Annotated in this window: 405 protein-coding genes, 5 tRNA genes, 10 pseudogenes and 1 riboswitch (2 of these 421 cut by a window edge); of the genes and pseudogenes, 235 read left to right on the top strand and 185 right to left on the bottom strand. The window is 53.9% G+C overall.

Annotated elements, in window-relative coordinates; genetic code table 11:
• The 5 genes in view from D9980_RS10580 to fabD are tightly spaced (at most 27 nt apart) and all read left to right on the top strand, a layout consistent with a single transcriptional unit that may run on beyond the window.
• Positions 1 to 7,222, top strand: the final stretch of a protein-coding gene (locus tag D9980_RS10580) for an SDR family NAD(P)-dependent oxidoreductase (RefSeq protein ID WP_121607254.1). 16,931 nt of this gene lie to the left of the window's left edge; 7,222 of the gene's 24,153 nt are visible here — the last part of the coding sequence; its start codon lies off the left edge, out of view; it ends in the stop codon at positions 7,220 to 7,222.
• 20 nt (positions 7,223 to 7,242) lie between these two features.
• Positions 7,243 to 17,814 carry an SDR family NAD(P)-dependent oxidoreductase gene (locus D9980_RS10575; RefSeq protein WP_121607253.1) on the top strand — a complete coding sequence of 3,524 codons (10,572 nt, stop codon included), beginning with the start codon at positions 7,243 to 7,245 and terminating at the stop codon, positions 17,812 to 17,814.
• The gene (locus D9980_RS10570) at positions 17,811 to 18,317 is read left to right on the top strand and encodes a lipocalin-like domain-containing protein (protein ID WP_121607252.1); all 507 of its coding nucleotides are present in this window, start codon (positions 17,811 to 17,813) and stop codon (positions 18,315 to 18,317) included. Before D9980_RS10575 ends, D9980_RS10570 begins: the two co-directional genes overlap by 4 nt.
• Entirely contained in the window at positions 18,304 to 19,272 is a 969-nt protein-coding gene (locus tag D9980_RS10565; protein WP_121607251.1) for an acyltransferase domain-containing protein, read from the top strand. Before D9980_RS10570 ends, D9980_RS10565 begins: the two co-directional genes overlap by 14 nt.
• A 27-nt stretch (positions 19,273 to 19,299) precedes the next feature.
• A complete protein-coding gene (gene fabD, locus D9980_RS10560; RefSeq protein WP_121607250.1) occupies positions 19,300 to 21,600 on the top strand; it encodes an ACP S-malonyltransferase in 2,301 nt (766 codons plus the stop codon).
• A gap of 252 nt (positions 21,601 to 21,852) precedes the next feature.
• Here fabD and D9980_RS10555 read toward each other — a convergent pair.
• The 7 genes from D9980_RS10555 to D9980_RS10525 form a co-directional block, all read right to left on the bottom strand.
• Positions 21,853 to 21,928, bottom strand: a tRNA-Asn gene (locus tag D9980_RS10555).
• Between the two features lie 290 nt (positions 21,929 to 22,218).
• Entirely contained in the window at positions 22,219 to 23,277 is a 1,059-nt protein-coding gene (fbpC, locus tag D9980_RS10550) for a ferric ABC transporter ATP-binding protein (protein WP_037375424.1), read from the bottom strand.
• A gap of 25 nt (positions 23,278 to 23,302) precedes the next feature.
• Positions 23,303 to 25,381 (bottom strand): iron ABC transporter permease, encoded by a 2,079-nt coding sequence (locus D9980_RS10545; RefSeq protein WP_121607249.1) that lies wholly within the window; start codon positions 25,379 to 25,381, stop codon positions 23,303 to 23,305.
• 67 nt (positions 25,382 to 25,448) lie between these two features.
• Positions 25,449 to 26,480, bottom strand: coding sequence for an ABC transporter substrate-binding protein (locus D9980_RS10540; protein ID WP_024486073.1), 1,032 nt, complete (start codon positions 26,478 to 26,480; stop codon positions 25,449 to 25,451).
• Positions 26,481 to 26,686: 206 nt separating this feature from the next.
• Positions 26,687 to 27,979: an MFS transporter family glucose-6-phosphate receptor UhpC gene (gene uhpC, locus D9980_RS10535; RefSeq protein WP_024528124.1), complete on the bottom strand. Its 1,293-nt coding sequence runs from the start codon at positions 27,977 to 27,979 to the stop codon at positions 26,687 to 26,689.
• A gap of 88 nt (positions 27,980 to 28,067) precedes the next feature.
• Entirely contained in the window at positions 28,068 to 29,600 is a 1,533-nt protein-coding gene (locus D9980_RS10530; protein ID WP_121607248.1) for an MASE1 domain-containing protein, read from the bottom strand.
• A 12-nt stretch (positions 29,601 to 29,612) separates the two neighbouring features.
• Entirely contained in the window at positions 29,613 to 30,242 is a 630-nt protein-coding gene (locus D9980_RS10525) for a response regulator transcription factor (protein ID WP_024486492.1), read from the bottom strand.
• Positions 30,243 to 30,727: 485 nt separating this feature from the next.
• On the opposite strand from D9980_RS10525, the gene D9980_RS10515 reads away from it, so the two are divergent.
• The 4 genes and pseudogenes from D9980_RS10515 to D9980_RS10500 all read left to right on the top strand — a co-directional run bounded on the left by D9980_RS10515 (position 30,728) and on the right by D9980_RS10500 (position 35,218).
• Positions 30,728 to 31,663, top strand: coding sequence for an autoinducer 2 ABC transporter substrate-binding protein (locus D9980_RS10515; protein WP_235167058.1), 936 nt, complete (start codon positions 30,728 to 30,730; stop codon positions 31,661 to 31,663).
• 74 nt (positions 31,664 to 31,737) lie between these two features.
• Positions 31,738 to 33,219: a sugar ABC transporter ATP-binding protein gene (locus tag D9980_RS10510; RefSeq protein WP_162304254.1), complete on the top strand. Its 1,482-nt coding sequence runs from the start codon at positions 31,738 to 31,740 to the stop codon at positions 33,217 to 33,219.
• A 76-nt stretch (positions 33,220 to 33,295) separates the two neighbouring features.
• Complete coding sequence (locus tag D9980_RS10505; protein ID WP_037413257.1) at positions 33,296 to 34,234, top strand: ABC transporter permease; 939 nt, start codon at positions 33,296 to 33,298, stop codon at positions 34,232 to 34,234.
• A gap of 2 nt (positions 34,235 to 34,236) precedes the next feature.
• Positions 34,237 to 35,218, top strand: a pseudogene (locus D9980_RS10500) (ABC transporter permease).
• 76 nt (positions 35,219 to 35,294) lie between these two features.
• Here D9980_RS10500 and dpiA read toward each other — a convergent pair.
• Entirely contained in the window at positions 35,295 to 35,981 is a 687-nt protein-coding gene (dpiA, locus tag D9980_RS10495) for a two-component response regulator DpiA (RefSeq protein ID WP_024486486.1), read from the bottom strand.
• A 323-nt stretch (positions 35,982 to 36,304) separates the two neighbouring features.
• On the opposite strand from dpiA, the gene citC reads away from it, so the two are divergent.
• From citC to D9980_RS10450, 9 genes are all read left to right on the top strand, one after another.
• Entirely contained in the window at positions 36,305 to 37,375 is a 1,071-nt protein-coding gene (citC, locus tag D9980_RS10490; protein WP_121607247.1) for a [citrate (pro-3S)-lyase] ligase, read from the top strand.
• Complete coding sequence (citD, locus tag D9980_RS10485; protein ID WP_021180301.1) at positions 37,375 to 37,683, top strand: citrate lyase acyl carrier protein; 309 nt, start codon at positions 37,375 to 37,377, stop codon at positions 37,681 to 37,683. Before citC ends, citD begins: the two co-directional genes overlap by 1 nt.
• A gap of 7 nt (positions 37,684 to 37,690) precedes the next feature.
• Positions 37,691 to 38,584: a citrate (pro-3S)-lyase subunit beta gene (citE, locus tag D9980_RS10480; protein ID WP_059202058.1), complete on the top strand. Its 894-nt coding sequence runs from the start codon at positions 37,691 to 37,693 to the stop codon at positions 38,582 to 38,584.
• A complete protein-coding gene (gene citF, locus D9980_RS10475; protein ID WP_021180303.1) occupies positions 38,584 to 40,089 on the top strand; it encodes a citrate lyase subunit alpha in 1,506 nt (501 codons plus the stop codon). Before citE ends, citF begins: the two co-directional genes overlap by 1 nt.
• Before the next feature lie 4 nt (positions 40,090 to 40,093).
• Positions 40,094 to 40,642, top strand: coding sequence for a citrate lyase holo-[acyl-carrier protein] synthase (gene citX / locus D9980_RS10470; RefSeq protein ID WP_121607246.1), 549 nt, complete (start codon positions 40,094 to 40,096; stop codon positions 40,640 to 40,642).
• The gene (gene citG, locus D9980_RS10465) at positions 40,623 to 41,516 is read left to right on the top strand and encodes a triphosphoribosyl-dephospho-CoA synthase CitG (RefSeq protein ID WP_370454310.1); all 894 of its coding nucleotides are present in this window, start codon (positions 40,623 to 40,625) and stop codon (positions 41,514 to 41,516) included. The genes citX and citG overlap by 20 nt, the downstream gene beginning before the upstream one ends.
• Positions 41,517 to 41,547: 31 nt before the next feature.
• Complete coding sequence (locus D9980_RS10460) at positions 41,548 to 43,011, top strand: anion permease (protein ID WP_121607245.1); 1,464 nt, start codon at positions 41,548 to 41,550, stop codon at positions 43,009 to 43,011.
• Between the two features lie 362 nt (positions 43,012 to 43,373).
• A complete protein-coding gene (gene agp, locus D9980_RS10455) occupies positions 43,374 to 44,606 on the top strand; it encodes a bifunctional glucose-1-phosphatase/inositol phosphatase (RefSeq protein WP_121607244.1) in 1,233 nt (410 codons plus the stop codon).
• Positions 44,607 to 44,689: 83 nt separating this feature from the next.
• A complete protein-coding gene (locus tag D9980_RS10450) occupies positions 44,690 to 45,385 on the top strand; it encodes a 4'-phosphopantetheinyl transferase (protein ID WP_121607243.1) in 696 nt (231 codons plus the stop codon).
• A gap of 838 nt (positions 45,386 to 46,223) precedes the next feature.
• On the opposite strand, the gene D9980_RS10445 is transcribed toward D9980_RS10450, so the two are convergent.
• From D9980_RS10445 to rarD, 6 genes are all read right to left on the bottom strand, one after another.
• The gene (locus tag D9980_RS10445; RefSeq protein WP_121607242.1) at positions 46,224 to 46,412 is read right to left on the bottom strand and encodes a hypothetical protein; all 189 of its coding nucleotides are present in this window, start codon (positions 46,410 to 46,412) and stop codon (positions 46,224 to 46,226) included.
• A 304-nt stretch (positions 46,413 to 46,716) separates the two neighbouring features.
• On the bottom strand, positions 46,717 to 47,109 hold the full coding sequence (locus D9980_RS10440) for a hypothetical protein (protein ID WP_121607241.1): 393 nt from the start codon (positions 47,107 to 47,109) through the stop codon (positions 46,717 to 46,719).
• A gap of 1 nt (position 47,110) precedes the next feature.
• On the bottom strand, positions 47,111 to 51,034 hold the full coding sequence (locus D9980_RS10435) for an RHS repeat-associated core domain-containing protein (RefSeq protein WP_121607240.1): 3,924 nt from the start codon (positions 51,032 to 51,034) through the stop codon (positions 47,111 to 47,113).
• Positions 51,027 to 52,094 carry a hypothetical protein gene (locus D9980_RS10430; protein WP_162304253.1) on the bottom strand — a complete coding sequence of 356 codons (1,068 nt, stop codon included), beginning with the start codon at positions 52,092 to 52,094 and terminating at the stop codon, positions 51,027 to 51,029. The genes D9980_RS10435 and D9980_RS10430 overlap by 8 nt, the downstream gene beginning before the upstream one ends.
• Positions 52,095 to 52,193: 99 nt before the next feature.
• Positions 52,194 to 52,910 (bottom strand): DUF4123 domain-containing protein, encoded by a 717-nt coding sequence (locus D9980_RS10425; protein ID WP_121607238.1) that lies wholly within the window; start codon positions 52,908 to 52,910, stop codon positions 52,194 to 52,196.
• Positions 52,911 to 53,310: 400 nt separating this feature from the next.
• Positions 53,311 to 54,189: an EamA family transporter RarD gene (gene rarD, locus D9980_RS10420; RefSeq protein WP_121607237.1), complete on the bottom strand. Its 879-nt coding sequence runs from the start codon at positions 54,187 to 54,189 to the stop codon at positions 53,311 to 53,313.
• A gap of 205 nt (positions 54,190 to 54,394) precedes the next feature.
• Here rarD and alkB point away from each other — a divergent pair, with 205 nt between their 5' ends.
• The gene (gene alkB / locus D9980_RS10415; RefSeq protein ID WP_121607236.1) at positions 54,395 to 55,042 is read left to right on the top strand and encodes a DNA oxidative demethylase AlkB; all 648 of its coding nucleotides are present in this window, start codon (positions 54,395 to 54,397) and stop codon (positions 55,040 to 55,042) included.
• Here alkB and D9980_RS10410 read toward each other — a convergent pair.
• Positions 55,004 to 55,960, bottom strand: coding sequence for a LysR family transcriptional regulator (locus D9980_RS10410; RefSeq protein WP_202810927.1), 957 nt, complete (start codon positions 55,958 to 55,960; stop codon positions 55,004 to 55,006). The genes alkB and D9980_RS10410 overlap by 39 nt on opposite strands.
• Positions 55,961 to 56,044: 84 nt before the next feature.
• On the opposite strand from D9980_RS10410, the gene D9980_RS10405 reads away from it, so the two are divergent.
• The 7 genes from D9980_RS10405 to D9980_RS10375 all read left to right on the top strand — a co-directional run bounded on the left by D9980_RS10405 (position 56,045) and on the right by D9980_RS10375 (position 64,412).
• Complete coding sequence (locus D9980_RS10405; RefSeq protein WP_121607234.1) at positions 56,045 to 56,674, top strand: alanyl-tRNA editing protein; 630 nt, start codon at positions 56,045 to 56,047, stop codon at positions 56,672 to 56,674.
• A gap of 145 nt (positions 56,675 to 56,819) precedes the next feature.
• On the top strand, positions 56,820 to 58,445 hold the full coding sequence (locus tag D9980_RS10400; protein WP_121607233.1) for a TIGR04028 family ABC transporter substrate-binding protein: 1,626 nt from the start codon (positions 56,820 to 56,822) through the stop codon (positions 58,443 to 58,445).
• Positions 58,446 to 58,800: 355 nt separating this feature from the next.
• Positions 58,801 to 59,745 carry an ABC transporter permease gene (locus D9980_RS10395; RefSeq protein ID WP_121607232.1) on the top strand — a complete coding sequence of 315 codons (945 nt, stop codon included), beginning with the start codon at positions 58,801 to 58,803 and terminating at the stop codon, positions 59,743 to 59,745.
• On the top strand, positions 59,742 to 60,632 hold the full coding sequence (locus D9980_RS10390; protein WP_121607231.1) for an ABC transporter permease: 891 nt from the start codon (positions 59,742 to 59,744) through the stop codon (positions 60,630 to 60,632). The genes D9980_RS10395 and D9980_RS10390 overlap by 4 nt, the downstream gene beginning before the upstream one ends.
• On the top strand, positions 60,629 to 62,272 hold the full coding sequence (locus tag D9980_RS10385; RefSeq protein ID WP_121607230.1) for an ABC transporter ATP-binding protein: 1,644 nt from the start codon (positions 60,629 to 60,631) through the stop codon (positions 62,270 to 62,272). The genes D9980_RS10390 and D9980_RS10385 overlap by 4 nt, the downstream gene beginning before the upstream one ends.
• Positions 62,269 to 63,315 (top strand): putative FMN-dependent luciferase-like monooxygenase, encoded by a 1,047-nt coding sequence (locus D9980_RS10380; protein WP_121607229.1) that lies wholly within the window; start codon positions 62,269 to 62,271, stop codon positions 63,313 to 63,315. The genes D9980_RS10385 and D9980_RS10380 overlap by 4 nt, the downstream gene beginning before the upstream one ends.
• Entirely contained in the window at positions 63,312 to 64,412 is a 1,101-nt protein-coding gene (locus tag D9980_RS10375) for an alkylhydroperoxidase domain protein (protein WP_121607228.1), read from the top strand. Before D9980_RS10380 ends, D9980_RS10375 begins: the two co-directional genes overlap by 4 nt.
• Positions 64,413 to 64,472: 60 nt before the next feature.
• Here the strand turns inward: D9980_RS10375 and D9980_RS10370 are convergent.
• Positions 64,473 to 64,548, bottom strand: a tRNA-Asn gene (locus D9980_RS10370).
• Positions 64,549 to 65,577: 1,029 nt separating this feature from the next.
• Between D9980_RS10370 and D9980_RS10365 the strand changes: the two genes are divergently transcribed.
• The 3 genes from D9980_RS10365 (at position 65,578) to nac (ending at position 71,768) form a co-directional block, all read left to right on the top strand.
• The gene (locus tag D9980_RS10365) at positions 65,578 to 66,018 is read left to right on the top strand and encodes a hypothetical protein (protein ID WP_121607227.1); all 441 of its coding nucleotides are present in this window, start codon (positions 65,578 to 65,580) and stop codon (positions 66,016 to 66,018) included.
• A complete protein-coding gene (locus tag D9980_RS10360; RefSeq protein WP_121607226.1) occupies positions 66,015 to 70,595 on the top strand; it encodes an FKBP-type peptidyl-prolyl cis-trans isomerase N-terminal domain-containing protein in 4,581 nt (1,526 codons plus the stop codon). Before D9980_RS10365 ends, D9980_RS10360 begins: the two co-directional genes overlap by 4 nt.
• A gap of 249 nt (positions 70,596 to 70,844) precedes the next feature.
• Positions 70,845 to 71,768, top strand: coding sequence for a nitrogen assimilation transcriptional regulator NAC (gene nac, locus D9980_RS10355; RefSeq protein WP_121607225.1), 924 nt, complete (start codon positions 70,845 to 70,847; stop codon positions 71,766 to 71,768).
• 30 nt (positions 71,769 to 71,798) lie between these two features.
• Here nac and D9980_RS10350 read toward each other — a convergent pair whose 3' ends face one another.
• The 11 genes and pseudogenes from D9980_RS10350 to D9980_RS10295 all read right to left on the bottom strand — a co-directional run bounded on the left by D9980_RS10350 (position 71,799) and on the right by D9980_RS10295 (position 84,010).
• Positions 71,799 to 73,256 carry an AMP nucleosidase gene (locus tag D9980_RS10350; RefSeq protein WP_121607224.1) on the bottom strand — a complete coding sequence of 486 codons (1,458 nt, stop codon included), beginning with the start codon at positions 73,254 to 73,256 and terminating at the stop codon, positions 71,799 to 71,801.
• Between the two features lie 173 nt (positions 73,257 to 73,429).
• The gene (gene pagP, locus D9980_RS10345) at positions 73,430 to 73,999 is read right to left on the bottom strand and encodes a lipid IV(A) palmitoyltransferase PagP (RefSeq protein WP_121607223.1); all 570 of its coding nucleotides are present in this window, start codon (positions 73,997 to 73,999) and stop codon (positions 73,430 to 73,432) included.
• 219 nt (positions 74,000 to 74,218) lie between these two features.
• Positions 74,219 to 75,229, bottom strand: coding sequence for a type I glyceraldehyde-3-phosphate dehydrogenase (gene gap / locus D9980_RS10340; protein WP_121607222.1), 1,011 nt, complete (start codon positions 75,227 to 75,229; stop codon positions 74,219 to 74,221).
• A gap of 77 nt (positions 75,230 to 75,306) precedes the next feature.
• A complete protein-coding gene (locus D9980_RS10335) occupies positions 75,307 to 76,287 on the bottom strand; it encodes a GlxA family transcriptional regulator (RefSeq protein WP_121607221.1) in 981 nt (326 codons plus the stop codon).
• 116 nt (positions 76,288 to 76,403) lie between these two features.
• Positions 76,404 to 77,297 carry a transporter substrate-binding domain-containing protein gene (locus D9980_RS10330; RefSeq protein WP_121607220.1) on the bottom strand — a complete coding sequence of 298 codons (894 nt, stop codon included), beginning with the start codon at positions 77,295 to 77,297 and terminating at the stop codon, positions 76,404 to 76,406.
• A gap of 8 nt (positions 77,298 to 77,305) precedes the next feature.
• On the bottom strand, positions 77,306 to 78,085 hold the full coding sequence (locus D9980_RS10325) for an amino acid ABC transporter ATP-binding protein (protein ID WP_024530900.1): 780 nt from the start codon (positions 78,083 to 78,085) through the stop codon (positions 77,306 to 77,308).
• Positions 78,069 to 78,995 carry an amino acid ABC transporter permease gene (locus tag D9980_RS10320; protein ID WP_121607219.1) on the bottom strand — a complete coding sequence of 309 codons (927 nt, stop codon included), beginning with the start codon at positions 78,993 to 78,995 and terminating at the stop codon, positions 78,069 to 78,071. Before D9980_RS10320 ends, D9980_RS10325 begins: the two co-directional genes overlap by 17 nt.
• Before the next feature lie 11 nt (positions 78,996 to 79,006).
• The gene (locus D9980_RS10315) at positions 79,007 to 79,516 is read right to left on the bottom strand and encodes a GNAT family N-acetyltransferase (RefSeq protein WP_121607218.1); all 510 of its coding nucleotides are present in this window, start codon (positions 79,514 to 79,516) and stop codon (positions 79,007 to 79,009) included.
• A gap of 10 nt (positions 79,517 to 79,526) precedes the next feature.
• Positions 79,527 to 81,797 (bottom strand): annotated as a pseudogene (locus tag D9980_RS26970) (NtaA/DmoA family FMN-dependent monooxygenase).
• 67 nt (positions 81,798 to 81,864) lie between these two features.
• Positions 81,865 to 82,986 carry an amidohydrolase gene (locus tag D9980_RS10300; RefSeq protein ID WP_121607215.1) on the bottom strand — a complete coding sequence of 374 codons (1,122 nt, stop codon included), beginning with the start codon at positions 82,984 to 82,986 and terminating at the stop codon, positions 81,865 to 81,867.
• Positions 82,987 to 82,996: 10 nt separating this feature from the next.
• The gene (locus D9980_RS10295) at positions 82,997 to 84,010 is read right to left on the bottom strand and encodes an LLM class flavin-dependent oxidoreductase (protein WP_121607214.1); all 1,014 of its coding nucleotides are present in this window, start codon (positions 84,008 to 84,010) and stop codon (positions 82,997 to 82,999) included.
• 229 nt (positions 84,011 to 84,239) lie between these two features.
• Between D9980_RS10295 and D9980_RS10290 the strand changes: the two genes are divergently transcribed.
• The gene (locus D9980_RS10290; protein WP_121607213.1) at positions 84,240 to 84,797 is read left to right on the top strand and encodes a GNAT family N-acetyltransferase; all 558 of its coding nucleotides are present in this window, start codon (positions 84,240 to 84,242) and stop codon (positions 84,795 to 84,797) included.
• 191 nt (positions 84,798 to 84,988) lie between these two features.
• On the opposite strand, the gene D9980_RS10285 is transcribed toward D9980_RS10290, so the two are convergent.
• The 11 genes from D9980_RS10285 to D9980_RS10235 all read right to left on the bottom strand — a co-directional run bounded on the left by D9980_RS10285 (position 84,989) and on the right by D9980_RS10235 (position 96,901).
• Positions 84,989 to 86,158, bottom strand: coding sequence for a histidinol-phosphate transaminase (locus tag D9980_RS10285; protein WP_121607212.1), 1,170 nt, complete (start codon positions 86,156 to 86,158; stop codon positions 84,989 to 84,991).
• A gap of 264 nt (positions 86,159 to 86,422) precedes the next feature.
• Positions 86,423 to 86,498, bottom strand: a tRNA-Asn gene (locus tag D9980_RS10280).
• Between the two features lie 93 nt (positions 86,499 to 86,591).
• Positions 86,592 to 87,380 (bottom strand): DgsA anti-repressor MtfA, encoded by a 789-nt coding sequence (mtfA, locus tag D9980_RS10275; RefSeq protein ID WP_065683312.1) that lies wholly within the window; start codon positions 87,378 to 87,380, stop codon positions 86,592 to 86,594.
• A gap of 335 nt (positions 87,381 to 87,715) precedes the next feature.
• Complete coding sequence (locus D9980_RS27265) at positions 87,716 to 88,372, bottom strand: sugar phosphotransferase (RefSeq protein WP_315901726.1); 657 nt, start codon at positions 88,370 to 88,372, stop codon at positions 87,716 to 87,718.
• A gap of 655 nt (positions 88,373 to 89,027) precedes the next feature.
• Positions 89,028 to 90,143 (bottom strand): hypothetical protein, encoded by a 1,116-nt coding sequence (locus D9980_RS10265; protein WP_024486220.1) that lies wholly within the window; start codon positions 90,141 to 90,143, stop codon positions 89,028 to 89,030.
• 119 nt (positions 90,144 to 90,262) lie between these two features.
• Positions 90,263 to 91,198: a DUF1861 family protein gene (locus D9980_RS10260; protein ID WP_024486219.1), complete on the bottom strand. Its 936-nt coding sequence runs from the start codon at positions 91,196 to 91,198 to the stop codon at positions 90,263 to 90,265.
• 16 nt (positions 91,199 to 91,214) lie between these two features.
• Positions 91,215 to 92,270, bottom strand: a complete 1,056-nt coding sequence (locus D9980_RS10255) for a glycoside hydrolase family 130 protein (protein ID WP_024486218.1) — start codon at positions 92,268 to 92,270, stop codon at positions 91,215 to 91,217.
• Entirely contained in the window at positions 92,263 to 93,846 is a 1,584-nt protein-coding gene (locus D9980_RS10250) for an alpha-glucosidase (protein WP_121607210.1), read from the bottom strand. Before D9980_RS10250 ends, D9980_RS10255 begins: the two co-directional genes overlap by 8 nt.
• A gap of 11 nt (positions 93,847 to 93,857) precedes the next feature.
• Positions 93,858 to 94,682: a carbohydrate ABC transporter permease gene (locus tag D9980_RS10245; RefSeq protein WP_071680937.1), complete on the bottom strand. Its 825-nt coding sequence runs from the start codon at positions 94,680 to 94,682 to the stop codon at positions 93,858 to 93,860.
• Entirely contained in the window at positions 94,683 to 95,558 is an 876-nt protein-coding gene (locus D9980_RS10240; RefSeq protein WP_065683319.1) for a carbohydrate ABC transporter permease, read from the bottom strand. It abuts the gene before it with no gap.
• A gap of 56 nt (positions 95,559 to 95,614) precedes the next feature.
• On the bottom strand, positions 95,615 to 96,901 hold the full coding sequence (locus D9980_RS10235; protein ID WP_065683320.1) for an ABC transporter substrate-binding protein: 1,287 nt from the start codon (positions 96,899 to 96,901) through the stop codon (positions 95,615 to 95,617).
• Positions 96,902 to 97,173: 272 nt separating this feature from the next.
• On the opposite strand from D9980_RS10235, the gene D9980_RS10230 reads away from it, so the two are divergent.
• The 3 genes from D9980_RS10230 (at position 97,174) to D9980_RS10220 (ending at position 100,827) form a co-directional block, all read left to right on the top strand.
• A complete protein-coding gene (locus tag D9980_RS10230) occupies positions 97,174 to 98,214 on the top strand; it encodes a LacI family DNA-binding transcriptional regulator (protein ID WP_121607209.1) in 1,041 nt (346 codons plus the stop codon).
• A gap of 15 nt (positions 98,215 to 98,229) precedes the next feature.
• Positions 98,230 to 99,603, top strand: a complete 1,374-nt coding sequence (locus D9980_RS10225; RefSeq protein ID WP_121607208.1) for a phosphomannomutase CpsG — start codon at positions 98,230 to 98,232, stop codon at positions 99,601 to 99,603.
• 147 nt (positions 99,604 to 99,750) lie between these two features.
• A complete protein-coding gene (locus tag D9980_RS10220; protein WP_046808342.1) occupies positions 99,751 to 100,827 on the top strand; it encodes an ABC transporter ATP-binding protein in 1,077 nt (358 codons plus the stop codon).
• 46 nt (positions 100,828 to 100,873) lie between these two features.
• Here D9980_RS10220 and D9980_RS10215 read toward each other — a convergent pair whose 3' ends face one another.
• The 3 genes from D9980_RS10215 to D9980_RS10205 all read right to left on the bottom strand — a co-directional run bounded on the left by D9980_RS10215 (position 100,874) and on the right by D9980_RS10205 (position 102,823).
• Complete coding sequence (locus D9980_RS10215) at positions 100,874 to 101,098, bottom strand: YdcH family protein (RefSeq protein ID WP_021180872.1); 225 nt, start codon at positions 101,096 to 101,098, stop codon at positions 100,874 to 100,876.
• A 173-nt stretch (positions 101,099 to 101,271) separates the two neighbouring features.
• Positions 101,272 to 102,195, bottom strand: a complete 924-nt coding sequence (locus D9980_RS10210) for a pyridoxamine 5'-phosphate oxidase family protein (RefSeq protein ID WP_121607207.1) — start codon at positions 102,193 to 102,195, stop codon at positions 101,272 to 101,274.
• A 1-nt stretch (position 102,196) separates the two neighbouring features.
• Positions 102,197 to 102,823, bottom strand: coding sequence for a glutathione S-transferase family protein (locus tag D9980_RS10205; RefSeq protein ID WP_121607206.1), 627 nt, complete (start codon positions 102,821 to 102,823; stop codon positions 102,197 to 102,199).
• Between the two features lie 102 nt (positions 102,824 to 102,925).
• Here D9980_RS10205 and D9980_RS10200 point away from each other — a divergent pair, with 102 nt between their 5' ends.
• The 5 genes from D9980_RS10200 (at position 102,926) to D9980_RS10180 (ending at position 108,112) form a co-directional block, all read left to right on the top strand.
• A complete protein-coding gene (locus tag D9980_RS10200) occupies positions 102,926 to 103,828 on the top strand; it encodes a LysR family transcriptional regulator (RefSeq protein WP_121607205.1) in 903 nt (300 codons plus the stop codon).
• Positions 103,829 to 104,148: 320 nt separating this feature from the next.
• A complete protein-coding gene (locus D9980_RS10195; RefSeq protein ID WP_121607204.1) occupies positions 104,149 to 104,964 on the top strand; it encodes an alpha/beta hydrolase in 816 nt (271 codons plus the stop codon).
• A complete protein-coding gene (locus D9980_RS10190) occupies positions 104,948 to 105,319 on the top strand; it encodes a RidA family protein (RefSeq protein WP_121607203.1) in 372 nt (123 codons plus the stop codon). The genes D9980_RS10195 and D9980_RS10190 overlap by 17 nt, the downstream gene beginning before the upstream one ends.
• Before the next feature lie 189 nt (positions 105,320 to 105,508).
• Positions 105,509 to 106,693, top strand: a complete 1,185-nt coding sequence (locus D9980_RS10185) for an amino acid aminotransferase (protein WP_121607202.1) — start codon at positions 105,509 to 105,511, stop codon at positions 106,691 to 106,693.
• Between the two features lie 15 nt (positions 106,694 to 106,708).
• On the top strand, positions 106,709 to 108,112 hold the full coding sequence (locus D9980_RS10180) for an amino acid permease (RefSeq protein ID WP_121607201.1): 1,404 nt from the start codon (positions 106,709 to 106,711) through the stop codon (positions 108,110 to 108,112).
• A gap of 29 nt (positions 108,113 to 108,141) precedes the next feature.
• Here D9980_RS10180 and paaY read toward each other — a convergent pair whose 3' ends face one another.
• From paaY to paaA, 13 genes are all read right to left on the bottom strand, one after another.
• Positions 108,142 to 108,738, bottom strand: coding sequence for a phenylacetic acid degradation protein PaaY (gene paaY, locus D9980_RS10175; protein ID WP_121607200.1), 597 nt, complete (start codon positions 108,736 to 108,738; stop codon positions 108,142 to 108,144).
• A 12-nt stretch (positions 108,739 to 108,750) separates the two neighbouring features.
• Complete coding sequence (gene paaX / locus D9980_RS10170) at positions 108,751 to 109,692, bottom strand: phenylacetic acid degradation operon negative regulatory protein PaaX (RefSeq protein ID WP_071680927.1); 942 nt, start codon at positions 109,690 to 109,692, stop codon at positions 108,751 to 108,753.
• A gap of 403 nt (positions 109,693 to 110,095) precedes the next feature.
• Positions 110,096 to 111,403, bottom strand: coding sequence for a phenylacetate--CoA ligase PaaK (gene paaK, locus D9980_RS10165; RefSeq protein ID WP_024485594.1), 1,308 nt, complete (start codon positions 111,401 to 111,403; stop codon positions 110,096 to 110,098).
• Positions 111,404 to 111,422: 19 nt separating this feature from the next.
• On the bottom strand, positions 111,423 to 112,628 hold the full coding sequence (pcaF, locus tag D9980_RS10160; RefSeq protein WP_121607199.1) for a 3-oxoadipyl-CoA thiolase: 1,206 nt from the start codon (positions 112,626 to 112,628) through the stop codon (positions 111,423 to 111,425).
• Complete coding sequence (paaI, locus tag D9980_RS10155; RefSeq protein WP_121608996.1) at positions 112,625 to 113,065, bottom strand: hydroxyphenylacetyl-CoA thioesterase PaaI; 441 nt, start codon at positions 113,063 to 113,065, stop codon at positions 112,625 to 112,627. The genes pcaF and paaI overlap by 4 nt, the downstream gene beginning before the upstream one ends.
• Entirely contained in the window at positions 113,065 to 114,594 is a 1,530-nt protein-coding gene (locus D9980_RS10150) for a 3-hydroxyacyl-CoA dehydrogenase (protein ID WP_370454307.1), read from the bottom strand. Before D9980_RS10150 ends, paaI begins: the two co-directional genes overlap by 1 nt.
• Before the next feature lie 13 nt (positions 114,595 to 114,607).
• Positions 114,608 to 115,405: a 2-(1,2-epoxy-1,2-dihydrophenyl)acetyl-CoA isomerase PaaG gene (gene paaG, locus D9980_RS10145; RefSeq protein ID WP_121607198.1), complete on the bottom strand. Its 798-nt coding sequence runs from the start codon at positions 115,403 to 115,405 to the stop codon at positions 114,608 to 114,610.
• A gap of 3 nt (positions 115,406 to 115,408) precedes the next feature.
• The gene (paaF, locus tag D9980_RS10140) at positions 115,409 to 116,182 is read right to left on the bottom strand and encodes a 2,3-dehydroadipyl-CoA hydratase PaaF (protein ID WP_121607197.1); all 774 of its coding nucleotides are present in this window, start codon (positions 116,180 to 116,182) and stop codon (positions 115,409 to 115,411) included.
• A 9-nt stretch (positions 116,183 to 116,191) separates the two neighbouring features.
• The gene (paaE, locus tag D9980_RS10135) at positions 116,192 to 117,250 is read right to left on the bottom strand and encodes a 1,2-phenylacetyl-CoA epoxidase subunit PaaE (RefSeq protein WP_121607196.1); all 1,059 of its coding nucleotides are present in this window, start codon (positions 117,248 to 117,250) and stop codon (positions 116,192 to 116,194) included.
• Between the two features lie 14 nt (positions 117,251 to 117,264).
• Complete coding sequence (gene paaD, locus D9980_RS10130; protein ID WP_121608994.1) at positions 117,265 to 117,762, bottom strand: 1,2-phenylacetyl-CoA epoxidase subunit PaaD; 498 nt, start codon at positions 117,760 to 117,762, stop codon at positions 117,265 to 117,267.
• A gap of 8 nt (positions 117,763 to 117,770) precedes the next feature.
• Positions 117,771 to 118,532, bottom strand: a complete 762-nt coding sequence (gene paaC / locus D9980_RS10125; protein ID WP_121607195.1) for a 1,2-phenylacetyl-CoA epoxidase subunit PaaC — start codon at positions 118,530 to 118,532, stop codon at positions 117,771 to 117,773.
• Between the two features lie 9 nt (positions 118,533 to 118,541).
• Positions 118,542 to 118,829: a 1,2-phenylacetyl-CoA epoxidase subunit PaaB gene (paaB, locus tag D9980_RS10120; protein ID WP_121607194.1), complete on the bottom strand. Its 288-nt coding sequence runs from the start codon at positions 118,827 to 118,829 to the stop codon at positions 118,542 to 118,544.
• Between the two features lie 14 nt (positions 118,830 to 118,843).
• The gene (paaA, locus tag D9980_RS10115) at positions 118,844 to 119,782 is read right to left on the bottom strand and encodes a 1,2-phenylacetyl-CoA epoxidase subunit PaaA (RefSeq protein WP_237734238.1); all 939 of its coding nucleotides are present in this window, start codon (positions 119,780 to 119,782) and stop codon (positions 118,844 to 118,846) included.
• Positions 119,783 to 120,100: 318 nt separating this feature from the next.
• On the opposite strand from paaA, the gene paaZ reads away from it, so the two are divergent.
• Positions 120,101 to 122,173 (top strand): phenylacetic acid degradation bifunctional protein PaaZ, encoded by a 2,073-nt coding sequence (gene paaZ, locus D9980_RS10110; RefSeq protein ID WP_121607192.1) that lies wholly within the window; start codon positions 120,101 to 120,103, stop codon positions 122,171 to 122,173.
• A gap of 74 nt (positions 122,174 to 122,247) precedes the next feature.
• On the opposite strand, the gene D9980_RS10105 is transcribed toward paaZ, so the two are convergent.
• Positions 122,248 to 123,804 (bottom strand): GGDEF domain-containing protein, encoded by a 1,557-nt coding sequence (locus D9980_RS10105; protein ID WP_121607191.1) that lies wholly within the window; start codon positions 123,802 to 123,804, stop codon positions 122,248 to 122,250.
• Between the two features lie 126 nt (positions 123,805 to 123,930).
• Here D9980_RS10105 and D9980_RS10100 point away from each other — a divergent pair, with 126 nt between their 5' ends.
• The gene (locus D9980_RS10100) at positions 123,931 to 124,128 is read left to right on the top strand and encodes a hypothetical protein (protein WP_121607190.1); all 198 of its coding nucleotides are present in this window, start codon (positions 123,931 to 123,933) and stop codon (positions 124,126 to 124,128) included.
• Positions 124,129 to 124,173: 45 nt separating this feature from the next.
• Here the strand turns inward: D9980_RS10100 and D9980_RS10095 are convergent, their stop codons facing one another.
• A complete protein-coding gene (locus D9980_RS10095; RefSeq protein WP_121607189.1) occupies positions 124,174 to 124,590 on the bottom strand; it encodes a VOC family protein in 417 nt (138 codons plus the stop codon).
• 486 nt (positions 124,591 to 125,076) lie between these two features.
• Between D9980_RS10095 and D9980_RS10090 the strand changes: the two genes are divergently transcribed.
• Positions 125,077 to 125,325: a GlsB/YeaQ/YmgE family stress response membrane protein gene (locus D9980_RS10090; protein ID WP_021805741.1), complete on the top strand. Its 249-nt coding sequence runs from the start codon at positions 125,077 to 125,079 to the stop codon at positions 125,323 to 125,325.
• An 84-nt stretch (positions 125,326 to 125,409) separates the two neighbouring features.
• Positions 125,410 to 125,799 (top strand): YidB family protein, encoded by a 390-nt coding sequence (locus tag D9980_RS10085; protein WP_021180899.1) that lies wholly within the window; start codon positions 125,410 to 125,412, stop codon positions 125,797 to 125,799.
• A gap of 48 nt (positions 125,800 to 125,847) precedes the next feature.
• Here D9980_RS10085 and D9980_RS10080 read toward each other — a convergent pair whose 3' ends face one another.
• Together D9980_RS10080 and D9980_RS10075 are read right to left on the bottom strand one after the other, a co-directional pair.
• Positions 125,848 to 126,855, bottom strand: a complete 1,008-nt coding sequence (locus D9980_RS10080; RefSeq protein WP_121607188.1) for an NAD(P)H-quinone oxidoreductase — start codon at positions 126,853 to 126,855, stop codon at positions 125,848 to 125,850.
• Positions 126,856 to 126,992: 137 nt separating this feature from the next.
• Positions 126,993 to 127,202: a hypothetical protein gene (locus tag D9980_RS10075; protein WP_021805739.1), complete on the bottom strand. Its 210-nt coding sequence runs from the start codon at positions 127,200 to 127,202 to the stop codon at positions 126,993 to 126,995.
• Positions 127,203 to 127,373: 171 nt separating this feature from the next.
• On the opposite strand from D9980_RS10075, the gene D9980_RS10070 reads away from it, so the two are divergent.
• The 3 genes from D9980_RS10070 (at position 127,374) to dsrB (ending at position 129,192) form a co-directional block, all read left to right on the top strand.
• Entirely contained in the window at positions 127,374 to 128,270 is an 897-nt protein-coding gene (locus D9980_RS10070; protein ID WP_237734237.1) for an ion transporter, read from the top strand.
• A gap of 287 nt (positions 128,271 to 128,557) precedes the next feature.
• The gene (cspE, locus tag D9980_RS10065) at positions 128,558 to 128,770 is read left to right on the top strand and encodes a transcription antiterminator/RNA stability regulator CspE (protein ID WP_004946278.1); all 213 of its coding nucleotides are present in this window, start codon (positions 128,558 to 128,560) and stop codon (positions 128,768 to 128,770) included.
• A gap of 221 nt (positions 128,771 to 128,991) precedes the next feature.
• Positions 128,992 to 129,192: a protein DsrB gene (gene dsrB / locus D9980_RS10060; RefSeq protein WP_021180904.1), complete on the top strand. Its 201-nt coding sequence runs from the start codon at positions 128,992 to 128,994 to the stop codon at positions 129,190 to 129,192.
• Positions 129,193 to 129,379: 187 nt separating this feature from the next.
• On the opposite strand, the gene rcsA is transcribed toward dsrB, so the two are convergent.
• Positions 129,380 to 130,009 carry a transcriptional regulator RcsA gene (gene rcsA / locus D9980_RS10055; RefSeq protein ID WP_121607187.1) on the bottom strand — a complete coding sequence of 210 codons (630 nt, stop codon included), beginning with the start codon at positions 130,007 to 130,009 and terminating at the stop codon, positions 129,380 to 129,382.
• Positions 130,010 to 130,696: 687 nt separating this feature from the next.
• Here rcsA and D9980_RS10050 point away from each other — a divergent pair.
• Entirely contained in the window at positions 130,697 to 131,434 is a 738-nt protein-coding gene (locus D9980_RS10050; protein ID WP_121607186.1) for a GNAT family N-acetyltransferase, read from the top strand.
• Here D9980_RS10050 and D9980_RS10045 read toward each other — a convergent pair.
• The gene (locus D9980_RS10045; RefSeq protein WP_121607185.1) at positions 131,388 to 132,800 is read right to left on the bottom strand and encodes a pyridoxal-dependent decarboxylase; all 1,413 of its coding nucleotides are present in this window, start codon (positions 132,798 to 132,800) and stop codon (positions 131,388 to 131,390) included. The genes D9980_RS10050 and D9980_RS10045 overlap by 47 nt on opposite strands.
• Before the next feature lie 105 nt (positions 132,801 to 132,905).
• Here D9980_RS10045 and D9980_RS10040 point away from each other — a divergent pair, with 105 nt between their 5' ends.
• The 3 genes from D9980_RS10040 to mgtA all read left to right on the top strand — a co-directional run bounded on the left by D9980_RS10040 (position 132,906) and on the right by mgtA (position 137,847).
• A complete protein-coding gene (locus D9980_RS10040; protein ID WP_121607184.1) occupies positions 132,906 to 133,778 on the top strand; it encodes a LysR substrate-binding domain-containing protein in 873 nt (290 codons plus the stop codon).
• A 472-nt stretch (positions 133,779 to 134,250) separates the two neighbouring features.
• Positions 134,251 to 134,949 carry an MgtC family protein gene (locus tag D9980_RS10030; protein WP_021180910.1) on the top strand — a complete coding sequence of 233 codons (699 nt, stop codon included), beginning with the start codon at positions 134,251 to 134,253 and terminating at the stop codon, positions 134,947 to 134,949.
• A gap of 198 nt (positions 134,950 to 135,147) precedes the next feature.
• Positions 135,148 to 137,847 (top strand): magnesium-translocating P-type ATPase, encoded by a 2,700-nt coding sequence (gene mgtA / locus D9980_RS10025; protein ID WP_121607183.1) that lies wholly within the window; start codon positions 135,148 to 135,150, stop codon positions 137,845 to 137,847.
• A gap of 97 nt (positions 137,848 to 137,944) precedes the next feature.
• Here the strand turns inward: mgtA and D9980_RS10020 are convergent, their stop codons facing one another.
• Positions 137,945 to 138,772, bottom strand: coding sequence for an AraC family transcriptional regulator (locus D9980_RS10020; protein ID WP_121607182.1), 828 nt, complete (start codon positions 138,770 to 138,772; stop codon positions 137,945 to 137,947).
• Between the two features lie 245 nt (positions 138,773 to 139,017).
• Here D9980_RS10020 and D9980_RS10015 point away from each other — a divergent pair, with 245 nt between their 5' ends.
• The 3 genes from D9980_RS10015 to sbmC all read left to right on the top strand — a co-directional run bounded on the left by D9980_RS10015 (position 139,018) and on the right by sbmC (position 141,319).
• Positions 139,018 to 139,785: a phytanoyl-CoA dioxygenase family protein gene (locus tag D9980_RS10015; RefSeq protein WP_121608993.1), complete on the top strand. Its 768-nt coding sequence runs from the start codon at positions 139,018 to 139,020 to the stop codon at positions 139,783 to 139,785.
• Between the two features lie 185 nt (positions 139,786 to 139,970).
• Positions 139,971 to 140,813, top strand: a complete 843-nt coding sequence (gene kynA, locus D9980_RS10010) for a tryptophan 2,3-dioxygenase (protein WP_024486569.1) — start codon at positions 139,971 to 139,973, stop codon at positions 140,811 to 140,813.
• Between the two features lie 38 nt (positions 140,814 to 140,851).
• Complete coding sequence (gene sbmC, locus D9980_RS10005; protein WP_121607181.1) at positions 140,852 to 141,319, top strand: DNA gyrase inhibitor SbmC; 468 nt, start codon at positions 140,852 to 140,854, stop codon at positions 141,317 to 141,319.
• 44 nt (positions 141,320 to 141,363) lie between these two features.
• On the opposite strand, the pseudogene D9980_RS10000 reads toward sbmC, so the two are convergent.
• From D9980_RS10000 to ydgT, 3 genes and pseudogenes are all read right to left on the bottom strand, one after another.
• Positions 141,364 to 142,394 (bottom strand): annotated as a pseudogene (locus tag D9980_RS10000) (NADP-dependent oxidoreductase).
• A gap of 435 nt (positions 142,395 to 142,829) precedes the next feature.
• A pseudogene (gene uspC, locus D9980_RS09995) lies at positions 142,830 to 143,239 on the bottom strand (universal stress protein UspC).
• Positions 143,240 to 143,392: 153 nt separating this feature from the next.
• Positions 143,393 to 143,608 carry a transcription modulator YdgT gene (gene ydgT / locus D9980_RS09990; RefSeq protein ID WP_024485780.1) on the bottom strand — a complete coding sequence of 72 codons (216 nt, stop codon included), beginning with the start codon at positions 143,606 to 143,608 and terminating at the stop codon, positions 143,393 to 143,395.
• Positions 143,609 to 143,809: 201 nt separating this feature from the next.
• Between ydgT and D9980_RS26670 the strand changes: the two genes are divergently transcribed.
• From D9980_RS26670 to D9980_RS09915, 16 genes are all read left to right on the top strand, one after another.
• Positions 143,810 to 144,001 carry a hypothetical protein gene (locus D9980_RS26670; protein ID WP_162304252.1) on the top strand — a complete coding sequence of 64 codons (192 nt, stop codon included), beginning with the start codon at positions 143,810 to 143,812 and terminating at the stop codon, positions 143,999 to 144,001.
• Positions 144,002 to 144,958: 957 nt separating this feature from the next.
• Positions 144,959 to 145,309: a flagellar transcriptional regulator FlhD gene (flhD, locus tag D9980_RS09985; RefSeq protein ID WP_121607180.1), complete on the top strand. Its 351-nt coding sequence runs from the start codon at positions 144,959 to 144,961 to the stop codon at positions 145,307 to 145,309.
• Complete coding sequence (gene flhC / locus D9980_RS09980) at positions 145,309 to 145,893, top strand: flagellar transcriptional regulator FlhC (RefSeq protein ID WP_021180920.1); 585 nt, start codon at positions 145,309 to 145,311, stop codon at positions 145,891 to 145,893. The genes flhD and flhC overlap by 1 nt, the downstream gene beginning before the upstream one ends.
• 144 nt (positions 145,894 to 146,037) lie before the next feature.
• Positions 146,038 to 146,928, top strand: coding sequence for a flagellar motor stator protein MotA (motA, locus tag D9980_RS09975; RefSeq protein WP_021180921.1), 891 nt, complete (start codon positions 146,038 to 146,040; stop codon positions 146,926 to 146,928).
• Positions 146,925 to 148,001, top strand: coding sequence for a flagellar motor protein MotB (motB, locus tag D9980_RS09970; protein WP_121607179.1), 1,077 nt, complete (start codon positions 146,925 to 146,927; stop codon positions 147,999 to 148,001). The genes motA and motB overlap by 4 nt, the downstream gene beginning before the upstream one ends.
• A gap of 4 nt (positions 148,002 to 148,005) precedes the next feature.
• On the top strand, positions 148,006 to 149,973 hold the full coding sequence (gene cheA / locus D9980_RS09965) for a chemotaxis protein CheA (protein ID WP_024485785.1): 1,968 nt from the start codon (positions 148,006 to 148,008) through the stop codon (positions 149,971 to 149,973).
• A 31-nt stretch (positions 149,974 to 150,004) separates the two neighbouring features.
• Positions 150,005 to 150,505 (top strand): chemotaxis protein CheW, encoded by a 501-nt coding sequence (gene cheW, locus D9980_RS09960; RefSeq protein ID WP_021180924.1) that lies wholly within the window; start codon positions 150,005 to 150,007, stop codon positions 150,503 to 150,505.
• Positions 150,506 to 151,096: 591 nt separating this feature from the next.
• Positions 151,097 to 152,764, top strand: a complete 1,668-nt coding sequence (locus D9980_RS09955) for a methyl-accepting chemotaxis protein (protein ID WP_121607178.1) — start codon at positions 151,097 to 151,099, stop codon at positions 152,762 to 152,764.
• Positions 152,765 to 152,852: 88 nt separating this feature from the next.
• Positions 152,853 to 154,484, top strand: a complete 1,632-nt coding sequence (locus D9980_RS09950; RefSeq protein ID WP_121607177.1) for a methyl-accepting chemotaxis protein — start codon at positions 152,853 to 152,855, stop codon at positions 154,482 to 154,484.
• Positions 154,485 to 154,505: 21 nt separating this feature from the next.
• Positions 154,506 to 155,378 carry a protein-glutamate O-methyltransferase CheR gene (gene cheR, locus D9980_RS09945; RefSeq protein WP_121607176.1) on the top strand — a complete coding sequence of 291 codons (873 nt, stop codon included), beginning with the start codon at positions 154,506 to 154,508 and terminating at the stop codon, positions 155,376 to 155,378.
• Positions 155,378 to 156,427, top strand: coding sequence for a chemotaxis response regulator protein-glutamate methylesterase (locus D9980_RS09940; protein WP_021180928.1), 1,050 nt, complete (start codon positions 155,378 to 155,380; stop codon positions 156,425 to 156,427). Before cheR ends, D9980_RS09940 begins: the two co-directional genes overlap by 1 nt.
• 49 nt (positions 156,428 to 156,476) lie before the next feature.
• Positions 156,477 to 156,866 (top strand): chemotaxis response regulator CheY, encoded by a 390-nt coding sequence (gene cheY / locus D9980_RS09935; protein WP_021180929.1) that lies wholly within the window; start codon positions 156,477 to 156,479, stop codon positions 156,864 to 156,866.
• A 14-nt stretch (positions 156,867 to 156,880) separates the two neighbouring features.
• Positions 156,881 to 157,525, top strand: coding sequence for a protein phosphatase CheZ (gene cheZ / locus D9980_RS09930; RefSeq protein ID WP_024485789.1), 645 nt, complete (start codon positions 156,881 to 156,883; stop codon positions 157,523 to 157,525).
• A gap of 156 nt (positions 157,526 to 157,681) precedes the next feature.
• Entirely contained in the window at positions 157,682 to 158,824 is a 1,143-nt protein-coding gene (gene flhB, locus D9980_RS09925) for a flagellar biosynthesis protein FlhB (RefSeq protein WP_024485790.1), read from the top strand.
• Complete coding sequence (gene flhA / locus D9980_RS09920) at positions 158,817 to 160,895, top strand: flagellar biosynthesis protein FlhA (protein WP_121607175.1); 2,079 nt, start codon at positions 158,817 to 158,819, stop codon at positions 160,893 to 160,895. Before flhB ends, flhA begins: the two co-directional genes overlap by 8 nt.
• Positions 160,895 to 161,296, top strand: a complete 402-nt coding sequence (locus D9980_RS09915; protein ID WP_121607174.1) for a flagellar protein FlhE — start codon at positions 160,895 to 160,897, stop codon at positions 161,294 to 161,296. The genes flhA and D9980_RS09915 overlap by 1 nt, the downstream gene beginning before the upstream one ends.
• Here D9980_RS09915 and D9980_RS09910 read toward each other — a convergent pair.
• Positions 161,287 to 162,198 (bottom strand): LysR substrate-binding domain-containing protein, encoded by a 912-nt coding sequence (locus D9980_RS09910; RefSeq protein ID WP_121607173.1) that lies wholly within the window; start codon positions 162,196 to 162,198, stop codon positions 161,287 to 161,289. The genes D9980_RS09915 and D9980_RS09910 overlap by 10 nt on opposite strands.
• Before the next feature lie 129 nt (positions 162,199 to 162,327).
• Between D9980_RS09910 and D9980_RS09905 the strand changes: the two genes are divergently transcribed.
• A complete protein-coding gene (locus D9980_RS09905; RefSeq protein ID WP_121607172.1) occupies positions 162,328 to 162,960 on the top strand; it encodes a hypothetical protein in 633 nt (210 codons plus the stop codon).
• A gap of 110 nt (positions 162,961 to 163,070) precedes the next feature.
• Here the strand turns inward: D9980_RS09905 and D9980_RS09900 are convergent, their stop codons facing one another.
• From D9980_RS09900 to flgA, 3 genes are all read right to left on the bottom strand, one after another.
• A complete protein-coding gene (locus D9980_RS09900) occupies positions 163,071 to 163,505 on the bottom strand; it encodes a flagella synthesis protein FlgN (protein ID WP_121607171.1) in 435 nt (144 codons plus the stop codon).
• Between the two features lie 21 nt (positions 163,506 to 163,526).
• Entirely contained in the window at positions 163,527 to 163,838 is a 312-nt protein-coding gene (gene flgM, locus D9980_RS09895) for a flagellar biosynthesis anti-sigma factor FlgM (RefSeq protein ID WP_121607170.1), read from the bottom strand.
• A 122-nt stretch (positions 163,839 to 163,960) separates the two neighbouring features.
• Positions 163,961 to 164,617: a flagellar basal body P-ring formation chaperone FlgA gene (flgA, locus tag D9980_RS09890; protein WP_121607169.1), complete on the bottom strand. Its 657-nt coding sequence runs from the start codon at positions 164,615 to 164,617 to the stop codon at positions 163,961 to 163,963.
• Between the two features lie 161 nt (positions 164,618 to 164,778).
• On the opposite strand from flgA, the gene flgB reads away from it, so the two are divergent.
• The 11 genes from flgB (at position 164,779) to flgL (ending at position 174,863) form a co-directional block, all read left to right on the top strand.
• Positions 164,779 to 165,192, top strand: coding sequence for a flagellar basal body rod protein FlgB (gene flgB / locus D9980_RS09885; RefSeq protein ID WP_024487043.1), 414 nt, complete (start codon positions 164,779 to 164,781; stop codon positions 165,190 to 165,192).
• A 5-nt stretch (positions 165,193 to 165,197) separates the two neighbouring features.
• Positions 165,198 to 165,602 (top strand): flagellar basal body rod protein FlgC, encoded by a 405-nt coding sequence (gene flgC, locus D9980_RS09880; protein ID WP_021180939.1) that lies wholly within the window; start codon positions 165,198 to 165,200, stop codon positions 165,600 to 165,602.
• 15 nt (positions 165,603 to 165,617) lie between these two features.
• Positions 165,618 to 166,328: a flagellar hook assembly protein FlgD gene (gene flgD, locus D9980_RS09875; RefSeq protein WP_121607168.1), complete on the top strand. Its 711-nt coding sequence runs from the start codon at positions 165,618 to 165,620 to the stop codon at positions 166,326 to 166,328.
• 79 nt (positions 166,329 to 166,407) lie between these two features.
• Positions 166,408 to 167,646, top strand: a complete 1,239-nt coding sequence (gene flgE, locus D9980_RS09870) for a flagellar hook protein FlgE (protein WP_024486454.1) — start codon at positions 166,408 to 166,410, stop codon at positions 167,644 to 167,646.
• 12 nt (positions 167,647 to 167,658) lie between these two features.
• Positions 167,659 to 168,414, top strand: coding sequence for a flagellar basal body rod protein FlgF (locus tag D9980_RS09865; RefSeq protein WP_021180942.1), 756 nt, complete (start codon positions 167,659 to 167,661; stop codon positions 168,412 to 168,414).
• Positions 168,415 to 168,431: 17 nt separating this feature from the next.
• Entirely contained in the window at positions 168,432 to 169,214 is a 783-nt protein-coding gene (flgG, locus tag D9980_RS09860; RefSeq protein WP_021180943.1) for a flagellar basal-body rod protein FlgG, read from the top strand.
• Positions 169,215 to 169,339: 125 nt separating this feature from the next.
• Positions 169,340 to 169,993, top strand: a complete 654-nt coding sequence (gene flgH, locus D9980_RS09855; RefSeq protein WP_046808516.1) for a flagellar basal body L-ring protein FlgH — start codon at positions 169,340 to 169,342, stop codon at positions 169,991 to 169,993.
• A 10-nt stretch (positions 169,994 to 170,003) separates the two neighbouring features.
• A complete protein-coding gene (locus D9980_RS09850) occupies positions 170,004 to 171,104 on the top strand; it encodes a flagellar basal body P-ring protein FlgI (RefSeq protein ID WP_121607167.1) in 1,101 nt (366 codons plus the stop codon).
• Entirely contained in the window at positions 171,104 to 172,045 is a 942-nt protein-coding gene (gene flgJ, locus D9980_RS09845; RefSeq protein ID WP_021180946.1) for a flagellar assembly peptidoglycan hydrolase FlgJ, read from the top strand. The genes D9980_RS09850 and flgJ overlap by 1 nt, the downstream gene beginning before the upstream one ends.
• A 141-nt stretch (positions 172,046 to 172,186) precedes the next feature.
• Positions 172,187 to 173,839, top strand: coding sequence for a flagellar hook-associated protein FlgK (gene flgK / locus D9980_RS09840; protein WP_121607166.1), 1,653 nt, complete (start codon positions 172,187 to 172,189; stop codon positions 173,837 to 173,839).
• A 61-nt stretch (positions 173,840 to 173,900) separates the two neighbouring features.
• Entirely contained in the window at positions 173,901 to 174,863 is a 963-nt protein-coding gene (gene flgL, locus D9980_RS09835) for a flagellar hook-associated protein FlgL (protein WP_121607165.1), read from the top strand.
• A 157-nt stretch (positions 174,864 to 175,020) separates the two neighbouring features.
• Here flgL and D9980_RS26850 read toward each other — a convergent pair whose 3' ends face one another.
• The 14 genes from D9980_RS26850 to fliF all read right to left on the bottom strand — a co-directional run bounded on the left by D9980_RS26850 (position 175,021) and on the right by fliF (position 186,479).
• Positions 175,021 to 175,104 (bottom strand): hypothetical protein, encoded by an 84-nt coding sequence (locus D9980_RS26850; RefSeq protein ID WP_238393722.1) that lies wholly within the window; start codon positions 175,102 to 175,104, stop codon positions 175,021 to 175,023.
• 333 nt (positions 175,105 to 175,437) lie between these two features.
• Entirely contained in the window at positions 175,438 to 176,220 is a 783-nt protein-coding gene (gene fliR, locus D9980_RS09830) for a flagellar biosynthetic protein FliR (RefSeq protein WP_046808336.1), read from the bottom strand.
• A gap of 2 nt (positions 176,221 to 176,222) precedes the next feature.
• Positions 176,223 to 176,492, bottom strand: a complete 270-nt coding sequence (gene fliQ, locus D9980_RS09825) for a flagellar biosynthesis protein FliQ (RefSeq protein ID WP_021180950.1) — start codon at positions 176,490 to 176,492, stop codon at positions 176,223 to 176,225.
• A gap of 375 nt (positions 176,493 to 176,867) precedes the next feature.
• Positions 176,868 to 177,623, bottom strand: coding sequence for a flagellar type III secretion system pore protein FliP (gene fliP, locus D9980_RS09820; protein ID WP_059201113.1), 756 nt, complete (start codon positions 177,621 to 177,623; stop codon positions 176,868 to 176,870).
• Positions 177,620 to 178,024: a flagellar biosynthetic protein FliO gene (fliO, locus tag D9980_RS09815; protein WP_024486400.1), complete on the bottom strand. Its 405-nt coding sequence runs from the start codon at positions 178,022 to 178,024 to the stop codon at positions 177,620 to 177,622. The genes fliP and fliO overlap by 4 nt, the downstream gene beginning before the upstream one ends.
• On the bottom strand, positions 178,024 to 178,437 hold the full coding sequence (gene fliN / locus D9980_RS09810) for a flagellar motor switch protein FliN (protein WP_021180953.1): 414 nt from the start codon (positions 178,435 to 178,437) through the stop codon (positions 178,024 to 178,026). The genes fliO and fliN overlap by 1 nt, the downstream gene beginning before the upstream one ends.
• Complete coding sequence (gene fliM, locus D9980_RS09805; RefSeq protein WP_121607164.1) at positions 178,430 to 179,434, bottom strand: flagellar motor switch protein FliM; 1,005 nt, start codon at positions 179,432 to 179,434, stop codon at positions 178,430 to 178,432. The genes fliN and fliM overlap by 8 nt, the downstream gene beginning before the upstream one ends.
• A gap of 6 nt (positions 179,435 to 179,440) precedes the next feature.
• The gene (gene fliL / locus D9980_RS09800) at positions 179,441 to 179,932 is read right to left on the bottom strand and encodes a flagellar basal body-associated protein FliL (RefSeq protein ID WP_021180955.1); all 492 of its coding nucleotides are present in this window, start codon (positions 179,930 to 179,932) and stop codon (positions 179,441 to 179,443) included.
• 135 nt (positions 179,933 to 180,067) lie between these two features.
• Entirely contained in the window at positions 180,068 to 181,288 is a 1,221-nt protein-coding gene (locus D9980_RS09795; RefSeq protein WP_121607163.1) for a flagellar hook-length control protein FliK, read from the bottom strand.
• Positions 181,285 to 181,731, bottom strand: coding sequence for a flagellar export protein FliJ (fliJ, locus tag D9980_RS09790; RefSeq protein WP_024486398.1), 447 nt, complete (start codon positions 181,729 to 181,731; stop codon positions 181,285 to 181,287). Before fliJ ends, D9980_RS09795 begins: the two co-directional genes overlap by 4 nt.
• 18 nt (positions 181,732 to 181,749) lie before the next feature.
• Positions 181,750 to 183,111 (bottom strand): flagellar protein export ATPase FliI, encoded by a 1,362-nt coding sequence (gene fliI, locus D9980_RS09785; protein ID WP_121607162.1) that lies wholly within the window; start codon positions 183,109 to 183,111, stop codon positions 181,750 to 181,752.
• Positions 183,111 to 183,809, bottom strand: coding sequence for a flagellar assembly protein FliH (fliH, locus tag D9980_RS09780; RefSeq protein ID WP_121607161.1), 699 nt, complete (start codon positions 183,807 to 183,809; stop codon positions 183,111 to 183,113). Before fliH ends, fliI begins: the two co-directional genes overlap by 1 nt.
• Complete coding sequence (gene fliG, locus D9980_RS09775; protein ID WP_024486395.1) at positions 183,802 to 184,794, bottom strand: flagellar motor switch protein FliG; 993 nt, start codon at positions 184,792 to 184,794, stop codon at positions 183,802 to 183,804. The genes fliH and fliG overlap by 8 nt, the downstream gene beginning before the upstream one ends.
• A complete protein-coding gene (gene fliF, locus D9980_RS09770) occupies positions 184,791 to 186,479 on the bottom strand; it encodes a flagellar basal-body MS-ring/collar protein FliF (protein ID WP_162304251.1) in 1,689 nt (562 codons plus the stop codon). The genes fliG and fliF overlap by 4 nt, the downstream gene beginning before the upstream one ends.
• Before the next feature lie 318 nt (positions 186,480 to 186,797).
• Here fliF and fliE point away from each other — a divergent pair, with 318 nt between their 5' ends.
• Positions 186,798 to 187,112 carry a flagellar hook-basal body complex protein FliE gene (gene fliE / locus D9980_RS09765; RefSeq protein WP_024528887.1) on the top strand — a complete coding sequence of 105 codons (315 nt, stop codon included), beginning with the start codon at positions 186,798 to 186,800 and terminating at the stop codon, positions 187,110 to 187,112.
• A gap of 819 nt (positions 187,113 to 187,931) precedes the next feature.
• Here fliE and D9980_RS09755 read toward each other — a convergent pair.
• The 4 genes from D9980_RS09755 to fliD form a co-directional block, all read right to left on the bottom strand.
• Positions 187,932 to 188,801: a helix-turn-helix transcriptional regulator gene (locus D9980_RS09755; RefSeq protein WP_121607158.1), complete on the bottom strand. Its 870-nt coding sequence runs from the start codon at positions 188,799 to 188,801 to the stop codon at positions 187,932 to 187,934.
• 313 nt (positions 188,802 to 189,114) lie between these two features.
• On the bottom strand, positions 189,115 to 189,483 hold the full coding sequence (gene fliT / locus D9980_RS09750; RefSeq protein WP_121607157.1) for a flagella biosynthesis regulatory protein FliT: 369 nt from the start codon (positions 189,481 to 189,483) through the stop codon (positions 189,115 to 189,117).
• Entirely contained in the window at positions 189,483 to 189,893 is a 411-nt protein-coding gene (gene fliS, locus D9980_RS09745; protein WP_024528884.1) for a flagellar export chaperone FliS, read from the bottom strand. Before fliS ends, fliT begins: the two co-directional genes overlap by 1 nt.
• Positions 189,894 to 189,916: 23 nt before the next feature.
• Positions 189,917 to 191,320 carry a flagellar filament capping protein FliD gene (fliD, locus tag D9980_RS09740; RefSeq protein ID WP_121607156.1) on the bottom strand — a complete coding sequence of 468 codons (1,404 nt, stop codon included), beginning with the start codon at positions 191,318 to 191,320 and terminating at the stop codon, positions 189,917 to 189,919.
• Positions 191,321 to 191,603: 283 nt separating this feature from the next.
• Between fliD and D9980_RS09735 the strand changes: the two genes are divergently transcribed.
• From D9980_RS09735 to tcyN, 7 genes are all read left to right on the top strand, one after another.
• A complete protein-coding gene (locus D9980_RS09735; protein ID WP_121607155.1) occupies positions 191,604 to 192,872 on the top strand; it encodes a FliC/FljB family flagellin in 1,269 nt (422 codons plus the stop codon).
• A gap of 182 nt (positions 192,873 to 193,054) precedes the next feature.
• Complete coding sequence (locus tag D9980_RS09730; protein ID WP_121607154.1) at positions 193,055 to 193,777, top strand: RNA polymerase sigma factor FliA; 723 nt, start codon at positions 193,055 to 193,057, stop codon at positions 193,775 to 193,777.
• A gap of 60 nt (positions 193,778 to 193,837) precedes the next feature.
• Entirely contained in the window at positions 193,838 to 194,347 is a 510-nt protein-coding gene (gene fliZ, locus D9980_RS09725) for a flagella biosynthesis regulatory protein FliZ (RefSeq protein WP_121607153.1), read from the top strand.
• Positions 194,348 to 194,541: 194 nt separating this feature from the next.
• Entirely contained in the window at positions 194,542 to 195,528 is a 987-nt protein-coding gene (locus D9980_RS09720) for a D-cysteine desulfhydrase (protein WP_024528879.1), read from the top strand.
• A 118-nt stretch (positions 195,529 to 195,646) separates the two neighbouring features.
• Positions 195,647 to 196,447 carry a cystine ABC transporter substrate-binding protein gene (tcyJ, locus tag D9980_RS09715; protein WP_021180971.1) on the top strand — a complete coding sequence of 267 codons (801 nt, stop codon included), beginning with the start codon at positions 195,647 to 195,649 and terminating at the stop codon, positions 196,445 to 196,447.
• On the top strand, positions 196,447 to 197,109 hold the full coding sequence (tcyL, locus tag D9980_RS09710) for a cystine ABC transporter permease (RefSeq protein ID WP_021180972.1): 663 nt from the start codon (positions 196,447 to 196,449) through the stop codon (positions 197,107 to 197,109). The genes tcyJ and tcyL overlap by 1 nt, the downstream gene beginning before the upstream one ends.
• A gap of 3 nt (positions 197,110 to 197,112) precedes the next feature.
• Positions 197,113 to 197,865, top strand: coding sequence for an L-cystine ABC transporter ATP-binding protein TcyN (tcyN, locus tag D9980_RS09705; protein ID WP_021805696.1), 753 nt, complete (start codon positions 197,113 to 197,115; stop codon positions 197,863 to 197,865).
• A gap of 32 nt (positions 197,866 to 197,897) precedes the next feature.
• Here tcyN and D9980_RS09700 read toward each other — a convergent pair whose 3' ends face one another.
• The 3 genes from D9980_RS09700 to D9980_RS09690 form a co-directional block, all read right to left on the bottom strand.
• Entirely contained in the window at positions 197,898 to 198,311 is a 414-nt protein-coding gene (locus D9980_RS09700; RefSeq protein ID WP_065684215.1) for a type II toxin-antitoxin system HicB family antitoxin, read from the bottom strand.
• 27 nt (positions 198,312 to 198,338) lie between these two features.
• Positions 198,339 to 198,527 carry a type II toxin-antitoxin system HicA family toxin gene (locus tag D9980_RS09695; protein ID WP_121607152.1) on the bottom strand — a complete coding sequence of 63 codons (189 nt, stop codon included), beginning with the start codon at positions 198,525 to 198,527 and terminating at the stop codon, positions 198,339 to 198,341.
• 199 nt (positions 198,528 to 198,726) lie between these two features.
• Positions 198,727 to 199,662, bottom strand: coding sequence for a nitronate monooxygenase family protein (locus D9980_RS09690; RefSeq protein WP_121607151.1), 936 nt, complete (start codon positions 199,660 to 199,662; stop codon positions 198,727 to 198,729).
• Between the two features lie 208 nt (positions 199,663 to 199,870).
• Here D9980_RS09690 and D9980_RS09685 point away from each other — a divergent pair, with 208 nt between their 5' ends.
• Positions 199,871 to 200,500 carry a TetR/AcrR family transcriptional regulator gene (locus D9980_RS09685; RefSeq protein ID WP_071680877.1) on the top strand — a complete coding sequence of 210 codons (630 nt, stop codon included), beginning with the start codon at positions 199,871 to 199,873 and terminating at the stop codon, positions 200,498 to 200,500.
• Positions 200,501 to 200,580: 80 nt separating this feature from the next.
• Here the strand turns inward: D9980_RS09685 and putA are convergent, their stop codons facing one another.
• A complete protein-coding gene (gene putA, locus D9980_RS09680) occupies positions 200,581 to 204,552 on the bottom strand; it encodes a trifunctional transcriptional regulator/proline dehydrogenase/L-glutamate gamma-semialdehyde dehydrogenase (RefSeq protein WP_121607150.1) in 3,972 nt (1,323 codons plus the stop codon).
• 555 nt (positions 204,553 to 205,107) lie between these two features.
• On the opposite strand from putA, the gene putP reads away from it, so the two are divergent.
• From putP to phoH, 5 genes are all read left to right on the top strand, one after another.
• Positions 205,108 to 206,586 (top strand): sodium/proline symporter PutP, encoded by a 1,479-nt coding sequence (putP, locus tag D9980_RS09675; protein ID WP_099049939.1) that lies wholly within the window; start codon positions 205,108 to 205,110, stop codon positions 206,584 to 206,586.
• 239 nt (positions 206,587 to 206,825) lie between these two features.
• Entirely contained in the window at positions 206,826 to 207,671 is an 846-nt protein-coding gene (gene efeU / locus D9980_RS09670) for an iron uptake transporter permease EfeU (protein WP_024485638.1), read from the top strand.
• 18 nt (positions 207,672 to 207,689) lie between these two features.
• Positions 207,690 to 208,823, top strand: a complete 1,134-nt coding sequence (gene efeO, locus D9980_RS09665; protein ID WP_121607149.1) for an iron uptake system protein EfeO — start codon at positions 207,690 to 207,692, stop codon at positions 208,821 to 208,823.
• 11 nt (positions 208,824 to 208,834) lie between these two features.
• Positions 208,835 to 210,130: an iron uptake transporter deferrochelatase/peroxidase subunit gene (efeB, locus tag D9980_RS09660; RefSeq protein WP_121607148.1), complete on the top strand. Its 1,296-nt coding sequence runs from the start codon at positions 208,835 to 208,837 to the stop codon at positions 210,128 to 210,130.
• Positions 210,131 to 210,762: 632 nt separating this feature from the next.
• Positions 210,763 to 211,551: a phosphate starvation-inducible protein PhoH gene (gene phoH / locus D9980_RS09655; RefSeq protein ID WP_021180979.1), complete on the top strand. Its 789-nt coding sequence runs from the start codon at positions 210,763 to 210,765 to the stop codon at positions 211,549 to 211,551.
• Between the two features lie 178 nt (positions 211,552 to 211,729).
• On the opposite strand, the gene D9980_RS09650 is transcribed toward phoH, so the two are convergent.
• The gene (locus D9980_RS09650; protein ID WP_121607147.1) at positions 211,730 to 212,203 is read right to left on the bottom strand and encodes a GNAT family N-acetyltransferase; all 474 of its coding nucleotides are present in this window, start codon (positions 212,201 to 212,203) and stop codon (positions 211,730 to 211,732) included.
• Positions 212,204 to 212,337: 134 nt separating this feature from the next.
• Here D9980_RS09650 and D9980_RS26665 point away from each other — a divergent pair, with 134 nt between their 5' ends.
• The 3 genes from D9980_RS26665 to lpxO all read left to right on the top strand — a co-directional run bounded on the left by D9980_RS26665 (position 212,338) and on the right by lpxO (position 214,446).
• Complete coding sequence (locus D9980_RS26665; RefSeq protein ID WP_162304250.1) at positions 212,338 to 212,628, top strand: dual specificity protein phosphatase family protein; 291 nt, start codon at positions 212,338 to 212,340, stop codon at positions 212,626 to 212,628.
• Positions 212,558 to 212,908: a tyrosine-protein phosphatase gene (locus tag D9980_RS09645; protein WP_121607146.1), complete on the top strand. Its 351-nt coding sequence runs from the start codon at positions 212,558 to 212,560 to the stop codon at positions 212,906 to 212,908. The genes D9980_RS26665 and D9980_RS09645 overlap by 71 nt, the downstream gene beginning before the upstream one ends.
• Before the next feature lie 635 nt (positions 212,909 to 213,543).
• Positions 213,544 to 214,446, top strand: a complete 903-nt coding sequence (lpxO, locus tag D9980_RS09640; protein ID WP_024485633.1) for a lipid A hydroxylase LpxO — start codon at positions 213,544 to 213,546, stop codon at positions 214,444 to 214,446.
• Between the two features lie 53 nt (positions 214,447 to 214,499).
• On the opposite strand, the gene chaA is transcribed toward lpxO, so the two are convergent.
• On the bottom strand, positions 214,500 to 215,600 hold the full coding sequence (gene chaA, locus D9980_RS09635) for a sodium-potassium/proton antiporter ChaA (protein ID WP_024485632.1): 1,101 nt from the start codon (positions 215,598 to 215,600) through the stop codon (positions 214,500 to 214,502).
• A gap of 309 nt (positions 215,601 to 215,909) precedes the next feature.
• Positions 215,910 to 216,728: a siderophore-interacting protein gene (locus tag D9980_RS09630; RefSeq protein WP_024485631.1), complete on the bottom strand. Its 819-nt coding sequence runs from the start codon at positions 216,726 to 216,728 to the stop codon at positions 215,910 to 215,912.
• A 505-nt stretch (positions 216,729 to 217,233) separates the two neighbouring features.
• Between D9980_RS09630 and D9980_RS09625 the strand changes: the two genes are divergently transcribed.
• The 3 genes from D9980_RS09625 to D9980_RS09615 all read left to right on the top strand — a co-directional run bounded on the left by D9980_RS09625 (position 217,234) and on the right by D9980_RS09615 (position 221,519).
• Complete coding sequence (locus tag D9980_RS09625; RefSeq protein ID WP_121607145.1) at positions 217,234 to 217,929, top strand: gamma-glutamylcyclotransferase; 696 nt, start codon at positions 217,234 to 217,236, stop codon at positions 217,927 to 217,929.
• A gap of 307 nt (positions 217,930 to 218,236) precedes the next feature.
• The gene (gene cbl / locus D9980_RS09620; RefSeq protein ID WP_024485629.1) at positions 218,237 to 219,190 is read left to right on the top strand and encodes an HTH-type transcriptional regulator Cbl; all 954 of its coding nucleotides are present in this window, start codon (positions 218,237 to 218,239) and stop codon (positions 219,188 to 219,190) included.
• 886 nt (positions 219,191 to 220,076) lie between these two features.
• On the top strand, positions 220,077 to 221,519 hold the full coding sequence (locus D9980_RS09615) for a YchO/YchP family invasin (protein ID WP_370454335.1): 1,443 nt from the start codon (positions 220,077 to 220,079) through the stop codon (positions 221,517 to 221,519).
• Here the strand turns inward: D9980_RS09615 and narL are convergent.
• Positions 221,516 to 222,166, bottom strand: a complete 651-nt coding sequence (gene narL, locus D9980_RS09610; RefSeq protein WP_024485411.1) for a two-component system response regulator NarL — start codon at positions 222,164 to 222,166, stop codon at positions 221,516 to 221,518. The two genes, D9980_RS09615 and narL, sit on opposite strands and share 4 nt — an antisense overlap.
• A gap of 9 nt (positions 222,167 to 222,175) precedes the next feature.
• Positions 222,176 to 223,960, bottom strand: coding sequence for a nitrate/nitrite two-component system sensor histidine kinase NarX (gene narX, locus D9980_RS09605; protein ID WP_121607144.1), 1,785 nt, complete (start codon positions 223,958 to 223,960; stop codon positions 222,176 to 222,178).
• 353 nt (positions 223,961 to 224,313) lie between these two features.
• Between narX and D9980_RS09600 the strand changes: the two genes are divergently transcribed.
• From D9980_RS09600 to D9980_RS09535, 14 genes and pseudogenes are all read left to right on the top strand, one after another.
• Positions 224,314 to 225,711, top strand: a complete 1,398-nt coding sequence (locus tag D9980_RS09600) for a NarK family nitrate/nitrite MFS transporter (protein WP_121607143.1) — start codon at positions 224,314 to 224,316, stop codon at positions 225,709 to 225,711.
• A 544-nt stretch (positions 225,712 to 226,255) separates the two neighbouring features.
• Positions 226,256 to 227,002 carry a transcriptional regulator gene (locus D9980_RS09595; RefSeq protein ID WP_121607142.1) on the top strand — a complete coding sequence of 249 codons (747 nt, stop codon included), beginning with the start codon at positions 226,256 to 226,258 and terminating at the stop codon, positions 227,000 to 227,002.
• A gap of 408 nt (positions 227,003 to 227,410) precedes the next feature.
• The gene (locus D9980_RS09590) at positions 227,411 to 231,172 is read left to right on the top strand and encodes a nitrate reductase subunit alpha (RefSeq protein ID WP_121607141.1); all 3,762 of its coding nucleotides are present in this window, start codon (positions 227,411 to 227,413) and stop codon (positions 231,170 to 231,172) included.
• Positions 231,169 to 232,713, top strand: a complete 1,545-nt coding sequence (narH, locus tag D9980_RS09585) for a nitrate reductase subunit beta (protein ID WP_021805674.1) — start codon at positions 231,169 to 231,171, stop codon at positions 232,711 to 232,713. Before D9980_RS09590 ends, narH begins: the two co-directional genes overlap by 4 nt.
• The gene (narJ, locus tag D9980_RS09580; protein ID WP_121607140.1) at positions 232,710 to 233,432 is read left to right on the top strand and encodes a nitrate reductase molybdenum cofactor assembly chaperone; all 723 of its coding nucleotides are present in this window, start codon (positions 232,710 to 232,712) and stop codon (positions 233,430 to 233,432) included. The genes narH and narJ overlap by 4 nt, the downstream gene beginning before the upstream one ends.
• Before the next feature lie 2 nt (positions 233,433 to 233,434).
• Positions 233,435 to 234,112: a respiratory nitrate reductase subunit gamma gene (gene narI / locus D9980_RS09575; protein WP_024485415.1), complete on the top strand. Its 678-nt coding sequence runs from the start codon at positions 233,435 to 233,437 to the stop codon at positions 234,110 to 234,112.
• 530 nt (positions 234,113 to 234,642) lie between these two features.
• The gene (locus D9980_RS09570; protein ID WP_121607139.1) at positions 234,643 to 235,650 is read left to right on the top strand and encodes a 3-oxoacyl-[acyl-carrier-protein] synthase III C-terminal domain-containing protein; all 1,008 of its coding nucleotides are present in this window, start codon (positions 234,643 to 234,645) and stop codon (positions 235,648 to 235,650) included.
• Complete coding sequence (locus D9980_RS09565) at positions 235,647 to 236,663, top strand: NAD(P)-dependent oxidoreductase (RefSeq protein WP_121607138.1); 1,017 nt, start codon at positions 235,647 to 235,649, stop codon at positions 236,661 to 236,663. The genes D9980_RS09570 and D9980_RS09565 overlap by 4 nt, the downstream gene beginning before the upstream one ends.
• Positions 236,656 to 237,461: pseudogene (locus D9980_RS09560) on the top strand (MBL fold metallo-hydrolase). The gene D9980_RS09565 and the pseudogene D9980_RS09560 overlap by 8 nt, the downstream one beginning before the upstream one ends.
• Complete coding sequence (locus D9980_RS09555; protein WP_121607137.1) at positions 237,458 to 238,744, top strand: F390 synthetase-related protein; 1,287 nt, start codon at positions 237,458 to 237,460, stop codon at positions 238,742 to 238,744. The pseudogene D9980_RS09560 and the gene D9980_RS09555 overlap by 4 nt, the downstream one beginning before the upstream one ends.
• Positions 238,741 to 239,358 (top strand): phosphatase PAP2 family protein, encoded by a 618-nt coding sequence (locus D9980_RS09550; protein ID WP_121607136.1) that lies wholly within the window; start codon positions 238,741 to 238,743, stop codon positions 239,356 to 239,358. The genes D9980_RS09555 and D9980_RS09550 overlap by 4 nt, the downstream gene beginning before the upstream one ends.
• Complete coding sequence (locus D9980_RS09545) at positions 239,355 to 240,473, top strand: sterol desaturase family protein (RefSeq protein ID WP_024485421.1); 1,119 nt, start codon at positions 239,355 to 239,357, stop codon at positions 240,471 to 240,473. The genes D9980_RS09550 and D9980_RS09545 overlap by 4 nt, the downstream gene beginning before the upstream one ends.
• Positions 240,466 to 241,560, top strand: coding sequence for an acyl-CoA desaturase (locus tag D9980_RS09540; protein WP_024485422.1), 1,095 nt, complete (start codon positions 240,466 to 240,468; stop codon positions 241,558 to 241,560). The genes D9980_RS09545 and D9980_RS09540 overlap by 8 nt, the downstream gene beginning before the upstream one ends.
• A 2-nt stretch (positions 241,561 to 241,562) precedes the next feature.
• Complete coding sequence (locus D9980_RS09535; protein ID WP_121608991.1) at positions 241,563 to 242,651, top strand: acyl-CoA desaturase; 1,089 nt, start codon at positions 241,563 to 241,565, stop codon at positions 242,649 to 242,651.
• 2 nt (positions 242,652 to 242,653) lie between these two features.
• On the opposite strand, the gene D9980_RS09530 is transcribed toward D9980_RS09535, so the two are convergent.
• The 3 genes from D9980_RS09530 to D9980_RS09520 are packed head-to-tail and all read right to left on the bottom strand — an operon-like array spanning position 242,654 to position 245,222.
• The gene (locus tag D9980_RS09530) at positions 242,654 to 242,797 is read right to left on the bottom strand and encodes a DUF2474 domain-containing protein (protein WP_370454334.1); all 144 of its coding nucleotides are present in this window, start codon (positions 242,795 to 242,797) and stop codon (positions 242,654 to 242,656) included.
• A 14-nt stretch (positions 242,798 to 242,811) separates the two neighbouring features.
• Positions 242,812 to 243,819, bottom strand: coding sequence for a cytochrome d ubiquinol oxidase subunit II (gene cydB, locus D9980_RS09525; protein ID WP_121607135.1), 1,008 nt, complete (start codon positions 243,817 to 243,819; stop codon positions 242,812 to 242,814).
• A 2-nt stretch (positions 243,820 to 243,821) separates the two neighbouring features.
• The gene (locus D9980_RS09520) at positions 243,822 to 245,222 is read right to left on the bottom strand and encodes a cytochrome ubiquinol oxidase subunit I (RefSeq protein ID WP_121607134.1); all 1,401 of its coding nucleotides are present in this window, start codon (positions 245,220 to 245,222) and stop codon (positions 243,822 to 243,824) included.
• Positions 245,223 to 245,363: 141 nt separating this feature from the next.
• Between D9980_RS09520 and D9980_RS09515 the strand changes: the two genes are divergently transcribed.
• Positions 245,364 to 246,773, top strand: a complete 1,410-nt coding sequence (locus D9980_RS09515) for a PLP-dependent aminotransferase family protein (protein WP_121607133.1) — start codon at positions 245,364 to 245,366, stop codon at positions 246,771 to 246,773.
• Here D9980_RS09515 and D9980_RS09510 read toward each other — a convergent pair.
• Positions 246,770 to 247,744, bottom strand: a complete 975-nt coding sequence (locus tag D9980_RS09510) for an alpha/beta hydrolase (protein WP_121607132.1) — start codon at positions 247,742 to 247,744, stop codon at positions 246,770 to 246,772. The two genes, D9980_RS09515 and D9980_RS09510, sit on opposite strands and share 4 nt — an antisense overlap.
• Before the next feature lie 631 nt (positions 247,745 to 248,375).
• Here D9980_RS09510 and D9980_RS09505 point away from each other — a divergent pair.
• The 6 genes from D9980_RS09505 to ompC all read left to right on the top strand — a co-directional run bounded on the left by D9980_RS09505 (position 248,376) and on the right by ompC (position 256,173).
• The gene (locus tag D9980_RS09505; RefSeq protein ID WP_121607131.1) at positions 248,376 to 249,590 is read left to right on the top strand and encodes an aspartate aminotransferase family protein; all 1,215 of its coding nucleotides are present in this window, start codon (positions 248,376 to 248,378) and stop codon (positions 249,588 to 249,590) included.
• Between the two features lie 50 nt (positions 249,591 to 249,640).
• Positions 249,641 to 250,675, top strand: coding sequence for an arginine N-succinyltransferase (gene astA / locus D9980_RS09500; RefSeq protein WP_024486977.1), 1,035 nt, complete (start codon positions 249,641 to 249,643; stop codon positions 250,673 to 250,675).
• On the top strand, positions 250,675 to 252,147 hold the full coding sequence (gene astD, locus D9980_RS09495) for a succinylglutamate-semialdehyde dehydrogenase (protein ID WP_121607130.1): 1,473 nt from the start codon (positions 250,675 to 250,677) through the stop codon (positions 252,145 to 252,147). Before astA ends, astD begins: the two co-directional genes overlap by 1 nt.
• 27 nt (positions 252,148 to 252,174) lie before the next feature.
• Complete coding sequence (gene astB / locus D9980_RS09490; RefSeq protein WP_121607129.1) at positions 252,175 to 253,515, top strand: N-succinylarginine dihydrolase; 1,341 nt, start codon at positions 252,175 to 252,177, stop codon at positions 253,513 to 253,515.
• Positions 253,516 to 253,527: 12 nt separating this feature from the next.
• Entirely contained in the window at positions 253,528 to 254,511 is a 984-nt protein-coding gene (gene astE, locus D9980_RS09485) for a succinylglutamate desuccinylase (RefSeq protein ID WP_121607128.1), read from the top strand.
• 579 nt (positions 254,512 to 255,090) lie between these two features.
• The gene (gene ompC / locus D9980_RS09480; RefSeq protein WP_305000458.1) at positions 255,091 to 256,173 is read left to right on the top strand and encodes a porin OmpC; all 1,083 of its coding nucleotides are present in this window, start codon (positions 255,091 to 255,093) and stop codon (positions 256,171 to 256,173) included.
• 84 nt (positions 256,174 to 256,257) lie between these two features.
• Here the strand turns inward: ompC and D9980_RS09475 are convergent, their stop codons facing one another.
• Entirely contained in the window at positions 256,258 to 256,449 is a 192-nt protein-coding gene (locus tag D9980_RS09475) for a YebW family protein (RefSeq protein WP_021181014.1), read from the bottom strand.
• A gap of 224 nt (positions 256,450 to 256,673) precedes the next feature.
• Here D9980_RS09475 and lysM point away from each other — a divergent pair, with 224 nt between their 5' ends.
• Entirely contained in the window at positions 256,674 to 257,114 is a 441-nt protein-coding gene (gene lysM / locus D9980_RS09470) for a peptidoglycan-binding protein LysM (RefSeq protein WP_024486819.1), read from the top strand.
• Positions 257,115 to 257,604: 490 nt separating this feature from the next.
• Complete coding sequence (locus D9980_RS26845; RefSeq protein WP_202913982.1) at positions 257,605 to 257,769, top strand: hypothetical protein; 165 nt, start codon at positions 257,605 to 257,607, stop codon at positions 257,767 to 257,769.
• A gap of 696 nt (positions 257,770 to 258,465) precedes the next feature.
• Here the strand turns inward: D9980_RS26845 and D9980_RS09465 are convergent.
• A complete protein-coding gene (locus D9980_RS09465; protein ID WP_024486415.1) occupies positions 258,466 to 258,852 on the bottom strand; it encodes a helix-turn-helix domain-containing protein in 387 nt (128 codons plus the stop codon).
• A gap of 101 nt (positions 258,853 to 258,953) precedes the next feature.
• A complete protein-coding gene (locus D9980_RS09460) occupies positions 258,954 to 259,646 on the bottom strand; it encodes an IclR family transcriptional regulator (RefSeq protein WP_024486414.1) in 693 nt (230 codons plus the stop codon).
• Between the two features lie 216 nt (positions 259,647 to 259,862).
• Between D9980_RS09460 and D9980_RS09455 the strand changes: the two genes are divergently transcribed.
• The 5 genes from D9980_RS09455 (at position 259,863) to cbpM (ending at position 265,397) form a co-directional block, all read left to right on the top strand.
• Positions 259,863 to 262,196, top strand: a complete 2,334-nt coding sequence (locus D9980_RS09455) for a molybdopterin-dependent oxidoreductase (protein ID WP_121607127.1) — start codon at positions 259,863 to 259,865, stop codon at positions 262,194 to 262,196.
• Positions 262,197 to 262,199: 3 nt separating this feature from the next.
• Positions 262,200 to 262,748: a 4Fe-4S dicluster domain-containing protein gene (locus D9980_RS09450; RefSeq protein ID WP_202913981.1), complete on the top strand. Its 549-nt coding sequence runs from the start codon at positions 262,200 to 262,202 to the stop codon at positions 262,746 to 262,748.
• Positions 262,749 to 262,760: 12 nt separating this feature from the next.
• Positions 262,761 to 263,567: a DmsC/YnfH family molybdoenzyme membrane anchor subunit gene (locus tag D9980_RS09445; RefSeq protein WP_121607126.1), complete on the top strand. Its 807-nt coding sequence runs from the start codon at positions 262,761 to 262,763 to the stop codon at positions 263,565 to 263,567.
• A gap of 607 nt (positions 263,568 to 264,174) precedes the next feature.
• The gene (gene cbpA, locus D9980_RS09440) at positions 264,175 to 265,095 is read left to right on the top strand and encodes a curved DNA-binding protein (RefSeq protein ID WP_021805649.1); all 921 of its coding nucleotides are present in this window, start codon (positions 264,175 to 264,177) and stop codon (positions 265,093 to 265,095) included.
• The gene (gene cbpM, locus D9980_RS09435) at positions 265,095 to 265,397 is read left to right on the top strand and encodes a chaperone modulator CbpM (RefSeq protein WP_021181020.1); all 303 of its coding nucleotides are present in this window, start codon (positions 265,095 to 265,097) and stop codon (positions 265,395 to 265,397) included. The genes cbpA and cbpM overlap by 1 nt, the downstream gene beginning before the upstream one ends.
• A gap of 129 nt (positions 265,398 to 265,526) precedes the next feature.
• On the opposite strand, the gene D9980_RS09430 is transcribed toward cbpM, so the two are convergent.
• Positions 265,527 to 265,739, bottom strand: coding sequence for a YccJ family protein (locus D9980_RS09430; RefSeq protein ID WP_021181021.1), 213 nt, complete (start codon positions 265,737 to 265,739; stop codon positions 265,527 to 265,529).
• A 169-nt stretch (positions 265,740 to 265,908) separates the two neighbouring features.
• Here D9980_RS09430 and D9980_RS09425 point away from each other — a divergent pair, with 169 nt between their 5' ends.
• The 3 genes from D9980_RS09425 (at position 265,909) to D9980_RS09415 (ending at position 266,792) form a co-directional block, all read left to right on the top strand.
• Positions 265,909 to 266,148: a DUF2766 family protein gene (locus D9980_RS09425; RefSeq protein WP_021181023.1), complete on the top strand. Its 240-nt coding sequence runs from the start codon at positions 265,909 to 265,911 to the stop codon at positions 266,146 to 266,148.
• Between the two features lie 120 nt (positions 266,149 to 266,268).
• Positions 266,269 to 266,412 (top strand): PhoP/PhoQ regulator MgrB, encoded by a 144-nt coding sequence (locus tag D9980_RS09420; protein WP_237734150.1) that lies wholly within the window; start codon positions 266,269 to 266,271, stop codon positions 266,410 to 266,412.
• Positions 266,413 to 266,510: 98 nt separating this feature from the next.
• The gene (locus D9980_RS09415) at positions 266,511 to 266,792 is read left to right on the top strand and encodes a YebO family protein (protein WP_024531216.1); all 282 of its coding nucleotides are present in this window, start codon (positions 266,511 to 266,513) and stop codon (positions 266,790 to 266,792) included.
• Positions 266,793 to 266,879: 87 nt separating this feature from the next.
• Here D9980_RS09415 and fos read toward each other — a convergent pair whose 3' ends face one another.
• Positions 266,880 to 267,287 carry a fosfomycin resistance glutathione transferase gene (gene fos / locus D9980_RS09410; RefSeq protein ID WP_121607125.1) on the bottom strand — a complete coding sequence of 136 codons (408 nt, stop codon included), beginning with the start codon at positions 267,285 to 267,287 and terminating at the stop codon, positions 266,880 to 266,882.
• A gap of 110 nt (positions 267,288 to 267,397) precedes the next feature.
• Here fos and D9980_RS09405 point away from each other — a divergent pair, with 110 nt between their 5' ends.
• The 3 genes from D9980_RS09405 (at position 267,398) to D9980_RS09395 (ending at position 269,560) form a co-directional block, all read left to right on the top strand.
• The gene (locus tag D9980_RS09405) at positions 267,398 to 267,700 is read left to right on the top strand and encodes a phage protein NinX family protein (RefSeq protein WP_024486479.1); all 303 of its coding nucleotides are present in this window, start codon (positions 267,398 to 267,400) and stop codon (positions 267,698 to 267,700) included.
• Positions 267,701 to 267,790: 90 nt separating this feature from the next.
• On the top strand, positions 267,791 to 268,027 hold the full coding sequence (locus tag D9980_RS09400; protein WP_021181027.1) for a DUF4060 family protein: 237 nt from the start codon (positions 267,791 to 267,793) through the stop codon (positions 268,025 to 268,027).
• Positions 268,028 to 268,189: 162 nt separating this feature from the next.
• Entirely contained in the window at positions 268,190 to 269,560 is a 1,371-nt protein-coding gene (locus D9980_RS09395; RefSeq protein ID WP_024486480.1) for an amino acid permease, read from the top strand.
• A 35-nt stretch (positions 269,561 to 269,595) separates the two neighbouring features.
• Here D9980_RS09395 and D9980_RS09390 read toward each other — a convergent pair whose 3' ends face one another.
• Positions 269,596 to 269,880 (bottom strand): hypothetical protein, encoded by a 285-nt coding sequence (locus D9980_RS09390; RefSeq protein WP_065684260.1) that lies wholly within the window; start codon positions 269,878 to 269,880, stop codon positions 269,596 to 269,598.
• A 213-nt stretch (positions 269,881 to 270,093) separates the two neighbouring features.
• Between D9980_RS09390 and D9980_RS09385 the strand changes: the two genes are divergently transcribed.
• From D9980_RS09385 to cspE (D9980_RS09375), 3 genes are all read left to right on the top strand, one after another.
• Positions 270,094 to 271,092: an MBL fold metallo-hydrolase gene (locus D9980_RS09385; RefSeq protein WP_121607124.1), complete on the top strand. Its 999-nt coding sequence runs from the start codon at positions 270,094 to 270,096 to the stop codon at positions 271,090 to 271,092.
• A gap of 748 nt (positions 271,093 to 271,840) precedes the next feature.
• Positions 271,841 to 271,957 (top strand): DUF2627 domain-containing protein, encoded by a 117-nt coding sequence (locus D9980_RS09380; RefSeq protein WP_002211058.1) that lies wholly within the window; start codon positions 271,841 to 271,843, stop codon positions 271,955 to 271,957.
• 41 nt (positions 271,958 to 271,998) lie between these two features.
• Positions 271,999 to 272,208, top strand: coding sequence for a transcription antiterminator/RNA stability regulator CspE (gene cspE, locus D9980_RS09375; RefSeq protein ID WP_002221949.1), 210 nt, complete (start codon positions 271,999 to 272,001; stop codon positions 272,206 to 272,208).
• A 65-nt stretch (positions 272,209 to 272,273) separates the two neighbouring features.
• Here the strand turns inward: cspE (D9980_RS09375) and pgeF are convergent, their stop codons facing one another.
• Entirely contained in the window at positions 272,274 to 272,987 is a 714-nt protein-coding gene (pgeF, locus tag D9980_RS09370; protein WP_121607123.1) for a peptidoglycan editing factor PgeF, read from the bottom strand.
• 145 nt (positions 272,988 to 273,132) lie between these two features.
• On the opposite strand from pgeF, the gene rlmA reads away from it, so the two are divergent.
• Positions 273,133 to 273,948: a 23S rRNA (guanine(745)-N(1))-methyltransferase gene (gene rlmA, locus D9980_RS09365; protein ID WP_121607122.1), complete on the top strand. Its 816-nt coding sequence runs from the start codon at positions 273,133 to 273,135 to the stop codon at positions 273,946 to 273,948.
• A 416-nt stretch (positions 273,949 to 274,364) separates the two neighbouring features.
• Here rlmA and mntP read toward each other — a convergent pair whose 3' ends face one another.
• The 5 genes from mntP to manX all read right to left on the bottom strand — a co-directional run bounded on the left by mntP (position 274,365) and on the right by manX (position 278,541).
• Positions 274,365 to 274,931: a manganese efflux pump MntP gene (gene mntP, locus D9980_RS09360; protein ID WP_024487163.1), complete on the bottom strand. Its 567-nt coding sequence runs from the start codon at positions 274,929 to 274,931 to the stop codon at positions 274,365 to 274,367.
• A 12-nt stretch (positions 274,932 to 274,943) separates the two neighbouring features.
• A riboswitch (yybP-ykoY riboswitch) is annotated at positions 274,944 to 275,122 on the bottom strand.
• A gap of 219 nt (positions 275,123 to 275,341) precedes the next feature.
• Entirely contained in the window at positions 275,342 to 275,800 is a 459-nt protein-coding gene (locus tag D9980_RS09355; protein WP_121607121.1) for a DUF986 family protein, read from the bottom strand.
• Between the two features lie 55 nt (positions 275,801 to 275,855).
• On the bottom strand, positions 275,856 to 276,698 hold the full coding sequence (locus D9980_RS09350) for a PTS mannose transporter subunit IID (RefSeq protein ID WP_046808324.1): 843 nt from the start codon (positions 276,696 to 276,698) through the stop codon (positions 275,856 to 275,858).
• Between the two features lie 15 nt (positions 276,699 to 276,713).
• Entirely contained in the window at positions 276,714 to 277,514 is an 801-nt protein-coding gene (locus D9980_RS09345; protein WP_021181036.1) for a PTS mannose/fructose/sorbose transporter subunit IIC, read from the bottom strand.
• 55 nt (positions 277,515 to 277,569) lie between these two features.
• Positions 277,570 to 278,541, bottom strand: a complete 972-nt coding sequence (gene manX / locus D9980_RS09340; protein ID WP_121607120.1) for a PTS mannose transporter subunit IIAB — start codon at positions 278,539 to 278,541, stop codon at positions 277,570 to 277,572.
• Between the two features lie 586 nt (positions 278,542 to 279,127).
• Here manX and D9980_RS09335 point away from each other — a divergent pair.
• A complete protein-coding gene (locus D9980_RS09335) occupies positions 279,128 to 280,675 on the top strand; it encodes a TerC family protein (protein ID WP_024486721.1) in 1,548 nt (515 codons plus the stop codon).
• Positions 280,676 to 280,774: 99 nt separating this feature from the next.
• Here D9980_RS09335 and D9980_RS09330 read toward each other — a convergent pair whose 3' ends face one another.
• The 4 genes from D9980_RS09330 to pabB form a co-directional block, all read right to left on the bottom strand.
• Positions 280,775 to 282,376, bottom strand: coding sequence for an EAL domain-containing protein (locus D9980_RS09330; protein WP_121607119.1), 1,602 nt, complete (start codon positions 282,374 to 282,376; stop codon positions 280,775 to 280,777).
• Between the two features lie 337 nt (positions 282,377 to 282,713).
• The gene (gene sdaA, locus D9980_RS09325) at positions 282,714 to 284,078 is read right to left on the bottom strand and encodes an L-serine ammonia-lyase (RefSeq protein ID WP_121607118.1); all 1,365 of its coding nucleotides are present in this window, start codon (positions 284,076 to 284,078) and stop codon (positions 282,714 to 282,716) included.
• Between the two features lie 372 nt (positions 284,079 to 284,450).
• On the bottom strand, positions 284,451 to 285,029 hold the full coding sequence (locus D9980_RS09320) for a CoA pyrophosphatase (RefSeq protein WP_121607117.1): 579 nt from the start codon (positions 285,027 to 285,029) through the stop codon (positions 284,451 to 284,453).
• Positions 285,026 to 286,399: an aminodeoxychorismate synthase component 1 gene (gene pabB / locus D9980_RS09315; RefSeq protein WP_121607116.1), complete on the bottom strand. Its 1,374-nt coding sequence runs from the start codon at positions 286,397 to 286,399 to the stop codon at positions 285,026 to 285,028. The genes D9980_RS09320 and pabB overlap by 4 nt, the downstream gene beginning before the upstream one ends.
• Before the next feature lie 276 nt (positions 286,400 to 286,675).
• On the opposite strand from pabB, the gene D9980_RS09310 reads away from it, so the two are divergent.
• The gene (locus D9980_RS09310; RefSeq protein WP_121607115.1) at positions 286,676 to 287,683 is read left to right on the top strand and encodes a glycosyltransferase; all 1,008 of its coding nucleotides are present in this window, start codon (positions 286,676 to 286,678) and stop codon (positions 287,681 to 287,683) included.
• Between the two features lie 63 nt (positions 287,684 to 287,746).
• Entirely contained in the window at positions 287,747 to 287,989 is a 243-nt protein-coding gene (locus D9980_RS09305; protein WP_121607114.1) for a YoaH family protein, read from the top strand.
• 37 nt (positions 287,990 to 288,026) lie between these two features.
• Here the strand turns inward: D9980_RS09305 and purT are convergent, their stop codons facing one another.
• Complete coding sequence (purT, locus tag D9980_RS09300; protein WP_121607113.1) at positions 288,027 to 289,205, bottom strand: formate-dependent phosphoribosylglycinamide formyltransferase; 1,179 nt, start codon at positions 289,203 to 289,205, stop codon at positions 288,027 to 288,029.
• A 211-nt stretch (positions 289,206 to 289,416) separates the two neighbouring features.
• On the opposite strand from purT, the gene dbpA reads away from it, so the two are divergent.
• The 4 genes from dbpA (at position 289,417) to D9980_RS09280 (ending at position 293,754) form a co-directional block, all read left to right on the top strand.
• A complete protein-coding gene (dbpA, locus tag D9980_RS09295) occupies positions 289,417 to 290,799 on the top strand; it encodes an ATP-dependent RNA helicase DbpA (protein WP_024530215.1) in 1,383 nt (460 codons plus the stop codon).
• Positions 290,800 to 290,884: 85 nt separating this feature from the next.
• A complete protein-coding gene (locus D9980_RS09290) occupies positions 290,885 to 291,211 on the top strand; it encodes a YebG family protein (protein ID WP_065685556.1) in 327 nt (108 codons plus the stop codon).
• Between the two features lie 39 nt (positions 291,212 to 291,250).
• Positions 291,251 to 291,559, top strand: coding sequence for a N(4)-acetylcytidine aminohydrolase (gene yqfB / locus D9980_RS09285; protein ID WP_121607112.1), 309 nt, complete (start codon positions 291,251 to 291,253; stop codon positions 291,557 to 291,559).
• Positions 291,560 to 291,720: 161 nt separating this feature from the next.
• Positions 291,721 to 293,754, top strand: coding sequence for a S9 family peptidase (locus tag D9980_RS09280; RefSeq protein ID WP_121607111.1), 2,034 nt, complete (start codon positions 291,721 to 291,723; stop codon positions 293,752 to 293,754).
• 30 nt (positions 293,755 to 293,784) lie between these two features.
• Here D9980_RS09280 and exoX read toward each other — a convergent pair whose 3' ends face one another.
• A complete protein-coding gene (gene exoX / locus D9980_RS09275) occupies positions 293,785 to 294,453 on the bottom strand; it encodes an exodeoxyribonuclease X (RefSeq protein WP_121607110.1) in 669 nt (222 codons plus the stop codon).
• Positions 294,454 to 294,874: 421 nt separating this feature from the next.
• Here exoX and D9980_RS09270 point away from each other — a divergent pair, with 421 nt between their 5' ends.
• The gene (locus D9980_RS09270) at positions 294,875 to 295,312 is read left to right on the top strand and encodes a TraR/DksA C4-type zinc finger protein (protein WP_021806760.1); all 438 of its coding nucleotides are present in this window, start codon (positions 294,875 to 294,877) and stop codon (positions 295,310 to 295,312) included.
• Between the two features lie 112 nt (positions 295,313 to 295,424).
• Positions 295,425 to 296,414, top strand: coding sequence for a prolyl aminopeptidase (gene pip, locus D9980_RS09265; RefSeq protein ID WP_121607109.1), 990 nt, complete (start codon positions 295,425 to 295,427; stop codon positions 296,412 to 296,414).
• A gap of 137 nt (positions 296,415 to 296,551) precedes the next feature.
• On the opposite strand, the gene D9980_RS09260 is transcribed toward pip, so the two are convergent.
• Positions 296,552 to 296,782 (bottom strand): DNA polymerase III subunit theta, encoded by a 231-nt coding sequence (locus D9980_RS09260; RefSeq protein WP_021181054.1) that lies wholly within the window; start codon positions 296,780 to 296,782, stop codon positions 296,552 to 296,554.
• Positions 296,783 to 297,170: 388 nt separating this feature from the next.
• Here D9980_RS09260 and ftnA point away from each other — a divergent pair, with 388 nt between their 5' ends.
• The 4 genes from ftnA to D9980_RS09240 all read left to right on the top strand — a co-directional run bounded on the left by ftnA (position 297,171) and on the right by D9980_RS09240 (position 299,808).
• Positions 297,171 to 297,689, top strand: coding sequence for a non-heme ferritin (ftnA, locus tag D9980_RS09255; protein ID WP_024485864.1), 519 nt, complete (start codon positions 297,171 to 297,173; stop codon positions 297,687 to 297,689).
• Between the two features lie 439 nt (positions 297,690 to 298,128).
• Complete coding sequence (gene yobA, locus D9980_RS09250) at positions 298,129 to 298,512, top strand: CopC domain-containing protein YobA (protein ID WP_021181056.1); 384 nt, start codon at positions 298,129 to 298,131, stop codon at positions 298,510 to 298,512.
• A 3-nt stretch (positions 298,513 to 298,515) separates the two neighbouring features.
• Positions 298,516 to 299,397 carry a copper homeostasis membrane protein CopD gene (gene copD / locus D9980_RS09245; protein WP_121607108.1) on the top strand — a complete coding sequence of 294 codons (882 nt, stop codon included), beginning with the start codon at positions 298,516 to 298,518 and terminating at the stop codon, positions 299,395 to 299,397.
• Positions 299,398 to 299,466: 69 nt separating this feature from the next.
• A complete protein-coding gene (locus D9980_RS09240) occupies positions 299,467 to 299,808 on the top strand; it encodes a YebY family protein (protein ID WP_021806756.1) in 342 nt (113 codons plus the stop codon).
• Positions 299,809 to 300,063: 255 nt separating this feature from the next.
• Here D9980_RS09240 and D9980_RS27260 read toward each other — a convergent pair.
• Together D9980_RS27260 and D9980_RS09225 are read right to left on the bottom strand one after the other, a co-directional pair.
• Positions 300,064 to 300,243 (bottom strand): annotated as a pseudogene (locus D9980_RS27260) (hypothetical protein); the annotation flags it as partial.
• Positions 300,222 to 300,437: a hypothetical protein gene (locus D9980_RS09225; RefSeq protein ID WP_121607106.1), complete on the bottom strand. Its 216-nt coding sequence runs from the start codon at positions 300,435 to 300,437 to the stop codon at positions 300,222 to 300,224. The pseudogene D9980_RS27260 and the gene D9980_RS09225, both read right to left, overlap by 22 nt.
• Positions 300,438 to 300,550: 113 nt before the next feature.
• Here D9980_RS09225 and D9980_RS09220 point away from each other — a divergent pair, with 113 nt between their 5' ends.
• The 8 genes from D9980_RS09220 to D9980_RS09185 all read left to right on the top strand — a co-directional run bounded on the left by D9980_RS09220 (position 300,551) and on the right by D9980_RS09185 (position 309,193).
• Positions 300,551 to 301,396, top strand: coding sequence for a phage repressor protein CI (locus D9980_RS09220; protein ID WP_121607105.1), 846 nt, complete (start codon positions 300,551 to 300,553; stop codon positions 301,394 to 301,396).
• A gap of 8 nt (positions 301,397 to 301,404) precedes the next feature.
• The gene (locus tag D9980_RS09215) at positions 301,405 to 303,564 is read left to right on the top strand and encodes a hypothetical protein (protein ID WP_162304249.1); all 2,160 of its coding nucleotides are present in this window, start codon (positions 301,405 to 301,407) and stop codon (positions 303,562 to 303,564) included.
• A gap of 431 nt (positions 303,565 to 303,995) precedes the next feature.
• Positions 303,996 to 304,868 carry an excinuclease Cho gene (cho, locus tag D9980_RS09210; RefSeq protein ID WP_121607103.1) on the top strand — a complete coding sequence of 291 codons (873 nt, stop codon included), beginning with the start codon at positions 303,996 to 303,998 and terminating at the stop codon, positions 304,866 to 304,868.
• Between the two features lie 308 nt (positions 304,869 to 305,176).
• Positions 305,177 to 305,656, top strand: a complete 480-nt coding sequence (locus D9980_RS09205) for an anti-virulence regulator CigR family protein (RefSeq protein ID WP_121607102.1) — start codon at positions 305,177 to 305,179, stop codon at positions 305,654 to 305,656.
• Between the two features lie 221 nt (positions 305,657 to 305,877).
• The gene (gene umuD, locus D9980_RS09200) at positions 305,878 to 306,300 is read left to right on the top strand and encodes a translesion error-prone DNA polymerase V autoproteolytic subunit (RefSeq protein WP_121607101.1); all 423 of its coding nucleotides are present in this window, start codon (positions 305,878 to 305,880) and stop codon (positions 306,298 to 306,300) included.
• Positions 306,300 to 307,571: a translesion error-prone DNA polymerase V subunit UmuC gene (umuC, locus tag D9980_RS09195; protein ID WP_121607100.1), complete on the top strand. Its 1,272-nt coding sequence runs from the start codon at positions 306,300 to 306,302 to the stop codon at positions 307,569 to 307,571. The genes umuD and umuC overlap by 1 nt, the downstream gene beginning before the upstream one ends.
• A gap of 90 nt (positions 307,572 to 307,661) precedes the next feature.
• Complete coding sequence (locus tag D9980_RS09190; RefSeq protein ID WP_121607099.1) at positions 307,662 to 308,477, top strand: VanW family protein; 816 nt, start codon at positions 307,662 to 307,664, stop codon at positions 308,475 to 308,477.
• A 173-nt stretch (positions 308,478 to 308,650) separates the two neighbouring features.
• Positions 308,651 to 309,193 carry a fimbrial protein gene (locus tag D9980_RS09185; protein ID WP_121607098.1) on the top strand — a complete coding sequence of 181 codons (543 nt, stop codon included), beginning with the start codon at positions 308,651 to 308,653 and terminating at the stop codon, positions 309,191 to 309,193.
• A 137-nt stretch (positions 309,194 to 309,330) separates the two neighbouring features.
• Here the strand turns inward: D9980_RS09185 and D9980_RS09180 are convergent, their stop codons facing one another.
• The 3 genes from D9980_RS09180 to D9980_RS09170 all read right to left on the bottom strand — a co-directional run bounded on the left by D9980_RS09180 (position 309,331) and on the right by D9980_RS09170 (position 311,366).
• Positions 309,331 to 310,314 carry a hypothetical protein gene (locus D9980_RS09180; protein ID WP_162304248.1) on the bottom strand — a complete coding sequence of 328 codons (984 nt, stop codon included), beginning with the start codon at positions 310,312 to 310,314 and terminating at the stop codon, positions 309,331 to 309,333.
• A 64-nt stretch (positions 310,315 to 310,378) separates the two neighbouring features.
• The gene (locus tag D9980_RS09175; protein ID WP_024528813.1) at positions 310,379 to 310,699 is read right to left on the bottom strand and encodes an AzlD domain-containing protein; all 321 of its coding nucleotides are present in this window, start codon (positions 310,697 to 310,699) and stop codon (positions 310,379 to 310,381) included.
• Positions 310,692 to 311,366: an AzlC family ABC transporter permease gene (locus D9980_RS09170; protein WP_121607096.1), complete on the bottom strand. Its 675-nt coding sequence runs from the start codon at positions 311,364 to 311,366 to the stop codon at positions 310,692 to 310,694. The genes D9980_RS09175 and D9980_RS09170 overlap by 8 nt, the downstream gene beginning before the upstream one ends.
• Positions 311,367 to 311,479: 113 nt before the next feature.
• On the opposite strand from D9980_RS09170, the gene D9980_RS09165 reads away from it, so the two are divergent.
• From D9980_RS09165 to D9980_RS09150, 4 genes are all read left to right on the top strand, one after another.
• Positions 311,480 to 312,028 carry a helix-turn-helix domain-containing protein gene (locus D9980_RS09165; RefSeq protein WP_121607095.1) on the top strand — a complete coding sequence of 183 codons (549 nt, stop codon included), beginning with the start codon at positions 311,480 to 311,482 and terminating at the stop codon, positions 312,026 to 312,028.
• A 480-nt stretch (positions 312,029 to 312,508) separates the two neighbouring features.
• Positions 312,509 to 313,438 carry a sugar ABC transporter substrate-binding protein gene (locus D9980_RS09160; protein ID WP_121607094.1) on the top strand — a complete coding sequence of 310 codons (930 nt, stop codon included), beginning with the start codon at positions 312,509 to 312,511 and terminating at the stop codon, positions 313,436 to 313,438.
• 76 nt (positions 313,439 to 313,514) lie between these two features.
• Positions 313,515 to 314,999 carry a sugar ABC transporter ATP-binding protein gene (locus tag D9980_RS09155; RefSeq protein WP_121607093.1) on the top strand — a complete coding sequence of 495 codons (1,485 nt, stop codon included), beginning with the start codon at positions 313,515 to 313,517 and terminating at the stop codon, positions 314,997 to 314,999.
• Positions 315,000 to 315,016: 17 nt separating this feature from the next.
• Entirely contained in the window at positions 315,017 to 316,042 is a 1,026-nt protein-coding gene (locus tag D9980_RS09150) for an ABC transporter permease (protein WP_024485369.1), read from the top strand.
• A gap of 53 nt (positions 316,043 to 316,095) precedes the next feature.
• Here the strand turns inward: D9980_RS09150 and D9980_RS09145 are convergent, their stop codons facing one another.
• The gene (locus D9980_RS09145) at positions 316,096 to 316,560 is read right to left on the bottom strand and encodes an NlpC/P60 family protein (RefSeq protein ID WP_121607092.1); all 465 of its coding nucleotides are present in this window, start codon (positions 316,558 to 316,560) and stop codon (positions 316,096 to 316,098) included.
• Positions 316,561 to 317,171: 611 nt separating this feature from the next.
• Here D9980_RS09145 and D9980_RS09140 point away from each other — a divergent pair.
• From D9980_RS09140 to D9980_RS09130, 3 genes and pseudogenes are all read left to right on the top strand, one after another.
• Positions 317,172 to 318,526 (top strand): annotated as a pseudogene (locus D9980_RS09140) (nucleobase:cation symporter-2 family protein).
• Between the two features lie 93 nt (positions 318,527 to 318,619).
• Complete coding sequence (locus D9980_RS09135; RefSeq protein WP_121607091.1) at positions 318,620 to 319,447, top strand: carbon-nitrogen hydrolase family protein; 828 nt, start codon at positions 318,620 to 318,622, stop codon at positions 319,445 to 319,447.
• Between the two features lie 93 nt (positions 319,448 to 319,540).
• The gene (locus D9980_RS09130) at positions 319,541 to 320,062 is read left to right on the top strand and encodes a hypothetical protein (protein WP_121607090.1); all 522 of its coding nucleotides are present in this window, start codon (positions 319,541 to 319,543) and stop codon (positions 320,060 to 320,062) included.
• Positions 320,063 to 320,288: 226 nt separating this feature from the next.
• Here the strand turns inward: D9980_RS09130 and D9980_RS09125 are convergent, their stop codons facing one another.
• The 7 genes from D9980_RS09125 to D9980_RS09095 all read right to left on the bottom strand — a co-directional run bounded on the left by D9980_RS09125 (position 320,289) and on the right by D9980_RS09095 (position 329,126).
• Entirely contained in the window at positions 320,289 to 323,201 is a 2,913-nt protein-coding gene (locus D9980_RS09125; protein WP_121607089.1) for an HD domain-containing phosphohydrolase, read from the bottom strand.
• Positions 323,202 to 323,425: 224 nt separating this feature from the next.
• Positions 323,426 to 323,878 (bottom strand): hypothetical protein, encoded by a 453-nt coding sequence (locus tag D9980_RS26660; protein WP_162304247.1) that lies wholly within the window; start codon positions 323,876 to 323,878, stop codon positions 323,426 to 323,428.
• The gene (locus D9980_RS09115) at positions 323,865 to 324,584 is read right to left on the bottom strand and encodes an alpha/beta hydrolase (protein ID WP_121607087.1); all 720 of its coding nucleotides are present in this window, start codon (positions 324,582 to 324,584) and stop codon (positions 323,865 to 323,867) included. Before D9980_RS09115 ends, D9980_RS26660 begins: the two co-directional genes overlap by 14 nt.
• 87 nt (positions 324,585 to 324,671) lie before the next feature.
• Positions 324,672 to 325,124: a hypothetical protein gene (locus D9980_RS26655; protein WP_162304246.1), complete on the bottom strand. Its 453-nt coding sequence runs from the start codon at positions 325,122 to 325,124 to the stop codon at positions 324,672 to 324,674.
• Positions 325,111 to 325,797: a hypothetical protein gene (locus tag D9980_RS09105; RefSeq protein ID WP_121607086.1), complete on the bottom strand. Its 687-nt coding sequence runs from the start codon at positions 325,795 to 325,797 to the stop codon at positions 325,111 to 325,113. Before D9980_RS09105 ends, D9980_RS26655 begins: the two co-directional genes overlap by 14 nt.
• Positions 325,797 to 327,062, bottom strand: a complete 1,266-nt coding sequence (locus tag D9980_RS09100) for a DUF4123 domain-containing protein (protein WP_121607085.1) — start codon at positions 327,060 to 327,062, stop codon at positions 325,797 to 325,799. The genes D9980_RS09105 and D9980_RS09100 overlap by 1 nt, the downstream gene beginning before the upstream one ends.
• A gap of 30 nt (positions 327,063 to 327,092) precedes the next feature.
• Complete coding sequence (locus D9980_RS09095) at positions 327,093 to 329,126, bottom strand: type VI secretion system tip protein VgrG (protein ID WP_121607084.1); 2,034 nt, start codon at positions 329,124 to 329,126, stop codon at positions 327,093 to 327,095.
• Positions 329,127 to 329,473: 347 nt separating this feature from the next.
• Here D9980_RS09095 and aegA point away from each other — a divergent pair, with 347 nt between their 5' ends.
• From aegA to D9980_RS09080, 3 genes are all read left to right on the top strand, one after another.
• Positions 329,474 to 331,483: a formate-dependent uric acid utilization protein AegA gene (gene aegA, locus D9980_RS09090; RefSeq protein ID WP_121607083.1), complete on the top strand. Its 2,010-nt coding sequence runs from the start codon at positions 329,474 to 329,476 to the stop codon at positions 331,481 to 331,483.
• 21 nt (positions 331,484 to 331,504) lie between these two features.
• On the top strand, positions 331,505 to 332,032 hold the full coding sequence (locus tag D9980_RS09085) for a 4Fe-4S dicluster domain-containing protein (protein ID WP_121607082.1): 528 nt from the start codon (positions 331,505 to 331,507) through the stop codon (positions 332,030 to 332,032).
• Between the two features lie 205 nt (positions 332,033 to 332,237).
• Positions 332,238 to 333,869, top strand: a complete 1,632-nt coding sequence (locus D9980_RS09080) for a DUF4139 domain-containing protein (RefSeq protein ID WP_162304245.1) — start codon at positions 332,238 to 332,240, stop codon at positions 333,867 to 333,869.
• 170 nt (positions 333,870 to 334,039) lie between these two features.
• Here the strand turns inward: D9980_RS09080 and D9980_RS09075 are convergent, their stop codons facing one another.
• A complete protein-coding gene (locus D9980_RS09075) occupies positions 334,040 to 335,041 on the bottom strand; it encodes a LysR family transcriptional regulator (protein WP_121607080.1) in 1,002 nt (333 codons plus the stop codon).
• 145 nt (positions 335,042 to 335,186) lie between these two features.
• On the opposite strand from D9980_RS09075, the gene D9980_RS09070 reads away from it, so the two are divergent.
• Positions 335,187 to 336,350 carry a mandelate racemase/muconate lactonizing enzyme family protein gene (locus D9980_RS09070; protein WP_121607079.1) on the top strand — a complete coding sequence of 388 codons (1,164 nt, stop codon included), beginning with the start codon at positions 335,187 to 335,189 and terminating at the stop codon, positions 336,348 to 336,350.
• 34 nt (positions 336,351 to 336,384) lie between these two features.
• Here the strand turns inward: D9980_RS09070 and chuY are convergent, their stop codons facing one another.
• Both chuY and hutW read right to left on the bottom strand, forming a co-directional pair.
• Positions 336,385 to 337,008: an anaerobilin reductase gene (gene chuY / locus D9980_RS09065; protein WP_121607078.1), complete on the bottom strand. Its 624-nt coding sequence runs from the start codon at positions 337,006 to 337,008 to the stop codon at positions 336,385 to 336,387.
• Between the two features lie 12 nt (positions 337,009 to 337,020).
• Positions 337,021 to 338,358, bottom strand: coding sequence for a heme anaerobic degradation radical SAM methyltransferase ChuW/HutW (gene hutW, locus D9980_RS09060; RefSeq protein WP_121607077.1), 1,338 nt, complete (start codon positions 338,356 to 338,358; stop codon positions 337,021 to 337,023).
• Positions 338,359 to 338,783: 425 nt separating this feature from the next.
• Here hutW and D9980_RS09055 point away from each other — a divergent pair, with 425 nt between their 5' ends.
• Genes D9980_RS09055 through D9980_RS09040 form a run of 4 tightly spaced genes read left to right on the top strand, consistent with a single transcriptional unit; the run spans position 338,784 to position 342,380 of the window.
• On the top strand, positions 338,784 to 339,896 hold the full coding sequence (locus D9980_RS09055; protein ID WP_121607076.1) for an RNA ligase RtcB family protein: 1,113 nt from the start codon (positions 338,784 to 338,786) through the stop codon (positions 339,894 to 339,896).
• Positions 339,896 to 340,513 carry a peptide chain release factor H gene (gene prfH, locus D9980_RS09050; RefSeq protein WP_121607075.1) on the top strand — a complete coding sequence of 206 codons (618 nt, stop codon included), beginning with the start codon at positions 339,896 to 339,898 and terminating at the stop codon, positions 340,511 to 340,513. Before D9980_RS09055 ends, prfH begins: the two co-directional genes overlap by 1 nt.
• A gap of 50 nt (positions 340,514 to 340,563) precedes the next feature.
• Positions 340,564 to 341,277 (top strand): RNA ligase family protein, encoded by a 714-nt coding sequence (locus tag D9980_RS09045; protein ID WP_121607074.1) that lies wholly within the window; start codon positions 340,564 to 340,566, stop codon positions 341,275 to 341,277.
• Complete coding sequence (locus D9980_RS09040) at positions 341,265 to 342,380, top strand: AAA family ATPase (protein WP_238393695.1); 1,116 nt, start codon at positions 341,265 to 341,267, stop codon at positions 342,378 to 342,380. The genes D9980_RS09045 and D9980_RS09040 overlap by 13 nt, the downstream gene beginning before the upstream one ends.
• 87 nt (positions 342,381 to 342,467) lie before the next feature.
• Here D9980_RS09040 and D9980_RS09035 read toward each other — a convergent pair whose 3' ends face one another.
• Positions 342,468 to 343,046 carry a YiiX family permuted papain-like enzyme gene (locus D9980_RS09035; protein WP_121608986.1) on the bottom strand — a complete coding sequence of 193 codons (579 nt, stop codon included), beginning with the start codon at positions 343,044 to 343,046 and terminating at the stop codon, positions 342,468 to 342,470.
• 278 nt (positions 343,047 to 343,324) lie between these two features.
• Between D9980_RS09035 and D9980_RS09030 the strand changes: the two genes are divergently transcribed.
• The 4 genes from D9980_RS09030 (at position 343,325) to D9980_RS09015 (ending at position 347,231) form a co-directional block, all read left to right on the top strand.
• Positions 343,325 to 345,229 carry a methyl-accepting chemotaxis protein gene (locus D9980_RS09030; protein ID WP_121607073.1) on the top strand — a complete coding sequence of 635 codons (1,905 nt, stop codon included), beginning with the start codon at positions 343,325 to 343,327 and terminating at the stop codon, positions 345,227 to 345,229.
• A gap of 235 nt (positions 345,230 to 345,464) precedes the next feature.
• On the top strand, positions 345,465 to 346,610 hold the full coding sequence (locus D9980_RS09025) for a transglutaminase-like domain-containing protein (protein WP_121607072.1): 1,146 nt from the start codon (positions 345,465 to 345,467) through the stop codon (positions 346,608 to 346,610).
• The gene (locus D9980_RS09020) at positions 346,582 to 346,944 is read left to right on the top strand and encodes a mercuric transporter MerT family protein (protein WP_121607071.1); all 363 of its coding nucleotides are present in this window, start codon (positions 346,582 to 346,584) and stop codon (positions 346,942 to 346,944) included. The genes D9980_RS09025 and D9980_RS09020 overlap by 29 nt, the downstream gene beginning before the upstream one ends.
• A complete protein-coding gene (locus D9980_RS09015) occupies positions 346,941 to 347,231 on the top strand; it encodes a heavy-metal-associated domain-containing protein (RefSeq protein WP_121607070.1) in 291 nt (96 codons plus the stop codon). Before D9980_RS09020 ends, D9980_RS09015 begins: the two co-directional genes overlap by 4 nt.
• A 148-nt stretch (positions 347,232 to 347,379) precedes the next feature.
• On the opposite strand, the gene ychF is transcribed toward D9980_RS09015, so the two are convergent.
• Positions 347,380 to 348,471, bottom strand: a complete 1,092-nt coding sequence (gene ychF, locus D9980_RS09010; protein ID WP_021181096.1) for a redox-regulated ATPase YchF — start codon at positions 348,469 to 348,471, stop codon at positions 347,380 to 347,382.
• A 920-nt stretch (positions 348,472 to 349,391) separates the two neighbouring features.
• Here ychF and D9980_RS26650 point away from each other — a divergent pair.
• Positions 349,392 to 349,637: a hypothetical protein gene (locus D9980_RS26650; RefSeq protein WP_021806703.1), complete on the top strand. Its 246-nt coding sequence runs from the start codon at positions 349,392 to 349,394 to the stop codon at positions 349,635 to 349,637.
• A gap of 25 nt (positions 349,638 to 349,662) precedes the next feature.
• On the opposite strand, the gene pth is transcribed toward D9980_RS26650, so the two are convergent.
• Positions 349,663 to 350,253 (bottom strand): aminoacyl-tRNA hydrolase, encoded by a 591-nt coding sequence (gene pth / locus D9980_RS09005; protein ID WP_121607069.1) that lies wholly within the window; start codon positions 350,251 to 350,253, stop codon positions 349,663 to 349,665.
• Positions 350,254 to 350,618: 365 nt separating this feature from the next.
• Here pth and ychH point away from each other — a divergent pair, with 365 nt between their 5' ends.
• Positions 350,619 to 350,897: a stress-induced protein YchH gene (ychH, locus tag D9980_RS09000; protein WP_121607068.1), complete on the top strand. Its 279-nt coding sequence runs from the start codon at positions 350,619 to 350,621 to the stop codon at positions 350,895 to 350,897.
• A 181-nt stretch (positions 350,898 to 351,078) separates the two neighbouring features.
• Here the strand turns inward: ychH and prs are convergent, their stop codons facing one another.
• The 4 genes from prs to D9980_RS08980 form a co-directional block, all read right to left on the bottom strand.
• On the bottom strand, positions 351,079 to 352,026 hold the full coding sequence (gene prs, locus D9980_RS08995; protein ID WP_002211240.1) for a ribose-phosphate diphosphokinase: 948 nt from the start codon (positions 352,024 to 352,026) through the stop codon (positions 351,079 to 351,081).
• Positions 352,027 to 352,197: 171 nt separating this feature from the next.
• Positions 352,198 to 353,064, bottom strand: a complete 867-nt coding sequence (gene ispE, locus D9980_RS08990; protein WP_121607067.1) for a 4-(cytidine 5'-diphospho)-2-C-methyl-D-erythritol kinase — start codon at positions 353,062 to 353,064, stop codon at positions 352,198 to 352,200.
• Positions 353,064 to 353,684 carry a lipoprotein insertase outer membrane protein LolB gene (lolB, locus tag D9980_RS08985; RefSeq protein WP_121607066.1) on the bottom strand — a complete coding sequence of 207 codons (621 nt, stop codon included), beginning with the start codon at positions 353,682 to 353,684 and terminating at the stop codon, positions 353,064 to 353,066. The genes ispE and lolB overlap by 1 nt, the downstream gene beginning before the upstream one ends.
• A 251-nt stretch (positions 353,685 to 353,935) precedes the next feature.
• Positions 353,936 to 355,081, bottom strand: coding sequence for a porin (locus tag D9980_RS08980; protein WP_121607065.1), 1,146 nt, complete (start codon positions 355,079 to 355,081; stop codon positions 353,936 to 353,938).
• Positions 355,082 to 355,572: 491 nt separating this feature from the next.
• On the opposite strand from D9980_RS08980, the gene hemA reads away from it, so the two are divergent.
• From hemA to kdsA, 6 genes are read left to right on the top strand one after another with little or no spacing between them, the layout of a single operon-like run.
• Positions 355,573 to 356,835: a glutamyl-tRNA reductase gene (gene hemA / locus D9980_RS08975; protein ID WP_024485435.1), complete on the top strand. Its 1,263-nt coding sequence runs from the start codon at positions 355,573 to 355,575 to the stop codon at positions 356,833 to 356,835.
• Positions 356,836 to 356,867: 32 nt separating this feature from the next.
• Positions 356,868 to 357,953 (top strand): peptide chain release factor 1, encoded by a 1,086-nt coding sequence (gene prfA, locus D9980_RS08970; protein WP_121607064.1) that lies wholly within the window; start codon positions 356,868 to 356,870, stop codon positions 357,951 to 357,953.
• On the top strand, positions 357,953 to 358,786 hold the full coding sequence (gene prmC, locus D9980_RS08965; RefSeq protein WP_121607063.1) for a peptide chain release factor N(5)-glutamine methyltransferase: 834 nt from the start codon (positions 357,953 to 357,955) through the stop codon (positions 358,784 to 358,786). The genes prfA and prmC overlap by 1 nt, the downstream gene beginning before the upstream one ends.
• An 18-nt stretch (positions 358,787 to 358,804) precedes the next feature.
• The gene (locus D9980_RS08960) at positions 358,805 to 359,203 is read left to right on the top strand and encodes a SirB2 family protein (protein WP_121607062.1); all 399 of its coding nucleotides are present in this window, start codon (positions 358,805 to 358,807) and stop codon (positions 359,201 to 359,203) included.
• Positions 359,200 to 360,009 carry an invasion regulator SirB1 gene (sirB1, locus tag D9980_RS08955; protein ID WP_021806696.1) on the top strand — a complete coding sequence of 270 codons (810 nt, stop codon included), beginning with the start codon at positions 359,200 to 359,202 and terminating at the stop codon, positions 360,007 to 360,009. Before D9980_RS08960 ends, sirB1 begins: the two co-directional genes overlap by 4 nt.
• 38 nt (positions 360,010 to 360,047) lie before the next feature.
• Positions 360,048 to 360,902 carry a 3-deoxy-8-phosphooctulonate synthase gene (kdsA, locus tag D9980_RS08950; RefSeq protein ID WP_024485431.1) on the top strand — a complete coding sequence of 285 codons (855 nt, stop codon included), beginning with the start codon at positions 360,048 to 360,050 and terminating at the stop codon, positions 360,900 to 360,902.
• Between the two features lie 172 nt (positions 360,903 to 361,074).
• Here kdsA and dauA read toward each other — a convergent pair whose 3' ends face one another.
• The gene (gene dauA / locus D9980_RS08945; RefSeq protein WP_121607061.1) at positions 361,075 to 362,766 is read right to left on the bottom strand and encodes a C4-dicarboxylic acid transporter DauA; all 1,692 of its coding nucleotides are present in this window, start codon (positions 362,764 to 362,766) and stop codon (positions 361,075 to 361,077) included.
• 228 nt (positions 362,767 to 362,994) lie between these two features.
• The gene (locus D9980_RS08940) at positions 362,995 to 363,480 is read right to left on the bottom strand and encodes a heme-degrading domain-containing protein (protein WP_121607060.1); all 486 of its coding nucleotides are present in this window, start codon (positions 363,478 to 363,480) and stop codon (positions 362,995 to 362,997) included.
• A gap of 191 nt (positions 363,481 to 363,671) precedes the next feature.
• Between D9980_RS08940 and D9980_RS08935 the strand changes: the two genes are divergently transcribed.
• Positions 363,672 to 364,787, top strand: coding sequence for a GGDEF domain-containing protein (locus D9980_RS08935; protein ID WP_121607059.1), 1,116 nt, complete (start codon positions 363,672 to 363,674; stop codon positions 364,785 to 364,787).
• A gap of 37 nt (positions 364,788 to 364,824) precedes the next feature.
• Here the strand turns inward: D9980_RS08935 and D9980_RS08930 are convergent, their stop codons facing one another.
• From D9980_RS08930 to lsrA, 8 genes and pseudogenes are all read right to left on the bottom strand, one after another.
• The gene (locus D9980_RS08930) at positions 364,825 to 365,205 is read right to left on the bottom strand and encodes a DUF1622 domain-containing protein (RefSeq protein WP_024486941.1); all 381 of its coding nucleotides are present in this window, start codon (positions 365,203 to 365,205) and stop codon (positions 364,825 to 364,827) included.
• Between the two features lie 846 nt (positions 365,206 to 366,051).
• A tRNA-Ser gene (locus D9980_RS08925) sits at positions 366,052 to 366,141 on the bottom strand.
• A 220-nt stretch (positions 366,142 to 366,361) separates the two neighbouring features.
• The gene (gene lsrG, locus D9980_RS08920; RefSeq protein WP_065685617.1) at positions 366,362 to 366,652 is read right to left on the bottom strand and encodes a (4S)-4-hydroxy-5-phosphonooxypentane-2,3-dione isomerase; all 291 of its coding nucleotides are present in this window, start codon (positions 366,650 to 366,652) and stop codon (positions 366,362 to 366,364) included.
• A gap of 55 nt (positions 366,653 to 366,707) precedes the next feature.
• Positions 366,708 to 367,583 carry a 3-hydroxy-5-phosphonooxypentane-2,4-dione thiolase gene (gene lsrF, locus D9980_RS08915; RefSeq protein ID WP_024486575.1) on the bottom strand — a complete coding sequence of 292 codons (876 nt, stop codon included), beginning with the start codon at positions 367,581 to 367,583 and terminating at the stop codon, positions 366,708 to 366,710.
• A 34-nt stretch (positions 367,584 to 367,617) separates the two neighbouring features.
• Positions 367,618 to 368,639, bottom strand: a pseudogene (lsrB, locus tag D9980_RS08910) (autoinducer 2 ABC transporter substrate-binding protein LsrB).
• Positions 368,640 to 368,683: 44 nt separating this feature from the next.
• Positions 368,684 to 369,685: an autoinducer 2 ABC transporter permease LsrD gene (gene lsrD, locus D9980_RS08905; protein ID WP_121607058.1), complete on the bottom strand. Its 1,002-nt coding sequence runs from the start codon at positions 369,683 to 369,685 to the stop codon at positions 368,684 to 368,686.
• Positions 369,682 to 370,730 (bottom strand): annotated as a pseudogene (gene lsrC, locus D9980_RS08900) (autoinducer 2 ABC transporter permease LsrC). The gene lsrD and the pseudogene lsrC overlap by 4 nt, the downstream one beginning before the upstream one ends.
• Positions 370,724 to 372,283 carry an autoinducer 2 ABC transporter ATP-binding protein LsrA gene (lsrA, locus tag D9980_RS08895; RefSeq protein WP_121607057.1) on the bottom strand — a complete coding sequence of 520 codons (1,560 nt, stop codon included), beginning with the start codon at positions 372,281 to 372,283 and terminating at the stop codon, positions 370,724 to 370,726. Before lsrA ends, lsrC begins: the two are co-directional and overlap by 7 nt.
• 249 nt (positions 372,284 to 372,532) lie before the next feature.
• Between lsrA and lsrR the strand changes: the two genes are divergently transcribed.
• From lsrR to D9980_RS08865, 6 genes and pseudogenes are all read left to right on the top strand, one after another.
• Positions 372,533 to 373,498 carry a transcriptional regulator LsrR gene (lsrR, locus tag D9980_RS08890; RefSeq protein WP_162304244.1) on the top strand — a complete coding sequence of 322 codons (966 nt, stop codon included), beginning with the start codon at positions 372,533 to 372,535 and terminating at the stop codon, positions 373,496 to 373,498.
• Between the two features lie 52 nt (positions 373,499 to 373,550).
• Positions 373,551 to 375,143, top strand: coding sequence for an autoinducer-2 kinase (lsrK, locus tag D9980_RS08885; RefSeq protein ID WP_024486580.1), 1,593 nt, complete (start codon positions 373,551 to 373,553; stop codon positions 375,141 to 375,143).
• 12 nt (positions 375,144 to 375,155) lie between these two features.
• Positions 375,156 to 375,506, top strand: a complete 351-nt coding sequence (locus D9980_RS08880; RefSeq protein WP_121607056.1) for a cupin domain-containing protein — start codon at positions 375,156 to 375,158, stop codon at positions 375,504 to 375,506.
• 131 nt (positions 375,507 to 375,637) lie between these two features.
• Positions 375,638 to 376,648, top strand: coding sequence for an AI-2E family transporter (locus D9980_RS08875; protein ID WP_121607055.1), 1,011 nt, complete (start codon positions 375,638 to 375,640; stop codon positions 376,646 to 376,648).
• A 348-nt stretch (positions 376,649 to 376,996) separates the two neighbouring features.
• Positions 376,997 to 377,653 carry a dTMP kinase gene (locus tag D9980_RS08870; protein WP_121607054.1) on the top strand — a complete coding sequence of 219 codons (657 nt, stop codon included), beginning with the start codon at positions 376,997 to 376,999 and terminating at the stop codon, positions 377,651 to 377,653.
• A pseudogene (locus tag D9980_RS08865) lies at positions 377,605 to 377,838 on the top strand (LysR substrate-binding domain-containing protein); the annotation flags it as partial. The gene D9980_RS08870 and the pseudogene D9980_RS08865, both read left to right, overlap by 49 nt.
• Positions 377,839 to 378,033: 195 nt before the next feature.
• On the opposite strand, the gene D9980_RS08860 reads toward D9980_RS08865, so the two are convergent.
• Positions 378,034 to 378,123 (bottom strand) — tRNA-Ser (locus tag D9980_RS08860).
• Between the two features lie 225 nt (positions 378,124 to 378,348).
• Between D9980_RS08860 and ghrA the strand changes: the two genes are divergently transcribed.
• From ghrA to D9980_RS08845, 3 genes are all read left to right on the top strand, one after another.
• Positions 378,349 to 379,290, top strand: coding sequence for a glyoxylate/hydroxypyruvate reductase GhrA (ghrA, locus tag D9980_RS08855; protein WP_121607052.1), 942 nt, complete (start codon positions 378,349 to 378,351; stop codon positions 379,288 to 379,290).
• Positions 379,291 to 379,395: 105 nt separating this feature from the next.
• The gene (locus D9980_RS08850; protein ID WP_121607051.1) at positions 379,396 to 380,133 is read left to right on the top strand and encodes a phosphatase; all 738 of its coding nucleotides are present in this window, start codon (positions 379,396 to 379,398) and stop codon (positions 380,131 to 380,133) included.
• A gap of 38 nt (positions 380,134 to 380,171) precedes the next feature.
• Complete coding sequence (locus D9980_RS08845; RefSeq protein ID WP_121607050.1) at positions 380,172 to 380,750, top strand: molecular chaperone; 579 nt, start codon at positions 380,172 to 380,174, stop codon at positions 380,748 to 380,750.
• 37 nt (positions 380,751 to 380,787) lie between these two features.
• On the opposite strand, the gene D9980_RS08840 is transcribed toward D9980_RS08845, so the two are convergent.
• From D9980_RS08840 to mdtH, 4 genes are all read right to left on the bottom strand, one after another.
• Complete coding sequence (locus tag D9980_RS08840; RefSeq protein ID WP_121607049.1) at positions 380,788 to 381,351, bottom strand: lipoprotein; 564 nt, start codon at positions 381,349 to 381,351, stop codon at positions 380,788 to 380,790.
• Between the two features lie 144 nt (positions 381,352 to 381,495).
• The gene (locus tag D9980_RS08835) at positions 381,496 to 383,136 is read right to left on the bottom strand and encodes an AarF/ABC1/UbiB kinase family protein (RefSeq protein WP_121607048.1); all 1,641 of its coding nucleotides are present in this window, start codon (positions 383,134 to 383,136) and stop codon (positions 381,496 to 381,498) included.
• A 31-nt stretch (positions 383,137 to 383,167) separates the two neighbouring features.
• Positions 383,168 to 383,815, bottom strand: coding sequence for a glutaredoxin 2 (gene grxB, locus D9980_RS08830; protein ID WP_024486698.1), 648 nt, complete (start codon positions 383,813 to 383,815; stop codon positions 383,168 to 383,170).
• Positions 383,816 to 383,984: 169 nt separating this feature from the next.
• Positions 383,985 to 385,190, bottom strand: coding sequence for a multidrug efflux MFS transporter MdtH (gene mdtH, locus D9980_RS08825; protein ID WP_024486699.1), 1,206 nt, complete (start codon positions 385,188 to 385,190; stop codon positions 383,985 to 383,987).
• 335 nt (positions 385,191 to 385,525) lie between these two features.
• On the opposite strand from mdtH, the gene rimJ reads away from it, so the two are divergent.
• The 4 genes from rimJ (at position 385,526) to murJ (ending at position 389,330) form a co-directional block, all read left to right on the top strand.
• Positions 385,526 to 386,110 carry a ribosomal protein S5-alanine N-acetyltransferase gene (gene rimJ / locus D9980_RS08820; protein ID WP_024486700.1) on the top strand — a complete coding sequence of 195 codons (585 nt, stop codon included), beginning with the start codon at positions 385,526 to 385,528 and terminating at the stop codon, positions 386,108 to 386,110.
• Positions 386,111 to 386,120: 10 nt separating this feature from the next.
• Positions 386,121 to 386,765, top strand: a complete 645-nt coding sequence (locus D9980_RS08815; protein WP_121607047.1) for a YceH family protein — start codon at positions 386,121 to 386,123, stop codon at positions 386,763 to 386,765.
• Positions 386,758 to 387,675: a Gfo/Idh/MocA family protein gene (locus D9980_RS08810; protein WP_121607046.1), complete on the top strand. Its 918-nt coding sequence runs from the start codon at positions 386,758 to 386,760 to the stop codon at positions 387,673 to 387,675. Before D9980_RS08815 ends, D9980_RS08810 begins: the two co-directional genes overlap by 8 nt.
• Before the next feature lie 119 nt (positions 387,676 to 387,794).
• Positions 387,795 to 389,330, top strand: a complete 1,536-nt coding sequence (gene murJ / locus D9980_RS08805; RefSeq protein WP_024530484.1) for a murein biosynthesis integral membrane protein MurJ — start codon at positions 387,795 to 387,797, stop codon at positions 389,328 to 389,330.
• A 71-nt stretch (positions 389,331 to 389,401) separates the two neighbouring features.
• Here murJ and argS read toward each other — a convergent pair whose 3' ends face one another.
• A complete protein-coding gene (gene argS / locus D9980_RS08800; RefSeq protein ID WP_121607045.1) occupies positions 389,402 to 391,132 on the bottom strand; it encodes an arginine--tRNA ligase in 1,731 nt (576 codons plus the stop codon).
• Positions 391,133 to 391,991: 859 nt separating this feature from the next.
• Between argS and D9980_RS08795 the strand changes: the two genes are divergently transcribed.
• Complete coding sequence (locus D9980_RS08795) at positions 391,992 to 392,561, top strand: VOC family protein (RefSeq protein ID WP_121607044.1); 570 nt, start codon at positions 391,992 to 391,994, stop codon at positions 392,559 to 392,561.
• A gap of 234 nt (positions 392,562 to 392,795) precedes the next feature.
• Positions 392,796 to 393,542, top strand: coding sequence for a copper homeostasis protein CutC (gene cutC, locus D9980_RS08790; protein ID WP_121607043.1), 747 nt, complete (start codon positions 392,796 to 392,798; stop codon positions 393,540 to 393,542).
• 230 nt (positions 393,543 to 393,772) lie between these two features.
• Here cutC and D9980_RS27165 read toward each other — a convergent pair whose 3' ends face one another.
• A complete protein-coding gene (locus D9980_RS27165; RefSeq protein ID WP_255417743.1) occupies positions 393,773 to 393,907 on the bottom strand; it encodes a hypothetical protein in 135 nt (44 codons plus the stop codon).
• A 359-nt stretch (positions 393,908 to 394,266) separates the two neighbouring features.
• Here D9980_RS27165 and D9980_RS08785 point away from each other — a divergent pair, with 359 nt between their 5' ends.
• Positions 394,267 to 394,770 carry a hypothetical protein gene (locus D9980_RS08785; RefSeq protein WP_121607042.1) on the top strand — a complete coding sequence of 168 codons (504 nt, stop codon included), beginning with the start codon at positions 394,267 to 394,269 and terminating at the stop codon, positions 394,768 to 394,770.
• 58 nt (positions 394,771 to 394,828) lie between these two features.
• Here D9980_RS08785 and cmoB read toward each other — a convergent pair whose 3' ends face one another.
• From cmoB to D9980_RS08760, 5 genes are all read right to left on the bottom strand, one after another.
• A complete protein-coding gene (gene cmoB / locus D9980_RS08780) occupies positions 394,829 to 395,800 on the bottom strand; it encodes a tRNA 5-methoxyuridine(34)/uridine 5-oxyacetic acid(34) synthase CmoB (RefSeq protein ID WP_024486443.1) in 972 nt (323 codons plus the stop codon).
• Positions 395,797 to 396,540, bottom strand: a complete 744-nt coding sequence (cmoA, locus tag D9980_RS08775) for a carboxy-S-adenosyl-L-methionine synthase CmoA (protein ID WP_021806664.1) — start codon at positions 396,538 to 396,540, stop codon at positions 395,797 to 395,799. The genes cmoB and cmoA overlap by 4 nt, the downstream gene beginning before the upstream one ends.
• 95 nt (positions 396,541 to 396,635) lie before the next feature.
• Positions 396,636 to 397,031, bottom strand: coding sequence for an MAPEG family protein (locus D9980_RS08770; protein WP_024486445.1), 396 nt, complete (start codon positions 397,029 to 397,031; stop codon positions 396,636 to 396,638).
• Positions 397,032 to 397,132: 101 nt separating this feature from the next.
• Positions 397,133 to 397,948, bottom strand: coding sequence for a DUF72 domain-containing protein (locus tag D9980_RS08765; protein WP_024486446.1), 816 nt, complete (start codon positions 397,946 to 397,948; stop codon positions 397,133 to 397,135).
• A gap of 246 nt (positions 397,949 to 398,194) precedes the next feature.
• Positions 398,195 to 398,767 carry a hydrolase gene (locus D9980_RS08760; protein WP_121607041.1) on the bottom strand — a complete coding sequence of 191 codons (573 nt, stop codon included), beginning with the start codon at positions 398,765 to 398,767 and terminating at the stop codon, positions 398,195 to 398,197.
• 201 nt (positions 398,768 to 398,968) lie between these two features.
• Between D9980_RS08760 and D9980_RS08755 the strand changes: the two genes are divergently transcribed.
• The 7 genes from D9980_RS08755 (at position 398,969) to ruvB (ending at position 404,665) form a co-directional block, all read left to right on the top strand.
• Positions 398,969 to 399,199: an FmdB family zinc ribbon protein gene (locus D9980_RS08755; protein WP_021181142.1), complete on the top strand. Its 231-nt coding sequence runs from the start codon at positions 398,969 to 398,971 to the stop codon at positions 399,197 to 399,199.
• Positions 399,200 to 399,281: 82 nt separating this feature from the next.
• Positions 399,282 to 401,066: an aspartate--tRNA ligase gene (gene aspS / locus D9980_RS08750; RefSeq protein WP_121607040.1), complete on the top strand. Its 1,785-nt coding sequence runs from the start codon at positions 399,282 to 399,284 to the stop codon at positions 401,064 to 401,066.
• The gene (gene nudB, locus D9980_RS08745; protein ID WP_024486545.1) at positions 401,066 to 401,512 is read left to right on the top strand and encodes a dihydroneopterin triphosphate diphosphatase; all 447 of its coding nucleotides are present in this window, start codon (positions 401,066 to 401,068) and stop codon (positions 401,510 to 401,512) included. Before aspS ends, nudB begins: the two co-directional genes overlap by 1 nt.
• Before the next feature lie 21 nt (positions 401,513 to 401,533).
• A complete protein-coding gene (locus D9980_RS08740; protein WP_121607039.1) occupies positions 401,534 to 402,277 on the top strand; it encodes a YebC/PmpR family DNA-binding transcriptional regulator in 744 nt (247 codons plus the stop codon).
• Between the two features lie 67 nt (positions 402,278 to 402,344).
• Positions 402,345 to 402,866 (top strand): crossover junction endodeoxyribonuclease RuvC, encoded by a 522-nt coding sequence (gene ruvC / locus D9980_RS08735; protein ID WP_121607038.1) that lies wholly within the window; start codon positions 402,345 to 402,347, stop codon positions 402,864 to 402,866.
• A gap of 158 nt (positions 402,867 to 403,024) precedes the next feature.
• Positions 403,025 to 403,639 (top strand): Holliday junction branch migration protein RuvA, encoded by a 615-nt coding sequence (ruvA, locus tag D9980_RS08730; RefSeq protein ID WP_021806658.1) that lies wholly within the window; start codon positions 403,025 to 403,027, stop codon positions 403,637 to 403,639.
• An 18-nt stretch (positions 403,640 to 403,657) separates the two neighbouring features.
• The gene (gene ruvB / locus D9980_RS08725) at positions 403,658 to 404,665 is read left to right on the top strand and encodes a Holliday junction branch migration DNA helicase RuvB (RefSeq protein ID WP_024486543.1); all 1,008 of its coding nucleotides are present in this window, start codon (positions 403,658 to 403,660) and stop codon (positions 404,663 to 404,665) included.
• Between the two features lie 42 nt (positions 404,666 to 404,707).
• On the opposite strand, the gene znuB is transcribed toward ruvB, so the two are convergent.
• Entirely contained in the window at positions 404,708 to 405,493 is a 786-nt protein-coding gene (znuB, locus tag D9980_RS08720) for a zinc ABC transporter permease subunit ZnuB (RefSeq protein WP_121607037.1), read from the bottom strand.
• Positions 405,490 to 406,248: a zinc ABC transporter ATP-binding protein ZnuC gene (gene znuC / locus D9980_RS08715; protein ID WP_121607036.1), complete on the bottom strand. Its 759-nt coding sequence runs from the start codon at positions 406,246 to 406,248 to the stop codon at positions 405,490 to 405,492. Before znuC ends, znuB begins: the two co-directional genes overlap by 4 nt.
• A 78-nt stretch (positions 406,249 to 406,326) precedes the next feature.
• On the opposite strand from znuC, the gene znuA reads away from it, so the two are divergent.
• From znuA to lpxM, 3 genes are all read left to right on the top strand, one after another.
• On the top strand, positions 406,327 to 407,268 hold the full coding sequence (gene znuA / locus D9980_RS08710; RefSeq protein WP_121608984.1) for a zinc ABC transporter substrate-binding protein ZnuA: 942 nt from the start codon (positions 406,327 to 406,329) through the stop codon (positions 407,266 to 407,268).
• Positions 407,269 to 407,289: 21 nt separating this feature from the next.
• Positions 407,290 to 408,612 carry a murein DD-endopeptidase MepM gene (gene mepM, locus D9980_RS08705; protein WP_121607035.1) on the top strand — a complete coding sequence of 441 codons (1,323 nt, stop codon included), beginning with the start codon at positions 407,290 to 407,292 and terminating at the stop codon, positions 408,610 to 408,612.
• 314 nt (positions 408,613 to 408,926) lie between these two features.
• Positions 408,927 to 409,895, top strand: a complete 969-nt coding sequence (gene lpxM / locus D9980_RS08700) for a lauroyl-Kdo(2)-lipid IV(A) myristoyltransferase (RefSeq protein WP_121607034.1) — start codon at positions 408,927 to 408,929, stop codon at positions 409,893 to 409,895.
• Positions 409,896 to 410,117: 222 nt separating this feature from the next.
• On the opposite strand, the gene D9980_RS08695 is transcribed toward lpxM, so the two are convergent.
• The 7 genes from D9980_RS08695 to D9980_RS08665 form a co-directional block, all read right to left on the bottom strand.
• Positions 410,118 to 410,270 (bottom strand): Hok/Gef family protein, encoded by a 153-nt coding sequence (locus D9980_RS08695; protein WP_021181155.1) that lies wholly within the window; start codon positions 410,268 to 410,270, stop codon positions 410,118 to 410,120.
• A gap of 420 nt (positions 410,271 to 410,690) precedes the next feature.
• Positions 410,691 to 410,843: a Hok/Gef family protein gene (locus D9980_RS08690; RefSeq protein ID WP_021181155.1), complete on the bottom strand. Its 153-nt coding sequence runs from the start codon at positions 410,841 to 410,843 to the stop codon at positions 410,691 to 410,693.
• 292 nt (positions 410,844 to 411,135) lie between these two features.
• The gene (locus D9980_RS08685) at positions 411,136 to 412,017 is read right to left on the bottom strand and encodes a leucine-rich repeat domain-containing protein (protein ID WP_121607033.1); all 882 of its coding nucleotides are present in this window, start codon (positions 412,015 to 412,017) and stop codon (positions 411,136 to 411,138) included.
• Positions 412,018 to 412,144: 127 nt separating this feature from the next.
• The gene (locus D9980_RS08680) at positions 412,145 to 413,920 is read right to left on the bottom strand and encodes a YadA-like family protein (RefSeq protein WP_121607032.1); all 1,776 of its coding nucleotides are present in this window, start codon (positions 413,918 to 413,920) and stop codon (positions 412,145 to 412,147) included.
• A 443-nt stretch (positions 413,921 to 414,363) separates the two neighbouring features.
• Positions 414,364 to 415,215 carry a hypothetical protein gene (locus tag D9980_RS08675; RefSeq protein ID WP_121607031.1) on the bottom strand — a complete coding sequence of 284 codons (852 nt, stop codon included), beginning with the start codon at positions 415,213 to 415,215 and terminating at the stop codon, positions 414,364 to 414,366.
• Positions 415,216 to 415,473: 258 nt separating this feature from the next.
• Positions 415,474 to 416,916 (bottom strand): pyruvate kinase, encoded by a 1,443-nt coding sequence (gene pyk / locus D9980_RS08670; protein ID WP_021181157.1) that lies wholly within the window; start codon positions 416,914 to 416,916, stop codon positions 415,474 to 415,476.
• A gap of 190 nt (positions 416,917 to 417,106) precedes the next feature.
• Positions 417,107 to 417,973, bottom strand: coding sequence for a MurR/RpiR family transcriptional regulator (locus D9980_RS08665; protein ID WP_024486465.1), 867 nt, complete (start codon positions 417,971 to 417,973; stop codon positions 417,107 to 417,109).
• Between the two features lie 392 nt (positions 417,974 to 418,365).
• Here D9980_RS08665 and zwf point away from each other — a divergent pair, with 392 nt between their 5' ends.
• From zwf to D9980_RS08645, 4 genes are all read left to right on the top strand, one after another.
• On the top strand, positions 418,366 to 419,841 hold the full coding sequence (zwf, locus tag D9980_RS08660; RefSeq protein WP_024486466.1) for a glucose-6-phosphate dehydrogenase: 1,476 nt from the start codon (positions 418,366 to 418,368) through the stop codon (positions 419,839 to 419,841).
• Positions 419,842 to 420,177: 336 nt separating this feature from the next.
• A complete protein-coding gene (locus D9980_RS08655; protein ID WP_021181159.1) occupies positions 420,178 to 420,819 on the top strand; it encodes a bifunctional 4-hydroxy-2-oxoglutarate aldolase/2-dehydro-3-deoxy-phosphogluconate aldolase in 642 nt (213 codons plus the stop codon).
• A 323-nt stretch (positions 420,820 to 421,142) separates the two neighbouring features.
• Complete coding sequence (locus tag D9980_RS08650) at positions 421,143 to 422,429, top strand: HlyD family secretion protein (protein ID WP_121607030.1); 1,287 nt, start codon at positions 421,143 to 421,145, stop codon at positions 422,427 to 422,429.
• Entirely contained in the window at positions 422,422 to 424,521 is a 2,100-nt protein-coding gene (locus D9980_RS08645) for a peptidase domain-containing ABC transporter (protein ID WP_121607029.1), read from the top strand. The genes D9980_RS08650 and D9980_RS08645 overlap by 8 nt, the downstream gene beginning before the upstream one ends.
• Positions 424,522 to 425,298: 777 nt before the next feature.
• Here the strand turns inward: D9980_RS08645 and D9980_RS08640 are convergent.
• The 6 genes from D9980_RS08640 to D9980_RS26840 form a co-directional block, all read right to left on the bottom strand.
• Positions 425,299 to 425,682 carry a TcdA/TcdB catalytic glycosyltransferase domain-containing protein gene (locus D9980_RS08640; RefSeq protein WP_238393694.1) on the bottom strand — a complete coding sequence of 128 codons (384 nt, stop codon included), beginning with the start codon at positions 425,680 to 425,682 and terminating at the stop codon, positions 425,299 to 425,301.
• Positions 425,679 to 426,539 (bottom strand): TcdA/TcdB catalytic glycosyltransferase domain-containing protein, encoded by an 861-nt coding sequence (locus tag D9980_RS08635; protein WP_121607027.1) that lies wholly within the window; start codon positions 426,537 to 426,539, stop codon positions 425,679 to 425,681. Before D9980_RS08635 ends, D9980_RS08640 begins: the two co-directional genes overlap by 4 nt.
• A 500-nt stretch (positions 426,540 to 427,039) precedes the next feature.
• A complete protein-coding gene (locus tag D9980_RS08630; protein WP_121607026.1) occupies positions 427,040 to 431,182 on the bottom strand; it encodes a non-ribosomal peptide synthetase in 4,143 nt (1,380 codons plus the stop codon).
• Positions 431,179 to 435,003: an AMP-binding protein gene (locus D9980_RS08625; RefSeq protein ID WP_121607025.1), complete on the bottom strand. Its 3,825-nt coding sequence runs from the start codon at positions 435,001 to 435,003 to the stop codon at positions 431,179 to 431,181. Before D9980_RS08625 ends, D9980_RS08630 begins: the two co-directional genes overlap by 4 nt.
• Before the next feature lie 26 nt (positions 435,004 to 435,029).
• Positions 435,030 to 435,470: a toxin-activating lysine-acyltransferase gene (locus D9980_RS08620; protein ID WP_121607024.1), complete on the bottom strand. Its 441-nt coding sequence runs from the start codon at positions 435,468 to 435,470 to the stop codon at positions 435,030 to 435,032.
• Positions 435,471 to 435,490: 20 nt separating this feature from the next.
• Positions 435,491 to 437,020 carry a hypothetical protein gene (locus D9980_RS26840; protein WP_202913980.1) on the bottom strand — a complete coding sequence of 510 codons (1,530 nt, stop codon included), beginning with the start codon at positions 437,018 to 437,020 and terminating at the stop codon, positions 435,491 to 435,493.
• Between the two features lie 872 nt (positions 437,021 to 437,892).
• Here D9980_RS26840 and D9980_RS08610 point away from each other — a divergent pair.
• The 9 genes from D9980_RS08610 (at position 437,893) to mdtI (ending at position 446,492) form a co-directional block, all read left to right on the top strand.
• Positions 437,893 to 440,703 (top strand): sigma 54-interacting transcriptional regulator, encoded by a 2,811-nt coding sequence (locus D9980_RS08610; RefSeq protein WP_121607023.1) that lies wholly within the window; start codon positions 437,893 to 437,895, stop codon positions 440,701 to 440,703.
• Between the two features lie 136 nt (positions 440,704 to 440,839).
• Entirely contained in the window at positions 440,840 to 441,256 is a 417-nt protein-coding gene (locus tag D9980_RS08605) for a PTS sugar transporter subunit IIA (RefSeq protein ID WP_217437165.1), read from the top strand.
• A 5-nt stretch (positions 441,257 to 441,261) separates the two neighbouring features.
• Positions 441,262 to 441,747, top strand: coding sequence for a PTS system mannose/fructose/N-acetylgalactosamine-transporter subunit IIB (locus D9980_RS08600; RefSeq protein WP_121607022.1), 486 nt, complete (start codon positions 441,262 to 441,264; stop codon positions 441,745 to 441,747).
• Between the two features lie 32 nt (positions 441,748 to 441,779).
• Positions 441,780 to 442,526: a PTS sugar transporter subunit IIC gene (locus D9980_RS08595; protein WP_021806649.1), complete on the top strand. Its 747-nt coding sequence runs from the start codon at positions 441,780 to 441,782 to the stop codon at positions 442,524 to 442,526.
• Positions 442,526 to 443,386 carry a PTS system mannose/fructose/sorbose family transporter subunit IID gene (locus tag D9980_RS08590; protein ID WP_161629439.1) on the top strand — a complete coding sequence of 287 codons (861 nt, stop codon included), beginning with the start codon at positions 442,526 to 442,528 and terminating at the stop codon, positions 443,384 to 443,386. Before D9980_RS08595 ends, D9980_RS08590 begins: the two co-directional genes overlap by 1 nt.
• A gap of 10 nt (positions 443,387 to 443,396) precedes the next feature.
• Positions 443,397 to 444,521 (top strand): DgaE family pyridoxal phosphate-dependent ammonia lyase, encoded by a 1,125-nt coding sequence (locus D9980_RS08585; protein ID WP_121607021.1) that lies wholly within the window; start codon positions 443,397 to 443,399, stop codon positions 444,519 to 444,521.
• Positions 444,508 to 445,254: a KDGP aldolase gene (locus tag D9980_RS08580; protein ID WP_121607020.1), complete on the top strand. Its 747-nt coding sequence runs from the start codon at positions 444,508 to 444,510 to the stop codon at positions 445,252 to 445,254. The genes D9980_RS08585 and D9980_RS08580 overlap by 14 nt, the downstream gene beginning before the upstream one ends.
• A gap of 553 nt (positions 445,255 to 445,807) precedes the next feature.
• Positions 445,808 to 446,176 carry a multidrug/spermidine efflux SMR transporter subunit MdtJ gene (gene mdtJ / locus D9980_RS08575; RefSeq protein WP_021181165.1) on the top strand — a complete coding sequence of 123 codons (369 nt, stop codon included), beginning with the start codon at positions 445,808 to 445,810 and terminating at the stop codon, positions 446,174 to 446,176.
• Positions 446,163 to 446,492, top strand: a complete 330-nt coding sequence (gene mdtI, locus D9980_RS08570; RefSeq protein WP_021181166.1) for a multidrug/spermidine efflux SMR transporter subunit MdtI — start codon at positions 446,163 to 446,165, stop codon at positions 446,490 to 446,492. Before mdtJ ends, mdtI begins: the two co-directional genes overlap by 14 nt.
• A 63-nt stretch (positions 446,493 to 446,555) precedes the next feature.
• Here mdtI and D9980_RS08565 read toward each other — a convergent pair whose 3' ends face one another.
• Positions 446,556 to 446,900, bottom strand: a complete 345-nt coding sequence (locus D9980_RS08565; RefSeq protein WP_021181167.1) for a RidA family protein — start codon at positions 446,898 to 446,900, stop codon at positions 446,556 to 446,558.
• Positions 446,901 to 447,033: 133 nt separating this feature from the next.
• Between D9980_RS08565 and D9980_RS08560 the strand changes: the two genes are divergently transcribed.
• From D9980_RS08560 to rnd, 5 genes are all read left to right on the top strand, one after another.
• Positions 447,034 to 448,935: an ATP-dependent DNA helicase gene (locus D9980_RS08560; RefSeq protein WP_121607019.1), complete on the top strand. Its 1,902-nt coding sequence runs from the start codon at positions 447,034 to 447,036 to the stop codon at positions 448,933 to 448,935.
• A 72-nt stretch (positions 448,936 to 449,007) separates the two neighbouring features.
• On the top strand, positions 449,008 to 449,709 hold the full coding sequence (gene tsaB / locus D9980_RS08555) for a tRNA (adenosine(37)-N6)-threonylcarbamoyltransferase complex dimerization subunit type 1 TsaB (protein WP_024487104.1): 702 nt from the start codon (positions 449,008 to 449,010) through the stop codon (positions 449,707 to 449,709).
• A gap of 105 nt (positions 449,710 to 449,814) precedes the next feature.
• Positions 449,815 to 450,405 (top strand): Slp family lipoprotein, encoded by a 591-nt coding sequence (locus tag D9980_RS08550; protein ID WP_121608982.1) that lies wholly within the window; start codon positions 449,815 to 449,817, stop codon positions 450,403 to 450,405.
• 230 nt (positions 450,406 to 450,635) lie between these two features.
• Positions 450,636 to 452,324, top strand: coding sequence for a long-chain-fatty-acid--CoA ligase FadD (fadD, locus tag D9980_RS08545; RefSeq protein ID WP_121607018.1), 1,689 nt, complete (start codon positions 450,636 to 450,638; stop codon positions 452,322 to 452,324).
• Positions 452,325 to 452,413: 89 nt separating this feature from the next.
• Complete coding sequence (rnd, locus tag D9980_RS08540; RefSeq protein ID WP_121607017.1) at positions 452,414 to 453,535, top strand: ribonuclease D; 1,122 nt, start codon at positions 452,414 to 452,416, stop codon at positions 453,533 to 453,535.
• Between the two features lie 234 nt (positions 453,536 to 453,769).
• On the opposite strand, the gene minE is transcribed toward rnd, so the two are convergent.
• The 3 genes from minE to minC are packed head-to-tail and all read right to left on the bottom strand — an operon-like array spanning position 453,770 to position 455,573.
• Positions 453,770 to 454,039: a cell division topological specificity factor MinE gene (gene minE, locus D9980_RS08535; RefSeq protein WP_021181173.1), complete on the bottom strand. Its 270-nt coding sequence runs from the start codon at positions 454,037 to 454,039 to the stop codon at positions 453,770 to 453,772.
• A gap of 3 nt (positions 454,040 to 454,042) precedes the next feature.
• Positions 454,043 to 454,855: a septum site-determining protein MinD gene (gene minD, locus D9980_RS08530; RefSeq protein WP_024486629.1), complete on the bottom strand. Its 813-nt coding sequence runs from the start codon at positions 454,853 to 454,855 to the stop codon at positions 454,043 to 454,045.
• Positions 454,856 to 454,880: 25 nt separating this feature from the next.
• The gene (gene minC, locus D9980_RS08525; protein WP_121607016.1) at positions 454,881 to 455,573 is read right to left on the bottom strand and encodes a septum site-determining protein MinC; all 693 of its coding nucleotides are present in this window, start codon (positions 455,571 to 455,573) and stop codon (positions 454,881 to 454,883) included.
• Positions 455,574 to 455,708: 135 nt separating this feature from the next.
• Here minC and D9980_RS08520 point away from each other — a divergent pair, with 135 nt between their 5' ends.
• The 4 genes from D9980_RS08520 to D9980_RS08505 all read left to right on the top strand — a co-directional run bounded on the left by D9980_RS08520 (position 455,709) and on the right by D9980_RS08505 (position 458,503).
• Positions 455,709 to 455,981, top strand: coding sequence for a YcgL domain-containing protein (locus D9980_RS08520; RefSeq protein ID WP_021181176.1), 273 nt, complete (start codon positions 455,709 to 455,711; stop codon positions 455,979 to 455,981).
• A gap of 105 nt (positions 455,982 to 456,086) precedes the next feature.
• On the top strand, positions 456,087 to 457,097 hold the full coding sequence (locus D9980_RS08515) for a lytic transglycosylase domain-containing protein (RefSeq protein WP_370454302.1): 1,011 nt from the start codon (positions 456,087 to 456,089) through the stop codon (positions 457,095 to 457,097).
• Between the two features lie 90 nt (positions 457,098 to 457,187).
• Positions 457,188 to 457,844, top strand: coding sequence for a fumarylacetoacetate hydrolase family protein (locus D9980_RS08510; protein ID WP_024486626.1), 657 nt, complete (start codon positions 457,188 to 457,190; stop codon positions 457,842 to 457,844).
• Between the two features lie 212 nt (positions 457,845 to 458,056).
• Complete coding sequence (locus tag D9980_RS08505) at positions 458,057 to 458,503, top strand: YcgN family cysteine cluster protein (protein WP_021181179.1); 447 nt, start codon at positions 458,057 to 458,059, stop codon at positions 458,501 to 458,503.
• 203 nt (positions 458,504 to 458,706) lie between these two features.
• Here D9980_RS08505 and D9980_RS08500 read toward each other — a convergent pair whose 3' ends face one another.
• From D9980_RS08500 to dsbB, 3 genes are all read right to left on the bottom strand, one after another.
• Positions 458,707 to 459,144, bottom strand: a complete 438-nt coding sequence (locus D9980_RS08500) for a universal stress protein (RefSeq protein ID WP_121607014.1) — start codon at positions 459,142 to 459,144, stop codon at positions 458,707 to 458,709.
• 140 nt (positions 459,145 to 459,284) lie between these two features.
• A complete protein-coding gene (locus tag D9980_RS08495; protein WP_121607013.1) occupies positions 459,285 to 460,184 on the bottom strand; it encodes a Kdo hydroxylase family protein in 900 nt (299 codons plus the stop codon).
• Positions 460,185 to 460,851: 667 nt separating this feature from the next.
• Positions 460,852 to 461,373, bottom strand: the 3' portion of a protein-coding gene (dsbB, locus tag D9980_RS08490) for a disulfide bond formation protein DsbB (protein WP_021181182.1). Its footprint extends 9 nt past the window's final position; 522 of the gene's 531 nt are visible here — the last part of the coding sequence; its start codon lies beyond the right edge, outside the window; the stop codon is at positions 460,852 to 460,854.

The following is a 461,373-nucleotide window of genomic DNA, read 5'->3' as shown; positions in this document are numbered from 1 at the left end:
CACCCATGGCACCGGTACGCCACTGGGCGATCCGGTGGAGATTAACGCGCTGTGCGAAGCGTTCAGACCCTACAGTCAGCGCCGCCAATATTGTGCGCTGACCTCCTGCAAACCGAATATCGGACACACGATGGCACCGTCGGGGCTGGTCAATCTGGTCGCGCTAGTGCAGGCATTGTGCCATGAAACCATTCCGGCAAGTCTGAACTGCGAACAGGAAAGCCATTATATCGACTGGGCGCAGAGCCCGTTCTATGTCAACAAAATGGCGCGACCATGGCCAGCAGAAACGGCGCGTGCCAGGTTGGGGGCGGTCAGCGCCTTTGGCATGAGCGGAACCAACGCCCACGTAGTGGTTCAAGGGGCGGAGAGCTGCGCTCAGCCGATGGCGGCCATGGTAGCACTGCCGTATCACCTGCTGGTGGTATCGGCGAAAACTGCTGATGCGTTGCGTTTACGCCTGGAGCAGCTTGATGCGGCGTTGGCCGTTGGGCAGTGGGACGCACAGGGGTTAAGCGCAATGAGCCATACCTTGCTTAATGGTCGCCAGCACTTTGCTCATCGCTGTGCCTTGGTGATCCAGGATGCCGAAGATGCGCGTTATGTCCTGCAACAGGCGCTGCAGGGCGGCAAACGCAGCAATCTGTTGAACGGACAGGTGAAGCGCGACTTCAGCGCGCAGAAAGCACTGCAGGCCTATGGCGAAACGCTGATTACCGGGCTCGTCGCACAGCCGGCGCCCGCTACCGTACAGGAGTCGTTGCTGGCGCTGGCTGATATGTATTGCCAGGGATATGCGTTGCCGTGGCCGAACCTGTTTGGTTCGCAACCGCCGCGTCGGCTTCATCTGCCTACTTATCCGTTCGCCCGCGATCGTTACTGGCTGCCTCAGGAACAGAATGATGTGGCTGCTGTTGACGTCAGTGTCGGTGCGGCGTTACACCCCCTGGTGCAGCGTAATACCTCAGACTTCAGCCGCCAGCGTTACAGCACCACCCTGACCGGCAAAGAGTGGTTCCTGCGCGATCATATCGTGCAGGGGCAGCCCATTGTGCCCGGTGTGGTGCAATTGGAATGGGCGCGCGCCGCCGTGATGTTGGCACTGGGCGATGAAAAGCGCGATCGGGCCGTCAGCCTGCAGCAGATTGTCTGGCTGCAGCCATTGGTGGTTGGCGAGGAAATCACCGTACATATTGCGCTGGAGCCTGATGACGATGGCCGTATCCGTTATGAGATCTACCGTGAAGAAGAGGCGCAGACGCGGGTTTACGGTCAGGGTTACGTCCGGCTGAGTGAAGTGCAGGAGGCGCCGCAGTTCGATCTGTCTGCGCTGCGCAATGGGTGTGGCGAACATATCGAGGGCGAGCTGCTGTATCAGCAGTTTGAACTCGGCGGGATGCATTACGGCGACAGCTTCCAGGTTATCCGCCGCTTAGGCGTGAGTGCGCAAATGGTATTGGGCGAACTGAGTTCGCCTGCCGATCGGCACGGTCAGGGGTATTGCTGGCTGCCTGAGCTGATGGACGGTGCGCTGCAAAGCCTGGTTGGACTGATGCGGGAGCATACCGAACCGGCGCTGCCGTTCGCCTTGCAGGAAGTCACGGCCTGGGGAGCTATGCCGAAGAACGTCTGGGCGCTGGCGCGCCCGGCGGCGGACCTCGCCGCCGGGCAGTGGGATGTTGATATTGTTGATGAGCAGGGACGACAGGTGATGCGACTGGCCGGATTCAGCACCCGGCCGATTGGCGGTGAGGCGGCAAAAGTGCGTCCTGCTGCATCGATGAAGGCTGTGATGCCACCTGAAGCGAGCGGCAATCTGGCCCTGATGCCGTTCTGGCTAGCGGATGCGCGTGAAGAGGAGAACTGGCCGGATGCGGTTGAGCTGGCTGTCGACTGGAATGCTGGCGAGGCGACACTCGCCGCGCAGTTACCGGATGCGGCGCAACACCTGGTTTGGCGCGTGCGCGGCGGTGAAGTGGCCCCAGTGCTGGCCGGTCTGCGGTTGATCAAGGCACTGCTGGCACGCGGCTACGCCAGCCACGGCCTGTACCTGAGTATTATCACCACCCAGGCGCTGGCCGTGGGGCCGGATGAGCCTGCAGATGCCGGTCAGGCCGCCTTGCATGGCCTGCTCGGTTCGTTGGCGAAGGAGTACCCGCACTGGCACATACGGGTGTTGGATCTGCCTGCCGGAACGGCGGAGAACGCGATCGACTGGCAGCGACAGCCGGCAGAGAAAATGGGCAACCCGCGCGTCTGGCGCGAAGGGCGCTGGCTGCGAGAGACGCTGGTGCGGTGTCGGCCGGAGGCACCGCAGCGCGGGGCTTACCGGCAGGGCGGCGTTTATGTGGTGCTCGGCGGTGCGGGCGGTATCGGCATGGCGTTCAGCGAGTACCTGGTGCGCGAGTATCAGGCGCAACTGGTGTGGCTGGGGCGGCGTGTAGAGGACGACACGATCCGTGTCGGCCGTGAGCGGTTGGCGGCGTGGGGGCCGCAGCCGCTGTATCTGCAAGCCGATGCCAGCGACCGGGATGCGCTGGCGCTGGCGTATGAGGTTATCCGCGAGCGCTTCGGGGCGATCCACGGGGTGGTGCATAGCGCCATCGTGCTGGCGGATCAGAGCCTGGCGCGGATGGACGAGGAGCGGTTTACCTCGGCGCTGACGGCCAAGACGGAGACCGCGCTGAACCTGGATGCGGTGTTCGGTGAAGAGGCATTGGACTTTGTGCTCTATTTCTCTTCGCTGCAAAGCTTCAGCAAATCGCCTGGACAGTCGAACTATGCGGCGGGCTGCTGCTGGCAGGACGCCTTCGCCCACGAACAGCGGGCACGGCGGCCGTATGCGGTGAAGGTGATGCACTGGGGTTACTGGGGCAGCGTCGGAGTGGTAGCGGATGACGACTACCGTGCGCGCATGGCACGGCTGGGGCTGGGCTCGGTGGAGGCGGCACCGGCGATGGCGGCGCTGGAAGAGCTGCTGTGTGGGCCGCTGAACCGGCAGGTGTTCGTTAACGTCAGCGGCGCGGTCGCGGCTCAGGCGCTGGTGGGGGAATCTGGGCTGGAAGCGTGCGTGGCGGCAGCGGCGCCGACGGTGACGCTGGCGGCAGGCAGCCTGCCGGAGATAGCGGTAGATATGGCGGTGGTGGAGCAGGAGGAGCAGCGGCTACTGCCGTTGCTGTGGTCGCGGCTGGCGGCGCTGGGCTGGCTGGCGGCGGACTGCATCGTACCGGCAGGTTATCGCCGCTGGCGGGAGACCTCGCTGACGCTGCTGCGTGAGTCAGGCGTTGATCTGTCTCATCCGGCACCGGAATGGGACACTGCGTGGGCGGAATGGCAGGCGTACTGTGCGCCGCTGTCGGACACGCCGCAGATCCGCCTGGTCAACGCGATGCTGGAGGCGCTACCGGCGATCCTGTGTGGCGAAACGGCAGCCACGGCGGTGATGTTCCCGCAGAACGGGCAGAACCTGGTGGAGGCGGTGTATCGCGGTAACGTCGTGGCGGACGCTTTCAACGCGCTGCTGGCGGATCGGCTGGAAAGCTACCTGTGTGCTCGGGGCCCGCAAGCGCGGCTACGTATTCTGGAAATTGGCGCAGGCACCGGTGGCACCAGCGCGTTGCTGTTTGAACGCCTGAAGCCCTACGCCGGGCAGATAGAAGAGTATTGCTACACCGATATCTCTCCGTATTTCCTGCAACATGCGGACCAACACTATGCCGCCATGGCACCGTATCTGCGTACGCAGCGGTTGGATATAGAACGTTCGCCGCAGGCACAGGGGATAGCGGCGGGGCGCTATGACGTGGTGGTGGCGGCCAACGTGCTGCACGCCACGCGGGAGATGGAAACAACCCTGCGGCACACTCAGAGTCTGATGAAGCGACACGGGCTGCTGTTACTCAATGAAATCGCGACATTCAGCCTGTTCTCCCACCTGACCTTCGGGCTGTTGGACGGCTGGTGGCAGGCGCAGGACGTTGGGCTGCGCCTGCCGGGCACGCCAGCGCTGACGCCGGAAATGTGGCAGCGGGTGCTGGCACGCCGCGGTTTTTACGCGGTGAGTACTTACGCGCAGTCTGGTCAGCAAATCGTTGAGGCGATGAGCGGCGGTGTGCTGCTGCTGGAGAGGGAAGCGATGGAAGAAAGGCCGCTCCCGGCTAGCGTTGCCGTGCAGCCGGAGGTTGTTTCAACGGTAACGAGAGATGATGACGCCGGCAAGATTGAGCGCATTCTCAGCGGTCTGATCGCGGATCATCTCAAATTGCCGCCGGAAGCCTTGGATCGTGATACGCCGCTGACGGAGTTTGGTTTTGATTCGATCACCCTGACTTCCTTCGGCCAGGTGCTGAACGAGCGATATGGCCTGACGCTGAGTCCGACGGTGTTCTTTGAAGCGCCGACGCTGGCGGATCTGGCAGGCTATCTGGCGCGGGAACACGGGCAAGCTTTTAACCTTAAAGCGTCGGTAACGCGGGCACCCGCGGTGATGAATTCCGCAACCGTTGCCGTTGCGAGCTATCGGATAAAGCGGGAGGCTCGAGGTGAAATGTTGGCCGTACCGGCGTCAGAGCCGGTGGCCATTGTCGGCATTAGCGGCAGCTTCCCGCAGTCGGCGGATATCGACGTACTGTGGCGCAATCTGCAAGCAGGGCTCGACTGCATCGACACTCTGCCGGCGGCGCGCTGGGGGGCGATGGCACCGGCAGAAATGCCGCAGGCCGGGGTGTTGGACGAGGTGGAGTACTTCGACCCGTTGTTCTTCGGCATTTCACCCCGCGAAGCGCTGTCGATGGACCCACAGCAGCGGCTGCTGATGCAGCATGTTTGTCATGTCATCGAAGATGCCGGTTACTCGGTGCAAAGCCTGTCCGGCAGCAATACCGCTCTGTTGGTCGGCACCAGCGGCAGTGGCTACGGTCAACTGCTGTTGTATAACGGCGGTAATATCGAGGGATATACGGCGGCAGGGAGCGTGGGCTCCATGGGGCCAAACCGGATGAGCTATTGGCTGAACTGGCACGGCCCCAGCGAACCGATAGAAACGGCCTGTTCCAGCTCACTGGTGGCGATCCACCGCGCGGTAGGGCTGTTGCGCAGCGGTCAGTGTGAACTGGCGGTGGCTGGCGGGGTGAACACGCTGCTGTCGCCGGAAGCCTACCAGAGTTTCTCCATCGCGGGGATGCTCAGCCCTGGTGGGCGCTGCCGCACCTTCTCGGCGCAGGCCGACGGCTACGTGCGTGGTGAAGGGGTCGGCATGTTGATGCTGAAGCCGCTCAGTGCGGCGGAGCGTGACGGTGACCATATCTACGGGCTGATTGTTGGCAGTGCGGAAAACCACGGTGGTCGGGCAGCATCCTTGACGGCGCCGAATCCGACCGCCCAGGCGCGGCTGATCGAACAGGCGGTAAGGGAGTCGGGGATCGATCCGCGTGCGCTGGGGTATATCGAAGCACACGGTACTGGCACGGCGTTGGGTGACCCGATAGAAGTGCAGGGGTTGCATCAGGCGTTCCGCGCCCTGAGCGAGGGGGTCGAGTTGCCAGTGGGCAGTTGCGGCCTGGGCACCATCAAGAGCAATATCGGCCATCTGGAGATGGCAGCCGGGGTAGCCGGGGTGATTAAAACGGTGCTGCAACTGCAACACCGGCAGTTGGTGCCGAGCCTGAACAGCCAGCCGCTGAACCCGCATATCCAGCTGGAAAACAGCCCGTTCTTCGTGGTGAGCGATACGCAAGCGTGGGTGGCACCGACAGGCCGCCACGGTGAGACGCTGCCGCGCAGTGCCGGGGTCAGTTCGTTCGGTTTCGGCGGGGTGAATGCCCATATTCTGCTGCAGGAGTACCCGACAGCAAGCAGACGGACGGCGGACGAGGGTGCGGTCATGGTGGTGCTGTCGGCGCGCAGCGAAAGCGCGCTGCGTCAGCGGGTGGAGCAGTTGTATTCACACCTGTCAGAGCATGAGGAAAGCCTGACAGACCTGGCATACACGCTGCAGGTGGGTCGTGATGCGATGGAGCACCGTATGGCGCTGGTGGCGGATTGTCAGCGTGGGCTGATGGCGCAACTGCGCTGCGTGCTTGACGGCGTAGCAGTGGAGAACATCTGGCGCGGCGAGATCAAACGCACCGGCGACTCATTGTCGTTATTCCGTACGGATGAGGACTTGCAACAGGCCGTTGAGTCCTGGATTGCGAAAGGGAAGTTGGACAAACTGGCCGAACTTTGGGTTCAGGGCATGGATATAGCCTGGTCGGCGCAGTACGTGGGCCAGCAACTCAACCGTCTGCGCTTGCCAACCTATCCGTTTGCCCGCGAACGCTGCTGGTTCCCGGAAAACGCCGCTACCATGACGGCCACGGTGCTGCGTCTGCATCCGCTGGTACACCGTAATATCTCCGATATCAACGAATTGCGTTACAGCTCGCTGCTGGTCGACGAAGAGTGGTTGCTGCGCGATCACCAGGTCATGGGCCGTGGGGTGCTGCCGGGTGTCGCTCAATTGGAGTGGGCGCGGGCGGCAGTCAGTCTGGCGCTAAGCGGCGAGCCCAACGGCGAGGATTTCTGTCTGGAGAACGTGACCTGGCTGCGTCCGTTGACGGTCACTGGCGAGCTGGAGGTGCATATTGCGTTGGTGCCACAGGACGATGGGCGTATTGCGTACGAGATTTACAGCGGTGAGGGGGAACAAACGACGATTTACAGCCAGGGCTATGCCACGCCGACCGCCCACGATGACGCGCCGTTGCTGGACCTGAGTGCGTTAACCGAACGCTGCACGTTGACGATCGACGGCGCTCCACTTTATGCACAGTTCGCCCGACTGGGGTTGCGTTACGGCGAGGGGTTGCGCGTACTGCAAACTCTGCGCGGCGGCGACGATCTGGCCGTTGCCGAACTGGCGGCAGGCATGCGGCGTGACGGTTATCTCTGGTCGCCGAATCTGCTGGACGGCGCGTTGCAGTCCATTGTCGGCACCGCGCAGGGAGGGGAACTGGCCCTGCCGTTCGCGATGCGCGAGATCCGTTGCTGGGCGCAGTTGCCCGATCGTCCGTGGGTGGTTGTGCAGGCAGGTGCCGAAAATACCGCTGCCGTTCCGCAGTGGGATATCTCCATTGCCGATGATGACGGACGGGTGGTGATGCAGATGAAAGGCTGCACGATGCGCCTGGCGGGCAGTGCCGTTGTCACGACGCAACAGGCCAATAGTGATCCGCACAGTTAAGAAAAAATAAGGGAATATTGATGAAAAATGTGAATCAGGGAATGGGGACATTTCTGCTGGAGCCGCTCTGGACGGAACAGGCTTTGCTCCCGGCACCTTCTGCCGCGCAAGCATTTCGCAATGACGATCTGTGGCTGGTGTTATGCGATGTTGAGATGGCACCTGATGTGTCATTGGACGAACGGTACAGCCCGGATCGTTGTGTTCAGTTGAGTGCCGACGGCGATGTGGCCCGGCGCTATGTCGCCTGTGTCCTACAACTGCTGGAACTGTTGCGTGACATGATTGCCCATCCTCTGGCGCGATCGGTCAGGTTGCAGCTGGTGGTGACAGATAAGGGAGAGGCCAGCGTTATGCAGGGGTTGGGCGCGATGCTGCGCAGCGTGCAACGCGAGCATCCAGGTCTGCGTGGGCAGTTGGTCGTCCTGGACGACGCAGGATGGATCAACAGCGCCCAACGGGTTGATATGCTGCGTCATGAGGCAGATACGGCGGCGGAGTCGGTGCGTTTTGCCGGCGAAACGCGCCAGGTTTTGCACTGGGCGCCGATCCGTGCGGACGATGTTATCGCAGAGGATGCACTACCGTGGCGAGATCACGGCGTGTATTGGATCACTGGCGGTCTGGGTGGGTTGGGGCGGCGTCTGGCGCAGTCGGCCTGCGCAGTGAAGCAGCCGGTGCTGGTGCTGAGTGGACGCACCGTTGATGGCGAGGAACAGCAGCAGTTTGCCGAGACGTTGCGCGCGCAGGGGGCCACCGTGGAACTGCATGGGTTGGATATTTGCGATGCGCAGGCAGCCGGTGAGTTGGCACAGGGCATTATTGCCCGCCATGGGCGGCTGAATGGCGTAATTCATTGCGCTGGGGTGTTGCACGATCGCTTGCTGAGTTCAATGAGCGCCGCCGAGGCGCAGCAGGTGCTGGCGCCCAAGGTTTCCGGCCTGATGGCTATCGATCTGGCAACTCGCAATATCGCGTTAGAGTGGCTGATCGCCTGTTCTTCTATTACTGCGATCGTTGGCAACCTGGGGCAAAGTAGTTACGCGGCGGCCAACGGCTTTATGGATTATTTTGCCGTTTTACGCCAGGCGGGTGTGGAGAAAGGAGAGCGTCATGGCCGCACGCTGTCGTTGAACTGGCCGCTGCTGAGCGGCGGAGGCATGCAGCCAGATGAGGCGACGAGCTTTTATCTCCGACGTAACGGGTTGATGGTCACGCTGCCGCTGGAGCAGGAGCCCTGGGTGATGACCAGAGCGCTGTGTTATCCGGCGGCGCATCTTGCCGTCTGGCACGGTGACGAAAATAAGCTGACACAGTGGTTGGCGGGCGGCGCCAGTCCGACGCGCCCTGAACCAGTGCGGCCAAGGGCGGTATCCAACGATGATGCGCAGCAGGAAAGCATGGTGCGCTATCTGAAAAAATGCCTATCCGGTACGCTTAATCTGGATGTGTCGCGCATTGACGAGTATGCGCCGCTGGAGAAATACGGCATTGATTCTGTGATGGCGGTGACACTTATTCGCGATCTGGAATCGGTTTTCGGGCCGCTGCCGGTGACGCTGTTTTTTGAGTACCAGACGATTGCCGAGCTGACGCAGTACTTTATTACGCATCATAAGGAGGCGTTTCAGGCATTGCCGGATGTCGACCAGCCAGCGCCCCGGCAAAACGACGCAGATCGCGGATTGCCGTCAACCGGCAGCCTGCGGCGGCCTCAGCGGAGCGGCGGCTGGCCATCACCTGCTCCTCTAGTGGTGCCGGGTGGGGCTGAAGGCGCGCTGGATATTGCCATTATCGGGTTGAGCGGTCGCTATCCCGGTGCCGCTAACCTGGAGCAGTTTTGGCATAACCTGCAGGGCGGCGTTGACTCCATCACCACCCTGCCGTCGTGGCGCTGGGAATGGCAGCGTTACTTTCATCAGTTGCCGGAACAGAAGCAGGCCGCCTACAGCAGTTGGGGCGGGTTTATCGACGGCGTGGATGAGTTTGATCCGCTGTTTTTCAACCTCTCACCACGGGATGCGCAATATATCGATCCGCAGGAACGCCTGTTTTTACAGTGCGCCTGGCATGCGGTTGAGGATGCCGGTTACTCGCGCCGGACGCTGGGGGCAGAGGGGAACACCACCGGTGTTTTTGTCGGCGTGATGTATGAGGAGTACCAGCTGTATGGCGCGCAGGCGCAGGCGCGAGGCGAGGAAATGGTCCTGTCCGGCAGCGCAGCATCGATCGCCAACCGGGTTTCATATTTCTGTAACTTTCACGGCCCCAGTCTGGCCGTGGATACCATGTGCTCATCCTCGCTGACCGCGATCCATCTGGCCTGCCACAGCCTGCGCCGCGGGGAATGCAGTGTGGCAGTGGCCGGGGGCGTTAACGTTTCCGTCCACCCCAATAAATATATACTGCTTGCGCATGGGCAATTTGCTTCAGGGTCGGGGCGTTGCCAGAGCTTTGGTGAGGGAGGTGATGGCTATGTGCCCGGGGAGGGCGTGGGCGCAGCGATACTCAAGCCGCTGCATCAAGCGGTGGCGGACGGCGATCATATCTACGGCGTGATCAAGGGTAGCGCACTGAACCACGGCGGCAAGGTAAACGGCTTTACCGTACCCAATCCCAAATTGCAGGGACAGGCGATCCGCCGTGCGCTACGCGAATCGGGAGTGGCCGCAGAAGCGGTCAGCTATGTGGAGGCACATGGCACCGGTACTGCATTGGGCGATCCGATTGAGATCCGTGCCCTGAGCCAGGCGTTCGACAGCGATAAACGCCAGTACTGTGCTATCGGCTCGGTGAAATCCAATATCGGCCACTGTGAGAGCGCGGCGGGCATGGCCGGTTTAAGCAAAATTCTGTTGCAGATGCAGCACGGCCAACTGGTGAAAAGCCTGCATAGTGCAACCCTGAACCCGCATATTGATTTCAGTCAGACGCCGTTCGTGGTGCAGCAACAAAGTGCACCCTGGCAGCGCCCGCAACTGGCTGTAAACGGCAGGATGCGAGAACTTCCGCGCGTTGCCGGGCTGTCGTCCTTTGGCGCAGGTGGGGTGAATGCGCACCTGATTATTGAAGAGTATCGGGGGGAGAGCATAGAGACGCCGGTAGCGGGGCCGCAGCTTATCGTGCTGTCGGCGCGCACCCAAGAGCGTTTATGGATGCAGGCGGAACAGTTGCTGGGATTTCTTGCGGAACACCAGGTCAATCTGGCCGATCTGGCCTGGACACTGCAAACGGGCCGTGAGGCCATGAACTGCCGGCTGGCATTGGTGGTGGATTCACTGGCCGGGCTGGTGGAACAGCTTCGCGTGGCAGTGGGCGCCCCGCAAACGGAACATGACCCTGACGAGCTTATCGCATTTGCCGACAAACATGAGCGTGATGAGACGATTCGCCGCTGGATAGCGGCGGAAGATCTGCAGACGCTGGCGCGCCAGTGGGCGTTGGGAGCGGAGATCGACTGGTTGTGGCTATGGCCGGAACATAAGCCGCAACGACTGAGCCTGCCGGTTTATCCGTTTGCCAGAGAGCGCTGCTGGGTGCCAGGTGTATCGGTCGCGCCGGTGGCAGCCGGAAGTGCGGAAATTGCCTTGGGCACGGAGGAAATCGCGGTCAGCCGATTATCCGTGCCGCGCTATGACCCCGTTTTTTTTACTGAGGAATGGCAGGTACAGCCGCTTGAAAGTGTCGTTTCGCCCGCTATCCGGCACATTCTCTGCCTGCCGGGTGATGACGTGTCACTTGCCGAGATAAGGCAATTTTTTGCGGGTGTGGCTGCGGAGATCGGCGTTTCGTTTATCCTCAACGGCAACGCTGGCAATGTACCGGAAGGCGGCGATGTCTACTACGCGGGCTCCGGTTCGGTGGATGGTTACCTGAATGCGTTGCGGCGCGTTGCCGAACGGGGGGCGGACATTGATGTACTTTTGGATCTTCGCTCCCTGACCGACGAGGGCAAAGACGATCTCTCCGGCATGTTCCAGTTGCTCAAGGCGTTGAATCTGAGTGCTATCCCGTGCCGACGCTTACTCTGGGCGGGACATGGCGCCACCGATGTGGCACAGGCTTATCTTGAGGCCCGTATCGGGCTGGTCCGCTCGCTGAAATTCAGTTTTCCGGCAATGGTTGCCGTCAGCGTCGGTGAACGGGCACAGCAGCGAAGCGGGCTTGCTATCTGGCTTGAACGTCTGTGGGGTGAACTCGCCGAGGATAGCCTGCGGGATGTGATGTATCTGGAAGGTATCCGCCATATCTGTGAGGTGGCTCCGATAACGCCCAGGGTGCCAGAGGTGGAGGAACCACCGTTCCGTAATGGCGGGACCTACTGGATCACCGGGGGATGGAGCGGCATTGGTGCGCAAACCGCGCATTATCTGGCGACGCACTATCGGGTCAATCTGGTGTTGAGTGGACGAAGCGCACCTGATGCTGCCAGGCAACAATTGATTACCCAGTTATCAGCCAATAACGCTTCTGCGCTGTATGTTCAGGCCGATGTCACCGACCGGGCAGCGATGGCGGCAGCGTATCACCAAGTGAAGGCACGTTTTGGTCAGGTTGACGGTGTCATTCACGTGGCGGGTTTGTCGGAACAGGCCGACTTACTGACCACCACGGACGAGCAATTCAGGCAAATTCTGGCAACAAAAACCGTCGGCGTTGAGATCCTCAATGAGATTTTGTGTGATGAGCCTCTGCACCTGGCTTGTTATTTCGGCTCGTTGTCGGCCTCTATCGGCGATTTCGGTAGCGGCGCTTACGCTGCGGCGAACCGTTTTATGATGGCTTGGGCGCGGTTATGCCAGCAGGCGCAGCCGCAAAAACGCATTATCACCCTTGGTTGGCCGCTCTGGCATGACGGCGGCATGAATGAGAAAAATGCTGACTTGATCGAGCAATACCTGGTGGCCAGCGGACAGGGGGCGCTGGAGACGGGGGACGGTATGCGCCTGCTGGAGCAGATGCTGCGAATGGATAATCAAACGCAACCGCTGATTACGTTAGGTGATGCGCCACGTATGGCCCACTTATTACAGCAGTCGTTAACGCGCCAGACGGTGCAAGAGCCGCGTGCGGACGTTACCGACGTTCAGCCGGGGCAAAACGCCGGCCGGGGTTATCACCCGGAAATGGCGGGCCTGAGTCTCAATGCATGTATTGCCTGGGATTTACAGCAGCAGGTGCACCTGCTGCTGGGTATCCGGCGTGAGGAACTGGATCCGAACGCCAATTTGGCGGAGTACGGGTTTGACTCAATTCGGCTGGTGGAGATAACCCAAAAGGTGAATGAGTATTACGGGTTTTCCCTGTCGCCGTCGGTGTTTTTCAACTATCCCACTCTGGGTCGGCTGGCCGATTACCTGGAGGAGGAATACCAGCCGTTGATGGCGGAGTTTTATCAGGCACCTGGTCAGCTTGCTGGAGAGTCCGCCGCTTCTACCTTGAGCGAAGCAGAGGTGCCGAGCGCGCAAACATCATCATCCGTACCTGCTGCCATGGACGATCCGATCGCCATTATCGGCATCAGCGGTCGTTTTCCGCAGGCGCGCGATGCCGAGGCGTTGTGGGACATTCTGGCGCAGGAGCGTTGTGTGGTGCAGCCTTATCCGCCGGAGCGCCTGCCTGCGGACGGGCGATGGGATGAAGCGGCGAAATACCGGATGGGCTCGATGCCCGGCGTTGACGAGTTTGACCCACTATTTTTTGAGATCTCGCCGCGTGAAGCCGCAATCATGGACCCACGCCAAAGGCTGTTATTGCAGGAGGCTTGGCGGGCGTTGGAGGATGCCGGTTACGGCCCCGAACAATTGCAACAGCATCATATCGGCATGTTCGTCGGCGTTGAGCAGGGCGATTATGCCCAGTTGTTCAGCGAGATGCCGGATGTCGGCGCACTGACCGCTGGCCATAACGGGGTGCTTGCCTCACGCCTGGCCTACATGCTGGATCTGCATGGCCCAACGATGGCGATCAATACCGCCTGCTCTTCCGGCCTGGTGGCTTTACATCAGGCCTGCCAGAGCCTGCGCACTCAGGAATGCGACACGGCGATCGCTGCTGGCGTCAGCATGATGGCGACGCCGATGGCGATTGGCCTGATGGAGATGTCTGGTATGTCATCGCCTGATGGGATCTGCTATGCCTTCGACCAGCGCGCCAACGGTATGGTGCCCGGCGAGGCCTGCGTGGCACTGGTGCTCAAACGCCTGTCGCAGGCCCGGATGGACGGTGATCCGATCCATGCGGTGATTGCCGGCAGCGGCATTAACTATGACGGAAAAACGCAGGGGATCACCGCGCCGAGCGGCACGGCGCAGACCCGGCTGCTACAGAGTATTTACCAGCGCTATCGGATAGCGCCGGACCGCTTTGACTATATCGTAACGCATGGCACCGGGACGCCGCTGGGTGATCCGATAGAAATCAACGCGTTGAATGAGGCATTCAAACCTTACTCTGCGCGTCGGGGGTTCTGCGCGCTGACGTCGAGCAAACCGAACCTGGGCCATGCGCTGGCAGCATCCGGGCTGGTCAGTCTGGTGGCGCTGGTCCAGGCGCTGCGCCATGAAACTATTCCGGCCAGCCTTAACTGTGAACAGAAAAGCCAATATATCGAGTGGCAAAACAGTCCGTTTTACGTCAACAAGCAGGCGCGCTCGTGGCCGATCAAGGCGGCCTCGGTGAGGCAGGGGGCGGTCAGCGCTTTCGGTATGAGCGGCACCAACGCGCATGTGGTGGTGCAGGGCGCAGAGCTCGTTGCCACGTCGGCCACGCCGGTTACGCCACCGTTGCCGTACCATCTGCTGGTGTTGTCGGCCAAAACGGCAGAGGCATTGCGGCAATCGCTAGGGCAATTGAGCGCGCTGTTGCAGACGAAAACATGGCAGGCCAGCGAATTGCAGGCGATGAGCCACACCTTGCTTAATGGCCGCCATCATTTTACCCACCGCTGTGCTCTGGTAGTGCAGGATGGCGATGAGGCAGCCTCTGTGCTGGAGCTGACATTACAGGGGGAAGCGCCCGCGAATTTGCTCCAGGGTCATACCCGGCGTGATTTCCGTCCGCAGAAAACGTTGCAGACTTACGGAGAAACGCTGTTGGCCGGGATCAACGTGCCGCGAGAGGCGGTAAGCCTGCGCGAGGCGCTGCTGATGCTGGGGGATATGTATTGCCAGGGGTACGTGCTGCCGTGGCCGACAATGTTTGGCTCACAACCGCCGCGTCGGCTTCATTTACCGAGCTACCCGTTTGCCCGTGATCGATACTGGGTCAAGGCGCAGCTGTCGGACGGTGCGCAGAGCGAATTGCCCGCGATACGTCTCCCGGCGGTTCTGGGTGCAGTTGCGGCAGCCAATACTACGCCGCCTGCTATTGCGCCGCGGGTGACGCTGATGCCGGCGCCGGAACAGGAACAGACGCCGATTGACGGTGCAGACAAAGTGATCGTCTTTGAACGCCATCTCACGCTGCTGGCCTGGGCACAGATTGGCAGCCTGGGGTGGCTGGCGGATGAGACAAAAGTCACGCCTGCTTTCCGACGTTGGTATCAGGCTACGCTGGCGATGTTGCAGGAGCGGGGTATCGATCTCAGCGTCGCCCCGCCGGACTGGCAAACCCAGTGGGGAGAGTGGGCGGCGGCTCGGGAGGCGCTGGCAGCGATCCCGGTGTTAACCGCGCAGGTGAAACTGATGGAGCCTTTATTGCTGTCCCTCGCGGCGATTTTGCGTGGTGAGAAGCAGACTACCGAGGTGCTGTTTGCCAAAGAGCAAATGGCGCTGCTGGAAAATGTTTACCGCAATAATCCGGTAGCCGATCGCTTCAATGGCGTGCTAGCGGAGCGGTTTGCCACCTATGTGCAGGCTCGTGTGGCGCAGGCGCCGCAGGTCAGATTACGTATCCTGGAGATTGGCGCCGGTACCGGCGGCACCAGTGGGCTTATTTTTGACCAGCTAGCCCCTTGGGCCGGGAATATCGAGGAGTATACCTACACTGATATCTCCGATTTTTTCCTCCACTATGGTCAGAAAAACTATCTCGCGCAGGCGCCGTATCTGCGTACGCGGAAGCTGAATATCGAAAGCGCGCCAGAGGAGCAGGGGATCGCGGTCGAAAGCTACGATATCGTCATTGCCGCCAACGTGTTGCATGCCACCAGAGATGTGCGGGTTTCTCTGCATAACAGCCGGAGCTTGCTGAAACCCAACGGTTTGCTGCTGTTGAATGAAATCGCCAGTGCCAACATGTTTACGCACCTGAGCTTTGCGTTGCTTGACGGTTGGTGGCTATTTGAAGACGAGGCACTGCGTTTACCGGGAACGCCTGCCCTGACGCCGTCTACCTGGCAACAGATACTGCAGGAGGGGGGATGGCGTTCGGTGGAGTTCCCCGCGGCGGCAATCCACTCTTGGGGGCAGCAGATTGTGCTGGCTTTCAGGAAGGATGAGGCGCTGAAGCAAAATGATATTGCACTGGACTACCCAGAAGCGCAAGACGATGGGCAAGTCCGGCAGATCGGCCTGGAGTTGGCGGCGATGGTGGCTGAGCAACTGATGCTGCCGGTTGAGAGCCTAGATTTTGATGCTCCACTCGCTGAGTTTGGTGTGAATTCGCTGATCCTGATGTCGTTCAGCGAAAAGCTGAGTGCGCGTTTTGGCTTAACGCTGACGCCGGCCGTGTTCTTTGAAACACCAACGCTTAGCGCGCTGGCGGCTTATCTGGCAAAGGCAAGCGGTAGTATTCAGGAGCAGCAAGCCAGCGTACGGGTTGTATCGCCGACCAATGCCGGCAACGCCAGTATGGGTGCTGAAGTGAAACCCACCGTCAACGATGAACCGGTGGCGATTATTGGCATCAGCGCCCACTTTGCACGTTCACCGGATATCGGGGCGCTGTGGCAAAAGTTGCAAACGGGCGAGGATTGCATCGAAGAAGTGCCACCGGAACGCTGGTCGTTGGAAGGTTTCTATACCCCGAACCGTGAGGAGGCGATAGCGCAGGGGCTGAGCTACAGCAAATGGGGGGGATTTGTCCGGGAGGATGAGCTAGTCATGTCGCCCACCGGCAAGGACGCTCAGCGGCTTGCGCCCGCTCAGGCGCTGTTTGTCGAAGCCGTACAGAATGCGATTGAGTCCGCTGGGTATGATGCGGCAGCGCTGGCGCAGCGCAGTGGATTACCGGTTGGTGTGTATGTTGGTGAAGTCAGCGATGTCGGAGATCGGCAAACGCTACGCTCTCCGACTGCCGTGGCGGCAACATCCTGCATTGTTTCAAACCTGTTTGGTTTTACCGGCCCAAGTCTGTCGGTAAACGCGCACAGCGCCTCTTCTCTGGCCGCTGTGCATACCGCGTGTTTGAGTTTGGCGCGGGGCGAGTGTGGGGTCGCCATCGCCGGAGGTGTTTCCTGGTTTGATGAGCAGGCATGGCGGTTATTGTGTCGTTTCAATCTGATGGGAACGCGGATGGACAGCCGTAGTTTCTCCGAAACGCGCGACGGCATGCTATTCGCCGATGGGGCGGGAGCGGTTGTGCTGAAACCGTTATCTGCCGCTCAGCGGGATGGCGATAACGTGATAGCACTGATCCGTTCGACAGTGACGGGCTTTGTCGAACCGCTAGGGGAACACGGAAATCCGGTGAACAAGCTGGCGGAACTGATGCGCGAAAATTTCCGCCGCTCTTCCATTGATCCGCGCACTATCGGCTACGTTGATGCTGCGGCTGCTGGGCTGCCTGCGGGAGATGCGTTGGAGTTTGCAGCAATGAGCCGGGCTTTTGATTCCTATACCGCAGATCGCCAATTCTGCGCTCTGGGTTCGGTGCAATCCAATATTGGGCACGCCGGTGCGGCTTCGGGTATTTCTCAATTGGCTAAGGTGGTTTTGCAATTACAACACGGCCAATTAGCGCCCGGTTTTTACCGGGGAAGCACGTTTGATAAGGCGCTGGATCTGCCGCAGTCCCCGTTCTGGACGCCGCTGGAACTGACGCCGTGGGAGATGCCGGGTGTTGATGTTCAGGAGGGCGAAAAAGTGCCGCTGCGCGCCATGATCAATTCGCAGGGATACGGCGGTTTTTATGCTGGCGCGATTATTGAGGGCGTCGCACCGCCACAGGATGAAGCCGAACCAGAGGAGCAGGCCACTCAGCTTATGGTGCTTGCTGCTGCTGATGAAGAAGGACTGCTGGCGGAGTTGCGCCGGTTGTTACGCTTTATCACCACGCACCGCAATTTGCGCCTGGCGGACGTGGCATACACTCTGCAAACCGGCCGCGTGGCTGGTAGTTATCGCTGGGCTGTGACAACGGACAACCAGGCGGAGCTTGCCCAGACTCTGCGCCGTTTCCTGGATGATCCCGTGGCGACGCATGATGGAGTGATGTCCGGTGTGGTTGAACCGGGCGGCAGCGTGTTTGACGGTTTGTTGGATGACGAGGCGAAGCGAATGATATTGCAGCGTTACGCCGCTGATGGCGATCTCTGCCGGTTGGCCAAGTGGTGGATCAAGGGCGCTGAAATTGAATGGGGCGTGCTACACGTCGGAACCCGCGTGCGTCGGGTCTGGTTGCCATCAGAGCGGCGCGATAAGGAGGCATGATGAGGGAGTTGGTAGGGTGCTGGCGGCTGGAGTCTGTGGAATACCGGGTAAACGGGAAACGCGTTTACCCCTTTGGTGAGTGCCCCTCCGGGCGACTGGTGTACAGCGAGAACGGATATATGTCCGTCATACTGATGACATCGGGCAGAAAGCGTATCGGGTTTCTATCGGATCTGTTTTACACCCGTGAGGTATCGGTGTTTGCTAAATTCCGGGGGCTGCTGCGCTATATGCGGGCCTCGATACAGGGAATGAGCTATTCCGGGCGTTATACGCGCGAGGGTGATCAGGTTACGCACTATATCGATGTCGCCTCTTACCCGGATTTGGAAGGGGAGAAGCGGGTGCGCTGGATCGAGTTTGACGGCAATCATCTGGTGCTAAAAGCGCAAGACGCTGCGGTGTCGCACGGACGCTTGGTCTGGCGACGTGAAACGCCGGTGGAACAACGTTCAGGCGTCGTGGCCGACTGCACAGGGAGGAAGATGAATGTGGGCGGATAATCAACCGGTTAAAACCATTTTTATGTATTCGGGGCAGGGGTCGCAGTATTACCACATGGGAGCGGGGCTTTATGCGACCAACCTTGTGTTTCGCCAGCGGATGGATGCACTTGATTGCATGGCCGCCGATTTGTGCGGGTTTTCGCCGCTTGCGGCGCTTTATGCCAACGAGAATTCGAAAAGCACCCCTTTTGAGGACACGCTGCTTTCCAGCCTGACAATTTTCATGCTGGAACGGGCCATGACGGAGACCCTGATACATTACGACTGCCGGCCGGACGGCGTGCTGAGCTTGAGCATGGGGGCGTTTGCCGCGCTTTGCACCAGCGGCGTTGCTGATGAAGAGGCGATGATGACAGCGTTGTTTCGCCAGGCACAGGCGATGGAACACTGTTGTAGCGCCGGCATCATGCTGGCGGTATTAGCTCCCATGAGTCTTTGGCTGGATGAGGAGGTGCTGCGGCACAACGCTGAGATTGCGGCAGTCAATGGCGAGTCGCATTTTGTGTTATCGCTCCCGCGTAGCGCCCTGGCACTGGTTGAGGATCGGCTTATGGCGCGCAATGCGCTTTTTCAGCGTATGCCGGTGTCTCGTGCTTACCATTCCCGCTGGATTGAATCGGCGCACCAAGCGGTGCTTAGCGCCTTCGCTGGTGTGGCGTTTCGCCGCGCTACACTGCCGGCCAGTTTGTGCCTGGCGGTACCGGAGAGCGGCGATGTTTCACCACCAATCATGTGGAATATTGCCCGTGGGCCGATTTGTATGCGCGAAGCCGTACAGAGCCTGGAAGGTAGGGAGAAGTACCGGTATATCGATGTTGGCCCCTCGGGAACGGCGGCTACGTTGCTGAGATATATGCTGCCCGAGGCCCGTAAATCTGCTGCCCATATACTGCTCAGCCCGCTGAGACAGGATGAGCGGTCATTCAATATGTTGTTGGCGAAGACGGTGTGATCACCCCGATTAAAGGAATAAATGACCATGCAAGTACTGCTTTTTCCCGGTCAGGGATCTCAATACAAAGGGATGGGACAAGATTTATGGGCGGCTTACCCGGCGTTGGTTGATGAAGCTTCAAGTATTCTCGGCTATTCAATACGCGACTTATGCCTGAATGACCCTCAGCAACAACTGGGCCTGACGCATTTTACTCAGCCAGCCCTGTATGTAGTGAATGCGCTGAATTTTTATCGTTGGCAGGAGGGTGGCCACCATGCGGATGCGGTAGCCGGGCACAGCCTCGGTGAATATTCAGCATTGCTGGCTGGCGATGCCTTTGATTTCGCCACAGGATTACGCCTGGTGCAAAAACGCGGCCAATTAATGAGTGAGGCATCCGGTGGTGGAATGGCTGCCGTACTGGGGATGCGCGTTGAAGCATTAGAGGATTTTTTGCGTGAACAGGGGGTGGAGGGGATTGATATCGCCAACCAGAACTCGCCGAACCAGTCGGTTATTGCCGGTGATGTGGTGACGCTTACGCGCGCTGAACACCTCTTACAGGCGCGCGGCGTGAACTGTGTCAGGCTCAATGTCAGCGCCGCATTCCACTCGCGCCATATGCAAAAAGCCCAACAGGAGTTCACTCTGTTCCTGCGGGAATTCGCCTTAAAAGATCCCAGGTTGCCGGTGATAGCGAACGTGACCGCACGGCCTTATCAGCCCGGCGAAGTGGCTTCCTTATTGGCACAGCAAATCGCCAGTACGGTGCGCTGGACAGAGAGTGTCCGTTACCTAATGGGGATGGGCGAAGTTGACTATGTTGAAATGGGGGCCGATCCGAAGCGTATGGGGGGGCGCGTGTTGAGCAAAATGGTGGACGAAATCCGCCGTACGGAAACGGCTATTATTGAACCACCACCTGCCCTGTTCGCCCAAGAGAGGGCAATGGGTGAACCCTGGCATACTGCGACGGCGGAGCCCAGCCAGCCAGAACCGGCGCATCAGCTAGGCAGTGCAGTGTTCAGGCAACGCTACGGCCTGACATACGCTTACGTTGCCGGGGCGATGTTCCGGGCAACGTCGTCGGTGGCGCTGGTGGTGCGGATGGGGCAGGCCGGGATGATCGGTTATTTCGGTGCCGGTGGTCTAGATTTGCCCGAGATTGAAAGCGCCATTCAGCAGATACAGAATCAGCTTAAGGATGGGCAACCCTGGGGGATCAACCTGTTGGCCAATCACGACGATCCCTTGCAGGAAAGGGCCTGGGTTGAGCTGTTTTTAAAATACGGTGTGCGTTATATAGAAGCTGCCGCTTTTATGCAAATGACGCTTCCCCTCGCGCTGTTTCGTATCCGGGGGCTGCGCCGGGACAGTGAGGGAAAAATTCGCTGTGACCACCATATCATGGGTAAGGTATCGCGCCTTGAAGTGGCTGAGGTGTTTTTAAGCCCGGTGCCGATGCATCTGATCAACAATTTATTGGCCGAAGGGGCGATCAGCGCTGAACAGGCTGAAATGGCGCGGGAAGTGCCGGTGAGCCAGGATATCTGCGTGGAAGCGGATTCGGGGGGGCATACGGATGGCGGCATTCCTACGATTTTGCTGCCTACGATGCTGCGATTGCGCCAGAGGCTCGCCGAACGTTATCAGTATCGGGAACCCTTGTGTATTGGTTTAGGCGGAGGTATCGGGACGCCGGAGGCTGCCGCTGCCGCGTTTGCGATGGGGGCCGACTTTATTCTTACCGGTTCGGTTAACCAGTGCACTGTAGAGTCAGGAGCAACGGAAATCGTCAAGGCATTGTTGCAAGATGTCAGCATTCACGATATGGCCTACGCCCCGGCGGGAGATATGTTTGAATTTGGTTCGCGTGTGCAGGTTTTGAAAAAGAAGGTTTTGTTCCCCATGCGCGCGAACCGGCTTTATGCACTGTATACCCATTACGACAGCCTTGAGGCGATCCCCGAGGCGGAAAGAAGCAAGCTGGAACGCTCGGTGTTCAAACGCCCCTTTGCAGAAATATGGGAAGAGTGCTTGCGGTATCTTAAGGCTGCGGGGCGGGACAAGGATATTGCTCAGGCGCAGGCAAATCCCAAAGTGCGTATGGCACGCGTTTTCCGCTGGTATTTTATGTATTCCACGCAGCTTTCATTCAGCAACTCCCCCGATGATCTGGTGAATTATCAGGTGCAGACAGGGCCGGCTCTTGGCGCGTTTAATCAGTGGGTGAAAGGTACGGAGTTGGAACCTTGGCAACAGCGCCACGTGGATAAGATTGCGCTGACCTTGTTGGAATCGACGGTCCGCCATTTACGTGAAAACCAGCCGCTATTTGTTTAACGGGGGGATGTGAACTTGCACCGTGAGGAGCGGATGGCGCTTTTCCCGGTGCGGGTAATTATCACTGCTTGTCACCATCAATGGATGCCGAACATAGCGATCACTATGTGAAGAAAATACTTATGGAACAGGGAGCGATATGGCATGGGGGTATTTTGATGATATGACTATATGGAACAGGGGAATTCGATTTGCGAAAAGAAGATTTTTTGATACACCATGGAGGACAGCCGCTTTCCATGGCGCTAAATATGGCTCCTCTGACTGGACTCGAACCAGTGACATACGGATTAACAGTCCGCCGTTCTACCGACTGAACTACAGAGGAATCGTGTGAACGAGCGGAATCATAACGGGGTGCTGGGGGGATGTCAAAGGGGATTACGCATTCTGCGTTTGTTTGCTTACAGAATGCGCAACCCGTTGAGCTTTTGGCAGATTTATCCCCTGGATGCCTGTTTCAAGCTCAGCCGACCACGCGACATCAACGCTAAAGCTGCGGGAATGGCAGTTGGCCGGATTATCTTCGAGTACCAGCAGCGGATTAACCGTGATTGGACAGGGAATGGACATCAAAAAATACCCCGCCCGGAACCACGAGCGGGGTTTAATTCAGGCTTACTCGTCGGCGAGTACGAACATGCCGAACGGATGGATTTGCAGGAAATAGCTGTCGCCCGGCTCGGGTTGCAACTGCGTAGCGTTTACCTGCAGCAGCAGCGACTGATCGTGCCAGTTCACCAGCACCTCATACTGAGGCCCCATGTAAGCCACTTTACTGATGGTGCAGCGCTGGCTCGGTTCCCCATGTTGGCTGAGGGTAATCGCTTCCGGGCGCACGCCCACGGTACATTGCTGCAAACCGGGGGCAAACCCTTGCGGGCGCGGCACCGGGTAGCCAAAGATCTCTACGCCGCTGCTGGTCACCTTGGCCGGGAAGATGTTGGCATCCCCCATAAATCCGGCCATAAAGCGCGAGGCCGGGTAACGGTACAGCGTTTGCGGCGCGCCAATCTGCATGATTTCTCCTTTGTTCATCACCAGCACGGTGTCGGAAACCGCAAAGGCTTCGCTCTGATCGTGGGTGACGTAGAGTGAGGTGATGTTGAACTGCTGCTGCAACTCGCGGATCTTCTCACGCATGCTGCGGCGCAGGTTGGCATCCAGGTTACTCAGCGGTTCATCGAACAGCAGCACCTTGGGTTTGAGGATCAGCGCACGTGCCAGGGCGACGCGTTGCTGCTGGCCGCCGGAGATCTGATCGACATAGCGCTCCTCAAAACCTTCCAGATCGACCAACATCAGAGCTTCACGTACCCTATCGCGGATCTCCGCCTTGGGCCTTCCCAGCATTTTCAGGCCATAGCCGATGTTATCCCCCAGCGACATATGGGGGAACAGCGCGTAGGACTGAAACACCATACAGATGTCCCGCTGCTGAATAGAGCGATCGGTCACGTCCTCGCCGTCGATGAAGATCTGCCCGCCACTGGGTTTCTCCAGCCCGGCGACCAGGCGCAGGACCGTGGTTTTACCGCAGCCGGAAGGGCCAAGCAGCGTCACCATATCCCCACGGGGGATCGCCAGGCTCAGGTTTTCAATCACGGTGTTGTTGCCAAACCGCTTGGCGACGTTTTTCAGTTCAACAAAGTGCTTTTTATCTTGAATGTCAGACATGTTGTTCATCCTTCTCCGCCGGGTATCAGGCCGCATTCCGGGCTTTGGAACGCGCGACCCGCGCTTCGCCAACCAGGGCATCAAACAGGAAAATAATCGCCAGCATCACTACGATCAGGATCGATCCGTAGGCAATGGCCACGCCATACTCGCCATCCTCGACCCGGTTAAGGATGTAGGACGTCGCGACGCGCGTATCTGGCGTAACCAGGAAAACAATGGCGCTCACGGTGGTCATGGCACGGACAAAGCTGTAGACCAACGCCGAGAGGATCGCCGGGCGCAGCAAGGGCAGCAGGATATACACGATGGTGCGTAGCGAACCGGCACGCAGGCTGAGGGAGGCCTCATCCAACGACTTGTCCAACTGTCCCAAACCTGCAATACCCGCGCGGATCCCCACTGGCACGTTGCGCATCACCATTGAAATGATCACGATGGCTGCCGTCCCGGTCAGGTAAACCGGTGCACTGTTAAACGCCAGAATGTAGGAAACACCGGCGACGGTTCCTGGCACCGCGAAGCACAGCATGGTGCTGAATTCGATCACTTTTTTACCCTGGAACTGCTGGCGTACCACGATGTAGGCAATCAGCAGGCCGAAGATGGCGGTGATCGGTGCGGCAATCCCGGCATACAGCAAGGTATCGATCAGGGAAGGCCATGCGCCGTCACTGAAGCCTTGGCCGAACAGTTTGGTGAAGTTGTCCAGCGTCAGCGTGTAGTCCACGCCCCAGTTAACGGTAAAGCTGCCGTAGAAAATGCTGCCGTACAGCAGGATGTTGAAGGCGATCCAGACATACAGCATCAGCGAGACGCCCCACACCAGCGTCACCGGCAGCGGCTGAACGTCGCCGTGGTTGGACTTGCCGGAAATGGTCACGTAGGAACGCTTGCCGATCCACATGTACTGCACGCAGAACACCAACAGCGAGAACATCAGCAGCACCACGCCCAGCGTACTGGCTGCCTGATAATCAAGTTGCGCACCGGTAATGTAGAAGTAGATCTGCGTGGCCAATACGTCGAAGTTGCCGCCGAGGACCAACGGGTTACTGAAGTCCGCCAACGACTGAACAATGACGATCAGGAACGAGTTGGCCAATGCCGGTTTCAGCAGCGGCATAAACACCTGGGTAAAGGTCTGGAAGCGGTTGGCGCGCAACGTGTAGGACGCCTCTTCCAGCGACGGATGGATGGTCTTGATCGCCCCATCGAGGATCATAAATGACATCGGGGTAAAGGCCAGCACCTGGGCCAACCAGATCCCGGTAAAGCCGTAGAGCCAGTTGGTATTGGTCAGGCCAAACCAGGTTACCATCAGCTCGGTGATGTAGCCGGAGCGGCCCATCATCAGGGTGACGCCCAAGCCAACCACAAACGGCGGTGTGACGATCGGCAGGATCGAGAAGATGCGGCCAATCACCGCCGAACGGCGGGCAATACGCGTGGTATAAATCGCCAGCACCATGCCGAAGAAGGTACAGCCAATCCCGACGGCCACGGAGAGCAGGAAGGAGTTCCAGATCACCTGCAGGATATGCGCCTGCCCGAGCGTTTGCATAAACGCCAACGGGGCGAAGGCACCGGCCTCGTCGGTGAACATTGGGATAAAGATGGCGATGCTGGGGTAAATGATAAACAGCACGATCAGGGCGATCACCGCCACCAGCGAGCCGAGTACGAAGCGATCGCCACCCAGCCATTCCAGCCTTGAGAGTGCAATGGTGATCACTGCGCCCATTGCCACCAGCAGCGGTAAGGTAGCGAACCCCATCCCGGTACCGGTCGCGGCGGCGCTGATAAATACCAATAGCCCACAGGCCAGGGCATAACCGGCATCAAACAGGTGGCGGTTGCGTTGCTCGCGACCGGTGGCAATCTGCGGGCGTACAATCAGCAGCAGCGGGGCGGCAAACCACAGCATGGCCAAGCCTGCATGTGACCATCCGTAGGCCGCCAGCAGCTCTTCGCTGGTCGCCTCCAGCAGCCCGTAGTCCAGGCTGTAGGAAGGCAGTAGGGCGAAACCTGCCAGCGCCAGCAGCAACCAGTAGAAAATGGGATCCCGCCCCTGCGCTGTGCGCAAGGTGATGGTTTCAGACATGATATTCCCCGGAATAAACGAAAATGAAGCGGGCGTAGAGCCTACGCCCGATAGATGCGGGATGGGATCAGTGGCCCATCTTCACGTCGTTAACCCATTTGGTGATCAGCTTTTTACGCATGTCGGAAGCGCCGTAGGTATCCATGTCGTAATCGATCAGTTTCAGTTGATCCAGCTTCAGCGAGTTAGGGGAAGTCTCAGCCGTGGTATTGGTCAGGATCTGGTAAGACTGACCCTTCTTCCAGGAAAGCTCCTGAGCCTCTTTAGACAACGCCCAGTCCACGAACAGCTTGGCGTTTTCCATATTGCGGGCGTTCTTGAGGATGCTGATGCCGCCGATTTCATAGCCAGAACCTTCGCATGGGGAAACCAGCGTCAGAGGTGCACCTTTCTCTTTTTCCAGCGAATAGTCGTGTAGGAAACCAATGCCGATCGTGGTTTCACCGCGCGCGGCGTTGCGGGCTGGGGCAATGCCGGACTTGGTGTACTGCGAGATATTGCCGTTCAACTGCTTCAGGTAATCAAAGGCGGCTTCTTCGCCCCACAGCTGCGCAAAGGTGGCCAGTGCGGTGTAGGCCGTGCCGGAGCTTTGTGGATCGGCGATTTGGATCTCCCCTTTGTAGATTGGGTTGGTCAAATCCTTCCAGCACTTGGGTTCAGGCAGGTTTTTCTCTTTAAGGCGATCGGTGTTGACGCCAAAACCGAGAATGCCGATATACACCGCAGACGAGTAGTTGCCTTTACGTTTGGCCGGATCGCGGAACTGCGGCATGATTTGCTCCAGGTTCGGCGAGGCGTACGGCTCCAACAGGTCCATTTCACCGGCCTGTGATTGCGGATCCAGCGTGCCGCCGTACCAGACGTCAGCCTGTGGGTTTTTCTTCTCCGCGTCTACCTTGGCCAGGGTGCTGCCAGAGCCGTTGCGGATAAAGCTGGTCTTGACGTCGTATTTTTCCCCGAAGACTTTGGCTTCTTCTTCGCACATGGCGTTGGTGGCGCTGCAATAGATCACCAGACGGCCTTTGGCCTGCACGGTTCCGGCCAGGGCAGTCAGCGCCAGCGTGGTGGCCAGCAGGGTGTTGAGAGGTGTCAATTTCATAGAGTCATCCTTTTTTGTTGTTGTCTTTGTAGGGTAAAGCAAACCAATTTCTTTTCTGGTGATTAAGGAAACGGCAGCGAATGCTATCTCCCTCACCCCAACCCTCTCCCCAAGGAGAGGGAGCGAGTCCGGTGTTGTGGTCAGGTACAGTCCTCTCTCTGTGGGATAGGCATCGTAGGGGCGCCGCATGCTGCGCCCGTTGCACCTTACTGTTGCCTTATCTGCCCTGCCATCAGCAACGGCATCAACAGCAGGCCGACGCAGGTGGCCGCCAGCGCCAGCAGGGCAAAGAACCCATACCAGCCGTAATGCTGTAACACCTGCGCCAGTGGCCAACCGGCCAGCGCGGCCCCCAGGTAGGCGAACAGGCCAAGAAACCCGGTCACGGTACCGGCCGCATCTTTATGGCAGTGCTCCGTGGCGGCCAGCCCGATCAGCATCTGCGGCCCAAATACAAAAAAGCCGAGGCCGAAAAAACAGGCCGAAAGCAGCCCGTAATGGTGCAGCGGGGCCAGCCACAGCGCAGTCGTCGTCACAAAGAGTCCGATGGAAAACAGCAGGATCATCGGTGCTCGCAGGCCGCGAAACAGCAGATCCGATCCCCACCCGGCAAACAGCGCGCCAAACAGCCCACCCAGTTCAAACAGTGACAACGTGGCGTTGGCCTTCATCAGGTTGACGCCATGGCTCTCCGCCAGCCAGATGTTGCCCCAATCGTTCAGCGCAATGCGTATCAGGTACACCAGGATGTAAGACACGCCCAGCAACCAGATGGTCGGATTGCGCAAAATGGTGTCAAACAGCATCCGCCGCATCGGCATCGCCGGGCTTTGCTGCTCTTGCCACAGCTCCAGCGGATCGCGCCGCCAGTGGCCCACGCTGGGTAATCCTTGCTGCTGCGGTTTGCCGCACAGTTGCCAGCACAGCCACAGCCCGATCAGCATCCCGATGGCTCCCGGCAGCAGCAGCGCAGCCTGCCAACCGTAGTGCGAAGCCATATATCCGGACAGCAACGGCACGGCCGCACCGCCCAGGCTGATCGACGTATTCCAGGTACCCCACCAGAAGCCACGCTCGTTGCGCGAATACCAACTGGTGAGCATCTTGGCGCAGGGCGGCCAGCCCCAGCCCTGAAAGAAACCGTTTAACGTCCAGACCACCAGCAACGCCGTCAGCGAATGGCAAAAGGCGAACACGATGTTCAGCACGCCGGTGATAAACAGCCCGACGCCCATAAACCAGCGGGCCTGGCTGCGATCGCTGACGATGCCGGAGACAAACTTCGAGCCGCCGTAGGCCAGGTAAAACAGCGTACCCAGCAGGCCGATATCCCCTTTGTCCAACCCCAGTTCGAGCTGCATCACCGGCATCGCATAGCTGACGCTCTTGCGTGTCAGATAAAATGCGCCGTAGCCGACGATCATCGAAAACATCAGGCGTGGTCGCCAGTAGCGGTAGCGAGCGCTGATTTGCTCTGCGGTTAACGTGGCCGATGCCATGGGGTCCTCCAGACAGTGAGAGCAGTGTAGGGTGCTGAAAACAGGATTGGATGAGACAAGGTTTTAGGCACCTAAGACTTAGTCCTAGTCAGACGGGGTTTTTGTTCAGTTTTGTGGGCAGGTTAACAATTATGCGCGTGCCATTACGCCGGTGAAGCCGCCAATCCCCCCCCAATGCGCGCACCCGTTCTTCAATACCGCGCAGGCCAAAACCGCTGGTGGGTTGCAACGGCATGCCCTGGCCGTCGTCACGCACTTCCAGAGTGATCGTCTGGTGGGTTTGCGTCAGGCTTAAATGCACATGGCTGGCGCAGGCGTGTTTGCTGATGTTATTGAGCAGCTCCTGTGCCACCCGGTAGAGGGTAAATACCAGGGTTTCATCATCTGGCGTGGCTGGCAGGCGGTAATCCAGTTGGAAGCTGATCCCCTGTTCGGCAAAGGAAAACTCGTCGGCCAGGTGATGCAGGGCCTTGTCCAGTTCCATCTCTTCCAACACCGGTGGACGCAGTTGCCGTAGCAGGGTGCGGGTGGTGTGGTGGATGCGTTGCGACAACGAATCGATTTGCTCTGCGGCCAGGCGGGTGGCCGGGGCGGTGGCGCTGCGGTTCACCAGCATTGCCTGGATCTGAATAGCGGTAATATTCTGGCCGATCTCGTCATGCAATTCGCGAGCTATGGCCTTGCGCACCTCTTCTTCAGTACCCACCAGCCGCTCCATCAGATGACGTTTGGCCGCCAACTCTTGCTCCAACTGTTGGCGATAGCGCTGTAGCTTTTGCGCCAATTGCTGCTGGCGGCTGATGGCAATCCCCAGCCCAATCCCCAACAGCGCCTGGGTAGAAAGGAATAGCTCCAACTCTTGCAGATCCTGAAACGCGCCACCGGCCTGGCGGGTGAGGGTGATCATCACGCTGCCAAACAGCGCTGCCAGCACGCCCCCTTGCCAGCCAAAGCGATAAGCCATAAACACGTTGGGCAGAAAGATAAAGATCAGCAGCAGCCGCTCCATCTCCGGGGCGATCGCCAGTTGTACGCAAATCCCCATGGTGAGAAACAGCGAACACCATAGCAGTAGCGAGGTGCGTAATTGTGGTGTTGAGGGGCGCGGAACAGGCATCGACGTCACCAGTTGCTGGCGCAGGTAGGTATAAATCAGATAGACGAAAGGCACCAGCAGCACGCCGCCGGTAAAGCTGGTCAGCAAGGTTTGACTGATAGTGGATGGCAGCCAGACTCCCGCCAGTAACCCACACAGCAGCGCATTGGCAGCGATGGCCGCCAGCAATAGCGACAGCCGTTGCCAATACAGGTGATAGCGATACCACAGCCGCTGAGTGCCCCAGGCCGGTAGCAGGCTTAACAACGGCAGCAACAGCACCGAGCGGTCGCTCAGCAATTGCTGGTCATGCAGCCATAGCAGCGTGGCGGCTTCCGCCAGTAACAGCGTGAGCCAGTAACGCCGGGGTAGCAGGATTAGTAGCGCTAGCCGCAGCCCTTGGGGAAACAGCAGCACGGCCTGTTGGCCGTCATGGCTCAGGTGCAGGCTAATGGTCCACAGGGCCAGCCAACTGAGGGTGAAAAACAGCGCCAGAAACAGCGAAAGCGCCAGGCGGCGCACCATTGGCGGCACCGGCTAACTCCCGGCAAGCAGTTGATGTTGCAGCGCGAAATGCACCAGTTCCACGGTAGTGTCGCAATGCAGTTTGCCGAGGATATTGGCGCGGTGCACCTGCACGGTCTTATGGCTTAAGGTCAACTGTTGGGCGATGGTTTTAACACTCAGGCCGTTGACCAGCAGATCGAAGATCTCTTTCTCGCGCGGGGTGAGTACCTGCAATTCTTTCGGTGGCTGCGGAGTATGGCGCAGTGCGCGCAATGCATCCGCGCACAGGTAAAGCCCGCCGCTGCTGACAGCGCGAACCGCCTGCACCAATTCGTGGGGACCGCAGCGTTTGGTGAGATAACCACCGGCCCCGGCATCAATCGCGCTTTGCACGAAGGCATTGGTGTCATAGATGCTGAGAATGATGGCGCGAAAGGTGGGACGCTGTTGGCGTAAACGCTGGAGCAGGCTAAGGCCACTTTCGTTCGGCATGGCGATATCCAGCACCGCCACGTCGATCGGATCGCGCAGCAAGTGTGGCCATGCCTGTGCCGCCGAGTCGAACTGACCGACGATACGGATATCCTCTTCCAACGACAGTAACTGGGCAAACCCGGAACGAACCACCACGTGGTCGTCTATCAGCGCAACGTTAATCATAGGCCTGTAACAAAGTGTGAGATTTTCCGCATCATGCGCAGGAAAACACTGGCTGGCAACTGTTGCGCTGCAAAATGGAAGGGAGTTAACAGATTGGCATTAAAATGGCCTGCCGCATCGACCCAGAGTATCCCTGTAACCAGCGCTGTTATTGCCTTCCTGACGGTTATTTTTACGCATTTCGCCTCGTTTATCCCCTCAGGAGCATGACCCCCGTCGCAAACCGGGAAGGTTGCAAGTTTGTCCATATAAATAGCATTCAAAGATATGGGGGAAATCGCTATCGAGGCTGTAGAGTCCCTCTACGGGAATGTTGTGCAGATGTAAAATCGGCATCCCGGGAAATCGTCACTAACAATAAAATATAAATAATACCAATGTGTTATCTCGCTATTTGGCGGTTATGCCTCAACCTACATTAGATCCGGGAGTGTTAGATGAAAAAATTGAGTGTGAAAACGTTATTGGCGGCCAGCCTGTTCAGCATGCTGGTGGGCTCGGGCGGTGCATTGGCGCAAGAAGTGGAAGTCGTCAATATTTCGAAAATCGCCGGAATGCCCTGGTTCAATCGCATGGGTGAAGGTGTCGAACGTGCCGGTAAAGACCTGGGTATCAAGGCCTACCAAGTTGGCCCATCCAGTACCGACGCCCCACAACAGGTTAAAATTATTGAAGATTTGATCGCCAAGAAAGTCAGTGCCATCAGTATCGTGCCGAACGATGCCGATGTGCTGGAACCCGTATTCAAGAAAGCGCGTGACGCCGGTATCGTGGTATTAACCAATGAATCTCCAGGGCAACCTAGCGCTAACTGGGATATTGAAATCATCGATAACGCCAAATTTGCCGCCGACAACGTGGAAGAAATGGCAAAAGCGATGGGCGGCAAAGGAGGGTATGTCATTTATGTCGGTAGCCTGACCGTGCCACAACATAACCTGTGGGCAGATTTATTTGTTAAATACCAGAAAGAGCATTATCCGGAAATGTTTGAAGTGACCAGCCGTATGCCTGTCGCCGAGAGCATTGATGACTCACGCCGCACCACACTGGATCTGATGAAAGCACATAGCGACCTGAAGGGGATTGTGGCCTTCGGTTCACAAGGCCCAATTGGTGCAGGTCGCGCAGTGAAAGAGAAACGGGCGAAAAACAATGTCCACGTATTCGGCATGATGATCCCCTCTCAGGCAGCCTCGCTGATTAAAAGTGGTGATATCGCCATGGGTGTCACTTATGACCCAGGTTCTGCTGGATATGCACTGACTGCCGTTGCGGACAAAGTGCTTAAAGGTGAGAAGATCGAAACAGGCATGGAGATCCCAGGGGTGGGTAAAGCGGAGGTTGATCAGGATAAACACCTGATTCAGTTCCACAATGTGCTGCGAGTCACCAAAGACAACGTGGATTCTCTGTATTAATTCCCCCGCATTACCGCAGAGCCGAACCCCTTGTTCGGCTCTGTAAACAATGCCCGCCTGGAGTAAGAGGATGTATGCAGCCATTTATTACCCTGGAAAATATCAGTAAAACCTTTTATGGCGTCAAGGCGCTGAATAAGGTGGCTATGACCCTATTACCGGGTGAGGTACATTGCCTCGCTGGGCAGAACGGTTGTGGCAAATCAACACTGATCAAGATTATCTCCGGTGTTTACCAACCCGATAGAGATGCCGCCATTATTATTGATGACAAAACCTATTCAACCCTGACCCCTATTGAGTCTGTCCGCCTGGGGATCCAGGTTATTTATCAGGATTTATCCTTATTCCCGAATCTGACCGTGGCTGAGAATATCGCCATGAACCATTATCACCATCAGATGTGGGTGAATAAACGTCAGATGCGGGAGACTGCCGAGCGCGTTATTAACAGCATTGATGCCCACCTTAATCTGGACGAATTGGTTGAGAATTTATCCATCGCCCAGAAACAATTAGTCGCTATCTGCCGTGCGCTGGCACAAGATGCCCGCCTCATTGTGATGGATGAACCAACCGCGTCGCTGACACGGCAAGAAGTTAACGGCTTGCTACGGGTGGTGCATGAGCTGAAATCACGCAATATTTGCGTGGTATTTGTGAGCCACCGGTTGAGCGAAGTGCTGGAGATTTCAGACCGTATTACCGTCCTGAAAGATGGCCAGTGGGTTGGAACCTACCCCGCTGCTGAAGTGGATAATCAACGGCTGGCCTGGCTGATGACGGATATGAAATTTGATTTTCAGGTGCTACCGCCTTACAGCGCCGCGCGCCCGGTCGTGATGGCAGTGGAAGCGCTTTCCCGCGGCAACGAATATCAGGATATCTCACTGGCTTTGCATCCTGGCGAAATTGTCGCTCTGGTTGGTTTGCTGGGGTCTGGCCGCACAGAGCTGTGCCTCAGTCTATTTGGTTTAACAAAATCCGAGTCGGGCAGCATTCGAATCAATGATAAGCCAATGCGGTTCGCCAGTAACCGCGATGCCATTGCCGCTGGTGTGGGCTATGTCTCGGAAGACAGAATGAGCACTGGGCTGATTATGGAGCAATCAATCCGCGATAATATCAGTGCCACGGTATTACACCGGCTTAAAAATGCCTTTCACCTGATACGGGCCGAGCGAGTCGACACACTGGTCGAAGACATGGTGAAACATCTGTCGATCAAAATCGGTAATAGCGACCTGCCGGTCAATACGTTATCCGGTGGAAATGCCCAGCGTATTGCCATCGCCAAATGGCTGGCAACCGACCCGCAAATACTGATCCTCGACTCGCCGACCGTTGGGGTCGACATCGCCAACAAGGCAGGCATTTATAATATTATCAATGCATTGGCGGCGCGGGGGATAGCGGTATTAATGGTTTGTGATGAGATTGATGAAGCTTACTTTAATAGCCACCGTATTCTGGTTATGCGGTCCGGGCGGCTTGTGCAGGAGTTCTTGCCGAGTAACTGCAGCGAAGCTGCCATTGCGGAGGTAGTCAATGGCTAATCCCCATGCACTCAATAAGCCTGATGTAGGCAAAACAGGTTTATTTAATAAAGAGCATCTGAAACGCCACGAAGTTATGTTGGCTTTTACCATATTGATTATTTCGACTTATCTTGCTTTCACCAGCCCAGAATTTCTGACGCTCGCCAATATTTATGATTTGATAAATAACTACGCCATGTTGACCATTTTGGCTTGTGGTTTTTTTATCGTTTTGATTTCTGGCGGTATTGACATTTCATTCCCGGCGATGACCATTATTTCGCAATATGTCATGGTGACATTCATTGTGAAGTTTGGTGGTAATTTCCCGGTGGCTTTCGCATTGGCAGGAGGCATCGGCTTGTTGCTGGGGTTGATCAATGCGCTATTGGTTAATCGCCTGCGGGTGCCGTCCATCATTATTACCATTTCCACGCTGAATATCTTCTACGGGTTGCTGCTGTATCTCAGCCGGGGTGTCTGGCTGTATACCTATCCGGAATGGTTCGAACATGGGCCAATGCTGTTCTCCTTCACCGCCGCTGACGGCTATGACTATGGCCTTTCGCTGCCCATTTTGACCTTGCTGGCGACGATTATTGTCACTGCTTTGGTGATGACACGCACCAGCATTGGCCGGCAAATATATGCGTTGGGCGGTAATCAGGAAGCGGCATCCCGTATGGGGTTCAGCATTGTAAAGCTGCAACTGTTTGTTTATGGCTATATGGGGTTTTTATCCGGTATCGCCGGTGTGGTGCAGTCCTATACCGTCTTGACGGTGGCACCGGACTCGTTGCTGGGTTATGAACTCACCGTGCTGGCGGCGGTGGTGTTGGGCGGAACCAGTATTGTCGGTGGGCGGGGAACCCTAACCGGCACTCTGCTCGGAGTGATCTTGCTGGCAATATTGCAAAATGGTTTGAATTTACTGGGTATTTCGTCGTACTGGCATAGCGTGGTGATCGGTCTGGTGATCGTCATCAGTATCAGTGTGACTGCCTGGGGCCAACGTCATAAGGTAGGGATATAACCATGTCGAAAACAACTCAACGCGATCATACCGAGCGCTGGTTGGTGGCACTGCTGGTGCTGGTAGCGGGCGTGTTCAGTGTGCTGATCCCACAGGTATTCTGGTCTGCGGCCAATTTCCAATCCATCGCCTCACAAATCCCCGTCGCGGGATATTGACGTTGGCAATGGCGATCACCATGCTGACCGGTGGCATCAACTTATCCATCATTGCCACTGCGAACGCCAGTGCGCTGGTGATGGCCTGGGTGTGTACCCATCTTGAGCCAACGTTCAGTTCATTGATAGTGATGCTGTTGGCGGGGGGGCGGTTGCCTTGGTGGTGGGGATCATCAATGGGGTGCTTATCTCGGTGGTTCGGGTATCCCCAATTCTGGCGACACTGGGCATCATGACCTTGCTCAAAGGGATAAATGTGCTGATCTCCAAAGGCTCGGCGATTTCTAACTTTCCGAGCTATGTACTGGCATTGGACCGCAGCTATTTTCTTGGGGTTCCAGGCCCGCTTTACCTGTTTGCCGTGGTGGCGTTGCTGCTTTGGCTTATGTTGGCCAAGACCCCGCTGGGCCGTCAGATATACCTGTCCGGCTCTAACGAGAAAGCCACCTTTTACTCTGGTATTAACACCCGCCGCACGCTGATTTGGGTTTATGTGATTTCCTCGTTACTGTGCGCCGTCGCGGCGTTGCTGATGATGTCGAAACTCAACTCGGCCAAAGCCTCCTACGGCGAGTCACTGTTGCTTATCACTATCCTGGCGACGGTATTAGGCGGGGTAAATCCTGATGGTGGATTTGGTAAGGTGTTCGGCATTGTGCTAGCGCTGTTCCTGTTGCAAATGCTGGAGAGCGGGCTAAATATCATGGGAGTCAGTAGCTATATCACCATGGCACTGTGGGGATCGTTACTGCTGGCGTTTATCTTTGTCAAAGGTGCAAAAGTCCCGGCATTGCGTTTCTTACGGCAGAACAAGCCGTTGCAGTGATAGTGCAAGTTCACCAAACAGGTTCGACAGCCTCCAGGAGCAGCCCACTACATCACTGTATGTTGGGCGCTCCTATTTAGCCATTGCTTGCAGAACGATAGATCCGCTGGGGTCTGCCCACTTTGCCGTAAATAATCTCTGCAACTAATTGATCGTTGGCGCTGAAAAACTCCAGATAACGCCGGGCGGTGGTGCGGCTCAGTCCAATCTGTTGTGCCACGCTTTCCGCCGTATGACGCACCTGCGGATCTTCGAACAAATCGCGGATCTTCATCAGCGTCAGCTCATCAATGCCGGTGGGCAACGCGGTCTGATCGCCGCCGCGGGCGTAGGTGTTGAACATTTCATCAATGCGGCGTTGGTTGACCCGCGCCTTGTCTTTCAGCGCTTCGCGCCGTTGGCTAAAGCGTTGCAGGGTTTGCGCCAGGCGGTCATAGGCCAGGGGTTTGATCAGGTAATCGAACACGCCATAGCGCAGCGCTTCGGCCACGGTGTCCATATCGCTGGCGGCGGTGATAAACACAATGCCACCGCCGTAGCCTTGTAGCGTCAGCTCGCGCAGCAGTTCTATGCCCTGGCCATCTGGCAGGAAATTATCCAACAGGATCAGGTCGGGTTTGAAACGCTCGGTCATCGTGCGTGCCTGTGCCAGGGTGCCCGCCAGCCAAATCTGCCGGCATCCGCCATTCTGCTTGATGAATTCCGCATGCATTTCTGCCAACGGCGTTTCATCCTCAACAATCAGAATATTTAGCCACTCCATGTTAATTCCCCGTTGCTTAATTATGCTGCTAATTAAATCTCAGCGAGATGGTTATTTAATTAAACACTATGTCGCTAATAAAAACTATAAAAATAATTAAGTAAATAAAAACCATTAAACAACTTATTTACTGCGGGTAGATTGTGAAATAGGTCAATAATCAGGGCGTTATTTGTGTTTAACATGGCGCCATTAAATACCCCGTTCGCGTTATAGACCATTTCAACTCGATGGTTTTTAAGGTTTTTATTACACCTTAATGTTAACCCTAATGGGATTTTGTATTTCAAATGTTATTGATAAGTTATTTTAGAGAGACTGACATGTTGGGCGATACCGTATTTAATCGGGTGAAGAGATCGGATCACAAAAATATAGCGGCAATTAATGCTTTTTTGCGTAGTAACGATCTGAATATTGATACCACGGTCGAAGTTTTTATCACCGTGACCCAGGGCGAGCAATTGGTTGCCTGCGGAGGTATCGCCGAAAATATTATCAAATGCGTGGCCATCAGCCCGCAAATGCGCGGTGAAGGCTTGGCGTTATCATTGGCGACCGAACTGGTGAATCTGGCCTATGAGCGCCATCACACCCAGCTGTTTATCTATACCAAAGTGCAGAATGAGGCGCTGTTTCGCCAGTGTGGCTTTTACCCGATTGCCAGCGTGCCCGGCATCGTGGTGCTGATGGAAAACAGCCCGTGCCGCCTGAAGCGTTACGCTGCGCAACTGGCCCGCGAGCGCCAGCCGGGCGATACCATTGGCAGCATCGTGATGAATGCCAACCCTTTTACCCGTGGCCATCAATATCTGGTGCGGGAAGCTGCCGCCCGCTGCGACTGGCTGCATCTGTTTCTGGTGAAAGAAAATACCTCGCGCTTCCCGTATGACGATCGCCGCGATCTGGTACTGAAGGGCACCGAGGGGATCACCAATCTGACGGTGCATGAGGGGTCACAATACGTGATCTCCCGTGCCACTTTCCCTTGCTACTTCATTAAAGAGCAGGGGGTTGCCGACGACTGTTACACCGAAATCGATCTGAAAATCTTCCGCCAGTATCTGGCCCCCGCGTTGGGCATCACGCATCGATTTGTCGGCAACGAACCGTTCTGCGCCGTAACGGCGAAATACAACCGCGACATGCGTTATTGGCTGGAAACTCCGGCGCTGCCTAGCCCACCGATCGATCTGGTGGAAATTGAGCGCTTGCAGTACCAGGGCACGGCGATCTCTGCCTCCTGGGTGCGCAAGTTGCTGGCCGCGGGAGACTTCCACGCCGCCGCGCCTTTGGTGCCGAAAGACACGCTGTACTACCTGCAGGATCTGCAGGCACAGCGCCGGGCCAAGCCAGTACCGCAAGAATTTGAGTCCGCACAATCAGGTGAATGATGAAAATAATCCGAGAAGCAATGGCTGGCACGCTGGAATCCAGCGATGTCATGGTCCGTATCGCGCCAGCAGAAGGCCCGGAACACGATCTGCTGATTGCCAGCAGCGTGGAAAAACAGTTCGGCGATGCCATCCGCCACACCCTGTTGCAGGTTTTGCAGCAGTACGACGTGCCGCCGGTGCAGGTGATTGTCGACGATAAAGGCGCACTGGACTGTGTGCTGCGTGCACGGCTGGAAACCGCGCTGATGCGTGCCAGCGAAACCGCCGCGCTGCCTTGGGAGGAACGCCGTGAAAACGCTGAATAAACACCGCATGCGCCGCAGCATGCTATTCGTACCGGGGGCGAATGCCGCCATGGTCAGCAACGCCTTTATCTATCAGGCCGATGCGTTGATGTTTGATCTGGAAGACTCGGTGATCCTGCGTGAGAAAGACGCGGCCCGTCGCCTGGTGTATCACGCGCTGCAACACCCGCTGTATCAGGAAGTAGAAACCATTGTGCGCGTTAACGCCTTGGACTCGGCCTATGGTCTGGCGGATCTGCAAGCGGTGGTGCGTGGCGGAGCGGATATCGTCCGTCTGCCAAAAACCGACACCGCGCAGGACGTGGTGGATATGGAGCGTGAAATTGCCGCCATTGAACGTGCCTGTGGTCGCCCGGTCGGCAGCACTGGCCTGCTGGCGGCGATCGAGTCCGCACAGGGCATCACCAACGCGGTGGCGATTGCGCAGGCTTCCCCAAGGTTGATCGGGATTGCGCTGGGTGCCGAAGACTATGTGCGCAATCTGCGTACCGAGCGCTCGCCGGAAGGCATTGAACTGCTGTTTGCCCGTTGTTCACTGTTGCAGGCCGCCCGCTCAGCCGGGATCCAGGCGTTCGATACCGTCTATTCCGATGCCAACAACGAAGCGGGTTTCCTACAGGAAGCGGCGCTGATCAAACAGCTGGGCTTTGACGGTAAATCTCTGATTAACCCACGCCAGATCGAGCTGCTGCACAACCTGTATGCACCAACCGCCAAAGAAGTGGCCCATGCCCAGCGAGTGGTTGATGCGGCAGAAGCGGCAGAAAAAGAGGGGCGCGGCGTGGTTTCGCTGAACGGCAAGATGGTCGATAGCCCGGTGATTGAACGGGCCCGTCTGGTACTGCAACGCGCAGCGCTCTCCGGCGTGCGTGAAGAACCGAACCACAGCGAGGAAGCATGATGAAACGCCAACAACGCCTGATGACCTTGAACAATCACGCCGAGATGCGGCTTTATCAGGAAGCCTCCAAGGCCAACCTGCAGGCGCGTAAACCGCGCGACATCAAACGCTGTGAGTCTCTGGAAGTGGCGATCCGCCGCAGCGGTCTACAGGACGGTATGACCATCTCTTTCCACCACGCATTCCGTGGCGGCGATCTGGCACTCAACCAGGTGATGGATGTGCTGGCGAAGATGGGCTTCCGCAACCTGACGCTGGCCTCCAGTTCATTGACCGATTGCCATGCGCCGCTGGTCGGCCATATTCGCAACGGGGTGGTGAGCCGCATTTATACCTCCGGCTTGCGTGGGCCGTTGGCGGACGCCATTTCGCGCGGCTTGCTGAAAGAGCCAGTGCAGGTTCACTCGCACGGTGGCCGGGTCAACCTGGTCGAGTCGGGTGAATTGCAGATCGACGTTGCCTTCCTCGGGGTGCCGACCTGCGATGAGTTCGGCAATGCCAACGGTTATACCGGCGATGCCTGCTGCGGTTCGCTTGGTTACGCCAAGGTGGATGCCGCTGCGGCCCGTAGCGTGGTGCTGCTGACCGAGGCGATCGTGCCTTATCCGCATCATCCCGCCAGCCTGGCACAGGATCAGGTCGATCTGATCGTGCAATTGGAGCGAGTAGGGGATGCGGACAAGATCGGGGCCGATGCCACGCGTATGACCTCCAACCCGCGTGAGCTGCTGATTGCCCGCCGTGCTGCCGAAGTGATCGTCGATTCCGGCTACTTCACCGAAGGCTTTTCCTTGCAGACCGGCACCGGTGGCGCTTCGTTGGCCGTAACCCGCTTCCTGGAAGACAAGATGCGGGCTCGTGGCGTCCGCGCCGGTTTTGCACTGGGCGGCATCACCTCCACCATGGTGGATCTGCATGAGAAAGGCCTGATCGGCAAATTGCTGGACGTGCAGAGCTTTGACCGTGCGGCGGCCATGTCATTGGCTCGCAACCCAAATCATATCGAGATCAGCGCTAATCAGTACGCCAACTTCAGTTCCAAGGGCGCATCGGTTGACCGCCTGGACGTGGTCGTGCTGAGCGCGCTGGAAATTGACACCGGCTTTAACGTTAACGTGCTGACCGGCTCCGACGGGGTGATCCGTGGTGCTTCCGGTGGCCACTGTGATACTGCAGCGGCGGCACGGTTGGCGATTATTGTCGCGCCGCTGGTGCGTGGCCGCATTCCTACGCTGGTTGAGCAGGTGACCACCTGCGTTACGCCGGGCTCCAGCATCGACATTTTGGTGACCGACCACGGTATTGCCGTAAACCCTGCTCGCCCAGAGCTGGCGCAGAGATTACGCGATGCCGGGTTGCAGGTGGTCACCATCGAATGGCTGCGTGAGCGTGCGCTGGTATTGACCGGCGAACCGAAACCGATCGCCTTTACCGACAACGTGGTGGCCGTGGTGCGCTATCGCGACGGTTCGGTGATTGACGTCGTACATCAGGTCGCGGAGTAACGCCATGGCTTACATCTCCCCCGAATTGGCCGCCAGCCGCGCCGTAAGTTTGCCCGAACTGCTTTCCAGCCGTGAATGCCGGCAGGCACGGCAACAGGCGTGGCTGGCGCGCCATCCTACCGCCACGCTGGTGGTGCTCACTCTGGTGGTGCCGGGGGCGGTGAAAGACAGCCCCATGACGCGGCGCGTGTTCAACCTGGGCAGGCAGGCTCTGCAGCAGATGTATCGCCAGCAAGGCTGGCTTTGTTTGCAGCAGAAGACCCTGGCGCTGCCCACCGGCTGCGAAGGCTATCTGGCGCTGCAAGCCGATGCTCGCGCGGTGAAAGAGGCCGCCATTCAGCTGGAAATCCAGCAGCCGATTGGCCGCCTGTGGGATATCGATGTGCTGACCCCGCAAGGAAAGATCTTGTCACGGCGCGAACTTGGTCTGCCTGAACGCAGCTGTCTGCTGTGCAATCAGCCAGCCAAGATTTGCGCCCGCCAGCAGAGCCACAGCACCGAACAACTGCTCAATGCAATGGAAAGGATGCTCAATGATGCACTCCCAGCCTGATTGGCAGCCGACGGTTACAGATCTTTCGCACAGCCAGCGCTTTGCGCGCGACGCCTATCGGGCGCTGTTGGTGGAGGTCAACCTGACGCCGAAACCGGGGTTGGTCGATCGCCACAACAACGGCGCACATCGCGACATGGATATTGGCCATTTCTATCGCAGCTCAAGGGCGATTGGCCGGTGGCTACCCTATTTTATCCGCCAGGGTATGGCCGATGCCGCTTTGCCTGCCGAACAGCAGCTTGCACGCCTGCGCCCATTGGGCATGGCCTGCGAAGAACAGATGTTTCGCGCCACCGGCGACATCAACACCCATAAAGGCAGCGTGTTCTCGCTAGGGCTGTTGTGCTGCGCCCTTGGCCGCTTACAGCAACAACAACGGCAGATTGACGCCCAAAGCCTGTGTGGCGAAGTGGCCCAGATGTGCCGTGGGTTGGTTAGCCGAGAGCTGCAACGCAACAACGCGGGCCAGACGGCAGGACAACGGTTATTTGCCGAGTTTGGCCTGAGCGGTGCCCGTGGTGAGGCTGAATCCGGCTTTCAGCGGGTGATTGGCGGCTCATTGCCGCTGTATCGCCAGAGGATCGCCAGTGGGTGTGGCGAACAGGTCGCGCTGCTGGACAGCCTGCTGTGGCTGATGGCGCATAACGATGATACCAACGTCGCCTCGCGGGGCGGCATCAAAGGGCTGCGCTGGTTACAACACTATGCCAGCCAGTTATTGGCACAGGGAGGGGCAGGTGCGGCGCAAGGAATTACCCGTTTGCGGCAGTTCGACGTTGCATGTATCGCCCGCAATCTTAGCCCCGGCGGCAGTGCCGATTTATTGATAGTCACCTGGCTGTTGGCGCAGTTGCCGCAGACGGGGGCTTAAAAAAATAACGAAGCCTTCAGGAGAAGTGTCCATGTCCGAAACCAAAGAGAAAATCTGGAAAGCGATCGCCCCGTTGGTGGTGCTTGCCGTCCTGTTAATGATACCCACGCCGGAGGGCATGCCACCGCAAGCCTGGCGTTACTTTGCCATCTTTGTGGCGATGATCGTCGGTATGATCCTGGAGCCGATCCCGGCCACGGCGATCAGCTTTATTGCCGTGACCGTCAGCGTGCTCAGTTCCAACTGGGTGCTGTTTGGTGCCGAAGAGCTGGCCAATCCCAGTTTTAAAGCCGGTAAAGAGGCGCTTAAATGGGGGCTGGCCGGATTCTCCAGTACCACCGTCTGGCTGGTGTTTGGGGCCTTTATCTTCGCGCTGGGCTATGAGGCCACCGGGTTAGGGCGACGCATCGCGCTGTTCCTGGTGAAGTTCATGGGCAAACGCACCTTGACGCTGGGCTACGCGGTGGTGATCATCGATATCATGTTGGCGCCGTTTACCCCGTCCAACACCGCGCGTACCGGTGGCACCGTGTTCCCGGTGGTGAAAAACCTGCCGCCGCTGTTTGATTCCTTCCCTAACGATCCTTCCTCACGCCGCATTGGTGGTTACCTGATGTGGATGATGGTGGTGGGGACCAGCATCAGCTCCTCCATGTTTGTGACCGGTGCGGCACCTAACGTGTTGGGTATTGAGTTCGTCAACAAGATTGCCGGAATCAATATCACCTGGATGCAATGGTTCCTGGCCTTCCTGCCGGTTGGGCTGCTGCTGCTGATCGTTGCACCGTTGATTTCCTACTACCTGTATAAGCCAGGCGTAACCCACAGCAATGAAGTGGCTGGCTGGGCCAGTACGGCTCTAGGGGAGATGGGGAAACTGACCCGCAAAGAATATACCCTGATCGGCCTGGTGTTACTCAGCCTGTGTCTGTGGGTGTTCGGCGGTAAAATCGTGGATGCGACTACGGTGTGCTTGCTGGCGGTATCGCTGATGCTTGCCCTGCACGTGGTCAGTTGGAAGGATATCACCAAATACTCCAGCGCCTGGAATACCCTGGTTAACCTGGCAACCTTGGTGGTGATGGCCAGCGGCCTGAGCCGCTCCGGCTTTATCGACTGGTTTGCCACCACCATGAGCACCCATCTGGACGGTTTCTCACCGAAAATGACGGTCGTCCTGCTGGTACTGGTGTTCTACTACGCGCACTATCTGTTTGCCAGCCTGTCGGCCCACACCGCAACCATGCTGCCGATGATCCTGGCGGTAGGTAAAGGCTTGCCGGGCGTGCCGATGGAACACCTTTCCATCCTGCTGGTGTTGTCTATCGGTATCATGGGGGTATTGACCCCGTATGCCACTGGCCCAGGGGTAATCATCTACGGCTGCGGCTATGTGAAGTCGAAAGACTACTGGCGTCTTGGCGGTATCCTCGGCGTGGTGTATATCGCGGCGCTGCTGTTGATCGGCTGGCCAATTCTTAGCCTGTGGTATTAAGTTAATCGGCGGCCATCCACGGATGGCCGTTACAAACCGAAACTGATTTACAATGGTAGGGGCGCTGCATGCTGCGCCCGCTTTGCTGTATGTTGTCCCCGTTTCACTTCGTCACCAATCTGGTCAGCCGTCCCTTCCTCCGTGACGCCCATCACACACTTTCATGTCGAACGCCGTCATTATACAAATCCAACGTTAACCCACTCAAAACATACCCGTCGTCTTTCAAGTTGCAGCGTTGTTACCTGCACTATCTCACCCCAGTCACTTACTAAACGTAAGCTCCTGGGGATGAGATAGCTTGTCGCCTAGCTGCAACTTGAAATCCATAGGGTAAAATCATATTTAGGGAACCTCTGCGGATGAGAAAAAAAACGTTATTACTTTGCCTGCCTTTGCTGTTCAGCGGCACCGCCTTTGCCGAGAACGACGGTTATCAACTGGAACAGGTGCTGGTAATGAGCCGCCATAACCTGCGCGCCCCGCTGGCGAACAACGGCAGCGTGTTAGCCCAGTCCACGCCGAAAGCCTGGCCACAGTGGGATACGCCAGGTGGCTTGCTGACCACCAAGGGCGGCGTGCTGGAAGTGTATATGGGCCACTATTTCAACGCGTGGCTCAAGCAGGCGGGCATTTTGCCGCAGGAAGGTTGCCCGGCCGCTGACAGCGTTTACGTGTATGCCAACAGCCTGCAACGCACCGTAGCCACCGCGCAGTTCTTTACCAATGGCGCGTTCCCTGGCTGTGATATCAGCGTGCATCATCAGGAGAAAATGGGGGAGATGGATCCTACCTTCAACCCGATTATCACCGACAACAGCGAAACCTTTAACCAGCAGGCGCTGAGCGCCATGAATGCCGAGCTGGCATCGCTGAAGCTGGACGCCTCCTACAAACAGCTCGAGCAGATCATCGACTACAAAGACTCTCCTGCCTGCAAGACTGACAAGCAGTGCAACCTGGCCACTGAACCGAACAAAATGAGCGCGGTGCCGGGGAAAGAGCCAGGCGTTTCTGGCCCGCTGAAAGTGGGTAACTCGCTGGTGGATGCCTTTATGTTGCAGTATTACGAAGGCTTCCCGATGAAAGACGTGGCCTGGGGCAAGATTGTGACGCCGCACCAGTGGCAGCAGTTGGCCAAGCTGAAAGATGGCTATCAGGATTCGCTGTTCACCTCGTCGGTCGTTGCCCAGAACGTTGCCAAGCCGCTGCTGACCTACATCAATTCGGCGTTGATCAGTGAGCGCAAGGCAGATTCTCCGAAGCTGACCGTGCTGGTGGGGCATGATTCCAACATTGCTTCCTTGCTGTCTGCGATGAAGTTCAAGCCGTATGAGTTGCCGAAGCAGTATGAGAAAACCCCGATTGGCGGCAAGCTGGTGTTCCAACGCTGGCATGATGGCAAGGGCGATCGCGATCTGTTGAAGATTGAGTATGTCTATCAATCAACCGAACAGTTGCGTAATGCCGAACCGCTGACGCTAAGCACCCCGCCGCAGCGCGTCACCCTGGCGCTGGAAGGCTGCCCGGTAGATAAAGACGGCTTCTGCGCCTGGAGCGACTTTGAAAAAACCATGAAGGACGTCTTGCATTAACCGTGCTGCCGGGGCGAACCGTTTCGCCCCGGCCTGCCGCGCGGTATATACTGTCTCAACGGACCCCTTATCACGGATGAAACGTGCTCTCTTCTTTTATTCTCAATGCTGAATTATTGCCGGTAGACGGCTTTGCTGGTCTGATCGCGCAGTGTCACTTCTCTGTCGCGGATTATCACGACGATCTGTTTGCTGCCGCCGGTATCGATTTCCCTGCGCATGTTGCGCCAGCGGTCGCCAAACGTAAGGCGGAATATCTGGCTGGGCGCTATCTGGCGCGCTGGGTGTTGGCAGAGTTGGGGCATCAGAATTTCACTTTATTGCGCGGGGAGAAGCGTGAACCACTCTGGCCCGCCGGGATTGCCGGGGCGATCAGCCACAATAATGATACGGCGCTGTGTGCCGCTCAGCATGAGCGTGGAGCCGGTGGCGTGGGTATTGACGTGGAAACGCAGATCCCATCTGTACGGGCAGAAGAGTTGTGGAGCGGTATTGTCAGTGAGGACGAATGCCAGTGGTTACGCCAACATCCACAGCCCTTTAATCTGCTGTTGACGCTGGTATTTTCTGCCAAGGAAAGCCTGTTCAAGGCGCTTTATCCGCAGGTGCGCTGCTACTTTGATTTTATTGATGCGCGGGTAACCCAACTGGATATGCAGGCGCAGACCTTCGAGCTGGAATTGCAAAAGACGCTGACGCCGCTTTGCCACTCAGGCCGCCGCTTTAGCGGGCGTTTTTGGCAGCAAGGTGACGCCGTTACAACATTGATTTATTTTTAAAATCATTATATTGGTCTTTTTTCCTAATGGATTGTCACTACCATCCGGTCCAGTTCAATCTACTCTTGGGGCAGATAGGAGGCCTGAGTGGGGGGGCTTAAAAACCGAACAACCCATTAGTCAGTAAGGACGGGTGCTGCATTTTTTGCTGCGACCTTTTATCCTAAAAATGTTAATCAACCTTGTAACGCGGATCTTTTCGGAGGGTCTCTAATAACTCTCCCCACTTAAGCATTATTCCAGCTATAAGATTGGGCGCCATACCATCTGCATGTTCACTGTCAGGGAAATGCTTCATTGCTACTTCGCATTTTTGATAAAATAGTTATAACACTCATTGCTAGTCTCATTAAAAACAACAAGATTCATTCCTATGTCATAACCTTTATATATCATTCAAATAATCAATGAATGTATCATTAAAACTCTTTATTGTTTCCTCTAGAATACAATAGGCCGCACCATTGTTTAGGCTGGTATTTAAATTTTCATTAATAGAAAAATAAGTACTCATATTTGATCCTTCTTATTAAAATTTTATCACGCAGGTTTGGTTAAGCTATTTTAGTCAGCCCACCTGTTTGTACTAAAGCAATATTAGCAGTTACTACTTCAATGTAAATGTCGGGGTTATAAGTCAAATAGGATAATCGCAATGCCAAGGTGGAACAAATAGTGCTGGGTTTATCCCTTCCTGTTTAAATATTGAAACTAACTCATCATCAGTATTTACTGTAAAACATTTCAGATTGACCGCATTATCAGAATCTAGCCCATCATTAAATTCAATAAGCGATTTTGGCATTTCAAAATCGACGATGCAATATTTATAACCATTTTACTCCTTTAAAAAATCATATGCATGCGGGCTGTTTTTTGTCTTTTCTGGGATATTGAACAACGCATATAGAGCAATCCAACGTCTCATTTCATTTGATTTGGAAGAAACTTCCTGTGCTATTTTATCATTGTTACTAAACTCAATACCATTCCAAACTTTTGCAGGTATACCCAAGTTAACACTCATTTTTTACCCTCCGTCTTACTAGGCCAATATATTCTTACCGCTTTTTCTCCGACAGGATGTAGTTGTAAGTGTGGCATTTCTCCATGTGCATTATTAACTTCATGATTCACCATATGTATTTTTCTTGTCAAGATAAATAATTTTCAATAATCGGACCATGCATCTAGGTCGACCTTAACTTCACTCCACGATACAACTCCTTAAGGACGACCAACTAACCAAGGCTAAACTTCCAACTTCACATCGACAACTTCTCGAGGTAGTGTGAAAATTAAGCCGGAAATTCCGGCTTTTCCTGACAAGATTAGACAATATAGCCATATTTAACTTTTTTAAGTATTCCTTTTGATTCCATATCAAGAAGGAACTCTCTAATCTCATTAAGCTCTATTTCTTGCCCCAAAGATGAAAAATAGTTAGATAGTCGCCAAGAGGTAATCAAATTTAATTCTTGAACGTGCGTGTTAACATCCACACATACTTTAGGGTTTGGGTTTGTTCTATCAAACCGAATTCCTTTGCCATGCTTTAAAAAAGACCATGAACTGTCATCAGCTAACAATATGCTTCCTTTTCTTGGGAAGTCTAATAGCAAATCAAAATCTTTAACTGACGGATGCAATCTAAAAAAGCACTTTAGCAATGCTGATTGTAATTTTTGGAAACAAAAAACATCTTCGATAGTAATCTTATTCATTTTAATATCTCACTCTAGCTTCAGCAACTTCAGATAGTAATGCTTCACCCTGTTTTTTATCTACATAAATCAATTCAACTTTAATTTTATCAATGCCAGCTTTTTTAGCGGCCTCAACCCTATGATGTCCATCATTAATAATATACTTTCCATTAAAAACACTCACCGACACCGGTCCATCGTTCTCAAAGTCATATTGATAGCCATCTTTTTTCATTTCTTTTGCCAATCTTTTTATCTGTGACTTATTCATTTCATTCTGATTCTGTCTGCTTAACAAAATCTTAGGATTTACATCCCTAATCTCAATAGTTCCTGGTAACTTTGGCTGAGATTCGTTTACAGATCGAACTTCTTGTTCTGAACTTCTATCTCCTGTCGGCTTCGTCTCCGAACCAGGCATTCCCTTCAGTCCCAGCGGATCAACCCAACCAATCGGGTTCCCATCAACATATTGATAAGAATTCAACCCGCCATCGAGTTTTACCGGATCCGCCGTCAAATACCGCCCAACCCCCGGATCATAATACCGGTTCAGGTTGTAATAAAGCCCGCTTTCCTTATCCGCATACTGCCCCTGGAACCGCAGCGGTTGGTTAATGGCACTGGCATCTTCTGCCAGCCACTCTTCCCGCATCTGTCCAAAGGCACTGAACCGGCCTTTCCACACCGAGTTGCCGTTCCCGTCGGTCAGCTCGTGTGGCGTACCCAAGTGATCGTTTTGATACCAGTAAATTGCCGGGGGTTTATCCTGCGGGTCCCGAGACGGTTCGCCCACCACCAGCGCCATCGGGCGATAGCTGCCCGGTTCATACAGGTAGCTTTGCCAATAGCCTTTGCCATCGGTTTCTGCCACCAGTTGATTGCCACGCCAGACAAATTCCAGCAGCTTGCCGTTGACGGTCTTGCTCAAGCGGCGGTTAAAAGCGTCGTAGGTATAAGTGCTAACGCTGCCGTCCGGAGTTTCCAGACTGATCAGGCGATGGCGGCAATCGTATTCATAGCGTGTGACCAGCCGCTGCGCTTTACCTCGCCGTTCTGCAATCAGGTTACCAAAACGATCATACTCAAAATGACGATCGGCATAAAACGCCAGTCGGTTGCCCGGTGCGCTGTGCTGCTGGACATCGCTGACCGGGTTACCTCGCCGATCCCAACGGAAGCTCTCATTCGGGTTGGCGTGGTGCTGTTCCTTTGTCTTGGCTGCTGGCTGAAATTGTGGCAAACGATGGACCGGCTGCCGGGCAGGGGGAACGATTGACTGCGGGTTCAGATAGCTGACCGAGGTTAACGCCCCGGTGGCATTGTAGTGATACTGCCGTGCATCATTGCCCTCAATGCTGGCCAGTTCACCATCCGCCTGATACGCGTACTGCTGTTGCCAGTGCAACCTATCTTCTTCCGGTGTCATTCCCGGTTCACGCAGGCTGTGTTGGCTCAATCGACCCAGCGGATCATACTGGAAGCTATTGACCAGTCGGTTGCCTTGCCTCAATTGTTGCAGACGCTGGTGATGGTCGTAACCGTACGCCGTCAGCGGCTGACCTTCCAGGCTGGAGGCCTGTAGCTTGCCGTGCTGGTAGTGGAACTCCTGCCACTGTCCGTTGGGCTGCTTGATGCCGGTCAGGCGTCCGGTGTCTTCATCATAACGGTAACGCATTGTCGCCCAGGACTGATGTTCCGCTTCCAGGCGTCCGGCGGCGTCATATTGCCAGGCTAACGGGTTTTCACCGTCCAGCACTTCACTCAGGCGGCCCGCCTCGTCGTAACGGTATTCTTCCTCTTTGCCATCGGGCAGGATTTTACGCGTCAGGCGGCCCATCGGGTCGCGTTGGTATTGCGTGATGAACGGCGGGCTTTGGTGGTCGTTGCCGTATTCGTGCTTTTCGCTCAGGCGACCGCAGGCGTCATAGTGATAGGTAGTTTTGCTGTTATCGAAGCCAATCTCTTCACTCAGCAGACCGCTGCCAGTGTAGCCGAGGCGGTACTTCTCGCCCAGTTGGTTCTCAATCTCGCTGACCTGCAAATGCACGTTGTCGTAGCGATAACGCAGGCTACCGCCGTCCGGCAGACGTTTTTCGGTCAGCAGATGCAGGGGGGCTGCATAGTGGTATTGCGTGACGCGCCCGGCCTCATCGGTGAGTTGCGTCACTTTACCATAGGCATTGTACTGATATTGCCGGGTGCTGCCATCCGGGTGGGCGATCTTTATCAGCCGGCCCAGTTCATCCCACTGGTAGCGGGTGATCCGGTCGTTTTCTTCCACTTCGCAGGGCTGAGTCTGTAGCCCCTGGTAGCGCAACTGGCGACTGCCCTGTGGCGAGGTATCGCGAAGCAGGCGGCCCAACGTATCCCATTGCAGATGCTGTTCGCTGCCATCAGGAAAACGAATATGGCTGACTTGCCCACGCGGCGTGTAGCTGTAATGAGTAGTGGTGCCCGCCGGGCCGGTTTCGCTCTTTAGTGCGCCATTAATGTCATAAGTGTAATGCCATTTCTGTGCGCCTTCTCCGACTCCCAGGGTGCGAGCAATCAGCTTATTGAATAGCCATTGGTAAGTAGTGATCTGACCATCCGGCGTGATGACCGTGCTCAGGGTGCCATCATCATCATAGAGAGAATCCGTCTGGTATCCCAACGCATCGGTGACACGTGTGCAGGCACCGTCCTCATTGTACTCATAGCGAGTTTCTGCGCCGTCGGCCCCTCTTTCGGACAGCAATAAGGCCTGCGGGGAGTGCTGGTAACGCTGTTGGCTGCCATCCTTTTGAGTGACGGTGACACGACGGTTGGTGGTGTCCCAGTGATAGAGGATATCCAGTTGGCCAAAGTTGCCGTACTGGCGGGTACAACGTACCGTTTTTCCTTCGCCCTGCCACTCCCAATGGAATTCAGCGCCGCCTGCCAGGGTACGGCAGAGGATCACATGGTCTTCGCGATAGCGGTAATGCTCGGTGTCGCCCGCGGCATTGGTGGCGCTAATCAGTTGCTGGTGTTCGTTGTAACGGTAATGCGCCACCACCGTGCCGGGTTGCCAGTGCGTCTCTGCGCGGGTGCTGGCTGGATTACGGGCTTGTAGCAATATCTGACCGATCCCTTGCGGGTAACTGGGATCGTCGTAGCTAAAACAGAAGCGGGCCTCGTCGTGCCCCAGAGCGGCCAACCGTCCCTGGTTATCGTAACTGGCGTCAACACGGTTACCATAGCCATCACTGATACCTCGGAACCAGCTGGCATCACCGTCACGCAGGAAGTGATAGGTGCCTTGTCCTTCGCTCCATTGCACGCAATATTCGTTGCTGAACTCATCCTGCTTCAGGCTGATGACACCGCCGCCAAGACGATTGGTGGTGACCGGTGTTTGCGGGGTCGGCAACAGGAAACGGGTGACACGGTGTTCATCATCGAAGAACCAGGCAACGGCTTCCTGTGTCTGCTCATCAACGCCGAAGATCAACTGTGGGTTGGCGCTATGATTCCAGCCCCAGCCCAGTGCATCACGCTGTTCGATACCACTGCTGCGGTAGAAGCGCCGCCAGACAAAGGGCAGGATGCCGGGTAGGGTGATATCACTTAAGGTGAGCAATTCTTCACCCGAAAACAGTGATACCGGATCGCCACTGTCATGCGTCTTGCCAGCAGGCAGGGAGTTCTCACCACCAGGCGTTTGCGCACTGGCGTTCGCATTGGGGGCCGTTGACTTGACCACCACTTTGTTGGTGCCAGCGAGGTATACCGTTTCTGCACTAGTGTGGTTGGTAAACTCACCCACTCGGGATTGGGAATGCTCCGGATTAAAGGGGATCGCCCCTTGTGCCGGGGTGCCTTTGAGACGTTTTCTCACTTCGAGAGGAAGTTGGTACAGCTTGGCAAGATCCTGACTGATCAGCCTCACCGCGATGATGTTGATCGGTTTTTTAGCCATGATGAGCCGCCTTGCCTTCGTCGGAAGTGTGAACGAGGCCGCTGAGCGTATCCAACGTAGACAGCATTTTTTTGCACAACTCGGCGGGCAGAACCAGCATCAGGGCAAACATCACCAGCAGGTTACCAAAAGCGTTGGCAAGAAAGTTGGCGAGCTGCTGCGGGGTGAGTAACTGTAAGTAGTTGTAGATGGCTGTGCCCATAATGAACATCATGATCTCGTCACTCAACAGGCTCAGGGAATCTTTCAGTTCTTCGCTGCCTTGTTCTGCCATGGCCTTTAACTTCGCCAGACCCTCATCGTCAAAAAATGCCCGTAATTTGTCGGCGTACTTATCGACATTAGTCAGCCACTTCCACACCTCTTCAAGGGTTTTGAAAAGCTGAGTAAGTTGAGAAAGTGCCCCGTTCATAAACTCAGCCGCTGCTTCCAACACGCTGACCTCTGCTCCTATCTTAATAAAGCGCGCCCATTCAGCTCGTTGTGACGTCTCCCATTTCTTAACCAGAAAGTCCGAATATTCCTTAATTACCGCCTGATAGGATTGATATAAATCAGCTTTATCCTTCTCGGTGATATCGGGATTGATCAGCAGCACATAGTCATACCCGGCCTGGCAAGGGGGTAAGGTAATGGCAGCCTTACCCTGTTGATCGAAATGGAGCGGGCCAGGATTGCTGTCAGGATCCAAAGGAATATCCCGACCAGGGTCAAGCCGTATGGGATCGCGCCCGGCGCTTAAGTAGGCGACCCTTTCAAAGGGGGAGGGCTTTGGGCGTTTAACCAACTTGTAACTGGCGTTTGGAATAGGCAGGTAAAAAGTAGAACGGAAAGCGTGGGTCAGGGTAATTTGCTGCGTTTCTCTCCCACAGGCCATGGCGACGCCGATCGTGCTATCCGACAGTTTGGCATTCTGGCTTTTCATATCACCAACGCGGATCTGCTGTTTCATGGTGAGAGTTGGCCCATAAAGCCAGTGCCTGCTCTTCACCTTGTAGCTTTCAATCACCCGGCTGAAATCGGCGAACATTGCCGCATATTCAACCTCTTTGTGCGGCATAGTAGGCAGCGGTGGCTTGCCACACATCGCACTGCGTCCAGCATTCAGCTTGCGACATAGTTCGAACCTGTTATCCATGACATTGGCTCTCCATGATAATTATGACCCTTCGAGGGTGCGCAAGATCTCAGCCAGGATCTGAGGATCGTGACGCCGTTGCGGGGTAAGCAGGCGGCGTATTTTCTTATTCAGTATCGCGTCGGGCCAACGGGCGATGATTTCGGGATAATCTTGGCGCAGGATCTGGCGGATATTGAGTATCAGCGGCAAAACGTTCTCATCCAGCAATGCATCCACCATACCTTGGGGAACACGCCACCAGGGGAACGCTTGTAACGCCGCATCTGGGTTTACCGGGCAGGTGAAGGCCCGGCCATTGATCCAGTAATCGGAGAAAACTGGCAGGGTCTCGTGCCACTGGTCGCCGTAATAATCCAGGTAGCAGGGGAGATACTGGCCATCCCAATAGCGGAAAAACACCTCTTTGCCGTCAGGCAGGATCACTTTGGTCAGGCCGCGAAGATGATCCGTAATGGTGGCCTGCGGCAGCGGCGAACGTGCCAGCCAGCCCCAGTTGCGCAGGGGAGTCTCTGCCACCCAGCGTAGGAACGGACTGCCGTCATTGATTTGCACCAGCACCGGCATCACTTCAAACCAGTTGGCATATTGGGTGTTGGCATACAGCCCGAAAGGCGTGCGGCTGCCGTCCTCCCGGTAATAAGCTTTGATGCCTTCAGCACCGTTGGTATTGGCCAGGACGGCGTACAACGGCGTGCCAGCCGTATTTTTCACCCAGTTTTGTAGGGTCTGTTGCATGTCTGTTCTTCCTTGACGACGACGCAAATAGTGAGTGTGGCGGTTGCTCAAATGGCAGTGCGCGCTTGAAATTCTACTTTCCCGATCAAAACGTGACAGAACAGGCGATTTTGCTGGGGTATCATTAATATATCTGGAGTGTATGAGTCGAGTAGAGTAATGAGGATAAAACCGTAGAGCAACGTTTTCCGCACGGTTAATAGAAAAAAGTTGTTGTAAATATTACTATTTTTTATGTTAACGATTTTGAGTATAAACTTGATTAATGATTTTGGTCTGGCGGTAGGCGTTAAATCTTCTGACTGAATTGCTGAGTTGCCGGGGCGAAAATATTCAACCGGAGGGGCGCTGCATGCTGAGCCGCAAGCCGCGCCCTACGTAATAAATCCAGTTTTCAAGGCTACGCTTTTCTGCGTAACAGATGGCGTACACCTTCCAGTATCAGCAACATGACCGCCAGCCAGATCGGGATATAGGTCAGCCATTGGTTAGCGTTAATGGTTTCACCCAATAGCAGCGCGACGATCACCAGCAACACCGGTTCTACATAGCTCAGCAGGCCAAATAGGCTGAAGGGGAGCAGGCGGCTGGCCAGGATATAGCATACCAGCGCCAGCGCGCTGATAATGCCCAACAGCGGGATCTGCAAATACAGCAGCGGTTTGGCCGTCAGCGCCGCCAGCGGTTCTGAGCCACCAAGCGCAAACAGCGCGGCGACCGGCAGCATCAGCGCCAGCTCACACCACAGCCCGCCCAGATGATCGGTGCCCAAGCGGCGGCGCAGAATAAAGTAAACGGGATAGCCTAACGCGACAACCAGCGTCGACCAGGAAACCCCGCCCACCAGGATCAGCTCATTACCCACGCCAACCAATGCACATAGGGCTGCCATCTTTTGCAGCACAGACAGGCGATCGCGGAAAAACACTCGCCCTGCCAACACCATGGTCAGCGGCAGCAGGAAATAGCCGAGTGAGACATCCAGCGCCATACCGTGCAGCGGTGCCCAGAGGAATAGCCACAGCTGAACTCCCAGTATGGAGGTGGTCAGCAGCAGCAACAGCACGCGTTGCGGGCGCTGCCGTAGCCAGTGCAGCATTTCTTTCACCCGCGCCCAGTCGCCGGAAAACAGCATAAACAGCGTCAGAAACGGCAGCGTCAGCAGGGTGCGCCAGCCATAGATTTCCTCGCCGTCGAGTGGGGTTAGCATTGAGGTGTAGTAATACATCACGCCGAACAGCAGAGAAGCGACGACGGAAAGTATGATGCCTTTGATCACCAGCGTTCCTGATTATTTACCCGTCGTCTTTCAAACTACAGCGTTGTTGACTGCGCTTGCTGAAGCTTGAAATCCATAGGGTATAGATTAAGATCCAGCGGCTACTCTAAGGTTATTTAGCTCTAACAACAATGAATTACGCCGGGCTGGACAACAACGGCCAAGCGGTTAGAATTACACCTGTGTATTTATCCAGGTAAAGGCGATGACAATCGATTTGTTTGAAGATGCGCTGCCGCCGCCCTGGCGTGAGGAAATCGCGCCGGGGGCGGTGGTGTTGCACGGTTTTGTTCGCGAGCACGGGCCGGAACTGTTGGCGGCGGTCAACGGCGTAGTGGCACAGGTGCCTTGGCGGCATATGACCACGCCGGGCGGTTTCACCATGTCGGTGGCCATGAGCTGGTGCGGCAACGGCTGGAACAGTGACAGTAATGGCTACCGCTATTCGCAGCGCGATCCCGGAACCGGCAAAAGTTGGCCAGAAATCCCGGCAATTTTGCTGGCATTGGCCGATGAAGCGGCCTTGCTGGCCGGGTTCGGTCATTACGTCCCGGACTCCTGCCTGATGAACCGCTACGATCCGGGCAGCAAGCTTTCGCTGCATCAGGATAACGATGAGCATGATTTTACGGCACCGATCGTTTCGGTATCGCTGGGGTTACCGGCTGTTTTTCAGTTTGGTGGCCTGCAACGCAGCGACAGAACGCGGCGCATCCCGCTGGCCCACGGTGACGTGGTGGTCTGGGGCGGCCCGTCTCGATTGTGTTTCCACGGCATCATGCCGGTAAAAGAGGGCTATCATTCGCTGGTGGGGTCACACCGCATCAATATCACTCTGCGCAAGGCGCTTTAACGCGGGTTCCTGGCCTAAACTGGCCACCAGATAATCGATAAACACTCGCAGCTTGGGGGGCAGATGCTGAGTTGGGGCATACAGCAACCATAGATCGCCATGATAGCTGCTGAGGAAATCCCACTCTGGCAACACCTGCACAATCTCACCGCTGGCTAGCGCCTGGTGGGCGGTAAAGTAGGGCAGGCTGCCGATACCGATATGCTGTCTCACCGCATCCAACCGAACCCCGGTGTGGTTGGCGGCATAGCGCCCCCGGACATTGACCGAAACCGTCTTGCCGTTGCGGCGAAAACGCCAGCGCGCGTCGCTGGGCGTCTCCCCCAGGTAAATACAGCTATGCTCAGCCAGGTCTCGCGGGTGACGCGGCGTGCCCTGTTGGGCCAGGTAATGCGGAGTGGCGCATAGCAAATGTTCGATGGTCATCAACGGGCGGCCGATCAGGCCCGGTGACGGTCGGTCGGTGATGCGCAGCGCCAGATCGACCCGATCGTCGATCAAATCCATATAACGGTCCTCCAGCCGCAGATGGACATCCACCTGCGGGTAGCGCCGTAAGAACTCTGGCATGTGAGGGTGCAGGACAAAGTGCCCGACGGCCTTCGGTACGCTGACGCTGATTGTGCCTTCCGGCTCTGAGCTGCTCTGGCCGCTGATGGTCAACACTGAGTTGGCGGCATCCAGCATGCTGCGGCAGCGCTGAAACACGGCCTCGCCTTGCTCACTCAGGCGCAGTTTGCGGGTGGTGCGGTGCAACAGCCGTACGTTCAGCGCTTGTTCCAACCTGGCAACGCTGCGGCTGGTGGCAGAAGGCGAGGTGCCTAACTGGCGGGCGGCGGCGGAGAAGCTGCCGCTTTCCACTACCTGAACAAAAACAGCCATTTCAACCAGCAGTGCGGTGGAAAGATTTGTGCTCACGGCGCAAAGGTCCATTGTAATGAAGACGGATTATCAGCCGATTATGGCACGAATATAATAACGGCGTTAACCAGGAGAAAGCTCATGACCGAACGACTTTATTATTATCACGATGATTTGCAGCTCCAGGCTCAGGTACTGGCCTGCACGGCGCAAGAGGATGGCAGCTACGCGGTGCAGTTGGATGCCACGCTGTTTCACCCACAGGGCGGCGGGCAGCCGAGCGATAGCGGCACGATCGGTGGTGTAGCGGTATTACGTGTTGCCGCGCAGGGCGATCAACTGCTCCATTATCTGGCCGAACCGTTACCTTGTGGCCCGGTCACGCTAGAGATTGATGGGAAACAACGGCACCTGCATACCCGCTGGCATTCTGCCGGGCATCTGATTGGCTGGCTGGGGGAAGGCCAAGGCTGGCAGCCGGTGAAAGCGCACCATTGGCTGGGGGAAGGGCGCATTACCTTTGCACCGGGTGCACAGGCAACAGAACTGCAACCAGACTATTTGCAACAACGGCTGACGGACTTGATCGCTGCCGACTTGCCACGCAGGCAACAGGAACAGCAAGGCGTCCGTCAGGTTGGGTTTGGCGATCTGCCTGCTTATGGCTGCGGAGGCACCCATGTGCGTTCGCTGTCGGAGTTGGGCAAGGTGCAAATTACCGCCGTCAAGATGAAGAAAGGGCAGTTGATTGTGCAGTATCAGGTGGATTGATAGGGCGTGCAGGCGTGCCCAGCCACTGCTTGGCGCGTTACTGCTTTTTTCATCATTAGTTAGCGAAATTAGTTCGTTCAACTCCGTGCCGTTTTGGTTTGTTATCTAACCCATAACAAACCGACATAAAGAAGGCACGGCACCCATGTTTAATTTTCCTTTCAAGACGTTAACCAGCGGACTGGCAGTGGTATTAGGCGCTGCGGCTGCGGCGAGCCCGGCCATCGCGGCGGTGCAGGGCGGCACGCTGATCTACCTGGAGCAGCAGGCTCATACCAACCTGTATCCCCCTTCCGGCGGGTTTTATCCCAACGGCGGTATCCTTAACCAGATCACCGACAAGCTGACCTACCAGAACCCGAAAACGCTGGAGATCGAACCCTGGATCGCCGAGTCCTGGTCGAGCAACCCCGATAAAACGGAATATACCTTCAAACTCCGCCCCGGTGTGACCTTCTCCGACGGGACACCGCTGGATGCCAATGCGGTAGCCAAGAACTTTGATACCTATGGTCTAGGCAATAAAGCGCTGCGCTTACCGGTTTCCGAGGTGATCAATAACTATGACCACAGTGAGGTCATCGATCCGCTGACGGTTAAATTCTATTTCAAACGCTCGTCCCCAGGCTTCCTGCAAGGTACGGCGACCATCGGCTCTGGGCTAGTATCGCTCAGTACGCTGAACCGCCAATACGATGAACTGGGTGATGCGCGCCATATCATCGGCTCTGGTCCGTTTGTGGTGAGCGTTGAAACCCTGGGGCGCGAGGTCGATCTCAGCGTACGCCAAGACTATCGTTGGGGGCCTGCCAAGCTGGCTCAACAAGGGCGGGCCAATCTGGATGCCATCAAGGTGATCGTCACCCCGGAAGACAGCGTACGGATTGGCGCGTTGCAGGCCGGACAGGCGGACTTTATTCGCCAGATCCAGGCTTACGATGAGAAGCAAACCCAGGATCAGGGCTTTACGATCTATGCCGCGCCAACCCGTGGCGTCAACGACAGCATTGCCTTCCGACCAGATAATCCGCTGGTGGCCGACATTCGCGTGCGGCAAGCGCTGCTGCATGCCACCGACAGCAAACAGATCGTCGATACGCTGTTCTCCGCCAACTATCCACAAGCCAAATCGGTGATCGCTTCCTCGGCAGCCGGTTTTGTCGATCTCTCCGATAAATTGACCTTCGATCTGGCGAAGGCCAACCGCCTGCTGGATGACGCCGGTTGGCAAAAGGGCAGCGATGGTCTGCGCCAGAAAGACGGTAAAAAGTTGTTGTTAACGGTGTATGAGTCGCTGCCGCAACCGCAAAACAAGGCGGTGCTGCAATTGGTCTCGCAGCAGTGGGGCAAGGTGGGGGCGCGGTTGAATATCTTGGCAGGCGATGCGGGCAGCCGGGTGGCGGATAACCTCGATCCACAAAAGACCCCGGCTTCGGTGGTCGAAGTGGGCCGTGCCGATCCCGATGTGATTAAAAGCCAGTTTTATCCCACCAATCGTGATGGCCTGTTGCAGCAAGGGGGCACTAGCCAGAACAGTAAATTTATCGACAACTCGCTGAACCAACTGCTGCTGTGGATCGCCTCTGAGGTGGATCCGGTCAAGCGCTTACAGATCGCCGGTGAGGCTCAAAAGTATCTGCTGGATCAGGCCTATGTGATCCCGTTCTTTGAAGAGCCACAGGTCTTTGCCGGTGCTCCCTATCTGAAAGGCGTCAACTTTGAAGCGGTGGGTCGGCCAAGCTTCTATGGCGCGTGGTTAGAGAAACGGTAATCCCGAGCTGCTTGCACCCCCTCACCCCAACCCTCTCCCCAAAAAGGAGAGGGAGCCAGTTCAGCGTGGTGGTCAGGTGCGGAGTAAATCGAGGTACGGACAGTTCTGCCAATATGAGCACCAGTATAAAACGTGGTATGGGCTGCCCCATCACCCCAACCCTTTTCCACAGTGAGAGGAAGCTGGAGCGGTGTTGTGTCCAGGTGCGGAAGTTGGTTTGTAGTGCGTTAGTTTCCGTTCGCTAGTTCGAGGCCAAAGTCAGGCACGGAAACCCATTGGTGGCACGGACTGTCCCCTCTCCCTGTGGGAGAGGGTTAGGGTGAGGGGCCACAACGCCATATTCGAGGAGATAAAGATGCTGAAATACCTGAGTGGCCGAACCGGGCAGGCGTTGCTGGTGCTGTGGGCGGCATTCACCCTGTCGTTTATCTTGCTGCAGGTGCTGCCCGGTGACGCGATCCTGATTAAATTCCAGAACCCGGATATGGGGCTTAGCCCGGATCAGATCGCCGACATGCGCGCCGCCTACGGTGCCGATGTGCCCCTGTGGCAGCAATATCTGCATACGTTGGGGAATTTCCTGCGCGGTGATTTGGGCTATTCGATCCAGAACGGCGTGCCGGTAAGTGCCTTGCTGGCTGCCAACCTGCCCGCCACTCTGCAATTAGCGGTGCTGGGTTTCACCCTGGCCTTGCTGTTGGCGCTGGTCATTGCGTTTGTCTCCAATCTGATTGGTTTTGGCTGGCTGAAATCGGCGCTGCAATCGCTGCCTGCGCTGTTTGTATCGGTACCAACCTTCTGGCTTGGCATCGTGTTGATCCAGATCTTTTCATTCCGGCTGAAGCTGGTGCCGATAATCAATCCTGGGGAGTGGATTGGGCTGCTGTTGCCGATCGCCACCTTGGCAATCCCAATCTCTGCCCCGCTGGCGCAGATCCTGATCCGCAGCATCGATAGCGTGCAAACCCAGCCGTTTGTGGCGGTGGCGCGTGCCAAAGGGGCTAGCCGCAGCGGAGTGCTGTGGCGACATGTGGCGCGTAACGCCATGCTGCCGGTGCTGACTATCGCAGGCATTCTGTTTGGCGAGTTGATCGCCGGCGCGCTGATCACAGAAACCGTATTTGGCCGCAGTGGCCTGGGGCAACTGACACAGCAGGCGGTCGTGAACCAGGACGTGGCGGTGTTACAGGCGGTAGTGATGATCTCTGCCGCCGCCTTTGTCTTCCTCAATCTGCTGGTCGATATGCTGTTCCCGCTGCTCGATCCCAGACTGAAAACCTATGCAGGAGCGACCCGATGAGCAGTATTCCGTTGGACAAATCCGTGATGCCGGAACGCGATCTGTCCGGTGGGGAAACCGAAGGTAGTTTACCCACCGCCAGGCGCGCTCAGCGGCGTTATCCGCTTAGCCTGTGGCTGGCCTGGATCGTGCTGGGTATCGCTGTGCTATGGGCGATCGCTCCTGAGATCTTTACTGCGTACAGCGGCACGGAAGGGATTGCCGGAGCACAGCGTCTGGCACCGGGTGGTGAACATTGGTTGGGCACCGATCCGCTGGGGCGCGATCTCTACGCCCGGATCGTGTATGGCGCATCGCACACTTTATCCGCAGCGTTGGTTGCCGTGGTGTTGGGTCTGGTTGTGGGCACGTCGTTGGGCGTGGTCGCCGGGGCTTTGGGCGGCATCGTCGATGATGTTGTGATGCGTCTGGTTGATGTTTTGCTGTCGATCCCTGGGCTGCTGCTTTCCTTGAGCGTGATCATTCTGCTGGGCTTCGGCACGGTGAATGCGGCGCTGGCGGTGGGGATCTCGTCGGTGGCCAACTTTGCACGCCTGGCTCGCGCAGAAGTGCTGCGGGTACGGCACAGCGACTACGTTGAGGCGGCCTACGGCAGCGGCGGGCACTTTTGGGCGGTGCTATGGCGCCATATTCTGCCTAATTCGCTGACCTCGGTGATTGCATTCTCTGCCCTACAGTTTGGCAATGCCATTCTGGCGATCGCCACACTGAGTTTCCTGGGATATGGCACGCCACCGCCCACGCCGGAGTGGGGCTTACTGATCGCCGAAGGGCGTAATTACATCTCAACGGCCTGGTGGCTGACTACCTTCCCCGGCCTGATGGTGGTTGCCGTGGTGCTGGCCGCCAACCGTATCAGCCATACATTAGGGAGCGCGCGCCGATGAACCCACAGACAACCATCTCACCTGCGCCACTGCTGGAACTGGATAACGTTTCAATCGCCTATCAGCAGGGCAACAGTAGCCAGCGGGTGGTGCACAACGTTTCTTTTACCATTCAGCCGGGGGAAGTCGTTGCCCTGGTTGGGGAATCGGGATCGGGTAAAACCACCACGGCCCAGGCGATTATCGGCCTGCTGGCGGAAAATGGCCGCCTGGAGCAGGGGGCGATCCGGCTCAATGGCACCGATATTGCGCACTGGTCACCGCGCCAGTTGGATGCGGTGCGTGGTGCTCAGATAAGCCTGATCCCGCAAGATCCCGCCAGTTCGCTGAACCCCGTGAAAACCATCGGTGAGCAGGTTGCCGAGATCATCAACATTCACCAACGCCTGCCACGCAAGCTGGTACAGCTTCGGGTCGTAGAGTTACTCACTCGCGTGGGGTTGACTCACCCGGAATTACGGGCGCGCCAGTATCCGCATGAACTTTCCGGCGGCATGAAACAGCGAGTGCTGATTGCCATCGCCATTGCGTTACGGCCCGCGTTGATTATCGCCGACGAGCCGACCAGCGCGCTGGACGTGACGGTGCAAAAACGCATCCTCGATCTGATCGACGAACTGCGTCAGGAGTTTGGCACGGCGGTGCTGTTCGTCACTCACGATTTGGGCGTGGCGGCGGAACGGGCCGACCGGCTACTGGTGTTTCGTCAGGGCAGGGTGCAGGAGCAGGGGCAAACAGCGGCGGTATTGCAGGCCCCGGCGCATGAGTATACCCGCCGCTTGTTTGCCGATGTGCCTTCGTTGGCCTCCATCGCTCCGCCAGCGATCGTCCGCAAGGCGGAACCGGCGATCGTCGTCAACGAACTGGTGAAGGATTTCCGTTTTGCTGGCAGAGGCGGGCAGGCGTTCAGGGCGTTGGATCGGGTGTCGTTCAGCGTGCAGCGCGGCACCACGCATGCGTTGGTCGGCGAGTCCGGCTCCGGCAAAACCACCTTGGCCCGTTGCCTGCTGGGGTTTCAGCGGCCGGATGCTGGGCAAATCATTATCGACGGCGTCGATTTTACCCGGCTGAAGGGTGAGGCGCTGCGCCAGTTTCGGCGGCGTATTCAACTGGTCTATCAAAACCCCTTTGCTTCGCTCGATCCGGCGCAAACCTTGTATCAGGCGATCGAAGAGCCGTTACTCAACTTTGAGCCTGTCGCCAAAGCAGAGCGTTATCGGCGGGTGCGGGAATTGTTCGAACGAGTCGCTCTGCCTGCCGAACTCCTGGCGCGCAAACCGCGTGAGCTTTCAGGGGGCCAGCGCCAACGGGTTGCCATCGCTCGTGCTCTGATACTGCAACCTCGGGTGCTGGTATTGGATGAAGCCACCTCGGCGCTGGACGTAACCGTGCAGGCGCAAATCCTGCGTTTATTAGAGCAGCTACAGCGTGAGTTGGGGCTGACCTACCTGTTTATCTCACACGATCTGGCGACGGTGCGGCAAATCTCGCACAGCGTCTCGGTGCTGTGCCGTGGGCAGCAGGTAGATGCGGGCACTACCGCTGAGGTATTTGCCCGGCCCGGCAGTGACTATACCCGCCAATTAATTGCGGCCATTCCTGGCCGTGCGATGTACCAAACTTTAAAGGATGCCTCATGAGCGCTAAACGTCTCGGCTTTTTTACCCGCCTGCTGGATAACGGCAGTGCTCAGGAACGTTACCGGCTGGCCACTGAGCAGATTGTTCATGCCGAACGTGCCGGGTTCGACACCGCTTGGGTAGCGCAGCACCATTTTCATCAGGATGAGGGCGGCTTGCCTTCACCACTGGTTTTTTTGGCTCAGGCTGCGGCGCATACCCGGCATATTCGTTTGGGGACTGGAGTGATCACCTTGCCGATGGAGTCTGCCGTGCGCGTGGCGGAAGATACGGCGGTGTTGGATCTGCTTTCCGGTGGCCGGTTGGAAGTGGGGCTGGCGGCGGGCGGAACTCCGTCTTCGTTTAGCGCTTTTGGTATTGATGCCGAGCGGCGCAATGCGGCGTTTAACGATAATTTACGCATTCTGCTGGACGCCTGGAGTGGTGAGGCGCTCGGCAACGCCGCCAACCGTCTATATCCGGCGGCCCCCCAACTGAAAAAACGCGTCTGGCAAGCCACCTTCTCGGTTGAAGGTGGGATCCGGGCTGGTAAGGCTGGAGATGGGCTGATGTTGTCACGCACTCAACCCAGGCCGCTAACTGCCCTGGATACGCCACTCGATGAGCTGCAAAATCCGATTATTGACGCCTATCTTGCCGCACTGCCGCCAGGGGTAGAGCCGCGCATCATGGGATCGCGTACTGCTTTTGTAACCGAAGATCAGAACCGTGCACGTGATTTTGCTGCACAAGGGCTTAGCCGTGGATTGGAACGTTTACGCGCCAGTGGGCATCAGGTTCAGGATGAGTCGCTCGACGGCCTGATCCGCGCTTTTGACGTGCATCTCGGTACGCCAGAGCAGGTGATCGCCTCGTTGCAACGGGATAGCGCGCTGGCCCGCGTCACCGATTTGGCATTTCAGGTGCACTCTATCGATCCGCCACACGCCTATATTTTGCGCTCCATTGAGCTGATAGCTCGCGACGTTGCACCAGCACTGGGCTGGCAGCGGCGCAATCCTGCCACGTTGGCTTATTCACATCACGCAGAGGAAAACGTATGACCGACACCCAGGATCACCTGACCAGACTGGCAGAAATCGCCGCAGACTCTCCTTTGGCACAGGCCAGAGCAACACGCCAGGCGGCAACCGACGGGATTGAGGCCAGCTATCAGAGACTGTTTGAGCCACAGGAGGTGGGCGGTTTCACCATTGCGGAGCGCCTGCTGTTGGCGCAGCGTATCAGTGAATGGCACGGCGATCGGCAGTTGGCGGCGCATTATGCCCAATTGCAGCAGACTCAGCCCGCAGACGGACCACGTTTGCAGGCTGCCTTGGATCACGCAGAACGCCTGGCCTTCAAACCCGCCGGGGCAGAAGCTAAACACTTGCAGGCCCTGCAACAGGCGGGGTGGTCATTGGATGACATTGTTACGCTTTCACAGCTGATCGCTTTTGTCAGTTTCCAGAGCCGTCTGCTGTACGGCTACCGCTTGCTGGCAGGATTGCCGGTAGCGACCAGTGGCCGTGCTCCCGTTCGAGCTTCCGCCTGGCGCACCGCGAGTCATACAGCCAGTGGCCGCCATGCACCGCCTGCGTTCACCGGCCAGGAGTTGGGATGGGAGCCCTGGATTGTGGCTAAACCCTTGGAGGCGTTTGACGAACCGGGAAAAGCCTTGCTGACCAAGTTCGGTCACGCGGATTCTGACTATTTCCGTTTGTTGGCGCGCGATCATGCGGTGCTGGAACAGCGAACCATCACGGATAGGGCCATTTTCTACACCGCAGGTGGTCTGGCCCGCCAGGATCGGGAGTTGGCTGCGGCGGTGGCCAGCAAGGTGAACGGCTGTATTTATTGTGCCTCGGTGCATGCGCGTAAAGCGGCGCAGCTATCCAAAAGGGCAGAAGAGGTGCAGCGCCTGCTGGATGTCGCGCCGGGAGGGATCTTGAGCGAGGGGCAGGGTGAGGATTGGCGTACGCAAATAGACTTTGCCGCTGCGCTTTCGGCCACGCCACCGCAGGCCAATGCGGCTCAGCTGGTTGCGTTACGCGAGCAAGGGTTGGGCGAACTGGAACTGTTGGACCTGGTGCAGGCGACGGCCTTCTTTGCCTGGGCCAACCGGTTGATGCTCACGCTCGGCGAACCTTATGACGATTGAGTCACCCGGCGTTAAACAGCAAAAAGCCCGCTTAGTTGCCTAAGCGGGCTTTTCTAAATATGGCTCCTCTGACTGGACTCGAACCAGTGACATACGGATTAACAGTCCGCCGTTCTACCGACTGAACTACAGAGGAATCGTGTGAACGGGGCGAATAATAACGGTGCCGATGGGGCTTGTAAAGCATGAAAATGCACAAATGTTCCGTTTGTCGAGGTTGTGAGCAAATTGGCTTATTTTCCAGCAGGTTAAACTTTATCACCGGCAGGCAGGTCGCCATCATTGCAGACCGAGGCATTTTGCGAGTTAATCCTGATTTTTGCGTGGTGTTGATATTTTAAAGAGCAAACCCAAGAAAGTTCCTAATTATAAGGTGGGAAAATGGGATTTTTTACTAAGATGTTTCCTGTAATTTGTGTGGATTGTTCCTAATAATCAGTGGGGAAGTCAGCTTAAGGATTATCATCAAGTCCTGTATTTTTGACGCAACAATCAGAGTGCCTCGGATAAATCTTTAGATTGCACTGCCGCTCTAGAAAATCACCCGGATGCGAGTGGAGTAAATCGCCAAAAAATGCGTTTTTAATAATATAAACATCTATTTTTAATCATGGGTAATAGTCATTTCCATTCGGAAAAATGGTGGGGGAAATGATAGCGGTGAACATCGGCAGTGATTCATTTATGTTATTGTTTTAAATCTATTTTATTTTATTTTTTTACGGTTTTTTGTACCAAAAAATCAGAATGAATGCTGTTGTATGCGGGAGAGTGTCTTTGTCCTTCCTGGCGGCAAGCGCCGTTTTTGCCCCGCAACTCGGCGTTCAGGCTCGCTTGCAGAGTTGCTGGATATAAAAAATACCAGTATTATTTTGCACTTCACAAACGTCGTGGGCATGTAAATCGCGGGCAAGTTATAGGCGCATTATTGCGCTATGCAGGTCACCGATGAAACCCGGTTAAGTATTCGTTAAGTTAATAGGCCATGGCGAACGTTGCAAGAGTAGGGGCAATGAGCGGCCATAGTATAGCTCCAGTGAATGTTTGCTACTAAAGAGCCACCCCTATATCATTGCTGAAAAATGCACATATTATTTATCCAGGATATAGCCGATCTTGTCTGAGTTGACCTATCGGTAACGGAATTTTTTGAAAGGAATTTTCGATGATAATCACCCAAAAGAACCTCTGTTTAGGCGTAATACTGTGCAGTGGTTTATTGCTGGCAGGATGCCAGAAAACCGCACAGACCCGTTGGCAAGAAACCCCACCAGCGACCACCGTACAAGCTCCCCCTCAGCAGATCAGTGTGTCCCCGCCGCCAGAACCGACTGCCGCAGAAACCAAAACCAGCAAAATTGGCCTTTGCCAAAGCGAGTTGGCGTCACTCAAGCAGGTTAATCCGAAGGCTTACGCGATCAAGCAGGCCAACTTTAACCGTCTGGTGAACAATGCCTCGGTATATAGCGCGGTACGCGGCGATGTGAATTCGACAACCAAAGACACTCTTGATGCGTTGTACAAATACAAGACCAATCAGTTATGTGCCGAGATCGAACGTGACGTCCTGCAAGGCTTGATCCAGAGAGGGGAAGGCGTGAAATGAAACGCAGGATATATTGCGGTGCCTTGTTGACGTTGGCGTTGCCGCTAGGAGTAGTAAGGGCTGAGGAGGCAGTAACTCCCGATGCCCATGCGCTGAATTCACTGGAAGCGATCACGCGCCAGGTGGATGAGGCTCCGGCACTCCTGTTTCTGACGCCTTCACAACTGGATACAGCAGAACCTGCAAGACCCAAAAGTAGTAAACCTGCCAGCAGCAAGCCTAACGCACTGGCAAAGTCGGCGGATGAGAGGGGCAGTGAGCGTATTCGCGAGATGAAGACGCTGCAGGCAACCATCAATCAGCTGAAGGCCAAAGTCACCAGCCAGGAAGCGGCTCTTGAGCAGTTGCGTAAAGTGCAATCTCGGTCCGCGGGCTCTTCTGCAGAGTTGGCGCGTCTGCAACAGGCCATTGAGCAAAGCCAGCGGGAAAATACGCGGCTTCAGCAGCAGCTTGCCGCACAGGCCAAGGAAAGCGAGCGGCAGATGCAGCAAATGAAGCTGCAACAGCAGGAGCAACGTAACAGCTCGCAATTGCAGCAACAGTTGGCAGCGCAAACCAAAGATAACGAACAAAAAGCGCAACAGATCAAGCAACTGCAGCAAACGTTACAGCAAAATCAGCAGGCCATCGCCCAACTGCAGGATCAGCTGTCAGCGCGTAGCAAAGAGAATGAACAGAAGTCCCAGCAGGCGATGGCTAAGCTGCAGGAGCAACTGGCTGCCCAAACCAAAGACAGCCAGCAGAAAGCCGAGCAGGTGAAACAGCTGCAGCAGGCTGGTGCCAAGTTGCAAGAGCAACTGACGGCGTATGCTAAAACTAACGATGAAAAAGCCCAGCAGGCCAAGCAGCTGCAGCAAAATCAGCAGGCGGTAGCGAAACTGCAAGCACAGTTGGCTGCCCAGGCCAAAGACAGTGAACAAAAAGCCTTGCAGGTAACACAGCTGCAAGATCAGCTGGCGGCGCGTAGCAAAGAGAATGACCAGAAGTCCCAGCAGGCAATGGCGAAGCTGCAGGAGCAACTTGCTGCCCAAACCAAAGACAGCGAGCAGAAAGCCGAACAGGTGAAACAGTTGCAACAGGCAGGTGTCAACTTGCAAGAGCAACTGAAGGCGTATGCTAAAACTAACGATGAAAAAGCCGAGCAGGCCAAGCAGCTGCAGCAAAATCAGCAGGCGTTGGCGAAGCTCGAAGAACAGTTAGCCACCCAGACCAAAGACAGTGAATACAAAGCCCAACTGGTCAAACAGCTGCAAGAACAGCTGACGACACGCAACAAAGAATCGGCGCAAAAAAACCAGCAGGCGATGGCGAAACTGCAAGAACAGCTGGCCGCCCAAACCAAAGACAGCGAGCAGAAAGCCGAACAAATTAAGCAGTTGCAGCAGGCCAGCGCCAAGCTGCAAGAGCAACAGACTGCGGCTCAAACCAAAACTACCGATGAAAAAGCGCAGTTGGCTGCACAACTGCAGCAAAACCAGCAGACGTTAGTGAAGCTCCAGGAACAGTTGGCTGCCCAGACCAAAGAGCGTGAGCAAAAGGCCCTGCAGGTAACACAACTGCAAGATCAACTGGCGGCGCGTAGCAAAGAGAACGAGCAGAAGACCCAACAGGCGATGGCGAAGCTGCAAGATCAGCTAGCCGCTCAGACCAAAGACAGCGAGCAGAAAGCCGAACAGGTGAAGCAGCTGCAACAGGCGAGCGCCAAGCTTCAGGAGCAATTGACGGCACAAGCCAAAGTTAACGATGAAAAAGCCCAACTAGCTGCACAGCTACAGCAAAACCAGCAGGCGGTAGCGAAGTTGCAGGAACAGTTGGCTGCCCAGACCAAAGAGCGTGAGCAAAAGGCCCTGCAGGTAACACAGCTGCAAGATCAGCTGGCGGCGCGCAGCAAAGAGAATGAGCAAAAGACCCAACAGGCGATGGCGAAGCTGCAAGAACAGCTGGCTGCCCAAACCAAAGACAGCGAGCAAAAAGCTGAGCAAGTGAAGCAACTGCAACAGGCTAGCGCCAAGCTTCAGGATCAATTGACGGCACAAGCCAAAGTTAACGATGAAAAAGCCCAGTTGGCTGCACAGCTACAGCAAAACCAGCAGGCATTGGCGAAGCTGCAAGAACAGCTGGCTGCCCAGACCAAAGAACGTGAGCAAAAGGCCCTGCAGGTAACACAGCTGCAAGATCAGTTGGCGGCGCGTAGCAAAGAGAACGAGCAAAAGACCCAACAGGCGATGGCAAAGCTGCAAGAACAGCTGGCTGCCCAAACCAAAGACAGCGAGCAGAAAGCTGAGCAGGTGAAGCAGTTGCAACAGGCGAGCGCTAAGTTGCAGGAGCAACTGACCGCGCAAACTCAGGGTCTTGATGAAAAAGCCCAGCAGTTGAAACAACTGCAGCAAAACCAACAGTCGTTGGCAAAACTGCAAGAACAGCTGGCCGCTCAGACCAAAGACAGTGAGTTGAAAGCCGAACAGGTCAAGCAACTGCAGCAGACCAGCGCCAGGCTGCAGGAGCAGTTGACCGCGCAAACCAAAGATAATGAGCAGAAAGCGCAGCAAGTGATGCAACTGCAACAAAATAAGCAAACCGTCGCAGAGTTGCAGGCACAGCTAGTCATCCAGACCAAAGACAGCGAGCAAAAAGCCGAGCAGGTGAAACAGTTGCAACAGGCCAGTAGCAAGCTGCAAGAGCAATTGGCCGCACAAACCAAAGCCAATGATGAGAAAGCGCAACAGCTGAAACAGCTGCAGCAAAACCAGCAAGAGTTGGCCAAGCTGCAGGCTCAGTTAGCGACTCAGGCCAAGGACAGCGAGCAGAAAGTGCAGCAGGTTAAACAGCTGCAGGAACAGTTGGCCGCTTCCAATAAGGATAATGAGCAGAAAGCCCTGCAGGTGAAGCAACTCCAGCAAGGCCAGCAAGAGCTGGCCAAGTTGCAGACTCAACTGGCTGCACAGGCCAAGGATAGCGAACAAAAAGCGCTACAGGCCAAGCAGTTGCAGGAGCAATTGGCGCTGAATAACAAAGATTTCGTGCAACAAGCTCAGCAAATGAAGAAGTTGCAGCAAGAGCTGCTGACGTTGGCGAAACTGCAAGATCAACTGACCGTGCAGACCAAAGACAGTGAACAGAAAGCGCAGCAGATAAAGCAGCTGCAAGAGCAGTTGACGGTTTATGGCAAAGACAACGATCAGAAGGCTCAGCAGGTTAAACAACTCCAGCAAAGCCAGCAGGAATTGGCGAAGTTGCAGGAGCAGTTAGCCGCTCAGACCAAAGACAATGAGCAGAAAGCGCAGCAGATTGCCCAGTTGCAGCAGGCGAGTCAGCAGGAGAGTGCCAAGCTGCAAGAGCAGTTGGCCGCTCAGACCAAAGACAGCGAGCAGAAAGCGCAGCAGATTGCCCAGTTGCAGCAGGCGAGTCAGCAGGAGAGTGCCAAGCTGCAAGAGCAGTTGGCCGCTCAGACCAAAGACAGCGAGCAGAAAGCGCAGCAGATTGCCCAGTTGCAGCAGGCGAGTCAGCAGGAGAGTGCCAAGCTGCAAGAGCAGTTGGCCGCTCAGACTAAAGACAGCGAGCAGAAAGCCCAGCAGATCGCTCAGTTGCAGCAGGCGAGTCAGCAGGAGAGCGCCAAGCTGCAGGAGCAGTTGGCCGCTCAGACTAAAGACAGCGAGCAGAAAGCCCAACAGATCGCTCAGTTGCAGCAGGCGAGTCAGCAGGAGAGTGCCAAGCTGCAGGAACAGTTGGCCGCTCAAACTAAAGACAGTGAGCAGAAAGCCCAGCAGATCGCTCAGTTGCAGCAGACGAGTCAGCAGGAGAGTGCCAAGCTGCAAGAGCAGTTGGCGGCACAAACCAAAGACAATGAGCAGAAGGCGCAGGAACTTGCTCAGCTACAGCAAAAGCTGACTGCAGCCGAGAAAAAGCAAACGGCTGGTACGTCCGTGGTCACGGAGCCTAAAACGCAGGTGGAAAAACGCGATTATGCGATCGGTACCGCGTTGGGTAATGACATCCTGGATTTGCTCAACAGCAAAAAGACGCAGGGTGTAGACGTGAACCGCCAACTGGCGCTGGCAGGCGTGACCGATGTGATCAATGGCCAGACCAAACTGGCCAAAGAACAGATTGCCAAAGCCTTGTATGAAAGCGAGTTGGAGCTGAACGATCAGCATAAAAAGATCAAACAGCAGAACGAAAAGCAAGGCAGCAGCTATATCGATAAGTTCAAGAAGCAGCCACGCGTCGTGCAGTCTAAGCAAGGCTTCTATTACCGCATCGATTATGTTGGCGATAGCGTGATTGGTGAGGGTGATACCGTCGCCGTGGTGGTTAAAGAGAGCTTGACCGACGGTAAAGTGATCAAGGATATGGATCTGGCTGGTACTTCAATTTCACAGCCGCTGAGCGCCTATCCACCACTGTTCCGCGAAGCGCTAGGTAAGTTGAAGAACCACGGTAACATGACGCTGGTGGTGCCGCCTGAACTGGCCTATGGCGAGAAAGGCATGGCACCGGATATCCCACCGGGCGCGACCATGGTCTACAACGTACGCATCCTGGATGTGATACCGGCCTCCGAGCAAAAAGCTCCATAGCCCTATAACAAACCCGCCAGACGATTGGCGGGTTTTTTTATCTGAACCACGCTGGGGACTGGCAATGCCCCAGCGTGGTGCAGAACCCGGTTTTACCTCTTTATCCAATCCCGCCTTATCGTTACCTTTCATTATTTTTTAATCACTTAGGCTGATAATACACCGCTTGTTCTGCCTGGCCCGTTTCTTGCTGTAGCTGTGGTTGCAGTAGTTGATATTGAATGCAGTTAACCGCAGCTAGGAGCCACGATGAATTTCAGACGCTTGAAGTATTTCGTAAAGATCGTCGATATCGGCAGCCTGACTCAGGCGGCGGAGGTGTTGCATATTGCGCAGCCTGCGCTGAGCCAGCAAGTTGCCACCCTGGAAGGGGAACTGAAACAGCAATTGCTGATCCGAACTAAACGCGGAGTGATGCCCACGGAGGCCGGCAATATTCTTTATGCGCATGCGCAAACCATTCTTCAACAGTGCGAGCAGGCCCAGCAAGCGGTGATCAGCAGTGGGGAAACGCTAGCTGGGCAGGTGGCCGTCGGCCTGGTGCAAGGCAGTGCGGCCTCGCAGTTGGCGCTGCCGCTGTTGCAAGCGGTACGCGATCGGCATCCTGGGATTTTGCTGAGCCTGAATGAAAATATCGGCAATACGTTGAGCCAACAGGTGGCGACGCAGGCTCTGGATATGGCGGTGATGTATGGGCAGAACATGCCACCGAACCTGAGTGTCACGGCGTTGGCGAAAGAAGATTTGTATCTGGTCGCGGCAAGAAGCATCCCTCATCCGGGCAACAGCATCGACTTATCGGCGGTGAGCCGGTTTAATCTGTTCTTGCCACGTGAGGGGGATGTGGTGCGCGACCTGGTTTATGAGGCTATGGCGCTGCGCCAACTCACGCCGAATGTGATTGGTGAGATCGAATCACACAGCATGCTTTGCGCCGCTATCGCTAGCGGAATGGGGGCGACGATCCTGCCTGAGTCGCTTGCCAGGGCGACGATCGGCCCGGCCAAGGCCTGGATGATCCGCCTCAATGCTCCGGCGCTTTCGGTACCGCTGGCGTTAGTGATTTGCGGCCAAAAGCCGCTCACTGCGGCGGCGGGAGCGGTGAGGGAGATCCTGCTGGAAATTACCGCCAGCCATCATCAGCCGACGCGAGTGCTGGCTTTGGCGCTGTAGGGGCGCCGTATGCGGCGCCCAGCCTTTGGATTAGCGGAAAGGTGGCTCGTTGAAGGTGCGCAGTTTGCGTGAATGCAGGTGTTCACCCTCAGCCCGCAGCAGATCGATGGCACAGATGCCAATCTGCAAGTGCTCTGAAATCGCGCCTTCGTAGAAACGGTTGGCCTGGCCTGGCAGTTTAATCTCGCCGTGTAGCGGTTTATCAGACACGCACAGCAGCGTGCCATAAGGCACCCGGAAGCGATAACCCTGCGCCGCGATGGTGGCACTTTCCATATCGACGGCGACAGCGCGGCTGAGGTTAAAGCGCAGAGCGGAAGCCGAATAGCGCAGCTCCCAGTTGCGATCGTCGGTGGTGACCACAGTGCCGGTGCGTAACCGCTGTTTTACCGCTTCTCCCGGCATACCGCTTACCGTTTTGGTGGCGTCATACAGCGCGCGCTGAACTTCCGCGATGCTTGGGATTGGGATATCAGGCGGTAGCACCGAGTCTAATACATGATCGTCACGCAGGTAGGCATGGGCCAACACGTAATCGCCAATTGACTGGCTTTCCCGCAGGCCGCCGCAGTGGCCAATCATCAGCCAGGCATGGGGCCGCAGCACTGCCAGGTGATCGCAGATGGTTTTGGCGTTGGAAGGGCCGACACCGATATTGACCAGCGTGATCCCCTGGCCATCGTTGGCGATCAGGTGATAGGCGGGCATCTGATGGTTCTTCCAGGCCAGATCGGACACCGTCTGCTCTGGATTTGGCGTTTCTGCCGTCACAAAGTTCCCACCGGCGCAAGAAAGCGCGATATAGGGGCTGGCCGGATCGGCGATCTGGCTACACGCCCAGCGGACAAATTCATCGACATAGCGCGTGTAGTTGGTAAACAACACAAAGTGCTGAAAATGTTCCACCGGCGTGCCGGTGTAGTGCCGCAGGCGGGCCAGTGAGAAATCGGTCCGCAGCGCGTCAAAATGGGAAAGTGGAAAATGGTTGGCAAAAGGAGACAGCCCGTCTGCATTTTCATCGCCAATCTGCGCCAGTTCGGTGGTGGGGAAATGCTTGGTAAGCCCGGCACTCATGGTTCGGTCCAAGGCCAGATCGGAGCCGTCGATCACATAAGGGAAGGGGATCTCCTGTTGAGAGGGAACCACTTCGATTACGGCGGCATATTCACTGGTCAGCATTGCTAGCTGTTCGGCAAGATAAGAGCGGAACAGCTGCGGTCGGGTGATGGTGGTGGTGTAGCTGCCGGGCCGGGTAAAACGGCCAAAGGCGCGGGTTCTTGGATGGTCTGGGTGCTCACCATCCCAGCGCACGCGCAGTTCCGGGTAGGAAAACAGCCCCGAGGCACGGGCCTGCGCCTCTGGCAGGGTGCCATCCGCGATAAATTGTTTGATGGCAGCGCGTAAGGCGTTGACCGATGCGTCGTACAGTACTTCGAGTTGGTCGAGGGCTTGCAGGGCAGTCAGCGACTTTTTTTCAGGGGTATTCATTGTTTTTCCTCGGTTCTTGCGATACCTCAGCATAGCGTAAAGCGTTGACCGAATGCATCTATCTGCTGCTGGACTAGCGATAAGGCTCAAGGATTGTTATTGCTGACAAAACCTCAATCGGCTCATGACGTAGGGGTGCAGCATTGAACTGAACCCCATATGATGGCTCCGAACTAAAAACTAAAGCGTAACCAGGCAAACAGCACGTTGCCGTTGTTGTAGGTACCAGGGATATAGGTGAACTGAACGGTCGCCTGCTTATAGCCAGCGGAGAACAGCGGCAGAATGATCGGTAATGGAATGTAGTTGCCGAAATCTTCACGTGCGGTGATCCCCGCCGTCACACCAAACCCAAGGCGGAAATCTTGGTTCTGATCCAGATACCAGCCCTTTTCCCAGCCATAGCCGACAATCGGCTGCCACTCATTGTGGGAGTCTTTAAACATCATAGCGTACAGGGCACTCCAGTCGCCTTCTTCGTTATAGCGGGAAATCCCAAAGCCACCGCCCCACGGCATCTCATTGTAATGATCCGTCTCGTCGTACATAAAACGGGCGTGCCAACTGATAAACGGCAGATAAAGATCGTGGTATTGCGGGTCCTCCCAGGTTTGTGCGACACCGCTGGTTAAAGAGTTCCACCAACCCGAGACCCGCCCGGCGCTGGGTTCCGGTTCTGCTGCACGAGTTGGCGTGGTTAGCAACAACAGCCCCGTCCAGACCACTGCAAGAAACATCCGCATAGCGTGCTCCTTTGATGAGTAATGACCCATATTATTCTGTTTACGACGCAATTTTTCTCTTTATAGGTATCGCACCAGCAGTACTGCACTGATAAGTTAGAGTCTAGCCGATGGCTGGCGCTTTTCTGATAATCGCAAAAATTCATTGGTTGGCTTGTGGAGGGTATGGAGAGGGGGCTCACAACTTAGGGCGCTGCACAGAGCGCCCGCTTAGAGAAATTACAAACCGCGTTGGTCCATCAAAACCGCCAGATCAACCAGACGGTTAGAGAAAGCCCATTCGTTGTCATACCAGGCGAGGATCTTGACCAGATTACCGCCAATGACCAGCGTAGACAGCCCGTCGATGATTGATGAGCGTGGGTCACCCTGATAGTCGCTCGATACCAAAGGTTCATCGCTGTAGCCCAAGATATCTTGCAGCGGTCCTGAGGTTGCCGCTTTGCGAAATGCCGCGTTCACTTCTTCTACCGTTACATCACGTTTGAGCGTGACGGTCAGATCAACAATAGATACCACAGGCACTGGCACGCGCAGTGAATAGCCGGTCAGGCGTCCGTCCAATTCCGGGATCACTTTACCGAGTGCTTTAGCCGCACCGCTAGAATAAGGCACGATAGAAAGCGCAGCGGCACGGGCGCCGCGCAGATCTTTTTCCGGTTGATCGTGCAGGGCCTGGCTGTTGGTATAGGCATGGGTGGTGTTCATCAAACCATGTTCAATACCGAAGCTTTGGTGCAGAACCTGCGCTGCCGGTGCTAAACCGTTAGTTGTACAGCTGCCGTTGCTGACCACTTTATGCAAGGTAGGATCGTATTTCTCATGGTTGACGCCCATCACCACCGTGATGTCATCGTCTTTACCGGGTGCAGATAAAATCACCCGTTTTGCGCCGCCTTTGGTGATGTGCACTTCGGCTTTGGCTTTGTCGGTGAAGAATCCGGTGGCTTCAATAACTAGATCAACCCCCACGCTGCTCCACGCAATTGCGCCTGGATCGCGTTCGGAGAAGACGTGGATGGTTTGGCCATCTACCAGCAACTGCCCTTCAGAGGCTTCAACACTGGCGGCCAATGTGCCTTGCAGCGAGTCGTATTTCAGAAGGTGAGCCAGGGTTTTGCTGTCGGTCAGGTCATTGATTGCCACCACCTGAAAGTCATTGCGACCCAGCGCGGCGCGCAGTACGTTTCTGCCAATGCGACCAAACCCATTAATGCCTACTTTGACCATGATGTGCTCCTAGGTGAGTTATCTGGTTTCAAAATAGTGCGTGGGTGGTTTGGCGTAAATGACAAATAACAATCAATTTAGGACATAGTGCGAGCGTGAAAACGCTCCCGATAATCTGAGGGTGTGAGTTGTAAATTTCTTTCAAACACGCGACGCAGGTTGAGGCTGTTGCCAAAACCCGTGGCGGTGGCGATTTGTTCGAGCTTATCCGAGCTTTGTTCCAGGTGTTGCCGTGCTACGTCGAGGCGGACTTCTTCCACATACTTGGCGGGACTGACCCCGGTTTCACGGGTGAAAACGCGGGTAAAATTCCTTGGGCTCATGGCCACGTGCTCCGCCAGCCTTTCAACGGATAAATCGCCGGACAGATTTTGCAGTATCCACGTTTGCAGGTCACGGATTGGGCCAGGCGAGCTGGCTTGGCTGAGCAGAAAACGGCTGAACTGAGATTGTCCTCCGGGGCGGCGCAGGAACATCACCAAGTCTTGGGCGACATCGCGGGCTAACGTGAAGCTGTGATCGTCTTCCACTAAAGCCAGCGTGAGGTCGAAGCCAGAACTGACGCCAGCGGAGGTCCAGATATTGCCGTCCTGAAGATAAATCGGGCCTTTCTCGACGTGGACACTGGGGAATTGAGCTTGCATCGCTTCAAGTAACCGCCAGTGCGTGGTGGCACGGCGCCCATCAAGCAGACCGGCCTGAGCCAATAGCCACGCACCGCCGCAAATCGATACGATCCGCCGTGCATACGGCGCAGCCTGACGCAGCCAATTGACGACGATATCGCTTTCCTCAGCGCTCATACCTCTGCCGGTGATCATAATGGTGTCACGCGATAGTGTGGGATCGAGGTCAGTGAGACGGTGATCGGCCAGCAGATTTAGCCCCGAGCCCCCATGGATCACGCGGTGCGTCTGGGTCGTGGCAATCGACACCTGATACGGTGGATGCGCGGCATCCGTCGGCCTCAAACGGTTGGCTTGCATCAGGATATCGGCAATGCCCGTAGGCTCGAATAACATGCCCCCTTCGGGGACGATAATAAAAAAAGTGTGCATGTCCTTAAAATACAAATTAGACAAAATAAGTCAAGTGCGGGGTTGGGCTGGAGGAGGGGGATGGACAACGTGGTAATGCTAATTTATAGGGGCGCCGCCTGCGGCGCCCGCTTAGCTTAGTAGGAGATCCCCTGCGGATTGACCTCAGATGCCGCAACGCCTTCCCCTTGCTCACCCCAGCGCGCCAGCACCTGTTGATACTGGCCCTGTACGATCGCCGCGTCTAGCACAGCCTGCAGAGCATAAACCAGTCCGTTGCCCTTTTTGGTGGTGGTGGCTACATAGGCTTTCTTCGGCCCCAGCCCTACCACGCGGGTTTGGCCCGTCAGTGCCGCTTTGTAGGCGGCTACCGACTGCGGGCCGAACATGACATCTGCCCGCCCGGACTGAATATAAAGATTGCCGGATGCGTCATCGGTCAGATAGATCGGCTGTGCGGGTTTCAAGCCCTCACGCTGATTTTGCTCATTCCAGCCCAGCAGAATTCTCTCTTGGTTGGTGCCTGAACCGACAATCACCCGCAGCCCTGCCACATCCGCGGGCTTACTGATGGATTGAATTTCGCTGGCCGACTTTACCGAGAACGCCAGTGAGTCAGCGCGATAAGTGGCAAAATCAAATTTGGTCTTGCGCTGTTCCGTAACGGCAATGTTGACCAAAGCAACGTCATAGCGGCCAGAAGTGATCCCTAGTGGCCAGTCTTCCCAGGCGGTTGGCACCAGTTTCAGCTTCAGCCCCAGGCTGTCGGCGAGCAGCCGCGCGATGTCTGGATCGCTACCGATGCGCGTTTTATTGTCGCTGGCCAACAGCGCCAGCGGCGGTGAATTGAGTGCGGAGATGGCTACAGTCAGCGTCCCTGGCTCTACGAAGCGATAATCTGCCGGGATTTTACTGATGGCCTGCGGATTTTTAGCCGCGTGGAGCGGCTGCTCATTGGCAGCCAGATCGATATTCCCTTGTGCCAAGGCGACGGAACTGAACCAGACCAGCGCCAGAAATGTATATTTCATTTTTTCCCTTAAAGGACTTTAGATAAGAATTGACGGGTGCGTGGGTGCTGTGGGCGTTTGAGCACCGCCTCGCTGTGGCCTTGTTCAACGATCTTGCCATCCACCATAAACACCACCTGATCGGCGACCTCCCGGGCAAAACCAATCTCGTGTGTTACCACCACCAGCGTGGTACCGGAGCGGGCAAGCTTCTTGATAACGTCCAGCACTTCCCCCACCAGTTCTGGGTCCAGTGCAGAGGTGGGTTCATCAAACAGCATGACGCGCGGGCGCAGTGCCAGTGCACGTGCAATCGCAATGCGTTGCTGTTGGCCACCAGACAGATGACGCGGCCAGGAATCGGCTTTATCGCGCAGACCCACCACATCCAGCAGTTCAAGCGCTTGCTTAATGGCGTCCTGGCGGTTCAGGTGACCATGGGCGATAGGGGCTTCAATCAGGTTTTCCAGCACGGTGAGGTGCGGGAACAGATTGAAGTTCTGAAACACATACCCCACGTTGATGCGCTGACGCAGGATCTCTTTCTCCTTCAGTTCGTAAAGCTTGTCGCCCGACAGACGGTAGCCAATGTAGTCGCCATCAATCTGAATAAAGCCTTCATCAACGCGCTCCAGATGGTTAATGGTACGTAGCAGCGTCGACTTTCCTGAGCCGGACGGCCCGAGGATCACCGTTACTGAGCCGGGTGGAATTTCCAGAGAAACGTTATCCAGCGCCTTATGACGGCCAAAAACCTTGCTGACGCCGGTAATGGAGATGTGGCCTTGGGTGTTATGAGATGGGGACATGGATCGCCTCCGGTGCTGAAGGGATTGGCTGATGCGACGGGCTTTGTTTGCCCGCTTCCTGATTAACGGCGGAGCGGCGTTCGCTGCGTGCCAGCCAGCGCTCGACGATGTGTTGCAGCAGCGATAGCACGCTGGTGATCGCCAGATACCAGACGGCACCCACCATCAATAGGGGGATCACTTCCTGGGTGCGGTTGTAAATCATCTGGATGGTATAAAACAGCTCTGGCATGGCTAAGACGTAAACCATCGCGGTGCCTTTGGCGAGGCTGATAATTTCGTTGAAACCGGCAGGCAGAATGGTACGCAGCGCCTGAGGTAGAATAATACGCAGAGTACGCCGCCAGGCGGGTAAGCCTAGCGCGGCTGCGGCCTCATACTGACCGTGATCGACCCCCAGAAAACCACCGCGAATGATCTCTGCCGTATAGGCACTTTGGACCAGCGTTAATCCCACCACCGCGGTGGAGAACTGGCCGAGTACGTTGATGGTGGCAAAGCTGCCGAAAGCAATATCGGTAAAGGGAATGCCAATGGAAAGCCGTTCGTACAGGTAGGAAAAGTTATACAGAATAATCAGCACCACGATCAGCGGCAGCGAACGGAACAGCCAGATATAGCCCCATGCCAGGCTGTTTAACAGCCAGGAGGACGATAGCCTGGACAGCGCGAGCGCACCACCAATAATCAGGCTGAGTACGGTGCCGAGCAGCGTCAGCAGCAAGGTCTGCGCTACCCCCGAGAGGATCACCGGATCAAAGAACCAACGGGCAAAAACCGCCCACTCCCAGCGAGGATTGAAGGCGATCGACTGGATGACGATCGCCAATACAAACAGCGCCACGACGGCCCCAGCGGTGCGTAGCGGATAACGCGCCGGAACCACTTTAATGTTGGAAGATGAATTCATCAGTGGGCTCCTCAGGCAATATTGCTTTGACTGGCGAAGGTCAGCGTTTTGATAAAACGCAGGCGGCCGTCATAGGGCGGTACGCTGTACTCTTCATGGTCGCGGTGAATGTCGAACTGTGGTTCGTATCCTTGCCCCAGATAAAGCTGCACGGCTTCCGGCTGGCGAAATCCGGTGGTGAGATAGACGCGGCTATAACCCGCCAGCAATGCGCGACGCTCCAGTTCCCGTACCACATGGCCTGCCAGGCCCTGTTGGCGCAGTGCCGGATGTGTCCAGATGCGTTTCAGCTCTGCGGTATGCGGGTCAAAAGGTTTGTAAGCACCGGTCGCAATGATGTCGCCATCACGCTCCAGCACCAGAAATAACCCCTGCGGCGGCAGATACCATTGCACCAGCTCCACTTCGGCGTCGCGGGAGAAATAGTCGCCATAGCGGGCGGCATATTCGCCGAATAACCCGTTGATAATCGGTTGCAACTCTTTGGCTTCAGGCGAAACATCACGAAATACTTCACTCATGTGGCCCCCCTTAATCGCCTAATCCAGCCGGGTTGATCTCAGAGGCAGAAAGGCGCTCAATGCCTTCACCCCAGCGGTTAAGCACTTTTTCATAATCCCCATTGTTGATAACGCCATTCAGCGCGGTTTGCACCGGTGCGACCAGGCCACCGTCTTTTTTCAACGTCACTGCGATATGTGCTGCTTTTGGCCAGCCACCGTCCACGCTATCGGCCAGACGGGTTTTGCCGGTGAGTGCCGCTTTCCAGGCGCCTGTCACGTTCGGGCCAAAGAAGGCGTCGGCGCGGCCAGACTGTAGTGCCAGCGTTTGGGCTGCGTCATCTTTGGTATAAATCGGGGTAAAAGGTTTCAGCCCTTTTTGCTGATTTGCCTGGTTCCAGGCCAGCAGAATGGCTTCCTGATTGGTGCCAGAACCGACGATAATGCGCAGCCCGGCAATGTCTTCTGCTTTCTCTATGGCCTTGATTGGGCTGTCGGACTTGACGTAAAACCCGAGTGAGTCTTTACGGTAAGTGGCGAAGTCGAATTTCTCTTTGCGCTCCTTGGTAACGGTAATATTGCTAATAGCGGCATCATATTTGCCGGAATAAACGCCAAGTGGCCAATCCTCCCAGGAAGTCGGAACGACGTTAAGTTCCAGCCCCAGGCTATCCGCTACCAGGCGGGCGATATCGACCTCGCTGCCCAACAGCGTTTTGTTATCTTCGGCAAACACGGTCAGCGGCGGTGAATTGAGCGCTGACACCGCGACGGTGAATTTACCAGGGACGGCAAAGTGATAACCCTGCGGCAATTGGGCCACCGCCTGCGGATTGATCTTGGTAATGATCGGCGCTTTGTTGGCTTCCAGGCTAACGCCTGTACCGTTAATCGTCACACTTTGTGCCCAGGCGGCAGGGCTAAGCGCCAGCGCCAGGAGTAATAGGGTTTTCTGCATAGCATTGTCTCTTTTATCGTTATGGGTTTATTGCGGTGCGAACTGGTTGGCCGGCAATGTCAGACCCAGACTTTCACGCAATGTCGTGCCTGGGTATTCCGTACGGAAAAGACCGCGCGCTTGTAGAACGGGCACCACTTCATCGACAAAGCGCGGGAAGGTATCTGGCGTACCGCCCTGGATAATGAAGCCGTCTGCCGCAAAGGTGTCGAACCAGTGTTGCAGACCATCGGCAACCTGTTGTGCCGTACCGTGAAAGCGTGGGCGAGGAGTTGCGGCTTCCAGCGCTACCTGGCGCAACGTCAGGCCACGTTCGCGGGCATAACGTTTGATTTCATCGGTGGTGCTGCGAAAGCTGTTTTGCCCGAGCTCACCCACATCGGGGAAGGGCGCATCCAGCGGGTATTGGCTGAAATCGTGGTGCTCAAAATAACGGCCAAGGTAGTTGAGTGCGTCTTTGATCGAAACCAGGGCAGCGGTCACCTGATACTGGCGTTCAACATCCTCGGCATCTTTTCCGACAATCAGGCTGACACCCTGAAAAATATGCAGTTCCTCCGGGCGGCGGCCAAAGCGCTCAAGCTGGCTTTTTACGTCACGATAAAACTCCTGTGCCGCCTCCAGCGTTTCATGGTGGGTGAAAATAGCATCGGCATGGTGTGCCGCTAATTTCTTCCCATCATCCGAAGCGCCAGCCTGAAATATAATGGGTCGACCTTGTGGCGTGCGGCTAATATTCAGCGGGCCAGCCACCTGGAAAAAGTCGCCGTGATGATCCAGCGTATGTAATTTGGCGGGATCAAAATATTGGCCGGTGGCTTTATCGCGAGTAAAGGCATCTTCTTCCCAAGAATCCCAAAGCCCTTTTACTACATCCAGATATTCATCGGCGATGCGGTAACGCAATGCATGCTCAGGGTGCTTTTCGCGGGAAAAGTTCTTCGCCGATCCCTCCAGCGGTGAGGTCACCACGTTCCAGCCAGCTCTGCCGTTGCTGAGATGATCAAGGCTGGCAAACTGGCGCGCCACGGTGAAGGGTTCACTGTAGGACGTCGATACGGTGCCCACCAACCCCAAGCGGCTGGTAATAGTGGCGAGCGCAGATAATACCGTCAGTGGCTCAAAGCGATTCAGAAAGTGCGGTATGGATTTCTCATTAATATATAAGCCGTCAGCCACAAACAGGAAATCAAGCTTTCCCTCTTCGGCCTTGATGGCCGTGTTTTTGACGAAGTCAAAATTAATGCTGGCATCTACCTGTGCTGCCGGGTGTCGCCATGCGGACATATTTCCAGATGCGCCGTGTAATATTGATCCCAAGCGAAGTTGTCGGTTTAAAGACATGTTTAACCCTCATTTTCAGACAATGGATATCTCTAGGGATATATTCCCAAGGAATTGATTAACTCTGTCAGATAGCTTGCAGTGCTTTTTCGGCCAACGCCGAAAAATAGCGTGCGGCGTCTTCAATCATGGCTTCATCAGGGCTAAATGCCGGATGATGCAGGCCGTATTCACTGGCGCTGCCGATGCTGACAAACGCCCCGGGGATCTGGTGCAGATAGGCGGCAAAATCCTCGCCCCCCATATGCAAGGCGGCGGTCTGGGTTTTATAGCCTTCTGCCTGGGCAACTTCGGTCGCAAAGGCTGCCCATTTTTCGTCGTTGATCAGCATGGTCGGCCCGGGAAACCACGTCACCTCAATCTCTGCACCGAAAGCGGCAGCCAACCCGGCTGCGATCTGGCGGATATGCCCTTCAACCTGGCGCTGTACATCGGCAGAGTGCGTGCGTATCGTACCCTCTAGCTCAACCTTTTCGGGTAACACGTTCCAGGTATTACCACCTTGAATACGGGTAACGCTGACAATGGCGGATTCCAGCGTATCAATGTTGCGGCTGGTGATGTTCTGGAACGCCGTCACCAGCTGGCTGGCCAGCACGATCGCATCCACGCCCTCATGTGGGCGTGCCGCATGGGCTCCCTTGCCCTTTACGCCAATCACGAAGCGATCAACGTTGGCATAAAAGGGGCCTCCTCTGGTGGCAAAGGTTCCCACCGGCAGACCGGGTTCATTGTGCATGCCAAAAATGGCGCTTACGCCATGCAGAACGCCAGCCTGTATCAACATCCTGGCTCCGGTGAAGTTTTCTTCCGCAGGTTGAAACAGCAACCGCACCCGGCCAGTCAGTTGCGTTTCACGTGCTTTCAGCAGCAATGCCGCTCCCAGGATCACACTGCTGTGAACATCATGTCCGCAAGCATGCATGACGCCTTTATGTCGTGAACTAAAGGGGGCGCCAGTGGCTTCTTCAATCGGCAATGCATCAATATCGGCACGTAAAGCGATGACTTTCTCGCCCTTGCCGACCTCGGCCACGACACCCGTAGCGAGATCATACGGCAGCAGACGCAGCCCGGCGGATTCGAGCCAGTGGCGCAGCCGTGCAGTGGTGGCTATTTCCTGCCCGGAAAGTTCCGGGTTGCGATGCAGCTCGCGCCGCCAGTCAATGAGTTGCTGTGCAAATGTCATCTTTTACCCTTTAGACGGATTCATTTTCGGTGGCGTAGTTCGCAATACCTTCCGCGAGCAAGCGTAATGAAGCGATCCGCGCGGCTCCCTCGGCGATCGGGGTATCAATGATGAATTCGTCGATTCCAAACGCCTGCTGCAAGGCGGAAAGCTCCGCATGAACGGATGCGGTGGTGCCTTTGATCAGCGAACGGGTACGCTGTTCAATCAGACGGGCAGGGCTACCCGCCTGGCGGGCAAAGGCCTGGGCCTGAGCCTCACTTGCCACGGTCACTCGCTGACCATTCTCAAGCTCAACCCCCCATATCTCCACCTGAGCCGCCAGCTCAGTTGCCTCGGCTTCGCTCGCGGCGACAATGACCTGCACGGCCACCAGCGTGTCGCGTTGGCTATGGTCTCGCCAGGTAGTAATGACTTCTCTCATCAGGGATTTATCGCCATTAAGATGAGCCGCGAAAACGAAGTTCCAGTCCAGTTGTGCTGCCAGCAAAGCGCTCTCGTTGCTGGCTCCTAGCAGGAAACGGTCTGCAACATGCGGCGGGATGGGGGTGGCTTGTAGCGCATCATCACCTTCGTCTGCGGCAGGCAAGGAGAGCCAGTTATCAAGCTGCGCAAGCTGCTCGGCAAACGAGCCTTTCTCTTGCTGATGAAGACCTTGTTGCAGTGCCCGTGTTGCCAATGGCAACCCGCCAGGGGCCTTGCCTACGCCAAGATCGATACGGCCAGGTGCCAATGAGGCCAGCAGGTTGAAGTTTTCAGCCACCTTATACGGGCTGTAATGCTGTAGCATCACGCCGCCTGAACCCACACGGATATGGCGAGTCTGGCCAAGGATCCAGGCAATAACCAGTTCCGGTGAAGGGCTGGCGAGGTGAGGGCTATTGTGGTGCTCAGCAATCCAGAAGCGATGATAGCCCCAGGCTTCGGCCTGTTTTGCCAAGTACAGCGTGCGCTGTAAGGCATCAGACGCGGTTTCCGTTGCCGCAACCGGGCTTTTATCAAGCAGGCTTATTCGATAAGACATGTCATGCACCCGTTCCAATTAACATGACGTTATTATTGGAACGCTGGGTAGGTTGGGGGAAACAATTTATTTACATTTGGTTAGCTAAATAGTGGGAAAGCATCAACAATAAAACCCATCATCAGGTGACGCAGTTGTCAACTCCTAACGCCGATTTATTCAACAAAGTCGCATGTATCTTGAAAATTATCGGGTATATTATAAATTTGACAATACCAAGGGGTTAAAAATGAGCAATCCATACAAAGAATGTAAAACGTATGAAACATCTAATTTTATTATACGTCTTATTACAATAGATGATGCAGAAGGTTTGTTAAAATGTTATTCTGATGTAAATTCCAGGCCTTATTTCAATTCGGATATGTGTACGGGAAATTTCAATTTTAATACGATAGAAGAAATGAAAAATTCAATAATAGGTTGGCTTGGTTGCTATGAGCGTGAGGAGTTTGTAAGGTTTTCAATTGTGAATAAAGAAGAAAACCTTGCGGTAGGGACTATAGAAATGTTTGGGGCGGTTGGTGTTTATAAGGTTAATACGGGAATTTTGAGATTGGATATATTGTCACGCTATGAAAATGAAATGTATCTAAGTGAAATATTTTCCTTGTGTCTTGAAGGTTTTTTTGAAGATTTTGAGGTTGAAAGAATAATCACGAAGGCAATTCCGTTAGCTAAAGAAAGGATTGGCTCGCTTATGGGTCTTGGGTTTGAAAAATATGAATCTCCAGATAGGGAGAATTACTATGCACTGTCTAAAAAGACAACCGTTTTAAACGGCTAATATTTATAATTAAGATGAATTTTTTTGCGGCTAAAGTGTAGTAGGTTATAAAAGTAATATATTTTAAAGGTCATTGAGTTATACACATTTACATGGCCAGAAAAGCCAGTGAAGCCGGGACCACCTAGCACCCGTCGTAGATGGGGAAATCTGGCCCAGGAGCAATAATCTGATTGCTTCTGGGCCATTCGTTATATCCAGCCTCTGGAACGGAAGTCGAGCATGGTTTTTGCAACAAACGCCATTTCCTGAGGTGTCCCTAGCGAGATTCGGCACCAACTTTGCGCCGGTGGAAATGCCCGACCAATTAGAATCCCTGCATCTTTCATGTGCTGCTGATAGTCTTTCAGCGGTACATCCAGCTTATGAAATACAAAATTTCCTTCGGAAGGCAGGTAAGGAATTTTCAGCGTATCCAAGGCCTGTAGCAAAATTTGTCGCGAGGTATCATTGCTTTTTTTACTGTAGCGGATGAAAGCTTGATCATCCATTGAAGCTAAAGCGGCATCTACCCCGCAGAAGTTGATCTTTTCTCCTGCAACATAATTTTCAAGACGGGCAATCACTGTCGGGTGTGCTACAACATAACCGACACGCATTCCGGCCATGGCAAAAATCTTCGAAAAGGTTTTCAACAGAATCACATTATCGGCACCTTGTTTTACCAAGGGGGAAACTGAACGAAAACGGGGGTCGTTAACAAATTCTGCATAGGCTTCATCAACAATAAATATCGTATTAGCCGGTTTGCTATTAATCCAGGGTTCGATCAGATCGGCCGGAGTAATCGTTGCAGTCGGATTGTTGGGGTTGACCAAATAGACTAGCGATGGGCCTTTATGCTTTTCTACGGCTTTTTTTAATCCATTGATATCAAATTGCCAACCATCAAGCATCGGTACTTTTGTGATTTTCATACCCGCAATGACGGCGAAATGTTCACCGTCGCCGTAAGTCAGCTCCGGGATCACCAACTGTGAGTCCGGTGTGGCATACGCTTCTATCGACGCACGTATACCTTCTGAAGAACCCGCTGTCAGTAAAATGCCAGTTTCTGGTATCTGATACTGATTGGCTAGCTTGTGTCTTAGGGTGATTATTTCTTCTTTTGCATAACGATTGGCTTTGGTGACGGCATCACGTGCGGCAGCCTGTGCTTTGGGTGACATACCGAGCGCATTTTCGTTAAAGTTAATACGAATGGGGTTATCGGCAGTAGGAACCGCGAAGGTATCACTTGCGGGTAGTTTTTCTGCCAATGTAGGGTGGCTAAGGCTTGCCAATGTGGCAGTGCCAGCTAGAGCTCCCGAGAGTTTTAAGAATTGGCGACGCTGTGCATTTACCACAGTGTGTGTTGACATAACGTTTTCTCCTTGTCGTAAAATAACTGCAAGGCGATCACGCAGGAATCATGCCAGTTTTCAACTTTTTGATTTATTAAAATTTATAATATCAGGCACCCTATAATGCACCACGGTGAACGCAAGATTGCACCATGATGCATGTAAATTCAGACTTCCCGATGGTGCCAGCTTGCCCGCGGCATAGGTGATTCGATTCGGGGTGGCATGGCTTCACAGACAGCAAAAAGCCCGCTTAGTTGCCTAAGCGGGCTTTTCTAAATATGGCTCCTCTGACTGGACTCGAACCAGTGACATACGGATTAACAGTCCGCCGTTCTACCGACTGAACTACAGAGGAATCGTCTGAACGGGGCGCATCATATCCAGCCGTGCAGATCGTGTCAACGCAAAATTGATTCTGGGGGTGCGACAGCTCATCATCTGAGCAAACTCAGTCCCGTTGTGGCTCGCTGTCTGCATACCAACGCTGCAAACGGGCCAGTGGGTTTTGTTTGTAGAAGCGGCAAAAGTGCTCGTACAAAGCGGGGAAGCGGTTGGCCAGCAGCTCAGGGGCGCTAAAAAAGTACTCGGAAAGCACGGCAAAGCACTCTGCCGGATCGCTGGCGGCGTAGGCATCCATGCTGGCAGCTTCTTCACCCACCATATCGATTTCGTCCTGCAGGTTTTCCATCGCGGCGTGTAAATCGTATTCCCAGGCGGCGATATCGCGCAGCGGGATTGGGGGCACGCCGGTAGCGGTGCCGCCATTACGCATATCCAGCTTGTGCACCGCTTCATGGATCACCAGGTTGAAGCCGGAAAGGTCGAAGGAGTCTTGCACGTCTAGCCAGTTGAGCACGATAGGCCCCTGTTCCCAGCTTTGGCCTGCTTGCACCACCGGCCCGGAATGCACCAGACCAATATCATCCTGCCATTCATCTTCCACCACGAAGGGGGTTGGATAGAGCAGGACCTCGTTAAAACCGTCCAGGCATTCTGCCCCCAGTTCCATTACCGGCAATGCAAACAGCAGGGCAATACGCGCCTGCATCAGGGATGTCAGTTCCAACCCTTGTAAAGGCACGATGCGTTTATTTTGCAAAATCTGGCTGGCAACCGCCACCAAACGCCGCTGCTCTTGCTCATCCAAAGGTGAGAGCAGGGGGATGGACAGGGCTTCCTGCCAGTCGGCAAACGTTTCCGCCTGCGCTTGATTTGCTTTCCACGGCCATTTAATCATTGCGTTGCTCTAAGGGTCACTGGAACATTCGGCTGGGGTGATAATGTCAACATGCCGCAAAAGGGGGCACTATAGCAAGCGTTTCACGCAGAGCTGCCGGAGTGGCTGAACGCGACGGCCTTGCAAACCGTCGCAAGGCTACCCGCTATGCGGATTAAAACCTTGCTCTGCGCTACTATTCAATCACTTACGCTTAAGTTTGTCTGTGATCAAACGCCCACATAGAAAATCTAAGCGGGAGTAGACCCGTATTTTTAGCATGGGGTTTGGTAAGGTTCGCACATGTTTGGCCGTTGGGGCGCCGTATGCAGCGCCCCATGGTCAGTCGGTTGGGATTAACGCTCGATATCCAGTTTGGTTAACGCGGCATCCAGCAGACGTTTAGCCTCAGGGATGGATTCCACGATTTGCAGCGTGAGCAAGGCTTCAATGGTGGACTCTGCCCCCGAGTTTTTATTCACCTTGGTGGGGGAGTCTATACCGTCAAATGCGATCCCGGTGGCAGGGAAGTACATTTGCGCTTTTGCCGGGTTCTGCTTAAACAGCCACAGGGATAAATCGACGGCTTGCTGCAGATAAGCGGTATCGCGTGATATTTGCCAGGCCTTGACGTTGGCAAACACCATCGGGCGGATGATATAGGCTATCTGGGCAAACTTTTGTTCCTCGATCACGGTGACCTTTTCACCTTTCTGTTGAACGGTGAACCAGTTTGCCAGCCCTTTTTTGATGAGCGCGGGTTGGAAATGATCCAGTTCGTTAAACGCGGCCTTGATCATATCCCGGTCGCCCAGCTTCTCGCCCGCCGTAAGCAGAGCATAAGCCTGGCTGTTACCGTAGCCGTGCCACATATTTTGCCAGCTTAAAAACGCGCCGTTTACCGGTGAGGAGGTATCCTGAACCTGCATCAGCATGATGCCCGCCGCTAATGCGCGCATCATTTTTTCAATTTCTGGCTTGGAGCCCAGCGAGTAGGCATTACTCAGGCCCATCAACAATACGCCCGCCTGATCGCCTGCGGTCTGCGGTAACCACTCAGCGACCGCGATACCGTCTTTTTCACCGCGGGTCTGCTTGAAGTTAAAGTCTTTATAAATGACATCGGTGGTGGCGAAAATGGTTTCATGCACCTTTTTCGCCAGCGTTGCATCCGTCTTTGCCAGGGTTGGGTAAGCCTCAGTCAATGCCCATAGGGCGCGCCATGTCCACCAGTTGGGTTCCGCTACGCTGGTTTTGTAGGTTTTATTAATGGAATGGTCGGGGTAGATAAAGTTATAGAAATAGCCGTTATCCGCTCGCTGGTGGAGAATGAATTGCACCAGTGATTTAACCTTTTCCAGGTCTGCCGCAGAGCCGTTTGATTGATACTGACGCTGATAAAAGACCACAGCCCGTGCGACGTCATCGATTGCCGATACGCCCTCGATGGGATCTTTAACCCAGCGGTAATCCGGGTATTCGCTATAGATATGGATCAGGCCCAATTCCGTTTTGTTGGCTAGGGTGATCTTTTGGTATAGCGCATCCAGATGCGTTGGGTTAACCAGGGCGGCAGCGGCAGAAAATGTGGTTAATCCGATGATGCAAACCAGGGTATTTAATAATTTCATGTTGTTACCTTATTTTTATTGAGTTATTGCTTTCAACTTAGAAAACATAGTTCACACCCAGTTTGCCGAAATTGGTCTCAGTATTTTTATATGCATTCGGGTCGCGAACGTTGTGATCCCAGAATTTTTTGTCGTGCTCTACCCGGTAAAAGTACTCGGCCACCGCATAAAATCTGTCGGTGATCGGGTAGCTATAGTTAAAGATATATTTCTCGCTTCTGGAGGTTTCCTTATAGCCATCACGCCCGCCAATGCGGCGTAATTGAGGCTCCATCTTAAGCAGGAAGTTACTTTTACCCATACTCCAGGCAACCCATGGGCGAAATTCCTGTTCCAGCACGTTCGCCGTCTTGTCGCCATCATGGTTGAAGTCCTGGCCCTCTTTGCGAAACACTTCAAATCCGACGTTCACACGATCCGCTATGTGATAGTTAAAATTCACCAGCGCTTCATAAAACTGGAAACGTCCGCTATCGGCACCGCGGGCATCCTTGTCTTCTACCAGCATTTTAATATCGGTGTTGACGCTGAAGTTGTCCGATACCTGATAACGGTAGTATGGGCGGAAGCCATAACCATCACCGCCAATATTGTTGTTGCTGCCGGTGGTACGGTTCTTCTCATAGCCGGTTTTACCCAGGTAGATCCCTTCCAGCATAAACCAGTGTTTATCTATACTTTTCGCCCACGCCGGGCGAATTTCCATTTCGATCATGCGAAAATCGACTTTATGCTGGCTGTCATTGCGTGAGTCGTTGGTAAAATGCACCTGCTTGAGTACGAAACCGGTGTTCCAGCCGGTGTCACCAAAGTTGACCCGCCCATCGGCGAAGACGATTTCATGCACCGGACGGGAGTTGGTGCTGCGGCCTTCATTGCGGAAATGCTCTATTTTATACTCTGCCAACCAGTTACCGTGGAAATAAGAACGTTCATCCTTTGGTAGACGAATAATGCCAACGCTATCATCGCTGAGTTCTACTACTGTTTCCACCGTCTCGCCATTTTCTTTAATTATTCTAATCTTGTCACCGGCGAAAATAGGGCGACTTTCAGCACTTGGGGTCTTACCTTTAATTAGTGTGCTCTCCGCATGAACGGTAGAGCTGAGACCAGCCAGCAACAGCAGAGAAAAAATTTTAGAGTATTTCATTATAATCCCTTCTAAACTGGTGGTATTGCCTGGTTTTGGCAATAGCAATACCATCCAATATTATTAATATTAGTTTTTCCATTAAGCCAGTTAAAAGCGCAATTTCGATTGCTTGCGAATTAAATCCCGATAAAAGGATCCTCAATATCAATCCAGTGCGCTTGTGCGTCGCTGGCACCGACATATAACCGCCAACGATTATCGGCTAATGCGATGAGGCCGCCTGGGAAAATGACATCTACCAAGTCAGGGCGTTTAGCATCGCCTGGTAGCAGATTACTTCTTGCTGCAATTATTTTTATGGGGCTATAGTTTTTAGTGTCCGGATTGAAGATAAAGACGCCCGGGTAGTAGTGTCTCCTTTGTTGTTGATCAAAACAGGCAATATGGGCCAGTAAGCCGATAGTGCCGTCGCTCAGTAAATGCGTTTCGTTGACGCCGCCCCATTCGTCGCTGTTGAACTGCCGATCGAGTAGTTGTGCATTGGCGATAGTGTCTGGCGTGAGTTCCTCCAGGCAGCTTATCTCAACGTATCCGATGGTTCCCCTGCCGCCGATATTGCCCTGTGGCCGGGTAAATACCCCGATGCGCCCTGGCTGGATCTGGCACAGGCGGATATCTTTCATACCTGAAGGGCCGCAAGCAAAACGGTTTAATGACAGGATGTCACGCCCGCGATAAAACACGGTGTGCCAGATAAGCTGCCCTGGGTGCTCGGGATGGGGGTTGATCTCGACGCCACCAAATATCAGTTCACCAGCGATAAAGCAGAAAAAGGGATCCTGTAACGGGAACGTAGGTGCATTTTCCACCGGAGTCCATTTTCCTTGCTGCTCTTGGAAGAAAACAATGGTCGAGTGCTCAGAGTCCCTGGCTTCAACCCGCCCAGCAATGACTTGCAGCCCGGCAGAGGTAAAGGGAGCGGTAATGTTGTAAACATCCTTGTCACCTACACCGGTGAATTCGAGCCGGTCAGTGGTGAAAGTGATACCTGACGTTCGCTGGTGATAGTCGGCAATCAGTTGTGCCACGCTGGCCGGAGAATTAGTCTTCATTGCGTATTTTCCCTCATTACACCGACAGGTGTTGCCATAGTTGGGCCAGCGGCATTTCAGCCAGGCACATGCTTTCGTCAGCGGCGCCGTAGTAGACCCGCAGGGTATCGTTCTCAATCAACGCACCGCAGGTAAAGACGACGTTATCAAAGAATCCGTAAAGCTCGTAGGGCGCTTGCGGTTGCAACAAGGGAACCGGCGATTTGGCGAGAATACGGGTAGGATCGTCCAAATCGAGCAGCATGGCACCCAGGGCATAACGTTGATCCACGTCTACCCCGTGGTAAATTTGCAGCCAGCCTTTTGTCGTTTTCAGCATGGGAGCGCCGCCACCCAGCTTTAACGCATCCCAGGGATCTTGCGATGTGCCCAGCAGATGCTGGTGTTGTCCCCAGTGCAGCAAATCGTTGGAGCTGGCCAGCCAAATCTCGGGTTTACCGAAGTGTTTGGGCGCCGGGCGATGCAGAGCCAGATACTTGCCGCCCACCTTTTCCGGGAACAGGCAAACGTCACGGTTATCCGGGCAAAAAATCAATCCCAGACGCTCAACAGAGGTGAAGTCCTTGGTAACCGCCAGCGCCGTGCAGATACCCTTGGAGGAGACGGCGGAATAGTTGATATAAAAAGCCCCCTCGATCTCGGTGATGCGGGCATCCTCACAGCCAAAGGTTTCATAGCCGTTGTCCGGGAAAATCAGCGGTTGAGTATCAACGACAAAATCCACGCCATTGCCGCTTCTCGCCACCCGCAGATGAGAGAGTGAAGTCAGATAGACGATCGCCGGATCTGCTTTGTAGGTGATCAACCGTGGGTCGCTAAAATCATAGGCAGGGTCGTTATGCCAAAACTCCCGGGTAGTCACCTGCCAGCCCGCGGGAGTTTCTTGCAGCCAAGGTACCACGGTGGTGCCTTCGTTCTTGGGGATCACGCTTTCCGCAATGCGGACCAACATAATGGTTTCATCGCCAAGCCGGGTGACGCCCGCATTGAACGCGCATTCAACCTTAAATCCCGGACGACTTGGCGTTATGTCCTGGGGGGTAATTAATGGGTTACCAGAAAATCTAATCATTACTGTCCTCGATAAAAATTACGATATCATTGTGAGTCAATTGGCCGGGCACTGTGCGTGTATCAAATAAAACCTTCCCGTGGGTCGGTACCTGCAATAAATAATTTTCTCCAAAATTGATGGTGACGGTGGCGCGCTGTTGGCGATAACGGCGGCTGAATATCAGGGTGTCTTTGACCTGCTTCAATTGGTCATAGACGCCGTAGTGAAACACGGGATATTGAGCGCGCAGGGCAATGAGTTGTTGATAATCATGCCAAAGGGAATGGCACGCATTTTGCGCAGCCGCCACATTGATCTGGCGATAGTTTTCATTGACCGGCATCCACGGCTGGTGGGTACTAAAACCGGCAAAGGGGGCTGCAGACCATTGCATGGCCGAGCGTGAATTATCACGGCTTTTGGTTAACGCAAACTGAAATGCTTCCTCCGGGTTGCCACCTGCGGCCAGCTTCTGTTGATACTGTGTCCTGCCCTGAATGTCGTAAATGGCATCCGCTTCGGTGGCGACATAGTCCTGCATGCCCACCTCTTCACCGTTATAAATAAACGGCACACCATGGGCCATTAATTGCAGGCAAGCCACCGCACGCGCCCTGGCAATGTCGCCAGCGAACTCGCCGAAGCGGCTGATCATCCTGGGCATATCGTGGCTAGAGAAAAACAGTGTCGGTACATTGCCTGGCAGGTCGTTCATCAGCTTCAACTGTTCAACGATTTGCGGCAAATCGAAGGCAGGCAGGCTGCCTAGGTTAAAATTGAATACCACATCGCATAAGTCGGCGGACTGATAGCGTGCCAGTTCTTTGAGCTTGTCACTGCCCACCTCACCGACAATAAAGCAGGGGCTTTTGGCCCGCGCATGCGCGATTAAATCAGCGAGGCATGACTCGATACCAGGCTGATTAATATCGTACAGGTGCTGCTGTTCACCGTTTTCCAGCGTAGGGTTATCTGTTCGCTGGGTGCTGCATGACAGGAAGTTGATCACGTCCAGACGGAAACCATCCACCCCCAAGGCTTGCCAGAAGTCCAGTACGCCCTTGGCAAGCTCTGCGACCGCCGGGTTGGCCCAGTTCAGGTCGGCCTGCTCAATGGCAAACTTGTGGTAATAGTATTCACCGCCAGTAGCTTCAGGCTCCCATGCCGATCCACCAAAAAACGACTGCCAGTTATTGGGTTGGCGAGTGAAAATAAAATAGTCACGATATTGGCTGTGCGGATTATTCAGCGCGTCTTTAAACCACGGATGCTCGGTAGAGACGTGGTTAAGCACCATATCAATGATCACCCGAATATTACGCCGATGGGCTTCGGCGATTAACCGCTCGAAAACCGCCAGCGTGCCATACTGCGGGGCGATATTAAGATAATCGCTAATGTCATAACCGTTATCCACCAGAGGGGAAGGGTAGAAAGGGGTGATCCATAACCCGCCAATCCCCAGTTCCTGCAGGTAATCCAGCCGATCAATCAGCCCATGAAGATCGCCTATCCCATCTCCGTTGCCGTCCTGGAAACTGGGTAGATAAACCTGATAGAACACGGCCTCACGCCACCACGCTTGATCATTCATTGCACGAGTCCTTATTTCAGCGACAGGGACATGCCCTGCATAAAGTACTTACGGAATAAGATAAATAGCACGACGATCGGGATAGTCTGGAGCACGGCACCGGCGATCACTGGCCCCACATAGACGCCATAGGATTTACTGAAGGTGGCCAGCAACACTGACAGCGGCATTTTGTTTTCGTCCTGGATAACGATCAGTGGCCACAGGAAGTTGTCCCAGGTACCGACGAAGGTGAACAGCGCGACGATGGCGATAATTGCCTTGTTCAGCGGCATCATCAGGTAGATCATAATTTGCCACAGGCTGGCGTTATCGATCTTGGCCGCATGAATATAGTCGTTAGGCGTACCTTGAAAGCTTTGTGAAATCATAAAGATCCCCCAGGCGCTCATCAGGAACGGCACAATCATGGCGCTGTAAGTGTTTAACAGCCCCAGCTCCCGTACCAAAACGAATTGCGGGATGATAAACATAAATGCCGGGAACACCATTTGTAAAAACAGCAGGTTTTTAAATAATCGTTGGCCGGTAAACTGCATTTTAGCCAGCGCAAAACCGATAAACATCGAACTGAGGGTAACCGCTACCGTCACCGTAGTAGAAATAAACAACGAGTTAAGCAAGGTTTTTAAAAAGGGTTTCTCTACCCGCCCGGTGCTTTCAAACAGAAAACGATAGTTATCGAGTGAATAAGCCCCTTCAAACATCCCGCTGGTATAAATATCGGCGGTTGGTTTAAAGGAGGAAAGCACCATCCAGATATAAGGGTACAGCCACGAGAGCGCCAAAAAGAACATAACCAGATGAATAATCAGGCTGTTGATAGATTTTTTCATTTAAACGATTTCCACCTTTCTTTCCAGCAGCTTTCTGACGATCAGGATCAGGGTGAAGCTAATCAGTGCGATAAAAATAGACATGGTGGCTGCCCAGCTGGGTTGCATTTTCATGAATGCGGCCTCATACATCACGATCATCGGCGTCGTGGTGCTGTTTAATGGGCCACCGCCGGTAATCAGATAGGGTTCGGTAAAGATCGCAAAAGAGACCGTAATGGCTAATACCAGCACCATAATCAATTGCGGGTTGATCAGCGGTAATGTGATACGGAACAATCGCTTGAGCGGCCGGGTGTTATCCAGTTCCGCTGCCGAGTAAATTTCTTTGGGGATGCTGTTCAGACCAGAAAAGAGTATCAGCCCGTAATAGCCGACAAACTTCCAGGTCACCACCAGCGAGATGGACAACATGGCGAAGTCCGGGCTGGTGAGCCAGGGCAGAGAAAAGCCGAACCATTCATTCAGAAAGGTGTTCAACGGCCCATTCTGGCTAAAGATCTTGGAGAATACGATGGAATAGGCCACGCCGGAAGAGACGTTGGCTAATAAAAAACTCAGGCCAACAAAGGTTCTGCCATACTTCAATTTCTGTAAGCCAAACGCAAACAGTAGCGAAGAAATGAATACGACCGGCAGGTAGTACATTAAAAAACGCAGTACGTTTAACATCGATTTCCAGAACAACGGATCTTGCAGCACCATAATAAAGTTTTGCACGCCGTTGAACGAAGGAATGCCCACAAAACGCCATTCAGTCAGCGATAACACTGCGAGCCAAACAAAGGGGTACAGCCAGAATATACTGGTATATCCCAGATAGGAGGCCGCCAGAATACCGCCTACATGTTTATCTTTAAGCTTTGGAAAAATCATAACTAACGGCCACCCTCAGATGAAGCATAAAACGAGAAATCAATAAGATGTAGTAATTAGGGCTTTAACAGCGCGTTCACCTCCTGCGCGGATTGCCGCAAAGCTTCATCCGGCGTCACGGTTTTAAACACGGTTTTCTCCAGCATTTGCGTCATACTGCGTTGAATTTCCACCGTTTCACTGCTGGATGCAGGCGGTATTGCCACGTTGACATATTTGGCGTAGGCAGCAGCGTAAGGGTTATCCTGGTAATATTGGGTAAACAGTGGGTTGGTAAGCAAATCCGCTCTGGCCGGTGGCATACCCGTCAGTTCAACCCAGCGCTTATCGAACTTGGGCTGGCTGAACACCCACTGGATAAACTCCCACGCTTCGGGTTTGACCTTGGAATGGCTGAACAGGACCAGCCCTTTACCATCGGCAAAGGTGTAAGGCATTTCCTGTTTATCTTTGACCAGCATCGGGCCAATCTTTATCTGCTTGAGGATTTCCGGATACTGTTGCTGATAGCGGCTGATATCCCAGGGGCCGCGCACTGCGCCCATAACTTTGCCTGTCACCAATGGGTCATCCTGGCCAAAGTCGTAGACCGTCCATTTTTTTTCAAACAGCGTATTTAAGAAACCGATGACGTCGCGCCCAGCCTGGTTGTCATAGGTGGCTTGCTTGTCGGCGATATAAGGCTTACCGCCACTCTGAGCGTAATAGAGGGCGATAAAATCAAACCAGCGGTCCCACCAGTTGCGGCCAGATGTAGCTTGCACCGCATAACGTTGGTTCTCGATGGTATATTTTTCACTGAGGGCGTATACCTCGTCATAGGTTTTCGGGATACCGCTAAAGCCCTGTTCCACTAATAAATCGCCGCGCCACCAGAACAGCACCGGATTCATGTAAATCGGCAGAATGTAATTTTTGCCGTTATAGCCCCAGTTCTTCATGATATCGCCCATCTGCCGGGCATGAATTAAGGATTCATAGCCATCGAGCGAGGAGAGATCGACGATTTGGCCCAAATCAGCCAGCTGAGTACCGAAGCCGGTGAAAATATTCTCCGAAATATCCGGTGCGCGGTCAGAGGCTATGGCGTTCATGATCGCCTCTTCTGAGCTGCCAGCCGCCGGGATGGTGGAAAAGACCACTTTCTTTTTGTCGGCTTGTTGATTCCATTCGCCAACGACTTCGCTCCAGAATGCTTCCTGGACGTTATTTGGTGCGATCCACAGGGTTATTTCCTGTTTTTCATTATCACCCGACACCGCTTTGTCATCACAGCCCGTAAGCACTATGCAACTGGCGGCAATCGCCAGAGAGAGCAGGGTATGGTTGATTTTCTTTAGCATGGCTTGATTACCTGTGAACTATTCGTCAGTAGGAAGAAAGGCTGGTAGGCCAATTTTTAACGTTAAAATAGCAGCGAAGATGCAGGGATTCTGTGAGTGCTCTCACATCTCATTATTTTTATTTTAACGTTAAAATGGTGACGTGCGTTGCAATTTTAACGTTAAAAGTGAGGTAACATACCTTTCCTGGTGGTGAGGACCAATCATTTCCTACGGCGGATTGGGATATAGTATGGGCAACTTGGTAACTTTATCTTCCCGGAGCTTTTGACATGACCACTGGTAAAAAACGCGAAACACTTAAAACCATTGCTGAGGCGCTAAACGTTACGCATACCACCGTCTCGAATGTGTTTAATCGGCCCGAAAAGGTCTCCCCAGAACTGCGAGAGAAAATTTTAGCCTACGCAGAATCCATTAATTACCATGGCCCGACAGGGGCCGGGCGCTTTTTACGTACCGGTAAGAGCGGTACGCTTGGGGTCATTTTTAACGATAATTTGAGTTATGTTTTCTCCGATCGTCATGACATTGCGTTGATGCGTGGCATTGCCGAGGAGTGTGAGAAGAATGGAATTAACATCGCGCTGATGCCACTAAGAGTGAATAACGAATTTAAAAAACGCATGCTAAGCGCCGTCGTCGATGGCTATATTTTAAATGCCACCTATAGCAATGATGAGATTGTGCAGGCGGCATTAACCAGCGGCTTGCCGGTGGTCACCACCGATATCAAACTGCAGGACTTCACCTGTGTTTCCATTGATGACGCTGCCGCTATGAAGGCCATTTGCCAGCATCTGCTGGCGGCTGGGCATAAAAAATTCGGCATTGTCGCTTTCCCGGTGAAAAAGCAAGCAGGCGTGCTGTCATCACTGGCTGAATTCTCCAGCGAATTTGACAACGGCGTCGCCTTTGGGCGTGTTAGCGCATGCATCAAGGCGCTGTCCGATGCCGGTATTGATTTAACCACCAGCCACGTTGTGGAACAACTGCATGACGAAGCCGGGGGAGAAGAGGCGGCCAAGGTACTGCTTACCCGCGAACCGGGTATTTCGGCCATCATCTGTCTGTCCGATCGCTTTGCCTTCGGCGTTTACCACTACTGCCAGAGTCAGCATATTACGGTTCCTGGACAGATTGCGATCACCGGGTTTGACGATATTGATATTCAGGATCCACCGATCGCGCTGACCACCATCCGCCAACCTATTGTCGCCAAAGGGCGTCATGCCGCCCGGGCGTTGATTGCGGGGCAAATAACCGAAGATATCTTTCTCGATTATGAACTTATTGTCCGGGATTCGGCATAACCACATGGAAAGGAAATGGAAAAGTTAACCTGTTTTAAAGCTTACGATATTCGGGGCAAGTTGGGTACGGAACTCAATGAAGAGATCGCCTGGCGCATTGGCCGGGCTTACTGCCAGTGGCTAAAGCCACAGAAAGTGGTGGTAGGTGGAGATGCTCGGGCAACTAGTGCCGCTTTGAAGCAGGCGCTGGCAGAAGGGCTGATGAGTGGCGGGGCCGATGTGATTGATATCGGCATGGTGGGCACCGAAGAAGTTTACTTTGCCACCCGCTTTTATGGCGTCGATGGCGGCATTCAGGTTACCGCCAGCCATAATCCGATTGACTACAACGGCATGAAGCTGGTTAAACAGGATTCTCGGCCCGTCAGCGGGGATAACGGACTGTATGATATCCAGCAACTGGCCCATGAAAATCAATTTACGCCGTCAGCCACCCCTGGGCAGCTTTCCGTTCAGTCTAACCGTGAACACTACATTGAGCACTTATTAAGCTACATCAATCCTGGCGTGTTAACGCCGATGAAGATTGTGGTCAATGCTGGCAACGGCGCAGCGGGCCCGACTCTGGATGCGCTCGAAGCGGCAATGGCAAAACGCCAGCTACCGATCCGCATGATTAAAATCAACCATCAGCCAGATAGCACTTTTCCAAACGGGATCCCAAATCCTATGCTGCCTGAGAACCAGGACGTCACTCGCCAGGCGGTGCTTGAGCACCAGGCGGATTTAGGTATTGCCTGGGATGGGGATTTTGATCGCTGCTTTTTCTTCGATCATCTAGGCAACTTTATTGAAGGTTATTACATTGTCGGCTTACTGGCGGAAACGTTCCTGCGTGCTGACAACAGCGGTATAATCATCCACGACCCTAGACTGGTCTGGAATACCCAAGCGATTGTGCAGGCGCTGAATGGCACCGCGATCGAATCAAAGACGGGCCATGCATTTATCAAAGACACCATGCGCCAGCATGATGCCGTTTACGGTGGCGAAATGAGTGCCCACCACTATTTCCGCAATTTTGGTTACTGTGATAGCGGTATGATCCCCTGGCTGCTGGTGATCGAATTACTGTCGCGCAAGGCAACATCGCTATTTTCCTTGATTGAAGCCAGCAAAGCGCACTTCCCTGTTTCGGGGGAACTAAACTTTACCGTTGAGGATACTGATGCCAGCATCCGGCAAATCAAACAGTTTTATGCCGATAACGTGCTGCGGAGCACGGCAACTGACGGCCTGAGCATGGAGTTTGATCACTGGCGCTTTAACCTGCGCGCCTCCAATACTGAACCCCTGCTACGGTTAAATATTGAAACCCGCGGGGATATTCAGTTGTTGGAGCAAAAAATCACGCAGTTGACCAAACTTATTCAATTTATTACCGATTAGTCATCGCCTGCGGCGATAAAGTTATAGTCAAACGGCTTATTCTTTGGCGTTTATCTTTGCCGTAATTTAACGCCTGTAGATATCATGGTTAATTAAAGTTATCCGTGGATAAGCTGAATAGATGACAGCGCAATGTTGGAGCAGATAATGGCGAGCGTTTCTCTCAAAAATGTCGAAAAGTCTTACGGAAATATCAAAACGATTAATAGCGTAAACCTTGAGGTTGCCTCCAGGGAGTTTATTGTGCTGGTCGGCCCTTCTGGTTGTGGAAAGTCTACGTTACTCAGAATGATTGCTGGCCTCGAAGAAGTTAGCGGGGGTGAAATAAAGATAGATAATAAGGACGTTACCCATATGAATGCCGGGGAGCGTGGCGTATCGATGGTGTTCCAGTCTTATGCTCTGTATCCCCATATGACCGTGCGTGAAAATCTGGCGTTTGGTTTGAAAAACATAAAAACGCCGAAGCCGGAGATCGCCGCGCGGATCGCCAATGCGTCCGCGATCTTGCAACTTGATAATTACCTGGAACGTTTGCCACAGCACTTATCCGGCGGCCAGCGCCAGCGTGTTGCGATCGGGCGTTCGATAGTCAGCTGCGCTAACGTGTTTTTGTTTGATGAACCGTTATCCAACCTCGATGCCGCGTTGCGTATCCAGATGCGGCAGGAGATCGGCAAACTGCATGACAATCTAGGAAAAACCACCATCTATGTGACCCACGATCAAACGGAAGCCATGACGCTGGCCGATCGGATCGTCATTTTGAACCAGGGAAGAATAGAGCAGGTGGGAACGCCGGAAGAGGTCTATAACCATCCGGCCAATATCTTTGTCGCCGGATTTATTGGCGCGCCGAAAATCAATCTGTTTGCCGTCACCTATGAACATAGCGGACGGGTGAAAATCAATGGGCACAGCTTTTTTATTCCGCAGCTGGCGAATGCTGATTTGGCAGCAGGCACGGCATTGACATTAGGTATCCGGCCCGAACATTTCTCTTTAAGCGATAGTGCCGAGCTCTGCCTGAAGGTGAAAAACGAGCTCACCGAAATGCACGGTGACTCCACGGTGGTGTTGCTTGGCTCTAGGCAATACGGCACCTTACAAATGAAGGTTCCTTATCAGCTGAAGCTTGCCACCGGTGAAGAGGTAAGTATCGGTACCTCCTGCGATAATATTCTGGTGTTTGATGAGCACGGTAAGGCGATACGTGACGTTTAGCTAAAGGTAGCGGTGATCCCCGCAGTAGCGCGGGGATCGACGTGCGCTACTTGGCTGCGGCTTCCTCTGCCTTTAGTATTTTGTGTAACTCATCCTTGATATGTAGCTTCTCTTTTTTCAAGCGGACTACCTCGTCAGAGTAGCCGTTGCCTGCCGGTCCTTCTAACCTGGAGATTTGGTGGTCGAGTTGGTTGTGCTTATCAAACAATGACTGGAAGCGGGGGTGGCTTGATTTCAGGTGCGATATTAACTCACGGTATTCTGGAAACATACTCAAGCTCCTTTGAGTCAAACTGTACACTGGAGGGCTTCTCCACTTTCACTGTAACCCAGCGTGGATTTATTTAAAATGGCGCTAGCTAGCAAAAATAGATCCTGCTGTGCAGATTGATGACAGCGTGGCAATGTTGCTGAATGGGGATGGGCGCCGCATACTGCGCCCGCTTAGCTTTCTACGTGATTTTGCCAAATACCCGTGCGTAACGTTGCCGGAGAGAACTCAACGTTTCTGCCGCGCCAGCCCAGCGCCTGGCGAAAACGCCACGCACTGGTGATATCAAACCGCCAGTAGCGCTCGGCACCTTCGACGGCTGCATTTTCTGCCTGCCATAAAATCTGGGTTTTCCCCTGCAAATGCAGAATGTCCCCGTGTGTAAAATCGATAAACAGTAGTGCAGCCCGTGGCTGAGCCAACAGATTACCCAGCGTGTTCATATAGCGGTTACCGCGAAAATCCGGCATCCACAGGGTTTCACCAGCCAGATGGATGAACCCCGGTTTACCACCGCGATGCGAGATATCCACGCCACCTTGCGCTAAATCACCGTGAGCATAGCTGGCCACAAAGCAGGTATCCGCCTGTTGGATCAGCTGCCGGGCCTGATCGTCTAACGAACTCAACTGCTCAATGGGATCAGCAACGCTCGGCTCGGCGAATAGCTCTCGCCGTTGAATGTACTGCGGGCAGTTGCCAAAGCTTTGTTGCACCGCAATCTCCACGCGGTTTTTGTCCGTGCGGCTAATGACGCCGTTAACCCGGTTGCGCCTGCGGTTACTGAAATCTAATCCTAATGCGCCGACGGGCTGGCCGGGATAGAGTGCTGCCTGAGCAGGATCGTCCGCACGGCGTGGCGAAACGATCCGCAAATGTGTTTCATCCGGCGATCGCAAAAAACCGGCGGGGCCACTGAACAACGTAGCAACCGGCCACTGCCGCTCATCCAGAGTAGCAACAAACAGGTAGGGCAGATGAGCGAAGAACTCGCGATGTTGCTCAGGCATGGCGGTGTAGATATTCCCGCTCACCGCATCAAAACCGGCCAGAACCTGAGCCAACTGCTCATCGGGGTGAAACATGGAGGAAGACATGTTATTGGCCTACAGCCTGGTCAGGCAGGGGTAACGCAGGCATACGGAAGAACCCAGGCAGAGCGGCAATACGATCTAACCAACGCTGGATTGCCGCGAAGGTCTTGAGGGAAAGCCCACCTTCTGGGGCGACCGCCACGTAGCTGTAACAGGCCAGATCGGCAATCGTCGGCAAAGACGTTGCCAAAAACTCGCGTTCTGCCAAGTGTTGCTCTAACTGGGCTAAAAAGCGTGCGCTGATGGCTTGTGCAGACTGGTAGTTCTCTGGCGCAGAAAATTGCACCACCATCCGGCAAGATGCGGGGCCATAGCGCACCTCTCCGGCCGCTTTGGAAAGCCAGGCTTGCACCTGGGCGGCCGCCAACGGATCTTCTGGCAACCAGTGGCTATCTGGCGCATAGCGTTTCACCAGGTACACCATGATGGCGTTGCTGTCGGTCAATACCTGCCCATCGGCCAATAATACCGGGATCTGCCCAATGGGATTAAGCCGCAGGAACGCCTCGCTTTGGCGCACCGTTGCTGGGGCTTCGCAATACTCATAAGGCAGCTCGAGCATCCGCAGCAGCAGCTCGACGCGGTGGCAATGGCCAGAGGCCGGGGTGCCGTACAGTTTCAACGTTTGCATAGTGAGTCTCCTTATATAGTCTTCCTGATCAGAATACTCTTGCGCCAGATGATGGGTATCCGGGAAGATGGCAATTGATAATTTCACTTGGCGGAATAGTCTATGGATCGTTTGGATGAGTTGGCGATTTTTGTGGCGGTGATCCAACAAGGGAGTTTGGCCGGTGCGGCCCGCAAGCTGCGCCGTTCCGCTCCGGCGGTGACCCGAGCTATCGCTTCTTTGGAGCAGCGGTTTGGTGCGCGGTTGGTGGAACGCACGACCCGGCGTCTGGCACCCACGGAGGCCGGGTTGCGCTTAGCCGAACGCGCGCGTGCTCTGTTGCATGACTATCAAGACGCGGTAATGGATACCGCAGAGGCTCAACTGAGCGGGTTGCTGCGTATTACTTCGCCGGTGCAGTTCGGGCGCAAGCACGTGGCACCGATGGTGATGGCTTTTCTCGAACGTTACCCGCAAATCCAGATCGACATGCAGTTAAATGACCGCAATCTGGAGCTGATCGATGAAGGGCTGGACGTGGCGGTGCGCATCGGGCATTTACAAGATTCCTCCAAGGTGGCGCGTAAGCTCGGAGAGGTGACACGCGTCACCGTGGCTAGCCCAGCCTATCTGGCGCAACGCGGGGAGCTGCTGGAACCGGCGCAGTTGAGCGATCATGACACTATTGTCGGCACTCTACGTCCGACGTCAGGAGAATGGCGCTTTGGGCCTAACGAAAACGGTGAGCGAGTACGTTTGACGCCGCGCTTGTTGTTGAACGAGGTGGAAACTCAACTGTTGGCAGTGCGGGCAGGAAAGGGGATTGCCCGGCTACTGTCTTATCAGGTGGCGGACGATCTGGCCAATGGTACGCTGGTGCGGTTGTTGGCCGCCTACGAGCCCCTGCCATTGCCGGTGCAACTGGTGGCGAATAACGTGCAATACATGCCGCTGAAGGTGCGCACCTTTTGGGATTACGCCTATCAGCACCTTAGCCAAATTGCGCAAATACAACCAGATAATTGAGATACCTTAATTATATGGCAATGGCATCTCCCCCTCACCCCAACCCTCTCCCCGAAGGAGAGGGGGCCGTGCAGTGTTGTTGTTGCGTACGGGGTAGGGCTGAGGCACGTTAAACACCTATGCAATTTACCCAATTTATTTTCGAGTTTCATGGATGAAACTTTAAAATAACGGCGAAAATGTTTAACCAGTGAAACTTATTGCCGGAAAAAATAAATTTATATCGCCGATCACGCATTGCCGCATCAGCTATCTTGACAATATTTTAACATGTTGCTAATAGTTAACTCACATCTTAAATAATAAACAAAGTTTAATATATGAAACTTCTAGCGGGCAGTTACGATAACGCAACGACGGTGGCTGATGAAAACGAGATCCTGCTCTCATTTCAATCCCGCAGTCAGCGAGTTTACCAACAGCAACGTCATGAGTTGAATATGGCTTATGGGGATGCGCCGCGTGAAGTTTTTGACTGGCTTTATTCAACTGAAGAATATAAAGGCACGATAATATTTATTCACGGCGGCTATTGGCAATTTTGTGATAAACAGGATTTTGCCTTTATTGCCAGTACGCCATTGTCATTGGGTTTTGATGTGGTGCTGGTGGAATATACCTTGGCACCGGCGGCTAATCTGGCTGATATTTGTCAGCAAATTGGGGTAGCGCTGGATGTCATCGAGCGGCGGCTGAAGCCGCGTGGCGATAAGCCGGTTTATCTCACTGGTCATTCTGCCGGTGGACATTTGGCGGCATATTGGCAACACCATCCGCTGGTGCAGGCGGTGTTTCCCATCAGCGGTATTTTTGAGTTGCAGCCGCTGCTGGCGAGCTACGTAAACCAACAGCTAAAGCTGACCAGCCAGCAGATAGAGGCCTTAAGCCCGGCGCGTAATATACCGCTATCTTTGAAGCCCATGGTGCTATTTTACGGCGCGGCGGAACTGCCGGAGCTGATTGGGCAATCGCTTTATTATTATTCCGCATTGCGGGAGCAGGGGCTGCCGGTTAGCCGATATGCGCTCCCCGGTGCCAATCATTACAGCGTGCTGGATGCGGTATTTGCTGCCGATGGCGCCCTGCACCGTTTCCTGCTTACCGATGGAGAGTACCTTGATGCGCACAGTCATTGAAACCGGCCTGCCGGAGATTGGGCAACCTTTTTCCTGGGCGACCAAAGGTGGAGGGATGTTATTCACCGCCCATGGCCCGGTCCGCCAGGATGGCACTATTGAAACCGGCGACCCGGAAAAACAAATCACGCTGACGTTTGATAATTTAGCCACCACACTGAAGGCTGCCAATAGCCATAGCGATAATGTATTACAGGTTATTGTTTATCTTACCGATGTTAATGACGTTAAGTTGCTCGATCAAATCTACAAACAGTATTTTAATTATCCATATCCCAACCGCTCAACGGTGATTGTTGATAAATTGGTGGTGCCAGGGATGAAAATAGAAATTACCGTTAGCGCTGTCGCTTAATTAACAATTAAATTTAAATATTAAATACCCTATGAATTTCAAGTTACAGCTAGGCGACAAGTGCGTGTGTCCCCGGGAGCTTACTTAAGTAAGTGACCGGGGCTCACGCACGCAGATAACAACGCTGTAGCTTGAAAGGCGACGGGTATTCACCTGCTGATTCATTACATAATGAGTTAAGGATAATCTATGTTCGCACATATTACCCCGTCAACGCCCGATCCTATTATGTCTCTGATGGAAGCCTATATGCAGGATGCTAATCCGCAAAAGGTTAATTTGGGTATCGGTCTGTATTACGATCATCAGGGTAATATTCCCCTGATGCAGGCCGTACATATTGCCGAACAGCGTTTACTGGAACAACAACGGCCACATACTTACCCGCCAATCGAAGGTTCTGCACTGTTTGCCCGCCAGATCCAGACGCTGCTGTTTGGTGAACCGGTGGACCGTATTGCCACGGTACAAAGCGTGGGCGGCTCTGGCGCACTAAAGTTGGGTGCCGATTTTATCTATCACTATCTGGCACGTCGCGAAATCTGGGTTTCCGATCCTACCTGGGCCAACCACTGGGCGATCTTCGAAGGGGCTGGCTTGAAGGTGAATACCTACCCGTATTTTGACGATGCGTCTGGTCAACTGCGTTTTGAAGCCATGCTCGACACGCTCTCTGCCTTGCCGGAAGGGGCGGTGGTGCTACTGCATCCTTGCTGCCATAACCCCACTGGCACCGATCTCAGCCCATCACAATGGCAGGCAGTGATCGAGGTGGTGCAACGGCGTCGGCTGCTGCCTTTCTTTGACATCGCGTATCAAGGCTTTGGCGATGGGCTGGATGAAGACTGCTTCGCGCTGCGGGCGATGTTGAAAACCGATGTGGATTTTCTGGTCAGCAACTCTTTTTCCAAGAACGTGGCGCTGTATGGCCAGCGTTTAGGGGGGCTATCGGTGCGCTGTGCTACGGCCGAGGCGGCGGTGAACGTGAAAGGCGCATTGAAGACGCTGATCCGCCGCAGTTATTCCTGCCCGCCGACTCACGGCAGCCAGATTGTGGAAACCCTGCTGGCAGACCCACAGCTATATCAACAGTGGGCCAGTGAATTGACCACCATGCGCCAACGCATCAAACAGATGCGCGTTGGCCTGGCTGCTGGCCTGGAGCAGGGCGGTACCACGCTGGACTACACCCGCATTCGCGATCAAAAGGGCATGTTCAGCTACACCGGGTTGAATGAACGCCAGCTCGGCCAACTGCGGCAGCAATATTCCATTTATCTGGTGGCGCCTGGCAGGATGTGCCTGCCTGGCCTGAACCAGCAAAACCTGGACTATGTGACCGCCGCCATCCTTGACGTTACCCGTACCGCATAGAAAAGGTGAGCAACCATGAAAGACGCGAAACGTTTTGACGCTATCGCCCGACGGCAGGATGGGCTGAAAAAGCACCTGACCGCCGGGCAGATGTCGATGCTGGCTATCGGTGGGGCCATCGGTACCGGCTTGTTCCTGGGGAGTGCTTACGCGATCCAAATGGCTGGGCCAAGCGTACTGCTGAGCTATTTTATCGGCGGGGTGATTGCGCTGCTGCTGATGGGATGCCTGGCGGAAATGACTTCCGAGCACCCAACCCCAGGATCGTTCGGCGATTATGCCGAGTTCTATCTCAGCCCGTTGTTTGGCTTTCTGGTGCGCTATTCCTATTGGTCTTGCGTGGTGTTGGCGGTGGGCACCGAGGTGACCGCCATCGGCATGTATATGCAGTTCTGGTTCCCAGGTACGCCGATCTGGCCGTGGGTGCTGTTGTTCTCGGCGGCGGTGATCGTCGTCAACGTGGTTGGGGTCAAGTCTTTTGGCCAGGTGGAGTATGCACTTTCTACCATCAAGGTAGTGGCCATTTCGGCGTTTATCATGATTGGTATCGGCATCCTGGCGTTTTCCGCCAACCCGACCTTCGGCATCCGTAACTTCACCGACAACGGTGGCTTCTTCCCGTTCGGGGTGAAAGGCATGTGGTTTGCGGTGATCGTTTCGATATTCAGCTATCTGAGTATTGAGATGATCGCAGTTGCCGCAGGGGAAGCGAAAAACCCGGTGGTTGCCGTGAAAAGCGCCTTCAAAGGCACCATTCTGCGGCTGTTTATCTTCTATATGATGTCGATAGCGCTGATGCTGGCCATCGTGCCGTGGCGGCAGTCTGGCACCGGTGAAAGCCCGTTCCTGGTGGCGATGAACGTGATCCATCTGCCTGCCGCCGCCGGGATCTTTAACTTTGTGGTACTGATTGCTGCACTGTCTGCCATGAACAGCCAGCTGTATATCACCACCCGCATGATGTTTTCACTGTCCCGTGCCGGGCAGGCACCGGCGGCGCTGGGGCGGCTCAGCAAACGGGGTATTCCGGTCAACGCGCTGGCGCTCTCTTGCGTGGGGATTATTGTCTCTATCGTGCTGAGTATTGCCGCTCCAGAGAAATCGTTCGCGGTGATGATGTCGATCTCGGTGTACGGTGCCTGTTTCACCTGGCTGATGATCTTTGTTACCCACCTGTTCTTCCGCCGCCAGCATACGCAGACGCACCTCAAGTTCCGCATGTGGGGTTATCCTTACTTTACCTTGGCGGGGGCGCTCCTGATGGCCGGTTTGATGATAACCACGTTGTTCACGGACTTCTTTAGAATGACGCTGTGGTTTGGCATTCCCTTCACCGCGCTGCTAGTCGCCATCTATTTCTACAGTCGACGAGGGCAGGCATCGGTTGCAGCTGAAGCACCGGTACAGAGTTTGGAGTAATGTTGACCGGGCTGCGGCCCGGCCAAGCACTAAAGCTGGCTTTTGGGGATGATGTGGTCGCCGAAGTTCAGGCGTTGGCGGCCTGGCTCTGGTTCAGTAAGAGGGGCCACTTCTCTCAGGCTGTTTTTGCAGCGTATGACCAGCTCTTGATACTGGAGTGTGCCAGTGCGTTTCCAGGCTAATTCCTGTTCAGTCAGTTCGCGGATCACCCTTGCCGGGCTGCCGATCACCAGTTGGTTGGCGGCAATCTCCGCGGCGGCCTTGACGAAGGCACCCGCGCCGACAATGGAGTTCTCACCAATGACCGCACCGTCCATGATGACGGCATTCATGCCGATCATCGCGTTACGGCGCACGCGGCAACCGTGCAGTATGGCGCTGTGGCCGATATGCCCATCTTGTTCCACCACCGTGTCCTGCAGCGGGAAGCCGTGCATCACGCAATTATCCTGCACGTTGGCACCGTCTTCGACCACAATGCGCCCAAAGTCGCCACGCAGGCTGGCATTGGGGCCGATGTAGACGCCTTTGCCGATAATCACGTCGCCAATCAGTACCGCAGTGGGGTGAACATAGCTGCTGGGATCGACCACCGGCGTCAAGCCGTCAATCTGATACACGGGCATAGCGCAAACTCCTCAAAATGTAGTGGGATCGCGCGGCAGTCCGCCAAAGCGGCGATAGTAACCGGCACTGGGTGCAGGTAAGGTGCCGATGGAGGTTTCTGCCAAAGCGCTGACATATTCCGTTGCGGCGCGATCCACTCGCTGATAGATATTGATGCACAGGTTGCGGGCGATTTGGCCTTCCCATTGAGCGGGTAACAGGGCATCTGGCAGCAGAGGATCTTTCAACACCACGCGGCGGAAAAAGTGGATTAATAATAGCTTAATCTGAAAGCATCGCAGGGGCGTCAGTTCCTGCTCGTCGGCTTCGCGCAGTAAGGCCATCAACGGGCGGAAGGAGACGATAAACTCATGGTAGTAACCGGCCACCTCGCTCAACGACCAGCAGTTAGCGACCATTTGCCGCAGCGTCTGTTCGGAACGGTTATAGGGATAGTCGGCACGGAAGTAGATCACCTGTTCACTAGCGTTGAGCTCGCCAAGCAGGGCGGTGACGTCGGTTTGCGCATGGGTGGGCGCGGCCATCAGGTTGTTGGCGATCTGGCCAAAGCCCAGCCAGCCCAGCTCTTTTTTCAGCCGTGCACGCTCGGTTTTTTCCGCACTCTCCAACAGCAGTAGCTCCCACTTGCCATCCCACTGCGGCTGTTCGCTGAGGTAGATTTTGGATTCGGCATGGCGAAACTGGCGCATACCCTGTTCGGTAACGCGGTAATAGCTGCGCCGCCCAATCTTCTCTACGTCCAGCCAACCTTCTTTTTGCAAACGAAATACCGAGGTACGCACAAAGCGATCGCCGAAGCCCAGGGCTTCCAGCAGTGCGCTTAAGCTGCCCAGCCACACCTCACCGCCGCGATGGCTCAGCGCATCGCCGTAGAGTGAGATGATCAGCGAGGTGCCGCTGATCGGTTGGGCACTTAACGCATGGCGGATAAAGTCGTCCAGTTTATGTTCCATATTTTTCCCTGGGTAAGCCTTTGCTGAGACACGACATTAGCATAAACGACAAAGGCTTGCCCCTCACCCCAACCCTCTCCCACAGGGAGAGGGAGCTGGTAGCCCCTGCTCGTTTGGAAGCAAAACGATAATCTAAGCAAACTCGATCGATCCCCCCCACACATCGGGAGAGGGAGCTGATAGCCCCTGCTCGTTTGGACGTATAACGATAATCTAAGCAAACTCGATCGGTCCTTCCCACACAGGGAGAGGGAGCTGGTAGCCCCTGCTCGTTTGGAAGTAAAGTGATAATCTCAGCAAACTCGGGCTTATCTTCATCTCATCCAAGGTGAGTCACTCTAATTTCAAGCGCACTCGATCGGTCCCCTCTCCTTTTGGGAGAGGGTTAGGGTGAGGGGAAAAATCACCGTGGCCGCAGATCGATCACCCGCTGGGCCTTGCCTTCCGAGCGAGGAATATCGCCACAGTTGGCAATGCTGACATCGGTGCTGACCCCGACAATCGATTTGATATGGTGGCGCAGCTGGTGGCAGATATCGCAACGCTGCTGGTGGTTGAGCGTCAGAGCCGACTCTTTCAGCTCCACCCGTACCGCCAAGGTATCCAGATGCCCGGCACGGCTCACCTGCAGCTGATAATGCGGCGACAGATGCTCGAACTGCATAATCTGTTCTTCGACCTGTGAAGGGAATACGTTCACGCCGCGAATGATCAGCATATCGTCGGAACGGCCGGTGATTTTGCCCATCCGGCGCATGTTGCGGGCATCCCCTGGCATTAGATGGGTAAGGTCGCGCGTACGATAGCGGATCACCGGCAGTGCCTCTTTGGTCAGCGTGGTGAAAACCAGTTCGCCATGCTCGCCGTCGGCCTGTATCGCGCCCGTCTCCGGATTGATAATCTCCGGCAGGAAGTGGTCTTCCCAGATGGTCGGGCCGCCGCCGCTTTCGGCACACTCCATCGCCACGCCTGGCCCCATCACTTCGGAAAGGCCGTAGATATCCAGCGCCTTGATCCCCATGCGTGACTCGATCTCATGGCGCAGGGATTCTGACCAGGGTTCTGCACCGAACACGCCCAAACGCAGTGAGCAGTTGCGAGCATCGCCCCCCATTTTGCGTTCCAGCTCGTCGATCAGCGTCAGGCAGTAGGAAGGGGTCACCATGATCACGTCGGGTTTGAAATCCAGGATCAACTGCACCTGCTTCTCCGTCTGGCCGCCGGACACCGGGATCACCGTCGCACCCAGGCGTTCTGCGCCATAGTGCGCGCCCAGCCCGCCGGTAAACAGGCCGTAACCGTAGGCAACGTGGATTTTGTCTTTGGCCGTGGCCCCGGCAGAGCGCAGGCAGCGGGCGACAATATCGGCCCAGTTATCGATATCCCGCTGGGTATAACCTACTACCGTTGGGCGACCTGTGGTGCCAGATGAAGCATGAATGCGTACCACCTGTTCCATCGGCACGGCAAAGGTGTCGAACGGGTAGTTGTCACGCAGATCCTGTTTGGTGGTGTAGGGGAACAACGCCAGATCGCTCAGTTGCTTCAGATCGCTCGGGTGAACGCCGGCCTGATCGAACTTGCGTTGATACATCGGTACGTTGTTGTAGGCATGGTGCAGGGTCCATTGCAGGCGTTCCAGCTGTAATGCTTCGATTTCGTCGCGTGAAGCAAATTCAATCGCGTCGATGGGCCGTGGATTTGTAGTCATCTTTTTAGCCTCGCAGGTGTTAGACACGCTCAATAATCATGGCAATGCCCTGACCGACGCCAATGCACATGGTGCACAGTGCGTAGCGGCCAGCGCGACGTTCCAGCTCAAACAGGGCGGCCAGCGCCAGGCGCGCACCACTCATGCCCAATGGATGGCCAAGAGCGATGGCACCTCCATTGGGATTGACCTGTTCGGCATCATCCGGCAGACCAAGCTGGCGCAACACCGCCAACGCCTGTGCGGCGAATGCTTCGTTAAGTTCAATGACGTCCATCTGCGCCAGGCTTAACCCGGCGATTTCCAGGACTTTACGGGCAGCGGGCAGCGGGCCGATCCCCATCAATCGTGGCTCCACGCCGCAGGTGGCGGTGGCGACAATGCGCGCCCGTGGCGTCAGACCTTGCTGCAACGCCATGGCTTCGGAAGCGACAATCAGCGCCGCCGCACCGTCGTTGACGCCAGAAGCATTGCCAGCGGTGATACATCCCGGCTGACGGAACGGTGTTTTCAGTTTTTGCAGTTGCTCCAGCGTGGTTTCTGCGCGTGGATGTTCGTCTTCGCTGAACTGAGTAATGACTCCTTTCTTGCCGCTGAGGCTTACCGGGATAATTTCTTGTGCCAGGATCCCCCGCTGTTGTGCCAGAGCGGTGCGCTGCTGGCTGCGCAGGGCAAAGGCATCCTGATCGGCACGGCTGATGCCAAACTGCGTCGCGACGTTTTCGGCAGTTTCCGGCATCGAGTCGGTACCGAAAGCCGCATGCATCAGCGGGTTAACAAACCGCCAGCCGATGGTGGTATCAAACATCTGTGCCTGACGGCTGAAGGCGCTGTCGGCCTTGCCCATCACCAGCGGGGCGCGGGTCATGGATTCGGCCCCTCCGGTCAGTACCAGACTGGCTTCACCGGCCTTGATACTGCGGGCCGCCATCGCCAACGCATCCAACCCCGAACCGCATAGCCGGTTGATGGTGGTGCCGGAAACGTTTTGTGGCAGCCCGGCCAGCAGCGCCGCCATACGGGCCAGATTGCGGTTGTCTTCCCCGGCCTGATTGGCGCAGCCGAGGATCACGTCATCTACCCGTGACCAGTCCACGTTGGGGTGGCGCTCCAGCAGAGCACGCAGTGGCAGAGCGGCTAAATCGTCGGCCCGCACGTTTGCCAGCGCGCCGCCGTAACGGCCAATCGGCGTGCGGACGCCATCGCAAATAAAGGCCTGATTCATGGCTGCTCTCCTAAAATGCTGTGGCCCAACCGATGGGCGCGGCCACGGAACCAGGCGACGGTTTTCCCCAGTTGGTTAACGATTTCAACGTCGTATAACCCGGTGGTTTTACCCTGATGGCGCACTTCAGCGCAGGCGGTGAGGCGATCGCCTGCCAGCGCGGGGCGGATAAAATCGATGGTGCAACCAGAAGCGACCGCCGCCAGCCCCTGACTGTTGCAGGCATAAGCAAACGCGGTATCTGCCAGGCTGAACAACTGGCCACCGTGACAGGTCTGGTGGCCATTGAGCATCTGTGGACCGACTGTCATGCTGACTTTGGCCATGCCTGCATCCACGGCATCGATGCGCATATCCATTGCCTGTGCGCAGGTATCCTGGCTAAACATCTGTTCGGCGCAGCGCTGGGCCAGCGCGCGGGGAGTTTTGGCATTCATCAGCATTTGGCTCCTGAATAATTGGCGGCATAACGGCGCAGCAGCGGCATTGGGCGATAGCGGGGTTCCGCGTAATAACGTTGCAGGTTTTCCAGCGTGGTGAGGATCTGTTGCCAGCCGAGCTTGCTGCCCCAGGCCAGCGGACCTTGCGGGTAGTTGACGCCAAACCGCATGGCATCATCGGTATCGGCAGCGTTGGCCACGCCTTTGTTCACCACGTCCAGGGCTTCATTAGCCAGCATGGCGACGGTGCGCATCACCAGCAGGCCAGGGTAGTCCGGCAGATGGATCACCTGTTTACCCAGCGATTGCAACAGGCGGATGACCTTGGCCGTGTGCGGCACCGTGTTTTGCTCGGCGCTGCTGATGGCGATAACGGGGGCGTGCTGATAGTTGACGGACAGGTCGAACAGAACCACGGGCGATCCGATTTCTTCGGCGACTTGGCTTGCTGTTTTACCATTTGTTAACATAAATGTAACTTCATCGATCTGGGCAAACGGACTGGTCTGGCCAGGATGTTTGATCGTTGCCGCATTTCCCGTCAGCAACTGTGCAAACTCGCCGATGGTCGACCAGTCGCCGTGCAACGTGACGGAATGAGGCAAGTCAGCCGTTACCGCCGAAGCAAAAGTTGCCGACGGCGCGACCTGTTCACTGCCATAACGGTAGAAACCCCGGCCACTCTTGCGGCCCAAATGCCCGGCAGCCACCAGCTCCTGCTGTACCAGCGAAGGAGTAAAGCGGCTGTCCTGATAGAAGGCGTGATAGACCGACTCGGTGACGGCATAGTTGACGTCTTGACCGATCAGATCGGTCAGTTGCAGTGGTCCCATGGCGAAACCGCCGGCATCACGCAGTACGGCGTCAAGGGTGGCCGGATCGGCAATCTGTTCTTCCAGCGCGCGCAGGGTTTCGCCGTAGAAAGGCCGGGCTACGCGGTTGACGATAAAGCCTGGCGTAGAACGACACACGACGCTGTGCTTACCCCAATGTTGAGCCAAGGCTTGCAGGTTGCTCAGCGTTTCCGGGCTGGTTTCCAAACCACCGACGATCTCCACCAGTTTCATTAACGGAGCCGGGTTGAAGAAGTGTAGGCCCGCCATGCGCTGCGGGTGCTGAAGCGCGCTGGCGATGGCGGTAATAGAGAGTGATGAGGTATTGCTGGCAAACAGCGTATCGGTAGAGCATATCGCCTCCAGATCGCGAAACAGGCTCTGTTTGATCGCCAGCTTTTCCGCCACCGCTTCGATTACCAGGCTGCAGTCGGCCAGATCGCTCAACGAACTGGCCAACTGAATATGACCCAGCAGGGTTTCGGTGCTGTGGGTATCGGCTTTACCTGTCTCGACCCGCTTGCGCAGGCGTTGCCCGAGCTGTTCCAGCGCGCGGGAGGCGGCGGGCAAGGCAATATCGAACAGCTTGACCCGGTGTCCTGCTGCAGCGGCCACCTGGGCAATGCCAATCCCCATGGTTCCGGCACCAATTACGGCGACCGGCGCAGAAGTTATCGCCATCTTCTCGTTCATGGCTGTATCCCGTTCATGACTGCTTCCCGCTGAAGTTCGGTGGGCGTTTGGCGAAGAAGGCGCTGACGCCCTCGCGATAGTCGGCACTACGGCCACCCAGGCGTTGTAAATCGCGCTCTAAATCGAGCTGCTGGTCGAGCGTATTGCTGGCCGAGCTGTACATGGCCTTTTTAATCAGCCCCAGACCGTAGGTAGGTTGGGTAGCAAGCTGTTTGGCCATGCTTTGGGTGTGGTCGGCCAGCTCGGCGGCAGCCACGACCTGCCAAATCATTCCCCACTCCAGCGCCTGCTGAGCGCTGATTTTGTCCCCCAGCAGCGCCATACCCATGGCTCGCGCATGCCCGGCCAGGCGTGGCAGATACCAACTGCCGCCGGAATCCGGCACCAGGCCCAGTTTGCAGAAGGATTGGATAAAGCTGGCGTTGTCGGCGGCCACTACGATGTCGCAGGCCATTGCCAGCGCGGCTCCTGCTCCGGCAGCAACGCCGTTGACCGCGCAGACAATCGGCTTGGGTAGGGCACTCAGGCGGCGGATCAGCGGGTTGTAAAAACGTTCTACGGACAGCCCAAGATCCGGAGGGGCCTGATCCACACTGACGTTACGATCGTTCAGATCCTGCCCGGCGCAGAAGCCGCGTCCGGCTCCGGTGATCAGCACGCAACGCACGCTGTCATCGCGCTCGGCTACGGTCAGCGCCTCGCTGAGCTGGTGGTGCATTTCATCGTTAAAGCTGTTGAGCCGGTCGGGGCGGTTCAGGGTTATGGTCAACACCCCGGCTTCGATGTGGCTAAGAATTAATGCGTTTTCCATAAATCAGCGCCCTTGATAGTTCGGTGTACGTTTTTCGAAGAAGGCGGCAATGCCTTCCCGGCGATCTTCGGTAGCGGCCAGGGTGACAAACTGCTGACGTTCCATCTGCAAGCCCTGGCTGAGGCCGGTTTCCTGCGCCTGTTTTAGCGCCTGTTTGGCCGCGCGCAGCGCCAGCGGTGCCTGTTGGCTGATGCGTTGGGCCAGTTGTTGAGTACGCTCCAGCGTTAATGCGTCGACGCAAACCTCGCTCACCAGCCCGGTTTGCAATGCGCAGCGGGCGTCGATGGCTTCACCGGTCAGCACCATTTGATAGGCGCGGGACTTGCCCACGCTGCGGATCAGACGTTGAGTACCACCGGCACCTGGCATCAGGCCTAAAGTGATTTCCGGCAGGCCGAAGCGAGCGCTTTCGCCGCAAATCGTAATGTCGCAGGCCAGAGCCAGCTCACAGCCAGCACCGAGCGCGTAACCGTTCACCGCCGCCAGCAAGGGTTTGCTGAACTGGGCCAAGCGCTGCCATAACAAAGGGCGGTGATCGAGTTGGGTAGCGGCCACATCCTGCTGCTGTAATTCGCGCAGATCGGCACCGGCAGCGAAGAACCGGGCGGCACCGGCGATCACCACGGCACCGACGTCGGCATCGCTATCGGCCTGTTCCAGTTGATAGACCAACTGCTCCAGGCAGGCAGTGCTCAACGCATTGCGGGCATCGGGGCGGTGCAGCGTCAGTGTGACCACGCGTTGCTGCTGTTCGCGCAGGATCCAAGGGGTTTCCATCGTCGGCTCCTAAACGTCAAAGTCCAGCACCACGCCTTCACCGCGTGGCCAGGACTGGCAGCTCAAGACATAGCCTGCCGCCAGTTGATCCGGCTCCAGGCTGTAGTTGATCGCCATATCCACTTCACCGGCCTTCAGCTTGCATTTGCAGGTGGCGCAGACGCCGCCTTTGCAGGCGTAGGGCAAATCGGCCCCCTGACGTAATGCGGCATCCAGAATGCTGTCATCCTCGCTGCCGACGTCGATTTTGAGGCTGCGGCCGTCGAGCCGGATCTCTACCTGAGTCGCGTTGCGGCTGCCTGCGTTGGCTGGCGGGGCAACGATGCCGCTGGTGTTGAAACGCTCGCTATGAATACGTTCGCTAGGCATACCAGCCAGCTCCAGCACCGTGTGCGCGTCGTCCATCATCGCTTCCGGGCCGCAGATAAAGGCGTGGTCGAACTCGTTGAAGTCCACCAACGTGTTACCCAGCGCAGTCAGGTGGTCACGGTCGATGCGGCCACTGAGCAGCGGGCTGTCGAGATTTTCCTGGCTAAAGAGATACAGCGGCTGGAAGCGCTGTGGATAACGGTTTTTCAGATCCGAGAGGGCTTCTTTAAACATCACCGAGCGGCTGGTGCGGTTGCCGTAAATCAGCGTGAACTGGCTGTTGGGTTCCAATTGCAACGTCGCCTTGATGATCGACAGCATCGGTGTAATGCCAGAACCGGCGGCGATCGCCAGATAGTTGCCCTGGGTTTGTGCCTGCGGCTGGTAACCAAAACGGCCCTGCGGCAGCATCACTTCCAACTCGTCTCCCACCTGCAAACTTTGGTTGATAAACGAAGAGAAGCGCCCCTGATTGATCGCCTTGATGCCGATTTGCAATACGCCGTCTTGCGGTGCGCTACAGATGGAATAGCAGCGGCGCAGCTCTTCACCGTTGATCCGCGCTTTGAGCGTCAGATGTTGGCCGGGGGTATAGCCGTAATGGGATTTCAGTTCGTCCGGGACGCGCAGCGTGATGGCTACGGCGTCCGGGGTTTCGCGCTCGATGGCTGCGACATTCAGGCGATGAAAGACCGTCATGGTTTTCAGTGCTCCTAAATACATTTGAAATAGTCGAACGGTTCCCGACATTCGCAGCAGCGGTAAAGCGCTTTGCAGGCGGTGGAACCGAACTCGCTGATCTTTTCCGTATGCTCGCTGCCGCAACGGGGGCACTGCACCGGGCCATGGGCTAAAGGCTTCTCGCAGGTTTGCCCCTGTGGTGGTGCCACGCCGTATTCACGCAGACGCTGGCGGGCATCCGCATTCATCCAGTCGGTGGTCCAGGCCGGGCTGAGGCTGATGGTGATCTTCACCGGGCTGAAACCCGCCTCGCTCAGCGTCTGTTCAATGGCGTTGAGCAGGTACTCGGTCGCCGGGCAGCCGGAATAGGTTGGGGTAAAGGTGATGTGCCAGCCTGCACCGTCGCGCTCCACGTCACGTACCATGCCCAAATCGGTAATGGACAGGACCGGCAGTTCGGGATCGCTGATCTGCTGTAAGCAGTGCCAGATCTGCGGGATCTCGGCCGGTTGCAGTCGGGTGATATTCATCATTGTTTCTACCAGCTACAGTTCGGGTAAGCGCGTGGCAGAAACTGCATCTCTGCCAGCATCGGGCCGAGGTGTTCAGTGTGCTGCCCTTGCTTACCGCCGTGGCGAAATGCCTGCTCGGTGGGCAGCGCGAGCGTGGCCTGTTGCAGCGTGTCGTTAACCATGGCCTGCCACGGTGCCTGCAATTGGCGCGGATCGACGGCAACACCCAGTTCGGCCAGCTGCAGTTCAATCTCATCGGCATGGAACAGCTCGGCGGTGAAGCGCCACAGGTCGTTTAATGACTGCTGTATCTTCTGGTGGCTGATTTCACTGCCGTCACCCAGGCGGATCATCCAGCCGTGGCTGAAGCGCAGGTGATAATCCGCTTCCTTCAGCGATTTGGCGGCGATGGCGGCCAGTTGGCTGTCTTTGCTGCGGCTCAATTCCCGGTGCAGCAGCACGTGGTAGGTATCGAGCAGGAACTGGCGCACCAGCGTGTCGTTAAAGCCGCCGTTGGGCTGTTCTGCCAACAGCAGGTTGTGGAATTCACGTTCGTCGCGGCCAAAGGCCAGGCTGTCTTCACTGTGCTGCGGGCCAGAAAGCTCGGCGGCATAGGCCAGGAAATTACGTGCCTGGCCCAGCAGATCGAGGCCAATATTGGCCAGTGCCAGGTCGATCTCCAGCTCAGGAGCATGGCCACACCAAGCGCACAGGCGCTGTGCCAGAATGAGCGGTGTATCGCCCAAGCGCAGGGCATAGTTGATTGTTGCTGTGTTACTCGTCGTCATGGCCTGCCTCTACATGTTCTTGATGCCGTCGGGGATGGAGTAGAACGTGGGATGACGGTAGATTTTGTCGTCGGAAGGATCGAAGAATGCCGCCCGATCCTCCGCTTGAGAGGCGATCAGGTGGCAGGATTGCACTACCCAGATCGAACAGCCCTCACTGCGGCGGGTGTAGGCATCGCGGGCGTTTTCCAGCGCCATCTGATCGTCTGCTGCATGCAGGCTGCCCACATGGCGATGGGCCAAACCCTGCTTGCTGCGGATAAACACTTCATACAACGGCCATTCGGCGTGAGTCATTTTTCTCTCCTCGATTAAGCTGCATTTGCCGCGCGTTTGCTGGCATGTGCCATGGCACCATCCCGTACCCAACTGCCTTCGTCCCAGGCTTTACGCTTGGCTTGCAGACGTTCGTGGTTGCACTGCCCGCGCCCCTGGATCACCTCGTGTAGCTCCGCCCAGTCGATCTCGCCAAAGCGGTAATGCCCGCTGGCCTCATCCCATGCCAAATCGGCATCGGGAGCAGTCATACCCAGGGCTTCCAACTGCGGTACGGTGTTGTCGATAAACTTCTGCCGCAGCTCGTCATTGCTATGGCGTTTGATCTTCCAGGCCATGCTCTGTGCGCTGTGGGGGGAATCGCTATCGTTGGGGCCAAACATCATTAGCGCTGGCCACCAAAAGCGGTTGATGGCGTCCTGTAACATGGCCTTTTGCGCTTCGCTGCCCTGGGCCATCACCATCACGGCTTCATAGCCCTGACGCTGGTGGAAGCTCTCTTCTTTACAGATTTTCACCATCGCTCTGGCATAGGGGCCGTAAGAGGCACGACACAGGGCTACCTGATTGACGATGGCGGCACCGTCGACCAGCCAGCCGATCACGCCAATGTCAGCCCAGTTCAGCGTTGGATAATTGAAGATGGAGGAGTATTTCATCTGACCCGCGAGCATCTTTTGGTAGATATCCTGGCGGGTGCAGCCGAGGGTTTCCGCCGCGCTGTACAGATAAAGGCCGTGCCCGGCTTCATCCTGGACTTTCGCCAGTAACACCGCTTTGCGCCGCAGGGAAGGGGCGCGGGTCAGCCAATTGGCTTCTGGCAACATGCCGACCACTTCGGAATGCGCATGCTGGCCGATTTGCCGGATCAGATTGCGGCGATAGGCATCCGGCATCCAGTCTTTGGCTTCGATGGAGATATCGGCGGCGATCTTGTCGTCAAAGTGCTGCTGAAATTGTGCGTCAGTTGTCATGCTTGCCTCTTGGTGATTCATGTTTTTCACATTAAAACCAGAAATGTGAATCACTTTAACTAACCGTAAAGCTACAAGTTGATAACAACAAGATCAAATACAAATACTGTGGTTTTGCGATGAGTATCACAATGTGTTTTGTTATTTAATTGATTTTAATATTTATTTATTTTTTGTGTTTATCGATAACGTTGGTGTTAACTCAGTGTTTGGATGATTTTGTTTTGCTTTTGTTAAATTTTAACCTGGCGCGGAGTGGAATTTATGTGATACATCATTAATCTTGATAGTGTCTATTTATGAATTCCGGAGGAGCAAATGCAGCAGTTAACCAGTTACCTTTCTGGCGCTTGGGTGTACGGCCAGGGTCAATCCCGCGAGATCCAGCATGCCGTAACCGGCGAGCCTTTGTATCAGGTCTGCTCCGACGGGCTGCCGTTGGCCGCCAGCCTGAGCTATGCCCGCAAGCTGGGCGGCACGGCGCTGGCAAAGATGACGTTTCAGCAGCGCGCCCAGATGATGAAAGCGGTGGCTAAACACCTGCTGGCTAATAAAGAAGCGCTGTATCAGATCTCCTATCAAACCGGCGCCACGCGCAATGACAGCTGGGTTGATATCGAAGGTGGTATCGCCACGCTGTTCTCCTATGCGGGATTGGCAGGGCGCGAACTGCCGGACGATTCGCTGTGGCCGGAAGATGAGCTGATCCCACTCTCCAAGCAGTCGCAGTTTGCTGCACGCCATGTGCTGACCTCTCGCCCCGGTGTCGCATTGCATATCAACGCCTTTAACTTCCCCTGCTGGGGTATGTTGGAGAAGCTGGCACCTACCTGGCTGGCGGGGATGCCGGCCATCATCAAACCTGCCACCGCTTCGGCACAGCTAACCCAGGCGATGGTGAAACTGATTATCGACAGCGGGCTGGTGCCGGAAGGAGCATTGCAGCTTATCTGCGGCGGCGTGGGCGATATGTTCGATCACCTCGATTATCAGGATGCGGTCACCTTTACCGGGTCGGCGCAAACCGGGCAGAAGCTGCGTTCCCACCCGCGCCTGCTAGAGAAGTCCATAGCTTTCACCATGGAAGCCGACTCGCTTAACTGCTGCGTGCTAGGGGAGGACGTGACGCCAGAGATGCCGGAGTTTGCGCTGTTTATCAAAGAGGTCAGCCGCGAAATGACCAGCAAGGCGGGGCAAAAGTGTACCGCTATCCGGCGCATTATCGTTCCGGTGGCCCGCATTGCCGAGGTACAGCAAGCGCTGTTGCAGCGTCTGGCTGGCGTAAAGATTGGCGATCCACAGCTGGAGCAGGTGCGGATGGGGGCGTTGGTCAATCAGGAACAGCGCGACGACGTGCAGCAAAAGGTGGAATTCCTACTGCGCAATGGCTGTGAACCACTCTGCGGCGCAACGCTGGATAAGTTAGAAGTGGTGGGTGATGGTGCGCAATCAGGCGCTTTTTATCCGATCACCCTGCTGTATTGCGCCGATCCGTTCCGCCATCAGGCCGTACATGGCACCGAGGCGTTTGGCCCGGTGGCGACGCTGATGCCTTATCAAACGACTGAACAGGCCATTGAGTTGGCGCTGCTGGGGCAAGGTAGCCTGGCCGGATCGTTGGTGACGGCTGATGCGGAGTTGGCTTCACAGTTTATTCGAGCAACCGCCTGCGCCCATGGCCGCATGTTGGTGCTGGATCGCCACGCGGCGACGGAATCGACCGGCCACGGCTCACCATTGCCTTTGTTGGTGCATGGCGGGCCTGGGCGAGCCGGCGGTGGCGAAGAGCTTGGTGGGCTGCGGGCGGTAAAACACTATATGCAGCGCACGGCGATCCAGGGCAGCCCTTCGATGCTGGCGGCCATCAGCCGTGAATGGGTACGAGGTGCCGACGTGGTGGAAGAACAGGTACACCCGTTCCGCAAATACTTTGAGCAGTTGCAGATTGGCGAAAGCTTGCTGACCGCCCGCCGTACCATTACCGAAGCCGACCTCGTCAACTTTGCCTGCCTGAGCGGCGACCATTTCTACGCGCATATGGACAAGATTGGTGCAGCGGAATCACTGTTTGGTGAGCGAGTGGCCCACGGTTACTTTGTGGTTTCTGCCGCTGCCGGGCTGTTTGTCGATCCGGGCGTCGGGCCGGTGATTGCCAACTACGGCATGGAAAACCTGCGTTTTATCGAACCGGTGAAGATTGGCGACACTATTCAGGTGCGGTTGACCTGTAAAAAGAAAATCCGCAAGCCGCAGAAAACCGCCGAGGATCGCCCACATGGCGTGGTGGTCTGGGATGTGCAGGTGCTCAACCAGCATCAGCAGGCCGTGGCGCTGTATAGCATTCTGACGCTGGTGGCGCGCCAGGAGGGGGATTTCAACACGGTGTACTAAGGCTGGATCGTCGGGGGCATCATGTTAAGATGCCCCATTATTTGCTGAAATGATCTACCCTAACTATTCTGAGCCTAGAGGCTGCAAACCCGGTTCTTACCGCTTTTTTTCGCCGTATACAGGGCGTTATCCGCCAGGCTGACCAAGCTTAGCGGCGTATCGTTATATGGGTGCGGGACTTTAGCACTGGCACCGATGCTGGCGGTGATAATCCCCAGCGGACTGCCTGTGTGGGCGATCTTCAACTGCCGGATGCCCTCCAGGACCCGTTCGGCAAAGACGATTGCGCCTTGAAGATCGGTATCCGGCAGAATAATTGCCAGCTCCTCACCGCCGTAACGCGCCATCAGATCGCCAGGGCGGTTGACCATGCTTTGCAGCATGCGGCCCAACTGCTGCAAACACTGATCCCCAGCCACGTGGCCGTAGATATCGTTAAACTGTTTAAAATAATCAATATCCAGCATCAACAGGGCTACGCTGCGATCGTTACGTGCTGCCCGCGTCATTTCGTTTTTTAGCGCGATATCAAACTGACGGCGGTTGGCCAGGCCGGTCAAGCCATCCAGCAAAGCCAGTTCTTCCAGCGTGTGGTTCATCAGCGTCAGTTGATCACGGGTGCGCACCAGCTCGACTTCGGTCTGTACGCTTTGGTTAATCTGACGTATCAGCACCAACCCCAGGGCCAGCAGTATGGACAGCAGGACTCCTCCACCGAGTGCAAAAAGTGACGCATCGTTGCGCCAGTCGGTCAGAACGTCTTTTTTCGACAGCCCTGCGGTGATCACCAGCGGGTAACGTTCCACCTGCGAATAACCATAAACCCGTTCTACATTATCGAACTGTGAGACCATGGTGACGTTGCCAAAGGACGAGTGCGGCAGAACTTCGCGGAATAAAGGGCTGTGGGAGATATTTTTCCCGATGGCATCCTCATTGTACGGGCGGCGGTACAAAATGGAGCCGTCGGCCAGTATCAGGCTGAGTGAGGCGTCGTTGTTAAGGGCAAAGGTGTTGTAAAACTGGCGGAAATAATCGACATACAGCGTCGAAATGACCACGCCGGCAAAGCTGCCGTCCGCATGGTTCAGGCGGCGCGACACCGGGATAACCAAATCGCCGGTCGAGCGGCTGCGGATCACCTCGCCGATATAAATCATATTATTGTTATGAGTGACGTGGTATTTAAAGTACGCCCGGTCGGCATTATTGGTATGGCTGAGGGGTTTACCGTTGGACGTCAGGATCCAGTTGCCCTGGGAATCATAGACAAAGCTGCCATGCAGTTGCGGAAAGTGACTGGCCTGGCTCTGCATGATTTTTTGCAGGCGTAAACGCTGGGGTTGGCCCAAGCCATCGGTTTCAATCCGTTCGCTAAGATCGGCCAGGTTACTGTCTACCTGCGCAAAGGTATCTTCGGCATGCTGTGCCAGCGATCGGGCCAGATTCTGCGAGTCATTTTCAGCAATTTGCAGGTTGCGTTGATGGGCGTTCCAGATTTGCCAGGCATTGAACATGATCAGGGTAAGCACGACGATAATAACGAACACGCCAGCCTGATAGAGTAACGGCGAGTTTTTGTTTTTCCCGGATAATGGCTGTTTTTGGGGCGGGAGCTGAGGTGCTAGCATAGCATTCCTGTCATGGAATCAGTTAGGTACGGGTATTGCGAACAATCTTAACCCTTATATTTCCATCTTGCATGTTCCGTTATATTTCCAGGATATGTTCAGCATAAATTGGTACCGGGGAGGCACATGGCAGCACTATCTGACGCGATGATGCAGGTTTTACTGACGCTGGCGGTATATTACCCGTTTACGCTTCTGGCGCTGGCCGGGGTGATGATTATCGCCTACCAGCGGCGCAAAATGCCTTTCTGGCGGTTGGCTCTGGTATTGTTGCTGGTGTTGTTTGTCTTGTTCTCCCTGGTGGCTTCTAGCTGGCATCGTTAGCGCTGGGCAGTACCTATCCTCACAGCCAGGCACTGCACCATGCGGCTACTCGACGTTGACCATCCAGTTGACACCGAACTTATCGGTCAGCATGCCAAAGCCCTTGGCCCAGAAGGTCGGTTGGAAAGGCATGGTGATGGTGCCACCTTGGGCTAGCCGGTTGAACACTTCCTCACCTTGCTCGACGTTTTCACTGAGGATCGACAGTGAATACCCACTATGTGTCTGCCCGCCTGGGTCGGCCGGGCATCCATCCGATGCCATAATGACGTTATCCCCGATCACCAGCCTGGCATGCATAATCGACTCAGGATCGGCATTGGGCGGCCCATTTTGCTGCTCCTCTGCCGGAATATCTTTGTAACGCATCATGATTTCTATATTGCCGTTTAGCTGCTGGGCATAAAAATTCACCGCTTGCTCACAGTCACCGGCAAAAAACAGATAGGGTTGAATCAACATAGTTCCTCCTCTTGGATCCCATGCCCTGCAAGGTTGCTGAATTTGTAGGGAGTGAAGATGTTCGACCAAAGGAGCGCCGAATAGAATAAAAACGTCTTGGTCAGGAATGGTTAATGGCTGTTTGGCCGACGACTTTCACATAAACAACTGCGCAGCGGAACCATCCCACACGGCGGCCAAGGTATAAACCAAAACCAAAAACAGCATGAAAGGGGGGTTGCTCATGGCGCTATCCTCGGTCGAAGTTCAGTTGAGCATCATTTAGTATAGCTGATTATCGCCACACAAGATGACAGCTGGATGAAAATTGCACAAATTTCACACGGTGATTTTCAGACTGCAAGAGGTAGGTAACTCGCTGATTTTTGACTATAGTAGTAAGGTACAGAGACGTAAATACTGTCAGAGGGTGGTCTCTGACGGTAAACGTTTTGATAATGCTGTTGCCAGCAAGTTCGGGCAATGGGTCAATTGGGGAGAGTAAAAATGGGTATCATTTCCTGGATCGTTTTTGGGTTAATCGCTGGTATTTTGGCCAAGTGGATCATGCCGGGTAAAGACGGCGGCGGCTTTATCATGACCGTGATCCTGGGTGTGGTGGGTGCAGTTGTCGGCGGCTATATCAGTACCTTCTTCGGTATGGGCCGGGTTGATGGCTTTAACCTGGGCAGCTTTGTGGTTGCCGTTATCGGTGCTCTGGTGGTGCTTTTTGTCTACAGAAAGATCAGAAGCTAAGCCGGGTTCGATCAATAGGGGTCGCTGCGGCGGCCCTTTTCTTTTAAATGCAACAAACGTACAGCGTTTGAGAAGGGGATAGCGATGGGATTATTGGATGGGTTAGTCGGGGCATTGAGCGGTGGTAAAGGCATGGATTACAGCGCCATCTTGCAGTGGGTTGAACAGCAAGGGGGCCTGCCGGCTATCCTGGACAAATTCCGCCAGGGAAATCTGGCGGACGTGGTCGCCTCCTGGATCGGTACGGGTGAAAATCAGCCAATCAGTGGCGAACACGTTGAGCAGGCGTTAAGTACCGATGCCATTGCACAACTGGCTGGCAAATTGGGGATCGATCCGGCGCAGGCTTCTGCCCTGATTGCCCAGTATTTGCCGATGATCACTGACAAACTGTCACCCAATGGCCAGGAGCCACAGGGCGGCGATCTGATGAGCGCCGGGATGGATTTGCTGAAAGGTAAACTGTTCGGCTGATATGAGGGACACCGCCTAGCCCTCCGGTTTTTGGCCGGAGGGCTGCTATTACAGCGTCAGCATAATTTTACCGATATGTGCACTGGACTCCATCAAGGCATGGGCCTGTGCGGCTTGCTCCAACGGGAACGTCTGGAAAATCTGCGGTTTTAACTCCCCGCGTTCCAGCAATGGCCACACTTTCAGTTCCAGTTCGGCAGCGATCTGGGCTTTATCTTCCACACTGCGCGCCCGCAGCGTTGAGCCGGTATGGGTCAGGCGCTTCAGCAGCAGTGGCATCAGGTTCAGTTCTTTCACTACCCCATTTTGCGTGCCGATCTGTACGATACGCCCGTCCATTGCAGCGGCACGGTAGTTTTTCTCCACGTAATCCCCCGCGATCAAATCGACGATGACATCGGCCCCTTTGCCATTGGTGGCGGTTTTGGTCCGTTCGACAAAATCTTCGGTGCGATAGTTGATGGCGACGTCGGCACCCAACGCCAGGCTGGCCTCACGTTTCTCTTCAGAGCCAACGGTAGTAATGACATAGGCGCAGAAGGCTTTGGCCAACAGGGCGGCAACCGTGCCAATGCCTGACGTACCACCGTGGATCAGCACGGTTTCCCCGGCCCGAAGATGACCACGTTGAAATACGTTGACCCAAACGGTGAAGAAGGTTTCTGGCATGGCGGCGGCTTCTATCATGCTGAAGCCTTTCGGGACCGGCAGCGCATTGCTTTCATGCACCTTGCAGTATTCGGCATAGCCCCCACCGGCGATCAGCGCACATACGGCATCACCCGGGGCATAGCGTTGTACCCCAACGCCAACGGCCACCACCGTGCCAGCAATTTCCAACCCGGGAATGTCCGAGGCGCCCGGAGGGGGGGCATATTGCCCACGGCGTTGCATAACATCTGGGCGGTTGACGCCGGCGGCAGCGACTTTCACCAGTATTTCACCTTGGGCCAATACTGGTAACGGGCGTTCAGCACTCACCAGAACCTCTGGTTCGCCCGGCTGGCTGATTTCGATGACCTTCATGTTTTCAGGTAGTTGTGCGTTGGATGACATGCCGTTCTCCTTGATCAATCTGCGTATTCGGGGTATTCCCGGCTGGATTATCTTATAGGGATAACAGAGTTGGCATGTGTGCGAAAGGGCGGTTTTGTCTCGACAAGCAGAGATACCGCCGCAAAGAGGGCAGAGGATCAGTCGTTTGGCGGAATACGAAAACCTTTCAGCGAGACGATAAAGTGCTTTTTGCCTTTGGAAATCTTGGCACCCTGATCGCACCACAGGCTGGCGAGCTGGAAAAAATCGTCGCTGTCAATGTCATAGGCCAGCTCAATCTTTTTCGCCGATCCTGAGCGGATCAGCGTCTCTGCCTGTTGGTGATTAATGGCTTTTACGGTGTTCATAGGCGAAATCCTTGGTGTTAACCCGGAGCGGATAATCGCTAGCCATCATATGGCTGGATTGTGACATTTTTGTGATGAAAATATGACGTCGGGCCATTTTGCGGCCTGGCGCTCGTTCTCTCCTGATCCTGTCATGGAGTAAATTTGGTTGTGCGCAGGTTCGGATTTAGTATGAGCGCAAACCTTTTGACCAGACATTGGATTATGACCAACAAAGTGCGAAAACAGACCCTACGCCAGCGTAGCTACCAGCTGTTGTTCGGTAACCAAACCCGAATCGGGCGCAGGATGCAGTTATTTTGGGTGAGCTCGGCGCTGCTCAGCGTGCTGTTGCTGTTTCTCGAACCCGGCGGCAGCTCGGTGTATACCCCCAATGCTCAAGTGCTTCATCAGTTGCTTTTGGCTGAGGTCTTTTTCACCGTCATTTTTACTGCGGAATATCTGTTGCGGTTGTGGTGCACGCCGAGTAAAGAGCGTTATGCCATCAGCTTTTTTGGCATTGTCGATCTGTTGACGATGCTGCCGATGTATATCATCTGGCTATTCCCGCATATGGCGGTGGAGTATGTCGTTCTGCTGCGTGTGTTGCGGATACTGCGCGTGTTGCGGGTCTTGAAACTGTTACGCTACATGAGCGAGATGGGTATTGTCTGGCGCAGCATCAAGCTGGCGCGCCATAAGCTGGCGATGTTCTTTGGCTTTGTCGGCGTGATGCTGTGCGTGTTTGGCGGCTTGATGTACGCGGTGGAAGGGGGCGCTGGTGGATTTACCAGCCTTGCCGCGTCGATGTACTGGGCGGTAGTCACGTTAACCACCGTGGGATACGGCGATATTGTGCCTCATACGGCCTTAGGGCGGATGCTGGCTTCGGTGCTGATCCTGGTTGGGTATTCGATTATTGCGGTGCCTACGGGCATCCTGACCGCCTACATGTCGCAGGAGATGCGGCGCTATCGGGAAGAGCGCCATTGTGTGCAATGCGACTGTGGTGGGCATGAAACTGAGGCGAAGTTTTGTAAATTTTGTGGCGCCGCGTTACCACCATTGTCAGTGAAATCCACAAGATAACGCCGATAATTTCGCCAGCGGGGAGCAAATTCTGTGCGTTCGCTCTCCCTTTCCAGCCTCACGAGCTAAAAAGAGTTGCTATTAAACGCCCAACATGAGTTAATGATTCTCGGCCTGTGGTACAGACCTATTTATGCACGACATTTTGAGTAAAGTAGTTCAAATTTAAAGCGTTATCCTTGATAGCTCTTCACTGACGAATTTCCTTTCTAGTGCCTCCATAAGTAACTGATGACCGGCTATTTCATGCCCATGGTGGCTTAAATTTTTTATTGAAGGAATTCAACATGTCTAACATGATCAAAGGTCAAGTGAAGTGGTTCAACGAGTCTAAAGGTTTTGGTTTCATCACTCCTGCAGACGGCAGCAAAGACGTGTTCGTACACTTCTCTGCAATCCAGGATCAAGGCTTCAAGACCCTGGCTGAAGGCCAGAACGTACAGTTCTCTATCGAGAACGGTGCTAAAGGTCCGTCAGCGGCTAACGTTACCGCTATCTAATCGGCCTCTCGCTGATTAACAAAAACCCGCCAAGGCGGGTTTTTTTGTGTCTGCGATTTGGGCCAGTAGGCGGAAAAACCGTTCACGGTCGTATGTCAGAGCTCTGAAAGACCAGCCTGACATTCTGCTAAGCTTTAGTAGTCATCGCCGTATTACGCAATGGTGGGTTCTTTTCGTCAACTGTAATAGACTGATATCCGAGATAAATAACGAGGTAGAGCATGAAAGTTAACGATCTGGTGACGGTAAAGACCGACGGCGGCCCTCGTCGGGAAGGGGTAGTGCTGGAAGTGGAAGTGTTTAATGAAGGCACGATGTATCTGGTGTCACTGGAAGATTACCCGGCGGGCGTGTGGTTCTTCAATGAGATCGATAGCCGCGATGGCACCTTTGTAGAATTGCGCAGTGCTGAACAGGATTAAATCTTTGCCTGCAATTAACAGCTTGCCGCTGGTCTGGCAGGTGGGTTGAAACCTGGCCGCATGGTTATGCGGTGTTGAAAGCCTGCCTAAATACCCGTAGCGGCAGCATTGCCGCTGAAAACGGGCGTTTTTCTGTCGTACTCTAACCACAGCGTTCCGCTGTCACTTTATTTGGCCGTAATGGCTATTAACGGCTGTTGACGAAAATGCCGCTGGTAAGCGTGTCGGTCAGGCGGACAACATGGTAGATAATCTGCTTGTTGTGGGTTTTGATCTTTCTTTTGATGTTTCCCTTGTGGGAAGAGACGGTTTTCACCTTGATCTGCATTTGATCGGAGATCTGGATGGTGCCTTGGCCGGACATCCACATGCGCAGCATGTTTGACTCGGTTTGGCTTAGAGTGACAGGTGTCTGATCCAGCGAGCTTTTTTCCGGGCGAATCAGCTTTCTTTCGAGGTAGTGGGTGAGCAACTGGCTCATGGTTTGCGGTTTAATTGATTTTGACGAGATGATCACGTTCTTGCGGACGTATAAATAATCGTCGAAATGTACGTTGGTGATGGCCATGAAAATAAAGAATAAAGTATCGGGATTAAGAGATATCACGCGTTTTATTCTTTCTGTCGCATCCGCTTCATGAATGAAGCAGTCTTCATTCAGGAATACCATATTAGGCTTAAGTTTTGCGCACTTCTCATGCAGGCCGTCGATATGATTTACAGCGCTAATCTGACGCTTTTTCATCCCGTGCGACGTCAGGTAGTCGGTTAACCCTAATCTAGTGTAACTGCATGAATCCATAATGATTATTGGCATAGAGCCTCCCACTTAAGTCCGTTTCCACGCGGTTATAAAAAGAAAAGCCTGAAGATAAAAGGCTAAAAGTTATAAAAAAATCACATCTTATGAATGCAACTTTCTATCAATAAAACCGGCATGACTCAACGTCTTTTCAAATTATATTTTTAAATCTACCAAAAGCATCAGTTTAGCTTAAGTCGACTTATTATGCTGTGGTGACTTTTCGGCTGGAAATATCACTGGACGCCGGGTAGTCAGCCTTAAATTTGTTGCTAAGGTTAGCTATTTTCATCGTGGAACTATTTTCCGTTAATCAGATAATTCTTAAGGTTGGCTTATGGTTCGCTGTGACGCCAGAGTTGGCGGTCTTTTGACTGATTTTGTTGCTTCTGTTTCATCACTAAACGCCATTAAGTTTGCTTATTCAATTGATTGTATCAATGTATTGGCTCCAATGGTAACGATTCTTAGTTACTTTTATGTGTTTGAGGAAGGCGTCTATGAATGGAATTAAGTCAAAATAAGTAGTTCTGCTAACCATGTGGTCGTTAATTAAATAACTAATGTAAATTATTCATTTGTTAATGATTCCAGAGTGAATGACTTATCCGCGACATATCGATTTTCCTGACGTATCTTCTTACTGCGCAGAGACATCGAAATGCTGCTAGATGCGATTTCAACTCACGATCAGGAGGACAGGTGGATCACAATCAGTTTGGGCAACCCATTGGTACAGCGCTTGAGGGCTGGCAACCTGCAGGTGAGCCGGGAAAACAGAGTCTCCAAGGGCGTTTCTGCTGCTTGCAGCCGATGGATATCGCGCGCCGTGCTGATGAGTTGTTTCATGCCTACCAACTGGCGGAAGACGGGCGTGACTGGACCTATCTGTCTAGTGAACGCCCCACGGAGCTGCCTGTTTTCCAACAGTACTTGCAGCGACAGCTGGCAACCCAGGGTAGAAACACCCTGGCGGTGATTGATGCGACTACCGGTAAAGCGGTCGGCACCTGTGCTTTCTTGAACATCGATCAAGCCAACGGGGTGGTGGAGTTGGGGATGATCAACTGGTCACCCTTGATGAAGCGGCGAGCGATGGGGAGTGAAGCCATCTTTCTGATGCTCAAGCACGCTTTTGACGACTTGGACTTTCGCCGTTGCGAATGGAAATGCGATCGTCTGAATGCCCCCTCTCGCGAGGCTGCACTGCGTATGGGCTTCACCTTTGAGGGGACTTTCCGTCAGGCAATGACCAGAAAGGGGCGCAACCGCGACACGGACTGGCTATCCATCATCAATGGTGAATGGCCGGTATTGCGCGAGGCGTTTACCGCCTGGCTATCGCCGTTGAATATCACAACCGACGGCCAGCAGAAGCAACGCCTCGTCACTTTCAGACCTCAGCCCGACAAACCTGCATTGATGCCAGTGCCAAAGTAATATCCTGCTCTTCAGTCATCCAATTCACCAGAGCTGCCCGAATACCCGGTTGGCCCGCATAGCTGGTGGGCGTGCAGCGCACTACGCCGTGCCGATCCAAACGATCGATGAAGCGGTTGCGTGCGGCGGTGGTATCGCCTGTAACGCCCTTCAACGCAAAGCACACGATGTTCAGATCCACTGGGGCCAGCAGGCGGAAGCCTTCACTGGCCGCCAATCCGTCACCTAAATATCGCGCTAACGTCACGTTACGCTCGACGATCTCCCGCATACCGCTGCTGCCGTAGGCTTTCAATGCCATCCACAAGGGCAGGGCGCGAAAACGCCGCGAGTTCTCGGGCGTCAGGTGCAAATAGTTGTCTGGGCGCAACGTGGGGGCCTCCAGATAGGCTGAGTGATTCTGGAACACCTGCATCTGCAATGCCAGATGACGGGTAAATTGAATGGCGCTGTCATAAGGGACATTCAGCCATTTATGGGCATCTACGGTGATTGAGTCCGCTTGGTGCCAACCGTCCAGCAGATGGGCCAAGCGGGGAGAACAGGCCGCGATCCCACCAAAGGCGGCATCAACATGCAACCAGAAGGGATAGCGTGCACGTAGTGCCAGCAGGCGGGGCAGATCGTCGAAAACGCCGGTGTTTACCGTGCCTGCGCTGGCGAGCACTATCGTCGGGATATCTGGCGTGGCGGCCAGATGACGCTCCAGCGCTTCGATATCAATAGCTTCGCAATCAGCCTGGCTGGCAATAGACTTTAAAGCATCACGCCCAATACCGAGCATGCTGAGCGCTTTCACGCTGCTGGCATGGGCATTGGCGGAAAGGACCTGAATTGGCCCCAAGGCGGCCAAGCCAAGCTGCGCCACATCGATCCCACGCTGCTGCCCTAACCACTGGCGGCCGATGGCGATCCCGGTGAAGTTGGCCATGGTGGCACCGCTGACAAAGCTACCGCTAAAGTCGGTGGGCAGTTGCAGCAGGGTTTTCAATTGCTCAATCGTTGCCAGTTCGATCGCGGCCGCCACGGTATCATTACTCAGTTGGCTATTCTGGTCGGCAGTGCTAACCAACCAGTCGGCAGCCAGCGCCGCAGGGGTGCTGCCGCCGGTGACAAAACCAAAGTAACGCGGCCCGGCACTGCCGGAAAGGCCAGCCTCATAGCGTTGCCAAAACTCTTCTAACGCCGCTAATGCCCCACAACCCTCTTCGGCCAACCGATCGTCGCCGGTTTGCAACTGTTGGTCGGCCAAGGGCGGACATACCGCGCGCTGGCTCAAGCTGGCAAGGAAGCCCTGCGCCAATTGGTTGGTATGGTTAAGTATGTGGGGTAAATCGTCGAGATCCTGCTGCAAACGTGGGTGCATGGTCATGCCTTGGGTTAGGGGCCAGTAGGTTTGCACTATAGGCGATCCTGAACAGTGCTAATATCGATAAAAAATGACCCTTTTGGATAGTAAGGCTAACCAGCAATGAATGAGCGTCTTCCCCTGCATCTTTTACCAACCTTTGTGATCGCTGCCCGTCTGGAGAATTTGCGTGCCACGGCGCAACGCGTCAGCCTGACTCATGGTGCCGTTAGCCAACAAATTCAGCAGCTCGAACAGGCTATTGGCTACCCACTTTTTGATCGCTCCGGGCGTGGTGTAAGACTAAATGCCGCGGGGCGTGAACTGCTGGCGGCAACTGAGCCTGCCTTACTCGCTTTGCAACAGGGCGTTGAACGAGCCAGACGGGTAGCGGAAAGTCAGATGCTGCGCATCAGCGTGCTGCCTTCCTTTGCGCATTACTGGTTGTTGCCCAGATTGGCGGAGTTTCATCGTGCCTGCCCTGGGATCCGGTTGGATATTGATGCCTCGCTGGCGATTCAGGATCTCGACCGTAAAGGATTCGATGCCGCGATCCGCATTGGTGATGGCCAATGGCCAGGCGTTCAGGCTCAGCGTATCGCCCCAGGAGTAGTGCTGCCGGTAGCGACCCCGGAGCTGGCTAGGCAATGGCAGGAGGCGTTTGATGCTGGAGATCCACAGATCCCGCTGCTTGAGCATGACGTCACTCCCTGGCATAGCTGGTTTAGCGCCGTAGGGAGAATTGGCGGTGGGCAACAGTTAGCGCTGTTCAATGATGCAGGGTTACTGCTGCGCGCAGCCGAGCAGGGGTTTGGTATTGCGCTGGTGAAGGCCGTGTTGGCGCAGGATGCGATTACAGCAGGGCGCTTGGTGCCTTTGGCGGCCGCGCTGCATTTGAATGATAGCGATGTCTATCTGGTGTGGCCACAAGCCGCCGGCTTATCGCCTGAGGTAGCAGCGTTACTGAACTGGCTACAGCAACAGCTCGTAGCGTAGGGGCCCATTGCTGAGCCCGATTAGCCCTCTTATATTATTGTGCCTATAACAGTCATTAAATAAGGGTAATACTCGGTTTAGGCTTCGTTTAATAATATAACCTTTACTTCACAACTTCATGTCATTATACTCCAGCCAAAATTACCGTGGAGAAAACCAATTGGACAGTTGCAGTAGTAGCGAAATAATAAAGGCAAGTTGACCAATCTCCCGTGATTTGTTGCTTGCCGAACACGGCGGGCAGCACCCCTCTCTAGTTATTCCGAGCTGTGCCAACCCGAACATGATTGTTGTCCCCGAGGCGCTTGCGCATTGGGCGTATTGATTCGGATATTATTATGGTATTTAACCATCACCACGGCCTTTTCCCTCCGGGCACTCAAACGCTGACCCGCTGATTAATTATCGGCGCGATTTCGCGTGTGCTTAACAGCACATGATTCAACCTCAATGATTAATTAAGGGGAAGATCATGGCTATGACTCCTTTTATCCTGAATTTATTCCTGGCAATGGGCCTGGGCGCCGTTATTGGTGCCGAGCGTCAATGGCGTCAGCGTATGGCGGGCTTGCGTACCAATTCTTTGGTTGCGACCGGGGCCGCAGTGTTTATCCTGAGCTCTTTTGACACCGAGCCTTCCAGCGCGGGGCGTATTGCTGCGCAGATCGTTTCCGGTATCGGTTTTCTCGGTGCCGGTGTGATTATGCGGGAAGGGCTGAATATCCGCGGCCTGAACACGGCGGCTACCTTGTGGTGCTCTGCGGCCATCGGCGTGCTATGTGGCCTGGGGCAGCATTGGGAAGCCGTCTGCGCCACCCTGGTGATCCTGTGTGCCAATATCCTGCTGCGTGAAGCGGCGCAGCGAATTAACCTGCAACCCCAGCAGCAGGCGGTGGATCTGGAGCTGCGTTATCGTGTCCAGGTCACCTGCGGGGAGCAGGATGAAATCCTGGTTCGTACCCTGATCCTACAGGCATTGAACGGCGTGGCATTACGTCTGCAATCGCTGCGTAGCGCCGATATTGCCATTCCTGGTCAGTTGGAAGTCTGTGCGGAAATTGTGGCTAATCCGGCCGCGCAAAAAGAGATTGAGGGCATTGTCTGCCGTATTAGTTTAGAACGCAGCGTGAGTGCCGTGCATTGGCGCGTGGCGTCAGAATTACCCGTTTAACGATAAATAACCTTCACCTGACAGGTGATAAGGATGTGTTATGCAAGTTCCCCCCCAGAGAAACAATTTATTCTGCGTAGTTAAGGTTATTAGCGTTACTTTAGCTACGCCAACAAAGTAAATTCCACTTTGTGCATGTTCACCCGTTATTACGGGCGGGGTAACCCTGTGTGCAAAGTAAAAAAAGAGAATAGCGTCATGACCCATATTAAAGAAAATAGCCGCCGCCGTGATAAACAGCGCGAGCCGTATGCCATTGCTCTCGAGGCAAAGAACAGCCTCGATCAAACGTTGGCTAATTTGAACTGTAACCGCATCGGATTAACTCAGGAAGATGCCCAGGAGCGTTTGCAGTATTTCGGTAGTAATCAGGTTGCCCATGAGAAGGCACCGCATGCGCTGGTGCAGTTAGTCAGCGCGTTTAACAACCCGTTTATCTTTGTGTTGATGGTGCTGGCAGGGATCAGTTTCTTTACCGATTACTGGTTACCCACGCAAAACGGCGAGGAAACCGATCTTACCGGCGTCATCATTATCCTGATTATGGTTACGTTGAGCGGGTTGCTGCGTTTCTGGCAGGAATACCGCACCAATAAAGCGGCCGAATCACTCAAATCGATGGTGCGTACCACGGCAACGGTGCTGCGCCGCAGTAATTTCAGCACCCAGGCGTTAGCGGTGGAAATTCCCATTCGTGAGTTGGTTCCGGGCGATATTATCAAGCTCTCCGCCGGGGACATGATACCTGCGGACCTTCGTTTGCTCAGCTCACGCGATCTGTTTATCAGCCAGGCCATCTTGACCGGCGAAGCTATCCCAATCGAAAAATACGATGCCTTGGCCGGCGTGAGCCAAAAGTCCAGCGAGATTGATGCCTCCAGCGAAAGCGAACTGCTGGAGTTGGCCAATATCTGCCTGATGGGCACCAACGTGGCCAGCGGAACGGCGACGGCGGTGGTGGTCGCGACCGGTGGCCGCACCTACTTTGGCTCTCTGGCTAAGTCGATCGTCGGTACCCGTTCGCAAACTGCCTTTGACCGTGGGGTAAACAGCGTTAGCTGGCTGCTGATCCGCTTTATGTTGGTGATGGTGCCGATCGTTTTGCTGATTAACGGTTTCACCAAGGGAGACTGGACGGAGGCGGCCCTGTTTGCCTTGGCGGTCGCCGTGGGGCTGACGCCGGAAATGCTGCCGATGATTGTCAGCTCGAACCTGGCGAAAGGCGCAATTGCCATGGCGCGCCGCAAGGTGGTGGTCAAGCGGCTGAATGCGATCCAGAACTTTGGCGCGATGGACGTGCTCTGTACCGATAAAACCGGCACCCTGACGCAGGATCGCATCATTCTGGAACACCATCTGGACGTGAACGGCAGCAAGGATAACCACGTGCTACATTTAGCCTGGTTGAACAGCTTCCATCAGAGCGGCATGAAGAACCTGATGGATCAGGCGGTGATCCGTTTTGGCCAGGGCCAGCCAGGCGTTGAGGCGTTGGGGCGCTACAGCAAGGTTGACGAGCTGCCGTTTGATTTTATACGTCGTCGCTTGTCGATCGTGGTACAGGATGAACAACAGCGCCAACTGCTGATTTGCAAAGGTGCAGTTGAAGAGATGCTGGAGATCGCCACTCACGTCCGTGTCGGGCAGGAGGTGTTGGCGCTTGACGAGGCTCGCCGTGCCGATTTGCAGGCTTTGGCGTGCCAGTATAATGAAGATGGTTTCCGCGTGCTGGTGCTGGCAACGCGAGATCTGGGTCTGGAAGGTTGCACTCTGCCACTGAGTATTGTGGATGAACGCGATCTGGTGATCGAAGGTCTGCTGACCTTCCTCGATCCGCCAAAAGAGAGCGCTCGTGAAGCCATTGCCGCCCTGCAGGAAAATGGCGTGGCGGTGAAAGTGCTGACCGGCGACAACCCGGTAATCACCTGTAAAATCTGCCGTGACGTCGGCCTGGAACCGGGAACGCCGCTCTCCGGCCTGGAGATTGAACAGATGGACGATGCCCATCTGATGCGTGAAGTTGAGCAACGTACGGTATTCACCAAGCTGACGCCGTTGCAAAAATCACGCGTGCTGAAAATGTTGCAGGCTAATGGCCACACCGTGGGCTTCCTGGGGGATGGCATTAACGACGCCCCGGCGTTACGCGATGCCGACGTGGGCATTTCTGTCGATACAGGTACTGACATCGCCAAGGAATCCGCCGATATCATCCTGTTGGAAAAGAACCTGATGGTGCTGGAAGAAGGGGTGATCAAAGGGCGTGAAACCTTCGGCAATATCATCAAGTATCTGAACATGACCGCCAGCTCCAACTTCGGCAACGTGTTCTCGGTGCTGGTGGCCAGTGCGTTTATTCCGTTCCTGCCGATGCTGGCGATCCACCTGCTGTTACAGAACCTGATGTACGATATTTCCCAGCTTTCCCTGCCGTGGGACAAGATGGACAAAGAGTTCCTGCGTAAACCCCGCAAATGGGATGCCAAGAATATTGGTCGCTTTATGTTATGGATTGGGCCGACGTCTTCGATTTTCGACATCACTACCTATGCGTTGATGTGGTTCGTGTTTGCCGCCAATAGCGTAGAGCATCAAGCTCTGTTCCAGTCCGGCTGGTTTATTGAAGGATTGCTGTCTCAGACGCTGGTAGTGCATATGCTGCGTACCCAGAAGATCCCGTTCATTCAGAGCACGGCGGCGCTGCCGGTGTTGTTGACCACCGGGATTATTATGGCACTCGGTATCTATATTCCGTTCTCGCCGCTCGGGGCATGGGTCGGGTTGCAACCGCTGCCGTGGGAGTATTTCCCTTGGCTGGTGGCCACGCTGGTCAGCTACTGTGTGGTGGCGCAATTGATGAAGCGTTACTACATCCGCCGCTTTGGCAAGTGGTTCTAATCTGTGTTTTCGCCGGGCGTTACGCCCGGTGATAAACCTCAATCGCCCGTTTCTTAGGGGCTGCATCATGCGGCCCCTACATCAATCAGCAATATTGCTACAGGCTGCGGCAATGCCTGCGGTATTCCGACGGGGAACGATCGGTATGCTTTTTGAATATCCGGCAAAAATAGTTACTGTCGTCGAACCCACAGTTATGAGCGATCTCTTTGATCTTCAGATCATAACCACGCAATAGATGTTTCGCCCGCTCGAGGCGCACCCCGGTGATGTACTCATTGAAACCGACGGGGCCAGATTTTTGGAACAGGTGGGACAGATAGTTAGGGGTAATATGAAATCGTTTGGCAACGCTTTCCCGTGTTAACGGCAACCCAGCGTGGTCATCAAGGTAATCCTGTATGGCCAGCAGCAGTTCCTGGCTTTTACTGACGGTTTGCCCTTGGCCTGCGAGCTGTTCCAAGCAGTGGCTGACCAACGCGGTAAAGATCAGCTGCGAGGTCAATGCATCAGGTTGCAGCAAAACCTCATTCATCGCCAGCAGCAGGTATGAGCCGACTCTGGGCCCACGCCGCGCAACGTGCTGTTTTTGCGTTTCACACAGCGTTTGCCCGTCCCATCTTTGCAGGCTGAAACCCAGCTTTTGCTTACTGAACAAGATGCTCAGCGTGGTGGCTGGCTGGGTCCATTGCGGAAAGCTCCATTTGCCCGCAGGGACATAAAGCACCTGATAGCTGGAGAGCGTGTTATTTGCCAAAGGGAGACACTGATCTTCGACTTCCCCTTCGATCACTATTTCAAGCCGCGGAAAAGGCACGCAGAAGGCCAGGGGCGGGGCGGGAAAAGTGGGCTCAGGAAACTTTACCTGGATAGTATTCTGATGGGCAATCAGCTGTTCAAGCAGGGTAACTAGCGTTTCAGACATCGCGATCTCCAGTGCGCTTCGTCGGTTAACGATGCATTTAGGAATGATGGTAAACCCAAGCGGGCAGCGCAATTAAGGTGATATTTCCCGGCATTTAACGGGCTTTTGCACATTTATGACCTAGGTCACATTTTTGGCTGGCGTACATCTGTGTCCAGTATTTCGTAGTAAAAGCCCCCTGTTTTTGGCCCAGGCTTCCAGTAAATTTGCCGTTATGTTATCAAAAAGTAAATGGAGAAATCATGATGCAGCGTCAATCCGAGATATACCTAGAGGCTTTAGGAGCCAGCATCGAGTTAACGGCACAGATGAAGCAGGAGCTTGATACGTTGGGGTATACCGTGGTGCACAATGTGGCCGATCCTGACTGGCTGGTGGCTATGCGCAATCTTATTGATGAGCTGGTGGAGAAAGAAGGGGATAACCTGGCCATTGAGCACCATCAGGAAGCGACGGCAACGCGCATTGCCAACATGGTGAATAAAGGTGTGGTTTGGGAAAAGGTGTGGTCGCACCCGCTGATCCTGTCTGCCTGCCGCTATATTTTCAACGGTGAGTTCAAAGTATCGAGCCTCAATGCCCGTGAAGCCTTGCACGGTGGCGGCCATCAGCCTCTGCATGCCGACTGGAAAAAACCGCGCCCCGATTTTCCCAAAGTACACTTGGTCAATGCGATATGGGCGATTGATGACTTGAGTGCGGAGAACGGCGCGCCGCGGATTATCGCCGGAACGCACCTGCGGCCGGAACTGCCGGAAGATGTATTGGCCGATCCCGATTTGGCACATCCCGATGAAATTGTTTTTGCAGCCCCTGCTGGTAGTGTAATGATCTACAACGCACACACCTGGCATGGAGGGACTCAGAACAGGATCGGTACCCGGCGGAGGGTATTGCACGCACTCTATATCGACCGCGCAGATATCGCTCAGCAAGACCAGCGCCGCTGGTTGAAGGAAGAAACGGCTAGCCGACTGACTCCGGCGCAAAAATGGCTGCTGGATGTGCTCTGAATGTTCTGTTTGTATGGGTGCTGCATGCAGCGCCCGTTTAAACCTGATGTCAGTACCAGATCTGCGAGGCAGCTCTCGTTAATTGTTACGTTAATGTTGCCGGTATGAACTATTGTCTTCTCTTCACTTGCTAACCAGCAATGCGCGTCACGTTTGCCAAAAGCGTGAGCGACATGGGAGAGAACATGAATCAGCGGGAACTAGAAAGCGCCATCGTCACCGATTTTTCCAAGCGCATGAGCTACGGTGATTACCTGTGCCTGGATCAACTACTGGATTGTCAGCAGCCACTTTCCAACCCACAGCATCATGATGAAATGCTGTTTGTTGTACAGCACCAGACTTCGGAACTGTGGATGAAACTGATGCTGCATGAACTGCAGGCAGCCAGGACTCTGGTGCAGCAGGATAAGCTCAGCCACTGCTTCAAGATCCTGGCCAGGGTGAAGCAGATCCAGCGCCTGCTGTTTGAACAATGGGCGGTGCTGGAAACGCTGACCCCGTCGGAATATGTGGAGTTCCGTGGTGTGCTGGGTAACTCTTCGGGTTTCCAATCCCATCAATATCGTTCGATCGAGTTTTTGTTGGGTAACAAAAATGCCGCCATGCTGGCCGTCTTCAGCGACGATGCGCCAAAACATGCGGCGCTGAAAGCGATCCTCGAAGCCCCGAGCCTGTATGACGAATTCCTCCGCTACCTTTCCCGCCACGGTCTTGCGGTACCTCAGGCATGCATTGAACGAGACTGGACCCAGCCTTACCAGCGCAATCCAGAGCTGTTACCGGTGTTCAAACTGATTTACGATAATCCGCAAACCTACTGGGCGGCCTACGAAATGGCCGAGAAGCTGGTGGATATCGAGGAAAGCTTCCATCTATGGCGTTTTCGCCATATGAAAACGGTCGAGCGGATCATTGGTTTTAAATCGGGTACCGGCGGCTCCAGCGGCGTTAGTTTCTTGAAGAAGGCGTTAGAACTGACATTTTTCCCTGAATTGCTGGATGTACGAACCGAAATTGGCGCTTGACTCTACTGTTCCGGACATAGGCGAGAGGAGTGATGACAATGGCGGTAAGAATTGAGCAAAAACCGGTAGAAAAGGCCGTTGGCGTGCGGGTTGTGGGGCCTTATGCGCAATCAGTCCCACTGGGTTTTCAGCAACTGATGGCCTGGCAACAACGGCAAGGCATTCCCGTGGGGAAATGGCTGGTACTCTATTGGGACGATCCGAACCAGGTCGCAGCGGAAAACCTGCGTGCCGACGTGGTGTTTACCGTTGCCGATGATTTTGTGCTGCCTGCCGGCAGCGAAAACATGGTGATACAAACCCTGCCCGCAGGAGAGTACGCCGTGTACCGGGTGCGGATCACCGATGGGGATTTCGCTACCCCTTGGCGTAATTTTTACCAGCAACTGTTAACCGCCAGCGGCTATCGGCCGTCTGAAGGCGTTTGCTATGAACATTATCTCAATGATTGCGTGGCTGATGGCTACTTTGATCTGGAGATTTGCCAGTCGGTAACCAAGATCTGAACGTGCGTAAAGGGTTCAGGGCGCATAGCGCCCTGAACAGAGGATCACTCCTCGGCGACGCGGATAATCAGCTTGCCGAAGTTTTTCCCTTTCAGCAGTCCGAAAAAGGCCTGAGGGGCATTCTCTAACCCGTCGACTACGTCCTCGCGGAATTTGATCTTGCCCTGGCTGACCCATTCCCCCATCTGTTGTAGAAACTCGCCGAAGCTTTCTGCGTAATCATCGAAGATGATAAAACCCTGCATCTTGATGCGTTTACGCAGGATCAGGCCTTGTAACAACGGCAAGCGATCTGGGCCAGGTGGTAACTCGGTCGCGCTGTAATGGGCGATAATGCCACAGACGGGGATACGTGCCTTGGTATTGAGCAAAGGAATAACCGCATCAAACACTGCGCCGCCGACGTTTTCATAGTAAATATCGATGCCCTGGGGGCAGGCTGCCGCCAGTTGGGCCGCAAAGTCGTCCGAGCGGTGATCGATACAGGCATCAAATCCCAGTTCATCCACCACATATCGGCATTTCTCTGCGCCACCCGCCACACCCACCACGCGGCATCCTTTCAGCTTGGCAATCTGACCTACCACGGAACCTACGGCTCCGCTGGCTGCTGCGACCACCAAGGTTTCGCCTGCCTGTGGCTGGCCGATATCCAGCAGCCCCATATAGGCGGTAAACCCGGGCATACCTAATACGCCAAGGAGCCGGGAAGGGTGATCCAGTTTGGCGCCCAGATTACGCAGGCCGCTGCCGTCCGACAACGCATGGCTTTGCCACCCATCGTAACCGAGCACCCAATCTCCAACGTTAAAGTCTGGATGTTGTGAGGCCTGCACGCGGGATACTGTGCCGCCGACCATCACTTCGCCTATCTGTACCGGGGGGCATAAGAGGGCGCATCGCTCATACGGCCACGCATATAGGGATCTAATGAAAGATAAACCGTGCGCAGCAACAACTGCCCGGCGGCGGGCTGAGGGAGGGGGCTGGTTTCGAGGCGGAAATTGTCTGCCTGCGGTTCCCCGTGAGGGCGTGAAGCTAAAACAAAACGGCGGTTATGCGCTTGCTGAGACATCGATGACTCCTTGGCGACGGTGTTGAACGAAAGGCGTTCAGGTACTGGCTAGTCTAGTTAATCTGTCGCAGTGGAAAATAGCGTTATGTGCGCACTTATGCGATAACGTAAAAAGCGTAGCGGGAACCGTGTTGAAAAGTATTGCGTAATAGTTTCGGTGACGGAATGTTCGTTGAACACTTTCTTATATCGTGATGAAAAATAACGACCGAAATCTTGTTGTTAACCATAGGTAACAGTGATATTTGATATTGGGTATATTGATGGGGTTGCGATAATTCCGATATGATATATTGACGCTGATGATGATATTAAGGGGGATTGTAGAGTAAACGGAGCTTCATTGGCGAGCTGGTATTGCTTACGACTCACTTAATTTGTTAGAAGAAAAAAGCGGTCGACCTTGAATAGCCAACTGGAGGTGATGACTGTGCATTATAGCGGAACGATCAGCACGTCAATGCTGCTGGTATTGATAAAGCGCGCGGCGGAGCAGGCCACTTTATTCATCATGCTATCGCTATGGTTGCCACAGATGACCAGATCAAAGGGTTGCTTTTGGTTGGCGTAGGCCAGGCAGTCGCCCAACTCGCCGTGAATGATCCGCGTAGCGATATTGGGATAGTTTGCCCGTAGGCACAGTTCCTCCATAAACAGCAGCGTCTCTTCCTCCATCAACGCACGCAGGTCACCCAGCATGGGGCGGGGAAAATCTCGGCATTGGCAATGATGCTGACTAGCGTGATTTTCCCATCACAGGGGCGCACGATGGAGACGGCTTTCTCTACCAGCTGGTGGCTGTCCGCTGCGACTGCCACCGTAACCAGAACGTTGTGATATCCCATGTTCTACTCCCGTTTGCCTGAATGTGTGCTTAAAGGGTAGAGCAATGCCTGCGCAATAAATGTGGTTTGTATCACGCGCAACGCTAAACCCCAGGGCAAGGAAGAGATTCCGCCATAAAAGATAAAAAGATGCGCGCAACACTGTCTGCGGGATTAAAGCACCTGTGCCCAGAGTGACTTTGGCACCCTACCCAGGTCAAACAGTTTGCCTGAGACCAGTTCCGCACGGCGATGATCCGCAGCACGGTACATGTTGCTCATTTCATTGTCGTCCGTCAGTGAGTAATTCAGCTTGTCGTAGACTTTTTCCAGGCTGTCCAGGCTGGAACATTTGCGAAACGTCATCAGGTAATCGATCGTACTTGTCATAGTTAAAACATAGCCTATTAATAGTATTAAAGCGGAAAGAAAAATCTCACATATTCGCAGAAATCGCCACAAGATGAAGAGATGTCGCCAGGCAAAATAAAAGAAAAGTGAGTAAATGGAACACGCTTAGCCAAAATACCCCTGGTAGGGGAGGAGGCACCCCCGAATGATAATATGTGCCGAGCATCTGGGCAATATATCTTGACAGATAAACTGTCAATTAGGGGGAATCTTACCTTATTGGCTCAGGAGACGTTTGCCAGCATAGCGCTACGTTTCTATGCCTATAGCAAAGAAAATGATAATGGCAGTGGTTTTGGCGGCAACGGCGTAAAGTGGATGCCCGATGTATTTTCATTGTGCGCATTCAAAATTTTTGCTAAAGGGGTGTAAGGCTCAAGCATAATCTCGCCAGCGCTGAAGAAATAGCTAGACAATAAAGCATAGATGACCTAATGCACTTTTTGATCTTTGTCATGGGGGTTAGGAATTTTCCATATAATAGGTCGGATATCTTAAATAATAATTAAAACGCTAAGTAAAAATCAATTTGCGACTTTCCTTGCCGAGCAACGCTAGTTGGCATTATCTTTTCTGACTTGCCCCCCTGTCGACTCCCTTACCACGAAACACATTGTTACTTCTGTTAACTTGTTCAGCCCAAAATACTGCACCTTTAACCGCATGAGTCGCTCTGTCGAAAATTGAAACAGCCACCCAAGTTAAATCTTACTTTTCAGTCGGGGATGTTTTAGCGGGTAATTTTATTCATAAGGAGCTGGTTTTAAATGACAATCAGTATTTTAAGCTGCTCTGGTGGCAGGGTGGCAGATTTTTTCTCTGTGATTTGGCTTTAGTTAAGCTTTTGTTCGAATTGATCTAAAAACGCGTATTTTTAGGCTGTAAAACCTAGTTTTTAAGACCTTTTCTTACTTTAGCGTATTTATTGCACAGCTCGGAGGTTAATAATTGGTCAGAATTTGGCCTTTTCAAGGTGGATATTTTTTATTTTTGTGATCTACGTCACATTGTTTTTAAAATTGCAGGTCACTTACGTTGTGTGGGCTAAGTGATCGGGGGTAGAGTTGCGCTGTTATTAAGATTAATCTTATTATATTTGTAAAAATCGTCTTACGAAAAACACACTTTTGAAGCAGGATGCTGTATATCCATACATGCAATTGCATGTGTATCAAAATACTGAGTAACAACCCGAAATGTGTATAGTCGCGCAGTTGTCGCGGCTGGCGTACAGGGATTTGTTTGCCAACTTTGGGAATGAACCCAGGTCATGGGCGATAATTTATCACCCAGCGTATGTTTTTAAACATAGTCTGTCGGGATGGGAATATGGGTACGTCTGAACTACTTAAACATATTTATGACATTAATTTGTCATATTTGCTTCTGGCACAGCGTCTGATTAACGATGAAAAAGCGTCAGCAATGTTCCGTCTGGGTATTGATAACTCAATGGCGGATGCGCTGTCGCAACTCACGTTGCCGCAAATGGTAAAACTGGCAGAAACTAATCAGCTGGTTTGCCACTTCCGTTTCAACGACCACAATACTATCGAGCACCTGACGAAAGAATCTCGCGTGGACGATCTGCAACAGATCCACACCGGCATTTTGCTATCGAGCCATTTACTCAAAGAACTATCGGGTAAAGGCGGTAGTGTGACGAAGAAAAGAGCCTGATGATGAGTGAGAAAAGTATTGTTCAGGAAGCCAAGGACATTCAACTCGCCATGGAACTGATCACGCTGGGCGCGCGCTTGCAGATGTTGGAGAGCGAAACGCAGCTTAGCCGTGGGCGATTGATCAAACTGTACAAAGAATTACGCGGCAGTCCGCCGCCCAAAGGGATGTTGCCATTCTCGACCGACTGGTTCATGACCTGGGAGCAAAACATCCACTCGTCGATGTTTTTCAATGCTTATCAGTTCCTGCTCAAATGCGGTCAGTGCCACGGGGTTGAAGCCGTGGTCAAAGCCTATCGACTGTATTTGGAACAGTGCCCGCAGCAGCCAGGCGAGCCCCCGTTGCTGGCGCTCACACGAGCCTGGACGCTGGTGCGTTTTGTCGACAGCGGTATGTTGCAGCTATCCGCCTGTAGCTGCTGTGGTGGCGCTTTTATCACCCATGCGCACCAGCCGCTTAACAGTTTTGTCTGCAGTTTATGCCAACCTCCATCCCGCGCAGTAAAAAGACGTAAACTTTCGCCGCAACTGGCCGATATTATTCCACAACTGCTGGAAGAGCAGGTTAAACGCGCAGTCTGAGCCTGCTTGCAGGTTTATACAGCAACACAGACTGGTGAAACTCAAGGGCTCGGTACTCCGGGCTCTCGGGGCGACCCGTGCTGTTGCCGATTTTCACCCGCGCTGACTCACCTTCCATCCATATTGTGAATTTAAGGAATACGTGTGCTAGTTATCTTGGGTTATCTCGTGGTTCTGGGAACCGTGTTCGGCGGCTATATGATCGTCGGGGGCCACCTCGGCGCACTCTATCAGCCTGCCGAATTTTTGATCATCGGGGGGGCCGGTGTGGGGGCCTTTATCGTCGGCAACAACGGTAAAGCGATCAAATCCACGCTACGCGCTCTTCCCAAGCTGATGCGCCGCTCAAAATACAACAAAGAACTGTATATGGATCTGATGGCGCTGCTGTATCGGCTGATGGCCAAATCCCGCCAGCAGGGCATGTTGTCGCTTGAGTTTGATATCGATAATCCGCAGGAAAGCGAAATTTTCTCTAATTATCCGCGCATTCTTGCCGATAACCACTTGGTGGAATTTATTACCGACTATTTGCGACTCATGGTGAGCGGCAATATGAACGCCTTTGAGATCGAAGCGTTGATGGATGAAGAGATCGAAACCTTCGAACAGGAGAGCGAGGTACCCGCAGGGAGCCTGGCGATGGTCGGCGATTCGTTACCGGCTTTCGGCATCGTGGCCGCCGTGATGGGGGTAGTGCACGCACTTGCTTCGGCTGACCGGCCTGCGGCGGAATTGGGGGCACTGATCGCCAATGCGATGGTGGGTACTTTCCTCGGCATTCTATTGGCCTATGGGTTCATCTCCCCACTGGCGACTTTGCTGCGCCAGAAGAGTGCCGAAACCACCAAGATGATGCAGTGCATCAAGGTTACCTTGCTGTCGAGTTTGAATGGTTATGCCCCACAGATCGCGGTCGAGTTTGGCCGTAAAACGTTGTACACCACGGAGCGCCCTTCCTTCATTGAGTTGGAAGAGCATGTGCGTAAGGTGAAAGCCCCGGCACAGCAGGCGACGGAAGAGCAGGACGCATGAAACAGAATCACCAGGTTATTCTGGTCAGAAAACGCAAAGCCCATCATGCCGGTCATCACGGCGGCTCCTGGAAAATTGCCTATGCCGATTTTATGACGGCGATGATGGCGTTTTTTCTGGTGATGTGGCTGCTGGCGATTGCCAGCCCGCAGGAGTTGACGCAGATAGCCGAATATTTCCGTACCCCACTGAAGGTGGCGCTGACTAGCGGCGACAAGAGCAGCTCAGAAAGCAGTCCAATCCCGGGCGGTGGGGACGATCCAACCCAGCAGCAAGGGTTGGTCAAAAAGCAGATGGATTCACCGGAAAAGCGTGCGGAAGAGCTGCGCCTGAACAAGCTGCGCGAGAAACTCGATGAGCTGATTGAGTCGGACCCGCGTCTGAAAGCGCTGCGGCCGCATTTGCTGATCAACATGATGGACGAAGGATTGCGCATTCAAATTATCGATAGCCAGAACCGGCCGATGTTCAAGACCGGTAGCGCGCAGGTGGAAAGCTATATGCGCGATATCCTGCGCGGGATAGCACCGATCCTCAATGGATTATCGAACAAAATCAGCCTGTCGGGCCATACCGACGATCTGCCTTATGCTACCGGTGAGCGCTATTACAGCAACTGGGAGCTGTCCGCCGATCGAGCCAATGCCTCGCGGCGTGAGCTGATTGCTGGTGGTTTGGCCGAAGGCAAAGTATTGCGGGTGGTTGGGATGGCCTCGACCATGAACCTGAAACAGCACGGCGGTGATGATGCGGTTAACCGGCGGATCACCATTCTGGTGCTGAACAAAGCAACCCAGCAGGGGATAGAACACGAGAATGCGGAGAGCAGCGCTACGGAAATCGATCAGCCGGAGGGCCTGAAGCAGCTGGCTCCGCAGGCGACGGCACCGGCTATAGCGACACCGGAATTACCGCCGTCGCCGCCTGCTCCAAGCGCCGAACTGCCGGCAACGCAGGGCACGCCAGAGCAACCTCCGGTAGCGGTGAAAGCCGCAGAAACCGGGCCGACAGCGGCTATTCCGGCGGCACCTTCCGCCACTTCACCGACTAACAGCGACTCACAGCAGAGGTGACCCCGTGAGCATGGACATTAGCGCTTTTTATCAGACCTTTTTTGATGAGGCAGACGAGCTGCTGGCCGATATGGAGCAACATCTGTTGGAGCTGGATCCGCTGGCCCCGGATATTGAACCACTGAATGCGATTTTCCGCGCTGCCCACTCGATCAAGGGCGGGGCGGCCACCTTCGGCTTTAGCGTGCTGCAGGAAACTACCCACCTGCTGGAGAATTTGCTGGACGGTGCCCGGCGTCAGGAAATGAGCCTGAGCACCGAAATTATCAACCTGTTTCTGGAAACCAAAGACATTATGCAGGAGCAACTGGACGCCTATAAAACGTCGCAACAACCTGATAGCGAGAGCTTTGAGTATATTTGTCAGGCGTTGCGGCAGTTGGCTTTGGAAGCGCAACAGCAGGATGCTCCTGCGGCGGCGGTAACGGTAACCTCACCGGTGGTTCATGCTGCTGCTCCGGCTGCGATTGAAGGCGGGATGCGCATCAGCCTGAGCGGTCTGAAGCCGAATGAAATTCCGCTGATGCTGGAAGAGTTGGGCAATCTGGGCGAGGTGGAAAACCCGCAGCAGACCGAGACCAGCCTGGAGGTGACTTTACTGACCTCTGCCAGTGAGGAGGATATCAGCGCGGTGCTGTGCTTTGTGCTTGAACCCGAGCAGATTGCCTTTTCCACGCCGCCGAAGGCCGTGGAGAAGATCAGCACGCCGGAACCCGTTGCCGTTGTCACACCTACCGCGCCCGCTACGGTGGCTGAAGCGCCGAAGCCCAAAGCCAAGGCTAGCGAGTCCACCAGCATTCGCGTGGCGGTAGAAAAGGTCGATCAACTGATCAACCTGGTGGGGGAGTTGGTGATCACTCAGTCGATGCTGGCCCAACGTTCTGGCTCCCTTGATCCGGTCAACCACGGCGATCTGCTCAACAGCATGAGCCAGTTGGAGCGTAACGCTCGCGACCTGCAAGAGTCGGTGATGTCGATCCGCATGATGCCGATGGAGTACGTTTTCAGCCGTTTCCCGCGTCTGGTGCGCGATCTGGCCAGCAAGCTGGACAAGCAGGTGGAGTTGACGCTACGGGGCAGCTCTACCGAACTGGACAAGAGCCTGATTGAACGCATTATCGATCCGTTGACGCACCTGGTGCGTAACAGCCTGGATCACGGTATTGAAGAACCTGCTGCGCGCCTGGCCGCCGGTAAGGCCGAAGTCGGTAATCTGATCCTGTCTGCCGAACATCAGGGCGGCAATATCTGCATTGAAGTCACCGATGACGGTGCCGGTCTCAATCGCCAGAAAATTCTCGCCAAGGCTGCCTCACAGGGGCTGGCGGTGAGTGACAACATGAGCGATGAAGAGGTCGGCATGCTGATCTTTGCCCCGGGTTTCTCCACCGCTGAGCAGGTGACCGACGTCTCTGGGCGCGGAGTGGGCATGGACGTGGTGAAGCGAAATATTCAGGAGATGGGTGGCCATGTCGAAATCCATTTCCAGGCCGGGAAGGGCACCTCAATCCGCATTTTACTGCCGCTGACGCTGGCCATTCTTGACGGCATGTCGGTCAAGGTGAATGAGGAAGTGTTCATTCTGCCATTGAATGCCGTGATGGAGTCATTGCAACCGCAGGCTGAGGATTTGCATCCGCTGGCCGGTGGGGAGCGTGTGCTTCAGGTACGCGGAGAGTACTTGCCTCTGGTCGAGCTGTATCGGGTGTTTGAGGTTGACGGGGCCAAAACCGAAGCCACTCAGGGCATCGTGGTGATTTTGCAAAGTGCAGGCCGCCGCTATGCGCTGCTAGTCGATCAGCTGATCGGTCAGCATCAGGTGGTGGTGAAAAATCTGGAAAGCAATTATCGCAAGGTGCCGGGTATTTCGGCTGCCACCATTCTGGGGGATGGCAGCGTGGCGCTGATTGTAGATGTTTCGGCGCTGCAAACGCTGAACCGGGAAAAGCGTCTGACGGACGCTGCCGCATAATTATTAACCGACTTATTTAAAGGTGATCGAAATGGCAGGACTTGCAGCCGTCAGCAAACTGGCTGGCGAAACGGTAGGTCAGGAGTTCCTGATTTTTACCTTGGGTAACGAAGAGTATGGCATTGATATCCTCAAGGTTCAGGAGATCCGCGGTTACGATCAGGTAACGCGCATCGCCAATACCCCGGCGTTTATCAAGGGCGTGACCAATCTGCGTGGGGTGATCGTGCCGATTATCGATCTGCGCGTGAAGTTTGCCCAGCAGGACGTCTCTTATGATGAAAACACCGTGGTGATCGTGCTGAACTTTGGCCAGCGGGTGGTGGGGATCGTGGTGGATGGCGTGTCTGATGTGCTGTCGTTAACGACGGATCAGATCCGCCCAGCCCCTGAGTTTGCGGTCACGCTGGCGACGGAATATCTCACCGGTTTGGGGTCGCTCGGTGAACGTATGCTGATCCTGGTGGATATCGAAAAGCTGCTGAGCAGTGAAGAGATGTCGCTGGTGGACAACGTAGCGAAAAGCGCCTGATTGCTGAGTAGCTGTTTGTCACGGCTCAACAGGTGGGGATAACGCAGAACGCCGACACGCCGTAAACCCGTCCCTGGGGGCTCGTATCGCGCATCCCTGCGCTCAACGGTCCCCTCACCCCAACCCTCTCCCACAGGGCTGTCTCTTATACACAACTCGGCATCTTACTGTTTTTTATGGGAATTATTTCAAGCGAATCAATAGGGCACTCGGAAAAATTCTCTTTAAAATCAGCCTGCTATGTTTCTCAAATTACGGCCATTTGACCGCAACTTGAGATGTGTATAAGAGACAGCCCACAGGGAGAGGGAGCTGGAATGGCGCTGTGTTCAGGTGTAGAGACTACTCTGTAACAAGGCCGATATCGAGGACTAGCGCAGTAGTTAATCAGTAGCACGTTCTGTCCCCTCTCCTTGTGGGAGAGGGTTAGGGTGAGGGGCCACTTTTCCTTCTCCGAGCTAAAATCTTACCCTCCGCACAATACAAAAAAATAGTTACAGATTTTTCTTAAAGTTCTCTTCTGCCACGCCGATAACCCAGACAGTTAACGTACACAGCGCTTGTCTGTGCGGGCTTCCAAGAAGGGTAAAAATGTTTAATCGTATGAAGGTGGTCACCAGCTTATTGCTGGTGCTGGTGTTATTCGGTGCCTTGCAGCTGGTTTCCGGTGGGCTGTTTTTCACTTCGCTGAAAGATAACAAAGAAAATTTTACCGTACTGCAAACTATCCGACAGCAGCAGTCAGAACTGAATGAAAGCTGGGTAAACCTGCTGCAAACCCGCAATACCCTCAATCGTGCCGGGATCCGCTACATGATGGACCTCAATAAAGCGGGCACCGGTGCCACCGTTGATGAACTGCTGGTCTCGGCAAAAAATACCTTGAGCATGGCGGAACAGCACTACGCTGCCTATGAGAAGATCCCTCTGGATGCTCGCCAGGATGCGGCAGCGGCAGACGAACTCAAGCAACGCTATACCACTTTGCACACTGCGCTGTCGGAATTGATCCCGCTGTTGGGGGACGGCAAGCTGGACGCCTTCTTTGAACAGCCCACTCAGCGTTATCAGACTGAATTTGAACAGCTCTATAACCGCTACCTGACTCAGAACGACAAGCTATATCAGATCGCGGTCGAAGATGGCGACAGCTCTTTCGAGTTTGCCGTTTGGACGCTGGGCGTGGTGTTGGTACTGGTGGTTGCGGTGATCGCTATGGTTTGGTTCGGCATCCACCATATTCTGGTGCGCCCACTCAACCGTATGATTGAGCACATCAAACTGATCGCCGCAGGTGATCTGACTCACCAGATCGACGTCAATAGCCGCAACGAAATGGGCGTGTTGGCAGCCAGCCTCCGGCATATGCAAGGCGAACTGATCGACACCGTCAGCGGCGTGCGTCAGGGGGCCGATGCCATCTACAGCGGCGCTTCCGAGATTGCCGCAGGTAATAACGATCTCTCTTCCCGTACCGAACAGCAGGCTGCCTCGCTGGAGGAAACCGCTGCCAGCATGGAGCAGTTGACCGCGACGGTGAAACAGAACGCCGAAAACGCTCGTCAGGCCAGCCAACTGGCGTTGAGCGCCTCAGAAACCGCGCAGAAAGGCGGTAAAGTGGTCGCCAACGTGGTGCAAACCATGCACGACATCGCTGGCAGCTCGCAGAAAATTGCTGATATTACCAGCGTGATCGACGGCATCGCCTTCCAGACCAACATCCTGGCGTTGAATGCGGCAGTAGAAGCTGCCCGTGCCGGTGAACAGGGCCGTGGTTTTGCCGTGGTTGCCGGTGAAGTACGCAACCTGGCAAGCCGCAGCGCGCAGGCAGCCAAAGAGATCAAAGGCCTGATTGAAGACTCGGTTAGCCGCGTCGATATGGGCTCGGTGCTGGTGGAAAGCGCCGGTGAAACCATGGGCGATATCGTCAATGCCGTCACCCGCGTCACCGACATCATGGGTGAAATCGCGTCGGCCTCCGACGAGCAAAGCCGTGGTATCGATCAGGTTGGCCAGGCGGTTGCCGAAATGGATCGCGTCACCCAACAGAACGCCTCTTTGGTCGAAGAATCGGCCTCTGCGGCGGCAGCTCTGGAAGAGCAGGCCAGCCGCTTGACCCAGTCCGTTGCGGTATTCCGACTGAAAGCGGAAGGCCAAAACGAATTCAAGGCATCCGCCAACAGTAAAGTCGTTACCCCGGTAATCAATCATAAAAAAATGAACGCCAGCGATCCGCAGGAGAACTGGGAAACGTTCTAACCGGCATTGGGCTGCGTTCTCCCTGCGAGATCGTGGCCCTTTTTTCCGTCCTAAGTCGTGTTAACCCGCGGCTACCTGGAGGTTTATCGTGTTTAACCGAGTCCGTATCTCTACCAGTCTGTTTTTATTACTGCTGACCTTTTGCCTGATGCAACTGATTAGCACCGGCTTGTCGTATACCGCTTCCCGCTCCGATAACCACAATCTTAATCTGATTAGTCTGGGTAGCCAGCAGCGTGATGCCCTCAGCCTGAGCTGGGTTTCCCTGCTACAGGCACGTAACACCTTGAACCGGGCCGGCACCCGTGCAGCGCTGAAAGTACCGCAAGAACAGGTCGATGCCCTGATGGGCAACGCCCGCAGTTCGTTGCAGAAAGCCGATCTCTATTTTAATCAGTTCCTGGCCGTCTCGCGTAACAGCGACCAGGAGCAACAACTGACTGAAACCACCCAAGCCAGCTATGAGCGGCTACGCGGTGCTCTGCGCGAACTGATCGTCTTCCTGGAGGGCGGCAACCTGCAGGGCTTTATGGATCAACCCACGCAGAAAATGCAGGACCTGTTCGAAGCCGACTTCGTCCAGTACCTGCAACTGGTCAACGAAAATATCGCCCAGGCCAATGCGGCCAACCAACGCTCCTTCACGCTGGCCGGTTGGCTAGTGTGCGGTGCGGTGCTGATGCTGATCCTGGTGACCGCCAGCGCCATGTGGTGGCTACGCAATATGTTGGTTCAGCCGCTGAATATTATGCGTAGCCACTTTGACCGTATCGCCGACGGTGACCTGGCCACGCCGATCCAGGTGTATGGCCGCAACGAGATCAGCATGTTGTTTGCCAGCCTGCACCGCATGCAGAACTCGTTGATTGGCACAGTCGGTGCAGTGCGCGAAGGCGCCGAGTCGATCCTGATCGGGCTACAGGAGATTTCGGAAGGTAATAACGACCTCTCTTCTCGCACTGAACAGCAAGCCGCGTCGCTGGAGGAATCCGCCGCCAGCATGGAGCAGTTGACCGCCACGGTGAAACAGAACGCCGACAATGCCCGCCAGGCTTCAAAGCTGGCGCGCGATGCCTCAGCCACCGCTGCCAAGGGCGGGGAAATGGCCGACGACGTGGTGACCACCATGCACGATATTGCCAGCAGCTCGCAGAAAATTGGCGCCATTACCAGCGTGATCGACGGCATTGCCTTCCAGACCAACATCCTGGCATTGAACGCGGCGGTTGAAGCGGCGCGGGCGGGTGAGCAAGGGCGCGGTTTTGCCGTCGTGGCCGCAGAAGTACGCAATCTGGCTCAGCGTAGCGCTCAGGCAGCGAAAGAAATCAAAGTGCTGATCGATGAGTCGGTCGGCCGTGTTAAGCAAGGGTCGGTGCTGGTCGAAAACTCCGGTGCCACGATGAAGGATATCGTGCGTTCGGTGACCCGCGTTACCGACATCATGGGCGAGATCTCCTCGGCTTCCGATGAGCAAAGCCGCGGTATCGAGCAGGTTACTCAGGCCGTGACCCAGATGGATCAGGTGACGCAACAGAACGCCGCGCTGGTGGAACAAGCGGCCTCTGCGGCGGCGGCATTGGAAGAACAGGCGATTACGCTGGCCGATGCGGTAGCGGTATTCCGCCTGGCGGACGACAACATCACCTTATCAGAAAGTCTTAACAACGGAGTTTTATCAGTAGCAAAGGAAGCAACTAGTGTCGAATTGTATAGCAAGTAACAACAACTCGGGTGAAGGGTTATGAGTGGCTCATCCTCACCCACCAATAAAGAGCCTGCGTCTTTGCTGACACAGATGGTGCAACGGCTGCCCCTGTCGGATGTGCATTTCCGACGTATCAGCCAGTTGATCTATCAGCGTGCCGGTATTGTGTTGGCCGAGCACAAACGCGAAATGGTTTACAACCGTCTGGTGCGTCGCCTGCGGCTACTGGGAATACCCGATTTTGGTAGCTATCTGGTGCTGCTGGAAAGTGATACCAACAGCGCCGAGTGGCAGGCATTCGTCAACGCCCTGACCACCAACCTGACGGCGTTTTTCCGTGAGGCGCACCATTTCCCGATCCTGGCGGAACATGCGCGTTCGCGGCCTAACGGTTACTGCGTGTGGAGTACCGCCGCCTCGACCGGTGAAGAGCCTTACTCGATCGCCATTACCTTGAATGAGGCGTTAGGGCAGCGGGCGACGGGGACGCAGGTATGGGCCAGCGATATCGATACTCAGGTATTGGAAAAGGCCGAGGCAGGGGTGTATCGCCAGGAAGATCTGCGCACCCTGACACCGGCGCAGATGCAGCGTTATTTCCTGCGAGGGACCGGGCCTCACCATGGCCTGGTTCGGGTTCGGCCAGAATTGGCGGCACAGGTGCATTTCCAGCCGCTCAATCTGCTGGCCCCTGAATGGGCGTTGCCGGGGCAATTTGATGCGATATTTTGTCGTAACGTCATGATCTATTTTGACAAGGAAACACAAGAGCGCATTTTGCGGCGCTTTGTGCCGCTGCTTAAACCGGGGGGCCTGATGTTTGCCGGCCATTCCGAAAACTTCAGCCAGATCAGCCGGGATTTCTACTTGCGTGGGCAGACCGTGTATGGCCTGACCAAGGAGAGGTAATGAATAAAATCAGCGTATTAAGCGTAGACGACTCTGCCCTGATGCGGCAGCTGATGACCGAGATTGTCAATAGCCATCCCGATATGGAGATGGTGGCGACCGCCCCCGATCCGCTGGTGGCGCGCGATCTGATCAAAAAATTCAACCCGCAGGTGCTGACGCTGGACGTCGAAATGCCGCGTATGGACGGGCTGGATTTTCTGGAAAAACTGATGCGCCTGCGGCCGATGCCGGTGGTGATGGTGTCGTCGCTGACCGGAAAGGGATCGGAGATCACTCTGCGGGCGTTGGAACTGGGCGCGGTGGATTTTGTCACCAAGCCGCAACTGGGGATCCGCGAAGGCATGCTGGCCTATAGCGAGCTGATTGCCGAAAAGATCCGCACGGCGGCCAAGGCGCGTCTGCCACAGCGCTCAACGGCACCGGCTCCGGAGATCCTCAGCCATACGCCGTTGTTGAGCAGTGAGAAACTGATCGCTATCGGGGCGTCTACCGGCGGTACCGAGGCAATCCGCCACGTCTTGCAGCCGTTACCGGCTACCAGCCCGGCGTTATTGATCACTCAGCATATGCCGCCAGGGTTTACCCGTTCCTTTGCCGAGCGGCTCAACAAGCTGTGCCAGATCACGGTGAAAGAAGCCGAAGACGGCGAGCGCGTCTTGCCGGGTCATGCCTATATCGCGCCAGGAGATCGTCATCTGGAGCTGACGCGCAGCGGCGCCAACTATCAGGTTCGGCTGCATGATGGTCCACCGGTGAACCGGCATCGTCCTTCGGTCGATGTGTTGTTCCGCTCGGTGGCTCAGTTTGCCGGGCGAAATGCGGTGGGGGTGATCCTCACCGGCATGGGGAATGACGGTGCGGCAGGCATGCTGGAAATGCACCGTGCCGGGGCGTACACCCTGGCGCAGAACGAAGCCAGCTGTGTGGTGTTTGGCATGCCACGTGAGGCCATTGCCACCGGCGGAGTCAATGAAGTAGTGGAATTGGAGCGCATGAGCCAACGCATGTTGGCGCAGATCGCGGGTGGTCAGGCGCTGCGTATTTGATGTTATGCCCCGAACCTCGGGGCAAAAACGATTAACCTTAGGAGCAATAATGGCAGATAAGAACCTTAAATTTCTGGTGGTGGATGATTTTTCTACCATGCGCCGCATCGTCAGAAATTTGCTGAAAGAACTGGGTTTTAACAACGTCGAAGAGGCGGAAGACGGGGCGGATGCGTTGAACAAACTGCGCGCTGGCAGCTTCGATTTCGTGGTATCGGACTGGAATATGCCGAATATGGATGGCCTCGAGCTGTTGCAAACCATCCGTGCCGACGGTGCGCTGGCATCTATGCCGGTGCTGATGGTGACGGCGGAAGCCAAGAAAGAAAACATCATTGCTGCCGCTCAGGCGGGTGCCAGTGGTTACGTAGTGAAACCCTTCACGGCGGCAACGCTGGAAGAGAAGCTCAACAAGATTTTTGAAAAACTGGGCATGTAAAAAAGGAGAGGGCGATGAGAGATATTCCAATGCCTGCCAGCGATGCAGCGACAGCGGGTGAGATCATCTCCCGCATCGGTCAACTGACCCGCATGCTGCGTGACAGCATGCGCGAGCTGGGGCTAGATCAGGCTATCGCTCAGGCTGCCGAAGCGATCCCGGACGCACGCGACCGTCTTGATTATGTGGTCACCATGACGGCGCAGGCGGCGGAACGAGCGCTCAACTGCGTGGAAGCGGCACAACCCCGCCAGGCGGAGTTGGAGTCGCAGGCCAATACGCTTAAAGGGCGCTGGGACGAGTGGTTTGCCAACCCGATCGAGTTGGCTGATGCCCGTTCACTGGTGACGGATACCCGCCAGTATCTGGATCGAGTGCCGGAGCACACCGCATTCACCAACGCCCAGTTGCTGGAGATCATGATGGCGCAGGATTTCCAGGATCTCACCGGCCAGGTGATCAAGCGCATGATGGACGTGGTGCAGGAGATTGAAAAGCAGCTGCTGATGGTACTGATGGAAAACATCCCGGATCAGCCAGCCAAAGAGAAAAGGCCGAACGACAGCCTGCTCAATGGCCCGCAGCTGGATCAGAACGGGGCTGGCGTAATTGCCAATCAGGCCCAGGTGGACGATCTGCTCGACAGCCTGGGGTTCTGATGGTTTCTTAGGGCGCAGGGTGCTGCGCCCTAACTCTTTTCGCTAGCCCATCCCCGAAATAACCGGCCTTTTGCGCCGTTGTTCCCGCAATGAAATCCGCATTTTTTTGGCATGCTGGCATCAATTCTATTCTTCGCACGCATGGGAACCCTCGCCTTGGCCGAAGACAGTGATATGGAAAAAACTGAGGCCCCCACACCCCACCGGCTGGAAAAGGCGCGTGAAGAGGGCCAGATTGCGCGTTCGCGCGAGCTGACTTCGATCCTGATGCTGATTGCGGGGTTGTCGATCTTGTGGGTCGCGGGTGGCCATATGGCGCAACAGTTGGCGAGGATGTTATCGGAAGGGCTGCACTTTGATCACAACATGGTCAGCAACGATAAGCAGATGCTGCGCCAGTTTGCCATGTTGCTACGTCAAGCGGTGTGGGCGCTGATGCCGATCCTGGCCGGATTGGTGCTGGTGGCGCTGTCGGCCCCGATGCTGCTGGGCGGCGTGGGCTTCAGCCTTAAGTTTGATGCCAAGCGCATGAACCCGATCTCCGGATTAAAACGGATGTTCTCCACCCAGGTGCTGGCAGAGTTGCTGAAGGCCATCCTTAAAGCGACGTTGGTGGGGTGGGTGGCTGGGCTTTACCTGTGGCACAACTGGGCGGCGATGCTGCATCTGGTCACGCAGCAGCCGCAGGACGCACTGCGCAATGCGCTACAGATCGTGATCTTCTGCGGCATGCTGATCGTCCTTGGGCTGGTGCCGATGGTGGCCTTCGACGTGTTTTATCAGCTATGGAGCCACTTCAAGAAATTGAAGATGACCAAGCAGGAAATTCGCGACGAACATAAGCAGCAGGAGGGCGATCCCCATGTCAAAGGGCGTATTCGCCAGCAACAGCGGGCCATCTCTCGCCGCCGCATGATGTCCGATGTGCCGAAGGCCGACGTGATCGTCACCAACCCGACGCATTACGCCGTGGCATTGCAATACAACGACAAGAACATGAGTGCGCCGAAAGTCCTTGCCAAAGGGGCAGGGGAGATCGCCTTGCGTATCCGTGAATTGGCGAATGAACACCGTATCCCAACCCTGGAAGCACCGCCGCTGGCGCGAGCGCTATACCGTCACAGTGAGATTGGGCAACACATTCCCACGACCTTGTATGCCGCCGTGGCCGAGGTCCTGGCCTGGGTCTATCAGCTGCGCCGTTGGCAGCGTGAAGGCGGCCTGATCCCGAAAAAACCTCAACGTTTACCGGTGCCTGAAGCACTGGATTTTGCTGGAGAGAATAACTCAGATGGCTAATTTGGCCTCCCTGCTTCGTTTGCCGGGTAATTTTAAAGATACGCAGTGGCAGGTGCTGGCTGGCCCGATACTGATCCTGATGATCCTGTCGATGATGGTGCTGCCGTTACCGGCATTTATCCTCGATCTGCTGTTTACCTTCAATATTGCCTTGTCGATCATGGTGCTGTTGGTGGCGATGTTTACCCAGCGGACGCTGGAGTTCGCCGCCTTCCCGACCATCCTGCTGTTCTCAACCCTGTTACGCCTATCGTTGAACGTCGCTTCCACGAGGATCATCCTGATGGAGGGGCATACCGGTGCGGCGGCGGCGGGGCGGGTGGTTGAAGCGTTCGGTCACTTCCTGGTGGGCGGCAACTTCGCCATCGGTATCGTGGTGTTTATCATCCTGGTGCTGATCAACTTTATGGTGATCACCAAAGGGGCTGGGCGTATTGCCGAAGTGGGCGCCCGTTTTGTCCTTGACGGGATGCCGGGCAAACAGATGGCGATCGATGCCGATCTGAACGCCGGGCTGATCGGCGAAGACGAGGCTAAAAAGCGCCGTTCCGAAGTGACGCAGGAAGCGGATTTCTACGGTTCGATGGACGGTGCCAGCAAGTTTGTGCGCGGTGATGCGGTAGCAGGCTTGATGATCATGGTGATTAACGTGGTGGGTGGCCTGTTGGTCGGCGTGATCCAGCACGGCATGGAGCTGGGTACCGCGGCTGAAACCTATACCTTGCTGACCATCGGTGATGGCCTGGTCGCCCAGATCCCGGCGTTGGTGATCTCGACGGCGGCCGGTGTGATCGTCACCCGCGTAGCGACCGATGAGGACGTTGGCGAGCAGATGGTCAACCAGTTGTTCAACAATCCGCGCGTGATGGTGTTGAGTGCTGGGGTGTTGGGGCTGTTGGGGATGGTTCCGGGTATGCCAAACCTGGTGTTCCTGCTGTTTACGGCGGCACTGCTGGCGTTGGCCTGGCGGCTGCGCGGTCGAGAACAGCAGGCTCCGAAAGTCAAAGAACCGCCGCTGCCGCAGGAAAATCCGCAGGCGGTAGAGGCCTGTTGGTCTGATGTACAGCTGGAGGATCCGTTGGGGATGGAAGTCGGTTACCGCCTGATCCCCATGGTGGACTTTCAGCAAAACGGTGAGCTACTGGGGCGTATTCGTGGCATCCGTAAAAAATTCGCTCAGGATACGGGCTATTTGCCACCGGTGGTGCATATTCGCGACAACCTCGAACTGTCGGCGGCCAGTTACCGCATTCTGATGAAAGGGGTGGAGATCGGTAGCGGTGAGGCACATCCGGGGCGCTGGCTGGCGATAAATCCGGGCAATGCGGTGGGTGAGCTGGCCGGTGACAAAACCGTCGATCCGGCCTTCGGGCTGGAGGCGGTGTGGATCGATAGCGCACTGCGTGAACAGGCGCAGATCCAGGGGTTCACGGTGGTGGAAGCCAGCACCGTAGTCGCCACTCATCTCAACCATTTGCTTGGTCAGTTTGCCAGCGAGCTGTTTGGCCGCCAGGAAACCCAGCAACTGTTGGATCGTGTTTCGCAGGAGATGCCGAAGCTGACGGAAGATTTTGTACCTGGGGTAGTTTCGCTGACCACGTTGCACAAGGTGCTACAGAATCTGCTGGCCGAAAGGGTGTCGATTCGCGATATGCGCACCATTATAGAAACGCTGGCGGAACATGCGCCAACGCAAAGCGATCCTTACGAACTGACCTCCGTGGTGCGCGTGGCCCTTGGGCGGGCCATCACTCAGCAGTGGTTCCCGGGTAACGGTGAGATCCAGGTCATTGGTCTGGATACGCCGCTTGAGCGCCTGCTGTTGCAGGCCCTGCAAGGGGGCGGAGGTCTTGAACCTGGGTTGGCGGACCGCTTGTTGGATCAGGCCAAGCAGGCGCTGCAACGTCAGGAAATGCTCAGTGCACCGCCGGTGCTGCTGGTAAACCACGCGTTACGTGCCCTGCTGGCGCGCTTCCTGCGCCGTACCTTGCCGCAGTTGGTGGTGCTGTCGAACCTGGAAATCAACGACGAACGTCAGATCCGCATGACCTCAACCATAGGAGCCGCCTGATGAAAGCTTTTCTTCCTTTATTAGTGTTGTTCGCTCCGCTGGCCGCGCAGGCGGTGTCGGGTTCCTGGGCCGCCGATGCCAGCGGCGTCACGCTGGAAACGGGGAGCGTGCGTGATGTATCCCCTAGCCTGCGGCCAGCTAATCCACCGGTGGCCGATGCTCGGGTGACCAGTGTAAGCTGGCGTTATCAGTTGCTGGCTGGTGCGCCTGCCGGATTAGAGGTACAGCTTTGCACCTCGTCACGCTGCCTACCGCTCGGCGCGGGCAGTGGCCGCAGTGAGGTTTTCAACGGTATTCCCGCAGACAGCGAGTTCCGCTTCATTTATTACGTGAAGTCTCGCGGCGCGTTAAATCCTCCGCTGCGGGCGATCTCTAATCAGGTGATTGTGAACTATGAGTGAGGATGATAAGTCATCCCTGGCGTTATTTGCCTCAACAGCCAGTCGCGCAACGCCATGATATCCGGGCGTTGCGCGTTTTCTTCCGTGGTAACCAGGTAATAGCGGGCACCGGGTAATGACATCTCGAACGGTGCGGTTAACACGCCGCGCTGTAACAAATCTCGCGCCAGCAACTGGCTGGCAATCACCACCCCCTGTCCCGCAATCGCCGCCTGTAGCGCATGGGTTTCATCGCTGAAGGTCAGCCCCGCGTCTACATTCAGATCCTGTGGCCCATAGTTCCTCCGCCAGTTTTGCCAGCTCGGAGAGTCGGCGGGCACCAGCCGGTTTTCTACGTGAAACAGCGTCACCCCGCGTAAATCGCCGATATCTGCCAGCGCCAATGACGGGCTGGCTACCGCGATAAAACGATCCTCGTACAATAACGTTGAGTGCAACGTTTGCTCCGGCATTTCCCGGTAGCGAATGGCGACATCGACGGTGCGCTGCGTTAAGTCGACTCGTTCGACGCTGGTATGTAACCGCAGGTCGATGTCCGGGAATTCCGCCTTGAAATCGGCCAGACGCGGCACCAGCCAATGGGTCAGGAAATTGGAGGTGGTGGTAACCGTCAGAGATTGAGGCTGTTGGGAGTGCATAATCTGCGCGGCGGCCTGCTCCAGAGCCGCAAAGGCGCGTTGCGTTCCGGCATATAAAATCTCGCCGGTTTCGGTCAGGCTAACCCCGCGCGCACTGCGTTCGAAGACCCTACATGCCAGAATTGACTCCAGTAATTTGATCTGATGGCTGATCGCCGTTGCGCTGACGTTGAGTTCCTCCCCAGCCCGTTTAAAGCTGCTACAGCTGGCAACGGCATGAAAGGCGCGTAAAGCACCTAGCGGAGGGAGATGGATTTTTTTCATGGCTGAATTATTCTCATCCAAGGCTGAAAACTATGAGTTTGTTATGACTATATACCTTGGATAGGCTGATGGCATTCGATTAATGGAGTGAGATTAATTCATCATTCCACATCAGTGTCAGGAGCCGTTATGAGATCACCAGCAGAAATCAGTACCGCAGGCGCGGTAGGGGAACCGGGAGCGATTGCTCGCACCATCGTATACAGCGTATTGATATCGGCAGGCGTTTTGCTGTTGAACATTGGCTGGGGAAGGCCGGAGGTTGCCATCACGCTGTTGCTGGCGCTGCTGTTATCCTATGCCTGTGGCGTGGCGTTAATGTGTTTGCTGGCGGTGGAAAAACAGCGAACCCTGGCGGCGTTATGGCGGAGCCTGGTGCTCTCTGCTGCCGGGTTGCTGTTGTTGGGGCTGTTCGGCCGTAATGATTGGCTGATGATGCTACCGGGGATCGTTATCGGCGGCATTGGTTTAGGGGTGGCACGCCAGGTGACGACAGCGTTGTTGCAGCCGCTGAACAGCATCAGCCTGGCAACCAGAGCTGCCTCGTTGGCGGTCATCGGAGTCATTCTGTCGGTGACATTGCTGATCCAATCTCAGGCATCGACAGACCTTGCCAACGCGTGGTTGATCGATCTGGTTTTATTGGGCGCGTTGGTGGCGCGTATTGCAGAGCGCGAAGGCCCCTCGCCCCAACCCTCCCACAGGGAGAGGGTTGGGGCGGTTTTATGGTTAGGTACAGGAGCCAATTCCAGCTGGCGCTAGCTCAGGTGCAAATGAAATTGTGGGAATGGTATGAGATTCAGGCGCAGCAGCAGAGTTGTGGCACGTTCTGTCCCCTCTCCCTGTGGGAGAGGGCTAGGGTGAGGGGCGCATCAAACCCCAATCTTACGGCCCAGCAGGCTCCCCGCGCGGGACTGACCATCGGGCCCGTACAGCGATTCATTCTGTTTGTTTAAAATCGCCAGTGCCTGCGTATTGTGCTCAATATGATGATTGAGCAGCATACCGTTATGGTGATTCTGTTCGCGCAGTTGCAGGCTCAGCTGTTGCACTTGCTGCCAGTTGGCTGCCAACTGTGGCTGGCCCTCATAAGGTGCTTGGCAGTGCTGCAGCCGTTCCATCTCCAGCCGCTGTTGGTCCAGATAATTGACCGTCGCCAGCAGTTGGCTTTTAGCATCGGTTACGCGTTGCAGAGCCACGCCAGCCAAAGTTTTGGAGCACAGTAAAGTGTGCTCCTCCGTCTGCACCGTGCCTAACGCCTGTAAGGTGTCCAGCAGCTTATCCAGCAGTTGTGCCAGGTTTTCCATATCAATGACTCACCCTTGGTGTTAACCCCGATCGGCGCCGGACTGCCATTCGCTTTGCACGTCTTGTAACAAGGCGTCGGCAATCTTGCCGGTATCCATCTTCAATTCGCCGTTGCGGATCGCCTGCTTGATGCTTTCCACTCGCTCCATATTGATATCTTGGCTGCCCGGCTGCATCAGGCGAGCCTGTGCATCGCTCAGCTTAACCTGGGTGCCGCTGACCGCAGTTTCCGCCGAGACTTTTTTACGCGCCTGAACTGCGCTGTCTGACTGTGTTTCTCGCGGCTGCACCGTGGGTACGGGTTGCAACCGTTGGGTACGATCGATACTCATGTTCAATCTCCATCTGTACCACCGCCGCTAAGGCAACGGGGAATTCAAATCTGTGGCCCTGGTGGCCGGATAAATGCTGCTATGACTTTGTTATCGACAAGTATTGGCAAAGCTTTATTTTTTTATAATGTAATACGAATTGTGCCATCAATATTGGCAATGCCGCTAACAATCTGCCCGGAGGCCATGCGCACTCGCACGCCGTCTTCGGCGGCGGCGTTGGTCATCGCTTTCCCAGCACCGCTGATATTAAATCCATCACCCTGCGCCAACACCTGTACCGTTTGCCCGGCTTTGACCGCCCAGGCCCGTCTTAGCATGACCGTATTCAACGGCTGCCCAGGGCTGATATTGCGCAGGCTAACGGCACCGATCGCCTTGGCGTTATCAATCAGGGTACGAGGCGGCAGGGTGTCTAATCGGCCGGTTTTCAGCTTGATATCATCTGCGGTGAGTTTGCTGCCTGCACTGATCCCACGTGCTGCCACCAGATAATGTCCCACCACCTGCACCTGCGCCTGAATAAAACGTCGCTCCTGGCCACAACGGGCCGAGAGGCTGATGTTACCCCAGCGGCGAGCATTCTGAGGCATCGAAAGCTGCGGCAATTCGCACTGCGGCCAACGGCTTGCTGGCGTGCGCACCAGCACCTTGACGTCGGTCACGTTGGTACTAGTGGCAAATTGTGACTTGATAAAGTTCTCCACCTGTCCGTCCAGGCCCTCGGCGTGCGCGTTCAGGCCGATCAGCAAGCCGACCAACAGCAGGATACTTTTCATATTTTCCTCACAGACGCAGCGACCACAGGGGGACAAGTGTAACCGTTACGCGCGCAGGCTAAGCAGACAAATAGCGACGCATTTTGCCCTTATTCCCACGATAGGCTGACAGGTAGGGCGTTTATGCTGTCGGCTCCAAATTCTAACCTCGCGGAGGGAGCATGCTCGACAAATTGGACGCTGCTCTGCGTTTTGGCCAGGAGGCGCTGAACCTGCGCGCCCAGCGGCAGGAAATCCTGGCGGCCAACATCGCCAACGCAGATACGCCGGGCTATCAGGCTCGTGATATCGATTTCGCCAGCCAACTGAACAAGGTCATGGAGCAGGGGCGCGTCAACGGCAGCGGCGTGGCACTGAATCTGACCTCGGCTCGCCATATCCCGGCGCAGAATATGCAGCCACCGTCTCTGGATCTTATGTTCCGCGTACCGGATCAGCCTTCCCTGGACGGCAACACGGTGGATATGGACCGTGAGCGCACCAACTTTGCTGATAACAGCCTGAAATATCAAACCGACCTGACGCTGTTGAACGGCCAGATCAAGGGCATGATGTCCGTGCTGCAAGGAGGATAATTCCCATGTCGTTATTGAATATTTTTGATATTTCCGGCTCGGCCCTGTCCGCGCAATCCCAGCGTCTGAACGTCAGCGCCAGCAATATGGCCAACGCTGACAGCGCCACCGGCCCGGATGGCCAGCCTTATCGGGCCAAACAGGTGGTGTTTGAGGTTGCGGCGGCACCGGGCCAGTCGACCGGCGGCGTGCGTGTTGCGCAGGTGGTAGACGATCCCTCGCCGGAGCGTTTGGTGTTTCAGCCGGGCAACCCGCTGGCGGATGCCAAAGGCTACGTGCGGATGCCCAACGTCGATGTAGTAGGGGAAATGGTCAACACCATCTCGGCCTCGCGCAGCTATCAGGCCAACGTCGAAGTGTTGAATACCACCAAATCCATGTTGATGAAAACCCTGACGCTGGGTCAGTAACCGGAGCTTTTATTTATGGCCATTGCCGCCACCACCAATGAATCACTCGACAACAGCATTGCCGGTACCGGCGCCAAAAGCGGTGCGAATGGCAATACCAGCCAGGATCTGAGCAACAATTTCCTGACGCTGTTGGTGGCCCAGTTGAAAAACCAGGACCCCACCAACCCGATGCAAAACAACGAACTGACTACCCAACTGGCCCAGATCAATACGGTTAGCGGGATCGAGAAGCTCAACACCACGCTGGGGTCGATCTCCGGCCAGATCAGCGGCAACCAGTCAATCCAGGCCAGTTCGCTGATTGGCCACGGCGTGATGGTGCCGGGTAAGGAGATCCTGGTGGGTAATGACGCTGGCAAGGTTAGCACCACGCCGTTTGGCATTGAGCTGGAACGCACCGCCGATGCGGTGACGGCGACCATCAGCGATGCCACCGGCAAAGTGGTTCGCACCATCGATCTGGGAGGGTTGACCGCCGGTGTGCACTCCTTCTCCTGGGACGGTTCGCTGGAAGATGGCACCAATGCGCCCGACGGCTCTTACACCGTGGCGATCAACGCCAAAAACGGCAGTGAGCAGTTGGTGGCACAACCACTGCGTTTCGCCATGGTTAACGGCGTCACGCGCGGTACGGACGGGGCAAAGCTGGATCTGGGCGTGGCGGGGACCTCAACGCTGGATGACGTGCGCCTGATCCTGTCCAAACTGGGTTCGCCAGACTAAGCGCAGTGATTTTCCACGTCGGCAATGGATCACGCGATCCTGAAGACACCTTTTTAAATGACCTATTTCGGAGAACGACATGGCTTTTTCTCAAGCGGTCAGCGGTTTAAACGCGGCTGCAACCAACCTGGATGTGATTGGTAACAACATCGCCAACTCCGCCACCTACGGCTTTAAATCTGGCAGCGTATCCTTTGCCGATATGTTTGCCGGCTCGCAGGTCGGGCTGGGGGTGAAAGTGGCGGGGATCACCCAGAACTTCAACGGCGGTACTACCACCAACACCAACCGGGCAATGGATATCGCCATCAGCCAGAACGGCTTCTTCCGTATGCAAGACGCCGATGGCGGCATCTTCTATACGCGTAATGGGCAGTTCATCATGGATGCCAACCGCAACATCACCAACATGCAAGGGTTGAGCCTGACCGGCTACCCGGCTGCTGGTTCGCCGCCAACCATCCAGCAAGGGGCCGATCCGGTACCGCTGAGCATCCCTGAAGGCATGATGAACGCCAAAGCCAGCACCAGCGGCAATATGGTGGCCAACCTGAAATCGACCCATAAGCCACCGGCGGTGACGCCATTCGATCCCAACAAGACCGACTCGTTTAACTACGTCAACACCATTACCACCTATGACACCCTGGGCAACGCTCACAACATCAACGCCTACTTTGTGAAAACGGCTGATAACAAGTGGGACGTTTACACCCAGGACGGCAGCGTGACGGGTGCTCCGTCGGCCAAAGCGGGTAGCCTGAACTTTGACAACAGCGGTACGCTGACCGGCACGCTGAATGCGCAGGGTCAGCCAAGCACCACGCCATTCAACCTGGTCGTGCCAATGTCGGCGAAAGACGGCGCGCTGGCGCAAAACTTTAACCTGAGCTTTGCCGGTAGCCTGCAACAGAACGTCGGCAGTGACTCTGTCAGCAAGATTTCCCAGGACGGCTATGCCACCGGGGAATACCAGGGTTTCCAGATCAACAAAGACGGCACCGTGGTCGGGGTATACAACAACCAGCAGACCCAATTGCTGGGGCAGATCGTATTGACCAACTTCTCCAACCCGGAAGGCCTGGCCGCACAGGGCGATAACGTCTGGAAGGAGACCGGTGCTTCAGGTCAGCCACGTGTGGGCCTGGCGGGCGGCGGCGGTTTCGGTTCACTGACCAGCGGAGCGCTGGAGTCTTCCAACGTCGATCTGAGTCAGGAACTGGTAAACATGATCGTCGCGCAGCGTAACTACCAGTCAAACGCGCAAACCATCAAAACCCAGGATTCGATCCTGCAAACGCTGGTCAGCCTGCGCTAATAGGATTGATTTATGGATCACGCGATTTATACCGCGATGGGTGGAGCCCGGCAGACGCTGGAGCAGCAGTCGGTCACGGCCAACAACCTGGCCAACGCCTCCACGCCGGGGTTCCGCGCACAGCTTTCGGCGCTGCGTGCGGTGCCGGTTGATGGGCCAAGCATGCAGACGCGGACGCTGGTGGCAGCTTCGACGCCGGGAGCTGACATGAGCCAAGGGCCGCTGAACTACACCGGGCGGCCACTGGATGTGGCATTGCAGCAGGATGGCTTTCTGGCGCTAAGGCTGCCGGACGGCACTGAAGCCTACAGCCGTAACGGCAGCATCCAGATCTCCTCCACCGGGCAGTTGATGGTGCAGGGTGTGCCGCTGATGGGCGATGGCGGGCCAATCGAAGCCCCGCCGCAGGCAGAACTGACGCTGGCGGCAGACGGTACCATCTCGGCGTTAAATCCGGGCGATCCGCCTAACACCATTTCCCAGATTGGCCGCTTGAAGCTGGTGAAGGCCGATGCTCGGGAAGTGGTGCGCGGGGACGACGGCCTGTTCCATCTGACTGCCGAGGCTCAGCAGCAGCGTGGCAACCAACTACCGAACGATCCTGATGTGCGGATCATGCCGGGGGTGTTGGAGGGCAGCAACGTCAAACCGCTGGAGACGATGGTGGATATGATCGCCAACGCCCGCCGGTTCGAAATGCAAATGAAGGTCATCCACAGCGTGGATGAAAACGCACAGCGCGCCAACTCATTGCTGTCAATGAGCTGAGTGCAGAGGAATAAATCATGATCCCATCCTTATGGATTGCCAAAACCGGTCTGGATGCGCAGCAGACCAATATGGACGTGATCGCCAACAACCTGGCGAACGTCAGTACCAACGGGTTTAAACGCCAGCGTGCGGTGTTTGAAGATCTGCTGTACCAGACCATGCGTCAGCCCGGGGCTCAGTCTTCCGAGCAGACCACGCTGCCTTCCGGTTTGCAGATTGGTACCGGCGTACGTCCGGTGGCGACCGAGCGCATCCACAGCCAGGGCAACCTGTCGCAGACCAACAACAGCAAAGACGTGGCGATCAAGGGGCAGGGCTTCTTCCAGGTGGTGTTGCCGGATGGCACCCAGGCCTATACCCGCGATGGTTCATTCCAGATCGATCAGAATGGCCAGTTGGTAACCGCCAGTGGTTTTCAGGTACAACCGGCGATCACCATTCCGGCCAACGCCCTAAGCATTACCGTGGGCCGTGATGGCATCGTCAGCGTGACCCAGCAGGGCCAGACGGCGGCGCAGCAGGTAGGGCAATTGACGTTGACCACCTTTATCAACGATAGCGGTCTGGAAAGCATGGGTGAAAACCTGTACCAGGAAACCGAAAGCTCCGGCGCGCCTAACGAAAGTACCCCCGGCCTCAACGGGGCAGGCCTGTTGTATCAGGGTTATGTTGAAACCTCTAACGTCAACGTGGCGGAAGAGTTGGTCAACATGATCCAGACCCAGCGCGCCTATGAGATCAACAGCAAAGCGGTATCAACGTCTGACCAGATGCTGCAAAAGCTGACGCAACTGTAATCGACGGGCGCAGCCTGCTGCGCCCGTAATCCTTATCCAGAGCAACAAAGGCGATACCCGTGGTAACCACCTTTTTAGCGGCCAGCGTGCCGCAGCAAGGCAAACGCGTCCTGGCCGGGCTGCTGATGCTGACAGTCGGCGGCTGTGCCTATATTCCGCATACCCCCCTGGTTGACGGGGCTACCACGGCTCAGCCCGCTCCGGCCGGTGCTCCGGTGCCGAACGGTTCGATTTTCCAGACGGTGCAGCCGATGAACTACGGCTATCAGCCGCTGTTTGAGGATCGCCGCCCGCGTAATATCGGCGACACCCTGACCATCGTGCTGCAAGAAAACGTCAGCGCCAGCAAGAGCTCATCCGCCAACGCCAGCCGCAACGGATCCAGCAAATTTGGCGTAGCCACTTCACCGCGTTACCTCGACGGGCTGCTCGGTAACGCGCGCGCCGACATGGATATCTCCGGCGACAGCACCTTCGGCGGCAAGGGCGGGGCCAACGCTAACAACACCTTTAACGGCACCATTACCGTCACGGTCAATCAGGTCTTGGCCAACGGCAACCTGCACGTGGTGGGCGAAAAGCAAATCGCCATCAATCAGGGCACCGAATTCATCCGTTTCTCCGGTGTGGTTAACCCCCGCACCATCAGTGGCAATAACTCGGTCACGTCCACCCAGGTGGCGGATGCACGCATTGAATACGTCGGCAACGGCTATATCAATGAAGCGCAGACCATGGGGTGGCTACAGCGCTTCTTCTTAAATGTTTCACCGTTCTAAGGATTGACCGATGTTGAAAAAGTTACTTCTCACACTGTCCATGATGCTGGTTTGCCTGCCCGTGACGGCGGAACGCATCCGCGATCTGGTGACGGTACAGGGCGTACGCGACAACGCGTTGATTGGTTACGGCCTGGTCGTGGGGTTGGACGGCTCTGGCGACCAGACCATGCAAACCCCGTTTACCACCCAGAGCCTGAGCAACATGCTGTCGCAACTGGGGATCACCGTACCGCCAGGCACCAACATGCAGTTGAAAAACGTGGCGGCGGTGATGGTAACCGCCAAGCTGCCGCCGTTCTCCCGTGCGGGGCAGAACATTGACGTGGTGGTGTCCTCAATGGGTAACGCCAAGAGCCTGCGCGGCGGGACATTGCTGATGACACCGCTCAAAGGCGTGGATAATCAGGTCTATGCGCTGGCACAGGGTAACGTGCTGGTCGGCGGGGCCGGTGCGTCCTCCGGGGGTAGCAGTGTGCAGGTCAATCAGTTGGCCGGTGGGCGTATCAGCAACGGCGCTTCCATCGAACGCGAATTGCCTACCACCTTCGGCCAGGATGGCGTGATCAACCTGCAACTGAACGACGATGATTTCACCCTGGCACAACAGATCAGCGATGCCATCAACCGCCAGCGCGGCAGCGGCACTGCCTCTCCGCTCGATTCCCGTACCGTGCAGGTGCTGGTGCCACGCGGCAATAGTTCGCAAGTGCGTTTCCTGGCGGATATTCAGAATATCAGCATTAACGTTGGGGCGATGGATGCCAAAGTGATCATCAACTCCCGTACCGGTTCGGTAGTAATGAACCGCGATGTGGTACTGGACTCCTGCGCGGTGGCACAAGGGAACCTGTCGGTGGTGGTCGATCGGCAAAACACCGTCAGCCAGCCGGATACGCCATTCGGCGGTGGCCAGACCGTAGTGACGCCGAATACCCAGATTTCCGTGCAGCAGCAGGGCGGTTCACTGCAAAAAGTGAACGCCAGCGCCAACCTCAATAACGTGGTTCGCGCGTTGAATGCGCTGGGGGCGACGCCGATCGACCTGATGTCTATCTTGCAGGCAATGCAGAGCGCTGGTTGCCTGCGTGCCAAACTGGAAATTATCTGATGAGCAGCGATCTGATGGCTATGTCGGGTGCTGCGTATGACACCCAGTCGCTGAACGGCTTGAAGCGAGATGTTGCCGCCGATCCGCAGGGCAATATCAAGCAGGTGGCCCAGCAGGTGGAAGGTATGTTCGTGCAGATGATGCTGAAAAGCATGCGTGCGGCGTTGCCGCAGGATGGCGTGTTGAGCAGCGATCAGACGCGGCTGTATACCTCGATGTACGATCAGCAGATCGCCCAACAGATGTCGCAGAAAGGCCTGGGGCTGGCGGACATGATGGTCAAGCAGCTCTCCGCCGGAAACAGCCGCCCAAGCGAAACCGCAGGGACGGTGCCGATGGCACTGGACAACGAGGTGTTGCAGACCTTGCCGCGTCAGGCATTGGAACAGATGGTACGCCGGGCGGTGCCCAAAATACCTTCGGCGCCTCCCTTGCCGTTGAGCAACGGCAATTTTGTGGCGCAGCTGTCTATTCCGGCACGGGTTGCCAGCCAGCAAAGCGGTATTCCGCATCAGTTGATCATGGCGCAGGCCGCGCTGGAGTCTGGCTGGGGGCAACGCGAGATCCCGGCGGCGGATGGTTCACGCAGTTATAACCTGTTTGGTATCAAGGCCGGTAGCAGTTGGGACGGTCCAGTGACGGAGATCACCACCACCGAGTTTGAGGAAGGGGTGGCGAAGAAGATCAAGGCCCGCTTCCGCGTCTATGGCTCCTATATGGAAGCGATTGGGGATTACGTCAAATTGCTGACCAACAACCCGCGCTACGCCAACGTTGCCAGTGCCAGCAGCCCCGAGCAGGCGGCACATGCGCTGCAAAAGGCCGGCTATGCGACCGATCCGCTGTATGCCAAAAAGCTGGTCAGCATGATCCAGCAGATGAAAAGCGCTGGGGAGCAGGTAACCAAGGCCTATACCCACGATTTGCAGGATCTGTTTTAGCCGTCGGGCGCTGCATGCAGCGCCCATTTTTTTACTCAAGTTTGCCGTCAGATGGCCGATAACCCAAACAGGCTGGATGGCAACGCCCGGCACAATTTTTGACCTCTGTGGGCCGCTGGCACCGCAGCATAAGGAACCTCTATGTCCAACAGCTTAATCAATACCGCGATGAGTGGCCTGAATGCGGCGCAGGTTGCGCTTAGCACCGTCAGTAATAATATTTCCAACTACAACGTGGCGGGCTATAACCGCCAAACCGCGATCCTGGCGCAAAACGGCGGCCTGGGCACCATGAACGGATTTATCGGCAACGGAGCCACCGTGACTACGGTCAATCGCGAGTATAACCAGTTCATCATGACCCAACTGCGCGGGGCGCAAAGCGAAGCTTCGGCCCAGAACAGCTACTTCGAGAAAGTCTCCCAGATCGACAACCTGCTGGCGTCTAAAACCAACACCCTGGCATCGGGGATGGAAGATTTCTTCAAAAACCTGCAAAACGTCGTCAGCAATGCCGGGGATGACGCAGCCCGTCAGACCGTGTTAGGCAAGGCCAACGGCCTGGTGAATCAGTTCAACAATGCGGACAAGTATCTGCGCGATATGGATGCGGGCGTCAACCAGCAACTGAGCGACAGCGCCAACCAGATCAATACTTACAGCCAGCAAATCGCCCGCTTGAATAACGAAATCACCCAAGTGCGGGCCAGCAGCGGCGGCAGCGAGCCGAACGCCTTGCTGGATCAGCGCGATCAGTTGGTGACGGAGCTTAACAAAGTGGTCGGCGTTCAGGTCACCCAGCAGGACGGTGATGCTTATACCGTGACCTTCGCCAACGGTTTGACGCTGGTGCAGGGCAACTCCTCCTATCAGGTGACGGCGATGCCTTCCAGCAAAGACCCGTCCCGCCTGACGCTCGGTTACGATCGCGGCAATGGTGCTAACGAAATCCCGGAAAGCCAGATTGGCAGCGGCAGCGTCAGCGGCGTGCTGAAGTTCCGTAGTGAATCGTTGGACGGCGCACGCAACCAGTTGGGGCAACTGGCCCTGGCGCTGGCCGATAGCTTTAACCAGCAGCATCGCGAAGGCTTTGATATCAACGGCGATCCGGGGGAGGATTTCTTCAGCTTCTCAGGTGGGCGTACGGTCAACAATACCAACAACACCGGCAATGCCTCGCTGTCGGTCTCCTTTACCGACACCAGCAAGGTCAAGGCCAGCGACTACCGCATGGAGTTTGACGGTGCCAACTGGCAGGTCACGCGCCTGTCCGACAACGTCAAAGTACCTGCCACCGCAGGCACCGATGCGGATGGCAAACTGACGCTGAGCTTTGATGGCCTGGAGATCGGCGTGACGGGCAACGCGAAAAAGAATGACAGCTTTACCGTGAAGCCGGTTAGCGATGTGGCCGGTAACCTGAAGGTTGCCATCAGCGACTCGGCCAAGTTTGCTGCCGCAGGAACGGAAGATGGCGGTAAGGGCGATAACGACAACGTCAAGAAACTGCTCGATCTGCAAACCGCCAAAGTGGTGGATGGCAAAGCAACTTTGAGTGGCGCCTATGCCGGATTGGTCAGTAGCGTGGGTAACCAGACCGCTACCGCCAAGGTCAACGCCACCGCACAAACCAATATTGTGACCCAATTGCAAACCCAACAGCAGTCTATCTCCGGGGTTAACCTGGACGAAGAGTACGGCGAACTGCTGCGTTTCCAACAGTATTACATGGCCAATGCGCAGGTGATCCAGACCGCCAGCTCGTTGTTTGACGCCATACTGAATATTCGTTGATTTTACCGTTAACCGCAGCCGGTATGCCGGCTGTGGATGCCCTTAGTGAGGAACCCAACCCATGCGCATGAGCACCAGCATGATCTACCAGCAGAATCTGTCGGGGGTCACCAATAATCAGTCTCTGTGGATGCAGTCCGGGCAGCAGCTTTCCAGCGGCAAGCGCGTGCTTTACCCTTCGGACGATCCGTTAGCGGCGTCACAGGCGGTGATGATCTCGCAGTCGATGTCAGAAAACAGCCAGTACGCATTGGCGCGCACCTTTGCCCGTCAGAATATCTCGATGGAAGAAACCGTGCTGCGTAGCGCCGCCGACGGCATCAAGGACATGAAAACGCTGATCGTCAACGCCGGTGACGGCACGATCAGCGACAATGACCGTGACTCTTTGGCCACCCAGTTGCAGGGGCTGAAAGATCAGCTACTCAGCCAGGCCAACAGCACCGACGGTAACGGCCGTTTTATTTTTGCCGGCTTTGCCAATGACAAAGCCCCGTTTGTCGAGCAGGGCGGCAAGGTGGTTTATCAGGGCAGCAACTCGGCCATTGAGCAGAAAGTGGATGCCAACCGCACCATGACCGTGGGCCACACCGGCAGCTCGATATTTATGTCGCTGACCAGCAATATCAAACCGGAGCCGGACGGCAGCGCTTCCGAAACTAACGTGTTCGAGAGCATCGACATGGCGTTGAAAGCGTTGAAGACCCCGCTGCAGGGGGCCGATGAGGCTACCCGTGAGCAGGTGACGGCGGCGCTCGATAAGGCAACCCGTGGCCTGGATAACAGCTATAACAACGTGCTGAGTACCAATGCGGTGCTGGGGACTCAGTTGCAAGAGTTGGACGTGCTGGACAGCATCGGCATCGAAAACAATACGGCTAACCAAAATCAGCTGACCGCGCTGGTTGATGCGGATGTGGTGGAGGCGATTTCGTCTTACTATATGCAGCAGGCGGCTTTGCAGGCATCGTATAAGACCTTTAGCGATATGCAGGGTATGTCATTATTCCAAATAAACAGATAAGAAATAGTTATTCACGCTTGTAGGGCACTGCGCCCTATAACGTGGATATAGAGCGCAGTACCGTTTTTACACAGCCTGATTTAACGGCGGGAAACGTCAGGATATTCAGGCTGGATAAGTGACCTTACTATTTTTAACGCTACGCATTAAAAACAGATTATTTTTTCTTTTTGGCTACGGTCCAGATTTTTCCGCAGGCGGACGCTGTGATCTGAATGCGATTAGTGGTCCAATGCGCCATACCCAAGGCTCTGCGTGCTTTCCTGTTAGTTTTCGCTTTCATTTGATGCTCCTGGCTATATTGAGATAAATAAAGTCCCGCCGCCATAAGGTGCGGTTATTTTATTTTCTTGGTGTTCCGTTAGTGTTAATAAATCACGTGACCAGCTTAATGGTCTTTTACCGCTTTTTTATACGGCGTGGGATTTATTTAATGAGGCCATTCTAAGGGGGGTATTTTATTATTCAAGCCCGGCAGGATAATCGCCGCTAAATCTGGTTAATTTCTCTTTTTCAACTTTTTATCTCGGAAAATATCTTTCCCTGCTAGTTTGTCTCGCGGCTAACCTCAGCTTTAAGGGGACATACCGCCGATCACTGCCGCCAGCCGATCGAAAAACTCACCGAACAGGTGCTCGCAGAAGGGGGCCAGCATCGGCATCATCATGCCAAGGGTCAACATGCCGATGGTTAACGTGACCGGGAAACCGATCACAAACACCGAAAGCTGCGGGGTAACGCGGTTGAGCAGGCCAAGCGCCAGGTTCAGCGTCAGCAGCAGGCAGATCAGCGGTAACGCCAGCATCATACCGTTAATAAAGATCAGTGTTCCTGCCTGGGTCAGCGCCAGGAAACCGTTGCCGTTCAGCGGCTGTGCCTGGATCGGCAGGGTATGGAAGCTGTCTGCCAGCAGCGAGATCAGCCACAGGTGACCATCGAAGCTGAGGAACAATAACATCGCCAGCAGGTTCAGCAGGCGCGCCAGCAGTGGCGTATTGGGGCCGCCGGAGGGGTCGAAGAAGGTAGCGAAGGACAGCCCCATCTGCATGCCGATCACCTCACCTGCCAAGCGCACTGCAGCAAAGGCGAACTGCATCGTCAAACCGATCGCCACGCCGATCAGGATCTGCTGCACGGCCAGCCACAGGCCGGTGACGGAAAACAGGGGGATATTGCTGGTGGGCAGCGTGGGGGCGATCAGCAAGACGATCAGGCCGCCCAGGCCAATTTTCACCCGCTTGGAGATCTGCTTTTCGCTGAACAGTGGGGCGGTGCTAATCAGCGCCAGGACGCGCAGCAGAGGCCAGAAGAACTGGCTGAGCCAGACGCTGAGTTGGGCGCTGTCAAAGGTCAGCATGGTTAGCCGATCAGGTTCGGCAGGTTGCTGAACAGCATGCGCATGTAGTCCAGCAGCAGGTTGAGCATCCACGGCCCGGCAACGATCAGGGTGGCGACCACGGAGAGAATTTTGGGAATGAACGACAGCGTCATTTCGTTAATCTGCGTGGCGGCCTGCAACAGGCTGACGATCAGCCCGCTGAACAGCGCGGCCAGCAGCAGCGGGGCGGCTAGCGCCAGCGCCACTTTCATCGCTTCCGTACCCAGCGCCATTACCGATTCAGGTGTCATCTCTTTTCTCCAATATGGGAGGTTGCGTTCTGCCCCTCACCCCAACCCTCTCCCGAAGGGAGAGGGGGCTAATCTGTGCTCTTGGTAAGTCTGTGCTCCTTCGAAGAGAACACTAAAGCAACAACAAACTCGATCGGTCCCTTCTTCGAGGGGAGAGGGGGCTAATTTGTGCTCTTGGTAAGTCTGTGCTCCTTCGAAGAGAACACTAAAGCAACAACAAACTCGATCGGTCCCATCGTCGAGGGGAGAGAGAGTTAAATGGTGCTCTTGATAAGTCTCTGTACTTTCGGCAAGAACACTACGGCATCAGCACACTCGATCGGTCCCCTCTCCTGGGGGAGAGGGTTAGGGTGAGGGCGAGGGGGCAACACCGTTCTAGCTATAAAAACTCTGCGCCAGCGATCCCAACAGCAACTGCCAACCATCCACCAGTACAAACAACATCAGCTTGAACGGTAGCGAGATGGTCGCGGGTGGCACCATCATCATCCCCAGCGCCATCAGCACGCTGGCCACCACCAGGTCGATGATCAGGAACGGAATAAACACGGTAAAACCAATCTGGAAGGCGGTTTTCAGCTCACTGGTGACATAGGCGGGCAACAGAATACGCATCGGGACGGCCTCTGGGCCTTCCAACGCGGGCAGGTTAGCCAGCCTGGCATACAGGGCGAGATCGCTTTCCCGCGTCTGGCGCAGCATAAACTCGCGCAGCGGTTGCGAACCTTTGTCGATCGCTACCTCCATGCTGATCTTGTCCTGACTGAACGGCAGGTAGGCATCTTGGTACACCTTGTCGAACACCGGTGACATGATGAAAAAGGTCAAGAACAGCGCCAGCCCCAGCATCACCTGATTGGGCGGTGCCGACGGAGTGCCGAGGGCGTTACGCAGCAGCCCCAGCACGATGATGATGCGGGTGAAGCTGGTCATCATCAGCAGCATCGCTGGCAGGAAGCTGAGTGAGGTGATCAGTACCAGCGTTTGCACCGGCAGCGTCCAACTTTGGCCGCCGTTGGCCGTAGGTTGGCTAATCAGCCCCGGCAACTGTGCCAAAGCCGCAGGGCTGAGCAGTAGCAGGCCAGCGGCCAGCAGCGGGCCAAAAGCCCGGCGGTAGGAGAAGGGATTCATGCCGATTTATCCGGGCGTTTTAATACGTTTTGCATCAGCTGGCGGAAATCTGCCGGTGATTTATGGTCGGTTGCTTCCTGTGCCGGTGGGGCGGGCAGGGTGTGCAACGGGGTGATCTGCTGAGCCGTAACGCCCAGCACCAGCCAGGTATTATCCACTTCAACCACCACCACGCGTTCGCGTTGGCCAACCTGACAGCTGGCACGCAGGTTGAGCAATTTTTGATTGCCACGGGCCTGCGGGGCAAAACCCAGCCGGCGAAACAGCCAGCCAGCGAGCAGGATCAGCAGCAAAATAGCGCCGAGCGCGCTGCTGACCTGCATCAATACCGAACCGGTGGGCAGCGCCGAACCGGCGGGCTGCTGGGTGCTTTGCGTCTGCACGCTGGCGTTGGGGTTCATCAGCGGCTCAGGCGGCGCATGCGCTCGGAAGGCGTGATGATATCGGTGATGCGTACGCCGAACTTGTCGCCGACCACCACCACTTCGCCCTGAGCAATCAGATAGCCGTTGATCAGGATATCCAATGGCTCACCGGCCAGACCATCCAACGCCACCACCGAGCCTTGCGACAGGCGCAGCAGTTCTTTGATGGTCATCTTGGTGCGGCCCAGCTCCACGGTCAGCTTGACCGGAATATCCAGGATCAGATCGATATCTTGCAGGCTACCCAACGCATCCTGAGCTTCCAGCGACTTGAATACGCCTTCGGTAGAGGCGGATTTTTCGGTCGCCTGTTGCTCGTTAAACGCATCAGCCCACAGATCGTCTACGGAGTCCTTCTCTTCGCCAGACGGTTGTTTAGGATCACTCATTGGGCCGTTCCTCACTCAGGGCATTCAAAATAGGGTTAATCAAATGTTCAACACGCAGGGCGTACTGCCCGTTCAAGGTGCCGTATTGGCTGGTCAAGACCGGTACGCCGTCGACATGGGCGATCAGGCGTTCCGGCTTATCGATCGGTAACACGTCGCCCGGCTGGAGTTTCAGCACTTTCGACAGGCGCATCGGGATATCGACAAAGTTGGCTATCAGTTCAAGTTCGGAGTGCTGAACCTGTTTCACCAGCGTTTCTCGCCACTGGCTGTCTTCCTGGCGGGAGTTCTCCACCGGTGGGTTAGTCAGCAACTCGCGCAATGGCTCGATCATGGCGAATGGAATACAGATATTGAACTCACCGCTCAGCGCCCCGATCTCCACCTGGAACGGCGTGGTTACCACGATATCGTTGGGAGAGGTGGTGATATTGGTGAACTTGACCTGCATTTCGGCACGTACGTATTCCACATCGATCTTGTAGATGGCGCTCCAGGCATCGCCGTAGGCGTCAAGCGCCAAACGCAGCATGCGCTTGATCACCCGCTGTTCGGTTGGCGTAAATTCCCGGCCTTCGACCTTGGTAGGAAAACGGCCATCGCCACCGAACAGGTTATCCACGGCGATAAACACCAGGCTGGGGGCAAACACAAACAGCGCCGTGCCGCGCAATGGATTCAGGTGGACCAGGTTCAGGTTGGTCGGCACCGGCAGGTTGCGGGCAAACTCATGGTATGGCTGGATCTTGATCGCCCCGACGGTAATGTCCGGGCTACGGCGCAACAGGTTAAACAACCCCATGCGAAACTGACGGGCAAAACGCTCGTTAATGATCTCCAGCGCTTGCAGGCGCTCACGCACCACGCGGCGTTGGGTTGTGGGATCGTAAGGTTTGACCTCGTTTTCATGACCGATGACGGCGGCGGGTTCATCCCCCGCGCTGTCGCCATTGAGCAGTGCGTCGATCTCGGCCTGTGAAAGAATATTGTCGCCCATGGTTAATTACCGCAGTATGAAGGCAGTGAACAGCACATCGCTGACCACTTGCTTCGGTTGTCCCGTAACCAGCGGTGGGCTGAGCACGTCTTTTATCTGTGCCACCAGTTGCTGTTTCCCTTGCTCGTTGGCCAGTTGGCTTGCTTCCTGTCGTGAAAGCAGCATTAGCAGACGGCTACGCACTTCCGGCAGAAAATCGTTCAGCCGGCGGCGTGTTTCTTCATCTGGCAGGCGCAGCGTCAGGCCGATATACAGCACGCGGTCCAGGTTGTTATCCGGCGTCACCAGATTGACGGTAAAGGTATCCAGCGGCATAAACACCGGTGCCGGAGGTGGCTGTTTTTTTTCCTCGGCGGCGGGTTGACCGTTCTTATGCTGCTGCATCAACCACCAGCTATAGCCTGCGGCACCACATGCGCCCAAGGCGATCAGTACCAGCAGGATCACCAGTATTGGACGTTTTTTTGTTGCTGCTGTTGGAAGGGAGTTCTGAGACATTACTAAGTCAAATCCTGTTCTCTGCGTGCAGATAGGCAGCACGCAATACATGTAAAGCTATTATCCCGCTTATTCTGGGCTGCAATAGCCAGAATAGGCGGGGAAAAGCGTGCCAGCTTGGGCGTTTGCACGCCGTCAGGCGAAAATATCAACGCCGTCGACCGAACGGGCCATCGCCTGCAGCGCCGCTGGGGCGCTCAGGGTTTCAACGCCGGTTTCGGCGCTGCCGTGTTGTTCACGGTAAGAAGGCTGCCCGCCTTGGTGAGAGGCCTGCTGCTGTGACTGTTGCGGCTGCGGCAGTGACTCACCGCCAACGCTGCTCTGGCCAAGGTTGATGCCACTTTCCGCCAGCGCATGGCGTAGTTGGGGCAGCGCGGCTTCCACCGCCGCACGAACCTGGCCGTGTGCCGAGGCGATATGCAACTGGGCCTGGTTATCGTCGAGCTTCAGCGTGATTTGCAAGGCACCCAGTTCCTGCGGATGCAGGCGTAACTCGGCGCTCTGCTGGCCGTTGCGGTGGAACATCAGCACCTGCTGACTCAGCGCCTGTTGCCATTCCGGGCTGCCGAGTTGAGCGTTCAACTGTGGCGTTGCCGGTGCGCTCACCGTTGCGTTGACGGGTTGGCTGGCGATCACCGGGCTAGAAACTGGCGCAGGGGCCGCGTGCTGTGGCGTTGCAGTAGATTGCGCCGATTCAGCCGCCAGTTTCAGTGGGGTGGTGCCGCTATCCTGATTGTCATCGGCCTGAGAAGACAGTACCGCCGCCGCGTCAGTTTTGGCGGCCAAGGCGGATTTATCGTCTGCGTTCGGCTGCGATTTTGACGCTGGCAGACCGGTAGTGGATATCGCGGGTTTTTCGCTCAGGGTGGCTAACAGTGATGCAGCTCCTGTCAGCGGCGCTTCGTCCCCGTTTGGCTCAGCGGCGGTTGCAACCCCATTCCCCGGTAACGACTGCACTATGGTGGCAGGCAGCATGGCAAACAGGGCCTGCAAGCTGGCCGCATCCAAAGTATCGACAGGGTGCAACGGCTGTTCGTCATCGCGCTTGGTTAACCGGGTTTGGCTATCGTCTGCCGTATCCAGTTCCTGCGGAGCGGCCAGCAACCGGCCACGATCGCTAAACGAGGTCAGCAGTTGGTTAAGCTGTTGGCGGCTGAGGGTTGAGATTTGTGGATCTTCGGCCAGTAGCTGGGCCACGTTCGGCTTGCCTTTCAGTTGACCTTCGGGCGTGAAGCGCTCGCCGAGCAGTTGAGCAAAGCTGGCAGACAGTCCGGCATCATCCAACGACAGCGCGGTAAGGCCAGTCTCCGTGCCGTCAGCGGTCGCTGGCAAGCCAGAGAGAACGTTGAGATTCATGGGTTTAGATTCCTTTGTGAACTGCGTTGAGCGAACTCATCCATCAGTTTTTGGTCACGCTTGTTTTCCAGTATCAGTTCGGCGCTGAGGGCACGGGTGTTGAGCGTTTCAAAAGCGTTCAGCCGCTGCTGTTTGTCCTGCCACTGTTTGACCGCCCGTTCTACCTTCTCGCTCCACTGCAGCAACTGCTGGCGATGCTGGCTGATGGCCTGCTCGAGCGTGCCGATAAACTGCTGGTAGTTTTGCCAACTGGCGGAACCCATGCCACTAGACAGGGTGTTGTTCAGCTTTTGCCGATACTCATCCTGGTAGTTGAGCAGCATGGCAAGCTGTTGCTCCGCCGCCTGTTGCGCCTGACGTGCCTGGCCGAGGTGCTGTGCGGCCTGTTCTACGGCATCCTGCGCCAGATCGCGCAGGATAATCAGCGGTGACTGTGGTTTCATGGTGCTCAGGCTCCGTGGTTAAACAATCAGTTGCTGCAACTGCTGGCAGGCATCGTCGTAGCCGCTGCGTTCGAAGATGCCCTGTTGCAGATAGGCTTCCATCTGCGGATACAGCGTCATGGCCTTGTCCAGCAGCGGATCGCTGCCTGCGGCGTAGGCTCCTACACTGATCAGATCGCGGTTACGTTGGTAACTGGCCAGCATCTGTTTGAAGCTACGTACCCGCCGGTAATGCTCCTCGTCGATCAGCGAGGTCATGGCACGGCTGATCGAAGCTTCAATATCGATGGCGGGGTAGTGGCCCGCCTCCGCCAAGCGCCGGGAAAGAACCACATGGCCATCAAGGATGGCACGTGCCGAATCGGCAATCGGGTCTTGCTGGTCATCGCCCTCGGTCAACACGGTATAAAACGCGGTGATGGAACCGCCGCCAGTGATGCCGTTACCGGCACGCTCTACCAGCGCAGGCAGTTTGGCGAATACCGAAGGTGGATAGCCTTTGGTAGCCGGCGGTTCCCCGATTGCCAAGGCGATTTCTCGTTGCGCCATGGCGTAACGGGTCAGGGAATCCATAATCAGCAGCACGTGTTGGCCACGATCGCGGAAATCCTCAGCTATACGGGTGGCATAGGCGGCGCCTTGCATGCGTAGCAGCGGCGAAACGTCTGCCGGTGCGGCGATCACCACCGAACGGGCTCGCCCCTCGGTGCCGAGGATGTTTTCGATAAAGTCTTTCACTTCGCGGCCACGTTCGCCGATCAACCCAACCACGATAACGTCGGCCTGGGTGTAACGCGCCATCATGCCAAGCAGCACGCTTTTACCCACGCCAGAACCGGCGAACAGGCCCATGCGCTGGCCGCGGCCCACGGTGAGCAGCCCGTTGATGGTGCGCACGCCCACGTCGAGTACCTGTTCGATCGGGGTGCGCTGTAACGGGTTGAACGGGGCGGTGATCAGCGGCGCGCGGTAGCCGGTATCGGGTGCTGGCAGACCATCGAGCGGTTTGGCAGCGCCGTCGAGCACCCGGCCAAGCAATGCCGGACCAAGGGGTAACTGTTTGCTGGCGCTTTGCCCTTCAGGAGAGACGCGAGCATAGACCCGAGCGCCGGGCACGATGCCGTCGACTTCTTCCAGCGGCATCAGGAACAGCCGTTGGCCGTTAAAACCAACCACCTCGCTTTCTACCTCCTGCACCACACCGCTGTCATGGCGTTCGATCAGGCAGGTAGCCCCCAGCGGTAACTGCAAACCGGTGGCTTCCAGCACTAGCCCGGTGGCTCGGGTCAGGCGGCCATAGCGGCGCACCGCGGGCGCACGGGCAATGCGTTTTTCCAGACTGTCCAGCGAGTTCAGCCAGCGGCCGAGACGAACGGTCATCACAGCTCTCCCGGTGCGGCCAGACGGCACAGCTCATGCCAGCGGGTGGCCAGGCTGGCATCCAGATCGCCTTCTTCTGCGCTGACCTTACAGCCGCCTGGGTGTAACTGTCCGTCGGCCAGCAGCCGCCAGCCGTGCAGGCTGAGGGTGACACCAAGCTGCTGCTCCACCCGTTCGTAATCATCCGGGTGTACGCGCAGCTGAGGTTTACCGCTGAACATCGGTTCTTGCTGGATCAACTGTTGGATCTGGCCGAGCAGGGCGGTGCCGTCGCACACTGGCGCTTGGCCGATCACCTGTTTGGCCGCCGTCAGGGCCAACTGCATCAGACGTGAGGCAATCACGCTGTCGAGCGCGTCCAGCGTGTGCTGGAACTCGGTGACCAACTGCTGCCAATGTTCCGTGATCGGTTGCTGCTGCTGTTGGCCTGCCAGAATGCCTTGCTGACGGCCTTCCTCCAGCCCGGCCTGGAAACCGGCGTCATAGCCTTTCTGCTGGCCCTCGGCAAAGCCTTGTTGCTGACCTTGCTGTTGGGCCTGCAGACGCAGCATCTCCAGCCGTTGCTGTTCGTTGATGCTGTCATCCTGCGGGATGATGATCACCTCAGGTGGGCTTTCGGGTTCCAGCACCGGTTTGGGATCCGCCAGATCGTTAAGCGACCAGGGCTGCCAGGGCAGGGTGTTGAGGCGATCAGACATAGGTGTCCTCGCCACCGCCGATGATCATTTCGCCGGTTTCTGCCAGGCGACGTACCACCAACAGGATGGCCTTCTGTTCGTTCTCCACCTGAGACATACGCACCGGGCCACGGTTGGCCAGATCGTCGCGCAGGATATCGGCGGCACGTTGCGACATGTTCTTGAGGAACTTCTCGCGCAGTGGCTGTTCGGCCCCTTTCAAGGCGATCAACAGGGATTCGCTTTCCACGTCCTGCAACAGGCGCTGGATGCTGCGATCGTCCACTTCGACCAGGTTTTCGAACAGGAACATTTCGTCGATGATCTTCTGCGCCAGCTCGCCGTCGTAGTCGCGCATGGCACCGATAACCGCCTCTTCCTGCTGGGTTTTCATCAGGTTGATAATCTCGGCGGCGGTACGGACGCCACCCATTTTGCTGCGCTTGAGGTTCTGGCCGTCCAGCAGGTTGTTCAGCACTTCGGTCAGCTCTGCCAGGGCGTCTGGCTGTACACCGCCGAAGGTGGCGATACGCAGCATCACGTCGTTGCGTAGTCGCTCCTCGAACTGGGCCAGGATATCCGCCGCCTGGCCACGCTTGAGGTGTACCAGGATGGTGGCAATGATCTGCGGGTGTTCGTCGCGGATCAGATCGGCCGCGCTCTGCGGCTCCATAAAGTTGAGCGTTTCCATGCCGGAGGTGTCTTCGCGTGATTCGAGAATATCCTCCAGCAGGCTGCTGGCACGTTCTTCACCCAAGGCTTTAACCAGCACCGAGCGCAGGTAGTCGCTGGCATTGACGCTCAGCGCGGCATACTGTTCGGCATCGTCTTCAAACTCGCTGAGGACTTCCCCCAGCTGTTTGTGGGACACCTGACGCATGCTGGCCATGGTGCCACTCAACTGTTGCACTTCCCGTGACGAGAGGTGCTTGAAGACTTCGGCGGCGCGATCTTCGCCCAGCGTCATCAGCAGGATGGCGCTCTTTTCGGTACCTGTCAGGCTCATAGTTCGTTACTCATCCATTGACGGATCACCAGGGCGACCACGCGTGGATCTTTATCTGCCAGTTCGCGGATCCGCTGGCCCTGGACTTCAGCATTGACGCGCTGCTGTGATTTCTTATGCAGCGCCTGCTCTTCATGACTTGGCTTGTTGACCTCCGCCGGGCGGCTAGCTGGCGCCTTGGCAGCGGTGATCGCGGCCTGTTGTGCGAGCTGACGGCTTTGCAACTGTGGACGAACCAGCTTGCGCCACAGGATCCAGGCCACCAGCAGCACCAGCAAATAGCGGCCTGCGTTGAACAACTGATCGATAAACGACTGTGACTGCCAGAAAGGCAACTCGCCGCCGGTCTGCTCTACATCGTTGAACTGGGTGTTGACCACGTTAAGCGTATCGCCACGGCTGCTGGAGTAACCCATCGCTTCACGGACCAGCGATTCCACCTGGGCCAACTGTTCTTTGCTCATCGGCAGCGGTTTGCCGTCCTTATCGGTGCCCAGGGTGTTGAGCACCACGGCGACCGACAGGCGTTCCACCGCCCCAGCCTTGTGCTGGGTATGACGAATGGTGCGATCCACCTCATAGTTGGTGGTTTCATCACGGCGACTGTTTTGCGCTACGTTACCGCTAGCCCCGGTACGCGTGCTGTTATTGGCATTGTTTGCCGTGGCAGGAGTATTAGTATTGCCCGCAGCCGTAGTTTTTGGTGTTTCTATCGGCGCAGTCGGTGCTGCACTCGGCTGGTTGGAAAGGGCACCCGGTACGCCGCCGATCGGTTGCCCGCCGTTCTGTTCACTCTGGCTGAGCTGTCTGGAGCGAATCGCGGATTTATCCGGCTGCTGGTTGGGCTGGTACTGTTCGTCGGTTTGCTCGCGGGTGGAGAAATCGATTTGTGCCGTTACCTGTGCACGCACGTTCGCGCTGCCGACAATCGGTGCCAGAATGGCTTCAATACGGCGCTGATAGCGGTTCTCAACCTCATTGGCGTACTTCAACTGTGCGGCATTGAGATCGCGCCCGGTGCCGTCGGATTGGGTCAGCAAGCGGCCAGCCTGATCGACCACCGTGACGTTGCCCGGCGGCAAACCGGCCACGCTGCTGGACACCATATACACCACGGCATTGATCTGGCCGTCGTCCAAGGTGCGGCCAGGTTGCAGCGTTAGCGTTACGGAAGCTGAAGGATTCTTTTGTTCGCGCACAAACAGCGAAGGCTTAGGCAGCGCCAGATGTACACGGGCATTCTGTACTGGCCCCAGGGATTCGATAGTGCGTGACAGTTCGCCTTCCAGCGCGCGCTGGTAGTTGATCTGCTCGCTGAACTGGCTGATGCCGAATTTTTCCTGATCCAGCAGTTCAAAGCCGACGGCGCCTCCCTTAGGCAGCCCCTGTTGCGCCAGACGCAGGCGGGTTTCATGCACCTTTTCCGCCGGGATCATCAACGCAGAGCCGTTCTCGGTAAAGCGATAGGGGATGTTCATCTGCGTGAGTTGCGTGACGATAGCGCCGCCGTCGCGATCGTTGAGATTGCTGTACAGCACGCGGTAATCCGGGCTTTTGGCCCATAGCGTCAGCGCAACCACGATGGAGATCGCCGCCGAGGCCGCGATCAGCAGTGGAATTTTAGGGTTGGCACGCAGGCGATTCCATAGGGCCAGCAGGCCGTTATCACGGCTTTCACCATTCATGCTGGTACCCACTCTGGTGGGTTCGAGGTATGGCTAGCGTTGTTGTGTGATGACAAAACAGACTCCCTGAATACACAGTTCTTTACGGCCTAACAAAAGCGCCCCCATTTTTGGGCATGCCATTATTTGCTCTAGGGGCAAATTTTGATGGCCCGATAAACCGGTGTTTTTGCAGTTAATTAGCCGCTTTAACCGGAAAACACTGTGGTAGGGTGTTCAACATCGGGATCATGCAGGCGAATGAAGGCGCGGTTTTCCCGCCGTCTTTCAGGCCACCGCTTGAAATCCATAGGGTATGAATGAAGTGACGAGGTCATGATGGCAATTCAGGGTATTGAAGGAGTGGTGCAGCAGTTGCAAGCCACGGCGGTTCAGGCCGGAGCGCTGCGACAAAACGATCCGGTGCAGGGAGCAAGCTTTGCCAATGAGTTAAAGGCGGCTCTCGGTAAGATCAGCGAGACTCAACAAACTGCACGCCAGCAAGCACAGGATTTTGAATTGGGTGTGCCGGGTATCAGTTTGAACGACGTGATGGTCGATCTGCAGAAGTCTTCGGTGTCTTTGCAACTGGGAGTGCAGGTGCGTAATAAACTGGTTGCGGCTTACCAAGACGTCATGAATATGGCGGTGTAGCGGTAAATAAAGGGTGGCTTTAGCGCACAACAGATAATCAGCTCTGTATTGGCGTAAGCCTCCCTAATGTGATTCTCAGTGGTTTTCGACCCGTTTGCCTAATCAATAAATCATGGCAAGCCGGTGTCTTGAGCGTCGACGGTGTTTTTTATGGGCAACACCAATCTTTTTACTATCAATAACTTTAGCGTGTTTCTTAAAGGAAAAAAGGCATAAAACAGTCAGCGATGCTACCAAATACTCCATTATCTTATCCTCCTTGAAATTGGTTAATTAAGCTAATACTTGTAGTTATTGTCCTAAATGTCAATTAACCGGGATGTAAATTAGATATATCCTTACCGCATCAAGGAACTATCTCATATTTTTGAGTGGAGTCGTTTTCTGTCGCTTTTAGCCCACGCAAAAAGTATAGCCCGACGGTGAGGCAATTGAGTCTCATTCAAGCACTGGCAGAAAACCGCGAACTGTGTAACTTAAAGAAATACCTCTGTTTTATTGGAAGACCTAATTCTTAATGTACGGTGGTTGTTATTTTTTTGATCGTACTTTGGAGTCTGCTGATGCTGTTGTGGATAAGATGAACGATGCACAGCTTTGGCAAGGATGTTATTTCTTCTACGGAAATAATAGCGCTAATAGTATTTACTCAGGAAAGGTGATGAGCACTAAAAGTGAAGTGAGATGGCGTTTTTTCAGCATTGTCATGTTAATTGTGTTGGCCGCATTAATCTATGTGTTAGTTAAGTTCAACTGATGTACGGGCCACTCTGGGTGGCCTTCGTCACATCCTCAGCCTGCCGTTGTTAAAATCTGCACTTATTCCTCTACCGTATTTAGCCATGGATATGCCGGGGGCTGCGCGGCGGTGGGCTGCATAATTCGCTGGTGCCCACGGATGGCGGTAGGTGCGAAGCCGAATCGTTTACGGAAGCGTTCGGCAAAACGAGAAGAACTCTCATAGCTCACATATTGTGCAATGGCGGAAATCGGCCAGTCTGTGGCCTGCAATAACAGCAGCGCGCGGCTCATACGTACGTCGATCATCAGGCTGCGCAAGGCGCTATTCTCCGCCGACAGTTTACGCCGCAGCACCACCTCGCTCATCATCAGATTTTCAGCCACTTCAGCGGCGGTCCAAATCCGTTGCGGATCGCTTGCCAGCAAGCGGCGCACCTGCTGGGTCAGATTATTGGCTTCCTGGTGAGTGAATCGGATCCCCAGGTGTGCCAGCCACAGTAGGATTTCGCACATTTTATGGCGGATAATCATCTGGGGAAAACGATCGTGCAGCGTCAGTGCCAGCGCCGCGGTTTCAAAACTGTGCAAAAACGGGCAGGGGAGTTTCGTCAGCGTAGTGACGCCGGTGAAAGGGATCGGCGGCGGCGCGATAGGCGCATTGGCTAGCGTATCAAACAGCAAGGGATCGCAAATCAGCAGTTGGCAGCTGAATATTCCGCTGTCTGAAAGGCTATTAATCACATCGGCGGTTAGCCCACCTTCTATGATCAACAGCTCCCCAGCGCGAGCTACCACCTCCCGCTGCTGCCACCGTATACGTGTTTGCCCTTGCTGGATCAAAAACAGATGCGTCTGCTCAAAATAGAGCGACGGAAGTCGCAGTTCAGTATGCTGAATGATGTGTGCTGAGGCACCGATCCCAGGACAAAAATTAATTAAGCGTTCCATCAATATTCATTTCATCGTTATTATCTACGAATATCTTTACGCTTTGCTGGGGGATGGAGCAACATTTTTTCGCCTGTTGCCGATCACAACTCGGTAATTTACTTGTCAAGAATCAGTTTCCTGTTGAACAGAAAACGTCCGTGTCGGGATAAGTGTTATCCATTAAATCGGCAATAGTGCCAGCGGTTTGCATTTTCATGCATTACCTGCCATACGAATTATTCAAATCTCATGCGTTTATATTATGGTGCAACGGGATAATAATAGTGTTTTATCCTATTAATTACTTAGGACAGGCGGTTAAACATAAGATTTATCTTGATTGCGGCTCACCAAGCAGCAAAGCGCGGTCATGGAATTGACCGTAGGTGCTGTTGACCGCGCTCTGGCGGGTAGACTGCCCGATCAAAACCGTTAATTCGTTCATGCGTAGCTGCATCAGTCGCTTCACTTCGGTTTCGTTGTTGAGGATTTGCTGCAATTTACTGCGTAAAATATCCTGCAAGGTCGAAGATGGTTCAGGGATACCCGCCAGTTGGGCGGTTTTTTCTACCGCCTGGACGTAGGTGATCTCCATTTCAATCAGCGCATCCCACTGGCCAGCCTGCGCCAGTGTGATCATTTGCTCGCTCAGGGTATGGATCTGTTGATAGGCCGATAGCAGTTGTTGGTGGTGTTCCATTATACGCCGTCCTGAACGGGTTGATAATTTGGGCCAATTTGGCGCCAGGCGTCGGCAATGTTCTCCAGCAGCCCGCTGACCTCGTCAAGGGCTGCGACATCATTGTGCAGGTTGGCCTGCATCAGACGGCGTTTCATATAGTCATATAAGGCGGCGAGATTATCGGCGATCTCCCCCCCCTGTTCATGATTGAGGCCATTTTTTAGCCCGTTATCAATGATATTAATCGCTTTTGAGATCGCCAGCCCCTTGCCGGCGATATTCCCCTGATTCATCAGGATGCGTGCACGAAGCAGGGCGCTGAGCGCCCCGTCGAATAGCATCACGATGAGCTGGTGCGGGCTGGCACCCATCACGCCACTTTCTACACTAACCTGGGCGTAAGCCTGGGTTCCGCTGCGGTTGTACATGCTATTTTACCTGGTTAACACGCCTATTTAGACGTGAACTGTTGGGTTAAATAATTACTGGTACCATTCAGTTTCGACATCATGGTATCCAACTGAACAAATTGCTGTTTGTAACGATCGATGGAGTTTTGAATGCTTTCGGTCACGCGGGTGATTTGGGTATTCAAACGGTCGAGGTTGGTATTGATACTCTTGGTCGAGTTCTCAATCACGCCACCGGCCTTGATATAGTTTTGGATCTCATTGTGGATTTCCGTCGCCATACCGCTCTCCTTGCCATCACCAGCGAAGAAATTGGCCACCTGATCGGGTTTTTCATCGATCGCTTTTTTCAGCTTTTCGCTGTCCAATTCCAGTTTGCCGGTTTTGGTATTGGTAGTAATACCCAGGTTGCCCAGGCCCTTCAGCTCCGGGTTGTCCTGTGCGGCGCTCAGCGCGCTCTTGATTGAGGATTGGATGCCGCGCAGCGTGTTGTCGCCCAGCAGCGCCCCATTTTTGTTGTTCTGTGCTTCGCCACTCTTTACTGGGGTGTATTTGGTCAGGGAATTAAAGGTATCCAATAGCGAGTTATAGCTATCAACCCAAGCCTTGACCTTGTCCGAGGTGCCGCTTTTATCTGCGGTGATCACCAGGTTCTGCGGTTCGCCCGTTTTGGTGGTGGTTTTCAGATCCAGCGTCACCCCTTGCAGGGCGTCGGCGATCGAATTGGTACTGCGCTTGATGGTGGTGCCGTTAATGGTCAACTCGGCATCCTGGCCTTTGACCGTTTCCTTCATCGAGTTGCTGGTGCTGGTAGGATCATAATTTAAGATCGCCCCCAGTTTATCGTCATTATTAACCTGCACCTTGACCGTATTTTTTTCGCCGGTGGTGGAGGAACTGATGGCCAACTGATAGTCGTTGTCGCCCACGCGCATGATGGTGGCGTTCACCCCGGCTTTGGCGCCGTTAATCGCATCACGCATTTCCAGCAGTGAGGTTTGATCGTCACCTAGCGGGATTTTGACCTCTTTGGGCGGGTTGCCGGCGGTGATCGAAATCGAACGATCGCTGGCGCCGCTAGTGCCCAGCTTCTCCGCTTGATCTTTAATATCGGCCTTTGTCGTCAAGGTTTGCGGCTGCGCCAGGTGCAGCACCTCGACGCTATAGTTACCCGGGACCGATTTGGCGGTGGTAGTCACGTTAAACTGATCGTGAGTGGTGGCGGTAGTATTGTTAAAGAATTCTGGCTTGGCCAAATCCTTGCTCAGGTTATCGAATTTTTCCAGCGAGCTTTTCAACGTGCCGTAGGCAGTCAGCTTGGCGTTATAGCTGGTTTGCTGGGTAGTATAAGGTGTCAGACGTTGTTGTTCCGCCTTGGTCAGCTTGTCCAGCAAGCCGTTGAGGTCCAGCCCTGAGCCGATGCCTAATGAACTAATCGATGCCATTCGTGATTCTCCTATGGTCAATGACTTTTACGCTCTATGCGTTATCGGCTCAGTATTCAAAAAGTTTACGGATAAATAGAAAAAACGATGGCGCAGTAGAAGAGGGAAAAACAGCGTTATTCGCGCCATTGGCGAAAAGTGAAAAAAACGGAAAAAAAATCTAAAGGTTGCGGGGGGAGCGCCGATACCTGAGGAGACGGTGGTTGACGCCGTGGACCAACAAGGTCCGAACCCTTTAATTGTGAATGCGAACGTCGCAACTGATTCGTAAGGAAAGCAAATTATGGCACAAGTAATTAATACCAACAGCCTGTCGTTGATGGCGCAGAACAACCTGAACAAATCTCAGTCTTCTCTGGGGACCGCTATCGAGCGTCTGTCTTCCGGTCTGCGTATCAACAGCGCGAAGGATGATGCTGCGGGTCAGGCGATCTCTAACCGTTTCACCGCTAACATCAAGGGCCTGACTCAGGCTTCTCGTAACGCTAACGACGGTATCTCTCTGGCGCAGACCACTGAAGGCGCACTGAACGAAGTCAACGACAACCTGCAGAACATCCGTCGTCTGACCGTGCAGTCTCAGAACGGTTCTAACTCTTCTAGCGACCTGCAGTCAATCCAGGATGAAATCTCTCAGCGTCTGAACGAAATCAACCGTATTTCAGAGCAAACCGACTTCAACGGCGTGAAAGTGTTGAGCGGCGACCAGAAATTGACCATTCAAGTCGGTGCCAACGATGGTGAAACCATCGATATCGATCTGAAAAATATCAACGCCAAAACTCTGGGTCTGGATAAATTCAGCGTTGCTGATTCCATTGACCCTACTGCAGTGGGCACTACAGCAGTGACATCTATCGACAAGATGGCTGCTCCGACTATCGCAGCTGATACCAGTGCAACTACACCTAAGACATCTACCGACGGTAAAGTTTACAGCGATGGTACTGATTCTTACATCCAGACTGGTGCAAGTGAGTGGGTGAAAGGTGCTGTTAGTGGTACTGGCGAATTCTCCTTCGATTCAAGCGTTGCTGCCAGTGTTGTTACTACCAAACCAACCGGTTTGACAGAGCAGACTCAAGTTAAAGTAGGCACCACTACTGTAAGTGGTCTTAGCGCTGGTGATGAACTGCGTTCTTACACTGATGCAGCAGGTAAAGCTGGCTATGTGGTTAAAGGCAAAGATGCTGATGGTAATGATGCCTTCTTCAAAGCCTCTCTGGATTCCTCAGGTAAAGTAACCAAAGGCGCGCAACAGTCTACCGAACCGAAAACCACTGATCCACTGGCAGTACTGGATAAAGCTCTGTCACAGGTTGACGGCCTGCGTTCTTCCCTGGGTGCGGTACAGAACCGTTTCGATTCTGTTATCAACAACCTGAACAGCACCGTGAACAACCTGTCTGCATCTCAGTCTCGTATTCAAGATGCCGACTACGCGACCGAAGTGTCCAACATGAGCCGTGCCAACATCCTGCAACAGGCTGGCACCTCTGTTCTGGCCCAGGCTAACCAGTCTACCCAGAACGTACTGACCCTGCTGCGTTAATCGACTCCTTCAGATTAGCCTTGTCATCCAAACCCTGCTTCGGCAGGGTTTTTTTGTCTTCTGCTGCCGTCTGGGTTTTTACATGGCACAAATAAAGCCCGTTTTGTACGGCTGTTCAGACGATTGGTATTGCACCTGCTACGGATAATAGCCATGACTCCGTTATCCGCAGGTTAGACATAGTGAGCGATCTGTATACCGCCGAAGGCGTCATGGACAAAAATTCTCTCTGGCTACGCTACGTACCGTTAGTGCGCCACGAGGCGTTACGCCTGCAGGTTAGGCTGCCCGCCAGCGTGGAACTGGACGATCTGCTGCAAGCTGGGGGAATAGGGCTGTTAAACGCTGTTGAGCGTTACGATGCCCTGCAAGGAACGGCCTTCACGACCTATGCCGTGCAGCGTATTCGCGGCGCAATGCTCGACGAGTTGCGTAGCCGCGACTGGGTGCCGCGCAGCGTACGCCGCAACGCTCGGGAAGTGGCGCGCATGATGCAGCAGTTGGAACAGCGGCTTGGCCGCCCAGCAAGCGAAGTGGAGGTGGCGCAGGGGTTGGATGTCTCGCTGGACGAGTATCGCCAGATCCTGCTGGACACCAATAATAGCCAGCTATTTTCCTACGACGAATGGCAGGAAGAGCATGGCGACAGCGCCGAACCGGTGCTGGAAGGTCATGAAGCTGCCAATCCGCTGCATCAACTGTTGGAAGGCAATCTGCGCCAGCGGGTGATCGATGCCATCGAGGCGCTGCCGGAACGCGAAAAACTGGTGCTGACGTTGTATTACCAGGAGGAGTTGAATCTGAAGGAAATTGGCGCAGTGCTTGATGTGGGTGAGTCGCGAGTCAGCCAGTTGCATAGCCAGGCAATTAAACGCCTGCGGGCACGTCTGGCCCAGGACAACTGAACCCCAAAGCCTGCCTCCCTAACCAACCTGATTACTGCCGCAATAAATGGACTGCAAAAGATGCCAGGAAAACAGTTGAAGAAACGGCCACTCAGCCGCTACCTGAAAGATTATAAACACAGCCAAACCCATTGCTCCCAGTGCGAGAAGGTGCTCGACCGCATGGCACTGGTGTTCCGTGGCAAGATCATCAATAAGGAAGCCATCGCCCGGATGGATCAACCGATTGACGAGCTGGTCTGGCAAAACGTGCAAAGCGAGTTGACCGCGCTGTGCCGGTTTTGTAGTGAAATCTCCTGTAATAGTCACCCCAGCTACTTCGACATCATGGCGTTTAAACAGTATCTGTTTGAACAGACCGAGATGAACCACAGCACCATCCGCGAATATGTCGTGCGCCTGCGGCGCCTGGATGAAATGCTGGTGGCGCACAACTATCCTGCCGATCAGTTTGCCAGCGCGTTCAACCATCAGCGTATTATTGATGATCTGCCACCGGCGGTGAGCGATAACTACCGCATTGCGCTGCGTAAATACGACCAGTACCTGGCCTGGCAAAAAAGTTACTGAGACTGCGGACCCTTCTCCGCCAACTCATAATGTAGGGGCGCTGCATGCGGCGCCCGTTCAACTCCGTATTGATTAACTCGACTCGGCCAGCCGGGTTACCCTGCAGCCACCCCCACGAATAAAGAGTGATTATTCAGAGCACATCTGATAAATCTATCACTCAAACACCGTTATTTTATTCCCTGGGGGAAGTTGTGGATCTGCAACAGCAACTGGCGCAATTCCCGCGCCTGGATTTGGTTGGCTCTGCCACGCCGCTCGAAAAGTTATCCCGCCTTTCAGACTACCTTGGCCGCGACATTTACATCAAACGTGACGATGTCACGCCGATGGCCATGGGTGGTAACAAGCTGAGGAAACTGGAGTTTTTAGCCGCCGACGCGGTACGCCAAGGGGCCGATACCCTGGTTACCGCCGGTGCCATTCAATCCAACCACGTTCGCCAGACCGCCGCCGTGGCGGCCAAGCTCGGCCTGCAATGCGTTGCGCTGTTGGAAAACCCCATCGATACCAAAGCGGAAAACTACCTCAGTAACGGTAACCGTCTGCTGCTCGATCTGTTCAATGTTGAAGTGGTGATGTGCGATGCCTTGCATGATCCGCAGATGCAACTGGCCGATCTGGCCACACGTTTGGAAGCCCAGGGTTTCCGTCCTTATGTTATCCCCGTAGGGGGTTCCAACGCGCTCGGCTCATTGGGCTATGTGCAGTGTGCGCTGGAAATTGCTGCACAAAGCCATGGCGTCACCTTCAGTTCGATCGTAGTGGCATCCGGCAGTGCCGGGACTCACGCCGGCCTGGCGGTGGGGCTACAGCAACTGCTGCCTGAGAGCGAACTGATTGGCGTGACCGTTTCCCGCAAGGTGATCGATCAGTTACCGAAGGTTGAACAGTTGCAAAAAGCGGTCGCCTGTTCGCTGGATATTGACGAGCTGGCCCCCATTACCCTGTGGGATGACTATTTTGCCCCGCAGTACGGTATGCCGAATGACGAAGGTATGGCGGCGGTGAAGCTGCTGGCGCAGCAGGAAGGTGTGCTGCTGGACCCGGTCTATACTGGTAAGGCGATGGCGGGGTTGATTGATGGCATCAGCCAGAAACGTTTTCGCGATGAAGGTCCGATCCTGTTTGTGCATACCGGTGGGGCACCGGCGCTGTTCGCCTATCATCCGCAGGTCTGATGCCGAGCACAGTTGTTATTCCATTTAGAACTATAGTTATTAGGTTATATTCCTTTATGAAGTATTTATGACTGTTAAAGTCATGAAATCAAAAAGATAAACAACAGATGGGGTGTCTATGGTCTTTTCAAAATTTCGTCGTCAACTGCTGCTGGGTGTGATGGCCGTGGCGCTGACCACCGGCTTGAACGTGAAAACCTACGCGGCCGATAACTTGCTCGATCAGGTCAAGCAGCGCGGCACGCTGATCGTTGGGCTGGAAGGCACCTATCCGCCGTTCAGCTTCCAGGGCGAGGACGGCAAACTGACCGGCTTTGAGGTGGATTTCGCTAATGCACTGGCGGAACATCTGGGGGTGAAGGCCAAGCTCAATCCAACCAAATGGGACGGCATGTTAGCCTCGTTGGAGTCCAAGCGTATCGATGTGGTGATTAACCAGGTCACTATCTCCGATGAGCGTAAGAAAAAGTACGATTTCTCTACCCCTTACACCGTTTCCGGTATCCAGGCGCTGGTGAAGAAAGGCAATGAAGGCATTATTACCAAGGCCGACGACCTGAAGGGTAAAAAGGTCGGCGTGGGTCTGGGCACCAACTACGAACAGTGGCTGCGTGACAACGTGCAGGGTGTTGATGTGCGTACCTACGACGATGACCCAACCAAATATCAGGATCTGCGCGTAGGCCGCATCGATGCCATTTTAGTCGACCGTCTGGCGGCGTTGGATCTGGTGAAGAAAACCGGTGATACGCTGGCTGTCGCTGGCCCGGCATTCTCTCGCCAGGAAGCTGGCGTAGCGGTGCGTAAAAACAATCCGGAACTGCTGGCCGCTATCGATCAGGCGATTGCCGAAATGCAGAAAGACGGGACGTTGGCGAAGATCTCTGAAAAATGGTTTGGCGCGGACGTAACTAAATAATGCAAGAGAGTATCCAACTGGCGCTGGATTCAGCGCCATTTTTATTACGGGGTGCGCTGTTGACCCTCCAGCTCAGTCTGGGGGGCATGGCGCTCGGTTTGATCCTCGGTTTTTTGCTGGCGCTGATGCGCCTTTCGCCGTTATGGCCGATCTCCTGGCTGTCACGCATCTACGTTTCCCTGTTTCGCGGTACGCCGCTGATCGCCCAGCTGTTTATGATCTATTACGGCTTACCGCAGTTTGGCATCGAGCTGGATCCGTTCCCGGCGGCATTAATCGGCCTTTCATTAAACACCGCCGCCTATACGTCGGAAACGCTGCGAGCGGCGATTTCCTCGATCGATAAAGGGCAATGGGAAGCGGCGGCCAGTATCGGCATGACGCCCTGGCAGACTCTGCGCCGGGTTATCCTGCCGCAGGCGGCTCGCACCGCGCTGCCTCCGCTGGGCAACAGCTTTATCGGGTTGGTCAAGGATACCTCGCTGGCGGCGACCATTCAGGTGCCGGAGCTGTTCCGTCAGGCGCAGCTGATCACCTCACGTACGCTGGAAGTGTTCGCCATGTATCTGGCGGCATCGCTGATCTACTGGGTGATGGCCACCTTGCTTTCCGCGTTGCAGAACCGCCTGGAAGCGCACGTTAACCGTCAGGATCAGGAGTAGCCGATGAGCGCCATCGAAGTCAGACAGTTGGTTAAAAAGTTCAAAGGGCAGACCGTATTGCACGGTATCGATCTTGAGGTGAACGCGGGAGAAGTGGTGGCGATTATCGGGCCGAGTGGTTCCGGTAAGACGACCTTGTTACGCAGCATCAACCTGCTGGAGGTGCCGGATTCTGGCACTATCCGTGTCGGTGACATCTTGATCGACAGCGCTCGCCCGTTGAGCAAACAAAAAAATCAGGTACGGGCCCTGCGCCAGCAGGTGGGCTTTGTGTTTCAGAGCTTCAACCTGTTCCCCCACCGTTCGGTGTTGGAAAACATCATCGAAGGACCGGTGATCGTTAAAGGAGAGGCCAAGGCCAGCGCTGAAAAGCTGGCGCGTGTCCTGTTGGCAAAAGTGGGGCTGAGCGGTAAAGAGCAGGCTTACCCTAAACGTTTGTCCGGCGGCCAGCAGCAGCGCGTAGCCATTGCCAGGGCGTTAGCGATGCAGCCCGAGGTCATTTTGTTTGATGAACCTACCTCTGCGTTGGATCCTGAACTGGTTGGTGAAGTGCTCAATACCATTCGCGCCTTGGCAGAAGAGAAACGCACCATGGTGATCGTCACCCACGAAATGAGCTTTGCCCGTGATGTGGCCGATCGCGCCATTTTTATGGATCATGGCCGCATTGTCGAACAGGGGCCCGCGAAGGCGTTGTTTGCCAACCCGCAGCATCAGCGAACCAAGCAGTTTCTGGATAAGTTTCTCAATCAGTGAGTTTGTCAGGGGGCGATGCCCCCTTAACCTCGTTATCCTGCCTTTAACAACTCATTACGCGCTGCGGCGGCGAGAAATGCGCTGCGGCTGCCATAACCCGGGTGCTGCTGCACCAACGAATCAATACGGTTGAGCAACCTGTGGGGCAACGTGATATTGATGCGTTCTGCCCGGCCATCGAACTTGTCCATATTGATATCCACCAGTAACCACTGGCCGCCATTAAGGGCGTCGTTGCCCTGAGCCAGATGGAAGGACACTGCTTGTGGGCGTGGAATGGCCTGATTCTCTTCGCTCAATAATTCAAAGTGGGCATCCAGCGCGCTTTTGGCATCCTGGAAGGTCTGATCGAGACTGTCTCCGGCAAAGTAGCAGCCTGGCACATCGGGAAAAAAGCCGCTGGCGCTGCCATCGGGCTCGGCATGTATATAAGCGGGATAAAACATAGTGTTACCTCGTCATTGCGAAATGGTCTAGGAATTAAGCAACCCTGCATCCTTCATGATTTGCCGCAGCGTTCCCAATTTCACATCCTTATTGGGATGAGGCACGGTGATCACCAACGGTGAGTTGGGGTGTTTGAATTGATGGTGGCTGCCTTTGATCCGTTGTAAAACCCAACCATGGCTTTCGAGTCGTTTAATCAGTTCTGAACTTTTCACCTGTTCATTCCTTATAATACACACCATACACATTTATTGGCAAGGAGATGAATACGGTATCGGCTGACTTTTGTGCAGGCAATAAAAAACCCCGCGTCAATGCGGGGTTTGCGAAGAGGCTCGCAATTGGGGCTGCCATCTTCATTCTGCCAGGGCTTTTGGGATGTTCGTGGTGCTACTGGCTACTCAACAGAATCTATTAGTGAAAGGCAGAAGAGAATTCGCAGACCACTTCCTTAACGCTGCTAATCTTGCCAATGCCGCCAGCGGCGCCAGATACCGTGATCACCCCATATTGGTGGTCTCCGTCTAACATACCTGTCTTGATGATGCCCACTTCGCTCTCGCCGCGTCCCGCGCGGATACTCTCGGTGGCGATGACGCGAATATCTCCCGCCGGAGTATTAATTTCAACCAACTCCTCAGACTGAACGTCGACAATCGCTTGCTTGGTATTGAGGCTGGCAGGGGATTCAAACGTGGTGATAAAACGTGTGCCGACATAGATCCCGGCAGCTCCCATTGCCATGGCCGCCTTTGCGGTTTTCAGGTTATAGATACCTCCGGCGGCAATCACCGGGATTTTGACCACATCGGTGACCTGGGGCAGTAAAACCAGGGTGCTGATACGGTGTTCACTCAGGTGTCCTCCAGCCTCATGGCCGGTGACAATGATCGCATCCACCCCGATATTTTCCGCCATGATGGAGTTCTCAACCGTCGGTGAGATTTCGCGGTGAATAACGATAACTCCAGCCTCTTTCAGCCTGCGGATGTATGTTTCACCTTTGGTAATATCCTTACCGCTGGTTATGACGATGTTAATTTTTTCCTGCAGGATGACCTCCAGCAACGGCTCGGCGTATTTAAAACTGATATCGACTCCTTCGATGGGCAGGAGGTAATTAACGGCAAAGGGTTTATCCGTTAAGCTTCTGGTTTTCCTTATTTCCTGGCGGAAAGCCTCTACGGTCGCAACTATTCCGCCGTTGGCAACCTGGCGTCCGGCATTCGGGCCTAATACTCCCAGCCCCCCAGCGTTAGAGACCGCAGCGGCCAGTTCGGCAGAGTTCAGCCACACCATGGAGGCTTGGATAACCGGTGTTTCGATAGCTAATAAACTCTGTAATTTCATGATTCCATTCCTTAGTAAAGTTTTGCGTAGGACGATCCTTACAGGTTATGTAACAATCGTTATTTAATGACCATACGCGCAGAGTGGTGATGATGCAATCATATTTTGTAATGATCGTTATTTTAATTGGCGCCATGGTATAAACTGGGGCAATATTTTATAGTGATCGTTACATAAATGGTGTCACCAAGGCCCTGGAGCCCTATACATGAGAAAGGATCTACCGGAGCGGCCTGCACGTGGCAGGCCTAAAAAACTCGATCGCGACGATGTGCTGGAGAAGGCTATGGGGTTGTTCTGGCGCTTTGGTTATGAACCCACGTCGATGTCTCAACTGATTGAGGAAACAGGAACCAAACCTTCTTCGCTATACGCTGAGTTTGGTAGCAAGGAAGGCTTATTTTGTGCGGCGGTGGATAAGTATCTGGCCACTTACGGTCACGCCAGAGATGTGATCCTTGAACAGGACGATCTCCCTTTACCACAGGTAATTGAGCAGTTGCTGCGTACTTGCGTTGATTGGTTTACCGACACAGAGACTCCCGCCGGCTGCTTTATGGTTGTTGCCACTTTTGGGATGTCTGCTGAGGATGAGGCGTTATTTAACCAGCTTAGCCAGCCAAGAAATTCCGCAGAGAAAAAAATTGTCGAGTGCCTGGAACTGCGTGTTCGCCAGGGAGAACTGCCGGAAAACACCAACTGTGCTCTGTTGGGTAAGTACATTGCCAATGTCATCCAGGGCATGTCTGTGCAAGCCCGCAATGGCGCAACCCGAGAAGAGCTCTCTGGTTTGGTGGATATCTTTATGGATCAATGGCAAGCGATATCTGCATCCTGACGGCTTTTGAACTGCCATACCTCAGACAATAAAAAACCCCGCATTGCTGCGGGGTTGGTGGTGTCACTCGAATTTGGCGATTAACCGATAGTCATCAGGCTGGCGTTACCCCCGGCGGCAGCGGTGTTGACGCTTAATGAGCGTTCGATCAACAGGCGTTCCAACAGGATGTTGGTTTCACCGCGAGCGAAGCCCTGCACTGAGACAATAGCACCGCTACGTTGAGCAATCTGCTCACACAGGGTGCGCAGTTGATCGGCGTCGCCGTGATAGATGGCCGCATCAAACTCGACTTTATCCTGCGCCCAATCCTTGGTGAAACCGATCCGTGCCTGTACTGCGGCTGGCAAGCTGCGATACAGCGTACGCTGCAATTCTGCCTCCGGCCACAGCGCCTGGCTGCCAACCGCCAGCACGGCGGCCAACTGGTTCAACGCATCGGCGTTGTTGTCCGCGAGGCACAGCACGCGTTCGCGTGGCAACAGCGCGTAAGTGTTGCGTTCCCCGGTTGGGCCAGGCAGCGGACGTACGGTGCCACCCTGGCCCAGTTCAGCGTATTGTTGCGCCAGGACTGCCAACTCGCGATGGTTCTCCGCCACGGCCCATTGTTCCAAGGCCTGATGCGGCACAAGCAGCGTAGGGCGTACGGTGGCTTCCAGAGGACGCTCGTTATCCTGGCGATTCAGAGTACGCTGCACGGCATCCTGTGGACGGCTAGCTAGCAGGCGGTACAGATAGAGTGGACCACCGGCTTTCGGCCCGGTGCCAGACAATCCCTCGCCACCAAACGGCTGAACGCCTACCACTGCACCCACCATATTGCGGTTAACATACAGGTTACCGACCTTGGCATGATCGGTGACTCTAGCGATGGTTTCATCGATACGCGTATGGATACCCAGCGTCAGACCATAGCCTGAAGCATTGATCTGATCGACCAACGCGCCCAGATTGGCACGCTGGAAGCGAACGACGTGCAGCACCGGGCCAAAGATCTCTTTTTGCAGCTCGTCAAAGCTTTCCAGTTCGATCAGCGTTGGCTTCACAAAGGTGCCGCGAGCCCACTCTTTCTCATCATCTCCCAGGCTTTTTGCCGCCTGATAAACCTTGCGGCCTTTGGCTCGCATGGCCTGGATATGGCGTTCAATGCCGGTTTTGGCTTCGGCGTCGATCACCGGGCCAATGTCCGTAGACAGGCGTTCCGGGTTGCCCATCCGGCATTCGGCCATCGCCCCGCGCAGCATTTTCAGGGTGTGTTCTGCCACGTCTTCTTGCACGCACAGGATGCGCAGGGCAGAGCAACGCTGTCCGGCACTGTCGAAGGCGGAGGCCACGACGTCGGTCACCACCTGTTCGGTCAGGGCGGAAGAGTCGACGATCATCGCGTTCAAACCGCCGGTTTCGGCAATCAACGGGGTTGGGCGGCCTTGAGGATCCAGACGGCCTGCGATATTGCGTTGCAGAATGCCCGCAACGTCGGTAGAACCGGTGAACATCACGCCACGTACGCGGGCATCATTGACCAAGAGGGAACCGACGGTTTCACCCTGGCCAGGCAACAGTTGCAGCACACCCTGAGGAATGCCAGCCTCCAACAGGATGCGTACCGCCTGGGCGGCGACCAACGGCGTCTGTTCTGCCGGTTTTGCCAGCACGCTGTTTCCCGCGGCAAGGGCGGCGGCAACCTGGCCGGTGAAGATGGCCAGCGGGAAGTTCCACGGGCTGATACAGACTACCGGGCCTAACGGGCGATGGCTGTCGTTGGCGAAGTCGTCACGCACTTGGCCAGCGTAGTAATGCAGAAAATCAACCGCCTCACGGACTTCTGAGATGGCGTTATTGAAGGTTTTACCTGCCTCGCGCACCAGGATCCCCAGCAGGCTTTGCAGCTGGCTCTCCATCAGCTCTGCCGCGCGTTCTAAAATGGCGGCACGTTCGGAAGGTGGGGTAGCAAACCAGATCGGCCCAGCCGCGGCAGCGGAGTCTAATGCCCGGCTGACTTCACCTTCGGTGGCCTCACGCACATAGCCGACGATATCACCCGGTTCGGCTGGGTTGATCACCGGTTGTTCAACACCTTGATCCAACGGAGCATCAATAATCGGTTCGGCACGCCATTGTTGGCTTGCGCTGGTGAGCAGGGCGCTGGACAGTGAAGCCAATCGCTGTTCGTTAGCGAGATCCAGACCGCTGGAGTTAACGCGTTTTTCACCATATAGCTCACGCGGCAATGGAATGCGCGGATGTGGTAAACCTATGCGGCCTTCGCTAGCCGCCATGGCCTCGACCGCGCTGACCGGATCGGCTACCAACTCGTCGAGCGGCAGGGTGGCATCGGCGATACGGTTAACGAACGAGGTATTGGCACCATTCTCCAACAGACGGCGCACCAGATAGGCCAGCAGCGTTTCGTGCGTGCCGACCGGCGCATAAATACGGCAAGGGCGGTTCAGCTTGCCGTCGGCCACTTTGCCTACCACCTGCTCGTACAGTGGTTCACCCATGCCGTGCAGGCACTGGAATTCGTACTGGCCCGGATAGTAGTTATTGCCTGCCAGATGATAAATGGCGCTCAGGGTGTGGGCGTTGTGGGTAGCAAACTGCGGATAAATTAGGTTCGGCACCGCCAGCAGCTTGCGGGCGCAGGCCAGATAGGAAACGTCGGTATACACTTTGCGGGTATACACCGGGTAGCCTTCCAGGCCATCCATCTGGGCGCGCTTGATTTCGCTATCCCAGTAAGCGCCTTTAACCAGGCGGATCATCAGGCGACGGCGACTGCGGCTGGCCATATCGATCACCGCATCAATGGCAAACGGACAGCGCTTCTGGTAAGCCTGAATAACAAAGCCGATGCCGTTCCAACCGGCCAACTGCGGCTCAAAGCACAGCTTTTCCAGCAGATCGAGGGAGATCTCCAGCCGATCGGCCTCTTCGGCGTCGATATTGATGCCGATATCGTATTGGCGCGCCTGCAACGTCAGCGACAGCAAGCGTGGATACAGCTCTTCCATCACGCGATCGTACTGGGCGCGGCTGTAGCGTGGGTGCAGCGCTGAAAGTTTGATCGAGATGCCGGGGCCTTCATAGATGCCACGGCCATTGGAGGCTTTGCCGATAGCGTGGATTGCTTGCTGATAGGAAACCAGATAGGCCTGCGCATCGGCTTCAGTCAGTGCGGCTTCACCCAGCATGTCGTAGGAGTAGCGGAAACCTTTGTCTTCCAGCTTACGGGCATTGGCCAGCGCCTCGGCGATGGTTTCACCAGTCACAAACTGTTCGCCCATCAGGCGCATTGCCATATCGACCCCTTTGCGGATCAACGGCTCGCCGCGTTTACCGATGATGCGGTTCAGTGCGCTGGAGAGATTGGCTTCATTATGGGTAGACACCAGCTTGCCGGTAAACAGCAGGCCCCAGGTTGCGGCGTTGACGAACAGCGAAGGGCTGCGGCCAAGGTGGGAGTGCCAGTTGCCGTTGCTGATTTTGTCGCGGATTAACGCATCGCGCGTTGGCTTGTCTGGAATACGCAGCAGCGCTTCGGCCAGGCACATCAGAGCCACCCCTTCCTGAGAAGAGAGCGAGAACTCCTGCAGCAACCCTTGCACCATACCGGCACGGCCGTTGGCACTCTTCTGGTTACGCAGCTTTTCGGCAATGCCATAGGCCAGTTTATGGGTAGCCTGTGCCAGATCGGCGGGTAAACGCGCCTGTTCAAGCAGCATTGGCACCGCTTCGGTTTCCGGGCGGCGGTAGGCGGCGGTGATAGCCGCACGAGTGACGGACTGCGGCAGGATCTGTTCGGCAAACTCAAGGAAGGGTTGATGAGACTCTTCAGGCACCTGCGGCGCGACATCATCCGCTTCTATTTGACCGGCAACGGCAAGTGCTGGAATTTCTGGCAGATCGGAACCGCTCTCCAGACGTTCAAGATAATTGAAAATAGCCTGCTTGATTAACCAGTGTGGCGTGCGGTCAATTCGTTGTGCCGCGCTCTTGATGCGATCGCGGGTTGCTTCATCGAGCTTCACGCCCATTGTGGTAGTGCCCATGCCAATCCAGCTCCTGTATTTGGACCCCTCATAACCGGCTAGATTAGGGGCGATCCGTAGCGTAATTAGGTTGTTGATGCCGACAATATCCTGCATGTTGCAACTTTGTGCAACCTTGTTAAATGCACTCCATAACGAAGTGTGACTCCAATCGATTTTTTAACATCTTGAGTGCTACGGATTACGTGCACAGAAGTGGGGTTGTGGTGTGAACCTAGGTTATTTCCCTGTATTAATCAGGGTTAAGTAAGAGGTGCAACTCATTTCGGCTATGGCGAGTGCAACCTTAACAGCGAATAAATGTGACCTGGCGTGAGTTTCGTGTGACTTTTTTGTTAAATCTCTTGTTGGTTGTTGACTGCCTCAACTAGGATAGCCAGCGTTCAGACCATGATGGGTATAAACGCTGTTTATCCGCCACCATCGCAATGCGCCCCGTTCCGGCGCTTGGCGGGTGAAATTACTGACATAAAAATACCCGATAACTTTCAAGAGGCTGCTAACATACGGCGGCTTGAAAGGGAGAAGGGAATAAAAAGTGGAGAGTTTGAAATAATGAACACACCTATGCTGGTGACCTTCGTGGTCTACATCCTTGGGATGGTGGTGATCGGCCTGCTGGCCTATCGGGCGACCAACAACTTTGACGACTACATTCTGGGTGGCCGCAGTCTGGGCAGCGTGGTGACCGCGCTCTCTGCTGGGGCATCCGATATGAGCGGCTGGCTGCTGATGGGCCTGCCGGGTGCGATTTTCCTTTCCGGTATTTCGGAGAGCTGGATCGCCATCGGGCTGACCATTGGTGCCTACCTGAACTGGAAGCTGGTGGCAGGACGGTTACGCGTCCATACCGAAGCCAACAACAACGCCTTGACGCTGCCGGACTACTTCACCAGCCGTTTTGAAGATAACAGCAAACTGCTGCGGGTGATTTCCGCCATCGTGATCCTGGTGTTCTTCACCATCTATTGTGCTTCCGGCATTGTGGCCGGTGCGCGCCTGTTTGAAAGCACCTTCGGTATGACCTACGCCACCGCGCTGTGGGCCGGGGCAGCCGCCACCATCCTGTATACCTTTATCGGCGGGTTCCTGGCGGTCAGTTGGACCGATACCGTGCAGGCCAGCCTGATGATTTTTGCGCTGATCCTCACGCCGGTCATCGTCATCTTCGCCGTGGGCGGCATCGACAGTTCGATGCTGGTGATCGCGGCTAAAAACCCGGCCAATCTGGATATGATGAAAGGGCTGAATCTGGTGGCGATCCTGTCGTTGCTGGGCTGGGGCCTGGGCTACTTTGGTCAGCCGCATATTCTGGCGCGCTTTATGGCTGCGGATTCCCACCGCACCATCCGTAGCGCTCGCCGCATCAGTATGATCTGGATGATCCTCTGCCTGGCGGGGACCATTGCGGTTGGCTTCTTCGGCATCGCTTACTTTGCCAATAACCCGGATCAAGCGGGCAATGTGACGCAAAACGGCGAGCGGGTGTTTATCGAACTGGCCATGCTGCTGTTTAACCCATGGATTGCCGGGATCCTGCTGTCGGCTATTCTGGCGGCGGTGATGAGCACCCTGAGCTGTCAACTGCTGGTTTGTTCCAGTGCGATCACCGAAGACCTGTACAAAGCCTTCTTGCGCAAAGAGGCCAGCCAGCGTGAGCTGGTGTGGGTAGGGCGTGCGATGGTGCTGGTAGTGGCGCTGGTGGCGATTGCCCTGGCGGCTAACCCGGAGAACCGCGTGCTGGGTCTGGTAAGCTATGCCTGGGCCGGCTTTGGTGCCGCATTTGGCCCGGTGGTGCTGATCTCGGTGATGTGGTCGCGAATGACCCGTAACGGCGCGCTGGCCGGTATGCTTGTGGGGGCGATCACCGTGATCGTCTGGAAGCAGTTCGCCTGGCTGGGTCTGTATGAAATCATTCCTGGTTTTGTGTTTGGTTGTATCGCCATCGTGGTGGTCAGCCTGATGGGGCGCCAGCCTTCGGCAACCATCACCAAGCGTTTTGATATGGCAGAGGCCGAGTTCAAAACGGTCTAAATTCGTCTTAATCTCTCCCCGGTAATCGGGGAGAGATCCGCTTTCCCCATCACTCCTCTTACCAAGCTGTAACAACTAGCGACATTTGATTAATAAAAATCACACTTCCGCCTCTTGTTTTTCTTTTCAGTAGAATGATAATCACTATCGTTCTGGTTTACTTTTCTTTACATTGCCGCAGTCTGGTCGACCCAGCGCCCGCGGCTGACTACAAACGCCTTTTCAGGGGTTAATATTCTATGTTTGTTCCTTTCCTTATCATGTTCCGTGAGGGGTTGGAGGCTGCGCTGATCGTCAGTTTGATCGCCAGCTATCTGAAGCGGACTCAACGCGGTCAATGGCTTGGTGTGGTATGGATTGGAGTGATCGTCGCCGTTGCTCTGTGCCTGGCGTTAGGTATCTTCATCAATGAAACCACCGGCGAGTTTCCGCAAAAACAGCAAGAGCTGTTCGAAGGGCTGGTAGCGGTGGTGGCGGTGTGCATCCTGACCTATATGGTGTTCTGGATGCGCAAGGTTTCCCGCTCGGTGAAGGTGCATCTTGAAGGGGCGATTGATAACGCTCTCAACTCGGGTAAAAGACAAGGATGGGCATTGGTGGCGATGGTGTTTTTTGCCGTTGCCCGTGAAGGACTGGAGTCGGTGTTCTTTCTGTTGGCCGCGTTTCAGCAGGATGTGGGCATTGCCGCGCCAATCGGTGCGATGCTCGGCCTGGCGTGCGCCATCGTAGTGGGCATGCTGATCTATTGGGGCGGTATCAAATTGCACCTGGCCAAGTTCTTCAAATGGACCAGCCTGTTTATTCTGTTCGTGGCTGCGGGCCTGGCTGCCGGGGCGATCCGTGCCTTCCACGAGGCCGGATTGTGGAACCACTTCCAGGATATCGCGTTCGACCTCAGCAACCAGCTATCCACGCATTCACTGCTGGGCACCCTGTTAGAGGGAATGTTCGGCTATCAGGAAGCGCCATCGGTTAGCGAAGTGGCGGTCTATTTCCTGTATCTGATCCCTGCTCTGATTTTCTTTTTCCTGCCGCAGCGTACGGAGTCCTCAACGATCCCGGCGCAACGCAAGACACATCACTAATTTACTAGGGAATTCCGTATGTCTACTCCGTTATTTCGCCGCAAGGCATTGCATGCCGCATTACTGGCCGTTCCTGCTTTCGCGCTGAGCCTCAACGCGCTGGCGGCGGATATCCCTCAAGTTAAGGTGACCGTAAACGACAAACAGTGTGAGCCGATGCAGTTGACCCTGCCCGCCGGTAAAACCCAGTTTGTGGTGCATAACACCAGCCAGAAGAACCTGGAGTGGGAAATCCTCAAAGGCGTGATGGTGGTGGAAGAGCGCGAAAATATTGCGCCAGGTTTCACCCAAAAAATGACGGCAAACCTCGAACCGGGCGAATACGACATGACCTGTGGGCTGTTGAGCAACCCGAAAGGCAAGCTTGTCGTCACCGCTGCGGGTGCGGTAGCTGATGGCAAACCGAATGTGATGGATCTGGTTGGCCCGATTGCCGAATATAAAGTCTATGTCACCAAGGAAGTTGAAGGGCTGGTCAAGCAGACCAAGCTGTTTACTGATGCGATCAAAGCCGGTGATGTGGCCCAGGCCCGCAAGCTTTATGCGCCAACCCGTCAGCACTACGAGCGTATCGAACCGATTGCCGAGCTGTTCTCCGATCTGGACGGCAGCATTGACGCCCGTGAAGACGACTATGAGAAAAAAGCCGAAGATCCAAAATTCACCGGCTTCCACCGTCTGGAGAAAGCGCTGTTTGCCGATAACACCACCAAGGGCATGAATGAGTATGCCGATGGTCTGTATAAAGACACGCTGGAGTTGCAAAAACGCATCGGTGAACTGACCTTCCCGCCAAGCAAAGTGGTGGGCGGTGCTGCTGGCTTGATTGAAGAAGTGGCGGCCAGCAAGATCAGCGGTGAAGAGGATCGCTACAGCCGTACCGACCTGTGGGATTTCCAGGCCAACGTCGATGGCGCCCAGAAGATTGTGAACCTGTTGCGTCCGCTGTTGGAAAAGGCCAACCAGCCACTGCTGGCGAAGATTGACGCCAACTTTAAAACCGTCGATACCATCCTGGCTAAATACAAGACCGCAGAGGGTTATGAGTCTTACGAGAAGCTGACCACCGCGGATCGTAATGCGATGAAAGGGCCGATCACTACGCTGGCAGAAGACCTGTCACAGCTGCGTGGCGTGCTGGGTCTGGATTAAGGCTGAGCATGATGAACAACAAGACCGGCCCGCAAAACGGGCCGTTTCCTCAAGATGAGCAGGCCGCTTCGCCTTCGCGCAGGCGGTTGTTGCAGGGTTTGGGCATGATGGGCGGTGCTCTGGCGTTGGCGGGGCCATCCCTGGCGCGGGCTGCAGAAGAGCCGCTGGCTACCTCGCAGGACGAACGCTGGCAAAAACAACCGTTCTACGGCCAGCACCAAGCCGGTATTTTGACGCCGCAGCAAGCGGCCATGATGCTGGTGGCTTTCGACGTGTTGGCGACCAACAAACAGGATCTTGAACGGCTATTTCGGCTGTTAACCAGCCGTATCGCGTTCCTCACCAGCGGCGGTAAGGCATCGGAGGTCGATCCCAAGCTGCCACCGTTGGATTCGGGCATTATGGGGCCGGAAATTTACCCTGATAACCTGACCATCACCGTTTCCGTTGGCACTTCGCTGTTTGATGAGCGCTTTGGCTTACAGGCGCAGAAACCGCTGCATCTGCAAACCATGACGCGTTTCCCCAACGATTCACTCGATGCTGCCCTGTGTCATGGTGACTTGTTGCTGCAAATCTGTGCCAATACCAATGAAACGGTGATCCACGCGCTGCGCGATATCATCAAGCATTCGCCAGACTTGCTCAGCGTGTGCTGGAAGCGGGAAGGTTTTATCTCGGCACACTCGGCCCGTAGCCGGGGCAAAGAGACGCCAATTAACCTGCTGGGCTTCAAAGACGGCACCGCCAACCCAAAAACCAGCGATAAGCCGTTAATGGATCAGGTGGTATGGGTCGGTGATAAAGCGGGAGAACCTGCGTGGGCCGTTGGCGGTAGCTATCAGGCTGCGCGTATTATTCGTTTCCACGTCGAATTTTGGGATCGGACGCCGTTGCAGGAGCAGCAAACCATCTTTGGCCGCGAAAAGCACAGTGGTGCGCCGTTGGGGATGAAGCACGAGCATGACGAACCGGACTATGCCAAAGACCCGGAAGGTAAGCTGATCCGTATGGATGCCCATATTCGGTTGGCCAACCCGCGTACGCCACAAACCCAGAGCAACCTGATGCTGCGCCGTGGTTACAGCTATTCGCTGGGCGTTTCCAATTCGGGTCAGTTGGAAATGGGATTGCTGTTTGTCTGTTACCAGGCAGACTTGGAACAGGGTTTCCTGACGGTGCAGAAACGATTGAACGGTGAGGCGCTGGAGGAATACGTCAAGCCTATCGGTGGCGGCTATTTCTTTGTGTTACCGGGCGTCAAGACGAGTGGCGATTATTTGGCCAGTAGTTTGTTGCAAGCTTGAGACGCTAAAGTTGTTAGTTGGACAGAGAAGCGCAGCGCAAAGGCTGCGCTTTTTTATGTGCTCAATTTTTAATCCGGCAACCTAAATGTCATTCGCCGGAGTTAATATCAATGTGTTGATATTTAACAATAAAATAATTTAATGCCGAGGCGGTTATGCTTTGATATAGTGGTGTTGCAGCGGGTTGAAACAAAAAATATTAATTTTTTTTACATTTTAGCAACGCAGCGCGGTTGAATGTCATTATACTGTAATCATCTGGCGGTAGTTTTCACACGGTGCACAGCTCAATGCTGTAAATATCACTGCGGGGATCGCTAATGGTAAAGTCCTTGGTTGGGCTACAAACAACAAATAACATACCTTCACTGATTTCTCGTTGTAACGAGGGCTCTCTCTACGACTCTCAATTTCTGACCGACTCTTGGCTTTCCTTTCGCATTAATCCGGCTGACACACACTCCTGTTTTGTACCAATCTCGTTGTTCTGTGAAAAAGAGCCGCGCCTTTTGGCGGCTAGGTGTTCACGTCATTCTATGGCTTTAAAGGGGGCCACAACCTGATACGTGTGTAACATAATCGCTCGGTGTTTGCTGCCCTGCGGTAGGTGAAACAAACTGTAAGGTGCCACTATGGGAAGACAGAAAGCAGTGATCAAAGCACGTCGTGAAGCCAAACGCGTCATTCGTCGTGACGCTCGTAGTCATCGCCAGCGTGAAGAAGAAAGCGTGACCTCGCTGGTACAAATGGGTGGTGTGGAATCTATCGGCATGGCTCGTGACAGCCGGGATACTTCTACCATCGAGGCTAGAACCGAAGCTCAAGGTCATTACTTATCAGCCATAGAAAACAAGCTGTTGATATTTGCCACTGGTGAGGCCGGTTGCGGTAAAACCTTCATCAGTGCAGCCAAGGCAGCTGAAGCCCTGATACATAAAGAGGTGGATCGGATTATCGTCACTCGTCCGGTTCTGCAGGCGGATGAAGATCTCGGCTTTTTGCCGGGGGATATCTCTGAGAAGTTCGCCCCTTATTTCCGGCCGGTGTATGACATTCTGCTACGCCGTTTAGGATCGTCGTTCTTGCAATACTGCCTGCGCCCGGAAATTGGCAAGGTAGAGATCGCGCCTTTCGCCTATATGCGCGGGCGTACCTTCGAAAATGCGGTAGTCATCCTGGATGAGGCCCAGAACGTGACGGCCAGCCAGATGAAGATGTTTTTGACCCGTCTGGGCGAGAACGTCACGGTGATCGTTAACGGCGATATTACCCAATGCGATTTGCCACGCGGCGTGAAATCCGGCCTTAGCGATGCGCTGGAGCGCTTCGAAGAGGACGAGATGGTCGGCATCATTCGTTTCGACAAACAGGACTGTGTGCGCTCTGCCTTGTGCCAGCGCACGCTTAATGCTTACGATTAATTTGTCTGAAAGCTTGCAAAAGGCCACTTCGGTGGCCTTTTTAATGCCCCGAACATTTTGTAATCCGTAGTTTACTGATGAAACGAAATTTATATTTGGTTGGGCCTTCTTAGAAACGATGAAACTTACAGATCAAGACCCAAATTTAAATGAGTACATTGTTCGCCAGTGTGGAATTTTACCGTTGAGGGGCGTGTAATCGATAGCGAATAAAATGAACGCCGTCATATTCAATGTCACCATCAAACTGAAATCCCAGCCGAAATATCGCTTTAATTTTCAATCGTGTTGGGGGAAGCAGGATTGTGATTGACTTGAGCCCCATCTCATTGAAAGCATAAGCTAAAATTTTGTCATAGATTTTTTTCCCGAGCCCCCAATGGTCAGGATGCAGCACTAAAGCCAAGTCAGCATCTCCGTTTTCGTATTGCAAGCCTCCCCAACCGACAAATTTGTCGCTTACTGTAAAAGCCCATGGCCCATATCCGTACTCATCCCATTGGGATTCTTTGCCTTTTACCCATTCCAGACATTCAGCATCGCCAAAACTCGAATTACCCAAGGGCATTTGTAGTAAAACCAATGGGTTAGTGTTTATGGCAATAATTTCGCTTCGATCGATATTGCTAAGGCGTTTAAACACAATATCCATTACTAACTCTTTGTATATGTGGTAGAAACTATGGTGTGCTGGTGGCCAGCAGTGCATGGGATGATACCAATAAAGCTGCGCCATTGCGGCCAATTTGAGTACAATAAATCGCAGGATCACTAAGGAATAATATTATGGACGATATTCAGCGCTGGCGGTCCAGCGTAGGGAAAACGTGGTTACTGGGCGCGATGCTGCTGGTGGGGAGTTTTACTGCCTCGGTAAATGCAACGACCCCAGAGAACTACCATCAGGTCTCGCCAGAACTCTACCGCTCCTCTCAGCCATCCGCTGCCCAGATGCAAACGCTCGAGCAGCAGGGCATTAAAACCGTACTCAGTTTACGCCAGTGGCATGACCGACAGCGAAGCCAGAGGCACAGACCTGCTTCTGCGCCGGGTGGCGATCAATGCCGCCGTAATTAATGACGACATCGTGGTTGCAGCACTCAGAGAAATTCGTTTTGCCCTGAAACCGGTGTTGGTTCACTGCTGGCACGGCAGCGATCGTACCGGGCTGGTGGTGGCAATGTATCGCCTGGTGTTTGAAAATGCGGATAAGCCTGCGGTGCTGGCCGAATTGAGAAAGCCGGAGCATGGCTATCATGAAAAATATTATGCCGGGATTGCGCGCTATATTGGTGATGTCGATGTCAGCAAGATACGGCAGCGGGTATTTGCCGATAACTTCACCAAGGGGAAGTGATTTGCTAGCAAAGGGTGGGGCATTGGCTACGGCGATCGTCCCCTCACCCTAACCCTCTCCCACAGGGAGAGGGGACTGGCCGTGCTACCAATTGGCCGCTTTACCGGTTTACAACACCGTATCGATTTCCTTCGTGAATAAGCTGCAGATTGCTTCCTATAACTAAATACGGCACCGTATCAATTCCTCAGCCCACAGGGAGAGGGGACCTACCGTGCCACAGATTAGCTCTTGCACCCAATTTCTGTACTGGATTAACGCCCCCTGTTCTGACCTAGTCAAAATGCCCCCTCTCCAAACACAGCACCGTTGCAGCTCCCTCGCCCTGCGGGAGAGGGTTGGGGTGAGGGGAGTCTCGATTGCCTGACCGATAATCCGGTATCTCTCCCCGTGTGTTCATTTACTCCACCCAATCCGACTCTGCTAAATCGTTAGCTCCCTCCTAGCGTAAATCCCATTCTCGTTTAAGCTTTGTGTAAATTTTTGCGGCTTTTTGTATAGAATTTTAGTTTCAATAACGTTAACTATTGGTGTCTTGTGGCCGTTAAACCGATCTTAACGGAGCTAAGGGAATTGTTGGGTTGTGTGCCGTGCTTGGCATACTGATGGTCGTATTTTGGGGTTCTGAAGTCATCATGAAATATATCATTCTGATTTTATTGGTTTTGTGCGTTATTTACATTCATTTTCGTGGCCGTGTTCGCTATCCTTTTTGGCGTCAGCTTTCCGACCATTCCACCTTTACCGCACCGCTGAACGTGTTTATGTACCTGTTCTCACGGGTGCCGACCACGCCTTACCTGCAACCGGAGCAGTTCCCCGATCTCATTATCCTGCGTGACAACTGGCAGACCATTCGTGAAGAAGGGCAGCAACTGATGGAGATCCAGCAAATCAAGGCGTCGGATAAATTTAACGACGCCGGATTCAACTCCTTCTTCAAAACCGGCTGGAAGCGCTTTTATCTGAAGTGGTATGAGGATAACCATCCTTCGGCAATGGCGTTATGCCCACAAACCACAGCGCTGTTACGCAGCCTGCCTTCGGTGAAGGCCGCGATGTTTGCCGAATTACCTCATGGCAGCCGCTTGCCACGCCACCGTGACCCTTATGCCGGTTCGTTGCGCTATCACCTTGGGCTGATCACCCCGAATGACGACCGCTGCTTTATCGAAGTGGATGGCGAACGCTACAGTTGGCGCGATGGTGAAGGGGTGATGTTCGATGAAACCTATCTGCACTATGCCGAAAACCAGAGCGGGGAAAACCGTCTGATCCTGTTTTGCGACATCGAGCGGCCGATGCGTTACCGTTGGGCGCAGGCGGTGAATCACTGGTTGGGGCGTAATTTGATGAGTGCTGCGACAGCACCGAATGAAGAGGGCGATCGTACCGGCGGCGTCAATCGGCTGTTCAAATATATCTATGCCGTGCGTAAGGTTGGCAAGCGATTAAAAGCCTGGAACAAGACGGGGTACTACATTATCAAATGGTTGCTGTTTGGCGGGATTGCAGCACTGATTTTCTTTGCACTATAAATAGAACGGGGCGCAAATAATGCGCCCCGTTGATGTTTTGTAACCACCCGGTATCAGGCAAATATCGTCATCATATAAGCGGCAAACAGCGCCAGGTGCGCGGTGCCGTTTAACACGTTGGTTCTGCCGGTAGAGAACGAGATATGGCACAATATCAACACCGTCAGCATCACTACCATATGCGGTGCCTGCAGGCCGAAGATTAGCGTCTGGCCCGTCAGGGTGGCAATAATCGTTACCGCTGGCACCGTCAGTGAAATGGTCGCCAGCACCGAGCCGAAGAACAGGTTCATGGCGCGCTGCACCTGATTGTTCAACACCGCGCGCAGAGCACCCAGCCCTTCTGGGGACAGGATCAGCAACGCAACCAGGAAACCGGTGAACTGCGTTGGTGCGTTCAGCTTGGTGAGCAAGCCTTCAAGCGGGTTGGCGTTGAATTTGGTTACGGCAATTACCGCGACCAGATGCACGATCAACCAAGAGGCATGCCACAGGCTGCTGTGGGACGAGGGTTTACCGTGGTGTGGGTCGCCATCGTCATCTTCGTGTTCATAAACAAACAGGCTCTGGTGGGTTTTGGTCTGGATCAGCAGGAACACGCCGTACATTGCCGCTGAGATGGCCGCAACCAGCAGTGACTGGCCCACGCTGAAGTTGCCCCCAGGCAAGGCGCTTGGCAACACCAGCACGATCACCGCCAGTGGGAGGATCGCCATCAGGTACTGTTTGATACCGCCAAGGTTAACGTACTGGGTAGCAAACTTGCGCCCGCCGAGCAGCAGGGCAACCCCAACCAGTCCGGCAGTCACAATCATGATAATTGAATACAGTGTGTCACGCATCAGGGCCGGGGCCGCGTCGCCGGTTGCCATCAGTGCCGAAATCAGGCTCACTTCCAGGATCACTACCGACAGGCTGAGGATCAGCGAGCCGTAGGGTTCACCCAGGCGGTGGGCCAGTACGTCGGCATGGCGTACCACGCTGAAAGCACTGCTGAGGATACCGACCAGGGCAATAATGTTGATGGCCACAATCAGTGGGAAACTGCTGGTACCGCTCCATAAGTTGAGCACAACCAGCGCGGCGATAGGGAAAATCAGGGAATACTCTGTGTGGCGAGATTTGGATCGGCCAGGATCGTTGTGCGACTTCATTACGGTACATCTCCTTCTCAAACTGCGTGGCCCGTCATCGCTGTTCACCTGCAGATAGGGTCAGCGTATCCAGAAAGTTGTTAATAATAATAGGATACACTCTGCGCATGACGCCGAGTAATAATGTGATGTTGTGTTTAGTTTTTAGAAAGCAAAACTTTGCTTTATGCGATAAGAGTAACAAAAAAACCGCATTTGATGCGGTTTTTTTTACTTACTTTTACGTTAAACACCAGGCATTACTTGTTAAACGTCTATAAATGGGGCTTAACCGGCATTTTCAACGGAAAATAAGGCAGATAATGGCGATCAGGAGTCAATGTTATCCATGATATCGTGCCTTTTCTGGTGGTAACCCTCCTCATTTAACCCTTCACGCCAGTAAGGCACTGCATAAAGCTGATTACGCTCACATTGGCGCTCCCGGCGCAGGTAACGACGCAGTTCGACCACCAGACGATCCTCACCTGCCAGCCAGAACTGGGTGCCGCTTTGCGGCAGTGGCAAGGCGCAGAATTGCGTGATGAGATCGGCCGTTTTCTCCGTGCCTCCAATGATCCAGCTTAGTTCAACACCGGCAGGTTTTTGCAGATTGATAACGTCCGCAGGGGTATCGACACGGATAAAAGCGTGGCCTTCGCTACGTGCTGGCAAGTTTTCCAGCAGTGCGGCGATGGCCGGTAACGATGAAGGATCGCCTGCCAGGCAGTAAAAGTCGGCTTCTGGCAACATTGGCTTGGGGCCGCCAGGGTTGCTGATACCAATTTTATCCCCCGGCTTGGCCTGACGTGCAAAGTTCACCGCTGGCCCGCTGTGGTCGTGCAGGGCAAACTCAATATCAATCTCACCCTGTTGCGGGCGAACGGCTCGAATAGAGTAGGTGCGAATTAGTGGACGTACGGCATCGGCGGCCCATACCGGGCCCTTCTCGGTGAGCGTGGGCAGGTCTGGTTGCGTTTGGCCTGCGAGCGGCAAGAACACTTTGATATGCGCTGCGGCGGCTTCTGCCGGGTAATAATGCAGGTCTGGCGCGCTGAAGGTGATACGGCGCAGGTGCGGCGTGATGTCGCGTAAGCGGGCAACTTCGATCAAATAGGGGGCGCGGCTGCGTGGGGTTTCGGTTGTCACAGGACTCTCCTTTATCATTCTGCGGCCAGTATATCACGCCATTTGATAATGAGAATTGTTTGCTGATTGGCATGGCACATCAGGGCAAGCGGCGTGATCCGCCCGGATTGTATTTTTTTGCGGTTAAAACGCTGAGCTCTGTTAACAAAACGCAGGGGAAGAGTAAAGTTCTACGTCTATAATTATTATTGCTTCTGGGTACAAATACTTTTTCACATTAAATATGCCTGGAAACTTGATTGAGAGGTCAGAAAAGAATATGGTCATTTATACCCGTCGTCTTTCAAGTTGCAGCGTTGTTATCTGCACTTACCCACCCCAGTCACTTACCCAAAAGTAAGCTCCTGAGGATGAGTAAGCTTGTTGCCTAGCTGCAACTTGAAATCCATAGGGTATATATTTTTGCTGGGCGGTGGAAATAAACACGCCCCGCATCCCAAAAAAGAAATTGCATACACAGTGGCGAAGGGTTTAGGGCAATCCTATTCCCAGGAGGTTGTATTAGGTGTTAACTCGAGATTTTCTGCAAAAAGCAGACTGCAAAACGGCATTCGGCACGATCGAAGAGTCGCTGTTGCTGACACCGGAACAGCGCTCGGCCTCACTGACATGTACACTCTCCAGACGGCCGGATAATAGCCCGGTATGGGTTTTTGGCTATGGATCACTGATGTGGAACCCGGTATTTGAATCCGAAGAGGTGCGCCCGGCGACGCTGCAAGGTTGGCATCGGGCATTTTGCCTGCGTTTGACCGCCGGACGGGGCACGCTGCATCAACCCGGGCGCATGCTGGCTCTGCAGGAAGGGGGGCAAACCACCGGTCTGGCCTTCCGCCTGCCGGAAGATAAACTGCGTGAAGAGCTGGAACTACTGTGGAAGCGTGAGATGATCACCGGTTGCTATCTGCCAACCTGGTGTGACCTGACGCTGGACGACGGCAGCGTCGTTACCGCCTTGGTATTTGTGATGAACCCGCAGCATCCGCTATTTGAAGCGGATACCAGCCATCAGGTGATCGCTCCGTTGATCGCCAGCGCCAGCGGCCCGTTGGGCACCAATGCGCAGTATCTGTTTGCCTTGGACAACGAGCTGAAAAATCACGGCATGAAGGATGACTGCATTGGCGATCTGGTCGGCTATGTCCGTCAGTGGCTGCAACAAAACACCTCAGGGCCAATAGGTGGCGAAGCCACGGCCTAACCCTCAGTTACCTTCGGGGCGTCGTATTGCGCGCCCCAAATGTCTAAACAACCCTCGCGTTGATATATCTTATCCCTCTAGGTAATAACTTTTTCTGCATAGCTTGTTTAACCATAGTATTCTGATGGTTATTTATCTCATTAATTTTAAAGCTATTTGTAATTTTAAGAAAAGCGGTGGTGAATTTTTAATGCTAAAAAATGCACTTAGCATTAAAAGCTATAAGTAAAGATTATTCCTTATTTGTTCTGTCTGCGCAGACTCCGTATCAATATTGTTAACGATTTTGGAGAGAGAAGGGGACGGAATGAATTTTCAGCAATTAAAAATCATTCGTGAGTCAGCGCGTTGCAACTACAACCTGACTGACGTCGCGAATGCATTATTTACCTCACAGTCTGGGGTTAGCCGTCATATTCGCGAGCTGGAAGAAGAGCTGGGGATTGAGATATTTATCCGCCGTGGCAAACGGTTATTAGGCATGACCGAACCGGGCAAAGAGCTGTTGGTGGTCGCGGAGCGTATCCTCAATGATGCCAATAATATCCGCCGTCTGGCCGATGTGTTCAGCAGTAAAGACGCGGGCCAACTGCATATTGCCACCACCCATACCCAGGCTCGCTACAGCCTACCGGGGGTGATTAAGGAGTTTCGGGCGCTGTATCCGCAGGTGCGCGTGGTGCTTAATCAGGGGAGCCCGGAGGAGATTGCCGCCATGCTGGCCTGCGGCGAAGCGGATATCGGTATCGCCAGTGAACGCCTGATGAGCGAAGAGTCGTTGGCCGCTTTTCCCTATTACCGCTGGAACCATGCGATCCTGGTTCCGGAAGGCCACGAGTTGACACGCCAACCGCTGGTCACGTTGGAGATGCTCAGTACGCTGCCGTTGATTACCTACCGCCAGGGTATCACCGGGCGCTCGCGGCTGGATGCGGCATTTAAAGCTGCGGGGCTGACGCCGGATATCGCGCTAAGTGCCCAGGATTCTGACGTCATCAAAACCTATGTTGAATTGGGGCTGGGTGTGGGCATTCTGGCGGATATGTCGTTTGAAAAAGAGCGCGATCGTGGGCTGGTCAGTCTCAATGCCGAACATTTGTTTGAGCCTAATACCGTCTGGTTGGGCCTGAAACGCGGTCAGTTACAACGTAACTATACCTGGCAGTTTATCCAGCTATGTAATCCCACCTTGTCACTCACGGAAATTAAAGAGAAAGTGTTCTCCGATCAGTTGGAACAGGTTATCGATTATCAGATCTGAGGCGGTAATGCGCTGGCATGGTGCAAAGTGCGCCATATCACTGTGCAATAGTGAGGGGTGGATTACAGTTTGCACGGCAATAACCTTCTAAAATCTGTGGCTTGGCAAACTGGCATGCAAGCTGCTTACTTTAAAGGCGGAAACGTTGAGTATCCGCGATGAATTTCAACAGGCGTCCGTGCAGCACGTTTGCCCCAATGGTGGAATGTGCTGTTCGGACGTCTTTTTTATCGCTGGTTATGCCCCTTGTTTAAATCCCCGATTACAGGTTTTTCCGATGGCTTCTTTTTGCCGATCGCTTACCCTATGGCTTCAGGTTGCATTATGCTGTGCGGCAGGTTTTTTCTTCCTGCCGGAACGGTAGTGTCAACGAGGTGGGTTTGCCATGCGGCAAGGAAGGCGAAGGGCAAACGTGGTTATGAGCAAGGTTATTCAGCAAAAGATGTCACAGTTGTTATCCAGCACGCGCTTACTCGGGTTATTAGCACTACCGGTGATAATGTTTAACGCCCAGGCGGAAGCTCCCCCGGCAGTGGTTGGCGTGCCTGACGCCCAGGCTGAGGCACCTGTTGCAGCGAAAAGCGTAGCTGAGGCTACGGAGGAAACTCCTTCGGTTGGGACGAGCGTGATTGACGATCTGACTAAAGCGCCCCCGACAGCAACAGCAGAAACACAGCCGGTACCACCGGCGGCAGTTGCAGAAGCTCAGGCAGTAGCACCAGCAGCAGAAACCCAGACGGTAGTGCCACCGGCGGCAGTAGCAGAAGCTCAGGTAGTAGCACCAGCAGCAGAAACCCAGACGGTAGCGCCACCGGCTACGGTAGCAGAAGCTCAGACAGTGGCCCCACCAACCCCCGTAGAGCCCCAGGCCATTGCCCCACCGGCGGTGGCAAATGCGGCTGATATCGCGGCTAAAGTGCCTGCGGCCGTGACCCCGATAGAAAAGCCAGCGGCAGTGGTCAGTGAGGTCAAGGCGCAGGCATCTCCGGCGCAAGAGCTGCCAGAACTGGGCAGTGCTGGCGTCAACGATGCCGAAAAAGAAAAAGAGTGGGCTACGCGGGCGAAAAAGCTGGCAGAGCAGAATCTTAACCAGATATCCAGCGAGCGGGCGCGCGCCGATACCAAAGATTACCTGACCAACCAGGCCAGCTCGGTCCTTCAGCAGGAGACCGAGGAGTTACTTTCACCACTTGGCACCGCTAAACTGTCGCTTGCGGTAACACCTGAAGGGGATTTTACCGGCAGCAGCGGTCAGTTGTTCAGCCCGCTCTATGACGTGGATGGCTTGTTGACCTACAGCCAGGTGGGTTATCTGCAAAAGGCTAACGGTTCACAGGGTAATTTTGGCCTGGGGCAGCGCTGGGTGGTGGGGGATTGGCTGCTGGGCTACAACTCCGTGCTCGACAGTGATTTCCAGAATCAGCGCAACCGTGGCAGCATCGGTGCTGAAGCCTGGGGTGACTATCTACGCTTGTCGGCCAACTATTACCACCCGCTATCGTCATTTTCTCCACAGGCAAATAATGCCGTCTTTCTTGGCCGTCCGGCGCGTGGCTACGACATTACCACCCAAGGTTATCTGCCGTTTTATCACCAGCTTGGGGCCTCGCTCAGCTTTGAACAGTATCGCGGCGCCAGTGTCGATCTGTTAGGCAATGGCAACAAACAAACCGATCCTAGCGCTATGCAGGTGGGGCTCAACTATACACCGGTCCCGTTGGTCACGGTCAAAGCCTTGCACAAACTGGATAATGTGGGCGAAACCCAGGACAAGGTCGAGCTGGCCATGACCTACCGCCTTGGGGTACCGCTGCTCAAACAGATTTCTCCGTACTACGTGGAACAGGCCAAATCATTGCGCGGTAGCCGCTATGACAGCATTGAACGTAATAATGTGCCGGTGCTGGAGTTCCGTGAAAGCAAAACGTTGCAGGTGTTTCTGGCCACGCCGTCATGGAGCCTGAATCCAGGGGAAACGCTGCCGCTGGTGCTGGAAATCAAAGCGGCCAATAAGATCACTGCGGTCAACTGGCAAGGGGACACTCAGGCAGTCAGCCTGACGCCGCCGGCGAATATCAACGATCCGCAAGGGTGGACCTTGACGGTGCCCGCGTGGGATGAGACGCCAGGGGCCAGCAATCACTACCAACTGTCCGTGACCCTTGAGGATGAAAAGCAGCAGAAAGCCACCTCGAACTGGATCACACTACAGGTTGCCGCTCCCCTGAGCTTGTCTATTGAAGGGGAGCCTGGGTTACCGCCGCCGCAAACCCTGCAGCCACCGGCCATCCCGGCGGTTACCGGGCCGTTGCACCCAGAGGGTAACTAATCTTTCTTATTACCCAACACCCAAACGGCGGCTTCGACGCGGGATTTCAGTTTCATCTTCTTCAGCAGGTGTTTCACGTGCACCTTGACGGTACTCTCGGTGATCGTCAGTTTACGGGCGATCAGCTTGTTTGGCAGCCCCTGCGCGATCAGCTTGAGGATGTCGCGCTCGCGCGGGGTTAACTGCTGGATGTCGCGTTCTACCGCCGGGCGGTTTTCCCGCAGGCTGGCCGCCAGCACTGGCGTCAATGCTTCGCTCAGTACCATTTGCCCTGCCGCCGCCTGATGCAGTGCCTTGAGCAGTTCCTCTGGCTCCATATCTTTCAACAGATAGCCATCGGCACCGCGTTTTAGCGCGCTCACCACATCGTCTTCATGATTGGAGACGCTGAATACCACCACGCGGCCGGAAAGGGCGGTTTGGCGCAGACGATCCAGCGTTGCCAGGCCGTTCATTCCGGGCATATTCAGATCCAACAGGATCAGGTCGGGATCGTGCAGCTCCGCCAGTTCCACCCCTTGTTCGCCATTGCTGGCTTCGGCGATGACTTGTAGCCGCGGATCCATGCTAATCAACTGCTTGACGCCGTTACGCAACATGGGGTGATCGTCAATCAGCAGTATGGTGGCAGCTTCTTCGGTCGTCATGGTATTTCCTTATTCGATAGCAGAGTTATCCGGGCGGAACGTCACCCGTACTTCGGTGCCGCCGCCGCTGCACGGCAAGATTTCGCACTGGCCGTGCAGGCTTTTGGCGCGATCGCGCATGATGATCAGGCCGTAGTGATCGGGCCGTTCGCTGATATCTGGCAGGCCACGGCCATTATCGCTGACGCTCAGGGTGACTTTTCCCTGCAGGTTTGTTACCCGAATCGCGACCTGGCTGGCCTGCGCGTGTTGGTGAATGTTACTCAATGCCTCTCGCGCGATTTGCAGCAGGTGGATCGCCTGATAGGCCGGTATGCTTCGTGGGCCTAACTGATAATCCAGTTCGATGGTGATCCCCAGCCGCTGATTGAATTCTTGCACCGTAGACTGTAGTGCCGCCAGCAGGCCAGGCTCGGTCAGGCGCAGGCGGAAGGTGGTTAACAGCTCGCGTAACTGACGATAGGCGGTACTGATCTCTTCACGCATCTGTTGCACCAGCGCCAGACTGGCCGGAGGGAGCTCGCCCCCCTGCATTTGCAGGCAGCTGGTCTGCATTTTCAAGCAGGTGAGGGATTGAGCGATGGAGTCATGTAACTCGCGGGCGATCGCGGCCCGCTCTTCCATCAACATCAACTGCTGCTGGTGGTCAACCTGGCGCTCTATCGCCAATACGCTGGTCAACTGCTCTATCAGGGTATTCATCAACTGGCATTGCTCATCGCTTAGCCGTTGTTCTGGCGCATGTTGAGCGACGACGATGCCATAATTGCCCAGTTGGTCACTCAGGCTCCAGCTAAGAGAAGGGTGGCCCTGACTATGCGGCTGATGTTCGCTTAAGCAGGCGCTACAGACCGGATTATGGCAATACTCCGGCCTCAACGGTTGGTTACCGCTTAATTGCAGAAACTGTTCCTGACTGTTGTTTTCATACAGCCGTACCTGGATGCTGTGTAGCGGCGTCAGCGTTTGCAACTGGTTGAGGATCGGCGTCAGGCGGCTACAGATCGGCTCGCTGGTGTGTAACTGGCGGCTGGTGTGATACAGAAAGCCCAGCACCTGGTTTTTCTGTTGCAGGTCGGCGGTTTTTTCTGCGACACGTTGCTCCAGCCTGGCATAGATGGTGGCAAGCTCGTCGGACATGGTGTTGAGCGCAGCGCCGAGGGAAGACATCTCGTCCTGATGCCCACGTTGGGCAAAACGGTGGCTGAAATCACCGCGACCAACCGCCATTGCCAGTGCCACCAACTGACGCCAAGGGTGCAGCAAACGGCGGCGTAGATAACAGATGGTGCCGACCAGCAGCAACAGCGTCAGGGCGATAAATCCCCCCTGAACCAGCGTCACCATCAACAAGCGCCGTTCGGTCTGATGATCGATATCAGAAACCAGTTTGTCCAACAGGCTGACAAAATGGGCCACTTGGGGAGCCGCATCGGCGGGGTGTTGTGCTTGGCGCAGCCTTGGTTGCAGCTGGTTTAGCCAATAGTCACGCAGCCTCAGCAACTGCGGGGTTAGCCCTTCGCGCTCCAGCGCCTGCTGCAAATCGCGGCTGGTTTCATCCTGATCCAATCCCTGCATCAGTATGTCACTTTGGGCATCCAGAGGGACCTGAGACAGCAGACGGTAACTCTGCATCCGTAGGGAACCCGCTTTGTTGATGGCATGAGCATTGCCCTGGATGCTTTGCGACATCCAGGCGGAAATACTCATTCCGGCGATACCCAGCACCCCCAGCAGTAGCATTAGCAGGGCAACCTGGTTAACGATGGAAAGCGGAGCCAGCAAGCGTTTCATCGAATACGCGTCCCCTATAGAGCAGCAGAAACCAGAGAGTGGATACCAGCAACTCCGGCCGCCAAATTACGTCAATAGCAGCCATTTTTCCTTATCCCCCGGCGTAACCCCATACCCCTAACGAAGTACCCCTTAGTTTCCGGCTACCTGACCCATTGCCAAACCTTTGGCACTACTGTGATATAACCTGCTGAATACCAATAGATTAGCTGGCCTTAATGAGCTACTCACTAAGGGATGTATGAGGTTTTTGCGCCATGAGTTACCTGCTTGCTCATTGATTTGCGTCAACTTTACCGCTTGAGGGGATCAACTAGGGTGTGCGCAGTTATCACTGTGTTTCTGAGGTTATTATGTCGCAATCTGCAATGCCTTTAGCAAAAAAAACGGGTGCGGTTATTCAGGACTGGCAACCTGAGAACAGCGAATTCTGGCAGCAGAGTGGGCACCGCATCGCCCGCCGCAACCTGTGGATCTCCATACCCTGCCTGTTGCTCGCCTTCTGCGTATGGATGCTGTTCAGCGCCGTGGCGGTTAATCTGAACAAGGTGGGTTTTAACTTCACCACCGATCAGCTGTTTCTGTTGACCGCATTACCTTCGGTTTCCGGCGCGATCCTGCGCGTGCCGTATTCCTTCGTGATCCCGATGTTTGGTGGCCGCCGTTGGACGGCCATCAGCACCTGTTTCCTGCTGGTACCTTGCCTGTGGCTGGGCTATGCGGTGCAGGATCCGAGCACCTCATTCAACGTATTTATCATTATTGCGCTGTTGTGTGGGTTTGCCGGGGCCAACTTTGCCTCCAGCATGGCGAACATCAGCTTCTTCTTCCCGAAGGCGAAGCAGGGTGGCGCGCTGGGGCTGAATGGCGGTCTGGGAAATCTGGGGGTCAGCGTGATGCAACTGGTGGCTCCGTTAGCCATCTCGCTCGCCATGTTTGGCTTCCTGGGCGGTACTGGGCAGACACAGCCAGACGGCAGCAAGCTGTGGTTGGAAAACGCCGCCTGGATTTGGGTGCCTTTCCTGCTGGTGGCAACGCTGGCGGCCTGGTTCGGTATGAACGATTTGGCCGCCTCAAAGGCTTCTTTGCGCCAACAACTGCCGGTACTCAAACGGGGTCATCTGTGGGTTTTGAGCCTGCTGTATCTGGCAACCTTTGGTTCCTTCATTGGCTTCTCTGCCGGTTTTGCCATGCTGGCGAAAACCCAGTTTCCTGACGTGGTGATCCTGCATTATGCCTTCTTCGGGCCGTTCCTTGGGGCGCTTGCTCGTCCCGTGGGCGGGGCGCTTTCCGATCGCTTTGGCGGTATTCGTGTGACGCTGCTGAATTTTATAGTCATGGCTATTTTCGCTGCCTTGCTGTTCCTTACCTTGCCGGGTAGCGATCATCAGGGCTCGTTTATGGCTTTCTATGGCGTGTTTATGGTGCTGTTCCTCACCGCTGGGTTGGGCAGCGGTTCGACCTTCCAGATGATCGCCGTGATATTCCGTAAAATCACCGTGGACAGAGTGAAAGCCGAAGGAGGAAGCGATGAGTTGGCACAGCGCGAGGCGGTAACCGATTCGGCTGCGGCGTTGGGCTTTATCTCGGCGATTGGTGCGGCAGGGGGGTTCTTTATTCCCAAGGCGTTTGGGACTTCGCTGGCGTTGACGGGCTCACCGGCTGGGGCGATGAAGATCTTCCTGGTGTTTTATATTCTGTGTGTCGTGGTCACCTGGGGCGTTTACGGCCGTAAAAAGGTTTCACGCTAGTTGAGTTAAGCGGGCGCAGTATGCGGCACCCCTTCGGTCGAATATGTGCGATGCATACCCATTCAGCAACATTGCCTGTCAGTCATCTGACACTCCCCGATTGCCGGGGAGTGTCTTCCTTCTCAATTCCCACACGTTGTTTCACTGATAGCCAATCGGTGAGTTCACCGCTACTTTGGTCAAAACTCCGTTGTGTCATGTTACTGACGCCTGGCGGTTTTATAGGTATATATTAACATCGCTTTTCTTTTGTTGATTGAGGATAAGATGATCCCATGTTTATCTATTAATGAAATCTTAATGTCCACTGTATCATCATAAAATAAACCCTCACATCCTCGGTGTGGAGTGGTTTATGTCTGATTTGACCATGGGCCAGGAGGGGGGTGATTTTTCTCGGTGAGTTGCATGACTTCACTAAGTTATGAAAAATAGGTGAAATATAAAGTAAGTCTATTTCACTGAGTTTATATTTAAATTCTTGAACATTTTTTCATGTTTCTATACAAATGAGGACGCTGTGAACTCATAAGGGAAATGAAAAGTGGATGCTGAACAGGAAATAAAAATCATAAATTTTGATGTTTTGCTCCCCTCCAGGCAGCGTTCACGCCTACGTTGGAAAGAGCTTCAGATCCTTTCCCTGCTGGTTAACCGCTCGCCAGAGTTGGTGAGCCGCTCAGAAATCATTGAGACTATCTGGAAAGGCACCTATTGCTCAGACTCGACAATAAATCAGACGATTAAGTCCATTCGCCAGAAAATTGGCGACACGGAACATGCTCTCATCAGGACCATTCCCCGTCTTGGTTATAAGGTGGAAGATAAAACGATTTTTAACTTTATATCATCAGGGGAATCTGCCGTCGTTACGGGGATTATTCCTGGAAATGATGATGCTGAAACTTTCAATGGTGATTTATCTGAGGGTAAATTAAATCATATGGCCGATGAGATTATTGAAAATGCAACGTTGTCGGAAGGTTATTCCCTCATGAATCCGCTATTAAGTGAAACGTCTTTGGTTGATGCCGGGAGAAACACGCTAACGCCTTGGGGCAGAATATTGAAGTATCTGGCTGCGTTTATTGCGCTGTTGACAGTTTCACTTTTATCCTATGCATTGGGCAGTCGAACCAGGCCTGCAATACAGCATGAGCAGCTCAACAGCCCTCGTATGGTCCTCTCTTTTTCATTAGACACCTCCCCTGGTGTTAATCCACAGGCGCTGAACTGCGTGTATCTGGCGGGGAATGAAAAGGAAATGCGGGTTGAATGTCGCACTCGCTAGCAGGGATCCCCCTCCAAGCTGTTTAAGATATGAGTATTAAACTGCGCAAAATTACACCGTCATTTTGTCATTAACCTCGTCTCACACATCCGTTTTACCGCCACTACCCCTAAATTTCCGCGCCAGGGTACTCGTCAGGCGATTAGCTGTGTAAGTTTAATATTCTTGTTTTATTACAGAAGGATAGGGTGGTTTCTAATTGTCATCCTTTAGTGGTATTTGTGCCTTCCCTCTGGTTTTCTCTCCCCGAATCCCTTGATCGCAATCAAGTTACGCCCAGCAGAGCATCAGTAGCCTTGGCCGCAGATTGAGCAATGTCACTTGGCAACTTCTTACAACAATATGCCCGTCGTCTTTCAAGCTGCGGCTTGAAACTCGTAGGGTAATGAGCCTTCAGGAGAACTCCGGATGAGCAAATTTCTAGATCGGTTCCGCTACTTCAAGCAGTTGGCCGAACCTTTCTCTGGCGGTCATGGCCAAACGCTAAACACCAATCGCGATTGGGAAGACGGTTATCGCAGCCGCTGGCAGCACGACAAAGTCGTGCGTTCCACCCATGGTGTTAACTGTACCGGCTCCTGTAGCTGGAAAATCTATGTGAAAAACGGTCTGGTCACCTGGGAAACCCAGCAGACTGATTATCCACGCACCCGTCCAGATTTGCCCAACCATGAGCCCCGTGGCTGCCCACGCGGTGCCAGCTATTCCTGGTATCTCTACAGCGCCAACCGCCTGAAATATCCGCTGATGCGCAAACGCCTAATCAAGCTATGGCGCGAGGCTAAAGCCTTGCACAGCGATCCGGTTGATGCCTGGGGTTCAATCGTTTCCGACCCGGAAAAAGCCAAAAGCTACAAAGTGGCCCGTGGCCGCGGTGGTTTTGTCCGTTCCAGCTGGCAGGAGGTCAATGAACTGATCGCCGCCTCCAACGTCTATACCGCCAAGACCTTTGGCCCGGACCGCATTATCGGCTTCTCGCCGATCCCGGCGATGTCGATGGTGTCTTACGCTGCGGGTGCCCGTTACCTATCGCTGATTGGCGGCACTTGTCTGAGCTTCTACGACTGGTACTGCGATTTGCCACCGGCCTCGCCGATGACCTGGGGCGAACAGACTGACGTGCCGGAATCCGCCGACTGGTACAACTCCTCGTATATCATTGCCTGGGGCTCCAACGTGCCGCAAACGCGCACCCCGGACGCCCACTTCTTCACCGAGGTTCGCTACAAAGGCACCAAAACCGTCGCGGTGACGCCAGACTACGCGGAAGTGGCCAAGCTATGTGACCAGTGGCTGAACCCGAAACAGGGTACCGATAGCGCCATGGCGCTGGCGATGGGCCACGTGATGCTTAAAGAGTTCCATCTGGATCGTGAAGTTGGTTATTTCCGCGACTACGTACGTCGCTATACCGATATGCCGATGCTGGTGTTGTTGGAGCCGCGTACCGAAGGTTATTACGCCGCTGGCCGCCTGCTGCGTGCCGCCGATCTGGTAGATGGCCTTGGCCAGGAAAATAACCCCGAGTGGAAAACCGTCGCGCTGGATCAGACCAGCGGTGAACTGGTGGCGCCGCAGGGCTCTATTGGTTTCCGTTGGGGTGAGAAGGGCAAATGGAATCTGGAGCAGCGTGAAGGTAAAGCCCAGCAGGATGTGGAGCTGCAACTCAGCCTGCTAGGCAGCCATGATGAGGTGGTTGACGTTGGCTTCCCATACTTTGGCGGTGCCGAGAGTGAGCATTTCAACAGCGTGGTGCTGGACGACATCCTGCTGCACAAACTGCCGGTAAAACGCCTGCAACTGGCGGACGGCAGCCAGGCGCTGGTAACCAGCGTCTACGACCTGACGCTGGCTAACTACGGCCTGGATCGTGGCCTGAATGATGCCAACTGCGCCAATGGTTATGATGAGGTTAAAGCCTATACGCCAGCCTGGGCAGAAAAGATCACCGGCGTCTCACGCCAAAACATCATCCGCATTGCGCGCGAGTTTGCAGAGAACGCCGAGAAAACCCACGGCCGTTCGATGATTATCGTTGGGGCCGGTGTCAACCACTGGTACCACATGGATATGACCTATCGCGGGCTGATCAACATGCTGATCTTCTGCGGTTGCGTAGGCCAAAGCGGCGGCGGCTGGGCGCACTATGTCGGCCAGGAAAAGCTGCGCCCGCAAACCGGTTGGACGCCGCTGGCCTTTGGTCTGGATTGGCAACGGCCGGCGCGCCATATGAACAGCACCTCGTTCTTCTACAACCACTCCAGCCAATGGCGCTATGAGACGGTTGGCACCGAAGAGCTGTTGTCACCGATGGCGGACAAGAGCCAGTTTGCTGGCAGCTTGATCGACCTGAACGTGCGTGCCGAGCGCATGGGGTGGTTGCCATCGGCCCCGCAACTGGACACCAACCCGCTGCATCTGGCCGCTCAGGCTAAAGCGGCCGGTCAGACGCCGCTGGACTTCACTGTGGAGAGCCTGAAACAGGGCAACGTCCGCTTTGCTGCCGAACAGCCGGATAACCCGCAGAACTTCCCGCGTAACCTGTTCGTCTGGCGCTCCAACCTGCTGGGCTCCTCCGGCAAGGGGCATGAATACATGCTCAAATACCTGCTGGGAACCGAGAATGGCATCCAGGGCCAGGATCTGGGTCAGCAGGGCGGCGTAAAACCGCAGGAAGTCGAGTGGTTGGATAACGGTGGTGAAGGCAAGTTGGATCTGGTGGTGACGCTTGATTTCCGCATGTCCAGCACCTGCCTGTATTCCGACATCGTGTTGCCTACCGCCACCTGGTACGAGAAAGACGATATGAATACCTCGGATATGCATCCGTTTATTCATCCGCTGTCTGCGGCTGTCGATCCTGCCTGGGATTCCAAGAGCGACTGGGAGATCTACAAGGGTATCGCCAAAGCGTTCTCCGAGGTGTGCGTTGGCCACCTGGGCCAGGAGACCGACATTGTCACGCTGCCGATCCAGCATGATTCCGCCGCCGAACTGGCGCAGCCCTACGGCGTGAAAGACTGGAAGAAAGGCGAGTGCGATCTAATCCCGGGCAAAACTGCGCCGCACATCATGGTGGTAGAACGCGATTATCCCGCGACCTACGAGCGCTTTACCTCGCTCGGTCCGCTACTGGACAAGCTTGGCAACGGCGGCAAGGGCATCAGTTGGAACACCCAGACCGAAGTCGACTTCCTGAAAAAGCTCAACTACGTGAAGACCGAAGGCCCGGCAGTTGGGCGGCCTAAGATCGAAAGTGCTATCGATGCGGCGGAAGTGATCCTCTCGCTGGCACCGGAAACCAATGGGCAGGTGGCGGTGAAAGCCTGGCAGGCGCTGAGCAACATCACCGGGCGCGATCACACCCATCTGGCGCTGAACAAGGAAGACGAAAAGATCCGTTTCCGCGATATTCAGGCCCAGCCGCGCAAGATCATCTCCAGCCCGACCTGGTCTGGCCTGGAAGACGAACACGTTTCTTACAACGCCTGCTACACCAACGTGCATGAGTTGATCCCGTGGCGCACCCTGAGCGGCCGCCAACAGCTGTATCAGGATCATGAGTGGATGCGAGCCTTCGGGGAAAGCCTGCTGGTCTATCGCCCGCCGATCGACACCCGTGCCGCGCAGCCGTTGCTGAATAAAAAACCGAACGGCAACAAAGAGAAGGCGCTGAACTTCCTGACGCCGCACCAGAAGTGGGGCATTCACTCCACCTACAGCGACAACCTGCTGATGCTGACCCTGTCACGCGGCGGGCCAATCGTCTGGCTGAGTGAGGACGATGCCAAAGATCTGGGCATTGAAGATAACGACTGGATCGAGGCCTTCAACGCCAACGGTGCGCTCACCGCTCGTGCGGTGGTCAGCCAGCGTATTCCGTCGGGTATGACCATGATGTATCACGCTCAGGAACGTATCGTGAACATTCCAGGCTCGGAAATCACCAGCCAGCGTGGCGGGATCCACAACTCGGTGACCCGCGTGTGCCCGAAACCGACCCATATGATCGGCGGCTATGCGCAGCTGGCGTACGGCTTTAACTACTACGGCACCGTTGGCTCGAATCGCGATGAGTTTGTGGTGGTGCGCAAAATGGACCATATCGACTGGTTAGACGGCGAAGGTAACGACTACGCACAGGGCAGCCAGCAGGAGAAAGCCAAATGAAAATTCGTTCGCAAGTTGGCATGGTGCTCAACCTGGACAAGTGCATCGGTTGCCATACCTGTTCGGTGACCTGTAAGAACGTCTGGACCAGCCGCGAAGGCATGGAATACGCCTGGTTCAACAACGTGGAAAGCAAACCAGGCATCGGCTATCCCAACGCCTGGGAAGATCAGGATAAATGGAAGGGCGGCTGGATACGCAAAATCAACGGCAAGTTGGAGCCGCGCATGGGTAACCGCGTTGGCCTGCTGTCGAAGATCTTTGCCAACCCGGACGTGCCCGCGCTGGACGATTACTACGAGCCGTTCGATTACGACTACCAGAACCTGCATACCGCCCCGCAGGGCAAGCATCAGCCGATCGCCCGTCCGCGCTCGCTGATCACCGGCCAGCGGATGAACAAGATCGAAAGTGGCCCAAACTGGGAAGAGATCCTCGGCGGTGAGTTCGACAAGCGTGCCAAGGACAAAAACTTCGACAACATGCAGAAGGCGATGTACGGCCAGTTCGAAAACACCTTCATGATGTATCTGCCACGCCTGTGCGAGCACTGCCTGAACCCGGCCTGTGTGGCGACTTGTCCGAGTGGTGCGATCTATAAACGCGGCGAAGACGGCATTGTGCTGATCGATCAGGATAAATGCCGCGGTTGGCGGATGTGCCTGACCGGCTGCCCGTACAAGAAAATCTACTTTAACTGGAAGAGCGGCAAATCCGAGAAATGCATCTTCTGCTACCCAAGAATTGAGGCTGGCCAGCCGACCGTATGTTCAGAAACCTGCGTGGGGCGTATCCGCTATCTGGGCGTGCTGCTGTACGATGCCGACCGCATTGAACAAGCGGCCGCGACAGAGAACGATAAAGACCTGTATCAGAGCCAAATGGATATCTTCCTCGATCCGCACGACCCGGCGGTAATTGAGCAAGCGCTGAAAGACGGTATCCCGCAAGGGGTGATTGAGGCTGCGCAGCAGTCGCCGGTTTACAAGATGGCGATGGACTGGAAGCTGGCGCTGCCGCTGCACCCGGAATATCGCACCTTACCGATGGTGTGGTACGTGCCGCCGTTGTCTCCGATCCAGTCGGCTGCTGATGCCGGTGAGTTGGCCCACAGCGGCGTGTTGCCTGATGTCGAAAGCCTGCGCATCCCGGTGCAATACCTGGCGAATCTGTTGACCGCCGGGGATACCGCTCCGGTGCTGTTGGCGCTGAAACGGATGTTGGCGATGCGCCACTACAAGCGGGCGGAAACCGTGGACGGCGTGGTGGATACCAGCGCGCTGGAGCAGGTGGGACTGACAGAGGCGCAGGCGCAAGAGATGTATCGCTATCTGGCGATCGCAAACTACGAAGACCGTTTCGTCGTGCCTTCCAGCCATCGTGAGCTGGCGCGCGAAGCCTTCCCGGAAAGCAAAGGCTGTGGCTTCAGCTTTGGCGACGGTTGCCACGGCAGCGACAGCAAATTCAACCTGTTTAACAGCCGCCGCATCGATGCCATCGACGTGACGCAGAAAACCCCGCGCAAGGAGGATGCCTCATGATCGCTCTGCGAATTATTGCCCGCCTGCTGGATTATCCTGAGCAGGAGCTGTTTGACCATCAGCAAGATCTGCTGGAAGCCCTGGAACCGGCCTGCGAACTGGATTTGCATCACAGCGCCCAGCTGATTCTGTTTATCCGCCGCTTCTGCGCCCGTCCGTTGCTGGACGTGCAGGCGGAGTATTGCGAACTGTTCGATCGCGGCCGTGCGACCTCACTGTTGTTGTTTGAGCACGTTCACGGTGAATCCCGCGATCGCGGCCAGGCGATGGTCGATCTTATGGGGCAATACCGCGAAGCCGGGCTGGAGATCGACAGCCGTGAACTGCCGGATTTCCTGCCGCTGTATCTGGAGTATCTGGCTAGCCGCAACAAAGAGGATGCTCAAGGCGGATTGCAGGATATCGCCCCCATTCTGGCCCTGCTGGGGGCTCGTTTGCAGCAGCGTCAAAGCCCGTATGCGGTGCTGTTCGATCTGCTGCTGGTGTTGTCTGCTAGTGGCGTTGCAGCCAACAGTTTGCAGCCACAAGTTGCCGGTGAAACACGTGACGACACGCCACAGGCACTGGATGCCGTCTGGGAAGAAGAACAGATCAAGTTTTTGGGTGAGCAGGGCTGTGCTTCGGCGCAGCAAGCCACTCACCAGCGGCGCTTTGCTGGGGCGGTGGCGCCACAGTATCTGGATGTGGGCTCAATGACCACGGCAACCAAAGGACGCTAATCATGCACTTTCTGACGCTTTTCTTTTTCGATATCTATCCGTATATCGCCGGGGCGATCTTCCTGATCGGCAGTTGGCTGCGCTACGACTATGGGCAATACACCTGGCGTGCTGGCTCCAGCCAGATGCTGGATAAAAAGGGCATGCGGCTGGCCTCCAATCTGTTCCATATCGGCATTCTGGGCATTTTTGCCGGGCACTTCCTCGGCATGCTGACGCCGCACTGGATGTATGAGTCTTTCCTGCCGATCGCCGTGAAGCAGAAAATGGCGATGTTTGCCGGTGGGGCCTGTGGCGTGATGATGTTGGTGGGCGGTGTGCTGTTATTAAAGCGCCGTTTGACCAACCCACGTATCCGCGCCACCAGTAGCGTAGGGGATATCCTGATCCTGACGTTGCTGGTCGTGCAGGTGTGCCTGGGGCTGTTGACCATTCCGTTCTCTGCTCAACACATGGACGGCAGCGAGATGCTGAAGTTGGTCGCCTGGGCGCAAGCGGTGGTGACCTTCCATGGCGGTGCAGCTCAACACCTGGAAGGGGTTGCATTGATATTCAAGATCCATATCGTGCTTGGCATGACCCTGTTCCTGATATTCCCGTTCTGCCGCCTGGTGCATATCTGGAGCGTGCCGGTGGAATATCTGACTCGTCGCTACCAGTTGGTGCGTAACCGCCGTTAATTCCCCGCGTTACCCAGCGGCAAGGTCTTTGGACGTTGCCGCTGTTCTGCTTTCCTCGTATTGCTGCTTAACCAATACCCTTTTACCGTTGATTCAATTATTGATTTTTCCCCTCACCCCAACCCTCTCCCCCGTACAGATCGGAGACATCATTAACCCTTTCAAAGGGAGAGGGAGCGGCTCCAGTGTTGTGGTTGGGCGCAGAAGTTAAACTGTGGCACGTTCGGTCCCCTAGCCCTGTGGGAGAGGGTTAGGGTGAGGGGCAACTTTGACCCGCCTTGTTTTCCCAGAGTAGGCCAAATAGCTTATTCTTATAGATCTCTTTTCGGCGTTGATCTAGGCTGTGCCATTAGGTTAACGGCATGGTTTACCAGGTTAGTTAAGCGAACGGAATCAATCAGTAAAATTTCCTGTTAGGATTTTCATTATGCTGATGTTAAATAAGGGCTAGATCAAAAGAGCGTAAATGGTTTGATTAATTACGCTGGATGCTAAGCCAAACGAGTTAGGGATAAGCAGACTGAACACCTATGACCATTGATAACCTGTCCCACCCCGTCCTGCCGCTGAAAATCATCGCGACCGGCGCGGCGTTGCCTCCTGGCTGCATCGAATCTTCGGCGTTGGATCGACAATTGAACAAACCCGTCGGCTATGTAGAAAAACGCTCGGGGATTATTCATCGCTTTCATGCCAGCAATCAGGCCAGCCAGGCCGAACTGGCCGTCGCCGCATTGGATGACGCGCTGGCTCGCCATGCTATCCCGCGTGATTCCATCGATCTGTTGATCTCGGCCTCGGCCATTGCCGTACAGGCATTGCCCTTTAGTGCCGCGCATATTCTTAAAATCGCTGGCTTACCCTCAGGTACCGCTGGTTTTGATATCAATACCAGCTGCGTCAGCTTTATTAGCGCATTGCAGGTGGCGGCTGGGCTACTCAACGCCGGCGTTTACCGGCGAATTGCCATCGTCTCTGCCGATATTGCCTCGCGCGGTATCGACTGGGAAGATGAAGAGTCCTCACTGATTTTTGGCGATGGTGCTGCCTGTGCCATTGTGGAACGCGGCGATGGGCGCAGTGGGATTTTGTCCTATCTGATGGAAACCTATCCGGAAGGCAGCGATCTGTGTGAAATCCGCGCCGGTGGCACACGCCGTAACCCGCGTGCCGGGATGAACGACAGCGATTTTCTGTTCCATATGAAGGGCAAGCAGTTGTTCCGCCAAGCCTCGGCGCTGATTGAAGGCTACCTTGAGCGCTTGCTGAGCGCCGCAGGGCTCACCTTGCCACAAATCGCCACCGTGGTGCCGCACCAGGCCAGCCATCTCTCGCTGGAACATATGCGCAAAAGGCTGCATGTAGCGCCAGAGGCGTTGGTGGATATCTATCGTTACCGGGGCAACCAGGTGGCGGCGTCAATTCCATCAGCTTTACATGAAGCGGCGATCAGCGACAGGCTGAATGCCAATCAGCCGGTAATGTTGATCGGTACCGCTGCTGGGCTGACCCTGGGCGGCATGGTTCTGCTGCCATGAAAGTCTTGGTAACCGGAGCGACCAGTGGGTTAGGGCGCAATGCGGCCGAGTGGCTGTTGGCTGCCGGGCATCAGGTGCATGCCACCGGGCGTGATGAGGCCGTTGGCCGTGAGTTGGTGGCACTGGGGGCAAAGTTTACCCCGTTGGATCTGACCCGTGCCGGGATGGAACAGTGCGAACAACTGATGAGGGGTTATGACATCGTCTGGCATTGTGCCGCCAAATCTTCCCCGTGGGGCGATCGCAAGGCGTTTTTCCAGGCCAACACCTACGTCACGGAAAAGCTCGCCAAAGCTGCCGGGCGCTGCGGGGTGAAACGCTTTATCCATATCTCGACGCCGGCGATCTATTTTGATTTCAAACATCATCACAACATCACCGAAGGTGAGCCTGCCCGCCGGTTTGCCAATCATTACGCTGCCAGCAAGTATGCTGCCGAACAGAGCATTAGCGCGCTGCTGCATCGCTATCCGCAAACCACCTACCTGATCCTGCGCCCGCGCGGCCTGTTTGGCCCGCATGACCGAGTGATCGTGCCCAGGATCCTGGCCCAGATGCAGCGTGATAAAGGTGCTCTGCGCCTGCCCGGCGGCGGTAAAGCCTATCTGGACCTGACCTTTGTGCTCAACGTAGTGCATGCGATGGATCTGGCCAGCAACCGGGCGAGTTTGCCTTCCGGCGGCATTTATAACATCACTAACCAACAGCCACAGCGGCTGGAGGATATGCTGCACCAACTGCTGGCCCAGCAGCTAGGCTGGCAATATAGGGTGCAGGCATTGCCTTACCGGCTGTTGTGGGCGGTGGCAGGGGGCATGGAATTGATAGCCCATTTCACCGGCAAAGAGCCGATGCTGACGCGCTACAGCGCGGCGGCCGCCTATTTTGATATGACGCTGGATAACGGCCGCGCGATTGAAGATCTGGGCTACCGGCCACGTTATAGCCTGGAGCAGGGGATTGAGCTGACCGGGCAATGGATGAAACAGCAGGGGATGGCGGCGCATGGCTAACATCACCACCTTCGAAATCGGCTATTGCACCCACCTTGGCTGCATGGCGCTGCGTGGCTCGCCGATGCGTAGCTGCAAATTCCCCTCCCGTGCCTACCTGTTGGAGGTGGGCGAACGTCGCTGGCTATGGGATACCGGCTATGCCAGCTATTTCCAACAGTACACCGCCAGCGGTATTTTCCGGTTGTATAGCCAGATTACCCCGGTCTATTTCAGCCCACAGCAGGCGCTGCTTGAGCAGTTGCGTAGCCGGGGGTAGGCGTGGGTGATATTGAGGCGGTGATTATTTCCCATTTTCATGCTGACCATATCGCTGGCCTGCGTGATTTCAGCAGCCTCAAGATGATTTGTTCCGGTGAGGGCTGGCAGCAAACTCGTGAGCTGCGTGGCTTTGCCGCCCTGAAGCGGGCTTTTATACCGGGGTTGATCCCCGAGGAGTTTGAATCCGCATTGCAGTTTGTGGAGTCATTCCCGCTACAGAATCTGCCAGCCGAACTGGCACCGTTCCAGCAGGGGTATGCATTACCAGGCAGCGAAGGGCAAATCCTCATTGTGCCTCTGCCAGGCCATGCGGCGGGCCATCTTGGTGCCTTTGTCCAAACCGACGCGGGCTGGACGCTGCTGGCAAGCGATGCCGCCTGGTCGCCGCTGAACTACCAGCAACTGCGTGGTCCTTCACGGCTGGCGAACCTGATCATGGATAATCCGCGTAGCTACTACCAAACCCTTGAAGCGCTCAACCAACTGCATCACGGCGGCGCGGCAGAGATCCTGTTGTGCCATGAGGGGGATTTATGATCCCGCTGATGACGCTGTGGCACTATCTGCGAGCACGCAGGCTGTATTTTACCGAACGGGCAGAACTGGAGGCTTATCAGGCGCGTCAGTTAAAACGCTTTGCCCGTCGGGTATTGGCGCATAGCCCCTATTTCCGGCCATACTGTCTGTTACCTGTGAGCGAATGGCCAGAAATGGACAAAGCGATCATGATGACGCATTTTGATCGGATGAATACCGCCGGGCTGCAACTTGAGGCGCTGTTGGCCTGTGCCCGTCGCAGCGAAACCGATCGCGACTTCACCCCAAAAGTGGGCAAATACAGCGTAGGTTTATCGACCGGCACCTCCGGGCGACGCGGCGTGTTTGTGGTCAGCCCGCAGGAACAGCAGATCTGGGCTGGCGGCATGCTGGCTAAAATGCTGCCGCAAGGGGTGTTTGCCGGTGAGCGGGTCGCGCTGTTTCTGCGTGCGGACAACAATCTGTACCACAGCGTCAACAACCGCTGGTTGAGCCTGACGTTTTACGATCTGTTTGCTCCCTTTGCCGAGCACTTACCGCAGATTGAACACGAGCAACCCACCATCGTGGTCGCACCTGCGCAGGTATTGTGCGCGTTGGCTAATGCGGTCGAGCGGGGCGAGTTACGGCTACAGGTGAAAAAGGTGATCTCGGTGGCCGAGGTGCTGGAGCCGCAGGATCGCCAACTGCTAAAGCGGGTATTTGCCGACGTGGGCGAAGTCTATCAAGCCACCGAAGGTTTTCTGGCTGCCACCTGTAGCCACGGCACCTTGCATCTGAACGAAGAGTTTATTCACGTGGAACCGCAGTGGATCGATGAGCAGCGCTTTACCCCGCTGATCACCGATTTTACCCGCTGTACGCAGCCGATCGTGCGTTATCGGCTGGATGATATTTTGGTGCGGCGTGCGGAGCCTTGCCCTTGCGGCCAGGCCAGCATGGCGTTGGAGCGGATTGAAGGGCGCTGTGACGATCAACTGTTGCTGCCAGGATTGCAGGGCACAGCGCAGCGAGTCTTTGCCGATCTATGCCGCCGTGTGATTGCCAACGCGTTACCCGCCGTAGCGGATTACCGCCTGACCCAGTTGTCTAGCCAGCGGCTGCACCTGATGGCCGACTGTAGCCCTGCCGAGCTGGAACATTGTCAGCAGCAGCTAATCGCGCTGTTTATCCAGCAAGGTATCGCGGTGCAGCAACTGGAGTGGCAACTGACCGCGCAAAGTATCATGCCGCAGTTCGATGCTAAACGCCGACGCATCGTGCGTTTGCCGGAGGCGCCATGAAAGAGGTGATCTATCGCCTATGGCAAATGCTGCTGGGCTGGGGCTTTGTTGGCCTGATTTATAACGCTACTGACCGATGGCAAGGCGCTGGTTATCAGCTGACGCCGAGTTGGCTGGATCGCGCTATCCCCTTCAGCCCGCATGCTATCTGGCTATACCTGTCTTTTTTCCTGATCGTTCCGCTGTGCTATCTGCTGTGCCCGCTGAGCCGGATCAAATGGCTTAGAAGCTCAATGCAGCTTGCCGCTATTGTTGCGGGGTCCATCTATCTGCTGTGGCCGACGACGATGGACTACCCGGTCGATCACGGCAGTTCACTCAGCTCCACCATGCTGGCGGCATTGATCGGGATTGATTCAAAACAAAACTGCTTACCCTCTTTGCATATAGCCTTGACGACCCTGGCCGTGTGGGCCGTGGCGGACAGCCGGAAAAAATGGCGCAGCGTACTGTTGTCAGTTTGGGGGTTGGCGATTGCCTTCTCAATCCTGCAACTGCGCCGTCACCTGCTGGTGGATTTGCTCAGTGGGGCGGTGCTGGCCATGGCCGTCGGCTATGCTTGCCAGCATGTTCGATGGATTGTCAGTGATTATCGTCAGGGAGAACGACCATGACCGATCTGGTAATACCGATAATATTTATGCTGTGCGTGGTGCTGGGCGAAGCCCTGTGGCTGCAAAAGCGCAACCGGGGCAGCGTTGATTGGCACGATGTGATCTTCAACCTCAACTCCGGGCATATCATGCTGTGGCTGTTCCGGGGGCTGGAGATCTTCTGCTATGGCTATGTGGCAAGCCATTACAGCCTGGGCTTGGTAGATAGCTGGCCGGTCGCGCTGGTGTGGTTGTTTGCCCTGCTGGCGTGGGACTTTGGTTTTTACTGGTTACACCGTCTGCATCACCGTTTCCGCCTGCTGTGGGCGGTGCATGTGGTGCATCACCAGGGCGAACACTTCAATCTGTCGTTGGGCGTACGTAACTCGTGGTATTCGTCATTAACGTCGATCCCGTTCTTTATGCTGCTGGCGCTGGCTGGTGTGCCGCTTTCGGTGTTTATCACCGTTTCGATCCTGCATTACGGCATTCAACTGTTTAACCATAATGCGCTGACCCCAAAGCTGGGCTTGCTGGAAAAAATCTTTGTTACCCCAGCGCATCATCGGGTACATCACGTCAACGATCTGGCCTATTCCAACCGTAACTTTGGCGGCAGCTTTATCTTCTGGGACAAGCTGTTTGGCACCTTTGGCCCATCGCTGCCAACCGAGCCTTTCGCCTATGGCGTACGCGGGGAGAAATCTTCGGCTAACCCGTTCTGGGCCAGTAATCAGCCGTTTTTGCGCTACTTCAAACTGCCTTTCAAACCCTCGGCCAATAGCGGCCGTTTCCGCAGTTCCGCCTGGTGCATGGTGAGTGGTGCGTTGCTGCTGTTCGCCCTGGTGCTGGGCTATGTTTATCGCTTCGGGTACGGCTACAACGGCCTGACTGGCGAGCAGGCGGCGCTGTTTATGCTGTTGGCGGTAGGCGCGGTGGCGCTGGGTGGGATTGCCGAAGGCCGTAGCTGGGGCGTAAAGACCTGGTTACTGGTGGCGTTGGCCGCTCCACTGCTGTTGTTGTTGGCGCTGGGGTGGCACCAACCTTACTGGTGGCTGATGACCTGCGGCATTGCCGTGCATGGCTGCGCCGTCGCCGCTGGTTGGGGACGCCAGAAGGAAGCTGCGCATGGCTGACTCGTTGCCGCCACTCTCTTTCCCTGCGGATGGGGAGCAGGCGTTTCATCGTGAATTGAAACGTCGAGCCCATGCTTATCTGAGTGGTCGCGACGATCACCGCTTTGCCGATGTAGCCCGCTGGGTCAAGGCTATCGTCCTGCTGTTGCTGTGCGTGGGGTTCTACCTGCTCAGCCTGGTGCAGCAGCAGGGGCTGGCGTTTATGCTGTGCTATTTCGCTTTTGTCATGATGGGCATGTTGCTGAACGTCAACGTCAATCATGACGCTTCGCATAATGCGTTCGCCCGGACTCCATGGGTGAATCGCCTGGCGGGGCGTTTGGTGACGATCCCATTGGGGGTCGATCCGGATTACTGGCGGACGCGGCACGTCAGCTATCACCATGTGTATGCCAACGTTGAACATTACGATCTGGATACCGAAGAGAACGGCTTTTTCCGCCAGACGCCGTTCCAACAATGGCGGGCGCACATGCGCTATCAGCATCTTTACTGGCCGCTGATTGCCGCCTTGTCGCTGCCCTATATTGCGCTGGTGTTTGATTGGTCGGACCGATTGGGCAAAACTCCGTTGGCCGCTGAGGGTGTGCTGGCTGGGCGCAAAGGCTGGGCAGTATTTATTGCTAGCAAACTGTGCCACATTTTGGTGGTGCTGGTGATCCCGTTGGTAGTTTGCCAGCAACACGGCATTGGCTGGCAGACGGTGCTGATCGCCTATCTGCTGAGCCAGATGCTGGCCTCGCTGCTGGTGGTGTTCTTACTGTTGGGGACTCACTGGGCGCAGGCTGAGTTTTACGAGGTGCCAGAAGGAAGCCAAATGCCGCAGGGCTGGTATCGGCACAACTTTGCCACCGCCTGTGACTGGGAAACCTCGCCGAAGTGGATGCATCATCTGACCGGCGGGCTGAATTATCATCTCACCCACCATCTGTTCCCCGGCTGGAATCACCGCCATTATCCGGCGCTGGCCGCCATACTGGCCGAACTTGCGCCACGCTATGGCATGGATTATCGCTGCATCGGCTATCGTGAGCTGTTGCAACAGCAGCAGCGCTTTCTGCGTGCGATGGGGCAACAACCGCTATGAAGATGCCTGATACCACGCCGCTGCGGCCCTTGATGTTCCAACGGGAGAACCGCGACATTCATCTGGCGCTGATGCGTGGCAGCCAGGCCTATCTGGCGGAGCGGGGCGACCACCGCTTTGCCGACCGTGGGATGTTCGCTAAGGTGTTGCTGCTGATCCTGGTGTGCGCGGGCTTTTATGCACTCAGTTTGCAGCAGCAAAACGCCTGGGCCTATTTCGGCTGCTACGTCGGCTTTATTTTCTCCGCCATGATGTTGACGGTGAACGTGGTGCACGACGCCTCACACAATGCCTTTTTCAAACAGGCACGGCTGAACCACTGGCTTAACTTTATTGTGAGCATCCCGTTGGGGTTGGATGCGGACTGTTGGCGGGTGCGCCACGTCATCTTCCACCATGCCTACAACAATATCGAAGGTTACGATCCGGATATTGAGCCGAACGGCGTGCTGCGGCAAACGCCGTTCCAGCAGCGCAAAACCTTTATGCGTTTGCAGCAATACTACTGGCCGATAGTGGCGGCACTGACTTTCCCGTATTACATCTGGCTTTTTGACTGGTTGGATCGGGCTGGCAAAACGCGCATGACGCCCAAGATGATGTTGCAGGGGAGCAAAGGCTGGGGCGTTTTCTTGCTGAGCAAGCTGGCGCACTTCACGTTGGCGTTGGCAATCCCGCTCTGGCTGATGCCACCTGAGATCAGCGCCACGGCGATATGGCTAACTTACCTGCTGAGCCAGATGCTGTCGTCGTTGGTGTTTGTGATGCTGATTGTCGGTACCCATTGGGCCAAAGCCAATTTTTATCAGGCTCCCGAGCAGGGCAAGATGGTGCATGGCTGGTATCAACATCTGTTTGCCACCACCTTCGACTGGCAGGCCAAGCCGCTCTGGGTTGGCTACTGGCTGGGCGGCGCCAACCTGCACCTGACCCATCATCTGTTCCCGCATTGGAGCCATCGGCATTACCCGGCTCTGGCGAAGATTATTGCCGAGGTTGCGGCTCAACACGGGCTGGATTATCAGTGCCTGGATCTGAAAACGCTGTTGCAGATGCAACAGCGTTTTTTGGGATCGATGGGGAAGCAGTAAAGTTATTCCGGCTTCATCCCGGCGGCGGTCATCAGCAGGCGGAATAGCGAAGCGACCAAAAACAACCCCAAGACGCTCGCACTCCAGATAACCACCAACCAGCCGACGCGTTTCCACCAGGGAATGGTGGCGCTCTTCTCATTCATCGTCTTGTTCATCATCAGTGATACCCATCCTCATGGCTCACCTTGCCGCGGAACACGTAGTAGCTCCAGAAGGTGTAGACCAAAATAATCGGAATAATAAACAGCGCGCCCACCAGCATAAAGCCCAGACTTTGTAGCGGCGCAGCGGCTTGCCACAGGGTGATGGTCGGTGGGATCAGCAGCGGCCAGATGCTGATACCCAGACCGCTTAGCCCCAGAAACACCAGCAACAGCGTCAACAGGAACGGCGAATAGTGGGCATCGTGGCGTACGCCGTGCCAGATACCCCAGGCGCTGAGCAGCACCAACAGCGGCACCGGTAGCAGCCAGAACAGGTTCGGCAGGCTGAACCAGCGGGTCGCAATTTCAGGGTGAGCGATTGGCGTCCACACGCTGACGGCCAGCAAGATTAGCAGCAGGCTAGCCAACAGCGGGGTGGTCAGACGATGCATCCGGGCCTGCAAGCTTCCGGCAGTCTTCATCACCAACCAGGTGCAGCCAAGTAACGCATAGGTCACTACCAAGCCCAAACCACAGAACAGGGCGAACGGTGTGAACCAGTCGAAGGGGCCGCCAACATAGGCACGGCCTTCCACCGGGAAGCCGTCGATAATCGCCCCGACCACCACGCCCTGGCAGAAGGTTGCCAGGATTGAACCGCCGATAAATGCCTTATCCCAGATATGGCGCTTTTCCGGTTTGGCCTTGAAGCGGAACTCAAAGGCAACGCCGCGGAAGATCAGGCCAAACAGCATCAGGGTGAGGGGAATGGACAACGCATCCAGGATCACCGCATACGCCAGGGGGAAAGCCCCAAACAGGGCGGCTCCGCCGAGCACCAGCCAGGTTTCGTTGCCGTCCCACACCGGTGCCACGGTATTCATCATCACATCGCGATCGTGGCTGTCTTTCACCCACGGGAACAGAATGCCAATACCCAGATCAAAGCCGTCCATGACCACGTACATCATGGTGCTGAACACGATGATCACAAACCAAATCAACGGAAGATCGATACCCATGTTCAGCTCCTGTCGTCCAAAGTTTCGTGTACCGCTGAGAGCGGGCGTGCCGGTGTGCCGTGGCCGCTTGGCTCGTCACCTTCATGGGCCTGCGGGCCTTTGCGGATCAGACGCATCATGTAGGAGTAACCGACGCCAAACACCGAGCAGTAGACGGCGATAAAGGCCAGCAGGCTCACGCTCATATGGATGTCGCCGTGGGCAGAGACGGCATCGGCGGTGCGCTGCAGCCCGTAGACAACCCATGGCTGGCGGCCAATCTCGGTGGTGAACCAGCCCGCCAGCAAGGCAATCAGCCCCGAAGGCCCCATCCACAGAATGAAGTACAGGAAGGGTTTGGACTGATACAATCCGCCGCGCCAGCGTAGCCACAGGCTCCACACGCCAGCCAGGATCATCAGCATGCCCAGCGCCACCATGATGCGGAACGACCAGAACACCACGGTGGAGTTAGGGCGATCTTCCGGTGCGAAGGATTTCAACGCCGGAACCTGCTCGGTGAGGCTGTGGGTGAGGATCAGGCTGCCCAGGTAAGGGATTTCCACCTTGAAGCGGGTTTCTTCACGTTCCATATCCGGCCAACCGAACAGGATCAGCGGCGTGGCCTCTCCCGGCGGGTTTTCCCAGTGGCCTTCGATGGCGGCGATTTTGGCCGGTTGATATTTCAGCGTATTGAGGCCGTGTGCGTCGCCGATCACCGCCTGAATAGGGGCGACGATCAGTGCCATCCACATGGCCATCGACAGCATTTTGCGCATGGCTGGCGTATCGCGGCCACGCAGCAGGTGCCACGCCGCCGAGGCGCCGATAAAGAAGGCTGACGACAGGAATGCCGCAGTGGTCATATGCAGCAGGCGGTAAGGGAAGGATGGGTTGAAGATCACTTTGAACCAGTCAACCGGCACGACGATGCCGTTGATGATCTCGTGCCCCTGCGGGGTCTGCATCCAGCTGTTGGAGGCCAGGATCCAGAAAGTGGAGATCAGCGTGCCAAGTGCTACCATACAGGTGGCAAAAAAGTGCAGGCCGGGGCCAACACGGTTCCAGCCAAACAGCATCACGCCCAGGAAACCGGCTTCGAGGAAGAAGGCAGTCAGCACTTCATAGGTCAGCAATGGGCCGGTGATACTGCCAGCAAACTCGGAGAAGAAGCTCCAGTTGGTGCCGAACTGATAGGCCATCACCAGGCCCGAGACTACGCCCATGCCGAAGTTGACGGCGAAGATTTTGGACCAAAAGTGGTACAGGTCCCGGTAAGCCTGGTTGCCGGTTTTCAGCCATAGGCCTTCGAGCACCGCCAGATAGCTGGCCATGCCGATGGTGATCGCCGGGAAGATAATATGGAAGGAAACGGTGAAGGCGAACTGGATCCGTGCCAGCTCCAATGCATCAAGTCCGAACATGGAGCCTCCTTGATTTGTTCATAATCGGCCTCTTAGGAAAGCGATAGCTTGCTTATTAAAACTTGCGCTAAGTAGAGCATGGAGTAGAGTAACGATAACAGTGACAGTTATTTCACTTTTTACTATAACAGTTGGAATTGTATGACCAGATATGAACAGCTTGCCCAGCAGATCCGCGAACAGATCCAGAGCCGGGTTTGGCGTGCTGGGGACAAACTGCCCTCGCTGCGGGAAAGTGGTAAACGTGCCGGGCTGAGCCTGATGACGGTGGTGCAGTCATACCAGCTGCTGGAAAGCCAGGGCTGGATCGTAGCGCGGCCGCAGTCTGGTTACTATGTGGCGGCGCGTTCACAGGCGTTACCACAGCCCATCCGGGGTGAAAAACTGCTGGTGAGCGAACAGGTAGATATCAACGCCTTTATCTTTGACGTGCTGCAAGCCTGTAAGGATCCAGAGATTGTGCCCTTTGGCTCGGCTTTCCCCGATGCCACCCTGTTTATGCAACCCAAGTTGGCCAGGGCGCTGAGCAGCGTGGCGCGGAAATTCACACCTCACAGCTCGCTTGCTAATTTGCCGCCCGGCAACGAGGCATTGCGTCGCCATATTGCCCAACGCTATGCGCTGAATGGGATGCAGGTCTCCCCTGATGAGATTGTGATCACCGCCGGGGCGATGGAGTCGTTAAGCCTCAGCCTGCAAGCGGTGACGCAGCCGGGAGATACGGTGGCAATTGAATCCCCGGCATTTTACGGTGCGTTGCAGGCGCTGGAACGCCTGAAGCTGAAAGTGGTGGCGATCGCTACCCATCCGCAGCATGGGATCGATCTGGATTCGTTGCAGCAGGCGATTGAGCAGTATCCGATCAAGGCCTGCTGGCTGATGACCCATTTCCAGAACCCGCAAGGGTCGAGCATGTCGGACGAGAATAAAAAACGGCTGGTGACGATGCTGCGCGAGCATCAGATCTCGTTGCTGGAAGACGATGTCTACGGCGAGCTTTATTTCAGCGCCGAGCGGCCCTTGCCTGCCAAGGCGTTGGATCAGGGCGGGCAGATTTTGCACTGCTCGTCGTTCTCAAAATGTCTGGCTCCAGGGGTCCGTGTGGGCTGGGTGGCGGCAGGGCGTTTTGCACCGCAGATCCAGCGCTTGCAACTGATGAGCACCGTTTCAACCAGCGTGCCGACCCAGATGGCGATCGCCGATTATCTGCTGCATGGCGGCTATGATACCCATCTGCGTCGCCTGCGGCGGTTATTGGCCCAGCGCCAAAGTGCCATGCATCAGGCGATCGCCCATCACTTCCCGCCGACGGTGAAGGTCAGCCAGCCGGACGGAGGCTATTTCCTGTGGCTGGAGCTGGAGGCGACACAGTCATCCATGGAGCTTTACCAGCGTGCGCTGGCAGAGGGCATCAGTATTGCGCCGGGGCGAATGTTTACCACCGGCGATCGTTTCAACCACTGTTTCCGCCTGAACGCCTCCTTCGAGTGGAGCGACAGGCTTGAAACCGCCATTAAGACCTTGGCCAGACTGATCCGTAACCTGGGCTAGGCCAGATAATGCTTCAATGCACGTCCGGCCTGATGAATAGCCGAATGCACCGCCGGAACCTGGGCGAGCGGGTTTAACAGGCCGTAATCGTGGATCAGCCCATTGTAGCGGGTGGCGGTCACCTCGACGCCAGCCGCGTTCAGCAAGCGGGCGTAGGCTTCCCCCTCATCCCGCAATACGTCCAGCTCGGCGGTCTGGATCAGCGCGGGTGGCAGCCCTCGCAGCTGCTCCAGGCTCGCATTGAGCGGTGAGGCGTAGATCTCCTTACGCTGGGCCTTGTCGGTGGTGTAGTTGTCCCAAAACCACCTCATCATATTGCGCGTCAGGAAATGGCCTTCGGCAAATTGATGATAGGAATCACGATCAAAACTGGCGTGGGTGACCGGCCATAGCAGGATTTGGCAGCGCAGTGCCGGTGTGCCTCGCTCTTTAGCCATCAGGCTGACCACCGTCGCCATATTACCGCCAACGCTATTACCCACTACCGCCAGCCGGGTTCCGTCGACGTTGATTTTTTCTCCGTATTCCGCCACCCATTCCGTGGCCGCGTAGGCTTGCTCGATGGCGGTAGGATACTGAGCCTCTGGCGACGGTGTGTAATTGACAAACACCGCGACCGCTCCGGAACTGTAAACCAGATCGCGCACCAATCGTTCGTGGGTCGGGAAGTCACCCAATACCCAGCCGCCGCCGTGGAAAAACATAAATACCGGCAATTTACCTTTCACTCGTGGCGGACGCACGATGTGCAGCAGGATGTCCTGACCGGCCACGTGAATGGTTTTCTCTTCGATCTCGACCTCACGCTGTACCACCTCCACGCTGCGTTGCGCGCCTTCCAATACCTTACGTGCCTCCTTCGGCTTCATCTGTTCCATCGGTTTGCCGCCGCTGGCATTCAACTCCGCCAGAAAGGCGGCTACGTCTTTAATCGCTGCGGGCTGGGTGGCATCAAAGGTTTTCTTGCTCATGTTGGGATCCTTAACGTTGAGGAGGAACATTGAGTACGGGGTAGCTTAACAGTGTAGTCAAAGACTGGGGGTTAACCCGTAATCTGCTGAGGGGTATTTTGCTGCGCTAAATGAGGGCGCATTGCACAATTTCGGTGCAAAAGGGCGCCGAACCCGCCCTCTAGCGCAATTATTTTTGCGAGCAGGATCAGAAAAGCGGAAGAATTTTGCGATTGAATAGGATTTCTCCGTCGCTGATGATTTTAGGCCCTATTTTTGCCATTAATCATTACAAATGCATAATTATTGAATATTTATGCAATATAACTCCTTGTTTTAACGAAAAAAATTAGTAAATCCATCAAAAAGCCCGTTCTGGCACGATAGCTGCTCTACACTATTTATCAAATGGGCTGTATTTTAACTACTCATTAACATTTATTCCCCGCTCCGGGGTGCTAAATGCGGCATTAATAGCGAATAACCGATTTTATGTAACAGGTTTGTATCTGAATAGGCGGCGGTGAGCAGCATTATCGTCGGCCAGAAAAGACACCGGATAATAGGGTTAATTTGCTTTTTCGCCGGCCTTGCGCCGCCAGAGCGGTCCTTACCGCCAAAATTCAGCCTTTGCTGACGTTATGAGGTCATTATGGAACAGCCAATCGCAGTTACCCGCCAGTCTTTCGACGACTGGATGATCCCGGTTTATGCCCCTGCGGATTTTATTTTGGTGCGGGGAGAAGGCTCACAGGTTTGGGATCAGCAGGGGAAATCCTATATTGATTTCGCCGGAGGCATTGCCGTCAATGCTCTGGGCCATGCCCATCCGCAGGTGTTAGCGGCGCTGGTCGAACAGGCAGGCAAGCTTTGGCATCTGGGCAACGGTTATACCAACGAGCCGGTGTTGCGCCTGGCCAAACAGCTGATTGATGCCACCTTTGCCGACAAAGTATTTTTCTGTAACTCCGGCGCCGAAGCCAACGAGGCCGCGCTAAAGCTGGCGCGAAAACATGCGCTGGATAGTGGCAACCGAGAAAAGAACCAGATCGTCGCGTTCAATAATGCGTTTCATGGCCGCACCCTGTTTACCGTGTCTGCCGGGGGCCAACCAAAATATTCACAGGATTTTGCGCCACTGCCTGGCGGCATTACCCATACGCCGTTTAACGACCTGGCGGCGGCTGAACAGGTGATTAACGACCATACCTGCGCGGTGATCGTTGAGCCGATTCAGGGCGAGGGCGGGGTGGTTCCGGCACAACCGCAGTTCCTGCAAGGGCTGCGTGAACTGTGCGACCGCCACGGCGCACTGCTGATCTTTGATGAGGTGCAAACCGGCGTGGGCCGCACGGGATCGCTGTATGCCTATATGAATTATGGGGTGGTGCCAGACGTGTTGACCACTGCCAAGGCATTGGGCGGCGGCTTCCCGATCGGCGCGATGATCACCACCGACAAGCTGGCGAAAACCCTGGGCGTTGGCACTCATGGCACCACCTACGGCGGCAACCCGCTGGCGGCGGCGGTAGCTGGGGTGGTGTTCTCGCTGATTAACACTCCGGAAGTCCTTGATGGGGTGAAGCAGCGTCTCGAATGGTTTATCGCCGGACTGACGGAAATCAACCTACAGTATCCGATCTTTAGCGAAATCCGCGGGGCGGGCCTGTTAATTGGCTGCGTGCTGAACCCGGAATATGCCGGTAGAGCCAAACAGCTCACCCAACTGGCTAACGAGGAGGGGGTGATAGCCCTGATCGCTGGCCCGGACGTGGTGCGCTTTACGCCTTCGCTGATCATCCCAGAACAGGATGTGAAAGAGGGGCTGGCGCGGTTCGCGCGTGCTGTGGCGCGGATTTGCAGCTAATCAAGGCGGCTGCGCCCGGTGCGCAGCCGATGACTTCCGAGGTTCGCATTATGATGATTATCCGCCCCATAGAGCGCCGTGACCTGGCTGACCTGCTGACGCTCGCCGGTAAATCCGGTATTGGCCTCACCTCTTTGCCGCAGAATGAAGAGACGCTGTCGGCACGTATTGAGCGGGCGTTAAAAACCTGGCAAGGCGAACTTCCCCAGAGCGATCGCTGCTATCTGTTTGTTATGGAGGATACCGAACGGCAACAGGTCGTTGGCGTCAGCGCGATCGAAGTCGCGGTTGGGCTGACCGAACCCTGGTATAGCTTCCGCGTGGGTACCCAGGTGCATGCCTCAAAGCAGCTTAATGTCTATAAATCGGTGCCAACGCTGTTTTTAAGCAACGACCATACCGGCCATTCGGAACTTTGTACGCTGTTCCTCGATCCGGACTACCGTCATGGCGAGAATGGCAAGCTGCTGTCAAAAGTGCGCTTCCTGTTTATGGCCGCATTCCGCAACCAATTCTCCCGCAAAGTGATCGCGGAGATGCGCGGTTATTCCGATGAAAATGGCCGTTCCCCCTTCTGGGAAAGCGTTGGCCGCCACTTCTTTTCTATCGAGTTCGCCAAGGCGGACTATCTCAGCGGCACCGGGCAAAAGGCGTTTATCGCCGAACTGATGCCGAAACACCCGCTGTACGTCGACTTTCTGGCCGAAGATGCGCAGAAGGTGATCGGCGAAGTTCACCCGCAAACCGCACCGGCGCGCAAGCTGCTGGAAGCCGAAGGGCTGCGCTACCAGGGCTACGTCGATATCTTTGACGGGGGCCCGACGCTGGAAGCCGAGATTGACGAGATCCGTGCGGTGAAGCGCAGCAAAATGGTGAAGGTGGTGCTGGATGATACGCAGGTATTCAGCGAGTCCCCGGCCTACCTGGTGGCCAACGACAACTATCAGAATTATCGCGCCCTGTTGGTGCATGCCCAACTGCATGATGACCGCTTGCGTATCAACGCCGAGACGGCTGCGGCGCTCGGTGTCGAACAGGGGAGCCCGGTACGGGTCATCAAGCTTATCGCTCAGGAGAAAATGTAATGTCACATCCTGCATTGTTAATTAATGGCGTCTGGCAGGCCGGCCGGGGCGCTGAGTTCAGCAAAACCGATCCGTTGGATAACCTGCCGCTGTGGCAAGCCAATGCGGCCAGTATTGACGACGTGGCTTCGGCCTGCGCAGCTGCACGTGAGGCTTTCCCTGCCTGGGCGCGCACGCCGTTTGCGCAGCGCGAACAGTTGGTAAAACGCTTCGCGGCGTTGCTGGAGGAGCATAAGCAACATCTGGCCGAGACTATCAGCCGTGAAACCAGTAAACCCCGCTGGGAAACCTTGACCGAAGTCCAGGCGATGATTGGCAAGGTCGGCATTTCATTGCAGGCCTATCAGGCGCGTACTGGGGTGACGGAAACTGCAATGGCCGACGGTGCTTCGGTGCTACGCCATCGGCCGCACGGCGTGTTGGCGGTGTTTGGCCCGTATAACTTCCCTGGTCATTTACCCAATGGGCATATCGTTCCGGCGCTGCTGGCGGGCAACTGCGTGGTGTTCAAACCCAGCGAATTGACGCCGTTGACGGCGGAGGTGACGTTACAGTTGTGGCTGCAGGCGGGTTTGCCGGATGGGGTGATCAATCTGGTGCAAGGTGGACGTGAAACCGGTGAGGCCTTGGCAAGCTGTGCCGATATTGATGGGCTGCTGTTTACCGGCAGTGCTGGCACCGGCTATCACCTGCACCGCCAATTGGCTGGTCAGCCAGAAAAGATCCTGGCGCTGGAGATGGGTGGCAACAATGCGCTGATCGTCGAACAGGTAGAAGATTGTGACGCGGCGGTGAATCTGGCCATTCAATCGGCGTTTATTTCTGCCGGGCAGCGCTGTACCTGTGCTCGCCGCATTTTGGTGAAAAACGGGCCACAGGGCGATGCCTTTATTACACGCCTGGTTCAGGTGGCATCTACGCTGCGCATTGGCCGTTGGGATGCTGAGCCTCAGCCGTTTATGGGCGGGGTGATCTCCTCCTCTGCGGCAGAAAACATGCTGGCAGCTCAGCATCACCTGTTGGCATTGGGCGGCAAAGCCTTGTTGACCATGAAATCGCTGGAGAGCGGCAGCGCGTTATTAAGCCCCGGCATTATCGATGTGACAGGCGTGGCGGACGTGCCAGACGAAGAATATTTTGGCCCGCTGACCACGATCATTCGTTACGACCATTTCGATCAGGCGTTGCGCATGGCTAATAACACGCGCTATGGCCTGTCCGTTGGGCTGATGTCCCCGCAGCGGGAGCAGTTTGAACGGCTGCTGCTGGAGGCGCGAGCCGGTATTGTCAACTGGAACAAGCCGCTGACCGGCGCTTCTAGCGCGGCACCTTTCGGTGGTGTGGGAGCTTCTGGCAACCATCGGCCAAGTGCGTTCTATGCGGCAGATTACTGCGCATGGCCGATGGCTTCGCTGGAAAGTGCCAGCCTGACGCTGCCAACCAGCCTGTCACCGGGCCTGATATTTAACTGATCGTTCGGCAGTTTACAGGAGAGCAAAATGTCCGGATATGAAGTCAATTTCGATGGGTTGGTTGGCTTGACGCACCACTATGCCGGGCTGTCGTTTGGCAATGAGGCTTCGACGCAGCACCGCAACAGCGCATCGAACCCCAAGCTGGCGGCAAAGCAGGGGCTGCTGAAAATGAAAGCGCTGGCAGATATGGGCTTCCAGCAGGGCGTGCTGCCTCCGCAGGAACGACCTCATCTTCCCACGCTGCGTAAATTGGGCTTCAGCGGTAGCGACGAGAGCGTGCTGGCCCAGGCGATGCGAACCTCACCGCGCCTGCTGTCGGCGCTCAGTTCTGCCTCATCCATGTGGACGGCCAATGCCGCGACGGTTTCGCCTTCGCCAGACAGTCTGGATGGCAAAGTGCATTTCACTGCCGCCAATCTGAATAACAAATTCCATCGTGCGATTGAGGCTGAAACCACTTCTAGCGTGCTGCGAGCCATCTTTAATGATGAGCAATACTTTACTCACCACGATGCCTTACCGCAGGTGGCACTCTTTGGGGATGAGGGCGCTGCCAACCATAACCGCCTTGGGGGCGACTATGCCAAACCCGGGGTGCAGGTCTTTGTGTACGGCAAGCAGGAGTTTGGAGGGGAAAGTGCCCCCACGCGTTACCCGGCACGCCAGACGCGCGAGGCCAGTGAGGCGATCGCCCGTCTACATCAGTTGCACGAGCAACACACGGTATTCCTGCAACAAAATCCGGCGGTGATCGACCAGGGCGTTTTCCATAACGACGTGATCGCCGTCAGCAATCAGCAGGTGCTGTTCCATCATCAGCAGGCGTTCCTGCATCAGCAGCAGGGGCTGGATCAAATCCGCCGTAAGATGGCCTTGCTGGAGACTGAGCTGGTGGCGATAGAAGTGCCAACCTCTCGTGTCAGTGTGGGGGATGCGGTGGCGACCTACCTGTTTAACAGCCAGATCCTGACCAAATCCGATGGCAAGATGATGATCGTGGTACCGGAAGAGTCCCGCCAGCATCCGGGCGTTTGGTATTATCTGTCGGAGATGGTGGCCAGCGGTGGGCCAATCGACGAAATCAAGGTGTTCGACCTGCGCGAAAGCATGCGCAACGGCGGTGGCCCGGCTTGCCTGCGTTTACGCGTGGCGCTGAACGATGCTGAGTTGAGGGCGGTGAACCCACGGGTGATGATGAACGATACGCTTTTCACCACCCTGAACGATTGGGTAGACCGCTATTACCGCGATCGCTTGGTACAAGAGGATCTGGCAGACCCGCAATTGCTGCATGAAGGGCGTGCGGCACTGGATGCCCTGACTTCTCTCCTTGGGCTGGGTAATGTTTACCCGTTCCAACAGTAACCGGAGGCAATAGTGAACAATTTATTGGCTCTGACGTTGGCTGGAACGCCACCCGCCACCCCCGAGGGTGAAAACGCTGCACTGCGCTGGAAGTGGCTGGGGGAAGGGGTATTGGAGCTCAGCCCGCTGCAAGGCTATCGGCAAGCAGTGGTGCTTTCTGCCGGTATTCACGGCAATGAAACGGCCCCGATCGAACTGTTAGACCGGCTAGTGAACGAGATCTTCGCAGGAGTGCGGCCCTTGGCGGTGCGCTTGCTGGTGGTGTTAGGCAATCCACCTGCGATGCGAACCAATCAACGTTATCTGGCAAGCGATATGAATCGCATGTTTGGTGGACGCTATCAGCAGTTTGAGCCCTCTGGCGAAACGGCGCGGGCGCAGCAGTTAGAGCAAGCGGTCAGCAGTTTCTTTGCCGGAGAGCAGGCCACACGTTTTCATTACGATCTACACACGGCGATCCGCGGATCGCTGCTGCCACGCTTTGGTATCTTGCCCTATCAACCAAAGAGTTACAGCTCCGAGATGTTGGCGTTACTAGACGCCGCCGAGTTGGATGCATTGGTGGTACACCAAGCGGCCGGCGGTACGTTCAGCAACTTTTCCAGCGAGCATGCGCAGGCGGCCAGCTGCACCCTCGAATTGGGCAAGGCACGTCCCTTTGGCAGCAACGATCTGCAGCAGTTTTCCGCTATCAATAAAGCACTGCAGGCGCTGGTCTGCGGGCAATCTCTCCCTTTGCGCAGGGAGGCTCCGATTCGGGTGTTCCGTGTCGAGCGGTCGCTGATTAAACGCAGTGAATCGTTCAAACTCTATTTAAGTGACGATACCGCCAATTTTACCGCTCTGCCGCAGGGCACTTTATTGTATGAGCAGCCGGGGGAAAGCTATCGGGTGCAGCATGAAAAGGAGTGGGTGTTGTTTCCCAACCCCAAGGTGGCATTGGGGTTACGTGCAGGCATGATGTTGACCGAAGTCGCGCGTAATACCCTGTTTTAATCTCACCCGTTCATTACGCCACAGGTAAGTGACCTGTGGCGACACTTTTCCTTTCAAACCTTAATAGCGTAATTTATTTAATCAGTTGATAGGATATTTTGCCTGTTACGTACCATTACTCGCTATGATTTACCCCAATGAGTAAAAAACAGATTAAAGATAGAATTATTCGCGCCATTTCCGCTAATCAGATTGATATGAGTTAAAAGTGTGAAATAAGTAACGTTATTGCTTAGCATGCTAATTTTGTGGTTATTCCAAAATCGTTGGTAAATCACACAAAATGAAACGTGTTTGCACCATTTTGGTGCTTAATAGCGTAGGCGTTATGGCTTATGCATTAAATATCTTTTTAAATCATTATATTAGATTAGTATTTTAGTGAAATATTTGGTTACAAATAAACATGCTTTATGTGCGCTGTTTCATGAACTTTTTTATTTTAAGTTTTTATTCATGATGCTAATGTCACATGGCGCTTTATTAAGGGGCGTAGATAAAAAACAAAATGATAAAAATCACAGCCCAAAGCATAAATTGGGCGTGACGGGCAGCTTTTAATAAAATCTAGGAAAATAAATGATGAAACGCAGTGTAGTAGCCCTAGCGGTTGTTCTTGCCACCGCCGCCTCGATGGCCAATGCGGCCGAAATCTACAACAAAGATGGCAATAAACTCGACCTGTACGGCCGTGTTAACGCCAAGCACTTGTTCAGTGATAACAAATCTGCCGATGGCGATGCGACTTATGTGCGTTTTGGTTTTAAAGGCGAAACGCAGATTAACAGCGATTTGACTGGTTACGGCCAATGGGAATACAACGTCCAGGCTAACCACGCTGAGTCAGCGGGTACCGAAGGCACCAAAACTCGTCTGGGCTTCGCTGGCCTGAAATTCGCCAACTACGGTTCCTTTGACTATGGCCGTAACTACGGTGTGGTTTACGATGTAGAGTCGTATACCGATATGCTGCCGGAGTTTGGCGGCGACACCTATACCTACACCGATAACTTCATGAATGGCCGTTCTACTGGCCTGGCTACCTATCGTAACCGCAGCTTCTTCGGTCTGGTTGATGGTCTGAATATCGCCTTGCAGTATCAGGGTAAGAACGAGAATGATCGCAGCAACATCCACAAGCAGAACGGTGACGGCTATGGTATGTCTGTGGACTATCAGGACATCGGCGGTAGCGGTATTGGTGCTGCAGTAGCCTTCTCTGATTCTAACCGTACGCAAGATCAGAAGGCAGTTCAATACGGTAAAGGTGACAGCGCAACTGCCTGGACCACCGCGCTCAAATATGACGCCAACCAAGTGTATCTGGCGGCCATGTATGCTGAAACCCGCAACATGACCCCGATCACGGTTAACAGCGTTGCTGGTTTTGCCAACAAGACGCAAAACTTTGAAGTGGTCGCGCAATACCAGTTCGAAAATGGTCTGCGCCCATCACTGGCCTACCTGCAGTCCAAGGGTAAAGACATTGAGAACATCGGCGATGTCGATCTGGTGAAATATATCGATATCGGCGCGACTTACTACTTCAACAAAAACATGTACACCTACGTTGATTATAAAATCAACCAGTTGAATGACGATAACAAGCTGAAACTGAACACTGACAACATCGTGGCAGCCAGCTTGACCTACCGTTTCTAAGTCGTATTCAAACCTCATTCCTGTGTCGGGAGTGGTTCAAAAGGCAGAGCTTGCGCTCTGCCTTTTTCAGCTTGGCGTGTGGGATCAGAAAGGAGCGTACTCGCTGGCAGGCAGCCAGAAGCCGTCGATAAAGTCCTCGATCGGAAAACAGCCGGCATGGCGTAACCGTTGTTCTTTCATTGCTACCAGGCATTGATGCTCATCACGCAGCACGTCGACAACGATATCGGCACAGCCGCCATCCAGATAGCAAACGAACATCACCAATGCGTACATAACCTATTGCGTCCCCCATTAAGGCTCCAACCCCCATTGTAGGTAAAATTTGGCTGAATTTAGCTAATTAATACAAAAAAATAATAATTGACCAGACAAAAACGGTATTTTCAGAATTATGGCAGCGTTTAATCATCCTCAAGAGGATTGAAGTTCCGCTCTGTACTGCTAAGCTTAATGAGTTTTAAAATTTCTTAACTATCCAATCATTAACGGGAGCGAATATGGGATTGTTTAACTTCGTCAAAGAAGCTGGCGCAAAACTGTGGGATACGGTGAGTGGTAACGCTGAGGATCAAAGCGCCAAGCTGAAAGCGCACCTTGATAACAGTGGCCTGCCCGATACGGATAAGGTGGATGTTCAGGTCGTTGATGGCAAGGCTGTGGTCACCGGGGACGGTATCAGCCAGGAACTGAAAGAAAAAATTCTGGTAGCCGTGGGTAACGTGGCAGGCATCAGCGGCGTAGAAGATAATGTTGCAGTAGCGCAACCAGAAGCGGAAAGCCGCTTCTATACCGTCAAGAAGGGCGATACCCTGAGCGCCGTTGCCAAAGAGATGTATGGCAATGCCAACCTGTACAACAAGATCTTTGAAGCTAACAAACCGATGCTAAGCCATCCAGATAAAATCTATCCGGGCCAGGTATTGCGCATCCCACAATGATGCTGGAGGCATAAGCAATCGAAGCTTGAGCTTAGAACTGCGTAATCCGGCGCCCCATTTGGGGCGCTGTGCTGAACTCCTCAACCAATACGTACGTTCATACAGACGTTCGCCCCTTATAAGTTACCCACCCGCAATTCGATAAATCCAACGAATGTTTCCAGTCCGCACGCTGGCGACTAGCCCTGAGAATCTTGACCCTGTTGCAGAAAATTGGTAGCGTCTGCATGCAAGAAAAATCTTAGTTGTCACCAGCGTAAATTTGGCTGCTGCTTGAGCCTGGAGTTACCCCTTTTTAGCATCAAGGTGTTATGGCTGGCGATAAGAGAGTAGAGGGTGTGAACACCCCATTAGACAACAAACATCAGGAAAACCATGGACAATGCGCAACGCGTCATCACAACGTTGACGGTGGTTGCTGCATATTGATCATTTTTACGTTGACGATCACACAGTAGGTGGGATTAACTTACTGTTTTTAGGAGATAAAATGGAACAAAATCCGCATGATGAAACCAAGCTTATTGCGGTCATTGCCTTATTGGTCTCAGTGTTGCTTGTCGTGTCGATCCTGTTTGGCATCACGTATTTATCCGATCTGCGGCATATCGATCATGAGGTCGATGCCAAAAGCTGTTATATCAAAGGCGGCTGAAGCCAGAGCTGCGATTATCCCAATCCTTGATTCGACGATGAAAAATTTTTGCCATATGCCTTGGTTTATTTGGGCCTTAACGCAGTAGCTGCGATTTAACCACTAATAAAGGTTATGGCGAATTATTCATCGGCGGTGTGCCGTTAAATAGACAACGCTGGTTGGATGGCGTTTTCCCGCCACGGCAAAGCCGCTACATCTCAGACGTAGCAGGGGGTAGCACGTTTTTTGACCGTCTTCGCTTATGATGGTTAGAGGGTATGGCCTGCGGACTTGGTTGATTAATAATTCTAAATAAATTCACTTTAATTATATTAAAGTCACAATTAATGATTAAAGTGAATGTATTTCTTAAATGTGTTTGTGATGTTAATCAAACATTGTTATTTATCCCGAATTAGCACGCTGTCGTTAATAGCCAGGTCCTGCTAAGCTGAGATTAATCTGTACGGAAATTCTGTCAGTTCTATTGCCGATGTAAGCGAGGTGTTTATGAGTCAATTACTCTCCCATGCAAGATTATCCCATGTAGTGATCGCCACGGCGGTGTTTTGGGTTTGCATTGCTGTACTCGTGGCGGTAGCACTAAAGTAACGCTGGATGATTAATCAACAACCCGACATAGCTAGCACACTTAGCCAACGGCTCCTTTCTGGGGCCGTTTCTTTTGTCGTCACTTAAACAACCCGCTGCTGCTCATGCCATCTTCTGGTGAATAATATGTAGCGGAGGCTCGATATGCAGATCGACACTCAAATCCTGGCGGAAATCATAGGGCGTAATGTTGAAACGCTTTCTGAACATGTAGGTGAAGTGTGACTGGGAACCGAAACCAAAATCCAAAGCGATATCAAAAATGGAAGCCTCGCTGCTGCGCAACTGGTACACCGCTCCGGCAAGGCGACGCTCGCGGATGTACTTGCCCAGCGAGATCCCCGTAGCTTCTTTGAACAGCTTCTGCATATGCCACAGTGAATAGCCGGAATACTCGGCTAACTCTTCAAGGTGGATCACTCGTCCCAAGTGGGTTTCGACCCATTTACTGAGTGCGCAGACTAGTGCGAGGTGATGTTCTTGTATCAATAACTTTACCCAATTGATTTTGTTGTTTAACCGCAGCGCAGAGCTTACGGCAGGCTCACTTAGCGTACCTTACAGGCCCCGGGTTGTCACCTTCGTGCCGGTTAAAGCGGGATCGTTTTGACCTTCGCCATCAGGCGACCTGCCAGACGGACAATCTCTGCCGGGTCGTCTGGAATAAACCCCATGGTGATTGCCATTCCCAACAGGACGTTATCCTGGCTGAAAATCGGGCAGGCTATCGCACGTGCCCCGGGGATGCCTTCGGTAACATTGTAACGTACCGCATAGCCCTGCAGACGGATCTTTTCGAGCTCTTTAGCCTCGAGCAGTGGCGTAATAGAGCTATCAAACGCCTGATAGGCATAGCCTGCCGCACTGGCATTCATGGGGATGAGGGTGTTTTCGAGGTAATCGATATCGATATTTTTATGGCTGCGATTGTAGCGCGTCAGCAAGATATTACCCCCTTGGCGCACCGCCCAGCCGGTGGAGTAGTTCAACTCATCGCGCAGCTCACAGAGCGCATTATTGATGATTGTCGCCAACGTCTGCTGTTTGCCTGCCGCCGCGGCCAGCGCCAACAGCTTGCTGCCAAGCGAGTAGCGGCTGGTCTCCTGCTCCTGATACAGCATCTGGCTTCGGCACAGCGAAACCAGATATTTATGCAGCCGGCTTTTCGAAAGCCCACTGTGTTTGGCGATATCCGAAGCGCGGGCGTTTCCCCCAAGAGCGGTGACACTCTCTAATACCGACACGGCAATTTCGACCGAATTTACGCCTTGAACTTCCGACATTCTCTTACCTTACTTGCTATTACCTCGATCCGATCACTTTACCAGTTTAAGGCGGTGAATGCCCCCGCTAACCTGAACCTGGCATCGGCAGCAGGAGAATTTTTAGCGTGCAATGACTAACTATTTTGAGGTGGATTGATCTGCTTCAATATACCATTGGTTAACTAGGTTTATTTATGGTGAACACCAGGAAGTGATCTAACCGAGAATAAAACTATGAACGACATTGCTTCACTCAGACTAAAACGGCGCACGTTGCTAAAAGGGCTGGGCGTTATTGGCCTGGCTTCACTTTCACCTTGCGCTTTTTCCTTATCAACGGGTCAACAAGAACCCTTACGCCGCATCCACCTAAAACTGACGGATTATCAAACCTTTCGCTCAACCTGTGCGATGGAGTGCCTGCACTGTAACCTGACCGCTTACGTCTATCAGAAAAAGCTGATGAAGATTGAAGCGACGGAAGGCTTTAATGTGAAATGTTGCCTGCGGGGCATAAGCCGTACTAAATGGGTTTATCACCAGCAGCGTGTCACGATGCCTCTGCTGCGGGTTGGCAAGAAAGGTGAGGGCAAATTTGAGCCTATTACCTGGCAACAGGCACTGGATTTAATCGAAAAAAACATCCGTACCACCATCAAGGAACAGGGCAACGAAGGGCTGCTGTTGTCCACCCATGCTGGCAACATGGACTCGATAAAGAACGATATGGGCAAGGCGTTCTTCGACTATCTGGGCGGTTCGGTGAAACAGGCGGGGTCGCTCTGCTGCTCGGCAGTGACTGCGGCGATGATGCCAATGGTGGGGCTACGCTATGCCGATACCCGCGACACCATTGCCGACAGCCGTTTGATTATCTGCTGGGGTAACAACCCAGCGGTAACCATGCAGGCCTATTTTAAAAACTATCTGCGTGCGCAAGAGCAGGGCGCACGCATTGTGGTTATCGACCCACGTTTCAACGAAACGGCCGCCAAAGCGGACGAATGGATCCCGATTGTTCCAGGTACGGATACGGCTTTAGCGCTTGGGATGATGAAGATCATTATCGAAGAGCAGCATATTGACGCGGATTTCCTGCGCCAGCATACCGGCGCGGTGTATCTGGTGGATGCCAAAGATCAATTGGTGCGGGCCGATGCCACCGACAGTGAAAGCTATCTGGTTTATGACTGCACCAGCCAAAGCCTGGTACGGCATGACAAGGCGGGTATCACCCCGGCGCTATTCCAGCACCAACTGCCAGCCGACAGCAGCTACCGTACCGTGTTCGAAACCGTTTACCAACAGGCTGCACCATGGACGCTTGACCGGGTCGCGGCTGAAACCGACATTCCTGCCCACACCATTTTGCGTTTGGCCCGCGACTATGCCACCACCGCTCCGGCGATGATTGTGCAAAACATGTCTGGTGCCCAGCGCACCGAATTTGGTACCTACGTGGCCGCCAGCCAATTCTACCTGGCCTTGCTCACCGGCAATATCGGCAAACGGGGAGCAGGGATCTGTGATGCGGGCGGAGCACGCCAAATGGCGAAGTTCAGTCCGATCATTCCACCCGCGCCTGCGGTGAAGAAAATCACTCCGATACCGATTTCCAAGGTGGGCGAGTGGGTGGTCAATGACCGACCTTATCCGATCAAATTCTGGTGGATTATGACCATGGGGGTCATGACTCAGTTGCCTAACACCAACATGGTCAGAAAGGCGTTGGAAAAGGTCCCCTTCGTGGTGGTGGCCGATAACCTGATGAGTTCTACCGCGCTGTATGCCGACCTGGTGCTGCCGGTGACGACCATTTTTGAAGATGTCAGCCTGATGGCGGGCGTGCGTAGCCACTATGTACAACTGATGGAACAAGCGGTCGAGCCACCGGGTGAAGCCAAGCCAGATTATTGGATCTTTGCGCGTTTGGCGGAACGCTTTGGCTTTGGCGACGTGTTTAACCAGCCAATTGAGCATTACATCAATGCGTGCCTGCAAGGTTCTGGTATCACGCTGGAACAGCTGAAAAAAGGGCCGGTGCTGCCGGTGAGCGGCGACTGGATCCCGTTTGAAAATGGGGTGTTCCGCACGCCGACCCGTAAAGCCCACTTCTTTATTGAAGAGTGGCAGAAGAAGGCGTTCTCGCCGGTCGTTACTTATCTGCGAGTGAATGAATCGCCACAAGGTTCGCCGGAATTGGCCGCCAAGTACCCGCTGATGGCGGTACAACGCAAGCTGGCCCGCAGCATTCACTCAAGCCACGGTATGAACGAATGGATCCTTGAGGTGCAGCGCAATAAGCCTAACGTGATGATCCATCCGCAGGATGCACAACAACGCCGGATCAAACACGGCGACTGGGTCACCGTATTTAACCAGCGGGGAGAGCATCGGGCGATTGCCGTGGTGACGACGCATATCAAACGAGGCGTGGTTTCCCTGGATAACGGCTGGTGGGAACAGCAGGGAGGTAGCAGCAGCCACGTCACCAATGACGCCGTAGAGGCGTTGGGTACCGGGCATTGCTGTAACAGTACGCTGGTTGATGTACGGGCGGAGGGATAACCCATGACCAAACAATATGGCTTTCTGATTGATATTAAGCGTTGTTACGGCTGTAAAACCTGTTCCATGGCCTGTAAGTCAGAGAATCAGACGCCACCGGGCGTGCTTTGGCGGCGGGTGCGAGAGTATGAAACCGATGGCCCGAACTCGGAAGGGTTTATTTCGATGTCCTGCAACCATTGTGACGACCCGCAATGCATGAAGGTATGCCCGGCGGATACTTACCATAAGCGCCCGGACGGCATTGTGGTGCAGGATCACGAGAAATGCATCGGCTGCCGCATGTGCATTATGGCTTGTCCGTACAATGCCCCGGTCTTCGATCCGCAGGAAGGTAAAACCAGCAAGTGCAATATGTGTGCCGAGCGTCTGGATGAAGGATTGCCGCCGCGTTGCGTGGCGTCTTGCCCGGCGGGCGTATTGAAGTTTGGGGATATCGAGGAATTAAGGAAGATCCACTCGACGGATTGGGCGGTACTGGAGGCTCGGTATCACATGCCTGACCATCGCATCAGTGGCCCGAATGTGGTCATTATTCCAGCGGAAAAATAAAAAGGTGCTGCCATGAACGAATATGAACTGCCGTTGGTGTTTTTTACCGTGCTCTGCCAATGGGGCATTGGCGGCGTGATCGCCCTGACGCTTTACCGCCTGCGACCAACCTCCCAGATGTCCGTTGGGCAACTGAAATATCTGGTTCTGGGATTGTGGCTGGTGGAGATCGTTGGCTCCAGCTTGTCACTGCTGCACCTGGGGAGCCCGTTTGGGGCTTACCGCGCGGTGCTGGGCCTGCCGCACTCCTGGTTAAGCCGTGAGGTGATCGCCTTTATCCTGGTGAATATCAGCCTGTTCCTGATGTTGGCAGCTTGCTGGCTACGGCCGCAGAAGTCGGCCTTGATCACCACATTAGGTCTCGTTACATCGGTAGTGGGGATTGCCGCCATTCTGGTCTCGGCGCAAATCTACTACCAGATGGCAAGCCATCCGCTGTGGCATACGCCACTAACCCAATTGGCGTTTCTGAGTACCGCGTTACTGCTGGGATTCGCCACCTTGGGGATCTATTTGAACTGCTGCGGCTTGGCCGTTCCGCGCACGGTTCGCTATGGTTTGCTGGTGGGCTGCCTGTTGCTGCTGGCCACGCTGGTGGGGCGTTACCAGATTGCCGGGGCCAGCGCTCAAGGGATCATGCTTTGGTGGCAGCTGGTTGGCAGCATGCTGGTGGGTGGTGTGCTGTTCGCGGTGCTTAGCCAGCGCACACGTTTGGCCCCATCGATGGCAGTGATAGCCGGGGTGGCACTGGTGTCGGGGGAAATTGTCGGACGTATGCTGTTTTATCATAACGTCATGGGCCAATTCCCCTGGTTCTGATGCAATAAACTGAGGTCGGTCCAGCCGTGCCACCGCTGAACGGCGGGCCGACCCAACATCCTGCAGAAAAAAGCCTCAATACAGGGCTTGCCAGCATTCGGAAAAACCAGCTAATCTGAGATTGCCCGCTACCGCAAATGCCAAGTAGTCCAGGCCAGCAATGTAATTAACCAAAACAGAGAGTCAGCCGTAACAACGCCACGTTGATGGGGTGATCGCATGTTAATGACAGTGATTATTACTCTTTTTGTGATCGTGGGCGTCGCCGCTTTTCTGGCAATGCCAGTGATGATGGTCAATAACACGCAAGGCGTGGGAGGTGAAGAACCGTGAAACTGGCTAGCAACCGGAACCTGCAATGTTAACTCGAAATTCACTCGCAACCTGTTGACCGGCTCAGATATGGGCCGAGTCATCAACACTTTGTCAGCACCGCAATTCCCGCACGTTCCACAACAAATCAGCCCGAAACGCTAAATCACCGCGTGAAGTGATGCGCATACTGCACTAACTGCTTGATGGCGCTACAATGAGCCTATCTCCTCAACTTGCTCACGCATCAACGCGCTATCCACTTTTCCGGCCACAGTAAAGAGACCATAGCATTATGGAAATCAAGGATTACTACGCCATTCTAGAGGTTAAACCCTCAGATGATATCAAGGCTATCAAAACCGCCTACCGCCGCCTGGCACGCAAATATCACCCCGATGTCAGTACCGAGCCCGATGCCGAAACGCGCTTTAAAGAAGTCGCAGAAGCCTATGAAGTGCTGAAAGACAGCGAACGCCGGGCTGAATATGACCAAATGCGGCTGCATCGAAACGAACCCAACTTCGGCCGCCAGACCCGGCGTGAAGAGTATGGTGGTGCCGAGGATTTCTCCGACATCTTCTCCTCTATGTTTGGTCAGCGTGCGCGTGGCCGCCAGCAGGGCCAACCGCGTGCTGCCCGTGGGCAGGATGTTGAGATCGGCGTGGCGCTGTTCCTGGAGGAAACCCTCACCGAGCAAACCCGCACCCTGAGCTATAAGGTGCCGGTGTACAACGCATTTGGTCAGACAGAGAAAGAGATCGCTAAAACCCTGAACGTGAAAATCCCGGCGGGCGTGGCAGACGGGGAGCGTATCCGCGTGAAAGGTCAAGGTGTGCCGGGTATGGCTGGCGGAGCCAATGGCGATTTGTACCTGATCATTCAGCTGGCACCGCATCCGTTGTTTGAGGTGATCGGGCACGATCTGGAAATCGTTCTGCCCTTGGCACCTTGGGAGGCTGCGTTAGGCACTAAGGTTTCCGTCCCCACGCTGGCGGACAATATCCTATTGACCATCCCTGCGGGGAGCCAGACCGGGCAGCGATTACGCGTTAAAGGGAAGGGGCTGGTCAGCAAAAAAGAGACCGGCAATTTGTATGCGGTGATCAAGATTGTCATGCCTGCCAAACCCGATGCAGACAGCGCCGCACTCTGGCAACGACTGGCCGAGGCGAATCAGGCCTTCGATCCTCGTACGCAATGGAGTAAAGCATAATGGCCAAGCTACAGATAACCCTCACCATTACCGAGTTTTGCCTGCATACCGGCGTAACGGAAAGTGAACTGGCCGAGGTGGTCGGGTTGGGAGTGATCCAGCCCCGCGATCTGACGGTGGATGATTGGCTGTTTGATGATGGGGCGGTGGCGGCGTTTAATCGCGCCCAGCGTCTGCAACGTGAACTGGCTCTGGATTGGCCCGGCATTGCGGTGGCACTGACGCTGCTCGATGAGATTGAACAGTTGCGCAGGGAGAACGCTCAGCTACGTCATCGTCTTGAGCGCTTTATCGCCGAGTGAAAGTGTAGTGATTCATCACACGGCATTGAATCAGCGCTTTTTATGGGGGGAAACGGATCGATCACGGTACCTGACTACATCGCTGTACTAACTCCCTCTCCCTGTGGGAGAGGGTTGGGGTGAGGGGCCTCAGACGTTTTTACGCTCGATGGTCTCTTCGCCCCAGTACAGTTGGTCGGCTTCGGTTTTACTGAACGCCAGCGGTAACACCTCGTCGCTGCCTTCTTCCCAAATTTTTTGCGCCAAAACCTCATCATTACCGGCCAACTCAAAGATCGCTTCGGCAATTTCTACCGAGGTTTCACGCACTGTCGCCCAAGATTTCACATTATGATTTGCCATGATTGCTCTCCTGTTGAGTGTGAGGCACAGCCTAGTATAGGCCACAATTCTGCCGCTGGTTTTTGCAAGGCATGCGTATTATTGCCGACAATTCAGGGCGGAACGCCTGCGGCAAAATGCAAAACGGCGTGGTATTCTTTGCCGCGTTTAAATCAACAGAGGAAAAATTATGTCTAGCGCATTGAGCAACGATCAAGAACTGGTTTCCGATCTGGTTGCCTGCCAACTGGTTATCAAGCAAATCCTGGATGTGATCGACGTGATCGCGCCGACCGAAGTACGGGACAAGATGGCCAGCCAGCTCAAGAGTATCGATTTTAGCAGCCACCCGGCCGGGGCCGATCCAATCACCAAGCGGGCGATTGAAAAAGCGATTGCGCTGATTGAGATGAAGTTTAACCGCGAGTAACCGGGTTATCTTCTACCCCTGATGGGCAGGGAGATCTAAACGGCCGGTTAAACTTCGTTTAAGTTGCCTATGCTAGCATTGATGATTAGGTTAACAACATAATCATAAGGCTGCTAAGGTTTGGGGCGTAAAAAACTGCTGGTGATAGCGGCAACGCTGGTTGCCTGCTTGCTTTTCTATCTGCTGGCTCTGGATAGCTATTGCGATCAAGGTGGGAAGTTTGCACTGGGCATTTGCTCTATCACGCGTATTGTTCCCTGGTAACATGGCGAAATAACAATTTTTCGCAAACTTGTCCCTGGCCTTGGTGAGAATGTTACTATATCGGCTTGGTTGAGGCAGTAGAGTAGATAGGGTTGTCCATGTTTGATTTAGCTTCTGGCCCGTCCGGCCTGATTTCCATCGCCGTTGTGGTGTTGGCTGTATTGCTTGGCCTGTGGGTCTGGTTCATCGTGAATCGCGCCAGCGTACGTGCCAACGAACAGATCCAGCTGTTGCAGGAAATCGCCGAGCAGCAGCGCCAGCAAACTGCACTGTTAAAAACGTTGGTGCAAACCGCCCGAGGGGACAAGGCATCGGTTGACGATTATGATGATGACCTTAGCCCGGCACTGAGTTATAAAGGGTTTATCCCAGAGCGTTAATCGCGCACCTCATTTGGTGAGAAGGTTAAGGACACGTCGGTTATCTCAGTTTCAGTTTTAACCGGATCGCCTTCTCACCATTCCGTTTCAGTAAAACACCATCCCCTGATAGGGTTTCTCCCGGCAGGCTGCCAACCGGCTTGCCAGATCGCCACAGTGAATTTCCAGCGCGTGCCGATCGGGATCGAGAAAGTAGCAAGATTCGCCCTCACTGTGATTACTCTTCCACTCCTGTACACCTGATTTGCGCAAACGCTCCACAATGAGGGTAAAATTCTCCGGCGCCACGGTAAACGCGTAATGTGTATAGTCACTCGACGTCCGATCTCTTCGGGCATCATCCAGTGACAGGCATAGCCACAGTTCACCCAATGTAAGATAGGCACCTTGATGCCAGCGGGCTTTGGGGGTAAACCCCAGCACCTCCACATAAAAGCGAAAGCTGCGTTCTACCTCACTTACCGCAAGCGTCAGGTGGTTGAGACCCAGCAACATAATCAAGTCATCCGTTAGTAGAAATAATGTAAAAGGCCCGCAGGCTGTCATAAATCTGTCGTATTGGCATCGTAATGTAGCGCCAACTCTACGAAAGATGGATGTCAGCAATGATTAGATGGTACGAAGAAAGCGACGCCGAAGTAAACCGCAGCATTGCGTTAATCACCGGGGAAAATCCCGACAAATGGTACCCTTACGGCGGCGTGAAAGGGAAAGACTACTGCAAGAACCCCTCCGATGCCTGGCCGATTATCTGCGCCAACAAAATAAGCCTCAATGCCCCCGAACAAAGTGACCAGCCACAGTGGCAAGCCAGTATGATCACCCAGCAAGGGGAGTGGCAGGCTGGCAGTCATAGCCCGTTGCGTGCCGCAATGATCTGTTTTTTATTGAGTCAGCAAGCGCAATAAATCAAATGTTAGTCGATAATGTAGATGACCCGTAATGATGAGACACCGCCTTATTCTGACAATGGACCTGTCGCTGACGGAGACTGTTTTATGAAACGCATTATCAAAGGTGATACCACTCTCTCTCATTTAGTGATTGCCCATGCGGCGATCGATTGTCATGCCAAAAGCTATGGGCTGCACCGACAAGGCTGGCCCTCAACCTACCTGATAAAGTATCAAAACGATCGCGTGGCGGTTGAGGTCATCACCCGCCGTCAATCCTATGTGGCGACGCTGATGATCGGCGCACGTAACCTCAGCAAACTGTGCGGTATGCCAAGCTAGCTGGCGTAGCAAACCTCCTGCAACTCTCTGGCCCGGTTATTGATCACCGGGCTCTAATCCTTGATGCCTGAAAGGTTAAGTGTTAAAACGCCCGCAGGTTTATTTATTGGTTGGCGATATCTTGCGCAATGCAGCCTGGATACTCAGCCGGACGAGGATAAGATGGGCGGTCAGCTTCAGGATACCCCGCTAAAACGCGGTTTAAAAAACAGACATATACAACTTATTGCCCTGGGAGGTGCCATCGGTACCGGCCTATTCCTGGGTATTGCACAAACCATTCAGATGGCCGGGCCTTCCGTGCTGCTGGGCTATGCGATTGGCGGTTTTATTGCCTTTTTGATCATGCGCCAGCTAGGGGAGATGGTAGTGGAAGAGCCGGTGGCCGGTTCCTTTAGCCATTTTGCCTATAAATATTGGGGGGACTTTGCCGGTTTCTTATCCGGTTGGAACTACTGGGCGATGTTTATCCTGGTCGGTATGGCGGAACTGACCGCCGTAGGGATTTATATTCAATACTGGTGGCCGGAAATCCCAACCTGGGCATCGGCGGCGGTTTTCTTCGTCGTGATCAACCTGGTCAATCTGGTGAACGTACGCCTGTATGGGGAAACCGAGTTCTGGTTTGCCATCATCAAGGTGGCTGCGATCCTGGGGATGATCGTATTTGGCGCCTACCTGTTGGCCAGCGGCAACGGTGGCCCGGAAGCCAGCATCAGCAACCTGTGGGATCAGGGCGGCTTTATGCCGCACGGCATCAGCGGCCTGGTGATGGCGATGGCGGTGATCATGTTCTCGTTCGGTGGGCTGGAAATGGTGGGCATCACCGCAGCAGAAGCCGCCGATCCACGCCGTAGCATTCCTAAAGCCACCAATCAGGTGGTGTATCGTATCCTGATCTTCTATATCGGCTCGTTGACGGTGCTGCTGTCGCTTTATCCTTGGGGCAAGGTTGTGGAAGGGGGCAGTCCGTTTGTGATGATCTTCCATGCGCTCAACAGCAACCTGGTGGCGACCATGCTCAACGTGGTGGTACTGACGGCGGCGCTGTCGGTCTACAACAGCGGCGTATATTGCAATAGCCGGATGCTGTTTGGCCTGGCGACACAGGGCAACGCACCCAAGGCGCTGACCAAGGTCAACAAACGTGGCGTACCGGTGCTGTCTATCGCGTTATCGGCGTTGGCCACATCGGTAGGCGTATTGATTAACTACGTCATGCCCGGCGAGGCGTTTGGCTTGCTGATGGCGCTGGTGGTCTCTACGTTGGTGATTAACTGGGTGATGATTTGCCTGGCGCACCTGAAATTCCGTGCGGCCAAGGATCGCCAAGGGGTGATCACCAGCTTTAGGTCGCTATGGTATCCGTTTGGCAACTATCTGTGCCTGGTGTTCCTGTCGTTGATCCTGGTGATCATGTACTTCAGCCCAGGGATCCGCATCTCCGTTCTGTTGATGCCGGTTTGGGTACTGTTGTTGTGGGTCGGATTTTTGCTGACCCGGCGTAAAAAGGCGGGTGGTAACAAGAGGTAGTTTCACGTAGGAGGCGCCGCAGCGCCTCCAAACGGTTAGCGGGCGACGGCATTGCCCTGATGGTGGCGCCCCAGCCGCAGCAGCTTTCTGCACAGCAGGAACAGGGTGCTGATAACATCAATCACCACCACGCTAAGCATCAGCAGGCCCAGCATAAAAAAGCCTGCCAGGGTGCTTGCCAGTAACAGCAGCGGTGACGGTACGCGTAGCCGGCGCAGCTTCATTGCCAGATACATTTTCCAGTATTGCCCTTGCGTAGTCAGCGCTCGGCGATAGCGGCCCATACGAACGCGTGACTTGCCTGATGCAGTCCGGCTCATAACTCCTCCTTTTTCAGAATGTCCTAGTAAGTAAATCACAAGGTTCTTAAGAAAGGCTTAACAGGTTCTTGGCGACCTTGGCCTTCTTACTCTGGCTATGACAACAACATCCACAAAAAGGTCAGTTGTTTGTCATTGCGATACTATAAGCTATTGGGTAGGCAATCTTGTAACGATTGCGGCACCACTATGGTACTACAGGGAGAGAATGGGTTGAAAATAACCAACAAATATTACGACGCCAGCAAAGCGCATCATACGCCACAGGGATTCTGCAACCCGGAGCCGTCGCTACACCAGGCCGGGGATCTGAAGCGCTGGCAAGACGAACGCAAGAAGCTCGGTCTGCCCAAACCTCCTCAAGCAGGCTACGAGCAGTTTATCGCCAACTGGTGGCAAGCTGCCGATCTGAGCGGCGAACAGGACCGCGTCTGGTGGTTGGGCCATGCTTCTCTGCTGTTGCGCCTGGGGGGCCGCCATGTGCTGATCGATCCGGTACTGTCGCCAAGGGCATCCCCTGTGAGTTTCTACGGCCCACATCGCAAGACACCGCCTCCGCTAACGGTAAAGCAGCTGCCGGCGGTAGATGTGGTGCTGATTTCCCATAATCACTACGACCATCTGGATCGTCAAACCATCAGGGAACTGACCAAACGCTTTCGCAATGCCACCTTCGTTGTACCGCTGGGCCTCAAACGCTGGTTCAGCCATTACTCGGCCAAACGGGTGGTCGAACTGGATTGGTGGGAGAGCCTGACGCTGGACGAAATGACGGTCTACGCCACGCCAGCACGCCACTGGAGCATGCGTACACCGTGGGATCGCAATCGTTCTCTATGGTGTGGCTGGGTGATCCATCACCCGGCGCTGCGTTTTTATTTCTCTGGTGACAGCGGTTACAGCGAGCGGTTGGTCGATATCGGCACCCGCCTTGGGCCGTTCGATATCGCGGCGCTGCCCATTGGTGCTTACGCCCCAAGATGGTTCATGCAAGAGCAGCATATGGACCCGCAGCAGTCGGTGAGGCTGTATCAGCAATTGAATGAACCCAGAGTGATCCCTATCCATTGGGGGGTGTTTGAATTGGCCGATGAATCGTTGGATGAACCACCTGCGCAACTCAGCCTGGCACTACGCGAGGCCGGGGTTGAACAGCACCGTTTTTATCCGCTGAAGATTGGTGAACATCTAGAGGTTAGCCCTAACTCCTAATGAGTATCATGGGGTTACGGCGTACCCCGCATCGGATGGCGCTTGGCGTGGTGCGGCTTTGCGGGGTTTACGGCGGGTAATGGATAAAACAGTCACGCCAAGATTAGTGAAAAAAATGCCTTGGCGATTTCGTTCATCTTCGGCGGAAATAGCCGCAGAGTGGGTAGGTGGTATTTTTATTATTTGTTTTTATCCTTACTAACTTAGCTACGGATATAAACTTGCAGGACGGGGTGGCTATTTCGTCCGCTTGCACTTTCTTGGTGCAAAATTTGGCTCACTGCATGATTATGCACTGGCCTGCGTGAGCGTTTTGGCCTGAGTGAACGATTCTGTTGTGGCTGGCCAAAGCAGAACTATCCAGCTATGACAGGCTTTGCTAGCTAAAGGTCGGATCAGTTGGCCGTTTGGTCCCCGGTCATCGATATTCAATAGTTGCATATAAAATTCCATAAAGATTCAAATTTTTTTACGTGCTTTAGCCTTTCCGCGGCTTATATGTGGTGAAAATCGCTCGCTGCCGAGTTGAAAGAATTGTTAAAACTGAGGCGCCACGCGGAGTACAGTGCGGCTTCTTTACAAAGCAGAAAATAGCCAAGGCTTCAACCTCTTTTGCCCTATTTAAGCTATTCTTGCGGCTGACCGTTTCAAATATGTGCGACACGTCCATGAGTGATTAAAAATGGCTTGCCATCGATTCCAGAGTATGTGATAACGCACTTGGGTAAAACGAGGTACAGTTCTGTATATGTGTGGCATTTTCAGTAAAGAAGTTCTGAGTAAAGACGTTAGCGTTGAATACCGCTTCTCTGCCGATCCTTATCTTAGTGCCTCAAGCAGTAACGACTCTAGTTTGTCTATGTAACGCCTACGGGCGGTTTAAACAATCCAAAGGAAATACTCAAGATGGCAAAGATCAAAGGTCAAGTTAAGTGGTTCAACGAGTCTAAAGGTTTCGGTTTCATCACCCCAGCTGACGGCAGCAAAGACGTGTTCGTACACTTCTCTGCAATCCAGGGTAACGGTTTCAAAACCCTGGCTGAAGGCCAGAACGTTGAGTTCGAAATCCAAGATGGCCAGAAAGGCCCATCTGCAGTAAACGTTACTGCAATCTAATCAGCGTCAGCTGAACAAAAAACCCGCCTTAGTGCGGGTTTTTTCGTATCTGGCGTCGGTGAATGTCACCCGGTGATGATGATGCCGGAATACTGATTACGGCCTTTAATCCCCGGATGATTGGGATCTTGCGCGCGGCGATGGCTGTTGCGGCGATAGCTGGTGTATTTAAAGCGCTGGGGCTGCCGTGGGTCGTTGTTGAGCGTGCAGATGGTGCAAGAGCCTGCGTGATCGACTGCGGCGAATCCCAGGGCATTGAGCTTGTTTACGGCGATGGCGGCCAGATCCAGATGGCGGTGGGTCGGGCTGATCAGCTCTGCTGGCAAGGGCAGCGTCTGTTGAAACTGTTCGACCAGCTCCTGGTTAACCTGATAGCAGCAAGCGCCCGCAGCAGGGCCGATGGAGGCCACCCAGTTGGCGGTATTGTCGTCCAGGCTGATACGTTTGGCCATTTGCTCCAGAATGCCATCCAGCAGGCCGCGCCAGCCTGCATGTACCGCAGCAATGGCGCTACCGTCTTTACGGCTGAAAATCACCGGCAGGCAGTCTGCGGTTAATACGCTGATCAGGATCCCTGGCTCGCGGGTAAAGAAGCCATCGGCTTCACCGCATTGCTGGCCCGCCTGATGGATATCGACTATGCGAGTACCGTGTACCTGTTTTTTCTCAGGCAGCGTGTCGCGATAGGGCAGTAACGGCGTTGGCAGTAGGGCACCTTTATTGCCAAAGCCATGAGCGATGCCAGGAACGCCGCTGAGCAGCGGGGAATAGTCGGTCATAGAACGTCTTTGCCTGTGGCTGAGAGGAGACATTCAGTGTAGCCAGCTTTTGAATCACTTGGCTAGTGGCAGATGGGTATCTGCCTTGCATCGTACACCAGCCTTCTTTAGACTACCCGCGCCATCTCTCTCTGGGATCTCATCCATGTCTTATCAGTGCCCCCTGTGTTTCCAACCGCTTGATTTCGCAAACCAACAGTGGCGTTGCGAGAATAACCATCAATTCGACCGTGCTAAAGAAGGGTACGTCAACTTAATGCCGGTGCAACACAAGCGTTCTAAACAGCCGGGTGACAGTGCCGAGATGATGCAGGCCCGCCGCGCATTTCTTGACGGGGGCTACTACCAGCCGTTGCAACAGCGGGTGGCTGAACTGTTAGCCAGCACTTTGCCTATTGAGCCACAGGCACTGCTGGATATTGGCTGTGGTGAAGGCTATTACACGGCCGCCGTGGCGGCACGCTTGTCTCAGGAGCGGACCGTAGCGGTGTATGGCCTGGATGTTGCCAAGGTGGCTATCCGCTCGGCGGCCAAACGCTACCCGACGGTCTCTTTCTGCGTGGCTTCCAGTCATCGCCTACCGTTTGCCGACGCGTCGCTAGATGCTGTGTTACGTATCTATGCACCCTGTAAAGCCGAGGAATTGGCGCGGGTCGTCAAGCCGGGTGGGGTGGTTGTGACGGTGTCACCGGGGCCGCGGCACCTTTATCAGCTAAAACAGCAGGTTTATCAGGAGGTTCAATTGCATGCGGAGCATGATGAGCAGCTTGAGGGCTTCAGCTGTGAATTGGCCGAGTCTTTGGCTTATCCAATGATGTTGCCGGGTGAGCAGGCTGCCAATCTGTTGCAGATGACGCCGTTTGCCTGGCGCGCTTCGCCGGAAGTGCAGCAAGGTTTGCTCGACATGGCTACCTTTGCCTGCGAGACGGATTTCGCCATCCGCTTGTACCGCCGGGGCTGAGTGGCATCAATGTTAACCTTCCCCTCACCCCAACCCTCTCCCACAGGGAGAGGGAGCTGATAGCCCCTGCTTTTTTGGAGGTAAAGAGATCACCTGAGCAACTCGAACACCCACCTTATCCAAGGTGAGGGAGCTGCCCGGAGTAGGTAATTGGCTCGTGTAGCTTCGGAAAGTAGGGAGTAAAAGCAAGAAAGTTAAGGTATTACGCCGAAAGATCAACGAACTCGATCGGTTCCCTCTCCTTGGGGAGAGGGCGAGGGAGGTGCCCGGAGTAGGTAATTGGCCCGTGTAGCTTCGGAAAGTAGGGAGTAAAAGCAAGAAAGTTAAGGTATTACGCCGAAAGATCAACGAACTCGATCGGTTCCCTCTCCTTGGGGAGAGGGTTAGGGTGAGGGAGTATTCTTTGCTGCCAAGGATTAAGCCAGGTAGCCCAAGTGCTCCAGCAGGATATTAAAGCCAATCCCGATCAGCACCACGCCGCCAAGAATTTCTGCGCGCTTGCCCAGCAGCGGGCCGATAAACCGGCCAACCATCATCCCCAGCGTAGCCATGATCATGGTCGCCATACCTATCGCCATCGCGGTATGCAGGATATTAACCTGCAGGAATGCCAGACCCACACCGATTGCCATCGCATCCAGACTGGTGGCAATGGCCGTAGCAACCAGCACCCAGAAGCCATGACGATTGACTTTCTCTTCTTCCGGCTTGTTTTTCACCCCTTCAACGATCATGCGTGCGCCAAGGATAAACAGCAGGCTAAAGGCGACCCAGTGGTCCCATTCCATGATGTATTGGCTGGCAAACAGACCGATGCCCCAGCCGATAAGCGGAGTAATGGCTTCAATGATGCCAAAGATCAGACCGGTACGGATAGCTTCGCGAAAACGCGGTTGATGCAGAGTGGCGCCTTTGCCGATCGACGCGGCAAACGCGTCCATAGACATGCCAAAAGCCAGGATAAGAGTTGCTGAAAGGTTCATTGAAATAGTCTCGGCCGGGTGGCTCCATATACACGTAACCCACCCCCAACCATACGACGGAGTTACGTGCCTATGGTCTCGCCAACCTACCTGGCTGCCCGTACCACGTTTCGCTGACGAAACGAGTATGTTGATACGGGCGTTTCTGGTTATAACTCTCCAGAAACCGGCTACTCCCCAATGACGGCGCAACCATACCATAATATTTTTGCTGCGGACAACGTTTAATTTCACCGGGGTATCGGGTGAAATTGAGACTTATTTTCATTAACAGGCTTATGGATAGTAATAATGGCGATAGTTGCATCAATGGTGTGGAAATAATAAGCAGAAAAAACACCAGCCATGCTGATTAATTACCCGAAAAAATCATTGTTAATTAATCAGGATGGGGCGGGGAGGTTTTTAACTCATTTATTTTCAAGGAAAAAATGATAGATTTTTTCCAGGTCATCCAGGTGTGTAACCTGGATTAATAACCGGCGCTTTTCTAAGTCGATAACCAGAATGCCATCTTCGGATAAATTCATGGCTTTGATGCGTCGATAGTCAATAAACGCATTGGCATAGAAGAAACCGGTGGTTTTAAACAACATTTTGGGCTTGCGGATATAGGAGATATATACCGCAATCATGGCCAGGGAAATTAGCAGGTAGGTAGTTATCGGCGCTCCCTGCTCGACCAGGTTGCGGTAGATCAGGATAGCGATCAGACCGACGAAGATCAGGCAGTCCAACCGGTTACCCCGCTTGAGCTGCACCTTTAACAGCGTTTTTCCTTTCAGCAGGTTCATGCCGAACTCGTCATACAGCGCATACGCCAGCATCAGCAGAATAAAAATCAGTATTACGCCATCGGTCAGCGACATCTCACCACTCCATAAATAAAAAAACCGGGGGTTGCCCCCCGGCTATCAATTGCTATTACAGACCTAACAGACCAATCCAGTAACCGAAGATACCAATGGCGAAGAAGCCGATGATGATCCACAGCGCGTTGACCTTCCTGCGCAGCAGCCACATACAACCGAATGTCAGCAGTAGCGGTACCAAGCCAGGCATCAACTGGTCAAGGATGGTTTGTACCGTGGTGACGTGGGTTTGCCCGGTCTGGTCGGTAATTTTTGACACTACCAGCGGGATATTGACGTGCGTCCACTTGTTAACCAGGGCCCCCATGACAAACAGGCCGAGGATGGACGCCCCTTCCGTCAGTTTTTGCAGGAAACCACCGCCCATATCGCTAACGATATCGACCCCTTTTTGATAGCCGTAGGCGACACCGTAGTAACGAACCAGCAGGCGTACCAGGTTAAACAGTACGAAGAACAACAGTGGGCCGAGCAGGCTGCCACTCATGGCAATACCGGCACCCAATGCAGCAAATACCGGGCGAACGGTACCCCAGAATATCGGGTCACCTACGCCAGCCAGCGGCCCCATCAGACCTACTTTGATGCCGTTGATGGCCGCATCGTCGATCGGTGCGCCGTTGGCACGCTGTTCTTCCATCGCCATGGTGACGCCAAGAATTGGCGCTGCGACGAACGGTTGCGTATTGAAGAACTCAAGGTGGCGTTTAATGGCCTGTTTGCGTTCGTCGTTATTGTCCGGGTACAGGCGACGGATCACCGGCACCATCGAGAAGCAAAAACCTAGCGCCTGCATACGTTCGAAGTTCCATGAACCCTGGAACAGGTTGGAGCGTACGAATACGCCTCGAATATCGGCAGGTGTCAGTTTCTTTTGAGTCGTTGTATCAACCATTTCTTTCACCTATTCCTAGTCCAATTCGTTATCGAGGTCGTTGGCACCGGCAGGGTTGGCCTGAACCACCTGAGACTTGTTGTATTTAGGGCTGAGCTGGATGTAGAGCACCGCCATCACCACACCGATCACGCCGAGTGCGACCAGGTTAAAGTTGGTGAAGGCTGCGGTAACGAAGCCCAGGTAGAAGAATGGCATCAGATAACCGGCACGCATCATGTTGATGACCATCGCGTAACCGACTACCACGATCATGCCACCGGCGATGTTCAGACCGCCTGTGACCACTTCCGGAATTGAGTTAAGCAGGGCGTGGACGCCAGCTGTGCCGACGGAGACCGCAACGATCACCGCAGGAATTGCGACACGCATTGCCTGTACCAGCAGGGCCGCGATGTGGATCACGGTAATGCCGTTCAGGTTACCCCGTTCTGCCGCTTTGTCCGCCGCATGCTGGAAGGCCACGGTGATGGTACGCACGATAATGGTCAGTACCTGGCCTGCTGCTGCCAGTGGGATCGCCAGGGCAATACCGGCACCGATGTTTTGCCCACCGGCGATAACCAGAATGGTGGAAATAATCGACGCTAACGCCGCATCGGGTGCAACCGCAGCCCCGATGTTCATCCAACCCAGTGCGATCATCTCCAGCGTACCGCCGATGATGATACCGGTTTTGATGTCACCGAGAACGAAGCCAATTAGCGTACAGGCCACTAACGGGCGGTGGAATTGAAACTCATCCAGGACGGAACCCATCCCGGCGATACAGGCAACGATAAATATCAGTACAATCTGAAGAGTGGTGATCTCCATTGCACTTCTCCTATATGACCAAACAGCTCTGAGTAAAAAATTAACGACGTTACCGTTAATTGAGTTTGTTAATCAGGTCCATCATTTTTAGCTGACTGTCGGAAGAGACCTTACGGACTTCAAGTTCAATCCCGCGTTCGTTTAACTTCTTAAACGCCTCGATGTCTTTCTCATCGACGGACACCGCGTTATTCACCTGGGTTTTACCCTGGCGGAACGCCATACCACCGATATTCACCGAGGTGATATTCACCCCTTCCTCAACCAGACGCCAAACATCGGTTGGGTTGGTGAACAGCAGCATCACGCGCTCACCCGCATATTTCGGGTTGTTCCAGACGCGGATCGCCTTTGCCACGTCAACAACGTGAGCGGTAACGCCTGGGGGGGCAACCTGAGTCAGCAAGGTTTTACGGACGTGGTCGGCGGCCACTTCATCACTGACTACGATGATGCGGCTGACGTTGGTCTCTTTGGTCCAGCGGGTAGCAACCTGGCCGTGGATCAGACGATCGTCGATACGCGCCAGGCAGATTTTCATATGGTCATTGGGGCCGAGAGGCGCTTGGGGCGCAACGGCTTTTGGGGCAGGGGCACTTTGTGGCGCGACGGGCTTAACACTCTCTTCCACCGGTTTCTTCAGCGCTTTCACGCCTTCACGGCCGGTTTCCAACGCCAGCGCGACCAGTTCGTCAAAGCTTGGGTTGTCATCACGGGCCATGAATGTTTCCACCAGCATGGGAATGTTAACCCCGGTGATAACCTCATAGTGTGGTTTGTCTACTGCGATACGGCTGGCCGCATTAAACGGGCTGCCGCCCCAGGTATCAACCAGAAACAGGACGCCATCGCTGGTATCGAGCTCACTGATTTTCCCATTGTATTTCTCAATTAACGTTTCAGCATTTTCACCGGGAACGAAATCTATGTAGGCGACGTTGGCTTGCTCACCCAATAGCATTTCTGCTGTTTTCAGCAATTGTTCCGCTGCAGTCCCGTGTGTGCCGATGATAATAGCTATTGCCACTCGCTACCTCCTCGTTGAACTTAAGGCACGGATCGTGTCTTGACTCATCACCATCCTGGCAGTCACTTCCGCGGTTCAGATACGTTGGTTCAAATACATTATGGTAGAAAAAAAGAAACTCACACTTAACATTTATCACGCAGTTTCAAAAACCTGTGGCCGTTAATTCCCGTTAACGCCATTTATTTTAGTGCGTGAAAAAATAAATTTTGTGACATTGCTCTGCTATTAGTGGATCGATTAAGCCGAATAGTTAGTTTGCGGAATTAAACAGCAAAGCTGTTACAAAATGAGACGTAAACTGAACAAAGCCACTTTTCTGACGAAAAATTTCCTGTTAGAGTGCATTCTTCTTTCATAACCAAGGAGTGAAGGGCCTCAGCCCTCCCTATGGACTGTCACCGAAGTTACTGTTTTACAAGGTTTCACCCGCCACCTGTTGGCGCAACAACGTTCGCTCGGCCTTATGGCTGCTTCCTGTTAGTGCCATCCTGTTTTCTCTCTGTCATCGCCAACGCCACGTCTGCGTTTGCCTCCCTACGTCTGAGCGCAGCTCTGCCAACCTGTCTTTCTTCTGGAGTCTGATATGGAAATATTAATGGACCCCTCGATTTGGGCCGGGTTATTGACCCTGGTAGTCTTGGAAATCGTGCTGGGTATCGACAACCTGGTATTCATCGCCATTCTGGCCGACAAACTGCCGCCCAAGCAGCGTGATAAAGCGCGCATTATCGGCCTTTCATTAGCCTTGGTGATGCGTCTTGGGTTGCTGTCGGTGATTTCATGGATGGTGACGCTGACCAAACCGCTGTTCAGCGTGGGGGAATTCGCTTTCTCTGGCCGCGACCTGATCCTGCTGTTTGGTGGGGTATTCCTGTTGTTCAAAGCCACGATGGAGTTGCATGAACGGCTGGAGGGCAGCACCCATCAGGAAGGTGCTAACCGTGGCTACGCCAAATTCTGGGCGGTGGTGGTGCAGATTGTCATCCTTGATGCGGTGTTCTCGCTCGACGCGGTGATCACGGCAGTGGGGATGGTCAACGATCTGCCGGTCATGATGGCAGCGGTAGTGATTGCGATGGCGGTGATGTTGCTGGCCTCGAAACCTTTGACCAACTTCGTGAACGCCCATCCGACCATCGTGGTGCTCTGTTTGAGCTTCCTGCTGATGATCGGCCTGAGCCTGATTGCCGAAGGCCTTGGCGTGCACATTCCAAAAGGCTATCTGTATGCGGCGATTGGCTTCTCGATCCTGATCGAGATGTTTAACCAGATTGCACGGCGCAACTTCATCAAGCACGAGTCTCGTCGCCCGATGCGCGAACGCACGGCTGAAGCGATTATGCGCCTGATGGGGCAACAGCGTACCCAGCAACAGGTGGATGAAGACAGCCTGCGTAAGGTGAAAGAAACCTTTGCGCAGGAGGAACGCTACATGATCAGCGGCGTGCTGACATTGGCTTCCCGTACCTTGCGCAGCGTGATGACACCACGCACCGAGATTTCGTGGGTAGATTGCGAACGTTCCCGCGACGAGGTGCGCGAACAGTTGCTGGATACCCCGCATAGCCTGTTCCCGGTTTGCCGCTATGAGCTGGATGAGTTTATCGGCGTGGTGCGTGCGAAGGATCTGCTGGTCGCGTTGGATCAGGGCGTAGATATCGCCGAGTTTGCCGCGCGCACACCGCCGATCGTCGTACCGGAAACCATGGACGTGATCAAGCTGCTGGCGGTATTGCGCCGGGCCAAGGGCCGTCTGGTGATGGTGACCAATGAGTTTGGCGTGGTGCAGGGGCTGGTCACGCCGCTAGACGTGCTGGAAGCGATTGCCGGTGAGTTCCCGGACGAAGATGAAACGCCGGATATTATCGAGGATGGCGACCGCTGGCTGGTGAAAGGCGGTGCGGACCTCCACTCGTTGGAGCAGGCGTTGGACTGTGACGATTTGGTTAGCCCCACCGAGGATTACGCCTCGCTGGCGGGCTTCCTGCTCTCATATTCTGGCCAGATGCCAACGGTGGGCGATGTGGTCGAACTCCACGACCTGCGTTTTGAAATCCTTGAGATCTCGGATTATCGCATCGAACTGGTCAGCATCACCAAGGTGAAACCGCTGCACGAGCAAGACGAGTAAGTAGTCAGGCCGGGGTGTTTACCCCGGCCTCAGTTTGCCGCGTTCCTGGACCATTAGCTAAAGAAACGTGACCCTACATAGCGAGCCGGTTGAATTGTATCAGCCGTCTCGCTTTTCTTTTGTTTGCGGCTGTTGATGCAGCACGCGTTGGCGGGTTTCATACTGTTGCAGCCACAGTGGAAACACGTTGATCGGCATCGGCTTGGCAAAATAATACCCCTGTAAGGCATTTACCCCCTGCGAGCGTAGATACTCTGCCTGCTCCTCTGTCTCAACCCCTTCGGCCACCAGTTTTAATTTCAGGCGCTGTGCCAACGTAATGATGGTATCGGTCACGGTGGCATTGACCGCGTCGGTGCCAATGGCGGCGGTAAAACCACGATCGATCTTTAACACGTCCGGGCTGAGCTTTTTCAGATAGCTGAGCGAGCTGTGGCCGGTGCCAAAGTCGTCTATCGCCAGCATGATGCCCATCTCTTTGAGCGTTTTAATCTGTTCATGCTGAATCTCCGACAGGGCGGTTCGCTCCGTCAGTTCCAGCATCAGTGACGGCATCGGATGGGCGGGCAGCCAGATGCGGCGGATATCATCAATAATGCTGACGGTATTGAAATGCTCTGCTGCGACGTTGATGCTGATATAGAAAGAGGGGCGAGGGGGGAACAGGTTGAGGTTTTCTACCACCGTGGTCATCAGATAACGTGTTAGCGGAATGATCAGGGCGTGCTGTTCGGCCAGCGGGATAAACACGTCTGGCGAAATCCAGCCTTGTCGCTTGTTCTTCCAGCGCATCAAGGTTTCGACGCCGACACAGCGCCCATTATCGCTGTTGATAATCGGCTGGCAATAAACGCGAAATTCGCGATGCGCAATGGCGTGGCCAATATGGTAAGACAGGCTCATGCGGTTGGCGGTGATCAGATAGACCACGTAGGCCGCCAGCAGGCTCAACATCAACGCCAGAGGAATATGGCGCGGTAGTGCGGCCAGAGCCAGAGTACGGGCATCGGGGCCAAACAGGGAGATGGAGAAAGGATACTTGGCGGATTTGGCGGTGTATTGCAGGTCTTCGGCTTTGCCATCGCTCAGGGTAATTTCCTGTTGACCATATTCCAGTCTGTAGGCACCCACGTTCAGGGCTACCCGATGAGCAAAAGGCTCTTGCGGTTCCAGCAGGAAATTGGACAACAGATCGATATTGAAAACGTGCAACACTCCGCTGGTACTTTGATCGGGCAACGGAGTCCACAGCACCAGCGTTGGCGTTCCTTTGGCTACCGTGATGGAAGGGCGCAGTGCCAGCTGCATGCCGCCTTTGGTCATGGTTGGGAAAATGGTGGTAAACACATAGTGGCGTTGGCCAAACAGGCTGGAGCAATAAATCGTACCGTCCTTGACCAGCAGCAACGAGCGCAGTGCCTGATTCTGTGCGGCACGAAAGCGTAACGTTGGTATCACCGAATCGCAGGGTTGCCCGACCAGCGACATGGTGCTGAGAGCCTGTTGCTCTGCGGGTAGCAGCAACGCATTGAGTTTGGTGATCACCCGGCTGGCCAGGACGCGCTGGTTCTGCTCGGTATTACGGACTTCCTGATAGTAGCGGGTATAGAGCGAAATCAACAAAATAGCCAACCCAACCGCGCCGGCGAGAAGCCAACGGTAATAGCGGTATTTCGATGCGGCAAGTTGGGTCATCAACATCCGGTAAGTCCTTGTTCAGTCTAGCTGCCTGACGCCACTTCCAGGCGCAATTTCAGTAATACTATGCTTGGCTAATTCTAGCCTGTTCGCATGGAAAATTGATGGTAACTCAACAAATTATTTCGGTTGGCGCGATCAAAGGGGAAATTTGGGGGTTAACCGGCGGATGGGCGAGGTGGTCAGATTAGCAGTATTGCTGAGTTTGTACGGGACAACTAGGTTAACCTATTGATTCTCTAAGCGGGTGCCGCATGCGGCGCCCCTACGTGTTGCGTAGCCAGTTCAGGTTTTTTCAGCCGTTCCCCCTCGACGGTGACGACGAGGGGGACAGACTTAATCAGTCACACTGAACCTTGATCGCCAGACCGCCACGAGAGGTCTCACGATACTTGGCGTTCATGTCTTTACCGGTTTCGTACATGGTTTCGATCACCTTATCCAGCGACACACGCGGCTCGCTGGTGCGGCGCAATGCCATACGCGCCGAGTTGATCGCTTTCACCGAGGCAATGGCGTTGCGCTCGATGCAAGGGACCTGTACCTGGCCGGCAACGGGATCGCAGGTCAAGCCCAGGTTATGCTCCATGCCGATTTCGGCGGCGATGCAAACCTGCTCAGGGCTGCCGCCAAGCAACTCGGCCAGGCCCGCAGCGGCCATCGAACAGGCCACACCCACTTCGCCCTGGCAGCCCACTTCGGCACCAGAAATCGAGGCGTTCATTTTATACAGCGTGCCAATCGCGCCCGACGCCATAAAGTAGCGGACATAGGTTTCCGGGCTGACGGACTCAATGAAATGATCGTAGTAAGCCAGCACCGCAGGAACGATCCCGCAGGCTCCGTTGGTTGGGGCGGTCACCACGCGGCCACCGGCGGCGTTCTCTTCGTTTACCGCCAGCGCAAACATGTTGACCCAGTCGATCACGTTCATTGGGTCGCTGGACAGTTTGTCTGAGGAAACCAGCAAGCGGCGCAGGGCTGAGGCGCGGCGCGGAACCCGCAGCGGGCCAGGCAGTACGCCTTCGGTGTTCAGACCGCGATCGATACAGGCGCGCATGGTTTGCCAAACGTTGCCGAAATAGGCTTCGATCTCCTGCTTGCTATGCAGTGCCAGTTCGTTTTGCATGACCATCCCGGAGAGGGACAGACCGGTAGCGTGGCAGTGGGCCAACATTTCACTTGCCGAGTGGAACGGATAGGGAACCGAGATTTCGTTACTTTCGGCTTTGCCGAAATGTTCTTGGTCAACGATAAACCCGCCACCGATGGAGTAATAGGTTTTGCTGTAAATCTGCTTGTCGCCAGCGAAGGCATGGATCTGCATGGCGTTTTCGTGCAGCGGCATATTGTCGCTACGGAAGACCATGCCGCCGTCGCGGGGGAAATCGACTTCGTGCAGGCCGCTGGCCAGCATCAGGCGTTGACGTTGCTCAACATCGCGAATAAAGCCCGGGATGCCATCGATATCGACGGTATCAGGCATATTGCCCGCCAGGCCGAGAATGATGGCGATATCGGTATGGTGACCTTTACCGGTCAATGAGAGTGAGCCGTAAACATCGACGGCAACACGCGTGACGGAAGGCATCAAGCCTTCGTTTACCAGATCGTCGACAAACTGTTTGCCGGCTTTCATCGGTCCAACCGTATGAGAGCTGGACGGGCCGATGCCGATCTTAAACATGTCGAAAACGCTAATCACGCTAAAACTCCTTAAAGAGGCATATTGTTATGGCTGCTGCGGTTAAAAACCGCGCAGGGAACGGCGATAGTGTAAAAGGGCCGTACGGGTTTTGCGGCCCTTTTCGCATGAAATAAAGTAATCCTTGGTATTGCTGTTAACGCCTTAAAACGCGACCGGGGTAATCCTTATAATATTAGTGGTTTATTCCGGTCGTGGCTATTTTACAGGTATTTCGTAAGGTTGAAGAGAGAGTTTACAGTTTTTTTAAAACATCGATAGCGGTAACGGTAGTTGATAAAACAGGCTGCAGGAGTGATAGCGATCGCTTTATACTCAAAACGACAGGTAATCCCGGCTTTAACGTGACGTATGTCACGAAAAATACCAGATTCAGATGCTGACTTGCTGTGCCAGGCGGCGAATAATCGCGGCCGTCAGACCCCAAACGAATTGGCTTTGATACCAGGAAAGATAGACTCGATGTGCGTGACCGCCACGATGAATGTCCAGCGGATAATAGCGTGAGAGCCGCAGCGCTTCGTGCAGCGGGATTTCGAACACCTCGGCGACCTCATCTTCGTTGGCATGAAACGCCACATCTGCCGGGATCAGACCCACCACCGGCGTCACCTGAAAACCGGTGCTGCTGTCGAGCGGGGCCAACTGGCCGAGGACATGCACCCGCTGCGGTGGGATCGCCACTTCTTCCTGCGCTTCACGCAGTGCGGTAATGATGGGAGAACCGTCTTCAGCATCGGTTTTACCGCCGGGGAAGGCCACTTGACCCGCATGTTTACGTAATGAGTCAGCGCGGCGAGTGAGCAGCAGGGTCGGTTCTGGCCGACAAACGATGGGGATCAGCACGGCGGCTGGGCGCGAGTTGTGGGAGATCTGCACCGCCTGCGGCTGTTGCAGCTGAAAGCGGCTGATAAAATCGGCCAATGAGGCCGGATAGTCCTGATGGCTCACGAAACGGTAAACTCCCCCAGCTGTGGCAAGATGCGGCCTACCTTATCAAAGGTTTCCTGATACTCCGCCTGTTCCTGACTATCTGCAACGATGCCACCACCGGCAGAACAGCTGATGCGCCCGTTTTCGGCAATCAGGGTGCGGATGGTGATATTGGTGTCCATGGTACCGCAAACGCTGAGATAGCCAATGCTGCCACAATAGGCATTACGGCGCTGCGGCTCCAGTTCTTCGATGATTTCCATTGCCCGCACTTTGGGCGCGCCGGTGATCGATCCGCCGGGAAAACAGGCGCGCAACAGCTCGCTAGCCGAGCGGTTAGCGGGCAGGGTGGCAGTAATGGTACTGACCAGATGATGTACCGCCGGGAACGGCTCAACCACGAACAGTTCCGGCACCTTGACGCTGCCAGGTTTTGCCACACGGCCAATGTCATTACGCAGCAGATCGACAATCATCAGATTTTCGGCCCGGTCCTTGGGGGAATTGGCCAACTTTTGCGCCTGTTCTGCATCTAGCGCGGCATCAGCAAGGCGGGGTAGCGTACCTTTGATAGGCCTGGTCTGGATCTGCCGATCGGCCAACCACAGGAAACGTTCTGGTGAAACGCTCAATACCGCGTTGGCGGGCAGGCGCAGGAAAGCGGAGAACGGCGCACGGTTGCTGGCGCTTAACTGCTGGAATGCCTGCCATTCGTCCCCTTGGTACGGGGCGGAAAAACGCTGAGCCAAATTGATCTGATAGCAATCGCCGCTGCGCAGATAGCCCTGGATACGCCGGAATTTCTCGCCATATTGTTGGCGCGTCATGTTGGCCTGCCAGTTGCCGGTCAGGGCAAAGAGAGGCTGTGGCACAACCCGCTGTTGGTTAAGCCATTGCCAGCGCTGTTCTACATCCCCATAGCTTAGCAGGGTCAGTTTTTGTTGATGATGATCGGCGATCAGAGCCCAGTCATAAATACCCACCGCCATATCCGGCAGCTTGATATCGGCCTGTGCCAACTGCGGCAACGCTTCGATACGTCGTCCCAAATCATAGCCAAAAAGCCCTAGCGCTCCCCCTTGAAAGGGCAGTTCGCCGTTCAGTGGCGGATGCAGGTTGAGAGCATCTAGCTGTTGCTGCAACAGCACAAAGGGATCTTCCGGTGAGTGACTGCGAGTCTCTCCCTGCTGGATCTCGGTGCTGGCACCGCAAGTCGTCAGCGTGGTGCGTGGTTCTGCCACCAGAATGTCAAACCGGTTATGCGGGTGCTCGGCAAAGCCTGAATGCAGCAGCATAGCCCATGGCCGTTGTGCCAATGGAGCGAACAACGTTAGTACGGCTTCGCGCGTATAGGGTAACGATTTAAGGTTTGGGGCGGTGACATTCATAGGATCAATCAACCTGACTCACGTAAACAGCGGTGTTGGCAGCCATTCTGCCACATTACGTCATAGGGTGCTGCTTACAGATTAGCCGGATGAAAAGTAAACCATGCGTAAATGGAGCATTTTTTGCAACGTCTGCCATATTATAAAATGTAAAATGCCATTATATATTCGCCGAAAGAAATTCCCTCAGTGAATATTTTAATAAGTAAAATAATAATAAATGTATCTTTTTTTACCCTATGATTATTCTAATTTACCCCGCAGATGAGGGCAGCAATGTCATTAAAATTAAGCGTTATTGTTCCTTTGCATAATGTGGGGGAGCTATTTATTCCTTTCTTGAATTCATTGCTGGCGCAACATGAGCAGCAGTTGGAGGTGATCATCGTTAACGATGGCTCCACCGACGGCTCAGGAGAGATTGCGCACCGCTACGCCGCGCAGCATCCACATATCAAGGTCATCGATCAGCCCAACTCAGGGGTCTCTAATGCTCGCAATGCCGGGCTGGCCGTGGCCCGTGGCAAATATGTCGCCTTCCCCGACGCCGATGATTTATTGGATCCAAAAATGTATTCAACGCTGCTTACATTAGCCGAAGAGCATCAATTAGACGTGATGCAATGTAACGGCGAACGCTATTTTGCAAGCAATAGTGATTTGCACCCCATTATTCCTGCAGCGCGCCTGAAAGATACGGCGGTTATTTCTGGTGCGCAGTGGTTGGAAAAAGCGTTGAAATCAAGACGCTTTATTCATGTGGTGTGGTTAGCCGTGTATCGCCTGGATTTTATCAAGCAGCACCAACTTTATTTCGAACCTGGTTTACATCACCAGGATATCCCGTGGACCACCGAAGTGATGTTCAATGCTCAACGAGTTAAATACTTGAGCAAACCGCTATATCGCCAACGGGTACACGACCGCTCGATCAGCAACCGTCGGCGTACCGGGCAGGCGAACGTCGAGTATCAGCGCCACTATATGAAAATCGTCGAGATGCTGGTGGCACTGAATCAGCGTTACAGCAGCAAGATCTCGATTTGTGCGGCCTTCCATTGGCAAATCGCGCGTGAGGCGCTGGGGATTTGCCATAGTATTCGCCGTGAGCCCGAACTGCAGGCGCAACAACAGATCGCTGAAGATTTCTACCAGCGCGGCATTCAGCGGAAGATGATCGACAATATGCGGGGGATCAAGCAGACATGGCATGTGATGTTGTGGCTGCATCGCTTAAAACAGTGGCACATTGATAACGCGACTCCCTTGCAGGCCAGCGAATAACAGGTGTAGGGATCTGCGTCGTTAGCGCGTATAATTCACGCCTATTTTACCGGGGAGAAATACATGCTTGCAGGTATGCCGTCACTGAGTCACCAAGAACAGCAGGAAGCTGCTGAACGTATCCATTTGCTGATGGGGCAGGGCATGAGCAGCGGAGAGGCCATCGCGACTGTGGCACAGGAAATCCGCGAAAAACATCAGGGCGATCAGGTTAGCGTGATGTTCGACGATGAAGAAGAAGAAGAACAGCAGGAAGAACCGACCGAGTATCTGGACGAAGATAGCGAAGACGACGAAAACTACTGACGTTAGCGGGGGTCGGCATCCCGAACCCCCAACCGGTTTACCCTTGCACCGTCACCGCAGCAGCGGCCTGTTTGGCCAGCTCTACCGCTTGCTCTACTTCTGGCGCAACGGCCAGTGCAACGCCCATCCGGCGTTTGCCCTCAATGTTTGGTTTACCGAATAACCGCACCTGATTATAGCCACTTAGTGCCGTCTCCAACCCACTGAAACGCACGTTGTCGCTGCTTAGCTCCGGCAGGATCACCGCAGAGGCGGCCGGCCCGAACTGGCGTATCGCGTTAATCGGTAGCCCAAGGAAAGCGCGCACGTGCAGCGCAAACTCGGACAGATCCTGCGAAATCAGCGTAACCATGCCGGTGTCGTGCGGGCGTGGAGAGACCTCGCTGAAAATCACTTCATCGCCGCAGACGAACAGTTCCACGCCGAACAGGCCAAATCCACCCAGTGCATTAACCACCTTTGCGGCGATCGCCTGAGCACGGCTTAATGCCAGCTCTGACATCCGCTGCGGCTGCCAGGACTCGCGGTAATCCCCATCTTCCTGACGGTGGCCGATCGGCTCACAGAAATGTACGCCATCGACGGCGTTGATGGTCAGCAGAGTGATCTCGAAATCAAATTTGACCAGCCCTTCAACAATGACCCGGCCTCCACCAGCGCGCCCACCAAGCTGTGCGTAATCCCAGGCGGCGCCCAGTTGCTGCTCTTCACGGATCAGGCTTTGCCCTTTGCCGGATGAGCTCATCACCGGCTTGACGATGCACGGGTAACCAATTTCGGCCACCGCTTGGCGGAAGCTTTGCTCGTTATCGGCAAAGCGGTAGCTGGAGGTTGGCAGCTCCAGCGTTTCAGCGGCCAGACGGCGAATACCTTCGCGGTTCATGGTCAGACGTGTGGCTTCGGCGCAGGGGACGACGTTATGGCCCTGTTGCTCCAACTCAACCAGCATGCTGGTGGCGATAGCCTCTATTTCCGGCACGATAAAATCGGGGCGTTCCTGTTCGATCAACGCTTTTAGCGCCGCACCATCCAGCATGTTGATGACGTGGCTGCGGTGTGCCACATGCATGGCTGGGGCATCGGCGTAACGGTCAACGGCAATGACTTCCAAGCCTAAACGCTGGCATTCGATGGCCACTTCTTTGCCCAGCTCGCCTGAGCCGAGTAGCATAACGCGGGTGGCGGCAGGACGCAGGGCGGTTCCAATAGTTAACATAGTCTGATACCTGGATCTGAATGAATTCACGGGTCTGACACTGAGCGCGCAGTATATACGAAAACGATTGCGTACGACCAGCGGTGCCTATTAACCGCTTTTTTTAACGCTGAAATCCGGAAACCCCACCAACTCTGTTATCATCTGCGCCTGATCCGGTGCCAGCCAAGCGCAGCGCCGCCTTTCCACTTGCTATATAAGAGTTATTGCCGTGAGCACAGTTTCTTTTTCTTCCCTGCCGCTGCCAGCTGAACAGTTGGCCAACCTCAACGAACTGGGGTATGCCGAAATGACGCCGGTACAGGCCGCAGCGCTGCCTGCCATCCTGAACGGGCAGGACGTACGTGCCAAAGCGAAAACCGGTAGCGGTAAAACGGCGGCATTTGGCATCGGCCTGCTGGATAAAATCAACGTTGCCAAAGTGGCAACCCAGGCGCTTATTCTGTGCCCGACGCGTGAGCTGGCCGACCAGGTGAGCAAAGAGCTGCGTCGCCTGGCCCGCTTTACCCAGAACATCAAGATACTGACCCTGTGCGGTGGCCAGCCGGTGGGGCCACAGCTCGACTCCCTGGTGCATGCACCGCACATTGTGGTGGGTACGCCGGGCCGGGTGCAGGAGCATCTGCGCAAGAAAACTTTGGTGCTGGACGAGATGACCGTGCTGGTGCTGGATGAGGCCGACCGCATGTTGGATATGGGCTTTGCCGATGATATCGATGATGTGATCAGCTATACGCCGCCGCAGCGCCAGACCTTGCTATTTTCTGCTACCTATCCGGCGGGCATTGAGCGCATTAGCGCCCGTGTGCAACGCCAGCCACTGAATGTGGAAGTCGAAGATGGCGATGAGCAAGCCTCTATCGAACAACGTTTCTATGAAACCACCCGCGATCAACGCCCTGCGGTGTTAGTGAGCGCCATCCGTCATTATCAGCCAGCGTCCTGCGTGGTGTTCTGTAACACCAAGCGTGATTGCCAGAGCGTGTATGAAGCGTTGGAGGCTCGTGGTATCAGTTGCATGGCCCTGCATGGCGATCTTGAACAACGCGATCGGGACCAGGTGCTGGTTCGCTTTGCCAACCGCAGCTGCCGTGTACTGGTAGCGACCGACGTGGCCGCGCGTGGCCTGGATATCAAAGAATTGGAGTTGGTGGTCAACTACGAACTGTCGTTTGACCCTGAGGTTCACGTCCACCGCATTGGCCGTACTGGTCGCGCCGGTCTGAGTGGGTTGGCGATCAGCCTGTGTACGCCGCAGGAAATGGTGCGTGTTCATGCTCTCGAAGAATATCTGTCCATGCGTGCAAAATGGTCACCCGTGTCTGAGCTGAGCGGGGCGCCTAACACGCCGCTGGAAGCAGAAATGGTCACCCTGTGCATCGACGGTGGCCGCAAGGCGAAAATCCGCCCTGGCGATATTCTTGGTGCGTTGACCGGTGACGCCGGGCTAACGGCGGCAGAAGTCGGCAAGATCGACATGTTCCCGGTGCATGCCTATGTGGCTATCCGTAAGGCCAGCGCCCGTAAGGCACTGCAACAGCTTCAGCAAGGTAAGATCAAAGGCAAGAGCTGCAAAGTGCGGCTGTTGAAATAATAAACGGCGGGGCGCTTGCAGCCCTGCCCGAAATCACTCTATACTGTATAAAAATACAGTATCATAACCTTTGAGGAAGATGCTCATGGCTGTTGAAGTGAAATATGTAGTAGTGAGAAACGGTGAGGAAAAAATGACTTTCGCAAATAAGAAAGAAGCCGATGCCTACGACAAAATGTTGGATCTGGCCGATAGCCTCGGTGAATGGTTGCAGCAAGCGCCAGTCACGCTGGAAGAAGAACAGCGTGAAGGGTTGAGCTTCTTCCTGGCGGAACACAAAGATGTGCTGGCGCAGATCCTGCGTGGTGGTGCTCCGCAAGAAGCCGCCAAAAAACCAGCCAAAACCAAAGGTGAGAAACCTGCCGCTGCCCCGGAAGAAGGCGCCGCGTCAGAAGAGCAGCAGGCCGCCTAAGCAGTGGTACAGCAACATGATGATAACCAAGGATCCAGCATGTCCCGTGAGATAACCTTCTTCAGCCGTTTTGAGCAAGATATTCTGGCCGGGCGCAAAACCATCACCATTCGGGACGCCAGCGAAGCTGACTTCCAACCGAATGAGGTGCTGCGCGTCAGCCGCAACGAAGACGGCGTATTTTTCTGTTATATCGAGGTAAAGTCGGTAACGCCGGTGCGCCTGAATGAGCTAACGCATGAACATGCGAAGCAGGAGAATATGACCCTCAGCGAACTGAAGCAGGTGATCCAGGATATCTACCCGGGGCTGGATGAACTGTTTGTCATCGCGTTTACCAAGCGCTGATACCGTACGCCATCTCACATTGCGATGAGATGCTGACAAAATCTAACCGGTTCACTGCGTAGGGGCGCTGCATGTGCTGCGCCCATTTACTTACGTGGCTTGTTAACGTTGTGAAATTCGTGTCATTCTTGCCTTAATCAAAGTAAGCGGATGATTTAGCAATGATGACACCTCCTAAGGCAGAAAAACGTCCTTATCCCATCACTATCCATGGCGACACGCGTGTGGATGACTACTACTGGCTGCGCGATGACGAACGTACCGATCCCCAGGTATTGGACTATTTGCGGGCTGAGAATGCCTATACTGACGCGCAGCTAAAGCCGCAACAGGCGCTGCGTGAAACTCTGTATCAGGAGATGGTCGCGCGTATCCCACAGCAGGAACATTCCGTACCTTACGTCAGGCGTGGTTTCCGCTATCAGACCCGCTATGAGCCGGGTAATGAATATGCGCTGTATGTGCGCCAACCCGCAGCGGCTACCGAGCTTTGGGACACCTTGCTCGATGGTAATCAGCGTGCGGAAGGGCATGAGTTCTATACGTTGGGCGGGTTGGACGTCAGCCCGGATAACCAGCGCCTGGCCGTGGCGGAAGACTTCCTGTCGCGCCGCCAATACGATATCCGTTTCAAGGATCTACACGACGATAGCTGGGCCGATGAGGTGCTGGAAAACACCTCTGGCAACTTCGAGTGGGCGAATGATTCCGCCACCGTTTACTACGTGCGTAAACATGCCAAGACATTGCTGCCGTATCAGGTCTATCGCCACGTCGTGGGCAGCGATCCGCAGCAGGACGTGTTGATCTACGAGGAACAGGATGACACTTTCTACGTCAGCCTGGAAAAAACCACCTCCGAGCGCTTTATCCTGATCCACCTCAGCAGCACCACCACCTCAGAGATCCTGTTGCTGGATGCGAATAGTGCAGACAGTAAGCCGCAGATGTTTGCGCCGCGCCGTAAAGATCACGAATATGCCATCGATCACTACCGTGAGCATTTCTACATTCGCTCTAACAGAAACGGCAAGAACTTTGGCCTGTACCAGAGCGAGCAGGCTGACGAAAGCCAATGGCAGGAACTGATTGCTCCGCGCACCAATGTCATGCTCGAAGGGTTCAGCCTGTTCCGTGACTGGCTGGTGGTGGAGGAGCGCATCGCCGGGCTGACCCAGCTGCGCCAAATCCACTGGCAGAGCGGTGAAGACAAGAGCATCGCTTTTGACGATCCGACCTATGTCACCTGGCTGGCCTACAATCCAGACCCGGAAACCGAACTGCTGCGTTACGGCTATTCTTCCATGACCACGCCAACTACGCTGTATGAGCTGAATCTGGACAGCGGCGAGCGGGAGTTGCTTAAGCAGCAGGAAGTGAAAAACTTCACGGCGGAAGATTATCGTAGCGAGCGCGTATGGGTGAAAGCCCGTGACGGCGTCGAGGTGCCGGTATCTTTGGTTTACCGTGCTGACCGCTTTGCACATGGGGCGAACCCGCTGATGGTGTACGCCTACGGCTCCTATGGCAGCAGCATGGATCCGGCATTCAGTGCCAGCCGTCTCAGCCTGTTGGATCGCGGTTTTGTCTTCGCGCTGGCGCATATTCGCGGCGGTGCCGAGCTGGGGCAACTTTGGTATGAAGACGGCAAGCTGTTCAACAAACAAAATACCTTTAACGACTTTATCGACGTCACCAAAACGCTGGTAGAGCAGGGTTATGGCGATGCTGACCGAGTGTTCGCCATGGGCGGCAGTGCCGGTGGCTTACTGATGGGCGCGGTAGTCAACCAGGCTCCTGAGCTGTTCAATGGCGTTGTGGCTCAAGTGCCGTTTGTGGACGTGGTCACCACCATGCTGGATGAGTCCATCCCGCTCACCACCGGTGAATATGACGAGTGGGGCAACCCAAACGACAAGGCGTATTACGATTACATCTTGCAGTACAGCCCATACGACCAGGTGAAAGCGCAGGATTATCCGCATATGCTGGTCACCACCGGGTTGCATGATTCGCAGGTGCAATACTGGGAGCCTGCCAAGTGGGTAGCGAAACTGCGTGAGTTGAAAACCGACGATCGCCAACTGCTGCTGTATACCGATATGGATGCCGGCCACGGCGGCAAGTCTGGGCGCTTTAAGGCTTACGAAGATATTGCGCTGGAATATGCGTTTATTCTGGCGCTGGCAGAATAAATCATCGCGGGCAGGAGACTGCCCGCTTGATTAACCCAACAGATAGTATTTCAACGTGTGTTTCATATCTGGGCTGAGATCGTTGATGGATTTCAGCATCCAACGCAGATAGCCAGGATCTTCCAGCGCTACCTGCTCAATAGATTGCCCACGATATTTGCCGAACTTGAATTTTTTTAACAATACCGGCTGCTCGGTGATTTCCAGCATCTGTTCTGGCGTCCAACCGGAGTCCTGCACAATGCGTTGCAGCAGTGCGGCGGTGACGTAACAGTCGTACAGTGCGCGGTGTGGATAAAGCGCGGTATCCTGCGGCAGTTGTACATCCAGATTCAGCGCATAGCGCAGGTATTGATTACCATATTTAATGTCTGGATACAGCGTACGTGCCAGTTTGAGGGTACAAATCCAGGCACCGTTCATTTCCGGCAGCATGGCCCGATCAAAGGCAGCGTTATGCGCGACATAATATTGGCTGCCCTGATAACGCCCAATGGCGACGGCGATACGCGGCTTGCCCTCAACCATCTGCTCGGTGATGTGGTGAATGGCCATGGCGTCCAGGCCGATAGGCCGGTCTGGGCTGATCAGGTCGCTCATCGGATTAGTGATTTTCCCGTCGATCACGTCAACGGAAGCGACTTCCACTACGCCGCCGTCTAGCCCACAGGTTTCAGTATCGATTACACGTAACATCATGATGTTCCCAGCTAAAGTCTACTCCCTAGCTTAACGATATGGGGTTGCGATGCCAACCTGTCTTTTCGCAGGCAACAAAAAACCCGCCTCGGCGGGTTTAACTACGGTCAGAAACTGATTTACTCACCAGATGCAGACGCCTGTCCTTTTTTGGAACGTTTCTCCGCTTTTTTCTCGGCTGGGGTTTTCAACGGTTTCTTCTTCGCATTTTTCTTGCTGTCCATTCCCTTACTCATGATGGCCTCTTGGTTAACCTATGGTTGGGTGGCTTGCTGAACCATTAACCCCCTAGCGGCCATCATATGCAAGCAGCAAAGGGTATGGAAACGTCAACGCCTTGTTTATCCAATGATTATTTATTATTAACCTTTATGTGTTAAAAATGTTATAATGTAACAAACTTATGTACACGGAGTGTGCCATGACAGTCATGACATTATTAAGCGAGCAACAACTGCTGGCGATGCCAGAATCTGATTACATGAATACGGAGCAGCGGGCGTTTTTCCGCCAACGCCTATTGGATGAGCAACAAAAACTCTGGCAGCACATTGACGTGTTGAAACGTGATATCGACAGCGGCGATATTAGCGGTGATGAAGCGGATAAAGCCGCGCGTGAAGAAGATCTGCGCCTGCTGTTCCGCCAATTGGATCGGGAAACCCGCCTGTTACCCAAGATGGCCGCCGCCCTGCAGCGCCTGGAAACCGGTGATTTCGGATATTGTCTTGAAACGGGTGAGCCTATTGGCCTGCCACGCCTGTTATTGCGCCCCACGGCAGAGCTGAGTATTGAAGCCAAAACCGCACAAGAAATGCGCGAACCCCATATGCGTAAAAGCAAGTCGACTTCATTTTGAGCAAACGCACACTAACATGTTGGTATAGGTGGAGGTTTTAGCGTTTTACCGTTGACCTGATGAGCGGCTTCGGCTTTGATGAAGGTATCACTCACAGAGAGACGTACGCGCCATGGAACAATTACGAGGTTTGTACCCGCCATTATCCGCCTATGACAGCGGTTGGCTGGATACTGGAGATGGGCACCGGATCTACTGGGAGCTGAGCGGCAATCCAAACGGTAAGCCTGCAGTATTTATCCACGGCGGGCCTGGCGGTGGTAGCGCACCTTATCATCGCCAGCTGTTCGACCCGCAGCGCTATAAGGTTTTGCTGTTCGATCAACGCGGCTGTGGCCGTTCCAAACCGCATGCGAGCCTGGACAATAACACCACCTGGCACCTGGTTGACGATCTCGAAAGACTGCGTGTCATGGCGGGAGTGGACCAGTGGCTGGTCTTTGGTGGCTCCTGGGGTTCCACGCTGGCGCTGGCCTATGCACAGACCCATCCGCAACGCGTCAGCGAGATGGTGCTGCGGGGGATCTTCACGCTGCGTAAGCAGGAACTGAGTTGGTATTATCAAGACGGCGCTTCCCGCTTCTTCCCGGATAAATGGGAGCGGGTGCTGTCTATTCTTTCGGAGGAAGAACGCAAGGACGTGATTGCGGCCTACCGTCAACGCCTGACGTCACCGGATCTGCAAGTGCAGCTTGAGGCTGCCAAACTGTGGAGCGTGTGGGAAGGGGAAACGGTAACGCTGTTGCCAAGCGGTGCTTCCGCCTCCTTTGGCGAAGATGATTTCGCGCTGGCCTTTGCCCGCATTGAGAACCACTACTTTAGCCATCAGGGCTTTCTCGACAGCGATGACCAACTGCTGAGCAACGTCCCGCTGATCCGCCATATTCCGGCTGTGATCGTCCATGGTCGTTACGATATGGCTTGCCAAGTACAAAACGCCTGGGATCTGGCCAAAGCCTGGCCAGAGGCTGAACTGCATATTGTTGAAGGGGCAGGGCACTCCACGGATGAACCGGGTATTTTGCACCAGCTGATGCTGGCTACCGACCGTTTCGCGGGCCCCTCACCCCAACCCTCTCCCATAGGGAGAGGGAGCTGTTAGCCCCAGCTCATTTGGAAGTAAATCGGTAACTTTAGCAAAATCGATCGCCTCCTCATCCAAGGTGAGTCGCGAGAAATTTCAAACACACTCGATCGGTTCCCTCTCTCCCTGTGGGAGAGGGTTAGAGCGTGGGGCCATTACTTCATTTTAGGTTCGTAAGGCAGGCGAGAGAATTTGTGTGATTCGACGCGATAGTGCATCACACGCTCGCGAAAGTAGTCCTGCAGATGCTTTGGCTGCTCACGTTCCACCATCTCAGGGATCACCGGCATATTGTAGCGTTCCTTGAATGCCACTCCAGACGCGGCCAGATCAACGTTCACCTTGTCCATCTCGTCTTTGGAAAGCTCTGCCAGATTGTAACCCATGGGATCCTCCTTCTATTGTGTAACGGCAACTCAGCGCAGAAGGTAATCTACCGTGCCGCGCTTGGCAAGCTTCTCAAGCCAATATATCCCTATCATCTTCAGACTTTGGGCGTAGAGTCATTACAAAAAACAGGGTGATATAATGTTTAAGCGTAATGCCATTGGTTTATTTTGTTAAATAAGAATGATTCGTCTTACTGTAAATATAAAGATGAAAATGATTATCATAATAATTTAATGTTAAATTCTATTTTTTCTTAATCTGTTGATTTTAATGGTTAATTATCATTTAAATAAATGAATGTAAATCAAGTGTTTTTATTTTGTGTTAATCAAGGCATAATGCGGTCAATTAAGTTTATGACCTGCAAAAATAATAGGGATCCTCATGCTAACGCAAGCAATGACCACGAAACTGAATGAGCAACTGAATCTGGAATTCTATTCCGCCAATTTGTATTTGCAAATGAGCGCCTGGTGCAGTGATAAAGGCTTTGAAGGGGCTGCCGCATTCCTTAAAGAACATTCACGCGAAGAGATGCAGCACATGCAGCGTCTGTTCGACTACCTCAGTGATACCGGGGCGTTGCCACTGATCGGCAGCATTTCTGCACCGCCGGTAGAGTTTGAATCACTGGCGGACGTTTTCCAGCAGACTTACGAGCATGAGCAACTGATCACTCGTCAAATCAATGAACTGGCGCACGTGGCAATGACCACACAAGACTACTCAACCTTCAACTTCCTGCAATGGTACGTTGCCGAGCAGCACGAAGAAGAGAAGCTGTTCAAATCCGTGCTGGACAAGTTGGCGCTGGTAGGCAGCAGTGGCAAAGCACTGTTCTTCATTGATAAAGATCTGAAGAGAATGGGTGCTGAGGCAGTAAGCGGTAACGGCCAGGCCTGATAACCCGCTTTTGTCATCAATCTGAAAACCGCGTACTTTTCACCGTACGCGGTTTTTTTGCCCTAAATTTACGGCGATATTATAGCGATAGCCAAGCCTGATATGTAGGGGCGCTGCATGCTGCGCCCGTTCAGCGAATCAATTAGCCGTATACTTTTCACTGTATGCGGTTTTTTTGCCCTGCGTTTATCGAACTGCTATAGCGATACGTGCTGCCAGATCGCAAAATATCAGTGATGTGCTCGACTTGCCGATTCACCGTCGTTATGATTTAACGCGATACGCTACCGGGAGGTAGAGAGTTATAACAGTGAGTTACCCACTCCTTCTGCTGTTTACCCGTGGCGCAATCACAGTGGTGGGTTGAGGCTGCGGAAACATCGCTCCGCGTAACCGGTCTTGGCCCTTATCACCTACATAATTGATAAAGGACTCCTCCGTGATCGCTAAAATTCGTTCATCCTATCGCCTGCTTTCCACCATTTTCGTGCTGTTTGTCGGCTTGTCTTCTCAGCAGGCGTTGGCGCATGCCCACCTGAAAGTACAGACTCCGGCGGCAGACGCCACCGTCAGCTCTGCGCCAAAAGTGCTGACGCTGAATTTCTCCGAAGGCATTGAGCCTAACTTCAGCGGTGTCAAAGTGACCGGCCCAGATAACGCCGTGGTTAAAACCGGCAAGCTGGATCTGGATCCAAGCAACAACACCCAGGTTAACGTACCGATTGAAAGTGAACTGGCGGCGGGAAAATACCAGGTTAGCTGGCACGTTGTTTCCGTTGACGGTCATAAAACCAAAGGTCAGTACAGCTTTACCGTTAACTAAGCCATGACTCTGGCGACCCTGTTTGTGCTGTGTCGCTTTGTGCACTTTACGGCGGTGATGCTGATGTTTGGTGTCAGCCTGTTCACCGCCGTCCTGTCGCCACAGCGCCTCTCCCCGATAATCACCCGCGATTTGCGCCCTCTGCTGCTCGCCTCGACCTGGATCTCCGCATTAACCGCCTTGCTGATGCTGGCCATTCAGGCCGGATTGATGGGCGATGGCTGGGCGGATACCTGGCAATTGAGCATTTGGTGGGCGGTGTTGGGCACCACCTTTGGTGAGGCCTGGCGCTGGCATCTGGGTTTTTCCCTGCTGGCCTTGTTAGCCTTGCTGTTGCCTGCGGCAAAGCGGGGGCAAGCGCTGGCGCTGTGCTCGGCACTGCTACTGATCAACATGGCGTTTATCGGCCATGCGGCGATGCATGCGGGCATATTGGGAATTGCACACCGAGTTAACCACGCCTTGCACCTGTTAGCGGCAGGCTACTGGTTTGGCAGCCTATTACCGTTGTTGCTTTGCCTGCGCTACTTGCCACAACCGCAGTGGCGTAGCGATGCGATCGCCACCTTGATCCGTTTCTCTCGCTGGGGCCATGTTGCCGTGGTGCTGGTGATCGTCACGGGCATAATCAACAGCCTGATTATCCTTGGCCGCTGGCCAGTCGATCTTGATTCCGCTTATCAGCGTTTGCTGCTAGTAAAAGTCGGGCTGGTGGCACTGATGGTGATGGTGGCATTGGCCAACCGTTACGTTATCGTCCCCGCGATGCGTACCATCCCCAATCTGGCACAGCGCGGGGTGGTGATCGCCTGCTGGCTTGAGGTGGCGTTGGGCGCAGCGGTGCTGCTGTTGGTGAGTTTATTTGCAACCTATGCACCGGTATGACATTGCGCCTTGCCGGATGCCCCCAAACTGCGGGAAAATCGATATAAATCGCAACTTAAGGCCAAAAACATGAAATCTGTAATTCTTGGTATTGCGCTGCTGGCAACGGCGTCGAGCGCGCTGGCGGCAGATAAGCTGGTTAATGTCACTAAGCTGGAGTACGGCAAACAGTGGGCGTTCACCAAAGAGGAGGTCACGCTGCAATGCCGCAAAGGGGCCGCCTTGTTCGTGCTCAACAACAGCACCTTGATGCAGTATCCGCTCAATGAGGCAGCTGAAGCACAGGTGAAAGCGGGGCAGCAGCGTGCCCAATCGTTGGATGTGATCCTGCTGGATGATGCCAACCATCCCGGCCAGAAAATGAGCGTGCAACCTTTCCGCGAAAGAGCAGAAAAATTGTGTGCTGACTAATCAGCTAACCACCCGATACTTATGCAAAAGTTTACGGGTGGTGACGAGATGTACGTAATTAATTTCTGTTTGTAACTATCACTTGTGTGCGCTGGGCTGGCAAAACTTGAACCTTGGACTATTCTTAGAATGCACGGTTGAACAAACCTTGCATAAATGCCAACTTTTAGCGCACGGCTCTCTCCCAAGAGCCCTTTCCCTAGACCGAGTATAGGAATCGTACTCGGTCTTTTTTTGTTTATCATTTAAAAACAGCTATTTACAAGTAAAGCAATCACTTATCACACCCCCTATTCTACCGTATTGCACCCTTTTTCTACCTGTGTAGTCACTCACTTGGCCGAATTTGGCTAGCGGGTTTAATACCAGGGCATCTTCCAAATGATCTGGAGTGAAGTGGGCGTATCGCATTGTTACCCTGATATCCACTTCTCCAGTACGGATGCGCTGATGCTGTTAACGGAAATGAAGTCCTCTCTAGACATGGTCGGGGAGGTGTGCATAGCAACTGCGTGCTGCACTGCTTCCAGAATGGCGCCGCTCAGATCAGGCAGAAGCATGTTTGCAATCTGCGCAGGTGAAAAAGGCGCAGCGGTGGCGGCCTGGGGGTTTGCAATATCATGAGACATAACGCAATATCTCCGGTCAGTGGTTTGTGTTCTACGGTGTTACATGTGGTATGTATTCACTATAGATCGCAATTGTATTCAATGAAAATGCATTTGCGTGAGATGTTTTACATATGACTGATAAATCAGAAGATTCAGCCGCCATTATAGAACGGCTTGTTTCATCCTATGGTGTCACTTCGCAGCGCGCGTTGGCTAGCAGCCTTGGTGTGCCACCAAATAACGTGAGCTCATGGGCTCAGCGCAACAGCGTTCCCGGAAGTGCAGTAATTAAGTGTGCTCTGGATACTGGTGCTGATTTGCGTTGGCTGATGACGGGTAAGTTTGAAAATTCGAATTTTGAAGTTGGCAAATCAAAAATTACTGGCCGTGCCCTGTATGAGCAAATTCAAGCTTCAGGTGGAAAGCCCGTTCTGCGCCGCATGCTCGATGCATATGGATTCCGCACTCAGAAGGAACTTGGCGACCTCCTTGATATCTCTACGGCAACGATCAGTACATGGGTTAGGCGCGATTATTTCCCCGGTGATGCGGTTGTTGCGTGCGCGTTAGATACCGGCGTGTCATTATTATGGCTGGCGACAGGTCAGGGTAACCCTGGTAATCCAGATGCTGTGTCATATGAGCCTAACTTTGTAACCTTACCCCGCATTTCTATCTCATCTGGAAAGTTAGTAAATGTTGGTAGTTGGCTAGCAGATCCGTCCTTTATTCCTGAAGGCGAAAAGTCTATACGTTTTGTCGAGCGAGGCAATGATGCTTGGCTAATAGCTTTTGATAGAAATACCATAGGTAATGGTAAATGGTTACTTAATATTGATGGTATTCATGATGTATATTCCGTATCACGTATTCCCGGAAATAAAATAAAAGTGACTGGTGAGTCTTCTCAATTCGACTGTTTAGTTGACGATGTTGAATGTGACGGTGAAATAGTTAAAACAATAATGGGTATTTAGGGTTTTTTATGAGGCTTCAACTTTCACTTACAGCTATTTGTAATGTTTATATAATGCCAAAAGCTGATGATGTTCAGCAGCAGTCTCCTTTCCAAGGATATATTCTTCCTTTGTTTGATGAGAGGCATGTTAATTCACTTGCAAGAACTTTATTATATCCAAGAGATGTTTGTGAGATATTTATGACACCAGCGGAAGTGCTTGGCGCCCGCTCGTTGGCGAGGTCAAATAATTCATATTTACTATCTATAGATTCTTTTTCGCAGTTTGCGAAATATTTCGATCAACCTTTTACAATAATAACTTGTGTGGAAGAGTTTGTAGATGAAATTAAAAACCTAGTTAAAGATTTTAAATATAATCCGATATTGGTGACTGATGGCGATAGTGGTGAGTTTAAAGCTGCGGAAATTAATAATGCTTATGTGTTTGATGATAAATTATTCAATAAACTTACTGGAATTTCTAGTGAATCCGGTGAATATCAAGAGTTGATTTCAGAAATAATCAAAAAAAATAGAAGGGATTTTAGAAACGAAAATAAATACATAATTGGAGATGCGGTAAGTCACAATATAACGTTACCAGGCGAGGCAGTACTAGTTAGCTGTGGATATGAATTCAAGTCCATAAAAGAAATTGAACCAAGTTTGGAAAGAAAAAATTATGTAGATGAAATGGTTAGGGTTGCAGATTTGATTCTTGAAAAACAAACAAACTCTAAATCAACTAATCAGTCTGATTTGATATTGTATTCCCCATCTATATTTAGTTATTTATATGATCCAGAACATCGCTTTTGGAATAAAATTTATCGTGAGTTATCATCTAGGAAAAAGAAAGAGTTTATTAAAAAGAATGTAATAAGAAATTTAAATTATTCCGGCATGATCTTTCAAGTGGAGGAGCCTAGTGGTGTTGCGGAATATTTTAAAGATAGAGTGTTAGGTAATATTCTTACGATAAGAAAATTTGAACTAAGATATACAACTCTGGCCATGGCATTTTTATCAATAGCAAACAATTGTCCAGCAATTAGATTGCCAAATTCGATAAATTTTCATCCCAAAAAGATGAAGAATCTTGAGACATTATCAAAGCGAGATGATTTAAAAGGAATTAATTTATTTAAACGTGAGTTTTCAGAAATTATAAATATTATGAAAGATTCTATAGGTGATGAAATAATTGATTATGTTAATTCAAAATCAAGAATTTTAACATTGTGCTGTGATGTACCTATTGAATGGTTGCCTTTTGATGGGGTTCCATTGATGTTTAGTCATGAGATATCAAGGATTTATGCTACTCCGGGGAATATGCTTTTGAGTAATGCTAGTAACCCAGCGCAAATTGAAGTGACTATAAATGAGTTGCAAAAAGTTCTTGTATTGAGATCTTTCAGAGATAATGATCCTATTAGGGATGATCTAAAAAATCAGATCGTAAATCTACCTAAGTGTGAGCTTGATATTGAAATTATTGATGTGAATAGCGAGAGTGAAGTCATAGAATCATTAAATAACTATGATGGATGGATTTTAATTTTTGACTGCCATGGTGGTGATGGAGGTAATGAATCTCATGGTTGGTTGAATATCGGGAATGAAAAAGTTGATACTTGGCTTCTAAAAAATAAAACTAGAATTCCCCCCATTGTTATATTGAGCGCGTGCTCTACCTCTTCTGTGTGTGGTTCACATGCATCTGTAGCAAACGGATTATTAGTTAGCGGAGCGTTGAGTGTTATAGGAACTTTTCTTCCTGTTAACTCAAAAAAATCATCAATATTCGTTTTAAATATTTTATTAAAATTAACATTTTTCCTTAAGGAACTATCTAAAAAAGGGTTTGGAGCGACTTCATGGCGAACGCTTATTAGTGTGATAATGAAATTATCATATATAAATGATATACTTGATGGCCTTGAAAATCAATTATCATTAATAACACGAAAAGATAGATCTGATATTGTAAAGAAAACCACTTCGAAGATTTACTCCATGGAAGATGATTGGTATGAATACCTAATATCAGAAATCAGTAGCAAAACTAATAAGGGTTTTGATGATGTTATTTTGTTAGTTAATGAAAACTTTAGGATTGTAGAAACTATGTATTATCAGCAATTGGGACGACCAGAAAATTTGATCATAAAACTTCAGTGATTTTTGCATGATAGGAACTAAAAAAGTACAAGTATCATCATGCTCTCGGTGGCCATTTTGTAGCCATAAAAAATTGAATAAAAAATAACTAATTGATACTAAAGGAGAAAAAAACATTAGAATCGTATTCGGTCTTTTTTTATCTTTTGATTTATAACATCTTTTAACTGCATCGCGAAAACCGCCACCCCTCACCCCAACCCTCTCCCCGAACAAATCTTAGGCAACATGAACGTTTCCACAGGGAGAGGGAGCTAGTCCTCAGCTGCGGGCTGGAACTGTATTAACATGTAGCACGTACTGTCCCTGATCTGCAAAGGGAGAGGGCTAGGGTGTGGGGGACGATCATTGATGCTGTATTGACCACAATCCCCTTCAAACCCCCACCCAACACCGCTATACTGTATAAAAAATCAGTATGGAGAGTACGATTGACCAGACGTTCTGCCGCACCAAGGCTCGAGTTTGAAGCGGAAGCTATCTACCAATACCCGGAGCACCTACGCCAATGGCTGGAAGGCTTGCCCGCTTTACCAGGGGTGTACCTGTTCCACGGTGAGTGCGAAACCATGCCGCTCTACATCGGTAAGAGCGTGAACCTTCGCAGCCGGGTGCTTTCACATTTGCGCACTCCAGACGAAGCGGCCATGCTGCGCCAGGCCAGGCGTATCACCTTTATCAGAACGGCGGGTGAAATAGGGGCGTTGTTGCTGGAAGCGCAACTGATTAAACAACAACAACCGTTGTTCAATAAGCGCCTGCGCCGCAACAAGCAGCTCTGCGCATTGCAACTCAATGATGACAAACCCACGGTGGTGTATGCCAAAGAGGTGGATTTTGCTCGGCACGCTGGGTTATTTGGCCTTTTTGCCAACCGACGCGCGGCACTACAAGCGCTGCAGTCTATCGCCGATCAGCATCAGCTGTGTTATGGGCTGTTGGGGCTTGAGCCATTAAGCAAAGGCCGCCCTTGTTTTCGTTCTGCACTGAAGCGTTGTGCCGGGGCCTGCTGTGGTAAAGAAAGCCTGGCCGATCATCGGCAGCGCTTGGTCTCTGCTCTCGAGCAAAGCCGAGTGGTGTGCTGGCCGTGGCGTGGTCCGATAGCCTTGCGAGAGCAGGGGGCTGATATGGCGCAGTACCATATTATTCACCACTGGTTATGGCTGGGTGCAGTAGATAGCCTGGATGAAGCGAGGGAGTTAATGATTGCTGCGCCGGGCTTTGATAGCGATGGCTATAAAATTTTATGCAAACCCGTGATCGGTGGAGAGTACGAGATTATCGATCTCTACGAAAAAAACTGAGTTAACGGCTTCGCTCCAGCCAGCAGGCCTGCGCGGATGTTTGCATCAAAGGCGGACGCCAGAACCGATACCAATAGTGGCCGTTGAACGCCCCGAACTACCGCCAGAGCCAGAAACACTGACTGAAGTGCATCCTGCCAGTAGGATGACTAAAAGGGTACCTGCAATAATTTTCATAAAGCCCGCCTGATTAGCCCCGCAACGCATGAATCAACTTAGCACAAACCCACTATAAGATGAATCCATATTGCCCGGTAGTCACGGGAGGGCTAGATTGATCGGGTATCCCCTCATTGAGGTTAGTTAAAATGCTCAAACATCGCTGGTCTGCCCTCGCACTTGCGTTGATCGTGTTCACATCCTCAGCCTCCGTTATGGCCAATCCAGGGAATGGTAACGGTAATGGAGGTGGGCATGGTAATTCTGCTAACCATGGAGACAATCCTGGGAAGGGTAATTCAGGCAAAGACCATTCAGACAAAGGCAAAAAAGCCAAGGGCGGTCATGACGATCTGGTTACCGTGAATATCAATTATGACCGCGTGCGGCCCCTGGCGGTAAACTATGGATTAACCGGGTATCAATCTTTACCTCCCGGCATTGCCAAGAACCTGGCACGGGGCAAGCCATTGCCGCCGGGGATCGCCAAGAAAATGGTGCCAGCTTCAATGCTGGGACAACTGCCATCTTATCCTGGCTATGAATGGCGTATCGCCGGGAATGATTTAGTTCTGGTGGCCTTAAGCACGGCTATTGTTGCCTCTGTTATCAATGGGGTATTTGACTAGCTACCGGCCAGCCTTGGGTAATTATTTCAACAATAGTTACCCAATAAATCAATTAGTTCCATGTCAGCGACCCCTATCTTAGCCGATGATGGGTATGGGAAAGAGAGGCCAACTTTCTTTCCTTACCGATCATAGCCATATCATTCACGGTGAAAATCTCTCTTCCTCCCACCATTCGGTATATCTATACTGTATAAAAACACAGTATAGAGACATGCCCCATGAAACACTTTGCCCCAACACCAACTCTAGAGAAATTGTACCTGCCACTGTTTTCCGATCGGGTGCCTGCTGGCTTCCCAAGCCCGGCTCAGGACTACGTCCATGCCAGGATCGATCTCAACGAATATTGCATCAGCCACCCGAATGCCACTTACTTTCTCTACGCCTCCGGTGAAAGCATGTTGGAGGCGGGCATTGTCGATGGCTCGATGCTGGTTGTCGATCGCAGCATTGGGGCCGAACACGGTGACATCGTGATCGCCAGCGTTGGTGGGGAGTTCACGGTAAAACGGCTATGTCTGCGGCCAGTCGCGCAGCTCGAGCCGATGAACCCCAACTACCAACCCATTCCGCTACGCGATGGCGCTGACGATTTAGACATTGTCGGCGTGGTGGTATCGACCATCACGAGGCTCAAGTAATGTACGCGCTGGCCGATGTGAACAGCTTTTATGCCAGCTGTGAAATTCTCTGGCGGCCAGACCTGCGTGGCCGCCCAGTGGTGGTGTTATCCAATAATGACGGCTGTGTGGTTGCCCGTAACCAAGAGGCGAAGAAATTAGGGATGGCAATGACCGGGCCTTATTTTAAGGTCAGGCAGCAGTTGGAACGCGCGGGGGGCGTCGCTTTTAGCAGCAACTACGAGCTGTATGCCGATATGTCCGCCAGGGTGATGACGATATTGGAAGCGTTGGTGCCGCGCGTTGAGATCTACTCTATCGATGAAAGCTTTCTCGATTTGTCTTCGCTGCCAAACTGCCACAATCTGGAGCAGTTTGGGCTGCATCTCAGGAACAAGGTGCTGCGTGAGACGGGGCTGACGGTGGGCGTCGGGATTGCGCAAACCAAAACGCTGGCCAAGCTGGCAAATTTTGCCGCCAAAAGATGGGTGAAACAAACCAACGGCGTGGTCGACCTTTCCAGCCTGGAACGGCAGCGTAAGCTGATGAATAAGGTGCCGGTAGAGGAAGTCTGGGGCATTGGGCGGCGGATAGCAAAAAAGCTGAACGCGATGGGCATAGAAAGCGCGCTGCAACTGGCCGATGCCAGCAATACCATGATACGTAAACGCTTCAGCGTGGTGGTCGAACGAACAGTGCGGGAACTGTGTGGTGAACCTTGCCTGGAACTGGAAGAGTTTGCGCCAACCAAGCAGCAGATTATCAGCAGCCGCAGCTTTGGCGAACGCATCACCGAGTATGAACATATGCATCAGGCGATTTGTTTATATGCCACACGAGCGGCAGAAAAACTGAGGGCAGAACGGCAGTATTGTCGGCACGTTAGCGCCTGGATCAAAACCAGTCCGTTCGCCACTCACGAGGCTTATTACGGCAATTCGGCCAGCGTCAAATTGAATACGCCAACGCAAGACACCCGCGATATTATTGCCGCCGCGATGCGCTGCCTGGATGCCATTTGGCAACCCGGTCATCGTTTTGATAAGGGCGGCGTGATGCTGCAGGATTTTTTCAGCCAGGGCGTTGCACAGCTCGACATGTTCGATGGGTATCAGCCTAGGCATGGCAGTGAAGAGTTAATGAAGGTGATGGACTCCATCAATAACTCGGGCCGGGCCAAACTGTGGTTTGCTGGCCAGGGAACGCAGCAGGTGTGGTCGATGAAGCGTGAACTGCTGTCACCGGCTTATACCACCAGGCTGAGTGATTTGCCCCGTGCTCGGGTATACTGAGCGGCGATTTTCCCTGACCACTACGCCATAACGTGGTATTTAATTTTTTTGTTATTTTATCAGTAAGTTACTAGCTAATGGATTAACGCTATGCGCAGGCCTCTATCATCTTATCATCCGCTGCTTTATTGGCTGCGAGTTCGGCAAAAGCGGTTTTTTCGCCATCTTGCGTGGCAATGGTCATCGCGCCGGTACGCTAGTGAGAGAACGCCGGATCAGCGGCTGGATCACCGTTTTATCAAGCACACCTCGAAGCTGATCCGCAAGCTGGGCAATAGCGATATTGGCTTGCAGCACAATAAAGTGATTAATCTGCGGCTGGCGGTTGCGGCAACCAGTGGAATTATTATCAAGCCGGGTGAGTATTTCTCGTTTTGTAAGCTGGTGGGGAAACCGACTCGCGCGCGTGGTTTTGTTGAAGGGATGGAGCTGTCGTTTGGCGAAGCGCGTAGCGGTATTGGCGGGGGTATTTGCCAGCTCAGCAATTTAATCCACTGGATGGCAATCCACTCACCGTTGGTAGTGGCCGAACGGGCCAACCACAGTTTTGATCCTTTCCCGGACGAAGGGCGGATCTTGCCTTTTGGCTCGGGAGCCGCCATTTTCTACAACTATATCGATCTGGTGCTGCATAACCCGACTCAGGATAGCTTTCAGCTGGTGTTCAACGTTGCGGAACACCAGTTGGAAGGTGAGCTGCTGTGTTCGGCCCCCCGCACGGTGAAATATCATATCTACCAGAAATCCCACCGATTTATCCGTCGGCAACAGCGTGTTTACCGGCAGAATGAAATCTGGCGTGATATCTCCACCAAAGGGCAGGACTCGGTGGTGTTACATTCTGAACGGCTATACCAGAACGATGTGGTGGTAAAATATGATGTTGAAGAACATAGGGTTGAGTGAATATCGTCAATCACGCGGAGCCTCAGCGCCTTGCCATTGACAGCACAACGGTAACAGAAGGAACCCTTATCATTAAGTGGGTAATATTTAGTTAAGCAGAACAAACCCTGCGAATTAAATCAGATTAAACATCAGTTTCACTCTGCTCTCTTATTAGGATAAGGATATTTACCATGAATAATACCGTCAATGGAACCATCAATTTTGCTGGACAAATCGTTGCCCAAAGCATGGGGATTGAAGAGGGTGGCATTATTTTACAGCGGCCACGCAATGCAGGCCTCACCGTCAGCGTTAACGGCAGCGAAACGCAAAATGGCTACGTGCAGCTTGGTGCAGTAAGCGAAGTGCAACTGGCAAACCCGGGTGCTCAGGCCCAGGCAACCCGCTTTGACATCCGTGTTGCGGGCATCTCGGATCAATATACTCACGCTTTGGTGTTTTTTGAGGGGGGCGCGACGGTTGATGCTGCCACCGGCGGCCTGATTAATATGGCGGAGGCGGGGAACGTGCAGATCCAACTGCGTAACCAGCAAGGCGATATTGTTCAGGCAGGGAGTAACTCTCAACTGGTCAGTTCGGCGTTTGTCCCGGTGATGGATGGTGAGGTTTATGCCTCCTTTGCCGCAAACTTCTGCAGTACCGGCCGCGCAACGCCGGGCAATGTGGCGAGCAAGGTTGATTACACGCTCTATTTATTTGAGCTGGTTGCCTGATTGATCGATAGTGGTATCTAACCCACCGTTCGGTGGGTTTTAGACTGCTAACAAGCGCCAACAGAGCCAGAACGCTGGGGTGCTGCATGCTGCGTTCGTCAGGAAAATTAGCGGATAAGGCAATATCGGGCCTACATTTATTGCGCCGTCAAACCATCAGTCTTCACCCAGCCCGTGGTTTTATCGCCGGTTTTGGGATGAAGATAACTCACAAACAAAAATCCCTTATAAGCCCGCCCGTGCGTGGCGGCAACGCTATCGCCATTGACGACAAATTTTCCGCCCTCATCCTGGCAGAGCTTATCCGGCGAGTCGTAAAAATAGAGTTTCTTGCTCTTCACCAGATACTTCGCCGCAGGCGAGGCCGCTTTGCTTATTGCGGATTCGGCGCTGGTCTGCGCATCGTGGCAAATCTCGTCGAGCGGGGCCAGACGATCAACGTTGATCCAGCCGGAGGCATTGCCATAACCGACTAACAAATAGCCATTTTTCTCGCCTTTGACGGGCTCAAGCGCGGCATACCCCACCACTTGCACCTTGTCATCCGGGATCACAAATTGAGACTCATTGACGCACTGTTCGGTGGGGGCAACGCGAAAATAAGCCCGGCCTTTACCACGCACCACATATTTAGGGGAATCGGCGATGATTGGGCCTAATTTCATCTGGTCCAGAATGGCCGCGCAGCGCTGCTCCTTCTGTAGGCATTGCTGATATTGTTTGCCGTACTGTGGATTAAAGGTGAGTTGCAGCGGATGCTGTTCGTCGGCGCTGTTATCCAGTAGCTGGCCGGTTTGTGGATCGTACATGACCCAACCAAGATGCCCGGCCCCTGGTGAATCAGGTGAGGCTAGCTTTCGGCTATCGAACAGCTGAATGGCCTGTATGCCGTTGGCCCGTGGTTCAATATTGATTTCCAGCTTGTCCGCTGGCACTTTCTCCGCCCGGATCAACGCCTGATTGCTGCTGGCTAACAGCTTGACCAACGGGGTCTGGCAGTCAAACAGCGAAGCTGGCCGCTCGGGGGTAAAACCCGGGCCCACAGGTGTCACGGCCTGTAGCGCTGTCCAAGGCGCAAGCAGCACTATTCCAACTACGGCTAAAGTGGCGAGCTTCTCCATTTCTATCCCATCTCCGGTGAGGCAGCATACCTGCCGGCCGCCATCATACCCGGCCAGCAGTGAGTTATGCCACACCGGCTACCCGCAACAGCGCCGTCACTGCCGCCGCAGCCAGCAGCACCACGATTAGCGGCGTTTTCCGCCAGGCTAATAATGCTCCCACGGCCACACCGCCTAAACGGGCATAACCGGCAAAATGTTGCCCTTCGAACAGCGTTGCGATCACCGCTACGGCCAGCAGCAATGTGGTGGCAGAGTCGGCGAGCAAGGCCTGAACCCGGTCAGAAAAGCTCAGGCTGCGGCCCAGCAGGAAACCGGCAAAGCGAAACGCAAAGGTGCCGCTGGCCAGGATCAGAATGCCGATGATGAGTGTTTGGTTATCCATTATTTTCTCGCTTTCTGATCAGTAAACCCAACAGTGAAAACAGCACCGGCATGCCAATCGGTACCAAGGGCACGCTAGCCAGGGCAATCAGGGTGCCGGAGCAGGCAGAAATGCTGGTGCGCAGTTTTTGCAGCGAACCAACAATCAAGGCCAGCAAAATGGTGGGGAACACGGCGTCCAGCCCGATGGCATTGATATCGGGAATAAAGCTACCGATGGTGCCACCAATCAACACGCCCAACGGCCAGCAGGCGGCGATCCCCAGCCCACAGAGCCAGTAGGCTGCCCGTTTTTGGGCTAACGTCGGTTGGGAAATGCCGAACACCACGCTTTCGTCGTTCATGATATGGCAACCCAATAACTTAAAGCGGCTGCGCTCGATCACCTCTTTCACTGCCATACCGAAAGGCAGATGGCGTGCATTCACCAGCAGCCCGGCAGCCGCCGCAGCAAAGGGGCTACCACCGCTGGCTACGATGCCGATAAACAGAAATTCAGAGGCACCCGCCAACACCAGCAACGACAGCATCAGTGGGACCCAGAGCTCGAAACCCAGGCCGGTCGCCAATGAACCATAGGAGATCCCCACGATGCCGTCTGCCAGGCAGACCAGCGCGATCCCTTTGATCACGCCCTTATCGAGCGAGGGGAAAAAGTGTTTAGCCATACTATTTTTCTCACTGCCTTTCTCAAAACGAACGGTTGTTCTATTATAATGAACACTTCAATCTCGATTTACAAGTCGAACGATCGTTCGTTATAAGGTGAGTTACGCGGCCTATGAAACAACCCATCAATATCATTGCGGAAGCTCTGGTGCGCGAGCGCCAGCGTACAGGCCTCTCGTTGGCAGAAATTGCCCGCCGGGCAGGAATTGCCAAATCCACGCTGTCACAACTGGAAGCGGGGCATGGCAATCCGAGCCTGGAAACGCTGTGGGCACTCTGCGTTGCGCTGGATATCCCCTTTGCGCGTTTGATGGAGCCGCAGCAGAGTAAAACGCAGGTGATCCGGCGCGGGGAAGGGGCTGCGGTGGTGTCGGAAGTGGCTAACTATACGGCAGTGCTGTTGGCAACCTGTCCGCCTGGCGCCCGGCGGGATATCTATCTGCTGACGACCCAGCCGGGAGCCGACCGTCTTTCTCATCCGCATCCGTTAGGCTCGGTAGAACACATCGTCATCACCCAAGGGCGCGCCTTGGTCGGGCTGGTAGAAGAGCCTGCCGAGCTGAATGCCGGGGATTATATTTGCTACCCAGCCGACCGGCCGCACATCTTCCGCGCCCTGGAGCCGGATACGCTGGCCGTGCTGGTCTCAGAACAAAACTAGCTCCGGCAAAAGCTTCCACCGATTCGCTAATTCCTCATGTAGGGCGCCACTTGTGCGCCCGCCCCGCTAACCCCAACCGTAATCCCTTCGAGCAAACGCTGCCAAACCAGACAGAACGGCGGTTACTTTGCGTCCATTTGTTAGATCCCTGTCATATTTTTGTTATTTGCTCATTCCAAAACGCACGTTTCGCTTGTTTGGGTTAAAAAATTTCATTAGTCTCATTTTTGAAATAAACGTTTAACAACTGAATGGGGTATTTAACAATTACATCAGGATTTCATTTCAACGCATTGTTTTAAAGTTAATTTTTAATTATTTCCAGGCATCTCATAACCAGTATTAACTGATGAGATGCCACGTGGAACAGGGTTTTAAGGCGATAATAACGAGCGGATTGTTGTTTGAATGTAAAAAATATTTTTCATTAGCCGTCAAATCAACAGGCCTCTTCATTCTAACGATTAAAGGGTACAGAACATGAAGCTGAAGAAATTGATCGTCACCTCGCTACTGATGTGCATGCTGCCAGCCTCGGTGTTAGCCAAAGATATCAAGATCGGCGTGTCGATGGCCTACTTTGATGACAACTTCCTGACCATCCTGCGCCAATCCATGCAGAACAAAATGAAGCAGGAAGGTAACGTCAGCGGCCAGTTTGAAGATGCCAAAGGCGATATTGCACAGCAGATCCAGCAGATAGAGAACTTCGTCAGCCAAGGGGTCGACGCCATCATCCTTAACCCGGTGGATACCCAGGGCGTCAAGCCAATGATCAAGCTGGCGGAGAACGCCCATATTCCACTTGTGTTCGTCAACCGCAGGCCAGAAGCCACCCTGTCAGCGGGTATGGCCTACGTAGGTTCAGATTCCAAGCTGGCGGGCAAGCTGCAGATGGAAGAGCTGGCCAAGCTGATGAACGGCAAGGGCAACGTGATGATCCTGCTCGGTGAGCTCTCCAGCGAAGCCACTCGTGACCGGACCCGCGGCGTTGAGGAAGTGGTGGCCCAATATCCGAATATTCACATTATCGATAAGCAAACCGCCAAGTTTTTCCGCAAAGAGGCGGTTGACGTGACGACCGACTGGATCCTCTCCGGCCAGCAGATTGATGCCATTGCTTCCAATAACGATGAGATGGCGATCGGTGCCATTCTGGCGCTGAAACAGGCGAAGAAAACCGGCGTGCTGGTAGCGGGTGTCGACGGCACACCGGATGCCCTGGAGTTTATCAAGAAGGGGGATTTGAGCCTCAGCATCTTCCAGGATGCCAAAGGCCAGGGGGAAGGGGCTGTACAAACGGCCATTCAACTGGTCAAGGGCGAGAAGGTCGAAAGCAGCGTCATGATCCCTTACCAACTGATCACCAAAGCCAATTACCAAGACTTTGCCGACAAGAACAAAAAGTAATGACCAACCGGCCCCTTGCCTAACGTGAGGGGCATCGTTCACAGCTATCGGCAGGATAACGGCGGAGGTTATCAGTATGTATCCTTATGTGCTGGAGGCGGAAGGCATCAGCAAGCAGTTCCCGGGCGTTAAGGCGTTGGATAACGTGTCGCTCAAGATCAAACCGGGCAGCGTGCATGCGTTAATGGGGGAAAACGGTGCCGGTAAATCAACGCTGATGAAGTGCTTAATCGGTATTTATCGGCCTGATGCTGGCACCATCAAGGTCAAAGGGCAGCCGGTGACGTTTAACGATACGCTGGCGGCCTTGCACTCGGGCATCTCTATGATCCACCAGGAACTGAACCTGGTGCCGCATATGACGGTGGCAGAAAATATCTGGTTGGGGCGTGAACCCGCCAAGCTGGGTTTTGTCAATCACGAGGAATTAAACCGCAAAACCCGTGAGCTGTTGGCGCATCTCAAGATTAAATTAGATCCGGAAACCCAACTAGGTACGTTGAGCATCGCCAACCAACAGATGGTCGAGATTGCCAAGGCGGTGTCCTATAACGCCGACGTATTGATCATGGATGAGCCGACCTCGGCATTAACGGAAGGGGAAGTGGTGCATCTGTTTGCGATCATTCGTGAACTGAAGCAGCAGGGCAAAGGCATTATCTATATCAGCCACAAAATGGATGAAATCTTTGCCATCACCGACGAGGTGAGCATCTTCCGCGATGGTACCTCGATCGCCAGTGATAGAACCGAGAATCTGACCAAACAGTCGCTAATCACCATGATGGTGGGCCGCGAGCTGACCCAGATGTTCCCCAAGTTCAATAACAATATCGGTGAAGAGGTGTTGCGTGTGGCCGGGTTGCGGCGCAGCGGCTGGTTCCACGATATCTCCTTTGCGGTTAAGCGTGGGGAAATCCTCGGAGTTGCCGGGCTGGTGGGCGCAGGGCGCAGCGAAGTGATGGAGAGCCTGTTTGGTATGCACCCGGCCGAGGGGGGCGAGATTTATATTGAAGGCTTGCCGGTAAAAATAGATTCCCCCTCCAAAGCCATCGAGCAAGGGCTGGCATTCCTCACCGAAGACCGTAAAAAGTCTGGTCTGTTTCTGGTGCTATCGGTGGTGGAGAACATGAGCATCGTCAACCTTTCCGCCTATACCAGCAAAAACGGCTTTGTCAGCCAGACGCAAATGGCTAAAGACTGCATGGAGCAAATTAGCAAACTCAATATTAAAACCCCGACGATGGACCAGATTATCAATAACCTCAGCGGCGGTAACCAGCAGAAGGTCTTGATTGCCCGCTGGCTATTGGCGCAGCCGAAGATCCTGATCCTGGATGAACCCACGCGCGGTATCGACGTGGGGGCCAAGGCAGAAATTTATCGCCTGATCAGCGAATTGGCGCACCGTGGCGTCGCCATTATTTTGGTTTCGTCCGAACTGCCGGAAATACTCGGCATGAGCGATCGCGTCATGGTGATGCACGCCGGACGCATTACGGGGATCCTGGATAAAGATGAAGCAGACCAGGAAAAAATCATGGCGTTGGCCTCGGAATAACGCAAAGGTAAAACATAATGAATAACGTCAAAGTGGAAACTCAGCCAGTCAAAGCCTCGCTGTTTGCCGGTTTTAGCGGCAAGCTGCCGAAAGATACCGGCATCTTTATCGTCATGATCGGTATTGCGCTGATTTTTGAAATGCTGGGCTGGTACGTGCGCGATCAGTCGTTCCTGCTTAACCCGAACCGCCTGCTGCTGATCGTCTTGCAGGTGGCGATCATAGGCATCATCGCCGTTGGCGTCACCCAGGTCATCATTACCACCGGTATCGATCTCTCTTCTGGCTCGTTGATTGCCCTGACGGCGGTGGTGGCGGCCAGCCTGGCGCAAACCTCCGAAAGCATTTCGCCAATGTATCCGGGCCTGCTGGATCTGCCCGCCGCGATCCCCATCGGGGCCGGGATTGGGGTGGGTATTATTTGCGGATTTATCAACGGGTTCTTGATCACCCGTACCGGCATTCCACCGTTTATCGCCACCTTGGGGATGATGGTTTCTGCCCGTGGTTTGGCACAGTATTACACCAAAGGTAACCCTGTCAGTTTCCTGTCGGATGGCTTCACCTCGATTGGCCAAGGTGCCATGCCGGTGATTATCTTCCTGGTGGTGGCGGTGATTTTTCATATCGCCCTGAAGCACACCCGTTATGGCAAATACGTGTATGCCATCGGCGGCAACATGACTTCGGCCAGGGTCTCTGGGATCAACGTCAATAAATACCTGGTGACGGTCTACACCATTGCGGGTGGGTTGGCAGGATTAGCGGGCGTAGTGCTGGCGGCACGAGTCAGTAGCGGGCAGTCGAGCATGGGGGTGTCTTATGAGTTGGACGCCATTGCCGCAGCGGTCATCGGTGGCAGTAGCCTGATGGGCGGAGTGGGGCGCATTACCGGCACGCTGATCGGCGCGGTGATCCTCGGCCTAATCAAAAGTGGCTTTACCTTTATCGGTGTGGATTCCTACATTCAGGACATTATCAAAGGCATGATCATCGTGGCCGCCGTGGCTATCGATATGCGCCGTAACCGCAAGAAACTGTGATTCTAGTCTTGGCTGCCGGTCTGGTGACCGGCGGTTTGGCTTGGTGGGCAGTTTTATGCATCGCTGCCATTGATACGCCGGGCCAGTTCGTAACGCGCGCCCCAGTATTGATTATCCAGGCTGGAAACGGTGACGCCCATACTGGTAGAGGCGTGAACAAACTCACCCTCTCCGATATAAACGCCGACGTGGCGCTGACGGGATGAGGTTTTGAAAAACACCAGATCGCCCGTGTTTAACTCGCTTTTAGCTACTCGCGAGCCCAGTTTCATTTGTTCACCGGTGCTGCGTGGCAAGCTGACGGCAAACTCATCTTGAAACACGCGCTGCATATAGGCTGAGCAGTCGATGCCTTTGCGCGAGTTACCCCCGAATTTGTATCGAACTCCTTCCCATCGGTCATAATGCGACAGGATTTTTTTTAGCTCCTGAGTATTATTGTGGCCGGAACTGGCTGAAGCGGAAAAGCTCATGCAAAAAGCTGAGCAAGTGAGAAATACAGCAAAAAATTTAAGCATAAAAGATTTCTGAAAGAGCAACTGAACGTCTATCCCTGTAATGGAGTGGCCGGATCGCCTGACTCATTCCTTCTGAGTGGTGGTAATATACACAGTTATCGCTCATAAATAAACCATAAATAGGCTAATTATTAACCATGCCTATGCGGGTTATCGGCTTGTTACTTTTGATAGTAGGCCTCTGGTTGGCTGTGGAAACCCGGGAATGACGGGCAATCAAGGAATTAGCTACCGGTGGAAGATTTTGCCAACCAAAATTGCAACATGCGCTGCTATCGGTTTATCGGCTGGGTACGGTGGTGGGATCTCAAATTGAGACGAATCATATTGGTAATTTTATCAATTGCGCCATTTTCGCCGATGGTGAGTGTTATTTTTTATCTAATATAATGTTAATTAAATCGAAATAAATTAAGCCTCATCTGTGATGGTTTTCGCATTTAAAACTATCCCCTGCACAATACCACCTGAGAACAGCCCACTCTGCACACAATATGCATGCCCGGAACTCGTGCCGTACATCCATTATCAGGGGGGTTATCAGGCTGTGCCCTCGAATCGTAGCCATCAGGAATGACAACCTGATCAAGGCCGTACAGGAGTGAGGTTCCATGACCAACTTGAATACTATTTTGCCCGGAGAAAAGGCGCAGACGACTGAAAAACCGATTGATAAAGTTGAAGAGATTTTACCCATTGCCCATCTTTTTACCCTGGGGCTTCAGCATGTCCTGGTGATGTATGCGGGGGCGGTTGCCGTCCCATTGATGATCGGCGGCAGCCTGGGGCTGGATAAGCTGCAGATTGCTTATCTGATCAGCTCCGATCTGTTTTGCTGTGGCGTGGTGACGCTATTGCAATGCATCGGGATTGGTCGCTTTGCTGGTATTCGGTTGCCCGTCATCATGTCCGTCACCTTCGCTGCCGTCACACCGATGTTGGCCATCGGTGCCAACCCCGAAATCGGCCTGACCGGTATCTTTGGCGCCACCATTGCGGCTGGAATTATCACCACGTTGCTGGTGCCGTTGGTGGGCCGTTTGATGCCGCTGTTCCCAACCCTGGTGACGGGGATTGTGATCACCTCAATCGGCCTTAGCATTGTGCGGGTCGGGATAGATTGGGCCGCCGGGGGCAGGGGCAATGCCAACTACGGTAACCCGGCCTATATTGGTGTCTCGTTGCTGGTGCTGATTTTTATTTTGCTAATCACCCGGTTTAGCAAAGGCTTTATCTCCAATATTTCCGTGCTGTTGGGGATTGGCTTTGGCTTTGTGGTGGCCTTGCTGATGGGAGAAGTCAGTTTTTCTGGTCTGGATGATGCCGCCTGGTTTGCCATCGTGCGTCCCTTTGCCTTCGGTTGGCCAACCTTTGATCCGGCTTCGATTATCACCCTGACGATCGTCATGCTGATCGTATTTATTGAATCCATGGGCATGTTTATGGCGCTGGGGGAAATTGTCGGCCGCCCAACCACCAAGCAGGATGTGGTCCGTGGGCTGCGGGTTGACGGCCTGGGAACCATTATCGGCGGTATTTTCAATACGTTCCCGCATACCTCGTTCTCCCAGAATATTGGCTTGGTCAGCGTTACTCAGGTGTCCAGCCGCTGGGTGTGCGTGATGGCAGGTTTGATTCTGGTGCTGTTCGGCCTGATCCCCAAAATGTCTATTCTGGTGGCCTCGATCCCGCAATTTGTCTTGGGGGCGCGGGTATCGTGATGTTTGGCATGGTGCTGTCTACCGGCATCAAGATCCTGACCAGGGTCAACTTCAATACCAATCGCTATAACGCCTATATTGTCGCCATCAGTCTGGGGCTTGGCATGATCCCGATCGTGGCGGCTGATTTCTTTAACCAGATGCCAGCGAGCCTGCAACCGTTGCTGCACAGCGGCATTTTGCTCTCTTCAGTGGCGGCGGTGCTGCTGAATCTCTACTTCAATGGCTATCATCCGGAGGAATAACGCTGCCGTTTATTGATGATCTCCGTTAACAGTGGCTTGCCAGCCAGTGGCGATAACAGGTAAAAACACTGTTCGACATAAAAGGAGTAATCAATGCGGATAACCTTGGCCCAATTTACCTGCCGTGAAGGGGACACTGCCCATAACCTGGCCGCCGTGCTGGCGCAAATTGAAAGTTGCAGCGGCCAAACCGACCTGTTGGTGTTGCCAGAAACGCAGCTTACCGGCTTTACCCATCCTGACGGCAATACGGACTACGCGCTGCAACTGCAAGGCCCGGAGCTCGCGCAAGTGGTGGCGGCAAGTCAGCGTACGGGTATTGCCGTCGCAGTGGGTTTTCTTGAGCAGGATGGCGCGCAGTTGTTCAACAGTTCGGTGCTGATCACACCGGAGCAGGGCATCTATCTGCATTATCGCAAAAGCCATTTATGGACCAACGAACGCGTCGAAGCACAAGCGGGCGATCGCCTGGTCTGCGGGCTGTGGCGTGGGCGGCGTATTGGTTTACTGATCTGCTACGACATCGAATTCCCAGAGGCATCACGAGCGTTGGCCCTGATGGGTTGCGATTTGTTGCTGGTTACCGATGGCAATATGGATCCCTATGGTCATGTGCATCGTAACGCTTTGCTGGCTCGCGCTCAGGATAATCAGATGTTTGTGGCGATGGCCAACCGCGCCGGGTATGGATGTGGGATGCAGTTTGCCGGTGAAAGCCTGGTTGTCGATCCTCTGGGGCGTGAGGTGGCCAGCCTGGGGCGCGAGCCGGGAATAATGCAGGCGGAGCTGGATTTTAGCCTGCTGGAAGCGGCTCGCCGCGAATATCGTTACCTGGAAGATCGGCGTTTGGCACTCAATGGGGAGACGCAGTGGCAGCAGCGGGATGATGAACAACGGTGGTGGCCATTAATTGCGCGTTAACACCGCTTGCTGAAAGGCCAATGGCTTAGGTAAAGTCATAGCCAGATTGATCACTGTAATTGATAGACTTGCAGCACTCTAAGGAGCCGTACCATGCAATTCCCCGCCCTGAGTAAAAGAATCGTTCCATTGGCTGCGCTGTTGGTGCTGTCATTTCCCGCCGCTTGGGCAGCACAAAACGCCCCAGACCCGATCCCATCGGCGTTAATCGGCAACTGGAGCGTGACCAAGATCATTCCCACCCAGACCGTGAGCTGCTGGGATGAAAAGCAGGCACAGCAGTTGGTCGGTAATAGTATCAACTATAAAGCAGACGGTTTTACCTGGCATGAACAGCAACTGAGCAATCAGGGGGCGACTACCACCACGGTAGAGGCGCAAGAGTTTGTGGAAGATAACTCGGGCGATAATTGGTACGTCGATTTCCCGATTTTGGGCATCAGTACGCCTTCGGTGCAGCGAGTCATCATTCAGCATCAGGATGTCACCGTACCGGGGATCACCGATCAGGGGACTGAAGGCGTTCCCGGTGATAACGTGTTGGTAAAAGATCGTAATACGCTGCTCTTCTCCCAATGCGGCGTGTGGTTTGAGGCGCAACGGCAGAAAAAATAACGGCTTCTGATATTTTCCCCTCACCCCAACCCTCTCCCCAAAAAGGAGAGGGGGCTGGCAGGGCGCCGTGGTCAGGTACCGGAGCTAATTTGCTGCACGTTGAGTACCCCTTCCAACCCCAGCTTATACGGAGCTGAAGTCAGGCGCGGATGTTAATCTGTGGCACGTTTGGCCCCCTCTCCCTTTGGGAGAGGGCTGGGGTGAGGGGCTGCAAAACTGTTGGGTATCAGTTCGTCGGTTGGCAATCGGGTATTTCGAGTTTGCGTAACAGCGCAGGAATATCGACGGTGTCTATTTTATCGGCTTGCAGATAGTTCAGGGCGTAGTCATGCCAGATGCCAGACTCCAGGAACAGGATCATCAATTCGCGGTCCAGGTGATGTTCATTCGCCATGCTGACCAGAATATTGAGTGCCTCAGATAACAGCTTGCCCGGTTTATAAGGCCGATCGGCCGCCGTCAGGGCTTCAAACACGTCGGCGATCGCCATCATACGCACCGGAATGCTCATCTGCAGGTGGGTCAACTGGTACGGATAGCCTTTGCCATCCATGCGTTCATGATGGCCACCGGCAATCACCGCCACGTTGGCCATAGTGCGTGGGAACGGCAGTTTTTCCAGCATGATGATAGTCTGCATAATGTGTTCGTTGATTTTATAGCGCTCTTCCTCACTCAGGGTGCCCCTTCGAATGCCCAGGTTGTAAATCTCCCCGTGGTTATAGAGTAAGGTCGGCTCTTTGAGTTTGAAGTGATAGCTTTCCGGCAGATGGCTTTTCTCATCGCGGTAAATGATATGTTCTTCTTTATCCGCCAGCAGTGGCTCCTGGGTAGGTAAGGGGACGGCAGGGTGGCGGTTTTTGCGGACCAACTCTTCGCGGGCCACGCCTGCGGTGTCATCGAGAGTGCGGGTCCATTGATATTGTGCAATCTGTTGAATACGTGCGAGCGCGCTGTCAGACAGGAATTCGCCACCGATATTGCACTGGGCAATAAAATAGAAATCCTCATCCAACTGCTGCAACTCATCGCGTAGCCGTTGTTCTTCCTGCTCGGTAGCGGGGAGCGTAGCGTGCTTGCGCAGGAAACTAACCTCTTTTTCCAGCTTCAGCACCTCAAAGCGCATCCGCACCTCGTGAATACGGTCGTAAATCATCTCCAGCTTGGTGGCCTTATCCACTATGGCTTCCGGCGTGGTGATTTTCCCGCAGTCATGCAGCCAGCAGGCGGTGTGCAGTTCCTCCCACTCATTAGCGGAAAGGGTAAAATCAGCGAACGGCCCTTGTTTGGCCTCAACCGCTGCCTTGGCCAGCATCTTGGTAATGACCGGTACGCGCTGGCAATGGCCGCCGGTATAGGCGCTCTTGGCGTCGATCGCTCCGGCGATCAACTGAATAAAGGCTCCCATCAGATCCTTTTGCTCTTGCAGCAGATATTGCGTCTCTATCGCTACCGATAAGCTGCCCACCAGGGCATTAATCAGCTGTATTTTTGCTTGCCCATGTTCCGCGCCAGCTTCGGCAGGATTAAACAGCAGCAGGAACCCCATGAGTTGCTTATCATGAGTTTGCATCGGGACGGCCACGTAGCGTAGTGGCAAATGGGAGCCAAAGACCGTAAGCAGTTGGTCGGGGATATTCTCGTCAGTAAAGACCCCAGCAACGGTTTTCCCTGCCAGAATTTGCCAAAATGCGCTGGGTTGCTGCGGATCAAACTGCAACGATGCTACCTCCGAACTGGCCACTTCTTTTCCAGCCCAGTTGCAGGCTATGGGGGAAAAGCAGCCGGGCGTTTTGTCTGACAGGAGAATAATGCCGCCGCTCATGGCCGCGATTTTGCCAGTTTCATTGAGCAAGCCCTGCATCTGCTGCGGGAAATTATCCTTGGCGGATAACAGGCTGCCCATCGAGATAAACTGCTTGAGCGTCAGCTTCATTTTGGACATGGCTTTGTGCAGGTCGTCCACTTCTTCAATCACCGAGCGTTCCTCCGCCCGCTCATCAAAATGCAGATTGCTGATGGCATCGGCATCCTGGCGCAGGCGGATCAGCGGCCGGGAAATACGTAGGGAGAAATACCAGACCAGCGGCAGGCTGAGCAGCAGCAACGCAAAGGCGATCAGGGTCGAGCGGTTGCGGATGGCGTTGGCATCGGCGGTCAGATAGGCCGAGGGCGTGGCAATCACCAGCTGGTAGCCTTGGCTTTGCCCCTTAAGATCCACAACGGCCCCAAACCAACTCTGCCCTTGTGCCGTAAATAGGTTGCCTGCGTCGTGATGGGGATCTAGCAACGTTTGCAGCACCGGGATATGTGCAATGCTGTTGAGCCTATCCTGGCCTTTGGAGTTTTGCGCAGGCAGGCTGGCGATGGTTTCGTTGGCAGCGTTGATAATCGCCGCCTGGCTATCCGGCGGTAGGCTTTGTTGAAGAAACAGCGAAAGTGAAGCCAGCGAAACGTCTAAGCCGATCACGGCATGGCCATCTGCAGCCTGGATACTGTAGGTGAAGCCGGTCTCGCCGGTACCTTTGAAGGTATAAAGCGGTGAAGTAATCAGTTGCTGATTTTTTACCGCCAACTGATACCAGGTGCGCTCCCGGGGATCATAATTGTTATACGGCACGGTTTTTATCGCCATAACCTGCTGTTTGTCGTCCAAAAGGATATTCTGTGCCTGGGGTGAGGTCTCTAAAAAGCGATAGCTTTGCGCCAGCCACTCGGCATCTTCCGGCGCATTAAATAAAGCTCGATTGGCAGGGGAGAGGCGGCGCAATATAAAGAAATCGCCGTTGGGATAAGCGCTGTATACCGCGTTGGCATAATCATTTTGCTTGAGTATCTCGACCAGCGGGCCGATAAACGCCATGCGTTGTTCGAGCGTGGTGGCTTCTATTATTGGCATGCGTGCCAGCATATTCACCGACATTTTCATGCTGCGGGTAACGGAGTCCAGCTCCGCAGCAATGGCCTCCCCGGTTTTTTGATACTGCCGGTTGGTGCTGGCCTCGGTCAGTTTGGTGAGTTGGCTGTGGCTAAAAAACACGATCACGCTGCCGATGGAGACAATCAGCAAGGTAAACAGCGCGGCAATCTGAATATGTAGCGGATAGCGGCTTCTCAAACCGGTGATCTTTCCTGCCATAGTGCCCACCTTGGATGCCAATTTTTAGCTTTTATAAATTATAGACGAAACAGGGGATTATCTGATTGGGGAGGGCAATAAGTTATAGGATTGATTTTTAAGTGAAATTTTTTGTTTTGTAGCTAAATAAACCAATGCGTTATTAAAAAATAAAGCTTTATGAAACAACGGCGACAAAGATAACACTTTTGTCGCGTGCGTTGTTCCTGAAACCCTTGAGGCTGTTACTTAACACCAAGCTTCTCCCTCAGTAGTGGCATATAGCTATCGATGTTATAAGTTTTATCCCCGGTGATGCTGGCGCAGGCGTTATGGGCGTAAATAAAATAGCTTACGCCCACTGTTACAGTTGGATCATCTGCGTAACGAGAGTCCGGAGTTAACAAACTATATGCGTTGTCCATCAGGTGAGAGAAATGATTCTCTTGGTATTGAATAGGGGTATAAAATAATATGTATGAAATGGCAATGGCAACACCAGAATGATCTTTTCTTATTTTGTCATAATTGCTCATCATACATGAATGGTAACGTTCGCAGTTCTTCAGTTCGCGAGTACTGCACTCATTAGTAGACATATCAACCAAGTGTCCTATTTGCCTGTTATCTATATACTTACCATTACATCCAAACACTAAAAGCATAGATGATAATGTAATATATTTAAATTTTTTCAACTTTATTTCTCTCGTCTAAAAACATTTGAAGGGCATCTGCATGGCCATAGTTGTTAGCTAAAGACTTTACTTCATTACCGTCTTTATCAACATTTAGATTAGTATTTAATGCCAGGTTGTAATCCGCACCTGGACAACTCTCCCAAGGGCCACCCGTTCGAGCGATTAGATTGGCGGAGCTTCCATCAGCAATCGAATAATCAATGTAGATATTATCCCAGCGTTTGACATTGTCGGGTTTGGGGCTTTTGCCCTTCCTGGATACCGGATCAAGCGTTACCAATAGTTCAATCGGAATATCGGGGTTTTCCTTCGCCAATAAAATCGCCCGGTCTCCACCCCAACTATGGCCGACCAGCACCACTTTCTGTCCGGCAGCATGCCACTCTTTCATTAGCGGTGCGACTTTCCCACCACCATGTTCGGAGTAGGCCACATCCTGTTTGCGCTGGGTGATAACCTTGCCACTGTTATCCTTGGTATCTCTACCATTTTTCTTCTCATAAGGAGCAAAAACAAACTTTAACAAGGGTTGAAAACTTGCGTCCATCGCGCCGCCAACAAACACCACCAACGTCTTTAAACAATTGGCGGTGATCTTACCTTGCTGTTCTTTTACGCTAGGTAAGATAATGTAGTCACTCGGGGCGTTATTCTTGTATTTGTAATCAAAACCCGGAAAAATAATTCCATCTGATGCGCACATTATCTTGCCTCCAAATGCTTACGTAACATCAATAGTTCCTTTCTGATGCGTCGTTGAGTTTAGGCCACCAACCCGTATCAGTTCAAGCTATTTAACGCCAAGCTCTTTCTTCAGTAATGGCATATAGTTATCTATGTTATAGGTTTTATCTCCGATGATGTTAGCACAGGAGTTGTGTGCGTAAATAAAATAGCTTACGCCAATATTGAGGCTTGAAACCTTAACGTTGGTTTGCTTGTGGTCTAATAAATTGTAGGAATTTTTTATTAAATCAGTGTAATCGTTTTTCTCCATAATATTTGGAGATCCTTGTATAATTATAATTCTAGCCGTTCCTAGTTGCATCGGAGCTTTTGACTTTACCCGTTCGTAATTTTCAGAAACACAAGAGCGATAATCTTCACACTTTGGAAACCCACTTTGTGTGCAGTAAATTCCAGTCATGCTTACTATATGGTCTATATATGAATACGGTACGTAGTTTTTACATCCCGAAATCAATAAAATAGAACTTATTGTAATGATCTTAAATTTTTTCAACTTTAACGCTCTCCTGTTGAAACATCAAGTCTGCATCGGCATGCCCGCGATTAGCCATACTGGTTAAAGTATTTAGTGCTTTATTTTTGTCCGCGCCCGGACAATTCTCCCAAGGGCCACCGGTTCGAGCAATCATATTAGCGGAACTCCTGTCAGCAATCGAATAATCAATATAGATATTATCCCAGTGTTTGACATTGGCGGGTTTTGGACTTTTTCCTTTCCTTGATACAGGATCAAGGGTTACCAGTAACTCAATCGGAATATCAGGGTTTTCCTGCGCCAATAAAATCACTCGGTCCCCACCCCAACTATGGCCGACTAGCACGATTTTCTGCCCGGCGGCATGCCACTCTTTCATTAGCGGCGGAACTTTGCCACCGCCATGTTCGGAGTAGGCTACATCCTGTTTGCGCTGGGTGATAACCTTGCCAGTGTTATCTTTGGCGTCCCTGCCATTTCTTTCTTCATAAGGAGCAAAAACGCCACTTAGCAGCGGCTGGTAGCTGGCATCCATCGCACCGCCAACAAATACTACCAAGGTCTTTAAACAGCTGGCGGTAATCTTACCTTGCTGCTCTTTTACGCTGGGCAAGATAATATAGTCGCCCGGGTTGTTATTTTTGTGCTTATATTCAAAACCCGGAAAAATAATTCCATCTGATGCGCACATTATCTTGCCTCCAAATGCTTACGTAACATCAATAGTTCCTTTCTGATGCGTCGTTGAGTGTAGGCCACCAACTCAGCGAGCCGTACGTCTTCCTGATTAATGGGGTTATCAGCAAAATGAGCCTTAACCCAAGGATAGAGTGGGTCGTCAAAGACTTTATGGCCCAGGAAGAACTGTAATGCCAGGATAACCGCCTGCCCGTGGAACGTGGTGATCCCATGCTTCTGGAACCAATTTTGATTTTGAGCTAATAGGCCAAACATCTGATGTATGGGAACGTACTGCGCCCGCTCAGGGTAAAGTGAGCGTACATAATCCACCACGTGCTGCTCTTCAAACATATAGGGCAACTGGTTAAGTTGCAGGATTTTTAGCCTTTCCAGCGCTGCCAGGTAGAGCTCTAACCGCTCGCCCATGCTTCGTACAAAAACCAGCCCCAACTGCTGATTTAACACGGCCAACTGCCCTGGCTCTTCTACTGCGGTTGTCAAATAGGGTGCGACGATATGCTCAAGCTGGAGGTCGGTGTCAAAATGGCTGCCTAAACTGCAGGCTAAATCAAGGAATTGGCAACGATCGTTAAAACGCTCCAGCCGGTGCGTTTGGCATTTTTCCGCGATAAGCGTAATGACCCGCTGGACCTGTTCATCGCCCAGCAGGCGAGCGCGCTTCGGATATTTATCGGTAAAGTAGCGCTGTAGCTGGCTAACCTGTTCGGTCTGGTTTTGCTGCTTTAACTTGGCGAGTTGCGCTTCTTCCAGCGACACGATCCCTGTCAGAATTGGAGCTGCCTGGGCAGGTAATTCAATCATCTGTTGCCGGACCCAAAGCGAGCTGAACACCCCCATCAGCTGATTTTGCTGGGACTCGCTGGAGGCCTCCAGGATTAACGGTAGAAACTGGGCGTCCCAATAGCGGAAAAATACCGTCGTCCTATCTGGCAAATTAATCTGCGTCAGGCCCCGTAAATGGTCGAGAATGCGCTGACGCGGCTGTTCACTGACTGCCAGCCATCCCCAGTCTGTTGAGGATGCTTCACTCACCCACGCTAAAAACGGGCTATTAATCGACAGCTCCACCAAATAGGGCATCACTTCGTGCCAATCTTTGTAGGACGTATAGTGATAAATCCCTTCTGCAACGCGGGAGCCATCCAGTTGATAGTAGTGTTTCAATGGCTGTGCATCGCTAACGCTGGACAACACCGCATACAACCGTTGTCCTGATGCGCAATTGGCCAGCCATTGCTGTAGTTGACTCTCCATATCTTCGTTTCCTCCGGCAAGCTGTCCCGATTAAATCGCGCAACCCTGTTGTTTACATCGCTCACACTCTTCGCAAAATGCTTGCGGTTGTTTAAACGCACTAACCTGTGCAGGATTTAGCGCAAAGGCAGGGACGCTGGCTGGGATGGGAATAACATCGGGCATTCTGCCACCCCATCCTCTGCCGGAGCCCGGGCTGCCGGTACCCACATTGAGCGTGGGGCCGATCATGACGCCACTGGGATCGATTTTTATAAAGCTGTAGCCGGCCTTTAAGGTGATCTCCGTACCGGTTTCTATCACTATTTTAGTGCCGGACTTCAGGTGAATTTCCTGCCCAACCTCCGTCAATAAGGCGTTGCTGGCGTTAATGTGGAAATTGCTATTCACGGTCAGGGAATAATCGCTTTCTACCCGGTCACGCTTTTCGCCATTAACCTGCAGAAAATCATTGTGGACAATCTGTTGTCTGCGATCGTTGCCTATCCGCCGGTTATCGTCGTGATCGATACGTGCAGAACTGTCATGCAGCACTTCGGTTGTCATGTTCTTTTGCGCATGCAGATAGAGCTCTTCCTGGCCTTTTTCATCTTCAAAACGCAGTTCGTTAAAACCTTCGCCCTTATGGGTTTGCGAACGGATCGACATCTGGGTTTTGGTGCCCGGCAGCTTGCCTGGTGGAAGGTTGCTGGCGTGATAGGTGCGGCCGATAATTACGGGTTGATCGGGATCGCCATTCAGAAACTCGACGATCACCTCATGGCCAACGCGTGGCACGGCCGACATGCCCCAACGTGGCCCCGCCCAGGGTTGTGATACCCGGATCCAGCAGGAACTGCTGTCGTCGGTTCTGCCCGAGCGATCCCAGAGAAAACGGACTTTCACCCGACCGAACTCATCACAAAAGATTTCTTCAGTGGCTGGCCCCGTGACAATGGCGATTTGTGCGCCATCAATCCGTGGCTTGGGCAGTAAAACAGGGCGCCAGGTCTGATCGTGGGGAATAAACGCAAACTGGCTGGTTACGATAGTTCCCGTCCCGCCTGCGTGACTCTCAAGCGCTTGGGGTTGCTGCCCTGAATGGTTAGCTTGGGTGATTTGCCAACGCGTGTTGAGCTCCTCCAGAGGATGGTTTTCCAAGGTAAAGCGTACGCCGGGTTGCAGTGCCGGGCAGTTGCTTGCCCCTTCGCCCTGATGAGCATCGTTACGCAGCGCCTGGATGCGCCAGCGGGCAAAAGATTTACCCACCTGAGTGCTTTTAAAACGCCCAGGGAAATCGTAATGGAAATACCGACCGGGCTGATGCTCAGTATCGCGGGCATCATCGCCGAACTCTGCCAACCACAAGGGATCTTTAAAGGTGTAATCTTTCAACAGCACTTTGGAGAGGCGTAAACTTTCCCGGCGCTTAAAGGTGGTGACGCAGGGTTCCTCCAACGAGGTAGATGGCTGATCGGGATAATAGGGGAGCGTCGGCCCGTCATGCAGTGCGGCGCAATCATCGGAAAACACCAAGGTATGTTTGCCATTTTGGTGCTCAAAGAAATAGTAAATCCCTTCTTCTGCGGCCAGGCGGTTAATAAAATCGAGATCGCTTTCATTATATTGGACGCAAAACTCACGTACGGCATGGGGATAGCGCAACGCGTGGGCGTAGTCGCTGATCTTGTTTTCTTTTAACAGGGTTTCCAGGATTTCCAGAAAATTTTGTTGCTGGAAAATACGTGAACGGTGTCCCAAACCGGCGCGCCAGAGCGAGGGACGGATGCTAAACCGGTAACGCGTTTGATGAAGTCCGGTGTCCCCTTGCTCAATGGAAATAACAATGCCATTAACGACCCGTTGCACCTCGGTTTCACGCCAAATCGTCAGGGTCGCGTTACTATCCAGGATTGAATGGAACTCCACGCTGGGCTTGGCGCTAGCCACGTCAAGCTCTAGCGCAAACGGGCTGGAGAATTGCTCATGCAGCGTAAATCCCACCACCACAAAAGCCTCTGCTGGCAGGTTGCCAACACTTACCGTAAACCTCAGCCCGCTGGCTTTATTGTTCATCCCTGGCATGCACTTCCTCCATTTATTACATGAATATATTCCGCTCAATTACAACAAAAAATCGATAGATATATAAATAATGTTAATGTATTGGTGGCGAAATAACAACCAAAGGTGCTGTGTAAATGCGATCCAATACGACAATGGGTGATTAAAGCGAAGAGTTGTCCTACCTGGTTTAGAGCGGGTGGGTGCATTACGCCATTTTCATGCGAAATGTCATGGAAATGGATCAAATATAACCACTATATTTACATGGTTATAACCTTACTGACACCTGCCTACGCCAGCCAAGATAAGGAGATAACGTCAACGAAAGCGTGTTTTTTCAGTCAGCCTGTTCGGAAAGGATACCTATGAATCAATTTATCGTTGCGGAATCAGAAGCCTGCATTGGCTGCCGGAGTTGCGAGGTCGCCTGTGTGACTGCGCATCATCAAGGGGCATACCCAAGCAAGCGCGAATATTTCACCCCAAGAGTCAAGGTTATTCAGGGCACCCATGGTAATACGGCCGTGTTCTGCCACCATTGTGAAGATGCGCCCTGTGCCAATGTTTGTCCAACCGGGGCCATTGAACAGAGTGATACCAGCATCCAGGTCAGCCAGGAGAAATGCATCGGCTGTAAAGCCTGTGCGGTCGCTTGTCCGTTTGGCATGATGACGGTAGTGACCGAAACGGTGCAGCCCGCCAATCATCGCCTGGCAGACAGCTATCAGAAGGTCGAGGCACAGAAATGCGACCTGTGCAGCGAGCTGAACCATGAGCCTGCCTGTGTACGTGCCTGTCCCACCCATGCACTAAGCCTGGTGGACAACCAAACGTTGCTGGACCAGCAGCGAGAAAAGCGGCTACGTGCAGCGGCGCGCGATCACCATAGCCAACTGTTTGGCAGTGCCGCTAATCAGAGTCCAGAAGCGAAAGCCCCGAAGAAATCAACGCCGATCCGTAATCTACTGCAACAGCCTCGGGCACCTCGCTTGGAAGCCAGTAAAATACCACTCGAGCTGCGCAAAACCAGCTTTGCCGAAATCTACCAACCCTTTAATGAGCAGCAGATCCAGCAACAGGCCGAACGTTGCCTGAGCTGCGGCAAGCAGAGTATCTGCTCCTGGACCTGCCCGCTGCATAACCAAATCCCGCAGTGGATCAAGCTGGCCAGCCAGGGGCGCATCTGGGAAGCGGCGGAGCTATCGCATCAAACCAGCAGCCTGCCGGAAGTGTGTGGCCGGGTATGCCCACAGGACAGACTATGCGAGCAATCCTGTACGCTCAATGAGCACGGGGGAGCCGTCACTATCGGCAACATTGAGCGCTACATCACTGAAACGGCCTTTGAGATGGGTTGGCGGCCAGATATGTCGGCGGTGAAAAACAGTGGCAAGCGCGTTGCCATTATTGGCGCGGGTCCGGCGGGGCTGGGCTGTGCCGATATCCTGGTGCGCCATGGCATCAAGCCGGTGGTGTTCGATCGCTATCCGGAAATTGGCGGGTTGCTGACCTTCGGCATTCCGGCGTTCAAGCTGAAAAAGGACGTTATGGCCAGAAGGCGTGAAATTTTCAGCGATATGGGCGTGGAGTTCCGTCTGAACACCGAGATTGGCAAAGACGTCTCGATGGAAACCCTGCTCAATGATTACGACGCGCTGTTCCTTGGCGTGGGGACCTATAAATCGATGCGTTCCGGCCTGGAAAATGAAGGTGCGCCGGGAGTGTATGACGCCTTGCCATTCCTGATCGCTAACACGCAACAGCTAATGGGCTATGCCGAGAATCCGCAAAGTCCTTACATCAATATGGCGGGCAAGCGGGTGATCGTACTGGGGGGCGGTGATACCGCTATGGACTGCGTCCGTACCTCACTACGTCACGGTGCTGAACAGGTGATTTGTGCCTATCGGCGTGATGAAAAGAGTATGCCGGGGTCGAAAAAGGAAGTGAAAAATGCGCGGGAAGAGGGCGCAGAATTCATGTTCAACCTGCAACCGCTAAGCATCGTGATCGATGAGGAAGGTAAGGTCAGCGGCATTCAGATGCGGCGAACCGAAATGGGGGCTCCAGACAGCCAGGGCAGGCGGCAGGCGGTACCCGTTGAGGGTTCCGAACATGTCGTACCGGCGGATGCGGTGATCATGGCCTTTGGCTTTAGCCCGCATCGTATGGGTTGGTTGGCAGAACATAACGTGATGCTCGACAGGCAAGGGCGCGTGGTGGCGCCAACGGTGGCGGGTTATCCGTACCAAACCAGTAACCGCAAGATTTTCGCCGGTGGTGACATCGTGCGCGGCGCCGATCTGATCGTGACCGCCATTGCCGAAGGGCGCAAGGCGGCCGAAAGCATCGGTTATTACCTTAATGTGCTCTAACGCGGTTCAAGGAGAGACGGTATGAATCAGTTTGTCATTGCCGATATGAAACAGTGCATTGGCTGCCGCACCTGCGAGATTGCCTGCGTGATGGCGCATCTGGGGGATAATCCGTTGCCGATGACGGCGGAAAACTTCAATCCTCGCTTACGGGTGATGAAAACCCTTAGCGTCAGCGTACCGATGCTGTGCCGCCAATGTGAGAATGCCCCTTGCCTGAACGCCTGCCCGAACGAGGCCATCTATAACCAGGATGGTAGCGTACAGGTGATCCAGTCGCGTTGTATTGGCTGCAAGAGCTGTATGGTGGCTTGCCCTTATGGTGCGATGGAGGTGGTGGTCAATCAGGGTTATGGCAGCAATGGTGTCGCGTACCAACGGGCTCAGGCGAATAAATGCGATCTTTGTCAGGGGCGCGAAGCGGGGCCGGCCTGTGTTGAGGTGTGCCCAACGGCGGCGTTAACCCTGATCCGGCCAGCAGACCTGCAAGCCATGCAGTTGGAAAAACAACAGCGCGCGGCCCGTGGCTCTAAGCCGAACCTGCGGTAAATTATCCCTTACCTCACTACAACCCATTCTGCGCGATAACCGCGTGGAATGGGTTTTCTTAATGATCGGCGCGACGTGGCTAAATGACACGAATATCGCTGCTTTACCTTTGAACGCGATGATTTTTCAGAAATCTTACCGCCAGGCTGCATGCTATAATTCGTCGATATTCTGCACGGAACCTCTTTGTTAAGGATAAATGACGATGACCCTCTTCCCTGGATTTAAAACCACGCTGTTGGCGGCCTCGGTGCTGTTGGCCTATACCGGCCTGGCGCAGGCGCAAAACGTCACGCTCAACGACGTGACGGTCTTTATTCGCGGTGCCGAGTTATTCAACAGCAGCAAAGTGACGCTACCGGCGGGGGAAAGCGAAGTCGTCTTTACCAATATTGCCAGCGGGCTGAACGAACAGAGCCTGATGCTTGATGCCGATAACGGCGTGGTCGTGCAATCTTTCAGCATAAAACGCGATTTTCTTACCGAACATGTGTCGCCTGAAGTGGAGCAATTAACCAAACAGATTGATGATGAGGTGCGCGAGCAAAGCAAACTGAACGTGCAGCGGGAAGTGATCCAGGCGCAGTTGGCGGTACTGGAAAGTAACCGTGCGTTGGGTTCGGAGAAAGAGGGCGCTTCCGTTGAGCAGGTTAATCAAATGCTTGAGCTGGTTAGCCGCCGCATGAGTGAAGTGCTGCTGGCGGATATCGAGATTAAAGAGAAAATCGCCGCGATTGACAAGAATATCGAAAAGCTGAAGAGCCAGTTGGACGAGGCTCAGCAGAAGACTGGCCAAACGGTGAATCAGGTGGTGGTGAAGTTTTACACTGCGAAAGCCGTGACCAGTAACGTTAAGCTGTCTTATGTGATCCCAGATGCAGGTTGGGTGCCGACTTATGATGTGCGGGTCAACAGCATTACCCAGCCGGTCAAGCTGAGCTACAAGGCCAATGTGTTTCAGAACAGCGGCATCAACTGGGATAAGGTCAACCTGACGCTTTCCAGCGGCAACCCGAGCGAAGGGGCGCAGGTGCCGGAGCTACAACCTTGGTACCTCGATTTTTATCAGGACTACTCAAGTTCCAAGATGGCAAGGTCGATACCCAGACCGGCACCGGCTCCCGTTGCGGAAATGGCCGCTGGCGCGAATGCTCCAGAACTTGATGGAGCAATGGCCCCCAGAGCTAAAAGCTCCCTCTCTGACTATGTGGTCACCGATGCTGGCGGTGTGAATACCCGCTTTAGCATTTCCCTGCCTTATAACATTGCCTCCGATGGTAAAGGGCATTCTGTCACCATCAAGGATGTGGACGTTCAGGGCGACTATCGCTACGTGGTGGTGCCGAAAATCGAACCCGATGCCTTCTTGCAGGTACAGTTAAAAGACTGGGAGCAGCTTAATTTGTTGCCGGGCAAGTCCAGTATTTTCTTCGAGGGTTCGTTTGTCGGCCAGGGGTATATCAATATCGCGGAGGCTAAAGAGACGCTGGATCTGTCATTGGGCCGGGACAAAAAGATTATCGTTAACCGCGAAAACGGTAAGCAACTGACCTCGAAGGCGGAGTTTTTTGGCAATTCGGTAAGCCAACAGTACTCCTTTGTCACCAGCGTGAAAAATACCCGTAAAGAGCCGATTAAGCTGGTGGTGATGGAACAGATGCCGCTGAGCCGGGATTCGGCGATTACTATCGACGGGCTGAAGTACGACGGTGCCAGCTACGATAAAGACACCGGTAACGTGCAGTGGGCACTGGATTTACCCGCGAATCAGTCCGAGAAGTTCACCCTGTCTTATACGGTGAAGTATCCAAAGGATAAGCGCGTGAGCAATTTATAACTTTACTCCTCACCCTAGCCCTCTCCCACAGGGAGAGGGGACCGAACGTGCCACAACTTGGTTACTACATTCGTCCTCAAACCAGCTTGGTTAAAGACTGACTTTGCACCTGAAAATGGCTCCGTACTGGCTTCCCTTGGCTACTACATTCGTCCTTATCATCAATCTGCCTAAAGACTGACTTTTGTACCTGAAAGCGGCTCCGGACCAGCTCCCTCTCCCTGTGGGAGAGGGTTGGGGTGAGGGGCCAATTCAGCCTCTTTGGTAAATAGCTGCCATAGTGCCTCAACGGATTTAGCCATCTTGGTCACGGGCCGGTAGAGGCGTATCTCAATGGGCAGGCAAAGATCGTCGGGGCGGTCGGTGGCAACTACGATCTTGCCGCTATCAACGTCGGCCTCTGCCAGCGACTGCGGCAGCCAGGCGACACCTTCTCCCGCCGCCACCATGGCGAGCAACGTGGCGGCCAGATCCGAAGTAAAAGCGACTTCCATCCCTCGTTTGGCCCGGCTAATCACCGCGCTGTTGGAGATAATTCGCCCCAACCCCGAGTCATTGCTGAACGACAGGTAAGGGAATTTTTGCTCCCCGATTTTCCACATCGGCGTTGCGGAACCCGGCAGAGCCAGGCTGTAGGGCAGCAATCGATCCTCCCCCAGGCGTAGGCTAACAAACTTTTCCGCATCGAGAGTCATCTGCATATGCGGATGATAATGGCAGAGCAAGAATTGCGCCTCCCCACGCGCCAACAGATTCTCACAGGCTTTTAGCGTATCGGACAGCAGGCGGAAAGAGCCTAATCTGGCCATCTTTTCATTACGCCTGAGCAACGCCGGAAAGAAAGAGAATGAGAGGGCGTGGGTGGCTGAAAAGACTACGTCCGGCTGATATTGCCCGGTGGCATCCAGGGTTTCGCTCCTCAGCGCATAGAGCGATCTGATTAACTCAGGGGCCTGTTTGCAAAAAACTTCACCGGCCTTGGTGAGGTGAACTCCCCGCCGATTACGTTCGAAAAGCGGCGTGCCGACCCACTCTTCCAGCGACTGAATGCGACGGCTGAATGCCGGTTGGGTGACATAGCGAGCCTCGGCGGCCTTGGAGAAATTGAGGGTATCGGCCAGCGCTACGCAATCCTCAAGCCAGGTGAGTTCCAAGTGATGCCGATTCTGCATAACAGCTATCCTTTTTTCGCATTGGCCGGTGATGTTCTAGCCGCTTACTATGGCAAGAAACCGGCAGGGTGCCAATGCCTGACAGTCTAGGATGCGAAAAATGCATCAACGATACCCCTGCGAATCACGACCGTTGGAGAGAAAAATGCGTATTACAGACGTGGTGGAAATCACCAAACCGATTGCCTCGCCGATCAGGAATGCCTATATCGATTTCAGCAAGATGACTACCAGCCTGGTTGCGGTAGTGACCGATGTGGTGGTTGATGGCCGCCGGGTGGTGGGCTACGGCTTTAACTCCAACGGGCGCTATGGGCAAGGGGGGCTGATCCGCGAGCGTTTCCGCGATCGCATCTTGCAGGCTGAGCCTGACAGTTTGCTCAACCCGCAGGGCGACAACCTCGATCCGCACCGGGTGTGGCAGGCGATGATGATCAATGAAAAGCCCGGCGGCCATGGAGAACGCTCGGTAGCTGTGGGAACGCTGGATATGGCGATCTGGGATGCCACCGCCAAAATTGCCGGTAAGCCGTTATTCCGTATGCTGGCGGATATGAAAGGCACCGTGGCTAATCCACGGGTGTTTGTCTATGCCGCCGGTGGTTATTACTATCCAGACAAAGATCTCACCGCGCTGCGTCAGGAGATGCGTAGTTATCTGGATCGTGGCTACAACGTGGTGAAAATGAAAATTGGTGGTGCGCCGCTGGAGGAGGATCGCCGTCGTATCGAGGCCGTATTGCAAGAGATTGGCCACGAGGCGCGGCTAGCGGTGGATGCCAACGGTCGCTTTGATTTAGAAACCGGGATTGCCTACGCCAAGATGCTGCGGGAGTATCCGCTGTTCTGGTATGAAGAGGTGGGTGACCCGCTAGATTACGCCTTACAGGCCGTGCTGTCCGAGTTCTATCCGGGGCCAATGGCGACCGGAGAGAACCTGTTTTCACACCAGGATGCCCGTAATCTGTTGCGCTACGGCGGTATGCGCCCCGATCGTGATTATCTGCAGTTTGACTGCGCACTCTCCTATGGGCTGGTGGAATATCTCCGTACTTTGGAAGTGCTTGAGCAGTTCGGCTGGTCACCCTCCCGTTGTATTCCGCATGGCGGGCATCAGATGTCATTGAATATTGCTGCGGGGCTGGGGCTGGGGGGCAATGAAAGTTATCCTGATCTGTTCCAACCTTACGGCGGATTCCCGGACTCGGTGAAGGTGGAAGATGGCCATATTGTTATGCCGGAACTGCCGGGGATTGGCTTTGAAGGTAAATCGGAGCTGATCAAGGTGATGCGCGCGTTGGCGGAATGATTACGGCGCTGATGGGGCAGCGCCGCGTGGGGGATTACGCCGGTTTAAGACCCGGTTCAACCAGGCTATAGATCTGTTGATTGAGTGCGGGGGCATTTGCCAGTTGCTGGACATGTGCAGCAACGTCCGCACGCATCACAAAGCCATGAACTTCCTGCCCCTGGAACCGTTGCGCCTTGCAGGTAGCATTGCCGTTTAGCAGCCCGCCGGGGCGCAAGATGGCGTGATCCAGCGTGCTGGTCTGTAACCAGCTTTCCGCCAGCGATTTCTCACGTACCGCCTGGCCAAACCCTGCTTTGGCGCGTGGTGATAAAAACGGCCAACCGTCGCCACAGCCCAACGAGGTGATGAGGATCATGCGCGATATCCCGCATTTCTCCGCCGTATCAATCACTGTCCGGTGGGCCAGATAATCCTGTGCGCCGCCCATTGAAGAGATGATCGTCGCGTTGGTACCCGTAGCTTCGCAAGCGCGGGTGACAGCAATGGCATCACAAGCATCACCGAGATAAACCTGTACGCCTTTCTCCCGCAGGCGAGCGGCAGCCTCCGGATTGCGTACCACCGCAACCACCGGACGCTGTTCCGCCAGCGCAAGTTCCAGGGTCAGCGCGCCGACCCCTTTGCCGCCAGCGCCAAAAATCAGCCATGGTTTCATCGTTCACTCCTGTTAGAGGGTGGCTACCGCAATACGCGGCAGATCCAGTTGTTGGAGCAGCTCATCAAGAGACTGCAGAATATTGCTTGCCCAGAAGCGCCCTTCGTTGGTCAGGCGCAGGCAGGTTGTAGCGTCGCGGGTTAACCCCGCCCGATGCCACTGTGCGAGCAGCGGCTTCAGCTTTTCCGCATCAGGCGTCAGTTCATCCAGCGGGATGCGCGCATTTTCCACGCCAGCCTGTAACGGCTGACGCCACTGGCTTCGGTTACCTGAGGTACGCATCATCATCATCAGCGGTTTGCGCCCCTCGGCGATAGCTTCATGCCAGGTGGTGAGGTTGCGTTCGATCATCCAGGAATAGCCGTTGACCGAACCCCCGCCGCCGGAGCCAAAGGCCAGGCAATCTGCGCCTTGCTTAATCAACAGGTTGTACAAATTGCGCTCTCGCGTGGTGCGCGCCCAGTGGCTGTTGCTGATACAGCGCCAGCCTGCCTGGTCCATGAAATCGCAGCCCTGCAAATAGAGATCGCGCCGCTCGGCAGGTGAGGGAACGGAGGTGCGGCCAGCTTCCACTGCTTTACCCAGCGGCGTATTGGGCAGCAGATTGAGGGCGTAGAGATCGACACCGTCCAGGCCGATATCGCGGGCAATCGCCAGATCTTCGCCCCAAAGTTTCGCATCCTGACCGGGTAAGCCGAATAGCAAATCGCAGACCACGGCAGCGCGGTCGCGACGAACTAGCCCTTCCATAAACACAATGGCGCTTGCGCCGTCGGAAGTACGGGCCATTTTTTTGCGGATTTGGCTATTAAACGACTGAATACCAATCGAAAAGCGATTGGCTCCGGCATCCAGACAGGCGTCTATCCGCTCATCGTCAAAGTTTAGCACCCGGCCCTCGATGGTGATTTCGCAGTCTGGGGCCAGCGGCAGTCGTTCGCGTAGAGCGGTGATGATGCGAGCCAGATCCCGTGCGGCAAGCGCCGAAGGCGTTCCACCACCAAAATAGACGGCATGGATTGGCGCAGACTGATGCAGAGGGCTGTCTGCCTCCATTTCGATCTCGCGTAGCAGCGCATCGGTGTAGTGGGCGCAGCTGTCCTCCTCGAAACGGTTCTGGTAAAAGCCGCAGAAGGTGCAGTGGGTGGCACAAAACGGAATGTGTAGATACACCAGACGCTTACGGCTGGGCGTGGTCTGGCCGATGACGTTTTTCCAGGTTGATGCCAGCAGCGTTTTTTCCACGGGGATCGCGCCGCGCAACGGCATCATGGCACGACGATCTTTAAACGGCTGATTGCCTGCCAGTGCAAAATGCGGGGTTAAATCCAGCTCAGTGTCATGTTTCAACTCAAGTTCCTTCAATGGGGCAGAACTGATGGAGGCAGGGCCGCATGGAAGCGCAGCCACTCAGACCTGTCATAGTTTAACTGAAAATGATTACCATTTGCATTTATATACTGACAATCGTCAGCAGAGTCTATCCAGCAAGCCGCCAATTAAATATAACGTTGACTTGGGTCAAACTTTGCGGCGCCCCGAATTAAATTTTAATGGTCGATGCGAACAACCATTGCTAACGCTGGAGTTTATATGTACTATCGCCGCGTTTTCCCATTCATTCACTTTGCAAAGGAGGTACATCATGAATTATCAAGCACTGTTTACCCTTTGCGGGTCGTATCCTCAGGCATAATTTCCTGTTCTCCAGGTATTGCTAGGGCTACCGCCCGCCAAATCCAAAAAATTAGATAAAATATTAATCAGGATTGGTTATGAGCAATACTATTGGCTCCGTTACGCCGCGAGTTTCATTGATCGCGTCGGAACACACTTGGATTGAAGGAAATGCAATCCAACAATTAGAAATTACCGCCAAGCTGCCGGATATGGTGCGCGTGGTCGGGATGCCAGATTTGCATCCTGGCCGTGGTTACCCGGTCGGTGCCGCTTTCTTTTCACAACATCGCTTCTACCCGGCGTTAATCGGTAATGATATCGGTTGCGGTATGTCGCTATGGCAAACAGATTTGCTGGCGATGAAACAGTCGCTGGATAAACTGGAAAAAAACCTGGGCAATATTGACGGCCCGCTAGAGGAAGAAGAGTTGGGGGATATTCCGCCAGCGCTTGGCGATTATTCTCGTGCATTAGGCACCATTGGCGGCGGTAATCATTTTGCTGAACTGCTACGCATCGACGAAATATATCAGCCGCAGGCCGGTCTCGATAAAAAACGGCTGATGCTGTTGGTGCACAGCGGTTCGCGTGGCTTGGGCCAGCTAATACTGGAACAGCATGTGCGCGCCCATGGGCATCATGGCCTGCTGGAAAATACCGATGCGGCCAACGATTATCTGCAACAGCATCAACAGGCATTGGATTTTGCAGGCTTAAACCGGCAACTGATTGCCCAGCGGATATTGCAGCGGTTACGCACTGCTGGCGATTGCCTGCTGGATATCCATCATAACCTGCTGGCGGCGGCCACTATCGAGGGCGTGCCTGGCTGGCTGCATCGTAAAGGGGCTACCCCGTCGGATGAAGGGCTGGTGGTGATCCCCGGTTCGCGCGGTGATTACAGCTATATCGTCCAGCCATTACCTGCCGCCAGCAGTTTGTATTCGTTGGCGCATGGTGCCGGGCGAAAATGGATGCGTTCGGAGTGTAAAGACCGCTTATCGGCGCGTTTCAGCACCGAGCAGTTGGCCAGAACCCGCTTCGGCAGCCGGGTGATTTGCCGCGACCGCCAACTGATTTATCAGGAAGCGCCGGAAGCCTACAAGCCGATTGATAGTGTAGTAGGAGCCTTGCAGCAGGCCGGATTGGTCACGTTGGTGGCGCGTATGCAGCCAGTGTTGACCTACAAAACCAGCGGGGGGCAGTGATGATCTTATTACAGATTTCTGCCGCCCAGGGGCCGGATGAATGTTGCCTGGCGGTGAGTTTGGCACTGCGCCAGTTCCACAAAGAGGCTCAGGTCATGCAGGTGGAACTGCATGAGGTTGAGCGGGAAGAGGGCCGCCTGCCCGGCACGTTGCGTTCGGTGCTATTGACGCTTAACGGCGAAGCGGCGGAGCCATTGGCCGCCAAGTGGTGCGGGACATTGCAGTGGATTTGCGAAAGCCCGTGGCGTACAGGGCGTTCCAGAAAGAACTGGTTTATTGGTGCAGCGCGTTTCTCTCCGGCAGCAGTGCCAAAAGAGAGCGAGATCCGTTTTGAGACGTTGAAGTCTTCCGGGCCGGGTGGGCAGCACGTGAATAAAACGGAGTCGGCTATTCGCGCCACCCATATCGCTAGCGGCATTAGCGTCAAAGTGCAGACCGAGCGGAGCCAACATGCCAATAAGCGTTTGGCGTATTTGCTGATCGCTCACCGTTTGGAACAGCTTGAGCAACAGCAACTCGACGAACAGCGTGCTGAACGACGGATGTTTCACCATCAAATAGTGCGCGGTTCACCGGTTCGGGTGTTTAAAGGCGAAAGTTTTACGCCGCTCGCTTAATCAATATCGGCCTGATGGGGCAGGCCGGTAACGCTATAAGAAGAAAAGAAATGGAAACACATAAATATGGTCGGACGTACCATTATCCGTTCTCACCGGGAACCACCAGTGACGATCGGATCAATAAACACTATTGGCAAGACATACGGTTAATCCCCTCACTGATCCATACGGAAAAGCTCGATGGTGAGAATAACTGCCTGAATCGATATGGCGTATTTGCACGCTCCCATGCGGCACCGACGGTTTCTGCCTGGACGCGCCAGATCCGCCAGCGTTGGCAACTGATTAAAAATGACCTGGGCGATATCGAACTGTTTGGGGAGAATCTGTATGCCACCCATTCGATCGAATATCGTGGCCTGCAACAGGACTTTTATCTATTCGCCGTGCGCTGTAAAGACATGTGGCTGAGTTGGCAAGAAGTGCAGTTTTACGCGGCATTATTTGATTTTGCCTGTGTACCAGAAGTGGTACAGGACGTGCCGCGCCAGACGGAACAAGAATACCGCTCGGCAATACTGGAGCAGGTGGGAGGAGTGGGGAGTTTTGCGCCGCACGACGTACATACCGGCTTGCCATGTACCATGGAAGGGATTGTCACCCGCAATGCGGCTGAATTCCCGGTGGCTCAGTTTTCCCATAACGTATTTAAGTACGTGCGTAAAAACCATGTGAAAACCGATCGTCACTGGAGAGTGAATTGGCAACGAGCGCGTATGGCGTACGAGTATCAGCAGGAGGATAAACCATGTGGTGCTTAAGTGAAGACAAGCAGTGGGGCAGGCTGGCGGATAAATTCCGTTGGGTGGCCGACATGCATCAGGTGCCACAAGATCCCCGTCATCATGCGGAAGGCGATGTGGCAATCCATACCCAGCGCGTGCTGGCGGCACTGACCGAGTCTGCGCAGTTTTTGGCGTTGCCAGAGCAACAGCAGGAGCTGGTTTGGGCTGCCGCCTTGCTGCACGATGTAGAAAAGCGCAGTACCACGCGGGTTGCCGACGATGGTTCGGTGACCTCACCCAACCACGCTAAACGCGGTGAACTGACCACGCGCTCGATCCTCTATCGGGATATCGTGACACCGTTTGAACTGCGTGAACAGGTAGCGGCCTTGGTACGTTTTCATGGTTTGCCATTATGGATCATGGGGCGGCCATCGCCGGAGCGGGCGCTGTTATTAGCGGCCTTACGGTTGGATACACGGTTGCTGGCGATGTTGGCACGGGCGGACGTGTTGGGGCGCGAGTGTGACGACCAAAACGGCCTGCTGGATAACATCGAGCTGTTCGAACTGTTTTGTCAGGAGCAGCAATGCTGGGGGCAAGCGCGTCCTTTTGCTAGCGATAACCAGCGTTACCACTATTTGACGCATCCGCAGGCTAGCGTGGATTTTGTTCCCTACGAGCAATTTCAGAGCGAAGTGACGTTACTTTGTGCGCTGCCGGGAATGGGTAAAGATCGCTATATCGCGCAGCATGCCGCTGGACTTGAGGTTATCAGCCTGGACAACATCCGCCGGCAACACCGGTTGTCTCCTACCGACAAGAACGCGACCGGCTGGGTCGTGCAGCAGGCCAAGTCGCAGGCAAAAACGCTGCTAAGGCGGGGTGAGCCTTTTGTCTGGAATGCCACCAATATTACCCGGCAGTTGCGTAGACAGTTGGTTGAGTTGTTTATCGCCTATGGCGCAAGGGTGAAGATTGTTTACCTGGAAGTGCCGTATGCCCAGTGGCAGCGGCAGAATGCCGAGCGGGAGTACAGCGTACCAACTGATGCGATGGCGCGGATGCTGAGTAAATTGGAGATCCCGAAGGCGGACGAGGCGCATGAGGTGGAGTTGCGGGTGCAGGACGCAAGCTAACCTGGTTTGTGCAAGGGTGCCAGCGCGGAGCTAATGTGTAGCACATACAGTCCCCTATCCATGTGGATGGGGGGACGTCACCGTAGATTAATTCGCGATCACCGTGACTAACTGCGGTGATTCAAACATCGCCTTCGGCGAAATAACCGATTCGTCCCACGGGATTTGCGTTCCGTAGCGTTCCTTCAGTTTCTTCTGCACGGCAGGAGCACCAAAGTTAAATTCACGCACTTTTTGCAGCTTGCCGATTTGTATCCCTAGTGCGCGATCGTAAATTTTCCACACCAACTCTGAGCAATATAACTTCTCATCAGACCAGGAAAACTGCATGTCGTAGGGCTTTCCGGCAAAGCTTTTGGCCTGCTGGCGTATTTTTAGCTGCGCGGACGGCGTCATCATTTGCTTGGCGTTCTTTAGCCGTTTGACGACAAAATGCTTTTGCTCTCCACGATCGATCCAGGCGGCCAGCGGCGTGTACTTCACCGTCGATACCGCTTCGAATACGTAAGGTTTGCCATCTCGCAGCACAATGATGCCCATGTGGCTGTAACGCGAGCCGGTGGCCTGCTGTATCGCCAGGCTCTGTGCCGAGCGGGAAGTGTGGAAAATGATGTCACCATCCTGCACCGCAGGTAGCTCGCGAGCTTGGCTGACCAGCACGGTCATCAGGCCGATGGTGAGAAACAGAATAGCCCACAGGCGTTTGGTAAAAATCACGTTCAATCCCTCGAAGTTAGAATCTAGCCATTTTATCGGGGCTGTGTGAAGTGAGGATGAAGTGGTAGAGCAAAGCAGGGAGGTCGCATTGGCTGCCTTTATGCTTTAATAAAAATAATGCTATTTATCAATGCAATAATAACAATTCCATCATTGTGGTTAAAGGGTGCTTAAAGCAGGCCGATAGCTGTTCTATTGATGTTGTCAGCTAAATAGGACGAAACCGGATGTTAGGGATCTACCGTATATCGATGAGAATGAAGCTTTTCATTGCTCTGTTTCCACTGCTACTGGCTTTATGCTGGTTTGCCGGTTCGGGGATGAAAACCCGTATCAACACCGAACGTCAGATGGATGTCATCGTTCAGCTAACGGCAATTGCGCGTGGCGCAGGGGATGTCGTGCATGAGTTGCAAAAAGAGCGTGGCATGAGCGCCGGTTATCTTGGCTCTGGCGGCGGGCAGTTTCGCGCTGAACTAGCGGATCAACGTAAACTAACGGATGCGGCTATGGCGACATTTAGCCAACTGTTAGCTAAAACGGATCGCCGCGCATTAGAAGGGATTGATACATCGGCGATTCAGTTATTTAACGACCAAACCCAATTGCTGAGCGAGGTGCGCAATAACGTCAGCAATTTACACACAGCAGCACCACAAGCCATTGGTTTCTATACTAAGACCATCGCGCAGGTGCTGGATTTTGTCGGCGGTATCGGGCATTTGACGACATCGGGCAAAATCGGCCAAGAATTGTCAGCGTATTACAGTCTGCTTAACCTGAAAGAACAGTCGGGAATAGAGCGAGCATTACTCTCCGGCGTTTTCTCTAGCGATCGTTTTGGTGATGGGCAATTCCGCCAGTTGAGCGATGTGGTAGGAAAACAAGAGGCCTGGCTTTCTGCGACTCGTCGTTTCAGCACCGCGGAGCAGGCGGCGGCGCTTGATGGCGCATTACGCTCTGCATCGGCAACTGATGCCCTTAAGTTTCGTGAAATAGCGCTCGATAAAGTCGCCACCGGTGGATTCAAAGTTAATCCTACCGATTGGTTCAAGGCTCAGACTCTGCGCATTGAAGTGCTGCGTCAACTAGAGAATCAAACCGCTGACACCTTGCAAAAGCATGCTGCAGAGTTGTCACGCACGGCACGTAGCGAATGGATAACTTTCCTGTGTATCAGCCTTCTTTCCCTGGCAGTGGCCTTGGCGATAGCCATCGTCGTTGCGCGGAGTATCCATCTGCAACTGCAAGGAACGCTGAAAACGATTGGTGAAATGGAGGGGGATTTGACCCAACGCCTTAGCGTGCCGGGTAGTGATGAGTTGTCAGCATTGAATCATGCCTATAACCAATCCATTGAAAATATTCAGCATATCGTTAAAGAGATTAAATCCGGCTCGGAGGTGCTTCACCATGCTAGCGGTGATATCGCCGCTGGTAATCAGGATTTAGCGCAACGTACTGATGAACAGGCGGCGTCTATCGTTGAAACTGCGGCAAGTATGGAACAAATATCCACGGCGATCGCCCAGACTGCAGATAACGCCCGCGAAGCTGAACAACTCACGCTGGCGATGGAGCGTGATGTCATGCAGGCGAATCGTGTGGCGAATGAAGCCAGCCAGAGCATGACGGAGATCCGTAATTCTAGTGAGCAGATTTCACGTATCGTGGCTTCTATTGACGACATTTCTTTTCAGACCAATTTATTGGCGCTCAATGCTGCGGTAGAAGCCGCTCGAGCTGGCGAGTCCGGCAGGGGATTTGCGGTGGTAGCGAGTGAGGTGCGTAACTTATCTCAACGTTGTGCTAAAGAGGCGAGCCAGATCCGAGAGCTGATTAATCAAAATATGGAAAAAATTGCAGAAGGCGTCGCCCGGGTTTCGGCTTCCGGGATCGCGCTAAAAGCGGCAGCAGATAACTCTGGGCTGATGAAGCAATATGTTAGCGATATCGCTCAGGCCGCCAACGAACAATCATTGGGGGTGGGGCAGGTTCATCTGGCTTTGAATCAGCTTGAACAAGTCACCCAGCAAAATGCGGCTTTGGTTTCCCAAGCGGCCAGTGCCAGTCAGGTACTGGACAACCAAGCGGCGGCGATGACCCAATTAGTGAATCGGTTTATCGTATAATGTTGTTGTAAGGACGGTGGGAGTAATCCCACCTCCGACTCGATCGTTCGCTCCGTAGCGTATTTTTATTATTCTTGAGACGTCTCCACTTTCCCTCATGCCGTTTACCGTATATTCCCTGATGTCTTTTTGTGTAAGCGGTATGTCGTTTTGTGCTGCCTGGGTGCATACTATTGCCCTCCCAAAGGCGGTGGGCAAGGCTTTGGCGCTATCTGATAATAAAAAAGGAACGGTGATGGAAAGGCGTAAATTTCTCAAGGGTGCGGCGGCGTTATCTTCTTTTGGGCTGATAAGCCCGGTCTGGTCTGAGTCGCGTAAAACGGATATCCCTGCGTCAACCTGCGTGGATAACAGAAGACGTTTTGTGATGACACAAACTTACCAACTGAAAGCGCCAGCAGGCTCAGAAGGTAAGGCCAATCTGTGGATCCCGGTCCCCCTGGACACCGCCTTCCAGCAACTGAAGCACATTTCTTTTTCTGGCAACTATCAGCAGGCCTACCTCACGGCGAATAATACCTACGCAGCCAAAACGTTGTTTGCTTCCTGGCCGGACTCCAAAGGCCCAATGGAACTGAAGGTGGAAATGCTGATTGAAACCTTGGACTGGGAGCCGCTGAAGAGCAACCAACTGGCCGAATGGCACCTCCCGCAAACCGATCTGGTGTTCCCCGCAGAAGTACAACCCTATCTTAACGCGACCCCACATATCCCGGTGGATGGGCTAGTGAAAGAAACGGCGTTGAAGATTATTGGCAGTGAGAAATCCCCTCTGCAGCAGGCGAGGCTAATTCATGAATGGGTAAGAACCCATATGCATCGAGACGATGCGGTGATTGGCTGCGGGACCGGTGATGTGGGCCAAATCCTTAAGGCTGGTAAGCTGGGCGGGAAATGTACCGATATCAACTCCGTGTTCGTCGCGTTGTGCCGTGCCTGCGGGATCCCGGCGCGTGAGATGTTTGGTATTCGCCTGGGCGCATCCCGCAAGTTGGGGAGCTATTCGAAGAAGGCATTTGGTAGCGCTGATGAGCAAGGCGTGGCAAAAGTCAGCGGCGGGCAGCACTGCCGGGCGATGTTCTGGCTGGCAGGTTTCGGCTGGCTACCAGCCGATCCGGCCGACGTCACTAAAATGCGTCTGGCAGAGAAAAAAGAAAACGGTGATGCCGCCGTTGAAGCCGTCAACGATTACCTGTTCGGTAACTGGGAAATGAACTGGGTTGGTTTTAACTACGCCCGTGATTTCGCGCTTTCGCCAGAGGCAGAGCAGGGCGACCTCAATAACTTTGGTTACCCCTATGCTGAAGTGGATGGCGACCCGTTAAACTTCTACGATCCGGCCGAATTCAGCTATGACTATGTCTCTGTCGAACAGCGTTAAGGGCAGCGTAGTGACGCTGCTGGCGGCTCTGCTTGCCGCCGCAGCATCGACACTCTGCTGCCTCGGGCCGTTGTTGTATCTGGTGTTTGGTATCTCGGCTGCCGGGCTTACGGGGATCCCGGCGCTATCCTGGCTACAGTGGCCAATGATTATTGTGGCTATCGGATTGATGCTGCGAGGATTTTGGCGGCTTTATCTATCGCCACGTCCGGTCTGTGTGAACGTCGTCAGCCGTCGGGTACTCATTTGGCTTTACTGGCTGTCAGTACCTTTACTGTTGGCGTTGATGACCTACCCCTACGTATTACCTTGGATTTGGGAAATAATGGAATGAAAAAGCGCATTTTGCTGCTGCTGGCTCTGGTATTGATTGCGCCGCGGTTATGGGCGGAGAACCAGAAAGTCACGATTGATATCAAAGCCATGACCTGCTCACTGTGCGTCATCTCCATCAATAAAGCGTTGCGCTCTACTGATGGAGTGATTAAGGCCAAAGCCTCGCTGAAAACGCACCAGGCGGAAGTGATTGTGCCCGAGGGTTTTGATAATCAGGTATTGCTGACGGCGATTTCCCGTACCGGCTATAGCGGCGAAATCCAGGGCGTAGTGCCAGCTCCGTAGTTCACTCTGTGCTGATTTTTGTACTGAATTGCTGCGAGGAAACCTGAGGCGTCAATAAATAAAAAAAATCCACGCGGTTGCGTGGATTTCAAATGCTTAGCGGGCTTCATTAGCTGTTCAGATACTGTTGTGAAGCCCAAGAAAACATTTAGACGTTAAACAAGAAGTTCATCACATCGCCATCTTTAACGACGTAGTCTTTCCCTTCTGAACGCATCTTGCCGGCTTCTTTGGCACCTTGCTCACCCTTATAGGTGATAAAGTCTTCAAAGGCGATGGTCTGCGCACGGATAAAGCCTTTTTCAAAGTCGGTGTGGATTTTACCGGCGGCTTGCGGGGCAGTAGCACCAACCGGGATGGTCCAGGCACGCACTTCCTTCACGCCAGCGGTGAAGTAGGTTTGCAGATTGAGCAATTCATAACCTGCGCGGATCACGCGGTTCAGACCTGGTTCTTCCAGACCCAACTCAGCCATAAATTCAGCGCGGTCTTCATCTTCCAGCTCTGCAATGTCGGATTCAACAGCGGCGCAAACCGCAACCACCACGGAACCTTCTTCGGCAGCAATCTTACGCACAACATCCAGATACGGGTTGTTCTCAAAACCGTCTTCGTTGACGTTGGCAATGTACATGGTTGGCTTCAGGGTCAGGAAGCTCAGGTAGCGGATCGCGGCTTTATCTTCAGCAGTCAGATCCAGAGCACGCAGCATACCGGCGTTCTCCAACTGTGGCAGGCATTTTTCCAGCGCAGCCAATTCAGCTTTTGCGTCTTTATCGCCGCCTTTGGCTTTCTTCTGCACACGGTGAATGGCGCGTTCGCAGGTATCAAGGTCGGACAGTGCCAACTCGGTGTTGATGACGTCGATATCGTCTGCCGGGTCCACTTTGTTATTCACGTGAATGATGTTGTCATTCTCAAAGCAACGTACCACGTGGCCGATAGCTTCGGTTTCGCGGATGTTGGTCAGGAACTGGTTACCCAGGCCTTCACCTTTGGAAGCCCCTTTTACCAGGCCTGCGATATCAACGAATTCCATGGTGGTGGGCAGAATGCGTTGTGGTTTGACGATCTCGGCCAGTTGATCCAGACGTGCATCGGGCATCGGTACCACGCCGGTATTGGGTTCAATGGTGCAGAACGGGAAGTTAGCCGCTTCAATACCCGCTTTGGTCAACGCATTGAACAGGGTGGATTTGCCAACGTTAGGCAGACCGACGATACCGCATTTGAATCCCATGTTTATATCACCTTAAATATCTTGACTATCAACAGGTTAACATTAGCCTGCTGCATAAAGGACGAAATTATCCCGCCATTATACACGTAATGGGCAGTTATCTCGATCTGCCCGTTGCTGGCGCTATCACTTGAGGCGTTCCTTACGGCTGTTAACGCCTGGGTCGGCTCAATTCAACGTCGGTAGAGGTGTTCTGCAGGCAAGGTGCAGATCCAGGTTGAACACATCTGGCAATAGGACATGGAACGCTAATATCGGAGATTATTCTGGGTATTTGTTATCAGATATTTAGTAATATAAGTGAGTAAATGTTTTATTTTAAATGCATGTTTAACCATAAAGACGCTCTTTTTCTAGGGTTATTCTTGGGATTTCCCTTCCCTCATCCAGTGAAACAATGTGGCAACATATGATAATAAAAGCGGGTGGATTACAGCGGATAAAGAGTTACAGAACGTTAAACCGCAAGACGCTACTTATCTTATGGTGGGCTATCTATATAGGCTAGAAAAATGCATTAATTTCAAACTAGCTTTTGTTTTAAATATGATGAATATTTAATCACTGTCTCGTTTGGTAGTCATTCTTTTCAGTGTGATGTAATTGTATTATATTGTTTTTATTGATATTTGTTATTTGATGGGATTATTCTTTGTACTTAGTCTTAATGGTTAATTTATTTAATATGTTATTGTAATCGCTTTTGGTTTAATAAGAATTATCTGTGGTTTTTTAATGGAAACATCCTACTATTCTTATAGGATGTTTCTGTGTAAATATAAGCATTCTCTTAATTATATTGAGGTAGGTTTAGAAGGGTAATGATAAATTTAACTATAAGTATTGTTGGGCGTATTTTTTTAAGATATTATCCGCGTATTATTCGCTGTGCTATTTGAATTCAAGGAGGAATTTATTCCATGAATGGGATTGATGTGCTTTCTGCACCGATTTTATTATTACTTTCAGTTATTTCTTTTATTATTCATTTCAGGAACGAGCGGAGGAAGAGCCTGATTGAGCGGCCTTTTTTTGGTGGAAATGCGGATTTGAAAAAGAAAACTACGCCGGATGTGGTTGATGTTGTTGTGCAAAACAGCGTGCAGCCATGCTGTACCCGTAAACTGTGCCGCTATTGCCCGATAAGTAGCAGGCCAAGCAAGTGAAAATCACATTACTTGGCCTAACCGCTTAGCTAGTCGCTTTAAATGCATGCAAACGATTCATGGCTTTAGTCATACCTTCCTTCAGCAAGATCTCCGTGCAACGTAGCGACTCATCGATGGCCTCATCAATCAGCGTTTGCTCTGATGCTGGCGGTTTACCCAGCACAAAGCCTACTACCTTGTTTTTATCCCCTGGGTGGCCGATGCCAATGCGCAAGCGATAAAAGTTCGGGTTGTTGCCCAGCTTGCTCTGGATATCCTTCAGGCCATTGTGGCCACCGTTGCTGCCACCTAATTTGAGTTTCGCCACCCCTGGTGGCAGATCTAATTCATCGTGGGCTACCAGGATCTCTTCCGGCAGAATGCGGTAGAAGGTAGCCAAGGCGCCAACGGCTTTACCACTCAGGTTCATAAAGGTGGTAGGAACCAGCAGCCGAACGTCGTTACCGGCCAAATTCAGGCGTGCGGTGTAACCGAAGAACTTACTCTCTTCCTTCAGCGGTTGGTTGTGGCGTTGCGCCAGTAGGTCAACATACCATGCGCCGGCATTGTGCCGTGTCTGGGCATACTCTGCGCCCGGGTTGGCCAGGCCAACAATCAGTTTGATACTGCTCACAAGAGATTCACTATGCTAGAAAAATGGAAAGGGCGTGCCCGTTGCCTGCCAGGTGTGATCGCCTGAGGTTTCACAACGGCACAGCTCGAAATTTATAGGTCGTTAGTGTACCTGCCTGCGTGCAGAATGACAAAAATCTGGCGCCTCCCCCCGTGAATAGCTGAAAACTGAATAATACATTAGTAAAACAATTTAGTTACCTCGCTAATTTTTAACATAAAGTAAAGAATTGTCAGCCTTTTGTTGCCATTTGTGATCGGTCACGCAATACCCATGCTGAAATAACGACTATACTTAACTAATCAAAGTGGGATAACGAGTTAGGGTTTTCCCTCTATTGGCACATGGCACTATGGAGGTGGCATATGAAACGTAAAAACGCTGAGGTCATTGGCAACGTTTTAATGGGAATGGGTATGGTGGTAATGATTGGCGGGGTTGGATACTCCATCCTGGCTGAAGTATCACAGTTCAATTTGCCGCAGTTCTTTGCCCACGGCGCCATCATTAGTATCTTTATCGGCGCCTTGTTGTGGCTGGCCGGTGCACGTATTGGTGGGCGCGAGCGGGTTGCAGATCGTTATTGGTGGGCAAAACACTTTGATAAACGCTGCCAAAACAACCCGCGCCGTCCGTCACATTGATTAACCACAACCAAGGATCTGGCGAACAAAGGCAAGGGAGCCTGGCCGTATAAGGTTTAAGGTTATGTCCCACATCCCGTAAAAAACCCGTTGTTGCTCGCGCTTCAACGGGTTTTTTGTTTTCTGAGATGTTCACCCGAACAACCTGGCGCAGTGGAGGTAAACCGCGCCAGAGAAGGGATTAATGTTCGAACATCGCGGAAATTGACTCTTCATTGCTGATACGGCGGATAGCTTCAGCCAACATACCGGACAAGGTCAGAGTGCGCACGTTTTTCAACGCCTTGATTTCTGCTGACAGCGGAATAGTGTCACAGACGATCACTTCATCAATCACCGAGTTCCTGATGTTATCCACGGCGTTACCGGAGAAGATCGGGTGCGTGGCGTAGGCAAATACGCGCTTGGCACCGCGTTCTTTCAACGCTTCGGCTGCTTTACACAAGGTACCACCGGTATCGATCATGTCATCGACCAGTACACAGTCACGGCCTGCCACGTCCCCGATAATATGCATCACCTGAGAAACGTTTGCGCGAGGGCGACGTTTATCAATGATGGCCATGTCGGTATCGTTAAGCAGTTTGGCGATCGCGCGGGCGCGCACGACACCACCGATATCTGGGGAAACCACGATCGGGTTTTCCAGGTTCTGTTGCAACATGTCTTCCAACAGGATCGGGCTACCGAATACGTTATCTACCGGGACATCGAAGAAACCTTGGATCTGCTCGGCATGCAGATCGACTGTCAATACGCGGTCAACCCCTACGCTGGAGAGGAAGTCGGCAACAACTTTGGCAGTGATTGGCACACGCGCAGAACGCACGCGGCGATCCTGGCGGGCATAGCCGAAGTAAGGAATTACAGCAGTAATACGACCTGCGGAGGCGCGACGCAGGGCATCAACCATAACAACCAGTTCCATCAGGTTGTCGTTGGTGGGTGCACAGGTGGACTGGATGATGAAAATATCACCGCCGCGTACATTTTCGTTGATTTGCACGCTCACTTCGCCGTCGCTAAAACGACCTACAGCGGCGTCACCAAGGCTGGTGTACAAACGGTTGGCAATACGTTGTGCTAGTTCCGGGGTGGCGTTACCAGCAAAAAGCTTCATATCAGGCACGAGAAGAACCTCAGCATGCGTCCAGAGAAGATATTGTCATACGGTCTTCGCCAAGGGGCAGTTGGCGACGCCGACGCAATATACATACGGGTGTGTAAAACTAACTTGAACTGCAGAGCAGCGCAGAGATGACAGGGCCAGGTAGACGACCCTGCGCAACGACACGTTGAGCTACGGCTCAAACTGCCCGGAACGGATGCGATGTAGTGGTGAGACGTTAACGCCACGCGCTACAAATCCACGCAACCAGGCCGGGGCTTGATTTAACACCTGAAGAGCGGCGGGCTCGGAGTCGAATTCTGCAAACACACAAGCACCTGTGCCAGTCAGGCGTGACGGCGCGTATTGTAACAGCCATGAAAGAAGCTGTTCAACCTCGCGAAAACGTTTTCTTGCGATCGGTTCGCAATCATTTGCGTAAGGTGCCTGTAATAGGGCGTTCAGAGGGCGAACCGGGGTGTTTCTTTTTAATTCGGCATCGGCAAAAATCACCGGTGTGGGGATGCTGACACCGGGATGAGCGACCAAATACCACTTTTCTGCCGGATTTGCTGGCTGTAGCTGTTCACCGATCCCTTCGGCAAATGCTGCATGGCCGCGCACAAATACCGGGACATCGGCACCGAGGATTAGCCCCATCTTTGCCAACTGGTCGTCGCTCAGGCCACATTGCCAAAGTTCATTCAGTGCGACCAGCACCGTTGCCGCGTTGGAAGAGCCGCCGCCAAGGCCGCCACCCATCGGCAAGCGCTTGTCTATGCTGATGTCAGCCCCACGGGGAAGGGTGGCAATGGCGTGGGCCGTGCAATGTTGCTGTAACAGACGAGCGGCCCGGACGATCAGGTTCTGCTCATCTGGCACCCCTTCTACGGGTGTTAGCAGCTGGATCTGGTCATCCTGGCGGGGAACGATGGTTAGCGTATCGCCATAATCCAGGAACTGGAACAACGTTTGCAACTGATGGTAGCCGTCTGCACGACGGCCGGTGATATAGAGAAACAGGTTCAACTTTGCCGGGGAAGGCCATTGGTGGATCATCACTTGAGCGTCCAGTTATCCATTTTCAGCTTGATGCGTTGATCGCCCTGTTGCAGCTCAAGGCGGCTCGGTAACGGGATTTTGAGATCGGTATTGTAGTCCTGATAGGTGACAACCCAGGTCAGATCGCCCTGTTTGTAGGTCAGCTTGTTCAGGCGGTACTGGGAGTCCAGGCTGAAATCGGTAGCTTGCCCTGGCAGGCCAAGCATCCACTGGCGCAGGATATCCAATGGGATCTGCATGCCGGTCAGCTTGCGGATCATCTCTTCCGGGTTGTCGCTGACATAGCGTTTGCCCTGGTTATCCGTCAGTTGCACCACGCTTTTTTGCACGTTCAGCTCCAGCTCGGTGCTGCCAAGCGGGTTGGTCAGCAGCAGGCGGTAGCGGTCGGGCGTGTATTGTTGCCAGAAGAAGCGGGCGTAGACTTTTTTCTGATCGGTCAGATAAGCAAAAGCGCCCCGGGTTTGATACTGCTCAAGCTGTTGCACCGCTTGCTCATGAGCGAGCCACTGCGGAGACGTCGGGCTGGTGGCCGGGCCAGGCTTGGTGAGAGTACAGGCCGTCAGCACCAGGCTGGCTAATGGGATCAGGCGAAGCAAACTAACTTTGCGGATAGGCATAACGTTTTGTTGTCCTTTTGTCCTTGCGGGGCAGTGCTGTTTAGCATTTCTGCCACCACGCTAACGGGCGAGTGGCGTAACGTCAATAATACAATGGCGCAAAAGCCTTGCAGCAAGGGTGGCGTCTGGCGTGTGGAAGATTGTAAACGATGGCGAGGGTTTTTGGGGGGGAAATCTGTGGGCGAAGCATGCAGCATCCCTACAGAGCGTGTCTTTCGTCTCAGCGCGCCACCAGGGCGCGCTTTGCCAGATCAGAAATCGTAACGCAAACGAACAACCGTCATATCGCCCAGATTATCGGTGCTGGACGTCAGCACGTGTTCAACGTCGGCGCGGAAACCGTAGTCGAACTGGAAGGAGACACCCAAGCCATTATCAATACGCTGATAATCGCGGCCAGTGGTGTACTGCAGGCGGTCGCCCATAAAGTAAGGCATGATGGATTTCACCGCGTATTCGCCTACCGGGAAGCTATAACCGGCGAAATATTCAATCCCCCAGGCATCCCCGGCGAAATAGTTGTTCACCTGATTTTTCTTGCTGGTCAGGAAGTTGTCATACCAGCCGCCGCCAAAGCTGAGCGTCCAGTTGTCCGGCTTCCAGCTCAGTGCGGTACCAAAAATGTTCTGATTGTAGTCATTGCTTTCGCCACTATTGGGGTTACGCATCTCGGCGCTGGTGTAGTTCCAGGCGGTGCCCCAGGTCAGGTCTTTGCTCAGGTGATAATCCACACCGAATGAACCGCCGCCCTTGCGCTTGTAGCGTAAGCCATTACCAGGCAGATATTCGTCATCGTTGAACAGGTAAGCGGCGTAGATATCGGCATCGCCCACGGTTGTTTTATATTTCAGCATGCTGCGTGACCGGTAGGAGCCGTCATAGTCGCCGTTAATGCCGTTGCCTGGTGCCTGGGCCAGCATGTCGTAATCCCAGATGTCGGTTTTGGCCCCGACTACGTCGTAGTAAACGCTGTTTTGCTTACCGAAGGTCAGTTGACCCCAGGTTTTGCTTTTCAGGCCGGTATACAGCATACGGCGTGAGGTGTTGTTGGCACCCTCGGCGTAGTGGTTATCCCAACTGAACAGCGCCGGGATGTTGACGCCTAACTCGTAATAGTTGATCCAACTGATGTCGTCGAACAGGTAGTAATCAGTGGCGAAGCGAAAACGTGTGCCGCCGTCAAAACCGTTGCGTTTATAAGAACCTTTATCGCCATCGCCAGTCATCATGTTGAACTGTGGACGAATACTACCGCCAACTGTGAAAGTGAGGCGGCTAAGAGGATCGCCCGCTTGCGGATCCTGCTTTAATAAGGTGATTTCACTATGTGCTGCAAATGCGCTACAACCCGCTATCAGCCCTGCGGTAACCGCCTGGCTTAATCTACGTAATTTCATAGAACGTCCCTTCTTACGTGCTGCTCAAGAAACGAAAACCCATCCATCGGCCAACAACGCCCGGGGCTTTCTGGTTTGCTCACTTTCCGATTACAGAAAGTGAAATTGTGAAACGGTTTTTTTGTAAATAATTCGCTAGCTAACTATTTGGCGGGATTATGGGAACATGCCGAAAAAATAGCAATTAAAACAATGGAAACCGTAACCTATCGCGATTATCAGTAATGTGAAATGTTAAGCCGTGGGAATGCGAAGGATGTCGCCAAGCTGGCTGAAAGGGGAGTTTGCAAGGGTTGGCGCTGCCTTTCAGCGTTTTTCCCTTGAGGTTTCTGATGAGTTTGAAACATACCGAGTTTTGTCGTGCTGACTGATTTGTCCCGCCAATACCAGCGATTGGCCGGAAGATGCGGTTGTCACTTTAATTGATGTCGCGCATCAAGTAGAATGCCGGACAACGAGAACCCGTACCAAGAGAAGTATTACTCGAAGCAATGACCCTTCTGGCGTTAGGTATTAATCACAAAACCGCTCCGGTTTCTCTGCGAGAACGGGTGACCTTCTCCCCAGAGTCGATCGACAAGGCGCTGAATAGCTTGCTGCAACAGCCATTGGTGCAGGGCGGCGTTGTGCTGTCTACCTGTAACCGTACAGAGCTGTACCTCAGCGTGGAGCAGCAGGATCATCTGCATGAACAACTGGTAGCCTGGTTATGTGATTATCACCATCTGCACCCTGAAGACGTGCGCAAGAGCCTGTATTGGCATCACGGCGACGAGGCCGTCAGCCACCTGATGCGCGTTGCCAGCGGGTTAGACTCTTTGGTACTGGGTGAACCCCAGATCCTCGGGCAGGTAAAGAAAGCCTTTGCCGAATCCCAGCGTGGCCAGTCACTTTCCGGTGAGCTGGAGCGCCTGTTCCAGAAATCCTTCTCCGTTGCCAAACGTGTACGCACTGAAACCGAAATCGGTGCCAGCGCGGTATCCGTTGCCTTCGCCGCCTGTGCGCTGGCGCGTCAAATCTTCGAATCCCTTGCCGAACTGAATGTGCTGTTGGTCGGTGCCGGGGAAACGATCGAGCTGGTTGCCCGCCATCTGCGTGAGCATAAAGTGCAGCATATGATCATCGCTAACCGCACCCGTGAACGCGCTCAGGTATTGGCGCAAGAGGTGGGGGCAGAGGTGATCTCATTGCCGGAGATTGACGCACGCCTGGCAGATGCCGATATCATTATCAGCTCAACCGCCAGCCCGTTGCCCATCATCGGCAAGGGCATGGTTGAGCGGGCACTGAAAGCGCGCCGCAATCAGCCGATGTTGCTGGTGGATATTGCCGTTCCGCGCGATATCGAGCCGGAAGTGGGCAAACTGGCGAACGCCTATCTCTACACCGTGGACGACCTGCAGGCCATTATTCAGAGCAATATGGCGCAACGGCAGGCGGCGGCCGTACAGGCCGAGACCATTGTGCAGCAGGAAAGCAGCAATTTCATGACCTGGCTGCGCTCACAGGGCGCGACAGATACCATCAGAGACTACCGTTCGCAGGCCGATCAAATCCGTGCGGAAATGGAGTCAAAAGCGCTGGCAGCGATTGCTCAAGGCGCTAACGTGGAGCAGGTGATCCATGAGCTGGCCCACAGATTAACCAATCGTCTTATTCATGCCCCTACCAAATCCCTCCAGCAGGCCGCCGGTGACGGCGACATGGAGCGGTTGCACATTTTACGCGACAGCCTCGGGCTGGATCAGCATTAGTTCTCTTTTATTAACAGGGTTTAAAACCACGCATGAAGCCTTCTATTGTTGCCAAACTGGAAGCGTTACAAGAGCGCCATGAAGAAGTTCAGGCGCTGCTCGGCGATGCCGGTGTCATTGCCGATCAAGATCGGTTCCGTGGCCTGTCGCGCGAATATGCGCAGTTGACCGACGTCAGCCGTTGTTTTCTGGAATGGCGTCAGGTGCAGGACGACCTCGCCACGGCAGAAATGATGCTGGACGATCCGGAAATGCGTGAAATGGCGCAGGAAGAGCTGAAACAGGCCAAAGCGACGACGGAAGAGCTGGAACAGCAGCTGCAGGTGCTACTGCTGCCGAAGGATCCGGACGATGAGCGCGACTGTTTCCTGGAAGTGCGCGCCGGAACCGGTGGCGACGAAGCGGCCATCTTTGCTGGCGATCTGTTCCGTATGTATAGCCGTTACGCTGAAACTCGCCGCTGGCGGGTTGAGATCATGAGCGAAAACGTGGGTGAACACGGCGGTTACAAAGAGGTGATTGCCAAAGTCTCTGGCGACGGCGTTTACGGTCAACTGAAGTTTGAGTCCGGCGGTCATCGCGTTCAGCGCGTGCCGGAAACCGAATCCCAGGGCCGTATCCATACCTCTGCCTGCACGGTAGCGGTGATGCCAGCGGTACCAGAGGCGGAGCTGCCAGAAATCAACGCGAGTGATCTGAAAATCGATACCTTCCGTTCCTCCGGGGCCGGTGGTCAGCACGTTAACACCACCGATTCTGCGATCCGTATTACCCACTTGCCGACCGGCATTGTGGTTGAATGCCAGGACGAACGTTCACAGCACAAAAACAAAGCCAAGGCGATGTCGGTGCTTGGGGCACGTATCCGCGCGGCAGAGATGGCGAAACGCCAGTTGGCAGAGGCTTCTACCCGCCGCAACCTGCTGGGCACCGGCGATCGTTCCGATCGTAACCGTACCTATAACTTCCCGCAGGGGCGTGTGACCGACCACCGCATCAACCTGACGCTGTATCGTCTGGATGAGGTGATGGAAGGCAAACTGGATATGCTAATTCAACCGATCGTGCAGGAATACCAGGCCGATCAGTTGGCCGCGCTCTCTGCCGAGCCTGAGTAATGGATTATCAAACCTGGCTGAAAACCGCGACCTTACGCCTGACGCACAGTGACAGCGCCAAACGTGATGCGGAGATCCTGTTGGGTTTCGTGACCGGTCGGGCCAGAACCTACTTGTTGGCATTTGGCGAAACTCCGCTGACGGCAGAGCAGGCTGAGCAGTTAACGGTGCTGCTGGCTCGCCGTGAACGCGGGGAACCGGTGGCGTATCTGGTTGGCGAGCGTGAGTTCTGGTCGCTCCCTCTGTCGGTTTCGCCTGCTACGCTAATCCCGCGCCCGGATACCGAATGTTTGGTGGAGTTGGCCTTGGAGCGTCTGCCCGCAACGCCGTGTGCCATTCTGGATCTTGGCACCGGCACCGGCGCGATTGCCCTGGCGTTAGCCAGCGAAAGGCCAGACTGCCAGCTCACCGGCATCGATCTGCAACCGGAGGCCGTGGCGCTGGCGCAGCATAACGCGCAAAAACTGGCGATTAATAATGCGCGCTTTTTGCAAGGGAGCTGGTTTACGCCGGTGGCCGGGCAAAAGTTTGCGCTGATCGCCAGTAATCCTCCCTATATTGATGAAGCCGATCCTCACCTTGGGCAGGGCGATGTCCGCTTTGAACCCGGCAGTGCGCTGGTGGCCGCCGATCAGGGGCTGGCCGATCTGGCAGCGATCGTGCAGCAGGCCGCAGATTATTTAGAGCCGCAGGGTTGGCTGTTGCTTGAGCACGGTTGGCAACAGGGTGAAAGTGTACGTACGCTGCTGAATGCCGCGGGATTTATCGCAGTGGCAACGCATCGCGACTATGGCGGCAACGATCGCGTGACTCTGGGCCAAAAACCACTATAAGAAACCAAGGAAACCATTATGGCCGCTTACATGGCGCTAAAACATCTGCATTTATTAACGGTAGCCATCAGCATTACGTTGTTTGTACTGCGTTTCTTCTGGAAGTGGCGTGCATCGCCGATGATCAACAAGCGCTGGGTAAAGATCACGCCTCATATCAATGATACGGTGCTGTTTGCCACCGGTATTGCCCTGGTGGTGATGTTCAAACTTTACCCACTGCTTGGCATGGACTCGTGGCTGACCGAGAAGTTGTTTGGCGTTATTATCTATATCCTGTTGGGCTATGTCGCATTGGGCAAGAAGACGCGAAGCTGGAATATCCGTACCTTGGCATTCGTTCTGGCACTGGGCTGTCTGTATCTGATCGTTAAACTTGCCACGACCAAAATACCGTTCTTGATGGGATACCTATGAGCAGCATTGCCGATTTCGAATTTAACACTTCCTCACTGAGTGAGGGGGTGATCCTGGTATCCAAGATCATCCGGCGGGACTTTCCGGTGGCGGAAGTTGAGCGCAAGTTACAGCAGTTGAGTGAAGAAGCGCGCGCAATCATCCCGGACGATCTCAACCAGGATCAGCAGTTGGAAGCGCTTATCGAATTGTTCTTTAAAACCTGGGGATTCGGCGGTGCCAGCGGTGTTTATCGGCTCTCTGATGCTATCTGGCTGGATAAGGTGTTGGAAGCCCGCCAAGGTACGCCAGTCTCTCTGGGAACCATTTTCCTGCATATTGCCCACCAGTTGGATCTGCCGCTGATGCCGGTGATTTTCCCCACTCAGTTGATCATGCGTGCTGACTGGCTGGATGAGGAGATGTGGCTGGTTAACCCGTTGAACGGGGAAACGCTTAATGAACATCAGTTGCAGGTTTGGCTCAAAGGTAATCTGGGGCTGGGGGCTGAACTGGAAGATGACGATCTGGACGAATCGGAAAATATTCTGGTGGTGCGTAAGATGCTCGATACGCTGAAAGCCGCGCTGATGGATGAAAAACAGATGGAAATTGCGTTGCGAGCCAGCGAGGCGGTGCTGAGTTTTGACCCAGACGATCCTTACGAGATCCGTGACCGTGGCTTGATTTATGCCCAGCTGGAATGCAACCATATCGCCATTTCCGATCTCAACTATTTTGTCGAGCAGTGCCCTGAAGACCCGGTGAGTGAAGTGATAAAAATTCAAATCCACTCCATCGAGCTCAAGCAGGTCACGCTGCATTAATTCACTGATTCCGATTTATTAATCAATAAGGTGCAAGCATGGAACAGAAAGTAGTCAGCATTGGCGACATCAAGGTAGCGAACGATCTACCGTTTGTACTGTTCGGCGGTATGAACGTACTGGAATCACGCGATTTGGCGATGCGCATCTGCGAACACTACGTCACCGTGACGCAAAAACTGGGCATCCCTTACGTTTTCAAAGCCTCTTTTGATAAAGCCAACCGCTCATCTATCCATTCTTACCGTGGCCCAGGCCTGGAAGAAGGGATGAAGATTTTCCAGGAAATCAAAAGCACCTTCGGCGTGAAAATTATCACCGATGTGCATGAAGCTTCACAGGCGCAGCCAGTTTCCGAAGTGGTTGATGTGATCCAACTGCCAGCCTTCCTGGCACGCCAGACCGACCTGGTTGAAGCCATGGCGAAAACCGGCGCGGTGATCAACGTCAAGAAACCGCAGTTCGTCAGCCCGGGCCAGATGGGCAATATCGTCGATAAATTCAAAGAAGGCGGCAACGATCAGGTTATCCTGTGCGATCGTGGTAGCAACTTTGGCTATGACAACCTGGTGGTCGACATGTTGGGTATCAACGTGATGAAGAATGTGACCGGTGGCCATCCGGTGATCTTTGACGTGACCCACGCCCTGCAAACCCGCGATCCGTTTGGTGCGGCTTCAGGCGGCCGCCGCGCGCAGGTTGCCGAGCTGGCTCGTGCCGGTATGGCGGTAGGTTTGGCTGGCCTGTTTATCGAGGCACACCCAGATCCAAGCAATGCCAAATGCGATGGTCCTTCGGCGTTGCCGTTGGATAAGCTGGAACCGTTCCTGGTGCAGATGAAAGCCATTGACGATCTGGTGAAAAGCTTCGCTGAGCTGGATACCAGCAACTAACTGCTGCTGGCAAACCCTCTCTTGGCCCATGATGTAGGGGCGCTGCATGCTGCGTCCGCCTGGAAAATCAATGGGTTAGGTAGGTTGGGGTGTTCGATTTCGACAAACTCAGCAATATTGCTACTTTGTCATCGATTTGAAGGCCCGACATTAATTTGTCGGGCCTTTTGCTTTACTGGCCGTTAAGCGCGGTGAGTGCCTCAGGCAAGGTGGGGTAGAAATGCAGCTTGCCATCGATTGGCTTCATGCGCGCACGAGCCAGGGTTTTTAGCGGCTGGAACGGAATATCGGTGATCACCAGCTGTTTTTCGGCGGGCAGGGCGTCGATATAACGTTGCAACGCGTTGAGCCCCCCGGCATCCAGCACCGGCACGGCATCCCATTGCAATACGATGGTGTGGTAGTTTTCACCGCGTACCAGCAGATCGTTGAACACGCGTTCGGCAGCGGCGAAGAACAGCGGCCCGTTGACGCGTAGCACCAGCCGGCCATCCTCGGCGCTCAACTCGCTCAGGCGGGTCATGCGTGCGATTCGGCGCATAAACAGCAGTGAGGCCAGCACGATGCCAACGGTAATGGCAATCACCATATCAAACAGTACCGTCAGCGACATACACAGCAGCATCACCAAAATGTCGTCTTTCGGCGCCCGGCGCAACAGATAAACCACTTTATGCGCCTCGCTCATGTTCCAGGCGACCAATAGCAACAGCGAAGCCATCGCCGCCAGCGGTAAGTAGGATAGCCACGGTGCCAGCATCAGCAAGGACAGCAGCACCATTAACGAGTGGATGATTGCCGAAACCGGTGAGGTTGCTCCTGCTCGCACGTTGGCTGCCGAGCGGGCAATGGCGGCCGTCGCGGTAATGCCACCGAAGAACGGGGCGATGATATTACCCGCGCCCTGGCCAATCAGTTCGGCGTTGGAGTGGTGCTTTTTGCCCGTCATGCCATCCAACACTACCGCGCACAGCAGCGATTCGATCGCACCAAGCATCGCCATGGAAAAGGCTGCCGGTAACAGAGCGGAAAGCAGCTGCCAGCTCAGCTCCGTTGGTTTACCGTCGCCAGCAGGCAGATGCCATGGCAACAGCCACTGCGGCAGGATCGGCGGGATACCTTGGCCTTGGCTGCCGTCTGCCAGTTCGAAACTGAAACGGGAGCCAATGGTCGCAACCTGATGATCGAACTGTGCCAGAATTGCCATCACTGCGGTGCCAGCCAACAAGGCGGGCAGGTGGCCGGGAATACGCAGCCCCAGCTTTGGCCAGAGCAGCAGGACCACCAAGGTGACCGCGCCAATCAGCGTATCGCCATAGTCCAGGGTGGGTAAAGCATGCAACAGCGCATTCACCTTACCGATGTAGTTTTCCGGTACTTCCGCCAGCTGTAAGCCAAAGAAATCCTTCACCTGCATAGTGGCGATGGTGATGGCAATCCCAGAGGTAAACCCAAGCGTGACCGAAAGTGGAATGTATTCGATCAGGCGGCCAAGCCGCGCCAACCCCATAATCAGCAGGAATACGCCGGACAGCATAGTGGCAATCAATAGGCCAGAGAGCCCAAACTGCTGTGAAACGGGGAACAGGATCACCACAAACGCCGCGGTGGGGCCGGAAACGCTGTAGCGCGAACCGCCGCTGACGGCGATTACGATGCCAGCAATGGCGGCGGTATACAGCCCATACTGTGGGGGAACGCCGCTGGCAATGGCCAGCGCCATCGCCAGGGGTATGGCAATGATGCCGACGGTCACCCCGGCAATGGCATCTTTCAGCAGACGTTGAAGGGAATAGGGCTCGCGCCAGCAGGCATCTATCAGGGCGCTAAAAGGGCGGATACCGTTGATTTCGTGCGTTTTCATCTAAGTTGCAAACCAAGTCTATAAAAGAGAACGGAATGGCGGGCCATGGAGGTCCGTCTCGGAATAGCTGGTAGATACCATACCCCTTTCTGTCCGCCGATACCTAGATTTGTATCAAAGCATCAGGATTGCGATTAATTTATATTTGTTCAGCGGACTATTCGCGCCAAGCGCCAGCCTGTGCAGATCGTCCGCTGTGGATTGGGGGAAAAGCGTAGCTTTTATCGCTTAGTGTACTGCGGGCAAGGGTAAGCCTAGAAACTGAGCAAGAGTGCTGACCAGCAGATGATGGTCTTCGAGCTGCGGGGAGCCAGAAAGAGAGATGGAACCGACACAACCCACATTGAGCAGGTTGATGGGGAATGCGCCACCGTGGGCGGCATAGTCACGTACGCTGAGGCCATATCTCTCCTCCAGCGTCACTTGCCGTTGTTGCAGGCGTAAACCCACGGCATAAGAGCTTTTATGGAAATGGTTGACCACGTTGCGCTTGCGCCGCACCCAGTCGGCAATGTCTGGCGTTGCGCCTGGCAGGGCGTAATAAAACAGCGTTTGTCCGTTTAGCTGAATTTCGATAGCGATGGGTAATTGGCGATGTTCTGCGGCATTTTTTAGCGCTACACCCAGCTCCCACGCGGTGGCATGGTCGAAATGGTGGAAGGTAAGGTCCGCTTCTTGTGTCGCCAGCGCTTGCAATTCATCATCGATATTCATCAGATTTTCCCCGTGGTGTGATGGATAACAGACTATCCTGAACTGAGGATAGGACATAGATTGCCTGGCAATAACATATACCCGCCTAGCCGTTATCATTTTGACTATCGTAGGGGCGCTGCATGCTGTGCCCGTCTGGATAATCAGCAACTCGAAAAAAATTGCCGCATCCTGGAGTATGCCGAATAGTTATGACATATATTGCGTCAATCTCGTCTTTTTACAGTGACGCGTGCATCACCTATGCCACGCTGTCGGTAGCCTACTTTGCGCTTAGCAGAAACGCCCCTTTTTCCTACCAATCCGCCGTATGGAAACGGATATTGTTTGGTGTGCTGGCAGGGCTGGCGGTGCTGTATCTGAATCAGACTCGGCTGTTGCTCACCGGTAACATTTATTACAGCTTTGCCATGATCCCGATGATTCTGGTGCTGTTTTTCGGTGGTGCAGTCAGTGGGATAGTGTGCTATCTGGTGAACTTTGGCTTTAACGGCGGCTTCACGCTGGATAATCTATTCATCGGTTCGATCATCTTGCCGCTGCTCCTATCGGGGGTCTGGCGGAAAAAATCGAACCGGGTGTTTTACCTTACCATCGGTATCATTGCGCTCTACCGCATTGCAGTGGTCGGCTCGTTCGTCAACTTCCGTGAACTGTGGCTGGATATTCTGTTGTATCAGGCCGCATCGGCGCTTTGCCTGGCGATTTGCTACCACGCCCTGAGTTTTAAAGAGCGCCATATTAATGCCTTTTTCTCCATGCGCAACAAGGCGACGACCGACAGCCTGACCCACATCAACAACCGCGCCGGCGTGGACTACAAAATGATGCTGCAGCATGCCCAACGGGAGTCTTGTGGCCTAATGTTGCTGGATTTGGATAATTTCAAACAGGTCAATGACACCTATGGCCATTTGGCTGGTGACGGCGTGTTGGCCAGCGTGGGGGGCATTCTGAAGGATTGCGTCCGTGATGAAGACTTTGTCGGGCGCTACGGCGGCGAGGAGTTTATGGTCATCACTTCCAGCTATGAACCGCTGCATATTGCGGCCGTGGCGGAACGTATTCGCAGCCGGGTGGAAGAATTTGATTTTATTACCGAGAGTGGGGAGGCGATCCGGTTGACCATCTCCATCGGGACCTCGCTCTATCTGCCCGGTATGTCGGTGGAGAAAGCGATAGAGATGACGGATGAAGCGCTGTATGACGCTAAGCGCCAAGGTAAAAACCGCGTGGTCAGCAGCCGTTTGATGTCGCTATCACAGTTGGGGGAGAGGTTTAGCCCTATGGCGGCTAAGAAGTCTTAGCCTGGCCCGGGAGTAAACAACGCTTTCTTTGACACCTTTACTTTTTCCCCTCCAGCGTTGTTGCGTCGGTTTTACCGACGACAGCAACATTGCTTTCGGCATAATCTAACTCTTTAGATAAAAAGTAATTAAGGAATGTACGTATCACGGCAATGATTACCAGTTTAATCAACTCTTCCATACTAGGGTTGATCGTCGTTGCCAAGATATCAGCCGCTAATTGAAACTCTAACGCCAAAGCAAGCCAGGTTCCAAAACGTGCCCTTATTAAATAGAGTATGGACTGACTTTTAACTTTGGTGATTGTGGTATAAAGTGCCTTTACCAGCCCGACAAAAACGCAAATAACGGATAGAAACTCTAAAAAAACCTGTAGCATTAGAGAGAAATAGATAATTATTTCTTTGATACTTTCCAATTAGATAGCTCCGTTTTCCATGTTTATCAGGCCTCTCACCAACAAACCGTGCTTAGTTAATGGCTTGGAATAGGGCGTTTTAGCTCAGGCCCGTAAAGCATTTTACTTTTCGCTATGCTTGTTGTTTAAGTGCAGTGAAAAACACTTATTGAAATAAGCTTTGACGTGGTCTTCCATCGCGTGAACTTTTTCGTCAATGCGCTGGCAAAGGAATTCATCGCTATTCATTGCCTGGACTCGTTGTAACGCTATTAAGTCAATTTCTTTTTTTGTTCTTCAGTCAATTCGTTGTTGGTGTGCTGATTAGTCATGATGATACCTGTATCCTGAGTAAAGTAACTAAATTATAGCGCTATCAGTATTGTAGCAAATACTTTCTAACTTTTGTTTAAACAGAATGTGACGATAAATTGTCCGATTTTATCGTTGAGGCGCTGACATCTACCTTGAAGCCGCGCCCCTCACCCTAGCCCTCTCCCAAAAGGAGAGGGGACCGAATGTGCTACAACTTAATTACGGCAATCGTCCTCTACATCAAACTTGTCACAGATCGCCTCTGTACCTGAACATGGCACCGTACTAGCTCCCTCGCCCTTTGGGAGAGGGTTGGGGTGAGGGGGAATTGGTAGTCTTAACTGACAGCCAATAGCTCAGTCTTTATTGGAATATGGCGGTGAGAGAGGGTTTGATTCGCAAGCTCACCCTACGGGCGGCCCGTCGGCCGTCCAAAATGTCTCTGCGATGCGAGCCATTTTGTCGAACCCTGTCGAGGTTTCTCACCCCTCTCTGACTGTGTTACATGCAATAAAAAAGCCTGAATGTGAATTCAGGCTTTCTCATTTAATATGGCGGTGAGAGAGGGGTTCGAACCCTCGATACACTTACGCGTATACACACTTTCCAGGCGTGCTCCTTCAGCCACTCAGACACCTCACCGTACGTTGCGCGTTAGTCAGTGCAACGGGGCGCTACTATAGGGAGAGTCGGTTAACCGGTCAAGAATATTTTTACGGTTTTAGCTCAGGTGGTTAAGCCGTCGCCGCTTTGCCGTAAATCAAGACCGGAATAACGCATTTTTTTAGTCCAGTACCTGCGGACAGGTGCTGTTCAAACACGAGCTTCATTGCTCGCCCCACCGGTAAGGTGGGGCAAGTCTTCAGGGCATTAAGCCAATAAAGACCGTCTTTTTACGTGGACCGGTCATCAAAGACTCCAGCTCTTCAACACAAGCCTGGTAGTGCGGGGTCGTTTTATGGAAAGCCACGGCCTGCTCATCGGCGTAAGCCTCGTAAATATAAAAACGCGTGGGGATGTCAGGGTCCTGTAACACATCGAAGCGCAGGTTGCCCTTTTCCTGGATCGCACCCAGATGGTTTTGGCGAAACACCTCGATAAACCGCTCAACCTTGTCGTCATGAACGTTAATTTCGACCAGGGTAACGTGCATAATCAGCCTCCTTGAATGGGGTGGGCCTGGAAAACCAGCCCGCATTTCAGCCGTATCAGCCTTTTTCGCTGAGGAATAGTTCGTAGGCGTGTTCTACCGTTTCGTTCTGATGAACGATGGCGTGCACCGCCTTGATCATGGCAACCGGGCTTTCTGACTGAAAAATATTCCGCCCCATATCTACCCCGGATGCCCCTTGATCAATCGCCTGGAAGCACATCTCCAGCGCCTCGCGCTCAGGTAACTTCTTCCCACCGGCGATAACTATCGGCACTGGGCAGCCAGCTACAATGCGTTCGAACCCTTTATCCACGTAGTAAGTTTTGATGATTTGCGCCCCCATCTCGGCGGCGATACGCGTGGCTAGTGAAAAATAACGCTGATCGCGTGCCATATCTTTCCCTACGCCGGTCACCGCCATGGTGGGCATGCCGACTTTCAGACCCGCATCGATCAGTTGGATGATGTTTTTAATCGACTGGTGTTCATGTTCCGTGCCGATATAAACCTGTGCGGCGACGGCACAGCTATTCAGACGCACCGCGTCGTCCATGGCGACCGCCACCGCCTCATTGCTCAACTCGGTCAGAATGGAGTTTGCCCCTGAAGCGCGTAGCACGATGGGTTTGTTGGTGGCTGGCGGGATCACGCTACGCAGAATACCCCGGGTACACATCAACACGTCGGCATGTGCAAACAGCGGCGCAATATTGATATCAATCCGCTCCAGCCCGGTCGTCGGCCCCTGGAAATAGCCGTGGTCAAAGGCCAGCATCACGGTTCGGTTGGTGCGGGGATTGAAAATGCGTGCCAGGCGGGACTGCATGCCCCAATCCAGCGCACCACACCCTTTTAAACTGAACAGGGCATTTTGCTGCGGCTTATCGATATGGAAGTCTTTACCATCTTTGATGTCATCTAAATCAGCCATTGTCTTACTCCCTCCAAATAATCGGTGCGATAGGTTAGAAGTTGTATTTGTCGATATTGTCTTTATTGAACACCACGCGCTCAGGCAGCAGCACGATGCCATTGCCTTTTGCCTGGTAGTCGTAGCCTTGTACGCTGTTCGGCGAAACTTCTACCTGACCCACGCCAGGGATATCGAGCTTGTCGCCAACCTTCAATTCGCCGTTTTTCAGCAGGGCGTTGGCCACGTAAACCGAGATTTTCCCCTGTTCGACCACGTCCCACAGGCCGAACTCTTTAACCGTTCCGCGCTGAATATAAGGGCGCATAACGTTTGGCGTGCTGAACCCTACAATTGCCACGTTGTCACGCTTGAGGTTTTCTGCCGCCTGGGCCGCTGCGGGCAGGGCATTGGCATCCGGGGCGATGATGGCATCCAGATCGCCGTAGGCTTTCAGGATCCCTTCGGCGGTTTGCAGTGACTTGGTGGCATCGTTGTAACCAAACTGTGTGGTGACCACTTCCCAGCCTGGATGGTCTTTTTCGATTTTACGCTTGGCTTCATTCACCCATTGGTTCTGGTCTGTGACCGTCGGGCTGGAGTAGAAGAAGGCGACCTTGGCCTTATCTTTCTTCACCTGATTGGCTGCCATATCGACCAACATGCCCCGAGTTGGGCTGGTGTCCCCTGATTGATGTAGTAAGAACGGCATTCGGGCTTGGTGTCTGAGTCCCAGGTCAATACCTTCACGCCCCGCTGCATGGCGCGTTTTAACGCCGGGCAGAGTCCTTCCGGGGAAACGGCGGAGACGATAATGGCGTTATAGCCCTGGTTAACGAAGTTATTGATCAACTGAACCTGGCCGGAAACGCTAGGTTCGGTTGGGCCATCGTAGGTGACGTCAACGCCCAGCTCTTTCCCCGCCTCTAGTGCTCCATTACCCCCGCTGGTGAAAAAGCCGACGCCCACCAGTTTGGGGATAAAGGCAATGCGTTCCGCCGCCTGTACGCCAATGCTTAGCGAAGCCATGCCGAGTACGCTTAAAAGCGCGATTTTTTTGATACGTTGTAGGGTCATGTTGTTCTCCGTATATCGCGTTGTCAGAAGTTGTCTGTCTGAGCTCAAACCTGATGGATGCTGCGTCGTCGTTGGAGCCACTCTTTGATCTGATGCCGATGTAGGCTGATGGAACGGCCAACGACGACAATAATCAGCAGCGCTCCGGAAAGTGCGTTGGAGATCTGGTTGGGCACGCCAGCCATTTGTAATCCCTGTTGCAGATAGCCGACCAACAAAACGGCTACGGCGGTACCGAGAATGGAGCCAGAGCCGCCGTAAATATTTGCCCCGCCAAGCACCACTGCCGTGATGGCTGGCATCAGGAAGGAGGCACCGAGGTCGGAACGTGCCGAACCAAAGTAGGAAACCAGCAATACCGCAGCGATGGCCGAAGCAAATCCGGTCATTGCATAGAGTGCACATAGCGTTCGGTTAACCGGGATCGCACTGTATTGCGCTACGCGCTGGCTTTGGCCAATCAGGAAGATGTTGCGCCCTGCGTGTGTCCGGTGCGTCAGCAGCCAGCACAGCAGCACACAGACCATAAAGAAGGTCAGCGGGACTGGCAGGCCAAACACCGTCAGGTTGGCGAAATCGGTAAAGGCCATCGGGAATCCTCCGATGCCTTCATAGCCGGTGGCACCAGAGATGCCCGAAAGCAGGAGGGCGCTACCGCCAAACAGGTACATGGTGCCGAGGGTGATCACCAAAGGATTGATACCGGTGTAGATGATCAATCCGGCGTTGATCAAACCGCATAGGGCACCCAAGGCTAGCGTTATCGCAATTGCCAACGGCAAGGGCAGGCCCGCCTGGAACAATACCCCTAGCGCAATGGCGCACAGGCCAATGGTGGAACCAAATGAAATATCAATGCCACCACTGACGATCACCATGGTTAACGGCAGTGCCACAATGCCAATACAGATAAAGTCGCTGGTGCTGAACAACAGGACATTGATGTCCAGCATGCGCGGGTTAACGACTCCGAACGCCAGGATCTCAATCAGCAGCAGGGCGGCCAGCGCCAGTTCCCAGCCGAAACGTCGCCATTGTGCCATCATGCGATCTCCCGTTTTTTTCCCTGTGCAGGGAGTTGGGTGGAGTTAGGGGATGTTGGGGACAGAGGTGGGGGATCGATAAACCGGGCATATTTCTGGCGGCGGATATTCCTTTGCAGGGCGCAGCGCAGGCGGCCATCAAATACCAGGACCCCCAACAAAACCAGGCCAGCGATAAAGTCGTTCCACCACGCAGGAATGCGCAACAGTACCAGCACGCTGTCGATCTGCGTCAGGAAATAGGCCCCCAGAATGGCCCCCACCACCGTACCAGAACCACCAAGCAGACTGATGCCTCCCAGCACACAGGCGGCAATGGCCTTCATTTCCAGGCCGGTTCCTGTCTGGTTGGGAATAAAGCCAATCTGTGCGGCAAACACGATCCCGGCGAGCGCCGCCATTAGCCCATTAAGTGAGAAAGCGATGATGCGGATGGCCTCGGTGCGGATCCCGAGTTGACGAGCACCCTGCAGGTTGTCACCGGTGGCATAGAAGCTGCGGCCGAATGAGGTTTTCAACAGTAGCCAGGCCATTAACGCCACCAGCAGTAAAGTTAGCCAGCCAATCGGTGAGATACCCAGCAGCACTGGGGAAGAGAGCTGCTTGAGCGAGCTTGGCAAACCCTCGATCCATTTACCGCCGGTCCATAGCAGCATGATGCCGCGATACAGGCCAAGGGTGCCCAGGGTAGCGACTATGGCAGGAATTTTGAACCAGGCGACCAGCACACCATTAAAAAAGCCGGCTAGCAAACCGAGTAGCAGCGTGACGGTAAAGGCGACGGGCAAGCTGTATCCGGCATTGAGCGTTATCCCAAGCAGCACCGCACACATCCCGGTGATGGAACCGACGGAGACATCAATATTACGGGTCAGCATGACCAGTGCCGCGCCGATGGCCAGCAACATCAGAATTTGCGAACTGCTGAAAATCATGGTCAGCGTCTGGAAACTGAAATAGCTGCTATCAATGCCCCCAGTAACGCAAACAGGCCGATGATGGCCAGCAGCGCCGTCAGCTCTCGGTTGTTTTGTATCATCTTTAGCATGAGGTCTCCCCGTTGGCATGAGGCTGATGGGATGCGGCATGTTGTTCGCCAAAGGCCATATGCATGATGGTATCCACAGTGATCTCGTCGCCGGACAGCGTGCTGCTTGCCACCTCGCCCTGGTGCATGATGCAGACCCGATCGGCCATCATGGCTATCTCTTCGAGATCGGATGAAATAAACAGGATAGCGACATGCTGCTGGGCAATGCTCCGAATGAGCTGATAGATATCGTTGCGTGCACCGACGTCGACGCCACGGGTCGGTTCATCGACGATCAGCAACTGTGGCGATGCTTCCAGGCATTTGGCGATCAGGATTTTTTGTTGATTACCGCCAGACAGGGTGCGGGCCGGTTGTTCCGGGTGGTTGAATTTGATATTCAGCGCCCGGCGATAACGTTCAAGCGTAGCGTTATCACGCTGTGGATGGGCCCAGAACCCGCCGGTATTGTGGGTCAGGGCACAGACGTTCCAGGATAACGATGAATCCAGATACAGCCCGGAAGACTGCCGGTCTTCCGGTAAATAGATCAGCCCGCGTTGCAACCGCTGGCGGGTATTCAGTTCCGCGATTTCTTCACCATTGAGCATGATGCTGCCCGCACTGGCTGGGCGTAATCCATACAGCGTTTCAGCCAACTCGGTGCGCCCGGAGCCGACCAGGCCAGCCAGACCCAGGATTTCCCCGGCGTGGACGTTGAGTGTCACCTGCCGGAAGCCTTCACCAGTGAGTTCCCTCAACTGCAATACGGCTTTGCCCTGAGGGTTGGCTGGCCGATTGCCAGGCAGTTCGAGCCACAGTTTCTGGCTAGCGGAGAGATCCACATTACGGGCCGCTGGGGTGATTGCCTGAATAATCTCATCCGTGGTCAGCGAGGCGGTTTTCCCCGTCAGGGCGATTTTGCCGTCACGCATTACGCTAACGCGGTCGGCAATCTGGCGGATTTCCGGCAGCTTATGGGAAATAAAGACGATACCGACACCTTTGCCAAGCAGTTCATGCAGGCGGGCAAATAAGCGGTCCGTTTCGGCAGGCGTCAGCGACGCCGTGGGTTCATCCAGGATCAGGATCTGGGAATCACGCATTAATCCACGCATGATCTCAACGATCTGGCGGTCAGCGACATCCAGCGACCCTGCCATACAGTTGGGTTCAAGCTTGCATCCCAACAGTTCGAGTAACTGCTGCATTTTTTCCACAGCAGCCCGTTTGGTGGGCAGGCCAAACAGAATATTCTCTTTAACCGACAGGCTGGGGAACAACAGCGGTTCCTGCGGCACCAGATAGATCCCCAGTTGATGCGCTTTTACCGGGGTCAGATTGGCACAACGCTGGCCATTGATCTCGATAGCGCCGCCGTCCGGTGGGACTACGCCAGCGATGATCTTCATTAGCGTAGATTTCCCCGCGCCATTGCCACCGAGCAAGGCATGTACCTCCCCGGCATGCAGGGTAAAGTCGATACCTTTCAGCACCTCAACACCGGAATAGTGTTTATTAATGTTTTGCACGCAGAGCAGAGGCGGATCTGAATATTCACCGGTTTGCATCTTGCCTCCGTTCACTCGAAGATGAGTGACTGAGTTGAACAAATATTTTTTAGAAAACTAATTGTTCATAACCTTAGTCATGGTTTGGCGATAAAACCATCACTGCGATCACGTTTTTTGAATAATTGTTTGCTGTGAAAACCGATGTTCAAATTTGGTGTATATTTGTGGCATGACTCACAGCTATTGTTGAGCGATAGCGGAACAATTGTGTTCAAGATTTAAAAATGTTCAAAGAGAAGCGGATTTATGACGATAAATGACAGTGCATTGACACCCGAACATGGCATGTGTGAGGAGGAGCAGGTCGCCCGCATCGCCTGGTTCTACTATCACGATGGGCTGACGCAAAGCGAGATTAGCGCCCGGCTTGGGCTGACGCGCCTTAAAGTCTCGCGTTTGCTGGAGAAAGGGCATCAGTCTGGGATTATTCGGGTGCAGATTAACTCTCGCTTTGAAGGTTGCCTACAGTATGAAGATGCATTGAAAAAGCACTTTGACCTGAAAAACATTCGCGTATTACCCGCCTTGGCCGAGGCTGATGACAGCGCGAGGTTGGGGATCGGGGCGGCACACATGCTGATGGAGTCTCTGGAGCCGCAGCAGCTGTTGGCAGCGGGATTTGGTGAGGCCACCATGAGCACCTTGAAAAGGCTCAGTGGTTTCATTTCTTCGCAGCAAATTCGGCTGGTCACGCTTTCCGGTGGTGTAGGACCTTATATGACCGGGATTGGTCAGTTGGATGCCGCCTGCAGCGTCAGCATGATCCCAGCTCCGTTGCGCGCTTCCTCTGCCGATATTGCCCGCACTCTGCGGGATGAAAATAGCGTCAGGGACGTGCTGCTGGCGGCCCAGGCTGCCGATGTCGCTGTAGTAGGGATCGGTGCGGTGAGTCAAAAAGATGCCGCCACCATTTTACGCGCTGGTTATATCACCGAAGGTGAACAGCTGATGATTGGCCGCAAAGGTGCCGTTGGCGATATTCTCGGCTACTTTTTTGATGCCAGCGGCGAAATCATTCCCGACATGCAGATCCATCAAGAATTGATAGGACTGAGTTTAAGTGCACTCGCCACCATACCTACCGTTGTCGGGGTTGCGGGGGGAGTACCAAAAGCTGAAGCGATCGTGGCGGCATTGAAGGGTGGCTATATCAACGCCTTGGTCACCGATCAGGACACGGCGGCAGAAATGCTCAAACTTATTGGAAAGTAAAGGTTAATAACGATGTAACAGACTGTCTCAAACACCAGCCGAGGACAAACACATGGCTCGACTCTGTACTCCTGCCACATCAGGCCAATACCTGATGGCTCTGGATGCCGGTACCGGCAGCGTCAGAGCGGTAATTTTTGATTTGGAAGGCAATCAAGTCTCAGTAGGGCAAGCCGAATGGCTACATTTGGCGGTTCCTGATGTACCGGGCTCCATGGAATTCGATCTTGCCAAAAACTGGCACCTCACCTGCCAATGCATCCATCAAGCGTTAAAGATGGCGGCCATTGCGCCGGAGGCGATTGCGTCCGTGGCTGCGTGTTCAATGCGTGAAGGGATTGTGATCTATGATGCAGAAGGTCAGCCAATCTGGGCATGCGCCAACGTAGATGCACGGGCAACGCGTGAGGTCAGCGAGTTAAAAGAGATCCACAACCATACTTTTGAAGATGAGGTTTACCGTTGTTCAGGGCAGACGCTGGCACTCAGCGCAATGCCCCGGCTGCTGTGGTTGGCGCACTACCGCCCTGATATCTATCGCCAGGCAGCCGCGGTCACCATGATCAGTGACTGGCTGGCTTATATGCTCAGCGGTGAACTTGCGGTCGATCCGTCAAATGCCGGGACTACCGGGTTGCTTGATCTGGTCACACGAGACTGGAGAAAAGGCCTGTTGGAAATGGCGGGCCTGCGTTCGGACATTCTTTCACCGGTAAAAGAGACGGGAACCCCGCTGGGGGCGGTGACGGACAACGCTGCCACACTTTCAGGCCTGCGGGCTGGCACCCCGGTGATTGTCGGGGGCGGTGATGTTCAATTGGGTTGCGTAGGGCTTGGCATCGTCAGACCAGCGCAGATCGCCGTATTAGGGGGAACGTTCTGGCAGCAGGTCGTGAACCTTCCTGCGCCGGTTACCGATCCCAATATGAATGTGCGCATTAACCCGCATGTGATCCCGGGCATGGTCCAGGCTGAATCCATCAGCTTTTTTACCGGGCTGACCATGCGCTGGTTCCGTGATGCCTTCTGCGCCGAGGAGAAGCTGATTGGTGAACGTCTGGGCGTGGATACCTATGCGTTGCTGGAGGATATGGCCAGGCGTGTACCATCAGGTGCTTATGGCGTTATGCCCATCTTCTCCGATGTCATGCGCTTTAAGAACTGGTATCACGCCGCCCCCTCATTTATCAACCTGTCAATCGACCCGGAAAAGTGCAACAAAGCCACGCTGTTCCGCGCCCTGGAAGAGAACGCGGCTATCGTGTCGGCCTGTAATCTGCAACAAATTGCCGAGTTTTCAGGTATCAAGGCCGATTCGCTGGTGTTTGCCGGTGGCGGTTCAAAGGGGACGCTCTGGAGCCAGATCCTGGCCGATGTCACCGGGCTGACCGTACGAGTCCCGGTGGTCAAGGAAGCGACCGCGCTGGGATGTGCTATTGCCGCTGGAGTGGGGGTAGGAGTCTATTCGTCGTTGGCGGATGCGGGGGAGAGCCTGGTGCGTTGGGATAGGGAACATATCCCGAATCCAGAAAACAGTGAGGTTTATCAGCAGGCACGTCAAAAATGGCTGGAGGTGTATCTGGATCAACTTGGTTTGGTCGATCACGGTTTGACGACGTCAATGTGGAAGGCTCCAGGCCTTTAAAGGAGGGTAATCATGCTCAAGACTAGTGAAATGGCTCACGACTATCGCTTCGGTGACAATGGCCCGAAATACCTGATCCGCGGCCCGATGTGCGATATGGGCGTCGTGGTGTTGCAACCAGGGCAGTCATTCAGAAATCACCGCCACAAGGAGGTTTGCGAAGTTTTTTATACCCTCAGTGGAGAGGTGTGCCTGTATCTGGAAGGGGATATGCACATGCTACGTGAAGGGGATGTGTTGCAGTGTGATCCTGGTGAGGCGCATTTTCTGGTCAATACTGGCTCGGTGCCGTGGAAAGGGGTATTCGTGAAATCGCCACATGTGCTAGGGGACAGCCATCCCGCAGAGCCTGAGAGCTATTAGGGAAAAAGCCCAAGCTTCCGGCTTGAGGTTGGATGAATTTAGCTTGTCGTGTTCTGGTGGACATGATAAATGAAATATAATACTAAACAGGTGCTTAAAAATTCTATCCCCTCAGGGACAAGCGAGTAACAATGCAGATAATGAATGTCAAACAGGCCAGGATAATCAGTTTCATCTTTGTGATGGGGGGGATCCTGCTGCTGCTGCCGTTGCATCTTCTTACCTGCTTTATGGCTGGTTTTCTGGTTTACGAGATCGTGAATATCCTGACGCCACATTTTCAGAAGGTCATCGGTGGCCATCGTGCCAGATGGCTGGTTGTGGCGGTGATCAGTACTTTGGTGGTCGGCCTGTTGATCACCATTGTGGGGAGTATCGTCGGCTATCTGATGCAGGATATGAAGAATATCTCTGCCATTAACACCCGTATTGCGTTCATCCTGCAGGATGTCCAGCAAGAGGTGGCAAAATATATGCCGGGCTACCTGCCGTTGAGTGTGGAAGAACTGAAGAACGAGATCCTGAGCCGGATGCAACAGCACATAGCGCTGCTGCAGACGATGGGTAAGAGTGTACTGCATGGCCTGGTGACCATGCTGATCGGGATGGTGCTCGGTGCCATAGTCTCACTGTATAACATTGATAGCAGCGAGGATCGGCCATTACTGAAAAGTGAGCTGATGAAAAGGATTTCGCTGTTATCGCAGGCGTTCCGCAATATTGTGTTTGCTCAGGTTAAAATATCGGCAATCAATACCTTCTTCTCGGCTATCTTTATCCTTGGTGTGCTACCGCTGTGTGGGATCCATATCCCGTTGGCGAAAACGCTGGTGGTGTTTACCTTTATCTTTGGCCTGCTGCCGGTGATCGGCAATCTGATCTCCAATACCATTGTTTTCATCTCTGGCCTGTCGGTTTCACTCGGAGTGGCACTGATTGCGCTGCTCTACCTGATCGTGATCCACAAGTTTGAGTACTTCCTTAATGCCCGTATTGTCGGTACTAAAATCAGGGCTAACTCTTGGGAGATCTTGCTGGCGATGTTGGTCTTTGAGGCCGCATTCGGCCTGGCAGGCGTGGTTGCCGCTCCTATCTATTATGCCTATCTGAAGAGTGAGCTTAGGGAAGCCAAGCTGATTTGAGGGGCGGGGAGGGGGCCATTTTGCGAACCAACTATGTTTTTGCAAAGTAGGTAATGAGTTCAGATGTGCGGTAGGGCAAAGTTGAAATGTCCGTGATGTGCCAGAAGCGGACGCATCAACATAACTCAATGATAACAAGAAGCAGAGTAAGACTGTGAGACCCTCATGGTCCTACTCTGCAGTGTAAATTTTAATCCCATTAAAGTTAAAAGCAGCGCCACCATTAAAGACAATAGCAATACTTTTAACAGGTCTAGTCAGGCCGACATACAGCTCATACGAAAGAAGGAAGATGCTTTTGCAAGATGTAGGCTTTACAAAAACCGTATACCCATCGTCATTTAAAGAATGAGTCGTCAGTTGTTTGTTTCTCTGGATGGGCCCAAGGGAGCCGGTAAAACCACACTGTTAGAGGCCATTACGAAAGTATTAAGGGCTGACAACAAGAAGGTGATCCGACTCTGCGAGAAAAAAAGCGATCCCTACAGGGCGGAAACAATGGCCCTCGTTAACAAGCACGCCAGAAATCCCACCCTGGATTTGGAATTGGAGGTTTGTGAGCGCTTTGCTGATAGCCGTGCTTGGATTTCCCAGCATGTGCTGACTAAGCAGCCACCGGACAGCATTATCTTGATGGATCGCTGGTACCCTTCGGATGCCGCGTTTCGGCGAATGGTTCCATTCGCAGAGATTTTACAGCTTAATATTGAACGAAACGTGCGAGCGCCAGACCTGCATGTCGGGGTGATTACTGCGCCTGATATTTCATGGGCAAGGGCCGCGGCCCGATCGCGTGGGCTAGGCAGTACAGTGATTTCTAAGGTAGAGGAGCATGCCGCTTGTACCAAGGCATTCGAGCGAGAAATTGCAAATCACGGCTGGGTTTTATGCTGTAATGAAGGGAGAATCGAAGACGCAACAATGCAGGTCATTTCTGAGATTTACAGTATGCTCGGATCCCCCGCCTCAGCGGCTGCCAATCCTTATACACGGACATCACGTTAAATATCGCGGCCAAAACCGATCCCTTGCTTCTCTCCGGGAGCGGATTTGACGCGGCGATTCATTTCGAGCACCCAGCATGGGCAGGCATGCGTAGGCAGGTACTCTTTGAGGAGAGACTGGTGCCAGTGTGCCATCCCGATCTGTTAACCGATAAGAATATCTTTGGACAGCTTAATGTTAGTCCAGACTTTCTCTTGTAATATGGCGGTGAGGGAGGGCTTGATTCGCAAGCTCACCCTGCGGGCGGCCGGTCGGCCGTCCAAAATGTCTCTGCGATGCGAGCCATTTTGTCGAACCCTGTCGAGGATTCTCACCCCTCCCAGAGGGTGGTACATGCAATAAAAAAGCCTGAATGTGAATTCAGGCTTTCTCATTTAAGATGGCGGTGAGGGAGGGGTTCGAACCCTCGATACACTTACGCGTATACACACTTTCCAGGCGTGCTCCTTCAGCCACTCAGACACCTCACCGTTTTGTCATCGGCAACGGTTTACGCTGTCGACGGGCGCTAATGTAGGAGAATCTGATCCCAGCGTCAATAGCCTTGTGCCATAACCGTGTGCGTTTAGCCAAACTTCCAGCAATCTGCTGATTTGTCGCACGATAATTCCGCCTTCTCCCTGCCAGTTTATTCTTGCATAGTGTGGCAAAGCGCGAAAGGATAGCTAAAAATCCACCCAACAAGGGAACCGGCAGTGAATATTATTTTCTATCACCCGTTTTTTGATGCGCAAGATTGGCTGGCAGGAATGGCGAAGCGTTTACCACAGGCGAATATCCGGGCATGGCAGCCTGGGGACGATCGTCCGGCGGACTACGCGCTGGTATGGCGGCCACCCTATGAGATGCTGGCCAACCGCCGCGATCTGAAAGGGATCTTTGCTCTGGGAGCTGGAGTAGACGCCATTCTTGAGCAGGAACGTCAGCATCCCGGTGTCCTACCGGCGGGAGTACCGCTAATCCGGCTGGAGGATACCGGCATGGCGCAGCAGATGGATGAATACGCGCTGGCTGGCGTGTTGCGCTATTTTCGTCGTTTTGATGAGTATCAGTTGCAGCAACAGCAGCAGAACTGGTTGCCGCTTGAGCCTCATCAGCAGAGTGATTTCACCATCGGCATTCTGGGCGCCGGGGTATTGGGGAAAAGTGTGGCGCAAAAGCTGGTGGCGTTCGGTTTTAACGTCCGCTGCTGGAGCCGCAGCCCCAAGCAGATTGAGCACGTACAGAGTTTTGCCGGGCAACCTCAGTTAGCGGCGTTTCTTGATGGCACGCGGTTGCTGATCAACCTGTTGCCCAATACGCCTGAAACTGCGGGTATCCTTAATCGCCAGCTGTTTAGCCGTTTGGTGCCAGGTGCTTACCTGATCAACATTGCGCGCGGTGCCCATCTGGTGGAAGACGATCTGCTGGCGATGTTGGCACAAGGGCAACTGGCGGCCGCCATGCTTGACGTCTTTGTCAACGAACCTTTGCCGTCCGCTCATGCCTTCTGGCGTCATCCCCGTGTCACGATTACCCCGCATATTGCTGCTGTTACTCTGCCGGAACAGGCGATGGATCAGGTTAGTGCCAATCTCCTGCGGCTTGAGGCGGGTGAACAGCCTGCTGGACTGGTTGATATTCAGCGTGGCTATTGATGCTTTCCCAATCCGTTAACATGTCGCTAGCGGCGTTAACTGCTATCATGAACAAGGATTGGCCGCCATCCGCTGACCCTGGCGAGCGCCTAAGAAGGAGAAAGAATGTACCCCGTTGATTTACATATGCATACCGTAGCCAGTACCCATGCCTATAGCACCCTGCACGACTATATCGCCGAAGCGAAACACAAAGGCATCAAACTGTTCGCCATCACCGACCATGGGCCGGATATGGCCGATGCGCCACACTACTGGCACTTTATGAACATGCGTGTGTGGCCACGTCTGGTGGATGGCATTGGCATTCTGCGCGGTATTGAGGCCAATATCAAAAACCTGGCCGGTGATATCGACTGCACCGGACCCATGCTCAACGAAATCGATCTGATTATTGCCGGGTTCCATGAGCCGGTATTTGCTCCGCAGGATCGGGCCGCCAACACCGAGGCGATGATTGCCGCCATGGTGCAGGGCGATGTCCATATCATCAGCCATCCGGGCAACCCAAAATATCCGGTCGATATCCCGGCGATAGCCGCAGCGGCAGCCAAATATCAGGTAGCGTTGGAGCTGAATAACTCTTCGTTTATTCATTCCCGTAAGGGCAGTGAATCAAATTGCCGTGCGATAGCTGCCGCAGTGCGTGACGCTGGCGGCTGGCTGGCATTAGGCTCTGACTCGCACGTGGCTTTTGCTCTAGGTGGTTTTGAACACTGCGAGCGTATCCTTGAGGAAGTGGATTTCCCGCAGGAGCGCGTTTTAAACGTGTCACCGCGCCGGATCCTGAACTTTCTTGAGCAGCGTGGCAGACCGGCAATTGCGGAATTAGCCGATCTGTGACATCGTCACGGCAAATTTTAGTTTTATAGGGTGTTATCATGAATGAGTTTTCCGTTGTCTGCCGGGTGTTGGGCACGCTGTTTTACCGCCAGCCGCAGGATCCGTTGTTGGAGCCACTGTTTACCTTGATCAAAGAGGGCAAACTGCAGCAGCACTGGCCGCTCGAGCAGGACGAACTGCTGACTCGTTTGCAACAGCATTGTACCGATCCGCAGTTGGCCGCCGATTTTAACGCTCTGTTTGTCGGCAGCGAGTGCAGCGTCTCACCACTGCGTTCGTCCTACGTTGAAGGGGCCAGCGAAGCGGACGTGCGGGTATTTCTCCAGCAGCGTGGGATGCCATTAGGTGAAGCGCCAGCCGATCATTTCGGTTCGCTGTTGTTGGCCGCCTCCTGGCTGGAAGATCAGTCGCAGGAAGATGAAGTCCAGGCGCAAATCACGCTGTTTAACGAGTTCTTGCTGCCTTGGTGTGGCCGCTTCCTGGGTAAGGTCGAGGCACACGCCACCAGCGGTTTTTACCGTACTCTGGCAGAGATAGCTCGCCATGCCATTGCCGCCATGTGTGATGAGCTAGCAGAGTATGAACAAGGTGAAGAAGGGCAGGACGAAGAAGAGTAAATGTGAGAGGGCGCAGCCTAGACTGCGCCCAAAAGAATTAATCGGTGAACGGGATCACCAACTGACCGGGCTTCACTTCCAACCCTTTAGCCAGCTTGAGTGCCATGGCTTCCGTTTTGCTCTTATCCGCATTGAGAACATACACCGGTTTCTGATCGAAATACGATTTCAACGACTGATTCAGGTAAGGCGACAGAGCCTTCATCACCGTATCCATCTTCTCCGGCTGCACCTGATAATCGACCAATTCCATTTCCTTGAGGAAGATCGCTCCTTTTTCGCGGTCGTAGACCGGTTGCGCCTTCAACGTTAACTGCAAATCGGCGGCCTGTGGCCCGAGGATCGAAGTAATATTGACCTTGGCATTGCCGGAAAGCGTGACCTTATTAGGTTCTGTACGGCCAATCTGGCTCTGCAACTGGGTTAACACAATATTGGCATCAACCAACCCCGGCACGCCGATCTGCTTTTGGTAGTCGTTGTGTTTTTGCAGGTAATTATTCACTTCCTGCTCGCTGACGCTGTATTGGGTAAGCTGGTTACAGCCGACAAGCGTACCGGCAACGACCAGGGCAGCCATGCCCATCAGGATCTTCTTCATTCAAACCTCGTAAAACGAAAATGCGGCAGACTTTGACTGTTGCAAACCAAAGGTGACTGCCAGCAAAGAAAAATTTCAGCTCGCAGGATAACAGATGACGCGGCGCAAAGGGTTTTTTACCTAGTCGGATAAGGCTGAAATTACCTATCGCCGCAGCCGCCATACCAACAGCACCACGCCTCCCAGACAGGTTAACCCGCCAAGCGCGGGGAACAGAGGAATGCCCCACAGCTGGCTGGTGGAACGCATCAGATAAGGAGCCAGCCCCAGTGCGAATGCCGCCGTGACGATCGCAATGGCCAGCGTGACCGCCGCACGTTCCAAAGCTTTGCTGAGCTGGCCGAGGTTCTTGACGTTGATTTCGGCGTCGATCTTGCCCTGCTTTAAACGGCGCATCAGCAAACGAATGGCCTGTGGCAGTTCCTCTCCGGCATCCAGCGTCTCACCACCCAGCAATAGAGCACGACGGCGCAGCGCTTCGGGTGTATAGCGCTGGAGCATCACCTGGCGCAACATCGGTTTAAGGGTGGCTACGATATCAAAGGCGGGATCCAGGCGATGTAAAACGCCATCCGCGGTGATCAGCGCCTTGAATAACAGCACCAGATCGGGAGGTAACGGTAGCTGATGCTCACGGGCCATCACCAACAGGTCGGTAAGTGCCTTGCCCAGAGTCAGGGTGCTTGAGGCTTGCTTATCGAGAAAGTTTTGCGCAGCCTGTTCCAGATCGGTCAGATCCAGTTCCTGGCTGTCAGACCAGGCGATCAGCGTATTGACGATGCCGTCGCTCTGGCGTTCCGCAATGGCCTGCAGCAACAGCAGAAGTTGGTTACGCCGCCGTTCCGACAACTGGCCAACCATGCCAAAATCGATAAACCCTACGTGGTTGTCGCCCAGGGCCATTACGTTACCGGGATGAGGATCGGCGTGATAAAGCCGATGTTCCAGCACCATGGTCATAAATGCTTGCGCGCCACGCTGTGCCAGCAACGGGCCATCGAACCCGGCGGCGGCTAATTGCTGCGGATTTTCGGGGGCGATGCCGGGCAGATATTGTTGTACCAGCAGGCGTTTTGACGAGTGCTGCCAATAAATTTTCGGGATCACCACTTCGGGCTGTTTGGCAAAGTGTTCCGCAACCCGATCGCAATTATTACCTTCATGCGTCAGATCCAGCTCGTGATTGAGCGCGGTGGCCAGCGTTTGCACCATCTGGTGCGGGCGATAACGCGCCAGTGCCGGGCTTTGTTGCTCCACGGTTTCTGCCAGATAGGCCAACAGGCGCAGATCGGCATGAATGGTTTTGGCTAACCCTGGACGCAACACTTTCACCACCACCGACTCGCCACTGTGCAGGCGGGCGCGGTAGATTTGCGCCATGGAGGCGGCGGCTAACGGGATGGGATCGAATTGGGCAAATACCTGCTGAGGATCACCGCCCAGATCGGCGGTGATCTGCGCGGCCAGCTTTTCCCAGGGTAGGGTTGTCGCCTGGCTATGCAGGCGCTCCAGCTCGTCGGTCCAGCGCTGTTCCAGCAGGTCGGTGCGGGTGGCCAGGATCTGGCCGAATTTAACGAAGGTTGGCCCTAAAGCTTCCAGGGCCGCGCGCAGACGTTCTGGCAATGTCTGATTATCGACCTCCACGCCGCCGCTTCTCAGGCCGCCAAGCATCTTGCCTAACCCTAGCAGCCTGATGACATCCTGCAAACCGTAACGGATTAGTACGGAAGAGATTTCTTGCAGCCTGGCGCGGTCACGAGCGGTGACAAAAAACATTTTTAGCATCTGCGCGTGACTCCCTTATCGCCGATGTGGATCATTGCTCCATATCGAACAGCAACGGAATATCAACGCGCTGCGCCATGTGGTTGCGGTAAGCCTCCACGTTGTCCGGCAAGGCGACACCGGCCACGATCGACAGCGAGCGTAACAGCGGGAACAGATGGATATCATCTTCACTGAGCGTGCCGTTGACCGCTTCCGATGACTGGATCAGCGGGGAGAGCGTAGCTAGATCCTCTTCCAATTGGGCGATGAGGTCGGCGCTGTCGGCCAGTAATACGGCAAAATCACCGCTGGCGGCCTGTTTTTTGTCGCTGAAATAGCGGCGCGCGTTGTCAGTGGCGAACTCTTCGAAATCGGCATTGGCAAAGCGCGGTAACAGCAGTTTGTTGACGTAGGTGGCAGTGTGTTGCAACCATGCGGCGATGGCCGGATTGGTTTTTCCCGTCAGTAGCGGTTTGCCGTCCAGGTTATCGACGTAATGCACGATATCCATGCTTTCGGGCAGATAGCTACCGTCGTCTTTTTGCAGGATTGGCGCCATCTTCTTGCCGATCATGCTGGTGGGGGTGATTTCGTCATCGCTTAGCAGGGTCACCAAACGCACCGGCAAATCCTTGAGGCCGAATATCATGCGAGCCTTTACGCAGAATGGGCAGTGGTCGTAAATAAACAGTTTCATGCATGCTCCTGTTGTCGGGTTTAGCAGCCAGTCTGGGCCGCTGCGCAGGTTGTCGTGGGATGATGCTCCATCATAAGCCTTTCTGCGCCGTTTTTTGTACTATCAGGATAGCAACTTTGGAAGAGTTGGTCGCCAGAGACTGGGCGCAAGGGATGCGCCCGGGCAAAAATCAGCCACCGCGGACGATTGCGGGGGCTGCGGTACGCGGATTAAATTGCCAGTACAAGGCAAACAGCGTGATAAAGCCCACCAGCCCCAGCAGGAACCAGGGCAACTCCGGCATGCCCATCGCATTGCCAGTGTCATACATCCAGCCACCGCCGGTATAACCCAATGCGCCGCCGAGTGCCAACCCCAGGCGGCTAAAGCCCATGTAGCTGCCGCGTGCCCGTGAGTCGGCCAGCGAGGCGCTCAGGGTCTCACGCGCCGGTTCGGCGATGATCGATCCCAGGTAGAAGCAGCAGATCAGAGTAAACACCGCTTGCAGGCTGGTGGCAAAACCGACGGGCAGCAGGCTGAGGGTCATCAGCAGCAAGCCGGCCATCAGGCGTTGTTCCAACCGGAAGTGTTTTTCGCTCCAACGGGCCAGCGGGTATAGCAATGAAAGCGATAGTGCAGCTTCTATGGCGTACATCCATTTGACCGCCGACGGCGAACCGGCGATCTCGTTAACCACGATTGGCAGCATCAACATTACCTGCACCGATAACATGTAATAGCCGGTCAACGTCAACACATAGGTCAGGAAGCGGCGATCGCGCAGCACGCGCATCATGCCATCTTTCATCGGCGCTCGTATGGTAGAGATCCGGTAGTTGGGTAATAGCCAGGCGTTCCAACCAGCGGCCAGCACGAAAATACCCGCGCCCACCCAGCAGACGAAATGGAAATCGTACTGCAGCAGCCAACTGCCGATTAACGCACCGATCACGGCACCGGCGCTGTCTTGCATCATCAGCAGTGAATAGAAACGGCTGCGTTCATGCGGGCGGGTCAGTTTGATGACCAGCGCGGTACGGGGCGGATCGAACAGGGTGCCGCCAATGGCGGACAGCGCGCAGGAAAACCACAGTATCCAGGGTTGATCGGCCATCGCCATGGTGGCAAAGCCCGCCGCACGCAGCAGCATGCCGGTGACGATCATCGGTTTGGCGCCAAAACGGTCGGCAATCGCTCCACCAAAGATCCCCAATCCCTGCTGAATGAGTTGGCGTAACCCCAGAGCCAGGCCCACGACCACGGCCGCCCAGCCCAGTTGATCGACAAAGCGAATAGAAATAAGTGGGAAGACGACGAAAAAGCCTAAAACCACCAACAGGTTATCGAACAATAAAAAATACTTACCCAAGCTCCGAGCTTGCGATACCAGAGACATGCTTCACCACGAGCAGTTAAAAGGAGAGGAAGACTACCTAGATTATTCTCTACCCAATATGCGGTGGCTGATAGGGGGGCGATAGATAATATTTTTTAATCGTCAATACGTTACCTGAGTGGCAAAACTACACTTAAAAATGGGAAAAACAGCTAACTGGCTATTTACTGAGCGCTAAGGGGCTTACCTGCCGGGCAGGCTACGGTTATATTACCGGGGGAATACGCGGTTTTACGCCGATAGTCTGCCATGAGTCATGCGAGATAACGCCTGAGCCCGTAGACGTTGACCCAATCAATACTTCTTATCGAACCGTTCTGACCGCGGGGGAAATGATGTTTGGCTATCGCTCTGCATCACCGAAAATACGCCTTACCACCGACCGGCTGGTTGTCCGTTTAGTTCACGAACGTGATGCCTACCGCCTGGCCGAATACTATGCCGAAAACCGGGCGTTCCTGAAGCCCTGGGAACCGGTGCGCGATGATAGCCACTGTTACCCCTCTGGCTGGCAAGCCCGCCTGGCTATGATCACGGAAATGCAAAAGCAGGGCAGTGCCTACTATTTTATCCTGCTCGATCCGGAAGAACTTCATGTGTGCGGCGTGGCCAACTTCAGCAATGTGCTGCGCGGTTCGTTCCATGCCTGCTTCCTGGGATATTCCCTGGGTGAGAAGTGGCAGGGACAGGGGTTGATGTACGAAGCGTTGCAAACGGCCATCCGTTATATGCAGCGCCAACAACGGATGCATCGCATTATGGCCAACTATATGCCGCACAACCAACGCAGCGGAGCGTTGCTGACCCGGCTCGGTTTTGAACGCGAAGGCTATGCCAAGGATTACCTGCTGATCGACGGACAGTGGCAGGATCATGTGCTGACCGCATTGACCAATAAAGAGTGGCAACCACCACGCTGAGGCCGTAACAATGAAATATGAATTAAATGCCAAAGAAGCCCGAGTGATCGGCTGCATGATGGAAAAGCAGGTGACCACCCCTGACCAATATCCCCTTTCCCTGAATGCCATTACGCTGGCCTGTAATCAAAAAACCAACCGCGAGCCGGTGATGGACCTGACGGAAAGCGAAGTCCAGCAGCAGCTCGATTTGCTGTTGAGAAGACACTTTTTGCGCACCTTAAGTGGTTTTGGCAATCGAGTAGTGAAGTATGAGCAGCGTTTTTGCAACTCCGAGTTTGGCCAACTGAAACTGTCGCCAGCCGAAGTGGCGGTAATTGCGACCCTGCTGTTACGTGGCGCGCAGACGCCGGGCGAACTGCGTACCCGCACCAACCGGATGCACGAATTCAACGACGTCAGCGAAGTGGAAGAGGTGTTGCAACAGTTGACGACCCGTGAAGATGGGCCGTTCGTGGTGCGTTTGCCGCGTGAGCCAGGCAAGCGTGAGAGCCGCTTTATGCACCTGTTCAGCGGCCAGATTGATGCGGCTCCGGCCGAAGCCGAGGAGGCTAATGCTGGTGAATTGACTGAACGCGTGGTGCGTCTGGAGGCTGAAGTCGCTGAATTGAAACAACAGGTGCAGCAACTGCTGGCGCGGGGTTCACATGAGTAAACTTCGTATCGGGGTCGTGGGTTTAGGCGGTATCGCGCAAAAGGCTTACCTGCCAATTCTTTCTCAAGCGGTGGACTGGCAGCTTGTCGGCGGCTTTTCACCGAATCAGCAGAAAGCCCAGCCGGTATGCGATAGCTATCGTATGCCCTATTTCTCTCGCCTTGATAGTCTGGCACAGCAGTGTGATGCGGTGTTCGTACACAGCAGCACTGCTAGCCATTTTCAGGTGGTTGGTGAACTGCTGGCGCAGGGCGTACACGTCTATGTGGATAAACCGCTGGCGGAAACGTTAGAGCAGGGTGAGCAGTTGATCGAGCTGGCCGCAAAGCAGGGCGTGGCACTGATGGTGGGCTTCAACCGCCGTTTTGCGCCACTGTATCGCCAGTTGAAACAGCAAATGCAGCTACCGGCCTCGATCCGTATGGATAAACACCGCGCCGATAGCGTAGGACCCAAGGATTTGCGTTTTACCTTGCTGGATGATTATCTGCACGTGGTGGATACCGCGCTGTGGTTGGGAGGCGGGAATGCCAGCTTGCAGAGTGGCCAGTTGCGTGCAAACGAAGCGGGCGAGATGCTTTACGCGGAACACCACTTTGCCTGTGGTGACACCATCGTTACGACCAGCATGCACCGGCGTGCTGGCAGCCAACGGGAGAGTGTGCAGGCAGTCACCAACGGCGCGGTCTATCAACTGAACGATATGCGCCAATGGCTGCGGGAAGACCCGCAAGGCGTGCTCGAGAAACCAGCCCCAGGCTGGCAAACCACGCTGGAACAACGCGGTTTTGCCGGTGCGGTACACCATTTTATTCAGTCCATCATCAACCAGACCGTGCCAGAAACCGCCGGAGAACAGGCCATTTACGCCCAGCGATTGATCGAGAAAATGCTGCGTGATGCCAGTTAACCCCATGTAACATATGGCGGTAGCTATTAACGGCGTGGAGCCGTAGACTAACGCCACTCAACTGACGCCTGCCAATGCAGGCGTTGATATTTACCCGTCGTACTCATCAGAAAAACCACATGAATCTACTTAAATCACTGGCAGCCGTTAGCTCGATGACCATGTTTTCACGGGTGCTGGGCTTTGCGCGTGATGCCATCGTGGCACGCGTTTTTGGGGCAGGGATGGCTACGGATGCTTTCTTTGTGGCGTTCAAGCTGCCAAACCTTTTACGCCGCATCTTTGCGGAAGGGGCTTTCTCCCAGGCATTTGTGCCGATCCTGGCGGAATACAAAAGCCAGCAGGGGGAAGAGGCGACGCGCACCTTTGTTGCCTACGTTTCCGGCCTGTTGACGCTGGTGCTGGCGGTAGTGACCGTGCTTGGCATGCTGGCTGCGCCCTGGGTGATCTTTATTACGGCTCCGGGGTTTACCGATACGCCGGATAAGTTTGCCCTGACCTCGTCGCTGTTACGTATCACTTTCCCTTATATTCTGCTGATTTCACTGGCCTCGCTGGTGGGGGCGATCCTCAACACCTGGAACCGTTTCTCCATCCCGGCCTTTGCGCCAACGCTGTTGAACGTCAGCATGATCGGCTTTGCGCTGTTTGCCGCGCCGTACTTCAATCCGCCGGTGCTGGCTTTGGCCTGGGCGGTGGTAGTGGGGGGCGTACTGCAACTGGGTTATCAATTACCGCACCTCAAGAAAATCGGCATGCTGGTATTGCCGCGCCTGAAGCTGAATGACGCTGGCGTATGGCGTGTGATGCGCCAGATGGGGCCGGCGATCCTGGGGGTCTCGGTCAGCCAGATCTCGCTGATCATCAACACCATCTTCGCCTCGTTCCTGGTCTCCGGCTCGGTTTCGTGGATGTATTACGCCGACCGCCTGATGGAGTTCCCGTCTGGGGTGTTGGGCGTGGCATTGGGAACCATTCTGCTCCCGTCCTTGGCGAAGAGCTTCTCCAGCGGTAACCATGACCAATATAACCGCCTGATGGACTGGGGCCTGCGTCTGTGCTTTGTGCTGGCTTTGCCGAGCGCCATTGCGCTAGGCATCCTGGCCAAGCCGCTAACCGTTTCGCTGTTTCAGTACGGTAAGTTCTCCGCCTTTGATGCGGCGATGACCCAGCGCGCGCTGGTGGCCTATTCGGTTGGTTTGATGGGCCTGATCGTAGTGAAAGTGCTGGCACCGGGTTTCTACTCGCGCCAGGACATCAAAACGCCGGTCAAGATTGCCATCATTACGCTGATCCTGACCCAGGTGATGAACCTGATATTTATTGGTCCACTGAAGCATGCCGGGCTTTCGCTGTCGATTGGTTTGGGGGCCTGTCTGAATGCTTCGCTGCTGTATTGGCAACTGCGCAAGCAGGATATTTTCCAACCGCAACCCGGCTGGGCGATGTTCCTGTTCAAGCTGGTAGTCGCCGTGCTGGTGATGGCAGCGGTACTGCTTGGCGTGATGTGGCTGATGCCGGAATGGGATCAGGGCAATATGCTGGCTCGCTTACTGCGTCTATCGGTCGTGGTGGCTGCGGGGATTGTTGCCTACTTCGCGGTGTTGGGGATCCTTGGTTTCCGACCTAGAGACTTTGCTCGGCGGGTAGATTGATACCCCTATTGCTAATCACCAGATAACAAAAAGGTCGCTAACGCGACCTTTTTTACGGCTATCGAATGGGATTACATGCGTTCGACAGTTTCGATCCCGAGCGTATCCAGACCGGTTTTCAACGTTTTGGCGGTCAGCAGAGCCAACTTCAGGCGGCTCTGACGAGCTTCTTCGCTTTCGGCGTTGAGGATCTGGCAATGCTCGTAGAAGCCAGAGAACAGCCCCGCCAGGTCGTACAGGTAGGTACACATCACGTGCGGCGTACCTTCACGGGCGACCACGGTGAGGGTTTCTTCGAACTGTAGCAGGCGAGTTGCCAGCGTGATTTCACGCTCTTCGGTCATCACCAACGGCAGCGTCAGGTTGCTTTCATCCACGCCAGCACGCTTGAACACTGAGGCGACGCGGGTATAGGCATACTGCATATACGGCGCGGTGTTGCCCTCGAAGGTCAGCATGTTATCCCAATCGAAGATGTAGTCCGTGGTACGGCTTTTCGACAGATCGGCATATTTCACCGCACCGATGCCGACCACGTTCGCCACGTTCTGCATTTCGTCGGCAGGCATGTCCGGGTTCTTCTCGGCAATCAGTTTGCTGGCGCGTTCAACGGCTTCATCCAGCAGATCGGAGAGTTTGATGGTGCCGCCTGAACGGGTCTTGAACGGCTTGCCGTCTTTACCCAGCATCATGCCGAACATGTGGTGTTCCAGCGAGACGGAGTCTGGCACGTAACCTGCTTTGCGCACGATAGTCCAGGCTTGCATCAGGTGCTGATGCTGGCGCGAGTCGATGTAATACAGAACACGATCGGCACCCAGGGTCTCGAAACGGTATTTGGCGCAGGCAATATCGGTAGTGGTATACAGATAACCGCCATCTTTCTTCTGGATGATGACACCCATCGGATCGCCGTCTTTATTTTTGTACTCGTCCAGGAACACCACGGTAGCGCCTTCGCTTTCTACCGCCAGCCCTTTCGCCTTGAGATCGGCAACGATGCCCGGCAGCATGGCGTTGTACAGGCTTTCGCCCATGACGTCATCTTCGGTCAGGGTGACATTCAGACGGTTATAGGTCAGTTGGTTCTGCGCCATGGTGATGTCCACCAGCTTGCGCCACATCTTCAGACAGTATTCGTCGCCGCCTTGCAGTTTGACCACGTAACCACGGGCGCGCAGAGCGAAATCTTCGTCTTCGTCGTAGTTTTTCTTGGCTTCGCGGTAAAATTGCTCCAGATCCGACAGCCCCATATCGCTGGCGTGCTCGTTTTGCATCTTTTCCAGGTAGGCGATCAGCATGCCGAACTGGGTACCCCAGTCGCCCACATGGTTGGCGCGTATGACTTTATGGCCCAGGAATTCCTGAGTACGGGCAGCGGCATCGCCAATAATGGTGGAGCGCAGGTGACCCACGTGCATTTCTTTCGCCACGTTGGGCGCAGAATAGTCGATCACGATGGTTTGCGGCTTAACGGGGGCAATGCCCAGCTTAGCGGCGCCCAGGGTGGCATCGGCCTGGCGGGCAACCCATTCGCTGTTCAGGAAGATATTGATAAAGCCCGGACCGGCAATTTCCACTTTGCTGCTGATGTCACCCAGGTCCAGCAGTTGCACGACTTTCTCTGCCAGTTGTCGTGGCGGCATACCAAGATTTTTGGCAACGGACATCACGCCGTTGGCCTGATAGTCACCAAACTGTGCTTTCGCGGACTGACGAACCTGAGCTTCGCAATCGGCAGGCGCACCTGCGGCAATCAGCGCCTGGCTGACCTTATCTGATAGAAGAGCCTGAATATTCACCGGGTTACCTTAAATGACAAACGAGGGCCGTGCAGTACGCCCTCCGGATCAAAAGGTGGTTTTACTCTGTTGGCCTGCAAAACGCCTTGGCGCACAACTTGCAGTCCAGCAGGGACGACGCCGCACATCGCAGGCGACGCTCAACCACAAAACAGCCTGCAATTGTAACCGATTGACGGCACCGCGTCAGTAGTTGACGCGGGCTGGCATGGTGAAAGATGGGGAAAAGTGAAGGCCAAAAAGGTAAGTCGGTGAATCAAACCGTCCGCTGTCATAGGTTTGATGGGTGCGGATTAATGGACGCTTTAGCGCTTTTTATTGCCTCGGCCAGAGCGTAACACACTATTCTGACGAGTTTTGAAGTGGCGATAAATCGCGTAGCCAGCGATGGCTATTAAAACAAGGGATATACCTAACAGGATCATGTTTATTTATCCAAAATCAAATGCTCTCCTAACCTAACTTATTAACGTCATTGAATCAATTGTAATGGCACTGTTTAGGACTGTTCGCATGATTTCTGTTTTTTACTAGTAAAAACATGGCATTACATTTGTTGTGGGGTTGTGTTTAGATTCCATTTCAAGTGATTTATATATGTTGTCCTTGAGGGGGTAAAGAACGATTAAACATTAGGCGTTCTTAAGATTATTAATAATGGTTTAATTAATTATGATATGAGACGATTCTTGATTGCTTCATCTTTCATGAAGGATAATTCGGTCCAAAATAGGCTTGGGCGCAAAATAGACAACATTATGTTCATCCGTTAGGTTTTTATTCTCTGATCCATAGCCTCAAGCCGATTCGACGTGTAGATTATTGGCCTGCCAAAGATCCTGGAGAGCCTGAGAAACTTATGACTACCTTGTCATCGATCGCTGAACTTAACGACCTGACGCTCGATTTGCCTCGCTTTGAACTGGCGCTGGAGCAGTTTGCACAACGGCTCCATCTTGAGCTGGTAAAATTCAGCGCAGACCATATCTCGCTGCGTTGCCATCAGAACAGCACCGCCGATCGTTGGCGGCAGGGGTTGCTGCAATGCGGATCGCTGCTTTCGGAGACGATGATTAACGGCAGGCCGATTTGCCTGTTTGATCTCCATGAGCCACTACAGGTTGGTCCTTGGCAGATTGATTGTATTGAACTGCCGTACCCCGGCGAGAAGCGCTATCCGCATGAAGGATGGGAACATGTAGAGCTGATGCTAAGCGGTGATCCTGCTACCCTATATGCCCGCGCCCTGGAACATCTGGCTGACGAAGCCTTGCTGCTGCCGGGCATCAAACTTAAGCAGAGCTCACCTAAAGGTGAGGGCGAACGCCTGGCCAATCCGACCTTGGCGATCACCGATGGCAATGTCACCATCAAATTCCATCCGCATCATATTCGTGACATCGTGGCCAGTGAACGGGTGAAACAGTAGCGTGTCTTTCGTTGCCTGTTTCGAATGGGGAGCTAGGGGAAAAATGATGCGTTCGCGTTATTTATCCGACTTAACGCCGCCACTGTGACTGCGATCGATCCATTAATCAAAATTGAGTGCCATAGTTAGCACCTCGTGCCATTAAGACTTTTATCAGATTGTCATCCTGTGGCCTAAGGGCGACGGGTTAACGTTTGCTGTAGCATTTTTGACCGTTATCTGGGGGTAACACTAATGAAGCTGGAAGTTTGTTGCTATAGCGTCGACTGTGCCATAACAGCAGAGCATGCGGGCGCTGACCGCATAGAATTGTGTGCCAGCCAGAGTGAGGGCGGGTTGACGCCGAGCTTTGGATCGTTGCGGCTGGCTCGGGAGCTGGTAACTATACCCGTTCATCCAATCGTACGACCACGCGGGGGTGATTTCTGTTACAGCTCCGTCGATTTTGAGATTATGAAGAACGACGTGGCGCAAATCCGCGAGATGGGTTTTGCCGGTGTAGTCATCGGCATGCTGGACGACGAAGGGCATATCGATCTTGCGCGGATGCGCGAGGTGATGAAATTAAGCGGTAATATGGCGGTGACCTTCCATCGTGCGTTCGATATGTGTCAAAACCCGATGGTGGCGCTGGAACAACTGACACAACTCGGCGTGGCGCGCATTCTGACCTCTGGGCAGCAGCAAAATGCCGAGTTGGGCTTACCGCTGTTGCGCGACTTGGTGCATGCCAGCAAGGGGCCGGTGATTATGGCCGGTGCAGGTGTCCGTTTGAGTAATATGCATAAGTTTGTGGATATCGGTATTCAGGAATTGCATAGCTCGGCCGGGCATACGGTGCCTTCCACCATGCGTTACCGTAAGGCGGGTGTCACCATGTGTGCCGATAATGAGTTTGACGAATTCAGCCACTACTGCGTGGATGGTGAAACGGTCGAGGCGATGAAGAACGCGTTGGCCATGCTGACTCCTGCCGAGTGAGTTCGTAGGGGCCGCATGCTGCGCCCGGTTGCGAGACCAGTCTGAAGCCCCGAATCTTCGGGGCTTTTTGCATCTATGCGCAAAAAAAGCCCTGAACAGGGTAGAGGTGCTCAGGGCAAACAGGTTCATACTTCTCTGGTGTTGGCGCGATACCAACACTTTAACTCTAGTTAACGATGAGCCACTGCCTTAAATTTAAATATTGATAAAATGTAACCGGCAGCCGTGGCTTATCGCAGACCCTCCACCCAGTGAAAAATGGCCGAGAGCATTTGCACGGTGCCGCCGATATTGAATATGACGGCAATCCCTATGCCGGTCATGATGGTAAGCAAGGCCATCAACAGCCTGTCAACACATCGCATTAACCACCCTTATTAATTTATCCAATCGACCACGCCAGAGAAAGTGTTCAATCCTCAGCGCTGAGCCCCGATTGGTTTCCTCACGATTGTATTGCCAGCGCTGACACACCTGACAGGAAGCGACATCTTGATGTGGAGAAGATACCGTTTGATGGTGCTGTTACTAAACAAGTTCAACCGCTTTTGGTCAGGAGGATAGATGAGAGTTTATGTTGTGTGGTTAATGTTGGTTTGTTGTTCATTATCGGGCTGTGTTGCGGCCTATTATCGTTAATGGAGGAGGGGCGATGCGTTATTTACTGATTGTCGGCCTTGTTATGTCGTTAACGGCCTGTGCCACGCTGTATTACAGGTGAGCGATGAGACATTTTATTATTTTGCTGGCATTGGCATTGGCATTGAGTGGTTGCGTCTCGGTGTATGGGCCAACCAAAACCGGTAACCAGCCCGACAGTGCGGCTGAAACTGCCACTGGTGAACCGACGGCTGCTGAGAAGCCCACCTTGATAGGCAACCGTAAGCCGGATGAGCTGTTAACCCGTGCCGAGGCAATTTTTGCGCAGAAAGGGTTAAAGGCCACGGTTGTCGACCCACATCTTGGGATTGTTGGCACGACGGGCAATGATACTGAACTGGCCAGTCTGTATCTGACTTGTTCAGACCAGCCTGGGCCGTCTAATCTGAATGTTACCTACCGGATCCTGGTGCAGATTTTTAGCGCCGGAGAAGGGACTAACGTGATGGTGCAAGTCAATGGCGTTGCGGGGCTAGTCGCGGGCGATGGCAACGATAAGGTCAAGCCTTTCGAGTGTTCATCCAGCGGGGTGTTTGAAAAGGATCTGCTAGAGGCTTTGAGAAAATAACAAGGCAACTAAAAGGGCGTAGAATTGCTACGCCCTTACATAATAAGTCGGTTAAGGCTTACGGTTTTTTGGCGATCAGCACGGCGCGGATTGGTGCCGGGTAGCCTTCAATCGTTTTGGTTGGATCCTGAGGATCGAGAAACTCAGCCAGTGACTCGCTGGTCATCCAGTCAGTCCGGCGCTGCTCTTCAGTGCTGGTCGGGCAGATATCGGCAATTCTAACGTCCACAAATCCGCATTTCTCCAGCCAGCACTTCAGCGCTTCGGCAGACGGAATAAAGTAGACGTTACGCATCTGCGCGTAGCGGTCGCCCGGCACCAATACCTGATGACGATCGCCTGGCACTACAAGCGTTTCCAACACTAGCTCACCCTCGGAAACCAGCTGGTTTTTCAACTGATACAGGTGGTCCAGCGGGGAGCGGCGGTGATAAAGCACGCCCATCGAGAAAACGGTGTCGAAAGCGGCCAGTTCGGGCAGTTGTTCGATACCCAGCGGCAACACATGGGCGCGTTGATCGCCACCCAGCAATTTACGCACCGCTTCAAACTGGCACAGGAACAGCTGCATCGGATCGATACCGACCGCCAGATGCGCTCCGGCACCGACCATGCGCCACAGATGGTAACCGCTGCCGCAACCCACATCCAGAATGGTACGGCCGGCCAGTGGGGAAATATGCGGCAGCACTCGATCCCACTTCCAGTCGGAATGCCATTCGGTATCGATATCAATGCCGTAAAGCGAGAAGGGACCTTTGCGCCACGGCATCAGCGTACGCAGCATTTTCTCAATGCCTTCGAGCTGGCCAGGTGACAGCGGTTGTTCCATCTCGGCACGTACGCCATGCAATAAATCCAACTGGGTCGGCGTCAGGGAAGGTAGGTGCTCTACCGAATTGAACCACTGCTTGAATTTGCCATGCAGCGATTCGCGCTGCCAGGCGGTGATTTGCGCCGGCAGCGTATCCAGCCAGTGGCTCAGCGGGCTTTTGGCAATGCGCTGGTAGAAGTCTCCAAACTCGATCATGCGGTTTCTCCTGATTTCAGGGCGATCAACGAGCCGAAGTTGAAACATTGGAACCAGACTTCTGCATGTTCAAAACCGGCTTGCCTGAGGCGCGCTTTATGCGCCTCGACCGAATCGGTCAGCATCACGTTTTCCAACATGCTGCGCTTTTGGCTGATTTCCAATTCGCTGTAGCCGTTGGCGCGTTTGAAGTCGTGGTGCATGTTGAACAACAGTTCACCGACGTCCGCATCCTCAAAGCTGAATTTCTCTGACAGCACCAAGGCGCCGCCCGGACGTAGCCCGCGATAAACCTGTTCGAGCAGGCGCAGCCGATCGGCCGGTTCAAGAAACTGTAGGGTGAAGTTCAGCACCACCATCGAGGCGTTTTCGATGGTAATGTCTAAAATGTCCGCCTCAATGACATCGACCGGCGTATCGGCACGGAACGCATCAAGATGGCGGCGGCAGCGCTCTACCATCGCGGGGGAATTATCGACCGCAATAATCTGACAACCTTCGACGCTGATGTTCCTGCGCATCGATAGCGTGGCCGCGCCGAGCGAACACCCCAGGTCATACACCCGGCTGTGTGGCTGGACAAAACGTTCGGCCAGCATGCCAATCATCGAAATGATATTGGAGTAGCCCGGAACGGAACGCTGGATCATGTCTGGGAAGACTTCAGCAACGCGCTCGTCGAAGGTCCAGTCGCCCAGTTTGGCGATCGGGGCGGAAAAAAGAGTATCGCGGTTTGGCATAGCGGCAAATCAGGTCAGAATTCGAAGGGGCGTATTCTAACAGAAAAGCGACGCAGGCAGAAGCAGGCGGCGTGGCCGCCTGAACAGAGGGGATATCAGTGCAAACTGAAGATAATGTCCCACGGCAGATAAACGATATTAGCTATCACCATCAGTATCAAAGAAAGATAGGTAGCCGCCATACCCGAACGGCGCCAGCGGACTTCACGGTTACGTAAACCGTAGTAGTGAACCAGCCGGCCTGCCATCAGCAGCAAACCACACAGATGCACCATCCAGACTTCGGCACCGTTCATCTCCATGATCACCAACAGGATGGCGGCGATCGGGATGTATTCCACGGCGTTACCATGTACGCGGATCGCGGTTTGCAGCTCGTAGAACCCGCCGTCACCGTAGGCGACCCGGTACTGCATCCTCAACCTGACCACGTCATAAGAGAGTTTGATCAACAACAATGCGCCAAGCACCACATAGAGCGCGCTTACCATTTTTAACTCCATTCGTAACCAAATCTGGCAACGAGCATCATAACTGCCATCATCGCGACTGTCGCGAGGAAATATCCGATAGGACCCATCAGATTAATAGGTTAAAACAAGGTTTCTTGCTCTGGCCAGTCTGGAGGCATCGCTAAATTCGGAATTATGCCGTGTAGCCCTTGCCAGATTTTCTGTGCCTGCTGCGGTGAATCGCTGTTATCTGGCGTGTGAATAAACAGATAAGGCTGATGTTGCTGCGACCAGTCAGGCAACCTCTGTTGCCATGACTCAAACCAGCGCTGATTGTCCGCCAGCACGTCACCGCCGATAAAGCGGATCAGCGGGTTGTTAGCCGTTACCACTGCATGCACCGGCAGTTTGGGCTTTTTCTGTTGTGCATCGCGGATCGCTGGGCTGTGCGGTTTGGCATGGTGCAGCGGGCGGCTATCGAGGATGGTCCGGTTAATGCCGCGTTGGTGCAAACCCTGATTCAGTTGGCGTTCTGCCTCACCCTTGGCGAAAAATTCCAGATGACGGACCTCGACTCCGTAGGTGAACTCCGGTGGTAACGCATCAAGAAATGCCCACAGAATGCCCAGATGCTCGGGTGCAAAGGCGGCGGGCAACTGCAACCACAGCTGCCCGATACGCCCTTCAAGGGGGCGCAGGCAGTCATAAAACGCCTTGATATCGACTTCACAGCCGCGCAGTGCTGCTTTATGGCTGATTGCTGAGGGGAATTTAAAGCAAAAACGGAAATCATCTCCGGTCATGTCGCGCCAGCGATGCACAATTTCCGCCTTCGGCAAAGCGTAGAAGGTGGTGTTACCTTCCACACAGTTGAAATAGCGGCTGTAGTCCGCCAGATCGCGCAGGCCGATGCGGTTCCAGGCCGGATGTTGCCATTGCGGTAGTCCGATATACATCAAACGCTCATCTTCCCTGTTTTACATTTTGGCAACAACGGTAGCGTCATACTGCCTTGCTTTCAAGTGCCTAAAACTGCGTTTACCGCCGCAACACCTGAGCTTGAGGCGGGTGGAGGTCAATGCAGGTTAGCCGACCGTTGAGCGTAGGGATGCGCGATACGAGCCTCCATGGACGGATTTACGGCGTGTCGGCGTTCTGCATGACTTCCACCTGTTACTCTTTATCAACAGCTAGATGAGATTTTACAGCGCAGCAAGGATCTCACTGGTGCTGCGCACTCGGGCAATCCGCGGGAAGATATTGTCGAAGGCGAATTGGTGCGCCTCGGCGCTGTAAGTGCTGCACATGTCTTCGGCGATCACCAACTCGTAGCCATGTTCCCAGGCCGCACGAGCGGTAGACTCCACGCCTATATTGGTGGCGATACCGCCCAATACCACCGATTTGATACCCCGACGGCGCAGTTGCAGGTCCAGATCGGTGCCATAGAATGCGCCCCATTGACGTTTGGTGATCAACACATCGCTGTCTTGTACCGCCAGTTCTTCGGGGAATTCCCACCAGGACTCTGGCAGCCCGCCGACCGGAGACGGTGAAGGTTTATCTACCGGCTGCTTGAGCGCTTCGGCAAAGGAATCAGACCAACCGACGCGAACCAGAAACACGGGGGTATTCAGCGCGCGGAAACGCCCTGCCAGATGGGCCGCATGGGTGACGACTTGGCTGGCACTGTGCGGACCAGCGGCGTAAGGTAGAATGCCGTGTTGCAGATCGATCAGGACCAGGGCGGTGGTTTGGGCATCAAGTTTCAGCATTGGGAGCGTCTCTGGGTTAAAGTGGATTTAAGGTTGTGCTACTGGCTTTTGAAAGACGACGTGTATACAGGCTACGTGATAAAACTGCTGCTAGTTAATGGGAAATTTGTTAACCGATGTGTTGTTTCTTGGCGCTTGGCACCATTTAGCATTGCAACAATGCCGTGTTCGCTCTTATCTGGCGCATGAATTTCCTTTATAATGACCGCCTTTTTTCACCAATCTTTAATCCAGCGATCTATGCCGATTTATGAATATGCATGTGGCTCATGCCAACATCGATTAGAGAAACTACAAAAATTTTCCGACGCGCCGTTGACTCAATGTCCGGCGTGTGGGCAGCCCGCATTGACCAAGTTGATCTCTGCCAGCGGTTTCCAGTTAAAGGGCACCGGCTGGTATGCAACAGACTTCAAACCGGGTGATAAATAACAATTCGTCAGATAATAGCCGTGCGGAAACAGCAACTGCTGCCAACCTCCGGCCGAATCGGCTTAAGTCAAAAGGATAGCGTATGCGTACTGAATATTGCGGGCAGTTGAATCTGGCCCACGTCGGCCAGGAAGTCACTTTGTGTGGTTGGGTCAACCGCCGCCGCGATCTGGGTGGCCTGATCTTTATTGATATGCGTGACCGCGAAGGCATCGTGCAGGTGTTCTTCGATCCGGATCAGAAAGCGGCCTTCGACAAAGCCTTCGAACTGCGTAACGAGTTCTGCATCCAGATCGTCGGTACCGTGCGTGCGCGCCCGGAAAGCCAGACCAACAAGGATATGGCGACTGGCGAAGTTGAGGTGTTTGCTCATCAGCTTGAGATCATCAACCGCTCCGAACCGCTGCCGTTGGACTCTAACCAGACCAACAGCGAAGAAGCGCGTCTGAAATATCGCTACCTGGATCTGCGTCGCCCGGAAATGGCCGACCGCCTGAAAACCCGTGCCAAGATCACCAGCTTTGTGCGCCGCTTTATGGACAGCCACGGTTTCCTGGATATCGAAACCCCAATGCTGACCAAAGCTACGCCGGAAGGTGCCCGTGACTATCTGGTACCAAGCCGCGTACATAAAGGTAAGTTCTACGCATTGCCGCAGTCCCCACAGTTGTTCAAACAGCTGCTGATGATGTCTGGCTTCGACCGTTACTACCAGATCGTCAAGTGCTTCCGTGACGAAGACCTGCGCGCGGATCGTCAGCCGGAATTCACCCAGATAGACGTGGAAACCTCTTTCATGAGCGCCGAGCAAGTGCGTGAAGTGATGGAGCAACTGGTGCATGAACTGTGGCTGGACGTGAAGGGCGTCGATCTGGGTAAATTCCCGATCATGACCTTTGCCGAAGCGATGCGCCGTTACGGTTCCGATAAGCCAGACCTGCGTAACCCGCTGGAACTGGTGGACGTTGCCGACCTGGTTAAAGACGTTGAGTTTAAAGTGTTCTCTGGCCCGGCGAACGATGCCAAAGGCCGCGTGGCCGCGATTTGTGTTCCGAGTGGCGCACAGCTGACTCGTAAGCAGATCGATGAATACGGCGCTTTCGTTAATATCTACGGTGCCAAAGGTTTGGCATGGTTGAAGGTTAACGATCGTGCTGCAGGTATGGAAGGCGTGCAAAGCCCGATTGCCAAATTCCTCAGTGCCGAAGTGCTGGAAGCGATCCTGGCGCGTACCAATGCGCAAACCGGTGACATTCTGTTCTTCGGTGCCGACAGCTTTAAAATCGTTACCGACGCCATGGGCGCGCTGCGCTTGAAAATCGGCCGCGATCTGGGCCTGACCAAACTCGACAGCTGGGCACCGCTGTGGGTGGTCGATTTCCCAATGTTCGAAGAAGACGGTGAAGGTGGCCTGGCGGCGATGCACCATCCGTTTACCGCTCCGCGCGATATGAGCCCGGAAGAGCTGCAAAAGGATCCTACCTCAGCTATCGCCAATGCTTACGATATGGTGCTGAACGGCTATGAAGTGGGTGGCGGTTCCGTGCGTATTCACCGCAGTGAAATGCAGCAAACCGTTTTCGGTATTCTTGGCATCAATGAGCAAGAACAACGCGAGAAGTTTGGCTTCCTGCTGGATGCGCTGAAGTACGGCACTCCTCCGCACGCCGGTTTGGCCTTCGGTCTGGATCGTTTGGTGATGCTGGTAACCGGTACCGAGAACATCCGTGACGTTATCGCCTTCCCGAAAACCACCGCGGCAGCCTGTCTGATGACCGATGCACCAAGCTTCGCCAACCCGGCTTCGTTGCAGGAACTGGCGATCAGCGTGGTGAAGAAAGCCTCAGCCGAACAAGAGAGCGAGTGATGAATTACAAGCGGCCCGAGTCTATTCTGGTGGTGATTTATGCAAAATCCAGTGGCCGGGTGCTGATGTTACAGCGGCGTGACGATACGGAGTTCTGGCAGTCGGTCACCGGCAGCCTTGAAGACGCCGAATCGCCGCCGCATGCCGCACAGCGCGAAGTCATGGAAGAGATTGGCATCGATATCGCAGCAGAGGGTCTGCCGTTGCTCGATTGCCAGCGCTGTGTGGAATTTGAACTCTTTGTCCATTTGCGACACCGCTATGCGCCGGGAACCACTCGTAATAAAGAGCACTGGTTCTGTCTGGCGTTACCTGATGAGCGCGATCCGGTCTTGACCGAACATCATGCTTACCAATGGCTTGAGGCGTCCGAGGCGGTCAAACTGACCAAGTCCTGGAGTAATCAGCAGGCGATTGAAGAGTTTGTGATCCATTCTGTCCAGTAGTTCTTTTTGGAGATATTTTTTATGGCAGGTCATAGTAAATGGGCCAACACCAAACACCGCAAAGCTGCACAAGATTCTAAACGCGGTAAGATTTTCACTAAAATTATCCGTGAGTTGGTGACTGCCGCCAAATTGGGCGGCGGCGATCCGGGTTCGAACCCGCGTCTGCGTGCGGCTATCGATAAAGCGCTGTCCAACAACATGACGCGCGATACCCTGAACCGTGCTATCGCCCGTGGCGTAGGCGGCGATGATGATACCAATATGGAAACCATCATCTATGAAGGTTACGGCCCTGGTGGCACTGCGGTAATGATCGAGTGCCTGAGCGACAACCGTAACCGTACCGTGGCAGAAGTGCGCCATGCTTTCACCAAGTGTGGTGGCAACCTGGGCACCGACGGTTCCGTGGCCTATCTGTTCACCAAAAAAGGCGTGATCACCTATGCACCGGGTCTGGATGAAGACACGGTGATGGAAGCCGCGCTGGAAGCGGGTGCCGAAGATATCCAGACCTATGACGATGGTGCTATTGACGTCTTCACCGCCTGGGAAAATCTGGGTGAAGTGAAAGACGCGTTGACCGCCGCAGGCTTTGAGGCAGACTCGGCCGAAGTTTCCATGATCCCGTCCACCAAAGCGGATATGGATGCGGAAACTGCGCCTAAGTTACTGCGCTTGATCGACATGCTGGAAGACTGTGACGACGTGCAGGAGGTTTACCATAACGGTGAGATCTCCGACGAGATCGCTGAAACGCTGTAATGCGGCTGAACGATGGCGTTGCCAACCGGCAACGCCAGGCAACAATCAATGCAGGGTGGTGGTAGCAATGGCGATCATACTGGGTATCGATCCCGGCTCGCGCGTCACCGGCTATGGCCTGATCCGCCAGCAGGGCCGCCAACTGACCTATGTTGCCAGCGGTTGTATTCGTACCGTGGTGGATGATATGCCAACGCGCCTGAAGCTGATTTATGCCGGCGTGAGCGAAATCATCACCCAGTTTAAACCGGATTTCTTCGCCATCGAACAGGTGTTTATGGCCAAGAACCCGGACTCGGCGCTGAAGCTGGGGCAGGCGCGGGGGGTGGCGATCGTTGCCGCCGTCAATCAAAACCTGGAAGTGTTTGAGTACGCGGCGCGTCAGGTGAAACAGACGGTGGTCGGTACCGGTGCGGCGGAAAAGTCTCAGGTGCAGCATATGGTTCGCTCACTGCTGAAGCTGTCTGCCAATCCACAGGCGGATGCCGCGGATGCGTTGGCTATCGCCATTACTCACTGCCATCTCAGCCAGAACGTGCTGCGTATGAGTGAAGGGCGGTTGAATTTGGCGCGCGGGCGTTTGCGTTAGGGGCCTGTAACTTAGTGGCCCGCATGCTGCGCCCGCCGAGGCATGGCCGTTTTGTTATCAATCGGAGGCTGGATATTCATCCAGCCTTTTTTATGGTATAAGCTGTATCAATACTGCGTGGCAGTGCGCCGCGTACAGGGATCCATTCAGGAGGGGTAATGATAGGTCGTCTCAGAGGAATTATTCTGGAAAAGCAGCCACCGCTGGTGTTACTTGAAACCAATGGCGTCGGGTATGAAGTGCATATGCCGATGACCTGCTTTTACGAGCTGCCGGAGCTGGGGCAAGAGGCTATCGTGTTTACCCAATTCGTGGTGCGTGAAGATGCACAGCTGCTGTATGGGTTCAATGATAAGCAAGAGCGAGCGCTGTTCCGTGAGCTGATTAAAGTGAACGGCGTGGGGCCAAAACTGGCGTTGGCGATCCTTTCAGGCATGTCTGCCCAGCAGTTTGTCAGCGCGGTAGAACGTGAAGAGATTACTACGTTGATCAAATTACCAGGCGTGGGAAAGAAAACCGCCGAGCGTCTGGTCGTCGAAATGAAAGACCGCTTCAAAGGCCTGAACGGCGATCTGTTCAACAACAGCAGCGAAATCCCTCTGCCGGCCAGTGCGGCCAAAGCGGCGGAGATGGATATTGAAGCCGAAGCGGCCTCTGCGCTGGTGGCCTTGGGCTATAAGCCGCAGGAAGCCAGCCGGATGGTCAGCAAGGTTGCCAAGCCGGGTGCGGATTGCGAGGCATTAATCCGCGAAGCATTACGTGCCGCACTGTAGGCCGGAAAGGGGTAGACCATGATTGAAGCCGACCGCCTGATCTCTGCCGAGCCATTCAATGAAGAAGAGGTGCTGGATCGAGCGATCCGCCCCAAGCTGCTGACGGAGTATGTTGGCCAGCCGCACGTGCGTGAGCAGATGGAAATCTTTATTCAGGCTGCCAAACAGCGCGGCGATGCACTGGACCATCTGTTGATCTTCGGGCCGCCTGGGCTGGGTAAAACCACCTTGGCCAACATCGTGGCCAATGAGATGGGCGTTAACCTACGTACCACTTCTGGTCCTGTGCTGGAAAAGGCTGGGGATTTGGCGGCAATGCTGACCAACCTGGAGCCCCATGACGTCCTGTTTATCGACGAAATCCACCGTCTTTCACCGGTGGTGGAAGAGATCCTGTATCCAGCGATGGAAGACTATCAGCTGGATATCATGATCGGTGAAGGTCCGGCGGCACGTTCGATCAAGCTCGACTTGCCACCGTTCACTCTGGTTGGGGCAACCACCCGTGCTGGCTCCTTGACCTCCCCGTTACGCGATCGTTTCGGTATTGTGCAGCGTCTGGAGTTCTATCAGGTGGCCGATCTGGAACATATCGTTTCCCGCAGTGCCAACTGCCTGGGTCTTGATCTGTCTACCGATGGGGCGCATGAAGTGGCACGTCGCGCCCGCGGTACGCCACGTATTGCCAACCGCCTGCTGCGCCGCGTGCGCGACTTTGCCGAAGTACGTGCCAACGGGGTGATCAATGGCGAAGTGGCCATGCAGGCGTTGGATATGCTGAACGTCGATGCGGAAGGTTTCGACTATATGGACCGCAAGCTGTTGCTGGCGATCATCGACAAATTTACCGGTGGCCCGGTGGGGTTGGATAACCTGGCGGCGGCGATCGGTGAAGAGCGTGAAACGATAGAAGACGTGATCGAACCCTTCCTGATCCAACAGGGGTTTATTCAGCGTACTCCGCGTGGGCGAATGGCGACCAATCATGCCTATAAGCACTTTGGTATCGAGCGGGAAGAGAAGTAGCAATCCAGGAGTTACGCCAGGGGAGACCCTGGCGTAATGAGATCAAGCCTGCTGCTTTTTCGACAGGCTCAGTACAAACAGCACCGCAGCGCTTAACACTACCGAAGGCCCAGCTGGCGTATCGTAGAACGCCGAGAAGGTTAGCCCGCCGGTGACCGCAATTATCCCTATCAATACCGCATAACCGGCCATTTGTTCCGGAGTGCGGGCAAAACGCCGTGCGGTTGCGGCTGGGATAATCAGTAGCGACGTAATAATCAGCGCGCCAACAAACTTCATGGCCAGCCCGATGGTCAAGGCGGTCACCAGCATCAAAATGGTACGTGCGCGGGGCAGGTTAACGCCATCGACATGCGCCATCTCCGGGCTGATGGTCATCGACAGCAGATCGCGCCATTGCCACCAGAGCACCAACAGCACAATCACCACGCCAGCACCGATCATCCAGATATCGCTGATCGTCACCGACAGCAAATCCCCAAACAGATAAGCCATCAGATCTACGCGTACGTTGGACATCAGTGCGACCACCACCAGACCCAGCGATAGCGCACTATGCGCCATAATGCCGAGCAGCGTATCGATCGACAACTGTGGACGGCGCTCCAGCCAAACCAGCACCAAGGCCAACAGCAGCGTAACGGCAATCACTGCATAAAACGGATTCACGTCCAGCAATAAGCCGAAGGCCACGCCAAGCAACGAAGCATGTGCCAGCGTATCGCCAAAGTAAGACATCCGGCGCCAGACCACAAATGAACCCAGCGGGCCCGCCGCCGCAGCCAACAGCACACCGGCCAGCCAGCCGGGCAATAACAGTTCAATCATGCCTCACGGCCCCCGGTTTTTTTCAGCACAATTCTGCCTTGCAGGTCGTGACGGTGATTATGGTGATGGCGATAGATCGCCAATTGCTCTGCACCCCGGTTACCGAACATGGCGATAAACTCCGGGTGCATTGACACCACTTCCGGCGTGCCGGAGCAGCAGATATGTTGGTTCAGGCACAGGACGTCGTCGGTTTTGGCCATCACCAGGTGCAGGTCATGGGAAACCATTAGCACGGCGCAGCCCAACTCTTTGCGCAATTGGTCGATCAGGTCGTATAACGCCAACTGGCCGTTAACGTCTACCCCTTGCGTGGGCTCATCCAGTACCAGCAACCGCGGTTGATTCAACAGCGCACGTGCCAGTAACACCCGTTGGTTTTCGCCGCCGGACAGCTTTTGCATGGGCTGATCCAACAGGTGCGCAGCATGTACGCGTTTAAGCGCGGGCAGGATGTCGGCCTTTTTCACCCCAGGCTTGAGCCGCATAAAGCGGTTGACGGTCAAGGGCAGGGTGGCATCGAGATGCAGCTTTTGCGGCACATAGCCAATGCGCAACCCCGGCAGGCGTTCCAGCGTACCTTCAGTAGGGGCAATCAAGCCCAGTACCACACGAACCAGCGTTGACTTGCCAGCCCCGTTAGGCCCGAGGAGCGTCAGAATACGACCCGGTTGCAGGTTGAGAGAGATATTTGTCAGTACCCGCCGGGTACCAAAAGAAACAGAGATATTTTTTAGCGTTGCCAGTGTAGACATATCGTGATTACATTTTGCAGAACTAACCGAATGTTATAATATCACGCTTCTTTGCTGAAAACGACGGGATTACTGATGATGGTACAGAAAAATAAATGGCTGCAACGCACTCTGCTGGCGGCGGCTTTGGTAATGGCGGGCAATGCGACGGCCGCCGTTGTGACCTCTATCCGCCCGCTGGGTTTTATCGCCTCCGCAATTGCTGATGGGGTAACGCCTACCGAGATATTACTGCCTGACGGTGCTTCACCTCACGACTTCGCCTTGCGCCCTTCGGACATTCAGCGGCTGCGTAGCGCCGACCTGGTACTGTGGGTGGGGCCAGATATGGAGGCTTTTCTGACCAAATCCCTGACGCAGTTGCCCGCCAATAAGCAGCTTGCGATTAGTGAACTGCCTGCGGTACAGCCGTTATTGATGAAAGGCGATGACGATCATGACCATGATCATGCAGCCGAAGCGCATAGTCATGCGGATGGTGTCGATGGACATGACCATCATCACGGTGACTATAATATGCACGTTTGGCTGTCGCCAGAGGTGGCAAAAGTGACCGCGATCGCGATTCACGACAGATTATTGGAACTTATGCCGCAAAAGAAGGACAAATTAGACGCAAACCTGCGCCAGTTCGAGGATCAGCTAGCGCAAACTGATAAAAATCTTGTTAAGATGCTAACGCCTGTGCAAGGTAAGGGATATTTTGTTTTTCATGACGCTTATGGCTACTTTGAAAAACACTTCGGCTTGAGCCCACTGGGCCATTTTACCGTTAATCCCGAAATTCAACCTGGCGCACAGCGTTTACACCAAATTCGAACACAGTTGGTTGAGCAGAGAGCAGTCTGCGTTTTTGCTGAGCCACAATTCAGACCGGCCGTAATTAATGCCGTTGCCAAGGGTACCAATGTGCGTTCTGGAACGCTGGACCCGCTGGGCACCGGCATCGAACTGGGGAAAGACAGCTACGGGAACTTCCTGACAGCGCTGTCCAACCAGTACGTGAGCTGCCTGAAGTAAAGATTATGAGGATATTATTGAGTGCAGAAGATAGTCCGAACTATCACTCTGGCGTATAACAACCTGCCTCGGCCCCATCGCGTAATGCTAGGGTCGTTGACAGTCGTTACGTTGGCCGTCGCTGTTTGGCGGCCTTCCGTTTATCACCCAGAACATAACCCTATTGTTAAAAGCGTCGAGTTGGAAGCCAACCAGTTAAGGGCATTGCAGCCCGAAGCCAGTGAACCTATTGATGCCGACCAACCTACCCCCGATGATGACATCCCTGAGGATGAGCTGGACCAGAAGGTCGCCGGAGAGGAAGGTGTGCATGAATATGTGGTTTCTACCGGTGACACGCTCGGCAGTATTCTGACCCAGTACGGCATCGAAATGTCGGATGTTTCGCTGCTGGCTTCGCAGAACCGCGATTTGCGTAACCTGAAAATAGGCCAGCAACTTTCCTGGACACTTACCGAAGATGGCGATCTTAAGCGCCTGACCTGGGAGGTTTCACGCCGTGAAACCCGCACCTATGATCGTGTGGGCAACTCCTTTAAAGAAACCAAGGAAACCCAGAAGGGTGAATGGCGCAACAGCGTGCTGAGTGGCAAGCTGAATGGCAGCTTTGTCAGCAGCGCCGCGGCGGCTGGCCTGAGCCGTGCCGAGATCAATGCGGTGATCAAAGCCCTGCAATGGCAGCTTGATTTTCGCAAGCTGCGCAAAGGCGATCAGTTCGCGGTGTTGATGTCGCGTGAAGAGTTTGACGGCAAGAGCGAGCAAAGCCAACTGTTGGGCGTACGTATGCGCAGCAGCGGCAAAGACTACTTCGCCATCCGCGCCGATGACGGCAAGTTCTACGATCGTCAGGGTTCCGGGCTGGCACGTGGCTTTATGCGTTTCCCGACCATGAAGCAGTTCCGTATTTCTTCCAACTTTAATCCACGCCGCGTAAATCCGGTGACCGGGCGTATTGCACCGCATAAAGGCGTCGACTTTGCCATGCCGGTCGGCACGCCAGTGTTGGCGGTGGGTGACGGTGAAGTGGTGATCGCCAAGCGCAGTGGCGCGGCAGGTAACTATGTGGCGATCCGCCATGGCCGCCAATACACCACGCGTTATATGCACTTGAAAAAGCTATTGGTCAAGCCAGGGCAGAAGGTGAAACGTGGCGATCGTATTGCGCTTTCCGGTAACACCGGCCGCTCTACTGGCCCACATTTGCATTATGAAATGTGGACTAACCAGCAAGCGGTAAACCCATTGACGGCTAAGTTGCCTCGCTCTGAAGGGCTGATGGGTAAAGATCGCAGCGATTACCTGGCACAGGTGAAGGAAGTGGTGCCACAGCTGCAGCTGGATTAACCGTCGCTATCCCTTATGATTTCCCATCGGCCTGATTTCGGGCCGATGTTTTTATTAGTGCCTGCTCGAGGCCACAAATACCTTATGTTGTCAGCGTACGGTTGCGGTTCTAACCTGGCCCGTTGCTTGACAGTAATTAGGTGTATAGTTTTATACCCTATGGATTTCAAGTTGCAGCTAGGCGACAAGCTTGTTCATCCCAGGAGCTTACTTTTAGTAAGTGACTGGGGTGAACAAGCGCAGGTAACAACGCTGCAGCTTGAAAGACGACGGGTATATATTTTGCGAGCAGATGCGTTGAATGAGAGCAGGTCATGCAAAACGAGAAGAAATCGAACGTAGAGTTCATCCCACAATTTGATAAAGCCTTCTATCATCCGCGCTACTGGGGCGTTTGGTTGGGAACCGGGCTGATGGCCGGTATTTCTCTGGTCCCAGCTCGAATGCGAGATCCATTACTGGGTGCGATTGGTAAACTGGCTGGCAAGGTTGCGAAAGGGGCACGACGCCGCGCCCGTATCAATCTGCTCTATTGCATGCCGGAACTGCCAGAGCAGCAACGCGAACAAATTATCGATGAGATGTTTGCCACCGCACCGCAATCGATGATCCTGATGGCGGAACTGGCCTGTACCAAACCGGAGAAAGTACTCAAGCGCGTACGTTGGCACGGTGAAGAAGTGCTGGATAAAATCCGTGAGGAAGGCCGCAACGTGATTTTCCTGGTGCCGCACGGCTGGGCCGTCGATGTGCCAGCGATGCTGATGGCTGCGCGCGGGCAACCCATGGCAGCGATGTTCCATAACCAGAGCAACCCACTGGTCGACTATCTGTGGAATAGCGTGCGCCGCAAGTTTGGTGGCCGTATGCACGCCCGCAACGATGGCATCAAGCCTTTTATCAGTTCGGTGCGCCATGGTTATTGGGGCTATTATCTGCCTGACCAGGATCACGGTGCCGAGCACAGTGAATTCGTAGATTTCTTTGCGACCTATAAAGCCACATTGCCTGCGGTCGGCCGCTTGATGAAAGTCTGCAAAGCGGCGATCGTGCCGCTATTCCCAGTTTATGACGGTAAAACCAGCATGCTGGACATTTATATCCGTGAGCCGATGGATGATCTGGCCGAAGCCGACGACCTTCGCATTGCGCGCCGCATGAACGAAGAGGTGGAAAACCTGGTGGGTCCTAATCCGGAACAATATACCTGGATTTTGAAGCTGCTGAAAACACGCAAGGAAGGTGAGATTGAACCTTACTCGCGGGACGATTTATATCGTTAAGGTCGCTTATCAACTCTCTACCGGGCGTTACACGCTGCTAAATGGGCGCAGCATGCAGCGCCACTATTCTCTAACCTGTTCTTTTCCTACAATTTCAGCAGCTTTTAACAAACTGTAACGACGGGCTATAACCCGTCGTTTTTTATTTGTAGGAAAAAGGTGCTCGTAGATCTACACGCCAACAACCAACGGGCGGGAGCAGGCCCCCGCCGTTGGGTTGCCTTACCGTTCGGATTCGTAGGCCAAAATGGCCGCAACCTCCGTGTTGCCCGATCGAATACGCAGCTCACAAAGTTTGCTGCGCGTTAGCCATACCAGCAAAATAACGGTGGTACAGATAACGACCAGTTTGACGATGTTTCCTTTATTCAACATTGCGTTTCCTTCTCCTTGCCTCTCGGCAGGTAAGAAGCTAACCTAACGTTGTGTAGGCGTTAGAGTTGGCCTCGGGTTGATGTTATCTACTCGGGGCTTTTCTCTTTGTATCCATTACCTTGGCTTTTGGCTCCAGATACAAAGATCCAGAGCACCCACGCGTAGTATATTCTTCACACCCGTTTGGCTCGTGTCTGTTTTAACCCCAACTATCGACTTTGCGCAGCGTTACGCAATGCTCTGCAACGGCCTGAAAAGCAGCTATGACGGATTTGGCTAAGAAATAGCAAGCCAGGTGCGGCTAATAAAGTAAAAACGACGGGCCAGAAACCCGTCGTTTTAATTTGTAGGAAAAGGGTGCTCATAGATCTACACGCCAACAACCAACGGGCGGGAGCAGGCCCCCGCCGTTGGGTTGCCTTACCGTTCGGATTCGTAGGCCAAAATGGCCGCAACCTCCGTGTTGCCCGATCGAATACGCAGCTCACAAAGTTTGCTGCGCGTTAGCCATACCAACAAAATAACGGTGGTACAGATAACGACCAGTTTGACGATGTTTCCTTTATTCAACATTGCGTTTCCTTCTCCTTGCCTCTCGGCAGGTAAGAAGCTAACCTAACGTTGTGTGGCGTTAGAGTTGGCCTCGGGTTGATGTTATCGACTCGGGGCTTTTCTCTTTGTATCCATCACCTTGGCTTTTGGCTCCAGATACAAAGATCCAGAGCACCCACGCGTAGTATATTCATCACACCCGCCTGGCTCGTGTCAGTTTTATTCCCAAATACCAACTCTGCGCAGCGTTACGCAATGCTCTGCAACGGCCTGAAAAACCAACTGTTCATCGTTGCAGATTTTAGTCAGACAATTAGCAATGAACCATACAGCCCTGCTGGATTAGCGGTTCAAGCACCGCTGGATAATGGTCGAAGTCATTCCAACGCAGGTCCAGTCGCCGTAGGTTTTTCATTTGCGCCATGCTTGTCGGTAATTCACTTAATCGGTTTGCACGTAAGTCCAATGAAACCAGTGAACTCAATGCCCCAAAGCCATCAGGCAGCCGGGATAACTGGTTGAAACGCAGATTGAGGGTGCTCAGCTTGGGCAATTGGCAGAATTGATCGGGTAAGTACGCAATGGCGTTGTTTTCCAAATCCATCACCTGTAACTCTGACAGTTGCACGATCTCATTGGGCAGGGTTGTGAGACGGTTTTTCATCAGGTGTAATTCACGCAACTGGCCTAACAAACCGATCTCGGAGGGTAATGCGGTGATGGCGTTATTGTAGAGACGCAACTCTTGTAGCGCCGCCATGGCGAACAGCGCTGAGGGGAGTTCCACTAGCTGATTATCCGTCAGATTCAGATAACACAATGCCTGCAACTGGCGAAGTGAATCGGGTAGCTGGCTGAAGCCGTTATCACTTAAATACAGATACTTTAATTCACGCAATTCCCCGATTTCGGCAGGAATTGATGCTGCCTGGTTGTGGCCAAAATCGAACATCTGCAACTGGCTTAGCAAGCCGATTTCCCTTGGCAGTTCGGCGATCTGGTTGCAGGAGATATTGAGTACTTTCAGCTTACGATGGTGAAAAATCTGCTCGGGGAAGCGGGTCAGGCAATTATTGTACAGGCTGATTTTTTGCAGGGAGGTGCCGCTCAAGCTTGCTTCGTTCAGGCTGTCCAATTGCTGGTTATCTAGGTCCAGCGAATCCTGAGTATGTTGCCGATGATGCTGGTGTAGCATGCATGGTGCTCCAAAAAATGGGGGATATCGGCCGATGGTACGCAAGCGGGGAAGGTAGGGGAATACAAATCTGGTGGAGCTGACCCCGAGAGCTAAATGCTCCCGAGGTTTTGGTAAAGGCTATGGCTTAAAAGTTTGAATGGAAACCAACTCCGGCACCCGTGGCATTGCCATCCCAGCTAACCTGAACGGTGACGGCACTGTCTTGTGACGTACGAAATTGCATACCGCCAGCGATGGAGGCTTCACTATCATATTCCCCGGCGGCAACGGCGTAGCCTGATTCATTGCGGTTGTAATGCAGTGAACTTACAGCCTGAGCCATGGCGCCTACGCGTTTGATATCTTTGCTGTTCTCATCAATATCTTTGCGGTTGGCGGCAATATCATGTGAGTTCTGATTGATCGCGGCGCTGTTGCTGGCAATACGTGCGCGGTTAAGGGCAACGTTGGCGCTGTTTTGCTGGACGTAAGCACCCTGTACGGCCTGTTCGTTACGTACGCTGCGCAGAGCAACAACATTGGCATTCACCAGCGTCATATCCGCATCTTTGCCTTTGGCACCTGTTTTACCCGTGATGGATTGTCCGTCTTTACCATCGACACCGTTCTTGCCGTCAATACCGTTATGGGGGACGGCATTAGCGTCGGCATATTTCTCTGCGGTCAATACGCGCTGCTCGCTTTGGTGGGGACCGGCCGCAGTTAACTTTTTTGCGACATTGTGCTGTCCATCCAGATGGGGGGCAGGGTCAGTCTGGTGAGGCGGGTTCCCTTCTGGATTGTTGTGCTGGTAAGCAGCATAGCGTGCGGCATTACGCTCGGCGTCGGTAACGTTGCTGTCGAGATGGGCAGTGCGATCAATCTCCGGCGCATCCAGGTGTGGGGTTACCGTGTCCTGATGAGTACCATCCAGATGGGTAGCAGGACCGGTCTGGTGAGTCGGGTTGCCTTCGGGATTGTTGTGCTGGTAAGCGGCGTAGCGTGCGGCATTGCGCTCAGCATCGGTGACGTTACTGTCGAGATGTGAGGTAAGGTCAATCACCGGCGCATCGAGATGGGGGGTAACCAGTGGCTGATGGGTGCCATCCAGATGCGTGGCAGGCCCAGTCTGATGTGTCGGGTTGCCTTCGGGATTGTTATGGTGATAGGCAGCGAGCTCCTGTGCGGCAGCTTTGGCGGAATCGCGTTGTTCCTGCGTCACGTTGCTGTCCAGATGTGAGGAGCGATCAATCACTGGCGCATCGAGATGGGGGGTAACTAGCGGCTGATGGGTGCCATCTAGATGCGTGGTAGGCCCGGTCTGATGTGTCGGGTTGCCTTCGGGATTGTTATGGTGATAGGCAGCGAGCTCCTCTGCGGCAGCTTTGGCGGTATCGCGCTGTTCCTGCGTCACGTTGCTGTCCAGATGTGAGGAGCGATCAATCACTGGCGCGTCCAGATGGGGGGTAACCAGTGGTTGATGGGTGCCATCCAGATGCGTGGCAGGCCCGGTCTGGTGTGTCGGGTTGCCTTCGGGATTGTTATGGTGATAGGCAGCGAGCTCCTCTGCGGCAGCTTTGGCGGTATCGTGTTGTTCCTGCGTCACGTTGCTGTCCAGATGTGAAGAGCGATCAATTACTGGCGCATCAAGAGGGAGCGTGATCAGAGCCTGATGGGGTGAGGTATCTACCGTCGGGCCGGTGTAGGTTAATCCGAAGTCTGCTAACACTCCTTTGATATTTGTGCCATCAGGAGCACGCTCGATGAAGCGTTGAATTTTCTGGTTTATTTCTTGCTGACTCATGCCGGATTGGATGGTTTGCAGCTCGGTCAGCGCACCTGCTAAACTATCCGCATGGGCGATACCGCTAATCGCGGCCAGCGTGATGAAAGAAGCAAGCAGGGTTTTCTGGATGGTCATTTTTACTACCTATCATTAAGTCATTAAGGTTGGGAGCTTGATATGACCATCCATAGTCTTTCTTGCCTCTATAGACTTCGCATAAACAATCACAGTCTTTGTGTTGTGTTGTGTTTGTAGTCTTTGTTTTTGGTCATTCTATGTGTTTGTTAAGTCTTTTTATTGACTGTTGTCAATTTTAAATAACTTATCAGGCAGTGTTGTTTTGATGACTTTCAATCGAAGACTTAAGGTGTTTCAAGTGAGGTGGATCACGCTGGGATGGTGATTGTTAGCAGGTGTGGATTTTATCCATAAGCAATGAATTTTGTGAAGGTCTGGCAGATTAGGTGTATTAGGTACGGAAGCAGTGCGAGATGAGAGAGGTAGGGTGGAGGCTAGTAGGTTAAGTTGCGCCGGACGGTTTTCAAAACCTCGGGCAGCGCAACTGACTATGTTATGACTTACTGATAGTGAAAATAAAAGTCTGCGATGGTGCAGTCACCGGCCAGGCCGATCGCGGCTGATAATTTGGCATAGTAGCTATCAAGCCCAACCGCCTCAACCGCTTCAATCGCGGGTTTGATCCGCATGCAGTAGAGCTCAGGGTAACCCTTTTCAACCACCTTGTTGTTAGGGATCTGCTCGCCACACACCGCTTTATAGTAGGTTCTAACGGCCTGCTTGACGCTGGCTGGGGCCTGATTAACCGACACCTGCTCGCCAAGATCCATCAGTTTTTGCAGAGTGGGGAAGGTGTCTGTGGTTACGCATTCGCGTAGTCTGGCGAAGAAGTTAAGGAAATACTCCACCGAACCCAAGTCCGAAATCTTGGGTTTGGTTGATTTACCATTGCGGTTGCCTGCGGTTGATCTTGCACCTACTGAGGGTATCAGCTTGTCTAGATCAAGATTAAACAGATTGTCGGCAATCTCGCGCCGCTCTTTTAGCGGTATTTCCAGCATTTTGGCTATCAGTGCCTTAGCGGGCGCATCGAGCAGACCATGGTTGGTGAGCCATTGTGTGCGTGAATATTCTCTTTTGGTCCGCGCCCAATCCGGCGGGTTATCCGAGTGGAACAGCGTGGATTTACCTTTGCTGTCAAAGGCGATATAGGTGCCATCGGCAAACTGAAAACGGGTGTTTTTAAAGCTGCCGATAGTGGTGTTAATGACCAGTGCGTCTTTGACAAATTTGGCGACTTCAGGGGCCATGACAAAACTTGTCGAGCTATCACTGTTGATGACTTCCTTCAGTTTACTGACGTCGGTCACCTTGGCTGGCAGTAAGGGGAATTCAAAAAATGCGTGTATCATTTATCTGATTGTCCTTTGATTAACCTTTGTCTAATCCAATACTTATTGGAGTTTATCACCTCTTTAGGCTGTCTGTTGCTACTAATTATGATAGCTAGCGCACAGATGGCTTGATTAACTGTTTTTTAGTCTAGAGAAAGTAAGGGAAGAAAAGCTGAAAGGTCAGTTACAAGGAGGCGGAAAGCGTTATCCAGGCATTAAAAAAGCCAGCCGATAGAGTAACCGGCTGGCCTATAACAGCGTGTCGAAATGACTAAATCAGTCTACGCGCAGGATACGGCTGGTATTGGTGGTGCCCACGGTGCTCATGACGTCACCTTGGGTAACCAGTACCAGATCGCCGGACACCAGGTAGCCTTTATCACGCAGACGGGCGATAGCGTCATTAGCGGCGGCGACGCCATCGCTGTGGCTACCGAAGTAGACCGGGGTGACACCACGATACAGCGCTGTCAGGTTCAGCGTGTGTTCATGGCGTGACATGGCGAAGATCGGCAGACCTGAGCTGATACGTGACATCATCAGCGCGGTGCGGCCAGATTCGGTCATGGCGATGATGGCGGTAACCCCTTTAAGGTGGTTAGCGGCATACATGGTCGACATGGCGATGGCTTCTTCGATATTGTCGAACTGCACGTCCAGACGGTGCTTGGACACGTTGATGCTTGGGATTTTCTCTGCGCCCAGGCAAACACGCGCCATGGCGGCTACGGTTTCGGCAGGGTACTGGCCCGCAGCGGTTTCGGCAGACAGCATGACCGCATCGGTACCATCCAGCACGGCGTTCGCCACGTCCATCACTTCGGCGCGAGTCGGCATTGGGTTGGTGATCATCGATTCCATCATCTGCGTGGCGGTGATCACCGCACGGTTCAGCGTACGGGCGCGACGGATCAGTTTCTTCTGGATGCCCACCAGCTCCGGATCGCCGATTTCGACGCCCAGATCGCCACGGGCAACCATGACCACGTCGGAAGCCAGGATGATGTCATCCATCGCTTCGTCGCTGCATACGGCTTCGGCACGTTCTACTTTTGATACGATTTTGGCGTTGCAGCCTGCGTCACGTGCCAAGCGGCGAGCATAGTTCAGGTCTTCGCCGGTGCGCGGGAAGGAGACGGCCAGGTAGTCGACGCCAATTTTGGCGGCGATCAGGATATCGGCTTTGTCTTTCTCGGTCAGGGCTTCGGCAGAGAGGCCACCGCCCAGTTTGTTGATGCCTTTATTGTTCGACAGCGGGCCACCTACGGTGACTTCGGTGAACACTTTCATGCCCTGAACTTCCAGCACTTTCAGCTGTACGCGGCCATCGTCCAGCAGCAGTACATCGCCAGGAACCACGTCAGCAGGCAGGCCTTTATAGTCGATACCGACTTTTTCTTTATCGCCTTCACCCTTGGTCAGGTTGGCATCCAGCAGGAATTTATCGCCGATGTTAAGGAAAATCTTGCCTTCCTTAAAGGTGGAAACGCGGATTTTTGGCCCTTGAAGATCGCCCAGGATAGCGACATGACGCCCCAGCTTGGCCGCAATTTCACGCACTTTATCTGCCCGTGCCTGATGGTCTTCTGCATTGCCGTGGGAAAAGTTAAGCCGAACTACGTTCGCACCAGCAGCAATAATCTTTTCCAGATTATTGTCGCGGTCGGTAGCCGGACCCAGTGTGGTAACGATTTTGGTTCTTCTGAGCCGTCTGGTCATGTATTACTCCGTTGACTTGTGACGCAAGTATTGGTGTTGCTGAACGTCAGATAACGAAACCGGATGAGGGGGCCGACGCTTTTCGCCTACCCAATTTTCATCTGGGTTATCTGTATGAACGAGCTATCAGGGTACAACTATAATCCCGTGGGTCAACTTGTGATCTGACCGGCGGTTTTTAAATCCGTTTTCAGTCGAAACTGTTGGGGACGATCCCTTTATCAAAGCGCGATTCTTTCAACGCTTCCTTGACCCGCTTCAAGTTATCTCTGAATTTAGCCCCTCGACGCAAGGTAAATCCGGTAGCCAGTACGTCAATCAGGGTTAACTGTGCAATTCGGGACACCATGGGCATGTAAACATCGGTATCTTCCGGCACGTCCAGCAGTAGGGGGAGGGTCGCAGCCTGGGCCAGTGGTGTATCTTTCGAGGTGATGGCGATGACCGTGGCGTCATTCTCTCGTGCCAGATGCGCCATCTCGACCAGATTCTTGGTGCGCCCTGTATGGGAGATCAGTACCACGACATCCCCCTCGACAGAATTCATACAGCTCATGCGTTGCATGACGATATCGTCAAAATAGACCACAGGAATATTGAAGCGGAAAAATTTGTTCATGGCATCGTGCGCCACGGCGGCAGAGGCCCCGAGCCCGAAGAACGAGATTTTTTTTGCCTGGGTAAGCAGATCAACCGCACGATTGATTGCGGTAATGTCGAGATTTGCCTTTACTGTATCCAGGTTGGCCATCACCGACTCAAAGATCTTACTGGTGTAAGCGGCAACGGTGTCGTTTTCTTCGACATTGCGGTTTACATAGGGTGTACCGTTGGCCAGGCTTTGTGCCAGATGCAGTTTGAAGTCGGGGAACCCTTTGGTTTCCAGGCGGCGGCAAAAGCGGTTAACGGTCGGCTCACTGACATCGGCCAGTTTGGCCAGCCGGGCGATGCTGGAGTGAATAGCGGTTTGTGGGGAGGCCAGGATCACCTCGGCGACTTTCCTTTCCGATTTGCTCAGGAGCTCCAGATGGCTCTGGATTTTTTCCAGCGTATTCATATAACGAGAGTCACTCATGGTTTATACCTGCCGGACACCGGCTGTCACTGGCGATCCATAGGGTATGTCGATTTCAATCAAAGGAGAAATCAATCCGGTTTAATGAAAATATACTACGTGCTGGTAAGCGTTGGCAGTGTCGACAAGGGATAAGCTGGCTTTTTTCACCAGAACATGACCTGTGTCTAACTTTCATAATGGTAAAAGAGTGTCAAAAAAGACAGAAAATTACAGTTTCCCCCGTTGCCAGCAGCGTTAGCGCCGCGCCAGGGATAACGCCGTAGTTTCTGGGGCTTTTTTTCTGCTTTTGATCCGGGTTTACTGGCCGTAGCGAAAGAGAGTACATTAGTAATGTAAGAAAATTACAAATATCCTGCATCGAGGAGATGAACATGGCGGTAACCTCTACAGCCCAGGCCTGTGACCTGGTTATTTTCGGCGCAAAAGGCGATCTGGCGCGTCGTAAACTGCTGCCTTCCCTGTACCAGTTAGAGAAAGCCGGTCACATCCACCCGGATACCCGTATCATCGGGGTAGGCCGTGCCGAGTGGGATAAAGAAGCTTATACCAAGGTGGTCAAGGAAGCCTTGGGCACCTTTATGAAAGAAAAGCTGGACGATGAGCTTTGGGCCACGCTGAGCGCACGCCTGGACTTCTGCAATCTGGACGTCAACGACAGCAAGCACTTCGCCGAGTTAGGCAAGATGCTGGACCAGAAACATCGTACCACCATCAACTATTTCGCCATGCCGCCAAGCACCTTTGGCGCCATCTGCAAGGGTCTGGGCGAGGCCAAGCTGAATAAAGATCCGGCGCGCGTGGTGATGGAAAAGCCACTTGGTACTGACCTGGCATCCTCACGGGTGATCAACGATCAGGTTGCTGAGTACTTTAACGAATCCCAGGTTTACCGCATCGACCACTATCTGGGCAAAGAGACGGTACTGAACCTGCTGGCACTGCGCTTTGCCAACTCCCTGTTTGCTTCCAACTGGGATAACCGCACCATCGATCACGTGCAGATTACCGTGGCGGAAGAAGTGGGTATTGAAGGGCGTTGGGGCTACTTCGATCAGGCCGGGCAGATGCGCGACATGATCCAGAACCACCTGTTGCAGATCCTGACCATGATCGCCATGTCACCTCCGGCGGATTTGACCACTGACCGTATCCGTGATGAGAAAGTGAAAGTGCTGCGCTCGCTGCGCCGTATCGATCAGACCAATGTCCGGGAAACCACCGTGCGCGGCCAGTACACCGCAGGCTTCGTGCAGGGTAAAAAAGTACCGGGCTACCTGGAAGAGGAAGGGGCAAACAAGAGCAGCAACACCGAGACTTTTGTGTCCATCCGTGTCGATATCGACAACTGGCAATGGGCCGGGGTGCCGTTCTATCTGCGCACCGGTAAGCGTTTGCCGACCAAATGTTCAGAAGTGGTGGTGTACTTTAAAAACCCACCGCTGAACCTGTTCCGTGACTCCTATCAACAGCTGCCGCAGAACAAACTGACCATTCGCCTGCAGCCGGACGAAGGGATCGAAATCCAGGTACTGAACAAGGTGCCGGGTCTGGATCACAAGCATCGTTTGCAAACCACCAAGTTGGATCTGAGCTTCTCGGAAACCTTCAATCAGGAGCACGTGGCCGACGCCTATGAGCGCCTGTTGCTGGAAACCATGCGTGGCATCCAGGCGCTGTTCGTGCGCCGTGACGAAGTAGAAGAGGCCTGGAAGTGGGTTGACTCAATCATGGATGCCTGGAAAGCGGACAACGAAGCACCTAAGCCTTACCAGTCTGGGACTTGGGGGCCGGTAGCTTCCGTCGCGATGATCACACGCGATGGCCGTTCGTGGAACGAATTCGAATAAGCAGTATTAACCTGTTCCCTCACCCTAACCCTCTCCTAAAAGGAGAGGGAACCGATCGAGTTCGCCGCTACCCTGGTGTTTTTCTGGGGCCAGAGGTCGATTGAGACCGATTTATCATCGGAGCGGTAGAGGCTTATTGAGATCACCGTTTAGCTCCCTCTCCCTTTGGGAGAGGGCTGGGGGTGAGGGGCTGGTAACCAGTCAACAGAATTAGCCTAGGTGACCGGCGTCAGCCTGTCTGCTGGCTTTTAGCGGTACGATCGGAATCTGCAGCGATGCGGAGCCCTGTGGCAGGGGCGTGCCATACACCAACCGAAAGTAATGGAGAGAATGACGATGAAAAACTGGAAAACCAGTGCAGAGCAGATCCTGACGGCAGGCCCCGTAGTTCCGGTGATTGTGATTAACAAACTGGAACACGCCGTGCCGTTGGCGAAAGCACTGGTTGCGGGTGGCGTGCGCGTGCTGGAAGTGACGCTGCGTACCGCCTGTGCGATGGACGCGATTCGTGCGATCGCCAAAGAAGTTCCTGATGCCATCATTGGTGCTGGCACGGTGATCAATCCACAACAGCTGCAGGAAGTGACCGAGGCTGGCGCTCAGTTTGCCATCAGCCCTGGCCTGACCGCCGATTTGCTGAAAGCCGCCACCGCAGGCAGCATTCCGTTGATCCCGGGTATCAGCACCGTTTCCGAGCTGATGTTGGGGATGGATTATGGCCTGCGCGAGTTTAAATTCTTCCCTGCGGAAGCCAATGGCGGCGTCAAGGCGCTGCAAGCCATTGCCGGGCCGTTCTCACAGGTGCGCTTCTGCCCAACCGGTGGCATCACGCCGAACAACTACCGTGACTATCTGGCACTGAAAAGCGTGCTGTGCATCGGCGGTTCCTGGTTAGTGCCTGCGGATGCGCTGGAAAGCGGCGACTATGCTCGTATCACCGAATTGGCGCGTGAAGCCGTCAAGGGTGCTACCGCCTAAACCCGCGTTCGCTCCTGCTGATGCCAATCCTCTGTGATTGGCATTTTTTTTGCCTGTAAATACCACAGCTTCACATTTTGCGGTGGTTGCTATCAACTTACTGAATGGATTCCCTGATGAAGCAGGGCCTAAAGCTATGGGGCGTGAAAAAGATTGAATTATGGCAGATTGCTATATATGATAATGAGAATGATTATCCTTACGATGCTGTTTGCAAAATGAGTCAGCATGTCTAACCCGCTGGGTACATTTCTGGCAGTATCTTAACGTATATATTTTCGGGTCAGGATTGGCTTGAAATATTTTTCCGGTAAATAGATTTTATGCGGGATTTATTCAGACAGGAAGTCACAGAACATCAACGTGCCAAATGGGCTGGCAAAGCGTTATTGATAACGGGTATGCCTGCTTGGTGCTTCGGCGTTTTATCGTTATTGTTTCTTCTTGTCTTTCTTGCCTTCCTTATATTGGGTAGCTACACCCGCCGCATCAATGTGTATGGAGAAATAACTACCTTTCCTCGCTCGGTAAACGTGTTTGCACCACAACAGGGATTCATCGCAGAGCGTTTTGTCGGCATTGGCGATGTGGTCAAAAAGGGTCAGCGCCTATATCAACTAGATGTCAGCCGTGTGACGGATACCGGCAAAGTCAGCGCCAATACGCGTTTGGCGCTGGAAAACCAGGTACAGCATGTCGATAGCATTATTTTGAAGCTACAAGACAATAAACGTATGACGTTGGAGAATCTACACCAGCAAAAGCAGCAGTATCAAACGGCCCATTCGCAATCCAAACAGTTGCTGAATAACGCACGTGAAGGGGTTGATTTTGCTCAAGATAACATGCGCTCATATAAGGAGTATCAACGACGCGGCTTGATAACCAAAGATCAGCTTAACGGGCAGACCTATTCATTTTATCAGCAACAGAGTCTGTTCCAAAATTTGTATAGTCAGCATATCCAGGAATCACTGCAAATAACTATTCTGGAAAGTGATATTGTTACGCGCGCTGCGGATTTTGATAACCAGATTTCTCAGTACCAGTTTCAGCGTAATGATTTACAGCGTCAATTGGCTGAAGCAGATGCCAGCGGAGCGTTGATAGTTAACGCACCAACCGATGGTCGTATCGAATCTCTAAGCGTTACGCCAGGACAAATGGTCAATAGTGGCGATAGTTTGGTGCAGATTATCCCTCGTAGCGATGCGATTTATCAATTAGTGCTGTGGTTGCCGAACAGTAGCGTACCCTATGTCTCTGCGAATGATGCCATCAACATTCGCTATGACGCTTTTCCCTACGAAAAATTTGGACAATTTCCCGGCAAGATCGAAAGCATTGCTTATGTTCCTGCCTCCGTTCAAGAAATGTCCACTTATAGCAGTTCCCCCGTGCATCAAACGGCCGCGCAGACGGCATCTTATTACAAGGCCATCATCGCGCTAGAAAAAACGCACATCAGTTATCAGGGCAAAGTGCTGCAGTTGACTAACGGTATGTATGCCCAGTCGACGCTTTTCCTGGAGAAAAGGCCCTTGTATCAATGGATGTTTTCGCCTTTTTACGATATGAAAAAAAGTCTGATGGGACCGATAAATGACTGATTCTTATTTCGCGACGCTGACTGGAAGATTGAACTTGGCACTTGGTAGAAAGGTGCCGCAGATCCTGCAAGCGGAGGCATCTGAATGCGGTTTGGCTAGCTTGGCGATGGTGTGTCATTACCACGGGTTGCAAATCGACCTGTTCAATCTACGCAACCGCTACGGCTTTTCTTCACGTGGGGCAACGATGGCCTCATTGATCGATATAGCAAATGCACTGAGGTTACAATCGCGCGCACTGTCACTGAACATCGACGAACTTAAGGCGTTGAAAATGCCCTGTATCCTCCATTGGGATATGAAGCACTTCGTTGTGCTGGTCAGTATCAGCCGCGGACGAGCGGTGATCCACGATCCGGCTTTCGGGCGTAAGGTGATGGAATTGCATGAGCTCTCGCGGCACTTCACCGGGGTAGCACTCGAACTGTGGCCCGACAGCGAATTTCAACCAATCAAGCAGCAGAGCAGGTTACGTTTTCGCAAGCTCATGGCCAACGTGCACGGCCTCAAGGGGGCATTGTTTAAGATCTTCTGTCTTTCGATAGTGATTGAAGCCATCAACCTGTTGCTGCCGGTTGGCACGCAGTTGGTTATGGATCATGTCATCCTGGCTGGTGACCATGACCTTTTGGCTTTGATATGCATAGGATTGTTGTGCTTCATTTTATTCCGTACTGGCGTATCCATGCTGAGAACGTGGATTTCCATTGTTATGGGGGCGCTGATAGACGTACAGTGGAAGGCGGGGGTTTTCGATCATCTGCTGAAACTGCCTCTTTCTTTTTTCGAAAAGCGCAAGCTGGGTGATATTCAATCCCGCTTCGGTTCGCTGGATACAATCAGAACCACCTTCACCACCAGCATCGTCAGCAGTATTATCGATGGCATCATGTCGGTAGGCGTGTTTATTATGATGTTGCTTTATGGCGGTTGGCTAGTGTGGGTGGTGCTCGGCTTCACGGCGGTATACATCATCTTACGGCTATCGACATACCAATATCATCGGCAACTGTCGGAAGAGCAACTGGTAAAGGGCGCGCGGGCAAGTTCTCACTTTATGGAGACTTTGTATAGCATTGGTACCTTAAAAGCATTGGGATTATCCGAGACTCGGGCACAGTTTTGGTTAAACCTGAATGTGGAAACGATTAACGCTGGCATCAAGTTAACCAAGCTGAATATGATGTTTGGCGGGCTTGGCGCGTTTATTGCAACCTGCGATCAGGTGATCATTCTGTGGTTAGGGGCTGCGTTAGTGATCGACAATCAAATGACGCTCGGGATGTTTGTTGCTTTCAACGCTTATCGAGGCCAATTTTCTGACCGTGCCAGCAGCCTGATCGACATGATGCTCCAGTTGCGTATGCTAAGTTTGCATAATGAAAGGATAGCGGATATCGTATTATCGCCGCCGGAACAGCAAATGCCAATTCGCCAGCTATTTGCCAAAGGCCAGGCGGTGGAACTTCAGATTCGAAATCTGCGTTATCAATACGATCGTCTAACCAAGCCTATTATTGCCGACTTAAACCTCAGTATCGCAGCGGGTGAAAGTGTGGCGATCGTCGGTCCATCCGGTGTGGGCAAGACCACGTTGATGAAATTGATGTGCGGATTACTGACGCCGGATGAAGGCGCGATTCTGGTTGACGGCCTGGATATCAGCAATATCGGTGTGAATAATTATCGCCAGTGTATTGCCTGCGTGTTGCAGGATGACAAGTTGTTGTCGGGTTCGATTGCTGAAAATATTTCGGGATTTGATGCTGAGTGGGATTTTCAGCGTATTGAGGCTTGTGCCCGCCGATGCAATATGCATGACGATATTCAAAATATGCCAATGGGATACGAAACGTTAATTGGGGAGTTGGGGGGCAGTTTATCTGGTGGACAGAAGCAGCGATTGTTGATCGCGCGTGCACTTTATCGCAGGCCAAGTATATTGTTTATGGACGAGGCAACTAGCCATTTGGATCTGAAAAATGAGGTGCATATCAATGATGCTATTGCGAAAATGAATATTACCCGCGTTATCATCGCGCATCGCCCTTCGACGATTGCCTCAGCGGACAGAGTCATTACGTTAGTGTGAAAATAGGGATGGTATGTTCAAATACTTTTATCTCTATGTGTAAATATTCATTTAAGGTGGCGTAAAGCTATGAAATCCTATTCATTAATAATTTCACATAATCCTGATAATACAAGCGGTATCATTTATGCTAACCAATGGTGTGGGTGAGGCATTGAGCTTGTTGGCCAATAACGGCTTAGCTTGGCTATTATCTATAATACATTTAAACGTATGTAAGTGATCTAAATAACATATTTTCGGTGGTTTATTTATTGAACTATTATCTTTAAAATGTTATCTTTTCTATTCCATTAATAGGAAATGGAGGTTTTATGTTTTTAGTTCTGATGGTCTTACAGTTCGTTGTCGCTTTTTTCGCATATGATTATTGTGAAAAAAGGTTAGATAAATTAAATAGTAAATAACCTAAATAAGCAGGGTCGTCATTTTTCGACTCTGCTTTCTATTTCATCCACGATGAAGCTAGGCCTGACTCTGTTTCCATCGTCTGTTCGGTGAAGGATAAGTGAGTATTTAAAAAGCCTAATAATGCAGACTCCGGTATATCTTGTGGTAATTCTAAGGTGTCAATTATTGTTAAGAAAATTGCTCTTAGTAGAACCCCAGGGCCTGAGATATTCAACGTTACCCTCGAATTATTTTTGTATCCATCAAGAGCATAATTGAAAATAAAATCATTCTGGATGTTGCTTTCTACCAACAAAAATATTTTTCTATAATTTTCATTTATAATCTTTAGCGATAGGTCTATTGCTGCTGAATTGCTGTTGGCGACTATAACGTTACTAAAAAACACATTGTTCTTTTTTTATGTCTACTGAGTAGAGGTATGTCGAATGGTATTCTTATTTCTTTCAAACTGCAGAATATAGTGTTACTTCCAGTGTTGCATAAATCCTTTTTCATGGCACTGAACAATGCTGAGCTATCGAAGCAGTCATTGCTCTCAAACATTTTTCTTTCTTTATGTTCTATCTCCCAAAATTTTTCAAAGGTCATTGTGTTTTTCATTGCCTCTATTTTTTCATTGTGTTGTTCGTGCAGACTATTATCGATTAAATATCTTTCAGTATGTGGAAAATCAATGTTTATTTTAGGTAACGTATCGATATCAATGTAAATACCACCGAACTCTGATAGAACCAGTAGTCTTATCACATCCGATGCTGCGGCGAGATTAGTTCTATAGAATATTTCAAAATTGTAAATTTTAAGCCCCCCCTGTTTTCATATTTACTAATTAGGGTGTTAACATCCATTATTTTTATGTTGCGATAGCTTGACTTGATGTTAACAAATTCCTTACGTGCTTTATTTATATAACGACTCGAGAATTTTTTACCTGATACATCAGTAAGATATTCTGCTATTATTCCGTCATTAAATATATTTCTCTCCTGTGAAAAGTACCAACATTGGCGTTGTACTCGCAATGCTTCGTCCTTTGAGGTTTCATCGGAACGCAATGTTGCTTTTTTTGCTTTCAATAGCTCACCTGCTAAGAGTGTTTTGGGATCCATCCATAACATAACACGATAGTCATTATTACGCTTTGCCCATAACTCAACATGCTTGAGTTGAATTTTTGATATTTCACCAATCCAAATAAAGTGAATTAATTTGTTGTTTAATTTTTTGTGTGTATTTGAGTTAAACGCGAGTTGGTATAAGGCTAATAGCTTTTTTTTTAGGATGTACATAGGGATGTCATGAAAATTATTTTCTATGGAAATAAGTAACTCATCGATAAAAATAAGACTTTTCAAAATATTGCTGGCGATCCCTGACTCATAAGCGATAGCTGCATGGCTAAATGTTTCGGCGATGGAGTTTATGTTGGCTTCTTTACTGTTGTACGATGACTTAGATATAATTTCAACGTAAACGGTTTTAAGTATATCTAATAGGATTAATAGTTCATTGCTGTGTTTTCCTTTTATTTCATTAGGTTTAATTATATAGCTATAAAAAATTTTTTCTCGCAGTGTGGCTATTTTATCGCTTAGCTTTTTCATTTGTCATAATGCCCTCCTTCAAGGAGGGCATTCTCAATGGTTAAATGTTCAGTTCTGGTTAAAGTGGCTGTTATTTGAAGAGCCATTATTACTAGGTACTCTTGAACCTATAATAGTGCCAGCATTTGTGCTAGGGCTGTTATTGCCTAAACCAGATGCTCCAGCAAGAATACCGCTGTAACCACCAGAAACGTTTTCAAGATAATTCCTTCATGTTAATCTCTCTATATTTAGTGTGTTATTTCGTGGGTTGGTGTGCATAACCCGCATGTTGCAATGCTCTGACTGAATTGTTTTTTTACATAAGGATTAGATATATCGAATGTTCGATTTTATCTAATTAAGAAAAAACCAAGCAAAATCAGATACGGATAGGATTAATTTTTTGGTACACCTCCTGTTATAAGATAGTATTTGATAATGTTAGAAACAAAATGTGTCAAATAAAAATAGCTGCTAAATATTTGGTATGTTCTCTATCGCATTTCTTCTATCAGACATTACAAATTGAGCAATAGAGATTTCAACGTATTATGAAGCAATGTGCTGTCAAGAATGTTGTAATGCGTTTCTGCGCAACAGGTGATACTAACATTATGAGATGATTGTGCTCTCCACTTCTGTGAAAGGTCGGGTTGTTTACGTAATCGTTCCTGGTTAAGCCATAACGTCAACGGAATGTTGAGTTTCGGTAGTTCACCTGCGCTATCAGTCAGTTCGAACGATTTTTTTATCGCCAAACAAAAGGCTTCAGCATGCTCAAGCGTAATTTTTTCAGCAAGGACAGACTGATTCAAAACGAAGTGCCCCCTGACTTCGTCGATAGCATTGCTCTGAGGTGGCGTTTTTCCAGGCTGGTATAAACGACGAGCTATACCGAGAGAATCGAAAAGGTTTAGATAACACTGTGCGACGCTAAAGTGACGTTTCTTCGACGGGGACGACGACGGTAAACTGCTATCGATGACGACAGCATGCGCAAATGACTCGCCTTGCTGTGTGGCTAAGGCCGCCATATGGATGGCTAATTGACCGCCCAACGACCAACCTGCGATCACTGCCGATGCACGTTCGCTTTGTGGAATGCTAGCTAAATGCGCGGCAGCCAACTGCTGCATGGTCACGGAGACGCTGTCTCCTGGCCCCGCCAATCCCGGACTGGCGATCGTTCTGACGTTGGCATAAGGAGACAACTTCTGTATCAATCTGCTGTATTGGTGAATTTGTCCACCAGCACCATGTACCAAATACAGTGTAGGCAGTGAAGGACTTTTTACCGTCTCGGACAGTACCGACAGCGCTAACGGGCTATTCTGATGAATGCGTTCGGCAAGAGACGTTAACTGTTGGTAGCCAAGAATTTCCGCCAGCGTCAGCTCGACGTTTAAGGCTCGCTTAATTTTCCCCAAGAAGGTAATGCCGGACAGCGAACTGCCGCCATTGCCGAAGAAATTAGCGTGGGGATCTATCTGATTGGGCTCGCAACCCAGCGTTTCTGCCAGTAGCATTTGTAGATGCTGCAACTCAACCGTGATCGTTGGAGAGATGGGGCAAGGTTGTGCCTGTAATAGAGCATCTTTCGAGGATAATAATGAACGATCCAATTTCCCATTGCGGGATAGTGGGAAGTGTTCGATCACGTGGTATCGCGTTGGTGCCATATAGGCAGGTAGCGCGGAGGCCACATGTTCTCGCAGTTGCACTTCCGCTTGCGCACTCGATTTTCCCTCTGGCGTCAATACTATATAAGCTTCTAGGTGACGTATGCCACTGTCTGGATCGTTGCAGCATACTACGCATGCTTCCGAAACCAGTGCGTTGTTTTTAATAACGAACTCGATATCTCCCAGTTCGACACGGAATCCTTGTAATTTAACCTGTTGGTCTTCGCGGCCAAGAAATTCGATATAGCCGCAGCGATTCCAACGACCGCGATCGCCTGTGCGGTACAGACGGCCACCGAGCTCTGAGCACGCAATAAAACTGTCGGAGGTGGTTTGCCGATCGCGCCAATATTCGCGTGCTACCCCAGTGCCACCGATATAGATATCACCTGTTGCGCCATAGCCGCACGGCTTATGATTTTCATCCAATATCCACATGTTCTGGTTGGGCAGAGCTACACCATAAGGTATTGCTTTTCTGTATTGTGTATCTCGCGTAATAGGATGATAGATCGACCAGATCGCCCCTTCAGTCGCACCGCCCAAGCTGGTGATGCACGCGTTGGGACATAGTCTGTGCGCTTGTGCGATCAACCGTGGCGAAATGCGATCTCCGCTCAACCAGATTTGTCGCAATTCAGGCAAGGAAGCGATGTTTTCCTGCTCACAATATTGCAGCAGCATTTGCAATATGGCGGGGACAGAGTTCCAGATGCTAATCTGGTTTTGCCGTATTGCAATCAGCCATGAGGCTGGTTCTTTGGCGTCTTGCGCCGACAAACTGATGACCGTGGCACCCGCTAACCAACTGCCGAATAGGTCATAAACCGACAGGTCGAAAGCCAAATCCGCGATGGCTAATATGTTGTCCCGAGGAGAAACATGGAACAGCCAGTTCATAGTTAACAGGGTGTTGGTGATGGCACTATGCTCGATTGCCACGCCTTTCGGCGTTCCTGTTGTCCCCGAGGTGTAAATGACATAAGCGAGATCATGCGCTTTCCCTGGAGTGAAATGAAATTCATCATGCAAGCGGAATGTGGAAAATATCGTATCCAGATCCTGACAATGGGTATCCAACGGATAGCGAGAGTGCCGATGTGATGCGTTATTGATAACCCAATTGCAGCCCGACAATCGGATAACGTCAGCGACGCGTGCGTCCGGCAGTCCCTCTGCGAGAGGCAAATAAGCGCGGCCTGACAGAAGGATACCGAGCGCCACGATGGCTTGCAGCGCACCGCGAGGGAGATCGATAGCGATCAGTGCTTCCTGAACAGTATGAGTTTCCAGCCAATATGCGACTGTACTAGCATGATGCAGCAGTTCATTGTAGCTCCACACGCGCTCACCTTCGATCAATGCTGGCAGGGCTGCATGTTCGTTACCGGCGCGCCACAGTTGCTGCGAAAGGTTTTGGTGAAGAAACTCCGGCATCTCCGCGCCCATAGAAAGCTTGCGCAATTGCGCGATATCGTCAGTTGGCGTTAGGGAGTAACGGCCGACGGCTTGCATGGGATCGTGTGAAATTTGCTCCAGCAGTAGCGCGTAAGCCTGCGACAATGCTTTGATGCGTTGAGGTGCGAACAGCTTGGCGTTGTATTGCCATTCAAATTGAATGCCGTCCATGGTGGAGATGACTTCCAGCACCAGATCAAATTTAGGCGGGGCATAATTTCTCGGCAGCGTATCAACCTGCGCTGAACCAAAAATCAGTTCGTTGTTTTTGCGATGTTGGCAAACGAACATGATCTGGAAAATGGGATGAAATTTGCCGCGTGCAGGTTTCAATTGTTCAACCAAATAGGAGAAAGGCAGTCCCTGATGCTTAAACGCGCGGGCAAATTTATCGGCGCTTTTTTGCAATAAAGTACTGAATTTGTCGTCTGTGTTGATATGAAATTGGTGAGCTACAGTGTTAACGAAACTGCCAACGGCAGAGTTTAATGCCGGTTCGTTTCTGTTGGCTACCGGGCTGCCGATGACCACTCGTTCCGAAGCCGACTCCCTGGCGATGAGCAGAGCGAAGGCTGTGTGCAGCAATGCAAATAGTGACGTACCGGCGCGTTTAGCCTGTTGCGTCAAGGCTTGCTGCAAATCGCCCGCCAGCGTTTCTCTGACGATGTTTTGCGCTTTATCTGTTGCAGTAATGGCGATGTCATAGCCCAATGAGTGTTTTTCCGGAGCATAGCGCAGCTCATCGAGCCAAAACGCAAGGCTCTCATTGACGTTTGCGACGGTTAGAAAAGGATCTTCAAGGAAGCGGAAAAAAGCATGGCTGTCGTCATACTGAGGACGATGCTCCTCATCAGAACAGTAGTCACGGCTGAGTTCGTCAACCAGTAAGTTGGCAGTCCAGCCATCCACTATGCAATGGTGGAAGGTCAAAAACAGATAGTGGTGCTGCGCGTTTTTTCTCAGGATACGGCAACGCAGTGGGAGTTCTGCGCCAAGATTGAACGGAACGCTGCATTGTGCTTCCAGAGCGGACATCACGCTGTTTTGCTGCGCCTCTTCATCAAGCGTGTTGATATCTTCCAGGCAACGTTCAAAAATGGTCGTATCGAGGGAAACGATATCGACGGCGATGTTTTCACCGTCAAGCTGATAGTGACCGCATAGCGCAGCATGACGTTTAAGCATTTTTTTCAACGCGGAAATCAAGCGTGCGGGCTCAAAGGTTCCGATGATCTCCTTGGCTATCGGGATATTATACATGGGGCTATTTTTCGTGAAGTTTTCGTATAGCCAGAGGTATTGTCCCGCATAACGGTTGACGAGATAGTTCGGTTTTTTCCCTTCGTCCTGCGCGGATTTAGCCGTTGTGCATGTAGACAGAAATGCTGCTATGTCTGGTTGCGCGGCATTGATTTCGGCATCGGTGATATTGCCGATTTCCAGATGCTGTGGCGATAGCTTGCCGAAGTTGGCACCTTTTTTTGCCATTTCCATCAGATGTATAAGGCCTGCTACGCTCATAAACTCACTCCTTCCCTAAGGGGGGTTACGTCTTGCTTGTCACTGCCTCCATGACATGGCTGCTGCTTGCTGTTCGCGGCAATTAAATTGAGCCAGTAAGACAAGTCGCAAAGTTGTACCCCAGGGTTCCTTTGTTGTACCGCAGCGAAAGCAGTTTGGTGATCGGTACTCTCTCCATCGTCGATGCCGAGACTCTTAAGTACGCAACCTCGCAGCCTCTCATTGGCGGTATCAAATCGAATATGGGGAAAGTATCCCAACTGTGCTGAAAGGGCGATCAGTTCGACTAAGCCATCATCGATGAACCTAAGACTGTGATCGGCTTTGCGCAGCAACAGCAGCTTTTCGTGCCGGTATCCGTTCAATAGATCTTGCGTGATCTTGGTGCTGCTTGAAGCGTTACACAGAAAGATCATTTTTTGCACATTCCCCGCCAGTGCGTGCAACAATGGAGGTAGGGTGTTGAGCCAGCTTGCATATTGCAGAGGTGCTTCCGGCACGTTAAATACTGCGGCAGCCAGCAGTTGCCCTGTATAGCAATGAACATCTTCCTGCGACGTGAGAATGCGCGCGTTATGTTCGGAGGGGAGGGTCTCCAGCAAACGGCGTTCGTCTGGGCCTTCGGGCTGTTGGAAAAACAGCACGGGGCTTGTCGACGAGTTCGCATTGACGGATAGACAGCGGCTGATGGCGCAGCGAATATCCAGATGGTGTTGACTTAGCCCATAACGTGAGAGTGCCAGCTGTGTAATATGTTGGCAAAATTCTGCGAGGCTCGGGTGTTCAAAGATATCCCGCAGGTTCAAATCGAACTGACAGTAAGCGTTAAGTGCATTAATGATTTTTATCGCTTGCAAGGACTCACCGCCGAGAGTGAAAAAATCGCCATCTTCACTGCCCAACGTCCTCAGCCAAATTTCCTGGACTAATGCGTTGAACGTTGTAGAGTGCAACTCATCTTTCAGCGTTGATTCCACGGAGTGCCGTTCAAGCGTGCGATAATCGATCTTGCCGTTAGGCAGTTTTACCAGTGACGTTTGATGATGTATGAAGCTTTTGGGAATGTGCGAGTTGGGCAGCATCCCGAACAGCGTGCGTCGGCTAAGCTCATCCAGCGGTTGCGGGCTGTGATAATGCGCGTAAAGCACTGCGCCAGTGTCGCCACTTTTTGCCAACACGGCGACTTCGACAACGCCGGGGAGCCTGCCGATGCAAGCTTCTATTTCGCGCATGTTGACTCGCTTGCCTGCGATTTTTGTTTCGTGAACTTTGCGCCCAAGGAATAATAGCTGCCGGTCCTGATCCAAGCAGGCGATATCACCGGTGCGATAGGCGAGTATTTGTCGATCGCCCATCTCAATCGTCACGAATTTTTCCGCGCTCAGTGCTGGCTGATTTAGGTACCCCAAGCAGACAGTAGCCCCGGCGATTAACAGTTCGCCGCTGCACCCCAGTGGAACCGTTGCGAGATTCTCGCCGACGATCGCTACGAATACGCCGCTGAGCGGGGAGCCGATTGTAATGGCGGCATCATCGTTTTTGACCTCTGCGGCTGTAGCCACCACTGTTGCCTCGGTCGGGCCATAGGTATTGATTAACCGCCTACCGCATGGAGGCTGTAAGAACCAGAGCTCCTTGGCGCGCGCCGAAAGGCTTTCCCCTCCGACGATCACTGTTTTGACCGTTGCCGGCAATTGCAGTTCTCCTCCGAGTGCAAACAGTAACTCGTTAAAATAGGCGGTGGGGAGATCCAACAGGCTAAGGCGATGCGTTGCGCAGAATTCTAACAAGTCAGGAAAACTGTGCGCTGAGGCGTCGGGAGCTATATACAGACTGGCGCCAACTGCTAACGTCATAAAAATTTCTTCTATGCTGGCGTCAAAATGCAGAGGAGCAAATTGCAAGACGCGATCGTGCGCTTCAATGTTGTAGCGTTCGATTGCAGCGGCGGTGAAAACGTTAAGCGCCCATCTGCCGCAGATAACACCTTTGGGTACCCCGGTGGTGCCGGATGTAAACATGATATAGCCGATCCCGGCGGGAAACTCGGTATTGTTGGCAGGCATCCGACGATGGAAAAGGGCGCAATGCGTGTAATCCTTTGGTACAGCCAGCGCCAAACTTTGCCAGTGGAACGAGGCGCGGAGCAGTGAATGGCGATTCAACGTGCGCTCGGTTATCAAAATGGCATCGTCAAATTGCTCTAGCAAACGGCGATATTCTGCGTCATCGGCGTTCGAGTTCAGATTAACGAACGGCATATTCAATTGCAGTGAAGCCAGCATAAAGATCACGGCCTCTGGCCCTTTGGGTAGGTCGATCAACAGAGCCGTATTTGTTGAGCGGACAGAGGCCAGCAAATTGGACCAGATGATCACTTGCTGCTGCAAAAGCGCGTAAGACAGTTCCCTAAGAGACTTTGAAGGATGTTCCGGCGTACAAATAGCGAGGCTCTGTGGTGCATGAGTAGCCGTGCGTTCAATGCGTTGCATGACATCAACGACATCGCTATCGTGTTCTTTACCGTACAAAGAAAGTGGGAAATGCTGCCTTAGTTGTCGAACAGAGGCGTTTTCTTGTTCGCTGTGCAGCAATGAGCACAGTTTTTGTATCGCCAGGCTGTGTCGTGCCAGGCTAGCTCGATCATAAAGCCCCGAGTCGGCGTCGATTTCCAAGCGAAGTGTCTGGCTATTGATATTGGGACGTAAATTGAATACCAGATCCTGAGCGCCTCCCGAGCGTATGTTGCGTACTACGCTGCGCTGCGTGGGAGAAAACGAAGCCGATGCCTCGAAGGGAATGATATTGACCACTATATTGAACAACGGCGAGTGGCTGGCGTTGCCCCGCATGCTTTTTATCTCTTCATAGCGAAATGCTTGATGTTTTTTGATCTGTTTAAGTTTGCGCTCTACTTCATGCGCCAACTGTAGCCCGGTGGTGGTTTCTTTAATGTCTATGGCCAGCGGGAGTACGTTGGTTTGGCAGGTTAATGCTTGGCGTGCAAGATGCCCCTTGCGCGCCATCATGGGGATGCCGATCACCGGTGCGTTTTCGCCAGTGCAAAAATACAGATGGACCATCACAGCAGCCAGGATCCTCGCCATCCAGGAAGGCTGGTTGGTTTGCAGTGAGAAGAGACTAGCCGAGCACAGAAAAGACTCTGTGTGACGGATAACCCGCCCCGACGGCATGTTGGTACGAGCTAGTGTCGTTGGGACTGGTAGCTGGGAACAGGTCTTATGCCAAAATTGTTTGTCCGCCTGATAGCCCGCTGAAATTTTGTATTCGGACTCTGCTTTGAGCAGTTCATCGAGTGTCGGAGTTTCGGATAACCTCTGTAGCTGCAAGGGCAAATTTCGGTAGGTTTCAGCGACTTGATGAATCAGCAGATAGGCGCTATAGCCATCGAGCAGCAGATGATGACTGCAGAAGTACCATAGAAAATGGTTTTCACCCAGCGACAGGATTTTTTGTCTGAATAGTGGTGGTGTATTCAACAAAAATGGCTGCCCGGCATCTTCCTCCATTAGCGCAAGAGCAACGGCCATGCTATCGCCATGATGCGATAGGTCCACTAACTCCACCACAGCGTTACACACTTTGGTGCATTGATAAGGAACCCCATTATCTTCTGCAAACATTGTATAAAGCGTTGGCGTTTGGCTGAACACCCAATCAATGGCGTCCTTCATTCGCGCGATATCTAGCGGGTGACTTATTTCAACATATTCAGCGATGTTATAAATAGACTTGTCGTTGCTGACCTTGTTGCCGTAATAAAACCCAACCTGCGGATCCAGTAATTTATTTTTGATCATGGCTCCTCCCCCCGACTTTGTCGTTGTTATTTTTTCACAACCATCAGCTTTCCGGATCTTTTTGCACGCCAAAAAACGGTGTCGTTATCTATTATCGGTGCTATGCCTGCAAGATAGTCCATGCACAGTCGGGCACTACCAGGTTGGCAACAAAAGTCCAAAATGCATAGTGCCCCTCCTTCGTTCCATTCGGAGTTATGGGGGATGAATGATGGTTCGCTGATGAAACGTGCCAATGTATCTTCTCTAAAATAGGCCCAGGTAATATATCCTAAAGGGTTGTCCATATGATCGAACAGGATCTTGAACTGGTTCTGATTGATGGCTTGTTGAGTCCATAGTTGCAGTGTTTTGACATGATACAAACTGTAATTGCTATTCATCAGCATGCAACTAAGGGCAAAACCTAAGTTTTCATATTGGTTGAATTCACTTCTACCGTGGCAGTTTTCTTTGACAAAGCTCACTAAATCTCTCCTTAGACTTATTATTGCAACACATTTATCGCCTGGCGCTCGAAGCGCATTTGGTATGTCTGCAATTGTTCGGTGATCTTATCTGTTTCACCGTGCCAACCTGCTATTTCCTGATAGATGGTTTCACGGTTCATAAAGGCACGAGAACCCAGCCTCCTGCTGACGGTATCTTTCATCTCTTTATGCAGTTCAGTACTGCTTTTGCCCTTTGACCGCGATTCGTGGAGATATTTCTCACATAGCTGATGGAAAGTTTGCGAGAATCGCTCCTCCGCTGTCGCAGAATTTTGTGTAGAAACGCCGTTTGCGGAAGCGTCGACCAACTGGTGTAGCAGGGTGATAGCCGGATGCGTATTTCCCTGGCCCAGACCTTGCCGCTGGGTGAAGATGCCAGCGGACAAGTCAAATATGTTTTGCAGGCGAGCGCCGAAGGCTATCAAGTCATCGGTAAGTATCGAAGTTTGTAAAAACGTTTTATCAAAACCCGCTATTGCGAGGTTCTCTAGCAAACAAGTCTGCCCATAGGTGAAGTTGAAAGAAGCATTAATACCCTGTTGTGTTGCAGCAAGAAATTCTGGGCCGAATCGGTACTTGGCCAGATAAAAGCCAAGATCCAGTACGCCTTGCAGCAGTAACGGCGCATCCTCGTTCAGCTTTTTGTGCTGAATATAGCTGCGGCCAGCCTCTTGTCGTTCACCGGGAAACACGCTGCGCATGCCGTGAAAATCGAGCAGTCGACCTTGCATATCGCAATTGGATGGCGATGTCATCATCACCAGATGACGGCTGCGACAATAGGCGATCTGGGTAGCAAGACGTTGGGCCAGTTCGCAAAGGCCATATAAGGCCCGTTCTTCTTGCGGCAACGTAAGCCATTGTTCTTCATCTAGCGTCAAAGGGCGCGGTAATAGAGAGGGAACGACCGCGATCAATTTCTCCACTCGGATAGCATCCGCTGGCTGCGAGAGCATTGCTGCATGGGGTTGGTAGTACGGAGCGCGGCAAAAATGGGCGGGGCGAATCACGGGTTCGCGCACCAATAAAGCCCGACGCTCATGCACCGTTGACGATGCCGATGGCGCATTTTTAACGCTGATATTGTCAGCCAGTAATATCGCTTTATTGGGTACAGCACCATATGGAAGCAACTTGGCCATTAAGTTTCCCCATAGAGCTTCTAGCACTGCCCCCGTCAACGTTAGTTCACCATCGACCTGTTTGGACCCTCTACCGACCAATGCATTGGCACCGATGCCTTTAACCTGCCAGCGACCATCGAAACCGCAGCGAGCACCGCCGCCGTTGCGTGAGATAGCTCCTCCGCCGTAGCGTTCGGCATAAAATAATTTTTCATCTGCTAAAAGCGGGGTGCAGGTATCGAAAAGAGAATGCTGTTTATTATCTTTGATAAGATAACTGGCTGCCGTTTTCAGTTCTGCCAATTCATCATCGTCTAAAACATTGCTCCAAAGTAGTTGGGTATCTATCTTTTTTGCCGTAAAGGGAACTAGACACTCATTAAGTGCAGAGAGGCTGATCATTTTAATATCCTTATTATCATTTTTCCATCATCTGAAAATACACCTAGGCAGCCGTTTCTGTTGAAATTCGACTGCTAATGAAATTACCGTAGGTGATTATCCTATTGTGCTTGTAATATCGAAAATAAAAGATGTCGGATCATATAAGTTATTACCTTCATAATCATGGAGGAATGATAGTTCAATACCCGTTAATGCTCTCATGTAGACTCCATCCTTGTGAGTGGTGACATACAAAAAAGATGCCATTGTAGAACCATAAATTGCCGATGTTATAAGTCCAATCGCGTATTTAATGACTTTCTTTTGCTGCAATAGTATAAAATATTAAATGCTAATGATAATCATTTATGAAAAAGCTACAGCGATTAAACTGAAAAGTCAATAGATGTTTCCATAATTATTCCCAAGGTCCGCTTGGAAAATGGTATATCCCACCATAAGGGCTTCCGCAGGTAGTTAATGCTGGTTTTTTGTATTGATGAAAGAAGGGGTAATCCTTCTAAATATAATCAGTATCTATAATTGTTGACGATTGGGGTTCTGATGAAAGGAGCAATGGCAATAACATTCCCTCAAGGGTAAATATCACTCCATGAGTGCATGGAATATAGCAAGTCGAATAGCTAGGGGAACTCTCTATCACTTGCTAAGGCGCATGCTACCTGAATTTTTCGCATTTAAAAGTCGCTGAAGTTGTCCAAAGGCTCGGACAGAAACCTGGTTTTTTTGCCTGCAAATGCCACAACACTCCATTTCGCTGTGGCCGTCTTCCACACCCCTGTATTAGGATGACCTGTGGCGAGATGGACCGTAAGCTTGCCAATTACCGTCTTTTTCTTCTTTATAATTAATAATAACAACAGGTTAAAATGAAACGTAAAGATGCAGTTCGCCAGGAGCTGGAACGTCTTACCCTTACGCTTAGCCGGGAAACGCTTGAACAAAGCGCTGGCGGTTTCGCCGCGGAAACCATCGCTTTCAACCTGGGATTGGCACGTAACTCCGTCAGTAAAGATCTCAACGAGCTGCACGGTGATCGGTTGGTCATCAAGATTAAATCCCGTCCCGTGCTGTTTTTGCACCGGGCAGTCTGCGAGCAGTTGATTGAGCAGTCGCTGCCAGATGACAGGCTGGAAGCAAAAGATTTGCTGGATCTATTACCCGCCAAATCCTTGCCGCAGCCAGCCAGTGATGACCCTTTTCATACGGTAATTGGTTATGACCGCAGTCTGCGGTTGTCAGTAGAGAAGGGCAAGGCGGCGGTGCTTTACCCCGGTGGATTGCATGTGTTGCTTACCGGGCCTTCCGGGGTGGGGAAAACCTTCTTTGCCGAGGTGATGCACCAATTCGCCACGGTGCAACAGCCACAGCGGCAAATCCCGTTAGTGTATTTCAACTGCGCCGAGTATGCCCATAACCCGGAGCTGCTTTCATCCCATCTGTTTGGCCACAAACAGGGCGCGTTTACCGGCGCGATTGAAAGCAAACGTGGTCTGATCGAACAGGCGGACGGTGGCTTTCTGTTGCTCGATGAAGTTCACCGCTTGCCCTACGAAGGGCAGGAGAAACTGTTTTCGATCCTCGATAAAGGTGAATATCGGCCACTGGGTTCAAGCGATAAAGCCCGACCCATCAGCGTACGGCTGATTTGCGCTACCACCGAAAGCCCAGACTCAACGCTGCTACGCACTTTCCTGCGGCGTATTCAGGTGTCGATTGTCATACCGGCACTGCGGGAACGTTCGCTGGAGGAACAGGTAGAAATCATTACCGGTTTCTTACAGCTTGAGAGCCACAAGATTGGCCGTATTATCCGTCTGGATAAGGGATTACTGCTCTATCTGTTGGAGAAACCGCTGAGCGGCAACATCGGCCAACTCAAAAGCGATATCCAATTCCTCTGTGCCCAGGCTTGGGCCAGCGGGATGGGACACAGTAGCCCAAGGCTGTTGCTGGATAAGCGGCTGATGGATGTCCCACACTCTGCCAGCGCAAGCAGCCGCCTGCTGGTGGATGCGCTATTTGGTCAGCAGGAGTATCTGGACATCAGTTCACAGCCTCTGGAGCAGCTCAAGCAGCATCTGAGCGCCTTAAGCAGCGAGCAGGACAGCGATCTGTTTTATACCTATCTGACGCGCGAATACGTCAACCTGCGCAACAGCAACGTGCCGCCGCAGGAAACCCTGTCGATCCTGAAGAACAAGCTACGCACCATTTTTGAATATGGGCTGTACAGCCGCAACGGTGGGGAAAGCGAGGAACGCTACTATGGCGGCCAGGTTGAGCAACGCATCACCCTGTTGATCGGCTGCATCGAACAGGTGTTGGGTTTCCCGCTGCCGCAGAATATGGCCGGCCATCTGCGTAAACACCTACTGGCGCTGCTTTCCTACGTGCAGAAAGGGCTGATCCCTAACCTGTACTCCTCCAGCCTGATCCTGGATTACTGTAAGGATGAGTACGACAACGCCAACCAGCTATGCCGCAAAATCAATGAAATCTTCCACATCCAATGCCCATCGACGGAAATCGTCTACCTGTGTCTGTTTTTGAAGGAGTGCCGTAGCTTCCGCCAGCGCAAGGAGGTTAATCCTGACTGCGGTGCCATGTTGATCGGCCATGGCACCACCACGGCCAGCAGCATGGCGCACTATGTCAATCGGGTGCTGGAATGTGAGCTGTTTACCGCCATCGATATGCCGTTCGAGCAGTCGGTGCATGACACATTGGAATTACTGATTGCGACACTGCGGGAAAAGCGCTATCAGCGCTTGATCCTGATTGTGGATATCGGCTCGTTGGTGCACTTTGCCAGCACCGTCAGCAAACTGTTCCACATCGATGTGCTGCTGATCCAGAACATCACCATGGGGGCGTTGCTGGAGATTGGGCTGGATTTGACCTATGAAACCAGTGATTTCGCCCCCTTGATGCAACTGATGGCCAGCAAGGGGATTGCCCATCAGCTTTACGACCAGCGTGAAGATGAGACCGGCAAGGTGTTGGCAATCTCCTGTATCACCGGAATGGGCACGGCGGTGAAGATCAAGAAAGTGCTGGAGGAAAGCTTCGGTGAGCTGATGGCGGAAGACACCCGTATGGTATTGGTGGATTACAACGAGGTGCGCAGCCTTGAGCGGTTGCGTCAGGCGATTGGCGGGAATGAGCGCCTGGTGGGCATCGTGGGCACCTTCCAGCCTGGCTTGCCGGATATCCCGTTTATCGCGTTGGAAGAGCTGTTCTCCGAACAGGGGCCGGAACTGGTGCTCAGCCTGTTGAACCCGGATCTTGGCAGCGCAGAACGGCAGTTGCAGGTGGAGCGTTGTTCAATGCGCTTTATCAGCGCGCTGACGCTAGAGAGCATCATCAACCATATTTCCGTGCTCAATCCCCAACGTATTCTGCAAGAGATCGAAGCGGTGTTGCATCAGATTTGCCGCACGCTGGATCTGCAGCCTTCAAGGCAGGTGACACTTCGTTTCCTGATCCACTGCTGTTGCATGGTGGAGCGTATCGTTTTAAGCCACAAACCGTTACAGATTGCCCTGGATGCCCAGCAGGATATCGACCAACAGGCGTTTTCTGTCATCAAAGACGCGTTTTCGCCGATTGAACGTGCCTATTCTATCCGCCTGTCCGATGCGGAATATTTTTATATCTACGAGCTACTCTACCGCTAAACCCCTCCCCGGCGGGCCTTGAAGGCCCGCTCTCCACTGACCTCCTCCGGCGTGCCACAAAGTTGGCACAGGCATTGCTATATCTCTAGGGAACGGAAATTTTCGATGACTTTCAATAGATTGCCAGGAGGCCATTTTGGCTGCATTACCACAGATTTTACTACTGACCCACGGCGGCTGGGGCCAACAACTGCGTGAAAGCGTCCGCATGGTGATTGGCGAAACCAGCGGGGTGTTCGATATCGCGCTGATGCCGGTCGACACGCTGGCGGAGTTCCATGAGCGTGTTGAACAACAGGTGAAAACCATGCCGGAGGGCTCATTGATCCTCACCGACTTTATCGGCGGCACCACCTCCAACGTGGCGGCACGCTTGAGCCGCGACTACGCCATCGGCGTGATTTCCGGCCTGAACGCCACCTTGCTGCTAGCTGCCATCGATTTACGCGAGCAGGGCAATTTTCTCAACCATCTCGATGAGTTGGTTGAACTGGGGCGCAACAGCTGCCTCGACGTAGTTAAACAAATTAAATCAATAACATCAGGGGAATAATCATTATGGCCAATATCGTTTTATGCCGCATTGACAGCCGTTTGATCCACGGCCAGGTCGTTACCAAGTGGGTTGGGCAGTCGCAGGCTAACCGTATCGCGGTAGTGAGTGATGAGCTGGAAGCCGATCCGTTTATGAAAAGCATCTATCTGATGGCTGCTCCGCCGAATGTGAAAGTGGATTGCTATGGCAACCAGAGCTTTGCGGCGGCTTGGCGGGAGAATCAACTAGGGGAGGGCAACGTATTGGTCCTGTTCCCGAACCTGGTTTCGGTGCAACAGGCGGTAGTCGACGGGTTTGACGTCAAAAATATCCAGGTGGGAGGCCTAGGCGGTGGGCCAAACCGTAAAGCGGTATTCCAGAACATCACGCTGGATGAGGCTGATGTGGCGATCCTGCGAGACCTACAGCAACGCGGTGTGACGGTGTTCTTCCAGACCATCCCGGAAGACAAGCCGCAGGCACTGGCAGATATTTTGAAGAAGTTCTGATATTCGGCATCTGATCGATTAGGAGCAATAACATGGATAACTTGACCGTTGCCATCTGTATGGGGCTGTATTACTGGTTTGCCCGCCTGCGCTTGGGCTACACCCTTTCGGGGATGTTGGTGCAACCCATCGCCATCGCGGTATTCGTCGGCTTCCTGCTGGGGGATATGAAAACGGCGATGATCATCGGTGCCGGGATGCAGTTGGTGTATCTGGGCGTGACTTCTACGCCGGGCGGGAACGTCCCTTCAGATCCGGCGTTGGCGGCCTGTATCGCACTGCCGATCGCTGTGAAAGCGGGGATGGATCCTAACTTGGCGATCGCGTTGGCAATCCCGTTTGGGGTGATCGGCGTGTTCGTTGACCAGTTACGCCGTACCGTGAACGCCGTCTGGGTGCATATGGCCGATAAGCATGCAGAAGAGGCTAATATCAGCGGGATCATGCGCTGTGCCTTCCTGTATCCGGCACTGCTTGGCCTGGTGATCCGCTTCCCGGTGGTGTTTGCCGCCAACTATTTCGGCCAGGGCGTGGTCGAGAAATTCCTGGCGCTGATGCCACATTGGCTGACCCACTCGTTCGAAATCATGGGCGGCATCCTGCCTGCGCTGGGCTTTGCGATCACCATCATGGTTATCGGCAAGAAAAGCCTGCTGCCTTACTTCATTGCCGGGTTCTTCGCGGTGCTATATCTCAAGGTCGACATCATGGCGATGGCCATCTTCGGTACCTGCGCGGCATTCCTGGTTAAAAACATGGCCAAAGGTGAGGGAGCCTGATCATGAGCAGCGACATCATGCAACACGAGCTGGTGGAAAGAGCACGGCAAACCAACGTGCTGACCAAGCGGGACATCACCAAGGCCTGGTTTATTTACTGGCTGGGAGCCGAAGTCTCCAACTCTTATGAACGTTTACAGAGCCTGATTTTCTGCGCCTCAATGACGCCGATTATTAAAAAGCTCTATCCGCAGAAAGAAGAGCAGGTTGAGGCGCTGAAACGCCACCTGAACTTCTTCAACAGCGAACAGACCTTCGGTGCGGTGATCCAGGGCGTTGCCATCGCCATGGAAGAACAGAAAACCCGTGGCGAGCCGATTTCCGATTCGTCCATCACCGGGATTAAAACCGGCCTGATGGGACCGCTGGCCGGGATTGGTGACTCGGTGGTCTGGGCGGCAATCATGCCGCTGTTAATCGCCATCTTCATTCCCTTTGCGGCCAACGGCAGCGCCATGGGTGGCATCATGCCGGTGGTGTTGTATACCGTGATCACCATGGCGATCAGCTACGGCTTAGCCCACAAAGGGTACACGCTGGGACGGGAATCGATCATCGGGCTGCTGCAAGGGGGCAAGATAAAAGAGCTGATCTACGGGGCCAACGTGCTCGGGCTGATCATGATGGGGGCGTTGTCTGCCAGCTACGTCAAGATCACCTCACCGCTGAAAATCAGCGCGTTGGAAGGTTCCGAGGTGGTGGTGCAACAGATCCTGGATTCCATCGCCCCCGGCCTGTTGCCGCTGGCTGCGGTGTTCTCGATCTACTTCTATCTGGTCAAAAAAGGGCCGCGCTATACCACCATTCTGCTTTCGGTAGTGGTACTGAGCGTGGTGTGTTCCCTGTTGGGTATTTTGTAACGGAGCAGCGATGAATATTTATCAACGGCTCGGATTGAAACGGGTGATCAACGCCAGCGGCAAGATGACCATCCTTGGTGTTTCTTCGGTGCCGCATGAGGTGATGGCGGCTACGGCCGAGGCGGCGTCAGCCTTTGTGGAAATTGATGCGCTGGTGGATCGCGTTGGCGAGCTCATCTCTCAGCATACCGGTGCGCAAGACAGCTATGTGACCTCCTGCGCCTCCGCCGGGGTGGCTATTGCGGTCGCGGCAGCTATTACACGAGGGGAGCCGGAGCGGGTGGCTCAGATGCCGTGCAGTGAAGGTTTGGCGAATGAAATCGTCATGCTACGTGGCCACAACATTGACTACGGTGCGCCGATCACCACCGCTATCCGGCTGGGTGGCGGTAAAGTGGTTGAGGTAGGGCAAAGCAATCTGGCGGCCCGCTGGCAATTAGCCAAGGCCATCACGGCGCAGACGGCGGCACTGTTTTACGTCAAGTCGCATCACTGCGTACAAAAGGGCATGGTTGCGCTGAGCGATTTTGTCGCCGTGGCCCGTGATGCCGGGCTGCCGCTGATTGTGGATGCAGCCGCAGAGGAAGATTTGCGGGCCTATGTGGCAGCCGGGGCCAACATGGTGGTGTATAGCGGGGCTAAAGCGCTGGACGCACCGACCTCCGGTTTTGTCACCGGCGATCGGCAATGGATCGCCTGCTGCAAGGCCCAGCATAACGGTATTGCGCGAGCGATGAAGATCGGTAAAGAGAACATGGTGGGGCTGGTGATGGCGCTGGATCATTATCAGCAACATCAGCCGGACTGGAGCCGCCAATTACCCGCGTTGCACGATCTGGCACAGCAGATATCCGCGTTGCCTAGTCTACAGGCTGAAATCGAACAGGATGAGGCCGGGCGAGCGATTTATCGGGTGCGGGTAAGCGTGGACTCCTCCCGATTAGGATTAACTGCCTATCAGGTGGAAGAGCTACTACGCACTGGCGAGGTGGCGATTTACACCCGCCATTACTGGCTGAATCAGGGCGTCTTCAGCTTCGATCCACGGGCGCTGCGCGACGACGATTTTGCGTTGATCGTGGCGCGGCTGACGGAAATTGTGCAACAGGCCAGGGGGCAACATGCAACAGCTTGATTTTTACCAGGGACGCGTGGCCATCAACGTGCTGGCCAAAGATATCCCCAATGCGTTACAGGTACACCATGCCGCCGAAGGGCATGCCGCAATTGGGGTGATCTCGGCGCAGTTCACCAACGTTGAGCAGGGCGTGGCCGAGGTGAAACGCTGGATGGAGCAAATCCCGGCAATTTCCGTTGGCTTGGGGGCGGGGTCGGCGGCACAGTTTTATAAGGCGGCAATGATTGCGGCAGCCACCGCGCCCGCACACGTTAACCAGACCTTCACCGGCTGTGGTTTTGCCGCGGGTGCATTGGCAGCCCGAGGTATCAGCAATACCTGCATTAATGCCTTGATCTCGCCCACCGGAACGCCAGGGAAGGTGATCATTTCCACCGGAGTTCACAGTAGCCAGGGCGAGCCCGCCGTGGTGAGTTGTGACAGCGCGGTGCGTATGATCCTCGATCTGGGGGGGCATGCGGCCAAATTCTTCCCAATGGGGGGCTTGTCGTCGCTGGCAGAACTGCGCGCATTGGCGGAAAGTTGCGTACGCAATGGCATGACCATGATCGAACCCACCGGCGGGATCGATACGCAAAACTTCCTGCCAATACTGGAAACCTGCCTTGACGCCGGAGTCGCAAAGGTGATGCCACACGTTTACAGTTCCATCATCGATCCACACAGCGGAGAGACCCGTGCCGAAGAGGTCGCGTTGCTGTTGGAAGGCATCAAACAGATCCTGCGCTAAGGCGCGTGGCGCCTGAATCTGCCGCACTTACTGGCTAGCGAAATTCTCACAAGGCTCAGGTGTAAATCCGAGCCTTTTTTTAATTTTTAAAAACATTAAGGCTCTTATTTATAACTCATTTTTTTTCGCTAATTGTGAAAACAGCGGTTTGCTTTCTGATTTTCGCTATGGTAAAACTAATGCAGTTGAAAATTTTACATTCATGAGGATATTGGGCAAATCGCACGGTGTGCGGCTGAAGATAGAGAATAATTATGATGAAACTTAATGGAACGCCTCTCAGAACATCTTGTTGCCAACTTTTCCTTTCTGCCATTCTTGCCAGTGAGCATCACTGGTGCAGCGAGCTATAGCGTCTTTCTCCCTTAACCGGTGCTGATGACTGGGTTCACTTCCCGTCGTTTGGCGTTGCCGGGAAAACTTCTTTAATACGTTTGGGTAGGTTTATCCCCAGAGATTTCTATATCTCAAGCGCCGCCGTGCGCCTGTTTGATGAGATAGATTGGGATAAATACGCCTTAGCGTGCGTGATTCGCCGTTTGGGAGAAAAATTATGATTTATTGGATCTTTTTAGGCTTTGCCATTACCGCCGAAATTATCGGCACCCTGTCCATGAAATACGCTAGCGTCAGCGGCGGTATGACCGGACACATCGTCATGTACGTGATGATCACCCTGTCTTACATCATGCTGTCATTAGCGGTAAAACGCGTGGCCTTGGGCGTTGCTTACGCCCTATGGGAAGGGATCGGCATCCTGTTTATTACCCTGTTCAGCGTGATGCTGTTTGATGAGCCAATCTCTGCGCTGAAAGTGCTGGGCTTGGTAGCGTTGATTGCCGGGATCCTGCTGGTGAAATCCGGCACCCGCAAGCCACGAAAACAGGTCAGCCCGCGAGGTAACAACCATGCAACAGCTTGAGTTGTACCACATCGGGTTTCTGGCCTTGGCCATCGTACTGGAGATTGTGGCCAACATCTTTCTGAAGATGTCGAACGGTTTTAGCCGAGTTTGGCTGGGGCTGTTGTCTCTGGTGTCGGTATTAGGGGCGTTCAGCGCGCTGGCGCAGGCGGTGAAGGGGATCGATCTTTCAGTCGCTTATGCGTTGTGGGGCGGTTTCGGTATTGCTGCCACTATCGCTGCCGGTTGGATCCTGTTCGGTCAACGGCTCAATGCCAAAGGCTGGATGGGGCTGGCCCTGTTATTGACGGGTATGGTCATCATCAAACTGGCTTAACGGCCAAATAAAAACCGCAGGTCTCTACTCTTGGATTAAGGGTATGACCTGCGGTTTTTTGTTTTACAGCGCCGCGATGATCTTGATTTCAACTTTGTATTTAGGATTCATCAGACGTGCTTCTACGGTACAACGTACCGGCGCGCTGCCTGCAACAACCCAGGCATCCCAGGCGGCATTCATGGCGGCAAAATCATCGCCGTTGGCCAGGAAAATGGTGGCGTCTAAAATCCGGCTCTTGTCCGAACCCACTCTCTCCAACAGCACATCGATAGCGGCCAAGGTGTTGGCGGTTTGCGCTGTAGCGTCATCGTCCAGATTTTCCGGGACGCTGGTGTAATAAACGGTGTCATTGTGGATCACCGCTTCTGACCAGCGCTGTGCCGGATCAATTCGTTCGATATTCATGCAATTATCTCCTTATCATCAACGTCATAAGCGTATCACAGCCGGGAACGGATGTGTGTGCGGATAAAGTCGGTGGTAGCGGCGTGGCAGGCTTGGCATAATCACCGCTGAATGATACCGGCAGAGAGATAGCGTGGCAGACGATTTCGCACCAGAAGGCGCATTGGCGCAGGCAATTAAAGGGTTCAAACCCCGTGAACCGCAAAGATTGATGGCAGAGGCGGTAACGGAAGCCATCAATTTCAAACAGGAACTGGTCGTCGAGGCAGGAACCGGCACCGGTAAAACCTACGCCTATCTGGCACCGGCGCTGCGTTCAAAGCGCAAGGTGATTATTTCCACCGGCTCCAAGGCCTTGCAGGATCAGCTTTACGCTCGCGATCTGCCCACCGTGGCCAAGGCATTAAAATACAAAGGCAAGCTGGCGCTGCTGAAGGGGCGTTCCAACTATCTGTGCCTGGAACGCCTGGAGCAGCAATCCATGGCTGGTGGCGAACTGGCTGGCCAGACGCTGATCGATCTGGTGCGGCTGCGCAGTTGGTCAACCCTGACGGAAGAAGGGGATATCAGCTCCTGCAGCGATGTGGCGGAAGACAGCTTTGTCTGGCCGCTGGTGACCAGCACCAACGATAACTGTCTGGGCAGTGATTGCCCGCTGTATAAAGAGTGCTTCGTGGTCAAGGCACGGCGCCGGGCAATGGATGCCGACGTAGTGGTGGTTAACCATCATCTGTTTCTGGCGGATATGGTGGTCAAGGAGGGCGGTTTTGCCGAACTGATCCCGGAGGCGGACGTGATGATCTTCGACGAAGCGCATCAAATTCCGGATATCGCCAGCCAATACTTCGGCAAGCAACTGACCAGCCGCCAACTGATGGATCTGGCCAAAGATATCACCATTGCTTACCGTACCGAGGTACGCGACAGCGCACAACTGCAAAAGAGCGCCGATCGCCTCAGCCAGAGCACGCAGGATTTCCGTTTAGCGCTGGGGGAACCGGGTTTTCGCGGTAACCTTCGTGAGGTGCTCACTCAACCTAACGTCCAGCGCGCCTTGCTGCTGCTCGATGATGCGTTGGAGCTGTGTTACGACGTGGTCAAGCTTTCCCTGGGCCGTTCGGCGTTGCTGGATGCTGCCTTTGAACGTGCTACGCAGTTCCGCGCTCGCCTGAAACGGCTCAAAGAGGTCAACGAACCCGGTTTCAGCTATTGGTATGAATGCAACTCACGCAGTTTTGTGTTGGCGCTAACGCCATTGACGGTATCAGACCGCTTCCGCGAGATGCTGGATGAAAAACCGGGTAGCTGGATTTTCACCTCAGCAACGCTGTCGGTGAATGAGCAAATGGGTCACTTTACCGATCGCTTGGGGCTGAATAAGGCCAAAACTCTACTGCTACCCAGCCCGTTTGACTATGCCAATCAGGCGCTGCTCTGCGTGCCACGTTTCCTGCCCTCGCCGAATCAACCCGGTGGGGCACGACAACTGGCCCGAATGCTGCGGCCAATGATTGAGGCCAACCAGGGCCGCTGTTTCTTCCTCTGCACCTCGCATCAGATGATGCGTGAGCTGGCCGAGGAGTTCCGCGCCACCTTGACGCTGCCGGTGCTGTTGCAAGGGGAAACCAGCAAGGGTCAACTGTTGGCGCAGTTTGTCGAAGCGGGCAATGCGTTACTGGTGGCAACCAGCAGCTTCTGGGAAGGGGTTGACGTGCGCGGTGATGCGCTCTCTTGCGTGATTATCGATAAGCTGCCGTTTACCTCGCCGGACGATCCGTTGCTGAAGGCGCGCATTGAAGATTGCCGTTTACGCGGCGGTGACCCGTTCAATGATGTGCAACTGCCCGATGCAGTGATTACGCTCAAGCAGGGGGTTGGCCGTCTGATCCGCGATACCGACGATCGGGGCGTGCTGGTGATTTGTGATAACCGCCTGGTGATGCGCCCTTATGGTGAGGTGTTTCTCAACAGCTTGCCGCCAACGCCGCGAACGCGTGATTTGGCACAGGCAATCGCCTTCCTCAAGGGTGAATAGGCGCGACTTCGGGGGTGTGCTACAATGCGCGCCCTGTATGAAACCACTGATATTTCCCGCCTGAGGTTTGGCATGTCCACGCGAATTTTAGCGATCGATACGGCGACGGAAGCATGTTCTGTCGCTATCTGGAATCAAGGCGAAGTTCACGCCCTGTTTGAACTGTGCCCACGTGAGCATACCCAGCGCATTTTGCCGCTGGTGCAGCAGGTGCTGGCCGAATCCGGATTATCCCTTTCACAGCTCGATGCCTTGGCCTTTGGCCGTGGCCCTGGGAGCTTTACCGGCGTGCGTATAGGCATTGGTATTGCCCAAGGGCTGGCGCTCGGCGCCGAACTGCCGATGCTTGGGATCTCCACGCTGCAAACCATGGCGCAAGGTGCCTGGCGCATGACCGGCGCGCAGCGAGTGTTGGCGGCGATCGATGCCCGTATGGGCGAGGTCTATTGGGGCCAGTTTGAACGCCAGCTTGATGGCCAGTGGCTGGAAAGTGCAGGGGAAGCGGTGCTGTCTCCACAGCAGGCTCTGGAGCGTGCGCAACACTTGCAAGGTGATTGGGCCCATGTGGGGACCGGTTGGCAAACCTATCCAGATTTGGTTGCCGGTTCCTCGCTGAACGTTACCGACGGGCAAATGCTGTTGCCACAGGCTGAGGATATGCTGCCTCTGGCACTACAGGCCTGGCAGCAAGGCTTGGCGGTTAGCGTGGAAAATGCCGAGCCGACCTATTTGCGTAACGAAGTGACATGGAAGAAGCTACCGGGACGCGAATAGTTTCCTATAGTTAATCTAAAGTTGCCGCCGATAGAAAACAGCTCCGCCTGCAACTTGCACTGATGAACGTTGTCGAAGTTACAGCTAATTCAGGAGATTGCGATGATCTTAACCCGTACTGTGAGTAAAAAGCTGTTAACGCTGGCAATCGCAAGCAGCGTATTGGCACTCTCTGGCTGTGTGACCATTCCTGATGCCATCCAAGGCACCAGCCCCACGCCGGTCGATCGACTGTCGGCGGTGCAAAACGCGCCGAAACAGTTTACCGGCGCGGAGGCACGCTTCGGCGGTACCGTGGTTGCGGTGGCTAATGAACGTGGGCGTACCATTCTGGAGATTGCGGCGGTGCCGCTGGATTCTGGCGCTCGCCCGATATTGGGGGAACCTTCGCAAGGCCGTTTGCTGGCTTCGGTTAACGGCTTCCTCGACCCGGTCGACTTCAGAGGGCAACTGGTCACCGTAGTTGGGCCGATCACCGGCCTACGGGACGGTAAGATTGGCATGACGCCTTACCGCTTTGTCACCATGGATGCGACCGGTTTCAAGCGTTGGCGCATCGCTCAGCAGATTGTGATGCCACCACAGCCAATGGGGCCGTGGGGCTGGCATAATGGCCCATGGGGCCCAGGTTGGGGCGGGGGTTATGGCTGGTATAATCCAGGTCCGGCGCAGGTGCAAACTTTCGTTACGGAGTAAGGACGCAGATCTGAGGCTTCGGCAAGTAGGATAGTTTTTATACTTTAGGGCGGCTTAATGGCCGCCTTAACTTTTTTTGTTGTGCGGTTGCGTCGGCAATTAGTGACGCACATCGCAACCTGAATATTGTTTAAAACCCAAACTGGTACGCTGAGTTAAAATATTGTTAAAGTTTGGCTGCAATTTTGGGGGCTGCGATGATAATTAGTAATGATTTCAGGAGTAATAGCTTGGAAAAGGTCTGGTTAAAACGTTACCCGGCGGATGTTCCGGCAGAAATCGATGCCGATCAATACTCATCCCTGATCGAAATGTTTGAGAATGCGGTTGCCCGTTACGCGGATCAACCCGCCTTTATCAACATGGGTGAGGTGATGACCTTCCGCAAGCTGGAAGAGCGCAGCCGAGCGTTTGCCGCCTACCTGCAAAACGAGTTGGGGCTGAAAAAAGGCGACCGTGTGGCGCTGATGATGCCCAACCTGTTGCAATACCCGATCGCCCTGTTCGGTATTTTACGGGCGGGGATGGTGGTGGTTAACGTCAACCCGCTGTATACCCCTCGTGAGTTGGAACATCAACTGAACGACAGCGGTGCCAGCGCGATTGTCATCGTTTCCAATTTTGCCCACACCTTGGAAAAGGTGGTGTTCAAAACCCAGGTTAAACACGTTATCCTGACCCGCATGGGCGACCAGCTCTCCGCCGCCAAAGGCACGTTGGTCAACTTTGTGGTGAAGTACATCAAGCGACTGGTGCCCAAGTACGACCTGCCGGACGCCATCTCGTTTCGCAGCGCGTTGCAGCGTGGCCGCCGCCTGCAATACGTGAAGCCAGATATTATCAATACCGATCTGGCATTCCTGCAGTATACCGGCGGTACAACCGGCGTGGCGAAAGGGGCGATGCTGACCCACCGCAACATGCAGGCCAATCTGGTACAGGCCAAAGCGGCTTATGTGCCGTTACTGCGTGAAGGGCAGGAGTTGGTAGTCACCGCCTTGCCGCTGTATCACATCTTTGCGTTGACGGTGAACTGCCTACTGTTTATCGAGTTAGGCGGCCGTAGTCTGCTGATCACCAACCCGCGTGATATCCCGGGCCTGGTGAAGGAGCTGGCAAAATACCCGTTCAGCGCCATGACCGGGGTAAATACCCTGTTTAATGCGTTATTGAACAATGAAGATTTCCAGAAGCTGGACTTCTCCACGCTGCGGCTTTCCGTTGGCGGAGGGATGTCGGTGCAGAAATCGGTGGCGGAAAAGTGGGAAAAGCTGACCGGCCATCATTTGCTGGAAGGCTATGGGCTGACGGAGTGCTCTCCGCTGGTCTCTGGCAACCCGCATGATTTGAAACACTACAGCGGCAGCATTGGCCTGCCGGTGCCATCTACCGATATCCGTCTGGTGGATGATGAAGGCAAAGATGTGCCGGTCGGTCAACCCGGTGAACTTTGGGTTAAAGGGCCGCAAGTTATGTTAGGCTATTGGCAACGCCCTGAAGCGACGGACGAAGTGTTGCGCGATGGCTGGCTGGCGACTGGGGATGTGGTTACCGTTGATGAAGAGGGCTTTATCCGCATCGTTGACCGTAAGAAAGATATGATCCTGGTTTCTGGTTTTAACGTCTATCCGAACGAGATCGAAGAGATCGTTAGCCAGCATCCGAAAGTGCTGGAATGTGCGGCCATCGGGGTACCCAGCGATGCTTCGGGTGAAGCGGTGAAGATTTGTGTGGTGAAGAAAGATCAGACACTCACCAAAGAAGAGTTGCTAACCCATTGCCGTCGGCACCTGACAGGGTATAAAGTGCCAAAAATTGTTGAGTTCCGTGACGAGTTGCCGAAGTCGAACGTCGGCAAAATCTTACGGCGGGAACTGCGTGACGAACAGAAAAAGCCCAAGGCCGACGATGCCGCCTAGGCCAATCGTTGCTCCCCTTTTCAACAGCGCCGGTGAATAAGCCGGCGTTGTTGTGTTTGAATCCTAAAAATGACCAAGAGAATGATGTTTTGAATTATCAGTTGATCACTACCGACGCCGGATTGCAGCAGGTCTGCGAGCAGGCAAGAAACTACGCCCAGGTGGCGCTGGATACCGAGTTCGTCCGCACGCGTACCTATTATCCGCAGTTAGGCCTGATCCAGTTATATGATGGTGAACAACTTTCCCTGATCGATCCGCTCCCCATCAAGCAGTGGCAACCCTTTATCGACCTGCTGGCCGATGCCGCCGTAGTGAAATTCCTGCACGCCGGTAGCGAAGATCTGGAGGTGTTTCTGAATGCCTTCAAGACGCTGCCGACACCGATGGTCGACACTCAAATCCTGGCGGCCTTCAGCGGCCATACGCTGTCCTGTGGCTTTGCCAAGCTGGTGACGGAGTATATGCAGGTCGATCTCGATAAGAGTGAATCGCGTACCGACTGGCTGGCGCGGCCATTGACCGAGCGCCAATGCGTTTATGCCGCAGCTGATGTGTTCTACCTGTTGCCGATGGCCAAGCAACTGGTGCAGGAGACCGAGGAAGCGGGTTGGACCGCTGCAGCCGATAACGAGTGCCGCTTGCTCTGCCAACGGCGCAGTGAGGCGCTGGCGCCGGAATTGGCCTATCGCGAAATCACCAATGCCTGGCAGTTACGTCCGCGTCAGTTGGCTTGCCTGCAAAAACTGGCCGAGTGGCGTTTACGTCAGGCGCGTGAACGCGATCTGGCGGTGAACTTTGTCGTGCGTGAAGAGAACCTATGGGCCGTGGCGCGCTATATGCCGGGTTCGCTGGGTGAACTGGAGGCGCTGGGGCTGAGTGGTCCGGAGATCCGCTATCATGGTAAAACCCTGGTGGCGCTGGTGGCGGAGGCTAACGCTCTCGAAGAATCAGCCTTGCCGGCACCGTTGAGTAACCTGGTCGATCATCCTGGCTATAAGAAAGTGTTCAAGGAGATTAAGGCTGCTATAACGTTGGTGAGTGAACAGAGTGGCCTTAGCGTCGAACTGCTGGCTTCGCGGCGGCAGATTAACCAGTTGCTGAATTGGCACTGGAAATTGAAAGAGAGCGAGTCACAGCCTGAGTTAATCAGTGGTTGGCGTGGTGAGCTATTGGCCGCGCCGTTGCAGGCGATCCTACAGGATTATTAATCGTTAAAGATCGGGCGGGGCAGTTTAAATCAAACTGTTCCGTTTTATCTCGCTAAAAATAAGGCGAAGAAAATATTAATCGCCAGCTTTCACCATAAAGAAAGTGGTGTCAAAAAGAACTGAGAGTAGTCTCAATAGCGCGGAGTTTTAATTTTTGCGCGCGCGTTTATAACTGGACGAATATACAGTTGCCCCCTGTATAAAAATATACAGGGGGCACTCATTGCATCGCAATCATTTAGGCGTTTCTTCCGATTCCGGTAGCGTCACGTTAAGTTCAAGTACCGAAATATCGTCCCCTTTCTGCTCGAATTGCACGTGCAGCATTTCGGGGTCGATCTGAATGTATTTACAAATTACCGCTAGAATATCGCGCTTTAAATCAGGCAGATAGTGGGGTTCGCTGTCCCCACGACGACGTTCTGCGACGATAATCTGTAGCCGTTCCTTGGCTACACTGGCTGTTGATTTTTTGCGGGACAGAAAGAAGTCTAACAGAGCCATGGTTTATCCCCCAAAAAGGCGTTTCAGGAAGCCCTTTTTCTCTTCTTCGATGAAGCGGAACGGGCGTTCTTCCCCTAACAGGCGGTGAACGGTATCGTCATAGGCCTTGCCGGCATCGGACTCACTATCAAGAATAACAGGTTCACCCTGGTTAGAGGCACGTAATACCGACTGATCTTCCGGGATCACGCCAAGTAGCGGGATACGCAGGATTTCCAGCACGTCTTCCATGCTTAACATGTCGCCACGACTGACGCGGCCCGGGTTGTAACGGGTTAGCAGCAGATGTTCCTTGATCGGGGATTCCCCTCTCTCGGCACGGCGCGATTTGGAAGCCAGAATGCCCAGGATACGGTCGGAGTCACGTACTGAAGACACTTCCGGGTTGGTGGTGATGATGGCTTCATCGGCAAAATACAGCGCCATCAAAGCACCAGATTCGATCCCTGCGGGTGAGTCGCAAACCACAAATTCGAAGGCCATCTCGTCAAGATCGCCGAGGATTTTTTCCACGCCTTCACGGGTCAGTGCGTCTTTGTCACGGGTTTGCGAAGCGGGCAGAATGTAGAGGTTGTCGGTGCGCTTGTCTTTGATTAACGCTTGGTTCAGCGTGGCGTCACCTTGGATAACGTTCACGAAATCGTAAACGACCCGGCGCTCACACCCCATGATGAGGTCAAGATTACGCAGACCGATATCAAAGTCGATCACCACGGTTTTCTTGCCTTTCTGGGCCAAGCCGGTCGCAATGGCCGCACTTGATGTGGTCTTGCCAACGCCCCCTTTACCCGATGTAACAACAATAATGCGTGCCATGAAATGGATTCCTTGTCAAAAGGGCTTAATTTAAAGGTTGTATGGTTAAAGCATTATCCAACAGGCTGAGCCTTGCTGCCTGCCCGAGGTACTCGGACGGGATCTGATCGCTCAACCAGTACTGCCCTGCGATAGAGACTAGCTCAGCACCCAGGTGCGTGCAAAAAATCTGACACTGGGTATCGCCAGAGGCGCCAGCCAGTGCGCGGCCACGCATGCTACCGTAAATATGAATATTGCCGTCGGCAATCAGTTCGGCACCGGCACTGACGCTGCTGGTGACGATCAAATCGCTGTTACGGGCGTAAATCTGTTGACCTGAACGGACAGGAGTACTGATGATGCGCGTTTTGGCTGGGGCATTATCAGGTACTGGAGCGATCACCGGAGCCGGCGGGGCCGCCTTCTGGCCTTTACCTTCATTGAGCAGTGGCAAACCGGCGCGGGCGATGGACCGTTTCTGCCGCTCATCTTTGCAACCGCTGATGCCGACCACGCGCAGCCCAGCCGCAGTGACAGCCCGTTGAATTTCTTTCCAGTCTGCGTCGCCGTTCAGCGTAGCAACATTAATAACAACAGGGGCATTTTTGAGAAAAGCGGGCGCTTGTTCCACCTTTTCTTGCAGTGCCTGGCGTATTACCTCGGGGTCGCAATTATGTAAATGAACCACCGATAGGGTAAAACTGCTGCCTTTTAGCTCAATTGGCGATTGTGACATCTATCCTGACTCAGTCTCAGCAACTTAAATCCCCGGAATACCACTCGGGGTGCGATATTCCGAAGTACTATAAGCATGTTATAGTCAGAGTTATATCCAGGCAAGACGCTGCCTCAATTAAATAGAGTTTTAAAAATGTTTTGTGTCATCTATAGAAGTGCCAAGCGCGATCAGACTTATCTTTATGTCGAAAAAAAAGACGATTTCTCTCGGGTGCCGGAAGATCTGATGAAAAGTTTTGGCACTCCGCAGTATGCCATGATGCTGTCGCTCGACGGGCGTAAGAAATTGGCCTCAGCGGATATCGAGAAGGTGAAAGAAGCCCTAAAGCAGGAAGGGTTTTATCTGCAGTTCCCACCGCCGGTGGAAAACCTATTAAACCTTCATTTGTCTGACGCCAAAAAATAACCGGGCGTCGATTTTCAACCCTGTGTTAACGCCAGCTTTTAAGCATCATCTGCATCTGGCGGCAGGTCGTCACAGGTAGGGAAAATCATGAAGAAGATGTCGATAATGCTAACGCTGCTCCTTTTGGCTGGCTGCGTTAAACAGGTGGGGGCAGCTCCCGCGCCAGCTACGCAGCCAACCGGGAGCACGCTGGCAGAAACCGGGCGTGATCCGGCGGAGTTCCCGGCTTATGTGGAACAATTGAAGCGCCGGGCCATCAAGCAGGGTATACCTGCGGCTACCGTTGAGGCTGCCTTTGCCAACGCGCATTTTGTCGATCGGGTGATTAATGCCGATCGCAATCAGTTGGAAAAGAAGATCACGCTGGATGATTACCTCAGCCGTGTGTTGCCCGCGTGGAAGATCCAGCGGGGCCGCGAGATGCTTCAGCAATATCAGCCACAGCTGGCGCGAGTGACGGCGCGTTATGGCGTTCCGGAACAATACATTGTCGCGCTATGGGGTATGGAAAGTGCCTTTGGCAAGATACAGGGTAAGGAAGATGTTGTTTCTGCGTTGGCGACGCTGGCGTTTGAAGGCCGGCGCGAAGCGTTCTTTACCAAACAGCTGATGGCGGCCTTACAGATTATTGAGCAGGGTCACGTTGATGCAGGCAACCTGAAAGGGTCCTGGGCGGGGGCGATGGGGCAGAGCCAGTTTATGCCAACCTCGTTTTTGACCTATGCCGCAGATGGAGATGGCGACGGTAAAATCGATATCTGGAACAATCTCGACGATGTGTTTGCCTCCACGGCCAACTATTTGGCTACCGAGGGTTGGCAGGCTGGGGTTGGCTGGGGCCGTGAAGTCAAACTGCCCGCGCAATTTAATGTTGACCAACTGGGGCTGAAAGACGCCCAGGGGCATCGCGAGGAACGGTGGGCGGCAAAAGGAGTGGTGTTAGCGGATGGTTCACCCTTACCGGCCTCTGGTTTGCGTAGTTGGGTGATCGCTCCAGATGATATGCAAGGACGCGCATTCTTGGTTTATGATAACTTCCGTACTCTCATGCACTGGAATCGTTCGTATTATTTCGCGATCAGCGTGGGAATGATGGCCGACGGTATCGGTCAATAGGTCGGTAACTACCAGGTGCCTGGAATGGCACCCTGTACGTATCATGGGCTGAGGTTATCTGGCCCCTACACTGTGGTTGGGAGAGGCGGTATGTATCAACATAGAGACTGGCAAGGAGCGTTGCTTGATTTCCCGGTAAGCAAAGTGGTTTGCGTAGGCAGCAACTACAGCGATCACATCAAGGAGATGGGGAGTGTCACCCCGCCTGAGCCGGTGTTGTTTATCAAACCTGAAACAGCATTGTGTGATATTCGTCAACCGGTAGCGATCCCCAAGGGGCTGGGGTCGATTCATCATGAAGTCGAGTTGGCGGTGCTGATTGGTACCCCGTTAAAGCAGGCCAATGAAGATCGTGTGGCCCGTGCCATTGCGGGCTATGGGGTGGCACTGGATTTGACCTTGCGCGATCTGCAGGCCGGGTTCAAGAAGGCGGGTCAACCTTGGGAAAAAGCCAAGGCATTTGATGGCTCTTGCCCGATCTCCGGCTTTATTCCGGTGGCTGAGTTTGGCGATCCGCAAAATGCCGAGCTGTCTTTGTCGATCAATGACGAACTGCGCCAGCAGGGCAATACCCGCGATATGATCAACCCCATTTTGCCGCTGATTGCCTATATGAGCCGTTTCTTTACGCTGCGTGCGGGCGACATCATTCTGACCGGTACTCCTCAAGGGGTCGGGCCAATGGTTTCCGGCGATATGCTGAAAATCTCGCTTAACGGTAAGACCCTGAGCACCCGAGTGATTTAATCCCGCTTTATTTTTCTGCCTGTCGGGCCTTCTGGGTGTTGCAGGCAGAAACCTCTTTGCTACCTTACACTGTTATTATCCACGTTGGATGCCGTTGCGGCAGGCAGGGGCAGCCGGGGAAACGTTTCCTTTTGCGCTGAGTGTCTATATAGTGTGCCCCCTTGAACCTGCTTGCAGGTGGTTTGTTCATTTACCTATTTTCGGAAGTCGATATGTCACAACTCCCTTTTTGGCAACAGAAGACGCTGGACGAAATGTCTGAGGCAGAGTGGGAATCGCTGTGCGACGGATGTGGGCAATGCTGTCTGAACAAGCTGATCGATGAAGATACCGATGAGATTTACTTCACCAACGTGGCCTGCGATCAGCTCAATATCAAATCCTGCCAGTGCCGCAACTACGAGCGCCGCTTTGAGCTGGAAGAAGACTGCATCAAGCTGACGCGCGAAAACCTCACCACGTTCGACTGGCTGCCGCCAACCTGCGCCTATCGCCTGATCGGCGAGGGTAAACCCTTGTTTGACTGGCACCCGTTGGTCAGCGGATCAAAAGCGGCAATGCACGGTGAGCGTATTACCGTACGTCATATCGCGGTGCGTGAAAGCGAAGTCGTGGATTGGCAGGACCATATCCTCAACAAGCCTAGCTGGGCTAGGTGAGTGATGGTATGTGGAAATAAACTAAGTAGCTGTATCGAATAGTGTTACAGGTGGGAGTCATGCAGAACGCCGACACGCCGTGAACCCGTCCATGGGGGCTCGTATCGCGCATCCCTGCGCTCAACGGTCGGCTAACCTGCAATGACTCCCACCTGTCTCAAGCTTAAGGTGTCGCGGTATCAAAGGCAGCCTGTGCAGTAGCCTTATCGCACCACCAAAACCGAGATTTTGGCATACCTGACGACCGATGATGCCGTTGTGCCAAGCAAGTAAGTAGTGATACTGGGTCTGCGCGAACCGACAACGATCAGATCGGCGTTGATCTCATCAGCAAAATTCAAAATCCGATCCCGTGGCGCGCCGATCTCTACTGAACAGTGCACTCGGCCTTCCGGAATATCAAACGCCGTAACGGCTTTCTTTAACTCCGCCAGTGCAATCTGTATCCGTTCATCATCGCTGGGCAGCAACCGCTCGGGGTGCGATAACCCATATTCATAATAAGAGAGCATAGGGGAGAGTACGGCGAGGAAATGGATATGCGGGTAATCGATGTTTGCCAGTGAATGAATAGTGGGAATGACTTTCTGTGTTAACTCGATTTCAGCCAAATCAATGGGCGCTAAGATAGTCTTGTACATACAACCTCCATAATGAGTAGGTGATGTGCATACTACTGCGTGATTAATATACCAAATTTGCTGCCCCAATGGGGTGACACAGATCGAAGTTATGGCCGATCCAGCGATTAACCCGCGGATCGGCTGAAAAGCCAGGCTTTCTATATCAATGGCTTGTGTAACAACTCTTGCAAGACGTTCAGCGGCGCATGCTGCGGGGTTTTCATGGCGCTCACCGGTAAAATAAAGGTCTGTTCCAGCATATATTGGCCAGCCATAGCAGCATGGGGAGTTTGATCGGAAAAACAGATCCAACTGCTTCCTGGGGGGAATTCAACCGCCTGCTGGGGGCCGCTTTCCTGATAGTCTTTATCTGCCTTCATCGCATCGTGCATTTGCAGCATCAGATGATCGTAGTGACTACGACGCGTTTTGGTAATGCCCACTTTATCCAGCAACCAACTGGCAAAGGGCGAATAACGTTTCAGGCGTGGCAGAAAACGTTGCGCCAACTGAGGGAACGGCTCCCCGACTCGCCACTGGCGGCTTTCACCATGAGGGTTGATATTGGTGAAGATGCGTAAAATACGGTTGCCATAATTGGGGCGAGAAGGGAACGCATCGACATGCAGGCGGCGGTCGTCCTTGCGCCATGAAGTCGAGGCTGTCCACGCAGAGATCGGGTGTAGACGCAGGCTATTGGTGGGCATTTGCACTGCGTGCCGATATTCGGGCAGCACGGAATCGATTAAATGCTGGCAGGCTTGATAGTGCCGAGCCATTAATTTATGTACCGCTTCGCGTTTGGCCTCAAGGGCAACCCCGGTCAGTTTTTGTTGTTCTGGCTGATAGCTAATATTTTTGCGTTTGGGATCGACCAACTCTGGGGTGAGTAAGGTTTTTTCCGCGTCGGTCAGATTAAAGGCCAGATGAGGGAAATAGAGCACCTTGCCGCTTTCCAACTCGGCTACGGCATCCAGAGTAGCAGAGGAGGTAGCATTCCAGTCTAAATAGGGCAGCGTTGTGATGGCCGATTGCAGATTGATTTTATTTTCTGACATAGTGATCCCTTGCTCAAAATACTCTGTCTATCTTATTGGCTGCGACTGTTCAGTGGTTGAATGCCTGCGGCCTTGGTAGACGTAGGCGTTTTATCATGCAGAGCATAGCCGAAATAGCGTGCTAACCGGGCGGTCAGGTTAAACAAAAGCTAAACGAGAGGGGAAATAAATCAGGGCGGATGAGGGGAGTGGCTTATATATGTCAGCATTTTATTAGTATCCGCCCTAAAGTATTAATACGGTGAATGAAAAACGGCCAATCAGTGATTAAGTGTAGCCAATATATCGGTGCTTGAAAGGGGAGGATTGCCAAAGATTGGGCGGTATATCGGCGGGGAACCACAACAAAACTTAATGTTATGTAAATTACGTCGTAATCGCCTGGTGGACGCTTCTTTTTAAACAAAATCTTAGGTAGCTTGTCGGCACCTCCGCCTGTGATGAGAATGTGATGATGAAGATGGTACGCCTATTTGCCGTGGCCGGAGTACTGATCGTGCTCGTGTATTACTTTACCCATACTTGATGTTGCTTGCCTACTACACACGATGCCATTGATTATCCAAACGGGCGCAGCATGAGCGGCCCTACTCGGTGAGCCTGGTGATGGGTGTCAGTAGCAATAAAAAACGGCGCCCTCAGGCGCCGTTTTTGCGATGTTTTAGCGTTAGCGGCCAAACAGATCGCGTTTACGTTGGCGGACAAATTGGCTGAGCAGAACCACAATCCCGATCAGCAAATAGGCAGCAAAAATCCCCACCAACCACTGAGGCATTTCCAACGACAGGAACTGCCACTGGCGCACCGAGCAGTCACCTGAAGCGTGGAACACCGCAGGCGCCCATTTGTCTAGCGGCAGCCAAGATGGGAAGCTGACAAAGAAATCACAGGTATTAAACGGCGATGGATGCAGCTGGATCATCGTGTGTTTCCAGGCTAACTGCAGGCCTTCCCAGGCACTGTAAATCCACAGCAGGATCGCCACATAGCGTAGCGGCGACTTCGGTGCCAATGCACCAAGCAGTGACGCTCCCAAAATCCCGAACAGCGCGACACGTTCGTAGATACACATTACGCAAGGCTGTAACAGCATCACGTGCTGAAAATAGAGGGCCGCCAACTCCAGTACCAATGCAGTCAGAGCCAACAACAGCCAAGCACCGCGCCCCTGCGAGCAGCGGTTAAAGAA

It is taken from the genome of Serratia sp. 3ACOL1, from assembly GCF_003668775.1.
Lineage (GTDB): Bacteria > Pseudomonadota > Gammaproteobacteria > Enterobacterales > Enterobacteriaceae > Chania > Chania fonticola.
The sequence above is the reverse complement of the archived record's forward strand: the minus strand, read 5'-3'. Positions and strand labels throughout refer to the sequence as shown.

Coding starts and splice junctions, on each gene's coding strand:
- mtfA (WP_065683312.1), bottom strand. CDS start 87,380: ATGATTAAATGGCCGTGGAAAGCAAATCAAGCGCAGGCGGAAACGTTT.
- efeB (WP_121607148.1), top strand. CDS start 208,835: ATGAACAACAAGACCGGCCCGCAAAACGGGCCGTTTCCTCAAGATGAG.
- murJ (WP_024530484.1), top strand. CDS start 387,795: ATGAATCTACTTAAATCACTGGCAGCCGTTAGCTCGATGACCATGTTT.
- D9980_RS09795 (WP_121607163.1), bottom strand. CDS start 181,288: ATGAATCTCAACGTTCTCTCTGGCTTGCCAGCGACCGCTGACGGCACG.
- D9980_RS08850 (WP_121607051.1), top strand. CDS start 379,396: ATGTACCCCGTTGATTTACATATGCATACCGTAGCCAGTACCCATGCC.
- D9980_RS08765 (WP_024486446.1), bottom strand. CDS start 397,948: ATGTATATCGGACTACCGCAATGGCAACATCCGGCCTGGAACCGCATC.
- D9980_RS08785 (WP_121607042.1), top strand. CDS start 394,267: ATGAGACATTTTATTATTTTGCTGGCATTGGCATTGGCATTGAGTGGT.
- D9980_RS26840 (WP_202913980.1), bottom strand. CDS start 437,020: ATGATCAGCCTCTCTGCACTTAATGAGTGTCTAGTTCCCTTTACGGCA.
- umuC (WP_121607100.1), top strand. CDS start 306,300: ATGTACGCGCTGGCCGATGTGAACAGCTTTTATGCCAGCTGTGAAATT.
- D9980_RS08935 (WP_121607059.1), top strand. CDS start 363,672: ATGACATATATTGCGTCAATCTCGTCTTTTTACAGTGACGCGTGCATC.
- citC (WP_121607247.1), top strand. CDS start 36,305: ATGTTGGGCGATACCGTATTTAATCGGGTGAAGAGATCGGATCACAAA.
- ftnA (WP_024485864.1), top strand. CDS start 297,171: ATGCTAACGCAAGCAATGACCACGAAACTGAATGAGCAACTGAATCTG.
- D9980_RS09150 (WP_024485369.1), top strand. CDS start 315,017: ATGAATAACGTCAAAGTGGAAACTCAGCCAGTCAAAGCCTCGCTGTTT.
- znuB (WP_121607037.1), bottom strand. CDS start 405,493: ATGATTGAACTGTTATTGCCCGGCTGGCTGGCCGGTGTGCTGTTGGCT.
- D9980_RS08610 (WP_121607023.1), top strand. CDS start 437,893: ATGAAACGTAAAGATGCAGTTCGCCAGGAGCTGGAACGTCTTACCCTT.
- D9980_RS10085 (WP_021180899.1), top strand. CDS start 125,410: ATGGGATTATTGGATGGGTTAGTCGGGGCATTGAGCGGTGGTAAAGGC.
- ychH (WP_121607068.1), top strand. CDS start 350,619: ATGAAACGTAAAAACGCTGAGGTCATTGGCAACGTTTTAATGGGAATG.
- D9980_RS09220 (WP_121607105.1), top strand. CDS start 300,551: ATGACTGATAAATCAGAAGATTCAGCCGCCATTATAGAACGGCTTGTT.
- D9980_RS09205 (WP_121607102.1), top strand. CDS start 305,177: ATGCTCAAACATCGCTGGTCTGCCCTCGCACTTGCGTTGATCGTGTTC.
- flgC (WP_021180939.1), top strand. CDS start 165,198: ATGTCGTTATTGAATATTTTTGATATTTCCGGCTCGGCCCTGTCCGCG.
- D9980_RS08685 (WP_121607033.1), bottom strand. CDS start 412,017: ATGCTACACCAGCATCATCGGCAACATACTCAGGATTCGCTGGACCTA.
- D9980_RS08500 (WP_121607014.1), bottom strand. CDS start 459,144: ATGTACAAGACTATCTTAGCGCCCATTGATTTGGCTGAAATCGAGTTA.
- D9980_RS09045 (WP_121607074.1), top strand. CDS start 340,564: ATGGAAACACATAAATATGGTCGGACGTACCATTATCCGTTCTCACCG.
- D9980_RS10405 (WP_121607234.1), top strand. CDS start 56,045: ATGACCGAACGACTTTATTATTATCACGATGATTTGCAGCTCCAGGCT.
- pgeF (WP_121607123.1), bottom strand. CDS start 272,987: ATGACCGACTATTCCCCGCTGCTCAGCGGCGTTCCTGGCATCGCTCAT.
- fos (WP_121607125.1), bottom strand. CDS start 267,287: ATGTTGCTGGGTCTCAACCACCTGACGCTTGCGGTAAGTGAGGTAGAA.
- cheY (WP_021180929.1), top strand. CDS start 156,477: ATGGCAGATAAGAACCTTAAATTTCTGGTGGTGGATGATTTTTCTACC.
- copD (WP_121607108.1), top strand. CDS start 298,516: ATGACTCTGGCGACCCTGTTTGTGCTGTGTCGCTTTGTGCACTTTACG.
- cmoB (WP_024486443.1), bottom strand. CDS start 395,800: ATGATCGAGTTTGGAGACTTCTACCAGCGCATTGCCAAAAGCCCGCTG.
- fliI (WP_121607162.1), bottom strand. CDS start 183,111: ATGACCGTTCGTCTCGGCCGCTGGCTGAACTCGCTGGACAGTCTGGAA.
- D9980_RS10030 (WP_021180910.1), top strand. CDS start 134,251: ATGGCTATGACTCCTTTTATCCTGAATTTATTCCTGGCAATGGGCCTG.
- fliM (WP_121607164.1), bottom strand. CDS start 179,434: ATGGGCGACAATATTCTTTCACAGGCCGAGATCGACGCACTGCTCAAT.
- D9980_RS10365 (WP_121607227.1), top strand. CDS start 65,578: ATGATAATCACCCAAAAGAACCTCTGTTTAGGCGTAATACTGTGCAGT.
- D9980_RS08565 (WP_021181167.1), bottom strand. CDS start 446,900: ATGAATATCGAACGAATTGATCCGGCACAGCGCTGGTCAGAAGCGGTG.
- ompC (WP_305000458.1), top strand. CDS start 255,091: ATGATGAAACGCAGTGTAGTAGCCCTAGCGGTTGTTCTTGCCACCGCC.
- dsrB (WP_021180904.1), top strand. CDS start 128,992: ATGAAAGTTAACGATCTGGTGACGGTAAAGACCGACGGCGGCCCTCGT.
- D9980_RS09545 (WP_024485421.1), top strand. CDS start 239,355: ATGACCGATCTGGTAATACCGATAATATTTATGCTGTGCGTGGTGCTG.
- D9980_RS09455 (WP_121607127.1), top strand. CDS start 259,863: ATGAACGACATTGCTTCACTCAGACTAAAACGGCGCACGTTGCTAAAA.
- dpiA (WP_024486486.1), bottom strand. CDS start 35,981: ATGGAGTGGCTAAATATTCTGATTGTTGAGGATGAAACGCCGTTGGCA.
- D9980_RS10505 (WP_037413257.1), top strand. CDS start 33,296: ATGTTGGCTTTTACCATATTGATTATTTCGACTTATCTTGCTTTCACC.
- zwf (WP_024486466.1), top strand. CDS start 418,366: ATGGCGGTAACCTCTACAGCCCAGGCCTGTGACCTGGTTATTTTCGGC.
- flgM (WP_121607170.1), bottom strand. CDS start 163,838: ATGAGTATCGATCGTACCCAACGGTTGCAACCCGTACCCACGGTGCAG.
- D9980_RS26665 (WP_162304250.1), top strand. CDS start 212,338: ATGGACGATATTCAGCGCTGGCGGTCCAGCGTAGGGAAAACGTGGTTA.
- D9980_RS09105 (WP_121607086.1), bottom strand. CDS start 325,797: ATGTGCGCATCAGATGGAATTATTTTTCCGGGTTTTGAATATAAGCAC.
- D9980_RS10195 (WP_121607204.1), top strand. CDS start 104,149: ATGAAACTTCTAGCGGGCAGTTACGATAACGCAACGACGGTGGCTGAT.
- D9980_RS09555 (WP_121607137.1), top strand. CDS start 237,458: ATGATCCCGCTGATGACGCTGTGGCACTATCTGCGAGCACGCAGGCTG.
- D9980_RS09355 (WP_121607121.1), bottom strand. CDS start 275,800: ATGTCGCTGACCGATGGCGTAATACTGATTTTTATTCTGCTGATGCTG.
- fliQ (WP_021180950.1), bottom strand. CDS start 176,492: ATGACACCTGAATCGGTAATGGCGCTGGGTACGGAAGCGATGAAAGTG.
- D9980_RS10265 (WP_024486220.1), bottom strand. CDS start 90,143: ATGAAATACTCTAAAATTTTTTCTCTGCTGTTGCTGGCTGGTCTCAGC.
- paaI (WP_121608996.1), bottom strand. CDS start 113,065: ATGAATGCCAAAACTCCCCGCGCGCTGGCCCAGCGCTGCGCCGAACAG.
- D9980_RS10095 (WP_121607189.1), bottom strand. CDS start 124,590: ATGTTGATTCAACCCTATCTGTTTTTTGCCGGTGACTGTGAGCAAGCG.
- paaY (WP_121607200.1), bottom strand. CDS start 108,738: ATGCCCGTGTATCAGATTGACGGCTTGACGCCGGTGGTCGATCCCAGC.
- cbl (WP_024485629.1), top strand. CDS start 218,237: ATGAATTTTCAGCAATTAAAAATCATTCGTGAGTCAGCGCGTTGCAAC.
- D9980_RS26650 (WP_021806703.1), top strand. CDS start 349,392: ATGAATGGGATTGATGTGCTTTCTGCACCGATTTTATTATTACTTTCA.
- grxB (WP_024486698.1), bottom strand. CDS start 383,815: ATGAAACTGTTTATTTACGACCACTGCCCATTCTGCGTAAAGGCTCGC.
- D9980_RS10150 (WP_370454307.1), bottom strand. CDS start 114,594: ATGAACGAGAAGATGGCGATAACTTCTGCGCCGGTCGCCGTAATTGGT.
- D9980_RS10390 (WP_121607231.1), top strand. CDS start 59,742: ATGAGCAGTATTCCGTTGGACAAATCCGTGATGCCGGAACGCGATCTG.
- fliN (WP_021180953.1), bottom strand. CDS start 178,437: ATGAGTGATCCTAAACAACCGTCTGGCGAAGAGAAGGACTCCGTAGAC.
- D9980_RS09095 (WP_121607084.1), bottom strand. CDS start 329,126: ATGCCAGGGATGAACAATAAAGCCAGCGGGCTGAGGTTTACGGTAAGT.
- pabB (WP_121607116.1), bottom strand. CDS start 286,399: ATGAATGTCACCGCCCCAAACCTTAAATCGTTACCCTATACGCGCGAA.
- D9980_RS10020 (WP_121607182.1), bottom strand. CDS start 138,772: ATGTCTGAAACGCTAGTTACCCTGCTTGAACAGCTGATTGCCCATCAG.
- fbpC (WP_037375424.1), bottom strand. CDS start 23,277: ATGTCTGACATTCAAGATAAAAAGCACTTTGTTGAACTGAAAAACGTC.
- D9980_RS08835 (WP_121607048.1), bottom strand. CDS start 383,136: ATGCTAAAAATGTTTTTTGTCACCGCTCGTGACCGCGCCAGGCTGCAA.
- flgL (WP_121607165.1), top strand. CDS start 173,901: ATGCGCATGAGCACCAGCATGATCTACCAGCAGAATCTGTCGGGGGTC.
- efeO (WP_121607149.1), top strand. CDS start 207,690: ATGTCTACTCCGTTATTTCGCCGCAAGGCATTGCATGCCGCATTACTG.
- mdtH (WP_024486699.1), bottom strand. CDS start 385,190: ATGTCTCTGGTATCGCAAGCTCGGAGCTTGGGTAAGTATTTTTTATTG.
- D9980_RS10325 (WP_024530900.1), bottom strand. CDS start 78,085: ATGTCCCCATCTCATAACACCCAAGGCCACATCTCCATTACCGGCGTC.
- D9980_RS09020 (WP_121607071.1), top strand. CDS start 346,582: ATGACTATGTCTCTGTCGAACAGCGTTAAGGGCAGCGTAGTGACGCTG.
- ruvA (WP_021806658.1), top strand. CDS start 403,025: ATGATAGGTCGTCTCAGAGGAATTATTCTGGAAAAGCAGCCACCGCTG.
- D9980_RS09565 (WP_121607138.1), top strand. CDS start 235,647: ATGAAAGTCTTGGTAACCGGAGCGACCAGTGGGTTAGGGCGCAATGCG.
- D9980_RS09185 (WP_121607098.1), top strand. CDS start 308,651: ATGAATAATACCGTCAATGGAACCATCAATTTTGCTGGACAAATCGTT.
- D9980_RS10220 (WP_046808342.1), top strand. CDS start 99,751: ATGGCGAGCGTTTCTCTCAAAAATGTCGAAAAGTCTTACGGAAATATC.
- nudB (WP_024486545.1), top strand. CDS start 401,066: ATGAATTACAAGCGGCCCGAGTCTATTCTGGTGGTGATTTATGCAAAA.
- paaA (WP_237734238.1), bottom strand. CDS start 119,782: ATGACAACTGACGCACAATTTCAGCAGCACTTTGACGACAAGATCGCC.
- narI (WP_024485415.1), top strand. CDS start 233,435: ATGCACTTTCTGACGCTTTTCTTTTTCGATATCTATCCGTATATCGCC.
- D9980_RS09085 (WP_121607082.1), top strand. CDS start 331,505: ATGAATCAGTTTGTCATTGCCGATATGAAACAGTGCATTGGCTGCCGC.
- citG (WP_370454310.1), top strand. CDS start 40,623: ATGATGCACTCCCAGCCTGATTGGCAGCCGACGGTTACAGATCTTTCG.
- D9980_RS08675 (WP_121607031.1), bottom strand. CDS start 415,215: ATGATACACGCATTTTTTGAATTCCCCTTACTGCCAGCCAAGGTGACC.
- tsaB (WP_024487104.1), top strand. CDS start 449,008: ATGTCCACGCGAATTTTAGCGATCGATACGGCGACGGAAGCATGTTCT.
- cheZ (WP_024485789.1), top strand. CDS start 156,881: ATGAGAGATATTCCAATGCCTGCCAGCGATGCAGCGACAGCGGGTGAG.
- tcyJ (WP_021180971.1), top strand. CDS start 195,647: ATGGTCTTTTCAAAATTTCGTCGTCAACTGCTGCTGGGTGTGATGGCC.
- citD (WP_021180301.1), top strand. CDS start 37,375: ATGAAAATAATCCGAGAAGCAATGGCTGGCACGCTGGAATCCAGCGAT.
- gap (WP_121607222.1), bottom strand. CDS start 75,229: ATGGTCAAAGTAGGCATTAATGGGTTTGGTCGCATTGGCAGAAACGTA.
- D9980_RS09405 (WP_024486479.1), top strand. CDS start 267,398: ATGATTAGATGGTACGAAGAAAGCGACGCCGAAGTAAACCGCAGCATT.
- D9980_RS09040 (WP_238393695.1), top strand. CDS start 341,265: ATGTGGTGCTTAAGTGAAGACAAGCAGTGGGGCAGGCTGGCGGATAAA.
- flgB (WP_024487043.1), top strand. CDS start 164,779: ATGCTCGACAAATTGGACGCTGCTCTGCGTTTTGGCCAGGAGGCGCTG.
- alkB (WP_121607236.1), top strand. CDS start 54,395: ATGACAATCGATTTGTTTGAAGATGCGCTGCCGCCGCCCTGGCGTGAG.
- uhpC (WP_024528124.1), bottom strand. CDS start 27,979: ATGGCATCGGCCACGTTAACCGCAGAGCAAATCAGCGCTCGCTACCGC.
- D9980_RS10185 (WP_121607202.1), top strand. CDS start 105,509: ATGTTCGCACATATTACCCCGTCAACGCCCGATCCTATTATGTCTCTG.
- D9980_RS10460 (WP_121607245.1), top strand. CDS start 41,548: ATGTCCGAAACCAAAGAGAAAATCTGGAAAGCGATCGCCCCGTTGGTG.
- D9980_RS09270 (WP_021806760.1), top strand. CDS start 294,875: ATGACAGTCATGACATTATTAAGCGAGCAACAACTGCTGGCGATGCCA.
- kynA (WP_024486569.1), top strand. CDS start 139,971: ATGAATCAGCGGGAACTAGAAAGCGCCATCGTCACCGATTTTTCCAAG.
- fliP (WP_059201113.1), bottom strand. CDS start 177,623: ATGAATCCCTTCTCCTACCGCCGGGCTTTTGGCCCGCTGCTGGCCGCT.
- purT (WP_121607113.1), bottom strand. CDS start 289,205: ATGTTAACTATTGGAACCGCCCTGCGTCCTGCCGCCACCCGCGTTATG.
- D9980_RS09115 (WP_121607087.1), bottom strand. CDS start 324,584: ATGTGCGCATCAGATGGAATTATTTTTCCGGGTTTTGATTACAAATAC.
- prmC (WP_121607063.1), top strand. CDS start 357,953: ATGGATTATCAAACCTGGCTGAAAACCGCGACCTTACGCCTGACGCAC.
- D9980_RS08635 (WP_121607027.1), bottom strand. CDS start 426,539: ATGAAAAAGCTAAGCGATAAAATAGCCACACTGCGAGAAAAAATTTTT.
- lsrA (WP_121607057.1), bottom strand. CDS start 372,283: ATGCAAACCGGTGAATATTCAGATCCGCCTCTGCTCTGCGTGCAAAAC.
- D9980_RS09240 (WP_021806756.1), top strand. CDS start 299,467: ATGAAATCTGTAATTCTTGGTATTGCGCTGCTGGCAACGGCGTCGAGC.
- D9980_RS09080 (WP_162304245.1), top strand. CDS start 332,238: ATGACCCTCTTCCCTGGATTTAAAACCACGCTGTTGGCGGCCTCGGTG.
- tcyN (WP_021805696.1), top strand. CDS start 197,113: ATGAGCGCCATCGAAGTCAGACAGTTGGTTAAAAAGTTCAAAGGGCAG.
- cbpM (WP_021181020.1), top strand. CDS start 265,095: ATGGCCAAGCTACAGATAACCCTCACCATTACCGAGTTTTGCCTGCAT.
- ydgT (WP_024485780.1), bottom strand. CDS start 143,608: ATGACAAGTACGATCGATTACCTGATGACGTTTCGCAAATGTTCCAGC.
- paaC (WP_121607195.1), bottom strand. CDS start 118,532: ATGACGACGAGTAACACAGCAACAATCAACTATGCCCTGCGCTTGGGC.
- D9980_RS10290 (WP_121607213.1), top strand. CDS start 84,240: ATGAGCAATCCATACAAAGAATGTAAAACGTATGAAACATCTAATTTT.
- D9980_RS10260 (WP_024486219.1), bottom strand. CDS start 91,198: ATGAAGACTAATTCTCCGGCCAGCGTGGCACAACTGATTGCCGACTAT.
- flgE (WP_024486454.1), top strand. CDS start 166,408: ATGGCTTTTTCTCAAGCGGTCAGCGGTTTAAACGCGGCTGCAACCAAC.
- fliS (WP_024528884.1), bottom strand. CDS start 189,893: ATGTACAACCGCAGCGGAACCCAGGCTTACGCCCAGGTTAGTGTAGAA.
- D9980_RS10045 (WP_121607185.1), bottom strand. CDS start 132,800: ATGCACCCACGTTTGCAGCAGGATCTCGACGATTTACCCCACATACTT.
- D9980_RS10200 (WP_121607205.1), top strand. CDS start 102,926: ATGGATCGTTTGGATGAGTTGGCGATTTTTGTGGCGGTGATCCAACAA.
- D9980_RS10040 (WP_121607184.1), top strand. CDS start 132,906: ATGAATGAGCGTCTTCCCCTGCATCTTTTACCAACCTTTGTGATCGCT.
- lsrD (WP_121607058.1), bottom strand. CDS start 369,685: ATGATGGCACAATGGCGACGTTTCGGCTGGGAACTGGCGCTGGCCGCC.
- flhC (WP_021180920.1), top strand. CDS start 145,309: ATGATGAGTGAGAAAAGTATTGTTCAGGAAGCCAAGGACATTCAACTC.
- D9980_RS08580 (WP_121607020.1), top strand. CDS start 444,508: ATGCAACAGCTTGATTTTTACCAGGGACGCGTGGCCATCAACGTGCTG.
- lsrG (WP_065685617.1), bottom strand. CDS start 366,652: ATGCACGTTACCCTGGTCGAAATTAACGTTCATGACGACAAGGTTGAG.
- chuY (WP_121607078.1), bottom strand. CDS start 337,008: ATGAAACCATGGCTGATTTTTGGCGCTGGCGGCAAAGGGGTCGGCGCG.
- D9980_RS09180 (WP_162304248.1), bottom strand. CDS start 310,314: ATGGAGAAGCTCGCCACTTTAGCCGTAGTTGGAATAGTGCTGCTTGCG.
- flhA (WP_121607175.1), top strand. CDS start 158,817: ATGGCTAATTTGGCCTCCCTGCTTCGTTTGCCGGGTAATTTTAAAGAT.
- D9980_RS09380 (WP_002211058.1), top strand. CDS start 271,841: ATGTGTGGCATTTTCAGTAAAGAAGTTCTGAGTAAAGACGTTAGCGTT.
- cbpA (WP_021805649.1), top strand. CDS start 264,175: ATGGAAATCAAGGATTACTACGCCATTCTAGAGGTTAAACCCTCAGAT.
- nac (WP_121607225.1), top strand. CDS start 70,845: ATGAATTTCAGACGCTTGAAGTATTTCGTAAAGATCGTCGATATCGGC.
- D9980_RS09395 (WP_024486480.1), top strand. CDS start 268,190: ATGGGCGGTCAGCTTCAGGATACCCCGCTAAAACGCGGTTTAAAAAAC.
- D9980_RS10100 (WP_121607190.1), top strand. CDS start 123,931: ATGGCAGCACTATCTGACGCGATGATGCAGGTTTTACTGACGCTGGCG.
- efeU (WP_024485638.1), top strand. CDS start 206,826: ATGTTTGTTCCTTTCCTTATCATGTTCCGTGAGGGGTTGGAGGCTGCG.
- cspE (WP_004946278.1), top strand. CDS start 128,558: ATGTCTAACATGATCAAAGGTCAAGTGAAGTGGTTCAACGAGTCTAAA.
- D9980_RS08655 (WP_021181159.1), top strand. CDS start 420,178: ATGAAAAACTGGAAAACCAGTGCAGAGCAGATCCTGACGGCAGGCCCC.
- D9980_RS26850 (WP_238393722.1), bottom strand. CDS start 175,104: ATGGCGCATTGGACCACTAATCGCATTCAGATCACAGCGTCCGCCTGC.
- sbmC (WP_121607181.1), top strand. CDS start 140,852: ATGGCGGTAAGAATTGAGCAAAAACCGGTAGAAAAGGCCGTTGGCGTG.
- rimJ (WP_024486700.1), top strand. CDS start 385,526: ATGTTTGGCTATCGCTCTGCATCACCGAAAATACGCCTTACCACCGAC.
- prfA (WP_121607064.1), top strand. CDS start 356,868: ATGAAGCCTTCTATTGTTGCCAAACTGGAAGCGTTACAAGAGCGCCAT.
- D9980_RS09145 (WP_121607092.1), bottom strand. CDS start 316,560: ATGCTTAAATTTTTTGCTGTATTTCTCACTTGCTCAGCTTTTTGCATG.
- D9980_RS10090 (WP_021805741.1), top strand. CDS start 125,077: ATGGGTATCATTTCCTGGATCGTTTTTGGGTTAATCGCTGGTATTTTG.
- D9980_RS10570 (WP_121607252.1), top strand. CDS start 17,811: ATGATGAGGGAGTTGGTAGGGTGCTGGCGGCTGGAGTCTGTGGAATAC.
- D9980_RS10230 (WP_121607209.1), top strand. CDS start 97,174: ATGACCACTGGTAAAAAACGCGAAACACTTAAAACCATTGCTGAGGCG.
- paaB (WP_121607194.1), bottom strand. CDS start 118,829: ATGACTCACGCCGAATGGCCGTTGTATGAAGTGTTTATCCGCAGCAAG.
- D9980_RS08665 (WP_024486465.1), bottom strand. CDS start 417,973: ATGAATACGCTGGAAAAAATCCAGAGCCATCTGGAGCTCCTGAGCAAA.
- D9980_RS10105 (WP_121607191.1), bottom strand. CDS start 123,804: ATGCTAGCACCTCAGCTCCCGCCCCAAAAACAGCCATTATCCGGGAAA.
- pcaF (WP_121607199.1), bottom strand. CDS start 112,628: ATGAATCAGGCCTTTATTTGCGATGGCGTCCGCACGCCGATTGGCCGT.
- D9980_RS08630 (WP_121607026.1), bottom strand. CDS start 431,182: ATGAGCGTAGCAGGCCTTATACATCTGATGGAAATGGCAAAAAAAGGT.
- D9980_RS10335 (WP_121607221.1), bottom strand. CDS start 76,287: ATGCACACTTTTTTTATTATCGTCCCCGAAGGGGGCATGTTATTCGAG.
- cheW (WP_021180924.1), top strand. CDS start 150,005: ATGGCAGGACTTGCAGCCGTCAGCAAACTGGCTGGCGAAACGGTAGGT.
- D9980_RS10575 (WP_121607253.1), top strand. CDS start 7,243: ATGAAAAATGTGAATCAGGGAATGGGGACATTTCTGCTGGAGCCGCTC.
- paaZ (WP_121607192.1), top strand. CDS start 120,101: ATGCAGCAGTTAACCAGTTACCTTTCTGGCGCTTGGGTGTACGGCCAG.
- lpxO (WP_024485633.1), top strand. CDS start 213,544: ATGAAATATATCATTCTGATTTTATTGGTTTTGTGCGTTATTTACATT.
- D9980_RS09915 (WP_121607174.1), top strand. CDS start 160,895: ATGAAAGCTTTTCTTCCTTTATTAGTGTTGTTCGCTCCGCTGGCCGCG.
- D9980_RS10380 (WP_121607229.1), top strand. CDS start 62,269: ATGAGCGCTAAACGTCTCGGCTTTTTTACCCGCCTGCTGGATAACGGC.
- D9980_RS08510 (WP_024486626.1), top strand. CDS start 457,188: ATGTATCAACATAGAGACTGGCAAGGAGCGTTGCTTGATTTCCCGGTA.
- D9980_RS09755 (WP_121607158.1), bottom strand. CDS start 188,801: ATGGAACGCTTAATTAATTTTTGTCCTGGGATCGGTGCCTCAGCACAC.
- D9980_RS26845 (WP_202913982.1), top strand. CDS start 257,605: ATGGAACAAAATCCGCATGATGAAACCAAGCTTATTGCGGTCATTGCC.
- D9980_RS09475 (WP_021181014.1), bottom strand. CDS start 256,449: ATGTACGCATTGGTGATGTTCGTTTGCTATCTGGATGGCGGCTGTGCC.
- D9980_RS09430 (WP_021181021.1), bottom strand. CDS start 265,739: ATGGCAAATCATAATGTGAAATCTTGGGCGACAGTGCGTGAAACCTCG.
- D9980_RS10245 (WP_071680937.1), bottom strand. CDS start 94,682: ATGAAAAAATCTATCAACAGCCTGATTATTCATCTGGTTATGTTCTTT.
- citX (WP_121607246.1), top strand. CDS start 40,094: ATGGCTTACATCTCCCCCGAATTGGCCGCCAGCCGCGCCGTAAGTTTG.
- flgK (WP_121607166.1), top strand. CDS start 172,187: ATGTCCAACAGCTTAATCAATACCGCGATGAGTGGCCTGAATGCGGCG.
- narL (WP_024485411.1), bottom strand. CDS start 222,166: ATGACGACCGAAGAAGCTGCCACCATACTGCTGATTGACGATCACCCC.
- D9980_RS09035 (WP_121608986.1), bottom strand. CDS start 343,046: ATGACCGTGCTGGTCAGCCAAGCTCGCGAGCTACCTGCGGTGCAGGAT.
- D9980_RS09025 (WP_121607072.1), top strand. CDS start 345,465: ATGGAAAGGCGTAAATTTCTCAAGGGTGCGGCGGCGTTATCTTCTTTT.
- cydB (WP_121607135.1), bottom strand. CDS start 243,819: ATGGGTATCGATCTTCCGTTGATTTGGTTTGTGATCATCGTGTTCAGC.
- paaG (WP_121607198.1), bottom strand. CDS start 115,405: ATGGAAAACGCATTAATTCTTAGCCACATCGAAGCCGGGGTGTTGACC.
- D9980_RS10565 (WP_121607251.1), top strand. CDS start 18,304: ATGTGGGCGGATAATCAACCGGTTAAAACCATTTTTATGTATTCGGGG.
- cspE (WP_002221949.1), top strand. CDS start 271,999: ATGGCAAAGATCAAAGGTCAAGTTAAGTGGTTCAACGAGTCTAAAGGT.
- hemA (WP_024485435.1), top strand. CDS start 355,573: ATGACCCTTCTGGCGTTAGGTATTAATCACAAAACCGCTCCGGTTTCT.
- paaE (WP_121607196.1), bottom strand. CDS start 117,250: ATGACGGTCTTTCATCGCCTGAATGTCGCAGCCATCGAGCGCGAAACC.
- mntP (WP_024487163.1), bottom strand. CDS start 274,931: ATGAACCTTTCAGCAACTCTTATCCTGGCTTTTGGCATGTCTATGGAC.
- D9980_RS08960 (WP_121607062.1), top strand. CDS start 358,805: ATGGCCGCTTACATGGCGCTAAAACATCTGCATTTATTAACGGTAGCC.
- fabD (WP_121607250.1), top strand. CDS start 19,300: ATGCAAGTACTGCTTTTTCCCGGTCAGGGATCTCAATACAAAGGGATG.
- D9980_RS09955 (WP_121607178.1), top strand. CDS start 151,097: ATGTTTAATCGTATGAAGGTGGTCACCAGCTTATTGCTGGTGCTGGTG.
- D9980_RS09685 (WP_071680877.1), top strand. CDS start 199,871: ATGAGAAAGGATCTACCGGAGCGGCCTGCACGTGGCAGGCCTAAAAAA.
- chaA (WP_024485632.1), bottom strand. CDS start 215,600: ATGAAGTCGCACAACGATCCTGGCCGATCCAAATCTCGCCACACAGAG.
- D9980_RS09535 (WP_121608991.1), top strand. CDS start 241,563: ATGCCTGATACCACGCCGCTGCGGCCCTTGATGTTCCAACGGGAGAAC.
- D9980_RS09160 (WP_121607094.1), top strand. CDS start 312,509: ATGAAGCTGAAGAAATTGATCGTCACCTCGCTACTGATGTGCATGCTG.
- D9980_RS10295 (WP_121607214.1), bottom strand. CDS start 84,010: ATGTCTTATCGAATAAGCCTGCTTGATAAAAGCCCGGTTGCGGCAACG.
- exoX (WP_121607110.1), bottom strand. CDS start 294,453: ATGATGTTACGTGTAATCGATACTGAAACCTGTGGGCTAGACGGCGGC.
- D9980_RS10375 (WP_121607228.1), top strand. CDS start 63,312: ATGACCGACACCCAGGATCACCTGACCAGACTGGCAGAAATCGCCGCA.
- D9980_RS10400 (WP_121607233.1), top strand. CDS start 56,820: ATGTTTAATTTTCCTTTCAAGACGTTAACCAGCGGACTGGCAGTGGTA.
- D9980_RS09530 (WP_370454334.1), bottom strand. CDS start 242,797: ATGAATGAGAAGAGCGCCACCATTCCCTGGTGGAAACGCGTCGGCTGG.
- D9980_RS10320 (WP_121607219.1), bottom strand. CDS start 78,995: ATGAATTCATCTTCCAACATTAAAGTGGTTCCGGCGCGTTATCCGCTA.
- umuD (WP_121607101.1), top strand. CDS start 305,878: ATGAAACACTTTGCCCCAACACCAACTCTAGAGAAATTGTACCTGCCA.
- D9980_RS08585 (WP_121607021.1), top strand. CDS start 443,397: ATGAATATTTATCAACGGCTCGGATTGAAACGGGTGATCAACGCCAGC.
- D9980_RS08600 (WP_121607022.1), top strand. CDS start 441,262: ATGGCCAATATCGTTTTATGCCGCATTGACAGCCGTTTGATCCACGGC.
- D9980_RS09850 (WP_121607167.1), top strand. CDS start 170,004: ATGTTGAAAAAGTTACTTCTCACACTGTCCATGATGCTGGTTTGCCTG.
- D9980_RS09390 (WP_065684260.1), bottom strand. CDS start 269,880: ATGAGCCGGACTGCATCAGGCAAGTCACGCGTTCGTATGGGCCGCTAT.
- minD (WP_024486629.1), bottom strand. CDS start 454,855: ATGGCACGCATTATTGTTGTTACATCGGGTAAAGGGGGCGTTGGCAAG.
- D9980_RS08515 (WP_370454302.1), top strand. CDS start 456,087: ATGCTAACGCTGCTCCTTTTGGCTGGCTGCGTTAAACAGGTGGGGGCA.
- lpxM (WP_121607034.1), top strand. CDS start 408,927: ATGCAAAACGAGAAGAAATCGAACGTAGAGTTCATCCCACAATTTGAT.
- D9980_RS10525 (WP_024486492.1), bottom strand. CDS start 30,242: ATGATTAACGTTGCGCTGATAGACGACCACGTGGTGGTTCGTTCCGGG.
- D9980_RS09350 (WP_046808324.1), bottom strand. CDS start 276,698: ATGGTTGATACAACGACTCAAAAGAAACTGACACCTGCCGATATTCGA.
- fliZ (WP_121607153.1), top strand. CDS start 193,838: ATGCCAGGAAAACAGTTGAAGAAACGGCCACTCAGCCGCTACCTGAAA.
- D9980_RS09155 (WP_121607093.1), top strand. CDS start 313,515: ATGTATCCTTATGTGCTGGAGGCGGAAGGCATCAGCAAGCAGTTCCCG.
- cmoA (WP_021806664.1), bottom strand. CDS start 396,540: ATGCCAAACCGCGATACTCTTTTTTCCGCCCCGATCGCCAAACTGGGC.
- minE (WP_021181173.1), bottom strand. CDS start 454,039: ATGGCTCTGTTAGACTTCTTTCTGTCCCGCAAAAAATCAACAGCCAGT.
- D9980_RS09135 (WP_121607091.1), top strand. CDS start 318,620: ATGCGGATAACCTTGGCCCAATTTACCTGCCGTGAAGGGGACACTGCC.
- D9980_RS10080 (WP_121607188.1), bottom strand. CDS start 126,855: ATGTCATCCAACGCACAACTACCTGAAAACATGAAGGTCATCGAAATC.
- flgH (WP_046808516.1), top strand. CDS start 169,340: ATGCTGACAGTCGGCGGCTGTGCCTATATTCCGCATACCCCCCTGGTT.
- D9980_RS10015 (WP_121608993.1), top strand. CDS start 139,018: ATGCAGCGTCAATCCGAGATATACCTAGAGGCTTTAGGAGCCAGCATC.
- D9980_RS10070 (WP_237734237.1), top strand. CDS start 127,374: ATGAGCGCAAACCTTTTGACCAGACATTGGATTATGACCAACAAAGTG.
- flgG (WP_021180943.1), top strand. CDS start 168,432: ATGATCCCATCCTTATGGATTGCCAAAACCGGTCTGGATGCGCAGCAG.
- D9980_RS10205 (WP_121607206.1), bottom strand. CDS start 102,823: ATGCAAACGTTGAAACTGTACGGCACCCCGGCCTCTGGCCATTGCCAC.
- D9980_RS10445 (WP_121607242.1), bottom strand. CDS start 46,412: ATGAGTGTTAACTTGGGTATACCTGCAAAAGTTTGGAATGGTATTGAG.
- D9980_RS09735 (WP_121607155.1), top strand. CDS start 191,604: ATGGCACAAGTAATTAATACCAACAGCCTGTCGTTGATGGCGCAGAAC.
- D9980_RS09445 (WP_121607126.1), top strand. CDS start 262,761: ATGAACGAATATGAACTGCCGTTGGTGTTTTTTACCGTGCTCTGCCAA.
- citF (WP_021180303.1), top strand. CDS start 38,584: ATGAAACGCCAACAACGCCTGATGACCTTGAACAATCACGCCGAGATG.
- mgtA (WP_121607183.1), top strand. CDS start 135,148: ATGACCCATATTAAAGAAAATAGCCGCCGCCGTGATAAACAGCGCGAG.
- fliR (WP_046808336.1), bottom strand. CDS start 176,220: ATGCTGACCTTTGACAGCGCCCAACTCAGCGTCTGGCTCAGCCAGTTC.
- D9980_RS08760 (WP_121607041.1), bottom strand. CDS start 398,767: ATGCTGAAACTTGATGCCCAAACCACCGCCCTGGTCCTGATCGATCTG.
- D9980_RS10190 (WP_121607203.1), top strand. CDS start 104,948: ATGCGCACAGTCATTGAAACCGGCCTGCCGGAGATTGGGCAACCTTTT.
- D9980_RS09645 (WP_121607146.1), top strand. CDS start 212,558: ATGACCGACAGCGAAGCCAGAGGCACAGACCTGCTTCTGCGCCGGGTG.
- D9980_RS09650 (WP_121607147.1), bottom strand. CDS start 212,203: ATGGATATTGTGTTTAAACGCCTTAGCAATATCGATCGAAGCGAAATT.
- fliD (WP_121607156.1), bottom strand. CDS start 191,320: ATGGCATCGATTAGTTCATTAGGCATCGGCTCAGGGCTGGACCTCAAC.
- D9980_RS09130 (WP_121607090.1), top strand. CDS start 319,541: ATGCAATTCCCCGCCCTGAGTAAAAGAATCGTTCCATTGGCTGCGCTG.
- D9980_RS09900 (WP_121607171.1), bottom strand. CDS start 163,505: ATGGAAAACCTGGCACAACTGCTGGATAAGCTGCTGGACACCTTACAG.
- D9980_RS09260 (WP_021181054.1), bottom strand. CDS start 296,782: ATGGGTTACAATCTGGCAGAGCTTTCCAAAGACGAGATGGACAAGGTG.
- D9980_RS08505 (WP_021181179.1), top strand. CDS start 458,057: ATGTCACAACTCCCTTTTTGGCAACAGAAGACGCTGGACGAAATGTCT.
- narJ (WP_121607140.1), top strand. CDS start 232,710: ATGATCGCTCTGCGAATTATTGCCCGCCTGCTGGATTATCCTGAGCAG.
- D9980_RS10215 (WP_021180872.1), bottom strand. CDS start 101,098: ATGTTTCCAGAATACCGTGAGTTAATATCGCACCTGAAATCAAGCCAC.
- D9980_RS10075 (WP_021805739.1), bottom strand. CDS start 127,202: ATGAACACCGTAAAAGCCATTAATCACCAACAGGCAGAGACGCTGATC.
- D9980_RS09215 (WP_162304249.1), top strand. CDS start 301,405: ATGAGGCTTCAACTTTCACTTACAGCTATTTGTAATGTTTATATAATG.
- D9980_RS10235 (WP_065683320.1), bottom strand. CDS start 96,901: ATGCTAAAGAAAATCAACCATACCCTGCTCTCTCTGGCGATTGCCGCC.
- znuC (WP_121607036.1), bottom strand. CDS start 406,248: ATGTCTACACTGGCAACGCTAAAAAATATCTCTGTTTCTTTTGGTACC.
- D9980_RS10250 (WP_121607210.1), bottom strand. CDS start 93,846: ATGAATGATCAAGCGTGGTGGCGTGAGGCCGTGTTCTATCAGGTTTAT.
- D9980_RS09070 (WP_121607079.1), top strand. CDS start 335,187: ATGCGTATTACAGACGTGGTGGAAATCACCAAACCGATTGCCTCGCCG.
- D9980_RS10515 (WP_235167058.1), top strand. CDS start 30,728: ATGCTGGTGGGCTCGGGCGGTGCATTGGCGCAAGAAGTGGAAGTCGTC.
- fliT (WP_121607157.1), bottom strand. CDS start 189,483: ATGGAACACCACCAACAACTGCTATCGGCCTATCAACAGATCCATACC.
- D9980_RS09570 (WP_121607139.1), top strand. CDS start 234,643: ATGACCATTGATAACCTGTCCCACCCCGTCCTGCCGCTGAAAATCATC.
- D9980_RS10360 (WP_121607226.1), top strand. CDS start 66,015: ATGAAACGCAGGATATATTGCGGTGCCTTGTTGACGTTGGCGTTGCCG.
- fliF (WP_162304251.1), bottom strand. CDS start 186,479: ATGAATGGTGAAAGCCGTGATAACGGCCTGCTGGCCCTATGGAATCGC.
- motB (WP_121607179.1), top strand. CDS start 146,925: ATGAAACAGAATCACCAGGTTATTCTGGTCAGAAAACGCAAAGCCCAT.
- D9980_RS09590 (WP_121607141.1), top strand. CDS start 227,411: ATGAGCAAATTTCTAGATCGGTTCCGCTACTTCAAGCAGTTGGCCGAA.
- D9980_RS09165 (WP_121607095.1), top strand. CDS start 311,480: ATGAAACAACCCATCAATATCATTGCGGAAGCTCTGGTGCGCGAGCGC.
- D9980_RS09520 (WP_121607134.1), bottom strand. CDS start 245,222: ATGTTCGGACTTGATGCATTGGAGCTGGCACGGATCCAGTTCGCCTTC.
- D9980_RS10385 (WP_121607230.1), top strand. CDS start 60,629: ATGAACCCACAGACAACCATCTCACCTGCGCCACTGCTGGAACTGGAT.
- putA (WP_121607150.1), bottom strand. CDS start 204,552: ATGGGCACTACCACAATGGGCGTGAAGCTCGATGAAGCAACCCGCGAT.
- aegA (WP_121607083.1), top strand. CDS start 329,474: ATGAATCAATTTATCGTTGCGGAATCAGAAGCCTGCATTGGCTGCCGG.
- D9980_RS09515 (WP_121607133.1), top strand. CDS start 245,364: ATGACCAGATATGAACAGCTTGCCCAGCAGATCCGCGAACAGATCCAG.
- D9980_RS27265 (WP_315901726.1), bottom strand. CDS start 88,372: ATGGGCCTGAGTAATGCCTACTCGCTGGGCTCCAAGCCAGAAATTGAA.
- D9980_RS10425 (WP_121607238.1), bottom strand. CDS start 52,910: ATGCAACAGACCCTACAAAACTGGGTGAAAAATACGGCTGGCACGCCG.
- D9980_RS10330 (WP_121607220.1), bottom strand. CDS start 77,297: ATGAAATATACATTTCTGGCGCTGGTCTGGTTCAGTTCCGTCGCCTTG.
- lsrK (WP_024486580.1), top strand. CDS start 373,551: ATGGCTCGACTCTGTACTCCTGCCACATCAGGCCAATACCTGATGGCT.
- cheR (WP_121607176.1), top strand. CDS start 154,506: ATGAGTGGCTCATCCTCACCCACCAATAAAGAGCCTGCGTCTTTGCTG.
- D9980_RS08880 (WP_121607056.1), top strand. CDS start 375,156: ATGCTCAAGACTAGTGAAATGGCTCACGACTATCGCTTCGGTGACAAT.
- D9980_RS09125 (WP_121607089.1), bottom strand. CDS start 323,201: ATGGCAGGAAAGATCACCGGTTTGAGAAGCCGCTATCCGCTACATATT.
- D9980_RS09280 (WP_121607111.1), top strand. CDS start 291,721: ATGATGACACCTCCTAAGGCAGAAAAACGTCCTTATCCCATCACTATC.
- D9980_RS09450 (WP_202913981.1), top strand. CDS start 262,200: ATGACCAAACAATATGGCTTTCTGATTGATATTAAGCGTTGTTACGGC.
- D9980_RS08875 (WP_121607055.1), top strand. CDS start 375,638: ATGCAGATAATGAATGTCAAACAGGCCAGGATAATCAGTTTCATCTTT.
- astD (WP_121607130.1), top strand. CDS start 250,675: ATGTCACATCCTGCATTGTTAATTAATGGCGTCTGGCAGGCCGGCCGG.
- citE (WP_059202058.1), top strand. CDS start 37,691: ATGCGCCGCAGCATGCTATTCGTACCGGGGGCGAATGCCGCCATGGTC.
- D9980_RS08840 (WP_121607049.1), bottom strand. CDS start 381,351: ATGAAGAAGATCCTGATGGGCATGGCTGCCCTGGTCGTTGCCGGTACG.
- D9980_RS09940 (WP_021180928.1), top strand. CDS start 155,378: ATGAATAAAATCAGCGTATTAAGCGTAGACGACTCTGCCCTGATGCGG.
- ruvC (WP_121607038.1), top strand. CDS start 402,345: ATGGCGATCATACTGGGTATCGATCCCGGCTCGCGCGTCACCGGCTAT.
- astB (WP_121607129.1), top strand. CDS start 252,175: ATGTCCGGATATGAAGTCAATTTCGATGGGTTGGTTGGCTTGACGCAC.
- D9980_RS09100 (WP_121607085.1), bottom strand. CDS start 327,062: ATGGAGAGTCAACTACAGCAATGGCTGGCCAATTGCGCATCAGGACAA.
- mdtI (WP_021181166.1), top strand. CDS start 446,163: ATGCAACAGCTTGAGTTGTACCACATCGGGTTTCTGGCCTTGGCCATC.
- D9980_RS09055 (WP_121607076.1), top strand. CDS start 338,784: ATGAGCAATACTATTGGCTCCGTTACGCCGCGAGTTTCATTGATCGCG.
- D9980_RS10240 (WP_065683319.1), bottom strand. CDS start 95,558: ATGATTTTTCCAAAGCTTAAAGATAAACATGTAGGCGGTATTCTGGCG.
- aspS (WP_121607040.1), top strand. CDS start 399,282: ATGCGTACTGAATATTGCGGGCAGTTGAATCTGGCCCACGTCGGCCAG.
- D9980_RS10430 (WP_162304253.1), bottom strand. CDS start 52,094: ATGCCGCACAAAGAGGTTGAATATGCGGCAATGTTCGCCGATTTCAGC.
- D9980_RS08495 (WP_121607013.1), bottom strand. CDS start 460,184: ATGTCAGAAAATAAAATCAATCTGCAATCGGCCATCACAACGCTGCCC.
- kdsA (WP_024485431.1), top strand. CDS start 360,048: ATGGAACAGAAAGTAGTCAGCATTGGCGACATCAAGGTAGCGAACGAT.
- D9980_RS08650 (WP_121607030.1), top strand. CDS start 421,143: ATGCGGGATTTATTCAGACAGGAAGTCACAGAACATCAACGTGCCAAA.
- D9980_RS08695 (WP_021181155.1), bottom strand. CDS start 410,270: ATGTTGAATAAAGGAAACATCGTCAAACTGGTCGTTATCTGTACCACC.
- D9980_RS09225 (WP_121607106.1), bottom strand. CDS start 300,437: ATGTCTCATGATATTGCAAACCCCCAGGCCGCCACCGCTGCGCCTTTT.
- minC (WP_121607016.1), bottom strand. CDS start 455,573: ATGTCACAATCGCCAATTGAGCTAAAAGGCAGCAGTTTTACCCTATCG.
- putP (WP_099049939.1), top strand. CDS start 205,108: ATGAACACACCTATGCTGGTGACCTTCGTGGTCTACATCCTTGGGATG.
- D9980_RS09015 (WP_121607070.1), top strand. CDS start 346,941: ATGAAAAAGCGCATTTTGCTGCTGCTGGCTCTGGTATTGATTGCGCCG.
- D9980_RS09540 (WP_024485422.1), top strand. CDS start 240,466: ATGGCTGACTCGTTGCCGCCACTCTCTTTCCCTGCGGATGGGGAGCAG.
- D9980_RS09170 (WP_121607096.1), bottom strand. CDS start 311,366: ATGGCTAAACACTTTTTCCCCTCGCTCGATAAGGGCGTGATCAAAGGG.
- D9980_RS09030 (WP_121607073.1), top strand. CDS start 343,325: ATGTTAGGGATCTACCGTATATCGATGAGAATGAAGCTTTTCATTGCT.
- fliL (WP_021180955.1), bottom strand. CDS start 179,932: ATGTCTCAGAACTCCCTTCCAACAGCAGCAACAAAAAAACGTCCAATA.
- D9980_RS09335 (WP_024486721.1), top strand. CDS start 279,128: ATGGAAATATTAATGGACCCCTCGATTTGGGCCGGGTTATTGACCCTG.
- fliG (WP_024486395.1), bottom strand. CDS start 184,794: ATGAGCCTGACAGGTACCGAAAAGAGCGCCATCCTGCTGATGACGCTG.
- D9980_RS09310 (WP_121607115.1), top strand. CDS start 286,676: ATGTCATTAAAATTAAGCGTTATTGTTCCTTTGCATAATGTGGGGGAG.
- D9980_RS10530 (WP_121607248.1), bottom strand. CDS start 29,600: ATGGTGCGCCGCCTGGCGCTTTCGCTGTTTCTGGCGCTGTTTTTCACC.
- D9980_RS10285 (WP_121607212.1), bottom strand. CDS start 86,158: ATGTCAACACACACTGTGGTAAATGCACAGCGTCGCCAATTCTTAAAA.
- D9980_RS10540 (WP_024486073.1), bottom strand. CDS start 26,480: ATGAAATTGACACCTCTCAACACCCTGCTGGCCACCACGCTGGCGCTG.
- D9980_RS08940 (WP_121607060.1), bottom strand. CDS start 363,480: ATGAATATCGATGATGAATTGCAAGCGCTGGCGACACAAGAAGCGGAC.
- D9980_RS08795 (WP_121607044.1), top strand. CDS start 391,992: ATGACTACCTTGTCATCGATCGCTGAACTTAACGACCTGACGCTCGAT.
- ychF (WP_021181096.1), bottom strand. CDS start 348,471: ATGGGATTCAAATGCGGTATCGTCGGTCTGCCTAACGTTGGCAAATCC.
- mdtJ (WP_021181165.1), top strand. CDS start 445,808: ATGATTTATTGGATCTTTTTAGGCTTTGCCATTACCGCCGAAATTATC.
- D9980_RS10300 (WP_121607215.1), bottom strand. CDS start 82,986: ATGACATTTGCACAGCAACTCATTGACTGGCGGCGCGAGCTGCATCGC.
- D9980_RS09345 (WP_021181036.1), bottom strand. CDS start 277,514: ATGGAGATCACCACTCTTCAGATTGTACTGATATTTATCGTTGCCTGT.
- lysM (WP_024486819.1), top strand. CDS start 256,674: ATGGGATTGTTTAACTTCGTCAAAGAAGCTGGCGCAAAACTGTGGGAT.
- D9980_RS09600 (WP_121607143.1), top strand. CDS start 224,314: ATGTCGCAATCTGCAATGCCTTTAGCAAAAAAAACGGGTGCGGTTATT.
- D9980_RS09425 (WP_021181023.1), top strand. CDS start 265,909: ATGTCTAGCGCATTGAGCAACGATCAAGAACTGGTTTCCGATCTGGTT.
- D9980_RS09075 (WP_121607080.1), bottom strand. CDS start 335,041: ATGCAGAATCGGCATCACTTGGAACTCACCTGGCTTGAGGATTGCGTA.
- fliJ (WP_024486398.1), bottom strand. CDS start 181,731: ATGAAACCACAGTCACCGCTGATTATCCTGCGCGATCTGGCGCAGGAT.
- ruvB (WP_024486543.1), top strand. CDS start 403,658: ATGATTGAAGCCGACCGCCTGATCTCTGCCGAGCCATTCAATGAAGAA.
- D9980_RS10350 (WP_121607224.1), bottom strand. CDS start 73,256: ATGAATACCCCTGAAAAAAAGTCGCTGACTGCCCTGCAAGCCCTCGAC.
- agp (WP_121607244.1), top strand. CDS start 43,374: ATGAGAAAAAAAACGTTATTACTTTGCCTGCCTTTGCTGTTCAGCGGC.
- D9980_RS09910 (WP_121607173.1), bottom strand. CDS start 162,198: ATGAAAAAAATCCATCTCCCTCCGCTAGGTGCTTTACGCGCCTTTCAT.
- D9980_RS10440 (WP_121607241.1), bottom strand. CDS start 47,109: ATGAATAAGATTACTATCGAAGATGTTTTTTGTTTCCAAAAATTACAA.
- D9980_RS09415 (WP_024531216.1), top strand. CDS start 266,511: ATGTTTGATTTAGCTTCTGGCCCGTCCGGCCTGATTTCCATCGCCGTT.
- D9980_RS10510 (WP_162304254.1), top strand. CDS start 31,738: ATGCAGCCATTTATTACCCTGGAAAATATCAGTAAAACCTTTTATGGC.
- D9980_RS09505 (WP_121607131.1), top strand. CDS start 248,376: ATGGAACAGCCAATCGCAGTTACCCGCCAGTCTTTCGACGACTGGATG.
- lolB (WP_121607066.1), bottom strand. CDS start 353,684: ATGCCTATCCGCAAAGTTAGTTTGCTTCGCCTGATCCCATTAGCCAGC.
- fliE (WP_024528887.1), top strand. CDS start 186,798: ATGGCAATTCAGGGTATTGAAGGAGTGGTGCAGCAGTTGCAAGCCACG.
- D9980_RS08815 (WP_121607047.1), top strand. CDS start 386,121: ATGAAATATGAATTAAATGCCAAAGAAGCCCGAGTGATCGGCTGCATG.
- D9980_RS27165 (WP_255417743.1), bottom strand. CDS start 393,907: ATGCGATGTGTTGACAGGCTGTTGATGGCCTTGCTTACCATCATGACC.
- astA (WP_024486977.1), top strand. CDS start 249,641: ATGATGATTATCCGCCCCATAGAGCGCCGTGACCTGGCTGACCTGCTG.
- lsrF (WP_024486575.1), bottom strand. CDS start 367,583: ATGGCTGATTTAGATGACATCAAAGATGGTAAAGACTTCCATATCGAT.
- D9980_RS10225 (WP_121607208.1), top strand. CDS start 98,230: ATGGAAAAGTTAACCTGTTTTAAAGCTTACGATATTCGGGGCAAGTTG.
- D9980_RS09290 (WP_065685556.1), top strand. CDS start 290,885: ATGGCTGTTGAAGTGAAATATGTAGTAGTGAGAAACGGTGAGGAAAAA.
- D9980_RS10545 (WP_121607249.1), bottom strand. CDS start 25,381: ATGTCTGAAACCATCACCTTGCGCACAGCGCAGGGGCGGGATCCCATT.
- D9980_RS09700 (WP_065684215.1), bottom strand. CDS start 198,311: ATGTTTTATCCCGCTTATATACATGCCGAGCCCGATGGCAGCGCCAGC.
- phoH (WP_021180979.1), top strand. CDS start 210,763: ATGGGAAGACAGAAAGCAGTGATCAAAGCACGTCGTGAAGCCAAACGC.
- narH (WP_021805674.1), top strand. CDS start 231,169: ATGAAAATTCGTTCGCAAGTTGGCATGGTGCTCAACCTGGACAAGTGC.
- D9980_RS09460 (WP_024486414.1), bottom strand. CDS start 259,646: ATGTCGGAAGTTCAAGGCGTAAATTCGGTCGAAATTGCCGTGTCGGTA.
- D9980_RS09510 (WP_121607132.1), bottom strand. CDS start 247,744: ATGAGCAAGAAAACCTTTGATGCCACCCAGCCCGCAGCGATTAAAGAC.
- rcsA (WP_121607187.1), bottom strand. CDS start 130,009: ATGCCAATAATCATTATGGATTCATGCAGTTACACTAGATTAGGGTTA.
- D9980_RS08845 (WP_121607050.1), top strand. CDS start 380,172: ATGAATGAGTTTTCCGTTGTCTGCCGGGTGTTGGGCACGCTGTTTTAC.
- cutC (WP_121607043.1), top strand. CDS start 392,796: ATGAAGCTGGAAGTTTGTTGCTATAGCGTCGACTGTGCCATAACAGCA.
- flgJ (WP_021180946.1), top strand. CDS start 171,104: ATGAGCAGCGATCTGATGGCTATGTCGGGTGCTGCGTATGACACCCAG.
- dauA (WP_121607061.1), bottom strand. CDS start 362,766: ATGAAAACGCACGAAATCAACGGTATCCGCCCTTTTAGCGCCCTGATA.
- paaD (WP_121608994.1), bottom strand. CDS start 117,762: ATGAATATCACCCGACTGCAACCGGCCGAGATCCCGCAGATCTGGCAC.
- D9980_RS09330 (WP_121607119.1), bottom strand. CDS start 282,376: ATGTTGATGACCCAACTTGCCGCATCGAAATACCGCTATTACCGTTGG.
- D9980_RS10255 (WP_024486218.1), bottom strand. CDS start 92,270: ATGATTAGATTTTCTGGTAACCCATTAATTACCCCCCAGGACATAACG.
- D9980_RS08680 (WP_121607032.1), bottom strand. CDS start 413,920: ATGACCATCCAGAAAACCCTGCTTGCTTCTTTCATCACGCTGGCCGCG.
- D9980_RS10395 (WP_121607232.1), top strand. CDS start 58,801: ATGCTGAAATACCTGAGTGGCCGAACCGGGCAGGCGTTGCTGGTGCTG.
- D9980_RS08595 (WP_021806649.1), top strand. CDS start 441,780: ATGGATAACTTGACCGTTGCCATCTGTATGGGGCTGTATTACTGGTTT.
- fliH (WP_121607161.1), bottom strand. CDS start 183,809: ATGTCTGATCGCCTCAACACCCTGCCCTGGCAGCCCTGGTCGCTTAAC.
- D9980_RS10435 (WP_121607240.1), bottom strand. CDS start 51,034: ATGGCTAAAAAACCGATCAACATCATCGCGGTGAGGCTGATCAGTCAG.
- flgA (WP_121607169.1), bottom strand. CDS start 164,617: ATGAAAAGTATCCTGCTGTTGGTCGGCTTGCTGATCGGCCTGAACGCG.
- D9980_RS09550 (WP_121607136.1), top strand. CDS start 238,741: ATGAAAGAGGTGATCTATCGCCTATGGCAAATGCTGCTGGGCTGGGGC.
- yqfB (WP_121607112.1), top strand. CDS start 291,251: ATGTCCCGTGAGATAACCTTCTTCAGCCGTTTTGAGCAAGATATTCTG.
- D9980_RS08870 (WP_121607054.1), top strand. CDS start 376,997: ATGAGTCGTCAGTTGTTTGTTTCTCTGGATGGGCCCAAGGGAGCCGGT.
- D9980_RS08645 (WP_121607029.1), top strand. CDS start 422,422: ATGACTGATTCTTATTTCGCGACGCTGACTGGAAGATTGAACTTGGCA.
- D9980_RS09690 (WP_121607151.1), bottom strand. CDS start 199,662: ATGAAATTACAGAGTTTATTAGCTATCGAAACACCGGTTATCCAAGCC.
- flgD (WP_121607168.1), top strand. CDS start 165,618: ATGGCCATTGCCGCCACCACCAATGAATCACTCGACAACAGCATTGCC.
- D9980_RS09305 (WP_121607114.1), top strand. CDS start 287,747: ATGCTTGCAGGTATGCCGTCACTGAGTCACCAAGAACAGCAGGAAGCT.
- rlmA (WP_121607122.1), top strand. CDS start 273,133: ATGTCTTATCAGTGCCCCCTGTGTTTCCAACCGCTTGATTTCGCAAAC.
- D9980_RS08980 (WP_121607065.1), bottom strand. CDS start 355,081: ATGAAATTACGTAGATTAAGCCAGGCGGTTACCGCAGGGCTGATAGCG.
- D9980_RS09865 (WP_021180942.1), top strand. CDS start 167,659: ATGGATCACGCGATTTATACCGCGATGGGTGGAGCCCGGCAGACGCTG.
- ispE (WP_121607067.1), bottom strand. CDS start 353,064: ATGATCCACCAATGGCCTTCCCCGGCAAAGTTGAACCTGTTTCTCTAT.
- D9980_RS08770 (WP_024486445.1), bottom strand. CDS start 397,031: ATGGTAAGCGCGCTCTATGTGGTGCTTGGCGCATTGTTGTTGATCAAA.
- D9980_RS08520 (WP_021181176.1), top strand. CDS start 455,709: ATGTTTTGTGTCATCTATAGAAGTGCCAAGCGCGATCAGACTTATCTT.
- D9980_RS09175 (WP_024528813.1), bottom strand. CDS start 310,699: ATGGATAACCAAACACTCATCATCGGCATTCTGATCCTGGCCAGCGGC.
- pagP (WP_121607223.1), bottom strand. CDS start 73,999: ATGCGGATGTTTCTTGCAGTGGTCTGGACGGGGCTGTTGTTGCTAACC.
- D9980_RS08690 (WP_021181155.1), bottom strand. CDS start 410,843: ATGTTGAATAAAGGAAACATCGTCAAACTGGTCGTTATCTGTACCACC.
- D9980_RS08625 (WP_121607025.1), bottom strand. CDS start 435,003: ATGATCAAAAATAAATTACTGGATCCGCAGGTTGGGTTTTATTACGGC.
- prfH (WP_121607075.1), top strand. CDS start 339,896: ATGATCTTATTACAGATTTCTGCCGCCCAGGGGCCGGATGAATGTTGC.
- znuA (WP_121608984.1), top strand. CDS start 406,327: ATGGTACAGAAAAATAAATGGCTGCAACGCACTCTGCTGGCGGCGGCT.
- D9980_RS08755 (WP_021181142.1), top strand. CDS start 398,969: ATGACCGCCTTTTTTCACCAATCTTTAATCCAGCGATCTATGCCGATT.
- paaK (WP_024485594.1), bottom strand. CDS start 111,403: ATGACTACAAATCCACGGCCCATCGACGCGATTGAATTTGCTTCACGC.
- D9980_RS09190 (WP_121607099.1), top strand. CDS start 307,662: ATGCGCAGGCCTCTATCATCTTATCATCCGCTGCTTTATTGGCTGCGA.
- D9980_RS10180 (WP_121607201.1), top strand. CDS start 106,709: ATGAAAGACGCGAAACGTTTTGACGCTATCGCCCGACGGCAGGATGGG.
- D9980_RS08810 (WP_121607046.1), top strand. CDS start 386,758: ATGAGTAAACTTCGTATCGGGGTCGTGGGTTTAGGCGGTATCGCGCAA.
- pip (WP_121607109.1), top strand. CDS start 295,425: ATGGAACAATTACGAGGTTTGTACCCGCCATTATCCGCCTATGACAGC.
- pyk (WP_021181157.1), bottom strand. CDS start 416,916: ATGACCAGACGGCTCAGAAGAACCAAAATCGTTACCACACTGGGTCCG.
- lsrR (WP_162304244.1), top strand. CDS start 372,533: ATGACGATAAATGACAGTGCATTGACACCCGAACATGGCATGTGTGAG.
- D9980_RS10315 (WP_121607218.1), bottom strand. CDS start 79,516: ATGAGTGAAGTATTTCGTGATGTTTCGCCTGAAGCCAAAGAGTTGCAA.
- D9980_RS09400 (WP_021181027.1), top strand. CDS start 267,791: ATGAAACGCATTATCAAAGGTGATACCACTCTCTCTCATTTAGTGATT.
- fliO (WP_024486400.1), bottom strand. CDS start 178,024: ATGAACCCCAACGCCAGCGTGCAGACGCAAAGCACCCAGCAGCCCGCC.
- sirB1 (WP_021806696.1), top strand. CDS start 359,200: ATGAGCAGCATTGCCGATTTCGAATTTAACACTTCCTCACTGAGTGAG.
- paaF (WP_121607197.1), bottom strand. CDS start 116,182: ATGGAAACCCCTTGGATCCTGCGCGAACAGCAGCAACGCGTGGTCACA.
- flhD (WP_121607180.1), top strand. CDS start 144,959: ATGGGTACGTCTGAACTACTTAAACATATTTATGACATTAATTTGTCA.
- paaX (WP_071680927.1), bottom strand. CDS start 109,692: ATGGAACATAAACTGGACGACTTTATCCGCCATGCGTTAAGTGCCCAA.
- D9980_RS10210 (WP_121607207.1), bottom strand. CDS start 102,195: ATGTCTTCCTCCATGTTTCACCCCGATGAGCAGTTGGCTCAGGTTCTG.
- tcyL (WP_021180972.1), top strand. CDS start 196,447: ATGCAAGAGAGTATCCAACTGGCGCTGGATTCAGCGCCATTTTTATTA.
- D9980_RS09905 (WP_121607172.1), top strand. CDS start 162,328: ATGAGATCACCAGCAGAAATCAGTACCGCAGGCGCGGTAGGGGAACCG.
- narX (WP_121607144.1), bottom strand. CDS start 223,960: ATGAAACGCTTGCTGGCTCCGCTTTCCATCGTTAACCAGGTTGCCCTG.
- D9980_RS08740 (WP_121607039.1), top strand. CDS start 401,534: ATGGCAGGTCATAGTAAATGGGCCAACACCAAACACCGCAAAGCTGCA.